This is a genomic window from uncultured Roseobacter sp., assembly GCF_947493125.1.
Classification (GTDB): domain Bacteria; phylum Pseudomonadota; class Alphaproteobacteria; order Rhodobacterales; family Rhodobacteraceae; genus Roseobacter.
In genome coordinates, this window is the sequence record NZ_CANLQB010000004.1 from 1 (window position 1) to 444,498 (window position 444,498).

Below are 444,498 nucleotides of genomic sequence, written 5' to 3' on the forward strand. Positions count from 1 at the left end.
ACTTTGTGCATTGCCGGACTGACGACGGAAGAGCGTTCCGGACGCTGAACATCATCGATGAATACAGCCGAGAATGCTGATCATCGGGTCAGGGCTTTTCATGCTTTTGCGAAGTGGTCGACAGGGCGTCACACAAGGTCCCAACCCCGTCGAAGCATCAGCGAAGGCGTCCAGTGCTGGAGCCGGGATATGAGCCGGCCAACCAACTTTGGGATCTTCCTGCCATCTCAGCATCGCGTTGCTGGTCAGCTCAGTGCCGTTGTCTGAGACCACCATACAGGGATAGCCAAACAGCTCGCCAAACTGTGTGCTCTTCTTCGGCGTGATCTCGACGCAGCGGTCCTGACCGTAGTGGTAGAAGAGCGACAGAACCATTGCGTGGAGACAGGCGAGCCGCGCGAGTTAGGGATCGCTCGCCAGTGCATTGCGCAGCGCCACCGTGCGATGGACGGTCAGGTCGCAGACGAGACGGTCGGACAGCGGCTTGGTGCCGTCATCGTCGTCTTCTTCGTCCAGATGAGGGACCTGGCCAGTTCCGTCGACGGCATCGTCATGTGTCACCGGATCGACCGCGGCGCCCTCGGGATCGATGCCGGTGCCCGCGACCGGCTCATCCTCGGCCCTGACATAGCCGCGTTCGGCCCGCAGACCGCCGGAGCTGTCGATGCTGACGAAGGCGCCCGCGATAGAATAGTCCTCGGCCTCGAACCGGATGGGCCGGTTCTGCAGCGCTTCCATCGCCGTTTCGATCTCAGCAAGGCGTTCATCGACCTCCTCGGGCAGTTCATCCGCTTCGGCGTAGTCCTCCTCGAGCTGTTCGTATTCAGCCTTGAGCGCGGTGTTCTTTGGCTACAGTTTACTCAGCAAAAAGGGCGAAAAAGAAACCCTGTCAGTCTCGAGACACTGATCATTGCCGAGTTGCGACGCTGCCTGGCAGAAGAACCCGTCAGTGATAAAACTTTTTTGCTCAACGGATATGGAAAGCCGTTTACGGCAGCCGGCTTTGGCGACCGTTTCAGAAAGTAGTGTGATGCGGCCGGTCTCAATCATTGTTCGGTTCACGGACTGCGGAAAGCAGCCGCTGCTCGGCTTGCTGAGCTGGGCTGAAGTGAGTTTGAGATCATGGCAATCACGGGGCATCACACGTCGAAGGAAGTAACACGCTCCACCAAAGGTGCATCTCAGAAACTGCGCGCTCAAAGTTCTCTAAGGAAGCCGACAGGGCGCCACTCGCCCAGCAAAAGTGTCCCACTTTTATCGACGCACAAGTATGGTGGGACAAATTCGCAGGTCAAGCAGTTAAGAAAGCGAAACTTTTCGGAAAAGTGGCAGCCCGTAGGGGAATCGAACCCCTCTTTCCAGGTTGAAAACCTGGCGTCCTAACCGATAGACGAACGGGCCACTGGATCGTGAGCGGTTGATTAGGCAATCCGCGCGCGGCGCGCAAGTGGAAATTGCGCCCCGACTTAAGAAACTTTGCCGCAGTCAGCCGTGCGCCGGGGCGGCATCTTCCAGCCGGAGTTGCACGCTTTGCCGACCCTGCCAGGTGTTGATGTCGAGCCGCCCGGCGAGGTGGAAATGCGCGCCGCCATGGGCCTCGAGCGCGGGGCCCAAGGGTCCGTCGAAGGCGCCAAAGCAGATGCCTTCGAGCGTGGGGCCACCGGCTGCGGCAAGGCTGATCTTGAGGTGGCTTTCGCCCACCCGTTTGGCAAAGCGAATGGCCATGTCTGCGAAGGCATAGCGGGGGGCGGGGGCACCGGCGCCAAACGGCCCGGCCTGTTCGATCATTTCGGTCAGTTCGACCGTGGCGGCGCCGGGCATCAGCAGACCGTCGAGCTTGAGATCAGCCGCCCCGGCCAGGTGCGCGCCTTGCTTCTCCAGAAGCTCACCGAGCCGGGCCATCGCAGCCTCAAGCTTGTCCTCGGCGACGGTCAGGCCCGCTGCCATCTTGTGACCGCCCCCCTTGAGCAGCAGCCCTTCGCGCGCGAGCCGCTGAATGGGCTGTCCGAGGTCGATGCCGGAGATCGAGCGGCCCGAGCCCTTGCCGATGCCATTCTCGAGGCCGATCACGATGCTGGGCCTGCCAGCGGCGTCCTTGAGGCGGGAGGCGACAATGCCGACGACACCGGGATGCCAGCCGGGCCCGGCGGCCCAGACCAGCGGCGCGTCGAGCCCGCGGTTCTCCGCCTGATCCAGCGCCGCGGCGCGCACGCTGGCTTCGATCTCGCGCCGTTCGGTGTTGAGCTGGTTGAGCCGTTCCGCCAGGGCGGTGGCTTCGTGCGGGTCCTCGCAGGCCAGCAACCGCGCGCCGAGATCGGCGGCACCAATCCGTCCGCCCGCGTTGACGCGGGGGCCCAGCAGAAAGCCGATGTGATAGGCTGTGGGTGCGGTGTCCATTCGGGCCACATCGGCGAGCGCCGCAAGCCCGACGCGCTCGCGCCGCGCCATCACCCGCAAACCTTGGCGAACGAAGGCGCGGTTGACGCCGACGAGCGGCGCGACATCGGCGACCGTCGCGAGGGCCACGAGATCGAGCAGGCTCATGAGGTCCGGCCCGGACTGGCCATCTGCGCGCAGCTGGCGCCCCAACTCGACCAGCAGCAGGAACACGACGCCCGCCGCGCAGAGATGCGCAAGATCGCCGCTTTCATCCTGTCGGTTCGGGTTCACCACCGCGTGGGCAGGGGGCAAGGTCTCGGCGCCGAGGTGATGGTCGAGCACCACCACATCCGCGCCCTTGGCGGCGGCAATGGGATCATGCGACAGCGTACCGCAATCGACGCAGAGGATGAGATCATGCGCCGCCGCCAGATCGGCCATCGCCGCCTCGTTCGGCCCATAGCCCTCGTCGATCCGGTCAGGGATGTAGAGCGTGGCGCTGTGGCCCATCTGGCGCAGCCAGACCATCAGCAGGGCTGCAGAGGCGCCGCCATCCACGTCGTAATCCGCGAAAATCGCGATTTTCTCGCGCGCGCGCAAAGCGGCCATCACGCGGGTGGCGGCGGTCTCCATGTCCTTCAAACTGCGGGGATCGGGCAGAAGGTCGCGCAGCGCGGGTGCGAGAAAGGCCTGTGCTTCGGCGGCGGACACGCCACGCCGCGCCAACACCTGGGCCACCGCATCCGGCAGGTCGCTTTGCTGCGCGAGGGCTTCGGCGGCGCGCGTGGTCTCGACCGGCGGGCCGACCCAGCGACGGCCCGTGAGGCTGCGCTCGACGCCGAGAAAACTCACAGCGCCATCCGGATCATCTCGCGTAGTGCCGCGCGGCGATCACGGCGCCTCGACCGGTGTGCGGTAGTTGATGCGGCGCACCGATCCGGTCTTGGAGCGCATGATCAGCGTCTCGGTGGTCATCCAGCCGGGCTCGCGCTTGACGGCGGGCAGGATGTTGCCGTCGGTCACGCCGGTGGCGGCGAAGATCACGTCTTCGGTGACCATCTCGTCGCGGCTGTAGATCTTGTCGAGATCGCTGATTCCGGCTTTGGCGGCGCGGCCTTTTTCATCGTCATTGCGGAAGAGCAGGCGGCCGTACATCTGCCCGCCCATGCATTTCAGCGCGGCGGCGGCCAGCACACCTTCGGGGGCGCCGCCCGCACCCATGTACATGTCGATGCCGGTGTTGGGCTCGGCGCAATGCATAACCCCGGCCACATCGCCGTCGGTGATCAGCCGGATCGAAGCGCCAGTGGCGCGCACCTCGGCGATCATATCCTCGTGGCGCGGTCGCTCCAGAATGCAGAGCGTGACATCCGACATGGCGCAGCCCTTGGCCTTGGCCAGCGCCTCGACACGCTCGGCGGGGCTCATCTCGAGCGTGACCACATCGCGCGGATAGCCGGGGCCAATGGCGAGCTTGTCCATATAGACGTCCGGCGCGTGCAGCATGGAGCCGCGCGGGCCCATGGCGATGACGGTGAGCGCATTGGGCATGTCCTTGGCGGTGAGCGTCGTGCCTTCGAGCGGATCGAGCGCGATGTCCACGCCGGGGCCGTTGCCGGTGCCAACCTCTTCGCCGATATAGAGCATCGGGGCCTCGTCCCGCTCGCCTTCGCCGATGACGACGACACCCGCGATGTCCAGCATGTTGAGCTGTTCGCGCATGGCGTTCACCGCGGCCTGGTCGGCGGCCTTCTCATCGCCATTGCCGACCAGCCGGGCAGAGGCGAGGGCAGCAGCCTCGGAAACGCGGGCGAGGCCCAGAGAAAGCATACGGTCCTGAAATTGAGCGCGGCCGGCCATGAAACTATTCCTTTATTGGGGGCACAATACGGGGGTAGGTGTAGCGGCAGGGCGCGCAGCGCACAACCGCGCGGCCCGAGGGTTAGACGGCTTCGATGCGCAGGGCGACCGGGTTGCCCGACAGAACGCCGGTGGCCTGCATCGCAGCGAGCGCGCTGGTCACGGCATCGGGTGTGGTCTTGTGGGTCACGATCAGCACTGGGGCGGTGGTGTCCTCGTGCCCGTATTGACGCATCCGGTCGATGGAAACGCCCGCGTCGCCGAGCACCGAGGCGATCTTGGCGAGCGCGCCGGGTTTGTCCTCGAGCGTCATGCGCAGGTAGTAGGGCGCGGGCAGGTCGGCATGGGCACGCGGCACGCTGGTGAGCGTGGTGGCGGGTTTGCCTAAGACGGGACCGCGCAGACCGCGCGCGATGTCGCAGACATCACCCATCACGGCACTGGCGGTCGGGCCTTCACCGGCGCCGGGGCCGCGCAGCACGATCTGGCCCACGGCGTCGCCTTCGAGCACCACCATATTGGTGCCGCCGTCGAGCTGGCCGAGCGGCGAGCTGTCGGGCACCAGGCAGGGCTGCATCCGTTGTTCGAGGCCACGGCCCGTCTTTTGCGCGACGCCCAGCAGCTTGATCTTGTAGCCCATGTCGGCGGCGGCGTGGATGTCATCGATGCTGACCCGGTCGATGCCTTCGAGGGTGATGCCATCGAAATCGATCACTGTGCCGAAGGCGAGGGAGGACAGGATCGCGAGTTTGTGTGCGGCGTCGATGCCGCCCACGTCGAGCTGTGGATCAGCCTCGAGATACCCCAGACCATCGGCCTCGGCGAAGACCTCGGCATAGCTGAGGCCCGCGGATTCCATGCGCGTGAGGATGTAGTTGCACGAGCCGTTCATCACGCCCATGACGCGGGTGATCTCGTTGCCTGCGAGCCCCTCGGCCAGGGATTTGATCACAGGGATGCCGCCCGCGACAGCGGCCTCGTAGCGCAGCGCGCGGCCTGCGGTCTCGGCGGCTTCCGCCAGCGCCTGGCCGTGGATGGCGAGCAGGGCCTTGTTGGCGGTGACCACGTCTTTGCCCGCGGCGAGCGCAGCTTCGACCGCGTCCTTTGCCGGGCCCTCGTGTCCGCCGATCAATTCGACGAAGACGTCGATATCCTCGCGGGTGGCGAGGGCCACTGGATCGTCTTCCCAAACGTAGCGGTCGAGCGGCAGGCCGCGGTCCTTGGATTTGTCGCGCGCGGAGACCGCGGTGATGGTGATCTCGCGCCCGGTCCGTTCGGCCAGCAACGCGGCATGCTGGCGGATGATGCGCAGAACGCCGATGCCGACCGTGCCCAGACCCGCAATCCCAAGACGAAGTGGCGCAGACATACCGGCAATTCCTTTGATCTAGAGAGCTCTTTTGCGCCGTGTAGCGGGTTCGCAGCGCCCGTGCAACGCGCTACTCGACGTCGGTGTCGAGGCGGGTCCGATCATCGCTGCTGAGCACTGATCCGCGCAGCCGGGCCGCGCGTGCCTGCAGCCCGCTGACCCGGGCCTCGAGCGTGGCCTGGGTGTCTTCCCGCTCGCTTTGGGCGTCGGCGGAGGGCGCTGGGATCGTGTCGAGCGGGACGAGATCGGGGTAGTCCGCGTCGCGTGCGACCTCGTCGGTGGCGTCGTCGATCTCGGGAAACTGCACGCAGGCAGCAGCGGTGATCAGAAGAAGGCAAAGGGCGGTGAGGCGCATGCGGCGGGCTCCGGTTGTCACGGGCTTTGTGCCCGAGCGGGGCAGAGCGCGCAAGAAGGCTTTGTTTTGAACGGATGTTCAGATAATCATGCGCCATGGCGCGCACAGCAGGCTCACACTCCGATATCACCGGCCCCAAGGTGCGGGCCGCGGCGCTGAAGCTCTTTGCACAGCAAGGGTTTGCCGCCGTCTCGATGCGCGAGATTGCGCGCGAGGTGGGGGTGCAGGTGGGCGCGCTGTACAACTACACCACGGACAAGCAGAGCCTGCTCTACGATCTGATGCAGAGCCATCTGGAGGCGCTGCTGGATGCGTTCGAGGATGACCCGGCGGCGGATCCGCAGGCGCGGTTGCAGCACTTCGTGCAGTTTCATATCGGATTTCACCACGACCGGCCCGACGCGGTGTTCATCGCCTACATGGAGTTGCGCAACCTCACACCGGAGAACTTCGCCCGCATCGAAGCGCTGCGGCGGCAGTACGAAGACAAACTCGAAGCGATCCTGCAGGCGGGTGTCGCCGGGGGCGTCTTTGCGGTGGCAGATACTAAGATTGCAACGATGGCGGTCATTGCCATGCTGACAGGGGTGAGCACCTGGTTTCGGGCGGGCGGGCGGCTGTCGCTGGACGATGTTCAGGCGCAGTATTGGCAGATGGTCCGCAAGGCAGTGTCGGCTCCGGCCTGATCATCACGATGTGTGATGCATCACATGTCATATATTCGTTTTATGAATTTCGCGTGATCCCTTACATTTGAAGCATCTCAAGATGGCAAGGCCTAAAAAGGAGGCTCAGATGACTTATACAACCTTTGATCGGACCCCGGCACCGGGCCGGACGATGGCGCAGACAGTGTTGATCCTCGCGGTGGGTGTTCTCTTTGGTGTGATGCTCGCGCAGCTGCACCTCGAGGGCAACGTGCAGGAGGCTGTGAGCGCACCGCCGATTGCGGGCGAGAACTGGCACGGCAACGTGCGCCACTCGACGCCCTAGGGCTCAGGGGGCGGACCACCAGTCACTCGGTTTGGTCCGCCCGCCGCGGTTCCGGTCAAGCCAAAGCGCCAGGCGCCGGAGCGGCGACAGCGCGAGACGCAGCCACAGACGCTGTGACCAGCGGCTGAAATCGCGATTGAACGGGCAGACCCGCATGCAGATGGCGCAGTCGGAGGCCAGCTTGGCCCAGAAGCCGAAACATTTCTCTGCATCTGACGTCCATTTTCTCACACCCTTGAGCGCCGAGACATTGTCGCCGCCGACCTCGGGCGGACCGAAGGGCAGGGCTTTGACCGGGCAGGCGTCGGCGCATTTGGTGCAGATGTCGCAAAAGGCGCGTACGCCCCGCGGTTTCGGGGTGTCATGCGCCAGCGGCAGCGAGGTGAAGATTTTGGAAAACCGCAGGCGCGGGCCGAATTCGGGCGTGATGACCATCTGGTTGCGGGCGTATTCGCCCAAGCCCGCTTTCAACGCATAGGGGATCACCAGCGCCGTGTCGTTCATCGACGGCACCGCCTCGTAGCCGAGATTGCGGATGTAGGCGGCCAGCTGCATGACCGTGGCGGCCTCCTGGCTGTAGGCGCGTCCCGTTGCGGCGCCGCCGGTCGCGGCGGGGTAGGTGTCGACGAGCTCCGCGTCCATCTCGTGGCCGAGCACGATGACCGAGGTCAGGTCGTCGGGCAGATCATTCGGCGCGTCGGAGAGGTCACGAACGTCAACGCGGCTGCTGTAGTGCCAGCGCGGGTCGATGGCGGTGATGCCGCAGAGATCGGCTTTGAAAAAGCGTGCGATCTTCTTGATCTCGCGTGACATGTCACGCTTGTCATCGATCTCCATCTGGACTGGAGCGACGGGTGTGTCGGCGCTGATCGCAGCCTGAAACCCTTCGCGGCGACCGTCCTCGGCGAAACGGTCTGTCATGATGTCGGAGATCAGCCAGGAGGCGTTGCGCAGAGCGAAATCACGCTGACTGAAGCCGTCGCCCCGGCGCGGGCTGGCCTCCATGCGGTAGGAGGCGAAGAAAGCGTCTGTTCGTGCCGTGCGCACCGCCGGGTCCCAGAAGGCGCGTGTGAAGATGTCGTTGCGCTGCGCGAAGGGCTCGAAGGTGTCGGTCACCTCAATGCCAGCGGCGCGGTCAAGATCATGCTGCGGGGTGGGCTGGGCCATCCTCTCAGCCTAAGGGCTGACGGCGATGGGTCAATTGCAAAGGTCGCAAACAGGCGCGACCCGATAGGCGGTGGCCCGGCAGGGTCGGACCAAGAGAGATGCGCGGGAGGGCGGTATGAAGGTCGGGTTTATCGGGTTGGGCAATGTGGGCGGCAAGCTGGCAGGCTCGCTCATTCGCAATAAGATCGGCGTGCAGGTCTTTGATCTGAATTCGGAATTGGTCATCGCGAAGGTGGCGCAGGGCGCGATGGATGGGCACGACCCGGCGAAGATGATGCAGGCCTGCGAGGCGGTGATCACCTGTCTGCCATCGCCCGCGGCCTCGGCAGCAGTCGTTGAGGCGATGCTGCCGCATGTGACGGGCGGCAAGATCTGGATGGAGATGTCGACGACCGATGCCGAAGAGGTGCGCCGCCTCGGCGCGCGCGTGGCCGAGCGCGGGGGCGCTGCGGTGGATTGCCCGGTCTCGGGCGGGTGTCACCGGGCCGATACGGGCAATATCTCGATCTATGCGGGCTGTGACCGGGCGACCTTCGAGCGGGTTCTGCCGATCCTGACCTGCATGGGGCGGCGGGTACTGCATGTGGGCGAGATCGGGCAGGCGAGCGTGCTGAAGGTGATGACCAACTACCTCGCCACCGCAAATCTGCTCGCGCTCTGCGAGGCCTTGACGGTCATGAAGGCGGCCGGGATCGACCTGGGGCTGACCTATGAGGCGATCGCCATGTCCTCGGGTACGTCCTTCGTGCATGAGACGGAGAGCCAGCTGATCCTCTCGGGGTCGCGAGACGTGAATTTCACCATGGATCTGGTGCAGAAGGACATCGGGCTCTTCCAGAAGCTCGCGGATCATTATGGCGTGCCGCTGGAGCTGTCGCCGAAGATCATCGAGATGATGACGGACGGGCAGGCGCGCTATGGCGACCGCGCCCAGTCCGACCGCATGATCGAGCGGCTGGAAGAGGCGACGGGCCTCGCGGTGCGCGCGCCTGGCTTCCCGCAGGAGTTGGTGGACGACGAGCCGGAAGAGCGGGGCTATGAGGTGGTGCCGACCCGCTGATTTTCATTGGTCTAAAACTATGCCGAGGTCTGGGGCGGCGCCGCAAATAGCCTCTAGCTCAGCACGCCGTCCGCTGACAACACGGTCTTGCCCCCGAGATAGGGCGCGAGCACCGCTGGGAGGGTCACGGACCCGTCCGCCTGCTGGCCATTCTCGAGCACCGCGATCAGGCAGCGCCCGACCGCAAGTCCGGAGCCGTTCAGCGTGTGCACGAACTGTGGCTTGCCGCCCTCGGAGGGGCGGAAGCGCGCGTTCATGCGCCGGGCCTGGAAGTCGCCGGTGGTCGAGACCGACGAGATTTCGCGATAGGCGTTCTGCCCCGGCAGCCACGCCTCGATGTCATAGGTGCGCCGCGCGCCAAAGCCCATGTCACCCGTACACAGCACGACGGTGCGGAAGGGAATCTCCAGCCGCTCCAGCAGGTCTTCGGCGCAGCGCAACATGCGTTTCTGCTCCGCCTCGCTCTCGTCTGGATGGGTGATCGAGACCATCTCGACCTTCTCGAACTGGTGCTGCCGCAGCATGCCCGCCGTGTCCTTGCCCGCGCTGCCTGCTTCCGAGCGGAAGCAAAGGGTGTGTGCTGTCATGCGGATGGGGAGGGCGGCCTCATCGAGGATATCGTTGGCCACCGAGTAGGTCAGCGGGACTTCTGAGGTTGGCACCAACCAGTAGTCTTCTTTGGTTGGTGCGATTTCATAAGTCTCAGCCACCAGATCTCGTAGTGCTACTCCAGCCTTCATCTTTTCAATGATATCTGGAGTTGCATATCCCAGTGCTTCGTCGCTGAGCTTTTGCCTGGCTGCTTCGGAGGCCGCCATAAAGCTCTCCCCACCGAACTTGGGCAGCTTGTCGGTGCCATACATGGCCTCGTCGCGCACCAGTACCGGTGTCTGCATCTCGGTTAGGCCGTTGTCCTCCACATGGGTGTCGATCATGAACTGGGCGAGCGCGCGGTGGATGCGCGCGACGGCGCCTTTCAGCACGACAAAGCGGCTCCCGGAGATCTTGGCGGCCATCTCGAAATCCATGGACGTAGCAACGCCGCCGATCTCGAAATGCTCTTTGGGGTCGAAGTCGAAGTTGCGCGGATTGCCCCAGCGGTTCACCTCGACGTTGTCGTCTTCATCGACGCCGTCGGGCACGTCGCTGGCGGGCAGGTTGGCGATGCGGGCGAGCTGGTCGGTGAGCTGGGCGTCGAGCGCCTTGGCTTCGGCCTGCATCTCGGCCACCTCGGCCTTCTTTTCGCCCACCAGCCTGCGCAGGCGCTCGAATTCTGCCTCATCACCCGATGCCTTGGCCGCGCCGACCTGTTTGGACGCCTTATTCTGCTCCGCCTGCGCGGTTTCGGCGGCACTGATCTTCGCCCTGCGCGCTTCGTCCAGGGCCAGCAGATCGGCAGAGAGCGGCGCCTCGCCGCGGCGCGCGAGGGCTGCGTCGAACGCCTCGGGGTGTTCACGGATGGCACGGATATCATGCATGGCGGCAGTCCTTGGTCTGAGTCGTCTTGCTCCGTGCTTATGACCGATCTTGCGCCGCTGTGTAACCGCCAGTTGTCATTGGGTCACCTCGGTCTCGGCGCGGGCCAGTGCCTCCTGCCATTGCGCCATCAGCCAGTCATCAACCGGGACCGCAAGAGCTTGGGGCTGCGCGCCGCCGATCCGCCCTGCGACCACAGCCACCAGCGCCCAGTCGGATCCAACGGGGACGAGTACCGGCCCGCCCGAGTTGCCCGAGATCACTTCGCAGCCCAGCCGGAGCACGGACCGCCCAGGCTCCGTGAGGCTGGCGCAGTCGCTACGGCCATTGAGGACATGCGGTCGTTTGCGATGGTAGCCCAACACCGTGAGAAGCCCGATGCGCAGCACGGGTTGATCTGTCAGGCGAATGGGGGCGATTGCGCGCGGCTCAATCGGTGTTTCGAGACGCAGCACGGCCACATCATAGCGGAAGCGGTCGTTGCCGGTCGCAGTCAGATAGCCAGGGTGCACCACCGCTTCAACGGACCGGCGATGGGCGACGAAGCTGCCGCGGTCCCAGCCCGCGACGAAGTGTTTCTGATCGCCTGCGCAATGCGCCGCCGTAAGCACCAGATCGGGCGCGATCAGCGTGCCGGTACAGGACGTCTTCGACCGGTAGCCTGCCTCGTTGACCACCCCCACCGCTGCCCAGCCCTGTCGCTCCTCCAACCCAAGTGCAGGCAGGGGCTCGGCCCGCAGCGCCGCGGCGCCGGTGGTCAACAGGATGATCGTTAGGCACAAGGCGGCGCGAAAGGCGGGCATGGGCTCTCCTTGAGTGGTCCATTGCAGCGAATGTGGGCGCTTTGTCGGCTGCGGCCAAGACCTTCCGTCACGGGGCTCGAAAATCCTGCGTGCGGCGGGCAGGAAACCTGCGTCACCTCCCTTGCAAAGCGTCTTTTCAGCCCATAGGTTCCGCCAAACTTTGCGTCCCGCGTTTTGGTGCGGTCGCGATCTACCCGGAAGGACCATTTTCATGGAAGCGTTCGCGCAATTTGTACCTCTCATCCTGATCTTTGCGATCATGTACTTTCTTCTCATCCGTCCGCAGCAGAAGAAGGTGAAGGAGCATCAGGCGATGGTCAATGCGCTGCGCCGCGGCGATCAGGTGATCACCCAAGGCGGCGTGATCGGCAAGGTGTCGAAAGTGAAAGACGGCGAGAACGAGCTGGAGGTGGAGATCGCCGACGGTGTGAAAATTCGCGTGGTTCAATCGACGATTGCCAGCGTCGTGTCCAAGACCGAGCCGGCGAAGTAAAAACGCCTCGTACCTTTCTGAAAAGGCGTAGAAATGCTGCAAATCGACCTTTGGAAACGGATCCTGATTGCGCTGACTTGTGCGGTGGGTCTGTGGTTGGCGATGCCCAATGCCTTCTACACCAATGTCGAGCGGCACAATGATGCGGTGCAGGCGATTGAGCTCGGTGCCAATACGCCTGAAAACCAGGCTGATCGCAGCCTCTGGCCGGGGTGGATGCCATCCGGTCTGGTAAACCTCGGGTTGGATTTGCGCGGCGGTGCGCACCTGTTGGCCGAGGTGCAGGTCGAGGATGTGTATGCGGCGCGGATGCAGGCGGCCTGGCCGGAAATCCGCGATGCTCTGCGGCCCGAACGGGCGACGGTCGGGACGATCCGTCTGCAGCCCTCCGCCGATGACGAGGTGCGCGTGCGCATCAGCGAGCCGGATGGCATGGCGCGGGCGCTCGAAATCGTGCGCGGGCTGGCGCGCCCGGTGCAGACGATCACCGGCGTCGGCGCCACCGACATTGATGTGCGATCGTCGGGCGACATCATTATCGTGTCGCTCTCGGAGGCGGAAAAGCTGGCCACAGACGAGCGCACGGTGCAGCAAAGCCTGGAGATCATTCGCCGCCGGATCGACGAGGTCGGCACGCGTGAACCGACGATCCAGCGGCAGGGAGCCGACCGGATCCTTATTCAGGTACCGGGGATCGGGTCTGCCAGCGAATTGAAAGAGATCATCGGCACAACCGCGCAGCTGACCTTCAACCCGGTTGTGACCCGCGGCATAGACCCCGATGCAGCACCCGGCATCGGCAACAAAATTGTGCCGTCGCTGGATGAACCAGGGGTGCTCTACACCATCGAAGCGGCGCCCGTGGTGACCGGTGAAGAGCTAGTGGACGCGCAGCCGGCCTTCGACCAGAACGGGCGCCCGGCGGTGAACTTCCGGTTCAATACCTCCGGGGCGCGCAAATTCGGCGATTATACGGCGGAAAACATCGGCTCTCCTTTCGCCATCGTGCTTGATGATGAGGTGGTCAGCGCGCCGACCATTCAGAGCCATATTCCAGGGGGCTCCGGCATTATTACCGGGCGGTTCACAATCGAGGAATCGACCAATCTCGCGGTGCTCCTGCGGGCTGGTGCCCTGCCGGCGGGGCTGGAGTTTCTTGAAGAGCGCACCATCGGGCCGGAACTCGGACAGGACAGCATTGATGCAGGCAAAGTCGCGACGATTGTGGCCTTCGCCGCGGTGCTGGTCTTCATGTTCCTGAGCTACGGGCTTTTCGGCCTCTTTGCCAATGTCGCGCTGATCATCAACATTGGGCTGATTTTTGGCCTCCTGAGCCTCATCGGCGCCACGCTGACCTTGCCGGGGATCGCCGGGATCGTGTTGACCGTGGGGATGGCCGTGGATGCCAACGTGCTGATTTTCGAGCGGATCCGCGAGGAGTTGAAAACGTCCAAAGGCCCCGCGCGGGCCATCGAGCTGGGGTATGAGAAGGCGCTGAGCGCGATTCTCGACGCCAATATCACCACCTTCATCACCGCCACGATTCTGTTTGCCATGGGCTCGGGCCCCGTGCGCGGCTTTGCGATCACGCTGGGTCTCGGTATCCTGACCTCGGTCTTCACCGCGATCTTCGTCACCCGCCTATTGGTGGTGATATGGTTCGAACGTCGCCGCCCCAAAACAATCGAGATTTGATATGCGTCTGAGACTGGTCAAGCAGGGTACGAATTTCGACTTCTTCAAGCGCTGGAAGCTCTGGCTGGGCATTTCCGGGCTGATGATGGTGGTGGCCTTCGCCTCCTTCATGATCCAGGGTCTGAACTTCGGCATTGATTTCCGGGGCGGCACCACGATCCGGACCGAAAGCCCGCTGCCGGTGGAGATCGGCGTCTATCGCGATGCGATTGCCGTGCTGGAACTGGGCGACGTGTCGATTACCGAGGTGTTCGACCCGACCTTTGATGCGGACCAAAACGTCGCCATGATCCGCATTCAGGCTCAGGAGGGTCAGGAATCGGTCACACCGGAGGTCATCGCTGCTGTCGAAGGCGCGCTGCAGACGGTGCGGCCGGATATCAAGTTCGTCTCCGTGGAGTCGGTGGGCCCGAAAGTGTCGGGTGAGTTGATCCAGACGGCGGCAATTGCGGTGGTTTTTGCCATTGGCGCGGTGCTCATCTACATCTGGTTGAGGTTCGAGTGGCAATTCGCGCTGGGGGCCGTGCTGGCGCTGGTGCATGACGTGATCCTGACCATCGGCGTCTTTTCCGAGCTGCAGATCCGTTTTGACCTTGCGATCATCGCGGCGCTGCTGACGATTGTGGGCTATTCGCTGAACGATACCGTAGTGGTCTTCGACCGCGTGCGGGAGAACTTGCGCAAGTACAAGAAACGCCCGCTGGCCGAGGTGCTGAACATCTCGATCAACGAAACCCTCAGCCGAACCTTCATGACCTCTGTCACCACGCTGCTTGCGCTCATCGCGCTCTTCGTGCTGGGTGGCGACGTGATCCGCGGATTCGTCTTCGCGATGATCTGGGGCGTGATCGTCGGGACCTATTCCTCCATCTTCGTGGCCTCTGCGGCATTGCTTTACCTTGGGGTCAAGCGCGACTGGTCGAAGCCTGACGCCAATTCGGGGAACCAATACGCCAACATAGATGCTTGAGTTCGCGGCCACGCCGGGCCTGATCTGGGTGTTGGCGGCGACCTTTGCAGCGGGGCTGGTCTACGGATTTTCCGGCTTCGGAGCGGCACTTGTCTATATGCCTGTCGCGACGGCCGTGATCGCACCGCCGTTGGCCATCGGCGCCTTCGCCGTCTCCGCGCTGGCCTCGCTCGTGACGCTGGTACCGCGTGCGTGGAAACAGGCGGACAGGCCTAATACCCTGCTAATGGTTGGCGCTGCCATCCTTGGCGCGCCGCTGGGGATCTGGGTGTTGCGCACAGCTGACACGGTCCTGATCCGCTGGGTTCTCTCGGCGATCATCACGGTCACCCTTTTGCTTTTGATGGCGGGTTGGCGATACCGCGCAGAGCCCACCAAGCCCGTGCGCGCCGGCATTGGCGCTGCCGCGGGTGTGATGATGGGTTCGGTGGGGCTGAACGGTCCACTGGTGATCCTTTTTCAACTCGGCGGGCGGGACAACATCACGCGCAGCCGCGCCAATACGCTGATTTTTCTCACACTCTCCTCACTGTCTCTGGTGCCGCTCATGGCGCTTCAGGGGGTGATTGGCTGGCAGGCGGTCTGGCTGGGGTTGGTGATGCTGCTGCCCTATGCTGCCGGAACGTTGGTGGGACGGACGTTGTTTGACCCCGACCGGGAGACACTTTACCGTCGTGTGGCTTACGCCGTCGTGGCGGGGGCCGTTCTGATCGGCCTGCCGATATGGAACCACTAGGGAGCCCGATTCATGCGTCTCAACGAGATCACCTTCACCGATGCCAAGCCAGTGGAGGGCTATGGCCCCGGGTTTTTTCGCGTCGGGGGGGAGGTGGTTCACGGGCCGCTGATCATCGGGCCTGCGGGCGTGCAGAGCTGGCAGGGTTACGACGACGCGGACGCGCTGCTGACGCTGAAAGATCAGGTGGATGTGCTTTTTGTCGGCACCGGCTCGAACATTGCGCATCTTCCGTCCGATCTGCGTGTCGCACTGGAGGACGCAGGGCTCGGCGTGGAGGTTATGGCCTCACCCGCCGCGTGCCGCACCTATAATGTTCTGCTCAGCGAAGGCCGGCGCATTGCCCTGGCGCTGATCCCGGTCTGATCGGGCTTTTGGTTGTGGCGGCAATCGGTTAACGCTGGAGCCATGATATTGACGATCCGTGATCTATGCGTGGCGCGCGGAGGCCTGCCGGTGTTGGACGGGCTGAGTTTTGGCCTCGCACCGGGGCAGGCGTTGATCCTGCGCGGGCCAAACGGGTCGGGTAAGACGACACTCTTGCGCACGCTGGCCGGGCTGCAACCGCCCCTGTCGGGAGAGATCATCGCCGGAGAAGACCAGATCGCCTATGCCGCGCATTCCGACGGGCTGAAGGCGATGCTGACCGTGGCAGAAAACCTGACCTTCTGGGCGGATGTCTTTGGCCAGCGCGATATCGAGACCGCCATAGCTGCGTTTTCACTGGAGCCGTTGCGCGACCGGCTTGCAGGCACCCTCTCGGCCGGGCAAAAGCGGCGGTTGGGGTTGGCGCGCATGCTGGTCACCGGGCGCCCGATCTGGATGCTGGATGAGCCGACCGTCTCGCTGGACGTCGATGCGGTGGCGCTCTTTGCCGGGGCCATACGTGCCCATCTGGGGGCAGGGGGCGCTGCGCTGATCGCGACCCACATCGACCTCGGGCTCGACGCAGAAGTCTTCGATGTTGCGCCCTTCCGGGCGGCTCATGATGCGCGCGTGGGTGCCAGCGACGAGGCCTTCCTGTGAAAGCTCTCCTGCGCCGCGATCTGCTTCTAGCGATGCGCGCCGGGGGCGGGTTTGGCCTGGGCCTGGCCTTCTTTTTGATCGTGACGGTTCTGGTGCCCTTCGGTGTCGGCCCGCAGTCAGAGCTGTTGTCGCGCATAGCACCCGGCATCCTCTGGATCGGGGCTTTGCTGGCGTGCCTGCTCTCGCTTGACCGCCTGCTCGCACTGGATTGGGAGGATGGCACGCTTGATCTGCTGGCCACCTCGCCGCTGCCGCTGGAAGCCGCGCTCAGCATCAAGGCGCTGGCGCATTGGATCACGACCGGTTTGCCGCTGGTCCTCGCGGCGCCTGTCTTCGGCGTGCTTCTGAGCCTGCCGGATGCCGGTTATGTCTGGCTGGTGATTTCCCTCGCGCTCGGCACCCCGGCGCTGTCGGTGATCGGCACATTCGGCGCCGCACTGACCGTCGGCGTGAAGCGCGGCGGGCTCCTGATGTCGCTGCTGGTGCTGCCTCTCTATGTGCCCACTCTGATCTTTGGGGCCGAAGTTGCGCGGCGCGGCGCGGAGGGGATGCAGACCACGACGCCGCTGCTGATGCTGGCGGGCATCACGGCGGGTGTGATCGCCATTATGCCCTTCGCCTCCGCTGCGGCCCTGCGGGTGAACTTGCGGTGAGCGGGACCATTTGCCCATTGAGCGGAGCCGCCCGACAGCTTACATCTGGGCCATGTCGATGACAGATGAAACCTCGATCCCCAAGCGCCCCTCGGGCTTTTGGAGTTACGCCAACCCGGTGAAATTCCTGGGCTTCAGCGAACGCGTTCTGCCGGCCCTCTGGTGGCTGTCGGGTATCTGCCTCGGTGTTGGGCTGATCTGGGGGTTTTTCTTTACGCCGGATGATTTCCGGCAGGGCTCGACCGTCAAGATCATCTATTTGCATGTGCCCTCGGCGCTGATGGCGATCAACGCGTGGTTCATGATGCTGGTGGCCTCGCTGATCTGGATCGTGCGCCGCCATCATGTCAGTGCGCTGGCAGCCAAGGCCGCGGCGCCTGTGGGCGTAGTCATGACGCTGATCGCACTTTTCACCGGCGCCGTCTGGGGTCAGCCGATGTGGGGCACCTGGTGGGCCTGGGACCCGCGACTGACCTCGTTTCTGATTCTGTTTCTATTTTACCTCGGCTATATGGCGCTCTGGGCGGCAATCGACGACCCGGATACCGCCGCCGATCTGACCTCGGTGCTGTGCCTCGTGGGCTCGGTCTTTGCGGTGCTCAGCCGTTACGCGGTTAACTTCTGGAACCAGGGGCTGCATCAGGGCGCGTCGCTCAGCCTCGACAAGGAAGAGAATGTGGCCGATGTATTCTACTTTCCGCTGCTGGTCTGCATCGCGGGGTTTGTGCTTATCTTTCTGGCGCTCGTGCTCTACCGCACGGGCACCGAGATCCGCCTGCGCCGCACGCGCGCGCTGCAAGCCCGGGAGGCGCGGGTGTGATGCCCGATCTGGGAAAATACGCCGATGCGGTGCTGTCGGCCTATGGCGTGTCGCTTCTGTTGCTGGCGTTGCTGATCGTCTGGACGCTGCGGCAAGGCCGCCGCGCGCGCCGAGCGCTGCAGGAGGTCGAGAAGAGGAGCAAGCGCGATGCCTAAGGTCTCGCCTCTGATGATCGCACCACCGCTGATCTTTGCGGGGTTCGTGGCGCTTGCAGGCATCGGCATGTTCCGCGACAACCCCAACGATCTGCCGTCGACGATGATTGGCCAGCCCGCGCCGGCGATCACAAGCGAGGCACTGGGGGATTACCCGCCCGTGACGGCTGAAGCGTTGGCCACAGGGCAGGTTACGCTGGTGAATTTCTGGGCCAGTTGGTGCCCGCCCTGCCATGCGGAGCATCCGAAACTGCTGGAGATGGCGAGCGAGGGGATGCCGATCATCGGTGTGAACTTCAAGGACCAGGCACGCAATGCGTCGAGCTATCTCGATGACGACGGCAACCCGTTCCGTGCGGTCGCGTTCGATCCGCAGGGGCGCACGGCGATCGACTGGGGTGTGACCGCACCACCCGAGACCTTCATCCTCGATGCGGAGGGCACGGTGCTCTTTCGCTTCGCCGGGCCGCTCATCGGCAGCGATTACGAGCAGCGGTTCCTGCCCGAGTTGGAAAAGGCGCTGGCAGAGTAAGGCGGTATCGCCCGAGCGCCTGAGATCAACGCATTTCTCTCAGACGGGCGCGGATGTACTTGGCCGCGGACCGAAAGTGGCTTGGACCGGCGGCTTCGGCCCAGCGACCCGGGGTCCAGTGGTTGTTTGCGCTTTTCATTGGACCGCCGTAGAGGTCGGCATCGGTCTTGGCCGCGATGAACGAGCTTAACCGGTCAAACGCGGCCTCCAACGCGGACACAGCGCCCGCCCAGTCGAGATCTGTCTGCCGGGCCCGGAGATCGGCATTGTAGCGTTTCAGATCGGTCCACTTGTAGCCCTTTGCCGGGAAATGGACCTCCTTGCCCGCCTGACCGTCCGCGTACCACCCCAGAAACAGCTCGATCCAATGCGCCCTGTGCGCGATGACATCCTTGATTGAGGTGTCGCCATCATCTTTGATCAGGGTCTGTGATTCGGACAGCGGTTCGATCAGCTTGATCAGTTTATCGTAGTCCTTTTGCGTGATCCGGATCAGCTCTTCGCGGGTTGTTGCGGCCATGGCATATGCTCCTTTTGCATCGGAGGCTATGGGGTCGGGCCGGTGTCCGCATTGATCCGGCGCAAACAGGGCGGCGGGACGAAAAAGCCCCGGACGAGGGTCCGGGGCTTTGATGTCTATCTGCTAATTTGACGGGTCAGGCCGCCTCTTGCGCCAGGTTGCGCAGGACGTAGTGCAGCACGCCGCCATGTTCGATGTATTCAATCTCGATGGCTGTATCGATCCGGCATTTCAGGGTGATGTCCTTCACGGTCCCATCCGCCATGGTGATGGTGCAGGGCACCTCCTGCAGCGGCTTGATCGTGTCGAGCCCGTGGATCGAAACGGTTTCCTCGCCGGTCAGGCCCAGAGACTTGCGGGTATCGCCGCCTGTGAACTCGAAGGGGATCACGCCCATGCCAACAAGGTTGGAACGGTGAATGCGCTCGAAGCTTTCCGCGATCACGGCTTTCACGCCCAGAAGCGCGGTGCCCTTGGCCGCCCAGTCCCGTGAGGACCCGGCGCCGTACTGCTCGCCACCAAAGACGACGAGCGGCGTACCATTGGCCTGATGCGCCATCGCTGCATCAAAGATCGAGGTCTGCTCGCCGTCCGGGCCCTTGGTGTAGCCGCCTTCGACTCCATCCAGCATCTCGTTCTTGATGCGGATGTTGGCGAACGTGCCGCGCATCATAACCTCGTGGTTGCCGCGGCGCGAGCCGTAGGAGTTGAACTCGCGGACGGGCACCTGGCGTTCCACCAGATACTGACCGGCGGGCGTGGTGTCTTTGAAAGAGCCCGCGGGCGAGATGTGGTCGGTGGTAATCATATCGCCCAGCACCGCCAGCACCTTGGCGCCTTCGATGTTGGTGATCACGCCGGGCTCCTTGCCCATCCCCTGAAAGTAGGGCGGGTTCTGAACATAAGTCGACGCAGCGGGCCAATCGTATGTCTTGCTGTCGGTGGTCTCCACGCCCTGCCACTTCTCGTCGCCTTTGAAGACGTCGGCGTATTTGGTCAGGAAGGCCTCGCGCGTCACAGTGGCCTCGACCAGTTCAGCGATCTCCTGGCTGGAGGGCCAGATGTCTTTCAGGAAGACTTCGTTGCCATCGGTGTCCTGCCCCAGCGGTTCCGTGGTCAGGTCAATGTCGAGCGTGCCAGCCAACGCATAGGCCACGACGAGCGGCGGTGAGGCGAGGTAGTTGGCGCGTACGTCGGGGCTGATCCGGCCTTCGAAGTTGCGGTTGCCGGAGAGGACGGAGGTGGCGACCAGATCGCCCTCGGCGATGGCGTCCGACAGCTCCTTCTGGATCGGGCCGGAGTTGCCGATGCAGGTGGTGCAGCCGTAGCCGACGAGGTTGAAGCCGATCTTGTCGAGGTCGTCCTGGAGCCCTGCGGCCTCGAGATAGGCTGAGACAACCTGCGATCCGGGTGCCAATGAGGTCTTCACCCAGGGTTTGCGGTTGAGGCCCAGTGCCGCGGCTTTGCGGGCCACAAGTCCCGCACCGATCATCACATAGGGGTTCGAGGTGTTGGTGCAGGACGTGATCGACGCGATCACAACCTTGCCGCTTTCCATCGTGTAATCTTCACCTGCAACCGCCACTTCCTTGCCCATGGGGCGTTTGAAGGTTTCTTCCATTTCTTTCGTGAAGGCGGCTTTGGCCTGGTCGAGCGCCACGTAATCCTGCGGGCGCTTGGGCCCCGAGATCGCCGGAACAATCGTGTTCATATCCAGGTGCAGCGTATCGGTGTAGATGGGTGCGTAGCCCGCGTCGCGCCAGAGCCCGTTCTCCTTGGCGTAGGCCTCCACGAGCGCAATGCGGTCCTCCTCCCGGCCGGTGTTGCGCAGGTAGCGCAGGGTTTCACCGTCAATGGGGAAGAAGCCACAGGTGGCACCATATTCTGGTGCCATGTTCGCAATGGTCGCGCGGTCGGCCAATGGCAGACGGTCGAGGCCTTCGCCGTAGAACTCCACAAATTTGCCGACCACGCCCTTGGCGCGCAGCATCTCAACAACCTTCAGCACGAGATCGGTGCCGGTGGTGCCTTCCATCATGGTGCCGGTGAGCTCAAAGCCAACCACCTCGGGGATCAGCATGGAGATCGGCTGGCCCAGCATTGCTGCCTCGGCCTCGATCCCACCAACGCCCCAGCCCAAGACGGCCGCGCCATTCACCATGGTGGTGTGGCTGTCGGTGCCCACCAGCGTATCGGGGTAGGCGACCTCTTTGCCGTCCTGATCCGTGTCGGTCCAGACGGTCTGCGCGAGATACTCCAGGTTCACCTGGTGGCAAATGCCGGTGCCGGGGGGCACCACGCGGAAGTTGTTGAACGCTTTCTGGCCCCACTTGAGGAAGGTGTAGCGCTCCATGTTGCGCTCATACTCCCGGTCGACGTTCATCTGGAACGCACGCGGGTTGCCGAATTCGTCGATCATAACCGAGTGGTCGATGACCAGATCCACCGGATTCAGCGGGTTGATCTTCTCTGGATCGCCTCCCAGCTCCACAATGCCGTCGCGCATCGCCGCGAGGTCGACGACCGCCGGCACGCCCGTGAAGTCCTGCATCAGCACACGCGCCGGGCGGTAGGCGATCTCGCGCGGGTTCTTGCCGCCCTGTGCGCCCCATTCGGCGAAGGCCTTGATATCGTCCGTGGTCACGGTCTTGCCGTCCTCGAACCGCAGCATGTTCTCCAGCACGACTTTCAACACGGCGGGCAGTTTGGCGAAGTTGCCAAGACCGGCCTCCGTGGCGGCGGGGATGGAGTAGTAATCGACAGACTGGCTGCCAACGCTCAGTGTCTTGCGGGTCTTGGAGGTGTCGTGACCAACGGTAATGGGCATAGCAGAGGTCCTCTGGCTTGAGCTGGATCATCTTTGGATTGCGCGTTGAATGCCCTATGGAACAGGCTTGTTCAACTCAAATCAATGGTGTTGGTCAAAAATTGTATACCATTGTGTACCGTTTCAAGGGGTTTTGCCTCGCAATCTCTCAAGAAACCTTGATTGGTCATTACAGAGGGTAAACTTTAGGGTGCATGAAAGGGCCGGGTGGCCGGAGAAGGAATCACATGAAACGTTTGCTGCAGGCCGTTGCCGCACTTTGGTTGGTGGCTCCGCCACTCCTTGCGCAGGAGAACCCGGTGGTGTTGGAACTCTTCACATCGCAGGGGTGCTCGTCCTGTCCGCCGGCGGATGAGCTGATGCATGCGCTTGCGGAGCGTGACGATGTGATCGCCCTGGCGCTTCATGTGGATTACTGGGACTACATCGGCTGGAAAGACGAGTTTGCCGACCCGCGCAATGCGCAGCGACAGCGCGCCTATGCCACAACTGCAGGTCGACGGTCGATCTACACGCCGGAGATGATCGTAAACGGCCTGACCGACATCGTCGGCGCCCGGCCGATGGAGGTCTCGAAAGCCATTGCGCAGCACAAGGAGGTCGCGCCTGCGGTGGCGCTGACGTTGTCGCGCGACGGTGACGCGGTCGAAATCGGCGCCACCACCCTGAAGCAGCTGGACGGGCCGATGATTGTTCAGATGCTGCGCTATGTTCCCGAACGCGAGGCCAGGATCACGCGTGGGGAGAATGCGGGCCGCACGATCACATACGCGAATGTCACGCAGGACTGGAAGGTTTTGCGAGAGTGGGATGGGAAGTCGCCGCTGAAGCTCACCGCAGAGGCACCTGGAGAGAATCCGGTGGTTGTCTTGGTCCAGGCTGCAAAAATGGGCCCGATCCTTGCAGCTGGTGAGCTCAAATAGGGCGTTCTGCCGAGGTGGTGTTGGACATTGCGCACCAAACATTCTCGCGAGAGTCGTGAGCGGGTCCGACACGGTAGGTCCGGTTTTTTTGCAGAAGACGTGTCCGCTGATGATTTGACGCACAGACCGACGGGCAGCCACCAATGACCGCCAACTTGTCGAATGTTGGCCTCGGAGCGGATCAATCCTCGTCGCTGTCTTGTACCACCAGCAGGAGATCGCCTGCGGCTTCCATCTCGCGGATTTTGGCAACGATTTCAGCAGTGGCCTCTTCGAATTCGGCGGGTTTGACCTTGTCGCGCTCGCCCATTTCCTCGCGGAGTTGATCGGCCATCCGACCCGACATGTTTTCCAGGATGAAGTCCGCGCTGTCCTTCATGCCTGCCGCTTCGGAGCCAGCCAGGGCCGTGATGAGCAGATCCTGCTCCAACTCGCGGATGACCCGCGGGATATCGCGCGCGGCAATGCGTTTCGGGATGTTGGCAAAAGTGAAAATCGCCTTGCGGACAAGATCGGCAAAGCCCGCGTCTGTCTCGTCGAGCCCTTCGAGCACATCATCCCGTGTGACCGATGCCGTCGAGTTGAGGATGGCGCCCACCCGCTCTACGGGGCCATCATCAAAGGCCTTCAGCGGCTCGGCGTCCAGTTGTGCCGCCAGCGAGAGGCCAATGCGATCAACGGCATCCGGTGTCACGGCACTGGTTTGAGAGACCGCGTAGGTAATGCGCCGCGCTTTCGGACCAGGCAGCTTGCCCAGCAGTTCGGCTGCTCGTGGCACGTCGATCTTCGACAGGAGTACGGCCGCCACTTCGATGCTTTCATTCTCCAGCACCGGCAGCAGGCGGTCGGCGCTCATGTCGCGCAGCCGCGCCCACGGGTCGCCATACTGGCGCACGCCGGCTTCCTTGCGCAGGCGCGCTGCGGTCTGCTTGGATATGCGCCCATCCAGCGAATCCAGCGCGCCTGCAATCCCACCAGGGAAAGACAGCCCGATGCTTTCAAGTTCATCTGCAAACTCTGCCACCACGGTCGACAATGTGGTCCGATCTACCAGTCGCATGGCGCCCATCTGTTTGGTCAGCTGCGCCTGCAGGTCCTCCGGCAAATCCTCAAGCGGAATGTCCGCACCTTCGTTCAACAACAGCCGGACCACAATGGCGGCCTTCGCCTTCCGGCTGAGGTTGGACGGGGCCTGAGGTTGTGCATCCGTCCCCGGCAAGGCCGGGAACGGGGCCATCGGAACCATGTCTGTCATCTATACTCACCTGTCTTTGATCTTGTTTTGTTCTGCCAGACAATGGTTAAAGATTGGTGAGAACAAACCAAAAACAGACGAGGTCAGTAGTTGTAGGTGGTACCCGTCGCGATGGCGTTTTGCAGCGAGGCTTCGGACCAGGTCCCGGCGCCACCGTGGGCGCGGATGGCCCGCAATTGCTCGACCGCGCCAACCATGTCACCGGCAGCCACGAAGCCCTGTCCCATGTAGGATCGCGCGAGAATGTTGTTTGGATTTTCTGCGATGGCCTGTTCGTAAAACAGGTTGGCCAGCCGAGGATTGCCAAGCTTGCGATGGGTAAAGCCCATGTAGGTGAGGCGGCCCATGTGCCCGTCGGGCAGGGCTTGGGCCAGCGCCTGGGCATCTTCGTAGCGGCCCGCGTAAGCCAACTGGCGTACGGTCAGGTAGATTTCTTCGGTCTTGAGGCTGCTCTCCTGCGCGTTCACGCAGCTTTTGGTCTTCTTGTCATAGATTTTTGCCCCTTCGCAGCTCACCGCAGGTTTGGGGGGCGGCTCGTCATTGCCGCCATCGGCGACAACCACAGTTGGAATAAACAGGGCAATACCTAAAAAAATACGCATGGGGTCTCCTTGCTATACACTTGGTCTAATAGGTGGATAACAAGGCAGCCCGCCCTTTTATGCGATCACGAAGCCGTGACCGCATATTTTTTTCAAGTGGTGGTGGCGACGCAGGATTTCGTGGCGCTGTCATAGACAGTGCCTTGCGCGCAGGACATGGTCACTTCCTGTTTGCCATAGTTGCATCCCGCCGCGAAGGCGATTGCGGGGGCGAGGGTCAGGGCCACCGCGGCGGCCAAAGTCTTGATCGTCATTGCGGGTCTCCTTTGCTGATGCATTTCAAAGTAGCAGTGGCTGACCAAGGGTCAACAGAAATGCCGGGCTGGGGTGCGAGACCGCGCCTCAATGCCTAGTCTTTGAACACCCGCGCGAAGATCGTATCCACGTGTTTTGTGTGATAGCCAAGGTCGAATTTCTCTTCGATCTCGGCTGGGCTCAGCGCGGCGGTGACATCCGGATCCGCCAGCAATTCCTCTTTGAAATCCGTGCGATGCTCCCAGACCTTGAGTGCGTTGCGCTGCACGAAAGTATAAGCATCCTCGCGACTGACACCGGCCTGGGTGAGCGCCAGAAGCACCCGCTGGCTCATCACCAGACCGGGGAATTTGTTCATGTTCTCCAGCATGTTGTCGGGGAAGATCAGCATTTTGTCGACGACACTGGTCAGCCGCGCGAGGGCGAAATCGAGCGTGATGGTGGCATCCGGTCCGATCATGCGTTCAACGGAGGAATGCGAGATGTCGCGTTCATGCCAGAGGGTCACGTTCTCCATTGCCGGGATCACCGCGGAGCGGACCATGCGTGCGAGGCCAGTGAGGTTCTCGGTCAGCACTGGATTCTTCTTATGCGGCATGGCGGAAGAGCCTTTTTGGCCCGTGGAGAAAAACTCCGCGCCCTCCAGCACTTCGGTGCGCTGCATGTGGCGGATCTCGGTCGCGATGTTCTCGACGGAGCTTGCGACGACGCCGAGCGCTGCGAAGAACGCGGCGTGCCGGTCGCGCGGGATCACCTGGGTGGAGATGGGCTCCGGCTCCAGTCCCATCTGTTTGCACACATGGTCTTCGACCGCCGGTTCGATGTTCGCGAAGGTCCCGACGGCCCCGGAAATCGCGCCGGTGGCGATCTCGTAGCGCGCTTTTTCCAGCCGGTTCAGGTTGCGGTCCATCTCTGCATAGAAGCGTGCGAAGGTCAGGCCCATTGTCGTCGGTTCGGCGTGGATGCCGTGACTGCGCCCGATGCGCATCGTATCCTTGTGCTCATAGGCGCGGCGCTTCAGTGCGGCGAGCAGGGCCTTCATGTCACCGATCAGGATGTCGGCGGCGCGGGTCAGTTGCACGTTGAAGCAGGTATCCAGCACATCCGAGGAGGTCATGCCCTGGTGCACAAAGCGCGCTTCTTCGCTGCCCACATGCTCGGCGAGATGCGTCAGGAAGGCGATCACATCGTGTTTTGTCACGGCCTCGATTTCGTCGATCCGGGCCACGTCGAATTGCACATCCTTGGCCTTCCAGACGGCCTCGGCATTCTCGCGCGGGATCACCCCAAGATCGGCCATCGCGTCGCAGGCATGGGCCTCGATCTCGTACCAGATACGGAATTTCGTCTCCGGGGACCAGATGGCGACCATGTCGGGGCGGGAGTAGCGGGGGATCATCGGCGTACCTTTTCGCATTTGTATCGACCTTGCTGGGCTCATAGACTGAGCGGGTGAGAGCCACAAGGCGGGCGCCTGGGGAAATCTGCGGCACGATGGGCAGGGTGAGCGGTCGGATGAGAGATAATGCGGATCAGTCTGTGCGGTGTCTGCAGGACTTTGAAGGGCGCTGGCAACTCACCCGGCAGATCCGGCACGCCGAAGGAGTGCGGGCCGCGTTTTCGGGGGACGCGGTCTGGTGCCCGGATGCCGATGGCCTGATCTATCGTGAAACGGGTGTCTTGCAGATGCCCGGCAGCCCGCCGATTCAGGCGGAACGCCGGTACCTCTGGCGAGAGGGTTTGCACGTCTATTTCGAAGACGGCCGGTTCTTCCACCAGGTGCCGGCGCGGGGCGGACAGGCGGAGCATTGGTGCGACCCGGACACTTATGTCGTGCACTATGATTTTTCGGACTGGCCCGCGTTTTCAACGAGTTGGCAGGTGTCTGGTCCACGCAAGAGCTATGAGATGCGCAGCCGGTACACCCGCTGTTAGCGCAACAGGGCTTGAACCGGGCGCGGCACTGCGGCATTGAGGACGCAAGACATTCTCAACAGGAGACACACCCATGCAGCTGACCGCCTCTCACACTGTCCTGGCAGATCATTTCGGCCCGACGGATGGCACGGCGCGCCGGATCAAGCAGGCGGGCCTCGTGGTGCTGGGCATCGCATTTCTGACCGTCGCCGCGAACATCAAGGTGCCGGTGCCGGGCTCGCCGGTTCTGATGAACCTCGGCACCTTCGCGGTGCTGACCATCGGGGCCGCATATGGGGCGCGGCTCGGGCTCACGACCATTCTGGGGTACATGATTGTCGGGGCCTTCGGCTTTGATGTGTTCCAGAGCTCGACCGCGGAGCTCAATGGTCTGGACTACATGATGGGCGGGACCGGCGGCTATCTGGTCGGCTACGTGATGGCGACCGTGCTGCTGGGCGCGCTGGCGCAGCGCGGCTGGGACCGGTCGATGGTCTGGATGGCGGTGGCCATGTTGCTGGGCAACATCCTGCTCTATGTGCCGGGTCTGCTGTGGCTCGGTCAGCTTTACGGCTGGGACAAGCCGATCCTTGAGTGGGGGCTGACGCCGTTTCTCCTGGGCGATGCGGTGAAGCTCGCGCTGGCGGCGCTGATCCTGCCCGCGATCTGGAAGCTGGTGGGCAGCGCCCGCAGCTAACGGTCTGATACGGAAGCGAAAAGGCGAGGCGCGACCCGGTGGGCCGCGCCTCATTCTTTTTATGGGTGCCGGTTGCCAGGTGAGCCCCAGAACCCGACGTTAGGGCAGCGGGCAGCGGGCAGCGGGCAGCGGGTCAGGCCGAGGCCGGGACGGGATCGTCCACGAGTTCCGTGATCACTTTGGAGCTGCGCTCCAGCGTGCGGTGGACCGGGCATTTGTCGGCGATCTCCAGAAGGCGCGCGCGCTGTTCGGGATCGAGGTTACCGGTCAGGGTGATGCGCCGTTTCCAGGTGTCGATCTTCTCGCCGACGGCGGTTTCCGCGTCCTGCGCGTGGACCTTGTTGTGGCTGACATCGACGGAGACATGCGCCAGTGGCCAGCCCTTGCGGCGGGCGTACATGCGCAGGGTCATAGAGGTGCAGGCGCCGAGACCCGCCGACAAAAAACCGTATGGACTCAAACCCTTATTGGTGCCGCCGTAGGCCAGCGGCTCATCGGCGAGCAGGTGGTGGCCATCGGAGGAGGTGATGTCGGTGAGGTAGCCTTCGGGGTCCGCTTCGGAGACGCGCAGCACGCCTTCGGGGGCGCCGGGCGGGGGCGCTGGCGGCGCGAGCGCGATGTAGCGGCGTGCCCAGGTGGCGATGACGTCAGCGGCATATTCCGCATCCTCGCTGCGGGTGATCAGGTGATCGGCGCTGTCGAGGGTCACGAAGCTCTTGGGATGTTTGGCGGTGAGGAAAATCTCGCCGGCGTTGTCGATGGAGACGGTCTCATCCCGGGGCGCGTGCAACACCAGAAGCGCGGCATTCAGCGCGCTGATCGACGGCGCCAGCGCGCCTTCGGCAAGATCCTCGACAAAGCCCTTGCCGATGCGGAAAGGCCGCCCGCCCAAGCTCACCTCAGCCGCCCCATGCGCCATGATCTCGGGCAGGGCCTCGGCGAAGTTATGTGTCACATGTTCCGGATCAAAGGGGGCGCCAAGCGTGGCTACGGCCTTGATATTGTTCAGTTTCGATGTGGCTTTCAGGACAGCCGCACCACCAAGAGAATGGCCGATCATCAGGCTCGGGGCCATGCCGCGCTCCGTCAGATAGCCATTGGCGGCGATGAGATCGTCGACGTTCGAGGTGAAGGAGGTATTGGCGAACTCGCCCTTGGAATGACCGAGCCCGGTAAAGTCGAAACGCAGCACGGCGATGCCGATGGATGACAGCCGGGCCGCGATTCGACGGGCCGCGGGAATGTCCTTGCCGCAGGTGAAGCAATGCGCAAAGAGCGCGGTGGCCAGATGCGGGCCGTCGGGCAGATCGAGCCGCGCGGCGAGCTCCGAGCCATCGTGGCCGGGGAAGGTGATCCGTTCTGTGGGCATGGCAGCGCTCCTTTGTGACCCCCAGAGTGGGGCGGCGGCGCGGACCATGCAAGAGGTGTGACAGAAGGATCACGGGGAGGTGACGGCGGGGGACCCGGATGACGGCAAACACCGACGTTCGGCGGCGGGCCCCGGTAAGATGTACTCTGGCCCGGAAAACAAGGGGTTTGGCCTGTCTGTTTTGCGTCGGTATTACGTCGGTATCACGTCGGTGCGCAGCGCGCGGGGCGGAAACCCGCTGGTAAGGGTTTGGGCCGCCTGGTTGTGCCTTTCCACCCCCCGTCCCAGCGCCTAGTCAGGCTGCTCACGAGCAATCAAAAATCAGGAGACTTGAGGCAATGACCCTTCGGACATGGGTGACGGTTGGTGCGCTGTGGGCCGGTGTGGCCGCGGCGGAGCCGGCGGATATTTCGCGTTTTGTGAGCGATGCGGGCGCCGACCCCGCAACCAGCGTCGTGCTGGTGCAGCGCCTGTCGGACGGGCATCAATGGAGCAGCAACCCGGCCCGCGCCGAGACGCGGTTCGTGCCCGCCTCCACGTCGAAAATCCCGCATACGCTCATCGCATTGGAGACCGGCCTTGCGACGCCGGAGACGGTCTTTGCCTGGGACGGCGAGGAGCGGTTTCTGGAGTCCTGGAACCAGGACCAGACCCTGACGCGGGCGTTCCAGCGCTCGGCTGTTTGGGTCTATCAGGAGATCGCCCGGAGCACGGGCGGCGAGACCATGGCACGCTGGCTGACGCGGTTCGGTTATGGCAATGCGGATGTGGGCGGCGCGCAGGATCTTGAGACCTATTGGCTGCGCGGCCCGCTGGCGATCAGCGCGCAGGAGCAGGTGGTGTTCCTTGCCCGGTTGGCGCAGGGCGAGCTACCGCTGTCACCGCAGACCTACACGGATGCGCGCCGGATCATGATGGCGGAGCAGCAGGGCGAGCGGGTGCTTCATGCCAAGACGGGCTATGCGCTGCGCGGGGCGCAGGTCGATCTGGGCTGGTACGTGGGCTGGGTCGACGCCGGGGCCGAGACCTATGTCTTTGCGATGAACATGGATCTGCCGGGCTTTGACGCAGCCCCCGAGCGGCAACGTGTGACCCGCCATGTTCTGGACCGGCTGGAGATCTTCCCGAAGCCCGCGCAGGAGCAATAGCGGCAGACCGTCCGGATGGGCCCCGGCGGGCAGCGGCCTGCAGACGCGGGGCGCTGCCTCACACATGCTGCCCGCCGTTGATTTCGATTTCCGTGCCATTCACGTAAGACGACGCATCCGAGCAGAGAAAGTAGATGACGTCGGCGACTTCATCGACGCTTCCCAACCGCCGCAGGGGCAGGGTTTCGACAATCTTCTCCGTCCCGGGGGAGAGAATGGAGGTTTCGATCTCGCCCGGGGCAATTGCGTTGACGCGCACACCCAGCGGGCCGAAGTCATGGGCCATTTCCCGCGTCAGCGCCGCAAGTGCGGCTTTCGATGTGGCATAGGCGGCACCGGCGAAGGGGTGCACGCGGGCCCCCGCGATGGAGGTCACGTTCACGACCGACCCCTTCGCCTGCATCAGCTCCTCCTTGAGACCCCGCGACAGCACGATGGGGGCGAAGAAATTGACGTGGAACACCTTGCCCCAGTCCAGAAGGTCTGTGTCGAGCGTGTTCAGGCGGGCGCCCTGCGCCCCTTTCGGCGAAATGCCCGCGTTGTTGACCAAGCCGTGCAGCGGCCCGTCCAACCGCTCGCGGATCACCTCCACCGCATTGATGATGTCCGCGGGATCGGACAGGTCGATCTGAATGTGGTTCTCGGCGCCACCGGGCCAGGGGCAGCTGGGATCGAAGGCCTGGCGCGAGCAGGTCAGGACGCGCCAGCCTTCGCGCGAGAACTTCTTGACGGCTGCGTGGCCGATGCCGCGGCTTGCTCCTGTCAGAAGAAGGGTTCTCGTCACGGCGACCTCGGGACTCTAACGGGCGGGGTGACTTTCAATATAGGCCGTGATCGCAGACCGGCAAAAGGGCACCGGCGCTCCTGGCCGGGCGAGGGGGGCCGGCGCCGGGGGCTCAGAGCCCCTGCAAGGCGGCGTCGAAGGGGTAGCGGGTGAGGTTCTCGTAGCCGTCTTCGGTGATCAGCACCTGATCTTCGAGCTTGATCGAGAAGTCGCCGCCCACTTCGCCGACCAGCACCTCGACGCAGAGGGTCATGCCCGGTTCCAGCGGATAGTCATAGGCGCCCGGCACGGCCTTGTCGGGGTAGGCGACCATCGGCCATTCGTCACAGAGGCCCACGCCGTGGATCAGGCAGCCGTACTTCTGCTGCTGGTATTTGTCGTCCAGCACATGGGTGTTGGCGGTCAGCTCCGGGATCGTCACCCCGGGTTTCAGCATCTCCATATTGGTCTGGATATGCTCGATGCTGTGCTGCATGGCGTAGATCATATCGGGGCGCGGTTTCTGATCGCCGATCCACCAGCTGCGCGAGATGTCGGTGCAGATGCCGTAGGCGCCGACGAGGTCGGTGTCGAAGGAGATGATCTCGTTCAGCTGACAGACGCGGGCGCCGCATTCCTGGAACCAGGGGTTGGTGCGGGGGCCGGAGGCGAGCAGACGGGTTTCGATCCATTCGCCGCCGCGCTTGATGTTTTCGGCGTGCAGCACGGCCCAGATGTCATCCTCGCAGGTGGTGCCGTCGCCGACGTTGGCGCGGGCGAAGTCTTCCATCGCGTACATGGCGGCTTCGCAGGCGTGCACGGCGCAGCGCATGGCGCGGATTTCATCGGGGCCCTTCACGGCGCGGGACTTCTCGGTCACCTCCTCACCGTCCATGATTTCCAGGCCATGGGCCTCAAGGCTGCGCAGCCCGTGCACCATGATCTTGTCGACAGCGAGGCGGCTGTGGCCGGGCGCGTGTTCGTCCAGCAGGTCGCGCACCTCGGCGGCGAAAACATCCGCCTGGGTATGGGTGCGGTCGCCGGTGGCGAAGTAGAACATCGACGCGCCCGAACGCTGTTCGCGAACCAGCGGGTTGAATTTCGACAGGAAGGGGGAGTTCTTGTAGTCCCACATCACCATGTAGCCGTCGGCGCAGAGCAGCACCGCGCGGAACGGGTTGTGGGTGTTCCAGAGCTGCATGTTGGTGCTGTCGGTGGCGTAGCGGATGTTGAGCGGGTCGAACATCAGCAGGCCGCCATAGCCACGGTCGACGATGTGCCGGGTGAGCCGCGCGTGGCGGTAGGCGCGCATGGCGGGCAGGTCGGGCAGTGTCAGGCCCGCGGCCTCCCATTCGGCAAAGGCGCGCTGGGTCGGGCCTATTTCGATGCGATCCTGATCGTTGGGCGTGCCGTCGCCCAGAAGCGCGCCGCGGGTCGGGTCGATCTTGCGGGTGTCGCTGAAGTGCTGATTCATCCTGGGGTCCTGTCGCTGCCGTAGAATCAGCTTGCGCGCGATTCGCCGCGCGCGGATGCTTGTCTGCGACATGGGCGCGCGTCGTTTTTTGCGGACGGAGCCGGGACTGGGCGCTAAGGCTTTGCCATGGTTGAGATTTTGCAAAAGGCGATTCCCGACGAGATGCTGGAGCCGCGGAGGTTGCCCGGGGTGCAGCCGCTGGGGGAGCCCTGGCTACGGGTGGATGACGCCTATGCGGCGCAGATGGCGCATCGCCGTGGACTGATCGCGGACCGGCGGGCGGAAGTGTATTGGCTCGATGGGGCGGCCGAGATGGCTGCTGCGGAGGTGTTGGTGGAGGCGCTGGCGCTGTTGCCCGGGCTGGGGTTTGCGGTGGAGGGACGGCGGTGTGTCTGCCCCGACGGTGTCGAGGTTGATCTGGAGGCGGAAGCGCCGCTGGTGGTGCTGGGGAAGCTGGTGCAGGAGGACATCTGCATCATGGAACAGCGCGGGGCGGAGCATGTGCTGGTGGCCGCCTGCCTGTGTTTTCCGGCCCGCTGGTTGCTGAGCGAGAAGGCGGGGCGCCCGCTCTTGCATATCCATGGCGCCGTGGATCACTACGACGAGGATATGGCGCGACGGGTCCAGCGGCTCTTTGACGGGGTGCAGGTGGGGCGCCCGCTCTGGCGGTTCAACGGCTTGCCCGAAACGGAGCCTGAGCTCTTCCAGCCGCGCTCGGTTCTGGCGCCGCCCCGGACCCGGCCGGAGGGCGCAGCGCCCTATTGGCGGGCGGAGCGGCAGTGCATCGTGCGGATGCCGGAGAGCGGGGCGGTGGTGTTTTCGATCCACACCTATGTTGTGCGGGGGGCGGCCGGGTAAGAACGGCGCGGCACCGCTGCAGCCGGACAGGCGGGCGGTGCCGGGGACCCGCGGGAGAGCCGCGCCCGCCTGTCAAACCGGCGGGGGGCTTTCGGTGAACCGGTGCGGGTGTGGCTCGGGGTTGACGGGGGATGCGCCACCGGTCCGAGCCCCCCGGTGCGCCCGGGCGACCGCTGCCCGGCGGTGCGCCGGGCATGGCCGAGGTCTGGCGCAGGGGGCTGCCCGGGCGATCAGTCCCGCGCCCAATGACCGTGCAGAACCATCTGCGGCACCCCATCTGAGGTCTTCTGCGGGCTGCGGCCTTGGGCGTCCAGCGTGCAGCTGATCTGGCGGCGCAGACAGGAGAACTGCGTTGAGCGCGCCACATCGACGGGCGTGTCGAGCCGCAGGGTCAGCCGCCAATGGCGCGCGCCGCGGCGCTCCGCGCCATGTACCTGACCGCGGAACGGGTGCCCGAGATAGCGGCCCGAGACCCGCTGGCCCACTTGCCAGGCGGGCTTTGGCGCGTCGCCTGCGAGGGCGCAGAGCGTGTTCCAGTCGCGCGCGCCCCACTGGTGGGCGATGGCCTCGAGGGCGGCGCTGTGCGACAGGGTCTGGCCGGTCTCGGCCAGTCTGGCCCGCAAGCGCCGGGCCTGGGCCTTCAGCGCGTCGCGGGAGGGAAGTGCGATATCCATCATCATCTCCATCAGGTCGCGGGGCGGTCGGGGTGTTCGCATTGCCAGGCCGATGTGCGAACCCATGGGATCAAAGATCAGGACAGACGCCCGTGGCTTCACCAGATGCGAACGGCAGGTGCACGGAACCTCTCGGTGCATCTATGCCGTGCGCCGCGCTCTGGCAAGGGGGTTTTGGAGGGCGGGCGTCAGCTCATCAGTGCGAGGTCCTCTTCGCCCACGTCCTGCCGGGTGGCGAGGCTGCCGGGCGCCTTGCCCGCGAAGGTCTGTGCAAGATCCGCATAGAGCGCGCTGCTGTCGAACCACCAGCGATGCGAGCGGGCCTTGCCGCGTTTGCCGGGGGGCACGTCGCGCAGGTATTGCGGGGTGGCGTTCACGTCGATGTGGGTGGTCTCGGTGATCGTGGGCAGGCCGTCGCGGCCCACGCGTTTGCGGAATCCGTCGGTGAAGGCCGAGATCGGCAGCACCCGGTCGCCCTCGCTGTAGTAATTGGTGAAGCGGCGGGCGCGGTGGGACAGCAGCAGCGCGCCCCAGGCGCCCTTGCCGAGCCAGTTGCGTGCGACGTCGCCGGACAGGAAGGCGATTTCATTTGCCCGCCAGGCGCTGGCCCCGGGCCCGGCGGTGTCATCGAAGTTGGAAAAGCCGCGCAGGATCACATAGGCGCCCATGGAGTGGGCGATGAGGTTGATCTTGGGGCGCGGCGACAGCGCCAGAAGCGGCAGGATGCCATCGCGGACCAGGAACTGCGCGGTGTCTTTCACGCGGTTGCGGTCCTGGTCGTAGGAGAAGACCTTGCCATCGCTGGGCCAGTCATAGCCGATCACCGCGCCCTTGTAGCCTTGGGCGCGCAGGCCTGTCTTGATCTTGTCGAGGCGGCGGAGCATGTCGATCTGGTCGGTGTTGAAGCCGTGCACGTAGACGGTGATTTCGTTTGCGCTGGCCTCCTGTTTCACCTGGCGCAGCCAGTCGGACTGGCTGATGGCGCCGCCGCTCCAGCGGCCCTTGCTGTCGGGGCCCTTGGTGATCTGGACAAAACGCGTGAGGGCGGCGGGGTTGTTGGTGAATTTCTGCTTGGCGGCATTATACGTACGGCGGGTGAAAAACAGGGTCATGAAATGTCTCCGGTAAAAATGCGTCGATGAAATGCCATCGATCATGCACCAGAATTGTCAAAACGCAAAATGCCGAATGATCGGTCTGTGATCCGGCGGTGCGCGGCCCGTCCGGCGGGGGCCGGACGGGCCGCGCGTGCTCTTCTATTCGACGCCCGCGGGGCGCGGGCGCGCGCCTGTGGCGGGCGGGGCGTGTTCGGGAGAGGTTTTTGGGGCTAAGACGTATGGAAAAAGGCGCGGAGAGTGTCCGCGCCTTTTCGCATTTGTTCGACCGGGCGGACTCCGCACGTTTTCTTCGAAAACACGCTCTGTCCGCTGACGTCGGGTTGACCGTTTGTCAACCCAACTGACCCGGCTCAGTTGCTAGAGGCCCTTGGCCTCTAGCAACTGTAATACATCCCGAATTCGACCGGGTGCGGGGTGTGCTCGTAGGTTTCGATCTCTTCCATCTTGAGCTCGATGTAGCCTTCGATCTGGTCCTTGGTGAAGACGTCACCGGCGAGCAGGAAGTCCATGTCGGCCTCGAGCTCGGTGATCGCTTCGCGCAAGCTGCCGCAGACCGTCGGGATGCCTTCCAACTCTTCGGCGGGCAGATCATAGAGGTTCTTGTCCATCGCCTCGCCCGGATCGATCTTGTTGGTGATGCCGTCGAGACCGGCCATCAGGAGGGCGGCGAAGCACAGGTAAGGGTTGGCCGCCGGATCGGGGAAGCGCGCTTCGACGCGCTTGGCCTTCGGGCTTTCGGTCCACGGGATCCGGACACAGCCCGAGCGGTTGCGGGCGGAGTAGGCGCGCAGCACCGGGGCCTCGAAGCCCGGGATCAGGCGCTTGTAGGAGTTGGTGGACGGGTTGGTGAAGGCGTTGAGCGCCTTGGCGTGCTTGAGAATGCCGCCGATGAACCACAGCGCTTCATCCGAGAGATCGGCGTATTTGTCGCCTGCAAAGAGCGGTTTGCCGTCTTTCCAGATTGACATGTTGCAGTGCATGCCGGTGCCGTTGTCGCCGTAGATCGGCTTGGGCATGAAGGTGGCGGATTTGCCATAGGCGTGGGCCACGTTGTGGATCACGTATTTGTATTTCTGCAGCTCATCCGCCTGTTTGGTGAGGCTGTCGAAGATCAGGCCCAGCTCGTGCTGGCAGGAGGCCACCTCGTGGTGATGCTTGTCGACCTTCATGCCGATGCGCTTCATGGTGGAGAGCATCTCGGAGCGCAGATCCATGGATTCGTCCACCGGGTTCACGGGGAAGTAGCCGCCCTTGACGCCGGGGCGGTGGCCCATGTTGCCCATCTCGTAGTCGGTGTCGGTGTTCCAGGAGCCGTCGATCGCGTCGACCTCGTAGGAGACCTTGTTGATGGAGTTGGAGTATTTGACGTTGTCGAAGAGGAAGAACTCCGCTTCGGGGCCGAAATAGGCCACATCGCCGATGCCGGAGGACTTGAGGTAGGCCTCGGCCTTCTGTGCAGTCGAGCGCGGGTCGCGCTCGTAGGCTTCGCCGGTGTCGGGCTCGACGATGGAGCAGTGCAGGCAGACGGTCTTTTCCGCGTAGAAGGGATCGACATAGGCGCTGTCCACATCGGGCATCAGCTTCATGTCGGAGGCCTCGATGGATTTCCAACCGGCGATGGAGGAGCCATCGAACATGAAGCCTTCCTCGAGGAAATCCTCGTCGACCTGGTCGGACATCACCGTGACGTGCTGCAGCTTGCCGCGCGGGTCGGTGAAGCGGATGTCGACGTAGGCCACGTCCTCATCCTTGATCATCTTAAGCAGTTCAGAGCTCATTCTTGTATATCCCTCTTGGTTGGAATGATGTGTCTGTCGCGCGCGTCAGAGCGCGTCGGAGCCGGTCTCGCCGGTGCGAATGCGGATCGACTGCTCCACCGGTGTCACGAAGATCTTGCCGTCGCCGATCTTCTCGGTCTTGGCGGCGGTCACGATGGCGTCGATGGCGGCGTCGACCATGTCGTCATCGAGCACGATCTCGATTTTCACCTTGGGCAGGAAATCGACCACATATTCAGCCCCGCGATAGAGTTCCGTATGACCCTTCTGCCGCCCGAAGCCCTTGACTTCGATCACGGAGAGCCCCTGAACGCCGACTTCCTGCAAGGATTCTTTGACTTCGTCGAGCTTGAACGGTTTGATCACCGCTTCGATTTTCTTCATGGGGGCCTCCCGCGCCTTGGTTCAAAAGGGTTCAGATCATTTCGCACTGGAGCGGTCCATGGATTGGCGTAAACTGCCTTTGGTCCGCTGCAGATTTGGCAATCATGCGCCCAATCTGCAGGCAAAACGCACAAAAAGTAATCACAAATGAATCGAGAGGCGCAAAAATGGTCGAAATTCTGACCGCCGCAGAGATGCGTGGGCTGGAAAATAAGGCTATGGAGTCGGGGGCTGTGACCGGGCTGGAGCTGATGGAGCGGGCCGGGCAGGGGGTGGTCGCGGCGCTGTTCGAGCAGTGGCCGGACTTGGCCCGCGGGGCGCATCGCGCGGTGGTGCTTTGCGGCCCCGGAAACAACGGCGGCGACGGGTTTGTCGTGGCGCGACAGCTGGCAGGCCGGGGCTGGGATGTGCAGACCTGTCTGCTGGGCGATGGGGCGCGGCTGCCGCGGGATGCGCGGGCCAACCATGATCTCTGGGCGAAGACGGAGGCGGTGGCGCCTGTCGCACCGGGCTGTGTGACAGGTGAGGTGGATCTGTTGGTCGATGCGCTCTTCGGCACCGGGCTGACGCGCCCGGTCGCGGTCGGGCTCGAGGCGCTCATTGCGCCGGGAAGCCGCGTTGCGCATCGGGTTGCGGTGGATATCCCCAGCGGGGTCTGTGCCGACAGCGGGCGGGTGCTGGGGGAGGCGCTGCCCGCCGATCTGACGGTCAGCTTTCAGACCGCGAAATGCGGGCATCATCTGGCCGAAGGGCCCGTGCTCTGCGGGGCGCTGCGCGTGGTGGACATCGGGTTGGCGGACGGGGTGGCGCGGCTTGATCCGCGCCCGGCGCGCCTGACCTGCGCGGAGGCGGCGCCGTTGCGCAAGCGGCGCGGGCACAAGTTTTCCTACGGGCATGCGCTGGTGCTCACGGGGGGCGCGGGCCGCACCGGCGCGGCGCGGCTGGCAGCGCGGGGCGCGTTGCGCGTGGGCGCCGGGCTGGTTACGCTGGGCGCGCCGCCCAACGCGCAGATGGAGGTGGCGCTGCAGATCACGGCGCTGATGCTGCGGCGCGTGCCTGCGGCGGAGGCGCTTGCTGAACTGCTGGAGGACGCCCGGATCACGGCGCTCTGTCTGGGGCCGGGGCTGGGGCTCGATGCGCGGGCGGCGGGGCTGGTGCGGACGGCGCTGGCTGCGCACCGGCCGACGGTTCTTGATGCCGATGCCTGTACGCTGATCGGGCGGGACCGGGCGCTCTTCGCGGCGCTGCACGAGGGCTGTGTGCTCACGCCCCATGGCGGCGAGTTTGCGCGGCTCTTTCCCGATCTGGCGGCGGAGCTGGAGGCGCCGCCAGAGCGGGGACCGGCCTATTCGAAGCTGGATGCGACCCGGGCTGCGGCGCGGCGCGCGGGCTGCGTCGTGCTGTTCAAGGGGGCGGATACGGCGATCGCGGGGCCGGACGGGGTGGCCTGGGTGAACCCGCCGGAGGAGGCCACCGCCTGGCTGGCCACGGCGGGGTCGGGCGATGTGCTGGCGGGGATCATCACCGGTCTGCTGGCGCGGGGTCTGCCGCCCGGGGAGGCGGCCTCGGTGGGGGCCCGTTTGCACGCAGAGGCCGCGCGGCAGTTTGGCCCGGGGCTGATCGCCGAGGATCTGCCGGAGATCCTGCCGGCGGTGTTTCGATCCTTTGGGGTCTAGGGCATCGGCGTGACGGTCTGCGCCGGTGGTCAGGGAGTGCCCAGGCCGGCAAGGCTCCAGATGTGCGGCGCGCGCAGATCGGTCCGCTAGGTGGCCTGGAGGCCCGCTGTGCTGGCGACGGCGTCGGCGGTGCCCAGGGTCAGACCATCTGCAAATAGGATCTGCGGCGCATCGCAGAAAATCCGGTAGAGCGTGACCAGCTGCTGGCCCACATCCCGCACGAACTCGCCATCGACCAGCGCGTGCGCCGGGACCAGGGCCGTGCGCCGGCCCCGGAGCACCGGGGCGCGCCAGTCGTGCAGGAAGACCATCTGGTCCGCGCTCAGCAGCGCGTCGCGATCCGACCGGCTGTGCCCCAGCGATCCGGCGATCACGTAGACCGCGGGCACCAGCGCGCTGAGCATGTCGATGCGGGTCACCGGCACTGCGCCGTTGCGGGTCAGGATCCGGTCGCCCACGCACAGCGTCTCAACCGCCTGCGCGCCCTTGAGGGTCAGAAGCTGGGCGCCGGAGATCAGGCCTGCAAACCCTGCGGTCTGCGCCTGGTCGCAGGATCCTGCGGTGTCTGTCGCAATGGGCCGCCTCACCGTTCGCGGTGTCATGGATCCGTCTCCTTGCTGTCGTCTCTTTCGAGTGAACACATATTTTCATAACGACTTCTTAAAATGTCGGATCATTTTGCGCTCGCGCTGCGGCTGCGGGTTTGCTAAGCAGCGCCCGGACCGGGCGATGATCCGGCCCCCCGTGCGGGTGTGGCGGAATTGGTAGACGCACCAGATTTAGGTTCTGGCGCCGCAAGGCGTGGGGGTTCAAGTCCCTTCACCCGCACCACAGTCGCTTCTGGCAGAAGCGACGACGCTCGGCACAGCGTCATCATGCGGCAGTCGTTTCGGAGAAGCGATGAGAGCATCTGGTTTGGGTTTTGTCTTCTTATCCGCACCACTTCCGGACTGGCAGAGACGTGCTTGATATCGGTGGCCAGGCATGGCCGCCGGACGGCGCGCGGTTTGATTTTCGTAACTGTTTGTTAAGACCTTTCCGCCTAGCAGGCTGCAGTTTGATGAACCGTGTGAGGTGATTGGTATGTGTGGATCCCGTTTGACGGCCTGTGCCGCGTTTTTTTGGGCGGCGCTGGCGAGCGGACCTCCGACGCTAGGGGGATCACCCGCAGAGGCATCGGAGATCACCGCGGAAAGCAATGCCAACGCGCATATGAACCTCGCCGGACGGCAGCGGATGCTGACGCAGCAGTTGGCGCGCAACGCTTGTTTCGTGATGGCGGGGGTGGAGCCGGAGCGCTTTGCCGCCAAGACCGAGGAGAATGTGCAGCAGTTCAACGGTGTTCTGGTCGGTTTGCGCGCGGGGGATGTGACGCTTGGGATGCTGCCCGAGGAGGACCCGGGCATTCTCGCGGCGCTGGAGGAGGTCGAGGAGTTGTGGGCGACGCTGGGCCCGGCTGCGCGGCAGATTTCGGCGGGGGACTATCATTCCATTCCCATGGCGCAGCTGATTACGCTGAATACCGCGACGCTCAAGCGGATGCATGAGACCGTTCTGGCCATGACCGAGACCTATCAGAGCGCGGACATACCCGCCGCGATGCTGAAGACGGTTGGCGTGGCGGGGCGCCAGCGGATGCTGACCCAGAAGGTGTCCAAGGAGGTGTGTTTCAGCATCATCGGTCTGGACGGGCTGGGTGCGCCGGAGCTGGTCGATGCGACGGTGGCCGAGTTCGATACGGCCATGGCTGCGCTGCTGACGGGTTCGGAGGCCGAGGGCATCCTGCCGCCCCCGACGCTGGCGGTGACGCGGCAGCTGGAGACGGCGCAGGGCAGCTGGCAGGCCTTAAAGGATCTGCTGCAGCAGATCCGGGCGCAGCCGGATGTGGACCACGACACGCGGGTCAGGCTGGCCTACATGAGTGATGACGTGCTCCGGCAGATGAACGAGGCCGTGAACCTTTACGTGCAGTCGCGTCCTTAAGCGCTCGTGGATCGGCACACGACCCTTTAACTCCCCGGGGGCTAGCGTTGCGCCCGAATGACTGTGAGGAGCGGCATGCGAGGTCTGACCTGCGGCATACGGTGTGGACTGGCAGGGCTTTTGGCACTGCTGGGGTCTGCGGTGCTGGCCGATGTGCAGGCGCGCCAGTCCGATGCGCTCGCACGGATCAAGGCCGCGACGGAGCAGCGGACGCTCCTGCAGACCATGGCCAAGTCGACCTGTTATCTGATGGCGGGGGTGGCGCCTCAGCTTCAGGCCGAGCAGGCCTTCATCGCCTCCATGATGTTCGACGACAACACCGCAGCCTTGCGGGACGGTCAGGTGGAGGGCCTCACCGAAGAGGACATCGACGCGCAGATCCTGTCGGAGCTGGATCGGATTGATCAGGTCTGGCGCACGCTTGCACCAGCCACCCGGCAGGTGATGTCGGGCGACTTTCACGCGGTGCCCGTGCAGCAGTTGATCACGTTGACCCCGGTGGCGGCGGCCCATCTGGACGCGCTGGTTGTGCGGGTGGCCGAGGTCTATCACGCGCGCATGGTGACCCGGGGGGAATTGATCAGCACCATCACCCATGCCACCGGTCAGAGCATGCTGATGCGCAAGGCCATCAAGGAATTCTGCTATGTCGGGATCGACCTGATGCGGGATGAGATGCGCGGCGGGCTTGGCCAGTCCATCGAAGCCTTCGAGCGGATCCTCGACGCGATGGAAACGGGTGACTTCGATCTGGAAATCGTCGATCCCCCGGGTCTTGCCGCTCTCGGCCAGATGATGGAGATACGGAACGTCTGGACGGACCTGCGCCCGCTGCTGGAGCGCGGTTTGCAGGAGGCGCCCATCGGTCCGGAGATGCTGGCGGAGGTGGCGAAGATGGGCGACGAGATGGTCGCGCTGACCGATGGTATGGTGCTGCTCTATCTGCAATAGGACAGGGCGCCGCCCAAGCTGCGGAGCTTTTTCCCGGCCCGCCCGCCGACCTGTTCTATTGGCCCTTGCGCCCATGCGTGCACACCAATAGAAGGGCGCAAATTTCATGCCCGCGCCTGCCCGGCGCGCCACAGTTCTATGGAGCACACATGCAGGTCACCGAGACGCTGAATGAAGGTCTGAAACGCAGCTATGCCATCACGGTCACGGCGGCGGAGCTGGACGAGAAGGTCAACGAGAAGCTGGCCGAAGCGCAGCCCGACGTGGAGATGAAGGGCTTTCGCAAGGGCAAGGTGCCGATGGCCCTGCTGAAAAAGCAGTTTGGCCAGCGCGTGATGGGCGAAGCGATGCAGGAGAGCATCGACGGCGCGATGTCTTCGCATTTCGAGGAGACCGGCGACCGCCCGGCGCTGCAGCCCGAGGTGAAGATGACAAATGAGGACTGGAAAGAGGGCGACGATGTCGAGGTCTCCATGTCCTATGAGGCGCTGCCCGAAATCCCCGAGGTCGACTACGCCAAGATCAAGCTGGAGAAGCTGGTGGTGAAGGCCGAGGACGCGGCCATCGACGAAGCGCTGGCGAACCTCGCCGAGACCGCACAGGACTTCAAGGCGCGCAAGAAGGGGTCCAAGGCCAAGGACGGCGACCAGGTGGTGATGGACTTCGTCGGCAAGGTCGACGGCGAGGCCTTCGAGGGCGGCTCGGCAGAGGATTATCCGCTGGTGCTCGGTTCCAACTCTTTCATTCCGGGCTTCGAAGAGCAGCTGGTGGGCGTGAAGGCGGGCGAAGAGAAAGCCGTGACGGTCACCTTCCCGGAGGAGTATCAGGCCGAGAACCTGAAGGGCAAGGAAGCGACCTTCGACTGCACCATCAAGGAAGTGAAGCAGCCTGTCGCCGCCGAGATCAATGACGAACTGGCCAAGAAGTTCGGCGCCGATGATCTGGAGGCGCTGAAAGGGCAAATCTCGGAGCGTCTCGAGGCGGAATATGCCGGTGCCGCGCGGGCGGTGATGAAGCGCGGGCTGCTCGATGCGCTCGACGGGTTGGTGGATTTCGACCTGCCGCCCTCGCTCGTCGAAGCGGAGGCCAAGCAGATCGCGCATCAGCTCTGGCATGAGGACAACCCGGATGTGGAAGGCCACGACCACCCGGAGATCGAAGCGACCGAGGAGCACACCAAGCTGGCCACACGCCGTGTGCGTCTGGGCCTGCTGCTGGCCGAGATCGGCCAGAAGGCCGAAGTAGAGGTGACGGATGCGGAGATGACGCAGGCGATCATGGCGCAGGCGCGCCAGTACCCCGGGCAGGAGCGGCAGTTCTTCGAATTCGTGCAGCAGAACCAGCAGATGCAGCAGCAGATGCGCGCGCCGCTCTTTGAAGACAAGGTCGTGGACCACGTCTTTGAGCAGGCGACGATCAAGGAGAAAGAAGTCTCTAAGGACGATCTGCAGAAGGCGGTCGAGGCGCTGGAAGACGAATAAGCCGCCTTGGTGGTAATGTTGAGAGGGCCGCGCCGTGAGGCAGCGGCCCTTTTCTATGCGCATGATTGGTGAGGGGGCGGATGACGGGACGGCGTCTGTTGGGTGGTGCACTTGCGGCGGCCCTGATCGGTGCAACCGCCCTGGGGTTGCCGAATGCCCTCGGCAATCTGTTTCTCACGGCGACGAGCGCGGCATTCTACATCCCCGCCCAGAGCAGCCTGTGGCGGTTTCGGGCAACGGTGATGAACGAAGGCTCAGGCGACTGGTGGCTCTATGGCGAGGACGCCGCACATTACTATGCCGTCTCAGACGACGACCACTTTGCCTATGTCTATCTGCCGAAGCACCAGGCGCCGGTGGCCATGGACCCGCGTGACACAGCCACCTGGGGCCCCGCCGCGCAGCGGGTCGAGGTCGCGCGCTGAGCCTCAGCTCGGGCGAAGGCCGGTTTCGACCAGCATCCCGCGCCGTTTGGCCTCGTAGTAATAGCCGCGCGCGTACCACATGATGGCGGTGTCGTGATTGCCGTCCGAGAGCAGCCAGGCGCCGCGCAGGTATTTCAGCGCGTATTTGAGGTTGGTCTCGGCATCGAGCAGATCATTGGGCTGGCCGCGAAAGCCCATGGTGCGCGCGGTCTCGGGCAGGATCTGCAGCAGCCCGTAGTAGGGGCCGTTGCGCGCCCAGGGGCGGTGGGTGCTTTCGCGGATCGCGAGCTTGTGCACCAGCGGGCGCGGCAGCTCGTAGAGGTCGGCGTATTGGTTGATCAGCCGCCGCAATTCGGGTGTTTCATTGGGGTAGAGCGGCGGGTCGAAGGCGGCGGGTTCGCGCGCGCCGCAGGCGGTGAGGAGGCTGGCACTGATGCAGAGCAGGGCGGTGCGGCGGGTGAACATGGGGCGGCTCCTTGGCTGTCGGTGGGCGGATATTGACCGCCCGAGTGGTGAGGGCAAGAGGGCGCAAACCGTGTGGGCGGCGGCGCGCTGATCGCGCCTCAGGCGAGGTGGTCTAGGATGACATCCACGCGCGTCTCCGGGGAGGCTTTGGGCAGCAGAACGGTGTCATAGCCGAGGGCGGGCAAGGCGGTGCTGAGCCGCTCGTATTCGGCACAGGCCGCGTCAAAGCCGTGCTGTCGCGCGGCGTCCTGGCGGTAGATCTCAGGCCAGGGTGGCGCGAGAAAGACGGTGCGGTGATAGGCGCGCGGGCCGGGCAGGTGCTGTGCGACAGGCGTGCCGGTGCAGTGGGCCAGCGCCACCGCTGCGTCGATCACGCCACGATCGAAGAAGACCCACCCGTCCTGCGCTGCCTGTGCGGTCAGGTCCTGTTGGGCCATCTGCAAGGCGGCTGTGGCGAAGCCCGTCATATCCTCCAGCGGCTTCGGACCGCCGACCGCGAGCACGCGGCGGCCTGGTTCGGGCACCACGGCATGACCGCGTGCCGCCAGCGCCGTGAGCAGCGTGGATTTGCCGCCACCGGAACAGCCGGAAATGAGCACAAAACGGGACATGGGACCTTTCAGGGCGGCGGGATGCCGGGTGACCCGACGTCGCCCGGGGAGAGTTGATATGGGTCAAGTCTCGCCATGCGGGACCGCGTTAGGCAAGGGCCATCACGCATCAGGAAAGATATGACGATGAAGACACTGAGACAAACTCTGCTTGTGCTGGGCCTGCTGGGGGTGGCGGCCTGCACGCAGCCCGGCACCTATCCGGTGAGCGGTGAGACCTGCGGGCCCGAAGACCCCGTGCTGGAGCTGGATGCCGCGGATTGCGGGACGCCCGGGCTGATGTGATCCCGGTTTGAGCGCAAGAAAAAGGGCCGGTTGCAGATGCGACCGGCCTTTCGTGGTTTTGCTAGTGAGATCAACTGCGCCCGGCTGTGTCTTCCTGATCGCCGGAGGCGGGCTCTTCGTCGCTGTCTTCGGCCACGGCCTCGGCCAGGTCCGCGTCGTCGGAGGTGGCAGCGCCGATGTCGTCGAAGAGCTCGGCGATTTCGAACTCCGCAGCGGCTTCTTCTTCGGCGGCCAGCTCCTGGATGGATTTGCCGGAGGCTTGCAGCTCGGCCTCTTCGGGCGAACGGGCCACGTTGAGCTCGATGGTGGCGTCAACTTCGGGGTGCAGCACCACGGTCACCTTGTGCAACCCCAGCTCCTTGATCGGCTGCAGGACGACCTGCTTGCGATCCACGGAGAAGCCCGCCTCGGTCGCTGCATCGGCGGCATCCCGGGTGGTGACGGAGCCGTAGAGCGACCCGGCGTCGGAGGCGGAGCGAATCACGATGAACTGTTGCCCGTCGAGTTTCTCGGCCAGCGATTCCGCTTCTTTCTTGGTTTCCAGGTTGCGCGCTTCGAGCTGGGCTTTCTGCTGCTCGAAGGCTTCGATGTTGGCCTTGGAGGCCGACAGCGCCTTGCCTTGCGGCAGCAGGAAGTTGCGGGCGTAGCCAGGCTTCACTTCGACGACTTCGCCCATCTGGCCCAGTTTCGCGACGCGTTCGAGAAGGATAACTTGCATGTCTCTCTCCTTACTTCACGGCGTAGGGCAGAAGGGCCAGGAAGCGGGCGCGTTTGATGGCACGGGCCAGTTCGCGTTGCTTCTTGGCGGAGACTGCCGTGATACGGCTGGGCACGATCTTGCCACGCTCGGAAATGTAGCGCTGCAGCAGACGGGTGTCCTTGTAGTCGATCTTGGGTGCGTTGTCGCCCGAGAAGGGGCAGACCTTGCGGCGGCGGAAAAATGGTTTAGCGGCCATGGGTTATGTCCTTGTCCTGAAGCTGATCAACGGCGCTCGCGGCGGTCGCCGCGGTCACGATCATCGCGTTTCTGCATCTGCACCGACGGCAGTTCGGCGTGCTCATCGACCTTGATGGTCAGCACGCGCATCACATCATCATGCAGGCGCATCAGGCGTTCCATTTCCTGCACGGCAGGCGCGGGGGCGTCCGAGCGCAGGAAGGCATAGTGGCCCTTGCGGTTCTTGTTGATCTTGTAGGCCATCGTCTTGACGCCCCAGTACTCGTGATCCACGAGATTGCCGCCATTGTCCGACAGGACGGCGCCAAAGTGTTCGATCAGCCCTTCGGCCTGCGTGTTGGAAAGATCCTGACGCGCGATCATGACATGCTCATACAAAGGCATGTGTGGTCCTCATTTCTATCAAGGCGCATTTCAAAGGCAGGGCGGTTGACCTTTTGCGGCCCCACCACGAGAGACTGCGCGGTTCATATATGTGCAAAAGGATGCGTCCGTATACACGCTTTGGCCTGTGGTGCAAGGGTGCAGGGCGGGATGTTCGCTGGCGCGCAGCATTTGTTCGGGGCTGTGGAATTGTCACGCCCGGTGAAAGCCCCACATTAAGATTATGTGTTCAACAAACCGGAGGTTCCCTCGATGAAATCCCTTGTTCTTGCCGCCGCTCTGGCCGCATCTGCCGGCATGGCGTCCGCTGCCGCCGAGAAATACGTGCTCGATGCCAGCCACAGCCAGGTTTTGTTCAGCTACGACCACTTGGGCTATTCCACCACCTTCGGCATGTTCTCGGGCTTTGAAGGCGAGATCATGTTCGATCAGGACGATCCGACGGCCTCTTCGGTGACCGTCTCGATGCCGGTCAAGAGCATGTTCACCGGCTGGGAAAAGCGCGAGGATCACTTCTTTTCCGCCGATTTCTTCGGGGCGGAGGACGATGATATGATCACATTCACGTCAACGGCGATCGAGGTGACCGGTGAGGACACGGCGAAGATCACCGGCGATCTGACCATGAACGATGTGACCCAATCGGTGGTGCTGGATGCGGTGCTGAACCAGACCGGCACGCACCCGATGGCCAACAAGGAATGGGCCGGTTTCGATGCCACCACGACGCTGCTGCGTTCGGATTTCGGGCTGGGCGCCTTCGCGCCTGCGGTGAGTGACGAGGTGGAGGTGCGCATTTCCATCGAGGCCAGCAAAGCGGAGTAACCGCTCGTCCTGGATCTAATGGGGGCCGCGTCCGCAGTTCGGGCGCGGCCCTTTTCCTTGCGCTGTCCCGCCAGTGAGTCCGGGCGCGATATGAGTATTTTTGGAAGAATGAAGCGGATCAGCTTTCTGGCGTCTCGGTCGTGCCTTGGCTGGCCGTCAGGGAGATGTTCACGGCAACGGAGAAGCCGAGCGCGCCCTCGTCGGTCTGGCTGTCGCCGATGCCGTAGTTGCGCCGGTCAAGCTCGGTCGTGGCGGTGACGGTGGCGGTACCATCGGTGATTTGCAGATCGAAGGGGAAGGAGACGGGCACCGATTGGTCCTTGATCGTCAAGGTACCGTCTGCGGTGTAGCCGTCAGCGGTGCGGATGAGGTCTGCCGTGTAGCGGGCCGTTGGGAAGGCCTCCGCGTTGAAGAAATCCGCGCCCATCGCCTGGCCGGTGACTGAGCCGAGGGCGAGCGAGCCTATGGCGATGGTCACATCGACGGTGCCCGCGGGGCCTTCGGTGACACTGTTGTCGAAGGTGATGGCGGCGGTCCAGTCGGCAAAGCTGCCGGTCACGTCGGAGCCGAGTTGCTTGACGGTGATGGCGATCTCGCCCTCTTGCACGGCCCAGTCCGATTGCACGGCCTCGAGCTCGGCGGCGGCCACGGCGACGGTGTGTTTTTCGTAGAGACCCAGCGCATTGCCGATGCCGAGGGCCCCCGCCCAGATCACCAGCGCGCTGATCAGTGGCAGGGCCACGTGATGCGGCGTGAGCGGCGCGAGGATGGCGGGTTTGCCGGGCAGCATCCGCAGCAGCGTGGCGTCCTTGTCGATGATGTGGTGTTTCAGGGCGCCCGCGATATGCAGGAGGATCGAGCCTGCAAGCACGCGTTCGAAGACGATGTGCAGACCGGCTGCGGTGGAGGCGAGGGTTTCGGATTTGGGCACGAAGGGCAGGTTTTGCCCCAGAGGCCACCAGATCGGCGCGAAGCCGTCGGTGGCGGCGTGATGGATCCAGCCCGAGAGCGGTACCAGCAGCAGCGAGCCGTAGAGCAGCCAGTGCACGGTCTCGGCGGCGAGGCTTTCGAGTTTGCGGTCGGGGTGCAGCAGGGTGGGCTTCGGTTGTCCGAGCGCCCAGAGGATGCGCGCGAGGGCCACGAAGAAGACGGTGACGCCCAGGGTCTTGTGCAGTGAGAAGAGCCAGGCCTTTTGGGCCAGCTGCTCGGAGGTCTCGTAGGGCAGCCAGTTGGCGTAGATGCCCAGCGGGATCAGCGTGAGGATCAGCAGGGCGGTGAGCCAGTGGAAGGTCTTGGTGACCCCGCCGTAGTGGGTGGATGTGTTGGACAGGGCCATGTGCCGTCTCCGAAGCCTGTTGCGTTGCTCTTAGAGTAGGGGGTCTGGCGCCTGCGGCAATGGCGCTGGGCGCACAGAGTATGCGCGGTGCTGCTCATGGCAGGTGCAGAGTTTCGCGCGTCCAGCCGTTGCGCCCCTAGTTCGGGCAGGCTAAGCGGGGGGACAAGAACCAGGACGGGGGCATATCATGAGCACGGCATTCGTATTTCCGGGGCAGGGCGCCCAGACCATCGGCATGGGCCGGGCATTGGCGGAGGCCTATCCGGGCGCGAGGGCGGTCTTCGACGAGGTGGATGACGCCTTGGGCGAAAAGCTGAGCGCGCTGATCTGGGAGGGGGAGATCGAGACGCTGACCCTGACCGAGAACGCGCAGCCGGCGCTGATGGCGACCTCAATGGCGGCGCTGCGGGCGCTGGAGGCGGAAGGGCTTGGCCTGGAGCGTGCGAGCCATGTCGCGGGGCATTCGCTGGGGGAGTATTCGGCGCTGGCGGCGGCAGGTGCGGTGTCGGTGGCGGATGCGGCGCGGCTCTTGCGCACGCGCGGGTTGGCGATGCAGCAGGCGGTGCCGGTGGGTCAGGGGGCCATGGCGGCGGTGCTGGGGCTGGACTTCGATACCGTGACCGAGGTGGCTGAGACAGCGGCGGAAGGTCAGGTCTGTCAGGTCGCCAATGAGAACGATCCGGCGCAGAATGTGGTGTCGGGGGACAAGGATGCTGTGGAGCGGGCCTGTGTGCTGGCCAAGGAGGCGGGCGCGAAGCGGGCGTTGATGCTGCCGGTGTCGGCGCCATTCCACTGCGCGCTGATGGCGCCGGCAGCGGAGAAGATGGCCGAGGCGCTGGAGAATGTTGCGATGACCGCGCCCGCCGTGCCGCTGGTGGCGAATGTGACAGCGGAGGCGGTGAGTGATCCTGCAGAGATCAAGGCGCTGCTGATCAAACAGGTCACGGGGCAGGTGCGCTGGAAGACCTCGGTCGAGTGGATGGCGGCAAACGGCGTGACGGGGTTCTGGGAAATCGGAGCGGGCAAGGCGCTGACGGGCATGATCCGGCGCATCGCGCGGGAAGCGGAGGCGCGCAGCGTGGGCGCGCCCGAGGATATCAAGGCAATTTTGGAAGGCTGAGACATGTTTGATCTGACAGGCAAGAGCGCGCTGATCACCGGCGCATCGGGCGGCATCGGCGCGGAGATCGCGCGGGCGCTGCATGGCGCGGGCGCAACGGTGGGGCTGTCGGGCACGCGGGTGGACCCGCTGGATGCGCTGGCCTCCGAACTGACGGAGCGGGCGCATGTGCTGCCCTGCAACCTCAGCGATATGGCGGCGGTTGAGGCGCTGCCGAAGCAGGCGGCAGAGGCCATGGGGGCCGTCGACATTCTGGTCAACAACGCGGGCATCACGCGCGACAATCTCTTCATGCGGATGTCGGATGAGGAGTGGCAGTCGGTGCTGGATGTGAACCTCTCGGCCACCTTCAAGCTGTGCAAGGGCGTGATGCGCGGCATGATGAAGGCGCGCTGGGGGCGGATCGTGAATATCTCCTCTGTTGTGGGGGCCACGGGCAATCCGGGCCAGGCGAACTATGCCGCCTCAAAGGCCGGGATGGTCGGCATGTCGAAGAGCCTTGCCTATGAGGTCGCAAGCCGTGGGATTACCGTGAATGCGGTCGCGCCCGGGTTTATCGAGACGGCGATGACAGACAAGCTGACGGACGACCAAAAGTCTGGAATCATGGGGCAAATTCCTGCCGGGCGGATGGGCACGCCTGCGGAAATCGGCGCAGCGGTGCTTTATCTTGCAAGCCCGGAGGCGGCCTATGTGACCGGGACCACCTTGCATGTGAACGGCGGTATGGCCATGTTGTAGGTCACATTTGCGGCCCCCAACCAGAGGGTGCACAATGCGTTTGCCATCTGTGTCGCTTGTGCTAAAGGGGGCGCAGATTCTTGACCTCACCTGCCGGTGTTGGCATGTGAATTGATCCGAAACGGCACAGCGACAGGCGTGCTGAGCCGGACAGAGCCGCCCCTTTGGGGCACAGGCCCCCGCTTTGCCAAGATGGCGGGTGGCGGGCAACCGAAAGGGGCCAGTCGGCCCGAACGAATGAGGGACTATTATGAGCGACGTCGCAGATCGCGTGAAGAAAATCGTGGTGGAGCACCTGGGTGTGGAAGAGGACAAAGTGACCGAGAATGCGTCGTTCATCGACGATCTTGGCGCCGACAGCCTCGACACCGTTGAGCTGGTGATGGCCTTCGAAGAAGAGTTCGGTATCGAAATTCCAGACGATGCAGCCGAAACGATCCAGACGTTCGGCGACGCGGTGAAGTTCATTTCTGAAGCTTCCTGAGTTCCGCCGGGACAACCCGGCGTCGACCGAGAAAAGGGCGTCTTTCCGAAAGGAGGACGCCTTTTGCTATGGCGGGTTCGCTCAGGGGTTGAATTGACGGGGGGAGTTGCGCCACTCTGTGCGCAGAGGGCGCCAAGCCCCGGCAAGCGAGCAGAGGCAGCGAGATGTCGCGCACCATACCCACCATCAACACGCAGCGCCTCACTTTGCGGGGCATGCGGCCGGAGGACTTCAAACGCTACGCAGAGATCTGGGCGATGCCGCAGGTCGTGCAGCATATCAGCGGTGAGCCCTGGCCCAAGTCGAAAGCGTGGGACGCGTTTCTGCGCAATGCGGGGCATTGGCAGATCACGGGTTTCGGGCAATGGGCGATCCATCGGCACCGTGCGCCGGAGATGTCCGGACAGGTCGGGTTTTTCTATGCCAAGCGCGATCTGGGCGAGGATTTTGATGCCTATCCCGAGGCGGGCTGGGTGCTGAGCCCGGATGCGCATGGGCAGGGCTTTGGCATGGAAGCGGCCCGGGCTGCGCATGACTGGTTTGACCGGGTGGTGACCGGGCATCTGGTCTGCATGATCGCGCCGGAGCATGCGGCGTCTCTGCGCATTGCGGAGGCGATGGGGTACCAGGTGATGCGCGATGCGGAGTATTCGGGAGGTGCCGTGCGGTTGCTGGCACGCAAGGGACCGCCACAGTAAGCACGGCCCGCGTCGTGGCGTGCGGTGCGCTCTTGCATCAAAACCACAGGGCGCTGTATGGGAGGGCACGAATTTGGAAGGGGCATTGCGATGCGCAGAGTAGTTGTCACCGGGTTGGGTCTGGTGACCCCGCTGGCGGATGGGGTCGAGGCGAGCTGGTCGCGGATTCTGGACGGGCAGTCCGGTGCCGGGCCGATCACACAGTTCGATCCTGCGCGGGTGATCACGCAATACGCCTGCGAAGTGCCGCGCGGCGATGGCTCGGACGGGACGTTCAATGCGGATGCTTATATGGAGCCGAAGGACCAGCGGAAGATCGACACCTTTATCCTGTTTGGCATGGCGGCGGCGCAGCAGGCGGTGGAGGATTCAGGTTGGCAGCCGCAGGATCTGGAGAGCCTGGAGCGCACCGGTGTGCTGATCGGCTCCGGCATCGGCGGGCTGAATTCGATTGCGAATACCGCGATCATGATGAACGAGAAGGGGCCGCGGCGTGTGTCACCCTTCTTTGTGCCGGGGGCGCTGATCAACCTGATCTCGGGTCAGGTGTCGATCAAATACGGCTTCAAGGGGCCGAACCATTCGGTGGTGACGGCCTGTTCCACGGGTGCGCATGCGATTGGCGATGCGAGCCGTCTCATTCAGCATGGCGATGCGGACGTGATGATCGCAGGTGGTGCCGAGGCGGCGATCTGCGAGATCGGGATTGCCGGGTTCAACGCCTGCAAGGCGCTGAGCACCAAGCGTGGCGATGACCCGCAAAAGGCCAGCCGGCCCTATGACGAGGACCGCGATGGGTTCGTCATGGGCGAGGGCGCGGGCATTGTGGTGCTGGAAGAGTACGAGCACGCGAAGGCGCGCGGGGCGAAGATCTACGCGGAAGTGCTGGGGTATGGGCTGTCGGGCGATGCTTATCACATCACGGCCCCGTCGGAGGACGGTGAGGGCGGTGAGCGGTCGATGCGCGCGGCGCTGAAGAATGCCGGGCTGGAGCCGAAGGATGTGGACTATATCAATGCGCATGGCACCTCGACCATGGCGGATACCATCGAGCTGGGCGCGGTCGAGCGCCTGATGGGAGAGCATGCGGACAAGGTGACGATGTCCTCGACCAAATCGGCCACCGGGCATTTGCTGGGGGCGGCTGGCGCCATCGAGGCGATTTTCTCGATCCTCGCGATCCGCGATCAGGTGGCGCCGCCCACGATCAACCTCGACAACCCGGCGGTGGAGACTGCCATCGACCTGGCGCCCAACGCCAAGCGCGAGCGGGAGGTCAATGTGGCCCTGTCGAACTCCTTTGGCTTTGGCGGCACCAATGCGAGCGTCATCTTTGGGAAAGTGAACTGATGTGGCGACATATCGCCTCTAATGCCGTGACCCTGCTGATCGTGCTGCTGTTTCTGATGGGCGGCGTGATCCTCTGGGGCAAGGGACAGTATGAGGCGGCCGGGCCGCTGGAGCAGGCGATCTGTCTGGATGTGCCGAGCGGCACCAACATGCGCCGGGTCAGCCTGGACCTGGAAGAACAGGGGGCGGTGAGCTCGTCGACCATTTTCCGCATGGGGGCGGACTATGCCGAGAAGACGAGCCAACTGAAGGCGGGCAGCTATCTGGTGGATCCGGGTGCGTCGATGGAAGAGATCGTCGATATCGTGACGCGGGGCGGGGCGAGCACCTGCGGTACGGAAGTGGTGTACCGGATCGGGGTGAACCGGCTGGGCGTGCAGGTGCGCGAGCTGGACCCCGGGACGAACCGCTTTGAGGAGCGGGCAAGCTTCAACCCCGCCGAAGACGAGACGCCCGAGATTTATGCGGAGAAGAAAGAGCAGGCCGATACGCGGCTCCGCGTGGCACTGGCCGAAGGCGTGACGAGCTGGCAGGTGGTGGAGAGCCTGAAGGCGATGGATGTACTGGAGGGATCGGTCGACGAGTTGCCGCCCGAAGGGTCTCTGGCACCGGACAGCTATGAGGTGCGGCCAGGGGACGATCGCGCGGAGATCATCGCGCGGATGCAGGCGGCGCAGGAGCTGCGTGTGGCACAGGCCTGGCTCAATCGCGATGAGAACCTGCCCATCGAGACGCCGGAGGAGCTGTTGGTGCTGGCGTCGATCATCGAGAAAGAGACGGGTGTTGCGGAAGAGCGCGGGCAGGTGGCCAGCGTCTTTGTGAACCGGCTGAACCGGGGGATGCGGCTGCAGACGGACCCGACGGTGATTTACGGGGTCACCGAAGGCAAGGGCGTGCTGGGGCGCGGGCTGCGGCAGAGCGAGCTGCGCGCGGCGACGCCCTGGAACACTTATGTGATCGAAGGGCTGCCGCCGACGCCGATTGCGAACCCGGGGACCGCCAGCCTGGAGGCGGCGGCGCGGCCTCTGGAGACGCCTTATGTGTTCTTCGTGGCGGATGGCACGGGCGGGCATGCCTTTGCCGAGACGCTGGACGAGCACAACCGGAACGTCGCCAGGTGGCGTGAGATCGAAGCGGAGCGCGCCAATCAATCCTCGGGGAATTGAGGGCAGCGGGGCGGCGGCCTGAAAGCCCGCCGGACCTGTTGGTTTTACGGGGCTTTCGCGGTTTGACTGGCAGGCTTGTGGCGCGTGCAGCGCCGAAATCGTTAATGGCACCGTACGGTGGGTCGCTGTTAACAATTTGATTTTTCTTGACTTTGCGTACGGTCACACGTATAACTTGTGACATGCTAGAAGAAGTGGGCGAACGACCCCGGGAGTGATCCCGTCGGGTCGTTTTTTCGTTTCTCTCGTGCGGAGACTACGCGCATGAGAGGTAGAACCTGAATGACCTTAATCACCCCGGAGCACGTAGAGTCGCAGACCGAAGACCTTCTGAACTCGGTCCTCGGTTCCATCAGAGATCTGCGAAAAGAACTGGAAGACCTGAGAGAACGGGTCCGCACATCTGATGGAGCAGTGACAGCGCAGAGCACCAAGACAGTGACGCAAGCCGCGACGCTGCTGGAGACCTGCCAGAAAGTGGAGAACCGCCTTGTCGAATGTCGAAGCAAACATGCAGGGATCGCCCAAGGGGGCTATGCCCTCGATCTCGAAAAAGCACGGGCTACGATTGGGCGCAAGCTGGATCGGCTCCGCATCACGCGACCTGCAGGATGAATTCCTGAATAACCTGGACGAGGGAGAGCTTCTGGCTCTCCCTTTTTTGTTCGAGTTCTGGGCGATGGAGCATCAGTTGCCGCCTGAAGGCGATTGGCGGTCCTGGGTGATCATGGGCGGGCGCGGTGCGGGGAAGACGCGCGCAGGCTCCGAGTGGGTGCGGGCACAGGTGGAGGGCGCGCGGCCACTGGATGAAGGGCGGGCGCGGCGTGTCGCGCTTGTGGGGGAGACCGTGGACCAGGTCCGCGAAGTGATGATTTTTGGCGACAGCGGCATTCTTGCCTGTTCGCCGCCCGACCGGCGCCCGACCTGGGAAGCCGGGCGGAAGCGGTTGGTCTGGCCCAACGGGGCCATTGCGACCGTGCATTCGGCTTATGACCCGGAAGGCTTGCGGGGGCCCCAGTTCGATGCGGCCTGGGTCGATGAGCTGGCAAAGTGGAAGAAGGCGGAGGCCACCTGGGACCAGTTGCAGTTCGCGCTGCGGCTGGGGGAGGACCCGCGGGTCTGTGTGACGACGACGCCGCGGAACGTAGGCGTGCTGAAGGCGCTGCTGAAATCGCCGTCGACCGTGGTGACGCAGGCCCCGACCGAGGCCAATGCGGCCAATCTGGCGGCCTCCTTCCTGGAAGAGGTCAGGGCGCGCTATGAAGGCACGCGGCTGGGGCGCCAGGAATTGGACGGTGTGTTGCTGGAGGATGCCGAAGGGGCTTTGTGGACCTCGGCAGGTCTCGAGGCGGCGCGGGTACGCGCGCTGCCCGATCTGGACCGGATCGTGGTGGCGCTGGACCCAGCGGCGAGCGGGACGGCAACCTCGGACGAATGCGGGATCGTGGTGGCGGGGGTCAAGATGACCGGCCCGCCGCAGGATTGGCGCGCCACCGTGATCGCGGATTGTACCGTTGCGGGCGCCACGCCCGCGGGATGGGCGCAGGCGGCGGTGTCGGCGATGGAGCAGTACGGGGCCGACCGGCTGGTGGCCGAGGTGAACCAGGGCGGACAGATGGTGGCGGAGGTGGTGCGTCAGGTGGACCCGCTGGTGCCCTACAAGGCCGTGCACGCAAGCCGGGGCAAGGTCGCCCGGGCCGAGCCTGTGGCGGCGCTCTATGAGCAAGGGCGGGTGCGGCATATGCCCGGGCTCGACGCGCTGGAAGACCAGATGTGCCGCATGACGCTGCACGGTTATGAGGGCAAGGGCTCGCCTGACCGGGTGGATGCGCTGGTCTGGGCACTGCATGAGCTGATGATCGAGCCTGCCGCCAAGTGGCGGGCGCCACGCGTACGGTCGCTGTAACCTTTTGGTGACCATTCCCCCTTGGGCCAAGCCTGCAAGGGGTTCGGGGCAGCGCACGCTGCCTTTTCATCTTTGAAATCGGAATTCGACCAAACTCGAGGCAACAAGATCAGCCCCGCCGCGCAGATCGGTGCGTGGGCGCAGGTGCCTTGCCGGCGAGCATATTGAGGAGCAAACGACATGGTTTTTGACTTTCTAAAGCGTGGTGCAGTCACTGAAGCACCCGAACAGAAAGCGAGCGCCGCGGGGCCTGTCGTGGCCTATCAGACCTCAGGCCGCGTGGCCTGGAGCCCGCGCGATGCGGTGTCGTTGACGCGGACTGGCTTCTCGGGCAACCCTGTTGGGTTTCGGTCGGTCAAGCTGATCGCCGAGGCGGCGGCGGCGCTGCCGCTGGTGCTGCAGGACACCGAGCAACGCTATGACGTGCACCCCGTGATTGACCTCGTGGCGCGGCCGAACCCGATGCAAGGGCGGGCGGAGTTGCTGGAGGCGCTTTACGCGCAGCTGCTGCTCAACGGCAATGGCTATGTGGAGGCGGTGGCCGGTGAGGCGGATCTGCCGGTGGAGCTGCATGTGCTGCGGTCGGACCGGATGAGCGTGGTGCCCGGCAGCGATGGCTGGCCCGTGGCCTATGAATATGCGGTCGGCGGGCGCAAGCACCGCTTTGACGCCAGCGGGCCGCGCGTACCGGTGTGCCATATCAAGAGCTTCCACCCGCAGGACGATCACTATGGTTTCAGCCCGATGCAGGCGGCGGCGATGGCAATTGATGTGCACAACTCGGCCAGCCGCTGGTCGAAGGCGCTGCTGGACAATGCGGCGCGACCCTCGGGGGCGATTGTCTATCGCGGGGTTGAGGGGCAGGGGACGATGGCGCCCGATCAGTATGAGCGCCTCGTGAGCGAAATGGAGAGCCATCACCAGGGTGCGCGCAACGCGGGCCGCCCGATGCTGCTGGAAGGCGGGCTCGACTGGAAACCGATGGGCTTTTCGCCCTCGGACATGGAGTTCCAGAAGAGCAAGGACGCGGCAGCGCGCGAGATCGCACTGGCCTTCGGGGTGCCGCCGATGCTGCTGGGCATTCAGGGGGATGCAACCTATGCGAATTACCAGGAGGCCAACCGGGCGTTTTATCGCCTGACGGTGCTGCCACTCGCAACCCGGGTCACCGCGGCGCTCGCCCATTGGATCGCTGGGTTCACGGGTACGCCGCTGGTGCTGAAACCCGATCTGGATCAGGTGCCGGCGCTGGCTGCGGAGCGGGACGCACAATGGAGCCGGGTGGCCAAGGCGGATTTTCTGACACAGGCCGAAAAGCGCGCTCTGCTTGGTCTGCCCGTTGAAGGCGGTACGGCGTGAACCCTAGCGAAAAACCCTCGGGCGCGCAGCATGTCGTCTACCCATTCGACGACTTCGAAAGCGTGTTTCAGCGGATCGACAAACGGATTTCGGCCATCGAGAGGGCCACAATCATGCTGGAGCGCGAACTCGCTGTGGCGGAAGAAAAACGGAAATTTGTTGAGCAGAGGTTCAATGAGGTGGATCGGCGGCTCGACCGGATCGACGGGCATATCTCGCGGCTGGTCTGGCTCATCATTGCGGCGATCATCGGTGGCTTCATGTCGTTTGTGATGAGAGGAGCGATGTTCGGTGTTTAGCGTGGCCATCATCACCCGCGCGTCGGTGCTTCTGGCCTTCTGCATGGCGCTGACGCCCGCGATCTTCACGGTCGGGCCGTATCTGGAGAGCCGGTACTTTCCGGTCGTGCGGGAGACGCAGATCCTCCACGAGGAGGAACATGCCTCGGGTGTCAGTTTTTACGTGCGGTTCCGCAAGGTGCGGCAATGCGCCTTCCGAGGGCTGGCCTGGTACGCGGGGGAGGTGCGTGTGCCTGTCGACTTCGAACCGGACGCGGCGACCATGCCGCGCTCGCGCCCGAAGGGTGGACACTACGCAGGCCCTTGGTTCGTCTCGGGACTGAATCAGACCGCCGGGACGCGGGCCTATGCACATCACCGGTGTCATCCGCTGTGGGTGACCATCACCAGATTTTATGACGGCTGACCCCGCCGCACCCGAGACGGTGCGTGCAACATTCAGCGAGGAGAGTGACATGGAAGTAGAGACCGGATTGGAGCGCAAGTTCGCGCGTTTCGGAGAGGCCCTTGAGGTCGAGGATGGCAGCGTCATCAGCGGCTATGCCAGCCTGTTTGGAGCGGTTGACCAGGGCAATGACGTGGTCGCCGAAGGGGCCTACGCGGCGTCGTTGGCAGCACTCACCGCGAAGGGGACGAAGGTCAAGATGCTGTGGCAGCACGACCCGGCGCAGCCCATCGGCATCTGGGATGAGGTGCGCGAGGACGGCAAGGGCCTGTGGGTCAAGGGACGTCTGCTTGACAGCGTGGCCAAGGGCCGTGAGGCAGCCGCGCTGATCGAGGCAGGCGCCATTGACGGGCTGTCGATCGGCTATCGCACGCGCAAGGCTACGAAGAATTCAAAGGGCCAGAGGCTCTTGCAGGAACTGGAGCTTTGGGAGGTGTCGTTGGTGACCTTCCCGATGTTGCCCAGTGCGCGGGTTGCGGGCAAGTCGGAGGAGACTGAGCTTGACCGTTCCCTGCGTGACATGGCCGCCGTCTTTGCAGGCGCGCGCGCTGATCTGGCGCGCCGCTAACGCGCACCTGTCGTCCCGGTCGCGCGAGGGGTTCGCGCGGCCTTCACACTACCAAGAAGAGGATTTGCCATGAGCAAGACCGAACGCAAGGCGGCGGGCGGGGACGGTTTGACCCCCGCTGAGGATGTCAGGCAGGCCGTGACCGGCTTTGTCACTGATTTCAAACGCTTCAAAGACGATATCGAGACAAAACTTCAACAGACAGAAGAGCGACTGACCATGCTGGACCGAAAGACACTGACCTCTCAACGCAGCCCCCTTGGCGGTGCTGTGGACGCGGGCGCACCGCATCAGAAGGCCTTTAACGCATACTTGCGTTCGGGCGATGATGACGGGCTGCGTGGCCTGGAGATGGATGTGAAATCCCTCTCGACCGCGGTGAATTCCGATGGTGGCTATCTCGTAGATCCGCAAACCTCCGAGACGGTGAAATCGGTTCTGAACGCCACCGCGTCGATCCGCTCCATTGCGGCTGTAGTGAACGTTGAAGCGACATCTTACGATGTGCTCGTCGATCACACCGACGTGGGTGCAGGCTGGGCCACCGAAACCGGCGCAACCGGTGAGACCGATACGCCGCAGATCGACCGCATCACCATTTCGCTGCACGAGCTGAGCGCGCTGCCGAAGGCGTCGCAGCGTCTGCTGGATGATAGTGCGTTCGACATCGAGACATGGCTCGCCAGCCGCATCGCCGACAAGTTTGCGCGTGCGGAAGCGGCGGCCTTCATCAATGGCGACGGCACCGACAAGCCGATGGGCATCCTGAGCCACAGCACCGTGGACAATGATGTCTGGACCTGGGGCAACCTCGGCTATGTGCCAACGGGCATCGAAGGCAATGTCACGGCGGATGCGATCATCGACCTGGTCTATGCGCTGGGGGCGGAGTACCGCGCCAATGCGACCTTCGTGATGAACTCCAAGACCGCTGGTCTGGTGCGAAAGCTGAAGGACAACGATGGCCGGTTCCTCTGGTCGGACGGTCTGGCCGCAGCCGAGCCTGCGCGTCTGATGGGCTACCCTGTCCTGATCGCCGAAGACATGCCGGATGCGGCAACCGATGCGACGCCGATTGCCTTTGGCGATTTCTCGGCGGGCTACACCATCGCCGAGCGCCCCGATCTGCGCGTTCTGCGCGACCCGTTCAGCGCCAAGCCGCATGTCCTGTTCTATGCGACAAAGCGCGTGGGCGGCGATGTGAGCGACTATGCCGCGATCAAGCTGCTGAAATTCGGCACCTCCTGAGGGATGTGACGATACCGGCGCGGGGCATGCCTCGCGCCGGGCCGGGTGCGCGCCGGAACGTTTGTGTTGTCTAGCTGCTCCCCTCCGACCGAGCAATGCAGATGGGTGCGCGCCCGGTTTCTGAACGGTGGAGCAAAACGAATTGGAGACATTCGATGATGTTGATCGAAGAAACGACGGTGCCCGATGCGGCGCTACCAGTCGAAGACTTCAAAGCGCATTTGCGACTGGGCACCGGCTTTGGTCAGGATTCTGCGCAGGATGAGGTCCTCGCTGGGTTTCTGCGGGCCGCGATGGCCGCGATTGAGACCCGGACGGGAAAGATCCTGATGACGCGCCCATTCAGCTGGTCGCTGACCTTCTGGCGGGATCGCGATACGCAGGTGCTGCCGGTGGCGCCGGTCTCTGCGGTGACGCGGCTGTCGGTGATGTCCCGTGACGGCAGTTCTTCCGAAGTCGATCCGGAGCAGTATTGGCTGGAACGCGACAGCCAGCGGCCGCGCCTGCGGGCAGTCGGCGCGTGTCTGCCCGTCATTCCGCAGGGTGGATCAGCGGTTGTGGAGTTCGAGGCTGGCTATGGCATGGCTTGGACGGATTTGCCCGCTGACATGCGGCAGGCCGTCCTCCTGTTGGCGGCGCATTACTATGAATACCGCGATGAGACCTCGCTGCGTGAGGGCAGCATGCCTTTTGGTGTGAGCAGTCTGATCGAGCGCTATAAGGTCTTGCGTCTTGGGTCGGGAGCGATCCGATGACGACGCCCCGCCTGAACCGGAAACTGGTCCTGGAGGCGCCGCAACGGTTGGATGACGGCGCTGGCGGATATGTCGAGACCTGGCAGGCGCTGGGTAGTGTCTGGGCAAAGGTGACGCCGCGCTCGGGCCGCGAGACGGCGGTCTCGGAAGTGGCTGTGTCGGCAGTAGGCTACCGGATCACGTTGCGGAGCGCGCCGGAGGGCGACATCAGGCGCCCGCTACCTGAGCAGCGGTTTCGCGAGGGTGCGCGGCTCTTTCACATTCAGGCGGTGGTGGATGACGACCCGGACGGGCGGTATCTCACCTGCTTTGCAACTGAGGAGGTGGCGGTATGAGCTATGCCATGTCGGGCGCGCTGCAGGCCGCCATCTACGACGCCCTGATCAACGACGCGGCAGTTGATGCCCTGATCGGGGGCCATGTCTATGATGCGGTTCCCACAGGGGCGGTGCCCGAGACCTACGTGAGCTTGGGGCGCGAGCAGGCGCGCGATGCCTCCGATCAAACCGGCGACGGCGCGCTGCACGACATTGAAATCATGGTCACGACCACACAACCGGGATTCACGGGTGCCAAGGCGGTCGCGGCGGCGATCTCGGATGTCCTGCAGGACGCTGATCTGACGCTGAGCCGAGGGCGGCTCGTGTTCCTGAAATTCCTGCGGGCGGAGGCACGACGGATCGATGCCAATACCGGCCGCGAGATCCGCATGCGCTTTCGCGCCCGCGTCGACGACGCATAACCTTTAGACTTCAAACAGGAGACAACCCATGGGTGCTCAGAACGGAAAGGACCTTTTGATCAAGGTCGATATGACGGACAGTGGGTCCTTCACCACGCTTGCGGGTCTGCGTGCCACGCGGGTGAGCTTCAACGCGGAGACCATCGATGTGACCAGCCTTGAGAGCCAGGGCGGATGGCGTGAGCTGTTGTCCGGCGCCGGTGTGCGGTCGGTCTCGATCAGCGGGTCCGGTGTGTTCCGCGACGCGGACACGGATGAGCGTGCGCGGCAGCTGTTTTTTGACGGTGAGGCGCCGAACTTTCAGGTCGTGATTCCGGATTTCGGCATCGTCGAGGGGCCGTTTCAGGTCACCGCGATCGAGTACGGCGGCAGCCACAATGGCGAGGCGACCTATGAGCTGTCCCTGGCCAGCGCTGGCGCGTTGAGCTTCACGGCGATCTGATCATGGCAAATCCCTGGAGGGGCGATGTGGCCTTGGTGATCGACGGCGAGACCCATGTTATGCGGTTGACGCTCGGCGCATTGGCCGAGCTGGAGGCCGCGATGCAAACGGATTCGCTTTTGGCCATGGTGGAGCGTTTTGAGAGCAGCAGTTTCACCAGTCAGGATGTGCTGGCGTTGCTGAGGGCGGGCCTGCGGGGCGGCAAATGCGACGTGCCCGATGACGCGCTGCTTCATGCGGAGATTGATGGCGGGCCCATCGGGGCTGCCCGTGCGGCGGCCGAGTTGCTGGCACGCGCGTTCACCGCGCCGCAGGCATGACGCGGCTGGACTGGCCGGCACTGATGCGGGTCGGCCTACGGGGGCTCGGGCTGCAGCCGGACGTGTTCTGGGCGCTTACGCCTGCCGAGTTACAGACCATGTTGGGCGACCCGAGCAAAAGCGGGCCGCTGTTGAGCACCAGGTTGGAGGCCTTGATGGCCTCATATCCCGACACCGAAGACGAGGACGATGGCAATGACGGATGAGAGCGGGTTTGACGATCTTGAGGGGCGCGCCGAAGGGCTGAACGAGACGCTTGGCCAGACGAGCCAGCTGGTTTCGGGGTTTGACAGCGAGCTGCAGCGGATGAAGACGTCCTTGGCGGCCACTGGCCGAGACATCGCCGTTTTGGAGCGCGGGCTGACACGCGGCCTGCGGCGGGCTTTCGACGGCGTTGTCTTTGACGGCGACAGCTTGTCGACAGCGCTCGACACGCTTGCGAACAGTCTGGTGAACACGGCTTACAGCGCTGCGATCAACCCGGTGACGAAACAGGTGGGCGGGCTGCTGGCACAAGGTGTCGACGGGCTGATCGGAGGTATCTTGCCGTTCGCAGATGGGGCTCCGTTCAGCCAGGGTCGCGTCATGCCCTTTGCCACTGGCGGCATCGTCAGCGGAGCCACGCCCTTCGGGATGCGCGGCGGTATGGGGATCATGGGAGAGGCCGGACCGGAGGCGATCATGCCGCTCGCACGCGGCCCCGATGGCAAGCTGGGTGTGCGCGGGGCGGGCGGTGGCGGCCAGACCATCGTGATGAACATCACCACGCCGGACGTGCAGGGGTTCCAGCGCAGCCAGGGCCAGATCGCGGCCCAGATGACCCGTGCCTTGGGGCGCGGCCAACGCAATCGATAAGACCGGGGGAGCACACCCATGCAATTTCATGAAGTGAGGTTTCCGGCCACCCTGAGCTTTGGCTCTGTCGGTGGTCCGGAGAGGCGCACCGATGTGGTGACAATCAGCAACGGCTTCGAGGAGCGGAACTCGCCCTGGGCCCATTCGCGCAGGCGGTATGACGCAGGCTTGGGCATGCGCTCGCTTGATGACGTGGAAACGCTGATCGCGTTTTTCGAAGCGCGGTTCGGGCAACTCTATGCGTTTCGCTGGAAGGACTGGTCCGACTATCGCTCGGCGAAGCCGTCCGCTGACATCTCTGCTTTCGACCAGGTGATTGGAACCGGGGACGGCACGCAGACGGAATTCACGCTGATCAAGGCCTACCAGTCCGGCACCTATAGCTATGTGCGCCCCATCAGCAAGCCAGTCATCGGAACGGTTGTGGTTGGCGTGAATGGGGCTGCCCTGGTCGAAGGAGAAGACTATTCAATTGAGCACGAGACCGGGGTGATCACCTTTGTGACCGCGCCTGACGCTGGTGTTGAGGTGACTGCCGGTTTCGAGTTCGATGTGCCTGTCCGCTTCGACACTGACCGAATCCAGACCAGTATCGCCAGTTTTCAGGCCGGCGAAGTCCCGAATGTGCCGATTGTGGAGGTCCGGATCTGATGCCCGGTATGGATGCAGGGCTTCAGGCCCACCTCGAAGGCGGCCTGACCACTGTCGCGCACGCCTGGGCGATCACTCGGCAGGACGGTGCTGTGCTGGGTTTTACCGATCACGACCGAGATCTGAGCTTTGACGGGATCACCTTTCGGGCAGACACGGGATTGAGCGCGCTGGCGTTATCGCAGAGCACCGGGCTCTCGGTCGACAACACCGAAGCACTTGGCGCGCTCAGCGATCTGTCGATCCGCGAGGATGAAATCGAGCAAGGCCGATTCGATGAGGCCGAGGTGCTGGCCTGGCTGGTGAACTGGCACGATGTAAGTCAGCGCTGGTTACAGTTTCGCGGCACCATCGGTGAGCTGCGCCGTGCGGACGGTGGTTTTCAGGCCGAGTTGCGTGGATTGACCGAGTTGCTCAATCGACCGTTGGGGCGGGTCTATCAGAAGCCCTGCACGGCGGTGCTGGGGGATGCGACCTGCCGGTTCGACCTGACGACACCAGGCTACTCGATTGAGCTGCCCATCGAAGAGGTCACCCGATCACGCGTCTTCCGTTGGGAGGACTTCGGCGGCTTTGACACCGGCTGGTTCGCCCGTGGTCGACTGGAGATCCTGACCGGGGCCGCGGCAGGGCTTTGGGGGATGATCAAACAGGACCGATTTGAAGGCGTTTACCGCGTTATTGAGCTGTGGGAACCTTTGCGCGGCGCGCTTGAGCCGGGTGCACGTGTCCGGATCGTCGCAGGTTGTGACAAACGCAGCCAGACCTGCCGGCTTAAGTTTGCGAACCTGATCAATTTTCAAGGGTTTCCGGATGTGCCGAGCGAGGACTGGATGATCGCGGTGCCGAAATCGAGCGGCGCGAATACAGGCGGGAGCCGAAGATGACCCCAATGCAGCAGCGCATCCTGATTGAGGCCCGCGACTGGATTGGAACTCCTTATGTGCACCAATCCGCCCGCAAAGGCGCCGGAACCGATTGCCTGGGGCTGATCCGCGGTCTGTGGCGCGCACTTTATGGGCAGGAACCAGAACCCGTTCCGGCGTATTCCATGGATTGGTCGGAGCCGCAGGGCGAAGAGCGCCTGTGGGATGCCGCCGTTCGGCACCTGCTGGCCAAGCCGTTGGATCATTTGGCACCTGCGGATGTCGTTCTTTTCCGAATGCGCAGCAACGCGGTTGCAAAGCACCTTGGGATCGTCGGTCAGACGGGACACCATCCAACCTTCATACACGCTTATTCCGGCCACGGGGTTGTCGAAAGTCCGCTCAGCCTGCCGTGGCGGCGGCGCATTGTGGCGCGGTTTACTTTTCCTGAGGAGGCCCTCTGATGGCGACGATTGTACTTTCTGCGGTAGGAGCCGCGGCTGGTGGCGCGATTGGCGGCAGTGTCGCGGGCCTGTCGACCGCTGTGATCGGTCGCGCTGTAGGCGCCACCATTGGCCGAGTGATCGATCAGCGGCTGCTGGGTGAGGGGTCTGAGGTGGTGGAGACCGGCAAGGTTGACCGCTTCCGCATCTCCAGCGTTGGTGAAGGGGAAGCGCTCGCGCAGGTATACGGGCGGATGCGGCTGGGTGGTCAGGTGATTTGGGCCTCGGATTTCGCCGAAACTGTTTCGGTCTCCGGTGGCGGCGGCGGCGGCAAGGGAGCGCCGAGCCAACCCACGACCCAAACCCGCAGCTATTCCTATTCGGTCAATCTTGCCGTGGCGATCTGCGAAGGTGAGATTACGCGAGTCGGGCGCATCTGGGCCAATGGTGAAGAGATTGCACCGGATGATCTCAATATGCGGATCTACCGCGGTGCGCCGGATCAGCTGCCCGATCCGACGATTGAGGCGATTGAAGGTGCGGGAACGGTTCCGGCCTATCGTGGTACCGCTTACGTCGTTTTCGAGAATCTTCAGCTGGAGCGGTTCGGCAACCGGATTCCGCAATTCTCCTTTGAGGTGTCCCGGCCCGAGCAGGTCGACGAGCCTGACGCGGAGCTGGCACTGACCTATGCAATCAGAAGTGTCGCCGTGATCCCCGGAACAGGAGAGTACTCCTTGGCGACGACACCGGTGCACTACAGCAGCGGGCCCGGCAGCCGCTGGAGCGCAAATGTCAACACACCGGCGGAAAAGGCGGACTTTGCCGCCTCGCTCGAGACACTTGTTGATGAACTCCCCAACTGTGAAGCGGCATCCCTGGTTGTGTCCTGGTTCGGTGACGACCTGCGGTGTGGAAGCTGCAAGATCCGGCCCCGCGTCGAGAAGAAGGAATACGAAGGCGAGAACATGCGTTGGACCGTCGCGGGCCTCAGCCGGTCAACGGCTCTCGCGATGCCACAGGAGAATGGGCGACCAGTGTATGGCGGAACGCCCACCGATCAGTCGGTTGTTCAAGCCATTCAAGCGATGCACGCGGCTGGCAAGAAGGTGTTGTTCTATCCCTTCATCCTAATGGACCAACTGGGCGACAACACGCTGCAAAACCCGTATGCGCCGGAAGAAATACAGCCCGCTCTGCCCTGGAGAGGGCGGATCACCTTGTCGGTTGCGCCGGGCGTAGAGGGGTCGCCCGACGGTACGGCGGATGCGGATGCGGAAGTGGATGCGTTCTTCGGTACGGCACGCGCAACGCATTTCAGCACCTCCGGTACATCGGTGCGCTACACTGGGCCAAATGAGTGGTCTTTCAACCGGTTCATCCTGCACTATGCTGCGCTCTGCAAAGCAGCGGGCGGTGTCGAAGCCTTCTGTATCGGCACTGAAATGCGGGGGCTTACGCAGATTCGCGGTGCCGGGAACAGTTTTGTCGCCGTGGCGCGGATGCGCGCTCTGGCGGCTGATGTGCGTGCCATCCTGGGGGCGGAGACCAAGATCACCTATGCTGCGGATTGGAGTGAATATTTCGGCTATCAGCCGCAGGATGGTTCGAATGACCGTTACTTCCATCTCGATCCGTTGTGGGCAGACGCCAATATCGATTTCATCGGTATAGACAACTACATGCCGATGTCTGACTGGCGGGAGGGGGATGAGCATCTCGATGCCGACGCCGGATCAATCTATGATCTCGAATACCTGAAATCGAACATTGATGGTGGTGAGGGATACGACTGGTTCTATGCGTCCGAGCAGGATGCGGCGGAGCAGATCCGCACACCAATCGAAGACGGCGCATACGGAGAGCCGTGGGTCTACCGCTACAAGGACATCAAAAACTGGTGGATGAACCCGCATCACGAGCGCATCGCAGGTGTCCGGTCGCCCGATCCCACGGGGTGGATTCCGCAGTCAAAACCAATCTGGTTCACCGAGATCGGTTGTGCCTCCGTCGACAAGGGAACAAACCAGCCAAACAAGTTCCTTGATATGAAGTCGTCCGAAAGCAGCTTGCCGAAGTTTTCCAACGGCGCACGCGATGACTTCATCCAGGCGCAGTATCTGCGGGCGCTGGCTGCGTTCTGGGCCGATCAGGACAAGAACCCCAGCTCGATAGTTTACGACGGGCCCATGGTCGATATGAGCCGGGCGTTTGTCTGGGCCTGGGATGCGCGACCCTATCCCTATTTCCCGAATAATGCAGCGCTGTGGAGCGACGCCGAGAATTACGCGCGGGGGCATTGGATCAATGGACGGACGTCGGCGCGGTCTCTATCTTCGGTTGTCGCCGAGATTTGCATGAAGGCGGGTGTCAAGAATTTCGACACCAGCCGCCTTTACGGCACGGTACGTGGCTATCTGGTCAATGATGTCAACGACGCCCGCGCCTCGCTACAACCGCTGATGCTGCGGTATTCCTTCGATGCGGTCGAGCGGGACGGCGAGCTCGTCTTCCGTATGCGCAATGGTCAGAATCCGTTGCAGCTGAACCGCGACATCCTCGCTCTCAGCGAGGAGCTTGATGGTGTCGTGGAGCAATCCCGCTCATCACAGGCTGATATGGCCGGGCGGGTTCGCCTTCGGTTCGTGCAAGCAGATGCGGAGTTCGACGTGCTGGCCGAGGAAGCCGTGCTGGCGGATGAACGCACGCATTCCGTTTCGACCTCCGAGATACCGATCGCGCTGACCCGCGGCGAGGGGCGCCAGACTGCAGAACGCTGGCTGACCGAAGCGCGGGTGGCCCGCGATGCGATCCGCTTTGCGCTGCCGCCATCGTGCCTCACAATGGGGGCCGGCGATGTCATCGAATTGCAGGGAGATCAGACGGAAGGTCGTGCGCTTTACCGGATTGACCGGGTGGAACAGGGTGCGTTGCAGATCGTCGAAGCCGTTCGGATCGAACCCGATGTCTATACTTCGGCTGAGATGATCGACGATGTGCCGAGCCCGCGACCCTTCGTGCCGCCCGTGCCGGTCACACCGCTGTTCCTCGATCTGCCGTTGATGACCGGAGACGAGGTGCCGCATGCGCCCCATGCCGCGATTACGGCGCAGCCCTGGCAGGGCTCGGTCGCTGTTTATCGTTCGCCAAGCGACAGCGATTTCCGGCTTATCAGCCAGCTGTCCGCACGGTCAATCATCGGCACCACTCAATCCGCGATGGTGGCCGCTCCCGCGGCGCGTCTGGATCGCGGTGCACCGCTCGAAGTGAAGCTGATCAGCGGTACGCTCAGTTCCGTAGACATTCAGGCGATGCTGAGCGGCGCCAATCTGGCGGCGATCGGGGATGGCACTCCGGACAATTGGGAGGTGTTCCAATTCGCCGAGGCCACGCTTATCGACAAGTATACCTACCAGTTGCAGACCCGGTTGCGAGGGCAGTTGGGCAGTGACGGCCTCGTGCCGGATGTCTGGCCCGAGGGCTCCTGGTTTGTCCTTCTGAACGGCTTTCCCGAGCAGATTGACCTTGGCCGCAACCTGCGGCGGGTGTCTCAGACCTACCGCATCGGCCCCGCGCGTCGTCCGGTGGATGACGTGTCTTACGTCGAAGAAGTACATGCCTTCAACGGCAATGGAGAGCGGCCTTACGCGCCGGCCCATCTGCGCACGACCCGCGCATTCGACGGCACGCTTCGCGCTCTCTGGATTCGCCGTACGCGCCAAGACGGGGACAGCTGGGATGTGCCGGATGTGCCCTTGGCCGAGGAGAGCGAGGCCTATGCCGTGCGCGTCCGGCAAGGCGATACGGTCTTGCGCGAGACGACTGTTTACGCGCCACAATGGGATTACACATTGGCTGATCAACTGGCGGATGAGGCAACCGGTGCCGTGACGCTTGAAGTCGCCCAGATTTCGGCAACCTACGGGCCCGGGCTTGTCACCAGTGTCGATGTGTCGCTCTGAAGATACCCGTGGATGAAGAGGTCGGCCTAACCCATTCCCGACGGGAATGCCGCTCATCACAGCTTTGCATTTGGCCTTCGCCTCCTAAATGAGGTAACAAGGGGCGAACCGCAAAGAGGATGATCACGATGGCGGAACTTAGTCCAAACATCACTCCGGTTGATCCGGTTTGGGACCAGATCTGTGTCGAAGCACGGCAGGCGGCTCTGGATGAGCCGCTTATGGGCGGGTTTCTCCACGCTTGTATCCTGCACCACACGAGCATCGAGAAGGCGCTGTCCTACCGGATCGCCGCCAAGCTTGCGTCCAACGAGATGTCGATGGTCGTCGTGCGTGAGATGGTCGAAGATGCCTATTCTCTCGATCCGTCGCTGGTGCACGCGGCACGGGCCGATCTCGTCGCCATATACGAGCGTGATCCGGCCTGCCACCGGTTGCTGCAGCCGATCCTCTATTTCAAAGGGTATCAGGCGATGCAGGCCTACCGGGTGGGTCACCACCTGTGGACGCAAGGAAAACGCGATCTGGCCTATTTCGTACAGATGCGGGTCTCGGAAATCTTCGGCGTCGACATCCACCCGGCGGCGCGTATCGGCAAAGGCATCATGATCGACCACGCGCATTCCATCGTGATCGGCGAGACGGCCGTTGTCGGTGACAATGTCTCCATGCTGCATTCGGTGACACTTGGCGGGACGGGCAAGGAAGAAGAGGACCGTCATCCCACAATCGGTGACGGTGTGCTGATCGGAGCCGGGGCCAAGGTCCTGGGCAACATCAAGATCGGCAATTGCAGCCGGATCGCTGCAGGATCTGTGGTGCTCGAAGAGGTGCCGCCCTGCAAGACGGTGGCGGGTATCCCGGCACGTATTGTCGGCGAAGCGGGATGTGATCAGCCATCCATTTCGATGAACCATATGCTTGGCCCGGACGTCTGAGGCCTTCTAAAATGCAAAAAGCCGGGAGCAATGCTCCCGGCTTTTTTGTTTTGGGGCCGCGTGTCAGGCCAGCATGGTCATCGGGTTTTCAAGATTGTCCTTGATCGCCTGTAGAAGCTGCGCGCCGAGCGCCCCGTCAATCACGCGGTGATCCACCGACAATGTGACCGACATCACCGTGGCAACCGCCAGTTCTCCATCTGCTCCAACAATCGGCCTTTTTACGCCCGCTCCAACTGCGAGGATCGCGCCATGGGGCGGGTTGATGACCGCGTCGAAATTGTCGATACCGAACATGCCAAGGTTGGAGATGGCGAAGCTGCCGCCCTGGTATTCATGCGGCGCGAGCTTGCGGTCGCGGGCGCGGGTCGCAAGGTCCTTCATCTCGGCGGAGAGCGCGGAGAGCGATTTCATGTCAGCGTCTTTCAGCACAGGTGTGAAGAGCCCGCCCTCGATGGCCACTGCGACGGCCACATCCGACGGTTTCAGCTTCAGCATCCGGTCACCGGCCCAGACGGCATTGGCATCGGGCACCGCTTGAAGCGCAAGCGCGCAGGCCTTGATGATGAAGTCGTTGACCGAGAGCTTCACGCCCCGAGCCTCAAGCTGTTTGTTGAGCTCGCCGCGGAACTTCAGCAGCGCATCAAGCTCAATGTCCCGGCGCAGGTAGAAATGCGGGATCGATTGCTTGGCCTCGGTGAGGCGGCTGGCGATGGTCTTGCGCATGCCATCCAAGCTCACCTCTTCGTAGTCGCGCCCCTCGTACATCGCCATCACAGAGCTTGCGCTTGGGCCACGCGCGGCGGCGGCTGCAGGGGCGGCCGGGGCTTCCGCTGCGGGCGCGCTTGCGGCTGCCTTTGGGGCAGCTGTCGCTTTCTCCACATCGGCCTTCACGATGCGGCCGTGCGGGCCGGAGCCTTTGATGGACGCCAGATCGAGGCCCTTATCCTTGGCGATCCGGCGTGCAAGCGGGGACGCAAAGATGCGATTGCCGTCCGCGCTCTTTGGTGCCGGAGCGGGAGCGGGCGCCTCGGAGCCTCCGCTGGAGGCCGCCTCGTTGCCCGCGTCAGCCGCAGGTGCGGCTTGCGGTGCAGATTTCGACGTGTCGATATCATCGGCGCTTTCGCCCTCTTCGAGCAGGATCGCGATGGCGGTGTTGACCTTCACGCCTTCGGTGCCTTCTTCAACCAGGATCTTGCCGATGGTGCCTTCATCGACAGCTTCGAACTCCATCGTGGCCTTGTCGGTTTCGATCTCGGCCATGATGTCGCCGGAGGAGACGGTGTCGCCTTCCTTGACGTGCCATTTGGCAAGCGTGCCTTCTTCCATGGTTGGGCTCAGGGCGGGCATGAGGATTTCTGTCGGCATGGCGCGCTCCTTAGCTGTAGGTGACTTGTTTCACGGCGGCGATCACCTCGTCGGTGGTCACCAGTGCCAGCTTTTCGAGGTTGGCGGCATAGGGCATCGGCACATCCTTGCCGGTGCAGTTGATCACCGGTGCGTCCAAATAGTCGAAGGCCTCCTGCATGATCACCGAAGAGATGTAGTTGCCAACGGAGCCTTGTGGCCAGCCTTCCTCGACTGTCACGCAGCGGTTGGTTTTCATCACGGATTTGAGGATGCTGCCGGTGTCCATGGGGCGCAGGGTGCGCAGGTCGATCACTTCCGCTGAGATGCCATCTTCGGCCAGCTTGTCCGCGGCTTCGAGGGCGTACTGCATGCCGATGCCAAAGCTCACGATGGTGACATCCGAGCCTTCCCGCCAGATGCGCGCCTTTCCAAACGGAACCGTATAGTCATCGAGCTCGGGCACGTCGAAGCTGCGCCCGTAGAGGATCTCGTTTTCCAAGAAGATGACCGGGTTGGGGTCGCGGATCGCGGTTTTCATCAGCCCTTTGTAGTCGGAGGCGGAGTAGGGCATGGCGACCTTCAGGCCGGGGATCTGCATGTACCAGGCGGCATAGTCCTGGCTGTGCTGCGCGCCCACGCGGGCCGCAGCGCCGTTGGGTCCGCGGAAGACCATGGGCGCGCCCATCTGACCGCCGGACATGTAGAGGGTTTTCGCAGCAGAGTTGATGATCTGGTCGATGGCCTGCATGGCGAAGTTGAAGGTCATGAACTCCACGATGGGGCGCAGCCCGCCGAAGGCGGCCCCCGTGGCGATGCCCGCAAAGCCGTGCTCGGTGATCGGCGTGTCGATCACGCGCTTGGCGCCGAATTCGTCGAGCATGCCCTGGCTGATCTTATAGGCGCCCTGGTATTCGGCGACTTCTTCCCCCATCAGGAAGACAGAGTCGTCGCGGCGCATTTCCTCGGCCATGCCATCGCGCAAGGCCTCGCGCACCGTTTGTTGCTTCAGCGTCGTGCCTTCGGGCCAGTCGGGCGAGGTGTCGGTCTCGGGTGCCGATGGCGCCGGGGCGGGCGCCTCGGAGCCTCCGCTGGAGGCCGCCTCGTTGCCCGCGTCAGCCGCAGGTGCGGCTTCCGGTGCAGATGTCGACGTGTCGATATCATCGGCGCTTTCGCCCTCTTCGAGCAGGACAGCGATGGCGGTGTTGACCTTCACGCCTTCGGTGCCTTCTTCGACCAGGATCTTGCCGATGGTGCCTTCGTCGACCGCTTCGAACTCCATCGTGGCCTTGTCGGTTTCGATTTCGGCCATGATGTCGCCGGAGGAGACGGTGTCGCCCTCCTTGACGTGCCATTTGGCAAGCGTGCCTTCTTCCATTGTCGGCGAGAGCGCGGGCATTAGAATTTCGGTTGCCATGGATCAAGCCTCCTGCGGTACTTCTGTGGCGTAGATATCGGTCCAAAGCTCTTCGACAGCCGGCTCCGGTGATGTTTTGGCGAATTCCGCGCTCTCGTTCACGATGTCCTTGATCTCCTTGTCGATCGCCTTGAGGTCGTCCTCCGTCGCGTGCTTGCCGGTGAGCAAGAGCGAACGGACCTGTTCAATCGGGTCCCGTTCGTCACGCATCTTCTGCACCTCTTCGCGGGTGCGGTACTTCGCCGGGTCCGACATGGAGTGGCCGCGATAGCGATAGGTTTTGATCTCCAGAATATACGGGCCTTTGCCCGCGCGGCAGTGCGCGACGGCCTTCTGCCCGGCCTCCTTGACGGCCAGCACGTCCATCCCGTCGACCTCTTCGCCCGGAATACCGTAAGCCGCGCCGCGCTCCCAATAGCTGGGCGACATGGTTGATCGCTTCGTCGACGTGCCCATGGCGTATTGGTTGTTTTCAATGACGAAGATGCACGGCAGCATCCACAGCTCCGCCATGTTGTAGGATTCGTAGACCTGGCCCTGGTTGGCCGCGCCGTCGCCGAAGTAGGTGAAGGTCACGCGGTCATTGCCTTTGTATTTGTCCGAGAACGCCAGCCCCGCACCCAGCGGGACCTGCGCCGCGACGATGCCGTGGCCACCGTAGAAATGCTTCTCTTTCGAGAACATGTGCATGGAGCCACCTTTGCCCTTGGAATAGCCACCCTCGCGGCCCGTGAGCTCGGCCATCACACCATTCGGGTCCATCCCGCAGGCCAGCATGTGCCCGTGATCGCGGTACGAGGTGATGCGCTTGTCGCCTTCCTCCGCCGCCGCCTCGAGCCCGACAACCACCGCTTCCTGACCAATGTAGAGGTGACAGAACCCGCCAATCAGACCCATGCCGTAAAGCTGACCCGCCTTTTCCTCGAACCGCCGGATCAGCAGCATATCGCGGTAATAGGCCTTGAGCTCCTCCGCGGACACATTGGGTTTCTTGGTGGATTTTCGCGGTGCCATCTGAGCGGTTCTCCCTCGTCGCGCCCGGTTCCGGGCAGATAGTTTAGCGTTAAACTATCTCTTATCGGATTCGACAACGGAATGCGAGAGGCAATCTGACGCGTGGTCACCCACACCGTCAAACGCCTTTTTTCTATGGGTAAACCGACCTAGCGAATGACGATTTCATCGGTCCGTATCATGCCGAGAACCGAGCGTGCCTGCTCGTCCAACAGGTCGAGATCGAGGAAATCATCCGACAGGCGCTGCGTGAGGTTCTCCATGCGCGCCACCTCGGTCTGCACCATCTGCAGCTGCTTTTGCAGCGCGTCCGCCTCTGCGTTGATCTCCGCCCGGCGGAAGAGGCCAAAGTCGCCCTGCACGGCGGCGAAGGTGAAGTAGGTCGCCAGGCCCAACGCAAGAGCGAAGAACACGAAGGTGCCAATGGCGGGTCGAGGGGAACGGGTCATCTGCACTGCCTTTTGGTCGCCTCTTGGCGGGCGTAGCTCAACTATGACACAGCAAGGCGCATAAGGGAATCCCCTTTGTCACATTTCTGTTGAAAAACAGGCACTTTGCGGTGGATCAGGCAGTCAGGGCTGCCACACCGGGTAACTCCTTGCCCTCCATCCACTCCAGAAAAGCGCCCCCGGCAGTGGAGATATAGGTGAACGCCTCCGCGGCGCCCGCAGCATTGAGCGCGGCCACCGTATCACCGCCCCCCGCCACAGACACGAGCGCTCCGGACGTGGTCAACCGCGCGGCCTCAACGGCGGCGGCATTGGTCGCCTGATCGAAAGGGGCGATCTCAAAGGCGCCCATCGGCCCGTTCCAGATCAGCGTTTTCAACCCGTTGAACGCGTCGATCACGGCGGCGACGCTGGCGGGGCCTGCGTCGAGCACCATCTGATCCGCCGCCAGCACCGTATCAGGCCCCAAGCCAACGACCTCATGCGCTGCGCCCGCCTTGAACTCTCGCGCGACCAGTCCGTCGACGGGCAACAGGATGCGGCATCCGGTCTTCTCCGCCTCGGTCGTGATCGCCTTGGCCGTGCCGATGAAATCGGGCTCCTGCAGCGAGGCGCCCAGCTGCGCGCCTTGTGCCGCGAGAAAGGTGTTCGCCATGCCGCCGCCGATCACCAGCAGATCGAGCTTGCTCACCAGGTTTTCGAGCAGCGCAATCTTGGTCGACACTTTCGCACCGCCAACCACCGCGCCAACGGGCCGCGTCGGCGTCGAGAGCGCGCCCTCCAGCGCCGACAGCTCCGCCTGCATCAGCCGCCCCGCACAGGAGGGCAGCAGATGCGCCACCCCGGTCGTCGAGGCATGTGCGCGATGTGCGGCAGAAAATGCATCGTTGCAAAAGATATCGCCGAGCGAGGCGAGGAACTGCGCCATGCCCGGATCGTTCGCCTCTTCCATTGGGCTGAAGCGCGTGTTCTCGACCAGCACGACCGATCCGGCGGGCAGGGCGGCCAACGCGTCCGGGTTCGGGCGTTCGACAAAGGTGACCTCCTGACCCAGCGCAGTCTCCAGCGCGGGCAGGGTCACGCGCAGCGACATCTCCGGCACCACCTTGCCCTTGGGCCGCCCGAAATGCGCCAGCAGAATGGGCAGGCCGCCGCCGGCGAGGATGTCCTTGATCGTCGGTACAATGCGGTCGATCCGCGTTGTATCGGTCACGCGACCGTCTTCCACGGGCACGTTGATATCGACCCGCACCAGCACTCGCTTGCCCGCAAGCTCCATGTCATCCAGCGTCTTCCAGCCCATCACCCGCTCCTCTCATAGTCGTCGCGCCTTTGTGTTGCGCGTATCACCGCCTGCGTCAATGACCCGCTTGGCATTCAGGGCACCACCAATTAGGAAGTGCGCAACCGACAAAACAAGGAGTGCGGCATGGCCGAAATCAAAGATCCCGAAAACACGATCCTGATGGAGTTGAAGGGCGGCACCGTGACGATAGAGCTGTTGCCTGACGTGGCCCCGAAACATGTGGAACGGATGAAGGAGCTCGCGCGGGCCGGTGAATATGACAATGTCGCCTTCCACCGGGTCATCGAAGGCTTCATGGCGCAAACCGGTGACGTGCAGCACGGCGATATGGAAGATGGCTTCAACCTCTCGATGGCCGGCACCGGTGGCTCCGATCTGCCGAATGTGCCTGCCGAATTCTCCAAAGTGCCGCATGCGCGCGGCAGCCTCGGCGCCGCGCGCTCGCAGAACCCGGACTCGGCCAACAGTCAGTTCTTCATCAACTTCAAGGACAATGACTTCCTCAATGGCCAATACACCGTCTACGGCCAGGTGACCTCCGGCATGGAGCATGTGGACGCGATCGCCCGCGGCGAGCCGCCAGCCGAGCCCGACCGGATGATCTCGGTCAAGGTGGCAGCTGATGTATAAGGCGCTGATCGCATCGCTGATGCTGGCCACGCCCGCCGTGGCAACGGGCCTCGAGATCACTGTCGCAGGTGAGGCCAACGGCACCATTACCATCGACCTGCTGGAAGATGTGGCGCCGGGCCATGTGGAGCGCATCACCGCACTTGCGGAAAGCGGCGCCTACAACGGCGTTGTCTTCCATCGGGTGATCGAGGGCTTCATGGCCCAGACCGGAGATGTGGAGTTCGGCAAGACCGGGGGCGATATGCGCCGCGCGGGCATGGGTGGTTCTGACGAGCCGGACCTGGCGGCGGAGTTCTCCGACGTGCCGTTCGATCGGGGTGTGGTTGGCATGGCGCGGGCGCAGAGCCCGGACAGCGCCAACAGCCAGTTCTTCATCATGTTTCAGGAAGGCTATTTCCTGAACGGTCAATACACCGTTGTCGGCCGTGTGACCGAAGGGCTGGAGGTGCTCGATGCGATCAAGCTCGGCACTGGGCCCAACGGCGCCGTGATCGGCGCGCCGGACGTGATGCAGACGGTGACGGTGACCGACTGACCAATGGGCGGGGCGGGCCGTGGTGCCCGTCCGTGTTCACATATCGGCTGTGTCTTGCAACAGATCGGTCTCGGCCACGGGCCGCAACCCCAAGTTGCGATTGATGCCCGCGGAGCGTGCGCTATGCTGGATCAGACACACCGAAGAACCTTGGGGAGTGCATCTGTCTCGTGCATGAAGATGCCCGCACCGAAACCGCAACCGCCACAAAGACCGTCAACGTATATCACTGTCACGCCGACAACATTGGAGACAGGTTGTGCGGGCCTGCCCAGTATTTCTGGCCCGACAAAGTGGCGACGGCTGATTTTGCCAAGACACTGGCCGCACCGGAGAACCTTATTCTCGGGGGAGGACAGGTCTTCGGCCAGCTCAGCGCCTATGCCGAACACTACAAAGACAGCTTGGCGGGCGCGCTGATCGCATGGGGCGTTGGCGTGCCCGACAAGGGCAAGCAGACCGCGCAGGTGCTCGATGTGGCCTCCAGGTTCGCGCTCTTCGGCACGCGGCATTACGGCTGGCGCGACACGCTCACCTTCGTGCCCTGTGCCAGCTGCATGTCCGCCGCGTTTGACACTGTCCCCGAGCCGACACATGAGGTTGTCCTCTACGCGCACCGCAGGAAGACGCCGGAGTTCACGGCGGAGGAGGGGGTGCCCTTCATCACCAACAGGAACCAGAGCGCCCAGTCGGTGATCGACTTCATCGCCTCGGGCGAGACTGTGGTCACAAGTTCCTATCATGGTGTCTACTGGGCCCAGCTGCTGGGCCGTAAGGTTCTGTGCATCCCCTACAATCGCAAGTTTTCGACGCTGCAACACCCGGCTGTGACCACCACCGAAACATCCTGGAGATCCATGCTCTCCCTTGCAAAGCGGACGGAGCCGCTGTTGGATGCCTATCGGGAGATCAACCGGCGGTTTGCCGTCCAAGTCGCGGAGCGGCTCGAACTCGATGACTAGTCACGTCGGCAAGAAGCAGGTTCTGATCCACATTGGCCCGCACAAGACCGGCTCGTCCGCCATTCAAAGAAGCCTTGGGCAGCTGTCTGACGCGCTGACCAAGCTGGGGATATGTTACCTGCACTCCAGCGTGACGCATCAGGTCGCGCTCGATTTTGCCAATCAGCGCTATGATCAGGCGGAACAGGGGCTATCTGCGATTGCCGCCAGCATCACCGATCTGCAGCAGGACACCGTCCTTCTGAGCCATGAAGACTTCTGCGGCCATCTGATCGGACGAACAAAGAGAGGCGCGGTCTATCCCAAGCTGACCCGGAACCTGCGGGTGATGCGGCGCGCGCTGCGGCCCCACGCGGTCCGGTTCGTGTTTTTCCGGCGCGAGGAGCAGGATTGGCTGAAAAGCTGCTATCATCAGCATCTGAAGTATCGGACGCGATTTCACCGGCAAGACGATTTCTTCACGCAATTTGGGACCGATCTGTGCTGGACCCAAAAGCTGCAAAAGCCCAAGGAGGCCTTCGGCGACGCGCTCGTTGTCCTTGAGTACCAGGCAGATCCAAAAGCGGGGATCGCCGGCCTTCTCAGCCAACTGCCGCAAGAGGTAGCGTCCGCCATCAGGATACCTGCCGTCGAACGGGTGAACAGATCTCCGACCGAGGCGCAGATCGCGCAGCTGGAACGCATCAACGAGATGTCGGAATTCCCGGCAACGGCCTGGTTTGCCAAGTCCAGGGTGCTGAAGGGCGCGCCCTCGGCGCTGCCCCCTTCGACGGAGACGGACGCCCCCCCGTGGCCATCGACGCCTGATGCGCCTGACGGGTGTGCTCTGCCGGCGCTCTGGCAGCGGTCCAGCTCGCGCATTTCTCGGCAGAACGTGGCGGATATCTTGCCGCCCGCGACCGTGGATCTGGAGCAGCTCGCGGCCGAGCGGCTCCCGGGCGATGTCCCCATGCCGGATCTGCACCGCGCTGACATCCGCAATCAGTCGGCGATCCTCGACTACCACCTGCGCGGAAAATCCCGCCTCAGCCATCTGAACGGTCTGACGATCAGCTATCTGCGCCGGGACACGCCTCATACGAAAAAGGCGCGCCATCTCTTTCATCGGATCTGGCGCGAGCAGGGCTGGGTTCTGATCAATGAGCTCTCCACGCGATGGCTGATCTCGACCCTGCAGACCTTTCTCGACCACGGCGAAAATGAAGCGCAGCGCATGATCGGCACGGCCGGCTACTTCTATGGCAACATGATGAAGATCTACGAGGGAGAGCGGGCGATCGAAGGGCTCGAGCAAGATGGCCGTTATGCCACTCTCACGCCTCAAACGAAAAACCGGTTTCGGGGCATGGACAGATACCGCGTGGGCGGGTCTGATCTGATGCTGAACACCAATGCGCTGGCGCTGGACATCGCCGCACGGGACCCCGTCGCCGGCCTGGTTCTGCAGGAGTTTCTGCTACGCGTGAAATCCTCCGGAAACGTCTTTTCGCGTCACGACGCTACGCGACAGGAGCAGAAGGTCTCAATGCCCGGATTCGCGAATGCCTGGGCCTTCTTTGAGCCGTGGGACGACTAGGCCGACGGGTCGCCAGCCTGCGACCCTGGTCCGTCGCGCAAGGGCGGGCGCCCGGGTGGCAGCGTGGGGGAGAAGCGCCCTCCCCCCCATCGAAGGGGGTCGGGCGCTGCCCGGCGGGTCCCCGCCGGACCGCATAGCTGAACCGTGGCAGTCAGGTTTTCGGGTCCACGCTCTGGCCCTGTGCATCTGAACCGACGCGCAACTCATCCGGGACCTCGTCCGCGCGAATGACGATGGTGTCCTGCAGCGTTTCCAGGTTCTGCAGATCGTGCTCGAATTGTCGACGCAGCAGGGCCTGAACGTCAGGAGCCAGCGTCTCTCGCGGAAACAGTTTCGACAGCACGCTCTGGTGCCGCACGTGGTCGGCCACCGCAACCTTCATCACGTCAAGCTGGTCTTCCTCGACGCCCAGGAGCGTCATGACAAATGGCAAGGCAACGGCGTCGGGTTCGGAAAAGTCCCACACGATGATCCGGTTGTTCGGACAGCTCTCCCGAATGCGCGCGGCCAGGTCGAACCAACTCGGCACTCTTTCGGAAAAGTCGAGCCGCCCGCCGTCGCCATCCCTGTTTCCAGCCGGAAGCTGAAGCAGATACCGCGCCTGATCCGTGATCCCCAGGTGCAGATCCATGGAGTGGCCGTTGAAAAGCGCGCAGAGCTTGGCGATGCGCCGCTCCGCATGCGGCAGGATCACCCCTTGCCGCAGAACCCGCTTGGGATGCCCCATCAACGCGTGTTGGCTGGCGACCACTATTCTGTGGTCTCGCAGGTCTTTCCAGAACGCCGCGCTCCCCTCGGTCTCGAAGGCAAAATCCTCCATGCTGAGCGGACCCGCATTCACCAGGTGCCGCAGGTGCTTTCTGTATTCTCCGACCCGTATCAGGCGCACCTGCGTGTCCGACCGCACCGCCGGTGTTGCCGCAGCCTGCCAAATCAGATCATCGGCGATCCGCGGCGCGCCAATGTGAAAGTTGACATGGGTCCTTTGGGGCGTGGAGGTCATGGATGCCTGTGGGTCCTTGCAAGCCGGTCCGCCGTACAATGTGCGGGGAAGGTGTGCGCTCTGTCGCGGCATGTCTGGGTTGGCATCACAGCCGCACTAGACCTCAAAAATCGCGCGAGATGCAACCGGCAAAACGGTCGAGGCGACACCAGAGCTGAGAGACGGCCAGGCACGCAGGGCCTGCGTGATGCTTCCCTGATCAGGCCCATGCCATGAGCCCGGAACAGAAAAGGCGCCGCACCGCGACGCCTTTGGTCTGTTCGCTCCGCCGTGTGCCTAGGACGCAGGGTTGGCTTTGGCCGCAGGCGCCGACTTCGCGCCGGGGTTCAGCGGATCGTCCTGACGCTGCACCGAGCCTTCGAAATGCGCGCCGCTTTCGATGGCGATGGTCTTGTGGATGATGTCACCCTCGACCCGCGCCGTCGATGTCAGCCGCACCTTCAGCCCGCGCACGCGGCCCACGATACGTCCGTTGACGACCACGTCATCGGCGATCACCTCGCCCTTGATGGTCGCGGTCTCACCAATGGTCAGCAGATGCGCGCGGATGTCGCCCTCCACCGTGCCTTCCACCTGAATGTCGCCCGTCGTCTTCATGTTGCCCGTCACATGCAGGTCCGACGACAGCACAGAGGCGGGTGGCTTGGCCTTGGGCGGCGCCGGTTTGTAGTCCGCCGGGGCAGGGGAGGCGGGCGCCGAGGACGCCGCTGGTTTCGCTGTCTCGGTTTCTGCCTGCTTCTGGCCCGGTTCGTTGATTTTGCTCTTAGAAAACATCTCTTGCAGCCTTGATGTAGATCATTGGGTTTACAGCTTTCCCACCGACACGCACTTCATAGTGCAGGTGCACGCCGGTCACCCGTCCACTTGCACCCATATCACCGATATGATCCCCGCGCGAGACCCTTTGCCCTACTTTAACGCGAATTTTTGAAAGATGCGCATACCGTGTCTCAATGCCGAAGTCGTGCTGGATCTTGATCAGCCGGCCATAGCCCGATTGCCAACCGGCATAGGTCACCACACCGTCCGCCGTGGCGTGCAGGTCGGTGCCGGCGGGGGCTGCGAAGTCCACACCCTTGTGCATCCGCCGTCCGCCGGTCTTGGGATCGCGCCGGAACCCATAGTCGCTGGTGAAGCGGAACGCCTGCTTGACCGGCAGCGCAAACGGCGCGCGCTCCGCGGCGATCCGGTAAAGGTTGAGCTCGTCCATCTGCTCCAGAATGCGATTGGCGCGCAGGAAGTCGGGCGACAACTCCTCGCCGCGGCTGGAGAAGGAGAGCGGCGTCAGGGGCCCGCCTTGCCCAGAATAGCCGCGCCGCACCTGGTTGAGGATACGCTCAGGCGCCATGCCGGCGGCCTTGAACATCTTGTCGAGCGGCTCGACCGACACGGTCATCGCCTCTTCGAGCTGCCGGAAAATCTGGTCGTTGTTCTCTTGCATCAGCGCAATCTCGAGCGCCAACTCATCCGCATGCTCCAGCGCCTGCTGCGCATCGGCCACAACCTGATCGCGTTCGGCGGCGGTGCGGGCCAGCGCATCGGCGAGGAAATCAACCGGAACGCCCGGATCCCTGGAGGCCAGAAGAGCAGCCGCATCGGGATCGCCGACACCCTCCTGAACCGCTGCCAGCGCCGTCCGCGCGGCCTCGCGGTCCGTCATGGTCGCCCGAAGCGTGGCCTGAACGACCTCGAGCCCGGTTTCCAACTCATGCCGCCGGGTCTCGGATTCCAGCAGTTCCGACTGCATCACGGAGATCTGATCGAGGGCTGCGTTGAACCGCTCCTGTGCCGCCAGTGCCTCCGCCGCGCGCTGATCGCGTTGTGCCGACAAATCGTTCAGCCGCACCTGATAGGTGGCCTGATCCCGTTTGGCCTGCTCGCGGAAATTCCCGGCACCGATGCTGTCCATCAGCAGGATCGCCGTGGCGATGATCGACCAGCCCACCAAAAGTGCCGCACCCGAGAAGGCGATCAACTGAGTTTCGGGGCGCAGGCGGATAAATCGGGTGTCGGTGTCGGATTTCAGGAACACGCGGCGTTCGGGAAAATAGTGCTCCAAGAGCCCATGAAATTTGATTGCCAAACGTGTCCGCACGAAGCCGTCCCTCTGCTCGTCTTCCCCGATGCGCGCCCTTTCTCCCGAGGGGCAGCATCACACTCCGAAGTGCTTAATAAGCAGGCGAACGCGGAGCAAGCATGATTAACGGCCAACCCACAACTGTACGTTGAATTGTTGTAAATCGGCAAAAACCTGCTGGTTTCAGGGGGTTTTTCGCGCGTTTTGGCCTCAGGGCTGCGTTGCCAGGGGCCAATAGAAGTCCGGCGGGATGCCGGCCTCGGCGCGTTTTTCCTCGTTGAAGGGCGGTTTCAGCGCGCCGTGGAAATAGGTCCGGACCAGCGCGTGGAACCGCTCTTTCGGGTCCTCGTCATGCCGCCCGCAGAGGAAGTGGAACCATTTCGAGCCGTAAGCCACGTGACTGACTTCTTCCGCATAAATCGTCTCGAGCGCGTCCACCGCGTCCGCCACCTTGGCCTTGCGGAAAATCTCGATCATGCCCGGCGTCACGTCGAGCCCGCGCGCCTCGAGCACCATGGGCACAACCGCCAGCCGCCCCATGAAATCATCCACCGTATCCTCGGCCGCGCGCCACATCCCCGCATGGGCGGGCAGCGCGCCATAGCGGCTGCCCATCGCTTCAAGACAGTCGCACATCAGATTGAAATGTTTGGATTCCTCATCGGCCGCCTTTACCCAGTCGTCATAGAATCCCATGGGCATCCGCACATGTGCAAAGCGCGCGATGACGTCCCAATGCAGGTCCACCGCGTTGAGCTCGATATGCGCCACCGCATGCAGAAGTGCTGTCCGCCCCTCCGGCGTGCCGGGGCGGCGACGCGGCACATCACGGGGGCTCAGCAGCTCCGGCTCCGCAGGTCGGGCAGGGTGCAGCGGCGGGTCTGCCCGCCCGATCTCCGGCGTCTCGCCCCGGTCCCGCGCGGCCTGCCATTCCGCGGCAAACCGGCGCGACAGCGCGGTCTTTTCGCGGCCATCGGCGGTGCGCAACACCGCCTTGGCCATCTGCGCCAGCGGGATCACAGCGCCTGAACCGCCTCCAGCACCTCCTCCACATGGCCCGGCACCTTCACCTTGGGCCAGATGCGCGCGATGGTCCCATCCGCGGCAATCAGGACCGTCGACCGCTCAATGCCCATGAACTTCTTGCCGTACATGCTCTTTTCCTTCCACACGCCATAGTCCTCGCAGGCCGAGCCATGCTCGTCCGACAGGAGCGGCACGGTCAACTCCTTCTTGGCGACGAATTTCTCATGGCTCGCCATGCTGTCCTTGGAGATGCCGAAGACCTTGACGCCCGCTGCCTCGAACGCCGCCTTGCTCTCGGAAAAGCCCACGCTTTCCTTGGTGCAGCCCGGCGTGTTGTCGCGCGGGTAGAAAAACAGCACCACCGGTGATCCCTTCAGATCAGACAGCGTGACATCTCCGCCATCGGTGCTCGGCAGGGTGAAATCGGGGGCAGGGTCTGAAATCTCTGGCATAACACTCTCGTGGGTTTAAAGGTTTGCTTTCCAGTGACATATTAGACCGGAGCGGGCCACAGAAAAGGCCCGCCCCTCGATTAACCTCTGGTGTTCTCCAAGCTTCGAAAGCAGCCCTGCGTTTTGGACACAGATCCCGCCGATACGCCACGCCGCCGCCTCAGGAAGCGGTTCATCCTGCCGCCGGCGGTTCTTGTGCTGCTGCTCGCCGCCCTGGTGGGCGCGGCCTTCTGGGTCAAGGATCGCGACATCATCGTGCCCGGGTGGGTGCGCGCCCAGATCGAACAGCGCCTTACCGACGCCGTCCCCGAAGCGCGGATCGCCTTTGGAGAGATGCTCCTGATCGTAGATGAGGGCTGGCGCCCGCGGGCCCGGGTGCGCGACGTGCGTGTCACCACGCCCACGGGGACGGAGGTCGTCGCCTTCTCCGAACTGCGCGCCAGCCTGTCCATGAGCGGCCTGCTCAAAGGCCAGCTCGAACTGAAGTCCGTTGATCTCAGCGGCGTTTTCCTGACGCTCAGGCGCGGTGCGGAGGGGGTGCGGCTCTCCGGTGGCCTCGGCGCCCAGACTGCGACGCGCGAAGCGCCCAACCTGGCGCAACTGGTCGCCGATCTTGACGAGCTTCTGGAGCGCCCCGGTCTGGCCCGGCTGCGCAGTGCCGAGCTTCAGGCGCTGACGCTCCGCTATGAGGACGCGCGCGCGAACCGCGCCTGGACCATCGACGGCGGGCGTCTGTCGCTGCAGCGCTCCGGCTCCGTTCTCGGCATCAGCGTCGATCTGGCGGTGCTTGGCGGCGGGGCCGAGGTGGCCACCGTCAGCGCCAGCTATGCGGGCGAAATCGGCGCTCTGGCCTCCGATTTCGGCGTGACCTTCGCCAATGTGGACGCCGCCGACGTGGCGGTCCAGGGCCCCGCCTTCGGCTGGCTCCGGGCCCTGGATGCACCGATCTCCGGCTCCCTGCGCGGAGGGGTGAACGAAGACAGCAGCTTTGATCCGCTCAACGCCACCTTCCAGATCGGCGCAGGCGTGATCCAGCCCACACCGGAATCCCGAGCCATCCCGATCAACAGCGCACGCAGCTACTTCACCTATGTGCCCGCCACCCGGATGTTGCAATTCAACGAGTTGTCTGTGGATAGCAAATGGGTGAGCGGGCGCCTCGACGGCACGGCGCAGCTGGCCGACGACGGGCAAGGCCGCATCGAGGATCTCGTGGGCCAGCTGCGGCTCACCGATTTGCGCATCAACCCCGCGGACTTCTACGAAGAGCCCGTCCGGCTGGCCGAAGCCGAACTGGACTTTCGCCTCACCCCGCAACCCTTCGCCCTGCAACTCGGACGCCTGCAGGTGATCGACCAGGGCCATGTGCTTACCGCCAACGGCGACCTGCGCGCCGATGCCCGCGGCTGGGACATCGCGGTCGACGCCCAGATGGATGGCTACGACCCGGACCGCCTGATGGAGCTCTGGCCCGAACATGTGGTGCCGAAGACCCGCCGCTGGCTCAGCCAGAACCTGCTCTCCGGTCGTCTGCACGACATTGCCGCCGCGCTGCGCTGGCAGCCGGGTACCGAGCCCGAGACCTACCTGGGCTTCGACTTCGACCAGGCCGATGTGCGGTTTCTCAAGGAGATGCCGCTCATCCGCGGCGCCAAGGGGCATGCCTCGCTGCTCAAGGACCGCTTTGTGCTGGTCGTCGACGAGGGCGATGTCGAAGCGCCCGAGGGCGGTGCCGTCGATCTCGCGGGCTCCTCCTTCATCATTCCCGATGTGATGGCCAAGGACAGCACACCCGGCGTGATCCGGCTGCTCACCACATCCTCGGTCACCGCGGCCTTGTCGATGCTCGATCAGCCGCCGCTGAATGTCATGGCCAAGGCCGATCTGCCGGTCGCCCTTGCCGACGGGCGCGCCCGGATGGCGGGCACACTGGCCCTGCCGCTGGTGAAGGATCTGCCGGTCGAGGCGGTGGAGTTCGACGTCACCGGCCAGATCGCCGATGTGCGCAGCACCAAGCTGATCAAGGACCGCGTGCTCAGCGCGCCGCTGCTGGATCTGGTGGCCTCCGACGAGGCGGTGCAGGTGGCCGGTCGCGGCGCGCTCGACGGGGTGCCCTTCGATGTGGTCTGGGCGCAGCCGCTGAACAGTCCCGGCGCGCCGGGACGTGTGACCGGCCAGATCGAGATCTCGCCCGAGGCGCTCGATGCTCTGAAGATCGGTCTGCCGCCGGAATACGCCAGCGGGCAGGGCTCCGCCGACATCGACATCACCCTGGTCAAGAACCAGCCGCCCGCCTTGCAGCTCTCCTCCGATCTGCGCGGGGTCGGCCTGTCGATCCCGCCCATCGGCTGGTCCAAGGGGGCAGGCACCGCCGCCCGCTTCGAGATCAGCGCGTCGCTGTCCGAGGTGCCGGTGGTCGACACCCTCACGCTTGATGCGCCGGGCCTGCGGGCGGAGGGCGATGTCACACTGCAGGGGCCAGGCCAGCTTGACCGCGTGCGCCTCTCGCGGCTGCGCGTCGGCAACTGGCTCGACGCGCAGGTCGATCTGGTCGGGCGCGGCGCCGGCGTGCCGGTGGGGGTGGCGCTGCGCGGCGGCACGCTCGATCTGCGGCGCGCCGATATTCCCGATGGGGCCGCCTCCGGCGAGACGTCGCCGCTGACGGTGGCGCTCGACCGCCTGCAGGTCACCGATGCCATCGCCATCACCGCCGTCCGGGGCGACTTCACCACCGGTGCCGGGCTCGATGGTGCCTTCTCAGGGCGCATCAATGGCGGCGCTCAGGTCTCGGGCCGGCTGATCCCCCAGGGGCGCCGCAGCGCCATCCGGCTGACGGCTGCGGATGCGGGCGCCGTCTTTGCCTCCGCCAATGTCGTGCAACAGGTGCGCGGCGGCGCCTTCGAACTGGTGCTCTTGCCCGTCGGCACCGGCGGCGCCTTCGATGGCAAGCTCCGGGTTCAGAACACCAGCGTCGTGGAGGCGCCCGCCATGGCCGCGCTGCTCAATGCCGTGAGTATCGTGGGGCTCTTCAACGTGGAGGGCAGTGACAGCCTGTTCTTTTCCGAGGTCAACGCCGACTTCCGCCTCGCGCCGCGCCGGATCACCCTGCGGGAAGGCAGCGCGGTGGGCTCGTCCATGGGCATTTCCATGGATGGCATCTACGCCACCGACAGCGGCCAGTTGCAGATGCAGGGGGTGATCACGCCCGTCTATATCCTCAATGGCATCGGCAGCATCTTCACCCGCCCGGGCGAGGGGCTCTTTGCCTTCAACTACTCCATCGGCGGCACCGTGCGCGATCCGGAGGTCTTCGTGAACCCGCTCACGGCCCTGACACCGGGCGGGATCCGCGACCTGTTCCGCGGCCCGCGCCCGGATGTGCCCCTGGCCGAAGGCGAAGACCCGCCGCCGCCCCCGCCGGAACGTGAAAGACCCACTTTCACCCGCGGCGAAGATCGCTAAAAGGCGCCTCATGAAACTGAGCGATTTCGACTTCGATCTGCCCGAGCGGCTGATCGCGACCCGGCCTGCGGTGCCGCGCACCTCCGCGCGCCTGCTGGTGGCCGAGGGGGATGCGATCACTGATGCGGTGGTGTCGGAGCTCACCGACTTCCTGCGCCCCGGCGACCGGCTGGTGCTGAATGACACGCGGGTCATCCCCGCGCGACTGACCGGGCTGCGCCACCGGGTCAGCGCGCAAGGCGAGACACAGGCCAAGATCGAAGTGACCCTGCTGGAGCCTCGTGCCGATGGCACCTGGGCCGCGCTGATCAAGCCGCTGAAGAAGCTGAAACCGGGAGAAGAGGTGATCTTCAGCGCCGATCTGCGCGCCACCTTGCAGGACGTCCGTGACGGGCAGGGGCATCTCGCCTTCAACCTCTCGGGTGACGACTTCGACGCGGCGCTCAATACCGCAGGTGCGATGCCGCTGCCGCCCTATATCGCCGCCAAACGCCCGGCAGATGCGCAGGACCTGACCGACTACCAGACCGTCTTTGCCCGCAACAAGGGGGCGGTCGCGGCGCCCACGGCCTCGCTGCATTTCGACCAGGCCCTGCTGCAACGCATCGCCGGTCACGGCGTCGATTTTACCCATGTCACCCTGCATGTGGGTGCGGGCACCTTCCTGCCGGTCAAGGTCGATGACGTGACCACCCACAAGATGCACGCCGAATGGGGGCAGGTCAGCGCCGCCGCCGCCGCCGAGATCGCCGCCACCAAATCCGCAGGCGGGCGGGTGATTCCCGTGGGCACCACCGCGCTGCGTCTGATCGAGACGGCGGCCCGCAATGGCGAGATTGCCGCATGGGAGGGCGACACCGATATCTTCATCTATCCCGGCTTCCGGTTCCGGGTGACAGACGCGCTGATGACCAATTTCCACCTGCCGAAATCCACGCTGATGATGCTCGTCTCGGCGCTGATGGGCCAGGACAGCGTGCGCCGCATTTACGATCACGCCATCGGCCGGGAGTATCGTTTCTTCTCCTACGGCGATGCGTCGCTCCTCATTCCGGAGTAACCCTATGTGCCCAAAGCGACTCCCGACGTCGCGCATGAGCGTGACGGGCCCCGCAGCCTGCGGCAAGCAGGGCCCATCACGCCACCCCAGCCCACCGGGAGGGAGATATGCTTCAGGTTCTGTCTAGCGCTTGGGCGCTCTTGCTGGGGATGTCCCTGCTGATGGTCGGCAACGGCATGCAGGGCACATTGCTGGGCATCCGGGGAGAGATCGAGGGCTTTTCCACCTTCGAGATGTCCATTGTCATGTCCGCCTATTTCCTCGGCTTTCTCGGGGGCTCGCGCATGGCGCCGGGCATGATCCGCCGCGTCGGCCACGTGCGCGTCTTCGCCGCCCTTGCCTCGCTGATCTCGGCGGTGATGATCCTCTATCCCACGGTGACCGAGGTCTGGCTCTGGACGCTGGGCCGCGTGCTCATCGGGTTCTGCTTCTCCGCCGTCTACGTGACCGCGGAAAGCTGGCTCAACAACGCCGCCACCAACGAAAACCGCGGCCAGGCGCTCTCGCTCTACATGATCGTGCAGACTGCGGGCATCGTGGTCAGCCAGGCGCTGCTGCTGACCGCCGATCCATCCGGCTACGTATTGTTCGTGATCCCCTCGATCCTGGTCTCCATCGCGATCACGCCGATCCTGCTGTCGATCAGCCCGACCCCCGCCTTCGAGACAACCAAGCCCATGAGCCTGCGCGAACTGGCCGGCTACTCGCCCCTGGGATGCGTCGGCATGTTCCTGCTCGGCGGCGTCTTCTCGGCGCAGTTCGGCATGGCCTCTGTCTATGGCGCCAAGGCCGGGCTGTCGGTCGCGCAGATCTCCACCTTCGTGGCGATGTTCTTCGTCGGCGCGGTGCTGCTGCAATACCCCATCGGATGGATCTCCGACCGGATGGACCGGCGCTTCCTGATCCTGATCGTCTCGGCCATCGGGGTGGGGGGCTCGTTCCTCGGCATGGTGCTCGGCGGTCAGTTCACGCTGCTGCTGGTGTCGGCCTTCGTGGTCGGCGGCATGTCGAACCCGCTCTACTCGCTGCTGATCGCGCATACCAACGACTTCCTGCAGCATGAAGACATGGCCGCCGCCTCGGGTGGCCTCATCTTCATCAACGGGCTGGGGGCGATCCTCGGCCCGATCATCACCGGCTACATGATGGACGTCGTGGGGCCGGGGGGCTTCTACCTTTTCACCGGCATTCTCTTCGCCGCACTGGTCCTCTACGCGGCCTACCGCTCGACGGTGCGCAAATCCATTCCCGTCGACGAGACCGGCGCTTACGTCGCCGTGGCGCCGTCCTATACGCCGGTGGCCATGGAATATGCTCAAGAATACGCCATCGAGTCCGAGCTGAGTGAGGAAAATGCCGCAAATGATCGCTGATTTTGCAAGTGACGGTTGAATATGTCGGAATGATGCAAAATGTGACTATGAGAACCCTGTTAATCGAACGTAACATATCCACATGGTGTGTTGATAAGGAGTGTAGAGTGATGGTTGGCCCTGAAGAGATACTGAGCTTCTGGCTTGATGAGATTGGCACCGAGGGCTGGTACACGCAGTCGGACGCGCTGGATGCGGCGATCCGAACCCGGTTCGAAGAGACCTGGGAGGCCGCCATCGAAGGGCGCTTCTCGCTCTGGCTCACATACCCCTCCGGCGCGCTGGCCTACATCATCCTGATGGACCAATTCTCCCGCAACATGTTCCGAGGCACGGCCAAGGCCTTTGCCAGCGACAAGGTGGCGCTCGCGGCGGCGAAATCCGCTATCGACAAGAACTGGGATCTCAAGATCGACGAGCCCGCGCGGCAGTTCTTCTACCTGCCGCTGATGCACTCCGAAAACCTCTGCGATCAGGACCGCTGTGTGCGCCTGATGTGCGAGCGGATGCCCGAGCACGGGGCCGAGAACCTGTTGCACGCGCAGGCCCATCGCGCCGTGATCCGCGCCTATGGGCGCTTCCCCTTCCGCAACGACGCGCTGGCGCGCACGCCGACTGCCGCCGAGGCCGACTTCACAGCCAATGGCGGCTATGGCGAGATTGTCCGCAACCTGCAGATGGCCAAGGCCGCCTGAAGCCACAACATCCGACGCAGGACGGTTTTGCGGAGCGCGCATATGTCGCGCTCCTCTTCGTGTTGCTGCGCTGCCGGATATAGTTTAACGGTAAACTATATTTGGGGCTTACCTGCGAGGAGATGTCATGGCTGCGAAATCCTTTGATCTGATTGTGATTGGTGCGGGCCCGGGCGGCTATGTGGCCGCGATCCGTGGCGCCCAGCTCGGCATGTCCGTGGCCATCGTCGAACGCGAGCATCTCGGTGGCATCTGCCTCAACTGGGGCTGCATTCCGACGAAGGCGATGCTGCGCTCCTCCGAAGTCTTTCACCTCATGCACCGCGCCAAGGAGTTCGGGCTCAAGGCCGACAACGTGGGCTATGACCTCGACGCCATCGTCAAACGTTCCCGCCAGGTCGCGGGCCAGCTGTCGGGCGGCATCGGCCACCTGATGAAGAAGAACAAAGTGACCGTTGTTATGGGCGAGGCCACGATCCCCGCCAAGGGCAAGGTCACGGTGAAGACCGAGAAGGGCAGCGAAGAGCTCACCGCCAAGAACATCGTGCTCGCCACCGGCGCGCGGGCGCGCGAGCTGCCCGGGCTGGAAGCGGATGGCGATCTGGTCTGGACCTATAAGCACGCGCTGCAACCGAAACACATGCCGAAGAAACTGCTGGTCATCGGTTCCGGCGCCATCGGCATCGAATTCGCCAGCTTCTACAACACACTCGGCGCCGACACGACAGTCGTTGAGGTCATGGACCGCGTGCTGCCGGTGGAAGACGCCGAAATCTCGGCCTTCGCGAAGAAAAGCTTCGAGAAACAGGGCATGAAGATCATGCAGAAGGCCATGGTCAAGCAGCTTGATCGCGGCAAGGGCAAGGTCACCGCCCATATCGAGGTGGGCGGCAAGACAGAGAAACACGAATTCGACACGGTGATCTCCGCTGTTGGCATCGTCGGCAACACCGAATGGCTCGGCCTCGAGGCGCTCGGCGTCAAGATCGATCGCACCCATGTGGTCACGGACGAGTTCTGCCGCACTGGCGTCGACGGGCTCTATGCCATCGGCGACATCGCCGGTGCCCCCTGGCTCGCGCATAAAGCGTCACACGAAGGCGTCATGGTCGCCGAACTGATCGCGGGCCACAACGATGTGCACCCCGTGAAGCCCGAGAGCATCGCGGGCTGCACCTACTGCCACCCGCAGGTCGCCTCCGTCGGCTATTCCGAAGCCAAGGCGAAAGAGCTCGGCTATGAGATCAAGGTGGGCCGCTTCCCCTTCATCGGCAACGGCAAGGCCATCGCGCTCGGCGAGCAGGAAGGCATGATCAAGACGGTCTTCGACGCCAAAACGGGCGAGCTTCTGGGCGCCCATATGGTCGGTGCCGAGGTGACCGAGCTCATTCAGGGCTATGTGGTGGGCCGCCAGCTCGAGACCACCGAAGAAGACCTGATGAACACCGTCTTCCCGCACCCGACGCTCAGCGAAATGATGCACGAATCCGTGCTCGACGCCTATGGCCGCGTGATCCATATGTGATCGGCGGCGCGCCCCGACCAACGGGGCGCTCCTACAGGTCTTTGGAAAAGAAATGCATGTGCGGTCCCAGCATCGGTTGATCCCGGTAAGTCGTCGTTTCAATGGGACCGTCCAGTTCCACAAAACCCAGCCGGGGATAGAGACGTCGCATCTCGACATTGGGTGTCAGCGTATCGGCGACCAGCCGCCTCAACCCCATCTGCCGCGCCGCCGACTCCCGCGCCTTGATCAATGCGCGGCCAACGCCCGTGCCCCGGGCGCTTTCCACAACGAAGACCCGCTTCAACTCGCCCGTGTCCTGATCGAGCCGTTTGAGCATGCCACATCCGACGAGGTCTCCGGCACTGCTCCGCGCCACGACCAGACAGCCGTTCGGAGGCAGGTAATCCCCTGAATTGGCCCAGAACTCCGCAAGCGCGCTCTCCGGGGCGGCGGGATCGATGTCCAACCCCATGTCCCGCATGCGCTGCACGATGAGCGCGTAGTATTGCATCAGGAGGCCGCCCAGCTGATCCGTCGGCGGCAGCCTGTCACAGAGTTTGATCACATGGCCCTGCACCGGTGGTCCCCTCCAAGGGCGGGCCGCGTTATGGCGGTTGCCCCCTCAAGGGTAGGTCCACCTTGAAATCCGTTGCAAGCCCAATCGCGACGGCCACCGCTGGGCGCGCCCGACCCTGTCGATCCAAGCGGGCCGGTGGGCCTTGCGAGACGGACCCAAAAAGCTACGTCCTGCAGTTCTGCAAGGGCGTCATGTGCGGATACGGGTTGTGGCACGGGCCATCTGAACTCATGTTGCGGCCTCCGGTCCGTCGGGCCGGTGCACCTCCTACGGATAGGAACCCTGGTATGAGTATTTCACGTTTCGTCACCGCTCTCTGTTTCAGCATCTGGGCCGCATCGGGTCAGGCCGCCTCCATCACATGGACATTTGATATCGAGCTTGAGAACAGCGGCTCCGCGGTCGGCAGCTTTGTTTGGGACAGCGAGGCCAACAGCGTTACGGCCTGGAACATCAGCGTCTCGGAAGGTTTGGCCTCCGCCAACTCTGGGCCCCTGCCAGGCCAAACCTTCAGCAGCGCCAGCGCCGGGCATGAGGTGAATGCCTATACGCAGAACAGCGGCTACAGCTTTCTCAATTTCGAGACTGATGATCAGACCTACTGGTTCGGACCCGACAGGCCGCGGCACTTTCGGCTCGGGTTTGGCTACAGCGGGTTTGGCGCGCTCGATACACCCGTGACGGAGTTGGAACTGATTGGCGATACCCTCAGCATGTTTTCGGCCGCGCCGACAGGCGTTCTCGATTGCGGGGCCTGCTCGCCCTCCCGGAACGGAAGGCCAGGCTCGGTGATCAGTGCCGAGCCGACGCCCGACCTGACGCCCGTGCCGCTGCCAGGTGCGCTGCCGCTGGCCCTGATGAGCATTGCGACCTTTGGTGCCCTGCGCGGGCGGAGCCGGCGCGCCCAGGCTTAGAAATACTAAGCTGGACGACCTCCCCCGCCTTCGTCATATCTAGGCGGACCGGGATGGTCCCGGTGGAGATCTTCTCACATGCCGTCCCGTGACACGGAACCGAAAACCCCTTGGGGTCTCGTCCTCGCGCTGTGGGGCGCGGGGCTCGGTGCCGCCGCGCAATACGGCAAGTTCAGCGCGATTTTCGACCAGCTGCCCGCCGTTTACCCCGAGGCGGGCGCGGCCCTTGGGCTGATCGTGTCGGTGGTCGGGCTGTTGGGCATCTTCCTCGGCGTCGCGGCGGGCGTGATGGTCGCCCGCATCCGCTATCGCCGCGCGCTCTTGTGGGCGCTGTGGATCGGCGCCGCGCTCTCACTCTTCCAGGCGCTGCTGCCGCCGCTGCCGTGGATGCTGGCCAGCCGCGCGCTGGAAGGGCTGTCGCATCTCGCCATCGTCGTCGCCACACCGACGCTCATCGCCCAGATCTGCGCGCCCAAAGACCGCGGCCTCGCGCTGACCCTCTGGGGCACCTTCTTCGGGGTCGCCTTCACCGTGCTCGCCTGGGCGGGCCTGCCGCTGGTGGCCTGGCAGGGCATCCCAGCTCTGCTCGCCGCCCACGGGCTCTACATGGCCGCCTTCGCGCTGCTGCTCGCGCACCGCCTGAAAGCGTTGGAGATCGACACGGACGCCCCCGCGCTCTCGCTTGGCAAAGTCCTGCGGGACCACGTTGAGATCTACAGCTCACCCTATATCTCGGCGCCCGCCATAGGCTGGCTGTTCTACACCTTCTGCTTCGTCTCGATCCTGACGGTGCTGCCAGCCTACATCGCGCCCGAGGTCCGCGCCTTCGTCATGGGCGCGATGCCGCTCGTCAGCATCGCCTCCTCGATGACGCTCGGCGTCTTCCTGCTGCGCTTTGTCCCTGCGATCAACGTCATCCTGATCGGCTTCGCGGGCAGCGTGCTCGCCATGATCGCCCTCTGGCTCGCACCGGGCGCACCCGCCGCCTGTCTCGCCCTTGCCGCCACCATGGGGCTGATCCAGGGCGCCAGCTTCGCCGCCGTGCCCCAGCTCAACCGCACCGCCGACACCCAGGCCCGCGCCAACGGCGCTTTGGCCCAGACCGGCAACATCGGAAACACCCTCGGCACCCCAATCATGGCCATCACCGCAGGCAGCCTGGGCTACGCCGGCCTGCCCATCCTGGCGGGCCTCGCCTTCCTGCTCGGAGGCGCCGCGCATCTCGTTCTTGCCAGGAAACGTCAGCAGGCGTAAGGTTCCCGCTTCGTTCTCACTTTTTCATTGGCACTTCCGGGCATTCCGCCTATGTCTAGCACGTTGAACGGGGGTGGCTGATGGCCGAGTTGAAACACATCGAAGTGCGCGGCGCGCGCGAGCACAATCTCAAGAGCATCGACGTGGACATCCCGCGCGACAAACTCGTTGTGATTACAGGGCTTTCGGGCTCCGGCAAGTCCTCGCTCGCCTTCGATACGATCTATGCGGAAGGCCAGCGCCGCTATGTCGAATCGCTGAGCGCCTACGCGCGGCAGTTCCTCGACATGATGCAGAAGCCGGACGTGGATCATATCGCCGGATTGTCGCCCGCGATTTCCATTGAGCAGAAAACCACTTCGAAGAACCCGCGCTCCACAGTCGGCACCGTCACCGAGATCTACGACTACATGCGGCTCCTCTTCGCTCGCGTCGGCACACCCTATTCCCCCGCAACCGGCAAGCCCATCGAGGCGCAGCAGGTGCAGGACATGGTCGACCGGATCATGGCGATGGAGGAGGGCACCCGCGCCTATCTCCTCGCCCCGATCATCCGCGACCGGAAAGGCGAGTACCGCAAGGAATTCCTCGAACTCCGCAAGCAGGGCTTCCAGCGCGTCAAGGTCGACGGGCAATTCTACGAACTCGACGAGCCGCCGACGCTCGACAAGAAATTCCGCCACGACATCGACGTGGTGGTCGACCGCATCGTCGTCCGCGAAGGGCTGGAGACGCGGCTCGCGGACAGCTTGCGCACCGCGCTGGACTTGGCGGACGGCATCGCGATCCTTGAGACGGCCCCCAGCGAAGGCGACCCCGCGCGCACCACCTTCTCCGAAAAATTCGCCTGCCCGGTCAGCGGCTTCACCATCCCCGAGATCGAGCCGCGGCTCTTTTCTTTCAACGCTCCCTTTGGCGCCTGCCCGGAGTGTGATGGCCTCGGGGTGGAGCTCTTCTTCGATGAGCGCCTCGTGGTGCCCGACCAGAACCTGAAGATCGCCGATGGGGCGCTCGCCCCCTGGCGCAAGGGCAAGAGCCCCTACTTCCTGCAAACCATCGAAGCCATCGCGAAACATTACAAGTTCAAGCAATCGACCAAATGGAAGGATCTGCCCGAGAAAGTGCAGCAGGTCTTCCTCTACGGCTCCGGCGAGGAGGAGATTGCCTTTCGCTATGACGAAGGCGGCCGCGTCTATCAGGTGACCCGCACCTTCGAAGGCGTAATCCCGAACATGGAGCGCCGCTACCGCGAGACCGACAGCAACTGGATCCGCGAGGAATTCGAGCGCTACCAGAACAACCGCCCCTGCGGCGCCTGCGGCGGCTATCGGCTGCGCGAAGAGGCGCTGGCGGTGAAGATTGGCCCGGCAGGCGAGGCGCTGCACGTCGGCCAGGTGGTCGAGATGTCGATCCGCGAGGCTTTTGACTGGTGCGAGACCGTGCCCGAACACCTCACTGCTCAGAAGAACGAAATCGCCCGCGCCATCCTGAAAGAGATCCGCGAACGCCTCGGCTTCCTGAACAACGTGGGCCTCGAATACCTCACGCTCAGCCGCAACGCGGGTACGCTCTCGGGCGGCGAGAGCCAGCGCATCCGCTTGGCCTCGCAAATCGGCTCCGGCCTCACCGGCGTGCTCTACGTGCTGGACGAGCCCTCCATCGGCTTGCACCAGCGCGACAACGACAGGCTGCTGCACACACTCAAGAACCTGCGCGATCAGGGCAACACCGTGATCGTGGTGGAACACGACGAAGAGGCGATCCGCGAGGCCGATTACGTCTTCGACATCGGCCCGGGCGCGGGCGTGCACGGCGGCGAAGTCGTGGCCCACGGCACACCACGCAAGATCGCCGCGTCGAAGACATCCATCACCGGGCAATATCTGACCGGGGTCCGCGAGATTTCAGTGCCCGCAGAGCGCCGCCCCGGCAAGAAGAAGTCGATCCAGGTGGTCGGCGCAAGCGGCAACAACCTGCAGAACGTGACCGTTGATTACCCGCTGGGCAAATTCGTCTGCGTGACAGGTGTCTCGGGTGGCGGCAAATCCACCCTGACCATCGAAACGCTGTTTAAGACCGCGTCGATGCGTTTGAACGGCGCGCGCCAGACCCCGGCGCCCTGCGAAACGATCAAGGGGCTGGAACACCTCGACAAGGTCATCGACATCGATCAGCGCCCCATTGGGCGCACCCCGCGCTCGAACCCTGCGACCTACACCGGTGCCTTCACGCCGATCCGCGACTGGTTCGCCGGGTTGCCCGAAGCGAAGGCGCGCGGCTACAAGCCGGGGCGGTTTTCCTTCAACGTGAAGGGCGGACGCTGCGAGGCCTGTCAGGGCGACGGCGTGATCAAGATCGAGATGCACTTCCTGCCGGACGTCTACGTGGAATGCGAAACCTGCAAGGGCGCCCGCTACAACCGCGAGACGCTGGAGATCAAGTTCAAGGGCAAGTCCATCGCCGATGTGCTGGATATGACCGTGGAGGACGCGCAGGCGTTCTTTCAGGCGGTGCCGTCGATCCGCGAGAAGATGGATGCGCTGATGCGCGTCGGCTTGGGCTATATCAAGGTGGGCCAGCAGGCGACAACGCTCTCCGGCGGTGAGGCGCAGCGGGTAAAGCTGTCGAAGGAGCTCAGCAAGCGCTCCACGGGGCGCACGCTCTATATCCTCGACGAGCCGACCACGGGCCTGCATTTCGAGGATGTGCGCAAGCTTTTGGAGGTGCTGCACGAGCTGGTCGATCAGGGCAATTCGGTGATCGTGATCGAGCACAATCTCGATGTGGTGAAGACGGCGGACCACATCATTGATATCGGACCAGAAGGCGGCGATGGTGGCGGCCAGATCGTGGCGACCGGTACGCCGGAAGAGGTGGCCGAGGTCGCCGAGAGCTACACCGGCAAATATCTCAAGCCGATGCTATCGCACGCCAAGCGCGTTGCGGCTGAATAGGAGCGCCGGAGCCACGCCGGGCCGTGCACGCGTTGCGTGCACGGCCCGGCGTGGCTCCTCCCCAGCTCAACCGTTAGTACGAGCCAGCACCATCGTGCGCAGCGCACCGACGTGATACCGACGTAATACCGACGCGATACAGACAGGCCACCGACGGTTGATTTGCCATTGCTCGGGATCAATCCAGCGCAGCACCGATCAGGACCAATACGACGATGACTGCGACCGCAAAAACCCACCCGGGCGCGGTCAAACTGATGTCGGTTTTCAGCTTTTGGACGATAGTGTCGATCGACGTGGGCGGTCTTTTCTCATCCTGCATGAGGCATCTCCTAAATCTGACGGTTATGCTCAGAATTTGGGGATGCCATCGGTTGTCTGCAATATTGCTCAGCGAATTTTCGATCACAGCGGATGTCAGAGGCGGAGAGACGCCGACGCCATCAGTCCCGGGTCTTGGCTTCAAACCTCGGCAGCATCGCCGAGAAGTCCTGTCCCATACCACCTTCCTCCTCGACAAACTTGCGGTAGAGCTCCAACGCCCGCGCGCCCATCGGCGTATCCGCACCAACGGCCTCTGCCGCCTGTTGCGAGAGGCCCAGATCCTTCAACATCAACTCAGCGGCAAACCCCGGTTTATATCCGTTGTCGGCTGGGCTTTGCGGGCCCACGCCTGGCGCGGGACAATAGGCATTCATCGACCAGGAATAACCCGACGACGTGCTCACCACATCGAACATCTTCTGCCGGTCCAGGCCCAGTTTGTCCGCCAAGGCAAAGGCCTCGCAGGTGGCGATCATGGTGGCGCCAAGGATCATGTTGTTGCAGATCTTGGCCGCCTGGCCGGCGCCCGGCCCGCCGCAATGCACCGCCTTCTGACCCATGATCTCGAAGAGCGGTTGCACCTTCGCGAAGGCCTCCTCCGACCCTCCGGCCATGAAGGTGAGCGTGCCCGCCGCCGCGCCACCGATGCCTCCGGACACGGGCGCATCCACAGCCATCACCTCGTGCCCCGCAGCCTGATCCGCCACCGCACGGGCGCTGTCCACATCGACGGTCGAGCAATCGAGCAGCAGCGCGCCGGGCCTCATCTTGGGCAGCACCTCGTCCGCAACGCGCCGCAGGATTCCGCCGTTGGGCAGCATCGTCACAACGATATCCGCGCCGTCTGCCGCCGCGGCCGCAGAGCGCGCCATGGTCAGCTGGTCAACCTGAGAGACAACCGTGTCGAACCCGGTCACATGGCACCCGGCCTTGGCCAGATTTGCAGCCATCGGGGCACCCATGTTTCCCAAACCGATAAAGCCGATCTTGAGTTGCGCCATATTGTCCTCCTCCAGCTGCAATCTGTGTTTTCCCAGCGGCATCAGCATCTTGCTGACCGACGCGGCGGGCACCGACTGATCAGCGTATTGCCAGGCCGGCGTGCGGTCTTTGTCGATGATGGCGGCGCGGATCCCTTCCAGAAAGTCCCCCAGTTCCATGGACCGGTAGGTGAAGCGATACTCCAGATCCAGGGCCTTTGCGATGGTAAGGGAGGGCCCGCGCAAACGGTGCACGATCTCGAGCGTACAGGCCATCGACAGCGGGCTGTTGCGGTCCATCTGTGTCAGGGTTGCCTGGGCAAAGTCGTCCGTATCGTGCTGCAGGCTGTTGAGAATGTCGGAGAGGCTCTCGCCTCCGAAATGCCGGTCAATGTCGTGCTGCAGCCCTTCCAGGTGCCCGTCGCCGGGTGGTGTTGCTGCAGCGGTGACGCACTCGACAGAGGCGCCGCTTTCCAGTTCAGCAATCAACGCGGGCCAGTCGGACTCGTCGATATAGTGATCCGCGAACCCCGCATAAATCGCGTCGGCTGCAGACATGCGGGCGGCCGTGATGCCCAGATATTCTCCAACGCGGCCCGGTGCCAAGGCCAGCATCAGGGACCCGCCCACATCTGGGATCAGACCAATGCCGCACTCGGGCATCGCGATCTGGCTGCTTTGACCGACAATGCGGTGCGATCCATGACAGCCGATCCCCACACCGCCGCCCATCGTGAACCCCTGCAGAAAGGACACGATGGGCTTGGGGTAGTTGAAGATCTTCGCATTCAGCCGGTATTCATCAGCCCAGAAGCGGCGGCCATAATCGAAATCGCCCGCCCTCCCAGTCTGGTACATGTCCGCGATATCACCGCCTGCGCAAAAGGCACGCTCGCCATCCGCATCCAGCACCACCTGGGCGACCTTGTCGTCGGCCCGCCAGCGCTCAAGCGCCGCCTCGATGTCCAGGCACATCTGATAGGTCAGCGCATTGAGCGCGTCTGGCCGCGTCAGGGTGATACGGCCCGTTGAGCCAATGGTCCGGATGAGGATGTCGGTCATGTGCGTCACCGCGCTGAAACTGTCCCCGGCGTGTATCGCTTGGGAGAGAGGGGCATTCAAGCGCAAGTCGCACACACCCTGCGTGCCTAGTCAGCTGATTCGAATCAGTTAGGTAGCCATGTTCATGTCAAATTCTTTTTCCCAAATCCGAGAACAGTCTGTTTCTTGGCTTGATCTAAGGGGGAATTTCATCAGGATTTGCTGCAGAATTGAAACATTGAAGGGCATGTATTGCTGTCGTATCGAAGATGCGGATCAGGATTAATCAAACATTAATAATGAGTTAATCTAAATGTCGACCTCAAGAGCCGATCAAGGTACCGCGTTAACCCTCCGCTAAGAAGTCTTTGCAGCAAAACTCCGCTCATATTAGAAGAATTTGAGTAAAAAGTTCTCGCAGCTATCGGGGCAAATGCTGCGATCAACGTAAAAGGTGTAGGGTAATGGGTTTGAGAAAGACTGCGTGTGCAGCTCTGGTATATGCCGTTTGGACAGGTGCTCTCTCCGCCGCACCTGTCCACGCCTATTTCGATCTGGTTGGCCACCAAGGCCTGCAGGCCGCCGGCGATAGCCTTGAGTTCGAGAGCGGCGATCTGACATTGTCCGCGACGGGCCATCTCTTGAATGACGATGGTTCCATCGGGGATATCCGCCGGATTGGCCAGTATGGGTATGAGACCGCTTGGGATTGGTCCTCGCACTCCTGGACCGTTCAGGGCGGGGGGCTGGGCGTGACCACCGGCCATCGCGACTCGCATCAGGTCGATAGCCGCAAGGGCGACGAGGTGATCAAACTGTCGTTCAACAAGACGGTGACGATTGAACGCCTGTATTTCAGCCTTGTGGACTGGGACGATGATTTCGCCTTCTCGGTCGTGGATGGTGAGGATGCCGGGGCGTTCTATCCACATGTTGATATTGTGGGTGAAGGCTACGGATACTACGATTTCCACCAGGACTGGACCGGCACGATGTTCGGCATCGGTGCTGCGAACAGCACCTGCCACAAGCGGGGCAAAACCTACAGCTGTGACAATTGGGACAACTTCAAGCTCAAGGGCGTGAAGGTTTCTTACGACGATATCTCACCCGTGCCTCTGCCGGCGGCGGGTTGGATGCTCATCGCCGCGATTGGCGGCATGGGGTTGATGCGCCGGCGCAAGTAATTCAAATCGCGTAACGATTTTACACGGTCGGGGCGGCTCTTCGGAGCCGCCCTTATTCATTCATTCCATTGGCTTGAAATTGAACTCGCCACCTTCCTTGATGCCCGAGGGCCAGCGAGAGGTAACCGTTTTCGTGCGCGTATAGAACTTGAACGCGTCAGGCCCATGCTGGTTGAGATCACCAAAGACGGACTTCTTCCAGCCGCCGAAGGTGTGATAGGCGAGCGGCACCGGGATGGGCACGTTTACACCGATCATGCCGACATTGACACGGTTGGCGAAGTCCCGCGCCGCGTCGCCGTCACGGGTGAAGATCGCGGTGCCATTGCCGTACTCGTGGTCCATGGCCAGCCCAAGCGCGTCCTCATAGCTTTGCGCCCGCACGGTGGACAGAACCGGCCCGAAGATCTCGGTTTTGTAAATGTCCATGTCCTTTGTCACATGGTCAAACAGGTGGGGGCCGACAAAGAACCCGTCTTCGTAGCCCTGCAGGCTGAAATCGCGCCCGTCGACCACCAGCTTGGCGCCCTGGTCGATACCGCTTTGCACAAGGCGTTCGATGTTGGCCTTGGCCGCCCCCGTGACAACCGGGCCATAGTCGATGTCGTTGCCCGCGGTATAAGGACCGACCTTCAGCTTTTCGATGCGCGGGACGAGCTTCTCGATCAGCCGATCCGCCGTTTCATCCCCCACAGGCACAGCGACGGAGATCGCCATGCAGCGCTCGCCTGCGGCTCCATATCCGGCGCCCACCAATGCGTCCGCCGCCTGATCCATATCCGCGTCCGGCATCACGATCATATGGTTCTTGGCGCCACCGAAGCACTGGACGCGTTTGCCCTGCGCGCAGCCGGTGCCATAGATGTATTCGGCAATCGGGGTGGAGCCCACAAATCCGATGGATTGGATCACCGGGTCATGCAGGATCGCATCCACTGCCTCCTTGTCGCCATTCACCACCTGCAGCACGCCTTTCGGCAAGCCCGCTTCTTCCATCAGCTCTGCGAGCATCAGAGGCACGGACGGGTCCCGTTCGGACGGCTTGAGAATGAAAGCATTGCCGCAGGCGATGGCGGGCGCGAACATCCACATCGGGATCATCGCAGGGAAGTTGAAGGGGGTGATGCCGGCGGTGACACCCAGCGGCTGGCGCATGGAGTACATGTCGATGCCGGGGCCTGCGCTGTCGGTATATTCACCCTTTAAAAGCTGCGGCGCACCGATGCAGTACTCCACCACCTCAAGGCCCCGCTGCACGTCACCGGCGGCGTCGGGCAAGGTCTTGCCGTGTTCGCGGGAGAGCGCCTCGGCCAGCTTGTCCATATCCCGGTTCAGAAGATCCACGAATTTCATCAGCACCCGCGCGCGACGCTGCGGGTTCACCGCGGCCCAGGCCGGTTGCGCCTCGGCAGCATAGGCCACGGCCTGTTCGACTTCGGATCTCGAGGCGAGCGGGCACTTTGCCTGCACCTCTCCCGTGGCCGGATTCATCACATCCGCGAAGCGGCCTGAGGTGCCTTTCACATGGGCGCCGTTGAGATAATGGGTAAGCTCTTGCATCTGTGTCCTCCGCGATTTGACTGGCCCGGTCGGGGTCGCTTGCAGCATAGTCTTGCAAAAACCCGGGTGAAAGAGGGAAGCTGGCAAAGCTGTTTTGTGTTTTTGCAAAGCGACAGAGTGCCATCGGGCAGGGGATCATCGGCGAGATGGATGCAAATTGGGACGATCTGAGGTTGTTTCTCGCGGTTGCGCGGGAACAGTCACTGTCCGGCGCCGGCAAGACCCTGCGGCTCGATCCTGCGACGCTGGGCCGCCGGATGCAGCGGCTGGAGACGGCGTTGCAGACCACGCTCTTTGCGAAGTCACCCCAGGGCTATGCTTTGACCGACGCGGGGCAATCGCTGCTCGCGCGGGCTGAAACGGCGGAGCGGGCGATGCGCAATGCCGTCGCGGACCTCCCTGCGTCGACGGACGCTTTGAGCGGGCAAATCCGGATCGGTGCACCGGACGGCTGTGCGAACTACCTGCTGCCGCAGGTGTGTGCGGCGATCTGCGATCAGCATCCCAAGCTGGATGTTCAGATCGTGGCCCTGCCTCGGGTCTTCAACCTGTCGCGTCGCGAAGCGGATATGGCGATTGCGGTCAGCGCACCGACGGCCGGGCGGCTGGTCGTGCAGAAGATTACCGACTATCAACTGCATCTCGCTGCTGCGGAGGGATATCTGGGATCAAATCTGCCCATCCAGCAGTTGCAGGACCTTCGGGGGCACCGTGTTGTAGGCTATATCCCGGATATGATTTTCGACCGTGAACTGGACTACCTCCGCGATCTCGGTATCACGCGGGTGCCGCTGGCGTCCAATTCGGTCTCCGTGCAGATCAACTGGATCCGGCAAGGTGGTGGCGTCGGTATCGTGCATGATTTCTCGGTGCCCGCGATGCCAGGCGTGCGTCGGATCCTGACCGATGAGATCAGCTTGACACGAGCCTTTTACCTCATTCGCCATGCAGATGATCGGCGTAACCTGCGGTTGAGCCTGTTTGCCAAGGCACTCACCGCAGGTTTGCGCGCAGAAGTTGCACGGCTTGAAGCGCTGGCTTGACTTGGTGCCCCTTTGCGGAGACGCTGGAGCGACGCAACAGGGCTTAAGGAGGTGCGGCATGTTGGTGTCCCAAATTCTAAAAACCAAGGCTTTACATGATATTGTGACGGTCTCGCCGGCGACCTTGGTGAGCGAAGCCGCCAAAGTCCTATCCGAGAAACGGATCGGGACGGTGGTCGTCTCTCGTGATGGAAGTACCGCAGACGGTATCCTGTCCGAACGCGATATTGTCCGCGAGATCGGCGCACGCGGGGCGGGGTGCCTGTCCCATTCGGTGGACACCCTGATGACGACCAAGTTGATCACCTGCGGCAGCGAAGATCCCGCAGACGCCGTTTTGCAGAAAATGACAGATGGGCGGTTTCGCCATATGCCTGTCGTGGAGGGCGGCAAACTCGTTGGCGTGATCTCGTTGGGCGATGTGGTCAAGGCCAAGCTGATGGAGCTGTCGATGGAGAAAAACGCGCTTGAAGGCATGATCATGGGGTACTGACGCGCGCCTGCGTTAACCTCTTGCATTTGCCGGTCTGAAATGGTCCGGTGGCCGCAATATCCACGACAGGAGAGCCCACATGCGCGTTGGACTCTATCCAGGCACCTTCGACCCGATCACTCTGGGTCATATCGACATCATCCGACGCGCCGCAGTCCTTCTAGATCGCCTTGTCGTGGGCGTGGCGATCAATCGCGACAAGGGCCCGCTCTTTGATCTGGAAGACCGTGTGGCGCTGATCGAGGCGGAATGCGCCGAACTGGCCCGCCAAACCGGGATTGAGATCGTGGTCCATCCCTTCGAGAACCTGTTGATCGACTGCGCGCGCGATGTCGGCGCGCAGATCATCGTGCGCGGACTGCGCGCCGTTGCGGATTTTGAGTATGAATACCAGATGGTCGGCATGAACCGACAGCTGGACGACACCATCGAGACTGTGTTTCTGATGGCCGAGGCGCAGCATCAGGCGATCGCGAGCAAGCTCGTCAAGGAGATTGCACGACTGGATGGTGACATCAGTAAATTCGTCACCCCGCAGGTGCGCAAAGCCCTGCTGTCGCAGCTTGGCAAGACCTAGAGCAGCTTGCCCATTCGCGCGGCGACTTCGATAAGGCGATTGGAAAACCCCCATTCGTTGTCGTACCAAGCCAGCACGCGCACCCATGTGCCGTCCTGAACGCGCGTCTGATCCTCAGCGAAGACAGCGCTCTGCGGGGCTTGCTTCAGATCAGATGACACAAGCTGGCGGTCGGTCGTTGCAAGGATGCCGGCCATCGTGCCCGCCGCAGCCTGCCGAAAAGCGGCGTTCACAGTCTCCACATCCGTTGTGCGGCTCACCTCCACCGAAAGATCGATGCAGGAGACGTTCGGCACAGGTACGCGGATGGCCTGGCCGGTGATGCGCCCAGCCAGATCGGGCAGCACCTCACCGAGTGTCTGAGCTGCGCCGGTGGTCGTGGGGATCATCGACACGGCCGCAGCCCGTGCGCGATAGAGATCGGTGTGCGGCGCATCGTGCAGGCTTTGATTGCTGGTATAGCAATGCACGGTGGTCATCATGCCGCGCCGGATGGTGAAAGCGTCGTGCAGGATCTTCACAATCGGGACCAGGCAGTTGGTGGTGCAGGAGCCGTTGGAGATCAGCAGATCGTCCGCTGCAAGTGTGTCGGTGTTAATGCCCTCAATAATCGTTTTGGCGGCGCCCTTGGCCGGGGCCGACAGCAATACCCGGCGGGCGCCGCGCGACAGATGCTCGCGAGCGCGGACGGGATCGGTAAACCGGCCGCTACATTCCAGAACGATGTCGACATCGGGCCAGGTGACGGCGCTTGGATCTTGGATATCCGTGATGCGGATCGGTCCTTGGCCAAGATCCAGGCCTGCCTCGGAGTAGGTGAGAGGCCCGCGGTAGGGTCCATGGGTAGAATCAAACTCAAAGAGATGTGCCAAAGTGTCCGCGGGTGCCGGATCGTTGATCGCAACAACCTGCATGTCCGCGTGACCGCGTTCCATGAGCACACGCAGCACGGTCCGCCCGATACGGCCAAATCCGTTGATCCCAAGCCTGAGTGCCATTGCCGTCCTTCCTTGCAGCAGGGGGGTGACACAACCGCCCCCGGACCTCTATCTCCAGAAGGAGAGCCAATCGATCAGGTCGAAGAGCTTTTTGCCGACAAACACGACATGCTCCGTCCCGAAAAGCAGCATGTCCACCATCACAAAGCCGATGATGAGCACGCCCAGGACAAGCGCGATGCGATTTGTCATGAAAGCCTTTCTCGCCCGAACCTCAAACGGGGCAAGGCCCCGCCTGCCGTTGTATGCCAGCCCGTTCGGTGACCCGCAAGCCGTGTCGCGTCAGCCCAGGTGACCCATGCTGACGGCGACATCCGCCATGCGCGCCGAGAAGGCCCATTCGTTGTCATACCAGGCCAACACGCGCACGGTGCGCCCACCCACTACCTTGGTCTGATCGGGGGCGATGATGCAGCTGTGTTCAGTGTGGTTGAAATCGATGGAGACCTTGGCCTCGGGGTCGTACGCCATAACGCGGGACATTGGCCCCCTGGCGGCCTGCTCGAGAGCCGCGTTGACTTCCTCGACCGTCACGTCGCGCGGGGCCTCGAAGGTCAGGTCGACGGCTGAGACATTCGGTGTCGGCACCCGCATTGCTGTGCCATCGAGCTTGCCGGCCAAGTTGGGCAGGACTTCTCCGAGCGCCTTTGCGGCACCGGTTGAGGTCGGGATGATCGCCATCGCGGCAGCGCGGGCGCGGTAGAGATCGTCATGGCGGCGATCCAGCGTCGGCTGGTCACCGGTATACGAGTGGATCGTGGTCATGATCCCGCGCTCGATGCCAATGGCCTCGTCCAGCACCTTGGCCATGGGGGCCAGGCAGTTGGTGGTACAGGAGCCGTTGGAGACGACCGCATCGCTGGGCAGCAGATCGCGGTGGTTCACGCCGTAGACAATGGTGCGGTCGACCCGCTTGGCCGGCGCCGAGATCAGCACGCGCTTGGCTCCACGGTCGATGTGCGTCTTGGCCTTCTCGCCGTCATTGAACTTGCCGGTACATTCCAGCACCACGTCCACGCCGGTCCAGTCGAGGGCGTTCATGTCGTAGGTCGACATCATCCGGATCGGGCCGCGCCCGAGGTCGAGCGAGTTGGCGCCCACCACCACGTTGCCGGGGAAGCGGCCATGCACCGAATCGTATTTGATAAGATGTGCTGCGGTTTCGAGAGGTCCGGTGGCGTTGATCGCGACCACGTCGATGTCGTTTCGTCCGGATGTTGCGATATGGGCCAATGTGCAGCGCCCGATGCGTCCGAACCCGTTAATACCGACTTTGATGGTCATGATCACTCTCCAAACCCAACATATGCCGCCTCTATAGCCGGAAATGCTGCACCGCGTCATGGTTAAAATGACGTGTTTTCCGAGTGTTAGCGATAAACCTTGGCAGCAGGCCGTCGCAAAACCGACATGTGAGCGCAACCATCGGCGGATTGCCAAAGCGGAACCATCGCTCTACCTCTGCGTTGCACCGGCAGTCAGGGAAGAGGGCATCAGGATGAGCGGGTTACTTGCGTTGCTGGACGATGTCGCGGCCATCGCCAAGGTTGCGGCGGCCTCGGTCGACGATGTGGTGGGGCAGGCGGCCAAGGCTGGCTCGAAAGTTGCGGGGGTGGTTATCGACGATGCCGCGGTCACGCCGAAGTATGTGACCGGTTTCGAGGCCGACCGCGAGTTGCCCATTATCTGGAAAATCACCAAAGGATCTTTGTTCAACAAGCTCATTGTGCTGATGCCCGCGCTGCTGCTGCTCAACGCCTTTGCACCCTGGGTGATCACGCCCTTGTTGATGCTGGGCGGGGCTTACTTATGTTTCGAAGGGGCGGAGAAGGTCTTTCACTGGCTCTTCCCGCATGGCGACGCGCATGTGGAAAAGGACATGTCCGTCGGTGACCCGCTGCATCTGGAAGAGACCCGGGTCAAAGGGGCCATCAAGACGGACTTCATCCTCTCCGCTGAGATCATGACGATCATCCTGTCGAACATCGAGGCGGATAGTTTCTGGTTCGAAGCCGCGACGCTGGCCTTCGCCGGGGTCGCGGTGACGGTGTTCGTCTATGGGGCTGTGGCGCTGATTGTTAAGATGGATGATGTGGGTGTCTGGATGGCTGCCAACGGGCGCACCGGCTCGGGCCGCGCGGTCGGGCGTGGGCTGGTGAAGGGGATGCCGAAGCTTTTGAAGCTGCTGACCATCGTGGGCACCGCCGCCATGCTCTGGGTCGGCGGGTCCATCATCATCCATGGGTTGGATGTGCTGGGGATGCCTTGGCTCTACGATCAGATCCATCACATCGCTGTTGCGGTTTCACCTGAGTCTGGCTTTGGCGCATGGCTCGTGACCGCAATCTTCGATGGCATCTTCGGGTTGGTGCTGGGACTGCTGTTGATCCCTGTGGTGACACGGGTGATTGCTCCGCTTTTTGCTGCTGTGAGCGGCAAGCAGGAGGCGTCGCACTGAACAGCAAGGGCAGGGTGGCCTGAAAGCCCACCCCACCTGCCTGTTCAGATGTCGCTCATTTGATCAGCGATTTCACTTTCGCGGCCACGGCCTCGGCAGTAATGCCGAACTCATCGTAGAGTGTGGCCGCAGGTGCCGAGGCGCCGAAGTCGTGCATGCCGATGAAGCCTGACTTCTCGCGGCGTCCGCGTTCGCCGAAGAGCCAGCGGTCCCAGCCGAAGCGGATCCCGGCCTCCACGGCGACCCTTACGGGACCACCCGGCAGAACACGCTTGCGGTAGGCTTCGTCCTGCTCCTCGAAAAGCTCCCAGCAGGGCATGGAGACGACCCGTGCGCCGATGCCGTCTGCGTGCAGCAGATCGCGCGCTGCCATCGCAATTTCCACCTCGGAGCCGGTGGCCAGCAGGATCGCCTGGCGCTTGCCCTCCGCGTCCGCAAGGACATAAGCACCCTGAGCGGTCAGGTTTTTGGTCTTGTGTTCGGTGCGGACGGTGCTCAGGCCTTGCCGTGTGAGCGACAGGACGGAGGGCGTCTCCTTCGAGGTCAGCGCCAACTCCCAGGCTTCGGCCGTCTCCACCGTGTCCGCGGGACGGAACACATGGGTGTTCGGTGTCGCACGGCTGATCGCCAGATGCTCGACCGGCTGGTGGGTCGGTCCGTCTTCGCCAAGACCAATGCTGTCGTGTGTCATCACAAACACCGTGGGGATCTTCATGAGAGCGGCCAGCCGCATCGCCGGACGCGCGTAGTCAGTGAAACACATGAAGGTGCCGCCGTAGGGGCGGATGCCACCGTGCAGCGCCATCCCGTTCATGGCCGCGGCCATTCCATGCTCGCGTACGCCCCAGTAGACATAACGCCCCGCGCGGTTGTCCACGTCGAAGACGCCGAGGTCGGCGGTTTTGGTGTTGTTCGAGCCCGTGAGGTCGGCGGAGCCGCCCACGTTTTCGGGCATCACGGGGTTGATCACTTCCAGCACCTTCTCGGAACTGGCGCGGGTTGCGAGTTTGGGGGCGGCCTCGGAGGTTTGCTTCTTGAAGGCCTTGATCACCGCGCTGAGCTTCTTCGGCACGCCGCGCGAGTAGGCCCGGTTGAATGTTTCGCGCTTGCCGCGGGGCAGGGTATCAAACCGCTCTTCCCAGGCCCGCCGGGTCTCTGCGCCGCGCGCACCAATGGCCTCCCAGGCGGCCTTCACATCTGCGGGCACTTCAAAGGGGCCGGTCTTCCAGCCATAGGCCTCCTTGGCGGCCAGCAACTGGTCGGGGTCGGTCAGTGCGCCGTGACCCTTGGACGTGTCCTGCGCGGCATGCCCCAGCGCAATATGAGTCTTGCAGGCGACCATCGTGGGCTTGTTGCCCCTTTTGGCCTGGGTCAGAGCCGCATCAATGGCTTCGGGATCATGGCCGTCGATTTCGAGCACGGCCCATCCGGCGGATTTGAAGCGCTGCACCTGATCGGTGCGGTCCGCCAGGGTGACCGGCCCGTCGATGGTGATGTTGTTGTTGTCCCACAGCACGATCAGCTTGCTCAGCTGGTGCCGCCCGGCCAAGGTGATCGCCTCCTGGCTCACCCCTTCCATCAGACAGCCGTCGCCCGCGATCACGTAAGTATAGTGGTCGACCACCTTCTTGCCGTAGGTTGCGCGATGAATTTCCTCCGCCATGGCAAAACCCACGGAGTTCGCGATGCCTTGCCCAAGCGGGCCAGTCGTCGTCTCGATCCCCGAGGCGTGGCCGTATTCAGGATGACCCGCGGTGCGCGATCCCCACTGGCGGAAATTCTTGATCTCCTCCAGGGTCATGTCCTCATAGCCGGTCAGATAAAGCAGCGAATAAAGCAGCATGGAGCCGTGCCCGGCAGACAGGATGAATCGATCCCGGTCCGGCCAATTCGGCTGGGTCGGGTCGAAGCGCAGATGGCTCTCAAACAGCACCGTCGCCACATCCGCCATGCCCATCGGCATCCCTGAATGCCCCGAGTTGGCGGCGGCCACGGCATCGAGTGTCAGAGCGCGGATGGCGGTGGCTTTGGCCCAGTGATCCGGGTGTGCAGTCGCAAGAGCTTTGAGGTCCACGAAGAAGATATCCTTTGTCCGTCAGGCGTGCCCTTGGCGGGCTCTGTTCTGCTGGTCGCGCCAGCGCTTCAGGGCTGCATATCAGCCGCTTCGCAAAGATCAAGGGTGGGTCGGGCGTTTGCGCCCCTCGGTGCTTCAACAGTGTCGGCCAAGCGCTTGATCCCAAAGACGCGCCCATTTGTTGCGGCCTCGGATTAGAGTTAACCTTGATGAAATCCAAGGCGATTCGTCCGTGCCCGGGAGATTTCCGACGCGGGAGGCGCAAGAATGAGGTGGGTATGAGCGAAATCGAAGACTTGCATAGCCGGATTATGGCCGCGATGGATCGTGTCGCGCGCGGATTGGAAGGTCTCGATGCGGCGGGCGGTGCCGATGTGGATGCACTGCAACAGGCGCTGGAGGACGAGAAGACCGCCAATGCTCAGTTGACCGAACGTGTTCGTGTGTTGAGCGAGCGTCAGGAGGACGCGTTGACAGAGGCGCAGTCCAAAGCGGCTGAGGCGGAAAAACGCCTGAAGGCGTTCGACCTGGAACTGCAGCGTTTGCGGCGCGCGAACGCCCAACTGACCGAAGCTTGCGAGGCGTTGCGCGCCGCCAACGCGGAAGGCGTGGGCGAGCCGCATCTGATCAACACCGCCATGATAGCCGAATTGGAGGCTCTGCGTGCGGCGCGGGCGGCGGAGATTGCCGAAGCCGACGAAATCATCGCGGCGCTGACACCACTTCTGGAAACACCCCAGGCCGAAACCGAGGAGGCGAGTTGATGCCCGAAGTCACGATCATGATTGGCGGACGTCAGTTCGATGTGGCCTGCCAGGCGGGTGAGGAGCACTATCTTCAGACGGCGGCCAAGATGCTGGATGACGAAGCGCAGGTGTTGGCCGATCAGGTGGGCCGGATGCCAGAGGCCCGCATGCTTCTGATGGCTGGACTGATGCTGGCGGACAAGACCGCGAGCGTTGAGGACCGCGTCGCCGAGGTGCAGGCCAAGCTCACCGCCTGCGAAGCCGAGTTGGCCAATCTGCGCGAAAGCCGCGCCGAGCCTGAGCGGATTGAGGTGCCCGTGGTGCCGCAGGCAGTGAACGACACCCTGGCAGAGCTGGCCGCACGCGCCGAAGCGTTGGCAGCTTCTGTTGAGGAGAAGGTCAAGGCCTGACAGGTCAAACATGCAGTGCAAAGGCCCGCGCTGTTGTGCGGGCTTTTTTTTGCGACGGCGGTGTCAGAGAACCTGACACCAACCTGCATTTTTTGCAGAAATGTTGTGCTGGGCTCTCGCTGCGCTGCGAGCCTGCTTTGATACCCAACTCGTACAGTCAGGATGCGCTGGTGCCGCAAGGTGGCGCGGTCGGCCTGATCCGCCGCACTTGCAAGACCGCGCCGATAGCGAGTGGGGTGTGATCTATGTTGACGAAGACGGGGCTGGCCTGTGTCTGTGTTGTGCGGTTTGGCGCTTGCGTCCCGCGCGACGGAGCAGGGCCCCGCGCCGATCTGGCTGGATCCGGCTTATTGCGCGCTTGGAAACGCGTCGCGCACAGCAGATGGCGCGCTGGCCACGAGCGCAGCCGCCTCGGGGGTGCAGCCTTGCGAGCCGGGCGACGGATGCTGTGCGGGAGCTATCACCGTTGATGAGCATGTGATCCCGTATGAGCCCTGCGACGCGTGTTCCGACGCGTCGATCACCGTGCTGTGTGTCGGAGGAGCAGGGCGTGATGACTCCTCGTCAACCACGACCGGTCCGGGTGATCGGAATTGTGGACCATCCTCGCCTACGGTCGCCCCGATCTGAGTTGCAAAAAGAAGGGGCCCAGCAGGCCCCTCGTATGGCGTCGGTCGGGACCCATCGGGCCCAAATGTTCATCCGTTGGCTTCGCGGATCTTGTCTGCAGCGTCTTTGTCGAATTGCACACCGTTCTCTTCAAGCAGCGTGTCCAACTCGCCAGAGAGGGTCATCTCGGTGATGATGTCGCACCCACCGACGAATTCCCCCTTCACGTAGAGCTGAGGAATTGTCGGCCAATCGGAGAAGTCCTTGATGCCCTGGCGGATCGCTTCGTCTGCCAGAACGTTCACATCAGAATACTCGATACCCATGTAGTTGAGCACGCCTGCGACACGGCTGGAAAATCCGCATTGGGGCATTTCCTTGGTGCCTTTCATGAACAGGACCACGTCGCTGTTGCTGATGGTGTTCTTGATTTGGCTGTTCGCGTCTGACATCTGTGTGTTCCTTCGTCTCTGAGGGGCCGCTGTGCCGGCCGCACCGATCCTATCCTGTTTCAGTCGGGGGCTCGCGTCGTCAGAGCCAGTGCATGCAACTCTCCGTTGGAGCCGTCCATCTTGCCCTTGAGGGCCGCATAGACCGCGCGCTGTTGTTGCACCCGGTTCTTGCCCCGAAAGCTCTCATCAATGACCATGGCCGCCATATGCACGCCATCCTCGCCCTGGACCTCGATCTTTGCATCGGGAAAGCTGGCGCGCAGCAGGTCTTCGATTTCTTGGGCTTGCATGGGCATGCGGCGGCTCCGTTATGATCTTGACTCAGATGTAAGCGGCGGGACGGACGGGGACAAGATGCCAAATGGTCCATCCTGACAATCGCCCAGGATTCGGGGCAGTTTTGGGCAGACAAGAAAGCCGTCATCGGGAATAGTCCGGTCCGGAGGAGGAATGTGATGGACGTCTTCGAGAATGCACCCGAGCAGGCGCTCGCCTGGCATGACGCCGGACGCGGCGCCGTCCTGGCGACCGTGGTGGAGACATGGGGCTCGGCGCCGCGCCGGATGGGCGCCCAGCTTGTGATCGCGGGGGATGGTGAGATGCAGGGCTCGGTCTCGGGCGGCTGTGTCGAGGGTGCGGTGGTGCTCGAGGCTACGGACGCGTTAGAGGCGGGCGAGCAGCGATTGCTCGAATACGGTGTGAGCGACGGTGATGCCTTCGCCGTGGGGCTCGCCTGTGGCGGTACGATCCGGATTCTTGTCGAGCCGGTGGGCGACGTGCTGCCTGCAGAGGTTCTGCGCGATCTGACGGCGTCGCGCGCTGCGCGGGAGCCGGTTGCCTACGAGGTCAACCTCACCACCGGTGCGCGCCAGCTGGTGCGCGAGGGTTACGCCGACCGTTTCGCCATGGATCGCTCGGGGTTCGAGGCAGAAGGCGCGTTATTCATCGGCATCCACAATCCGCCCCTTAGGCTTGTGATCGTCGGGGCCGTCCACATCGCTCAGGCTCTGGTCCCGATGGCGCGGATCGCCGGCTATGACCCCTACATCGTGGATCCGCGTGCGGCCTTCGGCTCAGAGGCGCGCTTTCCGGGCGAACGCATCGTGTCGGAGTGGCCGGATGAGGCGCTGGAAGAGATCGGCGTCGACAGTCGCACGGCCGTTGTGCTTCTCACCCATGATCCCAAGCTCGATGATCCGGCGCTGTTAATCGCGCTGAGATCCCGGGCATTTTATATCGGCGCTCTGGGGTCCAAGCGGACCCACGCAGCCCGCCTGAACCGGTTGGAGGAGGCCGGCATGACGCCGAAAGCGCTGGAACGCATCCACGGGCCGATTGGTCTGGACATCGGCGCGTCGGGCCCGCCCGAAATCGCGGTCGCGATCCTCTCCGAGATGACGCGCGTGTTGAGGCGCGGGTCGTGAAATTCGGAGCGGTTCCGACGGAGACGGCGGAGGGGGCCATTCTGGCGCATTCGGTATCGCTGGGCTCGGCGGGCCGGCTGCGCAAGGGGCGTGTGCTTGGTCGTGCGGATGTCGCCGCGCTGGCGGCTGCCGGGACCGAAGAGGTCATCGTCGCGCGCTTGGAAGAGGGCGATGTGATCGAAGATGAGGCGGCGCGCCAACTGGCAAAGGCCCTGGTGCCTGATCCGGCCCGCCAGCAGTTGCGCGTGACGGAGCCATTTACCGGGCGTGTCAACCTGCTTGCCGAAGGCCCGGGGGTGGCAATGTTGGACGTCTCGGCGCTGGACGCGGTCAATCGCGTGCATCCGATGATCACCCTGGCAACGGTGCCGGCGCATCAGCAGATGTCGGACGGCGGGATGGTTGCGACGATCAAGATTATCTCCTACGCCGTTCCCGCGGATGCGCTGCAGGAGGCCTGCGCCGTGGCACGTGAGGCCATCCGGCTGGCGCCGCCGATCATTGACACCGTGCGGCTGATCATCACCGAGATCCCCGGCGGGGCTGGAAGCAAGGGGCAGGCGGCGATTGCAAATCGGGTCTCCGCGTTTGGCCTTGAGATGGCACCTGCCGTCATCGTTCCGCACGAGGAGGCGGCGCTCGCGCGCGCGCTGTCAGAGCCCAACGTCGGGCTGACGCTGATCCTGACCGGCTCGGCCACCTCGGATATCGACGACGTGGCGCCCGCAGCCCTGCGCCGGGCGGGGGGGTTGGTGACCCGGTTCGGCATGCCTGTCGACCCCGGCAACCTTCTGTTTCTCGGTGATCTGGGCGCGCAGCCGGTGATCGGTCTGCCGGGATGTGCACGGTCTCCGGCCTTGAACGGGGCCGATTGGGTGCTGGCACGGGTCATGTGCGGAATCGACGTCAGCGACGGCGATATCGCCGCGATGGGGGTTGGCGGTCTGCTCAAGGAAATCCCGACGCGCCCGCAACCACGGGCGGGCAAGACAACGCGCCGAGGTGCGAGTTCCGCCTAGTCCGCGGGCTCAAGCACAAGCCGTTCGGGGAAGGCCGTCATGTCTGCAAAGGTGCAGAAGGCAGGGGAGCGCAAAGGCAATGTCGGAGCTGCGGCGGTCAGTTCCTCCAGAACCGCCTGACATTCCGAGTGCCAGAGTGGCATCATGTCATCGGGCAGCCACTGGATGGGATAGGCGAACGTCATGTGAAAACGATAGGCGTCATGATCGTTGTGGCGATAACCGAAGGGCGTTGTCAGCGCGTCGCGCCATGCGCGCATATGCGCCTCATCCTCAGCGGTCGCACCTGCGAGCACGAGCCCGGTCGGCAGCACGCCGGTCGCGCGCACCGAAAAGTCCGGCAGCGGTGCGAAAGACGCAAGCCGCTCCTCCACAATCGCCGTGACCGCGTCGACGGGCGCGTCTCGGTCCACCCCGTTGGGCCAGGCGTCTGCCGTGCGACGGGTGTCGATCACCCCTTCGAACAGGGTCATGTGCAGACTGCTGACCGGCGTGTAGAGGAACCGCTCCGACCCGGGCAGCATCTGCAGGCGTGCGCGGGCGTCCAAAACCGCCTGATGCGCCGGCACGTTGTGATCCAGATGACAGACCACCGTATTGCCGGGCTCGGGCAGAAAGCGGTCGTGATCGTACCGCTGACCCAAGCGTGCAGGCGGTTCTGAGTTGTTGCGAGCTGCGTATCGGTCGAGGTCGCTGGTTGCCATGAGCGCGGGTCTCTTTCAATTGGTGGCGGATCGGGTGTCTTGCTGGCGTCCGATGCTGTGCCGACCGGGCATTGAAAAAGCGCCCGCTTGGTAGAGCAAGGCGCTTTCGTGATCATCGCCGGTCAGAGGGTCACTTCGGCAGCGGGCCGATAAGCATGACCATCTGGCGACCTTCCATCTTCGGAAAGTTTTCCACGCGACCCTTGTCCTTGGTGTCCTCGGCGACGCGCTCCAGCAGTTCACGACCGAGGTTCTGGTGTGCCATCTCGCGCCCGCGGAATCGCAGCGTGACCTTGACCTTGTCGCCGTTCTCAAGAAACTTGAAGACGTTGCGCATCTTCACATCATAATCATTCGTGTCCGTATTGGGCCGGAACTTGACCTCTTTGATCTCGATGACCTTCTGCTTCTTGCGTGCTTCGCTCTCGCGTTTTTGCTGTTCGTATTTGAACTTGCCGAAGTCCATGATCTTGCACACGGGTGGGTTTGCGTTGGGCGAAATCTCTACCAGATCAAGCCCCGCATCATCGGCCATCGCGAGCGCACGGTCGGGCGAAACAACGCCGACATTCTCGCCATCGGCGCCAATCAGGCGGATTTCAGGGCTTCGGATTTTTTCGTTCACGCGCGGGCCGGTGTCTCTCTGAGGCGGCGCGTTATGGGGTCTGCGAGCGATGATTGTCGTCCTTGAATTGTTGGTAAATATGGGAGGTTAAGTTAACTGGCGGTGGGAGCTTCTTCAAGCCGCAAAATAGGCTGGAATGGGCCGATTGGAACGGTTTTCCCCCTTGATGGTTTTACCTGAGATGCGCAACTGCCATTACCACGCAAAAGTGCGCCCATTGACCGGGCGCCTGCGCGCTACAAAAAGGAAAAATGTGATGCGAAATCTGATCTGGATTCTCCTGGCCGCTGTGATCATCGGAGGTGGCTATTTGCTCTATTCCGGGCAGAACCCCGCAGAGATCGTGCAGCAATCGGCGGAAGCCGTCGAAGAAGCCGAGCCGCTGCAGTCTGCGGAAGAGGCAGTGGGCGAAGCGGTTGACGCCGTGGACGACGCAGCCGCCGCTGTGGCGGAAGCAGCTGGTGATGCCGTGGATACGGCCACCGATGTTGTGACAGACGCCGCCGAAGGGGCTGCAAATCTTGCAGAAGATGCAGCGACTGCGACGGCTGAGGCCGCCAATGATGCGGTCGATGCAGTTGCAGGTGCTGCCGAGACCGCCGTCGATACGACGTCAGAGGCTGCTGAGACTGCAGTTGACAGTGCGGCGGGCGCCGTCGAAACCGCGACCGAAGCCGCTGATGATGCCGTGACAGATGCAGCCGAAGCCACAGAAGACGCCACCGACGCCGTCGCGACCGAAGCTGCTGAGGCGACGGAGCAGGCCGCTGACGCTGCCAATACCCCCGTCGACACGGCGGCGGTCGAAACCGAAGGGGCCTCGTCCGAAACAGCGGCTGCGGTCGACGACGTCAAAGCACCTGAAGCGCTGACGGTCGAGGGGTTCGATTTCGCGAAGGTCTCGGAGATGATCGAGAACTCCGATCTTGGCGCGTCGCAAAAGCTGCTGCTGACCAACGCTGTCCGCGAGGCGGAAGGCAATCCGGAGGTGCTGCAAGCCGCGCTTGAGCAGATCCGCACAGCCCTTGGCGTTCAGTGAATTCGAAAGGCGCCCAGGGGTATACTCCGGGCGCCTCTTGAATGTCCGAATGGATCAGCCTACGAAAGCTTTTTCGACTACATAATGTTTGGGATCTGAATTCGCGCCTTCTTCTAGGCCAAAACCTTCAAGGATCTCCTTGAGGTCGGTATTCAGGCCCATGGAGCCGCAGACCATAGCGCGGTCTGTCTCGGGCGAGATACCGTCGATCCCAAGATCGGCAAAGACCGTGCCATCTTTCAGCAGCGTCGTGATCCGGCCCATCTTCGGGCTGTCTTCCCGCGTGGTCGTCGGATAATAGGTGAGCTTGGCGAGGTTCTCCTCGCCCAGCAGCTCCAGCATCAACTCGTCGGTGCGCAGGTTCTCGATCAACTGACGGCCATACTCCAGCTCCGCCACATCGCGGCAGGTATGGGTGACGATGACCTGATCGTAATCCTCATAGGTTTGCGGATCGCGCAGCAGCGAGGCAAAGGGGGCAAAGCCGGTGCCGGTGGCAAAGAACCACAGCCGCTTGCCCGGCAACAGCGCGTCATGCACCAGCGTGCCTACGGGCTTGGGCCGCAGGATGATCTCATCCCCCGGCTGGATATGCTGCAGCTTGGAGGTCAGCGGGCCGTCCTGCACCTTGATCGAATAGAATTCCAGCTCCTCATCCCAAGAGGGCGAGGCAATGGAATAGGCGCGCAGCAGCGGTTTCTGCTTGCCGGTCTCGGGGTGCGGGTCGCCCATCAGACCGATCATCACAAATTCGCCCGAGCGGAACCTCAGCGAGGCGGGCCGCGTCACGCGGAAGGAAAACAGGCGGTCGGTCCAGTGTTGAACAGCGGTCACGGTCTGCGCATCGGGCAGTGTGGGCACTTTGACGGCGGAAGCTTCGGTCACGGGGGTCTGCTCGGTCATGAATGTGTCAACGCAGGCTTACACCTGCGGCTCCTGATTAGAAAGAGTGGTTGTGGCAGAAAGCGTCAATCAGCCGCGTCGCGCCTCGGGCGCGCCAGACCCACGTAGTCGGGCCTGATAGTTGTGCTGTTGCCAATTGGCGCGGAAAAGCCATTGTTCTTCCGGCTGACGCGCGGCCAGTTCATCGGAGATTTCCACCTCATCAAAGCCAGCGCGCCGCGCCATGGCGTATTGGTCCGCGAGCACGTGCCCCTTGGCGCGCAACCGTCCGGTGAATCCGCGCAGTCGCAGTTGTTTGGCGATGGTGAAGCCACGCCCGTCGGCGGAGGAGGGGAAATCCACGCGGATCATCTGCAATCCGTCGCAGAGCGGGATGTCGGCGGGGTCCGCGTCAGAGGGCACATCCAGCGCGCTGGCGTCATTGGCCGCGTCCAGTGTGACGAACGGGTCGGTCCAGTCATCGGCGCCAAAGCCGGTATCGGTCACAAGGGTGGTCATGAGGAAGCTCCTGTGCGGATCATTTTGCCTTTCACGAAGTGGATGCCACATTCGTCTTTGTCTGAATTGCGCCAGCGGCCCGCGCGGGGGTCTTCGTCAGCGGTCACGGGGGAGGTGCAGGGTGCACATCCGAGAGATGGGTAACCCTTGGCCACCAGCGGGTGACGTGGCAGGCGGTTCTCGGCGATGTAGTCGGCGACATCGCCCGGCTGCCAATAGGCCAGCGGATTGACCTTGATGCGGCTGGTACCTCGCTCGACCTCGAAAAACTCCAAATCGGCACGGCGGCCAGATTGGAACCGCTTGCGTCCGGTGATCCAGCCGCCATGCTGTTCCAGTGCGTTTTGCAAGGGTTGCGTCTTTCGTAAGGCACAGCAGGCATCCGTGTCGCGTTGATGCAGCGTGCCGTCCAGGTCCTGTTGTGCAATCCGGTCACTGCGGATGATCCGCAGATTGCGCAGGCCCAACCGCTCGGCCACCTCCTGTTGATAGACCAGCGTCTCGGCAAAGAGCATTTCGGTGTCGATGAAGATCACCGGAGCATCGCGGTTCACCATCGCCGTCAGATGCAGCAGCGCCACCGACTCCGCGCCAAAGCTGGAGACCAGCGCCAGATCAGGCACCGCCTCAAACCCTGCGCACAGCACATCCGTCGCACTGTGGTGGCGCAGCTGATCGTTCAGGCGCTCCACCACAGCGGTCAGGGCTTGATCTTCCGCCTGGGGAGCAGGGTGATCAAGCGGCATTGGCCTGTGCCTCGGGGTAAAGCGCGGCTTTGAAGGGCGCCAGGCCAAGGCGGCGATATGTCTGCAGGAAGGTCTCGGCTGGCTCTTCACGCAGATCGAGATAGGCCAGCACCAGCCGTTCGATGGCCGGAATGATCTCCTCGGCTGAGAAGCCAGGGCCAGCCCGCTCGCCAATGCTGGCATCTTCGGTGCCGTCACCGCCCAGCGTGATCTGGTAGTTCTCCACACCAGCCCGGTCGAGGCCGAGGACGCCGATGTGGCCCACGTGGTGGTGCCCACAGGCGTTGATGCAGCCCGAGATCTTGATCTTCAGGGGCCCGACATCATGCTCCAGCTTCAGCTCGTCAAAGCGGGTCGCGATCTCTTGCGCTATGGGGATCGAGCGGGCCGTGGCCAGCGCGCAGTAGTCCATGCCGGGGCAGGCGATAATGTCGGAGATCAGGCCGGCATTTGCGGTGCCCAGCCCCTCAGCTTTCAGCGCTGAATAGACCGAAGGCAGGTCGGACTTGTGCACATGGGGCAGGATCACATTCTGCTCGTGGCTGATGCGCAGCTCGTCATGGCCGTAGCGCTTGGCGAGATCCGCCATCAGGCGCATCTGGGCCGAGGTCGCATCGCCCGGCGTCGCGCCATGGGCCTTGAGGCTGATGGTCACGATGGCATAGCCCGGCACGCGGTGCTCGGTCAGGTTGGTATCGGACCACGCACGGAACGCCGGGTAGTGCTGGCGTGCGTCATGATACTCGGTTTCGGGCGCGCTCTTGAACTTGGGTGCAGCGAAATCGGCTTCGATACCCGCAAGCATCTGCTGATCGACACCGGTGAACTGAGGGCGGATCAGGGCATAGCGCTCTTCCACGCGGGCCTTGAAATCATCCAACCCGTTCTCATGCACGGTGATCTTGATGCGCGCCTTGTACTTGTTGTCGCGGCGGCCCAGCAGGTTGTAGACGCTCACGATGGCTTCGAGATAGGGCAGCAGATCTTCGCGCGGCAGGAAGTCCCGGATGATCTTGCCGATCATCGGTGTACGGCCAAGGCCACCACCCACGATGACTTCAAAGCCGATCTGGCCGTCGTGCTCGACCATGCGCAGGCCAATATCATGCGCTTTGGTCACGGCGCGGTCATTGGGCGAGCCTGTCACGGCGACCTTGAACTTGCGCGGCAGGAACTGGAATTCCGGATGGTCGGTGGACCACTGACGGATCAGTTCGGCGACGGGGCGTGGGTCGGCCAGCTCATCGGCTGCGGCACCCGCGAAATGGTCGGCGGTCACGTTGCGGATGGTGTTGCCGGAGGTCTGGATCGCGTGCATCTGCACCTCCCCCAGCGCGTCGAGCATATCCGGCACGTCGCGCAGCTGGGGCCAGTTGTACTGGATGTTCTGGCGTGTGGTGAAGTGGCCATAGCCCTTGTCCCACTTGTCCGCGATGTCAGCCAGCACATGCATCTGACGCGAATTCAGCGTGCCATAGGGGATCGCCACGCGCAGCATATAGGCGTGCAGCTGCAGATAGAGCCCGTTCATCAGGCGCAGCGGTTTGAATTCGTCCTCGGTGAGCGAGCCGTCGATGCGTCGCTCCACCTGTGCGCGGAACTGGGCGTTGCGCTCTTTGATGAAGGCGGTGTCGAAGTCGGTGTAGTTATACATTTGCCTGTTCCTCTTGCTTGCCGTGGGCGTAGTTGGAGGGGCCGGTTGCACGGAAATCTTCGCGGAAGTGGGTGGGTTTTGGGGTCGTGCCGGAGGTATCGACGTCGGCCAGATAGGCGCCAACCACGGTGGCTGTCTGCTGTGCGGCATCGATCAGGCGCAGATCGGCATCGGCCTCATCGGTCAGTACTTCGGCCTCTGCCAGGTTGCGGCTCCATCCCGTGGCGGTCTGGTAGATCACATCGCCCTCAAGCAGAGCATTTGCGGTCACGACTTTGGGGGTAAATGCGCGGGGCATCAGCGCGCCTCCTGTGCTGTGATGGGGGGAGAGTAGGGGTTGTCGGCCTGCACCTGCGCCGCTTCGCGCGGAGCGAGGCCATAGAAGGTGAGCGCGGGGCCGGACATTTCAGCCGCGGCCAGTGCCGTGGGCAGCGCGTCGAGTGTGGTTTCCAGGATGCGTTGTTCGGGGCGGGAGGCGTTTTCGATCACGGTCACCGGGGTGTGCCGGTCCGCGCCGTGCATGATCAGGCGGCCCTGAATAAAGCGCGCGGACTTCTTGCCCATGTAGATCGCGGCGACCTCGCCGGGGCGTGCCAGCGTGGCCCAGTCATGATCAGCGAAGCCTTTCATGTCGTGCCCCGTGAGGAAGCGCACCGAGGCGTTGCGGCCCCGTTTGGTCAGGCTCTGGCCAATCTCGGCCACGGCGGCGGATGCGGCGGTGATGCCGGGCACGATGCTCCAGGCGATGGCGTGGGCCTCCAGCGCGTCGATTTCTTCGTCGAGGCGGCCAAAGACGGTGGCATCGCCGGATTTCAGCCGCACCACCTGCGCGCCTTGCTGCGCGTGCTCGACGATCAGATCGTTGATGGTTTCCTGGGGGGTCGACGGGCCATAAGCCTCCTTGCCCACATTGATCATCACCGCTTCACGGCGGGCAAGTTCGAGGATCGGCTGACTGATCAGCCGGTCATAGATGACCACATCCGCTTCATCCAGAAGGCGGCGCGCCTTCATGGTCAGCAGATCCGGGTCGCCCGGACCGCCGCCCACGAAATGCACATGGCCGGCGCGGGCCTTGCGCGCCAGATGGTCGGTGAGCAGCGTATCGAGTGCGCCTTGAACGGCGGTCTCGCCGCCGGTGATCGCGGCGGGGCCTGCGTTGAAATAATAGTCCCGCCAGAAGTCGCGGCGGGCGCGGCCAAAGGGCAGCGTGTCAGCCGCCTTGCGGAAGGCCTTGCCAATGCGGGCGAGGGGGCCGAGGGCTGCGGGCAGGCGTTCTTCGAGGTCGGCCTTGATGGCGCGTGCAAGCACGGGGGCTGCGCCTTCGGTGCCGATGGCGATGGTGACGGGGTCACGGTCGACGATGGCGGGGGTGATGAACTGGCTGTCTTCGAGGTTGTCGACCACATTGACCAATGCACCGTCGGCGCGGGCAATGGCGGAGGTGCGGGCGTCTTCGGCGTCATCTTCGTCAGCTGCATAGAAGAGTGCGGCGCAGAGCGCATCACCGGGCGCCATGGCGCGCCGGATGAGCGCCAGCTTGCCCGCCTCGGCCCAGGCGATGATCTCTGGCGCGGGGTCTTGCGCAAAGACGGTGATGTGCCCGGCGGTCTTCAACAGCAGCCGCAGTTTGGCCAGCGCAGCCTCTCCACCGCCCGAGAGCACGATGCGGCGGCCCTCTACGCGCAGGAAGATCGGGAAATGGTCCATGGGTCATCGCCTCTTGGTGTTCTGAGCCTCAATATAGGAAAAAGTTCTGCATAAGCGCTAGGTTCTGGTGTTGATAAGGACACACGTTCTGAATTATCTCTGAAGCGGAACATTGGACCAGTAGACGGGGACTTGATGGAATGAGCGTCCGAATAGATGAGATGGACCGGAAAATCCTTGGCGAGCTGCAGCGCGATGCCAGCCAGTCTCTGGATGAAATCGCGGCAAAAGTGGGCTCTTCGAAGACCCCGGTATGGAATCGCATCCGCAAGATGCGCGAGGGCGGGGTGATCGGTCAGCAGACCGTGGTGCTCGATGCGGATGCATTGGGGTTCGAGGCCTGTTTCTTTGTGTTGATCCGCACGTCGGAGCATGAGGCGGAGTGGCAGGCAGCGTTTTTGAAAGCGCTGCGCGACCGCGCGGAAGTGCAGGAAGCGCACCGGCTGGCGGGAGATATCGACTACATCCTTAAAGTGCGGGTGAAGAATGCGCGCGCCTATGACGCCTTCTACCAGACGCTGATCTCGGAAGTGCGGGTGCACAATGTGACGGCGCTGTTGTCGATGGAGGAGATCAAATCCACTACGATGTTACCTTTGTGAGGGCGTGATCCTAAGGCGCGGCTGCGCCGCATTCTTTTTCCGGGCCCGGCGGCGGATCAAAGGGTGACACGCAACCTGTCCAGCCCGTGGAAATGGTAGCTGTTCTGATACTGCGGCGGCTCTGTCAGCCGGAGGTTTGGCGCATGGGCGAAGAGGCGCTGCAATCCGATTTGCAGCTCCAGCCGTGCCAATGGAGCGCCGACGCAGAAGTGCAGCCCGCCGCCGAAGGCCGCGTGTTGGGCCGAGGTGCGCGTTGGGTCGAAACGGTTGGGGTCATCAAAGCGCGCGGGGTCGCGCCCGGCGGCGCCGAGCATCAGGGCGACCTGCTGGCCTTTTGCAAGAGGATGCCCGCCCACGTCGATGTCTTGGTAGGCATAGCGGGTGAACATATGCAGGGGCGGGTCATAGCGCAGCACCTCCTCCACCGTGGCGGCGATGGTGTCGGGCGCCAGGGCTGAGGCTGAGGTGTCATGCTCCAGCAGCGCTTTGACCGCATTGCCCAAAGTATGCACGGTTGCCTCATGTCCGGCGTTCAGCAGCAGGATGCAGGTGCCGACCAGCTCCGCCCGAGAGAGTTTCTCGCCGCCCGCTTCGGCGGCGATCAGATGGGTGATGAGGTCGTCGCGCGGCTGGTGGCGTCGCTCGTCTACATAGCCTGTCAGGAAATTGGTGAAAGCGGCGGCCGCGGCATCAGCGGTGAGCTCGGTCTCATGAGTGCGGCCCGCCTGATACATGGCCACCATCGCGTTGGACCAGCGCAGCAGTTGCTCTGACATTCCCTCGGGCACGCCAAGCAGGCGGGCAATCACGCGCACGGGCAGGGCGGTGCAGAAGGCGGGGATCAGGTCGAACGGCCCGTCCGGCAATCGCGCCAACAGATCGTCGCAGATCGCGTGGATATCTGGCTCTAGCGCCTTGATCCGCCGCGACGTGAAGGCGCGCAGGACAAGGCCGCGCAGACGTGTGTGGTCGGGTGGCTCCAGATCCAGCATCGAGACGCGCTCAACCGCATCGAAATGGGTCAGGTGGGAGGGGGCCTCTGTGCGCTGGTCCTCAAGGACCGCGCGGCCCAGCCGTCGGTCGCGCAGGAGGTTGTGCACGGTGTTGGCATCGAAAACTGCCATCATGCCATAGTCGTCCCAGTATTGGACCGGGTCCTCGGCCAGAACCTGTGCGTAGACCGCGTAAGGGTCCTGAACAAATGCAGGGTCGAGCGGCGATTGCTGGAGCGTCTTTATCATCTTGCCGGTCTCGTTTGGCGTATGATGTGGCGCGTGCATCCTTGGCTCTGGCAGTTATGGATCAACTCGCAGCGAGGGCTTCGATGATTGGTGAGAAATCCTCCGCGCTGAGGCTTGCGCCGCCGACGAGCGCCCCGTCGACATTGTCGAGTGCGAAGATGTCGGTCGCGTTCGCGGGTTTGACCGATCCGCCATAGAGCAGGCGGATGTCTGCTGCATCTTCGCCGAAGCGGGCGCCGAGTTCGGTGCGTATCAGCGCATGCACCTCGGCGATCTGTTCCATCGTCGGGATCTTGCCGGTGCCGATGGCCCAGATCGGCTCATAGGCCACAACGAGGGAGGCCGCGGTGCTGCCATCGGGAACGGAGCCCGCGAGCTGTGTCTTGATAACGTCGAGAGCCTCGCCCGCTTCACGTTGCTCCAGGCTTTCGCCGATGCAGACGATGGCGGTGAGATCGGCCTCATGTGCGGCGCGGGCCTTGGCGGCCACTTGCGCATCGGTTTCTCCATAGGCCTCCCGGCGTTCGGAGTGACCGACGATCACATGGGTCGCGCCGATCTCGGCAATCATCGCGGCGGAATGATCACCGGTAAAGGCGCCCTTGGCCTCGGAATGACAATCCTGTGCGCCGATGAAAATCGGGCTGCCGGCGCTGTTCTGCAGGGCATGGGTCAGCAGTGGCGTGGGTGGACAGAGCAGCACGTCGCACGGGCATTCCGGGTGCTTGAGCTTGAGCTCACTTATCATGTCGAGACCCGGGATCGAGCCGTTCATCTTCCAATTGCCTGCCGCCAGTTTGCGCCGCATTGATCTCTCCTGCGATTGTCTAGGTCGTTGGTAACAGGCGTGCGCACCGGCGGCAATCGACCTGCCGACCTCTGCCATTGTGCGAGCCATGAAAAGCGGCGGGTGAGACGAATTGTGGCACCCTTGGGCTCGGGTCAGACCAGTATCGCCGGAGGCTATCTGACGCGCCGTATCGCAGAGGCCCGCACGCAGCTGACGCCCCCCTGACGACCAGATCTTTGGCAACCGATTGCATGTGCGTGACCTGTCGTTCCCAGATTGCCGAGGAATGTGTTGTGGCGAATTTGTAATACTAAGGAGATTTAGCTATGAAAGCTGATTATTTCCAATGGGTTCGACTTGCCTGTGCGTTTCGACCTTTGCGGCCTCCGCAGATTTCGAGGGCCTTGACGCGGTGCTTAGGAGGAGCCTCAACATCTTCGAAACGAACACCAACTGGCTCAACTTCGGCGGCAACCCGGGTGGGTCGGACCACCAATAGCATGGGAGCTGGCATTTCCTTTGGCATTTTAGGCGCGAAAGCCCGAGGCGGTGCCTAAAGCGGAGCGCTGCCGGATGGCGTGTGGACTGCCTCTGTCGACCTGTCTTCTTTCAACACTCCGATCAGCGAGGCGCAGCGGCGCTGGCGCTGCCGCGACGCCACGTTCAACGGCTGCTACATTCCGATAGAACAGATCCCTTTCGATCTCGTGTGGACCAGCTACAGCGTGACATTCGACATCAGCTGGAGCGATGCAACGGCACACGCCAATGGCTGGGTACAGGAGACATCCTCCGTGCCTTTCGCCATGCGGTGGAGTGAGGTCTACTGGAGCGAACTGCGGTCGATCAGGCCCAGCATTCCGGGGATTTCCGCCTCAATGAACAACTGCAGCCATCAGCTGTGCCACTGCCCGCCGGCCAGTGCTGATGGACGCGGCGCTGCTCGGGCTGGGCCGTTTTGCGCGCAGGCAAGCGTTCAAGAGAAGGAGTGCCGATGTTTGGCGGCAAGACGCGGGTTACTTGGCCGCCAAATCGGTGTCGAACTTGATGGACTCGCCGCAGCCGCAGGCTTCGGTCACATTGGGATTGCGGAACTTGAACCCGCTTTCGAGCAGCGAGGTTTCATAGTCGATTTCGGTCCCGAAAAGGAACATCTGCGCCATGGGCGCGATCATCACCCGCGCGCCGTCCTGCTCGACCACCTCGTCATTGGGGTCGGTCTCTTCGACATACTCCATGGTGTATTCCATCCCCGCGCAGCCGCCTTTCTTGACACCAATGCGCAAGCCGGCGTGCCCTGCCGAGGTCATCAATTTCGAGACCTGCGCGGCGGCCTTCGGGGTGAGAGTAACGGCCTGCTTGCCGGGAATACCAAACATCGCAATGCTCCTTTGCCGACCAATTTAGTCAGTCACGTCCTTGGCGACAAGCGGTCGGGCCGGATTTCCCGCAACTGTTGTCGCGGCGGGAACATCGCGGGTGACGACAGCCCCCGCGCCAATCACCGCATCATCCCCGACGGTCACGCCCGGCAGAAGCAGAGCGCCGCCGCCGATCCAGACATTCCGCCCGATTTCAATGGGTTGCCCAAACTCCAGCCCGGCGTCGCGGGTGGCCGCATCGCGCGGGTGATCGGCTGTCAGGATTTGTGTCATCGGGCCGATCTGGGTCATATCGCCGATCCGGATCGGGCAGACATCGAGCAGCACGCAACCGTAGTTGAGGAAAACATCCGCGCCCAGATGGATGTTGTAGCCGTAGTCCACATAGAAGGGCGCGCGGATGGCGCAGCTTGAGCCTCGGCTGCCAAGCCATTGATCCAAAATTATTTTGCGTGTTTCGCCATCCGATACGATTGTGCCGTTGTAGCTGCGCTGGAGTGTCTGACTGGCCGCACGCTCACGCACAAGCTCCGGGTCACCGGGGCGATAGAGTTCGCCGGCGATCATCTTCTGTTTTTCGCCTGTCATGCAGGGGCTTACATGAAGCCCAGTTCGAGCCGCGCCTCGTCGGACATCATGTCCATGCCCCACGGCGGCTCCCAGACCAGTTCGACGTTGACGTGCTTCACGCCCGGCAGCGGCTCCACCGCGTCGGCGACCCAGCCCGGCATCTCGCCGGCCACGGGACACCCCGGCGCGGTGAGCGACATCTTGATCGCCACCTCGTTTTCGTCATTGATGTCAATGGTATAGATCAGGCCAAGCTCATAGATATTGACCGGAATCTCGGGGTCGTAGACCGTCCGACAGGCCTCCACCACCGGCTCGTAGAGCGGGTGATCGGTCGAGGACGGCGCGATCAGAGGCGCGCCTTCGAGCTGTTCGGATGTGTTGGTCATCGAGGGCCTCGCTGGTTTTTCTTACCTTTTTAGATAGGATTTGCAGCAGGCGGAGTAAAGAGCCGCTTGCACAGAGCTTACCGCAGCGCACGCGCAACGGCTTGGGCCCAAGTGCGGCCCTCTGCCGCGCATATGCCTGAAGTCGCTGCGTTTGGTGGAAAAACCAACGTCGGTATGACGTCGGTATCACGTCGGTATTATGTCGGTGCGCGACGTCGGTGTCCGGGCGAAACGCTGCAAAACACCCGCACGATGACCGCGGGGTTAACCCCGCGGTCGGTGCGGGTTCGGGCTCATACCAAGGAAGTGGTCGCTTTGCGGCGCGCCCTCGGGTTACCCTCTTCGTGTCTAACGGGAGGTAGATGATGCTGGATTCAACAATAAACGATCAGGTCACGGAGTTTCTGGACCGCTTTGGCGCCGCACTGGAAGCGGGGGATGTGGACGCGGCGGCGGAGATGTTCCAGGCCGACAGCTACTGGCGCGATCTGGTGAGCTTCACCTGGAACATCAAGACGATGGAGGGCCGCGAGCAGGTGCGCGACATGCTGGCGGCGCAGCTGGGGTCGACCAAACCCAAGGCGTGGCGGCTGGCCGAGGGAGAGCTGCCCACCGAGGAGGGCGGGATCGTGACCGCCTGGATCACTTTCGAGACGGAGGTGGCGCGCGGCTATGGGCTGGTGCGGCTCAAGGACGGGCTGATCTGGACGCTGCTGACCACGATGGTGGAGCTGAAGGGCCATGAGGAGCCGCTGGGATACGAGCGGCCTCTGGGCGCCAAGCACGGCGCGGGCAAGCACCGCAAGACCTGGAAGGAGGAGATCGAGGAGGAGCGCGCGACCCTTGGCTACAGCAAACAGCCCTATACGGTGATCATCGGCGGCGGGCAGGGTGGCATCGCTCTGGGCGCGCGGCTGCGTCAACTGGGCGTTCCGACAATCATTGTCGAGAAGAATGAGAAGCCCGGCGACAGCTGGCGCAACCGGTACAAGTCGCTCTGCCTGCATGACCCGGTCTGGTACGACCATTTGCCCTATCTGCCGTTCCCGCCGAACTGGCCCGTCTTTGCGCCCAAGGACAAGATCGGCGACTGGCTGGAGATGTACACGAAGATCATGGAGCTGAACTATTGGACCCGCTCCGAGGTTCAGAAGGCGGAGTGGGACGACACCGCCAAGGAATGGATTGTCAAGGTCGACCGCGACGGCGAAGAGGTGGTGCTGCGGCCCAAACAGCTCGTCTTTGCCACCGGCATGTCGGGCAAGGCGAATGTGCCGGAGTTCCCGGGTATGGAGAGCTTCAAGGGCGATCAGCATCATTCCAGCAAGCACCCCGGACCGGACGCCTACAAAGGCAAGAAGGCCGTGGTGATCGGCTCGAACAACTCCGCCCACGACATCTGTGCCGCGCTCTGGGAGAACGATGTGGATGTGACCATGGTGCAGCGGTCAACGACCCATATCGTGCGCTCGGACCCGCTGATGGAGATCGGGCTGGGCGATCTTTACTCCGAGAAGGCGGTGGAAAACGGCGTCACCCACCACAAGGCGGATCTGATCTTTGCCTCGCTGCCCTACAAGATCCTGCATGAGTTCCAGATCCCGGTCTATGAGAAGATCAAGGAGGTGGATGCCGAGTTCTACGCCGGGCTTGAGAAGGCGGGTTTCCAGCTCGACTGGGGCGCGGACGGCTCGGGGCTTTTCATGAAGTACCTGCGGCGCGGCTCGGGCTATTACATCGACGTGGGGGCCTCCCAGCTGATCATCGACGGCAAGGTCAAGCTCAAGGCCGGGCAGGTCACGGAGGTGGTCGAGGACGGGGTGCTGCTCGACGATGGCACCAAGCTGGAGGCGGATGTGATCGTCTATGCCACGGGCTATGGCTCGATGAATGGCTGGGTGGCGGATCTCATCGATCAGGAGACCGCGGACCGGGTCGGCAAGGTCTGGGGCCTGGGCTCGGACACGCCGAAGGACCCGGGGCCCTGGGAAGGCGAGCAACGCAATATGTGGAAGCCCACGCAGGTGGAGAACCTGTGGATGCATGGCGGCAACCTGCATCAGTCGCGGCATTATTCGCAGTTCCTGTCGCTGCAGATCAAGGCGCGGATGGAGGGCATCGACACGCCCGTCTACGGGCTGCAGGAGGTGCATCACACCGGACGGTGACACCTCGGGCGGCGCCCCGCCCGAGGGGCGCGCGCCCGGTGCGAGGCCGGGGCGCCCTGCCGCTCTTTCGGTGACTTGTCGCCGCGGATCCACCGTGGGATGTGGTCTCAGGATGCAGGAGGCGCACGGGGGTGTTGCCAAAGGCGTCTCTGGTGGAGATCGTGGGGCGGTGAGCTTGGAGGAGTTGGGAATGATCAGAGCATGGGCTTGGGCCGCGGTGGCGGTCGTCTGGGCGGGGGCAGGGCAGGCGGCCTGCGCCAGCGACGAGGAGATTGCGCGTTATGTGGCGGACTACACCCGTCTGACGCCGGCCAAGGCGCTGGCGGTCGGGGCGTCGATGGAGGAGGCGCGCTGCACGCAGGCCAAGCTGGCCGCGGCCCTGGAGCCGGTGATGGGGCCGGTCGTGGGCTACAAGGCCGGGCTGACCAGTGCGCCCGCGCAGGAGCGCTTCGGGGTCACGGAACCGGTGCAGGGTGTGCTCTATGAGAAGTCGCTGCTGCCGGACGGGGCCAGTGTGCCGCTCACGTTCGGGGCGCGCCCGGTCTTTGAGGCGGATCTTTTGCTGGTGGTCGGTGATGCGGCGCTCAACGAGGCGACGAGTACCGAGGAGGCGATGCAGCATATCGCCGCCGTTCGCCCGTTCATCGAACTGCCGGATCTGATGCTGGACCCGGATCAGCCCTTCACCGCCGCGACGCTGACGGCGATCGGTGTGGGCCCGCGCCTCGGCGTCATGGGGGCCGAGATTCCGGTGGATGATCCTGCGGCGATGCACGCAGCCCTCGGCAACATGACCGTGCGGCTGGCGGCGGCGGATGGCGAGGTGCTGGCGGAGGTGCCGGGCAAGGCGGTGCTGGGTCACCCCGTGCAGAGCGCCTTGTGGCTGATGTCGAAGGGCATCACCTTTCAGCCGGGCGATGTGATCAGCGTGGGCTCTTTCGGTCCGCTGGTGCCGCCCGCGAAGGGCAAGGGCGGCGCGCAGGCCTCCTATATCGGGCTGCCGGGCGATCCGTCGGTCAGCGTGACCTTCACCGAGTGATCGCGCGCTGCGGGTCGGGCTTGCCAATCGCTGCGCCGGGCGTTTGACTAGGGCAGAGGACACAGGCCACAGGAGAGATTGCTTTGCTAGAGATCAGCACGAACAAGGTCGTCCGGGTGATTTTGCTTGCGCGGGAGTATGGGCCCGAAAGCCACCAGCTCTCCGACTACATCTCCAGTCTCAACGACGAGGAGGCGGCGAATCTCGTGGCGATCATGTGGGTCGGGCGCGAGAGTTTCGAGGCCGAGGATTGGGACGAGGCGCTGGCCACGGCGGTGGCGGAGGCAACGGCGCCGACGGAGAATTACCTGTCCGGGATGCCGGAGCTGCCCGACCATCTGGAGGCGGGGTTGGAAGCGCTGGGGATCGACGTCACGGATGCGGAGGATCACTTCCGCGACGGTTAGGGGGTGAGGGGCGCGGCAAAGGTGCCTCGGAGACAGGTGGACTGATCTGTTTTGGCCGGGGCTGTTTGACCTCAAGCACGTCCCGCTGTTCAGGGTCGGCGCGTCCCTGTAGACTGGCGCAATATTGATTGAGGTAGATTTTCATGGTGTTTTTGAAAGAGCTCTCCGCCATTCTTGCGGAGCTTGGTTTCAGTTTCTGGCAGTTGGTCGTTCTGGCCGTGGCGTTGGTCTTTCGGCGGGACGTGAGCCTGCTGGCCCAGAGAGTGTCGAAATTCAAACTGGCGGGGAATGAGATAGAGCTGGACCGGGACAGTAATCCGATTTCCGACCTGCTGGACCTGAAATCGGAGATTGCGGAAAAGAACCTCGAAGCTGAGCAGCTCGCCGGTGAAATCGAAGAGAAGATTCACCTTCGGACGCTTGGCGCGATGATAAACATCAAGAAAAACACGTCCTTCCTGTGGGAGGCCGGGTTCGTCAAGAACACCGGGACAGCCGTCGCGCAGATCAGGCGAAACACGCTGCAGAGGGTCAGCCCCGATCTGGAGCTCCTGGAAGAATTGGAGCTCATCTCCACCAGCCGCCGGAGCGTCTATCAGGGGTTCGATGGAGACGAGGTGCTTGAGATCGCCGTCGAGATTGAGTCGCCTGACTTGAGAACCCTGGTTCAAGAAGCGGAAAGATACTGACGCTTCTGCCCGCGGCGTGCCATCCGGTCTCAAAGGGGCCGGCGGCCGGGGAGGGGCCTTGAGCGCGCCTAGACAGGGGGGCGTCAGGTCCGGGCGCGTTTGCGCGCCGGTTGCGGTCTTACCCGAGCTTCGATTTCGTCGTAGAGCTTGCCGACGATGTCCTTGCCGGTGGCCGTCTCGATGCCTTCGAAGCCCGGCGAGGAGTTGACCTCGAGCACCTTGGGGCCGGTCTCGGAGCGCAGGAGATCCACGCCCGCCTTGCCCAAGCCGAAGGCGCGGGCGGCGCGCACGGCGGTGTCGCGCTCTTCGCGGGTGATGCGCACCACCTTGGCGGAGCCGCCCCGGTGCAGGTTGGAGCGGAAATCGCCCTCGGCGCCGGTGCGTTTCATCGCCGCCACGACCTTGCCCGCGATCACCAGGCAGCGGATGTCCTCGCCCGCCGCTTCCTTGACGAAATCCTGCACCAGGAAGTTGGCCTTGAGGCCGCGGAAGGCGTCGATGACGCTCTCGGCGGCTTTCTTGGTTTCCGCCAAGACAACGCCCTTGCCTTGCGTCGATTCCAGGAGCTTCACGATCAATGGCGCGGTGCCCACGAGGCCCATGAGGTTCGAGGTGTCCTTGGGCGAGGCGGCGAAGGCGGTGGTGGGCATGCCGATCTTCTTGCTGGCCAGGATCTGGTGTGCGTGCAGCTTGTCGCGGCTGGCGGTGATGCCCGCCGAGCCGTTCACGCAATAGGTGCCGATGGTCTCGAACTGGCGGATGATCGCGGTGCCGTAGGAGGTGATCGAGGCGCCGATGCGCGGGATCACCGCGTCGTAGCGGGGCAGGCGCTTGCCGTCGTAGTGCACCTCGGGCGCCATGGCGTTGATCGCCATGTAGCAGCGGGTGGTGTTGATCACCTCGACCGTGTGGCCGCGTGCTTCGCCGACCTCGACCAGACGGCGGGTGGAGTAATTGTCCTCCCGGCTGAGCACCGCGATGCGCAGGGCGCGTTTCGGCGCGCGGCGCTTCAGGGCGGAGCTGTGGTAGTCGTCATAGCTCAGCTCGGGCTGCAGGTGTTTTTCGGTGGGCGAGATCGAGATGTGATCGGAGAGGGCCTGGCGGCCGAGCAGCATGCGGGAGGACATCGACGCGCGGTTGGTCAGCGTGATCTCGATGGGCCAGCTTTGTCCGCCCACGGCGAGGGTGGAGGAGATCACGAAACGCTGTTCCGTCTCCCCATTGGACGAGGTGACCTCGCGCCGGTCGACGAGGGGCGCGGAGCAGGTGATGGCCATATCGGCGCGGCCCGCGATGGGATGCACGTTGAAGCGCACCTTGGGCTGTTTGGCGGGGCCGAAGACCTCGATGTCATGGGCGTGCAGCGCAGAGGTGCGTGCGCCGGTGTCGACCTTGGCCTTGATTGCGGGCAGACCAAGATCGGGCAGCGAGACCCATTCCTCCCAGCCGAATGTCAGCTTTTCCATGTGACCCCCGTTGTGATTTTCCCCTGGGGGTAGCAGGTGCCTCGTGTGATCTCAACCGGATGGACCCGCATGCGGGCTGAGGGTCGCCTCCGGCGGGAGTATTTTTGGAAGGGTGAAGAGGTTGCGGCCTTCCCCGCCGCGCGCTCAATTGTCGTTGACGTCGCGGTGGAAGGTGCGCGCGCCGCTGGATTGTTTGCGAAAGGCGATGCGCAATCCGATCCAGGCAATCAGGGATAGGCCGGCAAAGATCGCAAAGAGCGCGGGCGCGCTGAGACCGGGTGCTGCGAGCACAACCGCAACCATGGCCAGCGCCCCCAGGGCAAACCCCAGAAAGATGAAGCCCGGGATCAGCACTTCGATCACCGCGAGGGCCAGGGCGGCGGCGGTCCAGACCCACCAGAGGTTCAGAAGCTCGGTCATGTGCCGCGCCCTTTCAGCATCTTGAAGGCGTCGCCGAAGGCTTCGATGGTCTGGCTTGGCACCACGATGGTCTGTTTGCCCTCGCCCGCTCCCAGCGCATTGAGCGATTCCACCTGTTTCAGCGCGATCTGGTATTGTGCCGCTTCGAGCCCGTTTTCATTGATCGCCTGGGCCACCACCTGCGTCGCGTAGGCCTCGGCGTCGGCGAGGATGCGGCGGGCCTTGGCGGTCTGTTCGGAGGCGTAGAGCTCCGCATCGGCGGCGAGTTCCACGGCCCGTTTGGCGCCTTCGGCCTTGGTGACCTCGGCGCGACGGGCGCGTTCGGCGTTGAGCTGTTGCAGCATCGCGTCGCGCGTCGCCTGATCAAGGTTCACGTCGAGGATCTCGGCGCGGGTGACTTCGATGCCCCAGTCGTCCACCGCGTCTTCGACCAGCGCCTTGATGGTGGTGATCAGGTGGGCGCGGTTCGCCTGCACATCGTCGAGGTCCATTTTACCGATCTCGGCCCGCACGATGCCCGCCACGGTTGTGGCGATGGCGGCGTCCACATCGCGGATGCGGTAGACGGTGCGCTCGGGCTCAGTGATGCGGTAGAAGACGGAGGTTTCGACTTGGACCAGCACGTTGTCCTTGGTGATCGCGTCCTGGCTGGCGTTGGGCAGTTGCCGCTCGAGGATCGAGATTTCATGGGCCACGCGGTCGATGAAGGGCACGATCAGGTTGATGCCGGGGCCGAGGACCGAGCGCAGGCGGCCAAAGCGTTCGATCACGTATTTCTCGGATTGCGGCACGATCTTCACCGCCTTGACGATCAGGACGATGAAGAGCGCGGCCAGCAGCAGGAAGACCAGCGAGCTTTCGATCAGCGAGACGATGAGGGTTTCGATATCCAAGGTGCGGTCCTTCCATTTCGGATGACACAGATGTGATCGCTGATTTGCCTAAATGCAAGAATTGAACAACAGCTTACCGGGATGATGCGGTCGTGGTCGCGGACCCATTGGTATCGGTTCGCGGCATCGAGAGAGCGTCCCATAACCGGATGAGATATAGATGGAAGTAGCCATACACGGCGACTGTCAGGATCGGAGCCGTGTAGAAGAAGAGCCTCGTGGGGACTGAGACGCCAACAAGGGGAAGATCGGTATTTCTGCTGACGCCATAGAAGTCGACGGGCCGCACGCCGAGCATCGTGATGCCCACGAAAATGAGCGCGGCGAGGAGTACGAACCAGGTGTTTCGGGCGTTGGTGGTCAGCGCGTGAATGTGCTTGAGATGGTCGTCGTCCGTCATGGAAAGGCCTTGGTGTCAGAATAGCATGACCGCGGCGCAGGGGCGCGTCCCGATCAAGGGGCTTGGAAAGGCGTCGGATTTGCGCCAAAGGGGCGGCATGAGTTTTTCCTTTGATCTGCAGGCCACCGACGGCAAGGCGCGCACCGGTGCGATCTTGACCCCGCGGGGAGAGATCCGGACGCCCGCCTTCATGCCCGTCGGCACGGCGGCGACCGTGAAGGCGATGATGCCTGAAGCCGTGCGCGAGACCGGGGCGGATATCCTGCTGGGGAACACCTATCACCTGATGCTGCGGCCCACGGCGGAGCGGATTGACCGGTTGGGTGGCCTGCACCGCTTCATGAACTGGGAGCGGCCCATCCTCACGGATTCCGGCGGGTTTCAGGTGATGAGCCTGGCCGCGCTGCGCAAGCTCACCGAGCGGGGGGTGACCTTCAAAAGCCATATCGACGGCTCGAAACACGAGATCACACCGGAGCGGTCGATGGAGATCCAGAGGCTATTGGGCTCGGACATCGTCATGTGTTTCGACGAATGCCCAGCGCTGCCGGCGGATCGCACGACGATAGCGGAGAGCATGCGGCTTTCCATGCGGTGGGCGCAGCGGTCGCGCGATGCCTTTGGCGACCGGCCGGGGCATGCGCTCTTCGGCATCCAGCAGGGCGGCCTGGAGGAGGATTTCCGGGCCGAGAGCGCCGAAGCGCTGACCGGCATCGGCTTTGACGGCTATGCGGTGGGTGGTCTGGCCGTAGGGGAGGGGCAGGCGGCGATGTTCGGCTGTCTGGACTTTGCCGCTGACCAGCTGCCCCAGGACAAGCCGCGGTATCTGATGGGCGTGGGCAAGCCCGATGACATCGTGGGCGCGGTCAAGCGCGGCATCGACATGATGGATTGCGTGCTGCCCTCCCGGTCGGGGCGCACGGGGCAGGTGTTCACGCGGCGCGGCGTGGTCAACATCAAGAACGCGCGCCATGCGGATGACCCGCGCCCGCTGGACGAAGACTGCCGCTGCCCGGCCTGCCGCAGCTATAGCCGGGCCTATCTGCATCACGTCTTTCGCAGCCAAGAGATCATCTCGTCGATGCTGCTGACCTGGCACAACCTGACCTACTATCAGGATCTGATGCAGGGGATGCGGGAGGCGATTGCGGCGGGGCGGTTTCCGACCTGGGAGGCGGCCTTTCATGCGGGCCGCGCGGAAGGGGACATCGCGCCGTTGTGACAGCCTCATTTTCGACGAATTTTTGGCGTCGGGCCGGTCCGGTTTAAGACAAGTTTAACCCCGGCAGGACTACATCGGCATCAATCAGTGTTGGAGGTGCTCAGATGTCGTCAAAACCCGATCCGCGCAAGCCTGAGGGCGAGATGACCCGGGACCGGACGCTGAACCTCGTTCTGACCAAGATCTCGCCGCTGCGCGTCGCGGCGATGCAGGTTCTGATCTATCACATGGAAGTGGTGGCCGATCAGGACCGCAACGTCACGCCGCAGGATTTCAGGGAGGCTGCCGGGGCCATCCAGGAGGGCTGGCATGCGTTGCACGGTCTTGTCGGTGACTATTTGGCGCCGCATGACGTGGAGCTGCCAGAGGCATTGTCGAAACATCTGGCGACGCTGACCAGTTCTGTCGATGAGCTGCACCGCATGGTCAGCCGCTGCCGGATCTCCGAGGATGAGGTAAGCGGGTTCAAACCCGGGGACGACATGTATGACCTGTGCTGTGTGCAGGTGAGCCGAGGGGTCAGCAATTTCTGTGCGGAGCTGCGGGAGTTCTTCCTGGAATTGAGCGACAAGGACCGCTCGAGCGTGGATGATCACACCAGCGCGATCGCCATGGAAATCGGCAAGATCGGCCGGGTGATCAACATGGTGGCGACGAACGCCTCCATCGAGGCGGCACGCGTGGGCGACGCGGGCAAAGGGTTCACGGTGATTGCAGATGAGGTCAAGACACTCTCATCGCGGGTCTCATCGCTCTCGGTGTCCCTGACGGACAATCAGAACGTCAACTAGGGGCGCTCTGACGGGTCGAAAGGGGCGATTGAAGGCTTGTGCTTCAGGCGTTCTCTGGCCATTCTGGCACGAGCCGAAACAACGGTGCGGTTGATTTGTGGGGCGGGGCGCCCCACCTTAGTCATCCGATCCCGGAGATGGTCGAGTGTTGCTGCAGATGCGGGACCAGAACCATCTTGCCAAGAACAAGGATAGAGCATGCAAGAGCCTCTGAACGCCTCCTACCCGGTATTGCCGTTGCGCGATATCGTGGTTTTCCCACATATGATTGTCCCCCTCTTCGTCGGACGCGAGAAATCGGTTCGCGCGTTGGAAGAGGTGATGTCGGACGACAAGCAGATCCTGCTGTCGAGCCAGATCGACCCGGGCGTCGATGATCCCGACAGTGACGGCATCTATAAGGCCGGGGTTCTGGCCAATGTGCTGCAGCTGCTGAAACTGCCGGACGGGACCGTGAAGGTTCTTGTCGAAGGGCAGGCACGGGTGCGCATCACAGAATACCTTGAAAACGACAGCTTCTTTGAGGCGCGTGCGGAGTATCTGACCGAGATGCCGGGCGATGTCGCGACCACCGAGGCGCTGCTGCGCACGGTTTCGGATGAGTTCGAGCGCTATGCCAAGGTCAAGAAAAACGTGCCGGAAGAGGCACTTGCCGCCGTGGGTGAAAGCACTGAACCGGCGAAGCTTGCCGATCTGGTGGCAGGGCATCTCGGGATAGAGGTGCATCAGAAGCAGGACCTTCTGGAGACTTTGAGTGTCTCTGAGCGGCTGGAGAAGGTCTATGGCCTGATGCAGGGCGAGATGTCCGTGCTGCAGGTGGAAAAGAAGATCAAGACGCGCGTGAAGTCCCAGATGGAGCGCACGCAGCGCGAGTATTACCTCAACGAACAGATGAAGGCGATCCAGCAGGAGCTGGGTGACGGCGAGGACGGCAAGAACGAGGTGGCCGAGCTCGAGGCCAAGATCGCCGAGACCAAGCTGAGCAAGGAAGCCAGGGAAAAGGCCGAGGCCGAGATCAAGAAGCTCAAGAACATGAGCCCGATGTCGGCGGAAGCCACCGTGGTGCGCAACTATCTGGACTGGATGCTGTCGATCCCTTGGGGTGTGAAATCCCGTGTGAAGAAGGATCTTGGCCGCGCACAAAAGGTGCTCGATGACGATCACTATGGCCTGGAGAAGGTCAAGGAGCGGATTGTCGAGTATCTGGCGGTGCAGCAGCGTTCGACCAAGCTGAAAGGCCCGATCATGTGCCTTGTCGGCCCGCCGGGTGTGGGGAAGACCTCGCTTGGGAAATCCGTGGCGAAGGCCACGGGGCGCGAGTTTATTCGCATCAGCCTCGGTGGTGTGCGCGATGAGAGCGAAATCCGCGGCCACCGGCGGACCTATATCGGCTCGATGCCCGGCAAGATCATCCAGGCGCTGAAAAAGGCAAAGACCACGAACCCGCTGATCCTGCTCGACGAGATCGACAAGATGGGGCAGGATTTCCGCGGCGACCCGGCGAGTGCGATGCTGGAAGTGCTTGATCCGGAACAGAATTCCACTTTCGTGGATCACTATCTGGAGGTGGAATATGACCTCTCGAACGTGATGTTCCTGACCACGTCCAACAGCTATAACATGCCCGGACCGCTGCTCGACCGGATGGAGATCATCCCGCTGGCGGGCTACACCGAGGACGAGAAGCGCGAGATCGCCAAACAGCATCTGATCCCCAAGCAGATCAAGAACCACGGGCTGAAGGCCAAGGAGTTCGCGCTGGAGGACTCTGCACTGACCGAGATGATCCGCACCTACACGCGCGAGGCGGGCGTGCGGAACCTCGAGCGCGAGATTGCCAAGGTGGCGCGGAAATCGCTGACCAAGATCATCAAGAAGGAGGCCGAGACGGTCGCCGTGACGGATGAGAACCTCGATGAGTTCCTGGGCGTGAAGAAGTATCGCTATGGCCTCGCCGAGAAGGAGGATCAGATCGGCGTTGTGACCGGGTTGGCCTATACGTCGGTGGGCGGCGAGCTTCTGAGCATCGAGGCGCTGCGCCTGCCGGGCAAGGGCCGGATGAAGACCACCGGCAAGCTGGGCGATGTGATGAAGGAGTCGATCGACGCGGCCTCAAGCTACGTGCGCTCGATCAGCCCGCAGATCGGGGTGAAGCCGCCGCAGTTCGACAAGATCGACATCCACGTGCACGTGCCCGATGGTGCCACGCCCAAGGACGGGCCGAGCGCCGGTCTGGCAATGGTGACCTCGATCGTGTCGGTGCTGACGAAGATTCCGGTGCGCAAGGATATTGCGATGACGGGTGAGGTGTCGTTGCGCGGTAACGCGATGCCTATCGGTGGCTTGAAAGAGAAGCTATTGGCGGCACTTCGCGGCGGCATCACCACGGTGCTGATCCCCGAGGAGAACGCGAAGGATCTCCCGGAGATCCCGGACAACGTGAAGGACGGGCTGGAGATCATCCCGGTGAGCCACGTGTCCGAGGTGTTGAAACACGCGCTGGTGCGCACGCCGGAGCCCATCGAGTGGGATCAGGAAGCAGAAGAGGCGGCTGCCGCCGCGCTGGCCAGCAAGCCCGAACCCGGAGGAGACGCGGCAGCGGCGCATTGAGCGGGTTGTGAAATTACCGAGGGCGCGCCGGGGTCGGCGCGCCTTTGCCTTTTGTGCCGGTGCGGCTGATTAACAGCCGTCGATACCGGTGTCCCACTGAAACACGCGTCGGAACGGTGGTCCGTCGTCCACGCTCGGGCGGAAACCGCGGCTGCCGATCTCGCTTGACAGTTTGAACGGGGTGCCGAGGCGGTCCACGGTCAAGATGCCCGTCTCATCGCGCGTGGTGTAGTGAAAGTCATAGACCCACTCGACGTAGTGATCGCGCGTCGACGCGGTGATCTCGAAGAGTTCGACGTGATCTTCGGTCAAGGTGAAGGTGCCGCTTTCCCCATCCGCCGGCGACGAGAAATCCACTACCGGCTCATCCGCATCGAAATCGACAGCGGCCGTCCGGATGGCAGCAAAGCCGACACCGCACCCAAATTCCGCGATGTACCAGCCCTGTTTGGGCTCCGTGCGCTCGAGGATGCGTGGCACGATATCGGTTATGACAACCGGGGTCGCCAGCGGTGTGCGCAGTTCGATCCGCACCGCGTGAAAGGCCGTTGCGATATCGCTCCACCGTCCGAGTTTCTCCCGGTAAGTCGGATAGATCGCGTCTTCCCGTGTCAGGTCGTCGATCATCCGTGCGGGGTCGATGACAAGCGGCGAGCTCACGAAGAACTTTGTCCCAAAGGGGCGCTGCCCCTCGACCAGGAGACGCGCGGACAGAGGCTCGGCTGAGCGGGGATCTTCGATAATGATCGTCCGCTCGAAGGTGTCCCGCGTCACGGTGAAGGCGTAGGTGCCCAGGGCGGCAAAGAACGCGATGACGGTCGCCACGCCGATTTTCCGCCAAGACAGTCTGTCGTCCGTTGCCATCACCTGTCCCAAAGAGTGTAAAGCGCAGAAAACCAGCTGCTCCTGCAGTTTATCATATTGAAGAAGCAAAATCTCTACGGTATGACCCCACAGATGGGTGATTAGCTCAGTGGTAGAGCGCTTCGTTCACATCGAAGATGTCAGGAGTTCAAATCTCTTATCACCCACCATTTTCACCTTGAAGGGCTGCAATCGCGCCGTGCGTGTGTGGGCATCTGCACGTCGGCTGACATATGGCCTGGGCCCCTGCGGCTGTCGCCAGTGACCGTAGAGGACCCCGGTGACGCGGTGTGCATTGATGTGGTGACAGCGCAGGCCGACTATGGCACATCCGGCAAGATTGGTCCTGTCCGAAGAGCAGAGCGCGCGTCCTCATGTACCCCCCTCTTTACATTCTGCGCCACGGGCAGACCGAGTGGAATGCGGCGCATCGCATTCAGGGCGGGCTCGACTCGCCCCTGACGGAGGTGGGGCGGGCTCAGGCGCGGGCACAGCGTGAGCTGTTGGCGGGGTGCGATCTGGCCGGGTTTCAGGCACTGAGCAGCCCGCAGGGGCGCGCCTTTCAGACCGCGGCCATCGCGCTCGATGGGCTGTTTGGCCGGATCGACACCGATGCACGGCTGGCCGAGATCGGCGTGGGGGACTGGGAAGGTCTGGCGCGGACGGAGCTGACGGTCGACCGGGTGGTGGATGAAAGCGAGGAGAGCGCGCTGGATCTCTACAACCGCGCGCCGGGCGGCGAGGGGTTCGTGGCCCTGCATGCGCGCTGCAAGGCGTTTCTGGACAGTCTGCAAGGGCCGTCGGTGCTGGTGACCCATGGCATCACATCGCGGATGCTGCGGCTGATCGCACTCGACCAGGACATCTGCGAGATCGGCATGCTGCCGGGCGGACAGGGGGTGATCTATCACCTGGAGCATGGCCGGATGCGGCAGCTCGCGATAGGGGCTTGAAGCAGCCAGCGACATTGGCTACATCCACCGGAACGGGTCGTTAGCTCAGTTGGTAGAGCGCTTCGTTTACACCGAAGATGTCGGGAGTTCGAGCCTCTCACGACCCACCATCTTTCAGATCCGGCCCTGTTTTTTGTTCCACTGCGCAGGCTTGGCGGAGCTGGGAAGGATGAGGTCGCCGGGACGGCGCGGATGGTGCCGTCTGGGACTGAGACAGGGCTGTCACAAACTGTGCCTTGCCAACCCCTCCGGCCTGTGATCCATCCTTGGGACCAGGGATCCGATCCGTGTGATCAGGAAGGGCGCGTTTATGTGCGTGAGAAAGGCAAAAGCGGCGCGACCGCAGGCCAAGAGGCCGCAAGCCACCGACGCGGCGGTAGAGGCGCTGATCGCCCATTTGCGGACACTGCCGGTGTCGGAACGCTCCAGTTGCGCGCTGGCCGCCGCCTCGCGGCTGATCGAGTTTGCGGCGTTCGAGCTCGCGGGTCGGCAGTCGGCAGATGACGTGGCCGATCTGATCAACTGTGCCGCGCGGATGGATTTTGCCTCCAACGACGTGCAGGCGACGGTGCCCGGCGAGACCATTCGGATGCCCCAGCGGCGGCTGCAGTAAGACAGCGGGCCTCTTTTCCGCGCTCACAGTTTTAAAACGGCCGTCCCAAACTACCTTGGGTTGACAGGTGCCTGTGCTTTAAGGAACAGTGGGCCAGGTGCTTTTCGGGACGTAGACGGGGCCGCCTGCAGCTCAAGGGGCAGGACCTCGGTTTGGGAGAGATGGATGCAGCCCCGGTCGGGGGCGATCTTGTAGAGGTGATGATCTGACGCGCAGATGTGAGTATTGCGTCGGAGCAATTTTGAAAGCGGACACGACATGACCGTGCCGACGGACGACATTCCCGCTGAGGTTGTGGACCTGTCGACGGCTTTCGCCGCCCTCGATACGCTGCCGAATAGTGAAAAGGTCCGCTATGCGATGCAGATCGCGGCCCAGTATCTCGAGTATGCGGCCTTTGAGATGGCTCTGGAGCAGAGCGCGGGCGATGTCTCCGAGATCATTCACATGGCGGCGCGCCTGGATCAGGCGGCACGGCGGATCGACCAGACCGCAGTGGGCACCTCCGGGCAGGACATGCGCAAAATCTGACTGTCGGGGAATTGCATCGGCGGCACCGCGGGTTAGTCTTGTCTGAACGAGAGCTTGAGGAGGACGCCCGATGAGTTGGAACCCGGCCCTGGATCCCGATTGCCCCACCGGCGATATGGTTGACGCGATCGAGACGGTCATCGTGCCGCGGGCGCGCGATCTGGGCGGGTTTGAGGTACGCCGGGCCCTGCCGGCGCCGAAGCGGCAGATGGTCGGGCCGTTCATTTTCTTTGATCAGATGGGGCCGGCGGAGTTCGTCACCGGAAAGGGCATTGACGTGCGCCCGCACCCGCATATCGGGCTGGCGACGGTGACCTATCTCTACAAGGGAAAGATCCACCACCGCGACAGTCTGGGGACCGATCAGTGGATCGAGCCCGGTGCGGTGAACTGGATGGTGGCAGGGCACGGGATCACCCATTCGGAGCGCACGGATGGCGAGATCCGCAAGCGTCCGCATGACCTCTTTGGCATCCAGACCTGGGTGGCCTTGCCCGAGGCGGCCGAGGATGAGGCGGCGGCGTTCGAACATGCGCCGAAGGACACGCTGCCGTTCCTTGAGGGAGAGGGCAAGGAGGTGCGGTTGATCCTCGGCACGGCTTATGGCGAGACCGCGCCCGTGAAGGTCTATTCCGAGACGTTTTACGCGGATGCGGTGTTGCAGCCCGGTGCGCGCATTCCCTTGCCCGACGATCATGAGGACCGGGGTGTCTATGTGGTCTCGGGCGCGATCACTGTCGCGGGCGATACTTTCGAATCCGGTCAGATGATGGTGTTTCGTCCCGGTGATCGGATCACCCTGACGGCGGGCGAGGAGGGCGCGCGGCTGATGCTGCTCGGCGGCGCGACGCTTGAGGGTCCGAGGCACATCTGGTGGAATTTCGTGGCCTCTTCGAAGGATCGCATCGACGCGGCCAAGGAGGCCTGGCGTGCCGGCGATTGGGCGCATGGGCGGTTCCAGCTGCCACCGGGTGATGATGACGAGTTCATCCCGCTGCCCGACCGCTAGGGCGCGCCCGTGATCTGGCCGCGGCTGCAGCAGCTGGCCCTGGCGCCGGTTCTGGGTGTGCAGGCGCTGCAGGTGGTTCGGCGGACGCCGCGTCTGCCCGAGGCCGCGGGCCCACGCGAAGGTGTGGCTGGTCAGGGACCGGAGCTGCGCCTGCTGGTCCTGGGCGATTCTTCCGCCGCTGGTGTGGGTGTGGCGACGCAGCAGGCGGCGTTGAGTGGTCATCTGGTGCGGGCCATCGCCGTGGAGCACCGCGTATCCTGGCATCTGATCGCGCGGACGGGGTGGACCACGGGCAGGCTCCATCAGGTCCTGGGGCAGACCGCGCCCAGGCCCTTTGACATCGCCGTGACAGCTCTGGGCGTGAATGACACCACGCGGTTGATCGGTCCCGCGCGCTGGCGCGCGCAGACAGCCGCGGTGCATGATCTTTTGCGCGCCGTCTTCAAGGTCCGGCGGATCTATGCGACCACCGTGCCACCGCTCGAGTATTTTCGCGCCTTGCCGCGTCCGTTGAACGGAGTGCTTGGCCATCATGCGGCGCGGCTGCGCAGCACGCTGGAGGAGATGGCCGCGGCCACAGAGGATCTGCGCCTGATCGCGCCGGACTGGGGGCTCGACCCGGCGTTGATGGCCGCCGACGGGTTTCATCCGGGCCCGGAGATCTATCGCGGCTGGGGCGCGTTTGCGGGGCAGGTCATTCTCGATGACCTGCGCGCGATGCCGCTCTGAGCGCGTGGCCGATGAGCGAGGGCTTTGGCAAAAAATTCGCGCAGTCGGCACGGTACCCGCTTGACGCGCCTGATGCGCCCGCCTAAGAGGTCCCAACGCGCGGGCATGTACCGTGCGTGCAGTGGGCGGTTGTAGCTCAGTTGGTTAGAGTACCGGCCTGTCACGCCGGGGGTCGCGGGTTCGAGCCCCGTCAACCGCGCCACCGCTGCTTCGAAAGGGACCTTCTGGTCCCTTTTTGCATTCCGGGGCCCTGGTGTCTCAGCGGATGTCGGACAGAAACCGGCGCAGGGCGGCGGTGGTTTCGCCGGGCGATTGATCCACGAAGAAATGACCGCCGGGGATGGCTGCGTGGCGCATGTCACTCAGGCGGTCTTCCCAGGTGGCGGGCACATCGTAGGCCTGCGCCATCGCGCCGTCGGCGCCATAGAGGACCAGCGCAGGGCAGGTGACACGACGGTCGAGGTCGCCGGCGTCGAGGTCGAAGTCATGGTGGATGGCGGCGCGGTAGTCGGCACACATCCCCCGGATCGCGTCCGGATCACGCCACGCCGTGCGATAGGCCTCCAATGCCTCCGGAGCAAAGTCCGACAGCCTGGCCGCGCCCCAGCCGAGCAGGCAGCTTTCAAAATAGGCGTCCGGGTCGTGGGCGATCATGGTTTCGGGGAAAGGGTAGGGCTGGGCCAGAAAGAACCAGTGATAATAGGCGGTGGCGACCTGGCGGGAGAGCTGGTCCAGAAACAGATGCGTCGGCACGATGTCCATGACGGTGAGGCTGTGGACGCGGTCGGGCGCGTCCAGCGTCAGCCGGTGCGCCACGCGCCCGCCGCGGTCGTGACCGGCTAAATGAAATCGCGCAAACCCGAGGTGCTGCATCAGCGCGACCTGATCCGCCGCCATATGCCGGAAGCTGTAGGCCTCCGTGCCCTCCGGTTTGCTGCTGGCGCCATAGCCACGCAAATCGGGGGTGATCACGGTGAACTGTTGCGCAAGCCCGGGGGCAACCGCGTGCCACATCATATGGGTCTGCGGAAAGCCATGCAGCAGTAGGAGCGGGGGCCCGCTGCCACACATTCGGTAGCAGATGCGCTGGCCGTTGACCTCCGCCATGAGCGGATCCGCCCAGTCCGTCACGGGCACCACCCTCCGAGCAGGCAGGTAGGGTGGGCTTCAGGCCACCCCTGCCTCACGTCAGCGCCGCGAGGATGCGCGCCCAGCTGCGTATGCCCTTGTGAAAGCTCTCGACGTCGTATTTCTCGTTGGGCGAATGCAGCGCGTCATCGTCCTTGCCAAATCCGATCAGCATCGGCGTCGTGCCGAGGATGTCCTGAAAGTGCCCGGCGATCGGAATGGACCCGCCGCAGCCCACATAGGCCGCGGGCACCTGCCATTCCTCGCTGAGCGCTTTGCGCGCGGCTTCAAAGCTGGGATCGCTGGTTTCCGTCATGGACGCCGCGCCCGCGCCATGGTCCTTGAACGTCACCTCGCAGTCTTCGGGCAGCATGTCGCGCACCAGCTGGCGGAAGCTCTCCCGGATCGCTAGCGGGTTCTGCGTGCCGACGAGGCGGAAGCTGATCTTTGCATGGGCCTCTGCGGGCAGCACCGTCTTGAACCCGTCACCGGTGTAACCGCCCCAGATACCGTTCACCTCGCAGGTGGGGCGCGACCAGACCATTTCGAGCGGTGTGCGGTCCTGCTCGCCTGCGGGGTGCGAAAGCCCGACGTCGCCCAGAAAGGCCGCATGATCAAAGGCCAGTCCCTGCCATTGGGCCTCAATTTCGTCGGGCAGCTCGGGCACGCCGTCGTAGAACCCGGGCACGGTGATCCGCCCCTGATCGTCGTGCAGCGACGCGAGGATACGCGCCAGCACCCGAATGGGGTTGATCGCAACCCCGCCATACATGCCGGAGTGCAGGTCGATGTCCGGCCCCTTGATGGTGAGCTCTTCGCCCAGAAGCCCGCGCAGCATGGTCACGATGGCGGGGGTCTTGCTTTCGAAGAGCCCGGTGTCGCAGATCAGTGCGAGGTCGGATGTGAGCTCTGCGGCGTTCTCTTGCATGAAGGGCACCAGCGAGGGCGAGCCGCTTTCTTCCTCACCTTCAAGGAAAAACGTGAGCTTGCAGGGCAGGGTGCCGTGCACTGCCTTCCAGGCACGGCAGGCCTCGATGAAGGTCATCAGTTGACCCTTGTCGTCGGAGGAGCCTCGCCCGCGGATCACCTCGCCCTTCGGTGTCTGCTCCACGCGCGGATCGAAGGGGTCGTTGTCCCAGAGCTCGAGCGGATCGACCGGCTGCACGTCGTAGTGGCCGTAAAACAGCAAATGCGGGCCGTCGCCCTCCAGATGCCCGACGACCATCGGATGACCAGGCGTCTCGCGTTTTTCAGTTGCGATGCCGAGGCTGTTGAGATCCTCCACCAACCAATCGGCGGCGCGGTCACAGTCGGCCTTGTAGGCCGGGTCGGTCGAGATCGACGGGATGCGCAGAAGCGCCATGAGCCGATCCATCGCGGCGGGCAGATCGGTGTCGATGCGGGAGAGGACAGCGTCGAGGGACATGGGCAAGCTCCTGTGATTTTGACAAACCGTACCAGTGGCGCCGGCAGGGGCAAGCGAGAACGGTGTGAAGCCGTTCACACACGCATAAGACCAATTGATGTATGTCAAAGCTGCGACATGGTGCGCACCCTAAGGTTATTGAACCTCAAGCGTGGGGCCTATATTCAAGCTTAGAAAGATTCCAAAGGCGTTGCACGGCCCGGGATCGTACGAAGGAGAGACCGGGTGAGCTACGACGACAAGCTGGATCAGGCGATTGCCCGTCTGCACGATGAAGGTCGCTATCGGACATTCATCGATATCGAGCGCCACAATGGTCATTTCCCTCACGCCACACGCACCCGTCCGGACGGCAGCAGCCAGAATGTCACCGTCTGGTGCGGCAACGACTACCTCGGCATGGGGCAGCATCCGGTGGTGCTGGAAGCGATGCACGAGGCGCTGGATGCGACCGGGGCCGGGTCTGGCGGGACGCGGAATATCTCCGGTACGACAGTCTATCACAAGCGACTCGAAGCCGAGCTGGCCGATCTCCACGGCAAGGATGCCGCGCTGCTGTTCACGTCCGCCTACATCGCCAACGATGCGACCCTGTCGACCCTGCCAAAACTGTTTCCAGGTTTAATCATTTATTCCGACGCGCTGAACCACGCCTCGATGATCGAAGGGGTGCGCCGCAACGGCGGCGCCAAGCGCATCTTCCGGCATAACGATATCGAGCACCTGCGGGAACTGCTTGCCGCCGATGATCCGGCGGCGCCGAAGGTCATCGCCTTCGAGTCGATCTACTCCATGGATGGCGATTTTGGTCCTATCGAGGCGATCTGCGATCTGGCCGATGAGTTCGGCGCGCTGACGTACATTGATGAGGTTCATGCGGTCGGCATGTACGGCCCCCGTGGTGCCGGTGTAGCGGAGCGGGACCGGTTGTTGCGCCGGCTGGATATCATCAACGGGACGCTGGCCAAGGCCTTTGGTGTCATGGGGGGGTATATCGCGGCGTCGGAGAAAATGTGCGACGCTATAAGGTCTTACGCGCCGGGCTTCATCTTCACCACCTCGCTGCCGCCGGCCGTGGCGGCCGGAGCAGCGGCCTCTGTGGCGTTCCTGAAGCGTGCCCCTGACCTTCGGGAGCAGCATCAGACGCAGGCGAAAATTCTGAAGCTGAGGCTGAAGGGATTGGGCCTGCCGATCATCGACCACGGCAGCCATATCGTGCCCGTGATGGTTGGCGATCCGGTGCATACCAAGATGCTCAGCGACATGCTGCTGGAGGATCACGGCATCTACGTGCAGCCGATCAACTACCCCACCGTGCCCCGTGGAACCGAGCGTTTGCGCTTCACCCCGTCGCCTGTGCACGGCCCCAAGGAGATCGACGCGCTGGTTCACGCGATGGATGCGCTGTGGTCGCATTGTGCGCTAAATCGTGCCGAAGACGTTGGGTAGCATCCCCCCGGGTGAATTTGCAGTTGTCTTGTGTTAACCTAACATAAACAAGAGGTCAGGTACGAATCGTGGGGACGATTCACAGCCTGGCGCAGTGTTAGGCAGGCACGGGGAAAACGGGGCAGACCTATGATTGGGCGCAAGCACTCCAAGAGTGTTGAGGAAGAAGTTGAACGCAAGGGGTTCGACGACTTTGAGTTGCGCCTGGGCGATGTCATGCGCGGCGAGCGCGCTACCATGGGCAAATCTCTGCTTGACGTGCAGCGGGAGTTGCGGATCAAGGCGGCCTACATCGCCGCGATCGAAAATTGCGATCCCGATGCGTTCGATACTCCTGGATTTATCGCAGGCTATGTGCGCTCCTACGCGCGCTACCTCGGGATGAACCCGGACGAGGCGTTCGAGACCTTCTGCGCCGAAAGTGGGTTTGCGGTCGCGCACGGCATGTCATCCAAGGCATCGGTGGTCAAAAAGCCGGGCCGCGATGCCGTCGCATCCCGGTCGCTTGACGGCGACATCTTCAACCGGCCCGGCACGCCGTTTTTGCCCAGCCGGGAGGGGTTTTTCTCTGGCATCGAGCCCAGTGCCATCGGCTCCTCGCTTGTGCTGCTGGCGCTGATCGGGGCGATTGGTTTTGGCGGCTATTCCGTACTTCAGGAGGTGCAAAGGGTGCAGGTCGCGCCGGTCGAGCAGACGCCGATTGTCCTCTCCGATCTCGATCCATTGGATGGTGTTCTGGCCGCGGCGCCTGACCCGACGGCGCCCGCCGCGCCAGGGGTGACCGATCAGCCGCGGGCCGAGGCGCTGGACCGGCTCTATCGCCCGCAAGCGCTGGACGTGCCGGTTCTGGTTGCGCGAGACGCGCCAATTTCCACCATTGATCCCAGCTCCATCGGCAATTTTGCCCATCTGCCCGTTGAGCAAGAGGCTGCACCGCAGCGTCTCAGCCTTGCGGCGGCCCTGGATGCAGATGTGGCCGCAGCGCTTGAAGCGTCACCTGCACCGGTGCCTCAGGTGGTCGAAGACGTGGGGCCAGCCCTGCGGATGGTTGCCGTGCGGCCCTCTTGGGTACGGGTCAGCGCCGCGGATGGCACCGTAATTTTCGAGACGATCATGGAGCCCGGCGAAACCTGGGATGCCCCCGTGTCCGAAGCACCGCCCACCCTGCGGACGGGCGAAAGCGGTGCGATCTACTTTGCCTTGAGCGGAGAGTATTACGGCCCTGTTGGCGAAACGGGCACGATCACCTCCAAGCTGCCGTTGGATGTCGAGACGCTGAAGGCACGCTATACCATCGCGGATCTTGCTGCCGACGAGGCCCTGGCGACCACTGTGGTGGAATTGCAGACACCCGCCGGACCGGCGGCAGAGTAACTGCTGACCGCCCGAAAAACCGGGCATTGCGACTGGCTGCGGGACTGTCTACTTTCATAGACATGAGTGTTTGGCAAAGGACAGCCTGATGTCGTTGAACCATGTGCGCCCCTGGCGCAACATCTACCGCCGCACATCGCGTCAGATCATGGTGGGGCAGGTGCCGGTCGGAGGCGATGCTCCGATCACCGTTCAGACCATGACCAACACGCTGACCACGGATGTGAAGGCCACCATCGCGCAGGTGCAGGCCGCAGCGGACGCCGGCGCCGATATCGTTCGCGTCTCGGTGCCTGATGCGGCCTCCTCCAAGGCGCTGCGGGAGATTGTGCCGGAGGTTTTGGTCCCCATCGTGGCCGACATTCACTTCCACTACAAACGGGGCATCGAAGCGGCCGAGGCGGGTGCCGCCTGTCTGCGGATCAACCCCGGTAACATCGGCGATGAAACGCGGGTGAAGGAGGTCATCAAGGCCGCGCGCGACCACAACTGCTCGATCCGGATCGGCGTGAACGCGGGCAGCCTGGAGAAACATCTGCTCGACAAATACGGCGAGCCCTGTCCCGATGCCATGGTCGAATCCGGTCTTGATCATATCAAGATCCTGCAGGACAACGATTTTCACGAGTTCAAGATCAGCTGCAAGGCGTCCGATGTGTTCATGGCCGCCGCTGCTTATCAGCAACTCGCCGAAGCCACCGATGCCCCGATTCACCTCGGCATCACCGAGGCGGGCGGGCTGACCTCTGGTACAATCAAATCGGCCATTGGCCTTGGCAATCTTCTCTGGATGGGCATCGGTGACACCATCCGGGTCAGCCTTTCCGCGGATCCGGTGGAAGAGGTCAAAGTCGGCTATGAGATCCTGAAATCCCTCGGGCTGCGCCACCGTGGCGTGAACATCATCAGCTGCCCAAGTTGTGCGCGCCAGGGCTTCGACGTGATCAAGACGGTCGAGAAGCTCGAAAAACGGCTGGAGCACATCAAGACGCCGATGAGCCTGAGCATCATCGGCTGTGTCGTGAACGGCCCGGGCGAAGCGCTGATGACGGATGTGGGCTTTACCGGCGGCGGGGCGGGATCAGGCATGGTCTATCTGGCAGGCAAGCAGAGCCACAAGCTCAACAATGACGCGATGATCGACCATATCGTCGAGCAGGTCGAGCGCAAGGCTGCGGAGCTGGACGCCGAAGCCCGCGTGGCAAGTGCGGCTGAATAAGCCGCGCTGCTGGCGGGCGCTTCAGAGTTCGCGTTTCTCCGCGACTAGTTCCTTCATCTGATCATAGGGCAGGAAGCCGCGCAGCATTTCGTCGTGCATCACGAAGGTGGGTGTGCCGGTGATTTGCAGCTGCTGGGCCAGGGCGCGGGTCTTGCGGATTTCCTCGGTCACGCTTTCATCGTCCATGCGCGCTTCGATGGCCTCGGCATCGAGCCCGTAGGTGTCCGAGAGGCGGCGCAGCGCGGGCAGGGTGATGTCGCCGTTGAATTCCATGAGCGCATCGTGAAGTGCTTTGTAGGCGTCATCGCCTTCCAGCTGCCGCGTCGCGATGGCAAATCGGGATGCCAGCAGGGATTGCTCGCCCAGGATCGGAAACTCCTTCACGATAAAGCGGATATTGCCGTCGCTTTCCAACAGCTTCTCAACTTCGCCATAGGCGCGTTTGCAGAAGCCGCAGCGGTAGTCCATGAACTCCACCAACGTGATGTCGCCCTCCGGATTGCCGCCGACGAAGGAGAACCCGTCGTCGAAGATGGCCTCTGCGTGATCGGAGACCAGCGTCAGATCGGCCTGCGCCTGTGCTTCGGCCTGGCGCGCTTCCAGCGCCTGGACCGCTTCCATGATGACCTCGGGGTTGTCCATCAGATAGGAGCGCACCTCGGAACGGAAGAGGTCGCGTTCCTCCTCCGTCATGCTCTGCAGGTCGAGAGCGGAGGCCGGCAGAGCGAGCGCCAGCAGCGCGGGCAGGGTCAGGCGGGTGAGCATTCTATCTTCTCCGTTTTGCGGCGCGTTCGGATGCAATCAGCACATCCTGTGCGCGTTGCCAAGAGCCGCTGCCGGTGGGCAGCAGGCCCACGGCGCGTTTTGCATGAATACCGGCGTCATCCAGACGTCCGGTGAGGGCATAGCGTTCGGCGGTGACCAGCGCGGCCATGCCAGTCTGGCCGGATTTGGCGTAGGCCACTGACAGGTCGCGCAGCATGGAGCCATCGCGGAAATCAATGGTCCGGGCCTTTTCGAGGACCTGGCGGGCGCGGTTGATATCGCCGGCTGCCAGCAGCGCACCGCCATAGCCCGACAGCACCAGCGCGTCATTCGGAGCCAGTTGCACGGCCCGGCCATAGGCTGCGGCTGCGGCCTGGAAGTTCCGCGTCTCCAGCAGGATCTGGCCGCGCTGGTCGTGCAGGAAAGGGTCGTTGGGGCGCTGCGCGATGGCGGCGTCGATGGCGCGCAGCGCTTGCTTGGTCCGCGATTGACGGTGCTCTGCAATCGCCTCGCGTAGCAGCCGCACATCGGCGTAGGGCGTTTCCTTGAGGCGCCGGAGCGTCCATTTGGGGGATCGGGTATAGGCGCTCAGCTTGCCCTTGACCCGCGCGAACCAATAGGCGGCGTCGGCATTGGGCTCACCCGTGTTGCCGTAGGCGGCGACAAAGCCCTCAACCGCGCGAAAGCGGTCTCGTGACAGCGGGTGGCTGCGCAGGTACGGGTCCTGGCGGGTTTCGGCCAGAACTTCCTGCCCGCGAAAGATGTCGAGCACATCCGCCATGCCCTGCGGGTCTATCCCCGCGGCTTTCATGTAGCGGATGCCGGATTGGTCGGCGGCCGCTTCCTCGGCGCGGGTGTGTTTGAAAAAGCGCGCCTGCGCCGAAGTCTGGGTGCCGAGCGCGATGCCGCCCGCCGCACTGCCCGCGCCAGCCGCAGCCGCAGCCACCGCCAGGGCGATCCCGAGGCCCGAGGCGGTCCGGGCGCTGGAGAGATTGGTCATCCGCCGGGTGATATGGCCGTTGGCGATATGCGCCGCTTCATGAGCGATCACGGCCTGCAGCATGGGTGCGGAGGTCATCTGGTTGATCAGCCCGTAGTGCAGGAAAATCGCGTCATTGCTGACCACGAAGGCATTGAGCGAGCTGTCGTTCACCACCAGCACCTTCACCCGCGACGGGTTGAGCCCCGCAGCGCTCAGAAGGGGGGCGGCGAGCTGCTTCAGCCCGTATTCCAGATCGGCATCCCGCAGCAGACCCTGCGCCTGCAGCGGGGCCGCCAGAAGCCAGATCAGCAGCGCCGGGATTGACGTCAGCCGGAAGACGAGGTGAAAGACCATGATGAAAAGACTGGAGTGATTTCATGCGGAGTTCAAGGCGGTCTGAGGTCGATCCCTTCATTGTGATGGATGTCATGGAGGCGGCGCGCCGACTGGAGGATGCAGGCCGCCACGTGATCCACATGGAGGTGGGACAGCCCGGCACCGGTGCCCCCCGGGCCGCGGCCGAGGCGCTTGGCCGGGCGATGCAGGCAGGCCCTATGGGATATACCGTCGCTCTGGGGCTGCCTGAATTGCGCGCGCGGATCGCCCGGATGTATGGCGCCTGGTATGACGTGGATCTGGATCCGAGCCGCGTGGTGATCACGCCGGGGTCGTCCGGCGGGTTCTTGCTCAGTTTCACAGCCCTGTTCGACACCGGCGATCGCGTGGGCATCGGCGCGCCGGGCTACCCGAGCTATCGGCAGATCCTGCGCGCGATGGATCTGCAGCCCGTGGATATCGCCACCACCTTCGAGAACCGGTATCAGCCTGTGCCGGGGGATCTGGCGGGACGCGATCTGGCCGGGCTGCTGGTGGCGTCGCCTGCCAATCCTACGGGCACCATGCTGGATGAGCCGGCGCTGCGCGCGCTGATCGAGGCGGCGGCCGCAGAGGGCGCGTCCTTTGTCTCGGACGAGATCTATCACGGCATTGAGTATGAGGCGAAGGCGGTCACGGCGCTGCAGATCACGAATGAGGCCTATGTGATCAACTCGTTTTCCAAATATTTTTCGATGACCGGCTGGCGCGTGGGCTGGATGGTGGTTCCGGAAGATCATGTTCGGATTGTCGAGCGCATTGCGCAGAACATGTTCATCTGCGCGCCGCATGCGAGCCAGATCGCCGCGCTGGCGGCGATGGATGCGGAGGAGGAACTGCAAAGCAACCTGGATGTCTATCGCGCCAACCGGGCCCTGATGCTGACGGGCCTGCCGGAGGCCGGGTTCACCAAGATCGCGCCGCCGGACGGAGCCTTCTATGTCTATGCCGATGTTTCGGATCTGACACAGGACAGCCGGGCGTTTGCGGCTGAGATCCTGGAACAGGCGGGCGTGTCCGTCACTCCGGGGCTGGACTTTGATCAGGCGCGGGGTGGGCGCACCCTGCGCTTCTCCTATGCCCGCAGCACGGCGGATATCGAAGAAGGGCTGGCGCGGCTCAAGGAATTCATGAACCGACGCTGATCAGGGTTTCACACCCCGTACCCGCTTTGATAGACTGTGGCAAAACCGATGTGGCAGAGCAGCCCATGATCAGACAGTTTCTTTCCCTGGCAGCCGGTGCGCTGTTTGGCGTGACCTGTGCGATGGCGCAGGATCTCTCGGCGATTGCCCGGGTCGATCCCGGCAGCAGCGGCTTGACGGCGGAGTTGTTTGGCCCGGAGGCGCTGGCGCTGCATCTCAGCCAGGGCGTGCCGTTCCGGGTTTTCACGCTCGATGCGCCACCGCGGCTGGTCATTGATTTTCGGGAGGTGGACTGGTCCGGCGTGCAGGCCGCTGACCTGCTGCGCGACGGTGGGCCGCTGTCGGACGTGCGGTTCGGCAGTTTCCGCCCAGGCTGGTCGCGGCTGGTCGGGGATCTGGACGGGCCCTTCGTGCCCGAGGATATCGGCATGACCGTCGATGAGGCCACCGGTCGGGCCGTGTTGCGGATGGCGCTTGTTGCGGCTTCGCCGGAGGTCTTTGCGGCGCAGGCGGGCGCACCTGAAGATGCGCTTTGGCCTGATCCGGTGGTGCAGGAGGTCCCCGCGCCACTGTTGGACGAGCGTTTTGTCGTGGTGCTCGACCCTGGCCATGGCGGTGTCGATCCGGGCGCGGAGCGGGAGAACGTCAACGAAAAGGAGCTGATGCTGACGTTTGCGCGGGAGCTGCGGGACGCGCTGTTGCGCGCCGGTGACATGGATGTGGTGCTGACCCGCGAGAGCGATATGTTCGTTTCGCTGGAAGGTCGCGTGGCGATTGCCCATCATGCGGGCGCCGATCTTTTCGTATCTCTGCATGCGGATGCGCTCAGCGAAGGGGGGGCGCAGGGCGCCACCGTCTATACGCTGTCGGATGAGGCGAGCGATACGGCGACCGCACATCTGGCTGCGCGCCACAACCGCGCCGACATCATCGCAGGTACCGATCTGACGGGTTCGGATGATCAGGTGGCCAGCGTGCTGCTGGATCTCGCACGGCAGGAGACGGAGCCGCGCTCCAAGGCGCTGGCGCAGGCCATCGTTGACGGGCTTGCGGCGGCGGGCGGGCCGATGAACCGGCGCCCGTTGCGCTATGCGGGGTTTTCGGTGCTGAAGTCCGCGGATATTCCCTCCGTGCTGGTCGAGGTCGGGTTTCTGTCGAGCGCGCGGGATCTGGATAATCTGCGCGATCCCACCTGGCGGGCAGGGATGGCGGGCGGCATGGTGCGCGCGATCCTGGCGTGGCGGGATGCCGATGAAGCGAGACGTCCGCTGGTCCGGCAATAGCTGTGCCGCCGTTCACACAGGCGTGTTTCAGCCGCCGCGGTAAGGTTTCGTGTTTTGACGGCGCTTGGCGCAGTCCCTATATGTGAGAGACAAATCTCAGAACGGGCGTATCCAGGCAGTGTTTCGGTTTATCCTCTCCTTTTTCGGTGGCATTTTCACCATGGTCACGATGGCGATTGCCATGGTGGCCCTGACCGTGGGGGCTGTGTTCTGGATGTATGGGCGCGATCTGCCCAGCCACGAGTCGCTGGCGCAATACGCGCCGCCTACGATCAGCCGGATTTACTCGGGCCAAGGCCAGATCATCGACGAGTTCGCAAAGGAACGGCGGCTGTTTGCGCCTGCCGAGACGATCCCGGATCTGGTGAAACAGGCGTTCATCTCGGCGGAAGACAAGAACTTCTATCAGCATGAAGGGTACGATCTGCGCGGGATCGCGGCGGCCGCCTATGACGCTGTGATGTCGCGCGGTCAGGACGTGCGCGGCGCCTCGACCATCACACAGCAGGTGATGAAGAACTTCCTGCTGTCGGGCGACCGGCGCGCCGAACGCAAGATCAAGGAGATTATCCTCGCTGCGCGGCTGGAGGAGACGCTGACGAAGGAGCAGATCCTCGAACTCTATCTCAACGAGATTTTCCTTGGCCAAAACTCCTATGGCGTGGCGGCGGCGAGCCAGACCTATTTCAACAAACCGCTCAGCGATCTGGAGCCGCATGAGGCGGCGTTCCTGGCGTCCTTGCCGAAAGCGCCGAGCGACTATCATCCGGTGCGGCAGAAGGAGCGGCTGCTGGCGCGGCGCAACTTCGTGCTGAAGGAGATGATGGAGAACGGCTATATCAGCCAGGAGACCTTGCTGGCCGAGCTCAATGCGCCGCTGCGGTCGGTGCAGAACGGGGACTTTGAAAGCTTCAAGGCCGAGCTGCCTCCACGCGACTACTTCACCGACGAGATCCGCCGTCAGCTGACGGAGGATTTCGGCGAGGGTGAATTCTTCACCGGTGGCCTGACCGTGCGCGCGACCATTGATCAGGAAATGCAGCCGATTGCGGCGGAGGCACTGCGGCGGGAGTTGGAGAGATACGACCGCGCGCGGGGTATCTGGCGCGAGGCCCGGGTGAAGATCGACCCGGCGCAACTGGAGACCGAGGAAAGCTGGCGAGCAGCCCTGGCCGCAACGGATATGGCGCGGGACATTGAGCTGGACGGGCCGTGGTATCCGGCGGTTGTGCTGGAGGTCGGTAGCAATGACGCGCGGATCGGCATAGAAGGCGTGACCGAGGACGAGGATGGCCATTTTATCGCCGCGCAGGATGTGACCTGGGCGCGCAAACGGTCCCAGGACGGCACGGTCGGCAACACTGCAAAAGTGGTGGGTGATCTGCTTGAGGTTGGCGACGTGGTGCATGTGCGCGCGATCACCTCGGATGAGGACGGCACCTTTGTGCGCTGGTCGCTGCGGCAGGTGCCTGAGGTGCAGGGCGGCTTTGTCGCCATGGACGTGAACACCGGGCGCGTGATCGCCATGCAGGGCGGCTTTTCGTACCAATCGAGTGTCTTCAACCGGGCCACGCAGGCCAAGCGGCAACCGGGCTCCAGTTTCAAACCCTTTGTCTATGCGGCCGCGCTCGACAGCGGCTATTCGCCCGCGACCATCGTCGTGGATGCACCCATTGAGGTGAACACACCGCAAGGGCTTTGGCGCCCGCGCAACTCAACGCGCGAATTCTACGGGCCCACGCCTCTGCGGACCGGCATTGAGAAATCGCGGAACCTGATGACGATCCGGCTGGCGCAGCAGATCGGCATGGATGTGGTGGCGGATTATGCGGAGCGCTTTGGCGTCTATGACAACATGGGGACCTTCCTCGCAAATTCGCTGGGCTCGGAGGAGACGACGCTGTACCAGATGGTTGCCGCCTATGCGATGTTTGCCAACGGCGGCGAGCGGGTGCGCCCGACGCTGGTGGACCGGGTGCAGGACCGGTACGGCAAGACGATCTACCGTCACGACGACCGGCTCTGCTATGACTGCGAGCTGGCCAGTTTGGACGCTGGCCTCGCGCCCAAGGTGATTTCCAACCGGGAACAGGTGATGGATCCGATCACTGCCTATCAGCTCACCTCGATGATGCGGGGCGTGGTGGATCGGGGCACGGCGGCGCGCACGGTGAACCTGCCGGTGCCGACGGCGGGCAAGACCGGCACTACCAATGACGCCAAGGATGTTTGGTTCGTGGGTTTCACCAGCAATATCGTGGCCGGCTGCTACATCGGCTATGACCAGCCCCGCAACATGGGCCGCGGCGCCGCGGGCGGCAGCATGTGTGGCCCGGTGTTCCAGGCCTTCATGGAGGAAGCCACGCAGAAGTATGGCGGCGGTCCATTCGCGGTACCGCCCGGCGGGCGGTTCATCAAGATCGACCGCTTTACCGGTGCGCGCTTGAGCCCCGATGCCACTGGCGAGGCCGTGGTGGCAGAGTACTTCCGGGAGGGCGAGCAGCCGATCTTCGGTATCACCTATGACGGCGGATTTGCCATGGGGCAGAACCTGCCGCTGGTCGCCGAGGTGGGCGCGCGCCAGACCGAGCAGGTGACGACCTCGACCGGAGAGACGGCCACGGTTGGCCCCAAGGCGGATTTCGGCACGCTGAGTTCGGGCGGGCTTTATTAGCGCGTGCGCCCGGGCTCCCTTGCTGCGGGCGGGGGGCTGGTTTATCACCTCCTCTACACATCTGGTCGAAGGCTCTTCCCATGCGCGCTGACGCACAAAATACCGTTGAAAAGATCGAAAAGTCGCTGGAGCTGCTGGCGCAGCGCCTGGATGTGGAGACAGCGCAGTTCCGGCTCGAAGAATTCAATGCCAAGGTCGAGGACCCGAACCTGTGGGATGATCCGGAAGCGGCCCAGAAGCTGATGCGCGAGCGGCAGACGCTGGTCGACGCGATGGAGACCTACGAGAGCATCAAACAGGATCTGACCGACAACATCGAGCTCATTGAGCTGGGCGAGATGGAGGAAGACGACGAGGTCGTCGCGGATGCGGAGGCTGCGCTGAAGGCGCTGGAAGAGAAGGCGGCGCAGAAGGAACTGGAAGCGCTGCTCGACGGCGAGGCCGATGGCAATGACACCTTCCTTGAGGTGAACGCCGGGGCGGGGGGGACCGAAAGCTGCGACTGGGCCTCGATGCTGGCGCGCATGTATGTCCGCTGGGCCGAGAAGAAGGGGTACAAGGTTGAACTACAGGCCGAGAGCGCGGGCGATGAGGCGGGGATCAAATCCGCGACGTACAAGATCAGCGGCCAGAACGCCTATGGATGGCTCAAGTCGGAAAGCGGCGTGCACCGGTTGGTGCGCATCTCGCCCTTCGATTCGGCGGCCAAACGGCATACGTCCTTCACGTCGGTCTGGGTCTATCCGGTGGTGGACGACAATATCGACATCGAGGTGAACCCGGCGGACATCCGCATCGACACCTATCGGTCGTCCGGCGCAGGTGGCCAGCACGTCAACACCACCGATTCCGCCGTGCGCATCACCCACCACCCGACCGGCATCGTGGTGACCAGCTCCGAGAAGTCGCAGCACCAGAACCGCGATATCGCGATGAAGGCGCTGAAATCACGGCTCTATCAGCTGGAGCTGGACCGGCGCAACGCGGCGATCAATGAGGCGCATGAGAACAAGGGAGATGCGGGTTGGGGCAACCAGATCCGCTCCTACGTGCTGCAGCCCTACCAGATGGTGAAGGACCTGCGCACGAACTTCGAGACCTCGGATACGAAGGGCGTGCTTGACGGTGATCTCGATGGGCTCATGGCGGCGACGCTGGCGCTGGATGTCTCTGGCAAGACCCGGGCCGAGGCGCAGAGCGGCTGATCCTGATCACGGCACGACGGCCTCCGGTCATGCTATAATCGGGCGTGAGAGGAGAGGGAGGATTCGCTATGGCATCAGATGCCACCGTCGAGATGAATGTCGGCGCGCCGGAGCTGCGCGCCGCTCGGTTCGAGGACCTGAGAGCAGCACTGGTTCGTGGAGCGCAGGACTTTCGCCGCCATCCGTTCTATGGGCTGACCTTCGCCAGCTTTTACATTATCGCAGGCTGGGTCATGGTGGCCATCACCGCCGTGACCGGTCACACGTTCTGGCTGGTGCTGGCCGCGATCGGCTTTCCTCTGCTGGGGCCCTTTGCAGCCGTTGGCCTCTATGAGGTATCGCGGCGCTTGGATCTCGGGCTGCCGGTGCCGCCGGGTGCGGTCTTTGGTGTGATCTGGCAGCAGCGCCTGCGGCAACTTCCGTCGCTCTGCACGATGATGGTCGTGATTTTCATGTTCTGGTTCTTTTTGGGCCACATGATCTTTGCGCTCTTCCTCGGGCTCAGCACGATGACAAATATTTCAACCTCTTACGAGGTGTTCCTCACGCTCAATGGGCTGAGCATGCTAGCCTTCGGCACCGTGGTGGGCGGGCTGTTTGCGCTGCTGATCTATGCGATGTCGGTCATCGGCCTGCCTTTGCTGCTCGACCGCGAGATCGACTTCATCACGGCAATGATCACCAGCATCGGTGTCGTGCGGCAATCGCCAACGGTGATGCTGACATGGGCCGCGCTGATCGCCGTGTTGAGTTTTGCGGCGCTGCTCCCCGGATTTCTCGGGTTGTGGCTCGTGCTGCCCTGGCTGGGGCACGCCTCCTGGCATCTTTATCGACAGTTGTCGACCACAGCCTGAGCGGGCGGTTCGCGGCCAAGTGCGACCAGGCGGTCGCGCAGGATCTCGGCCTGCGGAGATCCGGCTTCCAGTGCGAACACATAGGCGTGGGTCAGGTAGAAGGCGCGGGCATCCTCCTCGGCGGCTTCATCAGCGGCCTGCGCGTAGAGCGCGATCAGCGCCGAACGATCATCCGCCGCGTGGGCTGCGAGCAGCCGCGCGTCGAGATCGCTCATTCCGCGGCCTGGGCGGCCATCCGGTGTTGGGTCAATCGCCCCGCAACCCATGCGTGGAAGAGATGCGTCGGTCCGTCCATTGCCGGCGAGAATCGCCCGCCATCAAAGGAAACGGCGTGGCGCCCTCGCTGCATGCCTTCGACCACGAAGATGTCCTCGATGAACACCTCTTTCCACTGGGCGGCGTTTTGCGCCCCCAACGCGGCATCGGTGTCCGGCACGGCATAGAAAATATGCACATGCTCCCGGGTTCGGTCCATACTCTGGGGTTCGAGGATGATCGCAAAGGTATGGTCGCGGTGCACGCCGAGGAGCACATTGGGAAAGGCGGTGATGTACTCTGCTGCGGTGTCCCATTTATCGCTTAACCCGTCGAAGTCGGGAAAGACCTCACCTGCGGGGCCCTTGATCTGGCGGTAGACCAACGTGCCCTGGCCGGAAAACGCATCCTCCTGCTCGATGTGGTAATGATCCTCAAGGCGGGAGTAGCTGTTCAGTCCCGGGTGCACCCAGGGCAGGTGATAGCTCTCGCAATAATTCTCGACGGCGAGTTTCCAGTTGCAGTTGACCTCCAGCGTAAAGCCGCTGCCGTGATAGAGCGGTTTGTCGAATTCAGCCCAGCGGGCGAGCAGATCGGCATTGGCGTCCTCAAAGGCGGGGGCGGTGCCGGAGATATTGATCCAGACGACCCCCATCCAGATGTGGCTGCGCACCTCGATCAGCCCGAGCAGCGCGCGGTCGATCCCTTCGTGGTGATTGTGGCCCGGGCCGCCCACATGAGGCGTGCTGACCAGACGGCCATCCGTGGCGTAGCACCAGCTGTGATAGGGACAGCGAATGGCGCCGTCGATCTTGCGCGGCTCGGACACCAGAATCATACCGCGATGACGGCAGATGTTCTGGAAGACCCGCACCTGGCCCTGCCGGTCGCGGATCAGGAGCAGCGGCATACCCAGGAAGCTCAGGGGAACCGCATCGCCGATCTCGGGCACGTCCGCGGCAACGGCGAGGCCGGACCAGCCGTCGAAGAGCAGCGCCTCTCTTTCCTCGTCGAACACGGCGGGATCGGTGTAATGCGCATTCGGCAGCCCGTTGGCTTGGGAAATCGGGCAGCGCACCTTCGACAGATCGGTGGGCATGGGGGCCATGGCAACTCTCCTGCTGTGTGCAGAAAGGATAGACGACGGAGCCGCACGGGCGCGGCTCAAAGCGACCCGAGTTATCTCTCGGCGACACTGCGAGACGCGCTATCTGAAGGGGTCGCTGGGCTGCAGCAGCCGCTGATGGAAGGGCATCAGGTCGTCCAACTGGCAGAACCCCGCCTTGCGGGCGCAGGGCAGGACGCGCTCGGGGCTGTTGCCGATGTATTCGTAGACAAGCCGCGTCATCCGCGTGCTGGACGAGCTTTCGCGGACCGTCCGCGCCACATAGCCCACCCAGAAGTTGTTCTGAAAGGAGGTCACGCGGCTGAGGTAGTTGAATGAGGCGGTCATGGCATTCCGGCGTGCGACCGTCGCTGCGAAACCGTCCTCGATATGCATGATGAAGCCCCGGTATTCCCGCGCCCGCGCATCAGCCGGAATGCCCTGCATCGCCATCGCGATCTTGGGCTCGAAGCCGCGCAGGAAGGTGTTGTCTCCATCGCGCTTGATCAGCACGAGCCCCCGCACGTATTGATCGTTGCGCACGAAACTGCGGCGGGCGAATTGATAAAATCCGCTGGGCAGATCCTCTTCGGAGACCGGATGCACCGTCGGGCCCATGAAGTCGCGCAGATACTTGCTGGAGATAGGGCCCGAGCTTGGCCCGATCTGATCCACGGGCTCCAGCAAGACGCGGGCATCGACGGAGAAGAACTCGCAGATCCGGGCCAGGACATCCGGGCGCGGAAAGCTTTCGCCGCTGAGGTAGCGGTTGAATTGCGTCCGGTTGATCCCGAGATCACGGGCCAGGGCCGAGATGGAGGCGTAATCTGCCGCCAGTCGGCGGAGGTTGGAGCCGAACATGCTGCGTAACTGCGCCGGTGATCTGGCGGTCAAAGACATGCGTCTCCTTCAGGGTTGTCTATCGGCCAGCATATGCGTCTGTGCGCCATCGGCCCTAGCTCTTTCAGGTTGAATTGCCGATTTGATGCTAGTTAGCGTCAGTCCCAGTTCGTATTTGTGTCAAGCTTAGTTCAGGGCGACACAAATTCCAAGCGTACGGTGCTCATTTTATGAGGTGCTGTGACGTTAACTTCTTGGTACCAATATAGTGCAGGCAGAAGGATTGGATGTGACATGATTGGCGTTGTTCTATGGAGCGACGCATCGGACCGCAAAGCGGTGATTTGGTGCGAAGATCAAGGGGATTTGGCATTTTTGAACTCGGCAGACGAGCTTTTGCAATCGGACGCGTTTTTCGATGCGGGGGATGTGGTGCAATTCGATATGGAAGTGCAGGCGTCCATGCGGCGGGCCCACAACCCGCGTCTGGTGCTTGAGCAGGCCGGGGCGGGCCTGCCGGATGCGTTGCGTCAAAGCGTCTCAGACGTCGCGACGTCGGCGTGCACGGCGAAGATCATCCCGTTCGAGCCGCGGGCAGGGCGCGTTGTGGCGGAGCCGTTGCAGGTCTCCGAAGCCTGACGCTCTATTCGCCCCGGGAGAGTGCGGCCACACCCGTCCGCGCCACATCCGTCAGACCGAGCGGGCGCATCAGGTCGGCAAAGGCGTCGATCTTGTCGGGCGCACCGGTGATCTCGAAAACGAAGCTCTCAAGCGTGCTGTCCACCACGCTGGCGCGGAAGATGTCGGCCAGTCGCAGTGCCTCGACCCGCTTGTCGCCTTGCCCCACAACCTTGAACATCGCGAGCTCCCGCTCCACGCTGGCCCCCTCGACGGTCAGGTCATGCACGTCATGCACTGAAACGATCCGCCCCAGCTGCGCCTTGATCTGTTCGATCACCTGCGGCGTGCCGGAGGTCACGATGGTGATGCGGCTGAGGTGCCCGGTGTGATCCACTTCCGCGACGGTCAGGCTGTCGATGTTGTACCCGCGGCCAGAAAAAAGCCCGATCACGCGGGCCAGGACGCCCGGTTCGTTCTCGACCAGCACCGCCAGCGTGTGCCGCTCTACGACATCCGAGAAGGTGGGCCGCAGGTTGTAGGCGGAGTGGCTGGTGGAGCCTTTTTTGATCTTTAGGGGGGACATCGGCAGGTTCCAGTGTGGTTTGTTTTTACGTGTCAGTAGTTCAGAGTGATCGGGATGTAACCCGGAGCGCCGGTTTTGCTAGAGCCCCAGATTTCGTCGAGGTACCAGGCTTGGGCGATGATGATGCTGTCGAGCAGCGCCGCGTCATCGCCGAGCGATGCCCGCGCCGGGGGCAGTGCAAATGCGAAGGTCGCCACAACACCGGGCTGATTCACAAGTTCATAGCTGTGAAAGATCACGATGTCTGAGCCGAAGGCGATCCGCTTTCGGTTGGCGTAGGTGTAGCCATCGTTTCCAAGCAGGTTCAGCAGATCCCGCCGGGTTGTCAGACCGAAGCGGAGCCCGGCGCCGGCGGAGGGGGCGACCGCGCGGTTCCAGCTGTTTTCCATATAGATGATCGGGCCGAAGTTTCGCGTTGTCACCGACAGATCATGACCGTCGGGCATCCGAAACTTCGCGAACCGGTCGGGGCCACTGCTGTCGAGCGCGACAGGACCGCCAAAACTGGCCACTGCCCGTGCGTCAGATCCGACCTTCACGCCCCCGAAGGTCTGTGCCCCGGCACCGGCCATGGTGAGGGCCAGTGCCAGCGCCGCGAAAAGAAGGCGCCACGACCGGATCACACCAGCACGCTGCCCTTGCTGTCAATCACGCCCTGTGTCTCCGCTTCGCCCAGCAACATCTCGTTGTGGGCCTTGCCGGAGGGGATCATCGGGAAACAGTTTTCGTGCTTCTCGACCAGACAGTCGAAGATCACCGGGCCGTCATGCGTGATCATCTCCATGATCGCGTCGTCGAGATCATCCGGGTCGGCACACAGGATGCCCTTGGCGCCGAAGGCCTCGGCCAGCTTCACGAAATCGGGCAGGGCGTCGGACCAGCTGTGCGAATAGCGCTCACCGTGCAAGAGCTCCTGCCACTGGCGCACCATACCGAGGCGTTCGTTGTTCAGGATGAACTGTTTCACCGGCAGGCGGTATTGTACGGCGGTGCCCATCTCCTGCATGTTCATCAGCCAGCTTGCCTCACCGGCCACGTTGATCACCAGCGCATCGGGGTGCGCCATCTGCACGCCGATAGAGGCGGGGAAACCGTAGCCCATGGTGCCCAGACCACCCGAAGTCATCCAGCGGTTCGGATCTTCAAAGCCGAGATACTGCGCGGCCCACATCTGGTGCTGGCCGACTTCGGTACAGATGTAGCGGTCGTGCTTCTTGGTCAATTCCTCCAACCGCACCAGCGCGTGCTGCGGTTTGATGGTCTTGCCTTTCTGAGTGAACTTGAGGCAGTCGACGGTTTTCCACTCCTCGATCTGCGCCCACCATTTCGCCAGCGCTTCGGAGTTGGTCTTGCGTCCGCGGGATTTCCAGACCTTCAGGATGTCTTCGAGCACATGGCCCACATCGCCGACAATCGGGATGTCGGTCTTGATCACCTTGTTGATTGACGAGGGATCAATGTCGATATGCGCCTTGATCGATTTTGGGCTGAAGGCGTCGATGCGGCCTGTGATCCGGTCGTCAAACCGCGCGCCGATGTTGATCATCAGGTCGCAGTCGTGCATCGCCATATTGGCCTGGTAGAGCCCGTGCATGCCGAGCATACCGAGCCAATTCTCGCCAGACGCCGGGTAGCAGCCGAGGCCCATGAGCGTCGAGGTGATCGGGAATCCTGTGACCTTGACCAGCTCGCGCAAGAGCTGGCTGGCCGCCGGGCCGGAGTTGATCACCCCGCCGCCGGTGTAGAAGATCGGCCTCTTGGCCTTCTCGATCGCGGCGACGAGCTCGGTGATCTCCTCCATGTCGCCCTTCAGCTTCGGCTGATAGTGCGAGACCGAGGGCTTCGGCGCGTGATAGGTGCCGGTGGCGAACTGCACGTCCTTCGGGATGTCGACCAGCACCGGGCCGGGGCGGCCTTGGGTGGCCACATGGAAGGCCTCATGGATCACGCCCGAGAGCGCGTCTGTCTCTTTCACCAGCCAATTGTGCTTGGTGCAGGGGCGGGTGATGCCCACCGTGTCGGCCTCCTGGAACGCGTCAGAGCCGATCATGAAGGTGGGCACTTGGCCCGTGAGCACAATGATCGGGATCGAATCCATCAGCGCATCGGTCAGGCCGGTCACCGCATTGGTGGCACCGGGCCCGGAGGTCACGAGCACGACACCAGGCTTGCCTGTGGAGCGCGCATAGCCTTCCGCGGCATGCACGGCACCCTGTTCATGGCGCACCAGAATGTGCCGGATGGCGTTTTGCTGAAAGATCTCGTCGTAGATCGGTAGCACGGCGCCCCCGGGGTAGCCAAAGACGGTGTCCACACCCTGATCGATCAAGGCTTGGACAATCATTTTTGCTCCGGACATCTGCCGTTTCATATCTCTTTCTCCGTGGCGGCCGCTTGTCGGCCTCTGCTACCGTTTGCGCACAAAAAAGCCCCCGATCTTGGCGGGGGCGCATGGGGTCAGAAAATGGTCTACCGTTACCGGCCCATGCGCGTGTGTCCTACAATGACGACTAGGGGTGTCATGTCAGATGGCTCCTTCGTGCTGCCGGGACATTAGAAGTGGCACATAGGGCCGTCAAGGACCTATTACGCAAAAAAATATGTCGCTGCGGCAATTTTTTGCGCCACTTCCTTTCGTATGGCGCGTGCCTGGCGACATTTTGCGAAAATATGATGCTGGAACGGAGGTTTGGCTCAGGCGTTTTCGATGCTTTCGATGTCTTGTCGGGCGGAGAAGGTCAGTTCCTGCACTTCTTCGGCGAGCACCTTGAATTCCTGCGCGATGATCGCGAGGCCCTTGCCTGCTTCGCCTGCGCGAGAAGCCTCAACCGAGGCGTTGATCGACATGGAGCGCACGTATTTGCCGATCCGCTCCAACCGGCTGAGCCCTTCGCCGAGGCGGGTGGCCGACTGCATGGCGCGCTCCAACTGGAGGGCCCGACCGTCCTCGATGTATTTCCAGATATGCTCGGTAAGTGCGGTGACGACCTCGAAGAAGTCGCCCTGCGCGTAGGCCACATAGCTGTCGAAGTCGGAGGGCTTAACACCGTCGTCACCGAGGGCGGCATCCCGCAGGCTGTCGGTCATGTCGGCCATGCGGCTGATTGTGGCCATCCGGCTGGTCTGATCCTGTGCGATGGTGGCGAGCCAGCCGCTGAGTTCTTCCGGCAGGTCCGTGAACGTGCTTTGGCCGCGCAGCACATCATAGGTGTGGCGCAGCTTCTCGGTATGGGCCTGCGCATCTGCTTGGAGAGATTCGCGTTGGTCGTCGGTACGGTCGGACGCCAGCTGGCTGATCGCCAGTGCCATGCGCATCACCAGCGCGCGCATGGTGGCGACACGGTCGATGGCAGAGCGATAGGGCAGGGTGTCGATGGTCGCCGCGTCGGGCGCCGTGATCTCGGTTTGTGCATTCATGCAACCGGTCTAGACCGCGCATGCTTAACAAAGCTTCAACACCCGCGCGGTGCTCAGAATCGCGCGCCGGTGCCTTGCAGCACACCATGCTCCAATGCGTAGCGGGTGAGGCCCGCCGTGCTCGAAATGCCCAACTTGCGTTTGATGTTCTTCCGGTGGGTCTCGACCGTGCGCACGGAAATATCGAGTGCAATCGCCACCTCCTTGTTCGACTTGCCTTGGGCCAGTTGCAGCAGGATCGTCTGCTCTCGGCCTGTCAAAGCCTCGCGCACGTCGGCCTGCTTGGGCTCGAGCGATCCGCGCGCACCGGTGCAGAGATAACGCTCGCCCGACATCACCACATCGATGGCCTGCTTGATTTCATCGGTAGGCACGTCTTTGAGCACATAGCCCATGGCACCGTGGCTGAGCGCGGAGGAGATGTATTCGGGGCTGTCGTGCATCGAGAGAACAAGGACCCGCGTGTCTGGGCGCTGCTCGAGGATGATCTCGGTTGCCGTCAGCCCACCCATGTCGGGCATGTTGAGATCCATCAGGATCACATCCGGATCGAGCGCCGGCACCCGCGCAATGGCGTCCCGTGCCGTGTTGCAGGTGCCGACGACGTCAATGTCGTCGTAGCTTTCCAGGATCGACTGTATGCCTTCGGCGACCATGGGGTGGTCATCGACAATGAGGATCTTGATCGGAGTGGGGTCGGTCATGCGGGTACTGTGGGTCGTTCTGAGGTTTCACGTTCGGGCGGCAGGAGGTGGGAGAGCGGTACGGTGACCTCAATGATCGTGCCGTCGGTACCGCGGGGTTTGGCGAGGCGCAGTTGCCCCTCAAGCTGTTCGACACGCTCCTGCATGTTGCGCAGCCCAAGCCCGCCGGTGGGGCCATCTTCGGGCAGCCCGCGGCCGTTGTCCTCGATCCGCAGGGTTGCGCCCTTCTTGTGGCCGCGCAGGTCTATCTTCACATGGCTGGCCTGAGAATGGCGCTCGACATTGGTCAGCGCTTCCTGCGCGATGCGGTACATGGCGATCTTGGCCTCGCCATCGAGACGGTTGCGGAAGACGACCGTCTGGAAGCTGACGTCGATGCCGGTGCGTTCCTGAAAATCTTCCGCCAGTGCCTTGATCGCGGGGCCAAGACCGAGGTCGTCGAGCACCCCTGGGCGCAGGTCGCGGCTGATCCGGCGCACTTCGGAGATGGCCTCACCCAGCGTTTCGATCCCCTTCTTCAGCGGCTCTCCGGCGCTTGGATCATCCCGGTCAAATTTGCGGCGCGCGGTGTCGAGCGCATAGCGGACGCCCACGAGCAACTGGCTGATGCCGTCATGCAGCTCGCGCGCGACGCGGCCGCGCTCCTCTTCCTGTGCGTCCAGCACCCGTTGAGTGAGCTTTTTCAGCTTTGCGTCGGCCAAGCGGCGTTCGCGGATGTTGAGGCCCATGCCGGTCAGGAAGACGGCGAGCAGGGCGGCGAGGGTGATCATGCCGATATAGAAGAACGTCTGCTGCACCCGCGCCTCAACATCCGCACGGGCCGAGGCGACGGTGGCGAGCACATCGTCAATGAAGACACCGGTGCCCACCGCCCACCGCCAACTGGGGAAACTGGTGACATAGGTGATCATCCGTGCCTCCTCGCCGGTCGAGGGTTTGGGCCAGAGATAGCTATGATAGCCCGCGCCCGACCGGGCGATCTCGATGAGCTCATCGACAATCGGGGTGCCTTCGCTGTCGGTGAGCCCGGACCAGTTGCGGTTGATCATCTCGGTCTGGCGCGGGCTGACGAGGTTGGTGCCGTCGTAATCATAGACGAAGAAGAACCCGTCCGTCCCGTAGATCATCGCCGACAGGATTTGAGCGACGCGGTCCTGGGCTTCGCGGTCGTCGGGTGCCGCGTTGCCGTATATGAAGTAGAACCCGTTGCGGGCCTGGGTCACGTAATTGGCCAGTTCGGCCTTCTTGGCTTCCAAGAGCTGTGTCTCGAGCGCCTTGATTTCGCGCTCGGCCAGCGTCCGTGACTGGTAGGCCACGAGCACGGCAATCGCCGCCACCGCCGCAATCAGCGGGACGGTGGCCACCAGCGACAGCTTTTGCGCATAGCTGGGGCGGAAAAGAGCGCCGAGCCGTTTCATGGCAGACTGGTTACGTGGAAATCGCGGCGAATCAAAGTCTGATCGGGGGCGTCGAAACGGCCCAAACCGCGGGCGCACGACCTCACCTCGCCAAAATCGGCCAAAAAATATGACCAAAACGATCTAAATGCCGCCGATCTACGCAGTACTAGGTATTTCATTTGGAATCCGCTTGGCTAGTGTGGCCACACTCGAAACAGCCCGGGCGAACTTCCGCGCCACGGGCGATATATCTGGGAGGAATATCCAAAATGGACCGTCGTTCATTTCTGAAGACATCTGCATTGGGCGGCTCGGCCGCTGCGGCCACGACGCTGGCTGCACCCGCGATTGCCCAAGGCAACCGCGTTCTGACTATGGTCACGTCCTGGCCCCGTGGGTTTGCCGTGCTGGACGACGCCGCGACCTACTTCGAAGAGATGGTGGGGGCGATGTCCGATGGCACGCTGACCATCGACAAGAAAGCTCCGGGCGAGCTTGTTGGCGCCTTCGAAGTGTTTGACGCCGTCTCCTCCGGTCAGGCCGATCTTTATCACTCCGCGGACTACTACTTCATCGGTCAGCACCCGGGCTATGCCTATTTCACGGCTGTTCCCTTCGGCGGCACAGCGCAAGAAGTGACCAACTGGTATCACCACGGCGGCGGCCATGAGCTGCACACCGAGCTGGGTGAGATCTTCAACCTGAAGTCCTTCATCGCCGGTAACTCGGGCTCGCAGTCCGGTGGCTGGTTCCGCAACGAGATCAACTCGGCGGCCGACTTCAACGGCCTGAAATTCCGCATGCCCGGTCTGGGCGGCAAGGTGCTGGGCGAACTGGGTGCCTCGGTGCAGAACATCCCCGGCGGCGAGCTCTATCAGGCGTTGTCGTCTGGTGCTCTGGACGGTCTGGAGTGGGTTGGTCCCTTCGCGGACGAACGCGCGGGCTTCCAGGAAGTGGCGAAAGTCTACTACACCGCCGGGTTCCACGAACCGGGCTCGGCGCTTGCCGCGGGCATGAACCTCGACGTCTGGAATGACCTGTCGCCAGCGCATCAGGCGATCATCTCCAACGCGGCGATGGCCACCACGCACACCCAGCTGGCCGAGACACTGGCCAACAACGGTGCCGCGCTGGCCCGTCTGCAGGCACAGGGCGTGAAAACGCTGCAGTTCCCGGATGATGTCTGGGATGCGTTTGGTGCGGCCTCCAAGACCGTGATGGACGAAAACATGGGCGATGAGCTCTTTGCCAAGATCCGCACCTCCTTTGAGGAATCGCTGGCGCAGAGCTCCGACTGGCTGCTCAAGTCGGACGGCTTCTACGTGGCACAGCGCAATCGCGTGCTGGCCAACGGCTGATCAAACGAGCAAGATAGGGGAGGGGCTGCTGCGGCGGCCCCTTTCACCACGAGGGGCCAACGTGCCTCACATCCGGGCGACACCTTGCTGCGTGAGAAGAGGCGCGCAACAAGGGAGGGGGACATATGGAAAACGACGCAAGCGAAGCCGCAGGCTCACTGTCCGTCATTTTTGACGGCATTCTCTGGTTCTTCACGAACATTGGCCTGGCGTTCTACAACTTCTTCTATGCGATCACGCACCCGTCGCTCTGGCTCGACTGGTCGAACAAGGAAGCAATCATGCGCTTCGTCTACTATGGCGGATCGGTTGAGTTCTTCTTTGTGGTCTTCACCGCGGTCGTGATCATCTTTGCGGTGGGCCTGTGGCGCAACGGCTTCCTCTGGGGGTGCGTGCGCGTGCTGGAAGGCTTCGCCAATACGGTGGGTCGCTTCTTCGCATGGGCGGGACTTCTGATGGTGATCCAGCAGATCGTGATCGTCTTCATGCAGCGGATTTTCACGCGGCCCGACATCTCCATCGGCTTCGGCATTCCGCTGCAGTTCGACATCAGCTGGTTTGCGGAAGAGCTGAAGCTCTATAACGCCATGGTCGTCTGCCTCTGCATGGCCTACACCTTCGTGCAGGGCGGTCACGTGCGGGTGGACCTGATCTATTCCGCCGTGGCCTTTCGCACCAAGAAGGTGATCGACATGTTCGGCGCCGTCTTCTTCATGATGCCCGTGGCCGTCATGATCTGGCTCTACGGCTGGTTCTTCCTCTGGCGGCACCTGATCGTGCCGAACCCCTCGGCCTCCGATACGCTCGACCGGTTGCTGACCAAGTCCCGCGCGCTGCGCTGGAACGTCGAGACCATCGGCTTCAGCCCCAACGGGTTCAACGGCTACTTCCTCTTCAAGATCTTGCTCTGCGCCTTTACGGCCATGCTGTTCCTGCAGGCGGTTGCGATGCTCTTCCGCTCGTATCTGGAGTGGAAAGAGGGCCCGGAGAGCGAAAACAAGTACCTCGACCGCGACAGCTTGGGCGAGGGTGAAGAGGCCTATGAGGGCACACATTAACGAGACGCCGCGACACACGCAGCGCAGTGAGGGACTGAACTCATGTTTTTCGGACTAGACGGCGTCGAAGTTGGCCTGATCATCGTTTTCATCTGCCTCTTTGGTGGTATCCTCTCGGGCTTCCCGGTGGCCTTTGCCATCGCCGGTGCGGGGGTGATCTCCTTCGGGATCATCGCAGCGCTCGACAGCGCGGGGCTGCTGATCCACCAGGCCATTGACACCGGCAGCCAAGTCTATCGGGAGCTGGTGAATTCCGGTGTGAAACCCGATACCATATCGGTCTTCCGATACCCCGACTTGCCGCGCGTCGAACTGCCGGTCTTCCCGCAGGGGTGGGAGACGGCGCTCGACCGCAATGTCTCCTTCGTGGTGAACCGGATGAACGAACGCGTGCTGGCCGGTCAGTCCATTGAGACGCTGCTTGCCGTGCTGATGTTCGTGCTGATGGGCATCACGCTGGAACGCTCCAAGATCGCGAATGACCTGCTCACCACAATGGCCCGCGTATTTGGCCCGCTGCCCGGTGGTCTTGCGGTGTCCATCGTGGTTGTGGGCGCCTTCCTTGCGGCTTCCACCGGAATCGTGGGCGCGACCGTTGTGACCATGGGCCTGCTTGCCTTGCCGACGATGCTGCGCAACGGGTATTCGTCTGAGCTGTCCACAGGGGTCATCGCGGCCTCCGGGACCTTGGGGCAGATTATCCCCCCCTCCATCGTGATCGTTCTGCTCGGCACACTGGCGGGGGACCTCTATTCCGCAGCGCAGGAGCGCCGCGCCACCGTGGCGGGCTGTACCGATGCGCTGACCTATCTGGGCGAACCTGCGGTGCTCTCGGTGGGCACATTGTTCCAGGCGGCACTGCTGCCGGGGATCATGCTTGCGCTGCTCTATGCGCTCTACGCCTTTGGCTATGCGCTGCTGAACCCCGACAAGGCGCCTGCGGTCGAGATGGGCAGCACCAACGCCGAACCGGTGACACGCAACGAGGCCTTCACCTGGTTCCTCGGCGCGCCCCTTGCGCTTATTGTGGTCGCGATCCTTCTCGGCAACCTGAATGTGATCGGAGATCAATCCACCAACGTCTCTCGCTTCTCCGATATCGGAGAGGGGGCCTCGTTGCGAACCAATGTGAGCCCGGACTGCCAGGCGGCGATGATCGAGTTGCACGGGCAGGTGGCCTGGGACCAGGCTGTTGCCGAACAGGCCGCCATCAATGACGCGGGTGGTGTGCAAGCCTCGCGCGCGCTGTCAGAGGAAGAGCTGGTCGAGGCGCGGGCGGCCAAGATCGCCAATGCGGCACCGATCGGAACCGGCGTCGCCATCATCATCGTGTTGACCTCGCTGTTCCTGACCACGGCGCGGGGTGTGTCGCCCTCCGCCTCGCCGCAGCCGCTGATCATCGGGGCTGTGGGGGCGATCCTGGTCCTGCTGGTCGATATCGTTCTGGTCGGTCCAGCCACGAGTGCCGGCACCATGGTGGCGCTGATGGCGCTGCCCTTCGCCGCGCTCATGTACGGGGTCGTGCATGCCACCAAGATCTGCGCGCGAAATGAGCTGATCCGGGTGGTCTTCCCACCGCTGGTGCTGATCGTGGCGGTGCTGGGCTCGATCCTGGGCGGCATCACCAACCCGACACCGGCCGCGGCCCTCGGGGCCGGGGGGGCGATCATGCTCGCCGCCTACCGCAAGCTCAAGGATCAGGATCGCACGCCCAAGGTGATCATCTGGGCGACGTTGGCGATCATCGTCTGCATCCTTGTCGGTATCAACTTCGACCTGCGGGTCAACAACGGCAATGCCGGATTTGAAAGCTGGTTTGCCTTTGTGGTGGCCTATGCCGCCTATCTCTATGCGCTCTTCGGACTGCTGTTTTCCTGCTGGGTGCTCTACACCTCGGGCGTGCTCAGCCCCGTGGTGCGGGAGACGGCGAAGGTCACCAGCATGGTCTTCACCATCCTGATCGGCTCACAGTTGCTGAACCTGGTGGTCATCTCCTTTGGGGGCGAACACTACATCCAGCAGTTCCTGAAGAGCTTCGACAATGAGTTCAAGGTCTTCCTGATCGTGATGGTCGTGCTCTTTGTGCTGGGCTTTGTGCTCGACTTTCTGGAGATCATCTACATCGTGATCCCCATCGTTGGGCCAGTGATCTATGGCGGCAGCTTCGATCCCAAATGGGTGACGATCATGATCGCCGTGAACCTGCAGACCTCCTTCCTGACACCGCCCTTCGGCTTTGCGCTCTTCTATCTGAGGGGGGTGGCGCCGAAGGAAGTCACCACGGGACACATCTACCGCGGCATCATCCCCTTCGTGCTGATCCAGGTGGCGGGTCTGGCGCTTCTGTGGACGTTCCCGGGGATCGTGACGCTGATCCCGGATCTGATCCCGAACTGATACAAAAAGGGCGAGAGATCTCTCTCTCGCCCGACATCATCCAAAAGATCGGTCTTTGATGTGATCAGGACTGGCCCGAGAGCCAATGCGGACTTTTCACGCATAGTGTCGATGGACGGTGGGCAGGATCGTCTTTCAACTGCTCGGTTGCGCGCGCCCCGAGATAGCCCAGCACTGTTACAAAACCCAGCGTTCCGAAAGCGAGAACGGTTGCCAACATACCCATATCTTTCTCCTTTCCAGTGGTGTGTTTCTGAAAAAGGATACGAGGCGTCGGTCTGGCTGGATCAAAAAATATTTTAAAATCAATAGCATACATTTGTATACTTGGATTTTCTGAAAAGTTTCAACACCGTATGGCCCGCCGGTGCGGCGTGGCCTCAGCGAAAAAAGATCACGATGGCAGCAAAATAGGCGAAAAGGCCCCAGATGCCGAAGCTGGCGGCCAACAGAGCCAGCAGGAAGAGGGCGAGCAACACGCCACCGACCTCAGCATAGGCACGCTGTCGGGGCAGGGTCTCGAGCCGCTCAAGGACCTCGCGGATGTCCTTGCGGCGCAGGCGGCTGATGACCAGCGCCGTCACCCGAAAGAGCAACTTCTGCAAGGAGGATTTGGTGCGCGCGACGGTTTTCATGCTCCTCTTTTACCAGCGATGGAGGTGCAGTCCAAGTGGGCGGGGCGAGCGGTTCTCAGCGCGTCGGGCGCGTGTCCGGCAAGTGGATATTCGCGACCTGCTCGGCGATGGGGTCGTTCGAGAGCGGATGCGTGTCGGCACTGAAATCGGCTGGATCGTTCATCTTCTGCCAGCGCCCGCCGATATAGACCTCCAGCCCCGAGAACTTGGATTTGTAGCCCATCTTCTGGCTGCCCGGCACCCAATACCCCAGGTAGACATAGGGCAGGCCCGCTTCCTCGGCGATCTTGATGTGATCGAGGATCATGTAGGTGCCCAGCGAGCGCTTAGGTTCGTCTGGCGCATAGAAGGAATATACCATGCTCAGCCCGTCTGAGAGGACATCGGTCAGGCTGACGCCGATCAGCGCGCCGCTCTCTTTATGCGTGTATTCCACGACCCGGCTGCGGATTGGTGTCTCCTCAATCATCGCGGCGAATTCAAAGACGTCCATATCCGCCATTCCGCCCTCCGCATGGCGGCTGTCGAGATAGGTGCGGAAGAGCTCGTATTGCTCTTCGGAGGCCCAGGGAGAGGTGGCGCGGCGCGACAGGTCCAAGTTGCGGTTTGCCGTGCGGCGTTGGCTGCGCGATGGCTTAAAGGCGGAGATGTCGATGCGGGCACTGAGGCAGGCCGAGCATTCTGCGCAGGAGGGGCGGTAGAGCACATTCTGAGACCGCCGGAAGCCCTGCTGCGACAGGCTGTCGTTCAGCTTGTCGGCATTCTCTCCCTGAAGCGCTGTGAACAGCTTACGCTCCATCCGCCCGTCCAGATAGGGGCAGGGCTGGGGGGCAGTCACATAGAACTGCGGGGCGATGGGTAGCGTGTGGCGCATCGGATTCCGGTCGTTTACAACCAGAAGATAACAAGAGCAGCGCTGGCCGCCAAGCCGAAGTTTAACGCTCAGATCCGCTCTGCGCGCCGGTTGATCATCACCGTCCCGAGCACGTGATCGGTCAGGCCCTTGCCGCGGTCCGTGGTGGCCATCATGACGATGGAAATCAGCTGCAGAGGGGCCATGGCACAGCTCACCGAGTAGCCCAGCGTATGGGCGAAGGCGGTGCCCGCATCGAGCGGCGTGCCATCGGGCCGGCGCAGCTCAATCGCGAAGAGCCGCATACCCCACGTGGCGGACCCATTGGCCAGCGTCACCATGCGGTAGATGAAGCCCACCACCAGAAAGAGCAACGGCAGAAAGAAGACCGCTGTGAAGAAGGTAAAGGGCAGGATCACGAGACAAGCCAGGGCGGTCACTACCGCATCGACCGCCCACGCCATCAGGCGCTTGAGCGGAACGTCGGTGTAGAAGTCAGGTTGACCCTGCGGATCGGGAAGCGCCATCTGTCGTTTGCCTTTTGGTCGGTGTGATCGAAAAGGATGTGCCGGGTTGCCCCGGCACCATCGTTATGCGTCGGCGGTGGTGTCGCCGTTTTTCTGAGCGCGGTCGTTCATGAACTGGTCGAACTCTGCTTTGTCCTTTGCCTCACGCAGACGCTCAAGGAAAGCCTCGAATTGCTGCTGTTCGTCTTCCAGGCGGCGCAGGGTGTCGGCCTTGTATGCATCGAAAGCCGAATTGCCGCTGGGCCGCATGGCGCGCATGCCATGGCGCATGGAGGTCGATTTACGGCTGCAGGATGTGAACATGCGTTTGCTCCAGATCATGTAGAAGAGAAGGGCGAGGCCGATCGGCCAGAAGAAGACGAAACCAAGGACCATGGCAGCGATCCACGCGCCCTTGCCTTTGGAATCAAGCCAGTTTTCGGCGCGTGTGAACCAACCAGGCTGGCTGGGCAGAGGTGTGACTTGGGTGGCGGTGGTCATCGAAGTGCCTTTCTGTTTGAGCTATGAAATCCTCGGTTGGTCCGGGATGTGAATGTCTTTCACATTACATAGATTGGTATCGCGGCACCGCTCCGCAAGGTCTTATGTGAATGTTTTTTACATTTTTTGAGAAAGTTGTTTGAGGTCAATGTTATAGGAGTGACCTATCTTGCCCGAAGCAAAGGATAAGAGCGCTCCACGACCGATATGCGGTGATGGGGGCTAGGAGCTTCGGATCATCTATGGCAAAGCCTTTGACATGAGTTTGGCGACCGAATTGACGCGCTGCCCGCGGGCGTTTGATGCGGATCGGGGAACGGAGGCAGTTGCCGCCGTGCCCGACCTGGCACCGGAATTGAAAGAGCTCGTGCACGGCACGGCCGGATCGAGCCCCTATCTTGCAACGCTCGTCCATAAGGAGGCCGACTGGCTGCCGGAGGCGCTGGCCCACCCCGACCAGGTGCTTGCGACAGAAATCGATATGGCGCGAGATGCAGGGGCGGAAGGGCTGGGTGACGCCTTGCGCCGCGCTAAGCGGCGTGTGGCGCTCTTGACGGGCCTTGCCGACCTCGGCGGCGCCTGGACGCTGTCCCGCGTCACGGGAACGCTGACGGAATTTGCGGATGCCGCATGCCATGCCGCCTTGCGCGCCGGCATTGCGGTGCAGATCAAACGCGGAAAGCTGCCAGGCGCGACCGAGGCGGATCTGCAGGATGCCGTGGGCATGTGTGTGCTGGCCATGGGCAAGATGGGGGCGGGCGAGCTCAATTATTCCTCCGACATCGACCTGATCTGCCTCTTCGACGAAACGCGCTTTGATCCCGATGATTTCTATGATGCGCGGGCGAGTTTTGTCCGAGCCACACGTGCTATGACGGCGACGCTGAGCGAGATCACCCCACAGGGCTATGTGTTTCGCACGGATCTGCGCTTGCGCCCCGATCCGGCAGTAACACCGGTCTGTGTCGCGATGGAAGCGGCCGAGCGATACTATGAAAGCCTCGGTCGCACCTGGGAGCGGGCCGCTTATATCAAGGCGCGGGTCGCCGCGGGAGATCAGGTCGCTGGCGCACGGTTCTTGAAGGATATTTCTCCCTTTGTCTGGCGCAGGCATCTGGATTTTGCGGCCATCCAGGACGCGCATGACATGCGGTTGGCGATCCGGGAGCACAAGGGGCTGGGCGGTCCGATCACGCTGCCGGGTCACAACATGAAACTCGGGCGCGGCGGGATCCGCGAGATCGAATTCTTCACCCAGACGCGGCAGTTGATTGCGGGCGGGCGTGATCCGGACCTGCGCGTGCGTGGCACGATCCCTGGTCTGCAGGCCCTGGCGGAGAAAGGCTGGGTGCCGCGGGACACGGCGGAGATGCTGTCAGAGCACTACACCGCGCATCGCACCGTCGAGCACCGGTTGCAGATGATCCATGACGCGCAAACTCATGACTTGCCCCGCACCGCAGAAGGGTTTGACCGGCTGGCCTGCCTGATGGACCGGGACAGTGACGACCTGAAGGCAGACCTCGTCGAGCGGCTGCAGGCGGTTCATGACACGATGGAGCGGTTTTTCGCTCCCTCAAAACCGATGCAGGCGCACAACCGTTCCGCCGAAAGCGACCTCTTGGCGCGCTGGCCGAGCTATCCCGCCTTGCGCAGCGAACGCAGCCGGATGATCTTCGAACGTCTGCGCCCCGATCTGCTGGCGCGTTTGTCCGAGTCGGCGCGACCGGATGAGGCGTTGTTGGCTTTCGATGGGTTTCTCGCGGGGCTGCCTGCGGGCGTCCAATTGTTCTCGCTTCTGGAAGCAAATCCGCAGCTGACTGACCTGTTGATCGACATCACCGGAACATCGCGCGCTCTGGCGCACTACCTGTCGCGCAATGCAGGCGTTTTCGACGCGGTGATCGCGGGGGATTTCTTCACCGACTGGCCGGGCGAGCAGGGGCTGGCCGATCTGCTGCAAGACCGGCTTGAAGCGGAGGCGGACTACGAAGCACAGCTCGATTCGATCCGCAGATGGGCCAAGGAGTGGCACTTCCGCGTTGGCGTCCACCTTTTGCGTGGACTGATCGACGCAGAGACGGCATCGCGGCAATATGCGGACCTTGCGCGCGCCGTCCTGGCCGTGCTGTGGCCGTTGGTCATCGCGCAGTTTGCACGCAAGCACGGGCCTCCGCCCGGCCGGGGTGCGGTTGTCCTCGGGATGGGATCGCTGGGCGCCGGTCGGCTGAATTCCGGGTCAGATCTCGATCTGATCGTGATTTACGACCCGTTGGAGGCCGCCACATCCGACGGGCCCAAACCGCTGTCGACGCGCCCGTTCTATGCACGGCTGACACAGGCGCTGATTACGGCTCTGACGGCACCCATGGCGCAGGGGCGGCTTTACGAGGTCGACATGCGGCTGCGGCCCTCCGGCAATCAGGGTCCGGTGGCCACCAGCTGGTCCGCCTTTCAGAGTTATCAGACAGATCAGGCCTGGGTGTGGGAGCACCTTGCGCTGACCCGGGCGCATGTGGTGGCAGGGCCGTCTGATCTTGCCCGGGATGTCGAGCAGTTCCGCAGGCAGCTTTTGCAGGCGCCGCGGCGGAAAACAGCGATTTTGACAGACGTCCTGGAGATGCGGGACCGCATCCGTGCCGCCAAGACGCCGGCTGGTCTATGGGACGCAAAACGGGGGCCGGGCCGGCTCCAGGAGATCGAGCTGCTGGCGCAGTCGGGCTCCCTGCTGCAAGGCGAGCTCAGCGGTCAGACTGAGGCCGGTCTGCAGGCGGCTGTCGCATCGGGGTTGATGGATGACGCATCGGGGCAGGCCTTGATCGGATACCACGGGTTTTACTCGCGCCTGCATCAGGCGGTGCGGCTTCTGTCAGACCAGCCGCTCGATGCCGATGCGCTCGGACCGGCGGGCCGGGCGTTTCTGCTGCGGACGCTGGAGGACGATACCATGGCTGATCTCGAGGCGCGGCTTGCGGCTGACTACGCGGCATCGGCGATGCTCGTAGATCGGGCGCTGTCTCCGGAGGCTGCGCAATGAAGGGTGATGCACATGATCCCAAAGGGCTGATCCTCGAGGCCTATCGTATTGACGGGATTACAAAAAGCGAGTGCCGCACGATCTTTCTCGACTGGGCGTTGAGCCTGTCCCTGGAACAGGACACCGGTGTCGTGCTGAAAGCCCTTCTGGCACAATATGGCGCAGCCCACCCAAAGCACCCGATGACCGAGGTCATGACGGAGGGGTTGGGCGGTATGGCGGCCCCCCGCCGAAGGGGTGGATGGCGATCACGTCCGAGAAACTGACATATTTGGCGCGCATTCGCGTCGGTTTTACCTAAAATTCGTCATAATTCGGCCTCACTCCAAAGGTAAATCTTTTGTCAACCTTACATGGGCAGGCAGAAGTCGCCCCGACATGTGGAGACACATATGACCTTTATGAAGACATGTGCGGCGCTGGGGCTCGCCGCGATGATGGCCGGCTGCGCGACGACCGATACCGCCAGCCGGAATACACCCTTTGAAACCACGCCCAATGCGGGCGGGGCTGCGCTTCAGGCGCAGACCCAGCCGCTCAACGTGCGTCAGATCGAGGTGGCGGTGCCGGAGACGTTGAAAGTCTCGGAAGCCAACAGCTACTATCCGTCGGGCGACATCGTCTGGCGTGGTGATGCGCCCGGCGACCGCCATGCGCAAGTGCAGGCCATCTTTGAGGAGGCCATGACCCGTGGCACGGCGGACATGACGACCGGCACACCCGTTGTTCTGGATGTCGAGGTTCTGCGGTTTCACGCACTGACTGAGAAGGCACGGTACACCGTGGGCGGCGTGCATTCTATCCGCTTCGGCTTGACACTGCGCGACGCGCGGACAGGGGAAGCCCTGGGCGGCCAACGCGTCGTCCGGGCGGACCTCAGAGGGTTCGGCGGCCAGAAGGCCGTGGATGCAGAGCGTCAGGGTCTGACGCAGAAGGTTCGGATCACCGAGCACCTTGCACGGGTCATCGAGACCGAGCTCGAGCAGCGCGGCGGCTACGCCAACCAGCGGCTGGGTCTTGTGCAGGCGATCAACAACACATTCTGATCTTTCACCCGATCGAGGAACAGACTAGAGGAGGGCGCCATGACAGCGCCCTCTTCTGTATCCGCCCCTGACGGGCTTCCGGTCGTCCGGCTGAAGCCAAAGGCCAACGCCCAGGCTATCCGCCGCGGGTTTCCGTGGATCTATGCCAATGAGTTGGTGACGGACCGGCGTACCAAGGCGTTGGCTGCTGGATCTCTGGCCGTGCTTCAAGACGACAAACGGCAGCCTATGGGGATCGTCGGGGTCAATCCGAAATCTAAGATCATCGCGCGGATGCTGGACCCGCGCGTGACCGTTCGGATCGACCAGGAGTGGTTCGAAGCGCGGCTGGCGAGGGCTCTGGCGTTGCGCGTCCAGCTTTTTGACGCACCTTACTACCGCTTGGTTCACGCCGAGGCGGACGGACTCCCCGGCGTGGTGATCGACCGGTTTGGAGATCTCTGCGTGGTGCAGCCAAATGCCGCGTGGGCGGAGCGGTTGCTGGAACCTCTGACCGCGGCGCTGAAGGCCGTCACACAGGTCAAGACCGTGATCAAGAACGCCGGCGGGCGTACGCGGGGCCTCGAAGGGCTCAATGACCGATCCGAAGTTTTGTGCGGCTCGGCACCTGACGGGCCCGTGCAGGTGCCGATGAACGGTGCGATTTATCTGGCGGATGTGACCGGGGGGCAAAAGACGGGCCTCTTCTTTGACCAAAGACCGAACCACGCCTTTGCGGCGGGTCTGTCGCGAGGAGCGCGGGTGCTCGATGTGTTCAGCCATGTGGGCGGCTTTTCGCTGGCTGCACTTGCTGCGGGGGCGGAGCACGCTCTGGCTGTCGACGCGTCTCAGCCCGCTCTCGATCTCGCCACAGGCGGTGCCGCTGCGATGCAAGTCGGAGCGCGGTTTGACACGCGGCAGGGGGATGCCTTCGATGTGCTGACTGCGCTCGGTGCAGACGGGGCCAAGTTCGATGTGGTCATTTGTGACCCACCGGCCTTCGCACCGTCACGCCCCGCGCTGGAGGCGGGCTTGCGCGCCTATGAGCGGATTGCCCGCCTGGCCACACCTTTGGTGGCGGAGAACGGCATCCTTGGCCTGTGTTCCTGCTCGCATGCGGCCGACCTTTCCGCCTTCCGTGGGGCCAGCCTGCGCGGGATCGGACGGGCCGGGCGACGCGCCGCACTGATCCATACGGGCTTTGCGGGGCCCGATCATCCCCAGCTGCCCCAATTGGCGGAAAGCGGGTACCTCAAATCCCTCTTCTTCCGGGTCTGAGCCATGAAGATCACCATCGATGCCTGCGTGCTCTATCCGACGGTGATGCGCGAGATGGTGCTCGGTGTCGCGGCCACCGGGGTCTTCCAACCGGTCTGGTCCGCGCGAATCCTGGAGGAATGGGCGCGGGCGGCCCGTAAGCTGGGACCCGAGGGAGAGGCGCAGGCACGGGCCGAGATCGCCATTCTGCGGCGGGACTGGCCTGCATCCGAAGCACCGGCGGCCCCGCATCTCGATGCCCGGCTGTGGTTGCCGGATGCGAATGACATTCACGTGCTCGCCACAGCCGTGTCGACATCAAGTGATGCCATCATGACACTGAATGCAAAGGATTTTCCAAAGAACGTACTGGCGGAGGAAGGGCTGGAGAGGATCGACCCTGACGGCTATCTGCACAGGCTCTGGTGTGCCGAACCTCACGCTATCACTCAGGTTGCACATGCGGTGCGGGCGGAGGCGGAACGCCTGTCCGGAGAGACCTGGGAGTTGCGAGCTTTGCTGAAGAAAGCGCGCTTGCCACGTCTTGCCAAGGCGGTGAGCCGATAATTCCGCAGATCAATCGGTGGTGACCCATTTCGACTCGAGCGCCTCCAGCGCAGCGATACGATCATCTGTCTTGGGATGGCTCAGCAGCCACGCCGGGATCGTGCCGCCGTTCTGTTGCGTGAGCGCGTCGAGCTTTCGGAAGAGGCTGATCTGCGGCGCGACACCGATGCCCGCCTTGGTCAGCAACGCAGCCGCATAGGCATCGGCCTCATATTCGTCCGAACGGGAGAGCCGGGCGGCGAGCAAGCTCGTCAGCATCCCGGCAATCCAGGGCCCGACACCGGGGATGAACCGGCCAAGCACCATGGCGAGCGCGGTGCGCAGCGCATTCTGGCCGGAAAAATCGATCATCCGCCGCCGGGAGTGACCCAGGGCCACGTGCCCCATTTCGTGGGCGATGACGCTCGCCATCTCCTCATCGGTGACCTCGCCTGCGCGAAACTTCTTGTAAAAGCCGCGGGTGATGAAAATGCGACCGTCTGGGGCTGCCAGCCCGTTCACTGGGTCGATTTCGTAGATATGCACGCGGATGCGCGGGAGTTCGAGGGCCGCCGCCATTCGGTCCATCAACGCCTTGAGCTTGGGATCGGCCAGCTCGGTCGACTGCGCGTCCAGTTGCTTGGCCGTGCGCCAGGCAGAGAAGCGGTACATCACCAGACCGTAGAGGATGGCCAGCAGGATCGGCGTGAACTTGATCATTGATGAAATATGGGGGTCCGCAGCGCAGGCGGCAAGCTCGGCGTCGTCTCTGGGGCGGAAATTTTCAGGCTGACCGCGTCGATACTACCGGCTCAGCAGTTTCATGCCTCGCTCGATCCCGGAGAGTGTCATGGGCACCATGGCCTCGGGGCCAATCAGCTCCTGGATCATCGAAATGGATTGCGTGTAAGGCCAATATTTTTCCGGCACCGGGTTGATCCAGAGGGTCGCGGGCCATTGTTCGCCCACGCGGGTCAGCCAAGTCGCACCGCTTTCCTGGTTCCAGTGTTCGGATGCACCACCTGGGTAGGCGATCTCGTAAGGCGACATCGAAGCGTCACCGACAAAAATACACTTGTAGTCCGGACCGTAGGTGCGCAGCACCTCATGGGTGGGGATCTGCGCGTCCCAGCGGCGGCGGTTGTCGCGCCAGAGCCCTTCGTAGATGCAATTGTGGAAGTAGTAATATTCCATATGTTTGAATTCGGCGCGGGCGGCGGAGAAGAGCTCCTCAACAACTTTCACGTGCGGGTCCATGGAGCCGCCCACGTCGAGAAACAGCAACACCTTGACCGCATTGCGCCGCTCGGGCCGGGTTTTCACGTCGAGATAGCCATGCTCGGCGGTGGCGCGGATGGTGCCATTCAAGTCCAGTTCGTCCTCGGCGCCGTCGCGGGCCCAGCGGCGCAGCCGTTTCAGGGCGACTTTGATGTTGCGCGTGCCGAGTTCCACCGTGTCATCGAGGTTGCGAAACTCGCGTTTGTCCCAGACCTTGGTGGCGCGTTGGTGGCGCGAGCGGTCCTGCCCAATGCGCACGCCTTCGGGGTTGTAGCCATAGGCACCGAAGGGCGAGGTGCCGGCGGTGCCGATCCATTTGTTGCCGCCCTGGTGGCGCCCCTGTTGCTCTTCAAGCTGCTTTTTCAGGGTCTGCATGAGCTTGTCGAAGCCCCCCAGGGCCTCGATCTCGGCCTTTTCCTCGGTGGTGAGGTGCTTTTCGGCCATCTTCTCCAGCCAGTCGCCGGGGATGTCGACCGCCTCCAGCACCTCTTCGGTGGAGATTTGTTCCAGCCCCGAGAAGGTGGTCGCAAAAGCGCGGTCGAACTTGTCGATGTTGCGCTCGTCCTTCACCAGCGTCAGGCGCGCGAGGTAGTAGAACGCCTCCACGTCATAGGTGGCCAGCCCGGCCTGCAGCCCTTCGAGAAACGACAGGAACTCCCGCAGCGAGACAGGCACGGCATTCTGGCGCAAGGCGTCGAAAAACGGCAGGAACATCGCGTGTCAGGTTACACCAGCATCCGGTGGATCACCACCGTGAGGATCATGCCCACGATGGTGAACGCCATGGCGTAGCCTGCCGCATACTGGGCAATGTCTTTCTTGTTGCCCTTGCGCCGGACGGCGGTCATCCCGCCGATGAGGGCGCCGAGAAGAGCAGCAGCGATAACGATCATTCATATCCCCGTTCTGTCTGTGCACGCTGGTCCCCGTCGCAAGGCGAGGTCAGGCGGGAGGCGTGCCCGGGACCAGCGAAGAGACTTCCTGCTGTTTCGCGCGCACCGCCCAATCTGGCCCGAACCCGTAGCGTGCCCACCCCAGACTGTCCAGACGAACGGCGCGGGCCTCGTTGTCGCGGCCCAGAAGACCAAGAGCTTCGGCGCGCATCAACTGCAGTGTTGCCAGAAGAGCCGCGTTCTGTGCGCGCCGTGCAGGTTCCAGATGTGGGTCGATGAGACGCAGGGCACCCGCCCCGTTGCCCTCTACCAGATCATAGGCCGCCAGTTGCGTGGCGACATAGGCGCGGTGCAACTGCGTCGATGGCGTACGGGCATAGAACCGATCAGCGAGAAGATACTCCCGGCGCGCGGCGAGGGGGTCGGTCCGCTGCAACGCGCGCCCCTTGGCATAATGTGCAAACGCGCGGCGGTTGTCGGCCCAGCCCCGCCGCTGCGCGATGGCGACGGCGGTATCGGAGGCTGCGCGGCGCGCAGCGCTGCTGGAGCCGGGGCCGAGCGCCGCTTGGATGGCTGTGCGCCAGGATTGTGGTGTCGGATCTGATCGGGGGCGTAACCCTGTCTGACCGGCTGGATTTAAGCGCGCAAAGATCGCAGGCAGCTCCCGGGCCACGTCGCGCCGAGACATGCCGGAGCGCAACTCGGGTGCGTAGGTGGCGCGCAGCATCAGCATATCGAAGTTCGTCAACACCGTGTGCACGTTGTCGTCATTGAAGACCGAGTTGGGCAGGCGGTAGAGGTCGTTCAGCGGGCCCAGGGCCTGGGCCAGCTCCTCATGCAGGCAATCGCGGGTTTCCTGAGGGCTGGCGTCGCGCGGCAGGAAGATCGCGATGCGTGTGCGCACCTGCAATTCGGCCCAGTTGGTGCGGGGGCTGCGCCGCGCGCTGCGGTACTCTTTCAGCGAGCCAACGTTCGGCACGACAAAGCACGCCGCCTGTGGCAGGACGCGCCGAATGTCCGCGCGGGACACCGCTTCGAGTGTGATGCTGGCATCGGCGCGCGAAGTGGTGGTGATCGGGATGCCGGCTTCGGTCTGCAAACGGTCGAGAAGAGCACCCAGGTCAGCAGCCAGGGTGGGCGGGGGTGCGCCCGTCACGCGCAAGCTGATCGGCTCCTCGAACCGTGTAAAGACGGGCAGGTCTCGCCCGCTTTCCAGTTGGAAGGACAGATCCAGGAAGTCCTGCACAAGCGCCGCATTGGCGAGCGGTGGGCGAGCGATCTGGGCGCGCCCGAAGGTCTTCATCGGGGGCAAGGTGCTGTCAGCAATCACGGCGCGGGAGGGTGTGTTGCCCTGCGTGATCGGCACGCAGGCGTTCAGCAACAGGAGCATGGGCAGGAGGAGACGGCGTCTCATCGGCGGTTGTACTTGATGAAAGGTGTCTTCACGCCAATCCGGTCGTAGAGCTGCCGCGCCGTGGCGTTGAAATCCTGCGTCAGCCAGTAGACGCCGGGCGCGCCTTCTGTGTCCGCCATCGCATAGACCGCTTCGATGAGCGCGCGGCCAATGCCGGCACCGCGTACATCAGGCGCTGCATATAGGTCTTGCAGGTAACAGACGTTCTCCTCGGACCAGCCGTGACGATGAAAGAGGTAGTGGGTCAGCCCCACCAGCCGACCGTCAAGCTCCGCGACAAGGCCGTTGTAGTCCTGCGGATCGTCGCCCATCAGCCGGTCGAAATAGAGGTCAAAGATCTCTTGAGGGCGCGTCGTCTCGTAGAAGGCAAGATACGCCGTCCAAAGCTCCGCCCACTCCGCCTTGTCCTCCATGCGGAGGGGGCGCACGGATAGAGTGCCAGGGTGTGTCACTGTTTTGCCTGCCTAAGCTCGTGCCCGCAATCTAGGTGCCGCGGATCGTTACATCTCCACTGTGCAGCGAAGGCAGGGAGCTGTCAAACCCGCTGTCCTAGCGCCCGCTGCGCGCGAGAAAGGCCAGCCGTTCGAAGAGATGCACGTCCTGCTCGTTCTTGAGCAGCGCGCCGTGCAGCTTTGGCAGCGCGTTGGCGCCGGAGCTCTTCAGATCCTCGGCGGTCAGGTCTTCGGCCAGCAGCAGCTTCAGCCAGTCGAGCACCTCGGAGGTCGAGGGCTTTTTCTTCAGCCCGGCCTGATCCCGGATCTCGTAGAACTGTGTCAGTGCCGTGGTGAGCAGCGCGTCCTTGATGCCGGGGAAATGCACCTCGACGATCTGGCGCAAGGTCTCCATCTCGGGAAAGCGGATGTAGTGGAAGAAGCAGCGGCGCAGGAAGGCGTCAGGCAGCTCCTTTTCATTGTTGGAGGTGATGATCACGATAGGCCGATGCCGCGCCCTGATGGTCTCACCGGTCTCGTAGACGAAGAACTCCATCTTATCGAGTTCCTGCAGCAGATCGTTCGGAAATTCGATATCGGCCTTGTCGATTTCATCGATCAGCAGCACCACCTTCTGATCAGCCTCGAACGCCTCCCAGAGCTTGCCCTTGCGGATATAGTTGGCGACGTCATGCACCCGTTCGTCACCAAGCTGGCTGTCGCGCAGCCGGCTGACGGCATCATATTCGTAAAGTCCCTGTTGCGCGCGGGTGGTGGATTTGATGTTCCATTCGATCATCGGCAGATCGAGGGCGCTACTGACCTGGCGCGCCAGTTCCGTCTTGCCGGTGCCGGGTTCGCCTTTGACGAGAAGAGGCCGTTCCAAAGTCACGGCCGCGTTAACCGCGATCGTCAGATCGTCCGTGGCGATATAGTCTGCGGTGCCTTGGAATTTCATGTTCTGTCAACCCCTTGTGACGCCCTGAGTTGTGATGCTTTTAGCCGTATTTCTTCAGGATTGTGTAGTGACAATTGATAGGACGTGCGGTAGATCGTGGCGCACGGGGGCACTTGGCCTAGGGACAAGTAGCGAATGACAGACGTTAGCCATGTTGAGGGGAAGCCAATGAAACAGGAACTGTTTCTGCCGGATGATTACCGCCCGGCTGAAGACGAGCCGTTCATGAACGAACGCCAGGTGGAGTATTTTCGCCGAAAACTGTTGAACTGGCGCGCTGAGCTTCTCGCCGGCAGCCGCGACACCATCGAAGGGCTGCAGGATGGCACTCGGAACATACCCGATGTCGCCGACCGCGCGTCTGAGGAAACCGACCGCGCGCTGGAGCTGCGCACCCGGGACCGTCAGCGCAAGCTGGTGAGCAAGATCGACGGGGCGCTGCGACGTATCGAAGAGGGTGAGTTCGGCTACTGCTCGGTCACCGGGGAGCCGATTTCGCTGAAGCGGCTGGATGCACGTCCGATTGCGACCATGAGCCTCGAAGCGCAGGAGCGCCACGAGCGCCGCGAGAAAGTGCACCGCGACGATTGACCCCATTCAAGTCCACCGGAGCGATCTTAGAAACGTCGGAGCGGGTGCTTCGGCGTTTTTGTTTTGAGGATCAGCGATGATCAGGAATGCGATTGTTGTGGGGGGCGGGGTCGGAGGGCTCGCCTGCGCGACGGCCTTGGCGCGGAGGGGTGTGACGGTCACGCTCTATGAGCGCGCGCCTGAGATCCGTGAAGTGGGCGCCGGGCTGCAGGTGAGCCCCAACGGGCTCGCGGTGCTGCGGGCCTTGGGGCTGGAAGAGGCGCTGTTGCACCGCGGTGCGGTCACCGCGCGGGCGGTGGTGCTTTTTGATTACAAGGCAGGCGCTCAGGTGGCGCGGCTGGATCTGACGCGGTTGAGAGATCAACGGTATCTCTTTGTGCATCGCCATGATCTGGTCAGCGTCCTGGCTCAGGCTGCGCGTGAGGCGGGTGTCGTCCTAGAGCTCGGACAAGAGGTTGCCTCGATCCGTCCGGGCGACGTGCCGGAGCTGACGCTGGCCAGTGGCGAAGAGATGCGCGCCGAATTGATCGTCTGTGCCGATGGCATTCATTCGGTTGGACGTCCGGTGATTGCGGCGGGATCGGAGGCGCGGTTCACCGGGCAAGTGGCCTGGCGGGCAACGGTTCCTGCGCAGCAAGCCGTGCCAGAGGCGCAGGTTGCCATGGGGCCGGGGCGTCATGTGGTGAGCTATCCGCTGCGGGACGGGCGCCTGATGAATCTGGTCGCGGTGCAGGAACGTGACGCCTGGGCGGAGGAAGGCTGGACCCACGAGGACGATCCCGCGGCGCTGCAGGCGGCCTTTGCCGATTTCGGAGGGCCGGTGGCCGGGCTTTTGCAACAGGTGGAGCAGGTCAGCCTTTGGGGGCTGTTCCGGCACCCGGTTGCAGACTGTTGGATGCGGGGCAATGTGGCGCTGTTGGGGGATGCGGCGCACCCGACGCTGCCGTTTCTGGCGCAGGGTGCAAACCTCGCACTGGAAGATGCCTGGGTTCTGGCGGAGTGCGTTGCGGCAGAAACGATGGAGACGCGGTATCAGGAGGTGCGGCAGAGGCGCGCCACGAAGGTGATCGACGCGGCGAGTGGCAACGCGTGGAAGTATCACCTGCGAGAGGGACCTGTGCGCCAGCTCGCGCATCTGGGGCTGTCCCTCGGGAGCAGGCTCGCACCGGGCCTGATGATGCGCCAGTTCGACTGGATCTATGGGCATGATGTGAAGGCGCAGTGATCTCTTGGTCCAACGGAGCGCGCCTGCGGCGCGCAGGTCATCATCTGGTTTTGGGCACGCCCAAAACGGCTCAGCTCGGTCTGGCGCGCCGGAGCATGCCGAAGAGATCGCGCGGATCGTCCGGGTCGGCCAACATGTCCAACGCATCGTAGAGCCCGGTCTCCTGCAATTGATCGCGGACGTACCGCAGGGCCGAAAAGTCTTCTATGGCGAAGCCCACGGAATCGAAGAGCGTGATCTGCTCCTCGGAGCGTCGACCCGCGGCCTGACCATTCAGCACCTGCCAGATTTCGGTCACGGGGTGATCCTCGGCAAGTTGCTGGATTTCGCCTTCGATGCGGGTCTGTTCGGGATATTCGACGAAGATCTCCGCGCGATGCAGGATGGCCGGCGCCAGTTCCGTCTTGCCGGGACAATCGCCGCCGATGGCGTTGATGTGCACGCCCGAGCCGATCATGTTGTCGGTCAGAATGGTGGCATATTGCTTGTCGGCGGTGCAGGTGGTGATGATCTGCGCGCCCAGGATCGCCTCTTCGGCCGTGCTGCAGGAGGTGACGGTGACGCCCGCGTCCGCCAGATTGGCTGCGCATTTGCGGGTTGCGGCGGTGTCGATGTCGTAAAGCCGGACCTCTTTCAGCCCGCATATGGCCTTCATCGCAAGGGTCTGGAACTCCGATTGCGCGCCATTGCCGATCATCGCCATAACGGTGCTGTCCTTGGGCGCCAGCGTGCGGGCCACGAGCGCCGATGTGGCCGCCGTCCGCATGGCCGTGAGCAGTGTCATTTCGCTCAGCAAGACGGGATAGCCGGAGGCCACATCGGCCAGCAGGCCGAAGGCGGTGACGGTCTGCAGACCTTCAGCGGTGTTCTTGGGATGACCGTTCACATATTTGAAGCCGTAGACATCGCCGTCCGAGGTGGGCATCAGCTCGATCACACCTTCGGCGGAATGGCTGGCGACGCGCGGGGTCTTATCGAAGAGCTGCCAGCGCTTGAAGTCCGCCTCGATATAGGCTGCCAGCCCACGCAGCATCTCTTCGACGCCGATGCGGTGTATGAGCTGCATCATGTGATCGACGGAGACGAAGGGCACCAGCGCCTTGTCGGACGGGGGCAGATGGGTCATGGCTTATCCTCTGGGCTAATGCCTCAATATGCGCGGGTGGGGCGGTCGAAGACGCGGCGGCCAAAGGCGGACGCGGCCAGATCGACCATCACCTGCGCCGTGCGGCCACGCTCATCAAGGAAGGGGTTGAGCTCGACCAGATCGAGCGAGGTCATCAGCCCGCTGTCGTGCAGCATCTCCATGACGAGATGTGCCTCCCGGATGGTGGCGCCGCCGGGGACGGTGGTGCCGACCGCGGGCGCGATAGCGGGGTCGAGGAAGTCCACGTCCAGGGAGACGTGCAGCATGCCTTTGGCGGCGGCCACACGGGCGAGGAAGGCCGCCAGCGGTTTCGCAATCCCGGTCTCGTCGATCTCGCGCATGTCCACCCGGTGGACGGCGGTTTCCTGCAGCGCCGCCCGCTCTGCGGTATCCACGGAACGAAGCCCGATTATGGCGATGTTCTCCTGCGGAAGCGGGGCGGCGATGGCGGGGAAACCGTCGAAATCAGGGCGCCCGGTCACATACCCCAGGGGCGTGCCGTGCAGATGGCCGCTGTCGGTGGTTGCCGGCGTATGAAAGTCACTGTGGGCGTCGAGCCAGAGCACGAAGAGCGGGCGCTCCTCACGCTCGGCATGCCGCATTGCACCCAGCACGGTGCCGAGCGCGAGCGCGTGATCGCCGCCCATGAAGATTGGCGTTCCGTCCGGCAATCCCGCCTCCGCCGCATCGGCGAGGGCCGTTGTCCAGGCGATGGTTTCCTGCAGCGCATGAAGATGCGGGTGAGGCTGTGCCGTAACCGGCGCAGGCACCACATTCCCGCGATCCTCGACAGCGTGCCCCAAGCCCGCCAGCGCGTCCTCCAGGCCAGCGGTGCGATAGGCATCAGGGCCCATGAGGCACCCGCGGCGGCGCTTTCCACTGTCGACGGGCGCACCGTAAAGCAGGCAGGTCCTGGGATTCATAAAATGCTCCATCTGGCTTGGTCTGATGCAAGGTACTGATCGGTTCGTGCGATGGACAACCCGCCATTTCGATCATAACGTTCGCCAAACCATCGAATTGGAAAGCCAAGATGGACGATATGGACAAGCGCCTGATCGGTGCGCTGCGCCACAATGCGCGCGCGTCGCTGTCCGATCTGGCTGCCTCTCTCGGTTTGACACGTGCAACGGTACGGGCACGCCTGGCGAAACTGCAGGAGCGGGGCGATATTCTCGGGTTTACCGTCGTCATGAAGGAGGACCGGCTGAGCGATCCGGTGCGGGGCTTGATGATGATCGCCATCGAGGGCCGGGGGACGGATCGCATCCTGCGCCATCTTGCGGGTATGCCCGAGGTCCGCCGGGTCTATTCGACCAATGGGCGGTGGGATGTAATCGTTGAGATCGGAACCGACACGCTGGAGCGGTTCGACCAGATCCTGTTTCAGGTCCGGCGCCTCGAAGGCGTGACCGCGAGCGAAACGAGCTTATTGCTCAGTACCCGCAAGGACAGTTAGGCCCGGCGCAGGGCCATAAGCCACAGGCCCGCCAGCCCGAATGACAGGAGGGCGTTCCACCCCGCCATGCTGATGCCGAGCAGTTCCCAGGCGATCTGGTCGCATTGCACGAGGGGGGCGGCCAGGATCTGGTCCAACAGTTCATCCGCGTTCATCCCTCCGATGGGGCCGGCGGAACAGCTGGTGGGCCCCTCCCACCAGCCTTGCTCGACCCCGACGTGGTAGACACCGACGCCTGCGGTGGCCAGCGCTGCCAGCGCCCCGATCACGGCAAGCCCACGGTGACGGATCTGCAGCGCGATCAGACCCACACCGATCGCGACCACATGCGGATAGCGCTGCCAGATGCACAGCTTGCAAGGTGCCAGACCGCCCAGATGCTGAAAGGCGTAAGCGCCAAGCAGCAGCGCGGCGGAGCCAAGGGTGGCGGCGAGAATGACGCCGGTCCGGGTCACAGGAACTTCAGCACGGCAAAGCCCCCGATCAGCAGGGCAATGAAGAGGGTGAACATCAGGCCTAGTCGCTGTTCGATGAAATCACGGATCGGGGCGCCGTACTTCCACAACAGGAAGGCGACCAGGAAGAACCTCAGGCCTCGTGCGAGGATGGACGTGGCGATGAAGGTGCCGAGCGGCATCGACGTCCACCCCGACATGATCGTGATGACCTTGTACGGAAAAGGCGTGACCCCTGCTGTCAGCACCGCCCAGAAGCCGAAGTCGTTGAAGCGGCTGTTGAAGGCCTCCATCGCGTCGGCCTTGCCCAGTGTCTCCAGCACGGGCTGTCCGATGGTCTCGAAGGCGAAGGCGCCGATGACATAGCCAAGCACACCCCCGAGAACGGAGGCGATGAGGCAGACACTGGCAATGAGCCAGGCGCGGGACGGGCGCGCGATGATCATCGGGATCATCAGTACATCGGGGGGGATGGGAAAGACGGAGCTTTCGATAAAGCTCACAAAGGCCAGCACCCAAAGCGCATGCGGGTGGTCGACCTTGCTCAGGGTCCAATCGTAGAGGCTGCGCAACATGGCTTGCGATCTTCCGTTGTTTTGCTGTGCAAGACCATGGGATCGCCGCGGGGTCAAGCGGCCCGGCGAGGGGGGCGGTAAAATCCTCTTGCCCGGAGCACAGCCACGCGGTAAGTCGCAAGCGTTGCCCAAGTGGCGGAATGGTAGACGCAGCGGATTCAAAATCCGCCGGTAGTGATACCGTGCCGGTTCGAGTCCGGCCTTGGGTACCAACACAGCACATCTTTCCCGTGTCTCGTCAGTGGGGGCGGTGGTCACAATGCCACGGCGCGGAGCGCGTGCACCGACTGTCGGAGTGGCTTGATGTCCAGGCAGCGTGGCAATCCCGGCCTCGGGTCAGCGTGATACCGCCGATGTTGGCCGCCATGTCGGGCGGTGCCTGCAGCAGGTGGAGCCGAGGGCTGCCGTGTGATCTTGCATGTGCGCAACGCTTTCAAATCATTCGAGTTTACATAAATCTGTATCCCATTGGGTGAGACAGGACGGTTGAGCTTTGGCGATTCCGGTCAATGCGCTGGGTGGCAAATGCGGTGCAACTGCCTCATCTTGCGTCCTTTTCCGACAAATTCCCCTTTGTGGTCGAGGCGGGCGTCCCTACAAAATGTGCAATGCTTTTTTATGAGTGGGCCCTTTTGGGGTGCGTTCAGACAAAAAAATGCTGGTGCTCACGGCCTCGATGCGGAGGCCCTTCGTGCCGGAGGTGAGAGAGGCTCTGGGGTCAGGCTGCGATGGCACGCCCGGCGTCGGTGGTGGATGCAAGGGACGGAGACCGTGAAGAGCGCACCCGGACTACACATGGCGCAGCCCCGAGATCAGTTCAGCGTTGTTGGGACGGCCCTCACGTGGACAACCGTTGAAGCCGGTCATGGACGCGAGACCGCCACGCAGCCCATCTGCTTCACACCCGGCACACTGATCGCCACGCCTGCGGGCGCCCGTGCTGTCGAGACGCTGCGCCCCGGTGACGCGGTGATCACCCGCGACAACGGCATTCGGCGGATTTGCTGGAAGGGAACCCGCGGGTTGACCGGGGTCGAGTTGTTTGCGGCACCACACCTCAGGCCCGTCCTCATTCGCGCAGGGGCCTTGGGTGGCGGCCTGCCGATCACGGATATGCGGCTCAGCCCAGGTCACAGGGCCCTGGTTTCAAACGACAAAACCCTGCATCACTTCGATGAGCGCGAAGTCTTGGTGGCGGCGCGGGATCTGCTCGGACGGCCCGGTGTCGAGATCGCGCCGGTGCCGTGGACGACATATATTCACATCATGTTCGAGCAGCACGAGATCGTCCTGTCGAACGGCACATGGACGGAAAGCTTTGAGCCCGGGGACGAGAGCCTCGGTGGTGTCGGCGCTCTGCAGCGATGTGAGCTGGAGCACCTGTTTCCGGACCTGAAGACATCCCGGGGCAGAGCCGCTTACCAGACCGCGCGTCGGGCCTTGACCCGGAGCGAAGCTGAGCTTCTTCTAGACCCCTAAAGCGCGGAGCGCGCGCGCCAGGCCGCCCATTCCTCCGGCGTATCGAGATCGCACCGGGCACGTCCGCCCGGCAGCGGGACGCACACGATACGGTCACCCGCCAAGGCGACCACGTCCCGGCCACCGCCGTCGCCGCTGAGTGTCGCAAAGGCCGGAAAGAGCGCTGCGGAAAAGACGATGGGATGCCCTGGTTGACCGTCTTCCGTGGTTCCGCGCCAGATCACGCTTTCCGATTTGAGGTCAACGGCTTGAAGTACTTTTCTCAAGTCACCTTCCGTCAGCTCAGGCAGATCCGCCAGCAGGAGCATCGCGGCAGGTGCATCGGGCGGCACCGCCGCAAAGGCGGTGCGCAGGCTGGCGTTCATCCCCTCCTGCGCGTCTGGTACAGGTACGCGGTTGACGGCAAGCGCGTCGAGGCACTGGTAGCGTGGATGGGGCGCGGGCGGCAGGGCCACAAGGATGGGGCCCGAGGTGACGGCGCAGGCAAGCTCCGCCTGGCGCCGCAGCAACGGCACCCCGTCGATCTCTTCGAGCAGTTTGTCCGCACCGCGCATGCGGCGCGACTGGCCGGCGGCGAGGACGATGACGGGAAGATGGCGCGGGGTGTCGGGGCTCATCCCCCCTGATAGCGCAAAAGCGGCGCGCCGGAAAGCGACCCTCAGCCGCGCATCCGGGTGCCGTCGGCATCGAAGAGCGGGGTGGTGAGCACGCGGGCCGGGCGCATCTGGCCGAGGATTTCGATCTCTACGTCCGGGGCGGCATCCACGCGGTCCGCAGGCAGAAAGCCCATGGCCACCGACGTCTGGGTGTGGTGAGAATAACCGCCGGAGGTGCAGAACCCGACGACTTCGCCATCAAGCCAGATGGGCTCGTAGCCTTGCACATCCGCGTCTTCTGCCTCCACTTCGAAGGCCACCAGCTTGCGGGTGGGGCCCGCGTCCCGCTCCGCCTCGGCGGCAGCACGCCCGATGAAATTATCGTTTTTCTTGAAGGAGATAAATCGGTCGAGCCCGGTTTCGGCGGCGGTGTAGTCGGGCGAGAATTCCGCCATCCAGCTGCCAAAGAATTTATCGAGCCGCAGCGACATCATGGCGCGCATACCGAAGGGCGTCATGCCGTGCGGCTGCCCGGCGGACCAGAGCGCGGACCAGAGCGCGCGCTGGCTCATCGGGTCGCAATAGATCTCGAAGCCCAGATCACCGGTGTAGCTCACGCGCTGCACCAGACAGTCAGCCATTCCGATGGTCAGGCGGCGCAGATCGAGGAAGGCCATGTCGGAGATGTCGGCACGGGTGCAGGCGGCGAGAACCGCGCGAGATTTTGGCCCTGCGATCTGAAAGCCGGTGCGTTTATCGCTGATGTTTTCGAGGGTTACACCGTTTTCTGCATGTTGCAGGAACCAGCGCCAGTGGAAGGCCTGCGCGCCGTAGGAGGCAGTGAGCTGGAACTCCTCGTCGCCGAGGCAGGAGATGGTGAAATCGCCGATCAGGCGGCCTTTGGGGGAGAGCATCGGCGTGAGACTGAGCCGTCCGGGCGCGGGAACGCGGCCAGCCATGAGACGGTTGAGCCAGGCGCGGGCGCGGGGGCCGGTGACGCGATACTTTCCGAAGTTCTGAACCTCATTGATTCCAACAGCTTGGCGGACGGCTGTGACCTCACGTGCCGTGGCCGCGAAGGCATCGGACCGGCGGAAAGAGGGGGTTTCGTAAGTCGGCTCGTCGCCTTGGGCGAAGTAGTTCGCGACCTCGAGCCCGTACTGCTGGCCCCAGACCGCGCCCATGTCCGAGAAGATGTCGTACATGGGGGTGGTGCGGAAGGGGCGGGCCGCGGGCAGCTCCTCGTTCGGGTAGGCGACGGAGAATCTTTTCTGATAGTTTTCAATGACTTTTGGCAGGGTGTAGCCGGGTGTGATCCAATCACCGAAGCGCGCGACGTCCATCGCCATGGTGTCGCGCTCGGTCTCGCCTTGGGTCATCCATTGCGCCAGCATCAGGCCGACGCCGCCGCCTTGTGAGAAGCCCGCCATGACCCCGCAGGCGGACCAGTAGTTGCGCATGCCGGGCACGGGGCCGACGAGCGGGTTGCCGTCGGGGGCGAAGGTGAAGGGGCCGTGGATCACGTTCTTGACGCCCGCGCGCTCCAGATCGGGGAATCGTTTATAAGCAAAATCAATGCTTTGCTCGATCTTGTCGAAATCATTGGGCAGCAGGTCCTGGCCGAACTCCCATGACGTGCCATCGACGGCCCAGGGGCGGCAGGGCTGCTCGTAGAAGCCGATGCAGAGGCCCTTGCCCTCCTGCCGCAGGTAGCTTTCGCCGGCCGGGTCCATCACATGGGGATGCTCCTTGCCGTCGGCCATCATCTCGGCGATCAGGGGCACCTCTTCGGTGACCAGATACTGGTGCTCCATCGGGTGCAGGGGGACGTAGATCCCGGCCATGGCACCGACCTCGCGCGCCCATAATCCTCCAGCGTTTACAATGTGTTCCGCGTGGATCGTGCCTTTGTCTGTGACCACGTCCCAGGTGCCGTCGGGGCGCTGGTTGGTTTCGCGCACCATGCAGTGCGTCTCGATCGTGGCGCCGCCCATGCGGGCGGCCTTGGCATAGGCGTGGGTGGTGCCGGAGGGGTCGAGGTGGCCGTCGAGCGGGTCGTAGAGCGCGCCGAGGATGCCGTCGGTGTTGGTGACAGGGGCGATGTGCTTGATCTCCTCTGGCCCGACGATCTCGGTCTCGAGCCCCATGAAGCGGTGCTTGGCGCGCTCAGCCAGCAGCATGTCGAAGCGGTCCTGGTTGTCGGCGAGGGTCACGCCGCCCACGTGATGCAGCCCGCAGGACATGCCGGTGATCTCTTCCAACTCCTTGTAAAGATTGATCGTATAGCCCTGAAGCGCGGCCATGTTGGTGTCGCCGTTGAGGGTATGAAACCCGCCTGCCGCGTGCCATGTGGAGCCGGAGGTCAGCTCAGACCGCTCCAGCAGCATCACGTCAGACCAGCCGAGTTTGGTCAGGTGATAGAGCACCGAAGCGCCGACAACGCCGCCTCCGATGATGGCGACACGGGTGGTGGTTTGCATGGGGGTGCCTCCGCTGGGGTGATGCGGCCACTCTCGGACTCCAGCGGGCGGAGGGGCTGTTTCAGAAACGACAGATTTTGCCGGTTTCGGAGGGTGCCGCGCAGAGGTTAACGCGGCGGGCGCGCAACGGGTCTTGGGGCAAAATCGGCCAGACCGCGCGACTCACCCGTTAACGCAGGCTCACATGGCAAAACCCGTGTCGGTATCACGTCGGTATCACGTCGGTATTTTGTCGGTGCGCGCGTCGGTGCGGGCGGGGTTAACAGGGCGCGCGCCCCGAAATCCTGCCAAAGCGTGACCCCGGAGCGCGCAAGGCTCAGGCGGCGCGATCCACCGCGTGTTCCATCCGGAAGCCCACGGCGAGGCGGTTCCAGACGTTGATGGTGCTGATTGCCACGCTGTAGTTGGTGACCTCGGCCTCCGAGAACTGCGCGCACATCGCCTCGTAGGCCGCATCGGGTGCGCCGGTCTGGGCGATGTTGGTCAGCGCATCGGTCCAGGCGAGCAGGGCGCGTTCGCGGGGGGTGTAGACGGCGGCCTCCTCCCAGACACCCACGAGCGCGATCCACTGGTCGGAGAGCCCGTCCTTGCGCGCCTCCTTGGTGTGCATGTCGACGCAATAGGCACATCCGTTGATCAGCGAGGCGCGCAGCTTGAGCAGGTGAATGAGGCGCGGCTCGAGCCCGGCGTCACGGGCGATGTATTGCTCCAGCCCGTAGACGGCTTTCACGGCATCGGGGGCGGCGGTCATGTAATCGAGGCGTTGGGTCATCGCTGGGTCCTTTCAGGGCTTGGGATGTCGGATGTGGCTGTCGAAGAAGGCGCAGCCACGGGCGGTGATGGTGCCATCGGTGTCGGCCTGGGCGAGCTCCGCCAGCAGATCGGCCAGGCTGGTGCCGCGCAACTCGGCCCGGTAGGCGCGTTCGGCCCGCAGCATCGCCGCGTTGATCTGACAGGGGGCCTTGAAATGTTTTGCGGGCAGGGGGTCGGGGCCGTTCTGGCGGATCTCCTTGCAGCGAAAGGCGGGCTCCGGCCCTTCCACGGCGAGCACGACGTCGAGCAGGGTGATCCGGTCGGGCGCGCGCGCCAGCCGGTAGCCGCCGCGGGGACCGGGCTCGGTGTGCAGAAGGCCCGCCTTGGAGAGCGCCTGCAGGTGTTTCAGCAGGTAGCTGGTGGAGACGCCGTGGAAGTCGGCCATGGCTTTGGCCGAGAGCCGCGCGCCGATGGGCAGGGCCGCAAGCAGGGTGGCGCAATGCAGCGCCTGTTCAATGCCGTCGCTGAGTTTCATGCAGGGGGCCTCGTCGAATCATGGATAAATGATATCCATGATAAGATGCCCGTCAAGGCGCGGTCTGGGGCCCTGCGGGTTCGGCAGCCGTCACCGCGCGTTGCAGGGCGTTTTGCAGGGCCGGGGCGGTGTCATGGACCCATTGCGGTTCGGCGTGCCGCACGATCAGCCAGAATGCCGCGCCCTCCTGCCAGAATGTGGCGTCGATCAGCCCGGGTTCTGATTTGTCCCGCTTGAAGTGCCAGTGCACCGAGTTGGGGTATTTGACCCGCGAATACCCCCCGATGTGGGAGATATAAAGGCCGGTGGCCGCGGCGGCCTGTTCCACCAGCGGCATGATCCTCTCCCGGTTCGGCGGGTCGCTGATCTGGATGTCGAGGTGATAGGATTTCTTTGGGTTCGTCATGGTTCGGGACCCCCTGTTCTGTGACAGGGGCGAGCCGATAGAGACTTTATTGCGCCGTCAAGAGGGGGCTGCCCGAGGCGGGGTCAGGCCGGTGGCACGTCAAAGCGTTTGCAGATGCGGCCTTCGGGCGTTCTGTAGGTCTCGAACCCCATGGCATCGTAGTAGCCCAGCCCCTCGTCGTTGGTGGCGCCGATGCTGGCGTCGATATGCGCGAGCCCCGCCCGCTGGGCCGCCGCGCGGGAGACGCCGAAGAGCGCGCGCCCCACACCTTTGCGCGCGGCGTCAGGCCCGATATGGGTGCCGATGATGCCCCAGCCGGGGGTCACGCCCCATGGGTTGCCGGCGGTAGCGACCGAGAGCACCTGAAAGCCGAGCACGCGGCCCGCGTCGTCCTCGGCCACGGTGCAGGCGACATTGGCCCGGTTTTCGACGTAATGGCTGCGCACGAAGGCCTCGTCATCCGGGCGGGTGCGTTTGCCAAGGGCGGTGAGCGCGCGCAGAAGGGCGCTGATCCTGGGGACATCGGCCAGGGTGGCGTCTCTCAGCTTCATGGGTGCTCCTCTCTGATCTGCCCGATCTTTAGATGCTGGTGCGGGCGATGACAACGCGGCGGCGGGCCTTGTCCGCCTGCGACGGATCATGTCGCGGTTGCGCAACCTAGGCGCGGTGGGCTGCGGCAGGGTGGGCGGCAGTTGCAGGCTCAAAGGACCCATCCCATGCGCACCCATGCTCAGGCCGTCGTGATCGGAGGCGGCGTCATCGGCTGCTCGATCCTCTATCACCTGACCAAGCTGGGGTGGCGGGATGTGGTGCTGCTGGAGCGGGATGAGCTGACGAGCGGGTCCACCTGGCACGCGGCGGCGAACATTCACGGGCTGCACGACAGCACCAACATCAGCCGGATCCAGCACTACACGATGAATTTGTACAACGATCTGGAGGCGGAGACGGGGCAGAGCTGTGGCGTGTTCCAGCCGGGCTCGCTGTACCTCGCACAGACGGAGGCGCGGGAGCATCAGCTGCGGTTGCAGGCGGCGAAGGCCAAGCTCTATGGCATGAACTTTCACGAGGTGAGCCGGGGTGAGGCGGAGCGGTTGCACCCGCTCGTCGATTTCGACGGCATCCGCTGCATCATGTGGGAGCCCGATGGGGGGAATGTGGACCCCTCGGGGGTGACGAACGCCTACGCGGCGGGCGCGCGGCAGAACGGGGCGGAGATTGTGCGGTTCTGCCCGGTCACGGGGACCGAACCGCAGCCCGATGGCACGTGGATCGTGCGCACGGAGAAGGGCGATATCCGGACAGAGTGGGTCGTGAATGCCGCTGGGCTCTGGGGGCGCGAGGTGGCGGCACTGGCGGGGGTGACGCTGCCGTTGCAGCCGACCGAGCACCAGTATTTCGTGACCGAGACGATTGCCGAGATTGACGCTTTGGATCGACGCTTGCCCTCGGTCGCGGACCGGGATGGCGAGTATTACCTGCGGCAGGAGGGCAAGGGGCTGCTGGTCGGCGCCTATGAGAAGGACGTGCGGTTCTGGGCGGAAGACGGCACACCGCAGGGGTTCGGGCATGAGCTGTTTGCCGATGATCTGGAGCGCATCGAAGAGAACATGCTGCGGGCCATCGAACGCGTCCCGGCGGTGGGGGAAGCGGGGATCAAGCGGGTGATCAACGGGCCGATGATCTGGTCTCCGGACAGCAATGTGCTCTTTGGTCCGGTGCCGGAATTGAGCAACTATTTCTGCTGCAACGGGATCATCCCGGGCTTCTCGCAGTCGGGTGGCATGGGGCTCTTGGCGGCGGATTGGATCGTCACGGGAGAGACACGGTATGACATGTTCGCCTGGGACGTGGCGCGGTTTGGCGCTTGGGCCGATGCTGCGTTTACGAAGGCGCGTGTGGGCGACCAATATGCGAACCGGTTCAAGATCCATTTTCCGGGTGAGGAGCGCGCGGCGGGGCGGCCCGTACGGGTGCGTCCGGTCTATGAGGCGCAGCGCGCGGCGGGCGCGGTGTTCGGGCTGAACTATGGCTGGGAACATCCGCTGTGGTATGGAGCCGAGCCGGGTGGTGCGGAGACGGAAGGGTTCACGCGGCAGAACTGGTGGGGTCCGGTCGGCGCGGAGTGCCGCATGCTGCGGGCGCGCGCCGGGATCATCGATATCTCGAATTTCGCCAAGTACCGCTGTGCCGGGCCCGGGGCGGAGGGCTGGCTGAACGCCCTCTTTGCCAACCGGATGCCGCGGGCCGTGGGGCGGTCGTGCCTCACGCCGCTCATTGGCAAGCGTGGCGGGATTGCGGGGGATTTCACCGTGACGCGGACCGGCGCGGAGGAGTTCTGGGTGATCGGATCTGGCATGGCCGAGCGCTATCACCAGCGGTTCTTCAAGGAGGTGCCACTGCCTGAAGGAACGGTCTTCGAGAGCCGGACGGAGGCCATGTGCGGGTTCAACGTGGCGGGCCCTCGCTCGCGCGAGATGCTGCAGCGGCTGACCAATACGTCTCTGGCGACGGAGGATTTTCCCTTCATGGCGAGCCGCTGGATCGAGCTGGGCGGGGTGCGGGTGTTGGCGCTGCGGGTGAGCTTTACCGGCGATCTGGGCTGGGAGTTGCATTGCGACGCGGCGGATCAGGCCCGGCTCTGGGAGGTGCTGCTGGAAGCGGGCAAAGAGATAGGCGCGGGGCCGGTGGGCAGCCGGGCGCTGATGTCGCTGCGCATCGAGAAGGGCTATGGCTCGTGGAGCCGCGAGTATTCGCCGGAATACTGGCCGCAGGAGGTCGGGCTCGACCGGCTGTGCAAGATGGAGAAGGCGTTTCTCAACAGCGAGGCGGTGGCAGAGACGCTGGCGAAACCCGCGCGCGAGCGGTTGGTGCTTTTGGCTTTGGATGCTGCCGAGACCGATGCGTCGAACGCCGATGCGACGGGCGGCGAGCCGATCTTCCGGGACGGGCAGGGCATCGGGCGGGTGACCTCGGGAGCGTACGGCTATTCGGTGGGAATGAGCCTTGCGTTGGGCTTTGTGAAGAATGCGGAGCCGGGCGATGCGGTGGAGGTCATGGTGCTGGGGCGGCCGCACGGGGCGGTGATCCTGGAGGCGCCGCCGTTTGATCCGCAGGGGGCGCGGCTGCGGGCTTAGGCCCCAGAATTTGACACGAACCGTGCACGTCTGTCGCCCGGCGGCACCGCCGGGCAGCGCCCGACCCGCCCCCCAGGGCGGGCGCTTCTCGCCCACCCTCGGGTCGGGCGCTGCCCTCTTCACAACATGCCGGCTGCTGAGTTTCCATTTCAAAGCTGACCCTTGCCAATCACATAAGTATATGCTTATGTGATTCCATGGAACAGGACGATATCTTCAAGGCGCTGGCCGATCCCACGCGGCGGCGCATTTTCGACAAGCTGTCGGCGGGCGCGATGAACGCCAGTGCGCTGCGCGACGGGATCGCCATCAGCCAGCCGGCGATGTCGCAGCATCTGTCGGTGTTGCGCGGCGCGGGGCTGGTGCGCGAGGAGCGGCAGGGCCGCTATGTGAACTATGAGGTGAACCCTGACGGGCTGGCTGAAATCGCGCTCTGGCTTGGCAAGTACCGCGCCTATTGGCCCGCGCGGATCGACGCCCTGCGCGCCCTTCTGAAGGAGATGGATCAATGAGTGATGAGACCGAGCTTGTGCAGGATTATGACCTCGACGCGCCGCCCGAGACGGTCCGGCGCGCGGTGAGCATCCCGGAGTTGCGGGAGCAGTGGCTGCCGTCCGAAGACCTTGTGAGCCCGGAGCCGGCCGAAGCCGACGGGCGTGTGAGCTATGAGATGAGAGAGGCGGCACCGCTGCCGGACAGCCGGGTGAGCTTCGAGATCACGCCGAATGAGCAGGGCGGCACGCGGCTGCGGGTGATCCACCGCCGTGCAGAGGCGCCGCCGCGCGCTGTGGCGAACACCAACAGGCCGTGCCTGATGCTGGCCGCCTGACCCCCCGGTTTCGACCCACAATCCAACACGAAAAGGAGCTTCGCCATGCGCGATACAATGCAACTCGTCCCTATGGTAGTCGAACAGTCGAGCCGCGGAGAGCGGTCGTTTGACATTTATTCCCGCCTGCTGCGCGAGCGGATCATCTTCATGAACGGCGAGGTGAATGACGGTGTCTCGGCGCTGGTCTGTGCGCAGCTGCTGTTTCTGGAGGCGGACAATCCGAGCAAACCGATCCACATGTACATCAACTCGCCCGGTGGCGTCGTGAGCAGCGGGCTGGCGATGTATGACACGATGCAGTACATCCGCGCGCCGGTGCATACGCTGTGCATGGGCACGGCCTGGTCGATGGGGTCGTTCCTGCTGATGGCGGGGGCGGCGGGGCACCGCGCGGCGCTGCCCAATGCCAATGTGATGATCCACCAGCCCGCAGGCGGCTATCAGGGCAAGGCGACGGATATCCTGATCCATGCGGAGGAAACGCGGAAGACCAAGGAGCGGCTGATCCGGCTCTATGCCAAACATTGCAAGAAGGGCGCCAAGGCGTTCGAGGCAGGCATGGACCGGGACAACTTCATGACGCCGGAAGAGGCGCTGGAGTGGGGGCTGATCGACGAGATCCTCGAGGAACGCGAGGTGGCGGTCGCCTGAGGCCGTTCGGAAATATCTGCAATTTTAACTGACAAAAGGGTCTTATCACGGGCGAAAATCTTCGATTGGTCACGCGTGCCGCTGTCCGGTACCGGTGGAGGAGATGGGCGCCTGTCGCGCCCGTTTCGCGGTAACCAGTAACGGAGTGATCGATGAAGAACGACGACAACACAGAGTTTGCGGCCGAGACCGCCCCAGGTGCGGGGGCCATGGACTATGTCATCTCGCCCCCGAAAGCGCATGGCGCGGCCGGAGATGACGATGACGTGGTCATTCCCGACACGATCCTGTGGGATCTTGCAGGCGGGAATGTGACGGAGGCCACGCGTGAGGACCGGGGGATGGTCGGCACGATGGTGAGGACCGACCCCGACCCTGAGCCGGCGGTCGTCTATGACATGGCCCCGATCAAGACCGTGGTGATCCGTCCGGATGAGCACGACGTGCTGCGGAGCGATCCGGGCGCGGACAGCGAAGGCAACGGGCTTTGCGACATCATGGTGCGCGATGATGACGACGACAGCGGGCAGGTCGACGGCTTTGAGTGGGCATTCGCCGGGGGCACTGCCTTTCCCGAACCCGACCGTCCCATCGAGAACTTCGACCATGAGGAGCTCATCGACATCGTGGAACCGGACATGCCGTCGGAGCCGCGCCGTCCGGTTGAGGACTTCGATTACGAGGACCTCGTCGATATCGTTGAGCCTGATATGCCGTCGGAACCTCGCCGTCCGGTTGAGGACTTCGATTACGAGGAACTCATCGACATCGTGGAACCGGACATGCCGTCGGAGCCGCGCCGTCCGGTTGAGGACTTCGACCATGAGGAGCTCATCGATATTGTTGAGCCCGATATGCCCTCGGAGCCGCGCCGCCCGGTCGAGAACTTCGATCACGAGGAACTCATCGACATCGTTGAGCCTGATATGCCCTCGGAGCCGCGCCGCCCGGTTGAGGACTTCGATCACGAGGAGCTCGGGGATATCGTCGAGACGGGCGGGACCGACACGATCCCCGATTTCACCGATGACACCCTCATCGAAGTCGAGCCGATGCCGGAGATGTGGCTCGATCTGGGCTGAGGCAGCACCTGTGCAAAGGGCGGCGGGCGCGGAGTGACATCTGCGAAAAGCCGCCATTTGCCGCAGATCGCAGAGGCGCGGCTGGACATTCTCAGGTCGCCGCGCTGAACATTGATCAAGCAGGCGGGCAGACATCTGCCCGCCCGTGCGGGATCACCCGGGGCGGGCGCGGCGCCTTCCGGATCTGAGAAGGGGCATCGGCATGAAGGTCAGACACATCGGGAGTGCGATGGTCCTGTCGATTTTCGCCTCCGGCGCGGCGGCGGAGATGGTGGTGATCAATGGCCGGTACATCGTGGCCAAGGAGTCGATCCGGGCATATTTCTATCGCGAGCGCGATAACCGCGTGGTGTTCGATGTCCGCTGGAGCGACTGGTCGACGCAGTACCGGTGCGAGGACACCTACGACCGGGCGGAGGTGACCGCCGCATCGCTCAACCTCGTGCTGGAGCTGGGCCAGACCAGCGCGCTCGACTTCGAAGAGTTTCTCGAAGCCGAAGGCTTTACCAACTGCGCGAAGTTCTAGGGGGCGTCGGGCGGTCTCCCGGTACGCGGCGCCTGCTAGAGGCGGTCCGCGAGGGGGCGGATTTTCAGCTCGGTCAGCCGGTTGCCGTCGCGCGCCATGACCTCGAAGCGGAAGCCGTGGAAGGAGAAGACCTGTCCCTTGGTGGGGATCATCTGCGCTTCGTGGATCACCAGACCGGCGACGGTGTTGGCCTCCTCGTCGGGCAGGTTCCAGTCGGTCGCGCGGTTGAGATCGCGGATCGTCATCGCGCCGTCCACGGTGAAGTGGCCGTCGGGGCCGGGGGTCACGATCTGGTCGTCGCCGGGGTCGAATTCATCGGTGATCTCGCCCACGATCTCTTCGAGGATGTCCTCGAGCGTGATCAGACCCTGCAGCGAGCCATATTCATCCACCACCAGCGCGAAGTGCGTGTGGCGGCGCAGGAACTGGCGCATCTGCTCGTCCAGCGTGGAGGTTTCGGGCACGAAATAGGGCTCCATCGCCACATCGGTGATCTTGAAGTCTCGCAGCTTGCTGGCATCGCCGTCCGGGCCGCCGATGATCTTGTACATGGCGCGCAACAGGTCCTTGGCGTGGATCACGCCGATGATGTTCTCCTGATCGTCCAGATAGAGCGGCAGGCGCGTATGGCTGGAGGTGAGGCATTGCTCGAGGATGCTTTGCGGATCGTCCTCGGCGTTGATCATCTCGATGCCGGAGCGGTGCAGCATGATCTCCTCCACCACCCGGTCGCCGAGATCGAGCGCGCCGAGGATGCGGTCGCGGTCTTCCTTCTCCACCACGCCTTCGGAGTGGCCGAGGTGCAGCGCGCCCGCGATCTCCTCGCGCACGGCGAGGATGTTGCTGTCGGGGTCGATCTTGACGCCGAAGATGCGCAGCACCCCGCGCACCAGCAGGCGGACGGCGGCCACGATGGGCGAGAAGACCTTGACCACAATCGAGATCGGTCCCGACACCATGGAGGCGGCGCTTTCGGAGTTGGTGATCGCATAGGTCTTGGGCAGCACTTCGGCGAAGATCAGCACCAGCAGGGTCATCACCCCGGTCGCCATCGCCACGCCGCCTTCGCCAAAGGCGCGGGTGAACATCTGCGTGGCAAGGGCCGCGGCGAAGATGTTCACCAGATTGTTGCCGAGCAGCACCGAGCCGATCAGGCGTTCGTTGTCTTCGGTGATGCGCAACGCCCGCTGCGCCCCCTTGGAGCCCTTGTCGGCCTGGGCGCGCAGCTTGCCGCGGGAGGCCGCCGTCAGCGCGGTCTCGGAGCCCGAAAAGAAGCCGGAAAGAACCAGAAGAAAGATGATAACGCCCGCCGAGAACCAGAATGAGCCATCAAGCGTTGCCGTCGCCGTTTCCATTTGGAATGATATCCTATGATGAGATTGCAATGGTTATGGGCATGAGACGGGGCGCATTCAAGTCGGGAGAGAGACATGCTGCGTGATCTTGGGGTGATCAACGGGCCGGTGTTGCTCTTTGGTGGGCCGTATTCGAATGCGCAGGCCACGCGGGCGCTGTTGCACGAGGCCGCAGCGCGCGGGATCGACGGCGGGCAGCTGATCTGCACCGGCGATATCGTGGCCTATGGCGCAGCGCCGCAGATTTGCGTGGAGCTGATCCGGCAGAGCGGGGCGGCTGTGGTCGCGGGCAATTGCGAAAAGCAGATCGGCGCAGGGGCGCTGGAGTGCGGCTGTGGCTTCGAAGAGGGCAGCACCTGCGACATGCTGAGCCTTGGCTGGTACCCCTTTGCGCGGGCGCATGTGGATGAGGCGGCGCGCGCCTGGATGCGCGCCTGTCCGGACATCGTGAGCTTTCGCCATCAGGGCGCGCGCTATGCGGTGATCCACGGCGGGATCACGGATGTGGCGCGATTCATCTGGCCCAATGACGACGAGACGGTCTTCGACGCCGAATGGCGGGCGATCGAGGCGCAGATCGGCCCGGTGGATCATGTGATCGCCGGGCATTGCGGGTTGGCGTTCATTCGCGAGACGGAACGGGGGCAGTGGCTGAACCCCGGGGTGATCGGGCTGCCGCCGCATGACGGGCGGCAGCAGACGCGGTTCGGGCTGCTCGATGGCGGCGAGATGCGCATTCACCGGCTGCGCTATGACGCGGAGGCGGCGGCGGCGGAGATGCAGCGGGTGGGGCTGACGCAGGGCTATGACGCGGGGCTGCTCACGGGCTATTGGCCGTCGGACGAGATCTTGCCGGAGGATTTGCGCGCGCCGTCCTTGGCCAGCGGGTGATGGGTCAGCACCAGTTCCGAGAGCCGCGCCTCGAGCACATGGGTGTAGATTTCGGTGGTGGCCACATCGGCGTGGCCCAGCAGCGTCTGGATCGAGCGCAGATCGGCGCCATTGGCCAGCAGATGCGTGGCGAAGGCGTGGCGCAGGGTGTGCGGTGTGACCTTGGAGGGCGAGACGCCCGCAGCGACCGCAAACTCCTTGATCAGCAGGTAGAAGCGGTGGCGGGTGAGGTGCCCGGCGGCGCTGTGCGAGACAAAGAGATATTTTGAGGGCGGTTTGCGCTCGGCGCGGCGGGTGTCTTCCATGGCATCGCGCAGCTTGAGCCAGTCGGCCAGGGCTTCGCGGGCGGGCGGAGAGAGGGGGACCATGCGCTCCTTGCCGCCCTTGCCGCGGATGAGCAGCATGCGCGGGTCGCCGCGCGCGGCGCTGACCGGCAGGCTGACCAGTTCGGAGACGCGCATGCCGGTGGCATAGAGCAGCTCCATCATGCAGGTGTTGCGGGCGCGGTCGCGTTCGGACCGTCCGGAGGCGCGGGCGGCTTCGAGCAGCCGGTCGACCTCGTCTTCCGACAGCGTCTTGGGCAGGCGCTTGTCGCGGCCCGGGCCCGCGATCTGGATCGCCGGATTTTCGCTGCGCCAGCCTTCCTCGAAGGCGAAGCGGTAGAGCTGCTTGATCGCCGAGAGGCGCCGGGCGCGGGTGGCGCGGGAGAGGCCCTGGGCATCGCAGTGGATCAGATAGGCCTCCACATCCGCCTTCTGCACCGCCTCGAAGTCGCTGTCGCGGTGGGCGAGCCAGGCCTCGAAGTCCTGCAGATCGCGGCCGTAGGCCAGCAGCGTGTTGCGCGCCGCACCCAGCTCCGCCGCCTGCGCCTCGAGAAAGGCGGAGATCCAGTTCGCCCGCGCGCTCATCCGAAGCGGTCCAGCAGCAGGATCTGCAGGCTGGCGCGGCGCACCGTGTCCTCAAAGCCGAGCGCGCGCAGGGTGCCCAGGGCTTCGGTCAGGGCGCGGGGGTTGCCTGCGGCGCCGTCCTCCAGAAGCACCAGCGTCTCGAGGATCGTGGCACCGAGCGCGCCCGTCTGCGCCTGGGCCAGCAGATCGGTCCGCGCGGCCTCCGGTGCAAAGGCATCACGGATGGCGCGGGCGATGCTGTCTTCGGCGGGCAGGCCGGTGGGGTCGCCCAGGGCCACGGCCTTCAGCAAGGCGCGGTCCGAGGTGCGCGCGGCCGCGGCGTAATCGGGCGAAAGCAGCGCCAGGGTCTCGGCCAGGTCGGCCGTCGGGCCCTGCAGCGGGACACGGGCGAGGCCGGGGGCGAAGAGCCCGGCGAAGGTGGTTTCGAGCCCCGCCTCCTGCATCGCCGCCCAGGCAGCGGGCAGGGTCTTGGCGACGGCCTCGGCGGAGCCGGTGCCAAGCGCGGTGTCGAACTGCTGGATCGCGCGCACACGGTCCCAGACGCCACCGGAGGCGGCGGGCTGCCGGTCGGAGTAGAGCCCGAGCAGGCGGTTGTCGGGCAGCGCGCCGGTCTCGGCCAGCCGCTCGGCGGCCTCGATCTGCGCCTTCCAGCCCGCCAGATCGCGCAGATCGGCGACGGCAAAGGCGCGCGGCAGCGGGCGGGTGGGCAGCGGCTCGCCGATGGCTTCGTGCAAGCGGAACAGCAGCGGTGTGATGTCGCGCGGCGGGCGCAGCGGCCGGGCACCCTCAAAGGCTTCGGGGTGCAGAAACCGGTCGAGCAGGGCGCTCTGGTCGGCGCTCATGGCCTCCAGCGCGCGGGCGGTGTCGAAGAGCAGGGCGGCGGTGGCCCAGTCGCCCTGGCGCGCGGCGCAGAAGATGCGCGCGGCGATGCCGGGCGCCAGATGCGGCTGGGCCGTGAGGATGTTGCAGGCGAGCCATTCCTCCCCCGTCAGCAGCGCCAGATCCATGTAGGCGGCGAAATGCGCGCTGTCGCGGGTGACATCGGCCTGTTCGATGAGCGCCAGCGCGGGATCGAGCGCGCCGTAGCGCTGCAGCGTGGCGACGCGGGCGAGGGTGAAGAGGTCCTCGTCCTCGGCGTCGCGGCCCGGCGCTTCGGCTTCGGTCAGAAGGGCAGTGAAGAGCAGGGCCTGCGCAGCGGGCAGGCGGAAATCGGGCAGGGAGGTGAGCTGGCGGCTCAGCGCCTGCGGATCGCTCGCTTTCCACAGATCCTGCGGCAGGCCGGTCACGTTGCCCGGCACCAGCCCGATGATGCGCGGCGCCTCTTCGTTGAGCGGTTTGACGTCGATCGCCGGGGTCTCGCCGGAGGGTGTCACCGGCGGTTCGGCCTGCGGCATCGCCACGGAGGTCATGGCAGGCTGGCCCGGGTTTTGCTGCACCCAGTCGATCACCGAGAGCGGTGCCTCCTGCGCCCAGGCCGCGGTGCCGAGCGCCAGGGCCAGACAACAGGCCAGCGGTTTTGCAGGGGCAGGTTTCGCCCGCGGTGCGACCGCGAACCACCATGGGGCGCGCCCCGTCAGAGGACCACGCGCTCTAATCCGCATCCAGCGTCACGGGCACGCGTACCTCCTCCTGGGGCGCGGAAAAATCAGCGCCGAAAAACGGACCCACATAGGCGTATCCCACCAACCCGATGCCGCCCACGACAAGGAGAAAGACCAGAAGCTTGAAGATGCGCACCATCGTGTGACTGCCTTGATTGCCTGCCCGTTTTTCGAAAGTTATATATGGCCTTTTGAGCAATATCACGTCATTCAGAGAAATATGAGCGAATTTCGGCAATCCGTGACCGAAGGGGACCACACGGCAACTTTCATGTTGAAAAAGACGGTTGTGATGGTGGGCATGATGGGCGCGGGCAAGACGGCGGTGGGCCGGGCGCTGGCGCTGCAGCTCGGTGTTCCCTTTCTCGATTCGGATCAGGAGATCGAGGCGGCGGCGAATATGACCGTGCCGGAGATCTTTGCCCGCGATGGCGAGCCCTTTTTCCGCGCGCGCGAGACGGAGGTGATCTCGCGGCTGCTGGGTGGTGCGCCCTGCATTCTGTCGACCGGCGGCGGGGCGTTTCTCTCGGGGGTCAACCGCGCGAATATCTCGGCCCGTGGCGTGGCGGTCTGGCTGGATGCGGATCTGGAGCTGTTGTGGAGCCGGGTGCGGCACCGCGACACGCGCCCCCTGCTGCACACGGCGGATCCCAAGGCCACGCTGACCGAACTCTATGCCGCGCGGGTGCCGGACTATGCAAAGGCGGATCTGCGAGTGCCCTGCGCGCCGCCGGTGGCGGTCGAGCAGATGGCGCGGCGCGTGGCGGAGGTGCTGCTTACGCGGCCCGATGTGCTGGAGCCGCAGAATGCGTGAAACGGTGCGGGTGCCGCTGCCGAGGCGCAGCTATGACGTGCGGATCGGGCCGGGGCTGATCGCCGAGGCCGGGGCGGAGATTGCGCCGCTGCTCTCCCGTCCGAGGGTCAGCATTCTGACAGATGAGACGGTGGCGGGGCTGCACCTCGACGCGCTGAAGGCCGGTCTGGCCGCCGACGGCATCGCCGCGGAGGCGCTGGCCTTGCCTGCGGGCGAGGCGACGAAGGCCTGGGGACCACTGGAGACCAGCGTCGGCTGGCTGCTCGACCAAAAGGTCGAGCGTGGCGATGTGGTGGTGGCCTTTGGCGGCGGGGTGATTGGAGATCTGGCGGGCTTTGCCGCGGCGATCCTGCGACGCGGCGTGCGGTTCGTGCAGATCCCCACATCGCTGCTGGCGCAGGTCGACAGCTCGGTCGGCGGCAAGACGGGGATCAATGCCAGCCAGGGCAAGAACCTGATCGGCGCGTTTCATCAGCCGTCGCGGGTGCTGGCGGATACGGAGGTGCTGGGCACGCTCACGCCGCGGGATTTCCTCGCGGGCTATGGCGAGGTGGTGAAATACGGGCTTTTGGGCGATGCGGGGTTTTTCGAATGGCTGGAGGAGCAGGGTCCTGCTCTGGCCGCTGGCGATATGGCGGCGCGGGTCGAGGCGGTGCGGCGCTCGGTGCAGATGAAGGCGGACATCGTGACCCGCGATGAGACGGAGCAGGGCGATCGGGCGCTGCTGAACCTTGGCCATACCTTCGGGCATGCGCTGGAGGCGGCGACGGGCTATTCCGACCGGTTGTTGCATGGTGAGGGTGTGGCGATTGGCTGCGCGCTGGCCTTTGAGCTGTCGTCGCGCATGGGGCTCTGTTCCCAGGAGGATCCGAGCCGGGTGCGGGCGCATCTGAAGGCGATGGGGATGAAGACCGATCTGGCCGATATCCCGGGCGATCTGCCGGATGCGGAGGCGCTGGTGGAGCTGATGGCGCAGGACAAGAAGGTGGTGCAGGGGACCTTGCGGTTCATTCTTGCGCGCGGGATTGGCGAGGCGTTCATCACCTCGGATGTGCCGGGGGAGATGGTGCGCGGGGTGATCGCGGATGGGTTGGCGGTGGCCGTTTAGAGTGGGGGCGACAGAGGTGTTCTCTGTTTCACCTTTTGAGTGCGCGGCTTCGAGATGTCCCGCCCGGCGGCACCGCCGGGCATCGCCCGACCTCCCCCCGGAGGGCGATCTTGCTACGGTACAAGCAGAAATGACATTGCTCCTCTTGGCGACATGGCACGGAGAAGGCACGTTGCTGACGCCCTCCAGGCCGGGCGATGCCCTCAACGCTTTGGTGTAGATTTGGGTAAGACAGCGTGGAGGTCTAGTCCCAGCGCATCACCATGCCGTGCTTGTCCTCGCAATTGAACCCGAGCGCCTCGTAGAACCCGCGCGCGCCGCGTTTCTGGCCGGTGAGCAACATGATCTTGTAGACCTTCTGCGCGCGGGCATGGTCGATGGCCGATTGCATGACCCGCCGCCCGACGCCGCGCAGGCGCCAGTCGCCGGCGGTGGCGACGTTTTCGACCAGCGCGTAGGGCCGCCCGTCCCAGGTGACATTGGGCAGGATGTGCAGCGTAACCATGCCGATCACCCTGTCACCCGTGAGCGCGCCATGGATCGTGGTGCCCGGATGCGCGAGCACGGCCAGCACATCATGGGCGCTGGCCGTCTTGGGGCCGATGGTCAGCTCATTGTAGAGCGCGGTGAGCCCGTCCGCATCCTGCCCGGTCAGCAGCCGGACGGTCAGGGCGTCAGAAGGGGATTTCATCATCCAGATCGCGGGAGGGCGCGGAGCTGCCCGATCCTCCACCGCTGCCGCCGCCATAGCTGTCGCCGCCGCGGTCGTCATAGCCCATGGAACCACCGCCGCCGCCGCCACCACCGCCGCCATCGCGGCCATCGAGCATGGTGAGCTCGGACCGGTAGGGGCGCAGCACCACTTCGGTGGAGTAGCGGTCCTGTCCGGACTGGTCCTGCCATTTGCGGGTCTCCAGCTGGCCTTCGATATAGACCTTGGAGCCCTTGCGCAGGTACTGCTCGGCCACCCGCGCCAGCGGTTCGGAGAAGATCGCGACCGAGTGCCACTCGGTCCGTTCCTTGCGCTCGCCGGTGTTGCGGTCCTTCCAGGTCTCGGAGGTGGCGATGCGCAGGTTGCAGACCTTGCCGCCGTTCTGGAAGCTGCGGACTTCCGGGTCGCGCCCCAGATTGCCGATGAGAATTACTTTGTTCACTGAGCCGGCCATTGCGCCCCCTTTTTTCTGCGTGATCTGCCCGCGGATCGGAGTTTTGCGAATCCCGACCCGGATAATTTGACCAAACCTACACTGACAACACGGCGGTTTGCACGTGATTAAAACCCAAGGTTGAACTGACGCCGAGGCGGCGCAAAAGGCTGGAATGGCGGCGCAATTCGGGGTATTGCGCTCTGCATGGGTGAACGGGGCGGAACATGGAGACGGCATCTGGGCGGCGCGCTGCTTGTGGCGGCGTTCGTGGCCACCAGCGTGCCCGTGACGGCGCAAACCATGTCGAGCAAGAGCCGCACCAAGCTCTTTGCCGCACAGAAGAAGATCCTCGATACCCGGGCCGCGAGCCAGTACAACAACTCGGTCCGGCTGCAGCCGCCCAAGGTGGTGACGCCCAGCAAGTGGCTCACGCCGGAGTACGATGGGCGCTATCGCGGTCGGTACCTGCAGATGGCCAAGGACGCGGCACGGCGCCACGGCATTCCCGAGAACCTGTTCCTGCGGCTGGTGCAGCAGGAATCGAACTGGAACCCGCAGGCGAAATCGCACAAGGGCGCGTTGGGGCTGGCGCAGCTGATGCCGCAGACGGCGCGTCTGCTGCGGGTCGATCCGCTCGACCCGGCGGAGAACCTGGAGGGCGGGGCGCGGTACCTGAAAGAACAGTACCGGACCTTCGGCACCTGGCGCCTGGCGCTGGCCGCCTACAATGCCGGGCCCGGTGCGGTGAAGAAATACGGGGGCGTGCCGCCGTTCCGCGAGACCCAGAACTACGTGAAGGTCATCGGCGGGGGCTGAGCGGGGGCCGATGCTGCGCGCATTTGCGTAAAGGCGCTGTCTGGCCGCAATCGGGGCGCGCTGTTCCACATTTCCACATTCGCTCCCTCAGCCCGTCATAGTGCCGCCCGATTTCCGGTTCAGCCTGCGGCAAACCGAGATGGGGATGAGGACATGGCGACGTCTGGCTTTCAGGCACGGATTGAACGGATCAACCGCGCGCATCAGAGCATCGCGCCTGCGCGGGAGAAGGCGCCGATCCGCGCGCTGCGGTCACAGCCGGTGTCGCGGGCGATCCAGCGCAGGGCACAGCGGCGCGGGCGCATCTTCGACCACGTCCAGCCGATTGCGCTCGGCTCGGTGCTGGGGGCGCTGGCGGCGGTGATGCTGGCCGGGCTGACCTCGGAAAACTCGCCCTGGGGGCCGGGCACGGACCTCAATCAGGTGATGTTCCTGCCCTCGCTGGGGGCACTGGCGCTGGCACCGCTGCTGATGCTGCTGTCGCTGTTTCTGGCGTCGAAGCGGCCCGGATTTGCGCTGTTTTCGCTGAGCTACCTGACCGGTCTGGTTGTTTTGATGATGCTCTGACCCGCGCGGTTGCGATTTTTTCGCACGCCAGTGGGCGCTTTCCCGCCGAGCTGCGGGAGATGTCTATCCTATTGAAAAATATGTGAATACCGGGCCCTTTTCTGAGGGCCCTGGTGCGCTCTGCGTCAGGTATCTCGGATTTTCCGATATCGCCGCGGAACAAATCCCGCATTGCTCCCGTTCTGGCCATATCGCAGCGCCGCAGATCGCGTCGCTGACAAAGACAGGACTGAAAGGAGCATTTCTGATGTTCAATTTTGTGAAAAAGACAACCGCTGCTGCAACCGTGAGCCTGGCCGCCCTCGCCGCCTCTGGCGCCGTGGCAACCGCAGGTGTCAATGACATCGACGTACAGGCGCAGATCGAAGCGCCGCAGGGCAGCAACGCCTTGGATCTGTACCCGACCATTGAGGCCGATCTGGAGCGCGCGCTGGTCGAGCGGATCGACGCGCTGAGCAACAATCCGGCCGACCCGACGCTGACCGTGAAGATCAAGCGCGTGAGCCTGGATGGCGACACCATCCTGCCGGATTCCGCCGAATTCAACGAGCTGGAAGGTTTTGTCAGCTTCCAAGGTGGCAGCCGCGAGGTGGTCGAGACCATCCGTCTGTCGGCACACACCGATGAGAGCGCCGTGCCGGCCGGCTATGTGGCCGTCCCACCCAGCACCGACGACTTCTACGACGCGATGCTGACCGCCTTTGCGGACCGTGTTGTAGAGATGCTGCCCGAAGAAGACATCAAGAGCGGCAGCTAACACATTGAGGCGGCGGAGATATCCGCCGTCGCTCCCCGAAGCACTGTGATGCCGCCGCCTCGTGGCTCAAAGTGCAGGCGGCGCAGGTTTTCTTCCCCCCGCCCTGCGCCGCCTCATTCTTTCCAGACTATTCCGCCGCAACGCCGACTTCGATCACAGGTTCCATTTCCGCGAGCTTGTCATCGCTGAGATGGCATTTGATCTGATGATTGCCGGGCAGGACGCGGACCGGCGGTACTTCTTTCTCGCACAGCCCCCCCGGAACCTCAGACTTCCACCGACAACGCGTCTGGAACGGGCAGCCCGGCGGCGGGTTCATCGCCGAGGGAATATCGCCTTCCAGAACGATGTGCTTTTTCTTGACCGAGGTATCGGCGATGGGCACCGCCGAGAGCAGCGCTTCGGTATAGGGGTGATAGGGCGGGGAGAAGACCTGATCAGTGGTGCCAAGCTCCACCACATGGCCCAGATACATCACCATCACCCTGTCGCTGAGATAGCGCACGATGCTGAGGTCGTGGCTGATGAAGAGCAGTGTCGTCTTGTGTTCGCGCTGGATCTCCATCAGCAGGTCGGTCACTGCGGCCTGCACAGACACGTCCAGCGCCGAGACCGGCTCATCCGCCACGACGATGCGCGCGTCCCCGGCGAAGGCGCGAGCAATGCCGACGCGCTGTTTCTGCCCGCCCGACAATTGCCGCGGCATGCGGTCTGCGAACTCGCGGGGCAGCTTGACCAGATCCAGCAGTTTCAACATGCGCTGCGTGCGGTCGCGATCATTCTCGCCGATGCCGAAGATCTCAAGCGCGCGGATGATCTGGCGTCCCACGCTCATCGAAGGGTTGAGCGTGTCGAAGGGGTTCTGGAACACCATCTGGATGTCGGAGACGGTCTTGGTATCCCGCTCTTCGATGGGGATGTCCTGGATCGGTGTGTTGCCGAGCAGGATTTCGCCCTCGGTCGCCGTCTCCAGCCCCATGAGCACCTTGGCGAAGGTGGATTTGCCGCAGCCGGATTCGCCGACGATGGCAAGCGTCTCGCTCTCGCGCGCCTCGAAACTGAGGGTCTCGTTGGCCTTGACGACTTTCTTGTTGCCACCGCCGAAGATGGCATTGGCCGCAACCTCGTAGTACTTCTTGAGGTTGTCCATCTTGAGGACAACATCGCCGACCTCGCCCTTAGTTTTGACGTCGGCCAGCTCCAGCGGTGCGGCCCAGTCGATCTCCTGGAACTTCAGGCAGCGGGTTTCGTGCCGGGCGTCTGCGTCGACCTGGTGCATTGGAATGAAGCCCTGGTCGCAGCGCCCGGCTTCGAAATAGTCACAGCGCGGGCCGAAGTTGCAGCCATTGGGCCGCTCGTGCGGCAGGGGGAAATTCCCCGGGATCGCCACCAGCGGGCGCGCGTTCTTGTCCGCCCCCGGCAGCGGGATCGAGCGGAAGAGCGCCTGGGTATAGGGGTGCTGCATCTTGTCGAAGACATCCTCGATGGAGCCGCGCTCCACCGCCTCGCCGGAGTACATCACGCAGATCCGGTCGCAGGTTTCGAGCACCAGCCCGAGATTGTGGCTGATGAACAGCATCGAGGTGCCGTATTTCTTGCCCAGATCCTTGACCAGTTCGACCACGGCGGCCTCGACCGTGACATCGAGCGCGGTCGTGGGCTCGTCGAGAATGAGCAGCGACGGTTCCGACATCAGCGCCATGGCGATCACGATGCGCTGCTGCTGCCCGCCCGAAAGCTGGTGTGGATAGGCGCTCAGGATGCGCTTGGGGTCGGGCAGCTTGACGTCGGTGACCACCTGCAGGGCGCGCTGATAGGCGTCCTTTTCGTTCATGCCCTGGTGGATCATCGGCACTTCCATGAGCTGCTTGCCGATCTTCATGGCCGGGTTCAGCGAGGCCATGGGCTCCTGATAGATCATCGCGATCTCGGAGCCGCGGATGTCGCGCAGCTCCTCGGCGCTCATCTCGCTGAGGTCGCGGCCCTTGAACTTGATCGAGCCGCCGACGATGCGCCCGTTCTTGCCGAGGTCCTGCATCACCCCGAGCGCCACGGTGGATTTGCCGCAGCCCGATTCGCCCACGAGCCCCACCGCCTCGCCCGGCGCCACCTTGACGGAGAAGTCCATCACCGCCGGGATTTCCCGCAGCCGGGTGAAGAAGGAAATCGACAGTTTGTCGATCTCGAGGATGGGACCATCGTAGGCGGTCTTTGGCATTGTCTTGCTCCTTTCAGGAGGGCCGATCAGTCGCGTGTTGCTTCTTTTGGCCGGAAATACGGCCGGACGCCGGGGGGATCCCCCGACGTCCGGGTAATCAATCGCGCAGGCTCTCCTCGCGCAGGCCGTCGGCCAGCAGGTTCAGCCCCAACACCATGGTCAGCAGCGCAACCGCGGGCACCACCGCGGGGTGCACGAAGGCGCGCAAAAGCTGCCGGCCGGAGTTGATCGTGGTGCCCCAGTCCGGGCTCTCGGAGGCCAGACCCAGACCGAAGAAGCCCAGGGTGCCGAGAAGGATCGTCGTATAGCCGATGCGCAGGCAGAAATCGACGATCAGCGGCCCGCGGGCGTTGGGCAGGATCTCCCACAGCATGATGTACCACGGGCCCTCGCCACGGGTCTGGGCGGCGGCGACGTAGTCGCGTGTCTTGATGTCCATGGCGAGGCCGCGCACGATCCGGAAGACGGTGGGCGAGTTCACGAAGACCACAGAGACGAAGACCACCAGAATGCCGGGGTCGATGTCGAAGAGATCGACGACGCGGGGCAAGCCGGGGACGGTGTAGGTGGGTGTGGCAACCACGGCCCCGTTGGTGGAGACCAGCGACAGGTAGAGCCAGCCCAGAATGCCGATCACGCCGATTAGCAGCGGTGTCCGCAGGCTTGGCTGGGTGTGATAGCGCGCGTTCAGCAGGATCGTCATGAAGACCAGCGGGAAGACGAAGAGAAACAGCGCCATGTAGTTGGGAATGCCCGTGAGCACGATCTCCGGCGTGACCAGCAGATAAAAGAGCAGGATCACCGGGAAGGCCAGGATCAGGTTCGCCAGGAACGACAGCACCGTGTCGAGCCGCCCGCCATAGTACCCCGCTGGCAGACCCAGCGTGATGCCGACCATGAAGGCGAAGAGCGTGGCCAGCGGCGCGATCTGCACCACGATCCAGGCGCCCTTGATCACCCGGCTGAAGACATCGCGGGCGAGGTTGTCGCCGCCCAGAAGGAAGTAGGCGTATTCGCCTTCATCCGGGCTGCGCAGGGCGGTCCCGGGGGGCTTGTTCTTCATGCCCGAGATCTGGCTCAGCGGATCGTGGGTGATGATCATGTCGAGGGGGCCGCCGAAGATCCCGGCGAAGACCCAGAACATCACCAGGCCGAAGCCGATCATGCCGATGGTGCTGTCAAAGAGCTTGCCGTAGAGACCGAGCTTGCGCTTGAAGGTGATCGACAGGGCAAAGACCACGATGAGCGCGATCCAGACCGGTGTGAGCTGCGTGACGACCCGCAGAAAAATCTCGCCCCATGTGAGTGGTTCCATGATCGGGCTCCTTTATGAGATGCGGATGCGCGGGTTGAGGTAGACGTAGCCGATGTCGGAGATCAGCTGCGTCACCAGAACCACGATCACGGAGACGACGGAGACCGCGAGCAGAAGCTCGATGTCGTTGTTGCCGGCGGCCTGTACCAGCACCCAGCCGAAGCCCTTGTAGTTGAAGAGCGTCTCGACGATCACCACGCCGTTCAGCAGCCACGGAAACTGCAGCATGATCACGGTGAAGGGCGCGATCAGCGCGTTGCGGAGTGCGTGTTTCAGGACGATATTGCCGAAGGACACGCCCTTGAGCCGGGCGGTGCGGATGTATTGCGCCGTCATCACCTCGGTCATGCTGGCCCGCGTCATCCGCGCGATATAGCCCATGCCGTAGAGCGCGATGGTGACCACCGGCAGGGTGAAGTTGGCGAAGGTGGCGTCCTCCATGGCGGAGGTGGCCGATCCGTTGAAGATCTTCCAACCGGCGGACGAGGCGAAGACCGCGATAAAAATCACGCCCGAGACGTATTCGGGCGTGGCAGTGGAGGCGATGGAGAAGGTGGAGAGCGAGCGGTCGAGCTTGGAGCCTTCGCGCATGCCCGCGAGCACGCCGATCAGCAGGGCCATGGGCACCATCAGCAGCATCACGAAGAACATCAGCTTGCCGGTGAGCCCGAGCCGCTCGGCCACGATCCCGCCGACCTCGTCCTTGAAGACCGTGGAGACCCCCCAATCGCCCTGCAGCACGCCGCAGAATTGGGGCCGGTCCTCTTCGGGTGTGCTGGCGGTGAAGCATTTTCCGGTGACCACGCCGTCGGCCTCCTGGGTCCAGCCGGGCAGGACGCCGAGCCACTGTCCGAATTTCACCGGCAGCGGCTGCAGGTAGCCGTTTTTCTCGAGGTAGCTGGCCACGGCCTCGTCCGACATGCGGAAATTGCCCTGGGTTTTTGCCAGCTTTTCCAGGTTCGGATAGAGATTCGTCAGCCAGAAGACGATGAACGTCAGGCAGAGCGCCGTCAGCACCATGACGCCAAGGCGTCGGAGTATGAATAGTCCCATGGGTCCCCGTTGTCAGGCTGGGCCCGTTCGTCGGACCCGGTTTTTGACCGCGCCTTGGTGCGACCAGTTTGTCTTACCGGCCAGTGAGGCACGAGTCCGGGGGAGCCGTCAATGAAAGCTTGCGCCCTAAACTTGCATATTTGCGACATCGGAGGCGTCGCAAACCGATGTCACGGGGGCGACATGCGGTGACGCGTCTGGCTCAGGCGGCCTTCAGCAGGGCTGCGGAGGCCTTGCGCAGGGCCGTGGGCGTGGCCTTTGTGTGCTGCTGCATGAAGCGCGTGAAATAGGCCGCGCTGCCAAAGCCCAGATGGCGGGCGATGTCCTGGGCGGCCACATCGGTCTCGGCCAGCAGGCAGCGCGCCTCGTGCAGCACGCGTTCGGTCAGAAGCTCGGCGGCGGTCTTGCCCGTGGCGGCCTTGCAGGCACGGGAGAGGTGTGTGGGCGTGACCCCAAGGGCTGCGGCATGGTCGGACATTGTCATGGGCGCTGCGAAATGGGCGTTGATATGGGCGCAATAGGCGCCACAGAGCCGCGCCGCCGCATTGCGGCGTTCGGTTGCGTGTTCCTCCAGTGCCAGCTGGCGGTGGATCCAGACGGCGATAAGCGCGCCGAAGGCATCCATCGACTGGGTGCAGAGGGGCCGCTCGCTGGCCTGCTCGCGGCTGGCGGCTTCGATCAGCGCGTTGAGCTCGTTCATGGCCGCACCGTCGCGGATGCGCAGCAGGCGGGGGATCTGGGGCATCGTCAGATCGGTCTCGCCGGGGATCCGGACCACCTGGCCGATGGCCTGACGTCCGAGCTCCAACGCGAAGAAGTGGTTGGCCGGGATCACCAGCGCGTTGTGGGTGCCGACGCCCCGGCGCTGGCCGTCCATCAGCACACGGCCCTGCCCGCGGGTGACCCAGATCAGCAGGTGGTCGGGCCGGTCATGCGGCAGCGTGAGGCGCCAGTCCTGGCCCATGCTCAGCTGTGACAGTGACAAAATCGTTGGTCGGTTCGATGACATCGGCAGCCCCCGGTTTCGATCGACGGTATTTTAGATAAATTACCGGAACCTTAACGCCAGTGGCGACCGGCGCGCGCGATGGAAATGGGCAGAAACCAGCCTATGCGGGCGAGATCGGCTGCCAGCGCGACATTTTTGAGCGAAACCACGTGCGCTGGCGCTTGGCGAACTGGCGCGTGGCGATCACGGCCCGCTCGCGGGCCTGCTCCAGCGTGATCTCGCCCTTGAGGTGGGCCAGGAGCTCGGGCGCGCCAATGGCGCGGTGCGCGGGCAGGCTCGGGTCATAGTGGGGCAGCACGGCACGGGCCTCGTCAAGCGCGCCCTGTGCCAGCATCCGATCGAAGCGGCGCGCGATGCGGTCGAGCAGCCAGTCCTTGGGGACATCGAAGACAAGCCTGTGGGCCTGATCCTCCGGCAGAGCGGGCGGCGGCGTGTCGGCCTGCCACTGCGTGAGGCTGCGCCCGGTGGCGGCCTGCACCTCCCAGGCCCGCTGCACCCGGGCGCGGTTGGCGGTGTCGATCTGCGTCCGTGTGGCGGAATCGAGCTGCGCCAGCATGGCCTCCCGCGACAGGGCATCGGCCTGCGCGCGGATTTCCGGCGGCGTGGCGGGGATGTCGGCCAGCCCCTGGGTGAGGGCCGTAAAGTAGAGCCCGGTGCCGCCCACGATGATGGGCCGCGCGCCCAAGAGCAGCGGTGTGACCTCGCGCAGCCAGTGGCCGGTGGAGTAGGGGGTTGTGGCGGCGATATGGCCATAGAGATGATGCGGCGCCCGGGCAAGCTCGGCTGCATCCGGGCGGGCGGTGACGACGCGCCAGCAGTCGTAGACCTGGCTGGCGTCGGCGTTCACGATGACCCCGCCGAGGCGCTCGGCGATCTCCAGTGCCAGCGCGGATTTGCCCGAGGCAGTGGGCCCGGCGATCAGCACCGGGAGCTCCCGGGACAGCCCCGCCAGGAGGCGCTCCGGGGCGAGGCGTGCAGCTGCAGTCATTTTCTTGCTGTCCTGCGCGGGGGTGCATTGAAACTCACCCGCTTTTCCGACATTTTGCCGCCGAACAAAACCCCATGCCGCAGGAGCTCCCTTCATGTCCGACGCCGCGCCGCAAACCAAGTTCAAACGGGTCATGCTGAAAATCTCGGGCGAGGCGTTGATGGGGGATCAGGGGTTCGGGCTGAACCCGCCCACGGTGGAGCGGATCGCGCGCGAAGTGCAGTCGGTGCATGAGCTGGGTGTCGAGATCTGCATGGTGATCGGCGGCGGCAATATCTTCCGCGGGCTGCAGGGCTCGGCCCAGGGGATGGAGCGGACCACGGCGGATTATATGGGGATGCTGGCGACGGTGATGAACGCGCTGGCGATGCAGTCCGCGCTGGAGGGCTTGGGCATTCATACGCGGGTGATTTCGGCGATCACCATGAATGAGGTGGCGGAGCCTTACATCCGGCGCCGTGCGGTGCGCCACCTTGAGAAGAAACGGGTCTGCATTTTTGCAGCCGGGACGGGCAACCCCTATTTCACCACCGATACGGCGGCGACGCTGCGCGCCAACGAGATGTCCTGCCAGGCGATCTTCAAGGGCACCAAGGTGGACGGCGTCTATGACAAGGACCCGGCGAAACACGATGATGCCAAGCGCTATGAGCAGGTGAGCTATGACGATGTGCTGGCCAAGCGGTTGGGGGTGATGGACGCCTCGGCCATCGCGCTGGCCCGGGACAACAACCTGCCGATCATCGTCTTTTCGCTGGATGAGCCCGGGGGCTTCCGTGGCATCCTCGCGGGCGAGGGCACCTATACGCGCGTGCAGGGCTAGAAGGGCACTGCCACCGGGGTCCGGATGAACGCGCGCAACTCCTTCTGGCCTTTCGACAGTTTCCTGATCTATACACAAGCGCAAACGTGAGGGCGCGCACCGTCAGCGGGCCCGGTAAGAGACTTGTGGCAGGAAGAATTATGTCAGACGACTTTATGCTGGACACCGATGATCTGGAACGGCGCATGGATGGGGCCATGGCCAATCTGCGCACCGAGTTCGCAAGCTTGCGCACCGGCCGCGCCTCGGCCTCGATGCTGGAGCCGGTGATGGTGGACGCCTATGGCGCGTTGACCCCGATCAACCAGGTGGGCACCGTGAACGTGCCCGAGCCGCGCATGGTCACCATCAATGTCTGGGACAAGGCGCTGGTCGGCAAGGTGGAGAAGGCGATCCGCGAGAGCGGCCTCGGCATCAACCCGCAGCTCAACGGCACCATCATCATGCTGCCGATCCCGGAACTCAACGAAGAGCGGCGCCGCGAACTGACCAAGGTGGCCGGACAATATGCCGAGAACGCCCGCGTCTCGGTGCGCAATGTGCGTCGGGACGGGATGGATCAGATCAAAAAGGCCAAGGGGGATGGCCTGTCGGAGGACGACCAGAAGCTCTGGGAAAGTGAGGTCCAGGACATCACCGACCGGCATATCAAGTCGATTGACGACATGCTCGAGACCAAGCAGAGCGAGATCATGCAGGTCTGACCGGGGCGCGGAGCGACCTCGGAACCAGCTTTGATGCGGCATTTGCGCGTCAACACACTGATAGAGGGCCCGCAGGCCGGCCCCTCCATCGCCTTCGGAGCCGCCTGACGGTCAGGCGCGCACCCCACAGGAGACCATTATGGCGGGCATGCCCCAACCTCAAGTCGACCTGATCCCGGGCTGTCCGCGCCATGTGGCCATCATCATGGATGGCAACGGACGCTGGGCCACGCAACGGGGCCGGCCCCGCCTCTATGGCCACCACGCAGGTGCCCGGCGGGTGCGCGAGATCGTCGAGAGCTGTCCGCAGATCGGGGTGGATTACCTGACGATCTTCGCCTTCTCCACCGAGAACTGGAAGCGCACGCAGGTCGAGGTCGCGGGGCTGATGAGCCTGTTTCGGCGTTACATCATCAAGGAGACCCGCGCGCTGGTGGAATCGGGTGTGCGCGTTCGGTTCATCGGAGACCGGGTGCGGCTCGACAAGAAGCTGATCGAGATGATGAGCGATCTTGAGACCGCCACGCAGCAGAACACGCGGGTGCATCTGACCATTGCGATCAACTATGGCGGGCGGGACGAGGTGGCGCGCGCCACCAAGCGGCTGGCCGCGGATGTGGCCGAGGGCAAGCTGAGCCCCGACGATGTGGATGAGGAAACGCTGCCGCGCTATCTCGATACGCATGTTCTGCCCGACCCGGATCTGGTGATCCGCACCAGCGGTGAGGCGCGGATTTCCAATTTCCTGCTCTGGCAGTCGGCCTATTCCGAATATGAGTTCATCGACACGCTCTGGCCCGATTTCACCCGCGATGAGTTTCAGCATCTCTGCGCGGCCTTTGGGGGCCGCGATCGCCGCTATGGCGGCGTGAAAGGGTAAGCGCGCCGTGGCCGAGGTGGGGGAGAAGTGGTCGGATCTGGCGACGCGGATGGGCTCGGGTGCGGCGATGGTGGTGCTGGGGCTTGCCGGGGTCTGGGCCGGGGGGCATGTCTTTCACGTGATGGTGGCCGCGATCTGCGGGATCATGGTCTGGGAACTGGCGGTGATGATCCGCGCGCCGGCGCGCGTGCCGCTGCAGATGGGTCTGCTGACCGGTGCGGCGCTGCTTCTGGCGAGCTATCTGCCGGTGGGCTTTGCGCTGCCGATCCTGCTGGCCTCGGCGCTGGTGGGCTTTGGCCAGCTGACCCAGTTCCGCACGATCTACATGGTGTTCACGGTGATGGTGCTGCTCGCCGGCTTTGGCATGCTGGCGGTGCGCGACACGCTGGGCTTCAACTGGATGCTCTGGATGGTGCTGGTGGTCGTGGCCACGGATGTGGTGGGGTATTTCGCCGGGCGCCTCATCGGAGGGCCCAAGTTCTGGCCGCGGGTGAGCCCGAAGAAGACCTGGGCGGGCACCGGCTTCGGCTGGGTCGGGGCGGCGGCGGTCGGGGCGCTCTTCATGGCCAACACCGGGGCGGGCGCGCAGCTGATCGGGATTTCCGTGGCTGTCTCCATGGCGAGCCAGATGGGGGACATCGCCGAGAGCGCGATCAAGCGGCGCGTGGGCGTGAAGGACAGCTCGAACCTGATCCCCGGTCATGGCGGTCTGCTCGACCGGTTTGACGGCATGCTGGGGGCGGCGATCTTTCTGCTGATCATCGGAGGGCCACTGATCGGGGCCTCCGTGACGCTGAGGTGAGCGTGCGCCGGGTCAGCATCTTCGGGGCCACGGGCTCCATCGGCCAGAACACCATCGATTTGATTGCGCGCGCGCCGGGGGAGTATCAGGTGGTCGCGCTGACGGGCGCCAGCAACATTGCGCAGCTGGCCCGCGATGCGCGGCGGCTGAAGGCCGAGGTGGCGGTGACGGCGCATGATCATTTGCTGGAAGAGTTACGCGCAGCACTGGCGGGCAGTGGCATCGAGGCCGCGGCCGGAACCGCGGCGGTGACCGAGGCCGCCGCGCGCCCGGCGGACTGGGTGATGTCGGCGATTGTGGGCGCGGCGGGGCTTGCGCCTGGGCTGACCGCGCTGGAGCAGGGCGGCACGCTGGCGCTGGCCAACAAGGAATCGCTGGTCTGCGCGGGGCAGCTCATGCTGTCGACCGCCAAGGCCCATGGCGCGCGGCTGCTGCCGGTGGACAGCGAGCATTCGGCAGTGTTTCAGGCGCTGGTGGGCGAGGATATGGGCGCGGTGGAGCGGGTGATCATCACTGCCAGCGGCGGCGCCTTTCGCGACTGGCCCATCGAGGATCTGGCGAAGGCGACGCTGGCCGAGGCCTCCAGCCACCCGAATTGGGACATGGGGCAGCGGATCACCATCGATTCCGCCTCGATGTTCAACAAGGCGATGGAACTGATTGAAACGCGGGAGTATTTCGCGGTGGCGCCGCAGCAGATCGAGGTGCTGATCCACCCCGAATCGATGATCCATGCGATGGTGGGCTTTCGCGATGGCGCGCTGATGGCGCATGTGGGCCCGGCGGACATGCGGCACGCCATCGGATACGCGCTGCATTGGCCGGAGCGGCGTGATCTGCCGGTGGACCGGCTGGACCTGGCGCAGATCGGGCAGCTGAGTTTCCGCGCACCCTGCGAGACGCGCTGGCCCGCGCTGCGGCTGGCGCGCGAGGTGATGGAGACGGGCGGGCTCGCCGGGGCGGTGTTCAACGCCGCCAAGGAAAGCGCGCTTGATGCCTTCATCGCCGAGGAGATCGGATTTAACGAGATGGCCATCGTTGTGGAGGAGGTCCTGACGCAGATGTCAGCGACAGCCGGTCATATTGATGCCACGATGACCCTTGATAACGTGGCGCGAGTGGACCATGTGGCACGACAGACGGCACGCGCGGTCATTCACAGCAGAGCAGGTTAGATTTTGGACATTTTCGCGTTGATCCCGCAGTTCGGCGGGTTGATCTGGACCATTGCGGCCTTTGTGCTCGCGCTCTCGGTGATCGTGGCGATCCATGAATATGGCCACTACATCGTGGGGCGCTGGTCGGGGATCCATGCGGATGTCTTTTCCATCGGCTTCGGCCCGGTCCTGTGGTCTCGGGTGGACCGGCGCGGCACGCAGTGGCAGATCGCCGCTTTGCCGTTTGGCGGATATGTGAAGTTTGCCGGGGACGCCAATGCCGCCTCGGGCAAGGACGAAGAGGCGATGGCAGCGGCGGAAGCGGACCCGAAGCGGCTGCGGGCCACCATGCATGGCGCGCCGCTCTGGGCGCGGGCGGCGACTGTGGCCGCAGGTCCGATCTTCAACTTTGTGCTGTCAATCATCGTGTTTGCCGCCGTGGTCGCGACCAGCGGCGTGTCGCGCGACCCGCTGACAGTGGGGGACCTGCGCCCGCTGCCGGTCGAGGCGCGGGGCTTGCAGGTTGGTGACGAGGTCATCGGTGTCAATGGTGTGCCGGTGCCGAGCATGGAAGACGCGGAGGCCTATGCCACCTTCATCGACGGGCTGCCGCTGGAGCCTCTGCTGGACTATACCGTGCGCCGCGAGGGGTCTCAGAGGGTTGTCCCGGGTGCCTATCTGTTGCCGCCGCTGGTCTCGGGTGTCAGCCCGCAGAGTGCGGCAATGGGCGCGGGGCTGGAGGTGGACGATGTGATCATCGCGGTTGATGGCGACCCGATTTTCGCCTTCGACCAGCTGAAGGAGCGCGTCGAGGGCGGCGATGGCGCGCCGCTTGCGCTGCGCGTCTGGCGCGGCGGTGACGAGATCGACGTGACGCTGACTCCGAAACGCGTGGACGAACCGCAGCGCGATGGGGGCTTTGTGACCCAGTGGCGCATCGGCATTGCGGGCGGACTCGCATTTGAACCGGCGACGGAGACACCGGGCATTGGCGAGGCGCTGGCCAGCGGCGTCCAGCAGACGGGCCGGATCATCGAAGGCTCGCTGAGCGGACTGGCGCATATGATCACGGGCGCCATCAGCACGTGCAATCTGAGCGGGCCCATCGGCATTGCCCAGACCTCCGGCGCGATGGCGAGCCAGGGCGCGCAGTCCTTCATCTGGTTCATCGCGGTGTTGAGCACGGCGGTGGGGCTGCTGAATCTGTTTCCGGTGCCGGCGCTCGATGGCGGACATCTTGTGTTTTACGCCTATGAGGCCGTGGCCGGGAAGCCGCCCAGCGACCGGGCGCTGCGGGTGCTGATGAGCATCGGTCTGGCGACAGTGCTGACCTTGATGGTCTTTGCGTTGGCCAACGATATCTTCTGTCCCTGACCGGATTTTCGCGGATGAAATGCCCTGTTTGAGCCATATTTGGCCAAACTGCAGCCGCATTTGCGCAGTAGGGTGCTCCCAACGGATTGGAGACAGATGATGCAAACGATGCAGAACAGCTACCGCAGCCTGAGCCTTCTGATGGATCTCAATTGGGATCGCGCGCTCTATCTGGGCATGATCACGCTGTCGCTCAGCGCCGGCGCCTGGATCACCTCAGCCCTCGGGTAAAGACGGCGATGACGCCCGCGGCTCGCGCTTGATACGCGGGCACATGGGCGCGCATGTAGTGATCCGCTACTTTCTGACCACATGGTTTTGACAAGACCGGCCATTGTCGGTACTCAGATGAGCATAAACATCTGAGGACGGGGCAGGTCATGAACAGGGGTGATCGGGGCGCAAGCCCGCGGGTTATCGGGCGCAGCACATCGGTATGGTCGGTGCTGCGCATCTTGGGATTTTGTCTGGCATTTTCAGCGCTTTGGATTGCGCAGCAAACGCCGGTACAGGCCCAGCAATTTACGCTGAACAGCATCACGGTGGATGGTAACCTTCGGGTTGGCGATGCCGCGATCCTGACACGGGCCGGAATCGCCCCCGGTCAGACGGTCAGTGCCGCGGAGCTGAACGCGGCCTTCCAGCGGCTGATCGAGTCGGGCCTGTTCGAGGATGTGGACTTTCAGCCCAGCGGCAACAGCCTGCGCATTACCGTCGTCGAATTCCCGACGATCAACCGCATCAGTTTCGAGGGCAACCGGCGCATTGACGATGAGGCGCTGGCAGCGGCGATCAACTCCAACGAGCGGCGGGTCTTCAACCCGGCGCAGGCGGAGCGGGATGCAGAGCTCATCGCCGATGCCTATGCGACCGAAGGGCGCCTGTCGGCCAAAGTGACGCCGACCATCATTCGCCGGTCCGACAATCGCGTGGACCTGGTGTTCGAGATCTTTGAAGGCGATACCATCGAGATCGAGCGGCTGAGCTTTGTCGGCAACCGTGAATTCTCGGACCGGCGGCTGCGGCGGGTGCTCGACACCAAGCAGGCGGGTTTCTTCCGGGCCTTTGTGCGGGCCGACTCGCTGATCGAGGACCGGATCGAGTTCGACCGGCAGCTGCTGCGCGATTTCTACCTGTCGCGGGGCTATATCGACTTCCGCGTCAACTCGGTGAATGCGCAGCTGACCGAAGAGCGGGACGGGTATTTCCTGGTGTTCAACGTGCAGGAAGGTCAGCGTTTCCGCTTTGGTGAGATCACGGTGACCAGCGACGTGCCGGGCGCGGATGCGGATGTGTATCGCGATATTGCCAAGATCCGGCCGGGGGTGGTGTATTCGCCCTCGCTGCTGGAGAACGACATTGCCCGGATGGAGCGGCAGGCGCTGCGCGACGGTGTGGATTTCCTGCGGGTCGAGCCGCGGGTGACGCGGGATGACCGCAATCTCGCGCTGAACATCGAATATGTGCTGACCCGCGGGCCGCGCGTCTTCGTGGAGCGGATCGACATCGAAGGCAACACAACCACGCTGGATCGGGTGATCCGGCGCCAGTTCCGCAGTGTCGAGGGCGACCCCTTCAACCCGCGTGAGATCCGGGAAGCGGCGGAACGGATCCGGGCGCTGGGGTATTTCGAGACAGCGGAGGTGAATGCGCGGGAAGGCTCCACGCCGGACCAGGTGGTCGTGGATGTGGACGTGGAGGAGGCGCCGACCGGCTCGTTCAGCTTTGGTGCGTCTTTCTCGAACAACGATGGTCTGGGCTTTGCCATCCGCTTTGCCGAGGAGAACTTCCTGGGCCGTGGGCAGCGTCTGGCGATCAGCATTTCGACGGCGGAGGATTCCGAGCGCTACAGCATCAATTTCCAGGAGCCGTCGTTCCTGGGACGTGACCTGACCTTCGGGTTGCGTGCGGAGTTCGCGGAGACGGACAGCTCCTTCACCACCTATGACACCGAGCGGATCCTGCTGCAGCCCTCGCTGACCTTCCCGGTGGGTGACAACACACGGTTGCAACTGCGCTATACCATCGAACAGTCGGAGATGACCGCGCGGGAGACCCCGGAGAACGGCGTGGTGATCGGCAATGAGATCGCCGTGGGCGAGCAGACCAGCAGCTCCGTCGGATATCAGTTCACGTATGACACGCGCATCGGCGGGCTTGATCCGAACTCGGGCTACCTGCTGCAGTTCTCGCAGGACTTTGCGGGTCTGGGCGGGGACGCGCAGTACATCCAGACCGTGGCGCGCGCCATTGGTGAGACCCGGGTCTTCAACGAGGAGGTGACCTTGCGCGCCTCGATCGAAGGCGGAGCGCTGGCCTGGAGCGACGGGACCAACCGGGCTGTGGACCGCTTCCTCAACAACACCAACATCATTCGCGGGTTTGAGCCTGGCGGTATCGGGCCGCGCGACCTGTCGGTGAGCGGCGAGGATCCGCTGGGCGGGAACCTCTATCTCGCTGCGCGGTTCGAGGCGGAGTTCCCGCTGGGCCTGCCGGAAGAATACGGGATCATGGGCGGCGTTTTCTACGATGTCGGCAACTTCTGGGATCTGAGTGACGTGAACACCACCGGCGGCACCATTGTCGGTGAGGGGGGATCGTTCCGCCATGTGATCGGCTTTGCGATCCTCTGGGATACGCCTGTCGGCCCCCTGCGGTTCAACTTCACGGATGCGATCAAGAAAGAAGACTTCGACCGCGACCAGAGCTTTGAGCTGACGCTGAGCACGACGTTCTGAGCCGGTGCGGTGGCTGGTGGGCAGTCTGGCGTGTAGTCTGGCAGCCTGCCTGTGGCTTCTGGCCGGGCCTGCTGATGCGCAGCGGTTCGGTCCGGTTCAGAGCCCGATCCTGACGATTGATTCCGATCGGCTGTTTTCGGAGAGCGATTTCGGCAAACAGACCGTGGCCGAGTTCGAGGCGCGGGGCGCGGAACTGGCGGCGGAAAACCGCGGTATCGAAGACCAGCTGGAAACGGAGGAACAGGCGCTCACCGAGCAGCGGGCGACGATGGATCCGACGGAGTTCCGGGAGCTGGCCGATGCCTTTGACGCCAAGGTGCAGACCACGCGCCGCACGCAGGACGCCAAGAACCGCGCGCTCAGTCAGGATTTCGAGCAGCGCAGGAATGTGTTCCTGAATGCTGCCGCACCGGTGCTGGAGGGGCTGATGCGCGAAGCGGGTGCCGCGGTCATCATGGACAAGAGGTCGCTCTTCCTCAGCTCGAACGCCATCGACATCACCGATATGGCGCTCGGGCGGTTGAATGAGGTGCTTGGCGACGGTACAGAGCCGGCCGAATAGGGGCCTCTCACCACGCTTGCTCCACTGACGCCGAGTTGTTAGGCAGAGGGTCAAGCCCTTGAGGACAAAAGGACAGATCCTATGACGCCGCCCGAAGCAGGCCCTTCCACCAGTGCCGACATCCAGCTGATCCAACGGATCATTCCGCATCGCTATCCGTTCCTGCTGGTGGACAAGGTGGTCGACATTGACGGGACAACCTCGGCCAAGGGGATCAAGAATGTCACCATGAACGAGCCGCATTTTCAGGGGCATTTCCCGGGGCTGCCGATCATGCCGGGGGTAACGATCATCGAGGCGATGGCGCAGACCGCGGCGGTGATGGTGGGCGTGTCGCTGGAGATGGCGGACCAGAACATGAAGGTCTACTTCATGGCCATCGACAAGGCCAAGTTCCGCCGCAAGGTGGTGCCCGGCGACGTGCTGGAGATGCAGGTTGAGACGCTGCGGGGCAAGCCCGGCGGCAAGGTCTGGCGCTTCGGCGGCGTGGCGTCGGTGGACGGCGAGATGGCGGCGGAGTGCGAGTTCACCGCGATGATGGATCTGGGGTAGGCGCGGATGAGCAACATTCACCCCAGCGCAGTGATTGAAGAGGGCGCGCAGGTCGATCCCAATGCTACGGTGGGCCCGTTCTGCTGTGTCGGGCGGCAGGTCACGCTGGCGGCGGGGGTGCAGCTCAAGAGCCATGTGGTGGTGACCGGGCAGACCCGGATCGGCGCCGAGACGGTGATCTTTCCCTTCTCCGTGATCGGAGAGATCCCGCAGGACCTGAAGTTCAAGGGGGAGGCGACCGAGCTGGTCATCGGCAAGCGCAACCGCATCCGCGAGCATGTCACGATGAACAGCGGTACCGAAGGCGGGGGCGGGGTGACCCGCATCGGCGATGACAATCTCTTCATGGCGGGCTGTCACATCGCCCATGACGCGATGATCGGCAACCGCTGTGTGATCGTGAATTCGGTGGCCATTGCGGGGCATTGCATCATCGAGGATGACGTGATCGTCGGGGGTCTTTCCGGGGTGCACCAATTCGTGCGCATCGGGCGCGGCGCGATCATCGGGGCCGTGACCATGGTGACGAACGATGTCATCCCCTACGGTCTGGTCCAGGCGCCGCGAGGCGAGCTGGACGGGTTGAACCTTGTGGGGCTCAAGCGGCGTGGCGTGGCGCGGTCGGACATCACGGCGCTGCGGGCCGCATTCCAGATGCTGGCGCAGGGCGAGGGCACCTTTCATGACCGCGCGCGGCGGCTGAAGGACGAGACCACCAGCGACTATGTGCTTGAGATCGTGGATTTCATCCTGGCGGACAGCGACCGCCACTTCCTGACGCCCGGCCGCTGATGCTGGCGCTGGTGGCAGGCCGGGGCGGTTTGCCCGCGCGCATCGCCCGAAGCGTGCCGGAGGCACCGCTGGTGTGCGTGCTGAACGGGTTCGAGCCCGAGGGGCTGGACGCCGATCTGACGTTTCGTTTGGAGCAGATCGGCAGCCTGCTCGCTGATCTGCAGCAGCGGGGCGTGTCCGACGTGTGTTTCTGCGGCGGCATCGAGCGCCCCCCGGTGGACCCGACGGCGATTGATGCGGCGACCCTGCCGCTGGTGCCGACGCTGATGAAGGCCATCGGTTCGGGCGATGACGGCGCGCTGAGCGCGGTGATCGGGATCTTCGAGGAAAAAGGGTTCACCGTGCGGGCGGCCCATGATCTGGTGCCGGACCTGTTGGTGAGCGAAGGCGTGCTGAGCGCGGCACAGCCCGACGATCAGATGACCTCGGACATGGCGCGCGGCAGTGAGGTGCTGGCGGCCCTTGCGCCGCTCGATGTGGGGCAGGGCTGTGTCGTGGGGGCCGGGCAGATCTGGGGAATCGAGACGCTGGGCGGGACAGATCACATGTTGCAAACCCTGCCGGAGCGAGCCGCAAAAGCCCGCGCCATTCTGGTCAAGGGCCCCAAACGCGGGCAGGACCTGCGCGTTGACATGCCCACCATCGGGCCCGAGACGGTGACGGCCCTGGTGGATGCAGGGCTGGCAGGCCTTGTCGTGGAAGCGGGAGGCGTGATCCTTCTGGAGCCCGAAGCAACGGTCGCTGCTGCAGATGCGGCGGGGCTCGTGCTCTGGGCCCGCGCGCCCGACTGATGAAGGTGTTCATCATCGCGGGCGAGCCCTCGGGCGATCGCCTGGGTGGCGCGCTGATGGCGGGGCTGAAAGCGCTCAATCCGGAGGTGCAGTTCGACGGGATCGGCGGCGCAGAGATGCAGGCGCAGGGGCTGGTCAGCCGCTTTCCGATGGATGAGTTGAGCGTTATGGGGATCGCCGAGATCCTGCCCAAGTATCGCGCGCTGATGGCGCGGATCAATGAGACGGCACAGGCGGTGATCGAGACGGCACCAGACGTGATGATCACCATCGACAGCCCGGATTTCTCGCTGCGGGTGGCGCGACGCGTGAAGGCTGCGTGCGACATTCGCACGGTGCACTATGTGGCGCCGACGGTCTGGGTGTGGCGACCAAAACGGGCGCAGAAGATGGCGAAGGTGATCGACCATGTGCTGGCGCTGTTCCCGTTTGAGCCGCCGCTGATGACCTTGGACGGCATGGTCTGTGATTTCGTGGGGCATCCTGTGGTGGCCGAGCCGCAGGCGACGGAAGCGGAGGCGCTGGCCTTCCGGGAGGCGAAAGGGATCGGAAGCGCGCCGCTGTTGCTGGTGCTGCCCGGCTCGCGGCGGGGCGAGGTGGAGCGGTTGGGCGACATCTTCGGAAAGGCGATTGCACCGGTTCTGGACAGGCACCCCGATCTGAAGGTGGTGGTTCCCGCCGCCGGACCGGTGGCGGATGTGGTGCTGGAGAAGGTACGGGGCTGGCCCGCCGCGCCGATTGTGCTCGACCCGCGGGACATGAACGTCGACGCGGCGAGGCGGATCAAACGGGCGGCATTCCGGGCGGCGGATGTGGCGTTGGCGGCCTCCGGGACCGTGTCGCTGGAGCTGGCCGCGGCGCGCACGCCGATGGTGATCGCCTACAAGATGAACTGGATTTCGTTCAACATTATCAAGGCGATGGCGCTGGTTGATACGGTGACGCTGGTGAACCTAGTTTCCGACACCCGCGTGGTTCCGGACTTCCTGGGCCCTGATTGTACGCCGGAGAAAATCGGCGCAGGTATTCTGGATGTCATGGCGGCGCCGGAGGCGCAGCAGGCGGCCATGGAGGTCACGATGCAGCGGCTGGGTGAGGGCGGGGAGGATCCGGGGCTGCGGGCGGCTCTTGCGGTACTGTCGCGCCTGCCCTCAAAAGGACAGGCTGACGCCTGACGCGATTCGTTTGGCCCTGATGGGCCAAACCGGCGCCACGATGTCGTGGCGCGCGTGTCTCAGCCCTTGTGAATCCAGCCACCGCCGTAGATGCGGCTGCTGTCCGGATCGTAGAAAACGCAGGCCTGGCCCGGAGAGATGCCTTCTTCGGGGGTGATCAGCTCCACCGTCGCCTCCGTGGCGCTGAGCGGGCGGAGGATGGCTTCGGTTGGGGGGCGGGTTGACCGCACCTTGACCGCCAGGGGCCAGGCATCGCGGGACGCAAAGGGCGCGTCACCGAGCCAGTTGATCTCGCGCACCGGCACGGAGCGGGTGGCCAGCATCTCTTTGGGACCGACGATCACCTGCTTTGCGTCCGGATCCAGTTTCACGACGTAGAGCGGTTCGGCGAGCCCACCGATCCCGAGGCCGCGCCGCTGCCCGATGGTGTAGTTGATCACCCCGTCGTGGAGGCCCAGCACGCGCCCGTCCGCATGCACGATGTCGCCCGGGTCGGCGGCGTCGGGGCGCAGTTTGCGGATCACCGCGGCGTAATCGCCGTTGGGCACGAAGCAGATATCCTGGCTGTCGGGCTTGTCCGCAACGCTCAGACCGTATTTGGCCGCGAGCGCGCGGGTCTCTGCCTTCGACGTCAGATGCCCAAGCGGAAAGCGAAGAAAATCAAGCTGTTCCGGGGTGGTCGAGAAGAGGAAATAGCTCTGATCGCGCGCGGCATCTGCGGCGGCATGAAGCTCGGCGCCTTGCGCGCCCATCTTGCGCTGGATGTAGTGGCCGGTCGCCATGCAATCGGCCTCCAGATCTCTGGCCGTCTCGAGCAGATCCTTGAACTTGACGCGTTCATTGCAGCGAATGCAGGGCACCGGCGTGGCGCCGCCCAGATAGCTGTCGGCGAACTCGTCGATCACGGCGTCCTTGAAGATATTTTCATAGTCCAGGACGTAATGCGGGAAGCCCATGGTCTCGGCCACGCGGCGCGCATCATGGATGTCGAGCCCGGCACAGCAGGCGCCTTTCTTGGCCAGCGCCGCACCGTGATCATAGAGCTGCAATGTGACGCCAACGACGTCATATCCTTCTTCGGCCAGCATCGCGGCCACAACGGAACTATCGACGCCGCCGGACATGGCGACGACGACCCGCGTGTCGGCAGGCGCCTTGGCAATCCCGAGGGAATTCAGCGGGGTTGTGTGATCAAGCGGCATGGGTCTCTCCGGCGGTCGAAGAAAATATAGGAAAATCCTAACTACTCTCAAGAGCGCGCTTCATGGGTCTTTAAGGCCCTCGCGTCAAGATCTGCCCAACAAACTTGTAATGGGTATGAGTGATGTATCTGAAGAAAGTGGATGGTCCGAGATCGGTGACACTGGCCGACGGCAGTGTGATGACACAAGCCGATCTTCCGCCGGCCAATACAAAGCGTTGGGTGGCATCCCGCAAGGCTGCGGTGGTGCGCGGTGTCGCCTATGGGTTGATCGCACAGAGCGAGGCGCTCAAGCGGTATCAGATCAGCGAGGACGAGTTCCACGAGTGGGTGAAGGCTGTGTCAGAGCATGGTGAGGATGCTCTGAAAGCCACAGCGCTACAAAGATATAGACAACCTTAAGTTGTTAAGATAAGTTTATCGCAGACGGTAACGTGTGATTAACCCTTTTTGTGCACGGTTAATTTCGACGAAAACGTTCACCCGATGCGGAGAAAATCATGCGCGTACTGCTAGTGGAAGACGACCCCACGACCTCGAAGAGCATCGAACTGATGCTGACACACGCCAATCTGAACGTCTATGCGACGGATCTGGGAGAGGAAGGGATCGATCTTGCAAAGCTGTATGACTATGATCTCATCCTGCTGGACCTCGATCTGCCGGACATGAACGGGCATGAGGTGCTGCGGCAGTTGCGCCTGTCCCGCATCGAAACCCCGATCCTGATCCTCTCCGGCGCCGATGACACGGAAAACAAGATCAAGGGGTTCGGGTTCGGCGCGGACGACTATCTCACCAAACCGTTCCATCGCGAAGAACTCGTGGCGCGCATCCATGCCATCATCCGCCGCTCCAAGGGGCATTCGCAATCGGTGATCGATACCGGGCTGATTTCCGTCAATCTGGATGCGAAGACGGTGAGTGCCGACAACAAGCCGGTGCATCTGACCGGCAAGGAATACCAGATGCTGGAGCTTTTGTCGCTGCGCAAGGGCACGACACTGACCAAGGAGATGTTCCTCAATCATCTTTACGGCGGCATGGATGAGCCGGAACTGAAGATCATCGACGTCTTCATCTGCAAACTTCGCAAGAAGCTGAGCAACGCGACGGGCGGCGAAAACTATATCGAGACGGTTTGGGGGCGCGGATATGTGCTGCGTGACCCGGAACCCAGCCAGGCGGATGACCCGCAACGCCTTGCCATAGGCGCCTGACGAGCAGCGGCGACGTGGTCCGGCCCCGGAGGCTGGCGCCGGACCAGACGGTGGGCATCATACCCGACGAAATCAACTGGACCTGATCCGGACCTGCGCATATCTAGTCAGATGGGCGACATGGAAAGGGTTGGGTCTTGGCGTCTGTGACGGATATCGAAGAACTGAGCGAGGATGCGGCGAAAGCCGAACTCGCCCGTCTTTCGGAGCTTCTGAACAAGGCCAACACAGCCTATCACGGCGACGACGATCCGGACATCTCGGATGCGGACTACGATGCGCTCAAGCGGCGCAACGCGCAAATTGAGGCGCGGTTTCCGCATCTGAAGCGGGCTGACAGCCCCTCCGAGCAGGTCGGGTCGGCTCCGGCAGAAGGGTTTTCCAAAGTCACCCATGAGGTGGCGATGCTCTCCCTGTCCAACGGATTTGACGCAGAGGACATCAGCGACTTTGATGCGCGCATTCGTAGATACCTCGCACTCGAGGCGGACGCGGCGCTGTCCTATACCGCCGAGCCGAAGATAGACGGGCTGTCCTTGTCTCTCAGGTATGAAGGCGGCGCGCTCGTGCAGGCCGCGACGCGCGGCGATGGCCGTGTCGGCGAAAACGTCACTGCGAACGCCCGAACGATTGCAGATATTCCCACAAGTATTGTGGGTGCGCCGGATGTGCTGGAGGTCCGCGGCGAGGTCTACATGTCGCATCCGGATTTCGAGGCGCTGAATGCGCGGCAGGCCGAGGCCGGCGGCAAGGTGTTTGCCAACCCGCGGAATGCGGCGGCCGGGTCCTTACGGCAGTTGGATGCGGAGATCACCCGGGCGCGCCCGCTGCGGTTCTTTGCCTATGCCTGGGGGGCGCTCTCGGAACCCCTGGCCGAGACGCAGATGGGTGCGATCGACCGCCTGGGGGAGATGGGATTTCAGACAAATCCTTTGACACGGATCTGCGCGGGGCCTCAGGAGTTGATGGCGCACTACGACGAGATCGAAGCGCAGCGCGCGACATTGGGCTACGACATCGACGGCGTTGTCTACAAGGTCAACGATCTGGCACTGCAGGATCGGCTCGGCTTCAGGTCCACGACGCCCCGTTGGGCGATTGCCCATAAGTTTCCTGCAGAGCTTGCCTGGACCCGGCTCGAGGCGATTGACATTCAGGTTGGCCGCACCGGGGCGCTCTCGCCGGTCGCGCGGCTGCATCCGGTGACGGTGGGTGGCGTTGTGGTCTCAAATGCGACGCTGCACAACGAAGACTATGTGTCGGGTCGCGACAACAAGGGCGCAACCATACGGGACGGCAAGGACATTCGCGTCGGCGATTGGGTGCAGGTCTACCGTGCGGGCGATGTGATCCCGAAGGTCGCCGATGTGGATCTGAACAAAAGGCCCGCGGATGCGGAGCCTTACGTGTTTCCACAGCGCTGCCCGGAATGTGGCAGCGCCGCGGTGCGGGAACCTGGCGATGCGGTGCGGCGGTGTACCGGCGGGCTGATCTGCCCGGCGCAGGCGGTTGAAAAACTCAAACACTTCGTGTCACGCGCCGCGTTTGACATCGAAGGCCTCGGCGCCAAGCAGGTCGAACAGTTCTATACGGATCAATGGATCCGGGAGCCTGCGGATATCTTCACGCTGCGCGCACGCTATGGATCCGGCGTGCAACAACTCAAGAACCGTGAGGGCTGGGGCGAGAAATCTGCGACCAATCTTTTCGACGCGATAGATGATCGGCGCAAGATCACCTTGTCCCGGCTGATTTTTTCGCTCGGGATCCGGCACGTCGGCGAGGCAGCGTCGAATACCATTGCCATGCACTATACCGATTGGGCGACGTTTGATGCGGCCATGCGAGCGGCGCAGGACAGCGAAACCCCGGCGTGGCAGGATCTGATCGATATCGACGGGGTCGGCACCGTGATGGCGACGTCGCTGGTGCAGACCTTGGCGCAGCCGGCGGAACGCGCGTCAATTGATCGCCTGATTGCGGAGCTTGACGTCCAGCCGGTTGCGCGGCCCAAGACCGACGGAAGCCCGGTGGCGGGCAAGATCGTCGTCTTTACCGGAACGCTTGAAAAGATGACCCGCGCCGAAGCCAAGGCGCGCGCGGAGCGGCTGGGCGCCAAGGTGTCGGGGTCCGTGTCGGCCAAGACCGACATCGTGATCGCCGGGCCGGGCGCCGGATCAAAGGCCAAGAAGGCCGCGGAATTGGGGATCGAGACGCTCGATGAGGATGGCTGGCTGTCGCTGATCGCGGGCGTATGAGCGGGCGGCCCGAAGAGCTGTTTCCGCTGTTTTCCGAAGTGCGCACGCTGCCGGGGATCGGGCCGAAAACGGCCGCACATATGGAAGCACTGGGTATCCGGGCGCCACGCGACCTGCTGTTCACGCTTCCGCAGTCGGGGATTGATCGCCGCCGGCGCGATACCATTCGGGGCGCGGTTCTCCCGGCGACGCTCACTGTCGCCGTGCAGATCGGGCCTCATACAGCGCCGCGGACGAAGCGCGGGGCCTACCGCGTTCATGTGGAGGACGCCGAAACCTCCTTTCAGCTCGTATTTTTTCATGTCCGTGGTGATTATTGGAAAAACGCGCTGCCGGAGGGGAGCCGCCGGGTGGTGTCGGGGAAGGTGGAGAGCTTCGAGGGGATCGCACAGATGGTGCACCCTGATCACATTGTGACCGAGGAGGCGGCGGAGACGATCCCCGCGTTTGAGCCGGTTTATCCGCTCACGGCGGGTGTGACGCAGAAGCTGATGGTCAAAGCAGCCGGGGGGGCGCTTGAGCGGGTCCCGGACATGTTTGAATGGATTGACCCAGCGCAGAAATCAAAAGTCGGGTGGCCCGATTTTCCGGAGGCCGTTCAGGCGGCACACCGGCCTCAGGCTCAGGCGGATCTGGCGCTGACGGCACCGGCGCGTGAGCGTTTGGCGTATGACGAGTTGCTGGCGCACCAGCTGACCCTGGCATTGGCCCGGGCGACGGAACGCCGCAAGCCGGGCCGTGCGACGGTTGGCACCGGACAGTTGCAGTCTGCGGTGTTGGCCCGATTGCCCTATCGCCCGACGCAGGCGCAGACCCGCGCAATCGAGGAGATCAACGCCGATATGGCGGCGCCGACGCGGATGAGCCGCTTGCTGCAAGGCGATGTCGGTGCGGGCAAAACGCTTGTGGCGTTCATGGCGCTGCTACGGGCTGTTGAGGGCGGCGGGCAGGGGGTGCTGATGGCGCCCACGGAGATCCTTGCGCGGCAGCACATGGAATCGCTTGCGCCACTGGCGCAGGAGGCGGGCGTGGTCCTGGATGTGCTGACCGGGCGTGACAAGGGTGCCGCACGACAGCGGAAGCTGGACGCCCTCGCACGCGGCGAGCTTCATCTGTTGGTGGGCACTCACGCCGTGTTCCAGGCGGATGTGCACTTCGATGATCTGCGGCTGGCCATCATCGACGAGCAGCATCGGTTCGGCGTGCGCCAACGGCTTGAGCTGGGGCGCAAGGGCGACGGCGTGGATGTGCTGGTGATGACCGCAACGCCGATCCCGAGGTCGCTGTCGCTGGCGCAATATGGCGACATGGATGTGTCGGTCCTCGACGAAAAGCCGCCGGGGCGCAAGCCGATCAAGACGGTCATGATCAGCACCGCCCGGATGGACGAGGTGATCGAACGGCTGCGTGCCGTGATTGCCGACGGTCGGCAATGCTACTGGGTCTGCCCGCTTGTCGAGGAGAGCGAAGTGCTCGACCTGACGGCGGCGGAGGCACGATTCAAACGACTGCGGGCCGCTCTGGGGGAGGGCGCGGTCGGGCTGGTGCACGGCCAGCTGTCGCCTGCGGAAAAAGATCAGGCCATGGCGCAGTTCGTGAGTGGGCAGACCAAGGTGCTTGTCGCCACGACTGTGATCGAGGTTGGCGTCAACGTGCCCAACGCCACGATCATGGTCATCGAACGCGCCGAGACCTTCGGGTTGGCCCAGCTGCATCAGCTGCGCGGCCGGGTCGGGCGGGGTGAGGCGGCGTCCACCTGCCTGTTGCTTTATCAGGCGCCGCTGTCCGAGGGCGGGCGCAAGCGGCTGGAGGTCCTGCGCGAGACCGAAGATGGTTTTGCGATTGCCGAGACCGATCTGCAGATGCGCGGGGCTGGCGATCTGATCGGGACAGCTCAATCGGGGATGCCGCGGTTTCGGGTCGCTGATCTGGAGCGGCAGGCCGGATTGATGGCCATTGCCCAGAGTGATGCGAGGCGATTGCTGGCGGACGACCCACAGCTTCGGTCAGAGCGGGGTGCTGCGGCGCGGCTCTTGCTGTGGCTGATGCGTCAGGAGGAGGCGATCCGCTTGATTTCAGTGGGTTAAGGTATGCGAACATAATTTGTTCGCGAATGTTCTTATTAAGTTCTTTACATATGGTTAAAAGTATGAGAACAAATAGGGATCAGAACGGAGAGATGCCATGACCATACTCGCTCAGATCAGATCCATCGCATCGCGGTCGCATGCGACCCTGCTGCAGGATGCGGTTGGAGCGATGGCGCTCATCGTGATGCTGGTGGTGGGCTTGCACCTGCCGTCCTTTATCTGATTTCTGCCTGCGATCTCGCGCCGCGCATAGGCCAGTGCGTTCCCCGAACTGGCATTCGAGACGAACACTGCCTGTTCCCGTCTCGTCAGGGCCTGCCCCCTGCCATATGCGCCGGGTCCCACGTGAGAGACGCTTAACCTGACGCCGCCGTCCTGCTCGGGACGTGCGGCGTTTTTTTTAGAAGGTGTAGGCCAGGCGCAGGCCGCCCCAGTGTTGACCCTTGACGAAGATGGGCGCCGAGAGATCCTTCATCATCTTGAATTCACCACCCCCCATGTCGCGGCGATAGACCTGCAGCAGGAAGGGTTCGGTGTTGCGCCCGGCTTTCAGCCCGACGCGGTCATCAAAGATCCGACGGTTGCGGCAATGGGCCATATTCCAAACCGGATCGTCACCGGGCGGTTGAGAGAATTTGCGATTGTGCGTCGGGAGGTAGCCATTGGTGTCGACGGCGGCGCAAAACACGACCCTGCGATCCATGTCCAGAACAGGTTCCTGCAGAGGGGGCAGCACCTGATCCATAATGCTTGTGCACTCGGCCAGCACCTGTTCGGGATTGGTGCCGGGGATCGGGCGGTAGGTGCGATCAAACAGGCGCGACATCGAGGTGGCGCCCGTGTCGACAGCGTCCTCGAGCGCCTGAGAGAGCTCGCGGGCAAGGCTTTGCACGCGCTGAATGAATGGCGTGTCCGGGGAGTTGCCGCCGATCAGAGCCGTCGACTGTACGATGGTTTCGGAGGTGTCGATCAGGCTCAGGATCCGCTCATGGGTTTGCTCGATTCCGGACGACGTGCTTTGGACAGATGTATCAATGCTCTCGAGAGCCGGGGCAAAGTCGGCCATGGCCGATTCCATGCGGTCGGCTTGTTGCGCGATCCGGTGCGCCTGTTCGTTGGCGGAGGAGATAGAGGTTTCCATCCGACTGAGCGCGGTGTCAGTGCCACCGGCGTTTTCAAGCACATCGGTGGCTTGCGTTGCAATGTCCGAGGCTTCGGTGCCAAGCTCGGTGATCCAGCTGGTCAGGGTGTCGATGTTGTCGGAAATCTCCACCGCAGCGTCGCGGGTTTTCTGTGACAGGTCGTTGATGGCTTCGGCCACGACCGCGAAGCCGCGCCCGGCTTCGCCTGCGCGCGCAGCCTCGATCTTGGCGTTGATGGCCAGCGTGTTGACCTGCGCGGCGATTTTGGCGATTTGCTGGTTGTTGTTCTTGACGGCTGAGAGCGTGTCGCCGACAGTTTCGGTACGTTGCGACAGATCCTGCACCCAGCCGGCGACAGTGCGGGTCTTTTCGCCGGTTGTGCGGACAAGCGCGGCGGAGGACTTTACATTTTCGGCGGTCTCATCCGTGTTCTGCGCCATTGTGCGGACAGCGTCGCGCACGTCTGAATTGGCCTGCTCCATGTCATTTGCACGGGTGCGCAATACGGTGAGCCCATCCCGCTGCGCTTTGGCATGTTCCTCGACCAGATCCAGAAAGCCGGCAATGTCCACGATTTCGTAGCCGAGGGCCGCGGCGGCCTCGGTCAGCCGGTCCGTGTGATGTGTGTCCGAAAGCTGAGGTTGATTTGCCATTCTATACCACCGATGTCTCGGCGCTCAAAATGGCACAGCTTTGGTTAAAATTTGCTAACCCGCGCCGATGCTCAGGCGCAATCGGCCCGCAGGGCCTGGCTCATCGCTTCGCAGGTCGCCTCTATGCTCAGCAGAATGGAGGCGTGGCGGTTCTTGTAATCGCGCGCGGGTTCGAGCACCTCGAACCCGTCAAAGGGCGCGGGCGGCACGGGTCCGCCGTCCTTGAGCATGGCGCGCAGCGCATCGCGGGCGGCTTCTAGCTCGTCCAGAGTACGTCCGAGAACCGCGCCTCCGGTCACGGCCGCGGCGGCCTGCCCCAAGGCGCAGGCTTTGACGTCCTGGCCAAACGCGCTGACCTGCCCGTTGTCGACACTCAGATCCACGGTCACAGCGGAGCCGCAGAGCGGTGAGCGCTTTTTCACGGACGCCATGGGGTTTTCCAGCCGCTGAAGGTTCGGGATCTCGGAGGCCAGTGCGAGAATCTTCCCTGAATAGAGTTTGATCAGATCGTTTTCACCAGACATGGCATCCTGCGGTCTTCCGTTGACATCGGCTTTCATACATAGGACGTCGCGCAGCAGATGCAAAAAGGTTTTTGGCATGCCTCAGAACCCCGAACCCTTCGACCCGGACACGCTGACATACAATGACGCAGGGCTCATCCCGGCGATTGCGCAGGATGCCGAGAGCGGCGAGGTGCTGATGATGGCCTGGATGAACCGCGCCGCAATCCTTCGAACCCTGCAGACCGGCAAGGTGACCTATTGGAGCCGGTCACGGCAGGCCTTCTGGGTGAAGGGGGAGACAAGCGGACACCATCAAGCGCTGGTGGAGATGCGCGTGGACTGCGACCGCGACTGCCTGTTGATGCAGGTGCACCAGACGGGCCCGGCGTGCCATACCGGGCGACGCAGCTGTTTCTACACCGGTGTCTCGGAGGCGGGTGAAGAGGAACTGATGCAGCCTATGTGAGGCTCAGGCGGGAGGCAAATCCAGCATCGTGCGAATGTCGGCGGGGCTTTTGCCCTGCGCACGATAGAGGGCCAAGGCGCGCGCATCGTCACGCTTGGCGAGACGTTTGCCAGCCTCGTCGCGGATCAGCCTGTGGTGATGATAGAGCGGGATCGGCAGGGCCAGAAGATGTGCGAGCAGCACATGAATGCGCGTGGCGTCGAAGAGATCCTCGCCGCGGATCACATGGGTGATGTCCTGTGCATGATCATCCACGACGACGCAGAGATGGTAGGCCGCGGCCATCTCGCGCCGCGCGACGGCGATGTCGCCGACCGTGGTCAGGAGATCGTCCGCATCGAGGCGATGCGTTCCCTCAAAGCGGCCCCCCGTTTCGGTGAACTCCGGCAAGGAGCCGGCGGCCATGATCGCCTTCTGCAGATCAAGCCGGATCGCGTCGCCCGCGGTAAACGCAGCCATGCTACGGCCCCGGCAGGTGCCGGGATAGATGCGGCCATCTGGACCATGCGTCGGAACGCCTTCCTGCGGGGCGCCGACGGCGGCTTCGATGTCGGTGCGGCTGCAGGAGCAGGGGTAAATCAGGCCTCGGGCGTTCAACTGATCGAGTGCCGCGCGAAAGCGGGCTTCGGAGCGCGATTGCTGCATCACCGGCTCGGGCCACTGCACACCCAGCCAGCGCAGATCGTCCTTCGCCTGGGTTTCATACTCCGGCTTGGAGCGGACGCGGTCGATGTCGTCCATGCGCAGCAGGAAGGTGCCACCTGCGGCGCGGGCCATGTCAAAGGCCGTGAGTGCGGAAAACGCATGCCCGAGATGCAGCGGGCCGGTGGGCGATGGCGCAAATCGCGTTCGAAAAATCAAGTTTTCTCAAGCACGTAGACGTTGGAGTTCAACCCGATCCCCGGCAGGTGTGGACCGCTTTCGCGAAAGAGCAGCCGCGCCGCCGCGCAATCCACCCATTCGCAGATACGGCCCTCATTTGCGCGATCCTGCAGAGCGTGATCGTTCAGCGAGAGCACCAGAAGGGCACCGGGAGCCATGCCGCGCATCAGATCATCAAAGACCGAGATAGGGGCAGCACCTGCACCGATCACACCAATCGCGGCGATGGCCGCGTAGTTGGCCAGATCGACGGGCAGCGGCGCGTCGGCGTCGATCACGGTCAGAGTGCGATAAAGACGCTTGGCTTCGGCCTGGGCCAGCATATCGGGGGACAGATCCACGCCGTCAATCGTCTCGAACCCCGCGAGTTTCAGCGCCAGTCCGGACAGCCCCGTTCCACAGCCGAAATCCAGCACCGGCTGCGTCTGATCGCTGGAGAACCTGGAGAGCGCCTGGGCGCAGCGGTCCGGTGTGACATAGCCGTTCTTGCGCACTTCGGCGTCGTAGCTGGAGGACCAATCATCGTAGAGCGTGCGCGTCTCATTCGCATCGCGTGCGTCATAAACCTTGTTCAGATAGTTTTGTGTCATGGCAGCAGGATAACCGCCTCGGCTATGCGGCGTCCAGTGCAGCCCCGCCAAGCCAGGTTTTCCAGGCCGCTTTCGCGCGATCCGTGTAGGCCTTGTAGCGATCCTTGCGCCCCCGGCGTCCGCCCTTGAGGCCCTCCACCGGAGGGAAGAGACCGAAATTCACGTTCATCGGCTGGAAGGTCTTGGCCTCGGCGCCGCCGGTGATGTGGGTGATCAGGGCGCCGGTTGCAGTACAATCGGGCGGCAGCGTGATGGGCTGGCCCAGAATCTCAGCTGCGGCCAGCCGTCCGGCCAGAAGGCCCATGGCCGCAGATTCCACATAGCCCTCGACCCCTGTGATCTGCCCGGCAAAGCGGATGTTGGGGCGGGACCGCAAGCGCATTTGCCCGTCGAGAAGGCTCGGAGAATTCAGGAATGTGTTGCGGTGAATACCGCCGAGGCGGGCAAATCTCGCATTTTCAAGACCTGGGATACTTTTGAAAACATCGGCTTGTGCGCCGTATTTCATCTTGGTCTGAAAGCCTACGATATTGTAGAGCGTGCCCAGTTTGTTGTCGCGGCGCAGCTGCACGACGGCATAGGGTTTCACGTCCGGCTGGTGCGGGTTGGTCAGGCCGACGGGCTTCATCGGGCCAAAGCGCAGGGTCTCGCGGCCGCGCTCCGCCATGACCTCGATCGGCAGGCAGCCATCGAAGTAACCGGCGGCCTCACCTTCGTGAAATTCGGTCTTATCCGCGGCAATCAGCGCGTCGATAAAGTTCTCGTATTGATCGCGATCCATCGGGCAGTTGAGGTAGGCGGTGCGCTCTTCCTCGTTCTCGCCCTTGTCATAGCGCGACTGCATCCAGGCTTTCGACATGTCGATACTGTCGAAATAGACAATTGGGGCAATGGCGTCGAAAAACGCCAACGCATCGGCGCCGGTTTCCGCTGCAACCGCTTGCCCGAGGGACGCAGAGGTCAGGGGACCGGTGGCAATGATCCAGCGGCCCTCAGTTGGCAGTTCGGTGATCTCGCCATGGTCGACACGGACATTCGGGTGCGCCATCAACGCATCTGTCACCGCTTGGGCGAAGGGGTCACGATCCACCGCGAGGGCGCCGCCCGCCGGCAGGCGGTGCGTGTCAGCAGTTTGCATGATCAGCCCGTTTGCCGCCCGCATTTCCCAATGCAGTAGGCCGACGGCATTCTGCTCGTCGTCGTCTGAGCGAAAGGAGTTCGAACACACCATCTCGCCCAGCAGACCGGTTTGATGCGCAAACGTCCCGACCTTAGGGCGCATCTCGTGAAGCACCACCGGCACGCCCATATGAGCAGCCTGCCAAGCGGCCTCCGATCCGGCCATGCCGCCGCCGACGATGTGTAACTCTTCTGCCATGACGGGTCATTTAGGCCAGGGTGCACGGTGACGCAACCGGCGCGGAAGGCGCTGGCCAATCTGGGCTGGGGTATCGAGAGAGTTTTGGGGTCGCCGCTGCGGGAGTGTCGGGCCAGTGAGAGAGCTGGCTTGGAGGGACCTTCCGCCCGCGGCGACCCAAAAGCATCTGGCCGCTTTGGCCGTGCCGCAGAGTTGCCACGCTCCTGCCCAAATTGAAATGCCGGAGTCGGAAACTCTGATGCGTCGATTTGGAAACAATGACCTGACGCTGCGTCAGATGTGCTCGTCCCCGCCACCGGCTTGCGCTCTGGCCTTGTTTCGAACACGGTCGCTGAGGAAAAAGGGGAGGGACGGATGGACATCAAGATGGACGCAGCGGCGCTAAATGCCTTTCTCGATCAGGTGTTTGAGCAGGTTGCCGACGATTTTGTCGTGGAAGAGGTCACCCCCGAGACGCTGACCGTTCGGTTGAAGGTGGGGAGCAAGCACCTGCGCCCCGGCGGGACTGTATCAGGGCCCAGCATGTTCTCACTGGCTGATGTGGCGGCGTATCTCATAACGCTCGCGCGGATCGGACCCGAGGCGCTCACGGTCACGACCAATTGTGCCATCGACTTCATGCGCAAGCCCGCCGCGCGTACCGATCTTGTGGGCAAGGTGCGTCTGCTCAAGCTTGGCAAGCAGTTCTCGGTCAGCGATGTCTTGATTTATTCTGACGGGATGGCGGAACCCGTGGCGCGCGCCAATCTGACCTACGCCATCCCGCCGAGTCCATAAAAAAGGGCCGAGACAAAGCCCGGCCCAGAGGAAGAGGTCTGGTCGCGTACCGGGGAGGTTACGCGCGCCAGAACACCTTTGCAGCCTCAGCGCGAGCCTGCTCCGGTGTCAGCCCCACATCCGCCAATTGCCATACCGTCAGCTGTTTCAGCGCGCGGCGCGTGCGGCGGCGTGTGGTCCATTTCGACACGCAGACCGCAAATTCGACCGCCAGAATTGCCAGTGTCGGCATTTCCTTGACCTCGTTCAGATAGGCCAGCGTCCGCGGAGAAGGGGTCAATGCGTGTGCCATGGAAATCTCCTTAAATTGTATTGACACAATGTAGCGATATCGCTATGCGTATTGATACGATAGTTGATACAACCAGGCTAGGAAAACATTGTAATGGATACAATTTGGGAGCCGGAGCTGGTCAAAGGGCAGGGACCCAAATATCAAGCGGTTGTCACACGTATCCGACAGAGCATCGATCAAGGAGCGCTCAGACCTGGGGACAAGCTGCCGCCCGTGCGGGACCTGGCCTGGAAGTTGCGCATCACCCCGGGGACGGTTGCGCGCGCCTATACCATCCTGACCGACGAGGGCGCCCTCAAGGCGGAGGTGGGGCGTGGGACCTTTGTTGCCGTGCCGCGCCCGGTGCTCGTGGACACGGACCCGATTGAGATCGACGTGATCCCTCATCGGAAGGAGGAGGATGGCGATCAGTACAACGTCAATCTGTTCTCACCGCATTTGCCATGTGTTGGTCAGGACAAGCTGGTCCGGCAATTGATGGCGCAGGTTGCGCAGAATCCACCCTCGGGCGTGATGCATTACCCCAGCCGCAGCGGTGCGCGTGCGGCACGGGAGGCTGTGGTTCACTGGCTGAAGGGGACGCCGCTGGGGCCGTTGCGGGAGCGCGATGTGGTTCTGTGTCATGGAGGGCAGAATGGGATCATGTTGATACTGCAGTCCATCTTGGAAGGCCGCGCACCCACTGTATTGATCGAGGACTTGGCGTATCCGGGCTTTCGAAAGGCGGCGGAGCTGTTGCGCGCCGAGGTCGTTCCGGTCGCCATGGACGAGGATGGGATCATTCCCGAAGCGCTCGAGGCCGCAGCAAGGGCGCATGACGCGCAGGTTCTGTGCACATCTCCGGAGGTCCATAACCCGACCTGCGGGTTCAGCCCGATCGGACGGCGTGAGGCGATTGCCGAGATCGCCCGCAGATATGACTTCCAGATTGTCGAGGATGACTGCTATCGCATGGGCGTGAACCGCGCCCCGTCCTATCGCATGTTGGCGCCGGGGCGTGGCTGGTATGTGTCATCCATTGCCAAGACGATCACACCATCGCTTCGCTTTGGCTATGCGATCGCGCCTGAAGGGAAGTCGTCTCTGCTGCGGCGGGCCGCGGAGCACAGCTTCTTTGGTATGGCGACGCCGCTGACGGATCTGTGCAGCGCGCTCTTGACCCATCCGGACATGGACGCGCTGGCGGACGCCACCCACAAGGCCTTCAATACTTACGTCCAAAGCGCCGTGAATGTTCTGGGCGCCTATGATCTGGTCTGGCGGCCCGGTGTGCCCTTTTTATGGCTGCGGTTGCCGGTGGGATGGCGCGCCGGGGCGTTTTGCCAGGCAGCGGAAGCTCAAGGCGTCCAGATCCGCTCAGCCGAAGAATTCGTCTGCCGCGACGCCCGGGCGCCGCATGCTGTTCGCATGGCGGTCAACGCCGGTGTGTCGCTGAAGAGTTTCGAGGCGGCGATGCTGAGGTTGCGGGATCTTCTGGACAGCCCGCCGGAGCAGTTGGGCGTCTGATTTATTGGGGTAAAATAATACCTGTATTATAACTTACTGTTTTTGGTTACTTTTATATGTATTCCGCTGCTTGACGCCGCTGTTTTGTCACGTATAACCCCCCAATCGAATTCAGGCCGCAGCGCGACAGCGCGGGCTGCTCTCTCAAACGGGGAACCGTCCATGAAAACCTTTTCTGCAACACCCGCAGATATCGACAAGAAGTGGATCCTGATTGACGCCGAGGGTGTCGTTCTGGGCCGCCTTGCGTCGATCGTGGCCATGCGTCTGCGTGGCAAGCACAAGCCATCGTTCACTCCGCATATGGATATGGGCGACAACGTAATCATCATCAACGCTGACAAGGTCCAGCTGACCGGCAAGAAGCGCGAAGAGAGCCATTACTGGCATACGGGCCACCCGGGTGGGATCAAGTCGCGCACCAAGGCGCAGATCCTCGAAGGCGCGCACCCTGAGCGGGTCGTGACCCTAGCGGTCAAGCGCATGCTGCCCGGCAACCGCCTGAGCCGCAAGCAAATGACCAACCTGCGCGTCTATGCAGGCGGCGATCACCCCCATGAGGCGCAAAGCCCCGAAGTTCTGGATGTGAAATCCATGAACAGCAAAAACACCCGGAGTGCATGAGCATGGCTGAAGAAATCAATACATTGGAAGAGCTTGGCCAAGCTGCTGGTCTTGAGGCAGCTCCCGAAGTGGTGGAAACGCCCCGCGAGCCGGTCCGTGACGACCTCGGCCGGTCCTACGCCACAGGCAAGCGGAAAGACGCGGTCGCCCGCGTCTGGATCAAACCGGGCTCCGGCAAGGTGACCGTGAACGGCAAGCCGCAGAACGATTACTTTGCGCGCCCCGTGCTGCAGATGATCCTGGCACAACCGTTTTCGGTGTCTGGCACGGAAGGTCAGTTTGACGTGGTTGCCACTGTGAAAGGCGGCGGTCTCTCCGGCCAGGCCGGTGCGGTCAAGCATGGCATCTCCAAAGCGCTGCAGCTGTATGACCCGTCCTTGCGCGGCGCGCTGAAGGCCGCAGGCTTCCTGACCCGCGACAGCCGTGTGGTCGAGCGCAAGAAATACGGCAAGGCCAAGGCGCGGAAGAGCTTCCAGTTCTCCAAGCGCTAAAACTCTACGATATCCCAAAGGGCTGCCCACCGAGGCAGCCCTTTGTATTTTTGATCTCCGCGTTCTGCATTTCTTGAGTGGCCGGGCGATCAAACCTCGCCAGAACGGCGTTCATTCCGCAACAGAGCAGTGTTTTGACGGATCGGGGGCTTCGCGCTGCCGGAATTCTCGGCTACGGTCCTCAAAGCCTGACACAGAGGGAGATCGTCATGGTGCTCAGAACCTTCGTGGCGTTTGACAGCGAGAATCTCGTCGTCACGTCCAGCAGCAATACGGGCCTCATTGGCAATCCGATCATCAACAACTCCAGCACCCCGAACGGGACGATCTTTCAGTTCAGCGCCGGAAGCGGCGAGGCGATCACGCTGAACGATACCGGGGGCAACCGGAACGTCTTCGAAGATGATCGTCCCAACCAGCATCGTATCGTGGATGGCAAGGGGCTGGTTGCAGACGGGACGCGGGTCGAATCCGAGTCCATCATCAGGCTGCGTCAACTGGACGACGACGGGGACCCCACAGGCCCTGTCATTACGCTCAATGTCTACTCGCAGAACGGAAACACGAGCGATATCTGGGGCTATTCCACCACGAGTTTGCTCCAAGATGGCGCGTCCTACGTCAAGGTCAGCGGCAGTAACAACGGCTCGTCCGCTTACAACACCTTCGTGCCATGTTTCGCGGAAGGAACGCAGATCGAGACCGCCGATGGCAGCGTGGCGGTTGAGGATATCGAGGCTGGCCTGGAGATCTGGACGAAGGACACGGGCCCACAACCGGTCCGCTGGGCGTCGAGCACCACAGTGGAGGGGCAGGGGGACTACGCCCCGGTGGTGATCGAACCTGGGGTGTTCGGCAACCACAGCGCGCTTGTTGTGTCGCAGCAGCATCGCATGTGGGTCGAGACACCAATGGCGGAGCTGCTCTTTGGCAGGTCGGAAGTCCTGATCGCTGCCAAGCATCTGATCGGCCTGCCGGGCGTCAGCCTGCAGCCGCGGGATCGCGTCTGCTATACACATTTCATGTTCGACAACCATCAGATCGTGCGAGCCAATGGGGCGCTGACCGAGAGCTTTTTCTACGCAGAGGTATCCATCGGTTCGCTGGAAAGCGCCCAACGGGCGGAACTGGAAGCCTTGTTTCCCACCTTGCCGAGGGTGTTTGAGCAATTCGGCGCAACGGCCACGATGACGCTGAATCGCCGCGAGGCGGAGGCGTTGCGTCCCTACCTTGCCGCCTGAGGTTGGCCTCTAATCGTCGGGGCTGATCAGCCCCAGGCCGCGCAGGTAGATCCCAAGACCCGATTCCAGTAGATCATCGGCCGGAAAGGGGGACGCACGCCCCGGTGAGTTTCGGGCGAACAACTCCACAACGCCGTGACTGAGCGCCCAGATGTGGGCTGAAAACATCGACGCGGGCGGCCGCTTGTCTTCAGGAATATGTTGGCTGAGATCGGTCGCGGCCTTCTCGAGGACATCATTGGCGCGTGTGGCCGCTGCCGCCAGCTCTGGCGTTCGGTTGACGGAGATGCCGCTTTCGAACATCGCGATGTAATGGCCGGGATACTTGCGGGCGAAGGCCAGATACGCGCGACCGGTCGCGGAAAAAGCGGCCAGGGCAGATGGCTGGCCCTTGTCGTAGGCATATTGCATGAGATCTCCGAAAATCTCGTATCCCTGCAGGGCCGCCTCGGCGATGAGGTCCTCGCGCCCTTCAAAGTGCCGATAGACGGCGGCCGGGGTCACGCCGGCTTGTTTCGCCGCTTCCGACAGGGTGAAGCCCATCGGGCCACGTTCCTCAATCAGCTGCAGGGCGGCCTCGATGAGGGCCTGCCGGAGATTGCCGTGATGGTAGCCGCGCTTAGGCATCCCAGATATCCGGTCCGCCGCAGATGGACGTGTCTATCTTGCCGATGGCCGTGGTATCCTTGCGCGCGTAGTCGAGCCCGTGCAGGACGGTTCGAATGGCGGCGAGGCGGGCGCGGCGCTTGTCATCGGAGCGCACGATGGTCCAGGGGGTTACATCGGTGTGGCTCTTGGTCAAAGTCTCATGGATCGCGTCGGTGTAGGCGTCCCAGCGCTTGAGGCCTTCAACATCAATCCAGCTGAGCTTCCATTGCTTGAGCGGGTCTCGCTCGCGGGCGAGCAGGCGGCGCAGTTGCTCCGCGCGTCCGACGTTCATCCAGAACTTGAAGAGAAGCACACCGTCATCCACCAGCATCTCCTCGAAGGGATTGACCTGACGGAAGAACTCGCTGCGCTGGCTGTCTGTGCAGAACTCAAAGACCTTCTCGACAACACCCCGATTGTACCAGCTGCGGTCAAAAAAGACGATTTCGCTTTTGGTCGGCAGCTGGCTCGCATACCTCTGAAAATACCACTGACCGGCCTCCGCATCGGTCGGTTTGGACAGAGCGACGATCCGCGCGCCACGAGGATTGAGGTTGGCCCGGAACCGCTTGATTGTGCCACCTTTTCCCGCGCCATCACGCCCTTCAAACACCATGACAACGCGCGCCCCGCTCTCCCGAACCCAAGCCTGCATCTTCACCAGCTCGATCTGCAAAGCCTCCAGCGCGGTCTCATACGGTTTGCGAGCGAGCCGGTCCGCGTGGGGGTAGCTGGGGGAGAGAACATCGCCTTTTTCTGCGCCCTGGATGGCATCGCGGATCGGCTGCGGTGCGTCGGTTTCGAAAAAGCTGCTGATTGCGCCGTCGAATGGCAGATTCATGAGCCCTCCAGGGCAGTGTTTCTGCAGCCAATATGGGATGTTAAAGGGCTTAACGCAAACCCGCCCGGGCCGCGGCGCGGTCAATCGCGGCTTCGACGTCATCGGGAACGACGTGTTGTGGCATATGGCCCACACCGTCGAGCCGCGTGAGCACGGCACCCGGGATTTGCCGAGCAAGCGGCTCACTGTGGATGCGCATCGGCACGATCTCATCCGCAGTGCCGTGCAGGATTTCGAAAGGCATTCGGAGACTTGGATAGCGCTGCGACATCTCCACCACATGCGGGCGCAAGCCGTTGATCTGCTCGGCGTTCGCGCGAAAGGTCTTTCTGCGCAACGTAAGATCCGCGCCGATATGCTCCAGATACCCCTCTGGCATAGTCTGAGGGGCGAAAATCGCCTCCACATTGCTGCGCACAAGAGGATCGGGCGCAAAGGCTGCGACGAGCGGCGGCACCATAAGATGGCCCAGAGCGGTGTCCATGATGCGGTACTGCCAGTCGAGCTCCCCGGGCCAGGGTTGTGAAACCCCCGCGACCATGACGACAGCAGCGGTGTCTTCGGGGCGGGAGAGAGCCCAGGCCATGGCCACCGCACCACCGAAGGAGTGCCCGAGGACAATGGGGTTCTCGACATCCAGCGCATCCGCGGCCACTTGCAGCATCGCGGCCTGCTCGGCGGGTGATTCCGCGGCACGGTTCAGGAGGCCCTGCACATCGTCCGATGCGCGGTCGGTCCATCCCAAGCCGGGCCGGTCCAGCAGCACGACCCGGTAGCGATCTTTCAACCGATGCGCGAGATCGAAGGTGAACTCCCGCAAACTGCCGGAGGCGCCGTGGATCAGGATCAGATCGGGCCCGTCCCCCATCACCTCGGCGTGGATCTGGCGGGAGCGGTGGGAGATGAGTTGGCCGGATGGCGGATAGGTTTCGGCGACGCGCGCCTCGCGTGCTGCTGCGCGCCACTGAACCACCGCGACGAGCGCCAAGGCGATCAGCAGCGCAAAGACCACGGCCCTACTGCCCGATCGCATTAATATCATACGGCGTATCCTGATACACCTCCGTGAGCCAGTTGCCATAGAGCAGGTGCGCGTGGCTGCGCCAGCGGTTGAGCGGCACTTGGGTTGGGTCGTTGTCGGGATAGTAGTTCAGGGGCACATTGATCGGCGTGTTGCTTGCGACATCCCTGTCGTACTCCTGTTTGAGCGTATCACTGTCGTATTCGAAGTGATTGAAGATGTAGAGCGCACGGCGGCCGCTGTCCTCCACCAGGCAGGGGCCGGTTTCAGGGCTGCCCAGAAGAGTTGTCAGCCCATCGACCGCGTCGATTTCGTATTGCCGCATCTCCGTCCAGCGGGAGACGGGGATCACGCAGTCGTCCGAGAACCCGCGCAGATAGGGTGACCCAGGCGCCATGTTGCGATGCCGGAAGCAGCCGAACAGCTTGGCGTCCAGCATGTGTTTCCGCACACCGTGGAAATGGTTGATCATCGCCATGCCGCCCCAGCAGACGCCGAACGTCGACTGCACATTTGTCTGGGTCCAGTCCATCACTTCGCGCAGCTCATCCCAATAAGTCACTTCCGCGAAGGGAAGATGCTCGATTGGGGCTCCGGTGATGATCAGACCGTCGAACTTTTCATGCTTCACCTCCTGGAAAGGGCGATAAAAGCTTTCCATATGCGCGGCGGCCGTGTTTTTGGTTTGATGTTCGGACATCCGGATCAGGCTCAACTCGATCTGTAGCGGCGTGGCACCGATCAGCCGAGCGAACTGGTTTTCGGTCTGGATCTTCTTTGGCATCAGGTTCAGCAAGCCGATCCTGAGCGGGCGGATGTCCTGCCGCGCAGCCTGGTCTTCGTCCATCACCATCACACCTTCGCGCGTCAGCACGTCATAGGCGGGCAGGTTGGCAGGGATCTTGATGGGCATGGGTCTTTTCCGGCGTCTGAACAGAGCAGTCAGATAGCCTCTCGGCTGAGGTGTCTCAAGGGGCGGACGCTCACAGCTCGGTGACGCATCTTACAAGCGGCTCGCGATCAGGTCGTTGAAATCCTCGGGACTGCGAAGGGCGGCCACTTCATCCGCTGTCACCGTCACCCCCCAACGCGCCATTGCCTCATAGCGCGGCTGGCGGTGGGCGAGCGCCCGGGCATAGGTGAAGCGGACAAAAGCATCCGGATCAACGTCGTCTTCTTGCAGATTGGTTTCATTGAGATAGTCTTCCCAAATCCGCGTCAGGAACGCAGGTTGATAGGCCATGGGTTTCGGTGCCCGATCAAACCGACTGATCAGCTCTTGTGTATGCGCCTCATCGCCCTTGATCCAGATCAGCAGGCAATGCTGAGCCAGCTCGGAGAGGATTGGATCAGCGTCATCCGCCGGGTCGACCCACTCGCAAATCGAGCCGCCGGTATCGCAGATGAAATGCGGATATCCGTAGAGCGCTTCGGCGCGCTTGGCAAAGTGCACCGTGTCGTGGAGGGCGGCGATCTCTGCCTGTCGAAACTGCTCTTGTCGCTGCCGGTAGGTGGCTATGGGCAGTCCACCCTGCGCCGGATTTCCGGGCTTGCCGAGATAGGTCGCCACCGGCGCCAGGTTTTCGAAGGTGATGTTGGAGCCAATGTAGATGCTGTCGCTCATCAGCAATTCGCGCAGGAAGGGCACTTTCATCGCTTCGGCCTTAGCGTTGTCCGCGATGTATTCGCCCATGTATCTGGTGCCGATGCGGTAGTCGATGGAATAGTGGAACCACTGGCCGCTGCTCCGCAGCAGGTTCGACATATGGGTCTTTCCCAGACCGGACATGCCATAGACCAGCACGGATTTGCGCGAGGCAGCGCGCCAGTCGGCGGCGGAGGAGTAGAGCATGAGGCGCGTCCTGACGGCTGAGTTGGGCTTCAGTCCTAGCGGCCTCACCTCACAGGGTCAATCACGCCGCCACCTTTCGCCGACGCCGCAAAATGCGCCCATCCAGTATGATCAGCCCCGCAGCGAGAATGACAAAGCCGAGATAGGCGTTGGGGTTGAGCGTTTCGTCCCGGAAAAGAGCCCCCAGAAGGATTGCCACGGGAGCGATCAGGAGGGTCACGAGCAGAAGGTTTCCGCTGCCCGCGCGGGCGAGCACGTAGTAGTAGAGCAAGTAAGCGCCAGCAGTCGCGACCACTGCATAATACCCGATGGCGGTAAGGGTCGCGAGGGCCAGATCAAATTGCATCGGGCCCTCGAAGATCAGCGCCAGTGGCAGTGTCACGATGGTCGATCCCGTGAGCATGCCTGCTGCCGCGACCTGGGGGGATAAGCCTGCGAGCGTCTTGCGGCCCCAAACTCCGGCGAGAGCGTAGGACACGGTCCCCGCCAGAATTGCAAGCTGTGCGAGGGAGCGGACATCGAAGTCGCGCATGTTGTCCAGGCCGATTGCGGTTGCAACGCCCAAGAAGCCAAGCCCCACGCCCACGACCTTCCGTACGCTCAGACGTTCGTCCGCAAAGAAGACAGCAGCGGCAATGACCCCGAAGACGGCCGTCGCGGCATTGAGGATCGAGGTGAGCCCGGTTTCGACGTAGAGTTGGCCCCAGGCCATGAGCCCGAATGGGATGGCATTGTTGAGCAGGCCCATGACCAGAAACGCGCCCCAGGTTGCCGGATCTTGAGGCACGGGCAAGCGCATGGCCCAGACCACGGCCCAAAGCACCAGCATGGCCCAGAGGGTCCGGTGTGCGACCACCGTCAGTGGACCGATCTCGTCAAGAGCCACGCGGATTGACAGAAAGGAGCCGCCCCAGATCAGGGCCAGCAGCAGAAGCGCGCTCCATGCTTTCGGTGAGAGAGACATCTGATCGGTCATTGCCGGACCTTAGGCGGGCGGGATCACGTGAGCCACCCGGATCATGCGCGAAAGCCCCGCAGAGATGTCTCCACGGGGCTTTCGTGTGTGTTCGGAAGTCTAGAGATTAGAACGTATAGCCGATCTTCACGCCCAAGGCGATAGCGTCGTTGCCGTTGAACTCCGCTCCCGGATTACCCGAGACGGCTGTCGTGGTATCCCCAATTCTGAGGTAGCGAATACCAGTGGTGATCTTCATATTGCCTTGCGTATAGATCGCGGCAAGATTTAGGCTTTCGCCACCATCCGCTGGTCCAAGGTTGGTGAACAAGTTGCCGGTGTTCTCCTCATAGCCAATTGAGGCTGCAACAGACCAGGTGTCGCTCAAGCGGCGCCCGACGCCGATCCTGTAGGTAATAGTATCGTCAACGTAGCTCAGGAGCGGCTGATTGGTGGCGGCGACATAGCGCTCTGGCGACAGGTCAAAGTCCGACCAGTCCACCCAGCGGACCCCGCCGAACAGTAGTGTGTCTGTCGCGATCCCGGTTTGGAACTCGAGGTTGACCGACTGCGGTGTCTCGAATTCCGCTACGCTGCCCGGAAACGTCACCGCGCCATTCGAAAATGTTTCCGTGACGTCGTTGGAATGCGCAATTTCTGAACTATAGGTAAGCGATACTCGCAACGCGATTTCGGGTCTTTCGTAGGCGATGCCTGCGACAGCACCGACGCCCCAGTCACCATCTGCTACAACGTCATAGTTGCTGACAAATCCGATTCTTGCACTTGCGTCTGAGTTCTGGAAACGGGGACCACCATATATGGAGAATCCATTCGGCATATTGTACTGCAAAAGCGCTGTTACGGCGTAGGAATCGAACTGCGCGTTAGATCCTTGCGCGAAGTAGCCGGTGCCCGCCGCGTACTCGACCTCTGCCTTGAAGGGCTGGTCGACGATGAGCGCATAGGACCAAGTGTCGTTCAGGTCGGCTTTATAGGCGGCACCGAAGTTGAAGTTGCTCAACCCGATGTCACCCGAAGCTGTCCCGATGGCACCTAGACCAGCGTTGATGTTCCGCCCCTGCACATCGGGCGAGATATAACCAAGGCTGAACTCTGCATACCGGCCCTGCTCAAAGAGCACTTCGATCGATTGTCCCGTCCGGTCCAGAGCACCTGCATGCGCGCCCCCTGCGGCCAGACACATTGCCGTTACACTTGTAAGATACTTTTTCATTATTATCTCCTCCCCAGAAGATGACCCTGCGGTTGTTGACGCTGTGTTGAGCAGGCGTCGGCACCTAAGCACGATTCCGTCACCGGTCAATTATTGACGCAGGGGCAAGTGTAGGTGTGACCTGACGTAAAATCAGGCTTTTTGTCGTGTCTCGGCCCAAATGTTCAAATAGTTGCCGGCAAAGATGATCGCGGCACCAAGAAACACGAAGAGCTCGAGCGGCTCGGAATAGAGCAACATCCCGATCACGGCGATGGCGGGCAGGCGGACAAAATCAATAGGAACGACGACCGTGGCCGGCGCCAGAGCCAGCGCATTGGTCATGCAATAATGCGCCAACAGGCCGGCGATCCCGATCATGACCACATAGGGCAGACTGGCCGCGCCGGGCAACGCGATGTCGCCATCGTATCCTGCCGCGACCAGCCCCATCACAAGCTGCATCGTCGTCAGGTAAAACAAAATGCAGGTGATCGACTGGCTCCGGGTCAGGCGCTTGGTGAACATGATCGTCAGCGCAAAGAAAATGGCAGATGACGCCGCGGTGACCACACCGGCGTTGACCCCAGCCATATCGGGGCGCGCGACAATGAGGATGCCAATGAAACCGAGGATCGCCGCAAGCGCGCGCACCCGGGTCAGCCTCTCTCCGAGGATCAGAGGCGACAGGACGATCACCCACAGCGGTGAGGTGAATTCCAGCGCAAAGACCTGCGCCAACGGGATCACGGTCACGGCATAGAACCACAGGTTCTGGCCCGTGAAATGCGCGAGGTTCCGGACAACATGCGTGCCGAGGCTGTCGCGGTTGATCTCGCGCCAGGTGCCGGTCATCCCCGCCATCGTGACAACCACGATCACACCGATCAGGCTGCGGTACATCATGATTTCGAAGGTATCGAGTTCTGCGCCCGCTTCCCGGCCCGCGACGGCCATGGTCGAGAAAGAGGTGATGGCACCGCTCATCCAGAGCGTGGCCTTGAGAATGGGGGACATGAGATAAACCTTGATGCAGGGGATGCGGAACAGGCGACGGCAGGGCTAGTGTTTGAGCCCCGGTAGTCGCCATAGCTGCAGAACCGCATGCATCATCTTATTCCCATTCAATCGTGCCCGGAGGCTTCGACGTGATATCGTAGGTGACACGGTTAATACCTGGCACCTCATTGATGATCCGCGTCGCCGTCTCGCCGAGAAACTCGTGCGAAAAGGGGTAGTAGTCTGCGGTCATCCCGTCAACCGATGTCACGGCCCGCAGAGCGCAGGCGTAGTCATAGGTGCGCCCATCGCCCATGACACCCACGGTCCGAACCGGCAGAATCGCAACAAAGGCCTGCCAGATGTCATCATAAAGCCCGTGTTTCCGGATTTGGTCGATGTAGACCGCGTCCGCTTCGCGCAGGACGTCGAGCTTGGCCCGCGTAATTTCGCCAGGGCAGCGGATGGCGAGCCCTGGTCCTGGGAAGGGGTGGCGGCCGATGAAGCTCGGCGGCAGTCCCAATTCGCGACCGAGCGCGCGCACTTCGTCCTTGAAGAGTTCACGCAACGGCTCGACCAGCTGCATGTTCATCCGTTCCGGTAGACCGCCCACGTTGTGGTGCGATTTGATCGTCACAGAGGGTCCGCCAGAGAAGGAGACCGATTCGATCACGTCGGGGTAAAGCGTGCCTTGAGCGAGAAAATCCGCGCCGCCGATCTCTTGCGCATGTTTTTCGAAGACGTCGATGAAGAGCCCACCGATGATCTTGCGTTTTGTCTCGGGGTCAGAGACGCCTTCGAGCTTGCGAAGGAAGAGCTCGGATTCGTCTGCGTGGATGAGCGGCAGGTTGTAGTGTTCGCGGAACATGCCGACGACCTGCTCGCTTTCGCCTTTGCGCATAAGGCCATGATCAACATAGACGCAAGTGAGCTGGTCACCGATGGCCTCATGGATCAGCACAGCTGCGACCGAACTGTCGACACCACCTGACAGCGCGCAGATCACCTTGCCATCTCCCACCTGCGCACGGATCCGGTTGATCGCCTCCTCGCGGTAAGCGCCCATGGTCCAGTCGCCAGTGAAGCCCGCAAGCCGCACGAAATTCTCATAAAGCTTGGCGCCATTGGGCGTGTGATGCACTTCGGGATGGAACTGCACGGCATAGAAGTCACGGTCGACGTCAGCCGTGATGGCAAAGGGAGCGTTGGGCGATGTGCCGTAAACCTCAAAGCCGGGCGCGATCTGGCTGACGTGATCGCCATGGCTCATCCAGACCTGCTCGCGGTCCGCTTCGAACCAGCCTTGCAGCAGGGCCAGCTGGCGCGCCTCGGGCGTCACATAGGCGCGCCCGAACTCCGCGGTGCCATGGCCGCGCTCCACCTTGCCGCCGAGGCAGTGCATCATCACCTGCTGACCATAACAAATACCCAGAATCGGAACGCCGAGCTCAAAGACTGACCTCGGCGGCATGGGCGCCCCATCCGCAAAGACCGAGGCCGGACCACCGGAAAAAATCACCGCCTTGGGAGAGAATTCGCCAAGAAATGTCTCGTCAACCGCGTTGAACGGGTGGATCTCACAATAGACGTTCAGTTCTCGTAGCCGCCGCGCAATCAGTTGCGTCACCTGGCTGCCGAAGTCGATGATGAGAAGTCTGTCGTGATGGGATGTGCTCATGATGGCTGATTAGGCGGGCCGGCGGCCGGTGGCAAGGGTCGGAGTGACGGCGGGCTGCGGGATACGCGGTGTATTTGGGTCAGAACGACCGAGGGACGGGATCCATGTCGCTTTTTTCCCTGCGAGGCCGTTATGCGGATGAGATAACCGTCCGGAATGGGATAGCACCGGGCGCAAGCAAAGCAGCGGGAGCTATGGGATGTCGGAAGCAGCACAACGCAGACGGGCGCGCGGTGGTGGCGGGGCGGCGCGTCGAGCGGCCCGCAGTGCGGTGTCCTTCGAGACCGCCCGTTACATCGAACGGAACATTCCGAACTTCGAGGTGCTGACCAAAGAAGCATTGGAAATCATCGAAACCAACGCGGAAACTGTCTTGGAAGAGATCGGCGTGAACTTCGTTGAGAACCCCACCGCTCTGGCGCGGTGGCGCGAGGCGGGCGCCGATGTCAGCGGCGAGCGTGTACGGATCCCGCGCGGCCTTGCGCGTGCGCTCTGCAAGACGGCACCATCGAGCTACGTTCAGCATGCTCGAAATCCGGAGCGCAATGTGGTCGTGGGCGGAAAAAGCCTCGTGCTGGCTCCGGTCTATGGGCCACCTTTCGTGCGCGATGCCGTGGGCGGACGGCGCTATGCCACGATGGAGGATTTCCGGAAGTTCGTGAAACTGGGGTATATGTCCAAGTGGCTTCATCACTCGGGCGGGACGGTCTGTGAGCCCACGGACCTGCCGGTGAACAAACGTCACCTGGACATGCTGCATGCGCATATGACCCTCAGCGATAAGCCCTTCATGGGATCGGTGACGGAGCCCAGCCGGGCCCAAGACAGTGTCGATATGTGCGCGCTGCTGTTCGGTGAGCAGTTCGTGCAAGACAACACCGTGATGACCTCGCTGATCAACATCAATTCGCCGATGACCTTCGATGACGTGATGATGGGCGCGCTGGAGGTCTACGCCAAAAACAACCAGGCCTGCATCATCTCCCCCTTCATTGTCGGCGGAGCCATGGCGCCGGTGTCGGTGGCTGGCACGTTGACGCAGGTTCTGGCCGAAGTGCTGGCGGGGATTGCCTACAGCCAGCTGATCCGTCCGGGTGCACCGGTGATCATGGGGGCCTTTGTAACGTCCATCGACATGAATTCCGGCGCCCCGACCTTCGGCACGCCCGAGGCAGCGCACATCACCTATGGCGCGGGTCAGTTGGCGCGCAGGCTTGGTTTGCCCTATCGGTCCGCGGGGTCGTTCTGCGGGTCGAAGCTGCCCGATGCACAGGCGGCCTATGAAACCTCAAACAGCCTCAACATGGGCCTCCTGGCCGGGGTGAACTTCATGTTGCACTCCTGCGGCTGGCTGGAAGGGGGTTTGGTGTCGTCTTTTGAGAAGTTTGTGATGGATGCCGATCAGCTGGGAACTCTGCATCATCTGGCGCAAGGCGTGTCTGTCGATGACAACGCGCAGGCTATGGATGCGATACGAGAGGTGGGGCCTGGCGGTCATTACCTCGGCTGCGCGCATACTCAAGAGAACTTCAAGTCAGCATTTTGGAAGTCTGATCTGCTCGACTACAAGCCCTATGAGACCTGGGAGGACGAGGGCGCGCGTGACACACAGACCCTTGCCAGTCTGCGTGTCGAGAAGATGCTTGGCGACTATCAGCAGCCGGCACTCGATCCGGCGATCAACGAGGCTCTTTCCGACTACATTGCACGACGGAAAGCGGAAGAACCCGATAGTTTCATGTAAGCCGATCAGGCGGCCTGCGACGCGCGCAAAACGCGGGCTTCGCCCAGCATCGCAATCAGCACGTCCACGTGGCGAATAAGGCTGTAGCTCGTGTCGCCTCCAGTCCGCTGCGCATTCAGGTCTGCTTCGAGTTCGATCAGCTTGAACAGAGCGGCGCCGTGCCTCGGCAGAACGCCGTACCCCAGAAGCCGTGGCAGATGCACGGAGCGCCGGTAGTCTTCAGCACCGATGCGGGCAGCCCGCATCAGAAGTGGTGGCCTGCGGATCGCGTGCAGCATTGAGATCAGATCTTGCATTGTATCTTCCTTTGTACCGTATTCCCCGTGAGCGTTCTGCCCAGCTGTGGCGATACTACACCCCGAACAACGGCCGTTGCGTTGTCTCTGCGTTTCACGCACGGGGTGTTTAGGGAGTTGTTAAGACTCTGAGATCACGCGGCTTTATGGCGAAGATGCAGGACGTGCGCCTTTGCCTGCCTAGTCGCACCCCGGCGTCCTCCCGTTGCGTTCAAGGCGCCTTCGCCGTTCGCCGGTGTAAAAGGTGTTTATGGTTTAGCAGCAATAATTCCCAAATCAGAAACTGTTAACGAACGGGTAACTAATGCAGCTTTAGGTTGTGCAATATGAAATGCCACAACTAAAGAATGTTATGATATTGGATCGGACCCCATGACGGAGCTGGAATTGTCATCTTCACCTACCTGCGATGGAGCTGAGGTTGGACTGCCAGATTGGGTGCCGGCCGCAGCTCAAATGTATCTCGCACATACAGAGGCGGGGTTGCCCATTCGCGCCTTGGCGCGCGCCGCTGGATGCCACGCTTCGACAATCTTGCGGCAAATCCGACGGGTCGAGACGCGGCGTGACGATCCACTAGTGGATGCCGCGCTCAAGACCCTGGGTGCGGCCCATTTCGTTGCTCGTTCGGAGACAGGCCATGTCAACCAGAAGGACATTTCGCGCATGAGTTTCCAAGACCGCATAGCGGCCCCGTCATCTGCCGATGAGCACCCACCGAGCGAAGCGAAACTCAAGGCGGAAGGGGTCCGCGTTCTGCGCCGACTCTGTGAAACCGGCGCCGTGCTCGCCGTGGCCGCTGAAATGGAAAAAGCGGTCATTGTCCGCGACGGGGCGGGGGGGCAGGCCACCCGGACCGGTGTCGTCTCCCGCCAGGTGGCCGAGGCCATGGCGCTCAAAGACTGGATATCGGCACAGACCACCGGGAAAATTACGCGCTATACGATTACGCCTGCGGGGCGTGCAGCCCTGGAATCGATGCTGGACGAGGAGGGCTGCACCACAGCAGGTGGGTTCTCCGATGTATCGGCTGATTTTGCCGGGCACCACCGCGTTTGGGGCGAGAAAACTCTGCCGGACACCGAGACCGGCCGGCCCCGCCGCATGCGGTACAACCTCGCCGAGAGCCCGCTCACGGCCTTGGCGCGGCGGCGCGACAAGAACGGCGAGCCTTTTTTGACCGACGATCTTGTGACCGTCGGTGAGCGTCTTCGCGAAGACTTCGAATTGGCCCAGATGGGGCCGCGCGTTGCGCAGAACTGGGACCGCTTTCTGACGTCGGGCGGACGGGCGAGCTTTGTTCCGGATACCGATGCGCGGGATGGGCCGTCTGACGCGCGCAAACGTGTGGCCGATGCGCTGACCGATCTTGGTCCAGGGTTGTCTGACGTGGCTTTGCGGTGCTGCTGTTATCTGGAAGGTCTGGAAACAGCGGAGAAGAAGTTGGGCTGGTCCGCGCGGTCGGGAAAGATCGTTCTGCGAATCGCGTTGATGCGCTTGAAGCGGCACTATGACGAAACCATTGGCCCGGGCGGCCCTCTCATCGGATAGTCGGCACGACGGCAAACAGAAACCAGCTTGGGGGCGTGCTTGAACGGCGCGCCCCCTTTGCTTGTGCGCCTGTAGCAATGCGGCCTTGCGTCATGCGACCGGCCGCCCGGTTGAACGTGCTGTCCTACATCGTCTAAACAGGAAGCAACTGGCGGATGCTACATGCAGCCCGCATCTCAAGGAGCACGTCTCATGGCCCCACGCGATCTCAAGATCCCGGCACAGCGCCATCCGGAGAAAGCCCGCCGCCCGGACAATCCTCAGCCCAAGAAACCGGATTGGATCAGGGTCAAGGCGCCGGGCGGGCAGGGCTATGCCGAAACGGCACGCATCATGCGAGACAACAACCTCGTGACCGTGTGCGAGGAGGCCGGCTGTCCGAATGTGGGCGAATGCTGGAGCCAAGGCCATGCAACCATGATGATCATGGGAGAGGTCTGCACCCGCGCCTGCACCTTCTGTAACATCGCGACAGGCAAACCGCCCGAGGCGTTGGACGCGTTTGAACCCGGGCGCGTGGCACATGCCGTGGAAAAACTGGGGCTCAATCACGTTGTCATCACGTCGGTGGATCGGGATGATGTGGACGACGGCGGAGCAGATCACTTCGCACAGACCATCCGCGCGATTCGGCACCGCAGCCCGGGCACGACCATCGAAATTCTTACACCCGATTTCATCAAGTGCGGTCCCGAGGCTTTGGAAGTGGTCGTCGAAGCCAGACCGGATGTGTTCAACCACAATCTGGAAACAGTTCCCGGCCTCTATCCGGAAGTGCGACCGGGCGCGCGCTACTTCCATTCGCTCCGGCTGCTGCAGCGGGTGAAGGAGCTTGATCCCGCTATGTTCACGAAATCGGGTATCATGGTTGGGCTTGGAGAGGACAAACAGGCCGTCATGCAGGTGATGGAAGACATGCGGGCGGCTGACATCGACTTTTTGACCATTGGACAGTACCTTCAGCCAACGCCGAAACACCACCGCGTGGACCGTTTCGTGCATCCCGATGAGTTCGCAGCCTATGAAAAGGCCGCCTATGGCAAGGGGTTTCTGATGGTCTCGGCAACGCCACTCACGCGATCATCCTATCACGCGGGGGATGACTTTGCTCGGCTCCGCGCGGCCCGAAATCGGAAACTGGGCATCGCGTAAAGCAAAGTGACGTTGCGTTATCGGGGGAAAGGACAAGGTCCATTCCCGTATTATTTATCGTGATAGTTGTGTAGTCCGGCCTAAGAAATTCTTTCACATCCCAAGGCTGATCCGATGACCGATATTCACTGGGCAATTCTTGCCCTGCGCGACATCAATTGTGCGCTAGACCGCACCCGCTACGACGTCGCCTCTCACCACATTGATGATGCAATCTTTGCGATCATGGCGCGCGACTCCCAGGACGCGGTGCCGCCAGCGCGGAGCGTGTCGCACGGGCGCGCAAAGACCTGACAGGCCGCCGTCAGGATTGCATGTCCGTAAAGCGCACCTTGCCAATGAATGGCAGGTTGCGATTGCGCTGAGCGAAATCGATTCCATAGCCAACCACAAACTCATCCGGGATTTCGAAGCCGGTCCAATCCGCTTTGAAATCAACCTCCCGGCGACTGGGCTTATCGAGCAGGGCGATGGACTTCAACCGGGCGGGCAGGCGGCTGGTCAGCAGTTGCGTGACGTGGTTCAGAGTATGGCCGGTGTCGACAATATCCTCGACGACCAAGACATCGCGTCCTTCAATGGCCCCGCGAAGGTCCTTCAGAATCCTGACTTCCCGGGAACTCTCCATGCCGTCGCCATAGCTTGAGGCTTCAAGAAAATCGACCTCGATGGGCAGGTCGAGCTCGCGTACCAGATCGGCGATGAAGACAAAGCTGCCGCGCAACAGCCCGACAACGACCAGCTTGTCGGTGTCTTCGAACTCGTCGTGTATCTCGCGGCACAGCGCTTCGATGCGTGCCGCAATCGCCTTGGCCGAGATCATTTCATCTATGACATAAGGACGCGCGGACATGGGTTAGACCTTGATCTTGGACAGGGAAAGCAGCACATGGATGGCTAGCTGCCACGAACTGACAAATCAATGCCCACTCACGCCGAAACTCGAACGCTGCCCTACAGCGCCCAACAAATGTACGACCTCGTGGCCGATGTGGACAGCTACCCGAAGTTTCTGCCATGGTGTTCGGCGGCCCGCGTTAAATCAACAACGCCACACGGAAAAACCGAGGTCATGGAAGCGGATCTGATCATTAGCTTCAAAGTGTTTCGCGAACGGTTCACCAGCCGGGTTGTTCTGATGCCCGAAGACAAGAAGATCGATACAGAGTATCTCGACGGGCCGTTTCGATACATGAAGTCAAATTGGGGCTTTCGTGATGTTGAGGGTGGCTGCGAGGTAAGTTTCTTCGTCGATTTCGCGTTTCGAAACATGATCCTGCAGCGCCTGATCGGCGTCGTTTTCAACGATGCGATGCTGCGGATCGTTCGCGCGTTCGAAAGTCGCGCTAAAGAGCTCTATGGCGCGCCCTAGGCGCGGACGTCGACCCTCAGAGATGATCTATCAACAATCGCAACGCATGATCCCGTGCCGCGGCACGGACTTGCGCGCGTCCCAACGCGCCAAATTCAACCGTTTGCGTCGCCAGGCTTCTTTCAGTGCAGATACAGAAACACACCCGCCCTTCCGGTTTGTGCTCGGATCCTCCTGGCCCGGCGATCCCGGTCACCGACACCGCAATCTGCGCACGCGATTTCTCAAGCGCACCTCTCGCCATCTCCGCAGCAACCTCTTCGGAAACGGCGCCATGCGCGTCCACGCTTGATGGTGAGACGCCCAGCATATCGACCTTGGCCTCGTTGGAGTAGGTGACGAAGCCTCGCTCGAACGCCGCGGAAGACCCGGCGATGTCTGTCAGCGCCGCCGTGATCATGCCACCGGTGCAACTCTCCGCCGCCGTGACCGTCTTTTTCGAGCATTTCGCTTTTTCGATAACCTCCGCTGCGAGGCTCATTGCAGCACCCCGTGATAGAGCCAGGCAAGGGCAAGCACACCGATTGCGGCGAAGATGCCGGCAATCACATCGTCCAGCATCACTCCAAGGGCGTCCCCGCGGCGGTCTGCCCAGCCAACGGGGCCGGGTTTGAGTATGTCGAAGAGGCGGAACAGCAGAAAGGCGGCGATCCACCCAGGCCACATGGCCAGAACGTCGATACCACGGGACCAGGCCGCATAGGACAGCGGCAGCAATGCGATCCATTGGCCGACAACCTCATCAACAACGACTTCGGACGGGTCACTCTCTGTGCTGTCCTTGGTCATGACAGCGGTGGCCCACCAGCCTTTGGCAAAGGCTGCGATGATGGCCATCAACAGGAGTGGAAGTCCGCCAAGCAAATGCAGAAGCCATGCCCAGGGCAAGGCAACAAGAGAGCCCCATGTGCCGGGCGCTGGACGAATATATCCGATGCCCAAAACCGTACCGATCAGACGCGCGATGCCCGTCATGGCTTGAGCAGCGCCGTTGTGGCGAGGCAAGCAATCCCTTCGCCCCGACCGGTGAAGCCCAGCCGCTCGGATGTGGTGGCCTTAACCGAAATTCGGTCTTTCGCGAGGTTGGTGATCATCCCAATCTGATCGCGCATATTGTCCGCGTGCGGCTCAATTTTGGGCTGTTCGCAGATAATGGTGCAGTCAATATTTGAGATTTCGAAACCCATATACGCGGCCAGATCGACCGCATGACGGAGGAAGACATCGCTGGCAGCACCCTTCCATTCCGGATCGCTGGGAGGGAAGTGCCGTCCGATATCTCCCTGCGCCAATGCGCCATAGATCGCGTCGGTAATGGCATGCAGCGCCACGTCGGCGTCGGAATGTCCGACCAGACCATGGGTGTGCGGCACTTCAATGCCGGCCAGAACAACGCAGTCGCCGGGCCCGAAGGCATGCACGTCAAATCCGTTACCCAGTCTGATGTCCATGTCGCTCTCTCAAAATGCGTTCCGCCCGTTCGAAGTCCTCAGGCATGGTGATTTTCAGATTGTCGTCGCTCCCGGGAGTGATCGCAACCGACAAACCTGCGCGGCACGCCAGTTCCACATCATCCGCCGCGCCTTCAGGGTAGGCTCGATGTGCTTCAAGAATACGTTTGAGATCAAAACCCTGGGGCGTCTGCGCCCGATAAAGCCCGTCCCGCGGGACGAAGCCGGCGACGTGGTCGTCTTTACCGCGCCACAACGCGTCGACAACGGGCACAGCCGGAGCTGCAGCAGATGCGGTCTCCAGTGCCGCAATCACACCATCAATGACCGCCGGAGAGACGCAGGGGCGCGCCGCATCGTGGATCAAGACGTGATCGGCATCACCCTCCACCACCTCAAGCCCCGCCCGGACCGATGCGCTGCGCGTGCTGCCGCCAGCTACTACATCCGCAACCGGTTCACTTGGCCAGAGGCTCGAGGAGATATCATCGGGATGCAGGACCAGCACAAGACGATCCACCCGCGGGTGGTCTGCAAAAGCGCGGAGGGCGAAGTAAGCACTGGTTTGTCCCGCCAAAGGCTGCCACTGCTTCGGTCGATCTCCGCCCGCACGTACGCCTCGGCCGGCGGCTACAATGACTGCCGCAATTGTCATGTCGCTATCGCTGTCCTCATCATGCACTGTCTATGGGTTTGGCGACGCACAGGCAATCAACCTTCCTATCTGCCTAAAAAATAAGCATCCGATCTGTGGTACAAGAGCGAGAGACCTTTGGAATATTGAGAGAATACCGCTCAATTGGTACATGATTTTGCGATGCCCAAGGATTAAGCATTTGACCTCGACCACATTCCCCTTCGATTTGAGCCCGCCGGTGCTTCTGGCACCGATGGCGGGCATAACGGATTTGCCGTTTCGCACAGTGGTTGCATCCTTCGGTGCTGGGTTGGTGGTATCCGAGATGGTGGCCAGCCACGACATGCTGAATGCCCGACCCGGAAGCCGGGAAAAGGCCGAGCTCGGCCTCGGGCACGTCGGCACTGCGGTGCAGCTTGCAGGACGCGAAGCGGCCCCTATGGCCGAAGCTGCACGGATGGTCGAAGGGCAGGGCGCACAGGTCATAGACATCAACATGGGCTGCCCGGCGAAGAAAGTGACACAGGGGTACTCAGGTTCGGCCTTGATGCGGACACCGGATCACGCCCTCACATTGATCGAAGCTGTCGTCAATGCCGTACGTATTCCGGTCACCCTGAAGACCAGGTTGGGCTGGGACGATCACATGCGCAATGCGCCGGAAATAGCGCGGCGCGCCGAAGCTGCCGGCATTCAACTGATCACGATACATGGGCGGACGCGGTGTCAGTTCTACAAGGGATCGGCGGATTGGGCCGCGATCCGCGAGGTCAAAAAATCCGTGGATATTCCCGTGATCGCGAATGGCGACATCGTCGATGCAAGCTCCGCGCGGCAGGCGCTTAGGGCTTCTTCGGCAGACGGGCTGATGGTTGGGCGGGGCGCACGCGGGAAGCCTTGGGTTCTTGCGCAGATCGCGCATGACCTCTTTCAGACCCCCAAGCCCGATGTTCCGAACGGCCGCGCATTCGCGGATATGGTTGCGGCCCATTACGAGGCGATGATCCGATTCTATGGAGACGAACTGGGGCTGCGTGTCGCTCGGAAGCATCTGGGCTGGTATATGGACAGATGCAATACCCCTGAGCCGCTGCGACGTGCTGTTCTGACAGCAGCAGAGGTCAAGACGACGCTGGGGTTGATCCCGCAGGCTTGTCACGCAGATGACCTGGTGGCCGCATGACATCTGATCGTGCCATCTGGGCCAGCCTGCCGGTGCCGACACTGATTATCGGGCCGGACGATCGGATCGTAGAGATCAACTCGGCCGCGGAAGGGTTTCTCAACGTTTCATCGAAATCCGTGCGTGAGATACCGGTCTGGGATCAGATTGCGGTCAACGACCCCTTGGAAGCCGCGTTCGAGCGGGCCCGGAACAGCGGCACGCCCCTGTTCGTCAATGATGTCGATGTGGGCAGCGGCGAACGTGCGCCCATGCAATCCGATCTTCAGGTGGCGCCCCTGGTTGGACATCCCGGGCACATGATCCTGATGATCTCACCGCGCGAACTGGCAGGCCGGATGACGCAGAACCATTCTGTGAAATCTGCGGCAAAGTCTGCGATTGGTATGGCGGAGATGCTGGCGCATGAGATCAAAAACCCCTTGGCCGGCATCACGGGCGCGGCACAGCTTCTCAGCATGAACCTCAAGACAGAAGATCTTGAATTAACTGATCTTATTGTCGAGGAGAGCAGACGAATTGTGAAGCTTCTGGGGCAGGTGGAGCAATTCGGCAATTTGTCCGTACCGGATTTCCAGCCTGTGAATGTGCACGACGTGTTGGATCGTGCCCGGCGGTCTGCGCTGCTCGGGTTCGGCGCGCATATGAAGATCGTCGAGGACTATGACCCATCGCTGCCGTTGGCCTATGGAGACCCTGATCAACTTTTGCAGGTTGTTCTCAACCTGCTGAAGAATGCGGCGGAAGCGGCGGGTAAGGTAAAGGGAACGATCCGGCTGCACAGCTATTACGAGCATTCCTTTCGATTGCGCCGCGCAGATGGGTCCGGACAATCACTGCCCCTGCAGATTGAAATCATTGACGATGGACCAGGGCTGCCGGAAGCGATCAAGGGCGATGTGTTTGACCCCTTTGTCTCCGGCCGGGAAAACGGGACCGGGCTGGGACTGGCTCTGGTCAGCAAGATCATTTCAGACCATGGCGGTTGGATTTCGGTGACCTCAGTTCCCGGAAAGACCGTGTTTCGTATCTCACTGCCGCGCGCGCCCAAAACCGCGCAGCAGTCATAAAGAGGAGAGCTGACCGATGGACGGCACAATACTTGTTGCTGATGACGACAGAACGATCCGCACCGTTTTGACACAGGCTCTGACGCGAGCAGGGTGCAAGGTGCACGCGACATCCAGCCTCACCACACTGATGCGCTGGGTTGCGGAAGGCAAAGGTGATGTTGTGATTTCCGACGTCATGATGCCGGATGGCAACGGCCTCGAGATGCTGCCAAAGATCGCCGAAGACCGGCCCGGTCTGCCCGTCATCGTGATCTCCGCTCAAAACACCATCATGACGGCGATCAAGGCGGCCGAGGCAGAGGCCTATGACTACTTACCCAAACCATTTGACCTTCCGGATCTGATGAAACGTACGGCACGGGCACTTGAGACACGCCCCCAGAACAGGCGCGTGACCGAAGACGCGGAGGCACGGCCGGACGATTTGCCACTGGTCGGGCGGACTGCGGTGATGCAGTCCCTCTACAGGGTCGTCGCGCGAGTGATGAACACAGATCTGCCGGTCTTGATCTGGGGCGAGTCCGGCACGGGGAAGTCTCTGATCGCGCGCGCCATTCATGACTTCTCTGACCGCCGGAACCTACCGTTTATCACGGCGTCATCTGAGGATCTGCAGGATCTGGAGGGGCCGGCACGTCTGCTTGCACGGGTGAAGGGCGGCACACTGCTGGTGGAGGAGGTGTCCGACCTGCCGGCAGAGTTGCAGGCACGGCTCGTGCATATGATGGACACGCCCGGAGAGTATGCGCCACGGTTTCTTGCGACGAGCCAGACCGACCTCAACTCCGACATGGAAGCGGGTCAGATGCGAAAGGACCTCTACTATCGCCTGAGCGGTGCGACGCTCAGCGTTCCGGCCTTACGCGAAAGGGTCGACGATATTCCGATCCTGGCAGCACATTTTCTCGCCAAGGCCGAAGCCGCAGGTGCCGCGCCGCGTGAACTGTCTCGCGAGGCCAGCGACATTTTCCGAAACTACTCCTGGCCCGGAAATGTGCGACAGTTGGAAAACGCGATCCGACGGCTCGGTCTGACGAGCCGCGCCGCCGAGATTGCCGCCAGTGAGGTCGAACAGGTGTTGGGCGCTCAGCCGGACCTCGAACCTATGCGGGCTGCCGGCAATACCGAGAAACTCGGCGCCTCCGTAGAACGCCATCTGCGTCGCTACTTCGATCTGCACGGTAACATGTTGCCGCCCGCCGGCCTCTATGCGCGGATATTGCGCGAGGTTGAAGCGCCGCTGATCGAGATTTCGCTGGAAGCGACCGGCGGAAACCAGGCAAAATGCGCCGATTTGCTCGGGATCAATCGCAATACCTTGAGAAAGAAGATTACCGACCTCGATATTGAGGTGACACGGCGCCGCAAATTGATGTAAAACCGCCACACAAAGCGTGGCCATTGGGGGACACCCCTGATCAGGACCACAAGATAAGGCGGTACGGCGCTCTTTGCGCCACATCATGAGTGAGGGCATCGGGTGAACCCCCGTGTAGAAAGGTCACTTTGGCTTCGGCTCGGGCGTCTGCGCCGCATGCGGCGGATGCGCAACTTCGCGACCTTGGGACTTGTGGTCTTGGGCCCTGTCTTGGCGCTGTGTACTTACTTGGTTCTCGGCCCCTTTGGTCAGACCGGCAACACGCTGGGCCTGCGTCTGATCCTGCTCGCCGATCTTGTTTATATCCTTGTGCTGGCCGCGCTGGTTCTGGCCCAAGTCGGGCGATTGATCGCGGCGCGAAGAGCAAAATCTGCAGGATCGCGATTACACTTGCGATTGACCGGGGTGTTCGCTCTCCTGGCGCTGATCCCGACTGTGACGGTCGCGATCTTTGCGGGACTCACTGTGAATGTAGGCCTCGAAGGGTGGTTTTCCGACCGCGTACGAGAGGTGGTCGGCAGCTCGCTCGCAGCGGCACAAGCGTATGAAGAAGAGCAGCGGATTGATCTTGCCGAAGATGCGCTGGCCCTCGCGCGCAGCCTGGATGCCGCGCGGCGGTCGGGCACCAATGTCTCGGACAGTGAACTGCTTGGCGAACGGCAGCGTCAAATTCAGCGCGGGCTGCGCGAGGCATACCTGATAGACGGAACGCGGGAAATTCGAGCGCGAGGAGACAGATCGTATCTGTTTGATTTTGAACCGCCGTCTGAAACGGAAATGCAGCAGGCGGACGAACAGGACGTTGTTGTCATAGAAGATTGGGATAACAACGAGTTCCGTGCGCTGGTGCGGCTGTCTGCTTTCGTTGACAGGTTTCTGTACATCAGCCGCGAGGTCGACGGCGAAATCCTGTCGCTTCTCGACGAAACCAAGGAAACCGTGCTGTTCTACGAGCAGCTCGAAAGCGAGCGCGGTCGCCTGTTGTTCGACTTCGGACTGCTTTACCTCGCTTTCGCGCTGATCCTGATCCTGGCGGCGATTTGGCTAGGGTTGTGGTTTGCAGAACGGCTTTCGGTGCCCGTTGGCCGCCTGACGGGCGCAGCCCAGCAGGTTGGCGCAGGAGATCTGGATGTGCAGGTTCGTGAGGATGAGGGCGATGACGAGATCGCCATGCTCGGGCGGTACTTCAATCAGATGACGCGCCAGTTGAAAGCGCAGCGCGAGACGCTCATAGAGAACACCGAGCAGATCGAACGACGCCGCCGCTTGTTCGACTCCGTTTTGAGCTCGGTCACATCAGGTGTTGTCGGCCTCGACCCGCGTGGCCGGGTGACCTTCGTCAACCCAGCGGCGGAACGGCTGCTGGACTGGCAGGGAGGGCAGGAGTTTCTAGCGCTGAAAGTGGTCGTGCCGGAGTTCGGGCCGATGTTCGAGACGGTCGTCAAATCCCGCAATGAGATGGCGCAGGGTGAGGTGAAGGTTTCGCGCCAAGGTCGGCAGGAAAACCTTCTGGTCCGGATGGCGACGCGGCGGTCACAAGACGGCACCCTGGAAGGTTATGTGGTCTCTTTTGACGATGTGACGGATTTGGTGAGCGCGCAGCGGATGGCGGCCTGGGGCGATGTGGCCCGCCGGATCGCGCATGAGATCAAGAATCCCCTGACGCCGATCCAGCTTTCCGCTGAACGGATAAAGCGAAAGTTCTCCCCCAGGGTGGGGGATGACAGCGAGGCACTGGACCAGATGACCGATGTCATTGTGCGCCAGACCACGGACCTGCGCCGCATCGTAGACGAATTTTCGAAATTCGCTCGGATGCCCGAACCGGAACGCACAGCTATCGACCTGAACTCGGTGGTCCGTGATGCGGTATTGCTGCAACAGACAGGTCAGCCGGACGTCCAAATCGAGATCGATCTGCCGGATCGTGTCGTGACGGCGGACTTGGATGCGACAATGATCAGCCAAGCCTTGACGAATCTGATCAAGAATGCCGGGGAAGCTATTGAAACTTTGTCCAAAAAGGGCACACCCGAAGGCTACGTACCGCAAATACATGTGACGCTGGAAGCCGACGAGACCCAGGCGACGATTTTGATCTCGGACAATGGTATTGGCCTTCCAGAAGACCGGGCGCGCCTCTTCGAACCCTATGTTACCACGCGAAGCGAAGGCACGGGGCTCGGGCTGCCCATCGTCAAGAAAATCATTGAGGAACATGGCGGAAGCCTGTCTCTCGAAGATGCGCCGATCTTCAACGGCCAAGACCATTTCGGCGCCATGGCGGTCATCACGCTGCCATGCAAGGCGGGCGCCGTGACGTTATCCCCTGAGCAGGAAGGATTATGAACCATGAGCGACATTCTTATCGTAGATGACGAACGCGACATTCGCGAATTGATCTCCGATATCTTGCAGGACGAGGGGTTTGCGACCCGGCTGGCGGGCAACTCGGACGATGCGATGGCGGCGATCAACGCCGAAGCGCCAGCGCTGATCGTTCTCGATATCTGGCTGAAAGACAGCCGGATGGACGGGATCGATATTCTCAAGACGGTCAAGCGGGATAATCCGGACGTCCCCGTTGTCATCATTTCCGGCCACGGGAATATTGAGATCGCTGTCGCTGCGATCAAGCAGGGTGCCTACGACTTCATTGAGAAGCCCTTCAACATCGATCAGCTGCTGGTCGTGATCCGACGGGCGATGGAAACCTCGCGTCTGCGTCGCGAAAATCAAAGCCTTCGCCGACGAGACGTCACGAAATCCGAGATGATCGGTCACTCGGCGGCCTTTCGGTCATTGGTCGGGCAACTCGACAAGGTGACGAGGTCAAACGGGCGCGTCATGCTCACCGGGCCCGCGGGATGCGGCAAGGAAGTGGCGGCGCGGTACATCCATGCGAATTCAAACCGCGCCGCAGCGCCCTTTGTGACGGTGAACTGCGCAGGCGTCGCCCCGGAACGCATGGAAGAGGTGCTTTTCGGCCGCGAGACGCCCGAACGTGGCGTTGAGCCCGGCCTCCTGGAGGAGGCGCATGGCGGCGTGATCTATTTCGATGAAGTTGCAGATATGCCGATCGGGACCCAGTCGAAGATCTTGCGTGTCCTGGTGGATCAGCAATTCCAGCGGGTGGGCGGCAATGACAAGGTCCGCGTGGACCTGAGGGTGATTTCCTCCACCAATCGCGATCTGCAACAGGCCATTCTCGCCGGAACCTTCCGGGAAGAATTGTACCACCGCCTGAATGTCGTGCCGATTGCTGTCCCGTCGCTGGAAGAGCGGCGTGAGGACATCCCCGCATTGGCCGAGCACTTCATCAGCGAGATGAATGCAACCCAAGGCCTGCCGCAACGCAGCTTGAGCGACGATGCCGAAGCGTTGATGCAAACCATGGTCTGGCCGGGAAACGTGCGTCAACTCAAGAATCTGGTCGAGCGGGTGCTCATCCTCGGCGATGAAACGGGACCCATCCAGGCACGTGAGCTTCCCGGCTCGGATGACAGCAGCGGTGATGAGAATCGCGTCGTTCTTTCAGGGGCACTGGCGACATTGGCCTTGCGGGAGGCTCGCGAGGCGTTTGAGCGAGAATATCTACTCACCCAAATCAATCGCTTTGGGGGCAACATCTCGCGAACGGCGACATTTGTGGGTATGGAACGGTCTGCGTTGCACCGAAAGTTGAAGTCACTGGGTGTTGTGACCTCCGCAAAGTCAGGCGCGCGGGTCGCGCATGTGGACGAAGTGGAGACGGACGCCGCGGAGTAGTCTAAATCGCAATCTCCGCCAGTATGTCGACGCCTTGCATCTTGAAGAAGTGCAGCATGTCGATGAACACCCAGTTTTCGGCGAGCCGGTCGCCTTCGCGGCGGTAAATGTCGACCACGCGCATGTCGGCACGGGCGTCATTTGCCGCCACGCCCATATAGCCACCGGTGTTGGTCAGCGTCAGGTTTGGCCAGCCAAAGAAACCGCCATATCTGCCTTCGGCCATGCGGCAGACATGTCCATTGAAGGCTCGTCCGGACAAGCCGCGCCGAAATGGCCCCTGGTGTTGCTCGATATAGCGGTCAATCGTGTAGCTCGCCCCGATACCCGCTGGGCCCCACCAGATCATGTCGTCCACCCAGTCCCGCGCGAGTTCTTCTTCTGGAGGCAGCCGGAGGTTGGGCCCATTGGCCTGTGTGATGGAGCCGATCATCATGTTGATGCGTGCAAGCGTACGATCTGTTTCGTCTCTCTCCTGCGGCGCACGTAACAGCCCATCATGCGTCATCGGCCCCGGCTGGACGAGATGTTGTCCGGTTTGATCTGCATGCAGTGGATTGAGTCCAACTTGTAGCATCAGATGGAGAAGGTCCACGGAGAGGGCTGTTTGGGTGATGTGGCCCGCTTCGATCTTGTTGAACTCGGCATAGCGTAGAAATGCCATCTTTCGCGTGGCCGGGATGCTCAGGAACGGTCTGTCAAACAGCCCCATCAGATGGCCCATGGAGCAGGTCCATAAGCCGTCAAATCCGTCGATCTCATTGAGACCGGAGAAGAAGATATCCTCGCGCCGTTGGACGCGGTTAAAGGCTGTCAGAAAGGGGATCCAGAAAACGTCAGCAATTGCACCCGGTCCGATCTGTTCGTGAAACGGGTGCATACCGTACCAACGACAGTCCGAGGCCAGGCGTTCGCGCAAAATGTGGGTGACGGTTTGGGGCGTAGCACGTGAGAGAGCCGCGTAGTGCTCTTCAACGAGCCGCTTTGCTGGTTGGAGGCCGGGCATAGGCAGTGTTGATACATTCATGATGCCAAGCTGTAGAAAGCGTCTGGTCGGACTTCCAGCCCAAATGCGACGCGGTTAGCCTGCCTGGTTCACAATTTGCCACGAGCCATCCTGATAGCGAACTGCGCAACTCCGATCCGTCAGGCGGGGAAGTACCGTCGTGCTTGCTTTCGGCACGGCCCGAAAGACGCTGTTTGGGCAGTTCGCTACGGTAACGGGCGCATACCCTTGATTGGCCATGCACGACGTTTCGGCTCGGGTTCGCAAATCGGCGTTGACGTCGACGGTGTAGATACGTCCCTGCTCGAAGTAGCCGCCCCGCGTGTAGCAGTGTCCATTGGTGTTGCAGTATCGGCGCGCGGGAATGTAGATCGGCGGCTCTTGGCGGATCTGGTTGTTCACAGGCACGTCCGCAAGTGCGGCAATCTCGCAAGACAAAAGATCAGATTCCATTTTAGAAACCTCTGCACCCGGGCGGTGGTAGATCGACAGCGGGGCGCAGGCCGTCAAAGCAAGGATGGCAGAGAGCAGGAGAGGCCGGGAGCAGACGGGCAACATGCGGTCAGTCTGCCGCCATTTCTGCCGAAGGACAATTGAATTGACCGCTCTTGGGCCATCTGCCATTCAGAAGGTCGCGGAATGGCTCGAAGGACCCCGGACGCATGAAGGTGATTATCTGTGGCGCGGGACAGGTGGGGTGGCAGATCGCCCGCCATCTGTCGGGCGAGCGCAACGATGTCACGGTCGTCGACAACAACCCCGACCTTGTGCGCCGCGCCACTGATACTCTCGACGTGCAGGGGATCGCTGGTTTTGCAAGCTATCCTGATGTTCTTGAGCGCGCGGGTGCACGCGACGCCGAAATGGTGATCGCGGCAACCTATTCCGATGAAGTCAATATGGTCACTTGCCAGGTGGCGCATTCAGTTTTCGGGATCAATCGCAAGATCGCACGTCTGCGAAGCCAGTCCTATCTGGACGCGATTTATTCCGATCTCTATCGCCGCGATCATATGCCGATCGACGTGGTGATCAGCCCGGAAAAAGAGGTTGCCGCCGCCGCCTTGCAACGACTTTCAGCGCCTGCCGCCTTTGATACCGAGATTTTCATGAAGGGGCAGGCGCATTTGATGGGCATCACCATCGAAGAGGAATGCCCGGTCGTGAATACCCCGTTGCGGCAGCTCACAGACCTCTTTTCCACATTGCGCGCAACGGTGGTGGGTGTTCGGCGCGACGGTACATTGTTCTCCCCTGAGGCGAAGGATCAGCTGTTCGTAGGCGATGACTGCTACGTCTTCACCCACGTCGACGACATCCCGCGCACGCTGGAAATCTTCGGCAAGAAGGTGACGAAGCAGGAGCGAGTGGTGCTCGTCGGGGGAGGCAACGTGGGCCTTGCGGTCGCACAGGCCCTCGAAGCCCGCGCAAAACGCGTGCGGGCCAAGGTCATCGAAAAAAGCCGCATCTGCGCAGAGCGCGCGGCGGAAGCTCTGGAGCGCACCATCGTGCTGAATGGCGACGGGCTGGACGCCGGTCTTCTGGCCGAGGCGGGTATCGCGCGCGCCGATGCGATGTTGGCCATCACCGATGACGACAAGACCAATATGCTCGCCTGTGTGCGGGCAAAGGCCGAGGGCTGCCCCTATACGATTGCGTTGATCAACGACCCCACGCTGGTGCCTCTGATGTCTCCCTTGGGCATCGATGCTTACATCAACCCGCGCGCCACAACTGTGAGTTCGATTTTGAGGCACATCCGGCATGGGCGCGTCCGGGCGGTCTATTCCATAGGAGACGCAGAAGCCGAGGTGATCGAAGCGGAGGTCCTGTCGACGTCCCCCCTGGCGGGAAAGCGGATCAACGAGATCGATTTTCCCGAAGGCGTGCTGATCGGCGCCATTCGCAAGGGCGACGACGTCATCAGACCGCTCGGCTCCACACGGATTGACGAGGGGGATGTGGTGGCCATTTTTGCGCTGGCCGGTGATGTGCCGGAAGTGGAGCGGCTGATGCAGGTCTCCATCGACTTTTTCTAGGGCATGGCTCGAGCCCCCCAGATCGAAAGGCGCCGCAGTGCATGGGAACAGCTCATGGATTTGCCGCTGTTCCTTCTGATCTTCGGGCTCGCCTCAGTGGCAATGCTTGTCCCCGCCGTCCACGGCGGGACCGTGCGAAACATCGACACGGCACGTATGTTTTTCTATAGCGGCATTCTCGGCCTGACGCTCTTCTCGCTGATTGCAATTGCTTTGGCGGGGCGGCGTCCAAAGCACGGGGCGCTTGGCACGCTGCTGTCCCTCTTCTCGACCTTCGTCTTTCTGCCGGCCTTTCTTGCAGTCCCATTTTTTGAGGGGCTTGGGACCACCACATACGTCAATGCCTACATGGAGATGGTCAGTGCGATCACGACGACCGGTGCGACACTTTTCGTCGATCCGGAGCGGCTTGACACCACATTGCACCTTTGGCGCGCGCAGGTCGGGTGGATGGGCGGTGCGGTCATGTGGATTGCGGCATCTGCCATCCTCGCGCCGTTGAATCTGGGTGGTTTCGAAGTCACCGCACAGGCGGAGCCGGGGCAGCGGGAAGCGCTTTCGAGCCTGATTGGACGGGCTGATCCAAGAGAACGGCTGTTGCGCGTGTCGTCAGCGCTTCTCCCAATCTACATCGGCCTCACAGCGCTGCTTTGGGTGCTGTTGATGATCAGCGGCGATGCATCCTTGGTGGCTTTGTGCCACGCGATGGCGGTGATGGCGACCTCGGGCATCTCTCCGGTGGGCGGCATTGAGTTCAGCGGGTCGGGCATCACCGGAGAGGCGCTGGCCCTGCTGTTCATGTTCTTTGCGCTGTCCCGCCTGACGTTTTCATCCGATACGATCACGGCGACCCAGGGGGGGTTACGAACCGATCCGGAGTTTCGCCTCGGCCTGGTCTTTATACTTGGTGTCCCACTTATTCTCTTCGCAAGGCATTGGTTGGGCGCGTTTGATGTCGCCGCCGAGGACGATCTGACCCAAGCGGGCCGCGCACTGTGGGGATCCATATTCACGGTGATGTCTTTTCTGACGACCACAGGATTCGCCAGTGACTACTGGGCGCAGACCCAAGCCTGGTCCGGGCTCGAAACCCCCGGGTTGATCCTCATGGGATTGGCCTTGATCGGTGGGGGGGTGGCAACCACCGCAGGAGGAGTGAAACTGCTTCGGGTGTTCGCGCTCTACCTCAACGGGTTGCGTGAGATGGAGCGCTTGGTACATCCGTCGTCGGTCAGCGGAGCCGGCACGGATGCACGCAGGCTTCAGCGCAATGGGGCGTTTATCGCATGGATTTTCTTCATGCTCTTTGCATTGACGCTGGCGGCTCTGACCATCTTGCTGGCCCTACTGGATGTCTCCTTCGAAAATGCGCTGGTCCTCAGCATTGCGGGGCTGTCGACCACCGGCCCACTGATCAGCCTCGCGGCAGACGAGCCCATTCTTCTGACAGAACTGAGCACGGGCGCGAAGGCGGTTTTTTGCGCAGCCATGGTTCTGGGTCGTCTTGAAACCCTTGCCATCATTGCGCTTTTGACGCCCGATTTGTGGCGCAGCTGATCATGCCATTTTTTAGGTCCGTAACGGACTGTTTTTTGGGGTGGAATCTCCGGACGGGGCACTTCATAATTGCGCCACGAGGGGCGGGCTCGATCTGCGGGCTCCGGCAAGAAAAAAGGCGAGTGCTAAAATGGCGTCGGACAGACAGAACCTTCAGGATGCGTTCCTGAACCATGTTCGCAAGACGAAAGTTCCTGTGACAATCTTCCTGATCAACGGTGTGAAGCTGCAAGGCGTGATCACCTGGTTCGACAATTTCTGTGTGCTTTTACGTCGGGATGGCCAGTCCCAGCTTGTCTACAAACACGCGATTTCGACCATCATGCCGAGCCAGCCGATCAGCCTGTATGAGGGCGAAGACGCTTCTTGAGTAAAGCGCCGTTTCAAGTCGACAACACTGATGCAAGCCGAGTGACTCGGGCCTGGGTGCTGCATCCGGATATCAAATCTGACCCAAATCGCCGCCTCGCCGATCATGGATTGGCCGAAGCCATTTCGCTCGCTCACGCTCTGCCGGAGCTTGAGGTGGTCGGCGGCGAGGTAGTTCCTCTGAAATCAGTGCGAGCGGGCATGCTGTTCGGCAGCGGGAAGATCGACGAGATCAAGGCCGCACTGGAAGAGCGCGAGATCGAACTCGTTTTGGTCGATGGCCCCGTCAGCCCAGTACAGCAGCGCAATCTCGAGAAGGCCTGGGGCGTCAAGCTGCTCGACCGCACCGGGCTGATCCTGGAGATTTTCAGTGACCGGGCTGCCACCCGCGAGGGTGTTCTGCAGGTCGAAATGGCAGCGCTCAGCTATCAACGCACACGGTTGGTGCGCGCCTGGACGCACCTGGAGCGTCAGCGCGGTGGCCTGGGTTTTGTGGGGGGGCCTGGTGAAACGCAGATTGAGGCGGACCGCCGCGCAATCGACGATCAACTCGTGCGGCTGCGGCGTCAGCTCGACAAGGTGGTGAAAACACGCGCGCTGCACCGTGCAGCCCGCGCCAAGGTCCCGTACCCGATTGTGGCGCTGGTCGGCTACACCAATGCCGGAAAGTCGACGCTTTTCAATCGTTTGACGGGCGCGGAGGTGATGGCCAAGGACATGCTCTTCGCGACGCTCGATCCGACGATGCGGCGCGTACAATTGCCGGACGGACCGGAGGTTATCCTCTCTGACACGGTGGGTTTCATCTCCGATCTGCCAACCGAACTGGTGGCAGCGTTCCGTGCCACGCTCGAAGAGGTGCTTGCTGCGGATGTGATTTGCCACGTGCGCGACATCTCGCACCCCGAAACGGAGGAGCAGTCCCAGGATGTGCGCGAGATCATGGGTTCTCTTGGTGTGGACGAGGAGCGCCCCAACTTCGAGGTATGGAACAAGCTCGACCGTCTTGATGCCACTGCCAGAGCTGCGGTGCAGGTCCGGGCGGACAGGGACGATCATGTCTTCGCCATCTCTGCACTGACAGGTGACGGAACCGATGCGCTGTTGGCCGCAATCAGGAAACAGCTGCAGGGAGCCAAGCACGAAAAGCACCTGCATCTCGATTTTTCGGATGGCAAGAAACGTGCCTGGCTCTTTGATCATGAATTGGTCGAGGCGGAGCGGCAGACGGAGAGTGGCTTTGATCTGACAGTGCGCTGGACCGCTCAGCAGGAGGCCCAGTTTGAGCGGCTGTGACACTGAAAAGCGCTTCCTCTCGAGCCCGGATCGCCTACCGCTACCTGAAGGCGGCAATTTCAACGCGCTAAGTGGTGTTCGATGTATCACCTCAAGCGCAGAAGGCTATCACCGGCAGGTGCGGTGGGCCTATGGGCCACCGTCGGTGGCAAATCGCCAAGCGCCGGGGGTGAGGTTATTGAGCGCCCAGGATCCCACCTGAACCCGGATCAACCGCAAACATGGTAACCCAACATGCGCCGTCATGCGCCGGACCTGCCGGTTGCGCCCTTCACGAATCGTGATCCGCAGCCAGGCGTCCGGAACCGATTTGCGAAAACGAACCGGTGGGTCCCGGGGCCAGAGCGGCTCCGGCGGATCAATCTCGGCGACCTCGGCCGGTTTGGTCTGCCCGTCCTTCAGCGTCACACCTCTGCGCAACCGGTCGAGTGCAAACGCGTTAGGCCGGCCTTCGACCTGAACACAATAGGTCTTTGCCATCTTGTGTTTCGGATGGGCGATGCGCGCTTGCAATTTGCCATCATCCGTCAGCACGAGCAGCCCTTCGCTGTCCTTGTCGAGCCGTCCCGCCGGGTAAACCCCGGGCACGTCAATATATGCCGACAGCGTTGGTCTGGCGGACCCGTCTGCCCCCTTGTCCGTGAATTGCGACAACACCCCATAGGGCTTGTGAAACAGAATAACCCGAGCCATTGGCTCAGCGCTCAGGGCGCAGAACGGTTACGCCCACCGATGCGGCGCGCGCGAGCCCTTCATCCAAGGACATCGGGATATACTCACCGCGCCGCCAAAGCTGCGCCAGGTCGTCATAGTGGCGGGACAGGAAGTGTCCCGATTGACCTGTCGAGGTAATAAAGACGGAGCTATCCGGGTCGGCAAAGTCATAGACCCCCCGGTAGGCAGCGCCATGGGTGTTGTGGAACGGATCGGGGCCCGTGCCCTTAGTCAACCCGCGCTGCAACGTGTTGTCGCCGCCGTTGGTCGATTGCCGGATATTCACAAAAAACCGCAGGATCGGCACCTCCCCGAGCACCGCGTGATCGTGGGTGGCCTGGTGTGCGTCGCCCCAGCGCAGAGTTTCGAGTGCCGGCCCCCAGGTCTCCTCGATCCAGATCAGCGCGTCGTCCAGAGCCAGCCGGGCCATATCCGCACAGGTCTCCACAGGGGCAGATTGGATCACGTCACACCAGACCGATGCGCCGTCGATGTCGCGAAAGGCGCGTTCGATGAACAGCGGCTCCACATGGGTCATCTCGCTGGCGAGCGGGCCAAGGTCGTCTCTGATCATCCGCTCCTGCAAGCGCTGCAACCATGCCGCGTAGATCAGCGGTTCGGGCATATGCTCGTTCATTTCCCCGGACCAGCCGGCCAGCAGGGTCAAGGCGCGTTGACGCTGGCGCAAGGGTGTGCCCTCGGGTGCAGCTTCACCAGTGAACCATAGCTCCGCGCCGATCAACGGTAGCAAAGAGCGCGCTGTGAAGCTGACCGTGTCCAGTTGCGCTTCTATGAAGCTGTCACGTGTGTGGACTTCACGGGCCTGCATCAGCCGTTGCCATCGCTGAATTCGCTGGGTGTCCCCCCAGTCAAAGGACACATGGTTCGGAAAGGGTCTGTCCACGGTCTTGTTGTTCGTATTCCCGAGTATCCCGCCGTTGGGGGCAACGAACTCCGGATTTGACGTATAGGGCAGGCGCCCTTGCCAGCGATTGCTCTCGATCCAGCCTGGACTGGGCAGCCGCCCCTGGCTCTGATGCCGCGCATCACGTCGCGGCATGGCGCCGATCATCTTCATCGCAATTTCGTTGCGGTCAACCAACATAAGGTTCATCGCCGGGGCCAAGTAAGGCTCGCTGACCTCGATCGCCTCCCGGACGGATTTCGCCTCCATCAATCGCAGTGCCGCGCCCATGGAAGTGTCGTTGGAGCTCAAGACGGTCCAAGCAAGGGAAGCGACATGCCCGGGTGGCGTGATCGTGGCCAGATTGTAGTGTGTGCCGGGAAGAACCGGGCCATTATCGGTCCAGCGGAGCGTGATGGTGATTGGCGTCGCATCCTTGATGTTGATGATGGACCCGCGGCTTTCGAAGGGTTTGAACCCGTCGGGCGTCTTGTACTCTTCAGGATTGTCTGGATTCAGCTGCTCGATATAGGCGTCCTGATCATCCATGTAGGCGTAAGTCAGGCCCCACCCGAGCGCTTCGCTTCGGCCCGTCAGCACCAGCGGCATGCCGGGAATCGTGCCACCAATGACGCCGCCTGACTGCAATTCCAGACGGGCGAGATACCAGATCGCAGGTGCGGTGAACTCCAGATGCGGGTCGTTGGCGAGGAGGGTTCCACCTGAGGCCGAGCGCGAGGGAGCTGCGGCCCAGGCATTCGAAGCCCCTGCAAACATGCGCCGCTTGAAGGGAGACAGCGAGTGTGCCGGCGGCAAGGTATTTTCCGTGAAGCGGGGCACGCCTGGAACAAGTGCCGCATATTCCGGCAAGGCTGCAACACCACTCCCGGGTGCGTCAGGCAAGATGTCGGAAAGCCGCTGCGCGTCGGGAAGTGCCAGCGACATGCGGGCACGAAGGACTTCTTCGTCGAGGTGACCCGCCAGTTGCAGCCCCATCAGCTTGATGATCGCCAGCGAGTCTGCTGGGCGCCAGGCCGAGACCGGTGCGTTGAAGAGAAACATCTCGGGTGCACCGCGTCCCAGGGCGTTTTCGTTAATCTCATCCAGCCGCGCGTTCACCCCCGTCGCATAGGCGCGCAAAAAGAGCATCGTCTTTTCATCCTGCGCGTCCACCGACGCAACAGCGCGGGTGTAGATATCGAGCCGCCGGATCAGTTTATCAATGTTCACAGTGGCGGCGCCGAAGACCTCCGAAAGCCTGCCTTGCGCTGTCCGCCGCAGCATCGTCATTTGCCAAAGTCGGTCCTGCGCATGCGCATATCCCAAGGCGTAAAAGACGTCCTGATCACTCTCGCCGAAGATATGCGGGACGTTTGCATTGTCGCGGACGATCTCCACCTCGGCTGTGAGATATGCCAGCTCCAGTGTCTTGTCGTAGTCGGGCAGGGAGCGGGACGCGAGGTAGTAGACGAGACCAACGCCCAGGACGACCAGAATGACCGCTGTGGCCGTCAGTCGCATTAACCATTTGAATACCAACGCCATACCTGCCTACCGCTCGTGCTGCGCCGCTTTGTTGACCCCTGCGTTCTGACTGTTAGGTAGGAGGGCAACGTAAAGCAACACGGAAAAAGAGAAGGACAAATCATATGGCCAAGCTGGCGTTTTTGGGATTGGGCGTGATGGGAGGCCCGATGGCTGGCCATCTGCAGAAAGCAGGCCACGATGTGACGGTCTATAACCGGACCATCTCGAAGGCCGAGGACTGGGCCAAGACGACTGGAGGCGCCATGGCCGCTACACCCCGCGAAGCAGCGACAGCGGCTGATTTCGTCATGGCCTGTGTGGGCAACGATGATGACCTTCGTTCGGTCTGTCTCGGCCCTGACGGCGCATTCGCCGGCATGGGTTCAGGATCGGTTTTCGTCGATCACACCACCGTTTCCGCTGCGGTGACCCGTGAGCTCTATGCGGCGGCCAACGAAAAGCAGGTCAGCTTCGTGGATGCGCCCATCTCAGGCGGGCAGGCCGGGGCGGAAAACGCTGCACTCTCGATCATGTGCGGCGGAGATGAAGGCGCCTATGAACGTGCGCTGCCAATCATGGAGGTCTATTCGAAGATCTGCCGCCGGATCGGTGAGAGCGGTGCGGGACAGATGACTAAAATGTGCAACCAAATAGCAATCGCCGGATTGGTTCAGGGGCTAAGCGAAGCCCTGCATTTCGCCGACAAGGCTGGTCTCGATGGGCGCGCTGTCGTTGAGGTGATCAGCCAGGGTGCGGCCGGCAGCTGGCAGATGAACAACCGATACGAGACCATGCTGGATGATCACTTTGATCACGGTTTTGCCACCGACTGGATGCGAAAGGACCTGGGGATTTGTCTTTCGACTGCTGATGAAACAGGCGCCAGCCTTCCAGTCACGGCGTTGGTCGATCAGTTCTACAAGGATGTGCAGAAGATGGGTGGAGGCCGATGGGACACGTCAAGTCTCTTCAAGCGCCTGCAAGCTCTTTGACAACCAAATGAAGAAAGCCCCGCAGGACGCGGGGCTTTTTCAATCAGGGAATGATGCGGTTGTACTTCGTGCCCTGTAACGTGGCTCCGATGAGCAGGCCGGCCCTGCCAAAAACGGCGGCTTGGACCGGCGATAGCGCCGTTGTGCTGTCAGCCTTCACCCCATCGCCCTGATCGGAGATGACGTACTCCACATCCCCTCCGACAGCCCATCCGGGCGACCGGCGGAAATTCGTCAGCGCCTCGTCGGTCAGGAAGAACAGGACATGGGTGTACTGCTGTGCCCCAATCTGCAAACCGCCCGAGAGCTGCGTGCTCGAATAATAATCGACCGTCACATCGTTCACCCGCAATGCACCGCGTCCATAGGCGCCGCCAAACCCGAAACCTGCCTCGGTGATGAGCGGCATCACCAGGATACCACTGGATTTCTGGCCCAGGTTCACGGTGTTGGGGTAGCGCCGGTACATTTCTTCAAGCGTCGCGTCGACCCGCGCATCGATATTTGCTGCTCCGCGGGACCCGATCCCGTTGCCACAAGCTGCGGTCACCGAAACGCCCGCGAGCGCGCCGAGGGTAAATCCCCTACGGGAAAATCTGATCTTGTTCATGTCATCCGCCTGTATTCATGTTGCTCTTGTGTCGGTTAGTCCGACTTATGCGCGAACATACGCCGATTGGCGGGACCTGTCACTCAAAAGCTCGGCGATTGCGCGGGTTACCGCTGCGCTTGCAGAAGCCGGGCAGCTGCCGGCGCAAAATAGGTCAGGATGCCGTCACATCCCGCTCGCTTGAAAGCCATCAGGCTTTCCATCATCACCTTCTCGCCATCAATCCAGCCGTGTTGGGCGGCGGCCTGGATCATGCTGAACTCGCCCGAGACCTGGTAGGCATAGGTGGGCGCCCCAAACGCCTCTTTCACCCGCCTGCAGATATCGAGATAGGGCAGGCCTGGCTTGACCATGACCATATCGGCCCCTTCTCGGAGATCACGTTCGATCAGCCTCAATGCTTCATCGGAATTGCCCGGGTCCATCTGATAGGTCTTCTTATCGCCCGTCAGCGCCCCCGACGCGCCGACTGCATCGCGGAACGGACCGTAAAAGGCCGACGAATACTTCGCCGAATAGCTCAGGATCATGACGTTCTGATGGCCTGCAGCTTCAAGTGCACTGCGCATGGCACCGACCCGTCCATCCATCATGTCGGAGGGTCCGATGATATCGGCACCTGCATCGGCCTGCGCCAGCGTCATTTTCACCAGAGCCTCGACCGTCCGATCATTGACGATTTCTCCGTTCTCCACGAAACCATCATGTCCATTGATATTGTACGTATCGAGCGCAACATCGGTCATTACCGCGACCTCAGGAACCGCTGCTTTGATCGCGCGAATGGCCCGGTTGGCATGGTTCTCCGGATCCCAGGCCCCTGCGCAATCCTCCGTGCGTTCCTCGATGCCTGTGTAGGGAAAAATGCAAATTGCGGGAATTCCAAGATCTGCCGCCTCTCGTGCGGCATCGACGATCTTGTCGACCGATCTGCGATAAACGCCTGGCATGGAAGGCACCGGTTCCTCAATGCCTTCGCCCGAGCGCACGAACACTGGCCAGATGAAGTCGTCCACGCTCAGGCTGTTTTGCCGCGTGAGCGCCCGTATCGCAGGACTCTGGCGGAGACGCCGTAGACGGGTTTCAGGAAAGGAGCTTTGGGTCGGGCGCATGAAATGTGTCCAGTTTGAATGACAGCTCATCAGTGCCACTTATTTTTCATCAAGCCAAGGGTAGGAATTAGGGTCCAGCCTCGCTAAGAGGATCAAAACAAGTGACAAAAGCAGACCCCCTTGGACTTTTATCAAAACGTTTTTGAACTGATAGACATGCGGTCGTTTTCGAACCTGTGGTTCTGGATCGCGTTGGCTGTTTTGTGGTCGACCGCAAGCCACTGGGTAATCGGTGTGCCCTATGACATGGTTTTGCGCGCGCGGAGATACGGTGGTCAGGCCGAGCAAGATCTCGAAGATATGGTTCGCATCAACATCAATCGGCTGCTCTTTATCGCCAATGTGTCCGGGTTGTGGCTGCTCGGTCTTGGATGCTTCTTGCTCACGGCACTCGGCGTCTTGGGTTTCTTTTACGCGGTCGAGATCGCGCAAGCGCTCTTTCTGCTGGGCTTGCCGATGTGCATCGTAGGTCTTCTGTCTTTGTCGACGGCACGTCTGATCTATCAGGAAGGTGCCGTTGGAGACGTGCTGCGCCGCCGATTGTCGCGGCACAGGCTTTATGTCCAGATCACTGGGATGATCTCGATTTTCGTGACGGCGCTCTGGGGCATGTATCAAAACCTTGCCATTGGCCCGTTGGGCGGTTGACACCCTGCGTCTGAATCCCAATTGAAGCATCCAATGGCCAATCCATCGCACATCACAGTGTCCGGCGTGCCCGAAGGGTATGACGCGCGGTACTTGCTCAATGAGCTAGAGACACAGGGACGTCCGATCCTGCATGTCGCGCGGGATGACAAGAGGCTGGCGGCCATGCGAGCAGCCTTGCGCTTCTTTGCACCGAATATCCCGGTGATCACCTTCCCGGGGTGGGACTGTTTGCCTTATGATCGCGTATCGCCAAACGCCGACATCTCGGCACAACGCATGGCAACGCTCGCCGGGCTGGTACACGGAATGCCGGCGCAGTTCATCCTTCTGACGACGCTGAATGCTGCCATGCAGCGCGTTCCGGCGCGCACGACCTTGCGGGAAGCCGCATTCAGCGCACACGTAGGCGACCGGGTCGACGAAGAGGGGTTGCGCCGCTTTTTGGTGCGTATGGGATTTGTCCAAAGTTCGACCGTGACCGAGCCGGGCGACTATGCCATTCGGGGTGGCATCATCGACATATTTCCGCCCGGGGATCTTGGGCCGATCCGGCTCGACTTCTTCGGTGATGTGCTCGACGGCGCACGGCGGTTCGACGCCGGAACCCAACGTACGATCGACAAGCTTACAACCGTCGAGCTTGCGCCCGTGTCCGAGGTGATCCTGGATGACGCCGCGATCCGGCGGTTTCGCCAGAACTACCGGATCGAGTTTGGGGCGGCAGGCACGGATGACCCGCTCTATGAAGCTGTCAGCGCCGGTCGAAAGCATCAGGGTGCGGAGCATTGGTTGCCATTTTTTCACGATCAGTTGGAAACGCTGTTTGATTATCTCCCCGACGCGCTGATTACTCTGGATGATCAAGTCCCGGCTGCCAGATTGGCACGGTGGGACAGTATTGCCGATCAATATGAGACGCGGCGCCTGGCAATGGCAAATCGTTCGAAGATGGACAGCGTCTACAAGCCTTGTCCGCCCGATCGGCTGTATTTGAATGACACGGCCTGGGTGACGGCGACGGAGGCGCGTCGGGTCTTGCAGTTGACGCCCTTGCCGCAACCGACAGGGTTATCCGTCATCGACGCGGGCGCGCGGATCGGACGTAACTTTTCGCCAGAACGCCAACAAGAGTCGCTCAGTCTCTTCGGCGCGCTGGCGAGCCATATCAAGGTGAAGCTTGATAATGGCCCCGTGCTGGTCGCCAGCTATTCCGAGGGGGCGCGCGAGCGGCTCACCGGGCTGATTGAAGACGAGGGGCTTGCTGAAGCTATCCCGGTGCCGGATGCGACGCGCATCGGCAAGCGAGGGCTGCATCTGGCTGTGTGGGCATTGGAGCACGGGTTTGAGGCACCTGGTCTTACCGTGATCTCCGAGCAGGACGTGCTGGGAGATCGGCTCATCCGCAGGCCGAAACGCAAGCGGCGGGCTGAGAATTTCCTGACGGAGACGCAGGCCCTCAGCCCCGGGGACCTGATCGTCCATGTTGACCACGGGATCGGTCGCTACAAGGGTCTGGAGGTCGTCACAGCCGCCGGTGCTGCGCATGAGTGCATCCTGCTCGAATATGCAGAGGGGTCAAAGCTCTACCTTCCGGTCGAGAATATCGAACTTCTATCCAAGTACGGTCATGAAGAAGGGTTGCTTGACCGGCTGGGCGGTGGTGCCTGGCAAGCCAAGAAGGCTCGTCTGAAAGAGCGCATCCGCGAGATGGCGGACAAGCTGATCCGAATTGCCGCAGAAAGGGCCTTGCGCAAAGCCCCTGTACTGGAACCACCACCAGGTATGTGGGACGCCTTCTCCGCGCGATTTCCTTATCAGGAAACAGATGATCAGCTGCGCGCCATAGAGGAGGTGATCGGTGATCTGACTTCCGGAAACCCGATGGATCGCCTGGTCTGCGGCGACGTCGGTTTCGGCAAGACTGAGGTGGCAATGCGTGCTGCGTTCGTGGCTGCAATGTCTGGCGTGCAGGTGGCTGTCATTGCGCCGACTACGCTGCTCGCCCGCCAACACTTCAAGAGCTTCGCCGAGCGGTTTCGCGGTTTTCCGATCAATGTGCGGCAGCTGAGCAGATTTGTATCCACCGGCGAGGCCAATGCCACCCGAGATGGCCTGTCGCGCGGCACGGTCGACATTGTGATCGGAACGCATGCGCTGCTGGCCAAGAGCGTTCGTTTCCAGAATCTTGGGCTTCTGGTGATCGACGAGGAACAGCACTTCGGCGTCGCGCATAAGGAGCGGCTGAAACAACTGCGCAGTGACGTACACGTGCTCACGCTCACCGCGACGCCGATTCCACGGACGCTGCAGTTGAGCCTGACTGGGGTCCGCGATCTCAGCATTATTGGTACCCCTCCGGTTGATCGCCTCGCAATCCGAACCTATGTGAGCGAGTTCGATGCGGTGACATTGAGAGAAGCACTGCTGCGCGAACATTATCGAGGCGGGCAGTCGTTCTATGTTGTGCCAAGAATATCGGATTTGCCGGAGATCGAAGAGTTTCTGAAGGAACAGCTGCCTGAACTGACCTATGTCGTGGCCCATGGGCAGATGCCGGCAGGTGAGCTCGATGACCGGATGAACGCATTTTATGACGGGAAATTCGATGTGCTGCTGGCAACGACAATTGTCGAATCTGGCCTCGACATTCCAACAGCCAATACAATGGTCGTGCATCGCGCCGACATGTTCGGGCTGGCCCAACTCTATCAGATCCGGGGTCGGGTCGGGCGCTCCAAGACGCGGGCATACGCCTACCTGACGACCAAACCGCGCACCAAGTTGACGGATACGGCCGAGAAACGCCTGCGGGTGCTGTCGAGCCTCGACACGTTGGGCGCCGGCTTCACGCTGGCCAGCCAAGACCTCGACATTCGAGGGGCCGGCAACCTTCTGGGCGAAGAGCAGTCGGGCCAGATGCGCGATGTGGGCTTTGAACTCTACCAATCCATGCTGGAGGAGGCGATTGCAAAGATCCGCGCAGGTGAGATGGAGGGGCTCAGCGACGCCGACGATCAGTGGGCCCCGCAGATCAATCTAGGGGTGCCTGTGCTGATACCGGAGGACTATGTGCCGGATCTGGATGTCCGGCTCGGTCTCTACCGACGCTTGAGCAGCCTGAGCAGCAAGGTCGAACTGGAAGGTTTTGCGGCAGAGCTGATCGACCGTTTCGGAAAGCTGCCGCGGGAAGTGAACACATTGATGTTGGTGGTTCGTATCAAGGCTATGTGCAAGAAGGCTGGGATCGCCAAGCTGGATGGTGGCCCCAAAGGCGCGACCATCCAGTTTCATAACGACAAGTTTGCCTCACCACAGGGGCTGGTCGAGTTCATCCAGGATCAGCGTGGCCTCGCCAAGGTCAAGGACAACAAGATCGTGGTTCGGCGCGACTGGAAAGCGGACAGCGACAAGATCAAGGGGGCCTTCGCGATTGCCCGGGATCTGGCGGAGAAGGTTGTTGCCGAGAAAAAGACAAAACGCGCGAAAGCTGGGTAGCTATTCAGCTGGCAAACGGGCCTCGACCCGGCCCATGTAGCGCATCACAACAAAAGCCATCAGGGCCATCACAAAAACTGCACCAATCAGTGGCCGGATGGTTCCATCAAACAGGAGGCCGATTGGTGACGCGATCATGGCAGCCAAGACGGTCGAGACCGCACCGATGACACTCGCGGCCATGCCGGCGATATGTCCCATGGGCTCCATCGCGATGGCATTCAAATTGCCTATGGTGAGCCCGGCCTGAAAAAAGACGTAGGCCTGCCAAATCGCAAAGACGAAAAACGCACTGGCGCCAAGTGTTTCGTTGTGGAGGAGCACGGTCACAGACAACACGATCTGTATGGCCAAGGCCATTGTAATCAGGCGTCGCATGCCCAAGCGCATCACCAACATCGCATTGAGAAAGCTGGCGAGGGCCGACACCAAGGCAATGCCACCAAACCAGAAATGGAACGTGTCCTGCTTGTCATAGATCTGTTCGTATACCGGTTGTATCATCATCAGCACCGTAAACAGGATCGACATGCAAAGGGTCTGCACGACAATCGACAGGCGCACGATCGGATGCGCAAACATTTCGCCGACGGCGGTTATCATCAAGCGTGGACGGAGGGGGCGTCGATCCTCGCGCGCGAGGGTCTCGGGCAGGCGCAGGCCAAGCCATAGAACAGAAATCGCGGAGAAAACCATAAAGGCTGCAAAAATCCCCCGCCAGCCACCCGTGGAAATGATGAGGTATCCCAGGGTCGGCGCAAAGCCGGGCACCAAGGTGAAAATCATCATCACAATTGACACGATTTTTGCCATCTCGCGACCCGAGTAGAGATCGCGGATGACCGCGATGGACACCACTCTGGGACCGGCGGCTCCAATGCCTTGAACGACCCGCGCGGCCAGCACAACTTCGAAAATCGAACTTGCCCAAGCGATGGCGGAGGCTGTGATGTAAAGCCCTGCACCGCAGATCATGATGCTGCGCCGGCCAAAGGCATCCGAAAGGGGGCCCATGAAGAACGTCCCAATGCCCATGCCGAGCACGAAGGCCGTCATGATCAGAGGTGCGCGTGTTGGATCGTCAGGCGTGAGCTCATCCGCGATATCGGGCAAGGCTGGTAGCATCGCGTCAATCGAAAATGCGATCGTCGCGAACATCATGGCCATCAATGCGATGAATTCGGCGCGCCCCATCACGGGGTGCGATGCAGACTGCGGCACGCGACATACTCCCAACTCGCAAGTGCTCCAAGAGCATGTTGCGACCGTTTTGGTGTAACCTACAGTTGTGGATGCGACAACGTCACATTTTTACACAATTGTGCGTGCGCGCCCGCGGATTAAGCAGCAGCGCTTAATTCGCGGATCACACGGGCCCAGAGCTCGGGTGGTTGCGCCCCGGGTACAGCGTGCTTTTGCGCCACGATGAAGGTCGGGACAGAATTGACTCCCATACTCCGGCTATGTGCGTCACGATCCCGAATACCCTGCGCATCGGCGTCCGACTGGAGCAATTTCCGCACAACCGCAGCATCCATATCAATGCCGTCAGCCACGTCAGCAAGCACATCGTGATCGCCGATGTCTCTGGCCTCGACAAAATAGGCCTCAAAAAGAGCGGACACAGCCGCGGTCTGCCGTCCCTCTATCCCGGCCCAATGAATGAGCCTGTGTGCGTCCAGCGTGTTGGGGGTTCGCGTCATACCCTCGAAGTCTATCTTGAGACCTGCCGCCTCCGCATGTTCGAGCACTGGTGCATAGGCTCGTATGGCGCCCTCTTTTCCGCCGAACTTTCCTTCGAGATAGGCGCGACGATCCATGCCCTCGGGTGGCATGTCCGGGTTGAGCTGGAAAGGGTGCCACTCAATTTGGAAAGGATGGCCAGGCTGATCAGCCAAGGCTTTGTCGAGATGTGTCTTGCCGATGTAGCACCATGGACAAATCGGATCAGACATTATGTCGAGCTTGACGATCTCGGTCATGGATGGTCCCCAAATCTTGCCTGCAGCGCTTGTCGCCGAACTTTGCCATTCGCGCCCACAGGCAGGTCCGGCACATGAATATAGAGACGCGGCTGCTTGTATCGCGCCAGTTTCATGCTGACATATGTGCGCAGATCCGTTTCGTCCAGTTCTGCAGCAGCCGTATAGAACGCGGCGATCACGCGAACATCTGCTTTGAGTTGAACATCCGTGACTGCGACACTGAGAAGGTCCGGTATCTCGGCCAACACGGCCTCTACTTCCAGGGGTGAAACACGGATACCACCGGCGTTCATCATGTCATCATTCCGACCGAGATAGGTGATCTGCCCATCCGGTGACATGATGGCCTGATCTCCCGTCAGAAACCACTCTCCCTGCTGGCGTCCGGCAGTCTCCGTCTCGTCATTTAGATATTCCAGCATGAGACCGGGGTCTGTGCGGTGGATCGCAATGGTCCCTTCCGTCTGGATCTTGACCGGCCCGCTCTCTCCGAGCAGCGCAACCCTTCGTCCTGCCTGCGGACGCCCAAGGGCATCTGGCGCCGCGACACGCCCCGGTGCGCCCGAAATAAACGTCGAGCATTCCGACATCCCGAAGGCTTCGTAAATTTCGGTGCCGGTCGCCCTCCGCCACGCGTCTGCCAGGCGCCTTGAGAGTTTCTCTCCGGCGCTGAGCCCGTGGCGCAGCGAAGGACTTCCGAAGTTCTGTTCGGACTTCAGTACTTGACGATAAATGCCCGGAGATGCGGCAAACATGGTGACATCATGTTCCGTGATCAAATCCGGCAAATCGGCTGCCTGAGCCTCCGGGGCCGGGATCATGGCGGTCGCTCCCCGTGTCCAGGGGTCCAACAACCCCGTGCCCAGCGTATAGGTCCAGTTGAATGACCCCGCATGCAGAAGCCGGTCATCGGGGCGCAGGGCATACCAATCGTCAAACATCATCTGTCGGGCCCAACAGGCGCGATGGGCATGAACGACGGCCTTCGGCTTTCCCGACGTTCCGGACGTGAAGATGATATAGGCTGGTCGGTTCGGATCATCGAAGTCGTATGGCGCGGGCTCCATGTCTCGAAAACTACGCAGGCGGGTCAGGTTAATCGTGAGGGAGTGATCAGCACATGCGACGGCAGGATCACGCAGAACTGCGCTCGGTGCGATCTCTGCGATGGCACGTTCGGTCTCGAAGGCGGTCAGAGCGGGCGATGTCGGCACGGGAATAAGACCAACGGCCACCGCGCCAAGATAGGCAATCGGAAAATCAACGGTATTGCCGAGGCGCATCAACACCCTGTCGCCGCGTTCAAGTCCCAGGTTCAGCAATCCGGTTGCCGTGCCGCGAACCGCATGCTCGAGCATTGAAAACGACCAACGTTCGGCCGCATCGGCACCCAGGACAACAAGTGCATCTTTTTCAGGCGTCCTGCGACCTGCAGCGAGAACGTAGGCTGCCATGTTGAAGGACGCCGGGCAGGGGGGTGGCGGCCCTTCATCAAAGATGGACATCATGAGGGGGTGCTAGCGTGCGACCCGCTGCGTTGCAAGCCCGCCCGCTTGGTTCTATAGCTGTCCAATGGCCAATGCAGACCCCAAGACCCTGATCAAGATTGCAAGAGAAAGCGGAAGTTCGGAAGAAGGCGCACCCGTCGATCTTGGCCAGCGCGTTCGCGAATTGCGCAAGGCGCGTGCCTGGACCTTGGAGCAAGCTGCAAGTCAGGCCGGTCTGGCGCGCTCAACGCTGAGCAAGATCGAAAACGGTCAGATGTCTCCGACATATGACGCATTGAAGAAGCTGGCTATCGGGCTGGAGATTTCAGTGCCGCAGCTCTTTACACCTCCGCGCGCAGGTCAGGTAAACGGGCGTATGTCGGTGACCAAATCGGGGCAGGGCGCAGCGCAAGCCACCGTGACATACGAACATGAGTTGCTTGCCGAGACACTGACGAAGAAGCAGATGCTGCCCTATCGGGCACGTGTCCGCGCGCGAAAGATGGAAGAGTTCGATGGGTGGGTCCGTCACGATGGTGAAGAATTCCTCTATGTCCTGACGGGGGTGATCCGGCTTTACACCGAATTCTACGAGCCGATCGAAATGCGCAGGGGGGACAGCGCCTACTACGACGCGGCCATGGGTCACAACGTGGTTTCAGTCAGCGAAGAGGACGCCAACATCCTCTGGGTGACATCTCTGGTCTAGAACCGGCTAAGACGGATCGTACCACCAGACCTGCGGCATATACTCCGGGCCGTCACCGTAGAGCGGCAGTGTCTCGGGAAACTTCATTTCCTTCACATGCGCGATGCGCCCGTTTGTATATTGCCAGAAGGGGATCACATAGCGCCCGGCGGTCAACACCCGATCCAGCGCACGTACAGCCGTGCTGAAATCTTCCTCGGTTGTCGCCGACAGCATCGCATCAATCATGCTGTCAACGGCAGGAGAGGCGACCCCCATCAGATTTCGAGACCCTTCCTGCGTCGCCGAACCCGACCCCCAATAAAACCTCTGCTCATTGCCGGGTGAGAGCGACACAGCGCGCCGGAAGGATGTCATATCGAAGTCGAACGCCGCCTCGCGCTCAGTGTACTGTGCGCTGTCCGTCGTCTCGATGCTTACATCCACACCGAGTCGCTCAAGCGCGCCGACATAAAGGTCCGCAATTGCGAGATCTTGCGCATTATTCTGTTCAAGCAGAATGGTGAACTGCAGCGCCTCTCCAGCAGCGTTTTGCATGACCCCGTCTTTGGGGGACCAGCCCGCCTCCTCAAGAAGCTTCATGGCCGCCCGAATGCCCCGGCGGTTGCGCAGCGAACCGTCGCTTACGGGCAGGTCGTAGCCGTCGAGCGCGCCGGGCGGCAGGCTGTCGGCATAGGGTGCAAGCAGAGCTGATACCCTTTCATCCGCTGGACCCGGCCGCATTGCGAGGCTTGAGTTGGAAAAATACGAGGTGATGCGCGGCTGTGCCCCGCCTGTCAGCGTGTCGTTGATATATTCAAAATTGAATGCCTGGATCATTGCTTCCCGAACGCGCCAGTCGTCAAAGGGCGGCGTGCGGGTGTTCATGACAAACCCGGTCATCCCAGAGGGTTTTTGGTGCGGCAGTTCGGATTTCACCACATCGCCACGCGTGACTGCCGGAAAATCGTATTGTGTTTCCCATTTCTCGGCGTTGAACTCTCTCACCGCCGAAATCTCGCCCGCTTTGAAGGCTTCGAAGAGGACAGACGTGTCACCGTAAAAATCGAGTTTCACCGCATCAAAATTGAAGGTCCCGCGCCGAAACGGAACCTCTGCGCCCCAGTAGTCCGGGTTTCGTGTCAGCTGCACGAAACGGCCCGCCTCGTAGTCTGACACCACATAAGGCCCCGTTCCCAGTGGAACGTCTGTAAGGCCCGCGTTGGCGAAGTCTTTGCCATCCCACTGTGCTTTGCTCAATATCGGGCGCATTCCGGCAAGCAATGCCAGTTCCCGGTTATCTGTGTTGAACTCAATTCGCAAAGAGCGCGGACCCGTCTGGGTGATCGTCTCAATCTGCTGCGCCAGGCCGAGATAACGCGGATGCCCTTCGCGGCCGAGGGTCTCATAACTGAAGATAACGTCTTCAACGGTAACGCGCGACCCATCGGAAAAGCGCGCTTCCTCGCGCAGAGTAAACTCAACCCATGATCGATCTTCGGGGACTTCCACCGATTCGGCCAGAAGGCCGTACAGCGTGAATGGTTCGTCCCATGATCGCCCCATCAGGCTCTCGTGGGTGAGAAACCGAAGCTGCCACGGAACAGTCCCCTTGCGAATGAATGGGTTGAGGCTGTCAAACCCGCCCGAATTGCCAAGCATGATACGACCGCCCTTGGGGGCGTTCGGGTTCACATAGGGCAGCGACACAAAATCGGGTGGCAAGGCGGGACTGCCATACATAGATATCCCATGTGTCGGCTGCGCGACGCCGCTGTGTGACCAAAGAATCGCTGCAAAAACCGCCAGGAACCGCAAAACCGGGCGGAAAAAAACAGTACCCATTTTGGAGACAATCTCCTGCTGCCCTTGTTTTCTTGGTCGCCAGACTAGTGAGGTATTTACGTCTTATCAAACTTTTAGCTTGGCCTACGGCGCGAGATTGCTTATAACCAAGTTACTGCTCGATAGGTTTCTTGCCTGTATGAAACCTGCCTCAATAACTTAACGCCTGCCTCGTGCAGGCGTTTTTTTTTGGCACACTTCTGTTTGCGAACTTCTACAGGTTTGGCGGGTGTTTTCCGGCCAATCGCAACTGTGAGGGCAAAACCCGTTTCCTTTGCATGCGCAGCAAGGCATGATGCATGCACTGCAGCAATTGGCATCTTTCGGAAGGGGCGTTCATGGCATTCGAGATTTCACTGACGGGCAAAACAGCCGTTGTCACCGGATCGAATTCAGGCATCGGACTGGGCATCGCGTGGGAGTTGGCCCGGGCTGGCGCGAATGTCGTGCTGAACTCATTCACAGACTCAGAAGATGATCACGCCCTTGCACAACAGATTGCCGATGAGACAGGAACCAAAGCCCGTTACATTCAAGCGGACATGTCGAAGGGCGAGCAGTGCCGGCGCCTCATAGAAGAGGCGGGTGTGTGCGATATTCTGGTCAACAATGCCGGTATCCAGCATGTTGCTTCAATCCCTGAATTTCCCGCCGAGAAATGGGATGCGATCATCGCGATCAACCTGAGTTCTGCCTTTCATACCTCGGCGGCCGCCTTGCCGATGATGCGCAAGGCAGGCTGGGGTCGTGTGATCAATATCGCGTCTGCGCACGGGCTGACCGCTTCGCCTTATAAATCGGCCTATATTGCCGCGAAACACGGGATTGTTGGCCTGACCAAGACAACAGCCTTGGAGACCGCAAAAGAACCGATTACGGCCAATGCTATCTGCCCCGGCTATGTGCTCACACCGATTGTCGAGAAACAGATCCCGGACACCATGAAGGAGTACGATATGAGCCGTGAAGAGGTCATCGAAAATGTGATGCTCACGCGACAACCGTCGAAAGAGTTCGCAACGGTTGAGCAGATGGGGGGGACAGCCACCTTCTTGTGCTCCAGCGCGGCGGCGCAGATCACCGGAACCACGATCAGTGTCGACGGCGGGTGGACAGCGCTCTAGCACCCGCGTTTGCTGGGTCAGGCTAAGGAGAATGAGGCACTATGACAGTTAAGCGTATCAATCTTGCCTTGCAGGGCGGAGGTGCGCATGGCGCTTTCACCTGGGGCGTTTTGGACAGGCTGCTGTGTGAGGAGGATCTCCACATTTCAGCGATTTCCGGAACGTCAGCCGGCACCCTCAATGGCGCGGCGCTCAAGGCGGGTATGATCGAAGGTGGTCGACAGGGCGCTCGTGATCGGCTGGACTGGCTCTGGACAGAGGTCGGCGCCCGGCCAGACCTGCACATCCCCGCATGGATGCTGCCGTTTTCGTTGTCTGATTTCAGTCAGGCGCTTGAGTATTCCTGGCCGGTTATGGCCGCTGACGCCTGGTCGCGCGCCGTATCGCCTTACGTCTATGGGCCGTTCTATCGGAATCCGCTGCGGGATATTGTTGAGCAATTTGACTTTGACGCGGTGCATGAAGAGGGGGGGAAGGGGCCTTGCCTGTTCATCTGCGCCACCCGTGTGCGGAACGGTAAGGTCCGGGTGTTCAAGGACAGCGAAATCGGCACGAACGCAATTCTTGCCTCTGCCTGTCTGCCGACGATTTTTCAAGCCGTCGAAGTCGAGGACGCCGAGACTGGTTTGACCGAAGCGTTCTGGGATGGCGGCTACACCGGTAACCCCGCGCTCTTTCCACTGTTCAACCCGTCGCTGCCCGATGATATCTTGATCATTAACATCAACCCCCTTGAACGAACAGAACTTCCGCGTACGGCACAGGCCATCCAGAATCGGATCAACGAGATCAGCTTCAATTCGTCGTTGTTGCGGGAATTGCGCGCGATTGAGTTTGTCCAGAGACTGCTGAACCGCGGGACCTTGTCGACAGATCAGAAAAGCCGCGTACTCATTCACATGATTGCAGATGACGCGTTGATGAACGAGCTCTCGGTAGCGACCAAGCTGGTCCCCACGCCCTTTACGCTCGCCCGTCTAAAGGAGGCAGGGCAGAGAGCCGCCGAAGAATTCCTGACCCACCATAAGCAGGACCTGAACAAGCGCAGTTCAGTCGATCTGGTCGAAATGTTCCAATAGCTTATGCGCTGGTGGAGGTCGCAGGCTGGGTGGTGTCTTTTCCGTTCGGATAGACCAGCCCCGCCGAGATGACCAGTTTTGCTGCATCTTCCACCGTCATGTCGAGTTCGATCACGTCATCCGATGGAAAGAACAGCAGGAACCCGGATGTGGGGTTGGGTGTGGTAGGTACAAAGACGCTCAACATCGGCTGACCGTCATTACCTCGCATGGCGACCTCGCCCTTGGTCGTTGTCGAGATAAAGCCGATCGCCCAGATCCCACGCCGGGGGTATTCGATCAGGCAGGCCTTTTCGAAAGACCGTTCGGATTGGGCAAACACCGTCTCGGAGATTTGCTTGATGCCCGAATAGATGGTTCTGACGACAGGTGTACGCTCCACAAGGCTTTCGCCGTATCGGATAAGGGAACGCCCGATGATGCCCTTGGCCATCCACCCCACCAGAACCGTGAAGACCAAAAAGATGACCACGCCAATGCCACGGATGTTGATCTGGGTTTCCGGGTCGAGACCCAGCCACGCCTGAAGCAGTCGATCCGGCTGGTAGGCCCCGGGCACCAATGGCAACACGAACCCGTCGATCCAGCCAACAACCGACCAGATCAACCAAATGGTCAGCCCTACAGGCGCAATAACAACGAGACCCGTCAGAAATGAGGCGCGCAACCAGGAGATCAAACTACGGCGGGACACAGGTGGTTCGGGGTCAAACGGGGTATTCATAACACTTCTCTAACTGGCGCCTCACGTAGTTAGGTGCAATGCGCGGGTGGCACAATGGATTTGCGCATCGACACTGTTAACTTCCCGCATCACGAGTAAGTGTGACCAATTCCGAAGCGATCTCGGCGGCAAGCCTCGCATTGTTCCGGACCAGCGCGATATTGGCCGTCAAGGAGCGTCCTTTGGTCAGCTCAAAAATGCGCTGGAGAAGATAGGGCGTAACCGCTTTTCCCTTGATCCCGTGCTGGTCGGCGTCCGATTGTGCTTGAGCAATAATCGGCGCCAGTTCAGGCGCCGCGATCTCGTCCGCTATGGGGATAGGATTGGCCACCAGCTGACCGCCAGGTAGGCCAAGCCTGACACGCATGTGGTGCGCGCGCGCAATTTCCGCTGCGGTGTCCATCCGCAATGGAGCCTGCAGCGGGGACTGAGCGCTCCAGAATGCGGGAAAACTGTTCTGCCCGACGGCAATGACCGGAACGCCCTGGGTTTCGAGAACCTCCAAGGTTTTGTCCACATCAAGTATGGCTTTTGCGCCGGCAGCGACAACAGTGACCGGGGTTTGAGCCAGTTCCATGAGGTCGGCAGAGACATCGAAACTGTCTTCCGCGCCACGATGCACGCCCCCAATGCCGCCTGTGGCAAAGACCTCTATATCGGCCAGTCGAGCAGCGATCATCGTGGCTGCAACAGTGGTGGCACCTGTACCGCCGGTCGCCATGCACGCGGCAAGGTCTGCACGAGATAGCTTTGCGACCGACTTCGTTTGCGCGAGGCGCTCAAGCTGCGTCTCATCAAGACCGATGTGCAGGGTCCCCTCGATGACAGCGATCGTCGCAGGTGTCGCTCCTGCGGCGCGGATATCGTTCTCGACCAGCCGCGCGACATCGAGGTTTTGCGGATAGGGCATCCCGTGGGTGATGATGGTACTCTCAAGTGCAACGATGGGTTTTGCGGTCGCAACCGCCGCTGAAACTTCTGCCGAGCGCACGAGGGGTAGGGGGGTCATAAGCTTGTTTCTCCTGAAACATAGGTGGCGGCGGCTTGGAGAGCGCTGGCAAGTGCGTCTTCTGGCGAGGCCCCTCCGGCGTCCGCCGCAATATGCGAGGCCATGAAGGTGTCGCCCGCTCCGGTCACACGGGCCACCAGCACTTGGGGTGGCGTCTGGGTCAGCAGCCCATCCTGCCGACCTTCCGTCGCATCCGCACCGCCATCCGTGACCAGAACGCGTGTGGCGCCGCGCGACAGTAACCCCTCCGCCGCCGCACGCGAACCCGTGAAGGTTCTGTTGCAGAGGAGACCGGCTTCTTCCAGATTGAGATAGAGCGTCCCGCGTTGCCCGGACAGGAAGGGTGTCAATCGCTCCGCCTTGCCCGGTGAGGCGGGTGCAATCCGCAGATCCGCCTGGGCAAAGAGGGAACTCCGGGCGATTTCAGTCAGCAGATCGAGCGTCAGATTTCCGTCGAGAGCGACGATTCCGTCAAACGGACTGTCGGCAGATGCAACACGTCCGTCAGAGAGCGGGCCAAGTATCTTCGGCCCAGCCGCTTCTAGGGAGTGGGCGTCCGCTATGGCCGCGATCAAACCGTTGGCACCCTCGACAGCCATGTAGATATCCGTTGGCAGATCGTCAGAGCGGTAGATCGTGTCGGTGATCATGCCGCGCGCCGCGCAGGCCGCCACCAGTTCGTCACCCTCTGCGTCTCTCCCAATCGCCGTCAGCAGAGCCGGGGTCATCCCGAACCGCACGAGGGTCATTGCGATGTTCATCGCAACACCACCCGGTACTCGTGTGATACGGCCCGGTACATCTGATCCTTGCCGCATCGCACTCGCCGAGCGACCAATCACATCCCAAAGGACGGAGCCGATGCAGAGAATGTCGGGTGCCGCAGTCATGCCTGTCTTGTGGCGGGGAACACGTCGGGGTGCAAGGGCTGCTTATGGTGGTACGGAGAAGGTGAGTGCGGCCCAAAGGCTTTCCCAGACAGGCGCCCGCTCGCTTGAGCCAGCCTCGGGACTGGGACGCAGGACGACGGCGTCGAAGAGGTAGCGGTGTCCGGTTTTCACTGGAACAGCCACCTCGCCATGACCATCCGTGCGGAACAGGCTGACGATCACCTCTCCTGCGGGCGACAGATCAAAGACCTCCACCTGCGCATCCGCACGCGGTTGAGCGTCGTAAAGGAGCCGCACCTGCATCGTGCCGTCAAAACCAGCCGCATAAGGATTGCTGAGCGCGACAAACTCTGTCGTCAGGCCAAAAGCCCGGTCCTGACCTTCGCCGGAACCGATCGCGATCAGAGACTTCGCGTGGCGGGTATAGCTCTCACGGAAGCCCTCCATCGGCCATCCCGCTGACTTGTGGATCTGCGCTGCATCCGGGAAGTCCTTGTGCTCCGCAAACTTGAGGAACTTCTCCCAAACCTTATACGTCAGGCGTGACGGTTCCGTTTCATGCAGTACGACCAACAATCCGTCCTCGCGTTGCGCCGTCATCTGCAAAGCGGGTGTGTCTCCCGCACGTCCGGTTACGGGTTGCACAACGTCGCCGAATGCAGCCTCAAAACGGCTGAACCGGTTGTCAAACCATGCAAGCTCAATTCCCTTGAAGTTCTCGCCGTTCCGTAGACGAGCGGTGACGGGCGCACCCGGCTCGACCTGATAATGGTCCGGATCAATCCAAAACTCATGGCCAACAACCGGCTGAGCTAGTAGCACTAGCACGGCAAACACATAGCCTGAGATTCTCATGACGTCGCCCATTTCACTTTCAACAATCAAGCTGTTGCTTTTGATGGTTTTGTCAACCACTGCGCTGGTCGCCACCAGCAATCGTCTGCACGCCCACGAAATAGAGCCGACAATTGCGGATCTGTCAGTGACGGAAGGCGGAGTTATTCATCTTGACCTCCGCATCAATTTGGAGGCGTTTCTGGCCGGGGTCGATCTGGACGCCGTCGAAAACACAAACGATGATGACGCGGGCTCCACGTATACCGACTTGCGTGCGCTTTCTGCGGACGCGTTGGCCGAGCGTGTCCCCCAGCTTGTCTCCAGATGGAACGCTGGTCCGCTGGCAAGCGCTGGTGTGCCGCTCGAACTTCGGCAAAACGGTCTGGACATTCCCAATGACCTTGGCCCCGATCTGCCCCGGATCTCGGTTCTTAGGTTGACGGCAGCAATGCCCGATGAGGCGTCACAGATTGAAATCAGTTGGCCAGTCGGCGCAGGCGCTCTCGTGTTACGTCAACAGGGCGTCGAGGACCCTTACACCGGCTTTCTGAGTGGTGGCGAGACGAGTCCAAACATCGACATTGGCGGCGGTGGCGCGGCGTCGGGCTGGCAAGCCTTCGCCGACTACATCCCCGTCGGATTTGACCATATTCTGCCGAAAGGGCTCGATCACATTCTGTTTGTCCTCGGCCTCTTCTTCCTGAGCACACGGCTCGCACCACTGGTTTGGCAGGTCAGTGCCTTCACCTTGGCGCACACCGTGACCCTGGCTCTGGGCGCTCTTGGTTGGGTCAACGTGCCAGGTAGCATCGTGGAGCCGCTGATTGCAGCATCCATCGTGTATGTCGCCATCGAAAATGTCTTCACATCAGGTCTCAATCCCTGGAGACCAGTGGTCATCTTCGGATTTGGCCTGTTGCACGGACTTGGGTTTGCCTCCGTTCTCGAGGACTTCGGCTTGCCGGATGGGCAATTCATACCCGCGCTCATTGGCTTCAATATCGGCGTCGAGATTGGCCAGCTGACCGTGATCGCCATCGCGTTCCTGCTCGTGGGGTGGTTTGCCCGGCAGTCGTGGTACCGGTCGCGTATTGCGGTACCGGCATCCTGCGTTATCGCCGCAGTCGGCGCCTATTGGTTTGTCGAACGCGTTTTCCTTTGAAACTCAGGACAGTGACGCAATCAAATCGGCCAGAGCTGCGGCCGGGTCTTCAGAGGCCCAAATCTCCGATCCTATGCCAAAGAAGTCGGTGAAAGGGGCCAGTTGAGCCACCTTGGTTTCGTCAAGTGCACCTTCGGCAACCACCGGAACCTCAATCATTTCCGACCACCATTCAAAGAGATCTTGTTCCGCAAAACGGCCATCTCCGAGCTTTGACGCCTGCACCGGACCAAAACTCACGTAGTCCGCACCTGCCTCGCCGGCAGTCATCCCGTCGTGCCGGGAGGTTCCACAGAAGGTTCCGACAATCGCATCGTCGCCAAGCGTTTTCCGCGCCTCCCGCACGGACCGTGCGGCATCGACAAGATGCACGCCGTCCAGGCCAAGTTGGTGCGCCAGCAGACTGTGATCTGTTACCACCAAGGCAATGTCGCGCGTATGGCTGACTTCCCGCAGCGCATCGGCCGCGCGGGCCACGCGATCTTCGTCGCGCGTTGAAAGATCAAGCCGGACGCAGGCAATCGGATGGGTGTCCAGAACAGATGCCAAAACGTCTGGAAATGTTCCAAGCTCAAACTCCGGTGGCGTAATCAGGTAGAGCTGCGGCTGCTCGGGCATATCCATGCGCTGTCCTCTTGACGTCTTTTTTCGAGCAGTAGCGGATGTGATCTGGAATGAAAACGTCTTTGCTCGACAGTGACCAACGGTTGCGTTGTCGCGCCACAGACCTGCTTGCGGCGCGCATGCCGGCACCGTAATAGGCGCCCATGAACCAATTTGTTGAGCCCCCTGAGGCCCCGGCCTTTGTCCTCGTTCGTCCGCAAATGGGCGAGAATATCGGCGCCGCGGCGCGTGCAATGTGGAATTTCGGTTTGGACCGCATGCGGATTGTGGCGCCGCGAGACGGCTGGCCAAACCAAAAGGCCGTCGCCATGGCAAGCGGTGCTGGACGCCTGCTTGATGACGCTCGCCTGACCGACGATCTGGCCGAAGCGGTTGCCGATTGCACATTCGTGTTTGCCACAACCGCGCGGTCCCGCGATTTGACCAAAACCGTCTTCAGCCCCGAAGAGGCGATGCGCCACGCTGCAAGGAGAATTGCGGACGGCCAACGGATTGCGGTGCTCTTCGGGCCTGAGCGGGCCGGGCTTGAGAATGATGATGTCGCGCGCGCCAACGCGATCATCTCAGTTCCAGTGAACCCGAAGTTTCGGTCCCTCAATCTCGCGCAGTGCGTGCTGCTTGTGGCGTATGAGTGGCGGCGGGCAACCGCGGGGGTCACCGCCGAAGTCACTGAAATGGCTGGAACAGAATGGGCTGACGCGACGGAGATCGAGCATCTCGCCGCCCACTATGAGGATAGAATGGAAGCAGCTGGCTTCTTTTTTCCTCACCATAAGGCAAGCTCTATGCGCACCAACCTGCGCAATATGTGGAGCCGAATGCCGCTCACGCGGGCTGATGTTCAAATGATGCACGGGATGCTGCGCCAGTTGGTTCGGCGGGGAACGCGCGACGACGAGACGCGCTAGACGCGGTGTGGCGATGGATTTAGATATGCAACGCCAGATCAGCACAAGGACACCCGTATGAGCAAGCGCAAGCTCTTCGAAGAGGTTGGCGAGACGACCGACACGCGACCCGCCGCCCGACCCGGTGGGATTGATCAGGCGCGCAGCGGTGCACGTGGTGCGATCCGGATCTGGCTGATGATCCTTTTCGCGCTTGTGGTCCTGATGATCGGCGTCGGCGGTTTGACCCGCCTCACAGATAGCGGCCTCAGCATCACTGAATGGCGCCCAATCACGGGCGCTTTGCCACCGATGTCGGCATCCGACTGGGAAAGCGAGTTCGCAAAATATCGTGCGATCGATGAGTTTCAGATCCAAAACCAGTGGATGGATCTGGACGACTTCAAGGTCATCTATTGGTGGGAATGGGGGCACAGGCAACTCGGCCGTGTGATTGGTCTCGTTTGGGCACTTGGTTTTGGCTGGTTCGCCATCCGCCGCCAGATACCACCAGGTTGGACCCCCAGGCTTCTTTTTCTTGGCGCACTCGGCGGCGCGCAAGGCGCTATTGGTTGGTGGATGGTGGCCTCCGGCGTAACCCAAGGCGAAGGTACGACCGATGTCGCCAGTTACCGGTTAGCCACGCATCTGGGGCTCGCCTTCGTGATCCTTGGCTACATTACGTGGTTTGTTCTGAAGTTGGGGCGCACATCGGGTGATCTGATGCAAGCAAGACGCGCAAAGGAAACAAAACAGTGGGGCATGGCGACGGGACTTCTGCATCTGGCCTTCCTGCAGATCCTGGTTGGAGCGCTTGTCGCGGGTATCGACGCGGGACGAAGCTACACGGATTGGCCGCTCATGGGGGGGCAAGTCTTCCCCGCAAGCGCATTTGTGCTCGATCCGGTCTGGCGTAATTTCTTCGAGAGCCCCGGGCTCGTGCAATTCATTCACCGAGTGACCGGATATCTGCTTGCGGCGTTTGCACTTGTGATTTGGCTGCGCGGGCGCAAGTCGTCCCACGCCGCCACACGATTTGCCTTCAATGCAGTCTTGGCGGCAGTTGCGCTTCAGGTCGTGATCGGGATCGGCACGGTGCTTTACGGCGCGCCAGTTCATATCGCGCTGGTGCATCAGTTGATGGCCGTCATCTTGTGGGTTCTGATCCTGCGTGCACGGTTCTTGAGCGGTTACCCGATCGCAACATCGCTGAGAGGAGATCGCTGATGGGTCCCTATGAAAAACTGATGGCCTTTACCCGTGAAACAGAGGCGCTCGCACAAATTTCAGGTCGGTTGGACTGGGACCAGGAAACGATGATGCCCAAAGGCGCCGCCGCCCAACGGAGTGAAGAATGTGCGGCAATCGCGGGTGTCTTGCATGCGCGTCGCATTGACTCTCGCGTGGGTGACTGGTTGGCAGAGCTGAAGCAGGCTGCGCTCGACCAGACTTCCAGGGCGCAGTTGCGCCATATCCAACGCAGCTATGACCGCAACAGCAAGGTCCCCTCTGAACTCGCAAGCCGAATTGCGCGTGTCACGTCGGAGGCGCAAGGCATCTGGGCAGAGGCGCGCGCGCAAGACGATGTAGCGGCCTTCACCCCGATTTTGTCCGAAATCATTCGCTTGCGCCAAGAGGAAGCGCAGGCCCTGTCCGACGGTGGTGATCTCTATGACGCGCTGCTCGCGGACTATGAACCTGGAACGAGCGGAGCCGATTTGGAGGCGATGTTTGGCGCCCTCCGGCCAGAGCTTGCAAATCTGCGTGCCGCTGTGCTTGATGCCGAAGCCCCACCACAACTTGCCGGGCGGTTCGATGAGGCCGTGCAAATGAAGCTCGCCCGCCAGCTCGCGACGACTTTCGGCTATGACATGGCATATGGGCGCGTGGACAAAGCCGTTCATCCCTTCAGTTCCGGCTCGGGCCTTGATGTACGGATTACCACGCGGACCAATGTCGAAGATCCGTTCAATTGCTTCTATTCAACGATTCACGAAGTGGGGCACGCGGCCTATGAGCAAAACATTGATCGCGGATATCACCTGACGCCGCTAGGCCAGGGCGTTTCCATGGGGGTCCACGAAAGTCAAAGCCGGATCTACGAAAACCAGATCGGACGAAGCCGCGCCTTTACGTGCTGGCTCTTTAGTCTAATGTGCGATGCTTTCGGTGACTTCGGTATCGCGGATGAAGACACATTTTACGCCAGCGTAAACCGAGTGTCGGATGGATACATCCGGACGGAGGCAGATGAATTACAGTACAACCTGCATGTGCTGCTGCGCTTCGATCTGGAGCGTGCACTTGTCAGTGGCGACTTGCAAGTATCCGATCTTGAAGTCGCCTGGAATGATCGTTTCAGAACAGACTTTGGATTCGCTGTCGACAAGCCATCGAACGGGGTGTTGCAGGATGTGCATTGGTCCGTGGGGCTCTTTGGGTATTTTCCGACCTACAGCCTCGGCAATGTCTACGCCGGCTGCCTGTACGAGGCACTGCGGGTGGCGGTGCCGGCACTCGACAGTCAACTGGCGAAAGGGGACACCTCAGGCGCAACCGACTGGCTGCGCCAGAATGTGCAGGTTCACGGTGGGCTTTATGAGCCGCGTGACGTCATTGCGAAGGCCTGCGGGCTGGAGCCCTCGGAAGCGCCATTATTGAACTACCTCAAGAGAAAGTTCTCAGACATTTACACACTTTAGAAGGTCAGAGCAGTGCCATACGCTCCGCTCTTTCGAGATCCGGATAGGGCCTGTAGAGTGCAAATTCGGCAGTTGCGATCAGATCATTCACGGCCCGGTGCATCTCGCCCACATCGTCGTCATGCGTGCCGGTCAGTCGAAACGCATCGTCCAGTTGTGAGAGGCCATCCACTTCGATCTCCAGCATGAAATCGCGATAGCAATCCGCCGCCAGATTAAGTTTGCGACGCATCAGCCGCCAGCCACCGATAACGCCATTGGCATGCAGATGTCCCATCCAGTCGTCCAAAGCCTTGGCAAAAAGCAGCGCTTTCGCATCGTCCTTCAACGTGATCATGCAGCAGTACAAATTCATAGATACACCTCTTGCGCGATACGAGTGAAGTGTGCGCCGAAATGCTTGCTGCTACGTTAAGAGGATTGCGTGGAGCAAAAATTGCACCGGTCTGCTTCGGAAACCGGCGGTCCGTTGTGACCTAGGAGACGTCGAACACCTTATTTCATGTTTCTCGGACATACATACGGCGTACCGTGATCATGACCGATTTATCCCGGCCACCAATGGTGATGCCATCGAGCAAAAGTTCGGCAGCGGCATTGACCACATAAACGACCGCTCTTTGCCCTTTTGCATTTCCAAGCCCACCAGCGCGCGCCAACTACGACGGCGCCGAAGAGACACGTTAAAGCCGAGCCACTTAGGTCGACACAGAATTAGCTCTCTGGAGCGTCCTCCGCATCCTCGCCTTGGTCGGCGATCCACGCCACGCTGACAACCTCCTCGCCAGGGCCAGTGTTGAAGACCTTTACGCCGCCGGCAGATCGGGACCGGAAGGATATTCCCTCTACAGGCACGCGGATTGATTGCCCCTTTGACGTGGCAAGCATGATTTGATCGTCCAATTCCACCGGGAAGGAGGCAATGAGCGCGCCACCGCGCATCGCCTTGTCCATCGCTTGGACTCCCATACCGCCGCGACCGCGCACGGGGTAGTCATGGCTGGAGCTCAACTTGCCTGAACCGCTGGATGTCAGAGTCAGGATCAGGTTTTCGGCTGCTGACATCTCCGCGTAGCGGTCGGGGCTTATGGTCGCGTTTGCGCTGGTTTCTTCCTCATCCGATGCACCATTGTCGCCATCATCAGCAATGCCGGCCATCGCACGCCGCATCTTCAGGTAAGCGGCCCGCTCGTCAGCCGTCGCGTCGAAGTGTCGGATGATCGACATTGAAACAACTCTGTCATTGCCACTCAGCTTGACGCCGCGCACGCCGACAGAGCTGCGCGAATTGAACACGCGCACATCGGTCGACGGGAAGCGGATCGCCCGACCGGAGGCCGTCACAAGCATCACATCTTCGTCCGGTGAGGCGATGCGAGCATTGATCAGGGTTGTCTCGGCGTGCTCGCCTTCGAACTTCATCGCGATCTTGCCGTTAGATTTCACGTTTGTGAAATCGCTCAGAGCGTTGCGCCGAACTGTTCCCGCAGATGTTGCAAAAACGATCTGTAACTCTGACCAATCCTTCTCATCCCGATCAATCGGCAGGATTGCCGCCACCGACACACCGGACGGGATCGGCAGAATGTTCACGATCGCCTTGCCCTTCGATGTCCGCCCGCCTTGCGGCAAGCGCCAGGTCTTCAGCTTGTAGGCCATGCCGTCCGTCGTGAAAAAGAGGAGTTGGGTGTGTGTATTGGCCACAAAGAGCGTGGTCACAACGTCCTCTTCTTTGGTCTGCATGCCTGCGAGGCCTTTCCCGCCGCGTCGCTGGCTGCGGAAATCCGCCAAGGGTGTGCGTTTGATGTAGCCACCCGCCGTCACGGTCACCACCATATCCTCGCGTGCGATGAGGTCTTCGTCCTCCATGTCGCCAGACCAGTCGACGATCTCGGTGCGGCGCGGAACTGCGAAGAGATCACGCACCTCGCGCAACTCATCCGCGATGATGGCCATAATCCGCTCACGACTGCTCAAAATATCGAGGTATTCCTTGATCTTGCCGGCAAGCTCTTCCAACTCATCGGTGACTTCTTTCACACCGATCTGGGTGAGTCGTTGCAGTCGCAACTCCAAAATGGCCCGAGCCTGCATCTCCGAGAGGTTGTAGGTCCCGTCCGGATTGGCGGTATGTGTCGGGTCATCAATCAGCGCGATGTAGTCAAGGATCTGTTCCGCAGGCCAGCGGCGAGTCATTAGCTTTTCACGCGCTTCAGCCGCATCGGCAGACGCGCGAATGGTTGCAACCACCTCGTCGATATTTGTGACCGCAACTGCAAGACCACAGAGAATATGACTGCGCTCTCGTGCCTTGCGCAAAAGATATGCCGTGCGGCGCGCCACGACATCTTCGCGGAATTCAATGAAGTAGGTCAGGAACTTCCGAAGCGTAAGCTGCTCCGGCCGCCCGCCGTTCAAGGCAAGCATATTGCATCCGAAATAGGTCTGCATGGGCGTAAAGCGGTACAGCTGATTCAGCACCACCTCCGACACCGCATCGCGCTTCAGCTCGATGACCACCCGTACGCCGTTTCTGTCGGATTCGTCCTGGACATGTGCGATGCCTTCGATCTTCTTTTCGCGGACCTGCTCCGCGATCTTCTCGATCATGGTGGACTTATTCACCTGATAGGGAATCTCATCGATCACGATGGCCCAGCGGTCCTTTCGGAGTTCCTCCATTCGCGTCTTTGCTCGGACAATCACCGAGCCTCTGCCCTCCAGATAAGCTTTTCGCGCACCAGAACGGCCCAGCATAATGCCGCCTGTCGGGAAATCCGGGCCGGGGACGTAGTCGATCAACTGTTCGGAAGTGAGATCCGGATCTTCGATCAGCTCAAGAGTGGCCTCGATCACCTCACCCAGGTTATGCGGCGGGATGTTCGTGGCCATACCCACCGCGATACCACCGGCTCCATTGACCAGCATATTCGGGAAGCGGGCGGGGAGCACGGTGGGCTCTTGCTGCTTGCCGTCGTAATTGTCCTGAAAATCGACGGTGTCCTTGTCTATGTCGTTCAGCAGGTAGGCCGCAGGTTTGTCCATGCGCACTTCAGTGTAGCGCATGGCCGCCGGGTTATCGCCGTCCATCGAGCCGAAGTTGCCCTGACCGTCCAACAGCGGCAGTGACATGGAGAAATCCTGGGCCATCCGCACAAGAGCGTCATAAATTGCGCTATCGCCATGCGGGTGATACTGGCCCATCACGTCGCCTACGGGACGTGCAGACTTGCGGTACGGCTTGTCGTGACTGTTGCCCGTCTCATGCATCGCAAAGAGGATTCGGCGATGTACTGGTTTCAAGCCATCCCGCAAATCGGGGATCGCCCGGCTGACGATGACAGACATCGCATAGTCCAGATACGACGTCCGCATTTCATGCTCGATGCTGACCGTCGGCCCATCGTATGCAGGACGTTCCGGGATCATTTCATCATCACTTTCAGGGGGTTGTGGTGTATCGCTCACGTAGGCTGCCCGATTTTTCCGCAGGGTCTATATCTTGTGGGTTAACTCTATCAGAGGGGACATATCGGGTGCAATCCTTCATCTCCGCTCCGTCTGGCAGCCGGACCATACAAGTGACAACATGCTGTTTTCATTGAAAAGTAATCTGATCCTGTCATTCTGGGTTTGTTAACCAGTGGCGAGGACAAACATGACCCGATCTGAAACTGAATTGATGCTCAAAGGCTACGGCCTGACAACGGCCGAGTTTTTCTACCATATGCCGGACTACACACATGTGTTGAACACCTTCATCTGGCAGGAATACGATCTTGCGCCGGATCACCCCCGGCTTTTCGAATTTGTCGATTTCTGGCAGTCAGAGATTGAAGGTGCGCTGCACTCCGTCCGCTTCACACATCGAAAGATGATCAGCCCAGGCGAATGGCGCAACGTGACCGGAGAGTTTACGCTGCACTAGCTGTCAGGCCGAACAACTCGCACCGCCCAGCACGCAAAACTTTGCGCAATGGGGGTGATTGAGCGCCACAGCGCCTTCGGCGTCCTTCAGGTCGGATCCGAGTTCGAACTCGGGCGAATAGGGCAATAACGTACAGGCCAAAACGGCAGGACGCTCTGCGCCCTTGCGCTTGACCACCATCCTCGACGAGGCACACATCAGCGCATCGGGCGACTTGTTCAGGATGCCCCAACACGCCGCGGTGATCTCGGGCACCTCGACCGTCTCGTCCATTTCGGGAAAGAGAACTGTCATCGACGGGTCTTGTGCATCGATGTCAAACCCATGCTTTGCAAAAAAGGCGGCATATCCGGCTCGGCTCTCAGCCTCGTCATGCGCCATCACAGACCTGCCAGCCACAGCCATGCGAAAACCGTTGTCCCTCAACCAGACCATACCTGCCAGTGTCTTGCTGAACGCCCCGGTACCACGCTCTGCATCATGTAAGTCGGCGTCATAATGATCGACGGAAACCCGCAAGGTCAGCTTGCCCGGATAGGCCGCGTTCAACTCCTTTAGACCGTCCTGCATCTTGGACCGCATCATCGGACGCATGGCGTTTGTGAGTATCAACACGTCATAGCCGTTGGAAAGCGATCGACGTGCCATCTCTATCATGTCAGGGTTCATGAAGGGCTCGCCGCCGGTGAACGCTATTTCGCTGATTGGCCAGCCACGCTCCTCAATCTGGTTCAGATAATCGGTCACCTCGTCTGCCGTGATGTAAACAAGGCGATCATTGGACGGGCTGCTCTCAATGTAGCAGTTCAGGCATTCGATATTACAAAGCGTTCCGGTGTTGAACCACAGCGTCTTCGGAGCGGTCAGAGCAACTGTCGCCCGCGGGTCGCCACTTGCAGTCACAGTCGGGTCCATGAATTTGCCTGCGTTGGCGAGTGCCAGATCTTTCATCGGGTCGTGGTCCTTAGGTGCGTATTGCCGTGAATGTGTGGTAGGGGATACCTAAAGGCAAGAGAACCGCATTCATTCGACTTGCACGCTCTTGTGATCGGGTTTTATAAGAAACATGTTTGCGCTAACATAAACCTTGGCCACTGCGCCTCAAATTTTAGGAAGATGAGTGATGGTCTCGCGCGTTATTCCCGTCGATCCCTTCGATCTTGTGATTTTTGGGGGCACCGGTGACCTGGCGCGACGGAAAATACTACCGGGGCTTTTTCGACGGTACTGCGCCGGCCAGATGCCGAAGGATGCTCGGGTGGTCGGCGCCGCGCGGGCCGAAATGGATGACGCCGACTATCGGAGCATGGTCGGCGAAGCGATTGTTGAATTCAGTGTTCGATCAGACGTCGACCAAGGCAAGCTCACCGCATTTCTGGAAAACCTGTCTTATGTCGCCATCGACGCGCGCGGCGAAAACGGTTGGAGCGAACTGGCCCAGCACATGCGCCGTAAAGTCGTGCGCGCTTTTTACTTCTCCGTCGCGCCCGGTCTCTTCGGTGACCTGGCTGAACGTCTGAACAACCATGGGCTGACGGATGATGACAGCCGCATCGTGGTGGAGAAACCCTTTGGCCGGGATCTGAGCAGTGCGCGTCAGCTCAATCAGGACCTTGCCGCCTTCTTTGACGAGGGCCAGATTTATCGGATCGACCACTATCTCGGCAAGGAAACGGTGCAAAACCTAATGGCCGTGCGCTTTGGCAACATGCTGTTCGAGCCGCTCTGGAATAGCCAGTTTGTCGATCATATCCAGATCACCGTCGCAGAGACGGTTGGGGTAGGCGGGCGCGGCGAATACTACGACAAGTCGGGTGCGATGCGCGATATGGTGCAGAACCACCTGATGCAGCTGTTGTGCCTGATCGCGATGGAGCCTCCGGCGCGGTTTGACCCGGATGCTGTGCGCGATGAAAAGCTCAAGGTGATCCGCGCCTTAGAACCCGTAGAGCCGCATCACATCGTGCGCGGCCAGTATGACGCCGACCCAACCGATCCCGAAAATCTGCCCAACTATCGCACAGCCGTCGAAAATCCGACGTCGAAGACGGAAAGCTTCATTGCCCTCAAGACCCATATTGCCAATTGGCGGTGGGCGGGCACCCCGTTTTACCTGCGCACCGGCAAACGGCTGGTGGCGCGGTCCTCGGAGATTTCGATTGTCTTCAAGGACACCCCGCATTCGATCTTTGGCGAGGAAGCGGGGCGGCATCGCAATGTGCTCTCCATTCGCCTGCAGCCTAACGAAGGCATCAAGCTCGGCGTGACCATCAAGGAGCCTGGCCCCGGCGGAATGCGGCTCATCGACGTCCCACTCGACATGACCTTCGCCGACGCGCTGGGGCCGGATGGCGCCGAAAATGTCGATGCGTATGAACGGCTTATCATGGATGTGATCCGCGGCAACCAGACGCTGTTCATGCGCGGCGACGAGGTGGAAGCGGCTTGGGCCTGGACCGATCCGATCATCGAAGGCTGGACAAATCGCGGCGATGTGCCCAAGCCTTACGACAGCCACAGCGCGGGGCCGGATGCCGCCGCTCAGCTGATGCGTCGTGACGATCGGGACTGGCGAGAGGTGACCCCATGATGTTCAATGAGAATGCGGATCGCGACATGGCGATCATGAACGTGGCCCATGCGATCACCAGCGACCTGCGCAAGTGCCTTCTACAGCATGAGTTTGCCAGCTTTGCCGTGCCGGGCGGAACGACACCGGGGCCCATCTTCGATGCGATGAGCTCAGTCGAGATCAATTGGGACCGTGTGCATGTCATGCTGACCGACGAACGCTGGGTGCCGGAAGATCATGCGCGTTCGAATGCAGGGCTGGTGAAGTCGCGGCTTTTGACCGGCAACGCGGCGGCTGCAAAGTTCATCTCCTTTTATCGAGACGGCATGAGCGCGAAGGAGGCCGCGCCGCTGGTCGCCTCTGACCTCGCGGGAGAAGTGCCGATCTCCGTCCTGCTGCTGGGCATGGGGGCGGACATGCACACCGCCTCACTCTTCCCCGGCGCAACCGGCACCGAGGCCGCCATGTCCCGGGACGCACCGCTCGTCTGCGCGGTGACACCAGCCGATCAACCCGAAGCACGTATCACACTGAGCGCGCCTGCCTTGGACGGAGCGATGGACAAGCACCTTGTGATCTTCGGTGATGACAAGCGCGCGGCCTTTGATAGGGCGCAAACGCTGTCACCCGCAGAAGCGCCGATCTCAGCCGTTATCTCGGGAGGAACCGTGCATTGGGCAGCCTAAAGTCTCAATGGGACGCGCTGACGGCGCGCCATGAACAGACCAAAGACCGGTCGATTTTATCCCTGTTTGACGATGCGACACGCGCATCCGATTTCTCGGCTCAAACAGGCGACATGCTCTTGGACTACTCCAAGACCAATATCGATCGAGAAACGCGGGCGGCCCTGATCGGTTTGCTCGACGCTGCAGATCTGGGCAGCAAACGTGCGGCTATGTTCTCCGGCGCGCCAATCAACGACACCGAAGGTCGCGCCGTTCTCCATACCGCTTTGCGGAATCTCGATGGCGGCCCGATCTTTGTTGATGGATTTGACATCATGCCGGGGGTGCTTGCGACGCTGGATCGCATGCGCATCTATGCCAATCACATTCGCGAGAATGGTGTGACAGACGTCGTGAACATCGGCATCGGAGGGTCCGATCTTGGCCCGGCCATGGCGGTGGATGCGTTGGCGCCCTACCACGACGGCCCTCGCTGCCATTTCGTATCGAACGTCGACGGAGCGCATATCGCCGACACGCTGCGCGGCCTTGATGCGAAAACCACTCTTGTGATTGTTGCGTCCAAGACGTTCACAACCATTGAAACGATGACCAACGCCCGAACGGCCAAGGCCTGGATGCAGGACCATGGGGGTGATCCAAGCACGCAGTTCGCTGCTCTAAGTACAGCCGAAGACAAGACACGCGACTTCGGCATTCCGGCTGAACGGGTGTTCGGTTTCGAGGATTGGGTTGGGGGGCGCTACTCAGTCTGGGGACCGATTGGTCTGTCGCTTATGATCGCGATTGGGCCCAAAGGCTTCGATGCTTTCCTACGCGGTGGGCAGGCGATGGACCGGCACTTCCAAACCGCAGACTGGTCAGAGAACCTGCCTGCGCTGCTCGCACTCGTCGGCGTTTGGCATGCACAGGTGTGTGGGCATGCAAGCCGCGCTGTCCTTCCATACGACCAACGTTTGGCCCGATTGCCGGACTATCTTCAGCAACTGGAGATGGAGTCGAACGGGAAGTCCGTTCAGATGGATGGCACCCCGGTGACTGTGTCCAGCGGCCCCATCGTCTGGGGTGCGGCAGGAACCAATGGCCAGCATGCCTTCTATCAATTGATCCATCAGGGCACCCGGATTGTGCCGTGCGAATTTATGATTGCGGCTGAAGGCCACGAACCAGAGCTCACCCATCACCACGACCTGCTGGTGGCAAACTGCCTTGCGCAAGCCGAAGCGCTTATGCGGGGTCGCAGCATTGACGAGGCGCGGGACAAGATGGCCGACGCTGGTCTGAGCGGGACCGAACTGGAGCGACAGGCCAGACATCGCGTCTTCGCCGGAAGCCGGCCTTCAACAACACTCGCCTATCCAAAGCTGGATCCCTTCACACTTGGACAAATCATTGCCCTTTATGAGCATCGCGTATTCGTAGAAGGCGCGGTGCTGGGGATCAACTCGTATGACCAATGGGGCGTTGAGCTCGGAAAGGAGTTAGCCACGGCGCTTCAGCCGATCATCGAGGGCACGGTCGATACCAGTGATAAAGACGGCTCGACTGCCGAGTTGGTCGACTTTCTACAGAAGCATCGAAGCTAGGAGCGGTGGCCTGAAAGCCCACCGTACCTGCCGGATCCTGCGGCTGCGCTGGACTGCGTGATGAACTCTCTGACCGAGACGGTCAAATCGCATCATTCCGCGCCCCGTCCACATCTTCAAATCGTCGGCGCACATGCGCCGGAATCGGGTAACGCGCGGAGCCATCAGACGTCAGCAAGACCAAGACGCAATCAAACGTCGCCCGAAGTGTTCCACCAGCCCACAGTTGCTGTGCCAGTGAAAACGAAGTTCTGCGGAATGCGGTGCATGCACAGGTGACGATATAGTTCTCATCCATCCGCATTTCCTGTCGATAGTGGATCTGGCCTGATCGGATCACAATCCGCGGGTCGTCGCCTTCGCCCATGCAGCGTGACAGCTGCCAGTCCTGGGTATAGCGAATGCGCAGCCGCTCAAACCACTGCATATAGACGGCGTTGTTCACGTGATTGAGTACATCAAGCTCGGAAAAGCGCACCTTGTCGGCCATTGCCAGCGGGGCGGGAGGGGTGATGCCGAACTGAGCTTGCATCTCGGGTGAGAGAGGGCTGTGGTAAATCAAATCCATGCGCCTTGGCTTAGGGTCTAAGCTCATCCGTGCCAAGCCCGTCGCGCCGCATCACGTCAGTTTTGCGAGATCAGAGCCGTTCGACCTGTGCTCTGATCGAACCGGACGCAGACCGGGCATGCTCTGCCACTCCTCAGAAGCCTGCAGTTGGGCGCCACTACAGGCAAGATACCGCTGGAACGCGTATGGTTCATCTAAACCGGCACCGAAGCGTGACCTGCGGGCCACTTTTTCAAACATCCTGACAGGCCTATGCAGTTTTGCCCCACATCCAGCAAAAAAGCCGTAGAACAGAATGCAACTTTAGATTTAACGCTTGATGTCGGAGACACGCGATGAAACTGCCCGCTTTGATCCTTGCCGCACTACTTCCAACAACTGCACTGGCCGGACCGGATCGCGTCTCGATCCTGCTGGGCTCCGAACACTTCAACGCCGAAGAAGACTTTCGCGAGTTCAATCCGGGGGTGTTTCTGACCTGGGAAGGGCCGACTTTCGACTACTCTGTCGGTGTTTTTCAGAATAGCTATTCGAATGTCTCGCCGCTGATTTCAATTGGATACGACATCGAGGTCGCGCCCGAATTTGAAATCGGCGCCTTTGCAGGGCTGGCGGTTTATCCGGGCGAAGGCGATCGTTTCGATCACTCTATCGGAGACGTTGTCCCGCTGGTCGGACTTCAGGCCAGGTATCGGAATGTATTTGCGCAATTGCTGCCCGCAGATGGTCAATCGACAGACGGCGTTCTGGCGTTTGGACTCACGTTTTCCCTGGACTAGTACGAAAGTGGAGCGGGTAACGGGAATCGAACCCGTAACTTAAGCTTGGGAAGCTCGCGTGATACCTTTTCACCATACCCGCGCTGAGCGGTTGGCTAGTGCTTTCGTCGTCGAGCGTCAAGGCCGATCAGTTGCTCGGGCAACGGGCTCGGAAGAAATTGATTTCGGCCGGCACCCGGACACCCTCTGCCGTCACATAAGATGCCAACGCAGCATCGACCTTGGCGGTGATGGCCGCGCTATCTTCCGCACTGCCCTGAAAATACTCGACCGTTCGCGCAGCCGGCCCGATGCTTGTTGCCATCGCGGCAACCTCTGAGCGGGTGCCGGGCGGTGTGAGCGCGACCTTAGCCACCTCCGCTTCAACGGCAACCAGACCCGCCCGCGTCAGAATCTCCTGAACACGGGGGACATCGCGGAACGCGAAGGGACCCGGGGCATCGGGGTCAACACTCGGCGGCGCCCCGAGCACGTCCTTGGCCGCCTCAACAGCGAGGCGAAACCATGGATTTCTAGGGAAGGGCCCCCAGCTTGCAAAAGTAACATAAGCCCCAGGCTTCAAACCTTTGCGCATGTTTGTGAATGCAGCTTCGGGATCGGCGAAGAACATGACACCAAAACGCGAAATCAGATGATCGAACCTCCCATGCTCGAAGGCGAAATGGGCCGCGTCAGCCTCGGCAAAGGCGACATGATCGCGCCCGGCCATCCGGCTTTTGGCCAGTCTGAGCATAGTTGGCGAGATATCCACACCGAGGACTTGGCCTGCCTCGCCAACCTGATCCGCCGCATGCAACGTGCTGGCGCCGGTGCCGCAACCGATGTCCAGCACGCTGTCCCCTGGCCGCAATTGCGCACGCGCCAGCACGCCATCCAGAACCGGTTGCATGAGCGCATCGAGCAAAGCCTGCTGGTCGACCCACTTCTCGCCGGCTTGAGCCGTCCAGAACTCTGCCTGTTCGCTGTTGTCCTGCCTCATGCCCGACGCCTCCGACGGCGCCCACCGCCCGAGGTTTCGGTGCCGGTGTTAAACGTCTCTTCCGGCAGGGTCACGATGGAGCGGAGGATGGGGAAGGGCTCTACTGCGTTTGGGATCGCCGAGGCATTCACAAAATGCTCCTGAAAGCGCGGCTCAATCGCTGTTTCGATCTTGTGGATCGCACGCACCGTCGCCTCGATTTCCGCCCGTGCGCCGGTGTTCAGCAGAGCAATCCGCGCGCCGGTGCCAGCGGCGTTGCCCGCCGAGGTCACCTTGTCCAGCGGCGCATCGGGTATCATGCCCAGCACCATCGCGTGTTTGGTCGATATGTGGGCGCCGAAAGCCCCGGCAAGCACCACGCGATCCACGTTGTCGACGCCGAACTTGTCCATCAACAGCCGCGCGCCGGAGTAAAGCGCCGCCTTGGCCATCTGGATTTCGCGGATGTCGCGGTTGGTGATGGTGATCTTCGGCCCGCCCGCCTCGGTGCCATCATAGAGCAGGTAGGAATAGGTGCGCCCGTCCTGAAAACAGCGGCTCGAGCCTGTTTGTTCGGGCGAGCCGATCAGTCCCGGTGCGTCCACAATGCCATGGATCCGCATCTCGGCGACCATCTCAATGATGCCGGAGCCGCAGATGCCCGTCACGCCAGTCTTGGCGATCATCGCGTCGAAGCCATCCTCATCCGACCACAGATCGGAGCCGATCACCTTGAAGCGCGGCTCTTTCGTCACCGGATCGATCTCGACGCGCTCAATGGCACCCGGGGCGGCGCGCTGGCCCGAGCTGATCTGCGCCCCCTCGAACGCAGGCCCTGTCGGCGAAGAGCACGCCAGCACCTTCTCGCGGTTGCCCAGGAGGATTTCGGCGTTCGTGCCGACATCGACCACCAAAACCAGATCGTCGGATTTGTCCGGAGCTTCGGAGAGAGCAACTGCCGCAGCATCCGCGCCCACATGACCTGCGATGCAGGGCAGCAAATAGATCCGCGCCGAGGGGTGGATGTTCAGCTCCAGATCATCCGCCCTCAGCCGCAAGGCGCTGTTCGTGGCCAGGGCGAAGGGTGCCTGGCCCAGCTCGAAGGGGTCAATGCCCAGCAGCAAATGGTGCATCACCGGGTTGCAGACAAAAACCGCGTCGACGATCAGCTCCTTGTCGATCTCCGCCTCTGCCGCGATCTGGGTAAAGAGCCCGCACATGCCTTCACGCACCGCGCGGGTCATCTCCTCGGCGCCCTTGGCATTCATCATCGAATAGGACACCCGGCTCATCAGGTCTTCGCCAAAGCGGATCTGCGGGTTCATCACGCCCGACGAGGCAAGCACTTCGCCGGTCTGCAGATCGCAAAGATGCGCCGCGATCGTGGTCGAGCCCAAATCGACCGCGAGCCCATAGACCGTGCCGTCATAGTACCCCGGCCAGATGTTCATGATACGTGGGCGGTTTTCCTTGTCACCCAGATGCACAGCGACGGTGACTTTCCAGTCGCCCTTGCGCAGGATCGGTTGCATCGACTGCAGGATGTGCAGATCGGCGGTGACTTTGCGCAGACCCCATTGGCTTTTAAGTGCCGCCCGCAGGCGCTCCAGATCGCCCGATGGGTCGTGCATGTCAGGCTCTTCGACCTCGACGTAGAAGAGCTTGGTGGAGGGGTCGAGCACGATCTCCCGTGCCTCGGCGCGTTTGCGCACGACCTGTTTGTGCACCTGGCTCTCAGGCGGCACATCGACCACCACATCGCCTTGCACCGTAGCCTGACAGCCCAAGCGGCGCCCCTTGGCCAGCCCGCGTTTTTCGTCGTACCGCGCTTCGACGCTGTTCCACTCCGACAGCGCATCCTCGCGCACCGTCACGCCATGCTTGGAGAACTCACCATAGCTCGGCGTGATCTGGCATTTCGAACAGATCCCACGCCCACCACAGACGGAATCGAGATCGACGCCCAATTGCCGGGCGGCGGTCAGAATGGGCGTTCCAAGCGCAAACCGCCCCCGCTTACCTGAAGGCGTGAAGACCACTAGGGGATCGCTGCTCATCGTTTCGTCACACCTGTTCTTGACCCTCGGCGGGAGCTTACTGTCGCGCTCCGCGCGCTCATGCTGATCTGCGTCACTTAATATGCCGGGCGCGGCATTGCCCGCCTGTATTTGTCATAACCATTATGAACAGGCATTGAATGCACCACGGATCAGCGGTTTTGCCGCGCGTGGAAGACAAAGCCCAGCATGTTTAGCAGAAGCTGTGCAGCGAGGATCGAGGTCGACCCGGACGGGTCGTAATCGGGTGCCACTTCCACCAGATCGACCCCGACAACCTCATGCCGCCGGGCGAGAGTTTGCAGCATCTCAAGCACCTCGTAGTAGAGAAACCCGCCGTGGCTCGGCGTGCCAGTACCGGACGCGATGGATGGGCAGAAGGCGTCAATGTCGATGGTCACATAGACCGCCGCCTCTGCGGGTATGGTCTCGATCACCCCAACGGACCCCATCCTGCGCGCCTGGCGCACCGAGATGATCTGCGATCCCATTGCTCGGGCATGCTCATAGCCTTCCCTAGCAGTGGAACTCACATTGCGAATGCCCACCTGCGTCAGCCCGGTGACGTACGGCCGCTCTGCGGCGCGACGCATCGGGTTGCCATGCCCGTGCCGCACCCCATGTCGCTCGTCCACGAAGTCCAGATGCGCATCAATCTGAAGAATATGGAACGGGCGCCCTGTGTACTCCGGGCCATCAAACGCCCGGACGCAGGGAATATTGACCGAATGATCGCCGCCGATGACCACGGGCAGGGCGCCCGCCCGCAGGATCGCCCGCACAGCCCTCTCGATATTGGCGTGGCTGGCCTCGGTGTCCGTATGCACGATGTCGGCATCGCCGATATCCACGATGCGCACGTCGGCGGGCAGATAGGTCGCATCATCTTCATGATCATAGGCCCCCGCGTGACCGAAGCTGAACAGCGTCGAGGCTTCGCGCACACCGCGCGGCCCAAACCGCGCGCCCGCCCGCCATTGGGTGCCCGCATCGAAAGGCGCGCCGAGGATCGCCGCATCTGCCGAGATCCCATCCCAGTCCGACACATAGGGCCGCTTGCCAAAGGTCGAAATCCCGACAAATGGCAGATCGAGCCTGCCGCTCTCATATCCATGCTCCGCCATCCCCACCTCCGGCTCACCACTCGCGCTGCGACCTTGGAACCCTCAAACCGGTTTGGCAATGCCCGCCGGATCCCGCCCGCGCCTGATTTTGCCCTTTTCATTTTTGCCGACGCGTGAAATAGGAAACTGCCAAATGAGACACTCCCCGCGCGAGGTATGCTAATGGAGATTCGTGAGGCTCTCACCTTTGATGACGTGCTACTGGTGCCCGGGGCGTCTTCGGTTTTGCCGTCCACCGCCGACACCCGCACGCGCGTGACGCGGGCGATTTCGATGAACATCCCGCTCCTCAGCTCGGCGATGGACACAGTCACCGAAGGCCGGATGGCGATTGCCATGGCACAGGCAGGCGGCATCGGCGTGGTGCACCGCAATCTCAGCATCGACGAGCAGGCCCGGGAAATCCGCCGCGTGAAACGCTTTGAGAGCGGGATCGTCTACAACCCGATCACCCTGCGGGCCAATCAAACGCTGGCAGACGCCAAGGCGCTGCAGGACCGCTACCGCGTCACCGGCTTCCCGGTGGTCGACGAGAAGGGGCGGGTCGTCGGCATCGTGACCAACCGCGATATGCGCTTTGCCTCCGATGACGCGACGCCGGTGTCTGTGATGATGACCTCAGACAACCTCGCCATCCTGCATGAGCCCGCCGACCGCGAAGAGGCGATCAGCCTGATGAAAGCACGGCGCATCGAAAAGCTGCTGATCACCGATAAGGACGGCAAGCTCACCGGCCTTCTGACGCTGAAAGACACCGAACAAGCCGTGCTGAACCCCACAGCCTGTAAGGACGGGCTGGGGCGCTTGCGCGTGGCGGCGGCCACCACCGTTGGCGACGCAGGTTTCGAACGCTCCGAAGCGCTGGTGGACGCAGGGGCCGATATGATCGTGATCGATACAGCGCATGGGCACTCCGAAGGCGTTGCTGCCGCCGTCCGCCGCGCCAAGGCGCTGTCGAATGAAGTGCAGATCGTGGCGGGCAATGTCGCCACGGGAGAGGCCACCCGCGCGCTGATCGATGCGGGGGCCGACGCGGTGAAGGTCGGGATCGGGCCGGGCTCCATCTGCACCACACGCATGGTCGCAGGCGTCGGTGTGCCACAACTGACCGCGATCATGGATTGCGCCACAGCAGCGGGTGACACGCCTGTGATTGCCGATGGTGGCATCAAGTTCTCAGGCGACTTTGCCAAGGCCATCGCAGCCGGCGCCTCTTGCGCGATGGTGGGCAGCATGATTGCAGGCACGGACGAGTCGCCCGGCGAAGTCATCCTCTATCAGGGCCGCAGCTTCAAAAGCTATCGCGGCATGGGGTCGCTCGGCGCTATGGCCAGTGGTTCGGCGGATCGCTACTTCCAGAAGGACGCGGCCAGTGACAAGCTCGTTCCCGAAGGCATCGAGGGGCAGGTCGCCTACAAGGGCAGCGCGGGTGCGGTGATCCATCAGTTGGTGGGCGGGCTGCGGGCCGCCATGGGCTACACCGGCTGCGCCACGGTCGATGAGATGCGAACCAACTGCCAGTTTGTGAAGATCACCGGGGCCGGGCTCAAGGAAAGCCACGTACATGACGTACAGATCACCCGCGAGAGCCCCAACTACCGGGCTGGCTGATGCACATGCTTGCCCCCGCATGCCGTGTCAATGACGACGAGGGGATGGGATGACACCGGGCGCGCGTGTCGCAGCGGCGATGGAGATCCTTGATGTCATTACGACAGGTCGTCCGGCAGAGCAGGCACTGACCCAATGGGCGCGCCGGAGCCGCTTTGCCGGGTCGAAAGATCGCTCAGCAATCCGGGATCACGTCTTTGACGCGCTGCGGCGTTGGCGCTCTGCTGCGGCCGCGGGAGGTGGGCAAAACGGCCGGGCCGTGATGCTGGGCCTTTTGCGCGAAGACGGTCTTGATCCAGCGGAGTTCTTCACTGGCGACGGTCATGCCCCACCACCGCTGACCGATGAGGAGCTGCGCGTCCCGCTGTCGGACAAGTCCACTGGCGTCAGCTGGAACCTTCCCGATTGGATACTGCCCGAGTTCACCGGGAGCCTTGGAGCAGAGGCTCAGAAAACCGCGCAGCTGTTGCAGTCCCGCGCTTCGGTGACCCTGCGGGTCAATACCGCCAGAAGCACCCGAGCGGCAACGCAAAAAGCCCTGGCTGCAGCGGGGATCGCCACGACGCCCAATCCGCTCTGCGATACGGCGCTCACCGTGACCGAGGGCGCACGCCGCGTAAAAGCCTCCGATCCCTTCAAAGCCGGCTGGATCGAGTTTCAAGACGCGGCGTCCCAGGCGGTCGTCGCGCTACTGCCGGGCGGCGCGCGCTGTCTGGACTATTGCGCAGGCGGCGGCGGCAAGGCGCTCGCAATGGCTGCCGACGGCCGAACGGTCTTTGCGCACGACGTCGATCCGGCGCGAATGAAAGACCTGCCGGGGCGGGCAGAGAGGGCAGGGGCCACTATTGCGCAGCTCGAAACAGCCGCGCTGCAAAGCCACGCCCCGTTCGATGTCGTGCTCTGCGATGCACCCTGTTCCGGCAGCGGCTCATGGCGCCGGGCGCCCCATGGCAAATGGACCCTCAGTCCAGGCCAACTGAAAAATCTCACCAGGATCCAGGACGAGATCCTGGCGGAGGCTGCACATCTCGTCAGCCCTGAGGGTGCTCTTGTCTACGCCACCTGTTCAGTTCTGAAACGGGAAAACGAGGATCGGATCGAGACCTTTCTCGCACGGCACCCGGACTGGAGCTGCCGGTTGCAACGTCGCTTTGATGTTCAGCAACACGGCGATGGTTTTTTCACAGCACACTTGACGCGCGTTAAACTCTGACGATACTCAACCTTTGCGAGCAACGCTCAACGTGGTTAAGCCTAGATTAAGACATCAGGCGTGTAGTTGCAGCAGCGATTCGAAACGTTTGGGAGCCTGATTTTGTCGCGCGGTGCATTGACCCCCTCCAAGCTGACACAATTTGCCGTCAATGCCCAAAAGCGTCTCGGAACACTGGTTCTCGTATCCGTGCTTCTCGGTGTGCTAGCGCTCGCGACACAGGACCTCACCGCACGGCGCGCGCTCTTTGCAGGCTGCTTATCTTTACTCGCTATCTGTTGCGTCCTGATGTCGATCGCACAACGGCATATCAAAAGGCGCACAGCGACCGTAGCGACCGTGTCGGACCTGATCTCAAATGACGCCTCTGCCAGCTTCCTTGTCGACCCTCAGGGCGAGATTCTGTCGGCGAATGCAGCAGCCCAAAAGCGCTTTGAGAAGGACCTTGAAGAGACGATCAGCAGCACGCTGAAAAACACCCTCGCCAATCCGAGCGGCATTGTCTTTCGACTGCAATCGCGCGCCGATCAGGATGGCGCCGCGCGCGAAGATCTGGTGACACGCCGCGGCCACATCAGGCTCGCGGTCCATCAAGCCGGAGCAGAGATGTACCTCTGGCGTCTGGAGGATGTCCCTGCCGCAGCACAGGCCACCGATGGGCCGGCCCTGCCGATGATCCTGGTGGGCCGTACCAACGCTGTGCTGTACATGAACGAGCAGGCGCGGAAGATTGCCGGAGGACGGGTGAAAACCTTAGACCGGCTTTTTGAGCAGCTGCCCGTCATCTCCGGAACCGTCTGCAGTATCGTCGGTGCAAATGGTCCGGCCCGCGTGAGAGTTTGCGAAATGGATGCCGGCGCAGGCCGCCGGGCGCTTTACCTTCTTCCGCCGGGTGTCGAAACAATGTCGAAAGACGGCTGGAATGTTTTTCAGGATTTGCCAGTGCCGTTGCTTAAGATTGGGCAAGATGGCGAAATCCAGGCCTACAACCGGCTTGCCGCCGGCCTGATTGGCGTCGGACTGAAAGATCAGGTGCCGCTCTCTGATCTCATGGAGGGCTTAGGCCGTTCGATCACGGATTGGCTGTCGGACACACTGGCAGGCCGCGGACCACAGCACTCGGAGTTCCTCCGCCTCAAGCGGACGGACAAGGAAGTCTTTGTACAGGTGACACTCAACCGCGTCACCGAAGACGGCAAGCCAGCGCTCATCGCGGTTCTGAACGACGCCACGGAACTGAAGTCTCTGGAAGCGCAGTTCGTTCAAAGCCAGAAAATGCAGGCAATCGGTCAACTCGCTGGTGGTGTGGCGCATGACTTCAACAATCTGCTGACTGCCATCTCTGGGCATTGCGATCTGTTGTTGTTGCGACATGATCAAGGTGATCCGGACTTCAGCGATCTGGTTCAGATCAACCAGAATGCCAATCGTGCCGCCGCTCTTGTGGGGCAACTTCTGGCGTTCTCCCGCAAACAGACACTGCGTCCCGAAACGCTGGACATGCGCGACACCCTGTCGGATCTGACGCATCTCCTGAACAGGTTGGTCGGCGAGAAAATCACCCTCACATTGAGCCACGACCCGGTACTCGAACCTATTCGCGCGGACAAACGCCAACTCGAACAGGTGCTGATGAACCTTGTTGTCAACGCGCGCGATGCGATGCCCCAGGGCGGTCAAATTCGGATTGTGACGGAATGCACCGACCTCGAAGAGCCCCTCGAGCGCGATCGCGTGCGCGTCCCGCCGGGCCGATATGTGACGGTTCAGGTCTCAGACGATGGTGTCGGCATCCCGTCCGACAAATTGCAGAAGGTCTTCGAGCCTTTCTTTACCACCAAACGGACAGGGGAGGGCACCGGACTGGGGCTCTCGACTGCCTACGGCATCATCAAGCAAACAGGAGGCTATATCTTCGTCGACAGCACAGTGGGCTCGGGAACATGTTTCACACTCTACTTTCCGGTGCTTGAAGCATCCGAGGTCACGACACCGGCGCCGCGCGAAGAGGCACCAAAACCGGCGGCGAAGCATGGGGATGGCGTCATTCTTCTTGTCGAAGATGAAGCACCCGTCCGCGCGTTCGCCAGCAGGGCATTGCGCCTGCGCGGCTACACAGTGCTCGAGGCGGACTCTGCGGAGGCCGCGCTCAAAACACTCGAAGACTCGTCTCTAAACGTCGACGTGTTTGTCACGGATGTGGTCATGCCCGGAATGGATGGTCCCAGTTGGGTCCGCAAGGCTTTGAAAGATCGCCCAGGCGTGCGTGTTGTCTTCGTGTCAGGTTATGCGGAGGACAGCTTTGGGGAGACTCAAATCAAGATCCCGAATTCCGTATTTCTTCCAAAACCATTTTCGTTAAACGATCTCACGGATACCGTGCATCAACAACTGCACTAATGCGGGCCAAGAAACATCCAGGGGCTTCCAACTCTCTTTCCATACCAAGAAGAACTTCGGCCTGCGCCACGTGCATCCTGTGGTAATGCGTTGCCATAACGCATTGAGACCATTCGACCTTTCGAAAGCCACATATCTCCGCATATCTGCACAGCTGACTTAAACCACTCCTTAACCAGATTCGGGAAACTATTGGATGGTGAAATTTTGATTGAAATGTTCTGCTTTTGATCCCATAAGGAACAGAATAAGAACATCACAATGCGAAACACCGGCCTGCATTGCCGTGTTTCGCGAAGTGTGACACTAAGAGGATGGAAAAAATGGCAACGGCAGATTTATTGAGCATGGACGGCAAGAAGACAGCAGACAAGCAGAAGGCACTTGATTCCGCCCTGGCACAGATAGAGCGTCAATTCGGCAAGGGCTCGATCATGAAGCTGGGCCAGGAAGGCGCGGTGCAGGACATCAAGGCCAGCTCGACCGGGTCACTTGGCCTCGACATCGCGCTTGGCATCGGTGGTTTGCCGATGGGGCGCATTGTCGAGATCTACGGCCCCGAAAGCTCGGGGAAGACCACGCTCACGCTGCACTGCGTGGCCGAACAGCAAAAGGCAGGTGGCGTCTGCGCCTTCGTCGATGCGGAACACGCGCTCGACCCGACGTACGCCAAAAAGCTTGGTGTGGACCTTGATGAACTGTTGATCAGCCAACCGGATACCGGCGAACAAGCTCTTGAGATCACAGACACGCTGGTGCGGTCGGGTGCGGTCAATATGGTCATCGTCGACTCGGTTGCCGCGCTCACGCCAAAATCAGAACTGGAAGGCGACATGGGCGACAGCTCGGTCGGTGTGCAGGCCCGCCTGATGAGCCAGGCCATGCGCAAGCTCACAGGCTCGATCTCGCGGTCCAACTGCATGGTGATCTTCATCAACCAGATCCGTATGAAGATCGGCGTGATGTTCGGCTCACCCGAGACCACAACAGGCGGCAATGCGCTGAAGTTCTACTCCTCCGTCCGCCTCGACATCCGTCGCATCGGCGCGCTGAAGGACCGCGACGAGGTGGTGGGCAACCACACCCGCGTGAAGGTCGTGAAGAACAAGGTCGCCGCCCCCTTCAAGCAGGTGGAATTCGACATCATGTATGGCGAAGGCATCTCCAAGATGGGCGAGCTGCTTGATCTTGGCGTTGCCGCCGGTGTCGTGGACAAATCCGGTTCGTGGTTCAGCTACGGCGACGAGCGCATAGGGCAGGGGCGCGAGAATGCAAAAAGCTTCCTTCGCGAGAATGAGCAAATGGCGCTCGAGATCGAAGACAAGATCCGTGCCGCCCACGGGCTTGATTTCGACATGCCCGAGCAAGAGCGCACCGAAGACGACGACATTCTCGAAGCGTAAGACACACCTCACTCGTCCAGCTCAGCGCTGCTGAACATACTCAGGACACAGGGCGGCCCGCGCGGCGGCCCTGTTTTCGTTTGCAATCGCCGTGGACAGCCGCGAACCACCGGGTTATCTCAGCCAAGCCAACCTCACGCTCAAGGGCCCGCCATGCAAACGCTGAACGACATCCGCTCCACCTTCCTGTCTTACTTCGACAAGCAGGGTCACGCGGTTGTGCCGTCGAGCCCTTTGGTGCCGCGCAACGACCCGACCCTGATGTTTGCAAACTCCGGCATGGTGCAGTTCAAGAACCTCTTCACCGGGGTCGAGACGCGCGATTACAAGCGCGCCACTACCGCGCAGAAATGTGTGCGCGCAGGCGGCAAGCACAACGATCTGGACAATGTGGGCTACACCGCGCGCCATCATACCTTCTTCGAAATGCTGGGAAATTTCAGCTTTGGTGACTACTTCAAGGATGAGGCGATTGCCTTCGCCTGGGGGCTTGTGACCGGTGACTTGGGCATCGACAAATCTCGGCTGTATGTCACGATCTATCACACCGATGACGAGGCAGCGGAGATCTGGAAGAAGGTGGGCGTGCCGGAAGACCGGATCATCCGCATCGCCACGAATGATAACTTCTGGATGATGGGCCCGACCGGCCCTTGTGGTCCGTGCACCGAGATTTTCTACGACCACGGCGATCACATCTGGGGTGGGCCTCCGGGCAGCCCGGAGGAGGACGGCGACCGCTTTGTGGAGATCTGGAACCTCGTCTTCATGCAGTACGAGCAGTTCGAAGATGGCACCCGGCGCGATCTCGCCGCGCAGTCCATCGACACCGGTATGGGGATCGAGCGCGTGGCAGCGCTGCTGCAGGGCACCAACGACAACTATGCGACCGACCTAATGCGCTCCCTCATCGAGGCCTCCGCAGATGCCACCAGCACAGACCCGGATGGCCCAGGCAAGACCCACCACCGGGTCATTGCCGATCACCTGCGCTCCACCTCTTTCCTGATGGCTGATGGAGTGATGCCGTCCAACGACGGGCGCGGCTATGTGCTGCGCCGGATCATGCGGCGCGCGATGCGACACGCGCATCAGTTGGGTGCCAATGATCCGCTGATGCACCGCCTTGTGCCGTCGCTGGTCCGGAAGATGGGCGCGGCGTACCCCGAACTCGGTCAGGCGCAGAGCATGATCGAACAGACGTTGCTGCAGGAAGAAACCCGCTTCCGCCAAACGCTGGATCGCGGCCTGAAACTGCTGGATGAAGAGCTGGCCGGGTTGCCCGATGGCGCCGACCTTCCGGGCGCCGCGGCCTTCAAGCTCTATGATACCTACGGCTTCCCGCTCGACCTCACTCAGGATGCGCTGCGCGAAAAAGGCCGCACGGTAGATACCGACGGCTTCGACGCCGCCATGGCCGAGCAGAAGGCCAAGGCCCGCGCGGCCTGGTCGGGGTCTGGCGAGGCGGCTGACTCCACGATCTGGTTCGACGTGGCCGACAAGCACGGCACAACCGACTTCCTAGGCTATGACACCGAGACAGCCGAGGGGCAGATCGTCGCTTTGGTGAAAGACGGAAAGGACGTGTCTAAGGCGAAATCCGGCGATACAGTGCAGATTGCCCTGAACCAGACACCTTTTTATGCCGAAAGTGGCGGGCAAGTGGGGGACAGCGGCCTCATTCGGACCCCGGATGGCACCGCTAAGATCACCGACACACGCAAGACAGCTGATGTCTTCATCCACATCGCGACGGTCGCCGAGGGGACGTTGAAGGCCGGTGAGGCTGCCGTACTGGAGGTGGATCATGCCCGCCGCACGGCCATCCGCGCCAACCACTCCGCCACGCATCTGCTGCACGAAGCGTTGCGTGAGGCTTTGGGGGATCACGTCGCACAGCGCGGTTCGCTCAACGCCGAAGACCGTCTGCGGTTTGACTTCAGCCACACGCAAGCGCTCAGCCACGATGAGCTGGCGCAGGTCGAGGCGGATGTGAACGCCTACATCCGCCAGAACGCACCCGTTGAGACGCGCATCATGACGCCCGACGATGCGCGCGCTCTTGGGGCCCAGGCGCTCTTTGGCGAGAAATACGGCGACGAGGTGCGCGTGGTCTCCATGGGGCGCCGACCGGGTTCCGGTAAAGGCCGGGATGGGGACACTTATTCGCTGGAGCTTTGCGGTGGCACGCATGTGCGCCAGACGGGCGACATTGGCGCCTTCGTGACCCTAGGCGACAGCGCCAGCAGCGCGGGTGTGCGCCGGATCGAAGCGCTAACCGGTGCGGCTGCACTGCAATTCCTGCGCGCGCAGGATCATCGCCTTGCAGAAGTCGCGTCTGACCTTAAGGCCCAAGCCGCAGATGTGCCGGACCGTGTCCGCGCGCTACTGGATGAGCGCCGCGCGTTGAGCAATGAGGTGGCGCAGCTGCGCCGCGAGTTGGCCATGGCCGGCGGCGGCACATCAGGCAGCCCCGAGACGCGCGAGATCGCAGGCATCCCCTTCATGGCACAGGTGCTTTCCGGCGTGACCGGCAAGGACCTGCCCGCGCTGGTGGATCAGTTCAAGGACAAGCTGGGGCGTGGCGCGGTGCTGCTCATCGCGGATGCCGATGGCAAAGCGGCCGTGGCCGCTGGCGTGACCGCAGACCTCACTGATACAGTCTCGGCCGTCGATGTGGTGAAAGCCGCCGTGGCGGAACTGGGCGGCAAGGGCGGTGGCGGGCGGCCCGATATGGCACAGGGCGGCGCAAAGGATGCCGCCAACGCCGATGCCGCCATTGCCGCGGCTGAAAGAGTCTTGGGAGGATAATCGAATGGGCGCACTCTGGATCGCACATGTCACCGTCACCGACGAAGAAGCCTACTCCAAATATGCAGCCCTCGCGACCGAGGCGATCGCCGCCCACGGCGGGCAGTTCATTGCCCGGGGCGGAAGGTTTGTACAGCTGGAAGGCCAAGCCCGCCCCCGCAATGTGGTGGCGCGCTTTCCCGATGTCGAGACCGCAGAAAAGTGCTATAATTCAGATACCTACCAGCGCGCCTTGAACCACGCGCGCGATGCATCTGAACGCGAACTGATGATCATCGAGACCAGCGAGTAAACGCTGTCCTTCATTCTTCTGAAAATACTCAAATCCGGGCGTCAGCTGGCCTTCGCCATGCGTTTGCGCTCATGCGGGTCCAGATACCGCTTCCGCAACCGGATCGCATTTGGCGTGACTTCCACCAGCTCATCATCGTCGATGTAGGCAATCGCCTCTTCCAGGGACAGCGTCATGGGCGTGGTCAGCCGCACCGCCTCATCCGTGCCGGACGCGCGCACGTTGGTCAGCTTCTTGCCCTTGAGCGGGTTCACCTCAAGATCATTCTCGCGGCTGTGCTCGCCGATGATCATGCCGGTATAGACATCCGTCTGCGCCCCGATCATCATCTTGCCACGCTCTTCGAGGTTCCAAAGCGCATAAGCCACAGAAGCGCCATTCTCCATGGAAATCAGCACACCCGCCCGGCGGCCAGGGATTGGCCCTTTATGCGGCGCCCACTCATGGAACACACGGTTCAGCACGCCAGTGCCGCGCGTATCGGTCAGAAACTCGCCGTGATAACCAATGAGACCCCGTGAGGGCACGTGCGCGACAATCCGGGTCTTGCCCGCGCCCGCAGGCTTCATCTCGACCAACTCGCCGCGCCGCAAGCCAGTGATCTTCTCGATCACGGCGCCGGAGTATTCGTCGTCTACGTCGATGGTGGCTTCTTCGATGGGCTCGTGCCGCACGCCATCGATCTCGCGGAAAAGCACCTGCGGACGCGAAATGCTCAGCTCGAAGCCTTCGCGGCGCATGTTTTCAATCAACACACCCATCTGCAATTCCCCACGGCCCGCGACCTCAAAGGCCTCTCCACTTGGGGTATCGCTGACCTTGATGGCCACGTTGCTCTCGGCCTCTTTCATCAGCCGCTCGCGGATCACACGGCTCTGCACCTTCTTGCCATCGCGACCCGCCAGCGGGCTGTCGTTGATGCCGAAGGTCACAGTAATGGTGGGCGGATCAATCGGCTGCGCGGGCAGGGCCTCCGTCACCTGCGGGGCCACAATGCTGTCGGCCACCGTCGCCTTCGCCATGCCCGCAAGGCTCACGATGTCACCGGCTTCGGCCAATTCAATCGGCTGCTGTGTCAGCCCGCGAAAAGCAAGGATCTTCGTCACGCGGAAGTTTTCAACGAGCGTCCCGTCGCGGGACAACGCCTTCACGGTTTCTCCAGCCTTCAGCGTACCGGATTCAACGCGGCCCGTGAGAATGCGCCCAATGAACGGGTCGGCGCCGAGCGTGGTCGCCAGCATCCGGAAAGGCTCATCCCGCTGCGCCACCTGAGACGGCCCGGGTACGTGATGCACGATCAGATCAAAGAGGGCGGACAAATCCTCGCGCGGGCCGTCCAACTCCATATCCGCCCAGCCATTGCGGCCCGAGGCGTACATCGCCGGGAAATCCAGCTGGTCGTCATCAGCACCGAGATTGGCAAAAAGATCAAAGCATTCGTCCAGCGCGCGGTCCGGCTCTGCATCCGGCTTGTCGACCTTGTTCAGCACCACGATCGGGCGCAACCCCAGCGCCAAGGCCTTGGAGGTCACGAACTTAGTCTGCGGCATCGGGCCTTCGGCAGCGTCGACCAGCAGCACCACACCATCGACCATGGACAGGATGCGCTCCACCTCGCCGCCAAAATCGGCGTGACCCGGCGTGTCGACAATGTTGATCCGCGTGCCCTTCCACTCAACGCTGGTCGCTTTGGCAAGAATCGTGATGCCCCGCTCCCGCTCCAGGTCGTTGCTATCCATGGCGCGCTCGGCCGTCGTCTGATTTTCCCGGAAGGTCCCAGATTGTTTAAGCAATTCATCCACCAGTGTGGTCTTGCCGTGGTCGACGTGAGCGATGATCGCTATGTTGCGCAGTTTCATGACGTAAGCCTTCAAAAGCCGAGAGCGTGGCGCTTGTACGTGTGGTTTGGTGGCCTTACATCGCTGCGACGCAGAATACTAGACGGAATGTGCCAGCACCTAGACCGTCGCGCTCAGGTGTGGCGAGGGCGGAGGTGGCGACTCTCTTCCAAAATCTTTTCGTGGGACAGTACTGACAGCATTTTTTTACATTGGGCCCTTTTCGGAGTCGAATAGGGGTGGTCGCAGATTGCCTTCATATTGAGATCTGAGAGCGCCGCAAGCTGAGTGTCACCAAGCAGGTAGCGGCGCCGCGTTCAAGATGTCCTCGGCTGTAAGCCAGTCACGCAAATCGAGCACTTTCCGTTCTCCTTGCATTTCAGCAAGATAGGGGATTTGTCACAACCCAGTTCGAAGCTCGCCGTTGTGTGAGCTCATAGGTTTGCCAGCGCCGTCGGCTCCGTGGATCCAGGGAGGTAGCGGCGCAGCCCTTTGTTGGTGTTCTCGACGTTCCTTTCTGTCACGGGGCTTGCGGATCGCAGAACCGGCTGTCCGCGCCAATCCCGTCTTTGAGATGCTTCCAGGCCGAGAACTCGGTGCCACGATCAGAGGTAATGGATCGACGCGCGTCGGCGGGCAGGGGAGCGGGGCCCTGGATCAGGGCCTCTATGATCGGTTTGGATTGGCGATCCCTCGTTTCGCATGACCACCGCATAGCGGCGCACGCGCACGACCAGGGAGGTGACGTTCACCTTTCCATGCTCTTTGCGGAACATTATCAGATCGCATTGCCAATGGCCGAATTCAGGGCGCTCCGCGATGCGCTTATGCGTCCGATTGTGCCTGCGATAGCCAAGCGGTCTGCGGCGACGCCGATATTCCGGTAAATGGCGGTAAAAACTGTTGCGCGTGCCCATCATGGGAATAGGCGAAGCGATAGATCGTCTCGTGGCTCATCTGGATGCACGATCATCTTGCGGTGATTTGCACTTCGGATTTTAGTCCACCCTTTGTGTGTGAGCGATACTTGAACTGCGACTCTTGTTGACGTGAGGGTAGGGTGCTCATCGTAATTCTTCCATCATCTTTTTGCGGAAGACTTCAGCGGGTGTCTTCCATCCGAGACACTTTCGGGGTGTGTTGTTGAGGTGATCGCAGATCACTTTCATATCGCGATCTGTGCATCGCCGGATATCGCGCTTACGCGGCAGCCAGCGTCGGATGCGGCGGTTTGTGTTCTCAACGGCGCCTTTTTGCCAGGGCGAAGACGGATCACAGAACCAAGTTTGTGTCCCGATCTCAGCCTGCAGGTGGGGCCAGCTTACAAACTCGGTGCCGCGGTCGAAGGTGATTGACTTGCGTGCTGTAAAGGGGAGGTCACGGATGGCCTCCATGATCTTTCCCATGACCGGCTTCGTCCGCTTGTTCGGGTTCTTCAGGATGACTGTGAACCTGCTGACGCGCTCAACAAGCGAGGTCACATTGGTCTGGCCAAGCTTTTGTTTGAACAGCATCAAATCAGCCTCCCAATGACCAAACTGGCGGCGATGTGCCACATCATCGGGTCTAAACAAGATGCTGACGTCACGATGGAACTTTGGCTCTCTGCGTCGTCTGGTGCGACGCGGTCTGCGAGCGACACGGTGGGTTGGCAGGTATCACCATAGATCATCACGTTGACCGTCTTTGGAGTAGATATAGCGGTAGATGGTTTCTTGGCAGACCCTTGGCTTGGCACCTTCATGGATCATGCGATTGTCAATTTGCTCTGGTGTCCATCCATTCTTGATGCGCTCGATCACACGTTTGCACAGGTCGGGGTATTTGATCAGTTTGCGTTGTCGTGCACGTCGATCTGCCGCCATCAGCTGAGCGGCGGCGCCGTAGTAGCCATCACACTTTGGCATGCATTCATCAGAGAAGTGATTGCGTTTGAGTTCTCGGAAAATCGTCGAACGACAGCGCTTCAATACAGGCGCCATCTCATCAACAGAGACCTTTGCGTGTCTCCAGCGTTCAATTTTGCGTCGTTCTGTGATACTCAGTTGGCTATAGACAGCTCCCACGCCGATTCCTCTCGTCAGATAACATGTTGTTTTCTAACAAGAGTCGCACTTCAGAGTAGCGCGCTCCTTGATCTACATATAAATTGATAATCAGTATTATGTAAATCATTAATATATGCTCAAATACACCACTTCATATGCTACGACACAGTCGGTATCGTTCTACGTAACAAAGAATGACGAGGCCGAAATGAGAGATAGACACCGGACCGGCGATGAACTGCGACGGCAGGTTTTGGGTGATACGCATGTGGACCGCGCTGACGCTGAGATGACCGATGTTGATCGCGACTTTCAAACGCTGATCACAGAAAGCGCCTGGGGCACGGTCTGGGCGTCTGATGGTATCAGTCTGCGCGAGCGCTCGATGCTTACTCTGGCTCTCTTGGCAGCGACCGGAAACTTCGAAGAGATACCCATGCACATTCGCGCAACAGCAAACACCGGCGCCAGTCAGCGGGATGTGATTGAAGCATTCCAACATGTTGCGATCTACGCAGGCATCCCTCGCGCAAACCATGCGCTCAAGCTGGCCAAACAGACCTTCGACGAAATGGCTGCAAGCCGTGAGTAAAACGAGAGCTGGCTTCATTCAGCGGGATTGGAGCCGCCAACCTGCAGCTTTGACGCCGCGCTACAGATCCAGCGAATTCAGATCGCCAAAGCACCCAAGGATCTCGATGCCGAGCACGCTGAGCGAGGAAAGTGGTCCCGTTTTCGGCTCAGTTGCTCTTGGTCCACTGGACGGTGATCTCACAATCAACTTTGCCCAACCGGGTGAAACAGCGATAGGCCCTCGGATTATCGTTCATGGTAGGGTTCACGACGAAACGGGACACCCAGTTTCTGGTGCTTTACTCGAGGTTTGGCAAGCCAATGCTGGCGGGCGATACCGCCACAAGAATGAAGGCTACCTCGCACCACTTGACCCGAACTTCGGCGGCTGCGGTCGGGTGACAACCGATGAAAACGGTGTGTATGCGCTTCGAACGGTGATGCCGGGCCCCTACCCCTGGCCCAATGGCACCAACGATTGGCGTCCGGCCCATATTCACTTCTCAGTCTTCGGTCATAGCTTTGCACAACGTCTGATCACGCAGATGTATTTTGAAGGGGATCCGCTGATCTGGCGCTGTCCAATCGTGGCCTCTGTGTCGGATCGGACCGCCATCGAGCGACTGATTGCACCGCTGGATATGGACGCTACCGTCCCCATGGATGCGCGGGCCTATCGGTTCGACATCGTTCTTCGGGGCCGTCGCGCAACCTATTTCGAGAACCGGCCGGAGGGGATCTGATGGCTGATCTACATGAGACCGCGTCTCAAACTGCGGGGCCCTACGTTCACATCGGATGTATGCCGAATGCAGCCGGCATCGCGGGTGTGTATCCCGATGATCTCGGAGTACAGATGGTCCGGGCAGATACACCAGGCCAGCACATCACCGTTTCAGGACACATCTATGATGGCACAGGTGCGGCCGTGAAAGATGCGCTTGTGGAGGTATGGCAGGCAGACGCCGATGGCAACTACCCCGAAGACGGAACCGGCTTTACAGGTTGGGGACGGACCGCGTCGGACCCGGACACTGGCCTCTGGCACTTCGAGACGATAAAGCCCGGGCCGGTGACACATGGTGAAGGTCTGGCGATGGCGCCTCATCTCACCTTGTGGATCGCTGCGCGGGGGATCAATATCGGGCTGCATACGCGCATGTACTTTCCAGAAGACACCGACGCCCACGCCACAGATCCGGTCCTGGCCCGGATCAAACAACCGTTACGTTCCGATACACTGATTGCCTCCCCACAAGGTGAAGCAGCGTACAACTTCAATATTCACCTCCAAGGCCTTGGAGAAACGGTATTTTTCGATGTCTGATCCTTGTATCCTCTGTGTGGCGATCACCGGCAGCGTGCCGACCAAGGCGGCAAACCCGGCTGTTCCGATTTCGGTGGCTGAGCAGATCGAAAGCACGCACGAAGCCTTTGAAGCCGGTGCAGCAATCTGTCATGCGCATGTGAGGAACGCCGACGAGACGCCCTCGTCCGATCCCGAGAAGTTTGCGCGGCTGAAAGAAGGTGTGGAAAAGCACTGCCCCGGTATGATTGTCCAGTTTTCGACGGGCGGGCGATCGGGTGCAGGTCGGGAACGTGGCGGGATGCTACCGTTGCGTCCGGATATGGCTTCGCTGTCCGTTGGCTCGAACAATTTTCCAACCCGCGTCTACGAGAACCCGCCTGATCTGGTCGCATGGCTGTCGGGCGAGATGAAGACCTATGAGGTCACGCCCGAAATCGAAGCTTTCGATCTGTCGCATCTCCTGCATGCGATCGAGATGCACAGGTCAGGCGCGCTTTACGGCAAGCTCTACGTGCAATTCGTCATGGGCGTAAAAAACGCGATGCCAGCGGACAGACAGGTGTTCGACTTCTATGTCGAGACGATGAAGGCGCGGGCACCGGATGCGCTTTGGTGTGCAGCGGGCATTGGTCCTGCGCAGATTGAGGTCAATGAATGGGCCATCGCTGCGGGCGGCCACACCCGCGCCGGATTGGAAGACAATGTGCGGTTGGATCGAGATACGCTTGCGCCGTCTAATGCGGCCCTGATCGCGCGGGCGGCAAAGCTCTGCGAAAAGTATGAGCGTCCGGTGGCCACGTGGCAGCAGGCGCGCAAGATGTTGGGGCTGCGGCAAGTCGAGGCCTAGTCCCCTACCCCAATGCGTATCCAGCACCTCGGACAGTCCTGAGAGGATCTGAGCCGCCGTGCTGCGTGAGCGCTTTGCGCAGCCGACCGATGTGAACGTCGACCGTGCGGGTATCGACATAGATGTCACGCCCCCAGACCCGATCAAGCAGCTGCTCGCGCGAAAAAACACGCCCCGGCTTTTCCATAAAGGTCGAGAGCAGCCGGAATTCGGTTGGGCCCAGCTTCAGTTCACTGTCGCCGCGGTTGACGCGGTGGCTCACGGAATCGAGAACGATATCCTCGTACTCCAACCGCTCACCAGCCGCTGCCGGCCGCACGCGCCGCAATTGGCTGCGCACACGCGCCATCAGTTCGATTACCGAATATGGTTTGATGACATAATCGTCCGCGCCGGTCTCAAGCCCGCGGACACGGTCCACCTCTTCAGAGCGGGCCGAGAGCATGATGATCGGGATGGCCCGCGTCTCTGATTTGATCTTGAGCCGACGGCAAACCTCGATACCTGACAGGTTCGGCATCATCCAGTCCAAGACGATCACGTCGGGCGCTGTCTCGTCGACCAGCATCAGCGCTTCTTCACCATTCTCTGCACGGCTGACTGCAAAGCCTTCCGCTTCGAGATTGTAGGCCAGAACCTCGCGTTGCGCAGGCTCATCCTCCACCACCAGAACTCGGGGTTGATCGGCGGACATGTCTACGATCCTTCTGCTACGAGCGACGTCTTGTCCGCCTTCGGACGGGCGTCTTCGGGATGTTCGCCCGTCACCAGATAGACAACCTGTTCGGCGATGGACGTGACATGATCGCCCATGCGCTCGATGTTTTTCGCGATGAAATGAAGGTGCATGCAGGCGGTGATGTTCCGCGGATCTTCCATCATAAACGTCAGGAATTCCCGAAAAAGCGCATTGTACATCTGATCGACATCCTTATCGCGGTTGATGACTTCCAGGGCCCACTCCGCGTCACGCTGGATGTACGCGTCCAAGGCATCCTTAAGCATCCGCTCCACCTCGCGCGACATGCGGCGCAAGGCAGAACTGCTGTCGTCCACAGGCGCCATCTGAGACAGAACGCCGGTGCGCTTTGCCATATTCTTCGCGTAATCCCCTATGCGCTCAAGGTTTGCGCTGATTTTGATCACACTCAGGATCAATCTTAGGTCCCGCGCCGTCGGGGCGCGCAGGGCGATGACACGCGCCGCTTCCTCGTTGATCATCTCCTCGAGATCGTCGATGGCCTTGTCGCCCCGGCGCACCTGATCCGCGAGGTCTTCATCGCGGGTGTCCAAGGATTGCGCGCCGTCGCGGATCGCAGCTTCCACGAGGCCGCCCATCTTCATGATCTGCGCTTGAATGGCCTCCAGATCGCGGTCGAAGGCCGAAGCAATGTGTTGATCCTGCATATGATTATCCAATTCGACCAGTGATGTAGCTTTCGGTGCGCGAGTCTTCCGGGTTCGTAAAGATTGTCCCTGTTTCACCGTACTCGACCAGATTGCCAAGATGAAAGAAGGCGGTTTTCTGGCTGACCCGGGCAGCCTGCTGCATGGAGTGCGTCACGATCACCACGGAATAGTTCTGGCGCAACTCGTCAATCAACTCCTCCACCTGCGCCGTCGCAATCGGGTCGAGCGCGGAACAGGGTTCATCCATCAGCAGCACTTCGGGCTCCGTGGCAATCGCCCGCGCAATGCAAAGCCGCTGCTGCTGCCCGCCGGAGAGGCCTGTGCCGGGCGCGTGGAGCCGGTCTTTCACCTCGTCCCAGATGGCACCCCGACGCAGGGCCCGCTCGACGATATCGTCCAGCTCGGCCTTGTTCTTGGCCAGCCCATGGATCCGCGGACCATAGGCCACGTTGTCATAGATCGACTTGGGGAACGGATTGGGCTTCTGAAACACCATGCCCACCTTGGCACGCAGTTGCACCGGGTCGACCCGCTTGTCGTAGATATCCTCTCCGTCGATGTGAATGTCGCCTTCGACGCGGCAAATATCAATCGTGTCGTTCATCCGGTTCAGACAACGCAGAAACGTGGACTTTCCGCAGCCCGACGGGCCGATGAAGGCGGTGACGGTCTTGTCCTGAATGTCGACATCCACATCCTTAATGGCATGGTTGTCTCCATAATAGACCTGAACCCCTCGCGCGGCGATTTTGATGGCGTTGGTGTCCACGTCTCTCTCCAGTATTCTCATGTCGTTCATAACCTGTCTCCCCCTTACCAGCGCCGCTCGAAGCGGCGACGCAAGATTACGGCGATGGTATTCATGGTGATCAGGAACAAGAGCAGAATGATGATACCACCCCAGGCCCGTTCGTAAAACGCGGGGTCCGCGCGCTTCGCCCATTCATAGATTTGCGCAGGCATGGCCGAATTGGGATCGAGCAACCCGCTCGCGATGCTGTCGGGCGGGTTGGAGGCAATGAAGCCCACCATCCCGATCAGCAACAAAGGCGCCGTTTCGCCCAAAGCCTGCGCCAGCCCAATGATCGTGCCGGTCAGGATGCCGGGTGCCGCCAGTGGCAGCACGTGGTGGAAGACCGACTGCATCTTCGACGCCCCGACCCCCAGCGCGGCGTCACGGATCGACGGCGGCACAGCCTTCAAGGACGCCCGCGTCGAGATGATGATCGTCGGCAACGTCATGAGCGTCAGCACCAGCCCGCCCACCAGCGGCGCCGAGGTCGGCAGGTGCATGTAGTTGATGAAGACCGCCAGGCCGAGAATCCCGAACACGATCGACGGCACGGCAGCGAGGTTCGAGATATTCACCTCGATAATGTCGGTCAGCCAGTTCTTCGGCGCAAATTCTTCCAGATAGATCGACGCGGCCACACCTATGGGCAGCGCCAGCGCCAGAACCACCAGCATCATGAAGAGCGAGCCCATCATCGACACACCCATGCCTGCGGCTTCGGGCCGGGCATCGGAACTGTCCGCGCCCGTGATGAAGGCAAGATTGAAGCGCTTTTCGACGACACCGAGTTCAATCAACTGGTCTACGAAATCAAGCTGCTCCGCGCTGATATTCTTGTCATTGGCGATGCTGTCGCGGCTGACACGGTCCTTGAGGTACCCGTCCACACGGCTCGACGCGAGGAACTCGAATTCAACGGTGGTCCCGATCCGCTCAGGGTCAGCAAGTACGAAGTCGCGCAGCTGTGCAGCAGCTCCAGCGGATAGGATACCGGCCATCGCCTTGGGCTCAAGCTCCGTCGCGATACCGCGCTCAGCCACCTTCGCTTCAAAGGCCGTGCGAAGCAGTGGCGCATAGCCAAAGGTGGACACCTTGGCCAGATCTGCAGGGTCGCGATTGCCGTTCTTGTCGAGCTTTTCTTCCAGCAATTCGACTTCCATGGTCACAAACGTCTGCTGAAATGCGCCTGTGCCGCGCGAAATTATATTGAACACTAGGATCAACAGCATCAGCATGCCGGCGGCGATCGCAACTATGCCGTAGGCTTTGAACCGTGCCTCAGCGGCATTCCTTTTTCGCGTTCGGGCGTCCTGTGTCATCAGGGAGCTTTTCCCGGGCACAGGTGTGACCGCAGGCATGGAAGAGGACGTGGCGTCGGTCATTCGTATTGCTCCCGGTATTTGCGCACGATGTAGAGGGCCAGCACATTCAGCCCCAGCGTCAGGACAAAGAGGGTCAGACCCAGCGCGAATGCCACCAGCGTCTCGGGGCTGGCGAAATCGGTGTCGCCGGTCAGCTGGCTGACAATCCGCGTGGTGATCGTTGTCATCGCTTCCAGCGGGTTGAGCGAGAATTTGGCGATGGCCCCTGCCCCCAGAACCACAATCATGGTCTCGCCGATGGCGCGGCTCGCGGCGAGCAGCACGGCCCCCACGATGCCCGGCAAGGCCGCCGGAAGCACCACCTGACGGATCGTCTCCGAGTGGGTCGCGCCCAGACCGAACGAGCCGTCTCGCATCGCTTGGGGCACCGCATTGATAATGTCGTCGCTCAGCGAAGACACGAATGGGATCAGCATAATGCCCATGACCAGACCGGCTGTCAGGACGGCCGTGGCCCCGCTCATCCACTCCACCCCGAGCAGACCGTCATCGCCCCGTCCAAAGACGCTGACAAGCGCAGGGCCAACAGTCAGCAGGGCAAAGAGCCCGTATACGATGGTGGGAATACCGGCGAGTATCTCCAGCAGCGGTTTGGCTGCAGACCGGACTTTGGGACCCGCGTATTCGCTGAGGTAGATCGCGGCAAAAAGACCAATCGGCACCGCCACCAGCAGCGCGATGAAAGAGATGTAGAGCGTGCCCCACAGTAGGGGCAGGATCGACAGATCGCTGTCACCGCGGAAGTTTGGCGCCCAGCTGCCGCCAAAGAAGAAATCCGTCCAAGGGTGCAGGCGGAAGAAGTTGATGCTCTCGAACAGCATCGACAGCACAATACCGATGGTGGTCAGGATCGCCAGCGAGGCTGCCAACATCAGCAGGCCAAGCGCCCCGCGCTCCACAGTATTACGCGCGCGAAAGTCCCCATTGGTGACAAAGATCGCCGCAGCGCCACCCACAAGCGTCATTGCGCCCACGACGAGCACCATCCAGAAGGTGCCGATCTCGGATTTTGACCGATATTGCTGAGCCGCCTGCAGCACCTCGGGTTCGACATTTGACCCCAAGGCCACACCAACTCCGCCCAGGATGCTGCGCACGTCTTGTTCTTCGGTCCGGATGGTATCGGCTTCTTCTTCGGTGAGCGCCCCGCGCTCCACAGCGATGTCCAGACCTTCGGCCACACGGCGCACATCGCTCATCACCAGCGCGCGGGAAGAGCCTTCGCCAACAACGCGGTCGGGAATCAACTTGAAAACCGAGTTTTCAATCATCATCGGCTGCGCGAGCAGCCAGATCACCATCACGCCGAGAGCGGGCACTGCGGTAAACATCGCGGCATTGTAGCCGTAGTAGTTCGGAAGCGAGTGAAGCAGGCGCACATCGCCATCGACAGTCGCGCTCGCACGGGCGCGGGCGGCCACAAAAGCCAGCGTCGTCAACACCAGCACGGCGACAATCAGATATCCGGTCCACCCAAGTGCCATACGGCCACCCCATTCTTGTCACGTGGTCAACCGAAGGCAACCCATACTGCCTTCGGCTTTTTTTCCACCAGGATCGGTTTAGGTGTTGCCGCCCAGGACCGCTTCATCTGCGACGGCAGATTGCGTCTCTTCCAGCTTGGGGTCGGCCACCAGACCGTATTCGGCCAAAGGCCCGTCGGGACCGGCGATCTCATCCGCCACGAAGAACTCCGCGAACTCCTTCAACCCCGGGATCACGCCGATGTGCGCCTTCTTCACGTAGAAGAACAGCGGGCGCGAGACCGGGTATTCACCGGTTGCGATGCTCTCGGTCGACGGTGTCACACCCGACATGGTCGCAACCTGCAGCTTGTTGGTGTTGTTCTCATAAAACGCCAGACCGAAGACGCCGATGCCGTCCTTGTTGCTTTCGATGCGGGCCAGCGTCTCGGTATAATCGCCGTCAATATCGACCGACTTGCCATCAGTCCGCAGACCGATGCAGGCTTTCTCCGCTGCCTTCTCGTCGTCGCCATTCGCAGCTTTGAACGCGTCGAAGTCTCCGGTCGCTTCACAGCCCGCCAGGATCACCTTGTCCTCGAAGACTTCGCGGGTGCCGTGCTTGGTGCCCGGCACAAAGGCCTGGATCGGCTGCGCTGGGAAGTCCGGGTTCACTTCGTTCCACATGGTGTAGGGGTTGGCGACGATCTCGCCGTCGACGACGACCTGATCGGACAGCGCCTTGTACCAGTCGGTCGGCGTGAACTCGAAGGAGTTGCCGTTGATGTCGGAGGCGAAGACAATGCCATCGTAGCCGATGCGCACCTCGATGATATCGGTCACGCCATTCTCCGCGCAGACGGCGACCTCGCTGTCCTTGATGGCGCGCGAGGCGTTTGCGATGTCGATGGTGTTTTCCCCGACACCTTCACAAAAGCGCTTGAGACCCGCGGAGGACCCACCGGATTCGACAACCGGTGTTGGGAATTCAAAATTTTCGCCAAAAGCTTCGGCGACGATGGACGCATAGGGCAGCACGGTGGAGGAACCGGCAACTTGCACCTGATCGCGCGCGGCAGCGGTCGTGGCAGACATGGCCGCAACGGCAAGCGCGGATGTGGTGAGTTTAGCAAACGACATGATATCTCCTGTCATTGTCCTGATTTTCGAATCTGATCACCCTCATGGCGATCTTGAACCCGGGTGGTACGGTGCTCGCACAATGCTTTTGTGACAGTTACGTAACAGTTTTATGACGCTGTTTCCGAAAATACGGACCGTCGGTTACTGTTCTGATCTGATTATCTTTTTCGACAACAACCTTTAGGTGAAGCGGACGCTTTTCTACGAGAGGATGTCATCTTGGAGGTGAGTCGCCACGCCCTTGGGCGATCTTTAACGGCAGGACGACCGTGAATTGCGCACCGTGTCCCAACTGGCTTTCGACCCTCAGGCGGCCTCGGTGACGATTGATGATGTGTTTTACAATCGCCAGACCAAGCCCCGTGCCGCCAAGAGCTCGACTACGATGATTGTCCGCACGGTAGAAGCGTTCCGTGAGCCGCGGCAGGTGGATCGTGTCGATACCGGGCCCGTAGTCGATCACATGCACACGCACACCTGCAGCCCGCAAAGAAGGGTCGCGCTGAGATGGTTCGATGCGCACGGTCACCCGACCGCCTGACGCGCCGTATTTGATCGCATTTTCAATAAGGTTGGTGAAAACCTGCATCAACTGGTCGGGATCGCCGGTGAGTTCGACGTCGCTGTCGCCGAACTCTGGTTCCAGAACAACGCCTGCATCATCAGCCAGGTGCTTCAATGTCCGCAGGACCGAGGAGAGTAGTTCGGTCAGGTTCACATGATCCCGCGGGCGCACCCGCTCATCGCCCTCGACGCGGCTCAGCGACAGCAAGTCGCCGACCAGCCGGTTCATGCGCCCGGCCTCACCTTCCATGATATCGAGAAACCTGTCGCGCGCAGCGACATCGTCACGCGCCGGGCCACGCAGGGTTTCGATGAACCCCATGAGCGCGGTCAACGGCGTCCGCAGCTCGTGGCTGACATTTGCAACGAAGTCTCTGCGCATCTGTCCCGCCTGTTCCAGGTGCGTGACATCCAGAAAGCACAGAAGGATGACGCGCTGCTCCGCAACCGGACGAGCGGTCACCTGAAAGGTCGTGTCCTGAACCCCATCGTTGGCGAGATACTGCGCCACCCGCGGGCGGCTGTCCCGAAGCACGGCCTCGACCGCATCGATCAGCGCGGGCTGCCGCAGCATGGTAACGAAGTTGCGCCCTTCGATCCCCTGCCCGATCAATCCGCGGGCGTCTTCATTTGCTCCCACGATCCGCTCACTGCCGTCAATAAGAAGCGCGGGCAGCGGCACCGCCTCGAGGATCTGGGACAGGGCCTGGCTCATCCTGGCGGGTCTCTGTCAGCTGTGCGTCGCGGCAGCGATGGCATCTTGGAAAACGGCGCAAAGCGCCTCGGGATCTTCCAACCCGACCGAGACGCGAAAGAAGCCTTCAGACATACCCAGTTCGGCGCGCTTTTCCGGGGAAAGCGCCCTGTGGGAGGAAGAGGCGGGATGCGAAATCGTTGTCCCGACATCGCCGAGGGTCGGCGCAAAGCTCAGCCCCTCAGCCGCGCGTGTGAAGGCATTGGCCACAGTGCGGTCACCGGTCAGCTCAAAGCTGACCATATTGCAGAACTGCCCGGCCAGGAGTGTTTTTGCCCGGGTGTGATCCGGGTGGTCCGGGCGCCCGGGATAGATCACGCGGCGCACACCCGGGAACTCCGCCAGAGCGTCGGCCAATTGAGCGGCAGTTGCCTGCGCCCGGTCGAAGCGCAACTCGAATGACAACAGGCCGCGTTCGGCCAGCCAGCAGTCGAACGGGCTGGGTGTCATCCCCGCCGTCACTGTGAAGACACGCAGGCGGTCGTTGAGCGTTGCATCGCGTGCCGCGACATAGCCCAACGTCACATCCGAATGTCCCGCAAGCAGCTTTGTCAGGGAATGAATGACAATATCCGCGCCCCAGTCGAAAGGACGGATCGCGCGTGGTGTGGTGAAGGTATTGTCAACTACGAGGAGCACGCCCGCCTCCCTGCAAAGCGCCGCCAGACCTTCGAGATCGGCCACGCGCAGGGTCGGGTTGGATGCCACCTCGATCACGATCATGCGTGTCTCGCGGCGAAGAGCTGTGCGCATGGCCTCGGTATCACCGGGATCAACCAGGGTGGTTTCGATCCCGAGGCGCGGCAGATCCTCCGTCATCATGCGCAGGGACCGCCCATAGAGCTGGTTTCCCCCGATCACATGGTCTCCGGCCCGCGTCAGACCCAGCAAGACCGCCGAGACCGCGCCCATGCCGGAGCTGGTGACCACGCCCATCTGCGGGGCTCCTTCGAGCCGGTCGATGCGCTTCGCCACGACATCCGCATTCGGGTGGCCTTCACGCGCGTATGTGTAACCCTTCAGATCACCGTCGTACTGCCGGTCCAGCATATCCGGGGTATCGGACGCGTAGACGACCGACGGGCTCAGCGGCGTGACGACGGGGCGGCTGGCGCTCTCGGGCAGCGCGTCAGGGCGCACCAAGGATCCTTTTTCGTTTTTCATGTCAGCACCCTACAGGCCGCAGCTCATCTCGAAACCGGCGCATATTTTCCTGATAGTGCAACGCGCTGAGCGTCAAGCCGCGGATCGCCTCTTCGTCCAGTTGACGGACAACCTTGCCGGGCACACCCATGACGAGGCTTCCGTCCGGAATGACCTTGTTCTCGGTGATCAGCGCGCCGGCCCCGATCAAACAGTTCTTGCCGATCCGCGCACCGTTCAACACCGTCGCCCCCATCCCGATCAGAGAGTTGTCTCCAATTGTGCAGCCATGCAGCATGACCTTATGCCCGATGGTGCAATTCTCGCCAATGGTCAGCGGGTATCCGGCATCAATGTGAAACACGCAGTTTTCCTGAACGTTCGAGCCCTTGCCCACGCGGATCTCTTCATGATCCGCGCGGATGGTGGTGCCGAACCAAACCGATGCCGCCGCCTCGAGCACCACCTGTCCGACCAGGTTGGCATCCGGCGCCACCCATGTGTCATCATGCAGGATCGGTTGGTGATCTCCCAAAGCATACAGGGTCATGACAGCTCCTCGAATTCGGATTGCAAGCGGCGCACGTGCTCGGTCAGCTCCGGCTGCTGGCTGCGGCGCAGGCGTGTGGCGGAGATGATGGTCTTCAGCTGCGCCTCGGTCTGGTCCAGATCGTCGTTCACGATCACGAAGTCATAGGCGCCCCAATGGCTGATCTCGTCCCAGCTCTTCTCCATGCGGCGGGAGATGGTCTCGGCGTCATCCTGACCGCGCGTTTCCAGCCTCTGCCGTAGCTCGCGAATCGAGGGAGGAAGCAGAAAGATGGACAGCGTGTGCAGACCGAGGGACGAGTTGGTGATCTGCTGCGCCCCCTGCCAGTCGATGTCGAAGAGGACGTCGCAGCCCCGGTCGATGGCCGCCTGCACCGGTGGTTTGGGCGAGCCGTAGAAGTTGCCGAAAACATGAGCATGTTCCAGCATGCCACCGGCGCTGACCTTTGCTTTGAAAGCGGGTTCGTCGACAAAGTGATACTCGCGCCCGTCCACTTCGCCCGGTCGGGCCGGACGCGTCGTGGCGGAGATGGAAAATTCGATCTCCGGATCCCAGTCGCGCAGGCGCCGGGCCAGGGTTGACTTGCCCGCACCGGAAGGCGAGCTGAGGATGATCAGGAGACCGCGGCGACGGGCTGTCATGGTTTACTCCACATTCTGAACTTGCTCGCGCATCTGATCGATGACGGTCTTCAGCGCGAGGCCGCAACGCGTCAACTCCGTGTTCTGAGCTTTGGCGCAGAGCGTATTGGCCTCGCGATTGAATTCCTGCATCAGAAAATCGAGCTTGCGGCCCACTGGCCCGCCCTCGGCGATCAGATCGCGCGCGGCCTCCACGTGCGCGGCGAGACGATCAATCTCCTCGGTCACGTCCGATTTGACCGCAAGCAACGCCAGTTCCTGGGCCACACGGTCCGGATCGGCCGCGTCGCTGCTGTCCATCACCTTGGCAAGATTGCGGCCCAGCGTTTCAGACAGCGCGTCCGCGCGCGCCTCGGCAAGCGTTGAAGCCTGCTCCGTCAGTGCCGCAATCTCGTCCAGCTGGGCCGTCAGGAGTTTGCGCAACGCCGCGCCCTCCGCATCGCGCATGGCATTGAAGTCGGCCAAAAGCGCCGTGGCCTCTGACATCAGAGCGGCGGCCAGCGGGGCTGCATCGTCTTCGTTGCCGGCCTGTTCCAACACGCCGCGCACCGCGACAATATCCGCCGCGCGTGAGGGCGCCAAAGCCACGCCTGCCTTTGCTGCATGCGCTTCAACCGAGACCATCGCCTTCAGAACTGAGGCAAGCTGAGCCTCGTTGATCTGCAGCGCACCGGCTTCATCGTCCCGGGTCATGCGGAGCGACAATGTGAGGTTGCCACGCCGCACTTCGGAGCCAATCAGCTTGCGCAGGCCGACTTCGAGCCCGGTGATCCAATCCGGCACCCGCACCCGCAGGTCGAGCCCCTTGCCGTTCACGGATCGCAGTTCCCAGTCCCACGCATGAGGAGGCAGACTGCCGCTGGCAGATGCAAAACCAGTCATGGAACGGATCATGTAATTGCCCCTTCGGCCGTCACCTGTGCCAGCCTTATGGCGATTTGCAGGCGCAGAGCAACCCCTCAGCGCCGTCCCGCCGATCACGGTCCAACCGCCCGAGAGTTAACCAAATATAAAGATATCAAAGCATTTCTTTAAAAATATTGGTATTAAGACTCCAGTAACCAGTTCAGGACTGTGCTAAGACGACAACGGCGCCTGACATTGAAAACATATGAACGCAGGCACCGCATTTTGAGAAGGGGTGGGCGATGGACAACGGCAGCCAAAACACGCACAATGTAACCAGTATGACGCAACATGTTTCAAAGAATGGTTTTGCACCGCTCGCGCAGCTTGAGGCGTATTGGGAAGCCTTGCGCGGCAATCGCCTTATGCCGAACCGCTCGGAGATTGATCCCCGCGGGATCGAGCAGGCACTTGAGTTTTCCTTTATCGTCGAGCGGATCGCGCCTGGTATTGCGCGGTTGCGGATCGCCGGCAGCCACCTGAGCGACCTGATGGGTATGGAGGTTCGGGGCATGCCGCTCACCTCCTTCATCACACCCTCCTCACGTCGGCAGCTGAGCGATATTCTCGAGGAGGTCTTTGAGACCCCCGCGATCTGCACGCTGGATCTGCATTCGGAACGCAACGCCGGGCTGCCGCCGCTTGATGCGCGCATGGTGCTGATGCCTTTGAAGAGCGATCTCGGTGACGTGAGCCGCATTCTGGGCGCATTGATCTCCGTCGGAGACATGGGCCGCAGTCCGCGCCGGTTCGATATTTCCCGCTCGTCCCTGCGCCCGATTGTCGCCGATGCGTCGCTGCCACCCGTGGTCAAGAAAAAGACACCCGCAGCGCAAAGGCCGATTGTGAAGACACCCGAACCAGCGTTCCGGGAGCCGAAAGTGCCGTTCAAGTCAGAGACACCGCGGCGCCACGCCCCGTATCTCAGGCTGGTCAAATCCGACGACTAAGCCGGTTCTATCCGAATACCTTTGATCAAGGCATCCGTCCGCACAGAATGTGCGGGCGGTTTTTTGGTTTGAGCACAGGAAATCCCGCCCGGGGCACCGGGCGGGCTCTGTCACGTGACCCTCAGCCTGCGGCCTGGTTGCGATGCGCGTCGCGTCGATTGGAAAGCTCATCCGCCACCAGGAACGCAAGTTCCAATGACTGGCTGGCATTCAAGCGCGGGTCGCAGGCGGTATGATAGCGATCTGACAGGTCTTCGTCGCTGACGGCGCGGACACCTCCGGTGCACTCGGTCACGTCTTGCCCGGTCATCTCGAAATGCACGCCCCCCGGCACAGTGCCTTCGGCGGCGTGCACGGCAAAGAACTCGCGCACTTCGCGCAGCACCGCATCAAACGGCCGCGTCTTGTACCCGCTCGACGATTTGATCGTGTTGCCGTGCATCGCATCGCACACCCAGGTCACATTGGCGCCTTCTTCGCGTACAGTTTTGATCAGCCGCGGCAGATGCTCTCCCACGGAGCCCGCACCGAAACGCGCGATCAGGGTCAGGCGCCCTTCCTCGTTCTCCGGGTTCAGCTTGGCCATCAGCAGCTTCAGATCGTCCGACGTCATGGACGGCCCGGCCTTCAGGCCAATGGGGTTCTGAACGCCGCGCGCAAACTCAACATGGGCGCCATCAGGTTGCCGCGTGCGGTCGCCGATCCAGATCATGTGGCCTGAGCCGGCCAGCCATTTGCCGGTGGTGCTGTCCACGCGGGTCAGGGCCTCTTCATACTCCAACAGGAGCGACTCGTGGCTGGTGTAGAATTCGACCGACTTCAGCGTATGCGCGGTGTCGCCGTTCACTCCTGCCGCGGTCATGAAGTCCAGCGTGTCGGAGATGCGGTTGGCAATCTCGCGATAGCGCTCCACCTTCTCGCTCTCCGTAAAGCCCAGCGTCCAGGCGTGCACCTGGTGCACGTCGGCATACCCCCCGGTTGAAAAGGCGCGGATGAGGTTCAGCGTGGCTGCCGCCTGGGTGTAGGCGCGCAGCATCTTCTCCGGGTCGGGTATACGGGCCTTGGCCGTGAACTCGAGCTCGTTGATGATGTCACCGCGGTAGCTGGGCAGCTCCACCCCATCCACGGTCTCGGTTGGCGCCGAGCGCGGTTTGGCGAATTGCCCGGCCATGCGGCCCACCTTGATCACCGGCACCTTGGCGCCGTGGGTCAGCACGATGGCCATTTGCAGCATCACCTTAAAGGTGTCGCGGATCGCGTCTGAGCTGAACTGATCAAAGCTCTCGGCGCAGTCGCCGCCCTGCAGCAGGAAGGCCTCACCCCGGCCTGCTGCGGCGAGGTGCTTTTTCAACCGGCGCGCTTCACCGGCAAACACGAGAAGCGGAAACCGTGCGAGTTGGGCTTCCACTGCTTCCAAAGCGGCCTGATCCGGATAGTCCGGCATCTGGATCCGCGGTTTGGCGCGCCAGCTCGATTTGGTCCATTCACTCATCGTTTCAACTCCGGGTTGGGCTCGCATCCCTGCGAGCGCTCACATCACAGCGCCCTCTATACAAAAGCCTTTCAGCAGTGACCATATCACAAATACGGCCTCTTGACGTGGCGCAGCGCCCATGACCATCTGAGCCGCAGGCAGGAGGCCAACCGGTCCTGCTTCGGGAAGAGAGAAGACCAAGAGACGGCGATGTCCCAGATGCAACCAGCCACGCGAAATGATCCGCCCGCCGAGAAGCCGCGGCGCTTCGTCTTCGTGTTGCTGGAAGACTTCACCCTGCTCTGTTTCGCGGCGGCTGTGGAAAGCCTGCGCATCGCCAATCGGATGGCCGGGAAGCCGCTTTACGAATGGCGGATCGTCGGCGAAGGCGGCGACATCGTCCACGCCTCTGCCGGAAGCGGCTTCAAGCTTGATGGGGATCTAGAAGAGTTGGGGCGCGACGACACGGTCATGGTGTGCGGCGGCATCGACGTGCAGGCGGCGACCACCAAACGCGTTCTGGGTTGGCTGCGCCGCGAAGCGCGCAAAGGCGTCCTGGTGGGCGGGCTCTGCACCGCAGCCCATACATTGGCCAAAGCCGGGTTGCTGGACGGCAAACGCGCCACCATTCACTGGGAAAACCAGGACAGCTTTTCCGAGGAATTCCCGGAGGTGGACCTGACCAAATCTGTCTTCGTGGTGGATGGCAACCGGATCACGACCGCCGGTGGCACCTCCTCCATAGACCTCATGCTGAAGCTCATTGCCGACCATCAGGGCGAGGAACTCGCCAATATGGTGGCCGATCAACTGATCTACGCCTCAATCCGCACAGATCAGGACACGCAGCGCCTGTCGGTGCCCACGCGCATCGGCGTCCGGCACCCCAAGCTCAGCAAGGTCATCCAGATGATGGAGAGCAATATCGAGGAGCCGATCAGCCCGTCGATCCTTGCCAAGGATGTGGGCATGAGCACCCGGCAGCTGGAGCGGCTCTTCCGCCGCTATCTCAACCGCTCGCCCAAGCGCTACTATATGGAGCTTCGGCTGCAGAAGGCGCGCAACCTGCTGATGCAGACCGACATGAGCGTGATCAATGTGGCCCTGGCCTGCGGGTTTGCCTCGCCGTCGCATTTTTCCAAATGCTACCGGTCGCATTACGACACCACACCCTATCGCGAGCGGGGCAGCCATGCGACGCGGCTGTCGATCTGATCAGGCGCCCGTGCGCGTCATCCGGTAGACCACACCATCCCCCACCGAAATGAACAGGATGCTGCCATCGGGCGCCTCGATGATATCGCGCACGCGGCTGGTCTGGTCGGTCTCGATCTGCTCGACCTCGCGGGCGCTGTCGCCTGACACCTCGAGCCGCGCGATATAGTCGAACTTGAGCGATCCCACGAAGATGTCGCCGCGCCAATCCGGGAACATGTCACCCTGATAGACCAGCAGACCGGAGGGCGCCATTGACGGGTCCCAATAGTGCACCGGCTGCTCCATGCCCTCTTTGGAGGTGCCCTCACCGATCTTCAGCCCCGAATAGTGCCGCCCATATGAGATCACCGGCCAGCCGAAGTTGGCCCCTTTCTGCACACGATTGAGCTCGTCGCCACCGCGCGCGCCATGCTCGGACGTCCAGAGCTGGCCCGAGGCGTCGAGCCCCGCGCCCTGCTGGTTGCGATGCCCGAAGGACCAGATCTCAGGTTGAATGCCCTGCTGCCCCACAAAGGGGTTGTCGCCCGGCACCGACCCGTCGCGGTTGACCCGCACGACTGTGCCGTTGTGATTGCTGCGGTCCTGCGCCGACGGCCGATCTCCCCGGTCGCCAATGGTCAGGAACAATGTGCCGTCAGGCGCCTCCACCACGCGGCTGCCAAAGTGACGCCCGCCGGAGCTGCCCGGGGCGGACTCGAAGATGACGCGCAGGTCCTCCAGCTGCGATCCATCATCGGAAAGCCGCGCCACCGCCAGCGCTGTACCGGCCCCGCCTGCCTGCCGTTTGGAGTAGGTGAGAAAGATCTCCCGGGTGGCCGCGAAGTCCTGTGCCAGCGTCACATCCAGCAGCCCCCCCTGCCCGCGTGCATGTACCTCCGGAACCCCGTCAACCGCGGTTGATGCACCGTCCTTCACGTGCAGCAAGGCGCCGCCCCGCTCGGTGATCAGCATCCCGCCCGCTGGCAGCGCCGCCACCGCCCAGGGGGTATCGAGCCCCTGCACCACCGGGGTGATCGACACCTCCGTCTGACCCGCTGCCTGGAGCGGGACAAGAGCGCTCAGACAAGCGGCGAGAACATAGGAAGAGGCGGTGCGAAAATGGATCATGAGCCAGTCCTTTCAGGCAAAACCGATGCCTCTTCTAGCTAGGGTCGCAACGGGCCATCTCAAGTCCCCTGAACGGGACGTGAGCCTGTGGAAAAGCGCTTTTCTTTTGAGCAGACCGGGCATAACCTGTCGCCCGAACATGACGTTCCAATATGGGAGAAACCAATGAAAAAGATGCTTCTGGCCTCAACGGCCGCGGCACTTGTGGCGACCTCGGCCTTTGCCGATGGTCATGCAAAGGAAGTCAAGCTGGGCGTTCTGATCGGCTTCACCGGCCCTATTGAATCGCTGGCAGGCCCAATGGCCTCCGGTGCCGAACTGGCCATGAAAGAAGCCACTGACGGCGGCAAGCTGCTGGATGGCGCCACGGTCACGCCAATGCGCGCCGACACCGGCTGCATCGACAATGGCCTGTCCACATCCAACGGCGAACGTCTGATTGCGGACGGTGTGCATGGCATCATCGGCGGTGACTGCTCCGGTGTGACTGGCGCGATCCTGCAAAACGTGGCGATCCCGAACGGGATGGTGATGATTTCGCCCTCCGCCACCTCGCCGGGTCTGTCGACCGTCGAAGACAATGATCTGTTCTTCCGCACGGCGCCTTCGGATGCGCGCGAAGGTGAGGTGATGGCGGAAGTGTTGCAGGACCGCGGCGTGACCTCCATCGCACTGACCTACACCAACAATGACTATGGCAAGGGTCTGGCCGACGCAATTGAGAGCAATTTCAAGAAGATCGGCGGCGAAGTGACCATTGTCGCGGCGCATGAGGACGGCAAGGCCGACTACTCTGCCGAAATGGGCGCGCTGGCCTCGGCCGGTGGCGATATTCTCGTCGTGGCAGGCTATCTGGACCAGGGCGGTCTGGGCATCATCAATGCAGCGCTTGACTCAGGCGCTTTTGATACCTTCGGCCTGCCCGGCGGCATGATCGGTGACAGCCTGCCTGCGAATGTGGGCCCGGCGCTTGACGGCTCTTACGGTCAGATCGCGGGTTCGGGCGGCGAAGGCATTGAAAAGCTGACGGAAATGGCCGGCGACGCATTTGATGCAACCTCGCCCTACACGCCGGAAAGCTATGACGCAGCGGCGCTCTTCATGTTGGCCATGCAAGCGGCCGGCAGCACCGACCCGGCAGACTACGGACCGAAGATCCTCGAGGTGGCCAACGCGCCTGGTGAGAAGATCTATCCCGGTGAGCTCGGCAAGGCCTTCGACATCCTGCGGGACGGCGGCGACATCGACTATGTGGGCGCGTCGGCCGTTGAGCTGATCGGCCCCGGCGAGTCCGCGGGCACCTATCGCCTGATCGAAGTGAAAGACGGCGAGAACGCGACCATCGGGTTCAAGTAAGCCGCCGCGGAAGGACTTGAGCAGCCCGGAGCTTTGTGCTCTGGGCTGGTCCAATGATAAGACACGCGCAAGCAGCGCGGATGGGGATGTCTGAATGATCGTCGTGGACGACCTTCACAAGCATTTCGGCGGTTTTCATGCCGTCGATGGCGCCAGCCTGGAAATTGAAAAGGGCATGATCACCGGGTTGATCGGCCCAAACGGCGCCGGAAAAACCACACTTTTCAATGTGATCGCGGGCGTTCTTGAACCAACATCAGGCCGGGTGACGATGGACGGCGAGGATATTACCGGCCTGCCGCCGCATACGCTCTTTCACAAGGGACTGCTGCGCACCTTTCAGATCGCGCATGAGTTTTCGTCGATGAGCTGCCGCGAGAACCTGATGATGGTGCCGGGGTATCAGTCGGGCGAGACGTTGTGGAACACCTGGTTTGGGCGCAGGCGGATTGCGAATGAGGAGCGCGCGCTCAAGGCCAAGGCCGATGAGGTGCTGGAGTTCCTGACCATTGAGCACCTGGCCGAGCAAAAGGCGGGGCAAATTTCGGGCGGGCAGAAGAAGCTTCTGGAGCTTGGCCGCACCATGATGGTGGACGCGAAGATCGTGTTTTTGGATGAGGTGGGCGCGGGGGTGAACCGCACGCTGTTGAACACGATTGGCGACGCGATCATCCGGCTGAACCAGGACCGTGGCTATACCTTTGTGGTGATCGAGCACGATATGGATTTCATCGGGCGGCTCTGTGATCCGGTGATCTGCATGGCTGAGGGCAAGGTGCTGGCCGAAGGAACTTTGGACGAGATCAAGGCGAATGAACAGGTGATCGAGGCCTATTTGGGCACCGGGCTCAAGAACAAGGACAAGGTGGGCGCATGAGTGTCGGTGAGGCATCTATATCGCGTCGGTATGACGTCGGTATCACGTCGGTGTTTAATGCATGCATTGATCCCTTCTGTGTGGTTCAGCCGGAGCATTTGGCGACCGATGGCTTTGGTGGCACGCCATGCGCCATGAGTATTTTTGGAAGAATGAAGCCATGAGTTCCGATCCCTATTCCGACCGGGGCAACAAGGATCTGTCGCTGGGCAATCCGCAGGGTATGGGCACGGCGACGCCGGTGACATCTGGCGGGCGCGCGTCCTCTGCGCCGGGCGGGCCGTTTCTGATCGGGGATAAGATGACCGGCGGCTATGGCGCGGGGCCCGACATTCTGCATGACTGTACCATTGCGGTGGACCGGGGCGAGATCGCGGTGATCGTCGGGCCCAATGGGGCGGGTAAGTCGACTGGCATGAAGGCCGTGTTTGGCATGCTGAACCTTCGGGGCGGGCATGTGCGGCTCGATGGGGAGGAGATCACCGCGCTGTCACCGCAGGACCGGGTCGCCAAGGGCATGGGGTTCGTGCCGCAGACCTCGAACATCTTCACCTCCATGACCGTGGAGGAGAATCTGGAGATGGGGGCCTTCATTCGCACCGACGACATCCGCCCGACGATGGAGCAGATTTACGATCTGTTCCCCATTCTGCGCGAGAAGCGGCGGCAGTCTGCGGGGGAGCTCTCGGGCGGGCAGCGCCAGCAGGTGGCCGTGGGGCGCGCGCTGATGACACAGCCCAAGGTGCTGATGCTGGATGAGCCGACGGCGGGAGTGTCACCGATTGTGATGGATGAGCTGTTCGACCGGATCATCGAGGTGGCGCGCACCGGCATTCCGATCCTGATGGTGGAGCAGAACGCGCGGCAGGCGCTGGAGATCGCCGACAAGGGCTATGTGCTGGTGCAGGGGCGGAATGCGTATTCGGGGACGGGCAAGGAGTTGCTGGCCGATCCCGAAGTGCGCAAGTCGTTTTTGGGAGGTTGAGCATGAACGTTCGGTTAACCTTGATGGCGGCGCTCCCCCTCTTTTTTCTTGGCAGTGCGACCTTCGCAACAACTCTCTCAAACGAACCAATGCAAGAGGCCGAAGCCGTCATCTGTGAAAAGCTTCAGACCTGCTCGCGCTTGGGTGCGTGCTACGAGGCTGAAGGTCAATTGCTGCTGGTTTCAACCGAGGCACCAGACGGCGTTGTTGCCGAAGACGGGGTCGTTATTTGGGCAAGCAGTTCGGAAGCGCCACACAGGCTTGAACGTATTGACGTGTCAAAGGATGGCAGCGCTTTCGATGCCGACGGTTGGGGGCTCGCAAATTACTTTTTCCGTGTGCCGGAGGAGATGAAGGATCGCCCGGGGATGGAATGGCTCATCCGCATCCTTGTTCCAGACGATATCGACGTTGGGTTTAACGAAGGGCGCGTCACCGCTCGGATTTATGAAACGCTCTCGTCAGAACACGAATATACCTACCAGACCTTGTCTTGTAGTCATTGGGGGGCGAACTAGTGGACTTCCTCAACGCCTTCATTGCCCTCTCGAACTTCGTGATCATCCCGGCTGTGGCCTATGGCTCGCAGCTGGCGCTGGGGGCGTTGGGGGTCACGCTGATTTACGGCATTCTGCGGTTCTCGAACTTTGCCCATGGGGACACGATGGCCTTTGGGGCGATGGTGACCGTGCTCGTGACCTGGCTCTTTCAGGCGCAGGGGGTGAGCATTGCGCCCTTGCCCACGGCGCTGCTCGCCCTGCCGTTCGGGATATTGGGGTGTATGGCGCTGGTGCTGTTGACCGACCGTGCCGTCTATCGGTTTTACCGCGCGCAGAAGGCAAAGCCGGTGATCTTTGTGATCGTGAGCCTTGGGGTGACATTCATCCTCAACGGGATTGTGCGCTTCATCATCGGGCCGGATGACCAGCGGTTTCTGGATGGGGAACGGTTCATCGTGTCGGCGCGGACCTTCCGGGAGATGACGGGGCTGCGAGAGGGGCTGGCGTTCAAGACCACGCAGGGCATCACCATTGTCACCGCGGTTGTGGTCGTGATCCTGCTCTTCTGGTTCCTCAACCGCACGCGCACGGGCAAGTCGATGCGCGCCTATTCGGACAATGAGGATCTGGCGCTCTTGTCCGGGATCAACCCCGAGCGGGTGGTGATGGTGACCTGGCTGATCGTGGCAGCCCTCGCCACCACGGCGGGTGTGCTCTACGGGCTCGACAAGTCGTTCAAGCCCTTCACCTACTTCCAGCTGCTGCTGCCGATCTTTGCGAGCGCCATCGTCGGCGGCTTGGGCAACCCACTGGGGGCGATTGCGGGCGGCTTCGTCATCGCCTTCTCGGAGGTCACGATCACCTATGCCTGGAAGAAGGTGCTGGGCTATGTGCTGCCCGAGAACCTCGCGCCCGACGGGTTGGTGCAGCTTCTGTCGACGGATTACAAATTCGCGGTGAGCTTCCTCATCCTGCTCATTGTCCTGCTCTTCAAGCCGACGGGCCTCTTCAAGGGAAAAGCGGTATGAGCCCGGCTGTGAAGAACACGATGCTCTTTGCGATCGTGGCGCTGCTTATTGCCTATGTGGGCTTTGCGCAGGGCTGGAACACGGCGCTGGTGATCGTGAACATGGGGCTGATTTCGGCGATCATGGCCTTGGGTGTGAACCTGCAGTGGGGCTTTGCGGGGCTTTTCAACGTGGGCATCATGGGGTTTGTCGCCCTTGGCGGGTTGGCCGCGGTGCTGGTGGGCATGCCGGCGACGCCGGGGGCCTTTGAGGCGGGCGGCTGGAATATCCTCAGTGCCTTTGTTTTTGGTGTCGTGGTGATCGCGGCGGTGGTGCTGGTGCGGGGGCGCATGGCGCCGGGGGTGCTGCGCAAGGTTGTCGTGCTGGGCATGCTGGTGGCCGGGTTCTTTATCTATCGCGCGCTGTTTGATCCGGGCGTGGAGGCGGTGGAGGAGATCAACCCTGCGCTGACTGGCTATCTCGGCGGCCTCGGGATCAACCAGGGGCTTTGGGTCGCGCTGGCCTGGCCGGTGGGCGGGCTCTTTGCCGCCGCGGCGGCCTGGGTGATCGGGAAGACGGCGCTGGGGTTGCGGTCGGACTATCTGGCGATTGCGACGCTGGGCATTGCCGAGATCATCATTGCGGTGCTGAAGAACGAGGATTGGCTCGCGCGTGGGGTGAAGAATGTGGTCGGCCTGCCCCGGCCCACGCCCTTCGAGATCGAGTTGCAGAACGATCCCGCCTTTGTGGAGCGTGCAGCGGGGCTGGGATTCACCGCTGTGGAGGCCTCGACGCTTTACGTCAAGCTCGCCTATGCGGGGCTGTTTCTGATTGTGCTGCTGATCCTGCTGTGGATGGCGCAGCGGGCACTCAACAGCCCCTGGGGCCGGATGATGCGCGCCATTCGCGACAATGAGGTGGCGGCGGAGGCCATGGGCAAGGATGTGACCGCGCGGCACTTGCAGATCTTCGTGCTCGGCTCGGCGATTTGTGGTGTGGCTGGGGCGATGATGACGACGCTCGACGGGCAGCTGACGCCGGGGACCTATCAGCCGCTGAGGTTCACGTTCCTTGTGTGGGTCATGGTAATCGTGGGCGGGTCGGGCAACAACTTCGGCGCGGTGCTTGGCGGGTTCCTGATCTGGTTCCTCTGGGTGCAGGTGGAGCCGATGGGGCTGTGGCTGATGGAGCTGATAACGTCGGGCATGGCCGATGGGTCACCGCTGAAGGCGCATTTGATCGAGAGTGCTGCGCATATGCGGCTCTTTACGATGGGGCTGGTGCTGCTGCTGGTGCTTCGGTTCAGCCCGCGGGGGTTGATCCCGGAGCGGTAGTGCGGCTGCCCTGAACAGCTTTGCAGAGCTTTACTACACGTCTACCATGGGGACAGAAGCCACGTTTTGATTCAAAGGAAGTTCCATGAAGTCAGGCGATTGGACATGGCTTGAAGTCACCAAAATTGGTTTAGGAGTGCTGACACCTCTCACGCTTGTTTGCATTTCATTTCTAATAGACAACAGTCTGCGATCTGGCGAAGCTGCTCGCCAGCGAGAAAAAGCAATACTGGAGTTTTCCGAGGACATCTATGCGCGCAGGGTACGCGCTGAGTTACTTGCATCAGGCCTACGCAGGCACGCACAAGACCCATCAGAGCAGTCGATGTCTGAAGTTATTGATCGGAAAACCGCATACGATGCAGCCTACGCTGACTGGAATAGAAGAAATCAATCCAACCTGCTGATAATAAGACGAGTTCTGGCCGCAGAAGTGTACACCAACCTGGAGGCAACAATTGAGTTTTTCCTTGTCGGTCGTGGTTTCGCTCCATTGGATGCCTGTTTAACCAATGCTTACGATGAAGCGATCCGCGGCCGCGACCCCCAAGGTGTGATGGATAACTGCGACGTACGGTCGTTGCTGAGTTATGTCCTGAATTGCGGCTATGCGCTCACTGATGAACTGTACACCGCCTCAGCGCGCGGTTCAGAATTGCGCTCGATATCGGCATTTTTTAGCGGACAGATTTTTGATCACTGCGATTTACCTAGCATTGGTGGCCGTTTCCGCGGTTTCTCCGAGCCCAACTGACATGAAGCTGTCTGAATTTCAGTTCGGTTATATAGAGCCCTAGAAGATCTAACCGGACAAACCTTGAACCGCGTATGTGTCCCGTCACCGCCCCTTGAACAACCCGCCTAGAATACCGCGGACGAGGCGGCGCCCGGTGGTGCCGGAGAGCTCCTTGATGACCGCGCTGGCGACGGCGCCGCCGAGGCTTTTGCTCTGGCGGCGGCTCGCGCGGGAGGTGGAGCGGGAGACGCGGGTGCCGTTGTAGCGGCGGGCGGCGTTGAATTCGCGCTCGAAGGGGGTGGCTTCCTCGGCTTTTTCTTCGGCCTCCGCCGCCTCTGCGGCGGCCTGATCGGCGCGTTGCTTGAGGATTTCGAAGGCGGATTTGCGGTCCACGGGCTCGTCGTATTTCCCGGCCATGTCGGAGGCCACCATGATCTCGGCGCGCTCGGCCTTGGTGATCGGCCCCAGCTGTGAGGACGGCGGGCGGATGAGCGTACGTTCGACCACGCCGGGCACGCCTTTTTTCTGCAACATGGAGGTCACCGCTTCACCCACGCCGACCTCGCGGATGGCCTCTTCGGTCTCAAACGCGGGGTTCTCGCGGTAGGTCTCGGCGGCCAGGCGCAGCTCTTTACGGTCTTTCGCGGTGAAGGCGCGCAGGGCGTGCTGGATGCGGTTGCCGAGCTGGCCGAGGATATCTTCGGGCACATCTGCCGGGTTCTGGGTGATGAAATAGACGCCGACGCCCTTGGAGCGAATGAGCCGCGCGACCTGCTCGACCTTGTCGACAAGCGCCTTGGGGGCGTCGTCGAAGAGCAGGTGTGCTTCGTCGAAAAAGAAGACCAGCTTGGGTTTGTCCGGGTCGCCCACCTCGGGCAGTTCCTCGAAGAGCTCCGAGAGCAGCCAGAGCAGGAAGGTGGCGTAGAGGCCCGGCGCACCCATGAGCTTGTCAGCGGCGAGGATGTTGATCTGGCCCTTGCCGTCTGTCCCTACGCGCATGAGGTCGGAGAGCGCCAGCGCAGGCTCGCCGAAGAGCCCGGCGCCGCCCTGGTTTTCCAGCACCAGCAGGCGGCGCTGAATGGCCCCGATGGAGGCGGAGGAGACATTGCCGTAGCGCAGCGAGAGGTCCTTGGCGTTCTCGCCGATCCAGACCAGCAGCGATTGCAGGTCTTTGAGATCGAGCAGCGGCAGCCCGTCTTCATCCGCCAATCGGAAGGCGATGTTGAGGATGCCCTCCTGCGCCTCGGTGAGCTCCAGCAGGCGGGCAAGCAGCAGCGGGCCCATCTCCGAGACGGTGGTGCGGACCGGGTGACCCTGATCGCCGAAGAGATCCCAGAAGGTGACCGGGAAGGCCTCGTAGATGTAGTCGGCAAAGCCGATGGTTTCAGCGCGTTCGGTGAAGGGGGTGTGCAGCTTGTGGCTCGCGCTGCCCGCCTTGGCGAGGCCCGAGAGATCGCCCTTCACGTCCGACAGAAACACCGGCACGCCCGCCTTTGAGAAACCCTCGGCCAGGATCTGCAAGGTGACGGTCTTGCCGGTGCCGGTGGCGCCCGCGATCAGCCCGTGGCGGTTGGCATATCCCAAGGACAGATGCTGCTGTGTGCCGTAGTCCGGCCCGCCGCCACCGATAAAAATGCCTGATGTCATGTGCCGGCCCCCCTGCCCTTCAAAAAACTCTGTTCTCCAGCATAGGTTTTTAACCTTTGGGGGCCATAGTCAATCTGTCCGGGCTGGTACACATGTCCTTCCCGGCCTGGACATCCTCCCTGTCAGACTGGCCGTGCCGTTTATCGGTACGGCCTTTTTTCCCGACACACGGATTATTTATGTAAGCGGTCTCATTTTATGTGAGTTTCCGGTTGACGGCACCCATGCCGTTGCGTAGCCTCCCTCGCAATAAGTCGGCCAGTCCGACGGGGAGAAAACAATTTGGGAAGGGATGCTTTTTGCATCCCTTTTCTTATGGCCGGATCCCGCGAAAAAGTGACCTGCCGGGCTGCGATTTCCAGCGCATGGGACTGACAGCGGCAGACCCGCATGGTACACCGCAGAAAATCACTGAGAACGGAGCACTCATGCCCAAGCTGATGTCACTTACTTCCGCTGGCCTGCCTCTGGCCTTCGCAGCCTCGCTGGCGTTTGCGCAGACGGAGACCACCGAAGAGACCCCTGCCGAGGCGCCAACGGACGCGCCCGCCGCGGAGCAGGCCAACCCGAGCCTCGCGGATGAGTTGAGCCTCGGCGAAGAGGCCTCGGACGCGCCGCAGGTCGGCCAGACTTACATCACCGAGACCTTCGGAGACTGGAGCCTGCGCTGCATCAAGACCGAGGGGGACGAGGACCCCTGCCAGATGTACCAGTTGCTGGAAGACGGCGAAGGGGCTCCGATTTCGGAGTTCACGCTGTTCCGTCTGCCCGGTGAGGGACAGGCCAAGGCCGGGGCCACGATCGTGGTGCCGCTGGAGACCTCGTTGCAGGCGCAGCTGACCATGCAGATCGACAGCCAACCCGCGCGGCGCTATCCCTTCGCCTTCTGCAACACCATCGGATGCTATGCGCGCATCGGTCTGACCGAAGAGGACGTGAACGCCTTCAAACGCGGCAATGAGGCGATGCTGACGATCGTGCCGGTTCTGGCGCCGGACCAGAAGGTGGATATCGTGCTCTCGCTTTCAGGCTTCACCGCCGGGTATGAGAAAGTCTCGGTGATCGAGCAGTAAGCGTCGGGCCGCAGGATCAGGGCCGCGCTCCCTTGCCGGGAGGGCGGCTTTTTTGTGCGGCGGGGGGTGCTTGGGTTGGCGCATGGGGGGGTTGGACGATGCGGAGCGCGGCTGCGGCTCCGGATCAACCGCGGGTCATGCGGCGCGCAGGGCCAGCACGGCGTTCATGCCGCCGAAGGCGAAGGCGTTGGAGATCGCTACCTTGACCTTGGCCTCACGCGCCTCGTTCGGCACCACGTCGAGGGCGCATTCGGGGTCGGGCTCTTCATAGCCGATCGTCGGCGCGATGACACCGTCCCTCAGAGCCATGATGCAGGCCAGCAGTTCCACCGCGCCGGTGCCGCCGATGAGATGGCCGTGCATGGATTTCGTCGAGGAGATCATCAGCTTATCGGCGTGGGGGCCGAAGACATCCGCGACGGCGGCGCATTCGGTCTTGTCGTTGGCCGCCGTGCCGGTGCCGTGGGCGTTGATATAGCCCACTTCATCACGGTTGATGCCCGCATCGGCCAGGGCGCCGGCCATGGCCCGCGAGGCGCCGTTCTTGGAGGGCATCACGATGTCGCTGGCATCGGACGACATCGCAAATCCTGCGACTTCGCAGAGGATCTGGGCGCCACGGGCGCGGGCGTGGTCGTATTCCTCGAAGACGAACACGCCCGCGCCCTCCCCCTGGACCATACCGTTGCGATTGGCCGAGAACGGGCGACAGGCGTCGCGGCTCATCACCCGCAGGCCTTCCCAGGCCTTCACGCCGCCGAAGCAGAGCATCGATTCCGACCCACCGGTGATCATGGCCGGGGCCAGCCCGGAGCGCACCATGGTGAAGGCCTGCGCCATCGCGTGGTTCGACGACGCGCAAGCGGTTGATACGGTGAAGGACGGGCCCTTGAGGTTGTGCTCCATGCTCACGTGGCTGGCGGCGGCGTTGTTCATCAGTTTCGGGACCACGAAGGGATGTACGCGGTTCTTGCCGTCCTCGTAGACCGAACGGTAGTTGTCGTCCCAGGTGCTGACCCCACCGCCTGCGGTGCCAAGCACCACGCCGGATTTCGCCGCGAGCTCGCCGCTGAAGCTGAGGCCCGACTGGTCGATGGCCTCCTTGGCGGCGGCCAGGGTGAACTGTGTGAAGCGATCATAGAGCGACATCTGCTGGCGGTTGTAGCGCCCTTCGGCCTCGAACCCGCGCACCTGACCGCCGATCTGGATCGAGAGCCTGTCCACATCGCGCAGCTCCAGCGGGCCGATGCCGCAGGTGCCGTCCCGCATCGCGGCGAGGGTCGAGGGCACGTCGTGCCCGAGCGCGTTGATGGTCCCTGCCCCGGTGATGACGACGCGTTTCATCGCCCGTCAGCTCTGCTCCGCCTGCAGCCGCTCGATGCCAGCGACAATCGACGCGACGGTAGAGATGTCGAAGTCCGAGGCCTGCGGGTCATTGGCGTTGAAGGGCACCGAGATGTCGAACTCCTCCTCGATGGAGAAGATGCTTTCCACGAGGCCGAGGCTGTCGATGCCGAGGTCGTCCAGCGTGCTCTCCATGCGCACATCTGAGGGCTCGAGCACAGCCTGTTCCGCGATGATGGCGATGACTTTGTCCTTGATGCTCATGCGCGCCGGTCCCTTTAGGTCCTTCGCCTTGGGATTTAGTCACTCTTGTCCGATTTGAAAACTGCTTTCTGCAGGGCCGCGACGTCACGCATCAGCCGCGGCAGGCGGCGCGTGGCCTTGTAGGTGTCCACGTGGGTTTCCATTTTCACCGCCGGGTAGCCGAGGATGGAGCGGCCCGCAGGCACGTTGGAGAGGATCTTGCTGCCGCCGCCCGCGATCACCCCGTCGCCGATGAAGATGTTGTCGCTGACGCCGACCTGACCGCCGAGGATCACGAAGTTGCCGATATCCACGGATCCCGCGACGCCGACGCAGCCGCAGAGCAGGCAATCGGTGCCGACCACACAGTTGTGGCCGATGTGCACGAGGTTGTCGATCTTGGTGCGGTCGCCCACCACGGTGTCGCGGATGGTGCCGCAGTCGATCACCGAGTTCATGCCGATCTCGACGTCATCGCCCAGCGTGACTGCCCCCAGCGAGTGGATGCGCGTCCAGGATTGGGCCTGGGTGTCTTCCTGGCTGCCCAGCGTGCTGCGCGTGGCTTCGACCGCCGAGCGGTCAGGCGTCACGTAGGAAAAGCCGTCCCCGCCGACGCGTGCACCGGGTTGTGCGATGAAGCGCGCGCCGATGCGGACGCGGGCGCCAATGCCCACACCTTCGCGCAGGAAGGCGCCCTCGCCCAGCTGAGCGTTCCAGCCGATGAAGCATTGCGGGCCAATGACGGAGCCCGCGCCGATCTTGGCGCCCGGCCCGATCACCGTGAGGGGCCCGACGCTGACGCCCTCCCCGAGCTCTGCGGTGGGATCGATGACCGCCGACGGGTGAATGCCCGCGCCGAAGCCCTGCCCGGGGTCCATCAGCTTGGTGATGCCCGACATCGCATAGCGGGGACGTGTCGGGATGATCGCGGCCTTGAGCCCGAGCCCCTCCCAATCGGCGCCCTCCCAGAGCAGGCCGACCTGGGCCTGGCCCGCGCTCAGCGCGTCGGCGTAGGTCTGGTTGGTCGCAATGGCGAGATCATCCGCCGTCGCGGTTTGCGGCTCGGCGGCGCGGGTCACCCGCAGAGAGGTGTCGCCGTGGGCCTCCGCCCCCAGCGCCGCCGCAATTTCCATGACGCTGTGGCCTGTGTCCGTCATCGCTCTGCCCCCGGAATATCCGGGCGCAGATTTACCCCTGAACCGCGCGCAACGCCACCCCTGCTTTGGAGAGCGCGTCCCAGATGCGCCCGTCCCGGCCGTAGATGTCACGGCGGAACTGGGTGCGGCCTTTGCTGTCGGTAAAGGCGGTGCGGTAGATGATGTGCACGGGCACGGGGTCTTTCAGATCGACCTGCGTTTCCTTGCCCGTGGCCAGCGTGCGCTGAAACAGCCCCTGCGGATCGTTTGTCTGCTTGGCAAGCAGCGCGTAGGCAAAGTCGAACGGATCCGCGAGGCGGATGCAGCCGTGGCTGTAGGCGCGCACTTCCCGGCCAAAGAGGTTTTTGGCGGGCGTGTCGTGCAGATAGATGTTGTGCTTGTTCGGGAACATGAACTTCACCAGCCCCAGCGCATTGCCCCGGCTGGGTGGCTGGCGCATGGCAAAGGGGAAGTTGGCGGGCGTGAACTGGGTGAAATCAACGGCGGAGCGGTCAATTCGGCGGCCGCTGCGGTCGGTGATCTCGATGTGGTTGACCGCGTTGGGGTTGGCCTGCAGCTCCGGCAGGTATTCCTTGGTCACGATCGAGCGCGGCACGTACCAGCTGGGGTTGATGACCATGAACTCCATCACGTCGGAAAATTCGGGCGACTGGCGATCGCGCGCGCGATGCCCGATGACCGAGCGGGTCTGAAAGGTGATCTTGCCGTTGTCGATGATCTTGGCGGAGAAATCGGTGAGGTTGACCTCGATGTGGCGCTTGCCGCGCTCCTGGTTCATCCAGCGCTCGCGCTCCATCGCCACGATCACCGATTGCAGACGCTCCTGAACCGAGACGTTGATCTCGGTCATGGTGCCGGGGCCGGCCACGCCGTCTTCGGCCAGACCATGGGCCCGCTGGAAGCTCTGGACCGCCGCCGTCATAGTGGCGTCATAGGACTGCCCCGCGGTGCGCTTCATATACCCCATGCGCACAAGACGGTCGCGCAGCGCCACGACCGAGGCCCCCGAGGCCCCTGGCTTGAGGGTGTTGGCGGGCACCGTCTGGCCCCAGCCGCCCTGCGCCAGCAGACGCTCCAGCCGGAGCTTCTCCTTCATCAGCGCGGTGTATTCATGGGTCCGGGGCGCCAGCGCCCGGAAGAAGCCCTTGGGCGAGGATTTGGCGAAGTTCACCAGATAGGACGTGCGGTCCCGGTACGGCACCTTGCGCACGATGGCCTTGTCGATGCGGCCGGGGATCAGCACGCCGGTCTGCAGATCCCGGGCGTATTGCAGGAAGACCCGGCTCATCTCGACCTCGAGCAGGCCGAGGTCGCGCGGGCTGCGGGCGGCTTTCATCTTCGCCTGCAGGCCCGCCACATCATAGCGCTCAGCGGGCAGGCCGTGGTTGGCGGCGTTGCTGAGCGCCTGGATCAGGGCCGCACGGCGGTTCCGATCCCGTCCCTTGCCGGTCCAGATCGCCTCGAACTTGTTGGCCTGGTAAAAGGCGGCGATGTCCTCGTCGCGGGCAGAGGCCTCGGCCACCGCCTGTTTGAAGGCGGTCACCTGTGCCACAGCGGGTGTCGGCGCGACAAAAGCGAGCAGCGCCAGAACTAGACCCGCCATCGTGAAAACCAGCGGTCGTGTGATCAAACCAAAAGTAGCCATTCTGAACCCTCGCAAAAAATACCTCTCCGTTTTGGCGGGCTGGTTTCATCCTGTCCAATAACAAATTCCGGGCTCGCCGAGGAAAGGCACACCTGATGCAGGTCTGCATCGCCCCAAGCAAAATCCGTGATCGCGGCCTCAAATTGGCGAGATTTTGCCTAAAATTGTTCGAAAAACACCGCCCGCCCGTTCAGCACTTGGTTAACAAACGCCGCTATGACATACCCATGTTGCATCTGGGGAAGAGATGACACCCTCGTGTAACATCACGGGCAAAGGCAGAATACGGGGCGAAGACCACATGACGACAGACATTGCATCGGGCATGTCTCGCCGCGCTCTTTTGGGCGCATTCGCGGCGACGGCCATCACGGCAGCACCAACATTCGCGAACGCGGCAGGGTTCCTGCGCGGGGGTGGCGACATCCGGCGGATCAAGATGTACTCCGGCCGGACCGGCGAACGCATCGACATGATCTATTGGATCGAAGGTGAATATGTGCGGGATGCGGTCAAGGAAATCAATCACTTCATGCGGGACTGGCGCACCGATGGTGTGACATCCATGGACCTGCGCACCATCGACATCATGTCGGCGGCGCACAACCTTCTGGACGCGTCGGAGCCCTATATGCTGCTTTCGGGCTATCGCAGTCCGCAGACCAACGCGATGTTGCGCTCGCGCAGCCGCGGGGTGGCCAAGAACTCGCTGCACATGAAGGGCCAGGCTGCGGATCTGCGGCTGTCGAGCCGGACGGTGTCTCAGGTCGCGCGGGCGGCGGCGGCTTGCCGCGGGGGTGGTGTTGGTAAATACACGCGGTCCAATTTCGTGCATATGGACTGCGGCGTGGTGCGCACCTGGGGGCGCTGACCCCTCTTTTCGCTTCATAGCCCGGTAGGAAAGCGGTCGTTTGGCCGCTTTTTTGTTTCATTCTGACATATTCCGCAAGCGCTCCTGAGCGCAGGCTGGCAGGCAGAGGGCCAGTTGCGCTCAGGGCTCAAGAGAATCGTCGGGGTGGAGCCAGAATTCGGGGAGATGTGCGTCCGTTTGCGGCAGGTCCGGTCTCGGGGAGGAGACGCTTGGAGCGTTGCAACCCGCCCGTGTGCAGTGGGTTGCAACGTCCTTCCGGTTTGCCCAAGCGTTACGCACTTGAATTCTGATTCCGGATGCGAAAATGGAACTTCAAATGAGCAGCTAGTGAAAAGCAAATCTGGTACTCGTTACTCGATTGCACTTAACGGTGCGCACGATATCCAACACCCACACTGTGCCACTTTATTGCCTTAATTGGCCGCGTGGGTAAATTCGTGTGATTACGTAGGTAGATTTGCCTATGCCGCCCCGACCGGTTCAGGTGCGCTCGAAAAGCTTGGTGGTGATTGACAGATCGACCAGTTCGGCGACCGAATTCACCCGCATCTTCTCGAGTATCCGGGCGCGGTGATGGTCGACCGTGCGCGGGCTGATGTCGAGCTGCCGGGCCACATCCTTGCTGGACGCGCTGGACGGATTGGACACGAAGAGCCCGGCGATCTCGCGCTCGCGGTCGGTCAGCTTCTCGAACCGGGCCCGGGCATTGCGCGCCTTGTCCTGGCCGCGCCGTCGCTGGGCGTCAATCTTGAGTGCGGCATCGACCTGCTTGACCAAGGCCTCCTGCCGGAAGGGCTTTTCCAGAAAATCGATGGCACCAAGCTTCATCGCCTGCACCGATTCCGGCACACCGCCATGGCCGGTGACGAAGATGACGGGCAGCCCGTAGCCACGCGTGACCAGCAGCTTCTGCAGCTCCAGCCCCGACATCTGGGGCATGCCGTAATCGAGGATGAGACAGCCCGACTGGTCAGGGGCGTAGCCGTCGAGAAACTCCTGCGCCGAGGCGAAGACCTGGGTGGTGTAGCCGCGCGTCCGCAGCGCCCGGGACAGCGATGTCCGGATGTCCTCGTCATCATCGACGATGAAGATGCACGGATCAGACGCTGAATTCATCGCGCTTCTCTTCCACGGTCTTGGGCACCAATGCGGGCACGGTAAAGCAGAATTGCGACCGGCCCTGCCCGTCCTTCTGATACCACAGTTTGCCGCCGTGGGAGTCGATGATCGACCGGCAGATCGAGAGGCCCAGCCCCATGCCGTCCTCTTTCGTGCTCTCGAATTGCTCGAAGAGCTTGATCGCGGGGTCGAAGCCCGGCCCGGTATCGGTGATCCGCGCGGACAACCCGCCATCGACGGTGTCCGCCTCGATCCAGATCACGCGCTCGGCCACATCGCTGTCGCTGATCGCCTCGATGGCGTTGCGCAGCAGGTTGAGCAGCACCTGGGCAATCTGCACCCGCGAGCCATAGACCGGCTCCAGCCCGTGCGCTGCGGTGCGGATCGCGATGCCGTTGTCCTTGGCCTCGGAGCGCACCAGGTGCAGCGTCTGCTCCATCAACTCCTCGAAATCGAAGGGGGCCTTCTCGACACCGTCTTTTTTAACGAAGCCGCGCAGCGCCTTGATGATGTCGCCGGCGCGATGCGCGTGGCGGTCGGTCTCTTCGACGATGGTTTTCAGCTCTTCGACGTCGCAGGCGTTCTGCTTCAGCTGGAAGAGGACGCTGTCCATGTTCTGGGTGATCGCGAGCAGCGGCTGGTTGAGCTCATGCGCGAGGCTGGTGGCCATCTGCCCCATCACGTTGACCCGGCTGGAATGGGACAGATCGCGGTTCAGGCGCCGGATCTTGCTCTCCGCCGCCTTGCGTTCGCTGATGTCGTCCACTGTCATCACCGCGTGGCGCGCATTGCCGGTCTCGTCACGGATGACGATGACGTTCTCGCTGACCCAGATCACGCTGCCGTCTTTGCGCAGCAGGCGCTTGTCGTGCAGGTATTCGGAGCGGGTCTGCCCGCCATCGGAAAAGAAGAACGCTGCGACGTCGTCATCCGGGTGCGAGATGTCATGCACCGTCAGCTCCAGCACCTCCGCCGCGTCGTAGCCCAGCATCTCGGCAAACTTGCTGTTCACGCGCATCAGCCGCCCGGTGCCCTTCTCGACCTGCGCCATCCCCCGCGAGGCGAGATCGAAGGTGCGCCCGAACTCGGTTTCGGACTGCTTGCGCTCGGCAATGGCCTGCACCAGCGTTTCATTGGCGCGCTCGAGCTCGCGGTAGGTCTTGGGCATGGGCTCGGCGGCGGAAATCTCGCCTTGCGAGACCAGTGACGAGCGCACGGCGAAGGCGCGCACCGGCTTGTGGATGACATGCGCCAGCGCCAGCCCGAAGGCCGCCGTCAGCAGCGCGATGGAGGCGGCGATCCAGACGTTCTGGGTGCGGTTGGCCTTGATTTCGCCGGTGAAATCCACCTCGGGCGCGTAAACGGCGATGGTCCAGGGCAAGGCTTCGCTGATCACCGGCATCACGGTGGAGACATAGGTGGAGCCGCCATGGTTGAACCGCGTGGAGATTTCGCGCGCGACCGAGATGTCATCGTCGGCGGCGAGGTGGCCGAAGGCGGCGCGCGCCACCGGGTCGCCGATCTCGCCGATATTGACGAAGCGGAAGGTGCCATCGGCCCTGGCGGTGCTGATCAGATCCTGGCTGGGGTGCGCGATCACATCGCCGTTGCGGTTCAGGATCAGCGCCTTGCCGCTGTCACCGATGTTGAGACGCGACAGGAACTCGGAGATCGACTCGATCCCGATATCGACGCCGACGACGCCCTGCAGCGTGCCGCTGCTGTCGAACACCGGTGAGGCCGCGGTGATCCCCGGTGTCTGCGAGGTGAAGAAGATGTAGGGGTCGGTCCAGATGCTGGTGAGTTTCTCGCTTGCCGTCTGATACCAGAGCCGGCCGCGCGGATCGAAGGTATCCTCGGGGTCCGCGCGATATTCTACCGCGCCATAGCTGTCATCGCGCCAGATCAGATCGGTGGTGCGGACGCCCTCGTCGTGCCGGATGATCTTGGTCCGGAAGGGACCCGGCCCGCCGCTGCGCATCACATAGACGAAATTGCCCGCCTCGTCGCCGTAGAAGAGCCCGGCGAACTGCGGCGAGATCTGCAGTTGCTGGAAGAGCAGTTTCTCCAGCTGCTGGAAATTGTCGCTGGCGATGACCTCGTTCTCGGCCAGGCGCGTGGCCAGTTCCGCCGCCCCCTTGGCGGGGGTCAGGAAGCCCTTGGAGTGCTCGATCGTATTGGTGCCGACGTCGCTGAGCAGCTGGCGCGCGTGCTCCAGCAGCACTTTTTCCGAGGTCAGGAAGGAGGAGAAGACCACAATGGTCACGGCCACGAACTGCAGGCCGGCCAGGCAGAGCGCCAGGATCATACCGAGCGAGAGCTTCACAGCGCGGCTCCCCCGGTGTGGTCACGGTCAGGCATCGGGTGGCGGGCCGCGTCCGTCAGGTGCCGACAGGCCCGCTCTTTGCCCCCCAACAAATCGCTTCGTCTCATCTGTCCTTAAAATACGCTGCCATCATCTCCCCTTCGGCCCCCATTGTCGCATAATTTCAGGATTGGGAAAGACGAAGCGCCTCGAATTGAGCAACAATTCGCTGCAAAGCGTCGAGATCCGGGCCGGTCCAGCGGCGGGTGACCATATCCGCAGCACAGATCACGCCCGAAATCTCCCGGGCCGGGCCGCGCAGGGGGGCGGCGAGAAAGGCGCGCATCCGGTGGCCGGAGAGGATGTCGGCCGGGCGGACCAGCGGGTGGGCGTAGATATCGTCGATGGCCAGGCCCGCGTGCAGCGTCGTGGCGTGTGCGGCCAGGCACCGCGCCTGCGCGCGCAGCAAATCGTCATCCCATAGCGGGTGCGGCCTGTCCGCATGGCGTGCAGAGACCACTGACAACTCGTTGATCGTGAACAGAAATGTGCGGGGGACGCCAAAGCGCTGGGTCATGCGGCGCTGGAGGAGGCCCAGCTCCAGCCAGGCGCGCCGGTCGGCGCTCGTGGTCGATCGGCACGGCGTTCCGGGCTGGATCGCATCGCGCAGCCCGTCCTTCGGCAACAGCTCGTCCGGTTTGATGCTGGTGGTCACGTGCATCTCCCAACCGCGGTTTGGGAAAGTCTGCCTGAATTCGCATGGCGCGAGAATGAGCAGAATTGCCTAGGTAAAACTACTGAGCCTGCCCCGGTGGCATGCTGCATTCGGCCTTCAGCAGGTCATGGATGCGGTCGATCACCCGGCGGACGACCGGAACGAAGCGGTCTTCGTGATGGGTCACGAGCCACTGGTCATGCGCCAGCGCCTCGATCTCCGGGCCGACCTGCTGCAGGTGGCTGAGGCGCGCGCCGATGAACATCGGCAGGACCACCCGGGCGGCTCCGGCCTCGGCCAGATCGAGGGCGCTGCGGGCGTTGGTGACCTCGATCCGGGGGGCGGAGCGTGCGGTCTGCTGCACCCATTTGGCCGAGGGCGTGGGGCCGATCACCTGCGCCCAGGGGGTGACGCTGTCGTTGACCGCATAGGCGGCAAAGCGGATCCGCGTGACCCGGCGCCCCGCCAGGGTCGGGCTCTCGGGACGCTGGTTGCGAATGCCGATCACCGCGGCGCGGCGACCGATGTCCACCATCTCATCGGCGGCGATGAAGCGCAGGCGCAGCGCATCCTCTCCGAGCACCCGGTGCACCTTGCGGCACAGAAGATGGGTGGTCCAGAGCCCGGCGGAGACCTTGACCACGGGCAGCGCGTCCTCGGGCCGCCGGGCGATGATCGGGCGCAGCCGGTCTTCCAGCGCGCCGGCCTGGTCCAGCAGCGCCTGCCCCTCCTCGGTCAGCGCATAGCCGCGGGGCAGCCGCTCAAAGAGCTCGCGCCCGAGCTTGCGCTCCAGCGTCAGCATCCGGCGGCCCAGCGTCGGGGCGCTCTTGCCCGTCGCACTGGCCGCGCCCGCCAATCCGCCGGCCCGCGCCACGGCGAGAAAGAGCCGCAGGTCGTCCCAGTCGAAATCCGTTTCACTCATGAAACAAGGATTGCAAAACGTTTCATGGATGTACAGACGGCGGCGTGATCTTCTGGCCTCATCTCATCAAACCGGAGCATGGGCATGCAGATACTGGACATAACGGTGGCGCCGCTGGGCATGGGGTGTTGGCCGATTGGGGGCGAGATGTATGCGGACGGAGCCTCGGTGGGCTACACCGGGGCCGACGACGCAGAGGCTCTGCGGGCCATTCACGCGGCACTGGATCACGGGATCACCCTGTTCGACACCGCGGCGGCCTATGGCACGGGGCATGCGGAACGGCTGCTGGCGCAGGGGCTGAAGGGGCGGCCCGAGGCGGTGGTGGTGACCAAGATCGGCATCGCCATAGACGAGGCCAGCAAACAGCTGAACGGATACGAGACCGACCCCGCCCGCGTCCAGCCTGCCATCGACGGGTGCCTCAGGCGATTGGAGCGCGACTGCATCGACATCGTGCTGCTGCATCAGAACGAAAGCCCGGTGGCCGTGGCCGCGCCGCTCTTCGAGGAGATGGACAAGGCGCGCGCGGCTGGCAAGATCCGCGGGTTTGGCTGGAGCACGGATTTCACCGCGAGCGCCGCTGCGATGGCGCCGCGGGCGGGGTTCGTCGCGGTGCAACACGCCATGAACCTCTTCATCCCCGCCTCGCGCATGCAGGCGCTGATGGCCGAGACCGGGCTGGTGACGCTGTTGCGCTCGCCGCTGGCGATGGGGCTCTTGTCGGGCAAATACGATGCGCAGACGCGGCTGCCGGCGGAGGATGTCCGCACCGCGTCGCTGTCGAGCTGGGCCGCGTATTTCCAGGACGGGCAGCCCAATCCCGCCTTTCTGGAGCAGATGACGGCGGTGCGCGATCTGCTGACCACCGGTGGGCGCAGCCTGGTGCAGGGCGCGCTCGGCTGGCTCTGGGCCAAGCGGGCGGAGAACATCCCGATCCCCGGGGCGCGCACGGCGGCCCAGATCGAGGGGCTGGCGGGCGCGCTCGCCTTCGGCGCCCTGCCCCCGGCAGTCATGGCGGAGATCGAGACGCTGATCCCGCGCGAGGCGGCGGATGCGCCGGACCGGCAGCGCTGATCCGGTTGCTGCGGGCTCAGATCTCCATCGACATGAAGCTTGCAGCCAACCGGGAGACCAGGCCCGTGTCAGTGCCGCCGATCAGCAGATAATCATACCCCCCGCGCGCCCAGCGGGCGGAGCTGAGACCCTCGCGCTCGGCTATCCGGGGGGCGGCATCATCCTGACGTTCGGTGCGGATGATGCAGAGCGCCAGCGGCTCGCCGGTGCTTTTGGTGAAGGCGAGCTGGACCAGCGCGCGGCCCTCGAAGCTGAGGATCTGCGCGCGCTTGTACTGCGCTTCGGGGAACATCCCCAACGTGTCGACGGAGATGGTTTTGCCGATGGCGGCGGCGACCCGGTCGAGCTCGGCCTGTTGGGCGACGGGGTCCTGATCCACATGCGCCAGCGTGCCGGTGGAATAGAGCGCCTGATAGGCGGCCACATAGTCCACCCAGCCGGGGGCCGCGGGCCGGGCCAGCCAGCTGCCCGCGCCCAGGCCGATGACCAGCGCCAGACTGGCCGCCGCCACGAGGCTGCCGATGCGCTGGCCCGGCGCGGCGGAGGGCAGCGCCGACAGATCCGGCATCACACCGGGTTCGGGTTGCAGGGCGGCGAAGCTGTCGCGCAACGCGGCGCGGTCGATCTGCAGCGCCTCGAGCCGGCGCCGCAGGGCGGCATCCTGCTCCATCGCGCGGGCAATCTCGGCCACCGGGGCGAGATCGTCCTCGCCATCGAGAAAGGCGACCAGCTCTTCGTCCGTGACATATCTATCTTGCATCTGACTTCACCTCCTGATCGCGGAACCGGGCGCCCAGCGTGGCGCGCGCGGTGGCCAGCCGGCTCATCACCGTGCCGAGCGGTATCTCCAGGATCATCGCCGCATCCCGGTAGGAATACCCTTCCACATAGACCAGCATGACGGTCTGCCGCTGGGCTTCGGGCAGGCGCAGCACCTGCTGGCGGATCTCGCGGTTGAGCTGGTCATGCTCGGGGTTCTGGCTGGGGTCGGCGATGTCGGTCTCCTCCACGGCGACCAGCCCGCCGCCGCGCCGCACCGCCTCCTTGCGCATCTCGTTGATCCAGATGGAGTGGGTGATCCGGAAGAGCCAGCGGTCGAGCTGCGTGCCCGGTTCGAACTGCGCGGCCTTCTCCATCGCCCGCAGGCAGGCCGCCTGTGCCAGGTCATCCGCCCGCTCGCGCGCGCCGGTCAGGCTGAGCGCATAGCGCCAGATCCGCGGAAAGACGGCCGGAAGGCCCGCGCGTACCTCTGCCTGCGCATCGGTCCGGCGCCAGAGGCTCATGGGGCGGCCTGCGGGGCCGGGATGTGGCAGGGCATGGCGCCTCTCGTCCAGTTCCATGTGTCACGAACGCTCCGCACGGTGTGCCGCGCGGAGCGCTTACGGATTACCATATCACTTTTCAAAGACCATGCGGATGGCCACGGGCGAGACCCGGGTGATCCCGGGCAGCGACGCCAGCTCCATCAGCGTGTCCACCCCGGTATCGATGCCGAGATCATGGGTCGAGAGTATGATGAAATCCGCCGTGCTCACAAGCACCCGATCCTCTCCGAGCCGCGCAACGAGCATATCGGTCTCCACATCCGTCTCGACCGCGGCAAAGGCGAGCGTGCCTTCGACGCCCATGATCGTCGTCGCCCCCACGGCGAGGTCGGTGACCGCGGCCATGTCGATCTCGCCGGTCAGCACCGCAGAGGCGGTGCCCGCCTGAAAGACATGCTCCATCATGCGGTCGTTGCGGATGTCGATGTAGGTTTCGACCGAGCTGAGGTCGATGCTGACGGTCAGTGCGCCCGCCTCGCTGACAGTGCCCGAGACCCCGTTGAAGTGATGGATTTCGCCCACCGTGTCGAGCTTGATCGAGCCAAAGGCCACGCGCGAGTCCGCGTCGACCGATGTCCAGTTGGCGTGACCGCCGGCGGGGGCCGCGCTGGCGCAGAGCGCCAGGGCCAGGGCCAGGGGTGTGACTGTGTTCATTCCGGTATCCTCCCGATGTGGTCGGGACATCTGCGTCCCTGCTCAGACAACAGGCCAGCGCCGGAAACTATTCGGATTTTTTTCAGCCGCCGCGCAGGCGGTCAGGACCGGTCAGACGCCAAACGCGGGCCTTGCATCGTGTCCGCGTGGTCCTTTTTTGGTGTCGGTCAGCGCGCGGATCCCCGACGTCCCGGCCCTGTCGCCGCCGTGGTTCGTGGCTTTTTCGGCGCTCTTTGCCTGATCTCGGGAACTTTTTCGCCCGCCTGCCGTTATCGGGGATAGGTCCGCGCGCGGCCTGTGGACGCCGGGGCCCGGCACAGCACTCTGGGGAGGATGGCCCTGGACCGGGCGGACTTGGCGCCGCAGGATGGCCCCGCGCCGGGTTATCGGCCGCGGTCGTGGGCACGGCGCTCCCCCGGTCTGCAGGCCGGTGGGTTGCGGCGCAGGAAAGGGATACGCGGACGAAGATGCAGGCCTTGAAACTGACGCAGCACCCGCGCGAGGTGCGCAGAACCGGCGACAATCGCGCCGCATCTTCCCTTTGGGGTTATGTCTGGCGGATGAGCGAGGGGCACCAGGTGGCGCTCTGCCTCATCGCGGTTTTCGTGGCGATGCTGAGCCTCATTCCCATCGAGCTGCAGCGCCGCATCGTCAATGAGATCGTGGCCACGCAGAACGTTCCGCTGCTTTTGCAGTTCGGTGCCATCTATGTCGGGGTGATCCTGCTGCACCAGGCGGTGAAGTACGGGCTCTGGGCCTATCAATCCTGGATCAGCGAAAGCACCTCGCTCTATACGCGGCGCCACCTGCTCGGCCTTGTGCGCCAGCGCGACGGGGAGCCTGAACACGGCAACGGGCGCGTGGTCTCCATCGCGGTCTCCGAAGTCGAAAGCCTCGGCGGTTTTGTCGGGCAGGCGGTCTCGGGCGCCTGCGCCAATGCCGCGATGTTGCTTGGTGTCATCGTCTATATGTTCGTGGTCGAGCCTCTGATCGCGGCCTTCGCGCTGGCCTTCCTGATCCCGCAGATTGCGCTGACACCGGTGATCCAGCGCCGCCTGAACCGGCTGGTGGAGGCGCGCGTGGGCTTTCTGCGCGACCTCGGCGACGACATCTCCGACCGCGCCACCACGGCAGAGCCGCAGTGGCGCACGCTGCTGGACCAGATCTACAGCAACCGGGTGCGGTTTTTCCTCCTGAAATTCCTGATGAAGTCGGCGCTGAATTTGCTCAACGCCTCGGGGCCGATCACCGTCCTGCTGTTGGGCGGCTATCTGGTGATGCAGGGCGAGGCCGAGGTCGGCGTGATTGTCGCCTTCATCTCGGGCTTTGAACGGATCTCCTCGCCGCTGCGGGAGCTGATCGGCTTTTACCGGATTGCGGCGCAGGCCAATGTGCAGCATGACCTGATCGCGGATTGGATCGACACCAGGCTGGATCGCTCCAAGGATTGAAGAAAGGGACATAGGCGTGAGACTTCTGCATGCAGCGCGCAACCGGCCCCCAGCCTGGGCGGCGCTTGTCCTCGGCCTTGGGCTGATGGTGCTGAGTTGGGCCGGCCCGCTCTGGGCCCAGACCGCGGCACCGCCCGTGGACGCCAGCCCCGTCTCCACCGAGCAGACCGTCGACATCGAACCGGTGGCGGCGGATGCGGCCATCGCACGGCGCATCGACCGTATTCTGACGGCGACCGAGTGGTATCAGGACATCGAGGTCGATGTCGATCAGGGCGTCGCCTTTCTCGATGGCGTCGCCGAGACCGATGCACAGCGCCTCTGGGCCCAGGATCTCGCCGCCAAGACCAGCGGCGTGGTGGCCGTCGTCAACCGCATCGAAGTCAGCACTGAGGTCGATTGGTCGTTCGATCCGGCGCTGACGGAGATCAACCGGCTGATGCAGGATGCGCTGGCCGCACTGCCGCTGTTTCTGCTGGCGCTGCTGGTGCTGCCGCTTGCGTGGTATGCGGCGAAGCTGGTGGCGCGTCTGGTCCGATGGCTGCTGGGCGACCGGTTGAAAACGCCCTTTCTGCGCTCCGTGGTGTCGCGCATCGTGGCCTTTCCGGTCTTTCTCATCGGTCTTTACATCGTGCTGCAGGTGGCCGGTCTGACCCAGCTGGCCCTGTCGCTTGTGGGCGGCGCGGGTGTCGTCGGCATCGTGATCGGATTTGCGTTTCGCGACATCGCGGAGAATTTCCTCGCCAGTCTGATCCTGAGCGTGCGGACCCCGTTCCAGCGCGGCGATTTCATCGAGGTTGCCGGGCTCTCGGGAACGGTCAAGAGCATGAGCACCCGCAGCACCCTGCTGTCGTCGGTGGAGGGCAACCAGATCCACATTCCCAACGCCACGATCTTCAAGAGCGTGATTGAGAACTTCACCTCCTCGTCCAGCCGGCGGGGCGATTTCGTCGTTGGGGTGGGCTATGACGCCCCCGTGCCCGAGGTGCAGGCGATCATCCTGGACTGTCTGCAGACGCATGATGCGGTCCTGCCCGATCCGGAGCCGATGGTTCTGGTCGATGCGCTGGGGGCTGCCACGGTCAACATCCGCACCTATTACTGGTTCAACGGTCACGTGATTTCGCCGATCAAGCTGAAGTCCGCGCTGCTGCGCACTGTCAAGTCGGCGCTGATGACGGCGGGCGTGTCGCTGCCCGACGAGGCGCGGGAGGTGATCTTTCCGCAAGGGGTGCAGGTGATCACCGGCTCGGACAGCGCGCCGGGCGCGGCACCGCCAGAGGATGTGAGCGCGCCCCCGACCGTGGAGCCGGATATCACCGCCTCCGAGGGCGATCTTCTGGCCGAGACCGAGCCTGCCGAAGAGGTGGCGGGTCTCGATGACGAGGACGACCTTCTGGGTCAGGCGGAGGAGCGCCCGCAGCGCTGACGGGACACGCCCTGCCCTGCCGCACGTCCCGGCCGGAGTTGACTTTCCGGGAGCTGTCATGACATCAGCGCGCCATGCCGACAGCCCGGACGACACCGCACAGAGCCCCCGGTGGCCAGCCACATGTGATCGTGGGCGATGGGATCACCGCGCTCGCGTTTCTCGAGACCTGCCTGTCGCGCGACATGGATCATGTCGTGGTTCTCGGCCGCACCGCCTCCCAGCTTGGGCGCGGCGCGGCCTATGCCAAGGGCGTGCCCGGCACGGCGTGGCGGTATACCTATCTCTTGAATTCGCCCGCAGACGACATCGACCCGAAGTTCGCCGCATGGCTGGCCGAGCACTGGCCGGATATCACCGCCAAGATGCGGGGCCGCAGCCCGGACTGGCTGGGCGCGGCGGCACCTCCGGTCGATCAGGGGAACCTCTTCGGGGTGAATGCGCCACGGGAATTTTACGGCGATTTCATGGAGGCGCAGGCGCAGGCGATCATCGCCCGACTGAAGGCGCGGGGCTGCGTGGTGACGTGTCGCGACGAGACGGTCGTCGCCATGGAACCCCAGGAGGATGCGATCACGCTGACCACCGACAGCGGCCAGCGCCTCGCCGCAGCAAGCGTCGACGTGGCACCAGGCGGCCCAGCGACGCTGCGCATCGACGGCGACGAAGGGCCGTTCAGCGCCCCGTCGGTCTTTGGTCATGAAGCACGTATCGCCGAGCATATTCGAGCGGGCGCGGAGATCTTCTGCATTGGCGGCAATGCGGCGATGCTGGATGTGCTGCGCCTGTGTCAGAGCCTTGTGTCGGAGCGCGCGCTGCGCTTCGTGGCCTGCGCGCCGGATGGCGAGGTGCCCGCACCTCTGATCCCCCGGCTGCCGTGCAAACTGACCGAACCGCAGCTGAGCGCGGGCCACCCGACGGCGCGCAGCTTTCTCGACGAGATGCGGCGCGAGATCGACCGGGCGCAGACGGCCGGCGATGAGATGCGCGAGATCCGGGCGGGCTTTCGCGCGCATTTCCTGCACACCCCGCTGTCGCACTATGTGCCGGATCCGGGCGAGGCGCGTCAGGTGCCGCTGACGCTGCGGCTGTGGCTGCGCGGCGGCACCCGTGACACCATTCTCGATCTGCATCGGCTCATCCGCGAGGGCCGCGCGCGTCTGGTGCACGGGGTTGTCGAACAGGTGGTGGCGCAGGCGGACGGTGCGGAGGTTCTGGCCCGCGACCCGTCGGGCCGGGTGTCCGGTCACCGGACGGGGTTCGTCGTCAATTGCGCCGGGGGCGGCCTGACCTCGGCCTATGACTCGCTCACGGAAGACATGCTGGCCCAAGGGCTTCTCTCGCGCGGTGCGACAGGCGGTCTGAAGGTGGGCCCGGGTTGCCGGGCCGGAGCAGCGGCGGTCCGGTACCTGTCTCCGGCAGTCAGCGAGATCGGCGATGAAGTCATCGCCATGCCGCTCTACGATGCGCATATGTTGCGGTCCTACGCGGCGCGGTCGGGCTGAACGGCGCGCGCTCCGTAAGGCTGTGACGTTGGCGTCGCCAAGGCAGCGAAGCCGTGCCGCCCGCGTCGCCACACCGCCGGTTTGAGCTGATGCTCCCTCCCGGCACCTCCAGACGCTCCGGAGGCCCACCGCGGGACCAAGATGTCGTGAACCCCATCGGGCTGCAAAGCACGGCCCCAGGCACGGATTGCGCCGGGGCGATCAGATGGCCCAACCTGTCCCTCATCTCCAGCCGGATCGCGCGATGCCCCTCGGTCCTTGCCTGCTCCCGGACCGCCCTCCCCGCAGACAACACCAAACCGGCCAAACCCGGATCGCTCGCACGGTAATCCGCGTTTCTCCAGCATGGAAGACCCGCATCCGCCCGCCCGGATCGGGGTGAACACCGTGCGAGCGCTGGCTATTTTCACAGTTATCGGGGCGGCTGGCGCGTAAGGAGACGGCAGCACTGACGGGCCACAGATCGCGCGCGGCAAGGGGGCCATCTGCGATTAACCACGTCACGCGATACCCTGGCCCTGTTCAGATGTTGTTAACATTTTCAGGACAAGGAGGTGACGGTTTTTTTTAAGAGGTGACCCATGTTGTTTCGAGGTATCTGTGCCGCCCTGCTCTTTGTGGTCTGGAGTCTCACGGCTGCCGCCGAGGGCTGGCAATTGCAGCGGGCGGACGGAAACGTGCGTATTTCCACGGATGGAAAAACCTGGAGCCGCGCGCGCGATGGCGCAACGCTGACAAGCGGGACCTGGATCAGAACCGGGGCGGGCAGTCGGGCGATCTTGGGTCGCGGCGCAGAACGGATCATCTATCGCGCCAATACGCTCGCTGCGGTGTCCGTCTCGCAGCCGACGGGTCAGACCACGCAGGTCACGCAGCAGCGTGGCGCGGTCTTCCTCTCGGTCGTGACCAAGCCACGCAAACGGACCAACGTGGTCACGCCTCACCTCGCCGCTGTGGTCAAGGGAACCGTTCTGGAAGTCACCACGGATGAGAACAGCGCCTCTGTTCGGGTCGACAAGGGCCTTGTCGAGGTGCGCAGCGACGGGCGCAGCGTTGATGTCAGCGCAGGCCGCGAAGCCGTGTCAGATGGCCGCTCGCTCAGCGTTGGTGCCGCAGAGGTGACCAGCCGCGTTCCCGGCGCGCCCAATACGTTCAGCCTTGAGCTGCGCGAGGCACCTGCCCCGGCGGCAGCCGCCAATGGTGCCCGCAACGCAAGCGCGCGGGGGCTGGCCAATGGCAATGCGTTTGGTCTGACTGGCGCCAACGGCACGCGCAACGGTGGTCTCGGCAACGGCAATGGTAATGGCCGCGGCAATGGGCTGGGGAACGGCAACGGCGGTGGCAACGGCAACGGCAACGGCAACGGCAACGGCAACGGCGGCGGTAACGGCAATGGCAATGGCAATGGCGGCGGTAACGGCAACGGCAATGGCAATGGCGGCGGCAACGGCAACGGCGGCGGCAACGGCAATGGCAACGGCGGCGGCAACGGCAATGGCAATGGCGGCGGCAACGGCAACGGCAACGGCGGCGGCAACGGCAACGGCGGCGGCAATGGCGGCGGTAACGGCGGCGGCAATGGTAACGGCAATGGAAATGGTGGCGGAAACTGACCCCGTACGCTAAAGCGCTCCGCAATGCGCTGGTTGCGCATCTGATTGTCGCCGCGGTCTTTGTTGCGGACCGCGGCGGCCTTCTGCTGGGCTGGAATGAGCGGCTGGAGGATATCCGATCCGCGCAGGCCCAGACGCCTGCTTCGGGAGACGTCGTCTTCGTCGCCATTGATGCCACCTCCATTCAGGCCGTCGGCACCTGGCCGTGGTCGCGCCAGGTCCATGCGGATGTCCTTGACAATCTGACAGCGGCCGGTGCGCTCGACGTCTTCTTCGATATTGATTTCGCCTTCCCCTCCGACCGCGCCGGGGACATGGCCCTCGCCGACGCGCTGGAGCGATCGGGAAGTGTATATCTTCCGATCTTTCAACAGGTTGGCGGGGCGAGGCACAATGAAAACACGGTCAATCGCCCCGACACGCTCTTCGCCGAGCGCAGTTGGCCCGCCCTGGTCAATGTTTTCAGTGACCAGCAAGGTGCTATCCGCTTCTATCCCTATGGCGACGTGATCGACGGCACCTACATTCCGTCCGCCGCCGCGTTGCTCACAGGCGCCTTCTCCGAACGATCCGGCAGCTTTCCGATCAATTACGCCATCGCGCCGGACAGCGTCCCCACCTTCTCCGCGGTTGACATCGCCTCCGGCAACTTCAACCCGGATGATATCGCTGGGCGCTCCGTGGTGGTTGGCGCCTCGGCCATTGAATTGGGTGATCTCTTCACGGTGCCGGTGCACGGCATCATCCCCGGCCCGCTGGTGCATGTCCTGGCGACCGAGACACTGGCGGCGGAGCGTGTTCCGGCAACGCTGGCCGTCGAGTGGCTGCTTCTGGCCCTGCTGGCGCTGCTGCTGGTGCTCCAGACCCGCATCTTCCGGAAGCCTGCGGCGCTCATCGCCGCGGCGGTGCTTTCGCTCTTGGCCAGCGAAGCGGCAGCCTACGCGGCGTTCGCGCAGCAGGCCATCGTCGTGCCCACGGCCGCCCTCTATCCCAGCCTTCTGGTGTTCTGCAGCTGGTCGCTGCTGAAGAAGCTGCATCGCAATCGGCAGGTGATCGCGCGCCAGCGGCAACAGGTCGCCAACACCTCCGCGTTGCTGCGGCAGGTCGTTGATGACAGCTTCGATGCGATTGCCATCGTCGACGAAACAGGGGCGGTGCAGATGCACAGCGACTCCGCGGCCCGGCTGTTCGGCCTGGACGCAAACGACAAGCTGCAAGTGCCGCAACGGCTGAAGGACGAAGCGCTGGAGACGATGCGCACGGGCACAGGCCGCGACATCCGCAAATACGAGGCCTCGGGCAGCGCCGCATCGCTGCATCTGGAATATACAGTGACGCCATCGCAGACCATATCCTTCGAGAACGGCAAGGCACGCCATGTCCAGATTGCGACCCTGTCCATGAGGGATGTGACCCGGATCAAGGAACAGGACCGGGAGATCGCCTATCTGTCGAGCTATGACGCGCTCACCGGCGCGCTGCGACGCAATGTCTTTCTGGAATTCATGGGGCTGCGCGCCGACGCCGGTGAACCGTTTGCCGTCTTCGCGTTCAATCTCAGCCGCTTCAAGACTGTCAACGTGGTTCTGGGCCGCGAGGTGGGTGATGCGCTGCTGCAGAGTGTGATCCGGCGTCTGGAAGAGGCCGGGCTGAACCTCTCGGCCCCGGCCCGGTTGGGCGGCGACACCTTCGCCTGTTTCACCGAATTCCCGACCGATGAAGATGAGGCGGCGGCCCTGGCAGAGCGGCTCTGCGAGATCATCGCCGAGCCCTACACACTGGAAGACGCCAAGGCGCGGATCGGGGTCAAGCTCGGCTACGCGATGATCCGGCCCGCCGACGGGCACAGCCCCACCGACGCGCTCTCACAGGCGGAAGAAGCGCTGGATGCCGCGCGGCACTCCGGCAACGGCGCGCCACAGGCCTATGCGCCTGCGCTCTCTGCCAAGCAGTTCCGCTCCAGAGAGATCGAACGCGCCATGGGGCGGGCCCTGGACCGCGAGGAGTTCGAGGTCTGGTATCAGCCTCAGCACCGGCTGAGCGATCTCAAGCTGATCGGCTCGGAGGCGCTGCTGAGGTGGACATCCAACAGGCTGGGCCAGATCTATCCTGACGAGTTCATCGAAATCGCCGAATCCACCGGCTTCATCAATGAACTCGGGGCATGGGTGCTGGAGCGCTCGGTTCTGGATACGATGGCCCTGCCGGAGCCACTCAGTGTCGCGGTCAATGTGTCCGGCGTTCAGATGACCGGCGACGGCATCGTCAGCCAGATCAACGGCCTGTTGCAGCGGACCGGTTTTCCAGCCTCGCGCCTCTGCCTTGAGCTGACCGAAACGGTGCTGTTTGACGGCACCGCCGATCTTGTCGAAAAGATGCGCGACATCCAGTTCCGGGGCGTGAGCTGGGCGCTCGATGATTTCGGAACCGGCTATTCCTCTCTGGGCTATCTCTCCCGCCTGCCGATTGAAAAGCTGAAGGTCGACAAATCGTTCCTGCTGGGGCTGGGCAAGGACCCCGCGGCGGAGCCGATCCTCTGCGCCATCGGCGATCTGTGCCGCGGCCTGGGCATGACATTGCTGTGCGAAGGGGTAGAGACCGAGGAGCACCTGGCCTTTCTGCAAACCCGCGCTTTCGCAGAGGGCCAGGGGTACCTCTTTTCAAGGCCCATGCCCTATGCCGATTTCGAGGCCTATGTGACGAAAGAGGCGCGCGCGGCGGCCCCGGTGGTCAAGACGGCCAGCCGCCCGGGGCGCCGGTGAGTGAGCCTGGCGGCCTGACACGCCGCAACGGCCGAGCGCATCGCGGCGGTGCGACGCTGAGCTCAAAAAGCGACAGGCGGGTTTGGCGCCCGCGTGCGCTGCCGCGTAACCGCGTGACGACTGACGACCGCAGGGTCCGGCATCGCACAACGCGGATCTCTCGCAAAAGGACAACTGAAAAGGCGTTTCGGGTGCGTGCGCGCGCCCCTGGCTCCAAGGGGACATGCACCCTTTCGGGACGATGCAGTTGTTGCAATCAGGCCGTCAGACCATTGAACGCGAAGGTCGAATCTCGAAAGCTCTTGTCGTGTCAGCGCACCCAATGTCACTCGACGCATTGAGGCAAAGCGGCTGTGATAGTTTGCTGCAAGGAGTGACGGACCCTAGAGGAGTCGAAACTCTGCCTTAGCAGCTGGTCAAATGACCTCTCCGAATTGCGCGATAGGCATCTGAAAAAGCTGGATCCTTCAAATCACCGCTCCGAAGTCTCTATCCGAGAACACGCTCTGATTTCCGCCCGCTTGCTTGCGGGGGGCTTGCGCGAAATCCGGCTTTCGAACGACCGGAGCATGAGCCCACTGACGAAATGATTTGTCGGGTCCGTGGCCCCTAAAAGGAAAGGTCAGGTTGTCTGCGACGATGAACAGCCCGGCTTTGGTTTTCGCGTCTACGCCTCAGGAAAACGAAGCTACCTTATCCAGTACCGGGCTAAAGGTCGTTCGCGGCGCTGCACAATCGGACTCCAGGGGGTTTGGACACCCGAGACCGCTCATCGTGAAGCTAAGACGTTGCCTGGCCAGATCGCTCGGGGCGAAGATCCTGCTGCCGAACGGGAAGAAGAGCGCCGTGCAGTGACCGTTGGGGAGCTCTGTGAGCAATAGATCGCTGACGTGGGCGCGGGCCTCGTTCTCGGGAAAGGCGGTCGCCAAAAAAAGACCGCGACCGACGTCGGTCGCATCCGCCGGCACATCATCCCTTTGCTAGGTACGCCGAGGATAAGGGACATCGCCAAGCCGGACATGAGCAACCCGATGAAGGACATCATCGCCGGGAAGACGCGCGTCGTCATGAAGACGGCAAAGCAATCGTGCGCGGCGGGCGTAGCGCTCCCATCCGCACCATGGGCCTCCTCGGCGGCATCTTCACCTACGCAATCGAGGCCGGGATCATCAATCAGAACCCGACCCAAGGCCTCAAGACGCCGCGATACAAGATGCGGGACCGACGACTGAGTGAAGCCAGTGTCGGACGCTGGGTAGACTTTTGAAAGACGTGCGCGTGATAACCACGACGGCATTCACGCCGAGATCCGTCGTCTCATCGCCCTGACCGGCTGCAGGCGCGGCGAGATCATCGGTTTACGCTGGAGCGCGGTCGACATCGAGAACTGTTGTCTTCGGTTGAAAGACCGCAAGGGAGGGCATCAGCGCGCGCAGTCGCCGTCCGGTCATCGACTATCTCGAGGCCGCGCGCTTTAAGCGGGATAGGACGTTCGTCTTTCCCGGCCAGGGTGAGGACAACGCCGTCGGAAATGTCCCCTAGAGCTGGAAGAAGCTACTCGCGGAAACACCGCTTTGGGATGTGACGCCACACGTCCTGCGGCACAGCTTCGCTAGCATTGCCGCCGTTCTTGGGTTTACCGACATAACCATCGCCGCGCTCATCGGACACGCCGAAGGATCGGTCACAAGCAAATATGTCCACACGCTGGATTTGACACTCTTCATTGCCGCAGACGCCGTTTCAAGTTGCGTGACGGCGCTTCTTGAAGGGGTTGAGTTCAGGCGGAACACCCAGACGCTTGACCGGCAAACACAAAGGGGCGCGATTGACGATATACTGATCGAAGCGAGGCCACGGAAGTTGGCCTAGTCTCGCTGATGTCGTCGTCTACGAATGCTCCAGAGCAGCGTACTCGGCCCCAAAGCAGACATCCAACTCGCTATCTCGATACTGCGATTGAAGCCCGCCGTTCCGCCATTCTCCGCGGGCGCAAACGCAATTGATTGCTGAACCCTACCGTGTGGGACTTGGTTGCCGGTCGCCCAATGAGGGCTTCGAAGCAACCGAACGATGTTTCAGCCCACCAAAAACAGTCTCGTAAACTCTTTGGCCCCATTCCGCGAGAACGCAACGACCCGCGTTTTCTGATCGCGCTTGGCCCAGGACAGTTCTTCGAAGCGAGTGAGGAACGCGCGGCCAAGGCTGCCTGCCAGATGTGACCTGCGCTCGCTCCAGTCCAGGCATTCGCGGCAAAGCGGGGCACGCGCCTTGCGGAGCGCATCCAGGTCGATCTCGAAACCGGTCGCGAAGGCCGCGCCCTCGTCCGTCAAAGCAAGGTCTCCGCCATCCAACATGATGTGCCCATTGTCCATCATACTGTCGAACATCTGTGTTCCCATGTCGCCGGCCAGATGGTTGTAGCAGACACGCGCCTTCCGCAGCTCCGCGTCTTTCGGCCCGGTGCGTTTGCGCACATGGCCCGATCCTGCCGCCAGCCCCATCAGGCCCTCCAGGACATGTGCCACCTCGTCACCTGCAAGCGAGAAGTACTTGTGTCGTCCCTGCTTGCGCGGCCGCAGCAGTCCACCCTCGTCGAGCTTGGACAGATGCGAGCTGGCCGTCTGGATCGTCACTCCGGCCTCTTCTGCCAACTCGCTGACTGTCAGCGCCTTTCCACTCATCAGCGCGGTCAGCATGTTGGCGCGAGCAGGATCACCGATCAGCGCGGCGACATGGGCGATGTCTGGACCTTCCTTCATGGTTCGACCTTAGTCGAAGCATCAAGGGGACGCAAACCTCTATGATCCGCGAAAATCACATGAGGACACTGCCATGCTGACCTGCGTTATCCGCTACCATATCGACCCGACAAAAAGGGCCCAGTTCGAGGCATACGCCCGCAACTGGGGCCAGGCGATTCCACGCTGTGGCGCCGACCTGATCGGCTACTACGCGCCGCATGAAGGGTCGTCGACGCTGGCCTACGGAATCTACACTGTCGCGAGCCTTGCCGATTATGAGGCTTACCGTGCGCGGCTGGCAGTGGATCCCCTTGGCCGCGAAAACTATGAATTTGCGCAAAAGGAAAAATTCCTGCTCCGCGAGGACAGGACCTTTCTGAAGCTCGCATCCGCTCCGCATGAGACAAAGAGCATCGCACAATGAGGACAATAGACACTCGCGGTTCAAATGGTCTGAGACTGACACTGCACCACTATACCCCCGATCACGGCCAGCCGACGCATCCGCCAGTTCTCTATATTCACGGCGCAACATTTCCCTGCGCTTTATCCGTGGGGTTCAAGTTCGACGGGCGGTCTTGGGCCGATGACCTTGCAGATGCGGGATATGACGTCTGGGGCCTCGACTTTATCGGGTTTGGATCATCGGATCGGGCAAACGACAGTCAAGATGGATCACTGCCGGGCCGTTTTGACAGCGCTGTCGAACAGATCGAAACGGCAGTTCAGGAAATTCTGAAACACACCACCGCTGAACGCATATCCCTCATCGCACATTCGTGGGGAACACTTCCTGCTGGTGGCTTCGCAGCATCCCACCCCGGCCTGGTTGACCGATTGATCTTGTTCGGCCCGATATCGCGCCGAGACGATCCAGCATCTGTCGCGACAACTTCACCGACGCGAGCGATCACTTTGCAAGATCAGTTTGACCGGTTCACCGCAGATGTCCCGGACGGTGAGGCTGCAGTTCTATCCGATGCGCACTTTCTTGATTGGGGTCAGGTCTATCTGGACAGTGATCCCGACAGCAGAGCGGTATCACCACCAGCAGTGACCGTGCCCTCTGGCCCCGCCGCGGACATTTCAGCGGCATGGAGCGGGCGGTTTCCCTATGACCCCTCCAGGGTGCTGTGCCCTGTTCTGATTGTGAGAGGCGAATGGGACAGCTTGATACCGGATGAAGACGCAGCCTGGCTATATAACGCGTTCACAAATGCCGCCGACAAACAGGATGTAAAGCTGGCGCGCGCGACGCATCTTGCCCATCTGGAAACTGGCCGCGTTCGCCTTTACGCGACTGCACGTGCTTTTCTGAGAACTGAGACCGAAGACACTGCCAGTGCAAACAGCCAAATCGCCGTTATCTTCGAGGTTCGGCCAGCGGACGGCCGCAAAGACGAATATCTCACAATCGCTGCGGAAATGCGCCCCATGTTGGACGACGTGGATGGTTTCATTTCGGTTGAGCGGTTTCAAAGCCTCGCCAACCCGCACAAAATTCTCTCACTGTCTTTTTTCAAGGATGAAGCGGCCATCGCCCGCTGGCGCAATCTCGCGGCTCATCGCGGCGCACAGAACAAGGGGCGCGGTGGGGTCTTCGATGATTACCGCCTGCGCATCGCCAGCGTCGTCCGGGACTACGGCATGTTCGACCGCGTGCAAGCGCCGTCCGACAGCAGAAAAGCGCACAGCAAATGAGTGCGGGCACCCGGAACGCGCCAGCAAGTGGCTGACATCATTGCTCGAACGCAAAGCCGCCCGGGTCGCAACTGTCGCGATGGCCAACAAAACAGCCCGGATCGTCTGGGCAGTACTCACGCGCAATGAGCCCTACAGCCCACACGCTGCAGCCTGAAAGGAACAGACTGACGAGGTAGCAAGACCCGCGAGACGACGGTGCATAAGTCAGCCGCCAAAACCAGGACACTCCGCCGACTGGCGCGGGCATAATAGCCCGCATAGCTGATAGGAACTTGGTTTGCGGAACCCATCAGGGCCAGCGGTCAAAACCGCGCAAACAGTCCGGACGCACGACGGCTTCTGACAAACGCACACATCAGCCCGAAAATGATTTGCTATGCAGGAGCCATCCACACAGGCCGTTCGCTGCAGGCGCGAAAATCTAAAGCTTTTCAACTCGCTGATTGGCAGACAGCTCTGCCACTGTACGACACAACTCCAAGGATTGTTGTCGACAGCGAAAGATGGCCGCGCGGACCGACGTAACGACGAAAATGATGTCACGCAGAGGGCATGACAGAAGGGTGTCCTGATCGCCAAGCTTTGCCGAAACTTATACACCGCGCGAAGAAGCGGCGAATGCAACGACCTTTTTTAGGGAACTCAAAAAACGCAAATAACAACGGGTGATCAGACACCAGCCGCTTTCAAGCCCAGTATGTCACGGTGCAGCTGACTGACTTCAGATAGCCTGGAATTCTTGCTGTCCCTGCTGCAGACCGCCTTTTTGGCGCGTCCGGTGCCTTTTTGCGCATGTATCCCGCCTGCGCTCAACGCGGGAATACAGTTACGATCCGGTTTTCGCTTCTGCAGGAGTCACATCTGTCGAGACCGGTGCCAAGAGATTATGACGAGCAGTATATACGAAAGACACACATGCGCAGACAGCGCGATTAACTCGTTGACACGCCAGCCCACCTTTTCGCCGAAAAACAGCCATCCCTCGAGCATCGGCCTGAGGTAGGTCAGCGGGAACAGGGCGCGCAGTATCATATCGTCCGTGGCGGACAATTCCTGAAGGCTCGTAACGAAACCGGTCAGGATCAGATTGGCAATGAGGTACACCGAAACTGCGATATAAGCCTGCGTTGCACTATTTCCGAGCAAGGCCAGGGCAATACCAATGCTGGCGGCGGCGACACTGGCAAGCAGGCATGCGCCATAGATGGGGACCACCCCGGGGCGCAGATAGAAGCCAAATGCCGGTTGCAGGGCAAGCGCGAGGAATGCCGTGATCGTCAGCGTCAACAGAACCACGAAAAGCAGCTTGGCCCCCACCACCAACGTCCAGCTACTGTTTGGCAGCGTCACCAACAGGGGCATTGTCCGGCTTTCCAATTCGCGCAACATCGAGCGAGCGCCAAGCAAGGACGCCAGAAAGACCACCACAAGCGCCATGAACCTTGGCAGGAATACATGTGTTTCCGCGCCTGGAAGGACCGAGAGATGGCGCATCTTCAGGCGCGAGCCACCTTCCTCGATATACGCGGCGGCCGCAGTCGTCAGCCAGCGGTCATCACCACCCAGCGCCCGGTTGATCCGGACCGCCATCTCGTAATTCAGGCGCCGCTCGCTCAAGGACGACGAGCGCTCGACAAACGTGCGTCCGGCTTCTTGCGATATAAGGAGTCCCATTGATGCATTGTGGCGCGCCATTAGCAGGTTCAGATCTTGGGTATCCGACACAATAATCGCATCGATGCCGTCGATGCGTGATATCTCGTCCAGCTGCCAATCGTACGAAACGAGATAGTCAGCCGGAGACGCCAACACAACGCGAACCGGCTGGTCGGGTTGCAGCAGTGTTGTCGACACATACAGCAGGTACAGCGGTATAAGAAATGCTCCGATCAGCATCCACGGCTGACGGGCTAACTCGTAAAGCTCCTTCCACAATAGGAGCCGGAGCAAAGCAGTCATGATGCGTCCTCTATCCGACCGTTGGCCATGCCAACCTGCCGCCACCCCTTGCCGATACCGTCCCGGTGGTGTTCGGTAATGACAAGAAGCGGGGTGTTCGCTCCGACATCAGACAAGACATCGTACAGATGTGCGCGATTTGCGGGGTCAAGGCCTCCGAATGGTTCGTCCAGAAACAGCATTTCCGGGCGCAGTGACAACATGGCAGCGACGGAGAATATCCGCTGCATTCCGCCGGACAATGTACGCAGCGGCTTATCCAGATCGCGGCTCGAGACATTGCGCAGCAGTGCAACAAAAGGTGACTCGTCGGGGGTCCGGTTGTGGAGCCGCGACAGGATGATGAGGTTCTGATGGATTGAAAGGTCTTCGTAGAGCCCACCGGTCTGCGGCAAGAACAACAGGCAGGATTTGCGGAACGCAGGATCAAGTGTGCGCGTACCCTGCGTCAGCGATGTTGCGCCGGCAAGTATGCGTAGCAAGGTCGACTTGCCACTGGCGTTTGATCCCCAGATCAAAACGGCCTCGCCCTGCCGAAGGTCGAGGGCCTCAATCTCGACCACCTTATTGCCACGATAGGTCTTTTGCGCGCTTTGCAGCGAGATGATCGGCGGTACGTGCTCAGTCATGCGTGAGTTCCGCGTCGATCGAAAGCCCGCTAAAATTTTCCGAGGGCAGCAGAGAGACCCGGACCGAACGGTACTGGTCGAGCACCTCGAACCCACCGGTGGAGAAATAGGATCGGACCTCTTCCACCGGATAGAGCAGGCCAAGGGTAACGAGATGTTCGGGATTTCCCTTGACCCACAATTTGTCGCCGGTCGAACGTCCGGCTTCGGCGGTGCGGATCGCCAGGATAGCCAGAAATCTTTCGAGTGTCCTCGCGTCGGTCGCAAAGGCAACCGAGCCGTCCGCCAGTCGTCCAAAGGCAAGGCGGAAAGAGTTGTTTCGCAGGGCTTCTATGTCCAGTTCATCTTGGCCCTGCCTTGCAAACCGATAGCGAACATCAAGATCCGACACCGGCGGCGGGACAAAACCGATCTCGAAGCGGTCAAGCGTGTCTCGATAGGCGGCGCTTTCGAACTCGTAGGGTGCCGCTTCGGGCTTACGGACGATATCCGTCTCCTTGATTGTGTAGCGTTCGACCAAGTCCGGCCCTTCATCTCCGAGAAGTTCCAAAAATTCATCGCTGACGACAGGAAGCGTCTTCCTGCCCTGATCCTCCCAATAGGCGGCCCGGGCGAGACACAGAACCTGGATATCCCGCGCCTCCTTCATCTGTTCACGTGCCCTGTCAATCAGCCGCTCCAGGCGAGACGGTACCAGCCCATGCTGAACCAGGACGACTTCTGGCACACCGTCGCGCAGATCCAACAGGTAGCCTTCCAGCGGGCCCACCGTGTCCAGCGCCATTATGCCCCGGACAAGCGGCGCGAAATTGCCGAGCGTGTCGTAGATGCTCGGATTTCTTGATGCCTGTCCAAGGGACCAACAATCCGTTGCCGCGGGTCCTTCGCTTCCTATTGAGCGGTCTTCCGTCACCAAGTTCGGGCCATCGTCGGCGTCAGGTGAGACATCTGCACCTTTGCGATCGCTGTCCATGTCATCGCCAGAACCGAACCGATCTTCGATGGGCTCAGGCTCTACGATCGTGATCTCATCGGGTGCAAGAACGGCTCCGCCGTCTTCGAGATCGTCTGCAATTTGAAGCGCATACTTGGTGTAAATGTCGTCCAAAAGGTTCAGATACAGGCCGATTGCCGGGTCATTGAAAAGCGCCGCGAATGGTACATCGTCGGTCAAAGCCGGCGCCGGCGCCGCCGAATTCGCAACGAGGTTTTCAAAAACATCGAAGCCAAAAGTGTCGATAGGCAAAGCCGCTCGAAGCTTAATTCGGTCTGGTCCGGCCGTTATCGAAAATGGCACGGTTCCGACCACGGGCTCTTCGATGCCGCGCAATAACCCCATCAGTGTCGCGTCACCCGCTTCGGCCTCGGTATGAAACTGGTCAATCAGCCCGAGCAAGGCATTGTCACCTAAAAGACGCGTGGCCCTTTCGTCTCGCCTGTCCGCTGCAGTTCGTATACGCTCCGGACGCGTGGCGATCAACATGTAGCCGTCAACGAACCCCGCAAACATGTCCTCGTTCTCGCTTGTCCAGATGGTTACATTTCCGGGCCCGGGCAATCTCGCGTTGTCCCACTGCATCAGTGTCGGGGTACTGACATCATTCACGAAGGGCTGGTCACAGCGCCTACTGTAGTCAATCCGACAGTCACAGGGCCGGCTTGTGCCGTCCTCCAGAACAAGGCGGCACGACAGCTCCATCCGTGCTGGGCCTCGACCGTCCGGCACGAGGAAAAGCGATATCTCTGTCTGATCTTGGGACAGGGTCACATCGTGATCGACGCCAACACTCAGAAGCCGCGGATTGCTTTGAAAGGGCGCGTTCTCTGGGACCTCGCACACCCTCGCGTTTTCCACCCGATCCGCGGTGACAACGATACGCATTACCCCTTCTTCCGCATTCGGCAGGGCAATATTTACCGGAATTGGCTCAACGAACAGCGTGCCCAGAAAATCAAGCGCCAGTGTGTCATCGCGAACCGGCAGGGAAAGCAAGAAATCGGGCCATTCATTCACGAGTGCAAAGGACAAACCGCGGTTCACGTCAAACCCTGCGGAAGAGAGGTCTTCAGGCGTCTGCAAAGCAATACAACGCTGCGAAAGGCCATGGAGCGAGGTGTTCATCTCGGCCCAGAACGACTCGGGCGCCGGATCGCGAAGCCGCGCCGTGTGATTGCCGAGGTTTTGCCAGATCCCGTCAAGCGACGAACTGACGGCCAGTGCCCGGGACTCAACGGGGATAAATCCGACCTGCGGCGGCAACCGGGTGCCCGTCTTGGTGGCCTCCTGAATGCTCAGCAGGAAGATGGTTGCCGCCATTGTCACGGCCACAGGCAACAGAGCGCGATGCCAGGTCGCCAAATTGCGAAAAAACCGATCTTCACTCATTGCCGATCGCTGCCTCGTATGCGGCCACAGCCGTAGAAATCTGCCTGTCCCCGACGGTTTCTGGCAGCAAGAGCTCTTCCAGCGCGACCGCAATCTCCAAGGCGCATTTGGACGTCTTGCAGTCTCCCGCCGCATGTATTGCGGCCCGCGCGCGATCTATTGACTCAGGCCGCAGCTCGTCTTCGGAAGCCCCTTCGAGAAAAAGCTCCATTTGCTCTTGAAGCAACAGGCTCAAATCAGTCCAAATCTGAACCTGCTGTTCGGGCTCGAGCGGTGGCAGGCTCAACTCGTCAACGAGTTTTACGGCCAATCGCACCGCCAGCACCAGCATGAGTTCGTTGCTGTTGCGGACAGTTCCGCGCGCGACAATACTTTTACCCGATTTGACCCGGTCAAATCTCTCCTGCTCAGGTATCCGCTGGTGGACATACGCACGCACGACAAGTTCGCGGGGTCTTCCGGTGACGCTCTGAATCTTGGCACTACCGACAAGTGCAATATCGACCCGCTGGCTCAGCGCATTCAGCTTCTCCTGTTTGCTAAGCCAGTTATCCAGGTTGGCGAGCGAAGTCTGTCCGAATTTTTTGCGAAAATCGTTGTGCTCATCCTGCGCAAGTGACGGGTGGATCTCGATATCCAGATTCGAAAGCGCCGCGGAAATCCGCTCTTTGGCTCCAAGATCGATGGCTGCAAGCAGCCCCGTATCCAGAGCAAGCTGCTGATCTTCCAGTGAAGTCCCGACGAGTTTCGACGGCGCGAAGAAGGCGACTGTCTTTGCGGGGAGAACCGGAGGCGGACGAAAACTGTCAAGCACGGTGATCACACCTGCCCCGGTCAGGTAGACCATAGACGCCGCCGGCAGAACCAACTTCGGCAGCGGAACCTTGGTGTTCCGATTCACTCTGAGGCTTTTGCCCCGAAGACGTTTGTAAAAGAGCGCGGAAATCACGAGGACAGCGCCGGCCGCACAGGCCAGCCAGACCGACGGGACAGCCAGCGCCGCGAAGATCAGCAGGGTTGCCGCAAGAAGGCCGGTCAACGTGCCCTTGAGATAGGTTTTGATCGCGTCGTTCCAGACTGAAACGACCAGCGCGATGCTGCTGGCCGCAATGGTCGTTATGATGAGTTGGCCCGGCGGAGCCGCGCCCCCTGCTCCTTGCAGCGGGCATTCGATGCCAATGAGACAACTTACGGATGATGCAATCGAGTCAAACAAATCAATTCTCTAATAAAAGATGCCGTCACCCATAAGTGAGCCGAATCTATTCAATCTATGATAGCAGAAGTGACACAAGAATGGACTTTTTTGGATTGCACCGCTCGCCTGTCGCCAAGCGACGCGTTGCTTGAGATCCAGGCAAGTCGGCGCAACAATGGGACGGGTCCATGGTCAATCAAATCGACCGGTCGGATCGAAAAGCCGCGTTCCTCCGCGCCGATGCTCATCGAAAAGAGCATTCACCAAAGACGTGCATCCCGGTTGTTTGGCTCACTGCCGATCTTGGGGGTCGACACATCATCAATCAGATCTTGGCGCAGTTCGATGGAAAAAGCGGCCCACGGCAGACATCCAACTCACTCTCTCGATGCTGCGGTTGCAGCCCGCTTTGCCGCCGTTCGCTGCGGGAGCAAACGCCGTTGATGACTGAACTCATGCTGTGCGGACATACCGAGCAGCCTCATTCGCTGATCACATGCCGGCCAACGGCGCTTTTCGCCGATATTCAGAAGTGGAGAACTTCAGGCGACAGAGGGCGCAGCTTTACCAGGGTCCCTGCTGAAGAGCCGTGGATGGCGGTGCCTACCACAGGAAGACAAACCCTCTAGTTTGAGGTCAAAAGCTCGTATCCAGGCGATGCATATGCTTTCACTAAGGTGATAGGCGCTGTCCCGACCCAAGTTGTGCGTTCGATCACGAGCAACGCGCTGCCTTTCTCACTGTCGAGGATGTCAGCGGTCTCCGCAGTGGCGGAAATCGCGTAGAACCTTAGATCGCAGCGTGTATATGGCTTGTTCCTGACCAGCCATTCATTGGCGCTTTCGCGCGCGAGGTCGACCTTGAGGATCTCTGGCACCGTATCTGTGCTGATCCAACGATCTTCGTAAATGTGCGGCTTATGATCGGCCAAATGCACTGCCCGCACACGCATCATATCCGTTGGCTCAGTCTGCTCGAATTTTCCGGCGATTTCTGGTGGAATTCTGGCGAGATCTTGAGTGATCAAATGATAACCATAGACGCTTCCGCGCTTTTCCACCTCGAGCCGCGTGATTGGAATGTCCACAGTGGCGCGCGTGACGGGGTCCATACGCACATGGGTGCCACCCTTGCGTTTGCGCTCAACAAGTCCTGCATCCGAAAGATCGCGCATCGCGCGCTGTACGGTTGAGCGGGCACAGCCCAATTGGTCGGCAATGTCCGCATCACGCGGCAGCTTGTCCCCGGGCGCGTAGGTGCGGTCAAGGATACCGGACTTGATTTGGTCACGGACTTCTTTCCAGGACAGGCGCGCGCTTTGTATCAAATATCTTGCTCCAACTCTGCCAGTGTGGCGGTGAACGTTCTGGTTATCTGTCCACGCGCGATGTGGCGACCCTGTTTGACCACATGGCGTCCCGCGCTCCAGACATCACTGATACAGCGCTGTCCGTTTCCGCCAAAGACAAGCGTGTCGAGCGCCATGTCGCCAGATCGGTTGGCGCCCCACTCGTTATCCAGATCCAGCGCCAGAATGTCGGCCAGTTTTCCCGGCGCCAGGGCGCCGCCATCGCGGCCGCCGGCCCGCGCGCCTCCTGTTGCTGCCGCATCAAAAAGGACGCGTCCGGTTGAGCGATCCTCCGTGGCCAGGGCAGCGCGGCTTTTGTCGCGCAGGCGTTGCGAGTATTCGAGCGATTTCAACTCATCAAACAGAGCGATATTCACATTTGAATCCGACCCGAAGCCGATAGTGCCACCGTGGCCCAGATACTGTGTGCCATTGAAGATGCCGTCGCCCAGATTGGCTTCGGTGATCGGGCACAGGCCCGCGACCGCCCCGGACCTCGCCAGTGCTTCAGTTTCTTGCGGTGTCATCTGCGTGCAATGGATCAGGCACCAGTGAGGGTCGACGTCGTAATGATCCAGCAACCATTCGGTCGGCCGTGCGTTCAATGCAGCCTCAACCTCTTCAACCTCAGCCACCTGTTCAGCCAGATGCATGTGCACTGGCCCATTGCCAACAAGCGAGAGGGCTCGGCCCAGCCCGTCCTTGTCAACGGCGCGCAACGAATGTGGAGCAACACCGATGTTGAAATCCGCTGGCCCCGCCATGGCCGCCTTGGCGGCGCTTTCATACAAGCGCGCGAACTGATCGGGGTCATTTCCGAAACGACGCTGGCCACCAGCCAAAGGGCGTTTGTCCAGCCCGCCATACTGATACAGCACTGGCAGCAGCGTCAGGCCGATGCCAACGTCTTTGGCGGCTGCCACGATCCGTTCCGACAGCTCACTGAGGTTGGCGTAAACTTTGCCGCCCGCGTCATGGTGCAGGTAATGGAATTCGGCGACACTTGAATAGCCTGCCTCCAGCATCTCCAGAAACACCTGAGCGGCAATCGCTTGAATGTGGTCAGGCGTCAGCTGATCCAGAAACCTGTACATCAGCCGCCGCCATGTCCAGAAGCTATCACTTGGGTCCGGCCCGCGCGCCTCTGTCAGCCCAGACATGGCGCGCTGAAACGCATGGCTGTGCAGATTGAGCGGGGCTGGCAAAGCAAGCCCGACCGTTGGGACAGCGCCCTCAGACGCAGGCTGAATATGCGCGATTCGTTCGCCTTCGATGCCGATTTCGACATTCGCTTCCCAGCCGCTTTGCGTGAGCGCCTGTTTGGCGACAATTTTTCGCACAGCAAGAAGTCCTTGACTTGATTAAGTAGGCACATATTAATCAAAAGAGCCTGCTTATTCAAGGTTATTCCATGAGCGAACCGATACTGCTTACCCGCCTAACGGCAGCTACACTCGCTGATACAGCCTCCGGATACGGGCTGCTTGCAAATGCCGGTCTGGCGATTGAGAGCGGTCGCATTTCCTGGATCGGGCCAATGCAAGACTGTCCGGTGGATATTGCGAAACTCCCGACCCATGACTTTGAGGGGCGGCTGGTAACCCCTGCCTTGATCGACTGTCATACCCATCTCGTTCACGGCGGAGATCGCGCGCAGGAATTCGAGATGCGTCTCGAAGGGGCAAGCTATGAGGAGATCGCGCGCGCGGGTGGCGGCATCGTGTCCACCGTTACGGCGACCCGCGAGACGAGCGAAAATGACCTGTTGGCTGCCGCACTGCGGCGCGTTGATGCGCTGATCGCAGAAGGTGTCGCGACCGTCGAGATCAAGTCGGGCTATGGGCTGGATCACGACACTGAATTGAAGATGCTGCGCGTCGCCCGCACCGTTGCAAGGTCCCGGCCGATCCATGTCAGCACCAGTTTCCTAGGTGCCCATGCGGTGCCCGCAGGTGCCAATGCTGACACTTACATTGATGACGTCTGCATTCCGGCCCTGACCGCCGCCCACGCTGAAGGGCTGGTCGATGCAGTGGACGGATTTTGCGAAGGCATCGCCTTTGACGCGGCTCAAATCCGGCGCGTGTTTGAGGCCGCACGGGCGCTTGGCCTGCCGGTGAAACTTCATGCCGAACAGCTCAGCAATATCGGCGGCACAGCCCTTGCGGCGGAATTTGGCGCTCTGTCGGCAGACCACGTGGAATATGCCAGCGATGCGGATGTGCAGGCATTGGCCAGGTCCGGCAGCGTGGCCGTCATCCTGCCCGGAGCTTTTTATGCCATTCGCGAAGAGCAACGGCCGCCGATCGAGGCGTTTCGCAAACATGGCGTGCCGATGGCCGTCGCAACAGACTGGAACCCTGGCTCATCGCCCCTTGGGTCGGTTTTGCTGGCCATGAACATGGCCTGCACGCTGTTTCGCATGACACCCGCCGAAGCCTTGGCCGGAACAACCCGCAACGCCGCACGCGCCCTCGGGTTGTCCGACCGCGGCACGCTCGCCGCGGGGCAACGGGCCGATCTGGCGATCTGGGACGTCAACGCTCCGGCCGAACTGTCCTATGGCATCGGGATCAACCCGCTGCACAAACGCATCTTCGGAGGAGTTGTATGACAATCCTGCTCACGCCTGGTGCGACGGGTCTTGATACACTCGCGCAAATCTGGCGCGGAACCGAGCCTGTGAGCCTTGATGCCAGAGCGCATCCTGCAATTGCGGCCTCGGCTGAGCTTGTCGCGCAAGCGGCGCAGGGCGGGGCTGCGATTTACGGGATCAACACCGGCTTTGGAAAACTCGCCTCCGTGAAAATCCCGCCTGAGGAGACCGCGCAACTGCAGCGCAATCTGGTGTTGTCTCATTGCTGCGGCGTCGGCGAGGCGCTTGAACCTGAGACCACACGGTTGATGATGGCCCTCAAGCTGCTTTCCCTTGGGCGCGGCGCATCCGGCGTGCGTCTTGAGGTCTGCACTTTGCTGGAGGGCATGATTGCCACGGGCATCACGCCCGTCATACCCGTTCAGGGATCGGTTGGCGCATCGGGCGATCTCGCTCCGCTGGCCCATATGGCGGCTGTCATGATTGGCGCTGGTGAAGCTCAGCTTGAGGGTGATGTCATGAATGGCGGCGCCGCTCTGCAAAAAGCGGGGCTGACCCCGATTGCGCTGCAAGCCAAGGAAGGGCTCGCGCTGCTCAACGGGACGCAGTTTTCGACCGCCTGCACCCTTGCGGGCCTGTTCGAAAGCTGGCGCCTGGCCGAGGCCTGCCTTGTGACCTCGGCGCTGACGACCGACGCGATCATGGGCTCGACGGCACCGCTGCGCGCAGAAATCCATAGCTTGCGCGGTCATCGGGGTCAGATCGACGTGGCCGACGCGATGTCCAGGCTCTTGGACGGCAGTGCGATACGCGAAAGCCATCGCGACGGCGATACCCGTGTCCAAGATCCTTATTGTATCCGCTGCCAACCCCAGGTGACCGGTGCTGCGGTCGACTTGATACGCTTTGCCGCCCGCACGTTGGAGGTTGAGGCAAATGCAGTCACCGATAACCCGCTTGTCCTGACGGAGAGCGGCGACATTGTCTCAGGCGGGAATTTCCACGCCGAGCCGGTCGCGTTTGCCGCGGACCAACTTGCTCTGGCGATCTCCGAAATCGGCGCGATCGCACAGCGCCGTGTGGCTTTGATGGTCGATCCGACCCTGTCGTTTGATCTCCCCGCCTTCATGTCGCCAAAACCGGGGCTCAACTCCGGCTTTATGATCGCCGAGGTGACCACGGCGGCGCTCATGTCCGAGAACAAGCACCTCGCGCATCCCTGCAGCATTGATTCCACACCAACGTCGGCCAATCAGGAGGACCATGTCAGCATGGCCGCCCATGGCGCGCGTCGATTGAAGCGGATGAATGAAAACCTCGCTGGTATCCTGGCGGTTGAGGCCATGTGCGCCGTTCAAGGTGTCGAAGAACGTGCGCCGCTCCATACGTCGGAGGCCTTGCAAAAAGCCGCCGAGCGCTTTCGTGCGGAGATCGCGCGCCTCGAAGACGACCGCTACCTGGCCGATGATATCAAGGCCGCCACCCGACTGATCGCCACCGGCATGCTCGCTGCAGCCAGCGGAACGAGCCTGGCGCTGTGATCACCCTTGAAGTGACCCAAGGCAGCAGCCCTCTTGTGCTCGGTCTGCCGCACACCGGAACGGATATCCCCGTTGATTGCCTCGATCGTCTGAATGAAGCGGGGCGGGCCATTGCCGATACGGATTGGCACATTCATACGCTCTATGAGGGGCTGTTGGATGATGTATCTTCGGTGCGTACCCCGATCCATCGCTACGTGATCGACGTCAACCGCGACCCGAGCGGTGCCAGCCTCTACCCGGGGCAGAACACCACGGGTCTTTGCCCTCTGACGGATTTCGACGGGCGGGATATCTATCTCGATGGTCAGGAGCCTGACCACGCTGAAATCGACCGCCGCCGCGAGGCCTATCATGCGCCCTATCACGCCGCGCTTCAGGCCGAGCTGCAGCGGGTGCATGCCATTCATGGCTTTGCCATCCTTTATGACTGCCACTCGATCCGCAGCCATATTCCGTTTCTCTTTGCAGGCACGCTGCCTGATTTCAACATCGGGACCAACCTTGGCAACACCTGCGCGCCCGAGATCGAAACCGCCATCGCCGCACTCTGCGCGCGTGCTGAAGGCTACAGCACGGTCACCAACGGACGCTTCAAGGGCGGCTGGACAACGCGGCACTACGGCCGTCCCTCCAGTGGCTTTCACGCCGTCCAGATGGAACTGGCCCAATCGACCTACATGCTCGAACGCGCCCCCTGGAGCTATGTCGGCGAACGGGCCGACCGGCTGCGTGTGCATCTCGCATCAATCCTGAAATTCCTTTCTGACTGGAGGCCAACATGAGCGATCCGCGCAAGAACGTCCGCGACATCTTTCCCCCAACCGGACCTGAGCTGAATGCCAAAAGCTGGATGACGGAAGCGCCGCTTCGGATGCTGATGAACAACTTGCATCCCGACGTGGCCGAGAACCCGCACGAGCTGGTTGTCTATGGCGGCATCGGGCGCGCGGCGCGCACCTGGCAGGACTTCGATTGCATCGTCGAGAGCCTGAAAGACCTCGAAGAAGATGAGACGCTGGTCGTACAATCGGGCAAGCCCATCGCCATTGTCAAAACGCACAGCGACGCCCCTCGGGTGCTGATTGCCAATTCCAACCTCGTGCCGCATTGGGCCAATTGGGACCACTTTAACGAGCTCGATAAGAAGGGCTTGGCGATGTATGGTCAGATGACGGCTGGCTCATGGATCTACATCGGCTCTCAGGGCATCGTCCAGGGCACCTATGAAACCTTTGCCGAAGCGGGCCGCCAGCATTTCGAGGGCGACCTCACTGGCAAGTGGATCCTGACGGGCGGTCTCGGTGGCATGGGTGGTGCCCAGCCGCTCGCGGCGGTGATGGCCGGTGCGTGCTGTCTGGCGGTCGAATGCAACCCCGACAGTATCGATTTCCGCCTGCGCACGCGCTACGTGGATGAGAAAACCGACAGTCTCGACGAAGCCCTCACCATGATCCAGAAATGGACGGACGCTGGCGAGGCCAAATCCGTCGCCCTTCTGGGGAATGCCGCAGATGTCTTCCCTGAACTTTTCAATCGCGGCGTCCGACCCGACATCGTGACCGACCAGACCTCTGCGCATGACCCTGTCAACGGCTACCTGCCGCAGGGCTGGACAATGGCCCAGTGGCGCGCAAAGCGCGAAAGCGATCCCAAAGCAGTCGAAAAAGCCGCCCGCGCCAGCATGAAGACCCATGTCGCCGCAATGGTCGATTTCTGGAATGCCGGTGTGCCCACGCTGGATTATGGCAATAACATCCGGCAGGTGGCCCTCGACGAAGGGCTTGAAAATGCCTTTGCCTTCCCCGGATTTGTGCCGGCCTACATTCGCCCGCTGTTCTGCCGCGGCATTGGCCCGTTCCGTTGGGCCGCCCTGTCCGGCGACCCCGAGGACATCTACAAGACCGACGCCAAGATGAAGGAACTCTTCCCCGAGAACGCCCACCTTCATAATTGGCTCGATATGGCGCGGGATCGCATCGCCTTTCAGGGCCTGCCCGCACGCATTTGCTGGATCGGACTGGGCGATCGCCACAGGGCAGGCCTTGCCTTCAACGAGATGGTCGCCAGTGGCGAGTTGAAAGCCCCCGTGGTGATCGGCCGCGACCACCTCGACGCTGGCTCCGTCGCATCGCCCAACCGCGAAACCGAGGCGATGAAGGATGGCTCCGACGCAGTCTCCGACTGGCCCTTGCTCAATGCGCTGGTCAATACCGCCTCGGGTGCCACATGGGTGAGCCTGCACCACGGCGGTGGCGTCGGCATGGGCTTTTCCCAGCATTCCGGCGTGGTGATCTGCGCTGACGGCACGCCCGAGGCCGCCAAACGGCTCGAGCGGGTGTTGTGGAACGATCCCGCAAGCGGGGTCTGGCGCCATGCCGATGCAGGCTACCAGGATGCCGTCGACTGCGCCCGCGAAAATGGCCTGAGACTGCCCCGCATCTTAGGAAACTGAAGCACTGAAAACCGAACCAACCAATGGGAGAACTGAAAATGGACAGACGTAAATTTCTAGCATCAGCAGGGGTCGGTACGGCCGCCGCAGCGCTTGCGAGCCCCGCAATCGCGCAAGACAAGCGTCAATGGAAGATGGTCACGGCCTGGCCAAAGAACCTGCCCGGGCCCGGCGTGGCCGCGCAAACTCTGGCAGACCGCATCACCACGCTTTCGGGTGGCCGCATCGAGGTGAGACTCTTTCCCGCAGGCGAGCTGGTGCCGGGCCGTGGGGTGTTTGACGCCGTCAGCGAAGGCACGGCCGAACTTTACCATGCCGTACCCGCCTATTGGGGCTCGAAATCCAAGGGGATCCTGCTCTTCGGGTCGCAGCCCTTCGGTCTGCGCGCGGATGAGCAATTCGGCTGGCTCTATCACGGCGGAGGTCAGGCGCTCTATGACGAAATGTATGGCCGTTTCGGCATCAAGCCATTCCTGTGCGGCAACTCCGGCCCGCAATGGGGCGGTTGGTTCCGCAATGACATTAATTCGGCAGAAGATCTGAAAGGCCTGAAATTCCGGACCACGGGGCTTGCCTCTGAAATGGCATCGAAACTGGGCATGGCTGCAGAAGCCATGTCCGGCCCCGCGATGTTCCAGGCCCTGCAAACGGGCGCGCTTGATGCGGGCGAATTTATCGGTCCGTGGACCGACAGCGCACTTGGCTATCACCAGGTCGCCAAGAATTACTATTGGCCCGGCGTGGGCGAGCCGTCTTCCGCCGAGGAATGCGGCATCAACGCAGCAGCCTATGCGGAACTGCCTGATGATCTCAAACAGGTTGTCAGCCTTGCTTGCGAAAGCCTCTACAATCCTGTCTGGACCGAATACACAACCAAACACGCGGCGGCCCTGAAAAAACTGGTCGCTGATGAGGGCGTGCAGGTGAAAATGCTGCCCGAGGACGTGATCACCGCCATGGGTAAAGCCGCCGCCGAAGTCATCGACGAGCTGCGCCAGGACGACGACGACCTGGTCAAGCGCATCGTGGAGAGCTTTATCGCCTACCGCGAGTCCGTCGGCCGCTACATGGTCTACGCCGACAACGGCCAGATGAACGCGCGCGCCACAGTCATGGGCTACTAAGACGAGAAGCTGAGAAACACGGCCCGCGCGGCGTGTGTTCGCGCGGGCATCACACCGCTTTTGCGAGGGGCCGATGGAAAAACTGGCGAACGCTATCGACGCAGTTAACGCGGGTGTCGCAAGCCTCACCCGATGGCTCGCGCTCTTCATGGTCCTGGTGCAGTTTACCATCGTCGTCGGGCGCTACGCGTTTGGCGTGAACTCCATCGCCGCGCAGGAAAGCGTCCTGTACATGCACGCCACGCTCTTCATGCTGGGCGCCGGCTATACGCTGCTGGTCGACAAACATGTGCGCGTCGATGTGTTCTACGCCAAGGTCAGTCCACGAAACCAACGACGCATCGACATTTTCGGCCACCTGTTCTTTCTGCTGCCTTCGATGGCAGCGCTGCTCTACTGGTCATGGCCCTCGGTGCGCAACTCCTGGAGCATACTTGAAGGCCCGCTATCAGTTGGTGGCATTGAGGCCGTCTTTCTGATGAAGACACTGATCCCCGCCTTCTGCGTGCTTGTGATGCTTCAGTCCGTATCCCTGCTGATCCGGCTTTTTCTGCAACGACCCGCATCATGATTGAGTATCTCGACCTCATAATGTTCGCAGCGCTCATGGGCGCAATCCTTTTGGGGTTTCCCGTTTCTTTCTCCATCGCGGGTGTCGCCATCATCTTTGCGTATATCGGTTGGTACACCGGGCATATGGACATCAGCTTGCTCGGCGCCATGGGCCAGCGGGTTTTCGGGCTTCTGTCCAACAACGTTCTGATCGCGATCCCGCTATTTGTTCTGATGGGTGCACTCCTTGAGAAAAGCCGTATCGCCGAGGATCTGCTCGACACTATGGGGCGGCTCTTTGGCCAGCTTCGCGGTGGTTTGGGCATATCTGTAGTTCTTGTCGGCGCGCTGTTGGCAGCCTCAACCGGGATTGTTGGGGCGACGGTTGTGGCGATGGGATTGATTGCGCTGCCAACCATGTTACGGGCCGGATATGATCCGCGCGTTGCCTCGGGTATCGTGTGCACCGCGGGAACGCTGGGGCAGATCATCCCGCCCTCGACCCTGCTCATCATCCTTGCGGATGTCATGTCAAACTCCTTTCAGCAGGCCCAGTATGAACAAGGAAAATTCGCCGTCGAAGCGCTTTCGGTGGGTCAATTCTTTGCAGCCGCCGTGATCCCTGGCCTAATGCTGGTGAGCCTCTATCTGATCTACATCCTGCTGCGCGGCTGGATCAGGCCGCAGGACATGCCACCCGCACCCCCCGATCTGGCAAAACCGGATGGCGCAGAGGTCTTTCGTGCCATTGTGCCACCGATCTTGCTGATATTTGCGGTTCTGGGCGCAATTCTGGGCGGCATTGCAACCCCGACCGAAGCGGCTTCGGTCGGGGCCATTGGCGCGATGCTGATGACCGGCCATAAGATGGGCATCAACCCCAAGCTGATTCTGCTGGGCACCGCTGCGCTGATCATTTTGGGTATTCTGGCGGGGGCTTTTCCTGTCCGGTTTCAGCGCAATGATTTGAGCCATGGCACCTTCGCATTGGGGATCATTTACGCTGGACTTACCGTCGTCGGCAGTGTCGCGGTCGGGCTTGCTCTGCGCTCGGCGCTGAAAGAAAAAGTCATACATGAAGCGATCGGCTCGACTTTGACCATGACGTCAATGATCTTCGCGACAATCCTTGCGGCAGGTATCTTCAGCCTCGTATTCATCGGTCTTGGCGGCGAAGAGCGTGTGTCGGCCATCCTCAGCAGCATGCCGGGCGGTGCGACAGGAGCGCTGGTATTTTGCATGATCTTCATCTTTTTTCTGGGGTTCTTTCTGGATTTCGTCGAAATCTCGGTCATCGTCCTACCTTTGGTGACCCCGACCCTCATCTTGCTGGGTCACGATCCGATCTGGCTGGGCGTGCTGATCGCGATCAACCTGCAAACCAGCTTCCTGACGCCGCCATTCGGCTTCTCGCTGTTTTATCTTCGTGGTGCGGCGCCGAAAGAAGTGACGACCGGCCATATTTACGCCGGCGTTGTCCCGTTCATCGGGATACAGGCTGTTGGCGTGATCCTGATCTGGTTGCTCCCATCCTTGGCGACGTGGCTGCCATCTGTGCTGTTCTAAGTCTGATCCCATCCCGCGTTTGGTCGACGACACCAGATTGGGGCGGTGTCATGGTCGGAACGTACAGAGGTGTCCGAATGTCCAATGTTTGCACATTGCTGACACAAGACGCGGATGCAGCATCCCATGACATTGTACAGCGTCACCGTCAGGTCGTCGTTGTGAGGGGGCGTTGCGGATCTGAGGACCAATCACGGAAATACAGACTTACCTGCCATTCGTGCACTTAGCCCAGCCTGGAACAAGGTCCGCGTCGTCGGTCAGAAACGCCCGTTGGCGCCGAAATACGTCTGGGCGATCCGAGTACGATCCGAATTGGCCCAAAACCATCGCGATCTCGCGCCGTTCAACACGGCAATCGACAGCAAGCCTTGCGGCTGTGATCTTGTGAATGTGGTCAAATGTGATGGCATCGGGCGAGGTCAAAGAGCGGGCGTCGGTCTTGCAAAGCAAGACACAGAAACCTGTGCGGTTTGAAATATCCAAAGGGACGCGTGCCTCGGTCCACAAGTGGATGGAAGATGACTTGATGTTCGGCTCGGAGTACTTTTGCCAGGTCGGTTTGATGAGCGACTGCGGATCTCGACCCGCCAGTCTGCACGACTTTTCCGAGATTGCATGACGCCGATTGGCTTGGACGCAAGCGCAGACGGCACGCATTCGATGCGTCGGACCAAAGTCACCCAGATCCACGAGAAAACGCGAAACCTGTGCACAGTGCAGCTACGCGCCATTCGCGTCCGACGTGTTGAACACAAACTGCTGAACAGGACCATCATCCACTGAAAAGCCCAAACCGCTTTGCAGGCGAAGCCTGTGTGGCAGCGAGATCAGAAGATCGGGGTTTTCCGGCTGCGGTTCCACGAATACAGAGATCAGCCGTTGCTCGGTGATCCGGCGATATCCGAACGCTCTAGTCAGCAACAGCGTGCCAGTAAGCCGTCACGCGCAATCCGCTCATACGAACCTCATGCGCAAGCACCGACCCGGCGGAGGCACTCAATCTAAAGTATGGATTTATAATACTAAATGGCGGACCCTAGAGGATTCGAACCTCTGGCCTCTGCCTTCGGAGGGCAGCGCTCTATCCAGCTGAGCTAAGGGTCCTTCTCGGGGCGGTATAGCGGGAGGGCCGTCGCGCCGCAACGGCAAAAGATCGCCCCCTCAGGCGAAGAGGTCGTGCGCCAGCTCCAGCGCTTCGACCAGCACATCCACCTCGGCCTTGGTGTTGTAAAGACCGAAGGAGGCGCGGCAGCTCGCCGGGATCCCCATATGCTCCATCAGCGGCCCGACGCAGTGCTGACCCGCGCGCACCGCAACGCCCTTCTTGTCGAGGATCGTCGAAATGTCGTGGGCGTGCCCTGCGCCGTCCATGGTGAAGCTGAAAATCGCGCCCTTGTCGGGCGTCGTGCCCTGCACCTGCAGCCAGTTGAGGCCATTCAGGCGCTCCACCGTATAGTCGCGCAGACCATCCTCATGGGCTGCAATGTTCTGCATGCCGAGCCCCATCATATACTCCAGCGCCACGCCAAGACCGATGGTCTGGACAATGCCGGGCGTGCCCGCCTCGAACTTCATCGGGGGGTCGTTGTAGATCACGCCGTCCTTGCTGACCTCCTTGATCATGTCGCCCCCACCGATGAAGGGCTGCATCTCGGCCATGCGCTCCGCCTTGCAGTAGATCGCGCCCGACCCCGAGGGGCCATAGAGCTTGTGGCCGGTGATGGCGTAGAAGTCGGGGTCGATGTCCTGCAGATCCACCGGCTGGTGCACGGCGGCCTGGCTGCCGTCGATCAGCACGGGCACGCCGCGGGCATGGGCCTCGGCGCAGATCGTCTTCACATCGACGCGGGTGCCCAGCACATTGGACAGGTGCGTCACCGCGATGAGCTTCGTCTTGGGTGTAATGGCGTCAATGACCGCCTGGGGATCAAGGTATCCGGTGCTGTCCACATCGACCCATTTCAACACCACACCCTGCCGTTCGCGCAGGAAATGCCAGGGCACGATATTGGCGTGATGCTCCATCACGCTGAGGATGATCTCATCGCCGGCCTGCATCCGCGGCATCGCCCAGCCATAGGCCACCATATTGATGCCCTCGGTGGTGCCGGAATTGAGCACGATGTCATCCTCGGACCCCGCGTTGAGGAACCGGGCGATCACCCCGCGCACGCTTTCGTACTTCTCAGTGGCAACATTAGAAAGATAATGCAAGCCTCTGTGAACATTCGCATATTCATGTGCATAGGCATTGGTGATCGCGTCAATCACCACCTGAGGTTTCTGCGCCGAGGCACCATTGTCCAGATAGACCAGCGGCTTGCCGTTCACCTCGCGGCTGAGGATCGGGAAATCGCCCCGGATTGCCTCCACATCATACATTTGACGGTACCCCCATGGCGCCGACGCCGATCATCGACAGGATAAAGGACAGGCCCAGTGACATGGCCACCGCGCCCGCGATCAGCACGAAGAACGCGCGCATCAGCGAGTTCAACTGCAACCCGACGCTGATGAAATTCAGAAAAACCCAGAGCGTGGCCGCCGCCACAAAGAGCACCAGGAAGCTGGCCAGCACCGGAAGCAGCAACACGCTCAGGATGATCGCCACCTGCGCCACGACCCGAAGCGTCTGCATCCAGACCAGCAGCGCCAGCAGATCGCTCATGTCCTCCGAGCCGCCAAACGCGCGCCCGGCCCAGAACAGCGCATGCACGGTGATGATGAACCCGCCCGCAATGATCATGAAGAGCGTGAAGGGGTTCGAGACCATGCCGGTCAAGGGAGCCGGCACCGGGATCACCATATTCGACAGTGTCGACATGAAGGTGCTGAGGATCGCGATCAGGGCGGCGGCCATCCAGAGCACGCTGCGCGGGATCTGCCAGCTCATGATCTCGGCGGCGGCCCCTTTCGGATTGCGCAGCGTCTCGAGCGCGAGCTGTGTCCAGTTGACGGTTGCAGGTATCATTGAGGCGCCTTTTCCGCTGCGATCAGACCGCTGATCCAGAACCAGCCGAACACCACAAACCATAGGAGCCCGACGACTTGCAACTCCAGCCCCGGGCCGATGAACCCCGCGATCAGCCCCCAGAGCAGCATCAGCGGCGAAGAGGCAAGCAGCGCCCAGAAGAGCGCCAGCCGCGCGCCATAGTGGCTGCCCTTGCCGCGGAAAATCTTGGCGATGAGGTGGCTCACCGCCGCCAGGCAATAAAGCGCCAGCGGTGCGATGAAAATCCACGCCATCAGCGAGGCGCCCAGCAACATGTTCAGCTCCTCCCCGGTCAGATGCGCCTCGCGCGCCAGCCGCGGCAATTGTGCGATGAAGACGATCATGCAGCCTGCCATCAGATAGGCAAGGGCGCGGTCCTCGCGCTGCCCAAGAGCCAGCAACCCGCGCAATGTTTTGCCCGGGTTGCGATAAGTTGCCGTGATATTGCGTGTGACCGCCATCAGCTGCGATGCCGCTCCAGCCAGGCGGCGAGGCGCCCGTTGATCTCTTCGCGCAGGTCTTCGTCCTCGATTTCCTCCACCGCTTCGGCCAGGAAGGCGAGCGTCAGAAGGTCGGTCGCGGGCGCTTCCGGAACCCCGCGCGAGCGCAGATAGAACAGCGCCTCCTCGTCGATGGCCCCCGATGTGCTCCCGTGCGAACAGGCGACATCATCGGCGTAGATCTCCAGCTCTGGCTTGGCGAGGAACTGGCTGTCCTCGTCCAGCAGAAGCGACTGGCTGATCTGGTAGCCATCGGTCTTCTGCGCGTCCTTCTTCACCAGGATCTTGCCCTGGAAGACGCCCGTGGCCCCGTTGCGCAGCACCTTCTTGAAGACCTGCCGGCTCTCGCAGCCCACCGCATCATGGGTGATGAAAACCGTGTCATCATGGTGGAAATCGCCGTCACCCACGCAGGCGCCCGCCACATGGGCCACCGCGTCATCCCCGGTCAGCTCGATCACGCATTCATTGCGCGTGAGCACGCCATTGGCGGTCAGGGTGAAGGATTTGAACACCGACTCGGTGCCAAGCCGCGCAAAGATATGCGTGGCCGCACGCCGCTCATGGTCCCGCCCCTGGGCGCGCACATGGTGGAAGGTGGCGCCGTCGGCGACGTCCACTTCCATGCATTTGTTGAAGCGCGCGGCGGCCGGGCCATTCTCCAGCACGGTGATCTCCGCGCCCGGGTCGAGCTTGATCACGTGGTGCAGGATTGCATCCGAGGTCTCGGAGCGGTGGTGGTAGGTCAGGTTGATCGGCTTCGAGGGCTTGCCGGTCACATGGATCAGCACACCATCGCTGGCAAAGGCGGTGTTGAGCGCGGCCAGCGGGCGCTGCACCGGGTCCTGCCCCTTTGCCTCGAGCGTCCCGTAGAGATCGCGCGCCCAGTGGATGTCGGAGCTGGCGTCGGCCAGCCGCTCGATGCGCACGCCTTCGAGGCTCAGATCATCCGAGGCCTCGGTGTCGAAGACACCATCGACGAAAACGATGTTCAGACGGTCCATTTCACCAAAGATCGGCGCTTCGTCATTGTCGAAGAGCGCGGCGGGCACAGCACCGGGCTGGGTCAGCGTGTCGGGCCGGGTGTATTTCCAATACTCATCGCGCCGTTCGGGCAGGCCCATCTGGCGCACGCGGGCCAGCGCATCGCTGCGCGCCGCCTCGGGCCAGCCGCCTGTCGGCAGGCTCAGCTCCGCCAGCCGGGCATCGGTGGTCGACAGTTTTTCCGCAGCATCCGCCATCACGCCACCTCTGCCAGGATACCGCCGTAGCCGTTGTTCTCGACTTCCAGCGCTAGCTCCGGTCCGCCGGATTTCACGATCTTGCCGTCCGCCATGATGTGCACCACATCGGGTTTGATGTGGTCCAGCAAGCGCTGGTAGTGGGTGATCACGAGGAACCCGCGCCCTTCGTTGCGCAGCGCGTTCACCCCTTCCGAGACCAGCTTCATCGCGTCCACATCGAGGCCGGAATCCGTCTCGTCCAGAATGCACATCTTCGGCTCCAGCATCGCCATCTGCAGGATTTCATTGCGCTTTTTCTCACCGCCGGAGAAGCCGACGTTGACCGGGCGTTTGAGCATATCGGCGTCGATGGACAGCTCCTTGGCGCGGGCGCGGATCAGCTTGAGGAATTCTGCTGCCGAGACTTCTTCTTCGCCGCGCGCCTTGCGCTGTGCGTTCACGGCAGTGCGCAGGAAGGTCATGTTGCCCACACCGGGGATTTCGACGGGGTATTGGAACGCAAGAAACAGGCCTGCGGCGGCGCGCTCTTCGGGCTCCATTTCGAGGATGTCTTCGCCTTCCAGCACGGCCTCGCCATCGGTCACCTCATAGCCATCCTTGCCCGAGAGCACATAGGAGAGCGTCGATTTGCCAGAGCCGTTCGGGCCCATGATCGCGTGCACCTTGCCCGCCTCGATCTCCAGATCGACGCCCTTGAGGATCTGCTTGTCCTCCTCTTCCAGTTTCACGTGCAGGTTCTTGATACTCAGCATATCTATGTCCTCTTTGTCGGCTCCGCGCGGCGCGGAAAGTGTTCTTTGTCAGTGTGTTGTGTTCGGGTCTTCAGGTGATCTCCACGGCGGTGCCGGAGGCGGAGACCATCAGCATGGAATCCCCGATCACCTCATAGTCGAGGTCGATCCCCACGACCGCATTGGCGCCCATGGCCGCGGCGCGGTCTTCGATTTCCGCCATCGCCTCGTCGCGGGCGTCCTTCAGCTTGCTCTCATAAGCACCCGAGCGCCCGCCGATCACATCCGTGACGGAGGCAAAGAAGTCCCGCACGATGTTGGCGCCCATAATGGCCTCGCCCACGACGATGCCCTTGTAGGCAGTGATACTGTGCCCTTCGACGCTGTTTGTGGTGGTCAGGATCATTCCCATGCCCCCGTCAGAAAACCAATCGTCATGAACGAGTAAAACCAGCCCAAGCAGAACAGACCGAAGGGCGAGAAGATCCGGTAAAAGAATGCGTTAACCGCACCATGGCCGGAACCGCGCAGTATTCGTTCTCGCTCGAACCCAGAGAACAAGACTAGAAGGAGGGAGACGGTCAACCAACCATGCACTGGGAAGTACGTCAGGAAGGGTAAGAACATCCAACCTTCTCCGAAACCACTCAGCATTGGAGCCGAGAGCGTGATGCCAACCGCCAAACCAAACAGGGCGGCTTTAAGACCACCCATGTCGAGGAAGACTTGCTCCCACGCCAACAAGCGATCAACCAACCGACCCCTCCAGCGAAATCGCAACCAGCTGCTGCGCTTCCATGGCGAACTCCATCGGCAGCGCTTGCAGCACGTCCTTACAGAACCCGTTGACCACCAGCGCCACGGCCTCCTCCTCGTCCATGCCGCGCGAGCGGCAGTAGAAGAGTTGGTCGTCATCCACCTTGGAGGTGGTCGCCTCATGCTCGACGCGGGAGGAATTGTTCTTCACCTCGATATACGGCACCGTATGGGCGCCGCAGTCCCCGCCGATCAGCAGGCTGTCACACTGCGTATAGTTCCGCGAATCCTTCGCCTTCGGGTGCATCGACACCAGCCCGCGATAGGTGTTCTGCGCCTTGCCCGCCGAGATGCCCTTAGACACGATCCGCGACTTCGTGCGCTTGCCCAGATGCACCATCTTGGTGCCGGTATCGGCCTGCTGCATGTTGTTGGCGATGGCAATCGAATAGAATTCGCCCTGCGTGTCGTCCCCGCGCAGAATGCAGGAAGGGTATTTCCAGGTCACAGCCGAGCCCGTCTCGACTTGCGTCCACATCACCTTGGCGCGATCCCCCCGGCAATCGGCCCGCTTGGTCACGAAGTTGTAAATGCCACCCTTGCCGTTCTCATCGCCCGGATACCAGTTCTGCACGGTGGAGTATTTCACCTCCGCGTCTTCCTCCACGATGATCTCGACCACGGCGGCGTGCAGCTGTGCAATGTCGCGCTGCGGCGCGGTGCAGCCTTCGAGATAGCTGACGTAAGAGCCCTTGTCAGCGATGATCAACGTGCGTTCAAACTGGCCGGTGTTCTCCGCGTTGATGCGGAAATAGGTGCTGAGCTCCATCGGGCAGCGCACGCCCGGCGGCACATAAACAAACGAGCCATCAGAGAAAACGGCGGAGTTCAGCGTCGCATAGTAGTTGTCCGACACCGGCACGACCGTGCCGAGGTATTTCTTCACCAGCTCCGGATGCTCCTTGATCGCTTCGGAGATGGAGCAGAAGATCACGCCCGCCTTTTTCAGCTCTTCCTGAAACGTCGTGCCGACAGAGACAGAGTCAAACACCGCATCCACAGCCACCTTGCGCGGTGCATCCCCCAGCTCCTCAGCGCCCTCGACACCCGCGAGGATCATCTGTTCCTTCAACGGAATGCCAAGCTTCTTGTAGGTCTCCAGCAGTTTTGGGTCGACCTCATCCAGCGACTTGGGCTTCACCTCCATCGACTTCGGCCGCGCGTAATAATACTGGTCCTGAAAGTCGATCTCCGGGTAATCGACCATCGCCCACTTCGGCTCTGTCTTCTGCAGCCAGCGATCATAGGCCGCAAGCCGCCACTCGGTCATCCACTCCGGCTCTTCGTTCTTCTCGGAAATCAAGCGCACGATATCGGGGGAGAGGCCCTTCGGCGCATACTCCATCTCGATATCCGTCGACCAGCCGTATTTGTACTTGCCGCCAACCTCGCGCACCGCGTCCACGGTCTCTTGGTCCACGCCCTCTTTGACGCGGACATCCTCAGCGGTCGACTGATCAAAAGCTGCCATCTTTCCCTCCAAAACTCACGCCGCGCGGGCGCGAAATTTACGTTCCTGTGCAAGCCAGGCGTCGGCGAACCGCAGCACGTCCTGCTCTGTTGTCTCCAACCCCAGCGACACCCGGATGGCGCTGCTGGCAGTCTCGTCATCGTATCCCAAGGCACGGAGCACCGTGCTGGCGCGCACCTTGCCACTGGAGCAGGCCGAGCCTGCGCTGACGGCAAATCCCGCGAGATCCATCTGCATCACTTGCGTCTCGCCCTTCCAGCCGGGCGTGGCAAAGCAGGAGGTGTTCGGCAGGCGGTTCGCACCTTTCCCGACAAAAATAGTCTCCTTGGCTTCCCCTGCAAGAGTGTTTTCTAGAATCTTTCTAAGTTTTTCGACCCCATCCCAGCGGCCCTCCGCTACATCTCGTGTTGCAGCCTCTGCGGCGGCCCCAAATCCGGCAATGCCAATGACGTTCTCGGTGCCCGAGCGGCGCCCCATCTCCTGCCCGCCACCGCGAATGCGGGCCGTCACGTCGAGCCCATGTTTCACGATCAGCGCGCCGACGCCCTTGGGTCCGCCCAGCTTGTGCGCCGAGGCCATCACCAGGTCCGCACCCGACCGCGCGAAGGAAAACGGCACCTTGCCAAGCGCCTGCACCGCGTCGACCAACACCAGCACATCGCGCTTCAGCGCCCGGAGCGCCTGCGCATGGGGCATGGTATCCTGCAACACGCCCGTTTCGCTGTTGGCGGCCTGCAGGGCGACCACATCATCCCAGATTTTGTTTTCAAAGCCCGCGCCCTGCGCCGTCCCGGTCAGCACACCGTCCGCGTCCACGTCCAGCAGATGCGTCAGGTCCACGCCATCGCGCTGCACCCAGGACAAAACCGCGTCATGCTCAATGCCCGCGCTCGAGACGGTCGCAGATTCCGGAATGGCGAGGCCCGCCGCCTCCGTCGCACCGGAGGTGAAGACCACCTCACCCGGGCTGCACCCGACCAGCTCCGCCACCTGCATGCGTGCACGCTCCACCAGCGCCTTCGCCGCGCGGCCCTCACCGTGCACGGAGGATGGGTTGCCGACCACATCCATCGCCGCGATCATCGCGTCGCGTGCCTCGGGCCGCAGCGGCGCCGTCGCATTATGGTCAAGATAAACGCGGCCCATGCCCTTCATCCTTCCAAAAATACTCCGGGGGAGGCGCGCAGCGCCGGGGGCAGCGCCCCCTCATTCGTCCACAACCGCAAAGAGGCTCGGCACCGCCGGGCACGGTGCCAGCTCATTGCCCACAATGTCCGACAACCGCGTCTGGTGCAGGAACACATAGACATGGGCCGACAGCCCTTCCCAGAGCCGGTTGGTGAGCGATTGCGCGCGGCTGCCCGAGGCGCCGCCCGAGGCCCCTGCCCCCTTGTGCATCGCATCCACCGTCTCATCGACCGCCGCCAGCACATCCGCGACCCGAATGTCCGAGGCTGGGCGGGCCAGGCGATAGCCGCCCCCGGGTCCGCGCACCGACGTCACCAGTTCCGCCCGCCGCAACTTGACAAAGAGCTGCTCCAGATAGGGCAGGGAAATCGCCTGCCGCTCGGCGATCTCGCTCAAGGTGATCAGACTGCCTTCGGGCTGCAGCGCGATGTCGGCCAGTGCCACCATCGCATAGCGCCCCTTGGTCGACAATTTCATGCCCGAGATCCTCCCGCAGCAGGCCAGACCCGCAATGATTGACGTCGGCCCATTAAAAGCCTAAGTCCAGTTTTCGCACTCCGACACGCGCAGTGCGCACGATTTAGAACCGTTCTAAAGAGCCTGAGCGAAGCCGTCAAGATTGCACGCTCGCGCCTTGGAACATTGTTACAGGGACGCCCATGCCCGAGGTCATTTTTCCCGGACCCGAAGGCCGCCTCGAAGGCCGCTACCACCCCCAGAAAGAGCGCGACGCGCCCATTGCCATCATCCTGCACCCGCACCCGCAATTCGGCGGGACCATGAACCACGTGATCGTGCACCGGATGCATTACGCCTTCTACAACATGGGCTTTACCGTGCTGCGGTTCAATTTCCGCGGGGTCGGGCGCAGCCAGGGGGAATATGACCAGGGGATCGGCGAGCTGTCTGACGCGGCATCGGCGCTCGATTACTTGCAGTCGATGAATAACAACTCCAAACACTGCTGGGTAGCCGGTTTTTCCTTCGGCGCCTGGATCGGCATGCAGCTTCTGATGCGCCGGCCCGAGATCACCGGCTTCATCTCGGTGGCGCCACCCGCCAACATGTACGACTTCTCCTTCCTCGCGCCCTGCCCCGCGTCGGGCCTGATCATCAACGGCACAGCCGACCGGGTCGCGCCGCCCAGCGATACGGAATCGCTGGTCTCCAAGCTGCATGAGCAGAAGGGCATCACCATCACCCATGAACAGGTGGACGGGGCCGGGCATTTCTTTGAAGAGCCGCATCTGGAGACGCTGATCGACACCACCACGGCCTATGTGAAGCGGCGGCTGACCGAAACAACGAGGTGACCCCATGGGCATTGTCGAAGACGTCGCGGACGAACTGGCGCTGGAAAGCCTCAAGATCATCAACGCAACGGGCGACGACGCCTTCGTGCAGCGCATCGCGGACACCATCGGTGGCTCGTCGCAGACCATGGAAGAGGCCTACCTCACCGCGGTGCGCGTGCGCCGGGCCGAACAGCGGGCGCGCGAGCTTCTGAAATCGCTCAAGGACGACATGGCGCGGCGCCAGGAGCCACCCGCGGGTGGCTGACCGGCTCTCCGCCCAGATCGCGTTCCTGAACGAAGCCGACAAGCTCAAATCCGTCGTCCGCGCCTCGCGCCTGCATGACGACAGCCGCTTCGAGAACTCCGCCGAGCATTCCTGGCACGTGATGCTGCACGCCTTCGTTCTGGCCGAGCACGCGCCCGAGGGCGTCTCGGCCACCCGCGCGCTGCAGATGCTGCTGATCCACGATCTGGTCGAGATCGACGCGGGCGACACGCCGATCCATGGCGCGGTGGATGCGGCCGCGCAGGAGGCCGCCGAACAGGCCGCCGCCGACCGGCTCTTCGGCCTGCTGCCTGCCGATCAGGCCGCGGCTTACCGCGCGCTCTGGGACGAGTTCGAAGCCGCCGAGACGCCGGATGCGCGCTTTGCCAAGGCCATCGACCGGCTCTCGACACCGCTCGCCAATCTGCAGAACGGCGGCGGATCGTGGACCGAGTACAACGTCACCATGGCGCAGATGGAGACCCGCGTCGGCACTCCGATCGGGCGCGGCGCGCCGGTGCTCTGGGACTGGCTGCGCCCCCGGCTCGCTGCATTTTTTGCGCGTGCGGGGGGTTAACGGGGGCTCACCCCACCGCACGCCGCGCACCGACGTGATACCGACGTTTTACCGACGCAATACCGACAGGCCACCGACAGCTGTTTTGCGGGGCCCCCGGCCAGCCGGGCGCCCGGCGCAAACCAGTCGGCATATTTTCGGTATACATCTGTATACAGGCTTTCAAACCGGCGCCAACTGCGCTACACCGCGCGCGAATTGACTCGAACCCGAAACAGGAGCGCTCCATGACCAAGATCAAGGTGGACAACCCCGTCGTCGAACTCGACGGCGATGAAATGACCCGGATCATCTGGGATTTCATCAAGAAGAAACTCATTCTGCCTTATCTGGATGTGGACCTGAAATACTACGACCTCGGGATCGAGGCGCGCGACGAAACCGACGACCAGATCACAGTGGATGCCGCCCATGCCATCAAGGAACACGGCGTCGGCGTGAAATGTGCCACCATCACGCCGGATGAGGCGCGGGTCGAGGAGTTCGGCCTGAAACAGATGTGGCGCTCGCCCAACGGCACCATCCGCAACATCCTTGGCGGCGTGATCTTCCGCCAGCCGATCATCTGCAAGAACGTGCCGCGCCTCGTGCCGGGCTGGACCAAACCCATCGTGGTCGGGCGCCACGCTTTCGGTGACCAGTATCGCGCTACCGATTTCAAATTCCCGGGCAAGGGCAAGCTGACGATCAAATTCGTCGGCGAAGACGGCACCGAGATCGAGAAAGAGGTGTTCGACGCGCCGGGTGCCGGTGTGACCATGGCGATGTACAACCTCGACCAGTCCATCATCGACTTCGCGCGCGCCTCGATGAACTATGGCCTGTCGCTCGGCTGGCCGGTCTATCTCTCCACCAAGAACACAATCCTCAAGCAGTACGACGGGCGTTTTCTGGAGCTGTTTCAGCATATCTATGACACCGAATTCAAAGAGAAATTCGAAGCCGCTGGCATCACCTACGAGCACCGCCTGATCGACGACATGGTGGCTTGCGCCATGAAGTGGAACGGCGGCTACGTCTGGGCCTGCAAGAACTACGACGGCGACGTGCAGTCCGACACCGTGGCGCAGGGCTTCGGCTCGCTGGGCCTCATGACCTCCGTCCTGATGACGCCCGACGGCCAGACCGTCGAAGCCGAAGCGGCGCATGGCACCGTCACCCGCCACTACCGCCAGCACCAGAAAGGCGAGGAGACCTCCACCAACTCCATCGCCTCGATCTACGCCTGGACCGGCGGGCTCAAGCACCGCGCGAAACTCGACGACAACGCGCCCCTGCTGAACTTCGCCGAGACGCTGGAAAAGGTCATTGTCGACACCGTGGAAAGCGGCTTCATGACCAAGGACCTGGCGCTGCTCGTGGGCCCCGATCAGAAGTGGCTGACCACCATGGGCTTCCTCGAGAAGGTCGACGAGAACCTCAACAAGGCGCTGGCAGGCTGAGCCACCGTCACACCGGATCTAAGGGCCGCAGAGATGCGGCCCTTTTTCGTGTCAGTGCCCGCGCGCGTGGAGCCGCTGGTGCAGCCCGGTGACGATCCGGCCCGCCGTCTTCTCGAAGAGGCACGGGATGAACGCATGCACCAGCGCCGCCCCCGCCGCCGCCATCAGCGCCGCGGCAAATCGCAGGGCGAACAGCATGTGTTGACCAAAGCTCTCATCCACGGTTGCGGGATGGGCAAGAAAGATGCGTTGAAACATGGCGGGCTCCTTGACGTTTTGCGCAAGCTATCATCGGGGCCCTGAGACTGAATCCCAATTTGTTGCCAAATATGGATTGATAACGGGACAAGATCTCAAATAATGTCCCTTGATGATAACACTTGATGAAATCGACCGAAAGCTGCTGCGGCTGCTTCAAAAAGATGCGAGCACGCCGCTCGACACCCTGGGCGAGGCCGTGCACCTCAGCCGCAATGCCTGCTGGCGACGGATCAAGGCGCTTGAAAAAGCGGGCGTGATCGCGCGCCGCGTCACCGTGCTCGACCCGGTGAAATGCGGGCTGGGGCTCGCCGTCTTCATCCTGATCCGCACCAATGCGCACGCCCCCGACTGGCTGGACAAGTTCCGCGCAGCCACCCGGTCCCTGCCCCAGGTGCTGGGCGTCTACCGGATGAGCGGCGATCTGGACTATCTGGTGCGCGCGCAGGTGGCGGACATGGCCGACTATGACCGCCTCTATCAGTCGCTGATCCAGCGGGTGCCCCTCTCGGACGTGTCCGCCAGCTTCGTGATGGAACAGATCAAGGACACCTCTGAACTGCCGCTCTGACCTGCCCCTGAGGTCCGCCCCCCCTTGGCGTAAGGCGATTTCGATCCCCAGTCGTTCAAATCTGCTCCAGATCGCTTTTGGCGGTTGCACTCGCCCGCCACAAACGCCTTATAGGACCGTGACGGCGCCCCTACACTCCTTTAACGTGTGGGGACTATTTTCTTGGAAACTTCACTCGGAGACAGACATGCAGGCGTGTCCGATACCAGATATGACGGGTCCGAGCACGCGTTCCTGGCTGCGCGACGCGACCCGCGGTTTGCATGAGGACGCCGAGGCGATGTGGATGCCGGCAGCTGCGTTTCGCTCGAAGGACAGCTATCGCGGCTTTCTCTCGGCCCTTCTGCAGGCTCATGCGCGCCTGGGGCTGCCCGCCGCGAGACGTCGCGGGGATACCGCGGCACAGCTGAGCGAGCAGGCACGCATTGACGCGCTCTGCCGCGACTTGCAGCACCGTCTCCCGCGACAACATCCTCCACAGAGGATGAGCGCGCTGTATGCCTGGGGCGTCGGCTACGTGCTGAACGGCTCGACCCTTGGGGCCAGCGTTCTGATCTCCAAGGGATATCTCCAGGCCAGCTGGCCGCGCTCTTACCTGGAGACCAGCCGCGCCTTTGCGCAATCCGGTCAGCTGCGCAGCTTCTTCGACCAACTCGACGACCTGCCGATGGGCGCGCCGGAGTTGCTGCGCGGTGCCGTCGAGACGTTCGAGATCATCAAGACCGGCGCCCCTGCACCGGAGCGGATGCCGGCGTCCGTGTTGAGGGAGCAGCGGGCATGAGCGACGCCATGGATGACGCAAAGATCCGCGAGGCACTGGCCGAATGCGAGCGTGAGCAGATCCATATCCCGGGCATCATTCAGCCCATCGGCTACCTTCTGGGCGTTGAGCCACGCAGCGGCGAGGTCCTCTATGCCAGTGCCAATTGCGCAGCGCTCTTTCGACAGGATGACACAAACATCATGGGGCGGACGGTGCGCGACCTTCTGGGCGCGGAGATCTGGCATGCCTGCCTGAACACTCTGGCATCCGCCGACAGCCCGGACCGTCGCCAGTTCGCCGGTGTCTGGCAGAACGGTGAGGCCGCTTGGGCCGTGCACATGACCCACTGCGCCGGTCGCCTCGTGCTCGAGATCGAAGACGCCTCGGAAACCCCCTCGAGCTCGCCGGAGATGCTGCTTCAGCAAGCCCAACTCGTCAGTCAAATCCAGACCTGCACGGACGAGCAAAGCCTGTTCCGCCTCACGGTCCGGCTGCTGCGGCATCTGACCGGGTTCGACCGCGTCATGATCTATAGGTTGGATGCCTTTGGCCATGGCGAGGTTCTGGCCGAAGAGCGCCGAGCGGGTCTCGAATCTTTCGAAGGGCTGCACTTCCCAAAGTGGGATATCCCGAAGCAGGCCCGCGACATCATGAGCCGGGTGCCCCTGCGTCTGATTGCGAACATCGCGGATGATCCCGTCCCGATTCTACAGGCCACCGCGGACCTGCCCCCCCTCGACATCTCCCTTGCTCAGCTGCGCGGGGTGTCAAAAGTGCATCTGCAATACCTTCGGAATATGGGCTCGGATGCGACGATGACCCTGTCCGTGGTGTTGGACGGCGATCTCTGGGGCATCATCTCGTTCCACCACATGCAGCCCAAGGTCTCGTCCCCCGAGATCCGGCAGATGCTGGCCGATGCCTTCCTGCCGGTGTTCTGCCTCAAGCTGAACCAGATCCGCGATCGCACCAGCCTCACACTTGCACGTAAGATCAATGGCTTACAGACCGATATCCAAGCCAAACTCGACAAAAAGACCGAGATTGAAGAGGTGCTGGAGGGGCTTGGCCAGCAGCTGTGCGAGGCTCTGAACATCACGGGTCTTGCCATCATTTCTGGCGCGCGCACCCACACTTACGGGCAGACCCCCTCAGAAGCAGCGCTCGCGGCGCTGGTTCAGGCGCCCCCCAATGCCACCGGCACGCTCTATACGACCGATGCGCTGCGCGACGCCTTTCCAGATCACCGAGACGGCTTCGGCGGTCTCGGCGGCGCGCTGGTCATCCACGGCCCGCACGACCGGCGCCTGGCCTTCTTCCGCCCGGTGATCGAGCAATCGGTCGCCTGGGCCGGCAATCCGACAAAGGCCCTGCATCAGGTGGACGGCAACGCGCGCCTCGAACCCCGGGGCAGCTTTGCGACCTATCTCGAGAGCATCGAAGGGCAGTCCGAGCCCTGGTCCCCCGAGGATCAACATCTGGCACAGCTGCTCTGGCCGCTTCTGAATGCCGCCGAACGACAGGCCTTCATGAATGATCTCAGCCGCCAGCAAATGCTGATGATCGGAGAGCTGAATCACCGGGTCCGCAACATCCTCACCCTGATCGAGTCGGTCTCACGGCAGGCCCGGCGCTCCAACAGCTCCCTGGAGAGCTACAGCAAGGCGCTCGAGGCGCGGATCAAGGCGCTGGCCGCCGCGCATGATTTGGGTGCAGGCTCTGCCCTGCCGTCGGTCTCTGTGCGCAAGATTATCGAGCTTGAAAACACGCCTTACGGGGATGACGCTGGCAGTCAGCTGTCCATCACAGGTCCGGATTTCTACATTCGCGCCGATCTGGCGCCCACCTTCACCCTTGCCATCCATGAGTTGATGACCAACGCGGTGAAATATGGCGCGCTGTCGACCGCGAGCGGACGCATTGCCGTCGCACTCGCGGAAACGGAAGCGGGCATGGAGCTGACCTGGGTCGAATCCGGTGGCCCGCCTGTCGTGAAACCCGATGTGGTCGGCTTCGGCTCGATCCTGATCACCCAGGCGATTGCCTATGAACTGGGCGGTTCGTCGGATCTCGACTACGCGCCGTCCGGCGTGCGCGCGCATCTGACCATCCCGCACAAGATGCTCGACGCGAAACCGGACCGAGACGAGATCAAGGCAGCGGTCGCAGACGAAACGATCACCAATATACCGGCTCCTCTAAGAAACGGCATCATATTGATTTTAGAAGATAATTTTGTCATCGCCAATGGGATCGCCGAAGATCTGAAGACCATCGGTTTTCCCAACAGCGAGATTGTCGCGCGGGCGGAGGAAGCGCTGGACTACATCGGCATCGAATCCCCGGCGCTCGGCCTGCTCGACATCAATCTCGGCGGTGGCCAGACCAGTATCGAAGTCGCGCGCAAGCTGGCCGAGAAGCAGGTGCCGTTCGTCTTTGTGTCTGGCTACGGGGAACTGGCAGACCTGCCGGCGGATCTGGACGGTCGCCAAGTTCTGACCAAACCCGCCTCCCGAGAAGACCTGATCAAGGCGCTTGCCAAGCTGGTGCCCTGACCCGTGCGGATTACCCCGCGCGCGCGGGACCTGCTGATCTCCGATCGTACACTGAACCGCCACCGGTGACGCTTTCGAGGACATATGCGGAGGCCCAGACGCTGATCCCCTTGCATCAGCCATCGGGGCCTAGGCGGGCTGCATGCGCTCCCGGCCGGGACGGGCAAGGAGGACACGGTCGCCGGGTGAGGGGCCGGGCCCGCTGGACAGCACGCCCTGCAACGGTCTATGCAAGGGAAATCCTTGCATGTGAGCCACTTATGACCTCAATTCTGATCCTGAATGGGCCGAACCTCAATCTCCTCGGGACGCGGCAGCCGGAGGTCTATGGCGCAACGACGCTCGCAGATATCGAGGGAATGTGCACAGCCTGGGCAGACGCCGCCAACTGCACGGTCACGTTCCTGCAGTCAAATCACGAGGGGGCGCTGGTCGATGCCATTCACGCCGCGCGCGGTGTGCAGGACGGCATCATCCTGAATGCGGGCGCCTACACCCATACGTCCATCGCGCTGATGGATGCCTTGGCCTCGGTCGAACTGCCCGCCATCGAACTGCATCTGAGCAACGTCCACGCGCGGGAGACGTTTCGGCATAAATCCTACATCGCCAAGGTGGCGGTCGGCCTGATCTGCGGTTTCGGGGCGCAAGGATACACCTTGGCATTGGACGCGATGAAGTCGCACGTCGAAGATTAATACCGACGTGTAAGCCCCTGAAAGAAAAGGGCGACGGAACCCCGTCGCCCTTGTAATTCCGACTGTGGAATTGCGTCAGCCCTTTGCAGCCTTCGCAACCTCGGCAGCGAAGTCTTCCTTGACCACTTCGATGCCCTCGCCCACTTCCAGACGGACAAAGCCGCCGATGGTGGCACCGGCGTCCTTGGCCGCCTCACCCACGGTCAGATCGGGGTTCACGACAAAAGACTGGTTCAGCAAAGTCACTTCGGACATGTACTTCTTCATGCGACCGATGATCATCTTCTCGATCACCGCTTCGGGCTTGCCGCTTTCGCGCGCAATGTCCATCTGAACCTGCTTTTCCTTTTCGACAACCGCCGGGTCCAGATCGTCTTCAGACAGCGCCGCCGGGTTGACCGCCGCGATGTGCATGGCGACCTGCTTGCCGAAGGCTTCATCGCCCCCGTTCAGAGCGACGAGAACACCGATCTTGCCCATACCGGGGGCGGCGGCGTTGTGCACATAAGAGACAACGGTCTCACCGTCTATGGCCGACATCCGGCGCACCGACATGTTCTCACCAATCGTCGCGATTTTGTCGGTGACCACGGTGGCCACGGATGTGCCGCCCATGTCAGCTTCCTTCAGCGCCTCGACATCAGAGACGGTGAGCGCGACCTCGGCGATGCCGGCAACCATTTCCTGAAACTCTGCGTTCTTGCCCACGAAATCGGTCTCGGAATTCACCTCGACCGCAACACCGTGACCGCCGCTGACCTTGACCGCGACGAGACCTTCCGCCGCCGTCCGACCGGATTTTTTCGCAGCCTTCGCAAGGCCCTTGGTGCGCAGCCAATCCAGCGCGGCTTCCATGTCGCCGTCGGTCTCGGTCAGCGCCTTCTTTGCGTCCATCATGCCTGCGCCGGTAGTGTCGCGCAGCTCTTTGACCATAGATGCTGTGATCGCCATCTGAGGTTCTCCTTTGGAATCTTCTTGTGCCGGGGCAGGTCATCCCTGCCCCATATGTCATGCGTGTGACGCGGCTCAGCTTGTCGCTTTTTCGACCGTCTCTTCCTTGGACTCGATATCCAGAGGCGCATCGGTCGCAACCGCATCGTTGGAGACCGTCTCGGAGGATGCGTCCCCGACCTCGACACCGGTCGACTCGGCCACGGCCTCTTCGACAGGTGCTTCTTCCATCTCACCCAGGTCAACGCCTGCGGCCCCCAGTTGCGCGGACATACCGTCAAGCGCCGCGCGGGCTGCCAGATCGCAATAAAGCGCAATGGCGCGGGCCGCATCGTCGTTGCCGGGGATGATGTAGTCGATGCCGTCGGGCGCGCAATTGGTGTCCACAACGGCCACAACCGGGATGCCCAGCTTGTTGGCTTCGGCCACGGCCAGCGCTTCTTTCTTCACGTCGATCACGAAGAGCAGGTCGGGACGGCCGCCCATTTCGCGGATCCCGCCGAGGCTCGCCTGCAGCTTGCCCTGGTCACGTTCCATGCCCAGACGCTCTTTCTTGGTCAGCCCGGCAAAGCCCTGCTCCGCCTGCTCGTCAATCGCCTTCAGACGGTTGATCGATTGCGAGACGGTCTGCCAGTTGGTCAGCGTGCCGCCCAGCCAGCGGTGGTTCATGTAGTATTGCGCGCATTTCTCGGCAGCTTCCGCGATTGGCTGCTGCGCCTGACGCTTGGTGCCGACAAACAGGATGCTGCCGCCCTTGGCGACGGTTTCGCGGATCACGTTCAGCGCCGCGTCCAGCATCGGCACGGTCTGTGTGAGATCCATGATGTGGATGCCATTGCGCGCGCCGTAGATGAACGGACCCATACGCGGGTTCCAACGCTGTGTCTGGTGGCCGAAGTGCACGCCTGCTTCAAGCAACTGGCGCATGGTGAACTCTGGAAGAGCCATGTCGTGTCTACCTTTCCGGTTTTATCCTCGGCGGGGGCATGACAGATCTCTGCCAACCGGCGGACCCTCGGGGATGTCTCCCCCAATGAGCCCAAACCCCGCCTGCGGGTTTCAGTCCGCGCCGTATAAGTCACGCCCGCGCAGATCGCAAGAGGCCAATTCAACAGCGCATCTACGAAGTGATCAGCCTGTTCTTGTCACCGGTCCGCAGCGCACTCTAGTATCGCAGCCAACCGGGCCCTGCGAGGTCCGGATCACGAGACGAAGAACAACCGGGAGTGACCATGACCTTCTTTCTCAAACCCGCCGCTTTTGCGGTCTCAATCGTATTGCCAGCACTGGCTGTTGCCGAGACAGTGACGCTCAGCCCAGCCGATCCGCAACCCTCCGCCGCAGAGCTGAGCCCCGGCCTGGCGGTCGTGTATGCGTTCCCCGGTGACGTGCGCACCGTGAAGGACGCCCGCAACGCGCTCAAGCGCAAGACGGTCGACGGCCCGCCCCTTGCAGGTTTGTCATACGACGACACAACCGAGGGCGATGAAACCCTGACCTCCGGCAAGGCGATGAAAGTCGCCGCGGATATCTCGGGCTACATCAAGTTCGACGCGCCAGGCACATACGTCCTGGATTTTCTGAACAACGACGGTCTGGAGATCAGCATCGGTGGCGAGATCGTGGGAGACTATGATGAGGTGCATTCCTGCGGGTATGCTGGCGAGATCGAAGTCGATGTGCCGCAAGCGGGCTACTATCCCCTGCAGGCCACCTATTTCCAGCGCAAAGGCACAGCCTGTCTGATGATGGAATGGGGCCCCGACAGCGACGGGCTGGAGCTTGTACCGGATTCAGCCTTCTTCCACTGAGCCTTCGAGGTCGGGCGGCACCCGCCCGGCCCGTCGCTCAAAGCCCGCGCGCACCTGTGCCTCGCAAGCCGCGGCCAGCGCTTTGCGATCCGGATAATCAGCGACCCGGATCGGCGGGTGATAGACCACCTCGACAGTGCCATGCTGCGGCCGTGCCAGCATGGTGACGAGATGGCCGGCAAAGCTCATGTCGCCCCACCAGCCGTACAGGCGCGGGTCGGCGTCCTGCGGTGCTTTGTAGATCACCGAGATCGGCTGGACCCCGAGGCTGTCGCGCAAGGCAGGTGCGAAAAAGGCGGCGAAGAGAGTGGTCTTGAACGGCAAAACCCGCCGTCCGTCGCTGCTCGTGCCTTCGGGAAAGAACAACAGGCGATGTCCCGCGACCAGCCGCTCGGCAAAGACGACAGCCTGCGCACGGGCCTGGGCTCTGTCGCGATCAATGAACACCGTGCCCGTCGCATGCGCCAGCCAGCCGATCCCTGGCCATTGCGCCACTTCGGATTTAGAGACGAAATAGATGCGCTTGGACGCGTTCAGCACAAAGATATCGAGCCAACTGGAGTGATTGGCGACCGCCGCGCCCGGCCCGTTCATCGGCGTCCCCTCGACCTCCAGCGCGAGCCCGATGATCCGCAGGGCATTTCGACAGACGAAGACGGTGATGAAGGGCGTGATGGGCCGCGCTGCTCCGAAAAACGGGCGCTCGACCAACCGGGCCAGCAGCAAGACCGCCAGTCCCCCGAAGACAAGAAGCGCCAGCGGCAGCCCCCGCACTAGGGCCAGCCCGTACCCAGCGGCGGTCCGTGGCGGCTTCGGCGGTGGCGTATCGCCGAACCAGGTGGTGCTCATGCGCCTGCCCCCTGATACAGCCGCGCCTGGCGTGCATTCATCCGTGCGGTATCGAGGATCAGACACACATCTGTCGTATTGAACGTGTGATCAATGAACGCACCTTCGCCCACGAACCCGCCGAGCCGCAGGTAAGCCTTGATCAGAGCGGGAATGGACAGCATCGCCCGCCGCGCGTCCAGCTGGCTTTCCGGCACCAGATCCATCCGCTGGAACGCGTGGGGCTGCGCCCGGACCCGAATGTCATCAGGCGCGAGGTGGCGGTGATGCAGCAGCGCGAGAGGCTCGGCGATCCGGGCGACATCGGTTCCGTGAAAGCTTGCCACGCCAAAGAGCACCTCGATCTCATGTCGCGCGATGTAGCGCGCCAGCCCGCTCCACAGATGGTACATGGCCATGCCGCCACGATAGTCCGGATGCACGCAGGACCTGCCCAGTTCGAGAACCCGGCGGCCAGACTGCAGGATTGCCGAGAGGTCGTATTCATCAGACGAATAGAACTGACCTGCCGCCTCGGCCTGATCCTGACGCATCACGCGGTAGACACCGACAACAGCTCCGCGCGCCTCGTCCCACAGAAGCATATGATCGAAGAAGGGGTCAAAGCGGTCTCTCTCAAGGCGCGCGGCATGATCCACCAAAGCCCCGCCGCCGCCGAGTTCCTCGACAAAGACCTCGTAGCGCAGCCTTTGCGCCGCCTTCAGATCGTCGTCTGTCTCAGCGAGACGGACGAGGAAGGAGGTCTGGAGTGGCGCATCCATGTCGGGGGTGGCAATCCTGCGGCTCGGAGGTTTGGCACGGTCTTAGTTAATAGCCGCCGAGCATGCAACGCATCAACGGCGTGCGGTTTACAATCGCTGAGTGCACGTTAACCTTTTGGCAAGGTTCTTCATCCATCAAATACCGGGATCAAGGCAATACGGGTGCTATCAATGACGACCTTCCCCTCGTCACGGAAATTCACTGTGACACGGGCATTTACATTGCTTTGCACCTGCCCCGGCCCCCAGTCGGGTCGGTCTGGATGCTGGACCAGCATGCCGGGTGACAGGATCGCGTTCAAATCTTCCATGGCACTCTTTTCGCGCAGGAGACAGTAGATGGGCCAGAGCAATATTAACCTTGCCGCATTGATCGGCAGTCGCATCTGCCATGACCTCATATCGCCAATCGGGGCCATCAACAACGGGTTGGAACTGCTGGGCATGGCCGGGGGCACCCCAGGGCCGGAGATCGACCTGATCCAGGAAAGTGTGGGCAACGCCAGCGCGCGGATCCGCTTCTTCCGCATCGCCTTCGGCGCCTCCGGCGACCAGATGATGGGCCGCGCCGAAGTTGTCTCGATCCTCGATGATCTGATGGACGGCGGTCGCCTTGCGGTGGCCTGGGGGCCGCTCGACCCACAGCCCCGGGGCGACGTCCGCATGGTCTTCCTCGCCCTGCAGTGCCTTGAAAACGCTATGCCCTACGGGGGGAGGATCGAAGTCAGCCGGGAAGACAACATGTGGCTGCTGCATGGCGAGGCAGATAAACTGAACATTGACGAGCCGCTTTGGAACATCCTTGCGACCAGGGACGCGCCGCCAAGCCTCCGCCCCGCTCAAGTGCAGTTTGCGCTGTTGCCGATCCTCGCAGACGATGGCGGGCGGCGCGTGGTCACCGAAATGTCGGAAACCCAGATCAAGCTGAGGTTCTAGGCACGCACAGTGCCCTGACCGGTAACGCGATATTTGAAGCTTGTCAGCTGTGTCGCCCCAACGGGGCCACGGGCGTGCATCTTGCCGGTGGCGATGCCGATCTCCGCACCCATCCCGAACTCGCCCCCATCGGCGAATTGTGTAGACGCGTTATGCATCAGGATCGCTGAATCGAGCTCGGTCAGGAAGCGTTCGGCCGCAGCGCTGTCCTCGGTGAGGATGCAATCGGTGTGACTGGACCCAAATTGCCGGATATGATCCATCGCCGCATCGAGATCGGGGACAGTGCGTGCCGCGATGATCATGTCGAGGTACTCTCGGCCCCAATCCTCGGCGGTCGCCTCGACTGTGCCCTCTATGCCCGACAGCGCCGCGTCGGCCCGCACCTCGACGCCTGCGTCAATCAGCGCGCGGATCACGCCGCGCCCGATGGTCATGGCCACCTCCTCGTGAATCAGCAGACATTCCGCTGCGCCACAGATACCGGTGCGTCGGGTTTTCGCATTCAGCACGACCTTGAGCACGGTTTCCGGATCCGCGGCCTTGTCGATGTAGATGTGCACAATGCCTTCCAGATGCGCAAAGACGGGCACCCGCGCCTCGCGCTGCACCAACCCGACCAGCCCCTTCCCGCCCCGGGGCACGATCACGTCGATCATGCCCGTCATGGTGAGCATCTCGCTCACTGCCGCGCGGTCCCGCGTCGGCACCAGCTGAATGGCGTCTTCCGGCAATCCTGCCTCCCGCAGACCATGCACAAGGCAGGCGTGCAGCGCGGAGGACGAATGAAAGCTCTCCGACCCGCCCCGCAGGATCACGGCATTACCCGACTTCAGGCAGAGCGCGCCGGCGTCAGCCGTCACATTGGGCCGGCTTTCATATATCACGCCGACCACCCCCAGCGGGGTGCGGACCCTTTGAATATGCAGCCCGGACGGTTGCTCCCATTCGTCCATCACCTGCCCGACAGGGTCAGCCTGCTCGGCCACCGCCCGCAGGCCGTCAACGATGCCCCGGATGCGGTCTTCATCCAGCATCAACCGGTCCATCATTGCCGGGCTCAGCCCCTTCTCACGACCGAAGGCGAGGTCCTTTCCATTGGCGTCGATGATCTCCGCGCGACGGCGCCACACGGTATCGGCAGCTGAGATCAGGGCGGCATGTTTACGCTCGGCACTTGCGAAGGCGAGCTTTGTGGCGGCCGCCCGCGCCGCCGCACCCATATCCGCCATGACGGCAGGAATGTCCGTATGATCGAGCATGAAGAGGCCTCCTCAAAGAGATGTCCGCAACCGATACGGGATCGGCACGAGCGGCACAACAAAAAGCGCGGTTTCAGAGTGCCATGTCATCGCGATGGATCAGTGCGGCACGTCCCGGATAGCCCAGGATCGCTTCAATCTCGCCCGATCGGTGCCCCTTGATCGCGGTGGCTTCCTGTGCGGTGTAGCGGCTGAGGCCCAGGCCGATCTGATGGCCGTCAGGGCCCTCGATCGCAACCGGATCGCCCCGCTCGAAGGCGCCTGACACGCGTTTGACGCCGGCGGGCAGCAGGCTCTTCCCGCTGTGAAGTGCCGAGACCGCACCGGCGTCCAACCGTACGACGCCGCGCGGCTTCATGCCACCGATCCACCGCTTGCGCGCCGCCTGCGGATCAAGCCCTGCCGTGAACCAGGTCGCTGGCGCGTTGCCATGCAAGACCCGCAAGGGGTTCTGGACGGAGCCTTCGCTGATCACCATCGCACACCCTGCTGCGGTGGCCGTCTTTGCCGCCATCAACTTGGTCTTCATCCCGCCTTTCGACAGACCCGAGCCCGCGTCACCGGCCATGGCCTCGATCTCCGGCGTGATCTTCTCGATCACGTCATATCGCTTGGCCGTCGGGTCCTCGGTGGGGTTGGAGGAATAGAACCCATCCACATCGGACAGAAGCACGAGTACATCGGCACCAACCGTCACCGCGATTTGCGCTGCGAGACGGTCGTTGTCGCCAAAGCGGATCTCGTCCGTCGCGATGGTGTCGTTCTCATTCACAATCGGCACGACCCCGAGCGACAGAAGCTGCTCGAGTGTGGCGCGGCTGTTCAAGTACCGACGCCGGTCGGCACTGTCTTCGAGGGTCACGAGGACCTGCGCTGTCATGATCTGATGCGGCGCCAGAACCTCTTCATAGGCCCGTGCCAGACGGATCTGACCGACCGCCGCAGCGGCCTGTGACTGCTCCAGAGGCAGATCGGCATGGGGCAACCCCAGCACCCCGCGACCCAGAGCAATTGAGCCCGAGGAGACCAGCACCACGTCAACGCTCTGCGCCTTCAGCCAGGCCACGTCTTCCGCCAGCGAGATGAGCCAGTCTGCACGCAAAGCGCCCGTCGCGCGGTCAACCAGAAGCGCCGACCCGATCTTGACCACAAGCCGGCGCGCGGCGGTCAGGGATGCCACGGCGCGTCCTCCACCTCCGGCTTCTGGCGCAAACGGTCCTCATCAATCTGCCCGCGCAGCGCGCGCAAGACATCGGTGACCCCTTCGCGCGCCACGCCCGACATCAGGAACACCCGGCCACCGCTGGCCGCTTCCAAAGCGCGCCGCGCCTCAGCCCGCGCCTCCTCGTCCAGAGCGTCAATCTTGTTGAGGACCGTGATGCGCGGCTTGTCGGCAAGATCGCTTCCATAGGCCTCCAGTTCGGCGATGATGGTCTCGTAGTCCTGCGCAACGGTGTCGGATGTCCCGTCAACAAGATGCAGCAGCACCGCACAACGCTCCACATGACCGAGGAAGAGATCACCCAACCCCTTGCCCTCCGAAGCGCCTTCGATCAGGCCCGGAATATCCGCGACGACGAATTCGGTATTGTCCACACCGACGACACCGAGGTTCGGGTGCAGCGTTGTAAAGGGATAATCCGCGATCTTGGGGCGGGCATTCGACGTGGCCGCCAGAAAGGTGGATTTGCCTGCATTCGGCAGCCCGAGCAGCCCCACGTCCGCAATCAACTTCAGCCGCAGCCAAAGCGTACGCTCGACCCCGTCCTGCCCCGGGTTGGCCCGCCGCGGCGCTTGGTTGGTCGCCGACTTGAACTGCAGATTGCCGAATCCGCCGTTGCCCCCGCGCGCCAATTGCACCCGCTGGCCCACTTCCGTCAGATCGGCAATTACCGTCTCCTGATCCTCATCGAGGATTTCCGTGCCAACCGGCACGAGCAGCGTGATGTCATCGCCATCCTTGCCGGTGCGCTGCCGCCCCATGCCCGGCTGGCCGTTCTTGGCAAAGAAATGCTGCTGGTAGCGGAAGTCGATGAGCGTGTTCAGCCCCTCAACCGCCTCAGCCCAGACAGAGCCGCCCGTGCCGCCGTCGCCACCATCGGGCCCGCCATATTCGATGTACTTCTCGCGGCGGAAGCTGACGCAGCCGCCGCCGCCCGCACCAGAGCGGATGTAGACCTTGCAGAGATCGAGAAACTTCATGGGAGGCTTCCTAGCCCGGCGCGCGCGCGCCCTCAATCAGAGTTTTCGTAAGTACGTCCAGGTCGGCACGGTTGTGTCGCGCGCCAGGCTGAAGCTTTCCGCATCGCCCAGATACTCGAACCCGCAGTGGGTCAGTACCCGCGCCGATGCCGGATTGTCCTGAAAGACGCTGGCAAACATCGTCTTGTTCTTCAGCGGGTTCGCCTCGACCAGCGCCTGGACTGCGTCCGATGCGAGGCCGGTGTTCCAATACGGTGGAGCCACCCAATAGCTGACCTCGGACTGGTCGCGATCCATACGTTCCAGCGAGATCACACCCATCAGTTCCGAGCCATCGGAAAGTGTCCCGTCCATCGCCCAGACATCCTCGTCCCGGTCGTCCGACATCGCGCGCGCAATGAAGGCTTCGACCATGCCCGGCGGGACCGGATGTGGAATGGAGGTGGTCATGCGCGCGACCCGCTCATCCCCACCATAGAGTTCGATCAGACCCATATCCGACTTACGTAACGGGCGCAGCACGAAGCGCTCGGTCTCAACCGTGGGCTGGAGCGTGATCTTTTCCATTTCCATCGTCATGTCCCTCCTCCGAACAGTACGAACAACACCGATGCGACGGTCAGTGCCGCAAGGGTCCACATAAGATAAGGTTCCATCGCCGTTCCCGCTACGGTGCGGGCGATGGCTTCACCGGCAAGTGTCCAGAGCGGATGCAGCAGCACCTGACAGGTCAGCAATACCGCGGCAATGGTTGCTGTTGCCTCAACGGCGGGAGTGCCAGGGGCCACGAAAGCAGTGAACCCACCCACGATCATCGCCCAGGCCTTCGGGTTGAGCGGGTGCACGATCAGCCCGGCAGCGAAGCCCGGCGGGCGTTCAGCCGCTCCCACCGTGCCCAGCCGCATATTGGCCACGCGCCAGGCCAACCAGATAATATAGGCGGCGGAGGCGTATTTGAGCGCTTCGAACACCCAGGGCGCCTGCTCCGCCAGTTCCATCAGACCGAAGCCCACGGGCCAGATCACCAATTGTTTGCCAAGCGCCACCCCGGCGACGAAGGGCAACGCGGCGCGAAAGCCGTAGCGCGCACCGGTGGTCATCAGTGCCATATTCGCGGGCCCAGGCGTGCCCACCTGTGAGGCGGCAAAGATGGCAAAGCTGGCGACAGCGACCGACATGTATGAAACCTATACGTTCTGTATGGCAAAAATGAGAAAGGGGACCGGCGGTTCCGCCGATCCCCCTGAGTGTGTCATGTCCTTGAGGAAGGGCTTATTCAGCGGCCTCCGCCACTGGCAAGACCGAAATGAACGTACGGTTCTTGAGACCCTTGTGGAAGGTCACGGCGCCGTCGACGGTCGCAAAGATCGTGTGATCCTTGCCCATGCCCACGCCGTCGCCCGGCCAGAACTTGGTGCCGCGCTGACGCACGATGATGTTGCCGGGGATGGCCTTTTGACCACCGTAGAGTTTCACGCCAAGACGACGGCCAGCGGAATCGCGACCGTTGCGGGATGAACCACCTGCTTTTTTATGTGCCATCTGGTCTCTCCTTAGCCTTTGCTGAGTTCTTTGGCCTGGTCGATCCAGCCTTCGCGCTCGATCCGGCCTTTGAACGACAGTTTCTCGTCCATAGCAGCAACGTCTTCATCGGTCCATGCTGCGATTTGCGCAAATGTGGTGACACCCGCATCTAGAAGCTTTTTCTCAAGTGCCGGGCCGACACCGCTCAGCTGTTTCAGATCGTCGGCACCGGCCTTGGGTGCGGCTTTGGCCTTCGGCGCCTCCGCCTTAGGTTCAGCCTTTTTCGGTGCAGCTTTCTTGGCCGGTGTGGCGGCTTCGACAGCCTTTGCCGAAACCGAGCCAGCGCCCAAGGCGGCCTTGACGCCGGACTTCTCTGCGCCTGTGGCGAGAATATCCGTCACCTTGATAAGGGTCAGCTTCTGACGGTGGCCCTTGGTCCGCTTGGACGAATGCTTCCTGCGGCGCTTGACGAAGTTGATGACCTTCTCGCCTTTGATCTGGTCAACCACTTCGGCCTGAACGCCCGCGTCCTTGACGAAGGGCGCACCGACAACAACCTTGTCGCCGCCCAGCATCAGAATATCGTTGAATTGAACGGTTTCACCCGCATCGGCAGCCAGTTTTTCAACGCGCAGAGTATCGCCCGATTGAACCTTGTACTGTTTGCCACCGGTCTTCAGGACCGCAAACATAGCATTTCCTTTGCTCTTACCCGCGTCCTGTGGTCCCCTCTACTCGGGCGTTTCGGCCTCGCAGCCACCTCGAACAGCGCACTCCGGTCAGAGTGTTTAGTGAAAGAAACAAGGCCCGGCGAACCGGACCTCATCTGTGAGGCTGCCGTTTGCACCACTGCGCCTGACATGTCAAGCCGTTTCGCGGTCAGATATCGTTGCCGGCAGCGTTCATCGCCACAGCCCGGCCAAGACCATAGGCGATGTCGGTGAAGATGGCCTCGTATCCGGCAAAAAGAGCGGCATTCAAATCGGCACCCGCCGAACTTTCGGCAAAGGCGACATAGGCTTCGAGATCAGCGAGGTCGAGTGGTTGCTGCGCCAGAAAAAAGTATCCCCGCAACCAGACCTCTGCGTCCGACCGCAACCCCTCTTCCGACTCCCAGACCTCGGACAAGATCTGTTCCTCTGACATCTCCAGAAGACCGCCGTCCGCCAAGCCGCGCGAGAATTGGTAGCTCGAACTCATCGTCAGCGCCACGTTCAACTCCAGCAGGTCATTCAGAGTGATAAACTCGGATACGAGGCGCGCATGATCATCACCTTCAGGCAAGGCGGCAAAGGCTGCTGCAGCGGCCTCCTCGACCGCTTCATCCGCCATCGCACCACGCGCGGCGATCTCCAACTCCGTGATCCTCTGGCCGCGCGTGCTGTCGAAGAACTGGACCGCGACATCCAGCGCCGCATCATCCAACCCCTCCTCAAGCGCACGATGGAAGGTGTCCTTCATCGCGCCGGTGTCGTAGAGCCGCGAGACCTGCTGCTGCCAAAAGGCGCCGCCCTGCCCCCTCAGCATATCAGCGTTGAGATCGTCAGCATCGGAGATGCCCTCTGCCCGCAACGCTTCGACCAACTGGGGCAGCCGCAGCGCATCCATCAGCACCGTCACGCGTGCATCGGACCATGCAGGCAACGCCGTCACGCAAAACACTATCGCAAGACCGAGAAGGCGCATCGCCTTAGAGATCCCGGCTGGGCCGCAAACGGCTCATCCTCTGCGCAACCGCTTCGTACCGGTTGGCCATGATTTCAAACTGCACCGCATTCATCAGCTCATAGACCTTCTTCATCTTGGGATGTTCCAAGGCATCTGCATAGGCCGTGATGTCTTCGTCTGAAAAGGACTGATAGGTGTAGGCGGAGCCAGAGAGCGCAGAGATCTGCATGTTGCGACGCATTTCACCCTCCTGGGCTTTCAGGCTTTCGCGCAGATCCGCTTCTTCCATCTGCAGCTCGATCACGCCAGCTGAAGCCGCCGCCATCAGAAACCGCACTTGTACTTCTTGAATGGCACGGATCGACGCGTCCTCCGAACCGGTCGCTGAATTGAGCCGCTTGAGTTCCTCCAGACGCGGAGAGCCAAGCCGGACCAATCCGGCGACGATGGCCTCCCCCGCTTCGGTTTTCAACGCATCATCTTCGGCCATATGCGATGCGTTTTCGGCCACGACCAGTCGTTGCCCGAGATCAGAGGCGTAGAAGTCCACGGCATGGTTCAAAAGATCATCTTCCAGCGTTTGAGACAGGATTTCGAGCGCCATGCCGTGCATCTGTTCAACGTCGAAAACGTCTTCGACAAGCCGTGTCCACTCAGAGCCGAAGTCATCCGCCTCCAACCCGATCATGTTCGGCGCAGTCTCAGCCGTCAGCTTGATGCTTTCCAGCGCGACATCGAACCCGGTGACCTCCAGAAAGGCCTCGAGCCGATCCAGATCCGCAGCCCTGATCGGCAGCGCGGCCGTGAAGATCATGATTGCGGAGAGCATCAAGGGCGCGCAATATCGGATCAGAGCGGTCATGCGGAGTTCCTCCAACAACGGTATCGTTAAACTTAGGGCGCGAGCTTAGAGTTTTCACCTTTCGGAGCAATGAAATTTCCCGTGCGGAGCAAGCGTGGGCCAATACCCTCTTGTCACACAGCACAAAGGTGACTAAACGCCCATGCACCAGACCCCCGCGGAGAGGTGCCGGAGTGGTCGAACGGGGCGGTCTCGAAAACCGTTGTGGGTGCAAGCCCACCCAGGGTTCGAATCCCTGTCTCTCCGCCATTACCCCCTCAAACTCAAGAAAATTCCCTAACATATTGAATGGTAAAGTGGTTTTTGGGGTTCGAAGTCCTTCTTTTCGGCAGTACCTAACGCGGTCCTCAAAGGCCAGTTTTAATACTGTTCTACGCTTGGCGAGATCACCATTCTTCCATATATTCCGAGGACTTGAGAGAAAATGACAGGCGAGTTCGAACATTTCGTCAAAGCTACGCTGTGGTTTGTCTGATTTCACCATCTTTTCAGACAGTACCAGCTTTTCCTGCTCCAGCGCGTCGATCTTGGCTTCATAAGCGCTGATCACGCGGGGGCTAGAGGTCCCATGATGCGATCCAGCAGTGCAGCGATCTGCGCCTCAACCTCTGAGAGCTTGCGTGAAACGGCCTTGGCGGTCTGTTTGACCGTCACCGCCCTCATATCCCACGCCCGCTTGAACATGGCTCTGAGCAACCCATAAGCGGTCTCTGAGGGCTGCAAGGCTTGCAAGACCTCTTCGAAGTCACCTTCGATCTGGTCCCGTTTGATCGATTTGCGATAGTTGTCGCACCCCTTCGTGAAGCACAGATAATAGGGATGGCGTTTTTGCCGAGGTTTCGGAGCTTGCAGCGTTCATCGCCGAGCACGGCAAAATTAGCGCGGAACTGATCAACCAACTCGGGTCAATCGAAGAAGCCTGCAAGGCTATTGATGACAGCTACGCGGGAGAGTATCGCTCTTTGGCGGAGTTTGCTGAAGAGCTGATTGAACAGAGCACGGATAGGTGATCACGCCGACACGATGGCCGCGCAGCGACAGGTCGCGCTCATAAGTGGCTTTGACGTGATTGAGCGCCTTTACAAGCGATCAGGTTTTACCTGATCCCGCGCCTGCAAATAGAAAGAAGCAGCGCGGACTCGCAAGATCGAGATAGGAGGCAATCTCCTCGTCAACCGGATCGTCGAGAGCGATGTTGCTGAGTTCAGCGGCTTCGGCTGTCATGCTTCTGGCTGCTCCTCTGCGGCGGGAGCAACTTTGGTGACGATCAGGCCCAGGTCTTCCTGTCGCTCCGTCAGTTGACCGGATAGCCATTTCAGTCCGTCGAGGATGTAGAATGGCGGCTGCAATTTCTTTGGGTCATCAAGCTCAAGCAGATTGAGGGCGAACTCCGCTCTTACCCCTGTTTTCAGTGAATCGAGAATGGCTTCAACCAATACCGCGACATCGCCGCTGTTCTCGATCGCTGTCTTGAATTTCGCCCACAGGCCGGCGTGATCGGACTCGCCGAACAATGTATGGTTCTCAAGCACGAGCGCGTCTTCAAGCGTATTACAAAGCGCCTCGGCCTTTTCGGGAATAGCCAAACCTTCTAGGAGGACGAGGCGCAAGGGCAGTATGAACACCAAGCTGCATGCGATTTGCGACGGCCAGGGACGGCCATTGAACCACTTTGTAACTGCTGGATCGCTCAGTGATTACATCGGCACAAGTGCACTCGTGCGCAGTTTGCCGAAGGTAGACTGACGGCTCGGAGATCGCGGATATGACGTCGACTGTTTCAGAGGAGCGTTGAAAGACAAAGGGATACGCGCATGCATCCCAGGCAGGAAGCAACAAAGGACCCCCATCCGATACGACAAGCGCCGTAACCGCATTGAGATCATGTTCGGCAGCCTCAAAGACTGGAGGCGTGTGGCGACCCGATACGACAGATGTCCAAAGGTATTTCTATCAGCAATCGCCCCCCGCAGCTCTCGTCATCTATTGGTTATGAGCCCTGAGCCTAGTCAAAATCTCTGCGGAGATCGACCATGTATTCGCCCAAGGACTGATCTGGCAGGATGAGTTGAACGCTCTGTAAGATCAACAACCTGCCGCGCAGGCCGCACTTCAGCCGCAGAAGAAGAGAAGCGCGATGCGGCATGAGCCAGAAGCGAGTATAATGCAAAAAAACCGGGCTTCTTCGGACGGCTGTTCAAGCGCAAACAACACCGAATCCGCCTGTCGAATGCTGTCAAATATGCATTGACTGAAAGTCAGGTGGAAGAAGGCTGGTTCGATGCGAAAGCTGCATCTGATCGCCGTCATGTTGACCTAGCAGGCCAGCTGCTGCTCTCTCAAGCGTTGCACGCTTTTCAAAGGTGAAACGGATTTCTTCGGAACCCCTCTGACCTGGATTGCGGTCGCTATGAGATTGATCATTGCGGCCATTGTTGCGCCGTACGGTCAGATAGATGATGTTTGTACTACTCCTGCACGGTTGGTTGTATAACCGGCAAGTCAGCAACCAATCACGACTTGATACCTGCGATGCCTTTGTCGGATGCTGCCGTGATCGCACCTCTCAGCCTACGTCCTATGCAACTGCCCGGTTGAGCGCACATTGAGACCAAAGGTCCGAGAGCGCCGCCACGAGGCGTTCAATATCCTCCTCGGTGTGCAGCGGCGATGGTGTGATGCGCAGGCGCTCCGTCCCCTTCAGCACGGTCGGATAGTTGATCGGCTGCACATAGATGCGGCGGTTTTCCAGCAAGGCGTCACTCAGAAACTTGGCCTTGAAGGGATCGCCCACCATGACCGGGACGATGTGACTGGGGTTATCCAGATGTGGCAGCCGCATTGCGTCGAGCCGCGTCCGTAGCTTCGCCACATTGGCCTGCTGCCGCCTGCGTTCCAGATCGCTGCGGCGCAGGTGCCGGACGGAAGCCAGCGCGCCCGCGGCCAGCGCCGGGGGCAAGGCGGTGGTGAAGATGAACCCGCTGGCAAAAGATCGGACGAAATCACAAAGCGCCGCTGATCCCGCGATGTAGCCGCCCATGACGCCGAAGGCCTTTCCCAAAGTCCCCTCGATCAGGGATACGCGATGCGCCACGCCGTCGCGCTCAGCGATGCCGCCGCCTTGTGACCCATAAAGACCGACCGCGTGCACCTCGTCGAGATAGGTCATGGCTCCGTGCGCCTCAGCCACATCTAGGATCTCGGCGATTGGCGCAATGTCGCCGTCCATGGAATAGACGGATTCAAAGGCAACCACGCGGGCGCCACCCGAAGGCAAAGACGCCAACTTGCGGTTCAGATCCTCGGAGTCGTTGTGCTTCCAGATGACCTTGTTGGCGCGGGAATGGCGTATGCCTTCGATCATCGACGCGTGGTTCATTTCGTCCGATAGAATCGTGCAGCCCGGCAACCGCGCGCCCAGCGTGCTGAGGCTGGCCCAGTTGGACACATAGCCCGAGGTAAACAGCAGCGCGGCCTCCTTGCCATGAAGATCCGCCAGCTCAGCTTCTAGCGCGACGTGCTGGACAGCGGTGCCAGAGATGTTGCGTGTCCCACCGGCCCCAGCCCCATCCCGAAGAGCGGCGTCCGCCACGGCTTGCCGCACGAAATCGGCCTTGCCCATGCCAAGATAGTCGTTGGAACACCACACAGTCACCGGGCGTCGGGTGTTGCATCTGTGCATCTTCGCTTGGGGCGCAGTGGCGGCCTCTCGCTCCAGCTTGGCGAACACACGGTAGTTGCCTTCCGATTTGAGCTGGTCCAGATGGTCGGCAAAAAAGGCGTCGTAATCCATACCGGTTTCTCCCGAAGTTATGATTATCAAACCGGGGAGAAACAGAGATGGCCTTGACCTTGGTTAGGTGGTCTCGTCGGCCTGATCCATCAGATGCCGGAGCCAGCGACCGGTCGCCCAGGTGGCGGGCACGCCAAGACCAATAGACCATTTGACGGCGGTGATCGGCGCCAACGACCTGAGCCCGACAACGGGAGCCATCAGGCCCAGCATGAAGAGGTTGATCGCCACGGCCCCCGCGGCAAAGGGATAGAGCAGCAGTGCCAGTTTCCAAACCGGCCAGCTTGCAGGCGGAGGCGCGCTCATGCCGCGGAGGCGCGTTGAAGATGGGTGATCGCCGCCAGCGCCAGCGCCGTCGTCTCCGGCCAGACACCCACCGGGTCGAGAACCGGCCCGTCAAACGCCGCGGCGGCAAGCTCTTCAGGCAGATCACCGGTGACGTGGCCAGCGCGTGCTGCGAAGAACGGCAGCACGATGGCTTGCCCGCTGCGCCGCGCGATATCGCGGATCGCGGGCGGCTCATCCACATAGCAGGGGTGAATCGCCTTGAACCCACCTCTCCGGGCCAATGCCTTGGCTGCGGCTTCAGTCGCTTCACGAGGCTTGGCGCTCGACGGCGAGCCATGAGCTGCGAGGATCACGGTGGTTTGCTCTGGGGCCCAGCCCAATTGATCGAGCCGCACCTGCAGGCGGGCGGTCATCAACTCGCCTAAGCCCGGCATCAGTCCCAAGGGCGGTGTTGAGACCCACCGCGACAGCCCTGCCTCCGCCAACCGGTTGGGCAGATGCGTGCGCACAAACCACCCGTCCGACATGAACCACGGGCACAGGATGGGGTCTTCAAGTCCCGCAACCACTTTTGGCAATACAGTCCGGGCCGCGAGCGTGACCGCACGCACCTCCCTGCCGGGCAGTAGGGCGCGAAACCGACAGGCCAGATCCCGCATCGCGATCTCCTGGCTCACCGGGTGCGAGGGGGAGCCATGGGATACCACAAGAACCGCGCGCTCAGTGGCTTGTGCCATCGGAGAAGGTAATCTTGTTGAAAACATTATACTTTCCTGACGGTTTACTCATGGGCAGGCGTTTGACTTCTTCCAGCGTCCGCGCGTCATAGATCAACAGCGCGCCGTCCTGCTCCCACAGGCTGACCAGCGCGTGACGACCCGCACGGTCAAACTCCACATGGGCCAGCGTCTTTCCGGGTATAGGGCGCAGCGTTTTCACGATCTGCAAC

Annotated in this window: 438 protein-coding genes, 9 tRNA genes and 8 pseudogenes (1 of these 455 only partly in view); 230 read left to right on the forward strand and 225 right to left on the reverse strand. The window is 62.3% G+C overall.

Annotated elements, in window-relative coordinates:
• Positions 1-51: 51 nt before the first annotated feature.
• Positions 52-375, reverse strand: a complete 324-nt coding sequence (locus Q1A71_RS09090) for a hypothetical protein (RefSeq protein WP_299675756.1) — start codon at positions 373-375, stop codon at positions 52-54.
• Positions 376-378: 3 nt separating this feature from the next.
• On the opposite strand from Q1A71_RS09090, the gene Q1A71_RS09095 reads away from it, so the two are divergent.
• Positions 379-1,026 carry a hypothetical protein gene (locus Q1A71_RS09095; RefSeq protein WP_299674360.1) on the forward strand — a complete coding sequence of 216 codons (648 nt, stop codon included), beginning with the start codon at positions 379-381 and terminating at the stop codon, positions 1,024-1,026.
• A gap of 300 nt (positions 1,027-1,326) precedes the next feature.
• Here Q1A71_RS09095 and Q1A71_RS09100 read toward each other — a convergent pair.
• The 5 genes from Q1A71_RS09100 to Q1A71_RS09120 all read right to left on the reverse strand — a co-directional run bounded on the left by Q1A71_RS09100 (position 1,327) and on the right by Q1A71_RS09120 (position 5,984).
• Positions 1,327-1,401 (reverse strand) — tRNA-Glu (locus tag Q1A71_RS09100).
• Positions 1,402-1,485: 84 nt separating this feature from the next.
• Entirely contained in the window at positions 1,486-3,231 is a 1,746-nt protein-coding gene (recJ, locus tag Q1A71_RS09105) for a single-stranded-DNA-specific exonuclease RecJ (protein ID WP_299674363.1), read from the reverse strand.
• Positions 3,232-3,270: 39 nt separating this feature from the next.
• Positions 3,271-4,239, reverse strand: a complete 969-nt coding sequence (glpX, locus tag Q1A71_RS09110) for a class II fructose-bisphosphatase (protein WP_299674366.1) — start codon at positions 4,237-4,239, stop codon at positions 3,271-3,273.
• Positions 4,240-4,321: 82 nt separating this feature from the next.
• Complete coding sequence (locus Q1A71_RS09115) at positions 4,322-5,608, reverse strand: homoserine dehydrogenase (RefSeq protein WP_299674368.1); 1,287 nt, start codon at positions 5,606-5,608, stop codon at positions 4,322-4,324.
• A gap of 70 nt (positions 5,609-5,678) precedes the next feature.
• The gene (locus Q1A71_RS09120; RefSeq protein WP_299674371.1) at positions 5,679-5,984 is read right to left on the reverse strand and encodes a hypothetical protein; all 306 of its coding nucleotides are present in this window, start codon (positions 5,982-5,984) and stop codon (positions 5,679-5,681) included.
• A gap of 74 nt (positions 5,985-6,058) precedes the next feature.
• Here Q1A71_RS09120 and Q1A71_RS09125 point away from each other — a divergent pair, with 74 nt between their 5' ends.
• Complete coding sequence (locus Q1A71_RS09125; RefSeq protein WP_299674374.1) at positions 6,059-6,649, forward strand: TetR/AcrR family transcriptional regulator; 591 nt, start codon at positions 6,059-6,061, stop codon at positions 6,647-6,649.
• A 109-nt stretch (positions 6,650-6,758) separates the two neighbouring features.
• Entirely contained in the window at positions 6,759-6,956 is a 198-nt protein-coding gene (locus Q1A71_RS09130; RefSeq protein WP_299674377.1) for a hypothetical protein, read from the forward strand.
• Between the two features lie 3 nt (positions 6,957-6,959).
• On the opposite strand, the gene Q1A71_RS09135 is transcribed toward Q1A71_RS09130, so the two are convergent.
• The gene (locus tag Q1A71_RS09135) at positions 6,960-8,123 is read right to left on the reverse strand and encodes a reductive dehalogenase domain-containing protein (protein WP_299674380.1); all 1,164 of its coding nucleotides are present in this window, start codon (positions 8,121-8,123) and stop codon (positions 6,960-6,962) included.
• Positions 8,124-8,238: 115 nt separating this feature from the next.
• Here Q1A71_RS09135 and Q1A71_RS09140 point away from each other — a divergent pair, with 115 nt between their 5' ends.
• On the forward strand, positions 8,239-9,183 hold the full coding sequence (locus Q1A71_RS09140; protein WP_299674383.1) for an NAD(P)-dependent oxidoreductase: 945 nt from the start codon (positions 8,239-8,241) through the stop codon (positions 9,181-9,183).
• A 53-nt stretch (positions 9,184-9,236) separates the two neighbouring features.
• Here Q1A71_RS09140 and serS read toward each other — a convergent pair whose 3' ends face one another.
• Both serS and Q1A71_RS09150 read right to left on the reverse strand, forming a co-directional pair.
• Positions 9,237-10,661: a serine--tRNA ligase gene (gene serS, locus Q1A71_RS09145; protein WP_299674386.1), complete on the reverse strand. Its 1,425-nt coding sequence runs from the start codon at positions 10,659-10,661 to the stop codon at positions 9,237-9,239.
• Positions 10,662-10,736: 75 nt separating this feature from the next.
• Positions 10,737-11,462, reverse strand: a complete 726-nt coding sequence (locus tag Q1A71_RS09150; protein WP_299674389.1) for a trypsin-like serine protease — start codon at positions 11,460-11,462, stop codon at positions 10,737-10,739.
• A 211-nt stretch (positions 11,463-11,673) separates the two neighbouring features.
• On the opposite strand from Q1A71_RS09150, the gene yajC reads away from it, so the two are divergent.
• From yajC to Q1A71_RS09200, 10 genes are read left to right on the forward strand one after another with little or no spacing between them, the layout of a single operon-like run.
• Entirely contained in the window at positions 11,674-11,955 is a 282-nt protein-coding gene (yajC, locus tag Q1A71_RS09155; protein WP_299674392.1) for a preprotein translocase subunit YajC, read from the forward strand.
• A gap of 33 nt (positions 11,956-11,988) precedes the next feature.
• Positions 11,989-13,650 carry a protein translocase subunit SecD gene (gene secD / locus Q1A71_RS09160; protein ID WP_299674395.1) on the forward strand — a complete coding sequence of 554 codons (1,662 nt, stop codon included), beginning with the start codon at positions 11,989-11,991 and terminating at the stop codon, positions 13,648-13,650.
• Between the two features lies 1 nt (position 13,651).
• The gene (gene secF / locus Q1A71_RS09165; protein ID WP_299674398.1) at positions 13,652-14,620 is read left to right on the forward strand and encodes a protein translocase subunit SecF; all 969 of its coding nucleotides are present in this window, start codon (positions 13,652-13,654) and stop codon (positions 14,618-14,620) included.
• On the forward strand, positions 14,613-15,356 hold the full coding sequence (locus Q1A71_RS09170; RefSeq protein WP_299674400.1) for a sulfite exporter TauE/SafE family protein: 744 nt from the start codon (positions 14,613-14,615) through the stop codon (positions 15,354-15,356). Before secF ends, Q1A71_RS09170 begins: the two co-directional genes overlap by 8 nt.
• 12 nt (positions 15,357-15,368) lie before the next feature.
• On the forward strand, positions 15,369-15,722 hold the full coding sequence (locus Q1A71_RS09175) for an Mth938-like domain-containing protein (RefSeq protein WP_299674403.1): 354 nt from the start codon (positions 15,369-15,371) through the stop codon (positions 15,720-15,722).
• 42 nt (positions 15,723-15,764) lie between these two features.
• Positions 15,765-16,382, forward strand: a complete 618-nt coding sequence (gene ccmA / locus Q1A71_RS09180; RefSeq protein ID WP_299674406.1) for a heme ABC exporter ATP-binding protein CcmA — start codon at positions 15,765-15,767, stop codon at positions 16,380-16,382.
• On the forward strand, positions 16,379-17,035 hold the full coding sequence (gene ccmB / locus Q1A71_RS09185; RefSeq protein ID WP_299674409.1) for a heme exporter protein CcmB: 657 nt from the start codon (positions 16,379-16,381) through the stop codon (positions 17,033-17,035). Before ccmA ends, ccmB begins: the two co-directional genes overlap by 4 nt.
• A 52-nt stretch (positions 17,036-17,087) precedes the next feature.
• Entirely contained in the window at positions 17,088-17,855 is a 768-nt protein-coding gene (locus Q1A71_RS09190; protein WP_299675684.1) for a heme ABC transporter permease, read from the forward strand.
• On the forward strand, positions 17,855-18,010 hold the full coding sequence (ccmD, locus tag Q1A71_RS09195) for a heme exporter protein CcmD (protein ID WP_299674412.1): 156 nt from the start codon (positions 17,855-17,857) through the stop codon (positions 18,008-18,010). Before Q1A71_RS09190 ends, ccmD begins: the two co-directional genes overlap by 1 nt.
• Complete coding sequence (locus Q1A71_RS09200) at positions 18,003-18,542, forward strand: DsbE family thiol:disulfide interchange protein (protein ID WP_299674415.1); 540 nt, start codon at positions 18,003-18,005, stop codon at positions 18,540-18,542. Before ccmD ends, Q1A71_RS09200 begins: the two co-directional genes overlap by 8 nt.
• Positions 18,543-18,567: 25 nt before the next feature.
• Here Q1A71_RS09200 and Q1A71_RS09205 read toward each other — a convergent pair whose 3' ends face one another.
• Positions 18,568-19,062, reverse strand: a complete 495-nt coding sequence (locus tag Q1A71_RS09205) for a ClbS/DfsB family four-helix bundle protein (RefSeq protein ID WP_299674418.1) — start codon at positions 19,060-19,062, stop codon at positions 18,568-18,570.
• A 136-nt stretch (positions 19,063-19,198) separates the two neighbouring features.
• Positions 19,199-21,889 (reverse strand): aconitate hydratase AcnA, encoded by a 2,691-nt coding sequence (acnA, locus tag Q1A71_RS09210; RefSeq protein ID WP_299674421.1) that lies wholly within the window; start codon positions 21,887-21,889, stop codon positions 19,199-19,201.
• Between the two features lie 227 nt (positions 21,890-22,116).
• Here acnA and Q1A71_RS09215 point away from each other — a divergent pair, with 227 nt between their 5' ends.
• The gene (locus Q1A71_RS09215; RefSeq protein ID WP_299674424.1) at positions 22,117-22,812 is read left to right on the forward strand and encodes a thioredoxin family protein; all 696 of its coding nucleotides are present in this window, start codon (positions 22,117-22,119) and stop codon (positions 22,810-22,812) included.
• Between the two features lie 181 nt (positions 22,813-22,993).
• Here Q1A71_RS09215 and Q1A71_RS09220 read toward each other — a convergent pair whose 3' ends face one another.
• From Q1A71_RS09220 to purB, 4 genes are all read right to left on the reverse strand, one after another.
• Positions 22,994-24,058 carry a FliG C-terminal domain-containing protein gene (locus Q1A71_RS09220; protein WP_299675687.1) on the reverse strand — a complete coding sequence of 355 codons (1,065 nt, stop codon included), beginning with the start codon at positions 24,056-24,058 and terminating at the stop codon, positions 22,994-22,996.
• A 92-nt stretch (positions 24,059-24,150) separates the two neighbouring features.
• The gene (locus Q1A71_RS09225; protein ID WP_299674427.1) at positions 24,151-24,669 is read right to left on the reverse strand and encodes a hypothetical protein; all 519 of its coding nucleotides are present in this window, start codon (positions 24,667-24,669) and stop codon (positions 24,151-24,153) included.
• Between the two features lie 92 nt (positions 24,670-24,761).
• Positions 24,762-24,923: an adenylosuccinate lyase gene (locus tag Q1A71_RS09230; protein ID WP_299674430.1), complete on the reverse strand. Its 162-nt coding sequence runs from the start codon at positions 24,921-24,923 to the stop codon at positions 24,762-24,764.
• 95 nt (positions 24,924-25,018) lie between these two features.
• Positions 25,019-26,323, reverse strand: a complete 1,305-nt coding sequence (gene purB / locus Q1A71_RS09235) for an adenylosuccinate lyase (protein WP_299675690.1) — start codon at positions 26,321-26,323, stop codon at positions 25,019-25,021.
• Positions 26,324-26,439: 116 nt separating this feature from the next.
• Here purB and Q1A71_RS09240 point away from each other — a divergent pair, with 116 nt between their 5' ends.
• Both Q1A71_RS09240 and Q1A71_RS09245 read left to right on the forward strand, forming a co-directional pair.
• A complete protein-coding gene (locus Q1A71_RS09240) occupies positions 26,440-26,859 on the forward strand; it encodes a DUF6314 family protein (RefSeq protein ID WP_299674433.1) in 420 nt (139 codons plus the stop codon).
• A 73-nt stretch (positions 26,860-26,932) separates the two neighbouring features.
• On the forward strand, positions 26,933-27,538 hold the full coding sequence (locus Q1A71_RS09245) for a biotin transporter BioY (RefSeq protein WP_299674437.1): 606 nt from the start codon (positions 26,933-26,935) through the stop codon (positions 27,536-27,538).
• Between the two features lie 133 nt (positions 27,539-27,671).
• On the opposite strand, the gene Q1A71_RS09250 is transcribed toward Q1A71_RS09245, so the two are convergent.
• Positions 27,672-28,907, reverse strand: a complete 1,236-nt coding sequence (locus tag Q1A71_RS09250) for a bifunctional alpha/beta hydrolase/OsmC family protein (protein WP_299674440.1) — start codon at positions 28,905-28,907, stop codon at positions 27,672-27,674.
• 338 nt (positions 28,908-29,245) lie between these two features.
• On the opposite strand from Q1A71_RS09250, the gene Q1A71_RS09255 reads away from it, so the two are divergent.
• Positions 29,246-30,055 (forward strand): penicillin-binding transpeptidase domain-containing protein, encoded by an 810-nt coding sequence (locus tag Q1A71_RS09255; RefSeq protein ID WP_299674443.1) that lies wholly within the window; start codon positions 29,246-29,248, stop codon positions 30,053-30,055.
• 58 nt (positions 30,056-30,113) lie between these two features.
• On the opposite strand, the gene Q1A71_RS09260 is transcribed toward Q1A71_RS09255, so the two are convergent.
• Entirely contained in the window at positions 30,114-30,839 is a 726-nt protein-coding gene (locus Q1A71_RS09260; protein WP_299674445.1) for an SDR family oxidoreductase, read from the reverse strand.
• 112 nt (positions 30,840-30,951) lie between these two features.
• Entirely contained in the window at positions 30,952-32,292 is a 1,341-nt protein-coding gene (gene dddP / locus Q1A71_RS09265) for a dimethylsulfonioproprionate lyase DddP (protein WP_299674450.1), read from the reverse strand.
• A gap of 126 nt (positions 32,293-32,418) precedes the next feature.
• Between dddP and Q1A71_RS09270 the strand changes: the two genes are divergently transcribed.
• Complete coding sequence (locus tag Q1A71_RS09270; protein WP_299674453.1) at positions 32,419-33,150, forward strand: DUF3445 domain-containing protein; 732 nt, start codon at positions 32,419-32,421, stop codon at positions 33,148-33,150.
• A 230-nt stretch (positions 33,151-33,380) separates the two neighbouring features.
• Here the strand turns inward: Q1A71_RS09270 and Q1A71_RS09275 are convergent, their stop codons facing one another.
• The 4 genes from Q1A71_RS09275 to Q1A71_RS09290 all read right to left on the reverse strand — a co-directional run bounded on the left by Q1A71_RS09275 (position 33,381) and on the right by Q1A71_RS09290 (position 37,104).
• Positions 33,381-33,824: a glyoxalase superfamily protein gene (locus tag Q1A71_RS09275; protein WP_366140230.1), complete on the reverse strand. Its 444-nt coding sequence runs from the start codon at positions 33,822-33,824 to the stop codon at positions 33,381-33,383.
• Between the two features lie 188 nt (positions 33,825-34,012).
• Positions 34,013-34,936, reverse strand: a complete 924-nt coding sequence (locus Q1A71_RS09280; protein WP_299674456.1) for an alpha/beta fold hydrolase — start codon at positions 34,934-34,936, stop codon at positions 34,013-34,015.
• 380 nt (positions 34,937-35,316) lie between these two features.
• A complete protein-coding gene (gene glnA / locus Q1A71_RS09285) occupies positions 35,317-36,720 on the reverse strand; it encodes a type I glutamate--ammonia ligase (RefSeq protein WP_299674459.1) in 1,404 nt (467 codons plus the stop codon).
• 45 nt (positions 36,721-36,765) lie between these two features.
• Entirely contained in the window at positions 36,766-37,104 is a 339-nt protein-coding gene (locus Q1A71_RS09290) for a P-II family nitrogen regulator (protein WP_299674462.1), read from the reverse strand.
• A gap of 167 nt (positions 37,105-37,271) precedes the next feature.
• Between Q1A71_RS09290 and Q1A71_RS09295 the strand changes: the two genes are divergently transcribed.
• Positions 37,272-38,780: an NAD(P)H-hydrate dehydratase gene (locus Q1A71_RS09295; protein WP_299674465.1), complete on the forward strand. Its 1,509-nt coding sequence runs from the start codon at positions 37,272-37,274 to the stop codon at positions 38,778-38,780.
• Between the two features lie 86 nt (positions 38,781-38,866).
• On the opposite strand, the gene Q1A71_RS09300 is transcribed toward Q1A71_RS09295, so the two are convergent.
• Positions 38,867-39,382, reverse strand: coding sequence for a Hint domain-containing protein (locus Q1A71_RS09300; RefSeq protein WP_299674468.1), 516 nt, complete (start codon positions 39,380-39,382; stop codon positions 38,867-38,869).
• Positions 39,383-39,526: 144 nt separating this feature from the next.
• Between Q1A71_RS09300 and Q1A71_RS09305 the strand changes: the two genes are divergently transcribed.
• The 5 genes from Q1A71_RS09305 (at position 39,527) to Q1A71_RS09325 (ending at position 43,620) form a co-directional block, all read left to right on the forward strand.
• Positions 39,527-39,611 (forward strand) — tRNA-Leu (locus tag Q1A71_RS09305).
• Positions 39,612-39,863: 252 nt separating this feature from the next.
• Positions 39,864-40,763 carry a type IV pili methyl-accepting chemotaxis transducer N-terminal domain-containing protein gene (locus Q1A71_RS09310; RefSeq protein ID WP_299674472.1) on the forward strand — a complete coding sequence of 300 codons (900 nt, stop codon included), beginning with the start codon at positions 39,864-39,866 and terminating at the stop codon, positions 40,761-40,763.
• A gap of 75 nt (positions 40,764-40,838) precedes the next feature.
• On the forward strand, positions 40,839-41,714 hold the full coding sequence (locus tag Q1A71_RS09315) for a hypothetical protein (protein WP_299674475.1): 876 nt from the start codon (positions 40,839-40,841) through the stop codon (positions 41,712-41,714).
• A 149-nt stretch (positions 41,715-41,863) separates the two neighbouring features.
• Positions 41,864-43,195 (forward strand): trigger factor, encoded by a 1,332-nt coding sequence (gene tig / locus Q1A71_RS09320; RefSeq protein ID WP_299674477.1) that lies wholly within the window; start codon positions 41,864-41,866, stop codon positions 43,193-43,195.
• Positions 43,196-43,275: 80 nt separating this feature from the next.
• On the forward strand, positions 43,276-43,620 hold the full coding sequence (locus Q1A71_RS09325) for a hypothetical protein (protein WP_299674480.1): 345 nt from the start codon (positions 43,276-43,278) through the stop codon (positions 43,618-43,620).
• A 3-nt stretch (positions 43,621-43,623) separates the two neighbouring features.
• On the opposite strand, the gene Q1A71_RS09330 is transcribed toward Q1A71_RS09325, so the two are convergent.
• Positions 43,624-44,085 carry a lytic transglycosylase domain-containing protein gene (locus Q1A71_RS09330; protein ID WP_299674483.1) on the reverse strand — a complete coding sequence of 154 codons (462 nt, stop codon included), beginning with the start codon at positions 44,083-44,085 and terminating at the stop codon, positions 43,624-43,626.
• Positions 44,086-44,183: 98 nt separating this feature from the next.
• Positions 44,184-44,696 carry an AAA family ATPase gene (locus tag Q1A71_RS09335; RefSeq protein ID WP_299674486.1) on the reverse strand — a complete coding sequence of 171 codons (513 nt, stop codon included), beginning with the start codon at positions 44,694-44,696 and terminating at the stop codon, positions 44,184-44,186.
• 126 nt (positions 44,697-44,822) lie between these two features.
• Between Q1A71_RS09335 and Q1A71_RS09340 the strand changes: the two genes are divergently transcribed.
• The gene (locus tag Q1A71_RS09340) at positions 44,823-44,981 is read left to right on the forward strand and encodes a hypothetical protein (RefSeq protein ID WP_299674489.1); all 159 of its coding nucleotides are present in this window, start codon (positions 44,823-44,825) and stop codon (positions 44,979-44,981) included.
• 70 nt (positions 44,982-45,051) lie between these two features.
• Here the strand turns inward: Q1A71_RS09340 and rplI are convergent, their stop codons facing one another.
• Genes rplI through rpsF form a run of 3 tightly spaced genes read right to left on the reverse strand, consistent with a single transcriptional unit; the run spans position 45,052 to position 46,323 of the window.
• Positions 45,052-45,699 carry a 50S ribosomal protein L9 gene (rplI, locus tag Q1A71_RS09345; RefSeq protein WP_299674492.1) on the reverse strand — a complete coding sequence of 216 codons (648 nt, stop codon included), beginning with the start codon at positions 45,697-45,699 and terminating at the stop codon, positions 45,052-45,054.
• Between the two features lie 10 nt (positions 45,700-45,709).
• Positions 45,710-45,937, reverse strand: coding sequence for a 30S ribosomal protein S18 (gene rpsR / locus Q1A71_RS09350; RefSeq protein WP_005982441.1), 228 nt, complete (start codon positions 45,935-45,937; stop codon positions 45,710-45,712).
• A gap of 26 nt (positions 45,938-45,963) precedes the next feature.
• On the reverse strand, positions 45,964-46,323 hold the full coding sequence (gene rpsF / locus Q1A71_RS09355; RefSeq protein WP_299674495.1) for a 30S ribosomal protein S6: 360 nt from the start codon (positions 46,321-46,323) through the stop codon (positions 45,964-45,966).
• A gap of 252 nt (positions 46,324-46,575) precedes the next feature.
• Here rpsF and Q1A71_RS09360 point away from each other — a divergent pair, with 252 nt between their 5' ends.
• Complete coding sequence (locus Q1A71_RS09360; protein ID WP_299674498.1) at positions 46,576-47,148, forward strand: YceI family protein; 573 nt, start codon at positions 46,576-46,578, stop codon at positions 47,146-47,148.
• Positions 47,149-47,266: 118 nt separating this feature from the next.
• On the opposite strand, the gene Q1A71_RS09365 is transcribed toward Q1A71_RS09360, so the two are convergent.
• On the reverse strand, positions 47,267-48,484 hold the full coding sequence (locus Q1A71_RS09365) for a cytochrome b/b6 domain-containing protein (RefSeq protein WP_299674501.1): 1,218 nt from the start codon (positions 48,482-48,484) through the stop codon (positions 47,267-47,269).
• 187 nt (positions 48,485-48,671) lie between these two features.
• On the opposite strand from Q1A71_RS09365, the gene fabD reads away from it, so the two are divergent.
• From fabD to cysE, 24 genes are all read left to right on the forward strand, one after another.
• Positions 48,672-49,604 carry an ACP S-malonyltransferase gene (gene fabD / locus Q1A71_RS09370; protein ID WP_299674504.1) on the forward strand — a complete coding sequence of 311 codons (933 nt, stop codon included), beginning with the start codon at positions 48,672-48,674 and terminating at the stop codon, positions 49,602-49,604.
• Between the two features lie 3 nt (positions 49,605-49,607).
• Positions 49,608-50,345: a 3-oxoacyl-[acyl-carrier-protein] reductase gene (fabG, locus tag Q1A71_RS09375; RefSeq protein WP_299674507.1), complete on the forward strand. Its 738-nt coding sequence runs from the start codon at positions 49,608-49,610 to the stop codon at positions 50,343-50,345.
• A gap of 250 nt (positions 50,346-50,595) precedes the next feature.
• The gene (locus Q1A71_RS09380; RefSeq protein ID WP_005982462.1) at positions 50,596-50,829 is read left to right on the forward strand and encodes an acyl carrier protein; all 234 of its coding nucleotides are present in this window, start codon (positions 50,596-50,598) and stop codon (positions 50,827-50,829) included.
• Positions 50,830-50,993: 164 nt separating this feature from the next.
• Positions 50,994-51,527: a GNAT family N-acetyltransferase gene (locus tag Q1A71_RS09385; protein ID WP_299674511.1), complete on the forward strand. Its 534-nt coding sequence runs from the start codon at positions 50,994-50,996 to the stop codon at positions 51,525-51,527.
• Positions 51,528-51,617: 90 nt separating this feature from the next.
• Entirely contained in the window at positions 51,618-52,877 is a 1,260-nt protein-coding gene (gene fabF / locus Q1A71_RS09390) for a beta-ketoacyl-ACP synthase II (protein WP_299674514.1), read from the forward strand.
• The gene (gene mltG / locus Q1A71_RS09395) at positions 52,877-54,043 is read left to right on the forward strand and encodes an endolytic transglycosylase MltG (RefSeq protein WP_299674517.1); all 1,167 of its coding nucleotides are present in this window, start codon (positions 52,877-52,879) and stop codon (positions 54,041-54,043) included. The genes fabF and mltG overlap by 1 nt, the downstream gene beginning before the upstream one ends.
• A gap of 679 nt (positions 54,044-54,722) precedes the next feature.
• On the forward strand, positions 54,723-55,949 hold the full coding sequence (locus tag Q1A71_RS09400) for a terminase family protein (protein WP_299675696.1): 1,227 nt from the start codon (positions 54,723-54,725) through the stop codon (positions 55,947-55,949).
• A gap of 180 nt (positions 55,950-56,129) precedes the next feature.
• Positions 56,130-57,308: a phage portal protein gene (locus tag Q1A71_RS09405; RefSeq protein ID WP_299674520.1), complete on the forward strand. Its 1,179-nt coding sequence runs from the start codon at positions 56,130-56,132 to the stop codon at positions 57,306-57,308.
• Positions 57,305-57,607, forward strand: coding sequence for a hypothetical protein (locus tag Q1A71_RS09410; RefSeq protein WP_299674523.1), 303 nt, complete (start codon positions 57,305-57,307; stop codon positions 57,605-57,607). The genes Q1A71_RS09405 and Q1A71_RS09410 overlap by 4 nt, the downstream gene beginning before the upstream one ends.
• Complete coding sequence (locus Q1A71_RS09415) at positions 57,600-58,013, forward strand: hypothetical protein (protein WP_299674526.1); 414 nt, start codon at positions 57,600-57,602, stop codon at positions 58,011-58,013. Before Q1A71_RS09410 ends, Q1A71_RS09415 begins: the two co-directional genes overlap by 8 nt.
• A 49-nt stretch (positions 58,014-58,062) precedes the next feature.
• On the forward strand, positions 58,063-58,620 hold the full coding sequence (locus Q1A71_RS09420) for an HK97 family phage prohead protease (protein WP_299674529.1): 558 nt from the start codon (positions 58,063-58,065) through the stop codon (positions 58,618-58,620).
• A gap of 69 nt (positions 58,621-58,689) precedes the next feature.
• Positions 58,690-59,868: a phage major capsid protein gene (locus Q1A71_RS09425; RefSeq protein ID WP_299674532.1), complete on the forward strand. Its 1,179-nt coding sequence runs from the start codon at positions 58,690-58,692 to the stop codon at positions 59,866-59,868.
• Between the two features lie 155 nt (positions 59,869-60,023).
• Positions 60,024-60,623, forward strand: a complete 600-nt coding sequence (locus tag Q1A71_RS09430; protein WP_299674535.1) for a head-tail connector protein — start codon at positions 60,024-60,026, stop codon at positions 60,621-60,623.
• Positions 60,620-60,958, forward strand: coding sequence for a phage head closure protein (locus tag Q1A71_RS09435; RefSeq protein WP_299674538.1), 339 nt, complete (start codon positions 60,620-60,622; stop codon positions 60,956-60,958). Before Q1A71_RS09430 ends, Q1A71_RS09435 begins: the two co-directional genes overlap by 4 nt.
• Positions 60,955-61,365: a DUF3168 domain-containing protein gene (locus Q1A71_RS09440; protein WP_299674541.1), complete on the forward strand. Its 411-nt coding sequence runs from the start codon at positions 60,955-60,957 to the stop codon at positions 61,363-61,365. Before Q1A71_RS09435 ends, Q1A71_RS09440 begins: the two co-directional genes overlap by 4 nt.
• A gap of 28 nt (positions 61,366-61,393) precedes the next feature.
• A complete protein-coding gene (locus Q1A71_RS09445) occupies positions 61,394-61,807 on the forward strand; it encodes a phage major tail protein, TP901-1 family (protein ID WP_299674544.1) in 414 nt (137 codons plus the stop codon).
• A gap of 2 nt (positions 61,808-61,809) precedes the next feature.
• On the forward strand, positions 61,810-62,127 hold the full coding sequence (locus Q1A71_RS09450) for a gene transfer agent family protein (protein WP_299674546.1): 318 nt from the start codon (positions 61,810-61,812) through the stop codon (positions 62,125-62,127).
• Complete coding sequence (locus tag Q1A71_RS09455) at positions 62,124-62,333, forward strand: rcc01693 family protein (protein ID WP_299674549.1); 210 nt, start codon at positions 62,124-62,126, stop codon at positions 62,331-62,333. Before Q1A71_RS09450 ends, Q1A71_RS09455 begins: the two co-directional genes overlap by 4 nt.
• Positions 62,323-62,982 carry a phage tail tape measure protein gene (locus tag Q1A71_RS09460; RefSeq protein WP_299674552.1) on the forward strand — a complete coding sequence of 220 codons (660 nt, stop codon included), beginning with the start codon at positions 62,323-62,325 and terminating at the stop codon, positions 62,980-62,982. Before Q1A71_RS09455 ends, Q1A71_RS09460 begins: the two co-directional genes overlap by 11 nt.
• Before the next feature lie 18 nt (positions 62,983-63,000).
• The gene (locus Q1A71_RS09465; RefSeq protein WP_299674555.1) at positions 63,001-63,633 is read left to right on the forward strand and encodes a DUF2460 domain-containing protein; all 633 of its coding nucleotides are present in this window, start codon (positions 63,001-63,003) and stop codon (positions 63,631-63,633) included.
• Complete coding sequence (locus tag Q1A71_RS09470; RefSeq protein ID WP_299674558.1) at positions 63,633-64,520, forward strand: DUF2163 domain-containing protein; 888 nt, start codon at positions 63,633-63,635, stop codon at positions 64,518-64,520. The genes Q1A71_RS09465 and Q1A71_RS09470 overlap by 1 nt, the downstream gene beginning before the upstream one ends.
• Positions 64,517-64,963: a peptidase gene (locus tag Q1A71_RS09475; RefSeq protein ID WP_299674561.1), complete on the forward strand. Its 447-nt coding sequence runs from the start codon at positions 64,517-64,519 to the stop codon at positions 64,961-64,963. Before Q1A71_RS09470 ends, Q1A71_RS09475 begins: the two co-directional genes overlap by 4 nt.
• Positions 64,963-68,904: a glycoside hydrolase/phage tail family protein gene (locus tag Q1A71_RS09480; RefSeq protein WP_299674564.1), complete on the forward strand. Its 3,942-nt coding sequence runs from the start codon at positions 64,963-64,965 to the stop codon at positions 68,902-68,904. Before Q1A71_RS09475 ends, Q1A71_RS09480 begins: the two co-directional genes overlap by 1 nt.
• A gap of 128 nt (positions 68,905-69,032) precedes the next feature.
• On the forward strand, positions 69,033-69,842 hold the full coding sequence (gene cysE, locus Q1A71_RS09485) for a serine O-acetyltransferase (RefSeq protein ID WP_299674567.1): 810 nt from the start codon (positions 69,033-69,035) through the stop codon (positions 69,840-69,842).
• A 63-nt stretch (positions 69,843-69,905) separates the two neighbouring features.
• Here the strand turns inward: cysE and Q1A71_RS09490 are convergent, their stop codons facing one another.
• The 5 genes from Q1A71_RS09490 to Q1A71_RS09510 all read right to left on the reverse strand — a co-directional run bounded on the left by Q1A71_RS09490 (position 69,906) and on the right by Q1A71_RS09510 (position 75,372).
• Complete coding sequence (locus Q1A71_RS09490) at positions 69,906-71,210, reverse strand: pyruvate dehydrogenase complex dihydrolipoamide acetyltransferase (protein WP_299674570.1); 1,305 nt, start codon at positions 71,208-71,210, stop codon at positions 69,906-69,908.
• A gap of 10 nt (positions 71,211-71,220) precedes the next feature.
• Complete coding sequence (locus tag Q1A71_RS09495) at positions 71,221-72,606, reverse strand: pyruvate dehydrogenase complex E1 component subunit beta (RefSeq protein ID WP_299674573.1); 1,386 nt, start codon at positions 72,604-72,606, stop codon at positions 71,221-71,223.
• A gap of 3 nt (positions 72,607-72,609) precedes the next feature.
• On the reverse strand, positions 72,610-73,620 hold the full coding sequence (pdhA, locus tag Q1A71_RS09500; RefSeq protein ID WP_299674576.1) for a pyruvate dehydrogenase (acetyl-transferring) E1 component subunit alpha: 1,011 nt from the start codon (positions 73,618-73,620) through the stop codon (positions 72,610-72,612).
• A 149-nt stretch (positions 73,621-73,769) separates the two neighbouring features.
• A complete protein-coding gene (locus tag Q1A71_RS09505; protein ID WP_299674579.1) occupies positions 73,770-74,069 on the reverse strand; it encodes a septum formation initiator family protein in 300 nt (99 codons plus the stop codon).
• A 115-nt stretch (positions 74,070-74,184) separates the two neighbouring features.
• The gene (locus tag Q1A71_RS09510; protein WP_299674582.1) at positions 74,185-75,372 is read right to left on the reverse strand and encodes a phosphoglycerate kinase; all 1,188 of its coding nucleotides are present in this window, start codon (positions 75,370-75,372) and stop codon (positions 74,185-74,187) included.
• A 126-nt stretch (positions 75,373-75,498) separates the two neighbouring features.
• Here Q1A71_RS09510 and Q1A71_RS09515 point away from each other — a divergent pair, with 126 nt between their 5' ends.
• The 4 genes from Q1A71_RS09515 to Q1A71_RS09530 all read left to right on the forward strand — a co-directional run bounded on the left by Q1A71_RS09515 (position 75,499) and on the right by Q1A71_RS09530 (position 79,081).
• Positions 75,499-76,005 carry a peptidylprolyl isomerase gene (locus tag Q1A71_RS09515; RefSeq protein WP_299674585.1) on the forward strand — a complete coding sequence of 169 codons (507 nt, stop codon included), beginning with the start codon at positions 75,499-75,501 and terminating at the stop codon, positions 76,003-76,005.
• Positions 75,998-76,543, forward strand: coding sequence for a peptidylprolyl isomerase (locus Q1A71_RS09520; RefSeq protein ID WP_299674588.1), 546 nt, complete (start codon positions 75,998-76,000; stop codon positions 76,541-76,543). The genes Q1A71_RS09515 and Q1A71_RS09520 overlap by 8 nt, the downstream gene beginning before the upstream one ends.
• Before the next feature lie 170 nt (positions 76,544-76,713).
• A complete protein-coding gene (locus tag Q1A71_RS09525) occupies positions 76,714-77,505 on the forward strand; it encodes a hypothetical protein (protein WP_299674591.1) in 792 nt (263 codons plus the stop codon).
• Positions 77,498-79,081 (forward strand): hypothetical protein, encoded by a 1,584-nt coding sequence (locus Q1A71_RS09530; protein WP_299674594.1) that lies wholly within the window; start codon positions 77,498-77,500, stop codon positions 79,079-79,081. Before Q1A71_RS09525 ends, Q1A71_RS09530 begins: the two co-directional genes overlap by 8 nt.
• A gap of 151 nt (positions 79,082-79,232) precedes the next feature.
• Here the strand turns inward: Q1A71_RS09530 and Q1A71_RS09535 are convergent, their stop codons facing one another.
• The 5 genes from Q1A71_RS09535 to Q1A71_RS09555 form a co-directional block, all read right to left on the reverse strand.
• A complete protein-coding gene (locus Q1A71_RS09535) occupies positions 79,233-80,084 on the reverse strand; it encodes a hypothetical protein (RefSeq protein WP_299674597.1) in 852 nt (283 codons plus the stop codon).
• 276 nt (positions 80,085-80,360) lie between these two features.
• Positions 80,361-80,858, reverse strand: coding sequence for a polymer-forming cytoskeletal protein (locus Q1A71_RS09540; RefSeq protein WP_299674600.1), 498 nt, complete (start codon positions 80,856-80,858; stop codon positions 80,361-80,363).
• A complete protein-coding gene (locus Q1A71_RS09545) occupies positions 80,848-82,179 on the reverse strand; it encodes a M23 family metallopeptidase (protein WP_299674603.1) in 1,332 nt (443 codons plus the stop codon). Before Q1A71_RS09545 ends, Q1A71_RS09540 begins: the two co-directional genes overlap by 11 nt.
• Positions 82,180-82,371: 192 nt before the next feature.
• Positions 82,372-83,181, reverse strand: coding sequence for a ferritin-like domain-containing protein (locus Q1A71_RS09550; protein WP_299674606.1), 810 nt, complete (start codon positions 83,179-83,181; stop codon positions 82,372-82,374).
• Positions 83,178-83,639, reverse strand: coding sequence for a peroxiredoxin (locus Q1A71_RS09555; RefSeq protein ID WP_299674609.1), 462 nt, complete (start codon positions 83,637-83,639; stop codon positions 83,178-83,180). Before Q1A71_RS09555 ends, Q1A71_RS09550 begins: the two co-directional genes overlap by 4 nt.
• Positions 83,640-83,762: 123 nt before the next feature.
• On the opposite strand from Q1A71_RS09555, the gene Q1A71_RS09560 reads away from it, so the two are divergent.
• The 5 genes from Q1A71_RS09560 to lpdA all read left to right on the forward strand — a co-directional run bounded on the left by Q1A71_RS09560 (position 83,763) and on the right by lpdA (position 91,754).
• Entirely contained in the window at positions 83,763-87,101 is a 3,339-nt protein-coding gene (locus tag Q1A71_RS09560) for a DUF3971 domain-containing protein (RefSeq protein ID WP_299674612.1), read from the forward strand.
• Positions 87,102-87,111: 10 nt separating this feature from the next.
• The gene (gene queA, locus Q1A71_RS09565; protein ID WP_299674615.1) at positions 87,112-88,161 is read left to right on the forward strand and encodes a tRNA preQ1(34) S-adenosylmethionine ribosyltransferase-isomerase QueA; all 1,050 of its coding nucleotides are present in this window, start codon (positions 87,112-87,114) and stop codon (positions 88,159-88,161) included.
• 107 nt (positions 88,162-88,268) lie between these two features.
• Entirely contained in the window at positions 88,269-89,534 is a 1,266-nt protein-coding gene (locus Q1A71_RS09570) for an MFS transporter (protein ID WP_299674618.1), read from the forward strand.
• A 110-nt stretch (positions 89,535-89,644) separates the two neighbouring features.
• Entirely contained in the window at positions 89,645-90,229 is a 585-nt protein-coding gene (locus Q1A71_RS09575; protein WP_299674621.1) for a DUF924 family protein, read from the forward strand.
• A gap of 127 nt (positions 90,230-90,356) precedes the next feature.
• Entirely contained in the window at positions 90,357-91,754 is a 1,398-nt protein-coding gene (lpdA, locus tag Q1A71_RS09580) for a dihydrolipoyl dehydrogenase (RefSeq protein ID WP_299674624.1), read from the forward strand.
• Between the two features lie 31 nt (positions 91,755-91,785).
• On the opposite strand, the gene Q1A71_RS09585 is transcribed toward lpdA, so the two are convergent.
• Positions 91,786-92,301 carry a GNAT family N-acetyltransferase gene (locus Q1A71_RS09585; protein ID WP_299674627.1) on the reverse strand — a complete coding sequence of 172 codons (516 nt, stop codon included), beginning with the start codon at positions 92,299-92,301 and terminating at the stop codon, positions 91,786-91,788.
• A gap of 299 nt (positions 92,302-92,600) precedes the next feature.
• Between Q1A71_RS09585 and Q1A71_RS09590 the strand changes: the two genes are divergently transcribed.
• The 3 genes from Q1A71_RS09590 to uvrA all read left to right on the forward strand — a co-directional run bounded on the left by Q1A71_RS09590 (position 92,601) and on the right by uvrA (position 97,435).
• Positions 92,601-93,227 carry a hypothetical protein gene (locus Q1A71_RS09590; protein WP_299674630.1) on the forward strand — a complete coding sequence of 209 codons (627 nt, stop codon included), beginning with the start codon at positions 92,601-92,603 and terminating at the stop codon, positions 93,225-93,227.
• A gap of 78 nt (positions 93,228-93,305) precedes the next feature.
• Entirely contained in the window at positions 93,306-94,481 is a 1,176-nt protein-coding gene (locus tag Q1A71_RS09595; RefSeq protein WP_299674633.1) for an MFS transporter, read from the forward strand.
• An 80-nt stretch (positions 94,482-94,561) separates the two neighbouring features.
• A complete protein-coding gene (gene uvrA, locus Q1A71_RS09600; RefSeq protein ID WP_299674636.1) occupies positions 94,562-97,435 on the forward strand; it encodes an excinuclease ABC subunit UvrA in 2,874 nt (957 codons plus the stop codon).
• Positions 97,436-97,613: 178 nt separating this feature from the next.
• Here uvrA and Q1A71_RS09605 read toward each other — a convergent pair whose 3' ends face one another.
• The 3 genes and pseudogenes from Q1A71_RS09605 to Q1A71_RS23650 all read right to left on the reverse strand — a co-directional run.
• Positions 97,614-97,757: a hypothetical protein gene (locus Q1A71_RS09605; RefSeq protein ID WP_299674639.1), complete on the reverse strand. Its 144-nt coding sequence runs from the start codon at positions 97,755-97,757 to the stop codon at positions 97,614-97,616.
• Positions 97,758-97,878: 121 nt separating this feature from the next.
• The gene (gene mmsB / locus Q1A71_RS23645) at positions 97,879-98,802 is read right to left on the reverse strand and encodes a 3-hydroxyisobutyrate dehydrogenase (protein ID WP_366140237.1); all 924 of its coding nucleotides are present in this window, start codon (positions 98,800-98,802) and stop codon (positions 97,879-97,881) included.
• Positions 98,785-99,801: pseudogene (locus tag Q1A71_RS23650) on the reverse strand (enoyl-CoA hydratase/isomerase family protein); the annotation flags it as partial. The pseudogene Q1A71_RS23650 and the gene mmsB, both read right to left, overlap by 18 nt.
• 443 nt (positions 99,802-100,244) lie before the next feature.
• On the opposite strand from Q1A71_RS23650, the gene Q1A71_RS09615 reads away from it, so the two are divergent.
• Positions 100,245-100,967: a VPLPA-CTERM sorting domain-containing protein gene (locus Q1A71_RS09615; RefSeq protein ID WP_299674645.1), complete on the forward strand. Its 723-nt coding sequence runs from the start codon at positions 100,245-100,247 to the stop codon at positions 100,965-100,967.
• Between the two features lie 60 nt (positions 100,968-101,027).
• Here the strand turns inward: Q1A71_RS09615 and Q1A71_RS09620 are convergent, their stop codons facing one another.
• Positions 101,028-102,527, reverse strand: a complete 1,500-nt coding sequence (locus Q1A71_RS09620; RefSeq protein ID WP_299674648.1) for a CoA-acylating methylmalonate-semialdehyde dehydrogenase — start codon at positions 102,525-102,527, stop codon at positions 101,028-101,030.
• Between the two features lie 146 nt (positions 102,528-102,673).
• Here Q1A71_RS09620 and Q1A71_RS09625 point away from each other — a divergent pair, with 146 nt between their 5' ends.
• The 3 genes from Q1A71_RS09625 (at position 102,674) to coaD (ending at position 104,640) form a co-directional block, all read left to right on the forward strand.
• The gene (locus Q1A71_RS09625; RefSeq protein ID WP_299674651.1) at positions 102,674-103,570 is read left to right on the forward strand and encodes a LysR family transcriptional regulator; all 897 of its coding nucleotides are present in this window, start codon (positions 102,674-102,676) and stop codon (positions 103,568-103,570) included.
• Between the two features lie 58 nt (positions 103,571-103,628).
• The gene (locus Q1A71_RS09630; RefSeq protein WP_299674654.1) at positions 103,629-104,063 is read left to right on the forward strand and encodes a CBS domain-containing protein; all 435 of its coding nucleotides are present in this window, start codon (positions 103,629-103,631) and stop codon (positions 104,061-104,063) included.
• A gap of 79 nt (positions 104,064-104,142) precedes the next feature.
• Entirely contained in the window at positions 104,143-104,640 is a 498-nt protein-coding gene (gene coaD / locus Q1A71_RS09635) for a pantetheine-phosphate adenylyltransferase (RefSeq protein WP_299674657.1), read from the forward strand.
• Here coaD and gap (Q1A71_RS09640) read toward each other — a convergent pair.
• From gap (Q1A71_RS09640) to gap (Q1A71_RS09650), 3 genes are all read right to left on the reverse strand, one after another.
• Positions 104,637-105,638, reverse strand: a complete 1,002-nt coding sequence (gene gap, locus Q1A71_RS09640; RefSeq protein ID WP_299674660.1) for a type I glyceraldehyde-3-phosphate dehydrogenase — start codon at positions 105,636-105,638, stop codon at positions 104,637-104,639. The genes coaD and gap (Q1A71_RS09640) overlap by 4 nt on opposite strands.
• A 48-nt stretch (positions 105,639-105,686) precedes the next feature.
• Entirely contained in the window at positions 105,687-105,830 is a 144-nt protein-coding gene (locus Q1A71_RS09645; RefSeq protein WP_299674663.1) for a hypothetical protein, read from the reverse strand.
• A gap of 90 nt (positions 105,831-105,920) precedes the next feature.
• Positions 105,921-106,922, reverse strand: coding sequence for a type I glyceraldehyde-3-phosphate dehydrogenase (gene gap / locus Q1A71_RS09650; RefSeq protein ID WP_299674666.1), 1,002 nt, complete (start codon positions 106,920-106,922; stop codon positions 105,921-105,923).
• A gap of 214 nt (positions 106,923-107,136) precedes the next feature.
• Between gap (Q1A71_RS09650) and Q1A71_RS09655 the strand changes: the two genes are divergently transcribed.
• Complete coding sequence (locus Q1A71_RS09655) at positions 107,137-108,096, forward strand: DUF808 domain-containing protein (protein WP_299674669.1); 960 nt, start codon at positions 107,137-107,139, stop codon at positions 108,094-108,096.
• A gap of 55 nt (positions 108,097-108,151) precedes the next feature.
• Here the strand turns inward: Q1A71_RS09655 and tkt are convergent, their stop codons facing one another.
• Positions 108,152-110,170 carry a transketolase gene (tkt, locus tag Q1A71_RS09660; protein WP_299674672.1) on the reverse strand — a complete coding sequence of 673 codons (2,019 nt, stop codon included), beginning with the start codon at positions 110,168-110,170 and terminating at the stop codon, positions 108,152-108,154.
• Between the two features lie 278 nt (positions 110,171-110,448).
• On the opposite strand from tkt, the gene Q1A71_RS09665 reads away from it, so the two are divergent.
• On the forward strand, positions 110,449-110,934 hold the full coding sequence (locus Q1A71_RS09665) for a hypothetical protein (protein ID WP_299674675.1): 486 nt from the start codon (positions 110,449-110,451) through the stop codon (positions 110,932-110,934).
• Positions 110,934-111,326, forward strand: a complete 393-nt coding sequence (locus tag Q1A71_RS09670) for a cell division protein ZapA (protein ID WP_299674678.1) — start codon at positions 110,934-110,936, stop codon at positions 111,324-111,326. The genes Q1A71_RS09665 and Q1A71_RS09670 overlap by 1 nt, the downstream gene beginning before the upstream one ends.
• Before the next feature lie 698 nt (positions 111,327-112,024).
• Here Q1A71_RS09670 and grxD read toward each other — a convergent pair.
• Together grxD and Q1A71_RS09680 are read right to left on the reverse strand one after the other, a co-directional pair.
• Entirely contained in the window at positions 112,025-112,387 is a 363-nt protein-coding gene (gene grxD, locus Q1A71_RS09675) for a Grx4 family monothiol glutaredoxin (RefSeq protein WP_299674681.1), read from the reverse strand.
• Between the two features lie 59 nt (positions 112,388-112,446).
• Positions 112,447-112,683: a BolA/IbaG family iron-sulfur metabolism protein gene (locus Q1A71_RS09680; RefSeq protein WP_299674684.1), complete on the reverse strand. Its 237-nt coding sequence runs from the start codon at positions 112,681-112,683 to the stop codon at positions 112,447-112,449.
• Between the two features lie 159 nt (positions 112,684-112,842).
• On the opposite strand from Q1A71_RS09680, the gene Q1A71_RS09685 reads away from it, so the two are divergent.
• Both Q1A71_RS09685 and Q1A71_RS09690 read left to right on the forward strand, forming a co-directional pair.
• Positions 112,843-113,811: an XdhC family protein gene (locus tag Q1A71_RS09685; RefSeq protein ID WP_299674687.1), complete on the forward strand. Its 969-nt coding sequence runs from the start codon at positions 112,843-112,845 to the stop codon at positions 113,809-113,811.
• Positions 113,808-114,830 carry a molybdopterin-binding protein gene (locus Q1A71_RS09690; protein ID WP_299674690.1) on the forward strand — a complete coding sequence of 341 codons (1,023 nt, stop codon included), beginning with the start codon at positions 113,808-113,810 and terminating at the stop codon, positions 114,828-114,830. Before Q1A71_RS09685 ends, Q1A71_RS09690 begins: the two co-directional genes overlap by 4 nt.
• On the opposite strand, the gene Q1A71_RS09695 is transcribed toward Q1A71_RS09690, so the two are convergent.
• Both Q1A71_RS09695 and infC read right to left on the reverse strand, forming a co-directional pair.
• On the reverse strand, positions 114,827-115,534 hold the full coding sequence (locus Q1A71_RS09695) for a DUF1868 domain-containing protein (protein ID WP_299674693.1): 708 nt from the start codon (positions 115,532-115,534) through the stop codon (positions 114,827-114,829). The two genes, Q1A71_RS09690 and Q1A71_RS09695, sit on opposite strands and share 4 nt — an antisense overlap.
• A gap of 130 nt (positions 115,535-115,664) precedes the next feature.
• A complete protein-coding gene (gene infC, locus Q1A71_RS09700; protein ID WP_366140238.1) occupies positions 115,665-116,210 on the reverse strand; it encodes a translation initiation factor IF-3 in 546 nt (181 codons plus the stop codon).
• A gap of 205 nt (positions 116,211-116,415) precedes the next feature.
• Between infC and Q1A71_RS09705 the strand changes: the two genes are divergently transcribed.
• Positions 116,416-117,198, forward strand: a complete 783-nt coding sequence (locus tag Q1A71_RS09705) for a translation initiation factor 3 (RefSeq protein WP_299674699.1) — start codon at positions 116,416-116,418, stop codon at positions 117,196-117,198.
• Between the two features lie 54 nt (positions 117,199-117,252).
• Here the strand turns inward: Q1A71_RS09705 and Q1A71_RS09710 are convergent, their stop codons facing one another.
• From Q1A71_RS09710 to cysG, 6 genes are all read right to left on the reverse strand, one after another.
• Positions 117,253-118,101 (reverse strand): ferredoxin--NADP reductase, encoded by an 849-nt coding sequence (locus tag Q1A71_RS09710; protein ID WP_299674702.1) that lies wholly within the window; start codon positions 118,099-118,101, stop codon positions 117,253-117,255.
• Positions 118,102-118,170: 69 nt separating this feature from the next.
• A complete protein-coding gene (locus Q1A71_RS09715; protein ID WP_299674706.1) occupies positions 118,171-118,599 on the reverse strand; it encodes a DUF934 domain-containing protein in 429 nt (142 codons plus the stop codon).
• The gene (locus tag Q1A71_RS09720; protein ID WP_299674709.1) at positions 118,596-119,345 is read right to left on the reverse strand and encodes a phosphoadenylyl-sulfate reductase; all 750 of its coding nucleotides are present in this window, start codon (positions 119,343-119,345) and stop codon (positions 118,596-118,598) included. The genes Q1A71_RS09715 and Q1A71_RS09720 overlap by 4 nt, the downstream gene beginning before the upstream one ends.
• Entirely contained in the window at positions 119,335-120,999 is a 1,665-nt protein-coding gene (locus tag Q1A71_RS09725) for a nitrite/sulfite reductase (RefSeq protein ID WP_299674712.1), read from the reverse strand. The genes Q1A71_RS09720 and Q1A71_RS09725 overlap by 11 nt, the downstream gene beginning before the upstream one ends.
• Positions 120,992-121,297 (reverse strand): DUF2849 domain-containing protein, encoded by a 306-nt coding sequence (locus Q1A71_RS09730; RefSeq protein WP_299674715.1) that lies wholly within the window; start codon positions 121,295-121,297, stop codon positions 120,992-120,994. Before Q1A71_RS09730 ends, Q1A71_RS09725 begins: the two co-directional genes overlap by 8 nt.
• On the reverse strand, positions 121,297-122,709 hold the full coding sequence (cysG, locus tag Q1A71_RS09735; RefSeq protein WP_299674719.1) for a siroheme synthase CysG: 1,413 nt from the start codon (positions 122,707-122,709) through the stop codon (positions 121,297-121,299). Before cysG ends, Q1A71_RS09730 begins: the two co-directional genes overlap by 1 nt.
• Before the next feature lie 140 nt (positions 122,710-122,849).
• On the opposite strand from cysG, the gene Q1A71_RS09740 reads away from it, so the two are divergent.
• A complete protein-coding gene (locus Q1A71_RS09740; protein WP_299674724.1) occupies positions 122,850-123,311 on the forward strand; it encodes an Lrp/AsnC family transcriptional regulator in 462 nt (153 codons plus the stop codon).
• Positions 123,312-123,367: 56 nt separating this feature from the next.
• On the opposite strand, the gene Q1A71_RS09745 is transcribed toward Q1A71_RS09740, so the two are convergent.
• The 5 genes from Q1A71_RS09745 to Q1A71_RS09765 form a co-directional block, all read right to left on the reverse strand.
• The gene (locus Q1A71_RS09745; protein WP_299675701.1) at positions 123,368-124,549 is read right to left on the reverse strand and encodes a cytochrome P450; all 1,182 of its coding nucleotides are present in this window, start codon (positions 124,547-124,549) and stop codon (positions 123,368-123,370) included.
• 64 nt (positions 124,550-124,613) lie between these two features.
• A complete protein-coding gene (gene tpiA / locus Q1A71_RS09750) occupies positions 124,614-125,360 on the reverse strand; it encodes a triose-phosphate isomerase (protein ID WP_299674727.1) in 747 nt (248 codons plus the stop codon).
• A gap of 998 nt (positions 125,361-126,358) precedes the next feature.
• Complete coding sequence (locus Q1A71_RS09755; RefSeq protein ID WP_299674730.1) at positions 126,359-126,721, reverse strand: iron-sulfur cluster assembly accessory protein; 363 nt, start codon at positions 126,719-126,721, stop codon at positions 126,359-126,361.
• Between the two features lie 24 nt (positions 126,722-126,745).
• The gene (locus tag Q1A71_RS09760; RefSeq protein ID WP_299674733.1) at positions 126,746-127,312 is read right to left on the reverse strand and encodes a sugar O-acetyltransferase; all 567 of its coding nucleotides are present in this window, start codon (positions 127,310-127,312) and stop codon (positions 126,746-126,748) included.
• A gap of 8 nt (positions 127,313-127,320) precedes the next feature.
• Positions 127,321-127,683, reverse strand: coding sequence for an SUF system Fe-S cluster assembly protein (locus tag Q1A71_RS09765; protein ID WP_299674736.1), 363 nt, complete (start codon positions 127,681-127,683; stop codon positions 127,321-127,323).
• Positions 127,684-128,048: 365 nt separating this feature from the next.
• Here Q1A71_RS09765 and Q1A71_RS09770 point away from each other — a divergent pair, with 365 nt between their 5' ends.
• From Q1A71_RS09770 to Q1A71_RS09785, 4 genes are all read left to right on the forward strand, one after another.
• Positions 128,049-129,851 carry an NAD(P)/FAD-dependent oxidoreductase gene (locus Q1A71_RS09770; protein WP_299674739.1) on the forward strand — a complete coding sequence of 601 codons (1,803 nt, stop codon included), beginning with the start codon at positions 128,049-128,051 and terminating at the stop codon, positions 129,849-129,851.
• A 190-nt stretch (positions 129,852-130,041) separates the two neighbouring features.
• On the forward strand, positions 130,042-130,890 hold the full coding sequence (locus Q1A71_RS09775; protein WP_299674742.1) for a fumarylacetoacetate hydrolase family protein: 849 nt from the start codon (positions 130,042-130,044) through the stop codon (positions 130,888-130,890).
• 83 nt (positions 130,891-130,973) lie between these two features.
• Entirely contained in the window at positions 130,974-131,297 is a 324-nt protein-coding gene (locus tag Q1A71_RS09780; protein ID WP_299674744.1) for a DUF3775 domain-containing protein, read from the forward strand.
• A gap of 143 nt (positions 131,298-131,440) precedes the next feature.
• Positions 131,441-131,986, forward strand: coding sequence for a hypothetical protein (locus tag Q1A71_RS09785; protein ID WP_299674746.1), 546 nt, complete (start codon positions 131,441-131,443; stop codon positions 131,984-131,986).
• An 83-nt stretch (positions 131,987-132,069) separates the two neighbouring features.
• On the opposite strand, the gene rimK is transcribed toward Q1A71_RS09785, so the two are convergent.
• From rimK to Q1A71_RS09805, 4 genes are all read right to left on the reverse strand, one after another.
• Entirely contained in the window at positions 132,070-133,452 is a 1,383-nt protein-coding gene (rimK, locus tag Q1A71_RS09790; protein WP_299674749.1) for a 30S ribosomal protein S6--L-glutamate ligase, read from the reverse strand.
• A gap of 144 nt (positions 133,453-133,596) precedes the next feature.
• The gene (locus Q1A71_RS09795) at positions 133,597-133,872 is read right to left on the reverse strand and encodes a hypothetical protein (RefSeq protein WP_299674752.1); all 276 of its coding nucleotides are present in this window, start codon (positions 133,870-133,872) and stop codon (positions 133,597-133,599) included.
• Positions 133,869-134,765, reverse strand: a complete 897-nt coding sequence (locus Q1A71_RS09800; RefSeq protein ID WP_299674755.1) for an SPFH domain-containing protein — start codon at positions 134,763-134,765, stop codon at positions 133,869-133,871. Before Q1A71_RS09800 ends, Q1A71_RS09795 begins: the two co-directional genes overlap by 4 nt.
• 73 nt (positions 134,766-134,838) lie before the next feature.
• On the reverse strand, positions 134,839-135,165 hold the full coding sequence (locus Q1A71_RS09805; RefSeq protein ID WP_299674758.1) for a hypothetical protein: 327 nt from the start codon (positions 135,163-135,165) through the stop codon (positions 134,839-134,841).
• Positions 135,166-135,262: 97 nt separating this feature from the next.
• On the opposite strand from Q1A71_RS09805, the gene tgt reads away from it, so the two are divergent.
• The 3 genes from tgt to lon all read left to right on the forward strand — a co-directional run bounded on the left by tgt (position 135,263) and on the right by lon (position 139,788).
• Positions 135,263-136,387, forward strand: coding sequence for a tRNA guanosine(34) transglycosylase Tgt (gene tgt, locus Q1A71_RS09810; RefSeq protein ID WP_299674761.1), 1,125 nt, complete (start codon positions 135,263-135,265; stop codon positions 136,385-136,387).
• Between the two features lie 104 nt (positions 136,388-136,491).
• On the forward strand, positions 136,492-137,178 hold the full coding sequence (locus Q1A71_RS09815) for a methyl-accepting chemotaxis protein (protein ID WP_299674764.1): 687 nt from the start codon (positions 136,492-136,494) through the stop codon (positions 137,176-137,178).
• 198 nt (positions 137,179-137,376) lie between these two features.
• A complete protein-coding gene (gene lon / locus Q1A71_RS09820) occupies positions 137,377-139,788 on the forward strand; it encodes an endopeptidase La (RefSeq protein ID WP_299674767.1) in 2,412 nt (803 codons plus the stop codon).
• A 69-nt stretch (positions 139,789-139,857) separates the two neighbouring features.
• Here lon and Q1A71_RS09825 read toward each other — a convergent pair whose 3' ends face one another.
• Positions 139,858-140,613, reverse strand: coding sequence for a hypothetical protein (locus tag Q1A71_RS09825; protein WP_299674770.1), 756 nt, complete (start codon positions 140,611-140,613; stop codon positions 139,858-139,860).
• A 134-nt stretch (positions 140,614-140,747) separates the two neighbouring features.
• Here Q1A71_RS09825 and Q1A71_RS09830 point away from each other — a divergent pair.
• The 8 genes from Q1A71_RS09830 to Q1A71_RS09865 all read left to right on the forward strand — a co-directional run bounded on the left by Q1A71_RS09830 (position 140,748) and on the right by Q1A71_RS09865 (position 144,689).
• Positions 140,748-140,822, forward strand: a tRNA-Val gene (locus Q1A71_RS09830).
• 204 nt (positions 140,823-141,026) lie between these two features.
• Positions 141,027-141,605, forward strand: coding sequence for a histidine phosphatase family protein (locus Q1A71_RS09835; RefSeq protein ID WP_299674773.1), 579 nt, complete (start codon positions 141,027-141,029; stop codon positions 141,603-141,605).
• Positions 141,606-141,639: 34 nt separating this feature from the next.
• Positions 141,640-141,715: transfer RNA gene (locus Q1A71_RS09840), tRNA-Val, on the forward strand.
• Between the two features lie 200 nt (positions 141,716-141,915).
• A complete protein-coding gene (locus Q1A71_RS09845; protein WP_299674776.1) occupies positions 141,916-142,218 on the forward strand; it encodes a hypothetical protein in 303 nt (100 codons plus the stop codon).
• A 258-nt stretch (positions 142,219-142,476) separates the two neighbouring features.
• Entirely contained in the window at positions 142,477-142,749 is a 273-nt protein-coding gene (locus tag Q1A71_RS09850) for a hypothetical protein (protein ID WP_299674779.1), read from the forward strand.
• A 70-nt stretch (positions 142,750-142,819) separates the two neighbouring features.
• Positions 142,820-143,758: a pirin family protein gene (locus Q1A71_RS09855; RefSeq protein WP_299674782.1), complete on the forward strand. Its 939-nt coding sequence runs from the start codon at positions 142,820-142,822 to the stop codon at positions 143,756-143,758.
• A gap of 9 nt (positions 143,759-143,767) precedes the next feature.
• Entirely contained in the window at positions 143,768-144,487 is a 720-nt protein-coding gene (locus tag Q1A71_RS09860) for an SGNH/GDSL hydrolase family protein (protein ID WP_299674784.1), read from the forward strand.
• Between the two features lie 125 nt (positions 144,488-144,612).
• Positions 144,613-144,689, forward strand: a tRNA-Asp gene (locus tag Q1A71_RS09865).
• A 56-nt stretch (positions 144,690-144,745) separates the two neighbouring features.
• Here the strand turns inward: Q1A71_RS09865 and Q1A71_RS09870 are convergent.
• On the reverse strand, positions 144,746-145,594 hold the full coding sequence (locus tag Q1A71_RS09870) for an alpha/beta hydrolase (RefSeq protein ID WP_299675704.1): 849 nt from the start codon (positions 145,592-145,594) through the stop codon (positions 144,746-144,748).
• 76 nt (positions 145,595-145,670) lie between these two features.
• A complete protein-coding gene (locus Q1A71_RS09875) occupies positions 145,671-147,041 on the reverse strand; it encodes a M20/M25/M40 family metallo-hydrolase (RefSeq protein WP_299674787.1) in 1,371 nt (456 codons plus the stop codon).
• A 225-nt stretch (positions 147,042-147,266) separates the two neighbouring features.
• Here Q1A71_RS09875 and hemA (Q1A71_RS09880) point away from each other — a divergent pair, with 225 nt between their 5' ends.
• From hemA (Q1A71_RS09880) to ispG, 3 genes are all read left to right on the forward strand, one after another.
• Positions 147,267-148,490, forward strand: coding sequence for a 5-aminolevulinate synthase (gene hemA / locus Q1A71_RS09880; protein ID WP_299674790.1), 1,224 nt, complete (start codon positions 147,267-147,269; stop codon positions 148,488-148,490).
• Between the two features lie 129 nt (positions 148,491-148,619).
• Positions 148,620-149,864 (forward strand): helix-turn-helix domain-containing protein, encoded by a 1,245-nt coding sequence (locus Q1A71_RS09885; protein ID WP_299674793.1) that lies wholly within the window; start codon positions 148,620-148,622, stop codon positions 149,862-149,864.
• Between the two features lie 88 nt (positions 149,865-149,952).
• Positions 149,953-151,083, forward strand: a complete 1,131-nt coding sequence (gene ispG / locus Q1A71_RS09890; RefSeq protein WP_299674796.1) for a flavodoxin-dependent (E)-4-hydroxy-3-methylbut-2-enyl-diphosphate synthase — start codon at positions 149,953-149,955, stop codon at positions 151,081-151,083.
• A gap of 21 nt (positions 151,084-151,104) precedes the next feature.
• Here the strand turns inward: ispG and Q1A71_RS09895 are convergent, their stop codons facing one another.
• Positions 151,105-151,848 (reverse strand): DsbA family protein, encoded by a 744-nt coding sequence (locus tag Q1A71_RS09895; RefSeq protein WP_299674798.1) that lies wholly within the window; start codon positions 151,846-151,848, stop codon positions 151,105-151,107.
• A gap of 1 nt (position 151,849) precedes the next feature.
• Positions 151,850-153,184 (reverse strand): M48 family metalloprotease, encoded by a 1,335-nt coding sequence (locus tag Q1A71_RS09900; RefSeq protein WP_299674801.1) that lies wholly within the window; start codon positions 153,182-153,184, stop codon positions 151,850-151,852.
• Between the two features lie 23 nt (positions 153,185-153,207).
• Here Q1A71_RS09900 and Q1A71_RS09905 point away from each other — a divergent pair, with 23 nt between their 5' ends.
• The 5 genes from Q1A71_RS09905 to Q1A71_RS09925 all read left to right on the forward strand — a co-directional run bounded on the left by Q1A71_RS09905 (position 153,208) and on the right by Q1A71_RS09925 (position 160,366).
• Positions 153,208-154,350, forward strand: a complete 1,143-nt coding sequence (locus tag Q1A71_RS09905; RefSeq protein WP_299674806.1) for an aminotransferase class I/II-fold pyridoxal phosphate-dependent enzyme — start codon at positions 153,208-153,210, stop codon at positions 154,348-154,350.
• Positions 154,351-154,415: 65 nt separating this feature from the next.
• Positions 154,416-155,633 (forward strand): N-acetylmuramoyl-L-alanine amidase, encoded by a 1,218-nt coding sequence (locus tag Q1A71_RS09910; protein WP_299674809.1) that lies wholly within the window; start codon positions 154,416-154,418, stop codon positions 155,631-155,633.
• 118 nt (positions 155,634-155,751) lie between these two features.
• Positions 155,752-158,307, forward strand: coding sequence for a PBP1A family penicillin-binding protein (locus Q1A71_RS09915; protein ID WP_299675709.1), 2,556 nt, complete (start codon positions 155,752-155,754; stop codon positions 158,305-158,307).
• An 80-nt stretch (positions 158,308-158,387) separates the two neighbouring features.
• Positions 158,388-159,512, forward strand: coding sequence for a peptide chain release factor 2 (prfB, locus tag Q1A71_RS09920; protein ID WP_299674812.1), 1,125 nt, complete (start codon positions 158,388-158,390; stop codon positions 159,510-159,512).
• A gap of 92 nt (positions 159,513-159,604) precedes the next feature.
• The gene (locus tag Q1A71_RS09925) at positions 159,605-160,366 is read left to right on the forward strand and encodes a DUF2189 domain-containing protein (RefSeq protein ID WP_299675712.1); all 762 of its coding nucleotides are present in this window, start codon (positions 159,605-159,607) and stop codon (positions 160,364-160,366) included.
• Here Q1A71_RS09925 and Q1A71_RS09930 read toward each other — a convergent pair.
• From Q1A71_RS09930 to Q1A71_RS09940, 3 genes are all read right to left on the reverse strand, one after another.
• Positions 160,339-160,581 carry a hypothetical protein gene (locus Q1A71_RS09930; RefSeq protein WP_299674815.1) on the reverse strand — a complete coding sequence of 81 codons (243 nt, stop codon included), beginning with the start codon at positions 160,579-160,581 and terminating at the stop codon, positions 160,339-160,341. The two genes, Q1A71_RS09925 and Q1A71_RS09930, sit on opposite strands and share 28 nt — an antisense overlap.
• Entirely contained in the window at positions 160,578-161,729 is a 1,152-nt protein-coding gene (locus Q1A71_RS09935; protein ID WP_299674818.1) for an aromatic ring-hydroxylating dioxygenase subunit alpha, read from the reverse strand. Before Q1A71_RS09935 ends, Q1A71_RS09930 begins: the two co-directional genes overlap by 4 nt.
• Before the next feature lie 99 nt (positions 161,730-161,828).
• Positions 161,829-162,626, reverse strand: a complete 798-nt coding sequence (locus Q1A71_RS09940; protein ID WP_299674821.1) for a helix-turn-helix transcriptional regulator — start codon at positions 162,624-162,626, stop codon at positions 161,829-161,831.
• A 234-nt stretch (positions 162,627-162,860) separates the two neighbouring features.
• On the opposite strand from Q1A71_RS09940, the gene Q1A71_RS09945 reads away from it, so the two are divergent.
• Positions 162,861-163,205 carry a hypothetical protein gene (locus Q1A71_RS09945; protein ID WP_299674824.1) on the forward strand — a complete coding sequence of 115 codons (345 nt, stop codon included), beginning with the start codon at positions 162,861-162,863 and terminating at the stop codon, positions 163,203-163,205.
• 4 nt (positions 163,206-163,209) lie between these two features.
• Here the strand turns inward: Q1A71_RS09945 and ilvN are convergent, their stop codons facing one another.
• The 6 genes from ilvN to Q1A71_RS09975 form a co-directional block, all read right to left on the reverse strand.
• Positions 163,210-163,770: an acetolactate synthase small subunit gene (ilvN, locus tag Q1A71_RS09950; protein ID WP_299674827.1), complete on the reverse strand. Its 561-nt coding sequence runs from the start codon at positions 163,768-163,770 to the stop codon at positions 163,210-163,212.
• A gap of 32 nt (positions 163,771-163,802) precedes the next feature.
• Positions 163,803-164,393: a hypothetical protein gene (locus tag Q1A71_RS09955; protein ID WP_299674830.1), complete on the reverse strand. Its 591-nt coding sequence runs from the start codon at positions 164,391-164,393 to the stop codon at positions 163,803-163,805.
• Positions 164,390-166,141 (reverse strand): acetolactate synthase 3 large subunit, encoded by a 1,752-nt coding sequence (locus tag Q1A71_RS09960; RefSeq protein ID WP_299674833.1) that lies wholly within the window; start codon positions 166,139-166,141, stop codon positions 164,390-164,392. The genes Q1A71_RS09955 and Q1A71_RS09960 overlap by 4 nt, the downstream gene beginning before the upstream one ends.
• A gap of 323 nt (positions 166,142-166,464) precedes the next feature.
• Entirely contained in the window at positions 166,465-167,187 is a 723-nt protein-coding gene (locus tag Q1A71_RS09965; RefSeq protein ID WP_299674836.1) for a methyl-accepting chemotaxis protein, read from the reverse strand.
• Positions 167,188-167,240: 53 nt separating this feature from the next.
• The gene (locus Q1A71_RS09970; protein ID WP_299674839.1) at positions 167,241-167,891 is read right to left on the reverse strand and encodes a response regulator transcription factor; all 651 of its coding nucleotides are present in this window, start codon (positions 167,889-167,891) and stop codon (positions 167,241-167,243) included.
• Positions 167,888-169,309, reverse strand: coding sequence for a cache domain-containing protein (locus Q1A71_RS09975; protein ID WP_299674843.1), 1,422 nt, complete (start codon positions 169,307-169,309; stop codon positions 167,888-167,890). Before Q1A71_RS09975 ends, Q1A71_RS09970 begins: the two co-directional genes overlap by 4 nt.
• Positions 169,310-169,560: 251 nt before the next feature.
• Here Q1A71_RS09975 and Q1A71_RS09980 point away from each other — a divergent pair, with 251 nt between their 5' ends.
• The 3 genes from Q1A71_RS09980 to Q1A71_RS09990 all read left to right on the forward strand — a co-directional run bounded on the left by Q1A71_RS09980 (position 169,561) and on the right by Q1A71_RS09990 (position 174,104).
• On the forward strand, positions 169,561-170,649 hold the full coding sequence (locus Q1A71_RS09980; RefSeq protein WP_299674846.1) for a TRAP transporter substrate-binding protein: 1,089 nt from the start codon (positions 169,561-169,563) through the stop codon (positions 170,647-170,649).
• Between the two features lie 125 nt (positions 170,650-170,774).
• Positions 170,775-171,707, forward strand: a complete 933-nt coding sequence (locus Q1A71_RS09985) for a C4-dicarboxylate ABC transporter permease (RefSeq protein ID WP_299674849.1) — start codon at positions 170,775-170,777, stop codon at positions 171,705-171,707.
• A 42-nt stretch (positions 171,708-171,749) separates the two neighbouring features.
• Positions 171,750-174,104, forward strand: coding sequence for a TRAP transporter large permease subunit (locus Q1A71_RS09990; protein WP_299674852.1), 2,355 nt, complete (start codon positions 171,750-171,752; stop codon positions 174,102-174,104).
• Between the two features lie 64 nt (positions 174,105-174,168).
• Here Q1A71_RS09990 and Q1A71_RS09995 read toward each other — a convergent pair whose 3' ends face one another.
• From Q1A71_RS09995 to Q1A71_RS10015, 5 genes are all read right to left on the reverse strand, one after another.
• The gene (locus Q1A71_RS09995; RefSeq protein WP_299674855.1) at positions 174,169-174,330 is read right to left on the reverse strand and encodes a hypothetical protein; all 162 of its coding nucleotides are present in this window, start codon (positions 174,328-174,330) and stop codon (positions 174,169-174,171) included.
• Positions 174,331-174,484: 154 nt separating this feature from the next.
• Entirely contained in the window at positions 174,485-174,739 is a 255-nt protein-coding gene (locus Q1A71_RS10000; protein ID WP_299674858.1) for a hypothetical protein, read from the reverse strand.
• Between the two features lie 55 nt (positions 174,740-174,794).
• Entirely contained in the window at positions 174,795-175,613 is an 819-nt protein-coding gene (locus Q1A71_RS10005) for an arginyltransferase (RefSeq protein WP_299674861.1), read from the reverse strand.
• A 68-nt stretch (positions 175,614-175,681) separates the two neighbouring features.
• Positions 175,682-176,119: an RDD family protein gene (locus Q1A71_RS10010; RefSeq protein ID WP_299674863.1), complete on the reverse strand. Its 438-nt coding sequence runs from the start codon at positions 176,117-176,119 to the stop codon at positions 175,682-175,684.
• A 63-nt stretch (positions 176,120-176,182) separates the two neighbouring features.
• Positions 176,183-176,599 (reverse strand): DUF2852 domain-containing protein, encoded by a 417-nt coding sequence (locus Q1A71_RS10015; RefSeq protein WP_299674865.1) that lies wholly within the window; start codon positions 176,597-176,599, stop codon positions 176,183-176,185.
• A 259-nt stretch (positions 176,600-176,858) separates the two neighbouring features.
• Here Q1A71_RS10015 and Q1A71_RS10020 point away from each other — a divergent pair, with 259 nt between their 5' ends.
• The 5 genes from Q1A71_RS10020 to Q1A71_RS10040 all read left to right on the forward strand — a co-directional run bounded on the left by Q1A71_RS10020 (position 176,859) and on the right by Q1A71_RS10040 (position 182,485).
• Positions 176,859-179,636 (forward strand): glutamine-synthetase adenylyltransferase, encoded by a 2,778-nt coding sequence (locus Q1A71_RS10020; protein ID WP_299674868.1) that lies wholly within the window; start codon positions 176,859-176,861, stop codon positions 179,634-179,636.
• A complete protein-coding gene (locus Q1A71_RS10025; protein ID WP_299674871.1) occupies positions 179,633-179,902 on the forward strand; it encodes a hypothetical protein in 270 nt (89 codons plus the stop codon). The genes Q1A71_RS10020 and Q1A71_RS10025 overlap by 4 nt, the downstream gene beginning before the upstream one ends.
• A gap of 126 nt (positions 179,903-180,028) precedes the next feature.
• The gene (locus tag Q1A71_RS10030; RefSeq protein ID WP_299674874.1) at positions 180,029-180,682 is read left to right on the forward strand and encodes a DUF6778 family protein; all 654 of its coding nucleotides are present in this window, start codon (positions 180,029-180,031) and stop codon (positions 180,680-180,682) included.
• A gap of 39 nt (positions 180,683-180,721) precedes the next feature.
• On the forward strand, positions 180,722-181,939 hold the full coding sequence (locus Q1A71_RS10035; RefSeq protein WP_299674877.1) for an RSP_2647 family RNA methyltransferase: 1,218 nt from the start codon (positions 180,722-180,724) through the stop codon (positions 181,937-181,939).
• Positions 181,940-181,942: 3 nt separating this feature from the next.
• Positions 181,943-182,485: an RSP_2648 family PIN domain-containing protein gene (locus Q1A71_RS10040; protein ID WP_299674880.1), complete on the forward strand. Its 543-nt coding sequence runs from the start codon at positions 181,943-181,945 to the stop codon at positions 182,483-182,485.
• Between the two features lie 9 nt (positions 182,486-182,494).
• Here the strand turns inward: Q1A71_RS10040 and Q1A71_RS10045 are convergent, their stop codons facing one another.
• The 6 genes from Q1A71_RS10045 to Q1A71_RS10070 form a co-directional block, all read right to left on the reverse strand.
• Entirely contained in the window at positions 182,495-183,184 is a 690-nt protein-coding gene (locus tag Q1A71_RS10045) for a M48 family metallopeptidase (protein ID WP_299674883.1), read from the reverse strand.
• Positions 183,185-183,268: 84 nt separating this feature from the next.
• On the reverse strand, positions 183,269-184,456 hold the full coding sequence (locus Q1A71_RS10050) for a VWA domain-containing protein (protein WP_299674886.1): 1,188 nt from the start codon (positions 184,454-184,456) through the stop codon (positions 183,269-183,271).
• Between the two features lie 11 nt (positions 184,457-184,467).
• Positions 184,468-184,635 carry an apolipoprotein acyltransferase gene (locus tag Q1A71_RS10055; RefSeq protein ID WP_299674889.1) on the reverse strand — a complete coding sequence of 56 codons (168 nt, stop codon included), beginning with the start codon at positions 184,633-184,635 and terminating at the stop codon, positions 184,468-184,470.
• 49 nt (positions 184,636-184,684) lie between these two features.
• Complete coding sequence (locus tag Q1A71_RS10060; protein WP_299674892.1) at positions 184,685-186,049, reverse strand: DUF2927 domain-containing protein; 1,365 nt, start codon at positions 186,047-186,049, stop codon at positions 184,685-184,687.
• Positions 186,046-186,501, reverse strand: a complete 456-nt coding sequence (locus Q1A71_RS10065) for a GNAT family N-acetyltransferase (protein WP_299674895.1) — start codon at positions 186,499-186,501, stop codon at positions 186,046-186,048. Before Q1A71_RS10065 ends, Q1A71_RS10060 begins: the two co-directional genes overlap by 4 nt.
• 97 nt (positions 186,502-186,598) lie before the next feature.
• Positions 186,599-187,438: a MoxR family ATPase gene (locus Q1A71_RS10070; protein WP_299674898.1), complete on the reverse strand. Its 840-nt coding sequence runs from the start codon at positions 187,436-187,438 to the stop codon at positions 186,599-186,601.
• A gap of 168 nt (positions 187,439-187,606) precedes the next feature.
• Here Q1A71_RS10070 and dksA point away from each other — a divergent pair, with 168 nt between their 5' ends.
• Positions 187,607-188,029, forward strand: coding sequence for an RNA polymerase-binding protein DksA (dksA, locus tag Q1A71_RS10075; RefSeq protein ID WP_159976436.1), 423 nt, complete (start codon positions 187,607-187,609; stop codon positions 188,027-188,029).
• 76 nt (positions 188,030-188,105) lie between these two features.
• Positions 188,106-189,254 carry an NAD(P)/FAD-dependent oxidoreductase gene (locus Q1A71_RS10080; protein WP_299674907.1) on the forward strand — a complete coding sequence of 383 codons (1,149 nt, stop codon included), beginning with the start codon at positions 188,106-188,108 and terminating at the stop codon, positions 189,252-189,254.
• Between the two features lie 70 nt (positions 189,255-189,324).
• On the opposite strand, the gene Q1A71_RS10085 is transcribed toward Q1A71_RS10080, so the two are convergent.
• Both Q1A71_RS10085 and rocF read right to left on the reverse strand, forming a co-directional pair.
• Positions 189,325-190,380, reverse strand: a complete 1,056-nt coding sequence (locus tag Q1A71_RS10085; protein ID WP_299674910.1) for an ornithine cyclodeaminase — start codon at positions 190,378-190,380, stop codon at positions 189,325-189,327.
• Between the two features lie 23 nt (positions 190,381-190,403).
• The gene (gene rocF, locus Q1A71_RS10090) at positions 190,404-191,324 is read right to left on the reverse strand and encodes an arginase (protein ID WP_299674913.1); all 921 of its coding nucleotides are present in this window, start codon (positions 191,322-191,324) and stop codon (positions 190,404-190,406) included.
• A gap of 74 nt (positions 191,325-191,398) precedes the next feature.
• Here rocF and Q1A71_RS10095 point away from each other — a divergent pair, with 74 nt between their 5' ends.
• Positions 191,399-191,860, forward strand: coding sequence for an Lrp/AsnC family transcriptional regulator (locus tag Q1A71_RS10095; protein WP_299675715.1), 462 nt, complete (start codon positions 191,399-191,401; stop codon positions 191,858-191,860).
• Here the strand turns inward: Q1A71_RS10095 and Q1A71_RS10100 are convergent.
• The gene (locus tag Q1A71_RS10100; RefSeq protein WP_299674916.1) at positions 191,857-192,315 is read right to left on the reverse strand and encodes a disulfide bond formation protein B; all 459 of its coding nucleotides are present in this window, start codon (positions 192,313-192,315) and stop codon (positions 191,857-191,859) included. The two genes, Q1A71_RS10095 and Q1A71_RS10100, sit on opposite strands and share 4 nt — an antisense overlap.
• The gene (locus tag Q1A71_RS10105; protein ID WP_299674919.1) at positions 192,312-192,890 is read right to left on the reverse strand and encodes a YqaA family protein; all 579 of its coding nucleotides are present in this window, start codon (positions 192,888-192,890) and stop codon (positions 192,312-192,314) included. The genes Q1A71_RS10100 and Q1A71_RS10105 overlap by 4 nt, the downstream gene beginning before the upstream one ends.
• Before the next feature lie 126 nt (positions 192,891-193,016).
• On the opposite strand from Q1A71_RS10105, the gene Q1A71_RS10110 reads away from it, so the two are divergent.
• Together Q1A71_RS10110 and Q1A71_RS10115 are read left to right on the forward strand one after the other, a co-directional pair.
• Positions 193,017-193,102: transfer RNA gene (locus tag Q1A71_RS10110), tRNA-Leu, on the forward strand.
• 583 nt (positions 193,103-193,685) lie between these two features.
• Positions 193,686-194,369 (forward strand): Hint domain-containing protein, encoded by a 684-nt coding sequence (locus tag Q1A71_RS10115; RefSeq protein WP_299674922.1) that lies wholly within the window; start codon positions 193,686-193,688, stop codon positions 194,367-194,369.
• Here the strand turns inward: Q1A71_RS10115 and Q1A71_RS10120 are convergent.
• From Q1A71_RS10120 to Q1A71_RS10145, 6 genes are all read right to left on the reverse strand, one after another.
• Entirely contained in the window at positions 194,366-194,986 is a 621-nt protein-coding gene (locus Q1A71_RS10120; protein WP_299674925.1) for a nucleotidyltransferase family protein, read from the reverse strand. The two genes, Q1A71_RS10115 and Q1A71_RS10120, sit on opposite strands and share 4 nt — an antisense overlap.
• Before the next feature lie 41 nt (positions 194,987-195,027).
• Positions 195,028-197,445 (reverse strand): FAD-dependent oxidoreductase, encoded by a 2,418-nt coding sequence (locus Q1A71_RS10125; protein ID WP_299674928.1) that lies wholly within the window; start codon positions 197,443-197,445, stop codon positions 195,028-195,030.
• A 316-nt stretch (positions 197,446-197,761) separates the two neighbouring features.
• Positions 197,762-198,217 carry a carboxymuconolactone decarboxylase family protein gene (locus tag Q1A71_RS10130; protein WP_299674931.1) on the reverse strand — a complete coding sequence of 152 codons (456 nt, stop codon included), beginning with the start codon at positions 198,215-198,217 and terminating at the stop codon, positions 197,762-197,764.
• A 12-nt stretch (positions 198,218-198,229) separates the two neighbouring features.
• A complete protein-coding gene (locus Q1A71_RS10135; protein ID WP_299674934.1) occupies positions 198,230-198,733 on the reverse strand; it encodes an Rrf2 family transcriptional regulator in 504 nt (167 codons plus the stop codon).
• Between the two features lie 52 nt (positions 198,734-198,785).
• Positions 198,786-199,139, reverse strand: coding sequence for a hypothetical protein (locus tag Q1A71_RS10140; protein WP_299674937.1), 354 nt, complete (start codon positions 199,137-199,139; stop codon positions 198,786-198,788).
• 83 nt (positions 199,140-199,222) lie between these two features.
• The gene (locus Q1A71_RS10145; RefSeq protein WP_299674940.1) at positions 199,223-199,690 is read right to left on the reverse strand and encodes a GNAT family N-acetyltransferase; all 468 of its coding nucleotides are present in this window, start codon (positions 199,688-199,690) and stop codon (positions 199,223-199,225) included.
• A 165-nt stretch (positions 199,691-199,855) separates the two neighbouring features.
• Here Q1A71_RS10145 and Q1A71_RS10150 point away from each other — a divergent pair, with 165 nt between their 5' ends.
• From Q1A71_RS10150 to Q1A71_RS10175, 6 genes are all read left to right on the forward strand, one after another.
• Entirely contained in the window at positions 199,856-202,276 is a 2,421-nt protein-coding gene (locus tag Q1A71_RS10150) for an FAD-dependent oxidoreductase (RefSeq protein WP_299674943.1), read from the forward strand.
• Between the two features lie 197 nt (positions 202,277-202,473).
• Complete coding sequence (locus tag Q1A71_RS10155) at positions 202,474-202,788, forward strand: metalloregulator ArsR/SmtB family transcription factor (RefSeq protein WP_299674946.1); 315 nt, start codon at positions 202,474-202,476, stop codon at positions 202,786-202,788.
• The gene (locus Q1A71_RS10160; protein WP_299674949.1) at positions 202,785-203,105 is read left to right on the forward strand and encodes a hypothetical protein; all 321 of its coding nucleotides are present in this window, start codon (positions 202,785-202,787) and stop codon (positions 203,103-203,105) included. The genes Q1A71_RS10155 and Q1A71_RS10160 overlap by 4 nt, the downstream gene beginning before the upstream one ends.
• Before the next feature lie 45 nt (positions 203,106-203,150).
• Positions 203,151-203,759 (forward strand): ATP-dependent Clp protease proteolytic subunit, encoded by a 609-nt coding sequence (locus tag Q1A71_RS10165; RefSeq protein WP_299674952.1) that lies wholly within the window; start codon positions 203,151-203,153, stop codon positions 203,757-203,759.
• A gap of 152 nt (positions 203,760-203,911) precedes the next feature.
• Entirely contained in the window at positions 203,912-204,841 is a 930-nt protein-coding gene (locus Q1A71_RS10170; RefSeq protein ID WP_299674955.1) for a hypothetical protein, read from the forward strand.
• 202 nt (positions 204,842-205,043) lie between these two features.
• Positions 205,044-205,367, forward strand: coding sequence for a hypothetical protein (locus Q1A71_RS10175; protein ID WP_299674958.1), 324 nt, complete (start codon positions 205,044-205,046; stop codon positions 205,365-205,367).
• 35 nt (positions 205,368-205,402) lie between these two features.
• Here the strand turns inward: Q1A71_RS10175 and Q1A71_RS10180 are convergent, their stop codons facing one another.
• Positions 205,403-206,722 (reverse strand): HlyC/CorC family transporter, encoded by a 1,320-nt coding sequence (locus tag Q1A71_RS10180; RefSeq protein WP_299674961.1) that lies wholly within the window; start codon positions 206,720-206,722, stop codon positions 205,403-205,405.
• Positions 206,723-206,797: 75 nt separating this feature from the next.
• Here Q1A71_RS10180 and Q1A71_RS10185 point away from each other — a divergent pair, with 75 nt between their 5' ends.
• Positions 206,798-207,613 carry a metallophosphoesterase family protein gene (locus tag Q1A71_RS10185; RefSeq protein WP_299674963.1) on the forward strand — a complete coding sequence of 272 codons (816 nt, stop codon included), beginning with the start codon at positions 206,798-206,800 and terminating at the stop codon, positions 207,611-207,613.
• Here Q1A71_RS10185 and Q1A71_RS10190 read toward each other — a convergent pair.
• From Q1A71_RS10190 to Q1A71_RS10200, 3 genes are read right to left on the reverse strand one after another with little or no spacing between them, the layout of a single operon-like run.
• Positions 207,550-208,521 carry a site-specific tyrosine recombinase XerD gene (locus tag Q1A71_RS10190; RefSeq protein ID WP_299674965.1) on the reverse strand — a complete coding sequence of 324 codons (972 nt, stop codon included), beginning with the start codon at positions 208,519-208,521 and terminating at the stop codon, positions 207,550-207,552. The genes Q1A71_RS10185 and Q1A71_RS10190 overlap by 64 nt on opposite strands.
• A complete protein-coding gene (locus Q1A71_RS10195) occupies positions 208,518-210,122 on the reverse strand; it encodes a hypothetical protein (protein WP_299674968.1) in 1,605 nt (534 codons plus the stop codon). Before Q1A71_RS10195 ends, Q1A71_RS10190 begins: the two co-directional genes overlap by 4 nt.
• A complete protein-coding gene (locus tag Q1A71_RS10200) occupies positions 210,112-210,261 on the reverse strand; it encodes a hypothetical protein (RefSeq protein ID WP_299674971.1) in 150 nt (49 codons plus the stop codon). Before Q1A71_RS10200 ends, Q1A71_RS10195 begins: the two co-directional genes overlap by 11 nt.
• 81 nt (positions 210,262-210,342) lie before the next feature.
• Here Q1A71_RS10200 and Q1A71_RS10205 point away from each other — a divergent pair, with 81 nt between their 5' ends.
• Both Q1A71_RS10205 and aroB read left to right on the forward strand, forming a co-directional pair.
• Positions 210,343-210,936 carry a shikimate kinase gene (locus tag Q1A71_RS10205; RefSeq protein ID WP_299674975.1) on the forward strand — a complete coding sequence of 198 codons (594 nt, stop codon included), beginning with the start codon at positions 210,343-210,345 and terminating at the stop codon, positions 210,934-210,936.
• Positions 210,929-212,044, forward strand: a complete 1,116-nt coding sequence (aroB, locus tag Q1A71_RS10210; protein WP_299674978.1) for a 3-dehydroquinate synthase — start codon at positions 210,929-210,931, stop codon at positions 212,042-212,044. The genes Q1A71_RS10205 and aroB overlap by 8 nt, the downstream gene beginning before the upstream one ends.
• Before the next feature lie 244 nt (positions 212,045-212,288).
• Here aroB and Q1A71_RS10215 read toward each other — a convergent pair whose 3' ends face one another.
• Both Q1A71_RS10215 and ssb read right to left on the reverse strand, forming a co-directional pair.
• Entirely contained in the window at positions 212,289-212,735 is a 447-nt protein-coding gene (locus Q1A71_RS10215) for a GNAT family N-acetyltransferase (protein ID WP_299674981.1), read from the reverse strand.
• Positions 212,719-213,210 (reverse strand): single-stranded DNA-binding protein, encoded by a 492-nt coding sequence (ssb, locus tag Q1A71_RS10220; RefSeq protein WP_299674984.1) that lies wholly within the window; start codon positions 213,208-213,210, stop codon positions 212,719-212,721. The genes Q1A71_RS10215 and ssb overlap by 17 nt, the downstream gene beginning before the upstream one ends.
• Positions 213,211-213,492: 282 nt before the next feature.
• Here ssb and Q1A71_RS10225 point away from each other — a divergent pair, with 282 nt between their 5' ends.
• From Q1A71_RS10225 to Q1A71_RS10235, 3 genes are all read left to right on the forward strand, one after another.
• Positions 213,493-214,008 (forward strand): lytic transglycosylase domain-containing protein, encoded by a 516-nt coding sequence (locus Q1A71_RS10225; RefSeq protein ID WP_299675718.1) that lies wholly within the window; start codon positions 213,493-213,495, stop codon positions 214,006-214,008.
• Positions 214,009-214,161: 153 nt separating this feature from the next.
• A complete protein-coding gene (locus Q1A71_RS10230; RefSeq protein WP_299674987.1) occupies positions 214,162-214,575 on the forward strand; it encodes a hypothetical protein in 414 nt (137 codons plus the stop codon).
• A 247-nt stretch (positions 214,576-214,822) separates the two neighbouring features.
• Positions 214,823-215,332, forward strand: coding sequence for a hypothetical protein (locus Q1A71_RS10235; RefSeq protein ID WP_299674990.1), 510 nt, complete (start codon positions 214,823-214,825; stop codon positions 215,330-215,332).
• A gap of 127 nt (positions 215,333-215,459) precedes the next feature.
• Here Q1A71_RS10235 and Q1A71_RS10240 read toward each other — a convergent pair whose 3' ends face one another.
• The 5 genes from Q1A71_RS10240 to miaA all read right to left on the reverse strand — a co-directional run bounded on the left by Q1A71_RS10240 (position 215,460) and on the right by miaA (position 221,915).
• Positions 215,460-217,550, reverse strand: coding sequence for an ABC transporter ATP-binding protein (locus tag Q1A71_RS10240; RefSeq protein ID WP_299674993.1), 2,091 nt, complete (start codon positions 217,548-217,550; stop codon positions 215,460-215,462).
• A gap of 97 nt (positions 217,551-217,647) precedes the next feature.
• On the reverse strand, positions 217,648-218,865 hold the full coding sequence (locus Q1A71_RS10245; RefSeq protein WP_299674996.1) for an ABC transporter permease: 1,218 nt from the start codon (positions 218,863-218,865) through the stop codon (positions 217,648-217,650).
• 12 nt (positions 218,866-218,877) lie between these two features.
• Positions 218,878-219,918 (reverse strand): ABC transporter permease, encoded by a 1,041-nt coding sequence (locus Q1A71_RS10250; RefSeq protein ID WP_299674999.1) that lies wholly within the window; start codon positions 219,916-219,918, stop codon positions 218,878-218,880.
• 202 nt (positions 219,919-220,120) lie between these two features.
• Entirely contained in the window at positions 220,121-220,927 is an 807-nt protein-coding gene (locus tag Q1A71_RS10255) for an AraC family transcriptional regulator (protein ID WP_299675002.1), read from the reverse strand.
• Positions 220,928-221,027: 100 nt separating this feature from the next.
• Positions 221,028-221,915 (reverse strand): tRNA (adenosine(37)-N6)-dimethylallyltransferase MiaA, encoded by an 888-nt coding sequence (gene miaA / locus Q1A71_RS10260; protein ID WP_299675005.1) that lies wholly within the window; start codon positions 221,913-221,915, stop codon positions 221,028-221,030.
• 94 nt (positions 221,916-222,009) lie between these two features.
• Between miaA and pyrH the strand changes: the two genes are divergently transcribed.
• From pyrH to lpxB, 13 genes are all read left to right on the forward strand, one after another.
• A complete protein-coding gene (gene pyrH, locus Q1A71_RS10265; RefSeq protein WP_299675008.1) occupies positions 222,010-222,738 on the forward strand; it encodes a UMP kinase in 729 nt (242 codons plus the stop codon).
• Positions 222,739-222,878: 140 nt separating this feature from the next.
• Complete coding sequence (gene frr, locus Q1A71_RS10270; RefSeq protein WP_299675011.1) at positions 222,879-223,442, forward strand: ribosome recycling factor; 564 nt, start codon at positions 222,879-222,881, stop codon at positions 223,440-223,442.
• 148 nt (positions 223,443-223,590) lie between these two features.
• Complete coding sequence (uppS, locus tag Q1A71_RS10275; protein WP_299675721.1) at positions 223,591-224,322, forward strand: polyprenyl diphosphate synthase; 732 nt, start codon at positions 223,591-223,593, stop codon at positions 224,320-224,322.
• Between the two features lie 49 nt (positions 224,323-224,371).
• Complete coding sequence (locus Q1A71_RS10280) at positions 224,372-225,124, forward strand: phosphatidate cytidylyltransferase (RefSeq protein ID WP_299675724.1); 753 nt, start codon at positions 224,372-224,374, stop codon at positions 225,122-225,124.
• A 2-nt stretch (positions 225,125-225,126) separates the two neighbouring features.
• Positions 225,127-226,299: a 1-deoxy-D-xylulose-5-phosphate reductoisomerase gene (gene dxr / locus Q1A71_RS10285; protein WP_299675727.1), complete on the forward strand. Its 1,173-nt coding sequence runs from the start codon at positions 225,127-225,129 to the stop codon at positions 226,297-226,299.
• 3 nt (positions 226,300-226,302) lie between these two features.
• Complete coding sequence (gene rseP / locus Q1A71_RS10290; RefSeq protein ID WP_299675014.1) at positions 226,303-227,655, forward strand: RIP metalloprotease RseP; 1,353 nt, start codon at positions 226,303-226,305, stop codon at positions 227,653-227,655.
• Between the two features lie 99 nt (positions 227,656-227,754).
• Positions 227,755-227,886, forward strand: coding sequence for a hypothetical protein (locus Q1A71_RS10295; protein WP_299675017.1), 132 nt, complete (start codon positions 227,755-227,757; stop codon positions 227,884-227,886).
• Positions 227,887-228,035: 149 nt separating this feature from the next.
• Positions 228,036-230,393 carry an outer membrane protein assembly factor BamA gene (bamA, locus tag Q1A71_RS10300; RefSeq protein WP_299675020.1) on the forward strand — a complete coding sequence of 786 codons (2,358 nt, stop codon included), beginning with the start codon at positions 228,036-228,038 and terminating at the stop codon, positions 230,391-230,393.
• Positions 230,394-230,409: 16 nt separating this feature from the next.
• Entirely contained in the window at positions 230,410-230,955 is a 546-nt protein-coding gene (locus Q1A71_RS10305) for an OmpH family outer membrane protein (protein WP_299675023.1), read from the forward strand.
• An 81-nt stretch (positions 230,956-231,036) separates the two neighbouring features.
• Positions 231,037-231,507: a 3-hydroxyacyl-ACP dehydratase FabZ gene (gene fabZ / locus Q1A71_RS10310; RefSeq protein WP_299675026.1), complete on the forward strand. Its 471-nt coding sequence runs from the start codon at positions 231,037-231,039 to the stop codon at positions 231,505-231,507.
• 6 nt (positions 231,508-231,513) lie between these two features.
• Positions 231,514-232,299: an acyl-ACP--UDP-N-acetylglucosamine O-acyltransferase gene (gene lpxA / locus Q1A71_RS10315; RefSeq protein WP_299675029.1), complete on the forward strand. Its 786-nt coding sequence runs from the start codon at positions 231,514-231,516 to the stop codon at positions 232,297-232,299.
• Positions 232,299-233,090, forward strand: a complete 792-nt coding sequence (lpxI, locus tag Q1A71_RS10320; protein WP_299675032.1) for a UDP-2,3-diacylglucosamine diphosphatase LpxI — start codon at positions 232,299-232,301, stop codon at positions 233,088-233,090. The genes lpxA and lpxI overlap by 1 nt, the downstream gene beginning before the upstream one ends.
• Positions 233,090-234,265, forward strand: a complete 1,176-nt coding sequence (gene lpxB, locus Q1A71_RS10325) for a lipid-A-disaccharide synthase (protein ID WP_299675035.1) — start codon at positions 233,090-233,092, stop codon at positions 234,263-234,265. The genes lpxI and lpxB overlap by 1 nt, the downstream gene beginning before the upstream one ends.
• A gap of 59 nt (positions 234,266-234,324) precedes the next feature.
• Here the strand turns inward: lpxB and mnmA are convergent, their stop codons facing one another.
• A complete protein-coding gene (gene mnmA, locus Q1A71_RS10330) occupies positions 234,325-235,467 on the reverse strand; it encodes a tRNA 2-thiouridine(34) synthase MnmA (RefSeq protein ID WP_299675038.1) in 1,143 nt (380 codons plus the stop codon).
• A 122-nt stretch (positions 235,468-235,589) separates the two neighbouring features.
• On the opposite strand from mnmA, the gene Q1A71_RS10335 reads away from it, so the two are divergent.
• The 5 genes from Q1A71_RS10335 (at position 235,590) to Q1A71_RS10355 (ending at position 241,257) form a co-directional block, all read left to right on the forward strand.
• Entirely contained in the window at positions 235,590-235,868 is a 279-nt protein-coding gene (locus tag Q1A71_RS10335) for a DUF1153 domain-containing protein (protein WP_299675041.1), read from the forward strand.
• 98 nt (positions 235,869-235,966) lie between these two features.
• Positions 235,967-236,686, forward strand: a complete 720-nt coding sequence (ctrA, locus tag Q1A71_RS10340; protein WP_299675044.1) for a response regulator transcription factor CtrA — start codon at positions 235,967-235,969, stop codon at positions 236,684-236,686.
• Between the two features lie 137 nt (positions 236,687-236,823).
• Complete coding sequence (gene ligA / locus Q1A71_RS10345; protein WP_299675047.1) at positions 236,824-238,944, forward strand: NAD-dependent DNA ligase LigA; 2,121 nt, start codon at positions 236,824-236,826, stop codon at positions 238,942-238,944.
• A complete protein-coding gene (gene recG, locus Q1A71_RS10350; protein ID WP_299675050.1) occupies positions 238,941-241,031 on the forward strand; it encodes an ATP-dependent DNA helicase RecG in 2,091 nt (696 codons plus the stop codon). Before ligA ends, recG begins: the two co-directional genes overlap by 4 nt.
• A gap of 97 nt (positions 241,032-241,128) precedes the next feature.
• On the forward strand, positions 241,129-241,257 hold the full coding sequence (locus Q1A71_RS10355) for a hypothetical protein (protein ID WP_299675759.1): 129 nt from the start codon (positions 241,129-241,131) through the stop codon (positions 241,255-241,257).
• 177 nt (positions 241,258-241,434) lie between these two features.
• Here the strand turns inward: Q1A71_RS10355 and Q1A71_RS10360 are convergent, their stop codons facing one another.
• Together Q1A71_RS10360 and Q1A71_RS10365 are read right to left on the reverse strand one after the other, a co-directional pair.
• Positions 241,435-242,829: a methyl-accepting chemotaxis protein gene (locus Q1A71_RS10360; RefSeq protein WP_299675053.1), complete on the reverse strand. Its 1,395-nt coding sequence runs from the start codon at positions 242,827-242,829 to the stop codon at positions 241,435-241,437.
• Positions 242,830-242,900: 71 nt separating this feature from the next.
• On the reverse strand, positions 242,901-243,353 hold the full coding sequence (locus Q1A71_RS10365; RefSeq protein WP_299675730.1) for an iron-sulfur cluster assembly scaffold protein: 453 nt from the start codon (positions 243,351-243,353) through the stop codon (positions 242,901-242,903).
• Between the two features lie 76 nt (positions 243,354-243,429).
• Here Q1A71_RS10365 and hisI point away from each other — a divergent pair, with 76 nt between their 5' ends.
• Positions 243,430-243,801, forward strand: coding sequence for a phosphoribosyl-AMP cyclohydrolase (hisI, locus tag Q1A71_RS10370; RefSeq protein ID WP_299675056.1), 372 nt, complete (start codon positions 243,430-243,432; stop codon positions 243,799-243,801).
• 3 nt (positions 243,802-243,804) lie between these two features.
• Here the strand turns inward: hisI and gluQRS are convergent, their stop codons facing one another.
• Genes gluQRS through trmFO form a run of 3 tightly spaced genes read right to left on the reverse strand, consistent with a single transcriptional unit; the run spans position 243,805 to position 246,651 of the window.
• Positions 243,805-244,662 carry a tRNA glutamyl-Q(34) synthetase GluQRS gene (gene gluQRS / locus Q1A71_RS10375; RefSeq protein ID WP_299675059.1) on the reverse strand — a complete coding sequence of 286 codons (858 nt, stop codon included), beginning with the start codon at positions 244,660-244,662 and terminating at the stop codon, positions 243,805-243,807.
• Complete coding sequence (locus Q1A71_RS10380; RefSeq protein ID WP_299675062.1) at positions 244,659-245,273, reverse strand: methyltransferase domain-containing protein; 615 nt, start codon at positions 245,271-245,273, stop codon at positions 244,659-244,661. Before Q1A71_RS10380 ends, gluQRS begins: the two co-directional genes overlap by 4 nt.
• A 22-nt stretch (positions 245,274-245,295) precedes the next feature.
• Positions 245,296-246,651 carry a methylenetetrahydrofolate--tRNA-(uracil(54)-C(5))-methyltransferase (FADH(2)-oxidizing) TrmFO gene (gene trmFO, locus Q1A71_RS10385; RefSeq protein ID WP_299675065.1) on the reverse strand — a complete coding sequence of 452 codons (1,356 nt, stop codon included), beginning with the start codon at positions 246,649-246,651 and terminating at the stop codon, positions 245,296-245,298.
• A gap of 354 nt (positions 246,652-247,005) precedes the next feature.
• On the opposite strand from trmFO, the gene Q1A71_RS10390 reads away from it, so the two are divergent.
• Positions 247,006-247,428, forward strand: coding sequence for a PaaI family thioesterase (locus Q1A71_RS10390; protein ID WP_299675069.1), 423 nt, complete (start codon positions 247,006-247,008; stop codon positions 247,426-247,428).
• A 58-nt stretch (positions 247,429-247,486) separates the two neighbouring features.
• On the opposite strand, the gene Q1A71_RS10395 is transcribed toward Q1A71_RS10390, so the two are convergent.
• Positions 247,487-247,720 carry a DUF1127 domain-containing protein gene (locus Q1A71_RS10395; RefSeq protein ID WP_299675072.1) on the reverse strand — a complete coding sequence of 78 codons (234 nt, stop codon included), beginning with the start codon at positions 247,718-247,720 and terminating at the stop codon, positions 247,487-247,489.
• A 93-nt stretch (positions 247,721-247,813) separates the two neighbouring features.
• On the opposite strand from Q1A71_RS10395, the gene Q1A71_RS10400 reads away from it, so the two are divergent.
• From Q1A71_RS10400 to Q1A71_RS10415, 4 genes are all read left to right on the forward strand, one after another.
• Complete coding sequence (locus tag Q1A71_RS10400) at positions 247,814-249,229, forward strand: PLP-dependent aminotransferase family protein (protein WP_299675075.1); 1,416 nt, start codon at positions 247,814-247,816, stop codon at positions 249,227-249,229.
• 162 nt (positions 249,230-249,391) lie between these two features.
• A complete protein-coding gene (gene rplM, locus Q1A71_RS10405; protein WP_299675078.1) occupies positions 249,392-249,853 on the forward strand; it encodes a 50S ribosomal protein L13 in 462 nt (153 codons plus the stop codon).
• A gap of 2 nt (positions 249,854-249,855) precedes the next feature.
• Positions 249,856-250,344: a 30S ribosomal protein S9 gene (gene rpsI / locus Q1A71_RS10410; RefSeq protein ID WP_159976599.1), complete on the forward strand. Its 489-nt coding sequence runs from the start codon at positions 249,856-249,858 to the stop codon at positions 250,342-250,344.
• Between the two features lie 209 nt (positions 250,345-250,553).
• On the forward strand, positions 250,554-251,585 hold the full coding sequence (locus tag Q1A71_RS10415; protein WP_299675083.1) for a Hint domain-containing protein: 1,032 nt from the start codon (positions 250,554-250,556) through the stop codon (positions 251,583-251,585).
• Positions 251,586-251,594: 9 nt separating this feature from the next.
• Here Q1A71_RS10415 and Q1A71_RS10420 read toward each other — a convergent pair whose 3' ends face one another.
• The 9 genes from Q1A71_RS10420 to guaA all read right to left on the reverse strand — a co-directional run bounded on the left by Q1A71_RS10420 (position 251,595) and on the right by guaA (position 260,795).
• Positions 251,595-252,212 carry a TetR/AcrR family transcriptional regulator gene (locus Q1A71_RS10420; protein ID WP_299675085.1) on the reverse strand — a complete coding sequence of 206 codons (618 nt, stop codon included), beginning with the start codon at positions 252,210-252,212 and terminating at the stop codon, positions 251,595-251,597.
• Positions 252,205-253,074: a polyphosphate kinase 2 gene (gene ppk2, locus Q1A71_RS10425; protein ID WP_299675088.1), complete on the reverse strand. Its 870-nt coding sequence runs from the start codon at positions 253,072-253,074 to the stop codon at positions 252,205-252,207. Before ppk2 ends, Q1A71_RS10420 begins: the two co-directional genes overlap by 8 nt.
• 49 nt (positions 253,075-253,123) lie before the next feature.
• A complete protein-coding gene (locus Q1A71_RS10430) occupies positions 253,124-254,116 on the reverse strand; it encodes an alpha/beta hydrolase (protein ID WP_299675091.1) in 993 nt (330 codons plus the stop codon).
• Positions 254,091-255,008 (reverse strand): homoserine O-succinyltransferase, encoded by a 918-nt coding sequence (metA, locus tag Q1A71_RS10435; protein ID WP_299675094.1) that lies wholly within the window; start codon positions 255,006-255,008, stop codon positions 254,091-254,093. Before metA ends, Q1A71_RS10430 begins: the two co-directional genes overlap by 26 nt.
• Before the next feature lie 90 nt (positions 255,009-255,098).
• Complete coding sequence (locus Q1A71_RS10440; protein ID WP_299675097.1) at positions 255,099-255,947, reverse strand: ATPase; 849 nt, start codon at positions 255,945-255,947, stop codon at positions 255,099-255,101.
• A 61-nt stretch (positions 255,948-256,008) separates the two neighbouring features.
• Positions 256,009-256,923, reverse strand: a complete 915-nt coding sequence (locus Q1A71_RS10445; RefSeq protein ID WP_299675100.1) for a DMT family transporter — start codon at positions 256,921-256,923, stop codon at positions 256,009-256,011.
• Positions 256,924-257,029: 106 nt separating this feature from the next.
• Positions 257,030-258,139, reverse strand: a complete 1,110-nt coding sequence (locus Q1A71_RS10450) for a hypothetical protein (protein WP_299675103.1) — start codon at positions 258,137-258,139, stop codon at positions 257,030-257,032.
• Between the two features lie 132 nt (positions 258,140-258,271).
• Positions 258,272-259,135, reverse strand: a complete 864-nt coding sequence (locus tag Q1A71_RS10455) for a DMT family transporter (RefSeq protein WP_299675106.1) — start codon at positions 259,133-259,135, stop codon at positions 258,272-258,274.
• 97 nt (positions 259,136-259,232) lie between these two features.
• Entirely contained in the window at positions 259,233-260,795 is a 1,563-nt protein-coding gene (guaA, locus tag Q1A71_RS10460; protein ID WP_299675109.1) for a glutamine-hydrolyzing GMP synthase, read from the reverse strand.
• Between the two features lie 199 nt (positions 260,796-260,994).
• Here guaA and Q1A71_RS10465 point away from each other — a divergent pair, with 199 nt between their 5' ends.
• Entirely contained in the window at positions 260,995-262,539 is a 1,545-nt protein-coding gene (locus Q1A71_RS10465) for a trimethylamine methyltransferase family protein (RefSeq protein ID WP_299675112.1), read from the forward strand.
• A gap of 5 nt (positions 262,540-262,544) precedes the next feature.
• On the opposite strand, the gene Q1A71_RS10470 is transcribed toward Q1A71_RS10465, so the two are convergent.
• Positions 262,545-262,835, reverse strand: coding sequence for a DUF6477 family protein (locus Q1A71_RS10470; protein ID WP_299675115.1), 291 nt, complete (start codon positions 262,833-262,835; stop codon positions 262,545-262,547).
• 666 nt (positions 262,836-263,501) lie between these two features.
• Here Q1A71_RS10470 and Q1A71_RS10475 point away from each other — a divergent pair.
• From Q1A71_RS10475 to Q1A71_RS10485, 3 genes are all read left to right on the forward strand, one after another.
• Positions 263,502-264,386: a DUF6456 domain-containing protein gene (locus Q1A71_RS10475; RefSeq protein ID WP_366140232.1), complete on the forward strand. Its 885-nt coding sequence runs from the start codon at positions 263,502-263,504 to the stop codon at positions 264,384-264,386.
• Positions 264,387-264,578: 192 nt separating this feature from the next.
• Complete coding sequence (gene lipA / locus Q1A71_RS10480) at positions 264,579-265,538, forward strand: lipoyl synthase (RefSeq protein ID WP_299675121.1); 960 nt, start codon at positions 264,579-264,581, stop codon at positions 265,536-265,538.
• A 114-nt stretch (positions 265,539-265,652) separates the two neighbouring features.
• Positions 265,653-265,832: a hypothetical protein gene (locus Q1A71_RS10485; protein ID WP_299675124.1), complete on the forward strand. Its 180-nt coding sequence runs from the start codon at positions 265,653-265,655 to the stop codon at positions 265,830-265,832.
• Positions 265,833-265,842: 10 nt separating this feature from the next.
• Here the strand turns inward: Q1A71_RS10485 and hpt are convergent, their stop codons facing one another.
• Positions 265,843-266,391 (reverse strand): hypoxanthine phosphoribosyltransferase, encoded by a 549-nt coding sequence (gene hpt, locus Q1A71_RS10490; protein WP_299675127.1) that lies wholly within the window; start codon positions 266,389-266,391, stop codon positions 265,843-265,845.
• A 69-nt stretch (positions 266,392-266,460) separates the two neighbouring features.
• Between hpt and Q1A71_RS10495 the strand changes: the two genes are divergently transcribed.
• Positions 266,461-266,910, forward strand: a complete 450-nt coding sequence (locus Q1A71_RS10495) for a type II toxin-antitoxin system RatA family toxin (RefSeq protein ID WP_299675130.1) — start codon at positions 266,461-266,463, stop codon at positions 266,908-266,910.
• 16 nt (positions 266,911-266,926) lie between these two features.
• On the opposite strand, the gene Q1A71_RS10500 is transcribed toward Q1A71_RS10495, so the two are convergent.
• The 4 genes from Q1A71_RS10500 to ispD are packed head-to-tail and all read right to left on the reverse strand — an operon-like array spanning position 266,927 to position 269,016.
• Positions 266,927-267,391 carry a CinA family protein gene (locus tag Q1A71_RS10500; RefSeq protein ID WP_299675133.1) on the reverse strand — a complete coding sequence of 155 codons (465 nt, stop codon included), beginning with the start codon at positions 267,389-267,391 and terminating at the stop codon, positions 266,927-266,929.
• Positions 267,388-267,885: a phosphatidylglycerophosphatase A gene (locus Q1A71_RS10505; RefSeq protein WP_299675136.1), complete on the reverse strand. Its 498-nt coding sequence runs from the start codon at positions 267,883-267,885 to the stop codon at positions 267,388-267,390. Before Q1A71_RS10505 ends, Q1A71_RS10500 begins: the two co-directional genes overlap by 4 nt.
• On the reverse strand, positions 267,882-268,331 hold the full coding sequence (gene ispF / locus Q1A71_RS10510; protein ID WP_299675139.1) for a 2-C-methyl-D-erythritol 2,4-cyclodiphosphate synthase: 450 nt from the start codon (positions 268,329-268,331) through the stop codon (positions 267,882-267,884). Before ispF ends, Q1A71_RS10505 begins: the two co-directional genes overlap by 4 nt.
• A gap of 10 nt (positions 268,332-268,341) precedes the next feature.
• A complete protein-coding gene (gene ispD / locus Q1A71_RS10515; RefSeq protein ID WP_299675142.1) occupies positions 268,342-269,016 on the reverse strand; it encodes a 2-C-methyl-D-erythritol 4-phosphate cytidylyltransferase in 675 nt (224 codons plus the stop codon).
• A 181-nt stretch (positions 269,017-269,197) separates the two neighbouring features.
• Between ispD and dusB the strand changes: the two genes are divergently transcribed.
• From dusB to Q1A71_RS10540, 5 genes are all read left to right on the forward strand, one after another.
• Positions 269,198-270,181: a tRNA dihydrouridine synthase DusB gene (gene dusB, locus Q1A71_RS10520; RefSeq protein WP_299675145.1), complete on the forward strand. Its 984-nt coding sequence runs from the start codon at positions 269,198-269,200 to the stop codon at positions 270,179-270,181.
• On the forward strand, positions 270,178-271,251 hold the full coding sequence (locus tag Q1A71_RS10525; RefSeq protein WP_299675148.1) for an ATP-binding protein: 1,074 nt from the start codon (positions 270,178-270,180) through the stop codon (positions 271,249-271,251). Before dusB ends, Q1A71_RS10525 begins: the two co-directional genes overlap by 4 nt.
• Before the next feature lie 16 nt (positions 271,252-271,267).
• Positions 271,268-272,632 carry a response regulator gene (locus tag Q1A71_RS10530; RefSeq protein WP_299675151.1) on the forward strand — a complete coding sequence of 455 codons (1,365 nt, stop codon included), beginning with the start codon at positions 271,268-271,270 and terminating at the stop codon, positions 272,630-272,632.
• A 156-nt stretch (positions 272,633-272,788) separates the two neighbouring features.
• Positions 272,789-274,981, forward strand: coding sequence for a PAS domain-containing sensor histidine kinase (locus tag Q1A71_RS10535; RefSeq protein WP_299675154.1), 2,193 nt, complete (start codon positions 272,789-272,791; stop codon positions 274,979-274,981).
• A gap of 3 nt (positions 274,982-274,984) precedes the next feature.
• On the forward strand, positions 274,985-276,400 hold the full coding sequence (locus Q1A71_RS10540; protein ID WP_299675157.1) for a sigma-54 dependent transcriptional regulator: 1,416 nt from the start codon (positions 274,985-274,987) through the stop codon (positions 276,398-276,400).
• Position 276,401: 1 nt separating this feature from the next.
• On the opposite strand, the gene Q1A71_RS10545 is transcribed toward Q1A71_RS10540, so the two are convergent.
• The gene (locus Q1A71_RS10545) at positions 276,402-277,427 is read right to left on the reverse strand and encodes a nuclear transport factor 2 family protein (protein WP_299675160.1); all 1,026 of its coding nucleotides are present in this window, start codon (positions 277,425-277,427) and stop codon (positions 276,402-276,404) included.
• A 54-nt stretch (positions 277,428-277,481) separates the two neighbouring features.
• The gene (locus Q1A71_RS10550) at positions 277,482-277,859 is read right to left on the reverse strand and encodes a hypothetical protein (protein ID WP_299675163.1); all 378 of its coding nucleotides are present in this window, start codon (positions 277,857-277,859) and stop codon (positions 277,482-277,484) included.
• A 209-nt stretch (positions 277,860-278,068) separates the two neighbouring features.
• Here Q1A71_RS10550 and trkA point away from each other — a divergent pair, with 209 nt between their 5' ends.
• The 4 genes from trkA to hflX all read left to right on the forward strand — a co-directional run bounded on the left by trkA (position 278,069) and on the right by hflX (position 282,667).
• Positions 278,069-279,445, forward strand: a complete 1,377-nt coding sequence (gene trkA, locus Q1A71_RS10555) for a Trk system potassium transporter TrkA (RefSeq protein ID WP_299675166.1) — start codon at positions 278,069-278,071, stop codon at positions 279,443-279,445.
• A 54-nt stretch (positions 279,446-279,499) separates the two neighbouring features.
• Positions 279,500-281,002 (forward strand): potassium transporter TrkG, encoded by a 1,503-nt coding sequence (locus tag Q1A71_RS10560; RefSeq protein WP_299675169.1) that lies wholly within the window; start codon positions 279,500-279,502, stop codon positions 281,000-281,002.
• A 130-nt stretch (positions 281,003-281,132) separates the two neighbouring features.
• Positions 281,133-281,372 (forward strand): RNA chaperone Hfq, encoded by a 240-nt coding sequence (gene hfq, locus Q1A71_RS10565; protein WP_007119530.1) that lies wholly within the window; start codon positions 281,133-281,135, stop codon positions 281,370-281,372.
• On the forward strand, positions 281,369-282,667 hold the full coding sequence (gene hflX / locus Q1A71_RS10570; RefSeq protein ID WP_299675172.1) for a GTPase HflX: 1,299 nt from the start codon (positions 281,369-281,371) through the stop codon (positions 282,665-282,667). Before hfq ends, hflX begins: the two co-directional genes overlap by 4 nt.
• 129 nt (positions 282,668-282,796) lie before the next feature.
• Here hflX and Q1A71_RS10575 read toward each other — a convergent pair whose 3' ends face one another.
• Both Q1A71_RS10575 and Q1A71_RS10580 read right to left on the reverse strand, forming a co-directional pair.
• A complete protein-coding gene (locus tag Q1A71_RS10575; RefSeq protein WP_299675175.1) occupies positions 282,797-283,360 on the reverse strand; it encodes a pseudouridine synthase in 564 nt (187 codons plus the stop codon).
• 4 nt (positions 283,361-283,364) lie between these two features.
• Positions 283,365-285,830 (reverse strand): penicillin acylase family protein, encoded by a 2,466-nt coding sequence (locus tag Q1A71_RS10580; RefSeq protein ID WP_299675178.1) that lies wholly within the window; start codon positions 285,828-285,830, stop codon positions 283,365-283,367.
• Positions 285,831-285,916: 86 nt separating this feature from the next.
• On the opposite strand from Q1A71_RS10580, the pseudogene Q1A71_RS10585 reads away from it, so the two are divergent.
• Positions 285,917-286,804 (forward strand): annotated as a pseudogene (locus tag Q1A71_RS10585) (NAD(P)-dependent oxidoreductase); the annotation flags it as partial.
• 43 nt (positions 286,805-286,847) lie between these two features.
• Here Q1A71_RS10585 and Q1A71_RS10590 read toward each other — a convergent pair.
• Both Q1A71_RS10590 and hemB read right to left on the reverse strand, forming a co-directional pair.
• Positions 286,848-287,414 carry a YSC84-related protein gene (locus Q1A71_RS10590; RefSeq protein ID WP_299675181.1) on the reverse strand — a complete coding sequence of 189 codons (567 nt, stop codon included), beginning with the start codon at positions 287,412-287,414 and terminating at the stop codon, positions 286,848-286,850.
• Positions 287,415-287,521: 107 nt separating this feature from the next.
• A complete protein-coding gene (gene hemB, locus Q1A71_RS10595; RefSeq protein ID WP_299675184.1) occupies positions 287,522-288,526 on the reverse strand; it encodes a porphobilinogen synthase in 1,005 nt (334 codons plus the stop codon).
• A 120-nt stretch (positions 288,527-288,646) separates the two neighbouring features.
• Here hemB and Q1A71_RS10600 point away from each other — a divergent pair, with 120 nt between their 5' ends.
• Both Q1A71_RS10600 and mfd read left to right on the forward strand, forming a co-directional pair.
• On the forward strand, positions 288,647-289,174 hold the full coding sequence (locus tag Q1A71_RS10600; protein ID WP_299675187.1) for a component of SufBCD complex: 528 nt from the start codon (positions 288,647-288,649) through the stop codon (positions 289,172-289,174).
• A 33-nt stretch (positions 289,175-289,207) separates the two neighbouring features.
• Positions 289,208-292,672, forward strand: coding sequence for a transcription-repair coupling factor (gene mfd / locus Q1A71_RS10605; protein WP_299675190.1), 3,465 nt, complete (start codon positions 289,208-289,210; stop codon positions 292,670-292,672).
• Here the strand turns inward: mfd and Q1A71_RS10610 are convergent, their stop codons facing one another.
• The 3 genes from Q1A71_RS10610 to Q1A71_RS10620 all read right to left on the reverse strand — a co-directional run bounded on the left by Q1A71_RS10610 (position 292,673) and on the right by Q1A71_RS10620 (position 296,165).
• Complete coding sequence (locus Q1A71_RS10610; RefSeq protein WP_299675733.1) at positions 292,673-293,866, reverse strand: multidrug effflux MFS transporter; 1,194 nt, start codon at positions 293,864-293,866, stop codon at positions 292,673-292,675.
• 146 nt (positions 293,867-294,012) lie between these two features.
• Positions 294,013-294,654, reverse strand: a complete 642-nt coding sequence (locus tag Q1A71_RS10615; protein WP_299675193.1) for a DsbA family oxidoreductase — start codon at positions 294,652-294,654, stop codon at positions 294,013-294,015.
• The gene (locus tag Q1A71_RS10620; RefSeq protein WP_299675196.1) at positions 294,651-296,165 is read right to left on the reverse strand and encodes a class I adenylate-forming enzyme family protein; all 1,515 of its coding nucleotides are present in this window, start codon (positions 296,163-296,165) and stop codon (positions 294,651-294,653) included. Before Q1A71_RS10620 ends, Q1A71_RS10615 begins: the two co-directional genes overlap by 4 nt.
• A gap of 64 nt (positions 296,166-296,229) precedes the next feature.
• Between Q1A71_RS10620 and Q1A71_RS10625 the strand changes: the two genes are divergently transcribed.
• Complete coding sequence (locus Q1A71_RS10625; protein WP_299675199.1) at positions 296,230-296,853, forward strand: XRE family transcriptional regulator; 624 nt, start codon at positions 296,230-296,232, stop codon at positions 296,851-296,853.
• 6 nt (positions 296,854-296,859) lie between these two features.
• Here Q1A71_RS10625 and Q1A71_RS10630 read toward each other — a convergent pair whose 3' ends face one another.
• Positions 296,860-298,575, reverse strand: coding sequence for an extracellular solute-binding protein (locus tag Q1A71_RS10630; protein ID WP_299675202.1), 1,716 nt, complete (start codon positions 298,573-298,575; stop codon positions 296,860-296,862).
• Positions 298,576-299,015: 440 nt separating this feature from the next.
• On the opposite strand from Q1A71_RS10630, the gene Q1A71_RS10635 reads away from it, so the two are divergent.
• Together Q1A71_RS10635 and Q1A71_RS10640 are read left to right on the forward strand one after the other, a co-directional pair.
• Positions 299,016-299,801 carry a 3-hydroxybutyrate dehydrogenase gene (locus tag Q1A71_RS10635; protein WP_299675205.1) on the forward strand — a complete coding sequence of 262 codons (786 nt, stop codon included), beginning with the start codon at positions 299,016-299,018 and terminating at the stop codon, positions 299,799-299,801.
• A gap of 41 nt (positions 299,802-299,842) precedes the next feature.
• Positions 299,843-300,880 carry a patatin-like phospholipase family protein gene (locus Q1A71_RS10640; RefSeq protein ID WP_299675209.1) on the forward strand — a complete coding sequence of 346 codons (1,038 nt, stop codon included), beginning with the start codon at positions 299,843-299,845 and terminating at the stop codon, positions 300,878-300,880.
• Position 300,881: 1 nt separating this feature from the next.
• Here Q1A71_RS10640 and Q1A71_RS10645 read toward each other — a convergent pair whose 3' ends face one another.
• From Q1A71_RS10645 to Q1A71_RS10660, 4 genes are all read right to left on the reverse strand, one after another.
• Positions 300,882-301,604: a DUF502 domain-containing protein gene (locus Q1A71_RS10645; protein WP_299675211.1), complete on the reverse strand. Its 723-nt coding sequence runs from the start codon at positions 301,602-301,604 to the stop codon at positions 300,882-300,884.
• 76 nt (positions 301,605-301,680) lie between these two features.
• Positions 301,681-302,613, reverse strand: coding sequence for a pseudouridine-5'-phosphate glycosidase (locus tag Q1A71_RS10650; protein WP_299675214.1), 933 nt, complete (start codon positions 302,611-302,613; stop codon positions 301,681-301,683).
• The gene (locus Q1A71_RS10655) at positions 302,610-303,503 is read right to left on the reverse strand and encodes a PfkB family carbohydrate kinase (RefSeq protein ID WP_299675217.1); all 894 of its coding nucleotides are present in this window, start codon (positions 303,501-303,503) and stop codon (positions 302,610-302,612) included. The genes Q1A71_RS10650 and Q1A71_RS10655 overlap by 4 nt, the downstream gene beginning before the upstream one ends.
• Positions 303,504-303,545: 42 nt before the next feature.
• Positions 303,546-304,418 carry a DUF4198 domain-containing protein gene (locus tag Q1A71_RS10660; RefSeq protein ID WP_299675220.1) on the reverse strand — a complete coding sequence of 291 codons (873 nt, stop codon included), beginning with the start codon at positions 304,416-304,418 and terminating at the stop codon, positions 303,546-303,548.
• Between Q1A71_RS10660 and Q1A71_RS10665 the strand changes: the two genes are divergently transcribed.
• The gene (locus tag Q1A71_RS10665; protein WP_299675224.1) at positions 304,402-305,502 is read left to right on the forward strand and encodes a HupE/UreJ family protein; all 1,101 of its coding nucleotides are present in this window, start codon (positions 304,402-304,404) and stop codon (positions 305,500-305,502) included. The two genes, Q1A71_RS10660 and Q1A71_RS10665, sit on opposite strands and share 17 nt — an antisense overlap.
• Positions 305,503-305,505: 3 nt before the next feature.
• Here the strand turns inward: Q1A71_RS10665 and Q1A71_RS10670 are convergent, their stop codons facing one another.
• Positions 305,506-306,126, reverse strand: a complete 621-nt coding sequence (locus Q1A71_RS10670; RefSeq protein ID WP_299675227.1) for a thiamine phosphate synthase — start codon at positions 306,124-306,126, stop codon at positions 305,506-305,508.
• A gap of 143 nt (positions 306,127-306,269) precedes the next feature.
• Between Q1A71_RS10670 and Q1A71_RS10675 the strand changes: the two genes are divergently transcribed.
• Genes Q1A71_RS10675 through Q1A71_RS10685 form a run of 3 tightly spaced genes read left to right on the forward strand, consistent with a single transcriptional unit; the run spans position 306,270 to position 309,715 of the window.
• The gene (locus Q1A71_RS10675) at positions 306,270-307,034 is read left to right on the forward strand and encodes an RNA methyltransferase (RefSeq protein WP_299675229.1); all 765 of its coding nucleotides are present in this window, start codon (positions 306,270-306,272) and stop codon (positions 307,032-307,034) included.
• A 57-nt stretch (positions 307,035-307,091) separates the two neighbouring features.
• Positions 307,092-308,240: a heme A synthase gene (gene ctaA / locus Q1A71_RS10680; protein WP_299675257.1), complete on the forward strand. Its 1,149-nt coding sequence runs from the start codon at positions 307,092-307,094 to the stop codon at positions 308,238-308,240.
• On the forward strand, positions 308,240-309,715 hold the full coding sequence (locus Q1A71_RS10685; RefSeq protein ID WP_299675260.1) for a carboxypeptidase M32: 1,476 nt from the start codon (positions 308,240-308,242) through the stop codon (positions 309,713-309,715). The genes ctaA and Q1A71_RS10685 overlap by 1 nt, the downstream gene beginning before the upstream one ends.
• Before the next feature lie 4 nt (positions 309,716-309,719).
• On the opposite strand, the gene Q1A71_RS10690 is transcribed toward Q1A71_RS10685, so the two are convergent.
• Complete coding sequence (locus Q1A71_RS10690; protein ID WP_299675264.1) at positions 309,720-310,070, reverse strand: DUF6614 family protein; 351 nt, start codon at positions 310,068-310,070, stop codon at positions 309,720-309,722.
• 359 nt (positions 310,071-310,429) lie between these two features.
• Positions 310,430-313,144: a DNA gyrase subunit A gene (gene gyrA / locus Q1A71_RS10695; protein ID WP_299675267.1), complete on the reverse strand. Its 2,715-nt coding sequence runs from the start codon at positions 313,142-313,144 to the stop codon at positions 310,430-310,432.
• 229 nt (positions 313,145-313,373) lie between these two features.
• On the opposite strand from gyrA, the gene Q1A71_RS10700 reads away from it, so the two are divergent.
• Entirely contained in the window at positions 313,374-313,643 is a 270-nt protein-coding gene (locus Q1A71_RS10700; protein WP_299675270.1) for an usg protein, read from the forward strand.
• A 3-nt stretch (positions 313,644-313,646) separates the two neighbouring features.
• On the opposite strand, the gene Q1A71_RS10705 is transcribed toward Q1A71_RS10700, so the two are convergent.
• Complete coding sequence (locus Q1A71_RS10705; protein WP_299675273.1) at positions 313,647-314,594, reverse strand: radical SAM protein; 948 nt, start codon at positions 314,592-314,594, stop codon at positions 313,647-313,649.
• Positions 314,595-314,766: 172 nt separating this feature from the next.
• On the opposite strand from Q1A71_RS10705, the gene zwf reads away from it, so the two are divergent.
• From zwf to pgi, 3 genes are read left to right on the forward strand one after another with little or no spacing between them, the layout of a single operon-like run.
• The gene (gene zwf, locus Q1A71_RS10710) at positions 314,767-316,233 is read left to right on the forward strand and encodes a glucose-6-phosphate dehydrogenase (RefSeq protein ID WP_299675276.1); all 1,467 of its coding nucleotides are present in this window, start codon (positions 314,767-314,769) and stop codon (positions 316,231-316,233) included.
• Complete coding sequence (gene pgl, locus Q1A71_RS10715; RefSeq protein ID WP_299675279.1) at positions 316,230-316,901, forward strand: 6-phosphogluconolactonase; 672 nt, start codon at positions 316,230-316,232, stop codon at positions 316,899-316,901. Before zwf ends, pgl begins: the two co-directional genes overlap by 4 nt.
• The gene (gene pgi, locus Q1A71_RS10720; RefSeq protein ID WP_299675282.1) at positions 316,889-318,490 is read left to right on the forward strand and encodes a glucose-6-phosphate isomerase; all 1,602 of its coding nucleotides are present in this window, start codon (positions 316,889-316,891) and stop codon (positions 318,488-318,490) included. The genes pgl and pgi overlap by 13 nt, the downstream gene beginning before the upstream one ends.
• A gap of 82 nt (positions 318,491-318,572) precedes the next feature.
• Here pgi and Q1A71_RS10725 read toward each other — a convergent pair whose 3' ends face one another.
• A complete protein-coding gene (locus tag Q1A71_RS10725; protein ID WP_299675285.1) occupies positions 318,573-319,058 on the reverse strand; it encodes a thioesterase family protein in 486 nt (161 codons plus the stop codon).
• A gap of 335 nt (positions 319,059-319,393) precedes the next feature.
• On the opposite strand from Q1A71_RS10725, the gene Q1A71_RS10730 reads away from it, so the two are divergent.
• A complete protein-coding gene (locus Q1A71_RS10730) occupies positions 319,394-319,837 on the forward strand; it encodes a hypothetical protein (protein WP_299675289.1) in 444 nt (147 codons plus the stop codon).
• An 8-nt stretch (positions 319,838-319,845) separates the two neighbouring features.
• Here the strand turns inward: Q1A71_RS10730 and Q1A71_RS10735 are convergent.
• The 4 genes from Q1A71_RS10735 to speB all read right to left on the reverse strand — a co-directional run bounded on the left by Q1A71_RS10735 (position 319,846) and on the right by speB (position 323,976).
• Positions 319,846-319,919, reverse strand: a tRNA-Gly gene (locus tag Q1A71_RS10735).
• Between the two features lie 45 nt (positions 319,920-319,964).
• Positions 319,965-320,816 (reverse strand): class I SAM-dependent methyltransferase, encoded by an 852-nt coding sequence (locus Q1A71_RS10740; protein ID WP_299675292.1) that lies wholly within the window; start codon positions 320,814-320,816, stop codon positions 319,965-319,967.
• Positions 320,813-322,852 (reverse strand): ASKHA domain-containing protein, encoded by a 2,040-nt coding sequence (locus tag Q1A71_RS10745; RefSeq protein ID WP_299675295.1) that lies wholly within the window; start codon positions 322,850-322,852, stop codon positions 320,813-320,815. The genes Q1A71_RS10740 and Q1A71_RS10745 overlap by 4 nt, the downstream gene beginning before the upstream one ends.
• 152 nt (positions 322,853-323,004) lie before the next feature.
• Entirely contained in the window at positions 323,005-323,976 is a 972-nt protein-coding gene (gene speB, locus Q1A71_RS10750) for an agmatinase (protein ID WP_299675298.1), read from the reverse strand.
• Positions 323,977-324,138: 162 nt separating this feature from the next.
• On the opposite strand from speB, the gene guaB reads away from it, so the two are divergent.
• The 6 genes from guaB to Q1A71_RS10780 all read left to right on the forward strand — a co-directional run bounded on the left by guaB (position 324,139) and on the right by Q1A71_RS10780 (position 333,706).
• Positions 324,139-325,587, forward strand: coding sequence for an IMP dehydrogenase (guaB, locus tag Q1A71_RS10755; RefSeq protein WP_299675301.1), 1,449 nt, complete (start codon positions 324,139-324,141; stop codon positions 325,585-325,587).
• Between the two features lie 49 nt (positions 325,588-325,636).
• Entirely contained in the window at positions 325,637-326,800 is a 1,164-nt protein-coding gene (locus tag Q1A71_RS10760; protein ID WP_299675304.1) for an RsmB/NOP family class I SAM-dependent RNA methyltransferase, read from the forward strand.
• A gap of 288 nt (positions 326,801-327,088) precedes the next feature.
• Positions 327,089-329,200: an ATP-binding protein gene (locus tag Q1A71_RS10765; RefSeq protein ID WP_299675307.1), complete on the forward strand. Its 2,112-nt coding sequence runs from the start codon at positions 327,089-327,091 to the stop codon at positions 329,198-329,200.
• 323 nt (positions 329,201-329,523) lie between these two features.
• Positions 329,524-330,603 carry a recombinase RecA gene (recA, locus tag Q1A71_RS10770; RefSeq protein WP_299675310.1) on the forward strand — a complete coding sequence of 360 codons (1,080 nt, stop codon included), beginning with the start codon at positions 329,524-329,526 and terminating at the stop codon, positions 330,601-330,603.
• A 153-nt stretch (positions 330,604-330,756) separates the two neighbouring features.
• Complete coding sequence (gene alaS / locus Q1A71_RS10775) at positions 330,757-333,414, forward strand: alanine--tRNA ligase (RefSeq protein ID WP_299675313.1); 2,658 nt, start codon at positions 330,757-330,759, stop codon at positions 333,412-333,414.
• Between the two features lie 4 nt (positions 333,415-333,418).
• Complete coding sequence (locus tag Q1A71_RS10780; RefSeq protein WP_299675315.1) at positions 333,419-333,706, forward strand: DUF1330 domain-containing protein; 288 nt, start codon at positions 333,419-333,421, stop codon at positions 333,704-333,706.
• A gap of 41 nt (positions 333,707-333,747) precedes the next feature.
• On the opposite strand, the gene typA is transcribed toward Q1A71_RS10780, so the two are convergent.
• The 3 genes and pseudogenes from typA to Q1A71_RS10795 all read right to left on the reverse strand — a co-directional run bounded on the left by typA (position 333,748) and on the right by Q1A71_RS10795 (position 337,610).
• A complete protein-coding gene (gene typA, locus Q1A71_RS10785) occupies positions 333,748-335,565 on the reverse strand; it encodes a translational GTPase TypA (RefSeq protein WP_299675318.1) in 1,818 nt (605 codons plus the stop codon).
• Positions 335,566-335,993: 428 nt separating this feature from the next.
• Positions 335,994-336,507, reverse strand: a pseudogene (locus Q1A71_RS10790) (IS30 family transposase); the annotation flags it as partial.
• Positions 336,508-336,608: 101 nt separating this feature from the next.
• Positions 336,609-337,610 (reverse strand): annotated as a pseudogene (locus Q1A71_RS10795) (IS30 family transposase).
• Positions 337,611-337,800: 190 nt separating this feature from the next.
• Between Q1A71_RS10795 and pcaC the strand changes: the two are divergent.
• From pcaC to Q1A71_RS10815, 4 genes are read left to right on the forward strand one after another with little or no spacing between them, the layout of a single operon-like run.
• The gene (gene pcaC / locus Q1A71_RS10800; protein WP_299675736.1) at positions 337,801-338,184 is read left to right on the forward strand and encodes a 4-carboxymuconolactone decarboxylase; all 384 of its coding nucleotides are present in this window, start codon (positions 337,801-337,803) and stop codon (positions 338,182-338,184) included.
• Positions 338,185-338,200: 16 nt separating this feature from the next.
• The gene (gene pcaH / locus Q1A71_RS10805; RefSeq protein ID WP_299675738.1) at positions 338,201-338,908 is read left to right on the forward strand and encodes a protocatechuate 3,4-dioxygenase subunit beta; all 708 of its coding nucleotides are present in this window, start codon (positions 338,201-338,203) and stop codon (positions 338,906-338,908) included.
• Positions 338,908-339,492 carry a protocatechuate 3,4-dioxygenase subunit alpha gene (gene pcaG / locus Q1A71_RS10810; RefSeq protein ID WP_299675321.1) on the forward strand — a complete coding sequence of 195 codons (585 nt, stop codon included), beginning with the start codon at positions 338,908-338,910 and terminating at the stop codon, positions 339,490-339,492. The genes pcaH and pcaG overlap by 1 nt, the downstream gene beginning before the upstream one ends.
• Entirely contained in the window at positions 339,485-340,321 is an 837-nt protein-coding gene (locus tag Q1A71_RS10815) for a 3-keto-5-aminohexanoate cleavage protein (RefSeq protein ID WP_299675324.1), read from the forward strand. The genes pcaG and Q1A71_RS10815 overlap by 8 nt, the downstream gene beginning before the upstream one ends.
• A gap of 4 nt (positions 340,322-340,325) precedes the next feature.
• Here the strand turns inward: Q1A71_RS10815 and phoB are convergent, their stop codons facing one another.
• The 11 genes from phoB to Q1A71_RS10870 all read right to left on the reverse strand — a co-directional run bounded on the left by phoB (position 340,326) and on the right by Q1A71_RS10870 (position 351,058).
• Positions 340,326-341,015, reverse strand: coding sequence for a phosphate regulon transcriptional regulator PhoB (gene phoB, locus Q1A71_RS10820; RefSeq protein ID WP_299675327.1), 690 nt, complete (start codon positions 341,013-341,015; stop codon positions 340,326-340,328).
• Between the two features lie 2 nt (positions 341,016-341,017).
• Positions 341,018-341,728 (reverse strand): phosphate signaling complex protein PhoU, encoded by a 711-nt coding sequence (gene phoU, locus Q1A71_RS10825; RefSeq protein WP_299675330.1) that lies wholly within the window; start codon positions 341,726-341,728, stop codon positions 341,018-341,020.
• A gap of 4 nt (positions 341,729-341,732) precedes the next feature.
• Positions 341,733-342,530 (reverse strand): phosphate ABC transporter ATP-binding protein PstB, encoded by a 798-nt coding sequence (gene pstB, locus Q1A71_RS10830; protein ID WP_299675333.1) that lies wholly within the window; start codon positions 342,528-342,530, stop codon positions 341,733-341,735.
• 14 nt (positions 342,531-342,544) lie between these two features.
• Positions 342,545-343,906 carry a phosphate ABC transporter permease PstA gene (gene pstA, locus Q1A71_RS10835; RefSeq protein ID WP_299675336.1) on the reverse strand — a complete coding sequence of 454 codons (1,362 nt, stop codon included), beginning with the start codon at positions 343,904-343,906 and terminating at the stop codon, positions 342,545-342,547.
• Entirely contained in the window at positions 343,903-345,390 is a 1,488-nt protein-coding gene (gene pstC / locus Q1A71_RS10840) for a phosphate ABC transporter permease subunit PstC (protein WP_299675339.1), read from the reverse strand. Before pstC ends, pstA begins: the two co-directional genes overlap by 4 nt.
• 78 nt (positions 345,391-345,468) lie before the next feature.
• Positions 345,469-346,509, reverse strand: coding sequence for a substrate-binding domain-containing protein (locus Q1A71_RS10845; protein ID WP_299675342.1), 1,041 nt, complete (start codon positions 346,507-346,509; stop codon positions 345,469-345,471).
• A gap of 217 nt (positions 346,510-346,726) precedes the next feature.
• Complete coding sequence (locus Q1A71_RS10850) at positions 346,727-347,791, reverse strand: ATP-binding protein (protein WP_299675345.1); 1,065 nt, start codon at positions 347,789-347,791, stop codon at positions 346,727-346,729.
• Positions 347,792-347,806: 15 nt separating this feature from the next.
• Complete coding sequence (locus Q1A71_RS10855; RefSeq protein WP_299675349.1) at positions 347,807-348,994, reverse strand: aminotransferase class I/II-fold pyridoxal phosphate-dependent enzyme; 1,188 nt, start codon at positions 348,992-348,994, stop codon at positions 347,807-347,809.
• 1 nt (position 348,995) lies between these two features.
• Positions 348,996-349,523, reverse strand: coding sequence for a gamma carbonic anhydrase family protein (locus Q1A71_RS10860; RefSeq protein ID WP_299675352.1), 528 nt, complete (start codon positions 349,521-349,523; stop codon positions 348,996-348,998).
• Entirely contained in the window at positions 349,520-350,164 is a 645-nt protein-coding gene (gene gmk, locus Q1A71_RS10865) for a guanylate kinase (RefSeq protein WP_299675355.1), read from the reverse strand. The genes Q1A71_RS10860 and gmk overlap by 4 nt, the downstream gene beginning before the upstream one ends.
• 3 nt (positions 350,165-350,167) lie before the next feature.
• Positions 350,168-351,058: a YicC/YloC family endoribonuclease gene (locus Q1A71_RS10870; protein WP_299675358.1), complete on the reverse strand. Its 891-nt coding sequence runs from the start codon at positions 351,056-351,058 to the stop codon at positions 350,168-350,170.
• Between the two features lie 293 nt (positions 351,059-351,351).
• Between Q1A71_RS10870 and Q1A71_RS10875 the strand changes: the two genes are divergently transcribed.
• Complete coding sequence (locus tag Q1A71_RS10875) at positions 351,352-352,020, forward strand: PAS domain-containing protein (protein WP_299675361.1); 669 nt, start codon at positions 351,352-351,354, stop codon at positions 352,018-352,020.
• Between the two features lie 121 nt (positions 352,021-352,141).
• Here the strand turns inward: Q1A71_RS10875 and Q1A71_RS10880 are convergent, their stop codons facing one another.
• The gene (locus tag Q1A71_RS10880; RefSeq protein WP_299675364.1) at positions 352,142-353,512 is read right to left on the reverse strand and encodes a class II 3-deoxy-7-phosphoheptulonate synthase; all 1,371 of its coding nucleotides are present in this window, start codon (positions 353,510-353,512) and stop codon (positions 352,142-352,144) included.
• Between the two features lie 192 nt (positions 353,513-353,704).
• Between Q1A71_RS10880 and Q1A71_RS10885 the strand changes: the two genes are divergently transcribed.
• Positions 353,705-354,709, forward strand: coding sequence for a GlxA family transcriptional regulator (locus tag Q1A71_RS10885; RefSeq protein WP_299675367.1), 1,005 nt, complete (start codon positions 353,705-353,707; stop codon positions 354,707-354,709).
• Here Q1A71_RS10885 and Q1A71_RS10890 read toward each other — a convergent pair whose 3' ends face one another.
• Entirely contained in the window at positions 354,710-355,819 is a 1,110-nt protein-coding gene (locus Q1A71_RS10890; RefSeq protein WP_299675370.1) for a PQQ-dependent sugar dehydrogenase, read from the reverse strand.
• Between the two features lie 165 nt (positions 355,820-355,984).
• On the opposite strand from Q1A71_RS10890, the gene Q1A71_RS10895 reads away from it, so the two are divergent.
• The 7 genes from Q1A71_RS10895 to Q1A71_RS10925 all read left to right on the forward strand — a co-directional run bounded on the left by Q1A71_RS10895 (position 355,985) and on the right by Q1A71_RS10925 (position 362,632).
• Positions 355,985-357,175, forward strand: a complete 1,191-nt coding sequence (locus Q1A71_RS10895; RefSeq protein WP_299675373.1) for an ABC transporter substrate-binding protein — start codon at positions 355,985-355,987, stop codon at positions 357,173-357,175.
• 94 nt (positions 357,176-357,269) lie between these two features.
• The gene (locus tag Q1A71_RS10900) at positions 357,270-358,052 is read left to right on the forward strand and encodes an ABC transporter ATP-binding protein (protein ID WP_299675376.1); all 783 of its coding nucleotides are present in this window, start codon (positions 357,270-357,272) and stop codon (positions 358,050-358,052) included.
• 160 nt (positions 358,053-358,212) lie between these two features.
• On the forward strand, positions 358,213-359,037 hold the full coding sequence (locus Q1A71_RS10905; protein WP_299675379.1) for an ABC transporter ATP-binding protein: 825 nt from the start codon (positions 358,213-358,215) through the stop codon (positions 359,035-359,037).
• A 2-nt stretch (positions 359,038-359,039) separates the two neighbouring features.
• Positions 359,040-359,555: a hypothetical protein gene (locus tag Q1A71_RS10910; protein ID WP_299675382.1), complete on the forward strand. Its 516-nt coding sequence runs from the start codon at positions 359,040-359,042 to the stop codon at positions 359,553-359,555.
• Complete coding sequence (locus tag Q1A71_RS10915) at positions 359,555-360,565, forward strand: branched-chain amino acid ABC transporter permease (protein WP_299675385.1); 1,011 nt, start codon at positions 359,555-359,557, stop codon at positions 360,563-360,565. The genes Q1A71_RS10910 and Q1A71_RS10915 overlap by 1 nt, the downstream gene beginning before the upstream one ends.
• A complete protein-coding gene (locus Q1A71_RS10920) occupies positions 360,562-361,878 on the forward strand; it encodes a branched-chain amino acid ABC transporter permease (protein WP_299675388.1) in 1,317 nt (438 codons plus the stop codon). Before Q1A71_RS10915 ends, Q1A71_RS10920 begins: the two co-directional genes overlap by 4 nt.
• Positions 361,879-361,963: 85 nt before the next feature.
• Entirely contained in the window at positions 361,964-362,632 is a 669-nt protein-coding gene (locus Q1A71_RS10925) for a hypothetical protein (RefSeq protein WP_299675391.1), read from the forward strand.
• Positions 362,633-362,716: 84 nt separating this feature from the next.
• Here the strand turns inward: Q1A71_RS10925 and Q1A71_RS10930 are convergent, their stop codons facing one another.
• Complete coding sequence (locus tag Q1A71_RS10930) at positions 362,717-364,261, reverse strand: helicase HerA-like domain-containing protein (RefSeq protein WP_299675395.1); 1,545 nt, start codon at positions 364,259-364,261, stop codon at positions 362,717-362,719.
• Between the two features lie 428 nt (positions 364,262-364,689).
• On the opposite strand from Q1A71_RS10930, the gene Q1A71_RS10935 reads away from it, so the two are divergent.
• A complete protein-coding gene (locus tag Q1A71_RS10935; RefSeq protein ID WP_299675398.1) occupies positions 364,690-365,334 on the forward strand; it encodes an invasion associated locus B family protein in 645 nt (214 codons plus the stop codon).
• Between the two features lie 135 nt (positions 365,335-365,469).
• On the opposite strand, the gene Q1A71_RS10940 is transcribed toward Q1A71_RS10935, so the two are convergent.
• From Q1A71_RS10940 to Q1A71_RS10955, 4 genes are read right to left on the reverse strand one after another with little or no spacing between them, the layout of a single operon-like run.
• A complete protein-coding gene (locus Q1A71_RS10940) occupies positions 365,470-366,678 on the reverse strand; it encodes a beta-ketoacyl-[acyl-carrier-protein] synthase family protein (RefSeq protein ID WP_299675401.1) in 1,209 nt (402 codons plus the stop codon).
• Positions 366,679-366,684: 6 nt separating this feature from the next.
• On the reverse strand, positions 366,685-366,942 hold the full coding sequence (locus Q1A71_RS10945) for an acyl carrier protein (RefSeq protein WP_299675406.1): 258 nt from the start codon (positions 366,940-366,942) through the stop codon (positions 366,685-366,687).
• Positions 366,943-366,977: 35 nt separating this feature from the next.
• Positions 366,978-368,078 (reverse strand): UDP-3-O-(3-hydroxymyristoyl)glucosamine N-acyltransferase, encoded by a 1,101-nt coding sequence (locus Q1A71_RS10950; protein ID WP_299675409.1) that lies wholly within the window; start codon positions 368,076-368,078, stop codon positions 366,978-366,980.
• 31 nt (positions 368,079-368,109) lie between these two features.
• Positions 368,110-369,681, reverse strand: coding sequence for a L,D-transpeptidase family protein (locus tag Q1A71_RS10955; protein ID WP_299675739.1), 1,572 nt, complete (start codon positions 369,679-369,681; stop codon positions 368,110-368,112).
• Between the two features lie 343 nt (positions 369,682-370,024).
• Here Q1A71_RS10955 and Q1A71_RS10960 point away from each other — a divergent pair, with 343 nt between their 5' ends.
• Positions 370,025-370,594: a DUF882 domain-containing protein gene (locus tag Q1A71_RS10960; RefSeq protein ID WP_299675412.1), complete on the forward strand. Its 570-nt coding sequence runs from the start codon at positions 370,025-370,027 to the stop codon at positions 370,592-370,594.
• Positions 370,595-371,074: 480 nt separating this feature from the next.
• On the opposite strand, the gene Q1A71_RS10965 is transcribed toward Q1A71_RS10960, so the two are convergent.
• The 4 genes from Q1A71_RS10965 to Q1A71_RS10980 all read right to left on the reverse strand — a co-directional run bounded on the left by Q1A71_RS10965 (position 371,075) and on the right by Q1A71_RS10980 (position 375,655).
• Positions 371,075-371,710, reverse strand: coding sequence for a response regulator (locus Q1A71_RS10965; protein WP_299675415.1), 636 nt, complete (start codon positions 371,708-371,710; stop codon positions 371,075-371,077).
• Positions 371,694-374,039 (reverse strand): cache domain-containing protein, encoded by a 2,346-nt coding sequence (locus Q1A71_RS10970; RefSeq protein WP_299675418.1) that lies wholly within the window; start codon positions 374,037-374,039, stop codon positions 371,694-371,696. Before Q1A71_RS10970 ends, Q1A71_RS10965 begins: the two co-directional genes overlap by 17 nt.
• A gap of 163 nt (positions 374,040-374,202) precedes the next feature.
• Positions 374,203-374,733 (reverse strand): GAF domain-containing protein, encoded by a 531-nt coding sequence (locus tag Q1A71_RS10975; protein ID WP_299675421.1) that lies wholly within the window; start codon positions 374,731-374,733, stop codon positions 374,203-374,205.
• Positions 374,734-374,812: 79 nt separating this feature from the next.
• Positions 374,813-375,655, reverse strand: coding sequence for a LysR family transcriptional regulator (locus Q1A71_RS10980; protein ID WP_299675424.1), 843 nt, complete (start codon positions 375,653-375,655; stop codon positions 374,813-374,815).
• Positions 375,656-375,739: 84 nt separating this feature from the next.
• Between Q1A71_RS10980 and Q1A71_RS10985 the strand changes: the two genes are divergently transcribed.
• Positions 375,740-376,732: an aldo/keto reductase gene (locus Q1A71_RS10985; protein WP_299675427.1), complete on the forward strand. Its 993-nt coding sequence runs from the start codon at positions 375,740-375,742 to the stop codon at positions 376,730-376,732.
• A gap of 16 nt (positions 376,733-376,748) precedes the next feature.
• Here Q1A71_RS10985 and Q1A71_RS10990 read toward each other — a convergent pair whose 3' ends face one another.
• The 3 genes from Q1A71_RS10990 to Q1A71_RS11000 form a co-directional block, all read right to left on the reverse strand.
• A complete protein-coding gene (locus Q1A71_RS10990; protein ID WP_299675430.1) occupies positions 376,749-377,492 on the reverse strand; it encodes a hypothetical protein in 744 nt (247 codons plus the stop codon).
• A complete protein-coding gene (locus tag Q1A71_RS10995) occupies positions 377,482-378,015 on the reverse strand; it encodes an RNA polymerase sigma factor (protein ID WP_299675433.1) in 534 nt (177 codons plus the stop codon). Before Q1A71_RS10995 ends, Q1A71_RS10990 begins: the two co-directional genes overlap by 11 nt.
• A gap of 111 nt (positions 378,016-378,126) precedes the next feature.
• Positions 378,127-378,711 (reverse strand): YceI family protein, encoded by a 585-nt coding sequence (locus Q1A71_RS11000; RefSeq protein WP_299675436.1) that lies wholly within the window; start codon positions 378,709-378,711, stop codon positions 378,127-378,129.
• 476 nt (positions 378,712-379,187) lie between these two features.
• Between Q1A71_RS11000 and Q1A71_RS11005 the strand changes: the two genes are divergently transcribed.
• The 7 genes from Q1A71_RS11005 (at position 379,188) to Q1A71_RS23660 (ending at position 389,343) form a co-directional block, all read left to right on the forward strand.
• On the forward strand, positions 379,188-380,162 hold the full coding sequence (locus Q1A71_RS11005; RefSeq protein WP_299675439.1) for an ABC transporter ATP-binding protein: 975 nt from the start codon (positions 379,188-379,190) through the stop codon (positions 380,160-380,162).
• Positions 380,163-380,178: 16 nt separating this feature from the next.
• On the forward strand, positions 380,179-381,591 hold the full coding sequence (locus Q1A71_RS11010) for a mechanosensitive ion channel domain-containing protein (protein WP_299675442.1): 1,413 nt from the start codon (positions 380,179-380,181) through the stop codon (positions 381,589-381,591).
• A gap of 74 nt (positions 381,592-381,665) precedes the next feature.
• Positions 381,666-383,096: an FAD/NAD(P)-binding protein gene (locus Q1A71_RS11015; protein ID WP_299675445.1), complete on the forward strand. Its 1,431-nt coding sequence runs from the start codon at positions 381,666-381,668 to the stop codon at positions 383,094-383,096.
• A 581-nt stretch (positions 383,097-383,677) separates the two neighbouring features.
• Positions 383,678-384,709: a FecR domain-containing protein gene (locus tag Q1A71_RS11020; RefSeq protein WP_299675447.1), complete on the forward strand. Its 1,032-nt coding sequence runs from the start codon at positions 383,678-383,680 to the stop codon at positions 384,707-384,709.
• Between the two features lie 44 nt (positions 384,710-384,753).
• Positions 384,754-387,471, forward strand: coding sequence for an EAL domain-containing protein (locus Q1A71_RS11025; RefSeq protein WP_299675741.1), 2,718 nt, complete (start codon positions 384,754-384,756; stop codon positions 387,469-387,471).
• A gap of 602 nt (positions 387,472-388,073) precedes the next feature.
• Positions 388,074-388,352 carry an Arm DNA-binding domain-containing protein gene (locus tag Q1A71_RS23655; protein ID WP_366140234.1) on the forward strand — a complete coding sequence of 93 codons (279 nt, stop codon included), beginning with the start codon at positions 388,074-388,076 and terminating at the stop codon, positions 388,350-388,352.
• Between the two features lie 700 nt (positions 388,353-389,052).
• Entirely contained in the window at positions 389,053-389,343 is a 291-nt protein-coding gene (locus tag Q1A71_RS23660; RefSeq protein ID WP_366140235.1) for a tyrosine-type recombinase/integrase, read from the forward strand.
• A 206-nt stretch (positions 389,344-389,549) separates the two neighbouring features.
• On the opposite strand, the gene Q1A71_RS11030 is transcribed toward Q1A71_RS23660, so the two are convergent.
• Positions 389,550-390,233: a winged helix-turn-helix domain-containing protein gene (locus Q1A71_RS11030; protein ID WP_299675451.1), complete on the reverse strand. Its 684-nt coding sequence runs from the start codon at positions 390,231-390,233 to the stop codon at positions 389,550-389,552.
• A gap of 73 nt (positions 390,234-390,306) precedes the next feature.
• Between Q1A71_RS11030 and Q1A71_RS11035 the strand changes: the two genes are divergently transcribed.
• From Q1A71_RS11035 to Q1A71_RS11050, 4 genes and pseudogenes are all read left to right on the forward strand, one after another.
• Positions 390,307-390,639: an NIPSNAP family protein gene (locus Q1A71_RS11035; RefSeq protein WP_299675454.1), complete on the forward strand. Its 333-nt coding sequence runs from the start codon at positions 390,307-390,309 to the stop codon at positions 390,637-390,639.
• Positions 390,636-391,481 (forward strand): annotated as a pseudogene (locus Q1A71_RS11040) (alpha/beta fold hydrolase); the annotation flags it as partial. The gene Q1A71_RS11035 and the pseudogene Q1A71_RS11040, both read left to right, overlap by 4 nt.
• A 90-nt stretch (positions 391,482-391,571) precedes the next feature.
• Complete coding sequence (locus tag Q1A71_RS11045) at positions 391,572-391,916, forward strand: antibiotic biosynthesis monooxygenase (RefSeq protein ID WP_299675744.1); 345 nt, start codon at positions 391,572-391,574, stop codon at positions 391,914-391,916.
• A gap of 40 nt (positions 391,917-391,956) precedes the next feature.
• A pseudogene (locus Q1A71_RS11050) lies at positions 391,957-392,073 on the forward strand (IS110 family transposase); the annotation flags it as partial.
• A gap of 701 nt (positions 392,074-392,774) precedes the next feature.
• Here the strand turns inward: Q1A71_RS11050 and Q1A71_RS11055 are convergent.
• From Q1A71_RS11055 to Q1A71_RS11065, 3 genes are read right to left on the reverse strand one after another with little or no spacing between them, the layout of a single operon-like run.
• Positions 392,775-393,878, reverse strand: a complete 1,104-nt coding sequence (locus tag Q1A71_RS11055) for an ABC transporter permease subunit (protein ID WP_299675457.1) — start codon at positions 393,876-393,878, stop codon at positions 392,775-392,777.
• A complete protein-coding gene (locus Q1A71_RS11060) occupies positions 393,875-394,441 on the reverse strand; it encodes an ATP-binding cassette domain-containing protein (RefSeq protein WP_299675460.1) in 567 nt (188 codons plus the stop codon). Before Q1A71_RS11060 ends, Q1A71_RS11055 begins: the two co-directional genes overlap by 4 nt.
• 58 nt (positions 394,442-394,499) lie before the next feature.
• Positions 394,500-395,837, reverse strand: a complete 1,338-nt coding sequence (locus Q1A71_RS11065) for a hypothetical protein (protein ID WP_299675463.1) — start codon at positions 395,835-395,837, stop codon at positions 394,500-394,502.
• A 441-nt stretch (positions 395,838-396,278) separates the two neighbouring features.
• Here Q1A71_RS11065 and Q1A71_RS11070 point away from each other — a divergent pair, with 441 nt between their 5' ends.
• The gene (locus Q1A71_RS11070) at positions 396,279-396,929 is read left to right on the forward strand and encodes a hypothetical protein (RefSeq protein WP_299675466.1); all 651 of its coding nucleotides are present in this window, start codon (positions 396,279-396,281) and stop codon (positions 396,927-396,929) included.
• Here Q1A71_RS11070 and Q1A71_RS11075 read toward each other — a convergent pair.
• From Q1A71_RS11075 to Q1A71_RS11085, 3 genes are all read right to left on the reverse strand, one after another.
• Positions 396,886-398,109, reverse strand: coding sequence for a hypothetical protein (locus tag Q1A71_RS11075; protein WP_299675469.1), 1,224 nt, complete (start codon positions 398,107-398,109; stop codon positions 396,886-396,888). The genes Q1A71_RS11070 and Q1A71_RS11075 overlap by 44 nt on opposite strands.
• A 607-nt stretch (positions 398,110-398,716) precedes the next feature.
• Positions 398,717-399,418, reverse strand: a complete 702-nt coding sequence (locus tag Q1A71_RS11080; protein WP_299675472.1) for a GntR family transcriptional regulator — start codon at positions 399,416-399,418, stop codon at positions 398,717-398,719.
• Entirely contained in the window at positions 399,415-400,779 is a 1,365-nt protein-coding gene (locus tag Q1A71_RS11085; protein WP_299675474.1) for a formimidoylglutamate deiminase, read from the reverse strand. Before Q1A71_RS11085 ends, Q1A71_RS11080 begins: the two co-directional genes overlap by 4 nt.
• A 71-nt stretch (positions 400,780-400,850) precedes the next feature.
• On the opposite strand from Q1A71_RS11085, the gene hutI reads away from it, so the two are divergent.
• From hutI to Q1A71_RS11120, 7 genes are all read left to right on the forward strand, one after another.
• Positions 400,851-402,053: an imidazolonepropionase gene (gene hutI / locus Q1A71_RS11090; RefSeq protein WP_299675477.1), complete on the forward strand. Its 1,203-nt coding sequence runs from the start codon at positions 400,851-400,853 to the stop codon at positions 402,051-402,053.
• Positions 402,050-403,576: a histidine ammonia-lyase gene (hutH, locus tag Q1A71_RS11095; protein ID WP_299675480.1), complete on the forward strand. Its 1,527-nt coding sequence runs from the start codon at positions 402,050-402,052 to the stop codon at positions 403,574-403,576. Before hutI ends, hutH begins: the two co-directional genes overlap by 4 nt.
• Positions 403,573-404,361, forward strand: coding sequence for an N-formylglutamate deformylase (gene hutG / locus Q1A71_RS11100; protein WP_299675484.1), 789 nt, complete (start codon positions 403,573-403,575; stop codon positions 404,359-404,361). The genes hutH and hutG overlap by 4 nt, the downstream gene beginning before the upstream one ends.
• Positions 404,358-406,031, forward strand: a complete 1,674-nt coding sequence (gene hutU / locus Q1A71_RS11105) for a urocanate hydratase (RefSeq protein WP_299675486.1) — start codon at positions 404,358-404,360, stop codon at positions 406,029-406,031. The genes hutG and hutU overlap by 4 nt, the downstream gene beginning before the upstream one ends.
• Positions 406,032-406,069: 38 nt before the next feature.
• Complete coding sequence (locus tag Q1A71_RS11110; protein ID WP_299675489.1) at positions 406,070-407,155, forward strand: TRAP transporter substrate-binding protein; 1,086 nt, start codon at positions 406,070-406,072, stop codon at positions 407,153-407,155.
• Between the two features lie 73 nt (positions 407,156-407,228).
• Positions 407,229-407,726, forward strand: a complete 498-nt coding sequence (locus Q1A71_RS11115; protein WP_299675494.1) for a TRAP transporter small permease subunit — start codon at positions 407,229-407,231, stop codon at positions 407,724-407,726.
• A complete protein-coding gene (locus Q1A71_RS11120; RefSeq protein WP_299675497.1) occupies positions 407,723-409,273 on the forward strand; it encodes a TRAP transporter large permease subunit in 1,551 nt (516 codons plus the stop codon). The genes Q1A71_RS11115 and Q1A71_RS11120 overlap by 4 nt, the downstream gene beginning before the upstream one ends.
• Positions 409,274-410,303: 1,030 nt before the next feature.
• Here the strand turns inward: Q1A71_RS11120 and Q1A71_RS11125 are convergent.
• From Q1A71_RS11125 to Q1A71_RS11175, 11 genes are all read right to left on the reverse strand, one after another.
• A tRNA-Arg gene (locus tag Q1A71_RS11125) sits at positions 410,304-410,380 on the reverse strand.
• 57 nt (positions 410,381-410,437) lie between these two features.
• Positions 410,438-411,658: a cysteine desulfurase gene (locus tag Q1A71_RS11130; RefSeq protein ID WP_299675500.1), complete on the reverse strand. Its 1,221-nt coding sequence runs from the start codon at positions 411,656-411,658 to the stop codon at positions 410,438-410,440.
• Complete coding sequence (locus Q1A71_RS11135) at positions 411,651-412,247, reverse strand: YIP1 family protein (RefSeq protein WP_299675503.1); 597 nt, start codon at positions 412,245-412,247, stop codon at positions 411,651-411,653. The genes Q1A71_RS11130 and Q1A71_RS11135 overlap by 8 nt, the downstream gene beginning before the upstream one ends.
• Complete coding sequence (locus tag Q1A71_RS11140; RefSeq protein WP_299675506.1) at positions 412,244-412,729, reverse strand: YIP1 family protein; 486 nt, start codon at positions 412,727-412,729, stop codon at positions 412,244-412,246. The genes Q1A71_RS11135 and Q1A71_RS11140 overlap by 4 nt, the downstream gene beginning before the upstream one ends.
• Positions 412,729-414,009 carry a Fe-S cluster assembly protein SufD gene (gene sufD / locus Q1A71_RS11145; RefSeq protein ID WP_299675509.1) on the reverse strand — a complete coding sequence of 427 codons (1,281 nt, stop codon included), beginning with the start codon at positions 414,007-414,009 and terminating at the stop codon, positions 412,729-412,731. Before sufD ends, Q1A71_RS11140 begins: the two co-directional genes overlap by 1 nt.
• A complete protein-coding gene (gene sufC / locus Q1A71_RS11150) occupies positions 414,009-414,764 on the reverse strand; it encodes a Fe-S cluster assembly ATPase SufC (RefSeq protein ID WP_299675511.1) in 756 nt (251 codons plus the stop codon). Before sufC ends, sufD begins: the two co-directional genes overlap by 1 nt.
• Before the next feature lie 70 nt (positions 414,765-414,834).
• Positions 414,835-415,149 carry a YbjQ family protein gene (locus Q1A71_RS11155; protein WP_299675513.1) on the reverse strand — a complete coding sequence of 105 codons (315 nt, stop codon included), beginning with the start codon at positions 415,147-415,149 and terminating at the stop codon, positions 414,835-414,837.
• Positions 415,146-415,499 (reverse strand): hypothetical protein, encoded by a 354-nt coding sequence (locus Q1A71_RS11160; protein WP_299675516.1) that lies wholly within the window; start codon positions 415,497-415,499, stop codon positions 415,146-415,148. Before Q1A71_RS11160 ends, Q1A71_RS11155 begins: the two co-directional genes overlap by 4 nt.
• Positions 415,492-417,030 (reverse strand): Fe-S cluster assembly protein SufB, encoded by a 1,539-nt coding sequence (sufB, locus tag Q1A71_RS11165; protein ID WP_299675519.1) that lies wholly within the window; start codon positions 417,028-417,030, stop codon positions 415,492-415,494. The genes Q1A71_RS11160 and sufB overlap by 8 nt, the downstream gene beginning before the upstream one ends.
• A gap of 15 nt (positions 417,031-417,045) precedes the next feature.
• Positions 417,046-418,176, reverse strand: a complete 1,131-nt coding sequence (locus Q1A71_RS11170) for a cysteine desulfurase family protein (protein WP_299675522.1) — start codon at positions 418,174-418,176, stop codon at positions 417,046-417,048.
• 60 nt (positions 418,177-418,236) lie between these two features.
• The gene (locus Q1A71_RS11175; RefSeq protein WP_299675525.1) at positions 418,237-418,695 is read right to left on the reverse strand and encodes an Rrf2 family transcriptional regulator; all 459 of its coding nucleotides are present in this window, start codon (positions 418,693-418,695) and stop codon (positions 418,237-418,239) included.
• 182 nt (positions 418,696-418,877) lie between these two features.
• Here Q1A71_RS11175 and Q1A71_RS11180 point away from each other — a divergent pair, with 182 nt between their 5' ends.
• The 4 genes from Q1A71_RS11180 (at position 418,878) to Q1A71_RS11195 (ending at position 421,797) form a co-directional block, all read left to right on the forward strand.
• The gene (locus Q1A71_RS11180; protein ID WP_299675528.1) at positions 418,878-419,531 is read left to right on the forward strand and encodes an alpha/beta hydrolase; all 654 of its coding nucleotides are present in this window, start codon (positions 418,878-418,880) and stop codon (positions 419,529-419,531) included.
• Positions 419,532-419,535: 4 nt separating this feature from the next.
• On the forward strand, positions 419,536-419,778 hold the full coding sequence (locus tag Q1A71_RS11185; protein WP_299675531.1) for a hypothetical protein: 243 nt from the start codon (positions 419,536-419,538) through the stop codon (positions 419,776-419,778).
• Positions 419,771-420,355 (forward strand): HD family hydrolase, encoded by a 585-nt coding sequence (locus tag Q1A71_RS11190; protein WP_299675534.1) that lies wholly within the window; start codon positions 419,771-419,773, stop codon positions 420,353-420,355. The genes Q1A71_RS11185 and Q1A71_RS11190 overlap by 8 nt, the downstream gene beginning before the upstream one ends.
• Positions 420,356-420,582: 227 nt before the next feature.
• Positions 420,583-421,797 carry an NADP-dependent isocitrate dehydrogenase gene (locus Q1A71_RS11195; RefSeq protein ID WP_299675537.1) on the forward strand — a complete coding sequence of 405 codons (1,215 nt, stop codon included), beginning with the start codon at positions 420,583-420,585 and terminating at the stop codon, positions 421,795-421,797.
• A 51-nt stretch (positions 421,798-421,848) separates the two neighbouring features.
• On the opposite strand, the gene Q1A71_RS11200 is transcribed toward Q1A71_RS11195, so the two are convergent.
• Positions 421,849-422,055: a DUF6356 family protein gene (locus Q1A71_RS11200; protein WP_299675540.1), complete on the reverse strand. Its 207-nt coding sequence runs from the start codon at positions 422,053-422,055 to the stop codon at positions 421,849-421,851.
• Between the two features lie 112 nt (positions 422,056-422,167).
• Between Q1A71_RS11200 and Q1A71_RS11205 the strand changes: the two genes are divergently transcribed.
• The 4 genes from Q1A71_RS11205 to aroQ all read left to right on the forward strand — a co-directional run bounded on the left by Q1A71_RS11205 (position 422,168) and on the right by aroQ (position 426,642).
• Positions 422,168-422,626, forward strand: a complete 459-nt coding sequence (locus tag Q1A71_RS11205) for an Lrp/AsnC family transcriptional regulator (RefSeq protein WP_299675543.1) — start codon at positions 422,168-422,170, stop codon at positions 422,624-422,626.
• Positions 422,627-422,837: 211 nt separating this feature from the next.
• A complete protein-coding gene (locus tag Q1A71_RS11210; protein ID WP_299675545.1) occupies positions 422,838-423,407 on the forward strand; it encodes a biliverdin-producing heme oxygenase in 570 nt (189 codons plus the stop codon).
• Positions 423,404-425,944, forward strand: a complete 2,541-nt coding sequence (locus tag Q1A71_RS11215) for an HWE histidine kinase domain-containing protein (RefSeq protein ID WP_299675548.1) — start codon at positions 423,404-423,406, stop codon at positions 425,942-425,944. The genes Q1A71_RS11210 and Q1A71_RS11215 overlap by 4 nt, the downstream gene beginning before the upstream one ends.
• Positions 425,945-426,204: 260 nt before the next feature.
• Positions 426,205-426,642: a type II 3-dehydroquinate dehydratase gene (gene aroQ, locus Q1A71_RS11220; protein ID WP_299675551.1), complete on the forward strand. Its 438-nt coding sequence runs from the start codon at positions 426,205-426,207 to the stop codon at positions 426,640-426,642.
• A gap of 75 nt (positions 426,643-426,717) precedes the next feature.
• Here the strand turns inward: aroQ and tsf are convergent, their stop codons facing one another.
• Both tsf and rpsB read right to left on the reverse strand, forming a co-directional pair.
• Complete coding sequence (gene tsf, locus Q1A71_RS11225; RefSeq protein WP_299675554.1) at positions 426,718-427,593, reverse strand: translation elongation factor Ts; 876 nt, start codon at positions 427,591-427,593, stop codon at positions 426,718-426,720.
• Between the two features lie 75 nt (positions 427,594-427,668).
• Positions 427,669-428,541, reverse strand: coding sequence for a 30S ribosomal protein S2 (rpsB, locus tag Q1A71_RS11230; RefSeq protein WP_299675557.1), 873 nt, complete (start codon positions 428,539-428,541; stop codon positions 427,669-427,671).
• A 284-nt stretch (positions 428,542-428,825) separates the two neighbouring features.
• On the opposite strand from rpsB, the gene Q1A71_RS11235 reads away from it, so the two are divergent.
• Positions 428,826-429,404, forward strand: coding sequence for a PA14 domain-containing protein (locus tag Q1A71_RS11235; RefSeq protein ID WP_299675560.1), 579 nt, complete (start codon positions 428,826-428,828; stop codon positions 429,402-429,404).
• Here the strand turns inward: Q1A71_RS11235 and Q1A71_RS11240 are convergent.
• From Q1A71_RS11240 to Q1A71_RS11250, 3 genes are all read right to left on the reverse strand, one after another.
• Complete coding sequence (locus tag Q1A71_RS11240; protein WP_299675563.1) at positions 429,387-430,253, reverse strand: lysophospholipid acyltransferase family protein; 867 nt, start codon at positions 430,251-430,253, stop codon at positions 429,387-429,389. The two genes, Q1A71_RS11235 and Q1A71_RS11240, sit on opposite strands and share 18 nt — an antisense overlap.
• A complete protein-coding gene (locus tag Q1A71_RS11245) occupies positions 430,250-431,014 on the reverse strand; it encodes a GNAT family N-acyltransferase (protein WP_299675566.1) in 765 nt (254 codons plus the stop codon). The genes Q1A71_RS11240 and Q1A71_RS11245 overlap by 4 nt, the downstream gene beginning before the upstream one ends.
• A 128-nt stretch (positions 431,015-431,142) precedes the next feature.
• Positions 431,143-431,325, reverse strand: a complete 183-nt coding sequence (locus Q1A71_RS11250; protein ID WP_299675569.1) for a DUF3553 domain-containing protein — start codon at positions 431,323-431,325, stop codon at positions 431,143-431,145.
• A gap of 28 nt (positions 431,326-431,353) precedes the next feature.
• On the opposite strand from Q1A71_RS11250, the gene Q1A71_RS11255 reads away from it, so the two are divergent.
• Positions 431,354-431,950 (forward strand): histidine phosphotransferase family protein, encoded by a 597-nt coding sequence (locus Q1A71_RS11255; protein WP_299675572.1) that lies wholly within the window; start codon positions 431,354-431,356, stop codon positions 431,948-431,950.
• Here the strand turns inward: Q1A71_RS11255 and Q1A71_RS11260 are convergent.
• The 9 genes from Q1A71_RS11260 to Q1A71_RS11300 all read right to left on the reverse strand — a co-directional run bounded on the left by Q1A71_RS11260 (position 431,947) and on the right by Q1A71_RS11300 (position 439,468).
• On the reverse strand, positions 431,947-433,212 hold the full coding sequence (locus Q1A71_RS11260; RefSeq protein ID WP_299675575.1) for a glutamate-5-semialdehyde dehydrogenase: 1,266 nt from the start codon (positions 433,210-433,212) through the stop codon (positions 431,947-431,949). The genes Q1A71_RS11255 and Q1A71_RS11260 overlap by 4 nt on opposite strands.
• A gap of 73 nt (positions 433,213-433,285) precedes the next feature.
• Positions 433,286-434,392, reverse strand: coding sequence for a glutamate 5-kinase (gene proB / locus Q1A71_RS11265; protein ID WP_299675578.1), 1,107 nt, complete (start codon positions 434,390-434,392; stop codon positions 433,286-433,288).
• Positions 434,380-435,414: a GTPase ObgE gene (obgE, locus tag Q1A71_RS11270; protein ID WP_299675581.1), complete on the reverse strand. Its 1,035-nt coding sequence runs from the start codon at positions 435,412-435,414 to the stop codon at positions 434,380-434,382. The genes proB and obgE overlap by 13 nt, the downstream gene beginning before the upstream one ends.
• A gap of 36 nt (positions 435,415-435,450) precedes the next feature.
• Positions 435,451-435,987, reverse strand: coding sequence for a GNAT family N-acetyltransferase (locus Q1A71_RS11275; RefSeq protein ID WP_299675747.1), 537 nt, complete (start codon positions 435,985-435,987; stop codon positions 435,451-435,453).
• A gap of 2 nt (positions 435,988-435,989) precedes the next feature.
• Positions 435,990-436,592, reverse strand: a complete 603-nt coding sequence (locus Q1A71_RS11280; protein ID WP_299675584.1) for a LysE family translocator — start codon at positions 436,590-436,592, stop codon at positions 435,990-435,992.
• Between the two features lie 94 nt (positions 436,593-436,686).
• Positions 436,687-436,956 (reverse strand): 50S ribosomal protein L27, encoded by a 270-nt coding sequence (rpmA, locus tag Q1A71_RS11285; RefSeq protein WP_299675587.1) that lies wholly within the window; start codon positions 436,954-436,956, stop codon positions 436,687-436,689.
• Positions 436,957-436,967: 11 nt separating this feature from the next.
• A complete protein-coding gene (locus Q1A71_RS11290; protein ID WP_299675590.1) occupies positions 436,968-437,630 on the reverse strand; it encodes a 50S ribosomal protein L21 in 663 nt (220 codons plus the stop codon).
• Between the two features lie 187 nt (positions 437,631-437,817).
• A complete protein-coding gene (locus Q1A71_RS11295; RefSeq protein WP_299675593.1) occupies positions 437,818-438,591 on the reverse strand; it encodes a DUF2059 domain-containing protein in 774 nt (257 codons plus the stop codon).
• 37 nt (positions 438,592-438,628) lie between these two features.
• Entirely contained in the window at positions 438,629-439,468 is an 840-nt protein-coding gene (locus tag Q1A71_RS11300) for a DUF2059 domain-containing protein (RefSeq protein WP_299675596.1), read from the reverse strand.
• 159 nt (positions 439,469-439,627) lie between these two features.
• Here Q1A71_RS11300 and Q1A71_RS11305 point away from each other — a divergent pair.
• Positions 439,628-439,717, forward strand: a tRNA-Ser gene (locus Q1A71_RS11305).
• Positions 439,718-440,310: 593 nt separating this feature from the next.
• A pseudogene (locus Q1A71_RS11310) lies at positions 440,311-440,478 on the forward strand (antirestriction protein ArdA); the annotation flags it as partial.
• 79 nt (positions 440,479-440,557) lie between these two features.
• On the opposite strand, the gene Q1A71_RS11315 reads toward Q1A71_RS11310, so the two are convergent.
• Positions 440,558-440,692, reverse strand: a complete 135-nt coding sequence (locus tag Q1A71_RS11315; RefSeq protein ID WP_299675599.1) for a hypothetical protein — start codon at positions 440,690-440,692, stop codon at positions 440,558-440,560.
• Complete coding sequence (locus Q1A71_RS11320; RefSeq protein WP_299675602.1) at positions 440,689-441,054, reverse strand: hypothetical protein; 366 nt, start codon at positions 441,052-441,054, stop codon at positions 440,689-440,691. Before Q1A71_RS11320 ends, Q1A71_RS11315 begins: the two co-directional genes overlap by 4 nt.
• Positions 441,055-441,070: 16 nt before the next feature.
• Between Q1A71_RS11320 and Q1A71_RS11325 the strand changes: the two are divergent.
• Positions 441,071-441,464, forward strand: a pseudogene (locus Q1A71_RS11325) (IS5 family transposase); the annotation flags it as partial.
• A 582-nt stretch (positions 441,465-442,046) separates the two neighbouring features.
• On the opposite strand, the gene hemA (Q1A71_RS11330) reads toward Q1A71_RS11325, so the two are convergent.
• From hemA (Q1A71_RS11330) to Q1A71_RS11345, 4 genes are all read right to left on the reverse strand, one after another.
• Positions 442,047-443,261 carry a 5-aminolevulinate synthase gene (gene hemA, locus Q1A71_RS11330; RefSeq protein ID WP_299675605.1) on the reverse strand — a complete coding sequence of 405 codons (1,215 nt, stop codon included), beginning with the start codon at positions 443,259-443,261 and terminating at the stop codon, positions 442,047-442,049.
• 63 nt (positions 443,262-443,324) lie between these two features.
• Positions 443,325-443,567, reverse strand: a complete 243-nt coding sequence (locus Q1A71_RS11335; protein ID WP_299675607.1) for a hypothetical protein — start codon at positions 443,565-443,567, stop codon at positions 443,325-443,327.
• Positions 443,564-444,286, reverse strand: a complete 723-nt coding sequence (locus Q1A71_RS11340) for a CbiX/SirB N-terminal domain-containing protein (RefSeq protein ID WP_299675609.1) — start codon at positions 444,284-444,286, stop codon at positions 443,564-443,566. The genes Q1A71_RS11335 and Q1A71_RS11340 overlap by 4 nt, the downstream gene beginning before the upstream one ends.
• A protein-coding gene (locus tag Q1A71_RS11345; RefSeq protein ID WP_299675611.1) for a nitrite reductase crosses the window boundary here: on the reverse strand, positions 444,270-444,498 show its 3' portion. The gene runs 1,319 nt beyond the window's last position; 229 of the gene's 1,548 nt are visible here — the last part of the coding sequence; the start codon falls outside the window, past its right edge; the stop codon is at positions 444,270-444,272. Before Q1A71_RS11345 ends, Q1A71_RS11340 begins: the two co-directional genes overlap by 17 nt.

Excerpts from the sequence above, each read along its gene's own strand:
- frr (WP_299675011.1), top strand. The coding sequence starts at position 222,879 with ATGTCAGACGACTTTATGCTGGACACCGATGATCTGGAACGGCGCATG.
- Q1A71_RS10020 (WP_299674868.1), top strand. The coding sequence starts at position 176,859 with ATGAGTTTGGCGACCGAATTGACGCGCTGCCCGCGGGCGTTTGATGCG.
- Q1A71_RS09510 (WP_299674582.1), bottom strand. The coding sequence starts at position 75,372 with ATGGGCTGGAAGACGCTGGATGACATGGAGCTTGCGGGCAAGCGAGTG.
- Q1A71_RS10550 (WP_299675163.1), bottom strand. The coding sequence starts at position 277,859 with ATGGAATCTGATCTTTTGTCTTGCGAGATTGCCGCACTTGCGGACGTG.
- hisI (WP_299675056.1), top strand. The coding sequence starts at position 243,430 with ATGCCTCAGAACCCCGAACCCTTCGACCCGGACACGCTGACATACAAT.
- Q1A71_RS11030 (WP_299675451.1), bottom strand. The coding sequence starts at position 390,233 with ATGAAGGAAGGTCCAGACATCGCCCATGTCGCCGCGCTGATCGGTGAT.
- dddP (WP_299674450.1), bottom strand. The coding sequence starts at position 32,292 with ATGAATCAGCACTTCAGCGACACCCGCAAGATCGACCCGACCCGCGGC.
- rpmA (WP_299675587.1), bottom strand. The coding sequence starts at position 436,956 with ATGGCACATAAAAAAGCAGGTGGTTCATCCCGCAACGGTCGCGATTCC.
- pyrH (WP_299675008.1), top strand. The coding sequence starts at position 222,010 with ATGTCCGACGCCGCGCCGCAAACCAAGTTCAAACGGGTCATGCTGAAA.
- Q1A71_RS09225 (WP_299674427.1), bottom strand. The coding sequence starts at position 24,669 with ATGCGTATTTTTTTAGGTATTGCCCTGTTTATTCCAACTGTGGTTGTC.
- Q1A71_RS09520 (WP_299674588.1), top strand. The coding sequence starts at position 75,998 with ATGTATAAGGCGCTGATCGCATCGCTGATGCTGGCCACGCCCGCCGTG.
- Q1A71_RS09895 (WP_299674798.1), bottom strand. The coding sequence starts at position 151,848 with ATGCTCACCCGCCTGACCCTGCCCGCGCTGCTGGCGCTCGCTCTGCCG.
- Q1A71_RS10925 (WP_299675391.1), top strand. The coding sequence starts at position 361,964 with ATGAAGTCAGGCGATTGGACATGGCTTGAAGTCACCAAAATTGGTTTA.
- secD (WP_299674395.1), top strand. The coding sequence starts at position 11,989 with ATGCTGCAAATCGACCTTTGGAAACGGATCCTGATTGCGCTGACTTGT.
- Q1A71_RS09670 (WP_299674678.1), top strand. The coding sequence starts at position 110,934 with ATGCCCGAAGTCACGATCATGATTGGCGGACGTCAGTTCGATGTGGCC.
- Q1A71_RS10745 (WP_299675295.1), bottom strand. The coding sequence starts at position 322,852 with ATGAGCAGCGATCCCCTAGTGGTCTTCACGCCTTCAGGTAAGCGGGGG.
- Q1A71_RS09205 (WP_299674418.1), bottom strand. The coding sequence starts at position 19,062 with ATGGCCGCAACAACCCGCGAAGAGCTGATCCGGATCACGCAAAAGGAC.
- Q1A71_RS11290 (WP_299675590.1), bottom strand. The coding sequence starts at position 437,630 with ATGTTTGCGGTCCTGAAGACCGGTGGCAAACAGTACAAGGTTCAATCG.
- Q1A71_RS09590 (WP_299674630.1), top strand. The coding sequence starts at position 92,601 with ATGAGTATTTCACGTTTCGTCACCGCTCTCTGTTTCAGCATCTGGGCC.
- lpxB (WP_299675035.1), top strand. The coding sequence starts at position 233,090 with ATGAAGGTGTTCATCATCGCGGGCGAGCCCTCGGGCGATCGCCTGGGT.
- Q1A71_RS09850 (WP_299674779.1), top strand. The coding sequence starts at position 142,477 with ATGACCGTGCCGACGGACGACATTCCCGCTGAGGTTGTGGACCTGTCG.
- hfq (WP_007119530.1), top strand. The coding sequence starts at position 281,133 with ATGGCGTCGGACAGACAGAACCTTCAGGATGCGTTCCTGAACCATGTT.
- Q1A71_RS11340 (WP_299675609.1), bottom strand. The coding sequence starts at position 444,286 with ATGGCACAAGCCACTGAGCGCGCGGTTCTTGTGGTATCCCATGGCTCC.
- Q1A71_RS11300 (WP_299675596.1), bottom strand. The coding sequence starts at position 439,468 with ATGACCGCTCTGATCCGATATTGCGCGCCCTTGATGCTCTCCGCAATC.
- Q1A71_RS09925 (WP_299675712.1), top strand. The coding sequence starts at position 159,605 with ATGAATGTCGGCGCGCCGGAGCTGCGCGCCGCTCGGTTCGAGGACCTG.
- aroB (WP_299674978.1), top strand. The coding sequence starts at position 210,929 with ATGCGTGAAACGGTGCGGGTGCCGCTGCCGAGGCGCAGCTATGACGTG.
- rpsF (WP_299674495.1), bottom strand. The coding sequence starts at position 46,323 with ATGCCTTTGTATGAGCATGTCATGATCGCGCGTCAGGATCTTTCCAAC.
- gyrA (WP_299675267.1), bottom strand. The coding sequence starts at position 313,144 with ATGATCCCGGAACGTCCTGCATACGATGGGCCGACGGTCAGCATCGAG.
- Q1A71_RS09420 (WP_299674529.1), top strand. The coding sequence starts at position 58,063 with ATGGAAGTAGAGACCGGATTGGAGCGCAAGTTCGCGCGTTTCGGAGAG.
- Q1A71_RS10675 (WP_299675229.1), top strand. The coding sequence starts at position 306,270 with ATGAACCAATTTGTTGAGCCCCCTGAGGCCCCGGCCTTTGTCCTCGTT.
- pstB (WP_299675333.1), bottom strand. The coding sequence starts at position 342,530 with ATGAACGACATGAGAATACTGGAGAGAGACGTGGACACCAACGCCATC.
- ssb (WP_299674984.1), bottom strand. The coding sequence starts at position 213,210 with ATGGCCGGCTCAGTGAACAAAGTAATTCTCATCGGCAATCTGGGGCGC.
- Q1A71_RS11315 (WP_299675599.1), bottom strand. The coding sequence starts at position 440,692 with ATGACAGCCGAAGCCGCTGAACTCAGCAACATCGCTCTCGACGATCCG.
- hemB (WP_299675184.1), bottom strand. The coding sequence starts at position 288,526 with ATGCGCCCGACCCAAAGCTCCTTTCCTGAAACCCGTCTACGGCGTCTC.
- Q1A71_RS09135 (WP_299674380.1), bottom strand. The coding sequence starts at position 8,123 with ATGGCCCAGCCCACCCCGCAGCATGATCTTGACCGCGCCGCTGGCATT.
- Q1A71_RS09705 (WP_299674699.1), top strand. The coding sequence starts at position 116,416 with ATGCGAAATCTGATCTGGATTCTCCTGGCCGCTGTGATCATCGGAGGT.
- Q1A71_RS09625 (WP_299674651.1), top strand. The coding sequence starts at position 102,674 with ATGGATGCAAATTGGGACGATCTGAGGTTGTTTCTCGCGGTTGCGCGG.
- Q1A71_RS10850 (WP_299675345.1), bottom strand. The coding sequence starts at position 347,791 with ATGAGCCAGGCCCTGTCCCAGATCCTCGAGGCGGTGCCGCTGCCCGCG.
- rocF (WP_299674913.1), bottom strand. The coding sequence starts at position 191,324 with ATGAATCCCAGGACCTGCCTGCTTTACGGTGCGCCCGTCGACAGTGGA.
- uvrA (WP_299674636.1), top strand. The coding sequence starts at position 94,562 with ATGGCCGAGTTGAAACACATCGAAGTGCGCGGCGCGCGCGAGCACAAT.
- Q1A71_RS10910 (WP_299675382.1), top strand. The coding sequence starts at position 359,040 with ATGAACGTTCGGTTAACCTTGATGGCGGCGCTCCCCCTCTTTTTTCTT.
- Q1A71_RS10475 (WP_366140232.1), top strand. The coding sequence starts at position 263,502 with ATGAGTTTCCAAGACCGCATAGCGGCCCCGTCATCTGCCGATGAGCAC.
- Q1A71_RS11170 (WP_299675522.1), bottom strand. The coding sequence starts at position 418,176 with ATGGGCCGCGTTTATCTTGACCATAATGCGACGGCGCCGCTGCGGCCC.
- hemA (WP_299675605.1), bottom strand. The coding sequence starts at position 443,261 with ATGGATTACGACGCCTTTTTTGCCGACCATCTGGACCAGCTCAAATCG.
- trmFO (WP_299675065.1), bottom strand. The coding sequence starts at position 246,651 with ATGGCAGAAGAGTTACACATCGTCGGCGGCGGCATGGCCGGATCGGAG.
- Q1A71_RS10625 (WP_299675199.1), top strand. The coding sequence starts at position 296,230 with ATGGCCAATGCAGACCCCAAGACCCTGATCAAGATTGCAAGAGAAAGC.
- Q1A71_RS09540 (WP_299674600.1), bottom strand. The coding sequence starts at position 80,858 with ATGTTTTCTAAGAGCAAAATCAACGAACCGGGCCAGAAGCAGGCAGAA.
- Q1A71_RS10125 (WP_299674928.1), bottom strand. The coding sequence starts at position 197,445 with ATGCAAACCACCACCCGTGTCGCCATCATCGGAGGCGGCGTTGTCGGC.
- typA (WP_299675318.1), bottom strand. The coding sequence starts at position 335,565 with ATGAAACTGCGCAACATAGCGATCATCGCTCACGTCGACCACGGCAAG.
- zwf (WP_299675276.1), top strand. The coding sequence starts at position 314,767 with ATGGTCTCGCGCGTTATTCCCGTCGATCCCTTCGATCTTGTGATTTTT.
- Q1A71_RS10160 (WP_299674949.1), top strand. The coding sequence starts at position 202,785 with ATGAGTGATGAGACCGAGCTTGTGCAGGATTATGACCTCGACGCGCCG.
- Q1A71_RS10230 (WP_299674987.1), top strand. The coding sequence starts at position 214,162 with ATGGCGACGTCTGGCTTTCAGGCACGGATTGAACGGATCAACCGCGCG.
- Q1A71_RS09630 (WP_299674654.1), top strand. The coding sequence starts at position 103,629 with ATGTTGGTGTCCCAAATTCTAAAAACCAAGGCTTTACATGATATTGTG.
- Q1A71_RS09685 (WP_299674687.1), top strand. The coding sequence starts at position 112,843 with ATGGACGTCTTCGAGAATGCACCCGAGCAGGCGCTCGCCTGGCATGAC.
- mltG (WP_299674517.1), top strand. The coding sequence starts at position 52,877 with ATGTGGCGACATATCGCCTCTAATGCCGTGACCCTGCTGATCGTGCTG.
- glpX (WP_299674366.1), bottom strand. The coding sequence starts at position 4,239 with ATGGCCGGCCGCGCTCAATTTCAGGACCGTATGCTTTCTCTGGGCCTC.
- secF (WP_299674398.1), top strand. The coding sequence starts at position 13,652 with ATGCGTCTGAGACTGGTCAAGCAGGGTACGAATTTCGACTTCTTCAAG.
- fabD (WP_299674504.1), top strand. The coding sequence starts at position 48,672 with ATGAGCACGGCATTCGTATTTCCGGGGCAGGGCGCCCAGACCATCGGC.
- Q1A71_RS09855 (WP_299674782.1), top strand. The coding sequence starts at position 142,820 with ATGAGTTGGAACCCGGCCCTGGATCCCGATTGCCCCACCGGCGATATG.
- Q1A71_RS09175 (WP_299674403.1), top strand. The coding sequence starts at position 15,369 with ATGCGTCTCAACGAGATCACCTTCACCGATGCCAAGCCAGTGGAGGGC.
- Q1A71_RS10450 (WP_299675103.1), bottom strand. The coding sequence starts at position 258,139 with ATGAAAAAGTATCTTACAAGTGTAACGGCAATGTGTCTGGCCGCAGGG.
- hpt (WP_299675127.1), bottom strand. The coding sequence starts at position 266,391 with ATGTCCGCGCGTCCTTATGTCATAGATGAAATGATCTCGGCCAAGGCG.
- Q1A71_RS10180 (WP_299674961.1), bottom strand. The coding sequence starts at position 206,722 with ATGGAAACGGCGACGGCAACGCTTGATGGCTCATTCTGGTTCTCGGCG.
- sufD (WP_299675509.1), bottom strand. The coding sequence starts at position 414,009 with ATGGCGGATGCTGCGGAAAAACTGTCGACCACCGATGCCCGGCTGGCG.
- Q1A71_RS09385 (WP_299674511.1), top strand. The coding sequence starts at position 50,994 with ATGTCGCGCACCATACCCACCATCAACACGCAGCGCCTCACTTTGCGG.
- Q1A71_RS09465 (WP_299674555.1), top strand. The coding sequence starts at position 63,001 with ATGCAATTTCATGAAGTGAGGTTTCCGGCCACCCTGAGCTTTGGCTCT.
- Q1A71_RS10365 (WP_299675730.1), bottom strand. The coding sequence starts at position 243,353 with ATGTCTGGTGAAAACGATCTGATCAAACTCTATTCAGGGAAGATTCTC.
- phoB (WP_299675327.1), bottom strand. The coding sequence starts at position 341,015 with ATGTCCGCCGATCAACCCCGAGTTCTGGTGGTGGAGGATGAGCCTGCG.
- Q1A71_RS09515 (WP_299674585.1), top strand. The coding sequence starts at position 75,499 with ATGGCCGAAATCAAAGATCCCGAAAACACGATCCTGATGGAGTTGAAG.
- alaS (WP_299675313.1), top strand. The coding sequence starts at position 330,757 with ATGCAAACGCTGAACGACATCCGCTCCACCTTCCTGTCTTACTTCGAC.
- Q1A71_RS10415 (WP_299675083.1), top strand. The coding sequence starts at position 250,554 with ATGGTGCTCAGAACCTTCGTGGCGTTTGACAGCGAGAATCTCGTCGTC.
- dksA (WP_159976436.1), top strand. The coding sequence starts at position 187,607 with ATGAAACAGGAACTGTTTCTGCCGGATGATTACCGCCCGGCTGAAGAC.
- grxD (WP_299674681.1), bottom strand. The coding sequence starts at position 112,387 with ATGTCAGACGCGAACAGCCAAATCAAGAACACCATCAGCAACAGCGAC.
- Q1A71_RS11000 (WP_299675436.1), bottom strand. The coding sequence starts at position 378,711 with ATGAACACAGTCACACCCCTGGCCCTGGCCCTGGCGCTCTGCGCCAGC.
- Q1A71_RS10005 (WP_299674861.1), bottom strand. The coding sequence starts at position 175,613 with ATGCGCCACACGCTACCCATCGCCCCGCAGTTCTATGTGACTGCCCCC.
- Q1A71_RS10895 (WP_299675373.1), top strand. The coding sequence starts at position 355,985 with ATGAAAAAGATGCTTCTGGCCTCAACGGCCGCGGCACTTGTGGCGACC.
- Q1A71_RS09275 (WP_366140230.1), bottom strand. The coding sequence starts at position 33,824 with ATGGATATCGCACTTCCCTCCCGCGACGCGCTGAAGGCCCAGGCCCGG.
- fabZ (WP_299675026.1), top strand. The coding sequence starts at position 231,037 with ATGACGCCGCCCGAAGCAGGCCCTTCCACCAGTGCCGACATCCAGCTG.
- lipA (WP_299675121.1), top strand. The coding sequence starts at position 264,579 with ATGGCCCCACGCGATCTCAAGATCCCGGCACAGCGCCATCCGGAGAAA.
- Q1A71_RS09400 (WP_299675696.1), top strand. The coding sequence starts at position 54,723 with ATGGAGCATCAGTTGCCGCCTGAAGGCGATTGGCGGTCCTGGGTGATC.
- phoU (WP_299675330.1), bottom strand. The coding sequence starts at position 341,728 with ATGCAGGATCAACACATTGCTTCGGCCTTCGACCGCGATCTGGAGGCC.
- Q1A71_RS11235 (WP_299675560.1), top strand. The coding sequence starts at position 428,826 with ATGACCTTCTTTCTCAAACCCGCCGCTTTTGCGGTCTCAATCGTATTG.
- Q1A71_RS11120 (WP_299675497.1), top strand. The coding sequence starts at position 407,723 with ATGATTGAGTATCTCGACCTCATAATGTTCGCAGCGCTCATGGGCGCA.
- Q1A71_RS10025 (WP_299674871.1), top strand. The coding sequence starts at position 179,633 with ATGAAGGGTGATGCACATGATCCCAAAGGGCTGATCCTCGAGGCCTAT.
- Q1A71_RS09140 (WP_299674383.1), top strand. The coding sequence starts at position 8,239 with ATGAAGGTCGGGTTTATCGGGTTGGGCAATGTGGGCGGCAAGCTGGCA.
- Q1A71_RS10900 (WP_299675376.1), top strand. The coding sequence starts at position 357,270 with ATGATCGTCGTGGACGACCTTCACAAGCATTTCGGCGGTTTTCATGCC.
- Q1A71_RS10130 (WP_299674931.1), bottom strand. The coding sequence starts at position 198,217 with ATGACCCAACGCCTCGATTACATGACCGCCGCCCCCGATGCCGTGAAA.
- recG (WP_299675050.1), top strand. The coding sequence starts at position 238,941 with ATGAGCGGGCGGCCCGAAGAGCTGTTTCCGCTGTTTTCCGAAGTGCGC.
- Q1A71_RS10725 (WP_299675285.1), bottom strand. The coding sequence starts at position 319,058 with ATGGATTTGATTTACCACAGCCCTCTCTCACCCGAGATGCAAGCTCAG.
- Q1A71_RS10635 (WP_299675205.1), top strand. The coding sequence starts at position 299,016 with ATGGCATTCGAGATTTCACTGACGGGCAAAACAGCCGTTGTCACCGGA.
- recA (WP_299675310.1), top strand. The coding sequence starts at position 329,524 with ATGGCAACGGCAGATTTATTGAGCATGGACGGCAAGAAGACAGCAGAC.
- Q1A71_RS09090 (WP_299675756.1), bottom strand. The coding sequence starts at position 375 with ATGGTTCTGTCGCTCTTCTACCACTACGGTCAGGACCGCTGCGTCGAG.
- Q1A71_RS09130 (WP_299674377.1), top strand. The coding sequence starts at position 6,759 with ATGACTTATACAACCTTTGATCGGACCCCGGCACCGGGCCGGACGATG.
- Q1A71_RS10190 (WP_299674965.1), bottom strand. The coding sequence starts at position 208,521 with ATGAGCGCGCGGGCGAACTGGATCTCCGCCTTTCTCGAGGCGCAGGCG.
- Q1A71_RS10010 (WP_299674863.1), bottom strand. The coding sequence starts at position 176,119 with ATGGCGCTTCCCGATCCGCAGGGTCAACCTGACTTCTACACCGACGTT.
- Q1A71_RS09995 (WP_299674855.1), bottom strand. The coding sequence starts at position 174,330 with ATGGGTATGTTGGCAACCGTTCTCGCTTTCGGAACGCTGGGTTTTGTA.
- speB (WP_299675298.1), bottom strand. The coding sequence starts at position 323,976 with ATGGCGGAGCATGGATATGAGAGCGGCAGGCTCGATCTGCCATTTGTC.
- Q1A71_RS09335 (WP_299674486.1), bottom strand. The coding sequence starts at position 44,696 with ATGTCCCGTTTTGTGCTCATTTCCGGCTGTTCCGGTGGCGGCAAATCC.
- Q1A71_RS09945 (WP_299674824.1), top strand. The coding sequence starts at position 162,861 with ATGATTGGCGTTGTTCTATGGAGCGACGCATCGGACCGCAAAGCGGTG.
- Q1A71_RS09720 (WP_299674709.1), bottom strand. The coding sequence starts at position 119,345 with ATGCCGCTTGATCACCCTGCTCCCCAGGCGGAAGATCAAGCCCTGACC.
- guaB (WP_299675301.1), top strand. The coding sequence starts at position 324,139 with ATGGAGATTCGTGAGGCTCTCACCTTTGATGACGTGCTACTGGTGCCC.
- Q1A71_RS10400 (WP_299675075.1), top strand. The coding sequence starts at position 247,814 with ATGGATACAATTTGGGAGCCGGAGCTGGTCAAAGGGCAGGGACCCAAA.
- Q1A71_RS11135 (WP_299675503.1), bottom strand. The coding sequence starts at position 412,247 with ATGATACCTGCAACCGTCAACTGGACACAGCTCGCGCTCGAGACGCTG.
- Q1A71_RS09785 (WP_299674746.1), top strand. The coding sequence starts at position 131,441 with ATGGTGTTTTTGAAAGAGCTCTCCGCCATTCTTGCGGAGCTTGGTTTC.
- Q1A71_RS11210 (WP_299675545.1), top strand. The coding sequence starts at position 422,838 with ATGACGGGTCCGAGCACGCGTTCCTGGCTGCGCGACGCGACCCGCGGT.
- Q1A71_RS10645 (WP_299675211.1), bottom strand. The coding sequence starts at position 301,604 with ATGAATACCCCGTTTGACCCCGAACCACCTGTGTCCCGCCGTAGTTTG.
- Q1A71_RS09300 (WP_299674468.1), bottom strand. The coding sequence starts at position 39,382 with ATGACACCGCGAACGGTGAGGCGGCCCATTGCGACAGACACCGCAGGA.
- bamA (WP_299675020.1), top strand. The coding sequence starts at position 228,036 with ATGAACAGGGGTGATCGGGGCGCAAGCCCGCGGGTTATCGGGCGCAGC.
- pgl (WP_299675279.1), top strand. The coding sequence starts at position 316,230 with ATGATGTTCAATGAGAATGCGGATCGCGACATGGCGATCATGAACGTG.
- acnA (WP_299674421.1), bottom strand. The coding sequence starts at position 21,889 with ATGCCCATTACCGTTGGTCACGACACCTCCAAGACCCGCAAGACACTG.
- Q1A71_RS10650 (WP_299675214.1), bottom strand. The coding sequence starts at position 302,613 with ATGACCCCCCTACCCCTCGTGCGCTCGGCAGAAGTTTCAGCGGCGGTT.
- Q1A71_RS10560 (WP_299675169.1), top strand. The coding sequence starts at position 279,500 with ATGGATTTGCCGCTGTTCCTTCTGATCTTCGGGCTCGCCTCAGTGGCA.
- Q1A71_RS09245 (WP_299674437.1), top strand. The coding sequence starts at position 26,933 with ATGCAGCTGACCGCCTCTCACACTGTCCTGGCAGATCATTTCGGCCCG.
- yajC (WP_299674392.1), top strand. The coding sequence starts at position 11,674 with ATGGAAGCGTTCGCGCAATTTGTACCTCTCATCCTGATCTTTGCGATC.
- Q1A71_RS10920 (WP_299675388.1), top strand. The coding sequence starts at position 360,562 with ATGAGCCCGGCTGTGAAGAACACGATGCTCTTTGCGATCGTGGCGCTG.
- Q1A71_RS09115 (WP_299674368.1), bottom strand. The coding sequence starts at position 5,608 with ATGTCTGCGCCACTTCGTCTTGGGATTGCGGGTCTGGGCACGGTCGGC.
- Q1A71_RS10255 (WP_299675002.1), bottom strand. The coding sequence starts at position 220,927 with ATGTCATCGAACCGACCAACGATTTTGTCACTGTCACAGCTGAGCATG.
- Q1A71_RS09870 (WP_299675704.1), bottom strand. The coding sequence starts at position 145,594 with ATGGCGGAGGTCAACGGCCAGCGCATCTGCTACCGAATGTGTGGCAGC.
- Q1A71_RS11240 (WP_299675563.1), bottom strand. The coding sequence starts at position 430,253 with ATGAGCACCACCTGGTTCGGCGATACGCCACCGCCGAAGCCGCCACGG.
- hutH (WP_299675480.1), top strand. The coding sequence starts at position 402,050 with ATGACAATCCTGCTCACGCCTGGTGCGACGGGTCTTGATACACTCGCG.
- Q1A71_RS09595 (WP_299674633.1), top strand. The coding sequence starts at position 93,306 with ATGCCGTCCCGTGACACGGAACCGAAAACCCCTTGGGGTCTCGTCCTC.
- Q1A71_RS10200 (WP_299674971.1), bottom strand. The coding sequence starts at position 210,261 with ATGGTGCGCATCTTCAAGCTTCTGGTCTTTCTCCTTGTCGTGGGCGGC.
- Q1A71_RS10995 (WP_299675433.1), bottom strand. The coding sequence starts at position 378,015 with ATGAGCCTCTGGCGCCGGACCGATGCGCAGGCAGAGGTACGCGCGGGC.
- Q1A71_RS09605 (WP_299674639.1), bottom strand. The coding sequence starts at position 97,757 with ATGCAGGATGAGAAAAGACCGCCCACGTCGATCGACACTATCGTCCAA.
- Q1A71_RS10485 (WP_299675124.1), top strand. The coding sequence starts at position 265,653 with ATGACCGATATTCACTGGGCAATTCTTGCCCTGCGCGACATCAATTGT.
- Q1A71_RS09935 (WP_299674818.1), bottom strand. The coding sequence starts at position 161,729 with ATGGCCCCCATGCCCACCGATCTGTCGAAGGTGCGCTGCCCGATTTCC.
- Q1A71_RS09490 (WP_299674570.1), bottom strand. The coding sequence starts at position 71,210 with ATGCCGACAGAAATCCTCATGCCCGCCCTGAGCCCAACCATGGAAGAA.
- Q1A71_RS09835 (WP_299674773.1), top strand. The coding sequence starts at position 141,027 with ATGTACCCCCCTCTTTACATTCTGCGCCACGGGCAGACCGAGTGGAAT.
- Q1A71_RS10245 (WP_299674996.1), bottom strand. The coding sequence starts at position 218,865 with ATGGAACCACTCACATGGGGCGAGATTTTTCTGCGGGTCGTCACGCAG.
- Q1A71_RS10035 (WP_299674877.1), top strand. The coding sequence starts at position 180,722 with ATGACAGCGCCCTCTTCTGTATCCGCCCCTGACGGGCTTCCGGTCGTC.
- Q1A71_RS10860 (WP_299675352.1), bottom strand. The coding sequence starts at position 349,523 with ATGACCCTGTATGCTTTGGGAGATCACCAACCGATCCTGCATGATGAC.
- Q1A71_RS09495 (WP_299674573.1), bottom strand. The coding sequence starts at position 72,606 with ATGGCAACCGAAATTCTAATGCCCGCGCTCTCGCCGACAATGGAAGAA.
- Q1A71_RS09425 (WP_299674532.1), top strand. The coding sequence starts at position 58,690 with ATGAGCAAGACCGAACGCAAGGCGGCGGGCGGGGACGGTTTGACCCCC.
- Q1A71_RS09255 (WP_299674443.1), top strand. The coding sequence starts at position 29,246 with ATGACCCTTCGGACATGGGTGACGGTTGGTGCGCTGTGGGCCGGTGTG.
- Q1A71_RS09990 (WP_299674852.1), top strand. The coding sequence starts at position 171,750 with ATGTTTTTCGGACTAGACGGCGTCGAAGTTGGCCTGATCATCGTTTTC.
- pstC (WP_299675339.1), bottom strand. The coding sequence starts at position 345,390 with ATGGCACTTGGGTGGACCGGATATCTGATTGTCGCCGTGCTGGTGTTG.
- Q1A71_RS10730 (WP_299675289.1), top strand. The coding sequence starts at position 319,394 with ATGAAACTGCCCGCTTTGATCCTTGCCGCACTACTTCCAACAACTGCA.
- Q1A71_RS10590 (WP_299675181.1), bottom strand. The coding sequence starts at position 287,414 with ATGAACAAGATCAGATTTTCCCGTAGGGGATTTACCCTCGGCGCGCTC.
- Q1A71_RS10960 (WP_299675412.1), top strand. The coding sequence starts at position 370,025 with ATGACGACAGACATTGCATCGGGCATGTCTCGCCGCGCTCTTTTGGGC.
- pcaC (WP_299675736.1), top strand. The coding sequence starts at position 337,801 with ATGAGAGATAGACACCGGACCGGCGATGAACTGCGACGGCAGGTTTTG.
- queA (WP_299674615.1), top strand. The coding sequence starts at position 87,112 with ATGAAACTGAGCGATTTCGACTTCGATCTGCCCGAGCGGCTGATCGCG.
- Q1A71_RS10295 (WP_299675017.1), top strand. The coding sequence starts at position 227,755 with ATGCAAACGATGCAGAACAGCTACCGCAGCCTGAGCCTTCTGATGGAT.
- Q1A71_RS09900 (WP_299674801.1), bottom strand. The coding sequence starts at position 153,184 with ATGGTCTTTCACCTCGTCTTCCGGCTGACGTCAATCCCGGCGCTGCTG.
- Q1A71_RS11015 (WP_299675445.1), top strand. The coding sequence starts at position 381,666 with ATGCCGACAGCCCGGACGACACCGCACAGAGCCCCCGGTGGCCAGCCA.
- Q1A71_RS10050 (WP_299674886.1), bottom strand. The coding sequence starts at position 184,456 with ATGTTCCTGCCGTTTTTCGACGCCTTGCGCCAGAATGCCGTGCCTGTC.
- Q1A71_RS10440 (WP_299675097.1), bottom strand. The coding sequence starts at position 255,947 with ATGCTCTACTCCTCCGCCGCCGACTGGCGCGCTGCCTCGCGCAAATCC.
- Q1A71_RS09365 (WP_299674501.1), bottom strand. The coding sequence starts at position 48,484 with ATGGCCCTGTCCAACACATCCACCCACTACGGCGGGGTCACCAAGACC.
- Q1A71_RS10015 (WP_299674865.1), bottom strand. The coding sequence starts at position 176,599 with ATGACCACCGCCACCCAAGTCACACCTCTGCCCAGCCAGCCTGGTTGG.
- Q1A71_RS10855 (WP_299675349.1), bottom strand. The coding sequence starts at position 348,994 with ATGAAAAACGAAAAAGGATCCTTGGTGCGCCCTGACGCGCTGCCCGAG.
- Q1A71_RS10940 (WP_299675401.1), bottom strand. The coding sequence starts at position 366,678 with ATGAAACGCGTCGTCATCACCGGGGCAGGGACCATCAACGCGCTCGGG.
- Q1A71_RS10525 (WP_299675148.1), top strand. The coding sequence starts at position 270,178 with ATGACATCTGATCGTGCCATCTGGGCCAGCCTGCCGGTGCCGACACTG.
- Q1A71_RS10380 (WP_299675062.1), bottom strand. The coding sequence starts at position 245,273 with ATGACACAAAACTATCTGAACAAGGTTTATGACGCACGCGATGCGAAT.
- Q1A71_RS10105 (WP_299674919.1), bottom strand. The coding sequence starts at position 192,890 with ATGTTGCGCAGCCTCTACGATTGGACCCTGAGCAAGGTCGACCACCCG.
- rplM (WP_299675078.1), top strand. The coding sequence starts at position 249,392 with ATGAAAACCTTTTCTGCAACACCCGCAGATATCGACAAGAAGTGGATC.
- Q1A71_RS10665 (WP_299675224.1), top strand. The coding sequence starts at position 304,402 with ATGGTTTTGTCAACCACTGCGCTGGTCGCCACCAGCAATCGTCTGCAC.
- Q1A71_RS10685 (WP_299675260.1), top strand. The coding sequence starts at position 308,240 with ATGGGTCCCTATGAAAAACTGATGGCCTTTACCCGTGAAACAGAGGCG.
- Q1A71_RS09765 (WP_299674736.1), bottom strand. The coding sequence starts at position 127,683 with ATGACCAACACATCCGAACAGCTCGAAGGCGCGCCTCTGATCGCGCCG.
- Q1A71_RS09330 (WP_299674483.1), bottom strand. The coding sequence starts at position 44,085 with ATGTTCACCCGCCGCACCGCCCTGCTCTGCATCAGTGCCAGCCTCCTC.
- Q1A71_RS10610 (WP_299675733.1), bottom strand. The coding sequence starts at position 293,866 with ATGGGGCGCGCCGAATTCATCGCATTGATGGCCATGATGTTCGCGACG.
- Q1A71_RS09970 (WP_299674839.1), bottom strand. The coding sequence starts at position 167,891 with ATGACCGACCCCACTCCGATCAAGATCCTCATTGTCGATGACCACCCC.
- Q1A71_RS11155 (WP_299675513.1), bottom strand. The coding sequence starts at position 415,149 with ATGATCCTGACCACCACAAACAGCGTCGAAGGGCACAGTATCACTGCC.
- gap (WP_299674666.1), bottom strand. The coding sequence starts at position 106,922 with ATGACCATCAAAGTCGGTATTAACGGGTTCGGACGCATCGGGCGCTGC.
- Q1A71_RS11255 (WP_299675572.1), top strand. The coding sequence starts at position 431,354 with ATGGGCCAGAGCAATATTAACCTTGCCGCATTGATCGGCAGTCGCATC.
- Q1A71_RS10580 (WP_299675178.1), bottom strand. The coding sequence starts at position 285,830 with ATGGCGTTGGTATTCAAATGGTTAATGCGACTGACGGCCACAGCGGTC.
- Q1A71_RS09250 (WP_299674440.1), bottom strand. The coding sequence starts at position 28,907 with ATGCCCACAGAACGGATCACCTTCCCCGGCCACGATGGCTCGGAGCTC.
- Q1A71_RS09805 (WP_299674758.1), bottom strand. The coding sequence starts at position 135,165 with ATGACGGACGACGACCATCTCAAGCACATTCACGCGCTGACCACCAAC.
- Q1A71_RS09380 (WP_005982462.1), top strand. The coding sequence starts at position 50,596 with ATGAGCGACGTCGCAGATCGCGTGAAGAAAATCGTGGTGGAGCACCTG.
- Q1A71_RS10335 (WP_299675041.1), top strand. The coding sequence starts at position 235,590 with ATGTATCTGAAGAAAGTGGATGGTCCGAGATCGGTGACACTGGCCGAC.
- ctrA (WP_299675044.1), top strand. The coding sequence starts at position 235,967 with ATGCGCGTACTGCTAGTGGAAGACGACCCCACGACCTCGAAGAGCATC.
- Q1A71_RS09680 (WP_299674684.1), bottom strand. The coding sequence starts at position 112,683 with ATGCCCATGCAAGCCCAAGAAATCGAAGACCTGCTGCGCGCCAGCTTT.
- Q1A71_RS11250 (WP_299675569.1), bottom strand. The coding sequence starts at position 431,325 with ATGGAAGATTTGAACGCGATCCTGTCACCCGGCATGCTGGTCCAGCAT.
- Q1A71_RS10140 (WP_299674937.1), bottom strand. The coding sequence starts at position 199,139 with ATGACGAACCCAAAGAAATCCTATCACCTCGACATCCAGATCAGCGAC.
- Q1A71_RS09845 (WP_299674776.1), top strand. The coding sequence starts at position 141,916 with ATGTGCGTGAGAAAGGCAAAAGCGGCGCGACCGCAGGCCAAGAGGCCG.
- Q1A71_RS09220 (WP_299675687.1), bottom strand. The coding sequence starts at position 24,058 with ATGGTTCCGATGGCCCCGTTCCCGGCCTTGCCGGGGACGGATGCACAA.
- Q1A71_RS10115 (WP_299674922.1), top strand. The coding sequence starts at position 193,686 with ATGGCGCAGCCCCGAGATCAGTTCAGCGTTGTTGGGACGGCCCTCACG.
- Q1A71_RS09340 (WP_299674489.1), top strand. The coding sequence starts at position 44,823 with ATGAAGACACTGAGACAAACTCTGCTTGTGCTGGGCCTGCTGGGGGTG.
- Q1A71_RS09445 (WP_299674544.1), top strand. The coding sequence starts at position 61,394 with ATGGGTGCTCAGAACGGAAAGGACCTTTTGATCAAGGTCGATATGACG.
- Q1A71_RS10205 (WP_299674975.1), top strand. The coding sequence starts at position 210,343 with ATGAGCGAATTTCGGCAATCCGTGACCGAAGGGGACCACACGGCAACT.
- Q1A71_RS10535 (WP_299675154.1), top strand. The coding sequence starts at position 272,789 with ATGCGGCGGATGCGCAACTTCGCGACCTTGGGACTTGTGGTCTTGGGC.
- Q1A71_RS11195 (WP_299675537.1), top strand. The coding sequence starts at position 420,583 with ATGACCAAGATCAAGGTGGACAACCCCGTCGTCGAACTCGACGGCGAT.
- Q1A71_RS09930 (WP_299674815.1), bottom strand. The coding sequence starts at position 160,581 with ATGAGCGATCTCGACGCGCGGCTGCTCGCAGCCCACGCGGCGGATGAT.
- Q1A71_RS09710 (WP_299674702.1), bottom strand. The coding sequence starts at position 118,101 with ATGACCGAGCAGACCCCCGTGACCGAAGCTTCCGCCGTCAAAGTGCCC.
- gap (WP_299674660.1), bottom strand. The coding sequence starts at position 105,638 with ATGGCACTCAGGCTTGGGATCAACGGATTTGGCCGTATCGGGCGGACC.
- mmsB (WP_366140237.1), bottom strand. The coding sequence starts at position 98,802 with ATGCCGCTGGGAAAACACAGATTGCAGCTGGAGGAGGACAATATGGCG.
- Q1A71_RS10890 (WP_299675370.1), bottom strand. The coding sequence starts at position 355,819 with ATGATCCATTTTCGCACCGCCTCTTCCTATGTTCTCGCCGCTTGTCTG.
- Q1A71_RS11215 (WP_299675548.1), top strand. The coding sequence starts at position 423,404 with ATGAGCGACGCCATGGATGACGCAAAGATCCGCGAGGCACTGGCCGAA.
- Q1A71_RS11055 (WP_299675457.1), bottom strand. The coding sequence starts at position 393,878 with ATGACTGCTTTGCTCCGGCTCCTATTGTGGAAGGAGCTTTACGAGTTA.
- Q1A71_RS09885 (WP_299674793.1), top strand. The coding sequence starts at position 148,620 with ATGATTGGGCGCAAGCACTCCAAGAGTGTTGAGGAAGAAGTTGAACGC.
- Q1A71_RS09960 (WP_299674833.1), bottom strand. The coding sequence starts at position 166,141 with ATGAAACGGCAGATGTCCGGAGCAAAAATGATTGTCCAAGCCTTGATC.
- Q1A71_RS09655 (WP_299674669.1), top strand. The coding sequence starts at position 107,137 with ATGAGCGGGTTACTTGCGTTGCTGGACGATGTCGCGGCCATCGCCAAG.
- Q1A71_RS09270 (WP_299674453.1), top strand. The coding sequence starts at position 32,419 with ATGGTTGAGATTTTGCAAAAGGCGATTCCCGACGAGATGCTGGAGCCG.
- Q1A71_RS11280 (WP_299675584.1), bottom strand. The coding sequence starts at position 436,592 with ATGTCGGTCGCTGTCGCCAGCTTTGCCATCTTTGCCGCCTCACAGGTG.
- Q1A71_RS09615 (WP_299674645.1), top strand. The coding sequence starts at position 100,245 with ATGGGTTTGAGAAAGACTGCGTGTGCAGCTCTGGTATATGCCGTTTGG.
- rpsI (WP_159976599.1), top strand. The coding sequence starts at position 249,856 with ATGGCTGAAGAAATCAATACATTGGAAGAGCTTGGCCAAGCTGCTGGT.
- Q1A71_RS10000 (WP_299674858.1), bottom strand. The coding sequence starts at position 174,739 with ATGAAAACCGTCGCGCGCACCAAATCCTCCTTGCAGAAGTTGCTCTTT.
- Q1A71_RS11205 (WP_299675543.1), top strand. The coding sequence starts at position 422,168 with ATGATAACACTTGATGAAATCGACCGAAAGCTGCTGCGGCTGCTTCAA.
- Q1A71_RS09315 (WP_299674475.1), top strand. The coding sequence starts at position 40,839 with ATGCGAGGTCTGACCTGCGGCATACGGTGTGGACTGGCAGGGCTTTTG.
- Q1A71_RS09405 (WP_299674520.1), top strand. The coding sequence starts at position 56,130 with ATGGTTTTTGACTTTCTAAAGCGTGGTGCAGTCACTGAAGCACCCGAA.
- Q1A71_RS09480 (WP_299674564.1), top strand. The coding sequence starts at position 64,963 with ATGGCGACGATTGTACTTTCTGCGGTAGGAGCCGCGGCTGGTGGCGCG.
- Q1A71_RS09695 (WP_299674693.1), bottom strand. The coding sequence starts at position 115,534 with ATGGCAACCAGCGACCTCGACCGATACGCAGCTCGCAACAACTCAGAA.
- tgt (WP_299674761.1), top strand. The coding sequence starts at position 135,263 with ATGAGTTTTTCCTTTGATCTGCAGGCCACCGACGGCAAGGCGCGCACC.
- Q1A71_RS10395 (WP_299675072.1), bottom strand. The coding sequence starts at position 247,720 with ATGGCACACGCATTGACCCCTTCTCCGCGGACGCTGGCCTATCTGAAC.
- Q1A71_RS09980 (WP_299674846.1), top strand. The coding sequence starts at position 169,561 with ATGGACCGTCGTTCATTTCTGAAGACATCTGCATTGGGCGGCTCGGCC.
- sufC (WP_299675511.1), bottom strand. The coding sequence starts at position 414,764 with ATGCTGAGTATCAAGAACCTGCACGTGAAACTGGAAGAGGAGGACAAG.
- Q1A71_RS10765 (WP_299675307.1), top strand. The coding sequence starts at position 327,089 with ATGTCGATCGCACAACGGCATATCAAAAGGCGCACAGCGACCGTAGCG.
- coaD (WP_299674657.1), top strand. The coding sequence starts at position 104,143 with ATGCGCGTTGGACTCTATCCAGGCACCTTCGACCCGATCACTCTGGGT.
- tpiA (WP_299674727.1), bottom strand. The coding sequence starts at position 125,360 with ATGCGGCGCAAACTGGCGGCAGGCAATTGGAAGATGAACGGCTCGATC.
- Q1A71_RS09125 (WP_299674374.1), top strand. The coding sequence starts at position 6,059 with ATGGCGCGCACAGCAGGCTCACACTCCGATATCACCGGCCCCAAGGTG.
- Q1A71_RS10060 (WP_299674892.1), bottom strand. The coding sequence starts at position 186,049 with ATGAGACGCCGTCTCCTCCTGCCCATGCTCCTGTTGCTGAACGCCTGC.
- Q1A71_RS10980 (WP_299675424.1), bottom strand. The coding sequence starts at position 375,655 with ATGAGTGAAACGGATTTCGACTGGGACGACCTGCGGCTCTTTCTCGCC.
- Q1A71_RS09290 (WP_299674462.1), bottom strand. The coding sequence starts at position 37,104 with ATGAAGAAAATCGAAGCGGTGATCAAACCGTTCAAGCTCGACGAAGTC.
- lpdA (WP_299674624.1), top strand. The coding sequence starts at position 90,357 with ATGGCTGCGAAATCCTTTGATCTGATTGTGATTGGTGCGGGCCCGGGC.
- Q1A71_RS10930 (WP_299675395.1), bottom strand. The coding sequence starts at position 364,261 with ATGACATCAGGCATTTTTATCGGTGGCGGCGGGCCGGACTACGGCACA.
- Q1A71_RS11245 (WP_299675566.1), bottom strand. The coding sequence starts at position 431,014 with ATGGATGCGCCACTCCAGACCTCCTTCCTCGTCCGTCTCGCTGAGACA.
- Q1A71_RS09570 (WP_299674618.1), top strand. The coding sequence starts at position 88,269 with ATGCTTCAGGTTCTGTCTAGCGCTTGGGCGCTCTTGCTGGGGATGTCC.
- gmk (WP_299675355.1), bottom strand. The coding sequence starts at position 350,164 with ATGACAGCCCGTCGCCGCGGTCTCCTGATCATCCTCAGCTCGCCTTCC.
- Q1A71_RS10465 (WP_299675112.1), top strand. The coding sequence starts at position 260,995 with ATGTCGGAAGCAGCACAACGCAGACGGGCGCGCGGTGGTGGCGGGGCG.
- lon (WP_299674767.1), top strand. The coding sequence starts at position 137,377 with ATGCAAGAGCCTCTGAACGCCTCCTACCCGGTATTGCCGTTGCGCGAT.
- Q1A71_RS10030 (WP_299674874.1), top strand. The coding sequence starts at position 180,029 with ATGACCTTTATGAAGACATGTGCGGCGCTGGGGCTCGCCGCGATGATG.
- Q1A71_RS10455 (WP_299675106.1), bottom strand. The coding sequence starts at position 259,135 with ATGTCCCCCATTCTCAAGGCCACGCTCTGGATGAGCGGTGCCATCACC.
- Q1A71_RS09200 (WP_299674415.1), top strand. The coding sequence starts at position 18,003 with ATGCCTAAGGTCTCGCCTCTGATGATCGCACCACCGCTGATCTTTGCG.
- Q1A71_RS10630 (WP_299675202.1), bottom strand. The coding sequence starts at position 298,575 with ATGTATGGCAGTCCCGCCTTGCCACCCGATTTTGTGTCGCTGCCCTAT.
- mfd (WP_299675190.1), top strand. The coding sequence starts at position 289,208 with ATGGCCAATCCATCGCACATCACAGTGTCCGGCGTGCCCGAAGGGTAT.
- Q1A71_RS09440 (WP_299674541.1), top strand. The coding sequence starts at position 60,955 with ATGAGCTATGCCATGTCGGGCGCGCTGCAGGCCGCCATCTACGACGCC.
- Q1A71_RS09530 (WP_299674594.1), top strand. The coding sequence starts at position 77,498 with ATGACTAGTCACGTCGGCAAGAAGCAGGTTCTGATCCACATTGGCCCG.
- Q1A71_RS09770 (WP_299674739.1), top strand. The coding sequence starts at position 128,049 with ATGCTGGATTCAACAATAAACGATCAGGTCACGGAGTTTCTGGACCGC.
- cysE (WP_299674567.1), top strand. The coding sequence starts at position 69,033 with ATGGCGGAACTTAGTCCAAACATCACTCCGGTTGATCCGGTTTGGGAC.
- Q1A71_RS09170 (WP_299674400.1), top strand. The coding sequence starts at position 14,613 with ATGCTTGAGTTCGCGGCCACGCCGGGCCTGATCTGGGTGTTGGCGGCG.
- Q1A71_RS10690 (WP_299675264.1), bottom strand. The coding sequence starts at position 310,070 with ATGAATTTGTACTGCTGCATGATCACGTTGAAGGACGATGCGAAAGCG.
- Q1A71_RS09775 (WP_299674742.1), top strand. The coding sequence starts at position 130,042 with ATGATCAGAGCATGGGCTTGGGCCGCGGTGGCGGTCGTCTGGGCGGGG.
- Q1A71_RS11175 (WP_299675525.1), bottom strand. The coding sequence starts at position 418,695 with ATGAAATTGTCGACCAAGGGGCGCTATGCGATGGTGGCACTGGCCGAC.
- Q1A71_RS10240 (WP_299674993.1), bottom strand. The coding sequence starts at position 217,550 with ATGCCAAAGACCGCCTACGATGGTCCCATCCTCGAGATCGACAAACTG.
- Q1A71_RS10150 (WP_299674943.1), top strand. The coding sequence starts at position 199,856 with ATGCGCACCCATGCTCAGGCCGTCGTGATCGGAGGCGGCGTCATCGGC.
- Q1A71_RS10470 (WP_299675115.1), bottom strand. The coding sequence starts at position 262,835 with ATGCAAGATCTGATCTCAATGCTGCACGCGATCCGCAGGCCACCACTT.
- Q1A71_RS10445 (WP_299675100.1), bottom strand. The coding sequence starts at position 256,923 with ATGACCGATCAGATGTCTCTCTCACCGAAAGCATGGAGCGCGCTTCTG.
- Q1A71_RS09450 (WP_299674546.1), top strand. The coding sequence starts at position 61,810 with ATGGCAAATCCCTGGAGGGGCGATGTGGCCTTGGTGATCGACGGCGAG.
- Q1A71_RS09940 (WP_299674821.1), bottom strand. The coding sequence starts at position 162,626 with ATGTCTTTGACCGCCAGATCACCGGCGCAGTTACGCAGCATGTTCGGC.
- Q1A71_RS10700 (WP_299675270.1), top strand. The coding sequence starts at position 313,374 with ATGACCCGATCTGAAACTGAATTGATGCTCAAAGGCTACGGCCTGACA.
- Q1A71_RS09190 (WP_299675684.1), top strand. The coding sequence starts at position 17,088 with ATGTCGATGACAGATGAAACCTCGATCCCCAAGCGCCCCTCGGGCTTT.
- obgE (WP_299675581.1), bottom strand. The coding sequence starts at position 435,414 with ATGAAGTTTCTCGATCTCTGCAAGGTCTACATCCGCTCTGGTGCGGGC.
- Q1A71_RS10165 (WP_299674952.1), top strand. The coding sequence starts at position 203,151 with ATGCGCGATACAATGCAACTCGTCCCTATGGTAGTCGAACAGTCGAGC.
- Q1A71_RS09905 (WP_299674806.1), top strand. The coding sequence starts at position 153,208 with ATGCGGAGTTCAAGGCGGTCTGAGGTCGATCCCTTCATTGTGATGGAT.
- Q1A71_RS10740 (WP_299675292.1), bottom strand. The coding sequence starts at position 320,816 with ATGAGGCAGGACAACAGCGAACAGGCAGAGTTCTGGACGGCTCAAGCC.
- Q1A71_RS09975 (WP_299674843.1), bottom strand. The coding sequence starts at position 169,309 with ATGAAACGGCTCGGCGCTCTTTTCCGCCCCAGCTATGCGCAAAAGCTG.
- Q1A71_RS11110 (WP_299675489.1), top strand. The coding sequence starts at position 406,070 with ATGGACAGACGTAAATTTCTAGCATCAGCAGGGGTCGGTACGGCCGCC.
- Q1A71_RS09310 (WP_299674472.1), top strand. The coding sequence starts at position 39,864 with ATGTGTGGATCCCGTTTGACGGCCTGTGCCGCGTTTTTTTGGGCGGCG.
- Q1A71_RS09875 (WP_299674787.1), bottom strand. The coding sequence starts at position 147,041 with ATGTCCCTCGACGCTGTCCTCTCCCGCATCGACACCGATCTGCCCGCC.
- metA (WP_299675094.1), bottom strand. The coding sequence starts at position 255,008 with ATGCCCATCAAGATCCCTGCCAACCTGCCCGCCTATGACGTGCTGACG.
- Q1A71_RS10780 (WP_299675315.1), top strand. The coding sequence starts at position 333,419 with ATGGGCGCACTCTGGATCGCACATGTCACCGTCACCGACGAAGAAGCC.
- serS (WP_299674386.1), bottom strand. The coding sequence starts at position 10,661 with ATGCATGATATCCGTGCCATCCGTGAACACCCCGAGGCGTTCGACGCA.
- lpxI (WP_299675032.1), top strand. The coding sequence starts at position 232,299 with ATGCTGGCGCTGGTGGCAGGCCGGGGCGGTTTGCCCGCGCGCATCGCC.
- glnA (WP_299674459.1), bottom strand. The coding sequence starts at position 36,720 with ATGAGCTCTGAACTGCTTAAGATGATCAAGGATGAGGACGTGGCCTAC.
- Q1A71_RS10655 (WP_299675217.1), bottom strand. The coding sequence starts at position 303,503 with ATGACTGCGGCACCCGACATTCTCTGCATCGGCTCCGTCCTTTGGGAT.
- Q1A71_RS11275 (WP_299675747.1), bottom strand. The coding sequence starts at position 435,987 with ATGGAAATGGAAAAGATCACGCTCCAGCCCACGGTTGAGACCGAGCGC.
- Q1A71_RS10250 (WP_299674999.1), bottom strand. The coding sequence starts at position 219,918 with ATGGGACTATTCATACTCCGACGCCTTGGCGTCATGGTGCTGACGGCG.
- fabF (WP_299674514.1), top strand. The coding sequence starts at position 51,618 with ATGCGCAGAGTAGTTGTCACCGGGTTGGGTCTGGTGACCCCGCTGGCG.
- Q1A71_RS10760 (WP_299675304.1), top strand. The coding sequence starts at position 325,637 with ATGACACCGGGCGCGCGTGTCGCAGCGGCGATGGAGATCCTTGATGTC.
- Q1A71_RS10280 (WP_299675724.1), top strand. The coding sequence starts at position 224,372 with ATGGGCTCGGGTGCGGCGATGGTGGTGCTGGGGCTTGCCGGGGTCTGG.
- Q1A71_RS10935 (WP_299675398.1), top strand. The coding sequence starts at position 364,690 with ATGCCCAAGCTGATGTCACTTACTTCCGCTGGCCTGCCTCTGGCCTTC.
- ilvN (WP_299674827.1), bottom strand. The coding sequence starts at position 163,770 with ATGTCCCCCCTAAAGATCAAAAAAGGCTCCACCAGCCACTCCGCCTAC.
- Q1A71_RS09575 (WP_299674621.1), top strand. The coding sequence starts at position 89,645 with ATGGTTGGCCCTGAAGAGATACTGAGCTTCTGGCTTGATGAGATTGGC.
- tig (WP_299674477.1), top strand. The coding sequence starts at position 41,864 with ATGCAGGTCACCGAGACGCTGAATGAAGGTCTGAAACGCAGCTATGCC.
- Q1A71_RS09150 (WP_299674389.1), bottom strand. The coding sequence starts at position 11,462 with ATGCCCGCCTTTCGCGCCGCCTTGTGCCTAACGATCATCCTGTTGACC.
- Q1A71_RS11180 (WP_299675528.1), top strand. The coding sequence starts at position 418,878 with ATGCCCGAGGTCATTTTTCCCGGACCCGAAGGCCGCCTCGAAGGCCGC.
- Q1A71_RS10885 (WP_299675367.1), top strand. The coding sequence starts at position 353,705 with ATGTCCCAGATGCAACCAGCCACGCGAAATGATCCGCCCGCCGAGAAG.
- cysG (WP_299674719.1), bottom strand. The coding sequence starts at position 122,709 with ATGGACCATTTCCCGATCTTCCTGCGCGTAGAGGGCCGCCGCATCGTG.
- Q1A71_RS10145 (WP_299674940.1), bottom strand. The coding sequence starts at position 199,690 with ATGAAGCTGAGAGACGCCACCCTGGCCGATGTCCCCAGGATCAGCGCC.
- Q1A71_RS10155 (WP_299674946.1), top strand. The coding sequence starts at position 202,474 with ATGGAACAGGACGATATCTTCAAGGCGCTGGCCGATCCCACGCGGCGG.
- Q1A71_RS09795 (WP_299674752.1), bottom strand. The coding sequence starts at position 133,872 with ATGACCGAGCTTCTGAACCTCTGGTGGGTCTGGACCGCCGCCGCCCTG.
- Q1A71_RS09760 (WP_299674733.1), bottom strand. The coding sequence starts at position 127,312 with ATGACAGGCGAAAAACAGAAGATGATCGCCGGCGAACTCTATCGCCCC.
- Q1A71_RS10055 (WP_299674889.1), bottom strand. The coding sequence starts at position 184,635 with ATGATCGTTATCGCTGCTGCTCTTCTCGGCGCCCTCATCGGCGGGATG.
- Q1A71_RS09965 (WP_299674836.1), bottom strand. The coding sequence starts at position 167,187 with ATGAATGCACAAACCGAGATCACGGCGCCCGACGCGGCGACCATCGAC.
- Q1A71_RS10545 (WP_299675160.1), bottom strand. The coding sequence starts at position 277,427 with ATGAATGTATCAACACTGCCTATGCCCGGCCTCCAACCAGCAAAGCGG.
- aroQ (WP_299675551.1), top strand. The coding sequence starts at position 426,205 with ATGACCTCAATTCTGATCCTGAATGGGCCGAACCTCAATCTCCTCGGG.
- Q1A71_RS10360 (WP_299675053.1), bottom strand. The coding sequence starts at position 242,829 with ATGGCAAATCAACCTCAGCTTTCGGACACACATCACACGGACCGGCTG.
- Q1A71_RS10215 (WP_299674981.1), bottom strand. The coding sequence starts at position 212,735 with ATGAAATCCCCTTCTGACGCCCTGACCGTCCGGCTGCTGACCGGGCAG.
- Q1A71_RS09985 (WP_299674849.1), top strand. The coding sequence starts at position 170,775 with ATGGAAAACGACGCAAGCGAAGCCGCAGGCTCACTGTCCGTCATTTTT.
- Q1A71_RS10640 (WP_299675209.1), top strand. The coding sequence starts at position 299,843 with ATGACAGTTAAGCGTATCAATCTTGCCTTGCAGGGCGGAGGTGCGCAT.
- Q1A71_RS10390 (WP_299675069.1), top strand. The coding sequence starts at position 247,006 with ATGGACATCAAGATGGACGCAGCGGCGCTAAATGCCTTTCTCGATCAG.
- ctaA (WP_299675257.1), top strand. The coding sequence starts at position 307,092 with ATGAGCAAGCGCAAGCTCTTCGAAGAGGTTGGCGAGACGACCGACACG.
- Q1A71_RS11140 (WP_299675506.1), bottom strand. The coding sequence starts at position 412,729 with ATGGCGGTCACACGCAATATCACGGCAACTTATCGCAACCCGGGCAAA.
- Q1A71_RS09460 (WP_299674552.1), top strand. The coding sequence starts at position 62,323 with ATGACGGATGAGAGCGGGTTTGACGATCTTGAGGGGCGCGCCGAAGGG.
- Q1A71_RS10705 (WP_299675273.1), bottom strand. The coding sequence starts at position 314,594 with ATGAAAGATCTGGCACTCGCCAACGCAGGCAAATTCATGGACCCGACT.
- Q1A71_RS09470 (WP_299674558.1), top strand. The coding sequence starts at position 63,633 with ATGCCCGGTATGGATGCAGGGCTTCAGGCCCACCTCGAAGGCGGCCTG.
- Q1A71_RS10815 (WP_299675324.1), top strand. The coding sequence starts at position 339,485 with ATGTCTGATCCTTGTATCCTCTGTGTGGCGATCACCGGCAGCGTGCCG.
- Q1A71_RS10845 (WP_299675342.1), bottom strand. The coding sequence starts at position 346,509 with ATGTCGTTTGCTAAACTCACCACATCCGCGCTTGCCGTTGCGGCCATG.
- pdhA (WP_299674576.1), bottom strand. The coding sequence starts at position 73,620 with ATGGCACCGCGAAAATCCACCAAGAAACCCAATGTGTCCGCGGAGGAG.
- Q1A71_RS09360 (WP_299674498.1), top strand. The coding sequence starts at position 46,576 with ATGAAATCCCTTGTTCTTGCCGCCGCTCTGGCCGCATCTGCCGGCATG.
- Q1A71_RS10225 (WP_299675718.1), top strand. The coding sequence starts at position 213,493 with ATGTCGAGCAAGAGCCGCACCAAGCTCTTTGCCGCACAGAAGAAGATC.
- mnmA (WP_299675038.1), bottom strand. The coding sequence starts at position 235,467 with ATGCCGCTTGATCACACAACCCCGCTGAATTCCCTCGGGATTGCCAAG.
- sufB (WP_299675519.1), bottom strand. The coding sequence starts at position 417,030 with ATGGCAGCTTTTGATCAGTCGACCGCTGAGGATGTCCGCGTCAAAGAG.
- Q1A71_RS10080 (WP_299674907.1), top strand. The coding sequence starts at position 188,106 with ATGATCAGGAATGCGATTGTTGTGGGGGGCGGGGTCGGAGGGCTCGCC.
- ppk2 (WP_299675088.1), bottom strand. The coding sequence starts at position 253,074 with ATGAATCTGCCATTCGACGGCGCAATCAGCAGCTTTTTCGAAACCGAC.
- Q1A71_RS09240 (WP_299674433.1), top strand. The coding sequence starts at position 26,440 with ATGAGAGATAATGCGGATCAGTCTGTGCGGTGTCTGCAGGACTTTGAA.
- Q1A71_RS10950 (WP_299675409.1), bottom strand. The coding sequence starts at position 368,078 with ATGACGGACACAGGCCACAGCGTCATGGAAATTGCGGCGGCGCTGGGG.
- Q1A71_RS10430 (WP_299675091.1), bottom strand. The coding sequence starts at position 254,116 with ATGATATTAATGCGATCGGGCAGTAGGGCCGTGGTCTTTGCGCTGCTG.
- Q1A71_RS10955 (WP_299675739.1), bottom strand. The coding sequence starts at position 369,681 with ATGGCGGGTCTAGTTCTGGCGCTGCTCGCTTTTGTCGCGCCGACACCC.
- Q1A71_RS10495 (WP_299675130.1), top strand. The coding sequence starts at position 266,461 with ATGCCCACTCACGCCGAAACTCGAACGCTGCCCTACAGCGCCCAACAA.
- Q1A71_RS10120 (WP_299674925.1), bottom strand. The coding sequence starts at position 194,986 with ATGAGCCCCGACACCCCGCGCCATCTTCCCGTCATCGTCCTCGCCGCC.
- pcaG (WP_299675321.1), top strand. The coding sequence starts at position 338,908 with ATGGCTGATCTACATGAGACCGCGTCTCAAACTGCGGGGCCCTACGTT.
- Q1A71_RS10530 (WP_299675151.1), top strand. The coding sequence starts at position 271,268 with ATGGACGGCACAATACTTGTTGCTGATGACGACAGAACGATCCGCACC.
- ispG (WP_299674796.1), top strand. The coding sequence starts at position 149,953 with ATGTCGTTGAACCATGTGCGCCCCTGGCGCAACATCTACCGCCGCACA.
- Q1A71_RS10040 (WP_299674880.1), top strand. The coding sequence starts at position 181,943 with ATGAAGATCACCATCGATGCCTGCGTGCTCTATCCGACGGTGATGCGC.
- Q1A71_RS11335 (WP_299675607.1), bottom strand. The coding sequence starts at position 443,567 with ATGAGCGCGCCTCCGCCTGCAAGCTGGCCGGTTTGGAAACTGGCACTG.
- rpsR (WP_005982441.1), bottom strand. The coding sequence starts at position 45,937 with ATGGCCGCTAAACCATTTTTCCGCCGCCGCAAGGTCTGCCCCTTCTCG.
- Q1A71_RS09645 (WP_299674663.1), bottom strand. The coding sequence starts at position 105,830 with ATGACAAATCGCATCGCGCTTGTCCTGGGCGTGCTCATCATCGGCTTT.
- Q1A71_RS10870 (WP_299675358.1), bottom strand. The coding sequence starts at position 351,058 with ATGATCCGTTCCATGACTGGTTTTGCATCTGCCAGCGGCAGTCTGCCT.
- Q1A71_RS11035 (WP_299675454.1), top strand. The coding sequence starts at position 390,307 with ATGCTGACCTGCGTTATCCGCTACCATATCGACCCGACAAAAAGGGCC.
- Q1A71_RS09435 (WP_299674538.1), top strand. The coding sequence starts at position 60,620 with ATGACGACGCCCCGCCTGAACCGGAAACTGGTCCTGGAGGCGCCGCAA.
- Q1A71_RS10620 (WP_299675196.1), bottom strand. The coding sequence starts at position 296,165 with ATGATGTCCATCTTTGATGAAGGGCCGCCACCCCCCTGCCCGGCGTCC.
- Q1A71_RS10175 (WP_299674958.1), top strand. The coding sequence starts at position 205,044 with ATGAAGGTCAGACACATCGGGAGTGCGATGGTCCTGTCGATTTTCGCC.
- rplI (WP_299674492.1), bottom strand. The coding sequence starts at position 45,699 with ATGCAAGTTATCCTTCTCGAACGCGTCGCGAAACTGGGCCAGATGGGC.
- guaA (WP_299675109.1), bottom strand. The coding sequence starts at position 260,795 with ATGAGCACATCCCATCACGACAGACTTCTCATCATCGACTTCGGCAGC.
- Q1A71_RS09665 (WP_299674675.1), top strand. The coding sequence starts at position 110,449 with ATGAGCGAAATCGAAGACTTGCATAGCCGGATTATGGCCGCGATGGAT.
- Q1A71_RS10500 (WP_299675133.1), bottom strand. The coding sequence starts at position 267,391 with ATGAGCCTCGCAGCGGAGGTTATCGAAAAAGCGAAATGCTCGAAAAAG.
- Q1A71_RS10170 (WP_299674955.1), top strand. The coding sequence starts at position 203,912 with ATGAAGAACGACGACAACACAGAGTTTGCGGCCGAGACCGCCCCAGGT.
- Q1A71_RS09740 (WP_299674724.1), top strand. The coding sequence starts at position 122,850 with ATGAGCGTCCGAATAGATGAGATGGACCGGAAAATCCTTGGCGAGCTG.
- Q1A71_RS10670 (WP_299675227.1), bottom strand. The coding sequence starts at position 306,126 with ATGGATATGCCCGAGCAGCCGCAGCTCTACCTGATTACGCCACCGGAG.
- Q1A71_RS11260 (WP_299675575.1), bottom strand. The coding sequence starts at position 433,212 with ATGCTCGATCATACGGACATTCCTGCCGTCATGGCGGATATGGGTGCG.
- Q1A71_RS11115 (WP_299675494.1), top strand. The coding sequence starts at position 407,229 with ATGGAAAAACTGGCGAACGCTATCGACGCAGTTAACGCGGGTGTCGCA.
- Q1A71_RS10195 (WP_299674968.1), bottom strand. The coding sequence starts at position 210,122 with ATGCGGATTAGAGCGCGTGGTCCTCTGACGGGGCGCGCCCCATGGTGG.
- Q1A71_RS10070 (WP_299674898.1), bottom strand. The coding sequence starts at position 187,438 with ATGAAATTCCAAGGCACCGCAGACTATATCGCCACGGACGATCTGACG.
- tsf (WP_299675554.1), bottom strand. The coding sequence starts at position 427,593 with ATGGCGATCACAGCATCTATGGTCAAAGAGCTGCGCGACACTACCGGC.
- Q1A71_RS10045 (WP_299674883.1), bottom strand. The coding sequence starts at position 183,184 with ATGATCAAGTTCACGCCGATCCTGCTGGCCATCCTCTACGGTCTGGTG.
- ccmD (WP_299674412.1), top strand. The coding sequence starts at position 17,855 with ATGCCCGATCTGGGAAAATACGCCGATGCGGTGCTGTCGGCCTATGGC.
- Q1A71_RS09475 (WP_299674561.1), top strand. The coding sequence starts at position 64,517 with ATGACCCCAATGCAGCAGCGCATCCTGATTGAGGCCCGCGACTGGATT.
- Q1A71_RS11200 (WP_299675540.1), bottom strand. The coding sequence starts at position 422,055 with ATGTTTCAACGCATCTTTCTTGCCCATCCCGCAACCGTGGATGAGAGC.
- Q1A71_RS10540 (WP_299675157.1), top strand. The coding sequence starts at position 274,985 with ATGAGCGACATTCTTATCGTAGATGACGAACGCGACATTCGCGAATTG.
- Q1A71_RS10965 (WP_299675415.1), bottom strand. The coding sequence starts at position 371,710 with ATGAATTCAGCGTCTGATCCGTGCATCTTCATCGTCGATGATGACGAG.
- Q1A71_RS10355 (WP_299675759.1), top strand. The coding sequence starts at position 241,129 with ATGACCATACTCGCTCAGATCAGATCCATCGCATCGCGGTCGCATGCG.
- ispD (WP_299675142.1), bottom strand. The coding sequence starts at position 269,016 with ATGACAATTGCGGCAGTCATTGTAGCCGCCGGCCGAGGCGTACGTGCG.
- Q1A71_RS09535 (WP_299674597.1), bottom strand. The coding sequence starts at position 80,084 with ATGACCTCCACGCCCCAAAGGACCCATGTCAACTTTCACATTGGCGCG.
- Q1A71_RS09455 (WP_299674549.1), top strand. The coding sequence starts at position 62,124 with ATGACGCGGCTGGACTGGCCGGCACTGATGCGGGTCGGCCTACGGGGG.
- Q1A71_RS10905 (WP_299675379.1), top strand. The coding sequence starts at position 358,213 with ATGAGTTCCGATCCCTATTCCGACCGGGGCAACAAGGATCTGTCGCTG.
- Q1A71_RS10985 (WP_299675427.1), top strand. The coding sequence starts at position 375,740 with ATGCAGATACTGGACATAACGGTGGCGCCGCTGGGCATGGGGTGTTGG.
- Q1A71_RS11130 (WP_299675500.1), bottom strand. The coding sequence starts at position 411,658 with ATGTATGATGTGGAGGCAATCCGGGGCGATTTCCCGATCCTCAGCCGC.
- Q1A71_RS09725 (WP_299674712.1), bottom strand. The coding sequence starts at position 120,999 with ATGTATAACTACACCGACTTCGACACCGCCTTCATCAAAGAGCGCAAC.
- Q1A71_RS09555 (WP_299674609.1), bottom strand. The coding sequence starts at position 83,639 with ATGCCAGAGATTTCAGACCCTGCCCCCGATTTCACCCTGCCGAGCACC.
- Q1A71_RS10085 (WP_299674910.1), bottom strand. The coding sequence starts at position 190,380 with ATGACCCATCTGCCCCCGTCCGACAAGGCGCTGGTGCCCTTCGTCTCC.
- miaA (WP_299675005.1), bottom strand. The coding sequence starts at position 221,915 with ATGACTGCAGCTGCACGCCTCGCCCCGGAGCGCCTCCTGGCGGGGCTG.
- trkA (WP_299675166.1), top strand. The coding sequence starts at position 278,069 with ATGAAGGTGATTATCTGTGGCGCGGGACAGGTGGGGTGGCAGATCGCC.
- Q1A71_RS09280 (WP_299674456.1), bottom strand. The coding sequence starts at position 34,936 with ATGACCCTGTTTTTCACCCGCCGTACGTATAATGCCGCCAAGCAGAAA.
- Q1A71_RS10880 (WP_299675364.1), bottom strand. The coding sequence starts at position 353,512 with ATGAGTGAATGGACCAAATCGAGCTGGCGCGCCAAACCGCGGATCCAG.
- Q1A71_RS10615 (WP_299675193.1), bottom strand. The coding sequence starts at position 294,654 with ATGACCGAGATCGTCAAGCTCGACATAATGTCTGATCCGATTTGTCCA.
- Q1A71_RS09325 (WP_299674480.1), top strand. The coding sequence starts at position 43,276 with ATGACGGGACGGCGTCTGTTGGGTGGTGCACTTGCGGCGGCCCTGATC.
- Q1A71_RS10505 (WP_299675136.1), bottom strand. The coding sequence starts at position 267,885 with ATGACGGGCATCGCGCGTCTGATCGGTACGGTTTTGGGCATCGGATAT.
- Q1A71_RS10875 (WP_299675361.1), top strand. The coding sequence starts at position 351,352 with ATGACGCAACATGTTTCAAAGAATGGTTTTGCACCGCTCGCGCAGCTT.
- Q1A71_RS09230 (WP_299674430.1), bottom strand. The coding sequence starts at position 24,923 with ATGACGATCAAGACTTTGGCCGCCGCGGTGGCCCTGACCCTCGCCCCC.
- Q1A71_RS10990 (WP_299675430.1), bottom strand. The coding sequence starts at position 377,492 with ATGCAAGATAGATATGTCACGGACGAAGAGCTGGTCGCCTTTCTCGAT.
- hutI (WP_299675477.1), top strand. The coding sequence starts at position 400,851 with ATGAGCGAACCGATACTGCTTACCCGCCTAACGGCAGCTACACTCGCT.
- Q1A71_RS10420 (WP_299675085.1), bottom strand. The coding sequence starts at position 252,212 with ATGCCTAAGCGCGGCTACCATCACGGCAATCTCCGGCAGGCCCTCATC.
- Q1A71_RS11020 (WP_299675447.1), top strand. The coding sequence starts at position 383,678 with ATGTTGTTTCGAGGTATCTGTGCCGCCCTGCTCTTTGTGGTCTGGAGT.
- Q1A71_RS10575 (WP_299675175.1), bottom strand. The coding sequence starts at position 283,360 with ATGGCTCGGGTTATTCTGTTTCACAAGCCCTATGGGGTGTTGTCGCAA.
- rpsB (WP_299675557.1), bottom strand. The coding sequence starts at position 428,541 with ATGGCTCTTCCAGAGTTCACCATGCGCCAGTTGCTTGAAGCAGGCGTG.
- lpxA (WP_299675029.1), top strand. The coding sequence starts at position 231,514 with ATGAGCAACATTCACCCCAGCGCAGTGATTGAAGAGGGCGCGCAGGTC.
- Q1A71_RS09755 (WP_299674730.1), bottom strand. The coding sequence starts at position 126,721 with ATGTTTGGTATTCCCGGCAAGCAGGCCGTTACTCTCACCCCGAAGGCC.
- Q1A71_RS10235 (WP_299674990.1), top strand. The coding sequence starts at position 214,823 with ATGTTCAATTTTGTGAAAAAGACAACCGCTGCTGCAACCGTGAGCCTG.
- Q1A71_RS11185 (WP_299675531.1), top strand. The coding sequence starts at position 419,536 with ATGGGCATTGTCGAAGACGTCGCGGACGAACTGGCGCTGGAAAGCCTC.
- Q1A71_RS09295 (WP_299674465.1), top strand. The coding sequence starts at position 37,272 with ATGGTCGAAATTCTGACCGCCGCAGAGATGCGTGGGCTGGAAAATAAG.
- hutU (WP_299675486.1), top strand. The coding sequence starts at position 404,358 with ATGAGCGATCCGCGCAAGAACGTCCGCGACATCTTTCCCCCAACCGGA.
- Q1A71_RS09910 (WP_299674809.1), top strand. The coding sequence starts at position 154,416 with ATGATCAGACAGTTTCTTTCCCTGGCAGCCGGTGCGCTGTTTGGCGTG.
- Q1A71_RS09715 (WP_299674706.1), bottom strand. The coding sequence starts at position 118,599 with ATGACCACCCTTGTGACCGATACCGGCTTTGGCGCCGATGACTGGACC.
- Q1A71_RS10185 (WP_299674963.1), top strand. The coding sequence starts at position 206,798 with ATGCTGCGTGATCTTGGGGTGATCAACGGGCCGGTGTTGCTCTTTGGT.
- rimK (WP_299674749.1), bottom strand. The coding sequence starts at position 133,452 with ATGGAAAAGCTGACATTCGGCTGGGAGGAATGGGTCTCGCTGCCCGAT.
- Q1A71_RS09620 (WP_299674648.1), bottom strand. The coding sequence starts at position 102,527 with ATGCAAGAGCTTACCCATTATCTCAACGGCGCCCATGTGAAAGGCACC.
- Q1A71_RS10945 (WP_299675406.1), bottom strand. The coding sequence starts at position 366,942 with ATGAGCATCAAGGACAAAGTCATCGCCATCATCGCGGAACAGGCTGTG.
- Q1A71_RS09815 (WP_299674764.1), top strand. The coding sequence starts at position 136,492 with ATGTCGTCAAAACCCGATCCGCGCAAGCCTGAGGGCGAGATGACCCGG.
- prfB (WP_299674812.1), top strand. The coding sequence starts at position 158,388 with ATGCGCGCTGACGCACAAAATACCGTTGAAAAGATCGAAAAGTCGCTG.
- Q1A71_RS09505 (WP_299674579.1), bottom strand. The coding sequence starts at position 74,069 with ATGACCCGTTCCCCTCGACCCGCCATTGGCACCTTCGTGTTCTTCGCT.
- Q1A71_RS09430 (WP_299674535.1), top strand. The coding sequence starts at position 60,024 with ATGATGTTGATCGAAGAAACGACGGTGCCCGATGCGGCGCTACCAGTC.
- Q1A71_RS09730 (WP_299674715.1), bottom strand. The coding sequence starts at position 121,297 with ATGCCCCGCGCATTTACCCCCAAAGTCGTGACCGCAAATGCTCTGCTT.
- ccmA (WP_299674406.1), top strand. The coding sequence starts at position 15,765 with ATGATATTGACGATCCGTGATCTATGCGTGGCGCGCGGAGGCCTGCCG.
- fabG (WP_299674507.1), top strand. The coding sequence starts at position 49,608 with ATGTTTGATCTGACAGGCAAGAGCGCGCTGATCACCGGCGCATCGGGC.
- Q1A71_RS09215 (WP_299674424.1), top strand. The coding sequence starts at position 22,117 with ATGAAACGTTTGCTGCAGGCCGTTGCCGCACTTTGGTTGGTGGCTCCG.
- pstA (WP_299675336.1), bottom strand. The coding sequence starts at position 343,906 with ATGACCGACGCCACGTCCTCTTCCATGCCTGCGGTCACACCTGTGCCC.
- Q1A71_RS10135 (WP_299674934.1), bottom strand. The coding sequence starts at position 198,733 with ATGAAACTCAGCGACGGCATTGAACAGGCGCTGCATTGCGCCACCCTG.
- purB (WP_299675690.1), bottom strand. The coding sequence starts at position 26,323 with ATGATCCCCCGCTACTCCCGCCCCGACATGGTCGCCATCTGGTCCCCG.
- uppS (WP_299675721.1), top strand. The coding sequence starts at position 223,591 with ATGCCCCAACCTCAAGTCGACCTGATCCCGGGCTGTCCGCGCCATGTG.